This is a genomic window from Pseudomonas sp. 1176_21 (assembly GCF_052850635.1).
In genome coordinates this window covers 555,865-1,017,237 of sequence record NZ_VXCV01000001.1, presented here as the reverse complement: position 1 = coordinate 1,017,237, position 461,373 = coordinate 555,865, and the positions used below count along the sequence as shown (strand labels likewise).

Here is a 461,373-nt window from a genome sequence, read left to right as displayed (position 1 = left end):
GGTCGATGCACGGATTGCGCAGAAGGCGATCCGGGCCCCCTTTGCCGGCAAGCTGGGCATCCGCCGCGTACATCAAGGCCAGTACCTGAATGCCGGTGACGCCGTGGCCAGCCTGGTGGACGCCACGCAACTGCGGGTGAACTTCTCGCTGGCCGAGCATGCCGCCCCGGGCTTGCAGGTGGGGCAGACCGCCGCCCTGGCGGTGGATGCACTGCCGCAAAAGACCTTTGCGGCGCGCATCAACGCCATCGACCCGATGGTGGGCAAGGCGCGCGCAGTGTGGGTGCAGGCCACCCTGGCCAACCCGGACGGGCAGTTGCAGGCCGGCATGTACGCCAGCGTGCAGCTCGCGGCGGCGCAGCCGACCCGGGTGATGGCCGTGCCGGAAACCGCCATCACCTATACCGCCTACGGCCAGACCGTGTTCATTGCCAACCACGACCCGGAACGCGGCCTGAGCGTGCACCGCGTGCAGGTGACCACCGGCGAGCGCTGGAAGGGCCAGGTGGAAGTCACCTCCGGGCTCAAGGCGGGCGACCGCGTGGTGGTCTCGGGCCAGCTCAAGCTCAGTGACGGCATGCAGGTGGAGCAGGTGGCCAATGACACGCTGCACAACGCCGACGGGGGCGACGCCTCATGAGGTTCACCGACAGTTTTGTGCGTCGCCCGGTGCTGGCCCTGGTGGTCAGCAGCCTGATCGTGCTGGCCGGCCTGTTCGCCCTGGGCAAGCTGCCCATCCGCCAGTATCCGTTGCTGGAAACCGCCACCATTACCGTCAGCACCGAATACCCGGGTGCATCGGCCGAACTGATGCAGGGCTTCGTGACCCAGCCGATCACCCAGGCGGTGTCGTCGGTGGAAGGCATCGACTACCTGTCTTCGTCGTCGGTGCAGGGCCGCAGCCTGGTGACCCTGCGCATGGAACTGAACCGCGACTCGACCCAGGCGCTGAGCGAGACCATGGCCAAGGTCAACCAGGTGCGCTACCGCCTGCCGGACAAGGCCTACGACCCGGTGGTCGAGCTGTCGGCCGGGGATTCCACCGCCGTGGCCTATGTGGGCTTTGCCAGCGACACGCTGTCGATTCCCGAACTCAGCGACTACCTGTCGCGGGTGGTCGAGCCGCAGCTTTCCGGCATCGACGGCGTGGCCAAGATCCAGACCTTCGGTGGCCAGACCCTGGCCATGCGCCTGTGGCTGGACAGCGAACGCATGGCCGGGCGCGGCGTGACCGCCGCCGAGGTGGCCGATGCCGTGCGCAGCAACAACTACCAGGCCACGCCCGGGCAGGTACGCGGCCAGTTCGTGCTGGCCGACATACGCATCGATACCGACCTGACCAGTGTCGAGGCCTTTCGCGACCTGGTGATTCGCAATGACGGCACGGCGCTGGTGCGCCTGCGCGATGTGGGCACGGTCGAACTGGGCGCCGCGGCCACCCAGACCAGCGCCACCATGGATGGCCGCCCGGCGGTGCACCTAGGCCTGTTCCCGACGCCTGCGGGCAACCCGCTGGTGATCGTCGACGGCATTCGCAAGCTGCTGCCGCAGATCCAGCAGACCCTGCCGCCAGGGGTCAACGTGGCGCTGGCCTACGAGACTGCACGCTTTATCGAGGCCTCGATCCAGGAAGTGCTGCACACGCTGGTCGAGGCGATCGTGATCGTGGTGCTGGTGATCTGGTTGTGCCTGGGCTCGTTGCGCAGCGTGGCCATCCCGGTGCTGGCGATCCCGCTGTCGATGCTCGGCGCGGCCGGGCTGATGCTGGCGTTCGGCTTCAGCCTCAACCTGCTGACCCTGCTGGCGATGGTGCTGGCCATCGGGCTGGTGGTGGACGACGCGATCGTGGTGGTGGAGAACGTGCACCGCCATATCGAGGAGGGCCAGACGCCGGTGGCCGCCGCGCTGGTCGGTGCCCGCGAGATCGCCGGGCCGGTGATCGCCATGACCCTCACGCTGGCCGCCGTGTATGCCCCTATCGGCCTGATCGGCGGGCTCACCGGCACGCTGTTTCGCGAGTTCGCCCTGACCCTGGCCGGGGCGGTGATCGTCTCGGGGGTGGTGGCCCTGACCCTGTCGCCGGTGATGAGCTCGCTGCTGCTCAAGCCCGGCCAGCAGGAGGGGCGCATGGCCAGGCTTGCCGAGAAGGTGTTCGGCGGGCTGGCCAGCGCCTACGGGCGGGCACTGGCGCACTCGCTGTCGCGTCGCTGGGTCAGCGGTGGCGTCGCCTTGCTGGTGTGCCTGAGCCTGCCGTGGCTGTACCTGCAGCCGCAACGCGAGCTGGCGCCACCCGAAGACCAGGCCGCGGTGCTCACTGCCATCAAGTCGCCGCAGTACGCCAGCCTCGACTATGCCGAGCGCTTCGCCAGCAAGCTCGACCAGGTGATGCACAGCCTGCCGGAAACCACTGACACCTGGATCATCAACGGCACCGACGGGCCGGCCAGCAGCTTCGGCGGTATCAACCTCAGCCTGTGGCAGGCCCGCGAGCGCTCGGCCGATCAGGTCCAGGCCGACCTGCAGCAGGCCGTGAGCGAAGTGGAGGGCAGCAGCATCTTTGCCTTCCAGGTGGCCTCGCTGCCAGGCTCCAGCGGTGGCTTGCCGGTGCAGATGGTGCTGCGCAGCGCGCAGGACTACCCGGTGCTGTACCAGACCATGGAAACCCTCAAGCAGCGTGCCCGCGACAGCGGCCTGTTCGCGGTGGTGGACAGCGACCTGGACTACAACAACCCGGTGGTCAAGGTGACGGTCGACCGCGCCAAGGCCGCCAGCCTGGGCATCGGCATGCAGGCCCTCGGCGACTCCCTGGCCGTGCTGGTGGGCGAGCAGTACATCAACCGCTTCGCGCTGTATGGCCGCTCGTATGACGTGATCCCGCAGAGCACCCAGGATCAGCGCCTGACGCCCCAGGCCCTCGAGCGCCAGTATGTGCGCAGCGAAGCGGGGCAACTGGTGCCGTTGTCTGCCGTGGTGCGGCTGCAGATGACGGTCGAGCCCAACCGGCTGCTGCAGTTCGACCAGCAGAATGCGAGCACGCTGCAGGCCATCCCGGCACCGGGGGTTTCCCAGGGGCAGGCGGTGGCGTTTCTGCAGCAACTGGCCAGCGAACTGCCGCCGGAGTTCAGCCATGACTGGCAGTCCGAGTCGCGCCAGTACGTGCAGGAAGGCAATGCGCTGGTGCTGGCGTTTCTCGCCGCGATGGTGGTCATCTACCTGGTGCTCGCGGCCCAGTACGAAAGCCTGGTGGACCCGCTGATCATCCTGGTCACCGTGCCGCTGTCGATCTGCGGCGCACTGCTGCCGCTCGCACTGGGCTGGGCCACCCTCAATATCTACACGCAGATCGGGCTGGTGACCCTGATCGGGCTGATCAGCAAGCACGGCATTCTGATGGTGGAGTTCGCCAACGAGATCCAGCTGCGCGAGAACCTCGACCGTGCCGGGGCGATCATCCGCGCCGCGCAGATTCGCCTGCGCCCGGTACTGATGACCACCGCCGCGATGACCTTCGGCGTGATGCCGCTGCTGTTCGCCAGCGGCGCCGGTGCCAACAGCCGTTTCGGCCTGGGTGTGGTCATTGTCTGCGGCATGTTGATAGGCACGCTGTTCACCTTGTTCGTGCTGCCCACGGTGTATGCCTGGCTGGCCCGTGACCATCGCGTGCACAGCCCGCGCAAGCAGCAACTGGAGGAGGCCGAGCAGGGCCTTGCGCTTGGGCACAGGGAGGCAAGGCCATGAAGGGGTTCAGCCGTTATCCGCTGTTGCTGGGCGCCGTGGCGTTGCAGGCCGCCTGTAGCGTCGGGCCGCAATATCACGCCCCCGAGGTGGCGCCCATTCATGTGGTCAGCCCGCAGGCGCAGGCCTTCGCTGCGACGCCGGTGCAGCCGACGTCAGCCTGGTGGACCTTTTTCGACGACCCGCAGCTGGAACGCCTGATCGCAACCGCCCTGGCCCACAACCACGCCATCGAGCAGGCGCATGCCAGCCTGCTGCTGGCCCGTGCCCATGTGGATGAACAGGCGCTGGAGCGCCTGCCGACGGTGACCAGCAGCGCGAGCTACCAGCGCAGCCTGGCGCAGCAGGCCAGGCAGGGGCAGCCGCCGGCCCGCAGCCTGTCCGAATCGTGGCGGGCGGGGCTGGACCTGCAGTGGGAGCTTGACCTGTTCGGCCGCCTCGATCACCTGGAGCGCGCCGCCCAATCCCGTTCGCAGGCCTCCGCGGCCGACCTGGAGCAGGTGCAGTTGAGCATCGCGGCCCAGGTGGCCCAGGCCTACTTCGAGGCCCAGGGGCTACGCCAGCAAGGGCTGCTGGCCGAAGAGGCGGTGCGCAGCTGGCAGGAGACCGTGCAGTTGACCCAGGCGCAGTTGCACGCCGGCGCCGGCCTGCCCGAAGCGCTGGAGAGCGCGCAGAGCAACCTGCTGCTGGCGCAATCGACTGTGGCGCCACTGCGCAGCCAGCTGCAGCGGCGCCTGTACCGGCTGCAGGTGCTCACAGGCCAGCGCCCCGGCAGCTTCGCCATCGCGCTGGGGGACATGCCGCCGATGCCATTGGCGCGCCAGCTGCCACTGGGGGATGTGGATCAGCTGATCCGCAACCGGCCCGATGTGGTCCAGGCCGAACGGCTGCTGGCTGCCCGTGTGCAGGATGTGGGCGCTGCCACTGCCGACCTGTACCCACGTTTGAACCTGGGTGGGTTCATCGGCTTCTTTGCCTTGCGTGACGGCGACCTGGGCAGTGCGGCGCGGGCGTTCGAGCTGACGCCCGGCCTGACCTGGCCAGCGTTCGACCTGGGCTCGGTGCGGGCGCGCCTGCGCGGTACCCAGGCGCTGGCCCAGGGTGAGGCAGCGCACTTCGAGCAGGTGCTGCTGGTGGCGGTGGAAGAGGTAGAGGGCGCAGTCACGCAGTTGGCCGAGCACCAGCGCCACCTGCTCGGCCTGGTGCAGGCGGCGCGGCATGGCGAGGCGGCGTTCGCCATCGCCCAGCAGCGCTATGGCGCAGGTTCGGGCAGCTACCTGGCGGTCAAGGACAGCCAGCGCGACCTGTTGCGTCTGCGCCAGGACATCGCGCGGGCACAGGCCGCCTCCTATGGCAACGCCGTGGACCTGTACAAGGCCCTGGCCTGGCGCGCGCCTTCCGGCAGGACGCTTAGCGCAAACACCCTGAACAACTGATGAGGACCGCTTCGTGGATACTGCAACTTCACTGCTGATGTTTCAGATGGTACTGGCCGCAGGGTTCACCCTGTGGTTGAGCATCGCCCTGGTCAACAACCTGCAGGCCTTTGCCAGTTCGGCGGCGGCCGTCGGGGGCACGCTGTCGATGGCGCCCCTGCGCCAGGCACCGGCGATCGACCTGCCCCTGTGCTCGCGGGCCATTCACTCGCCCGCTGTGCACAGGGCGGCATTGATGGTCGTCGTGCTGCTGCAGGCGGGGGCGGTGCTGGCCGCCTGGGCGGGCTGCTACCACCTGCTGCTGGGCAGCGGCCTGGACGCAGCCCGGCCCTGGTTGAACCTGGCGCTTAGCGCAGCCCTGGGCTTTCTTTTCGCCATGCTGCTCGGGGGGCTGTGGTTCGGCTACTGGATACGCCAGGAGGGCCTGCAGCTCACTCACCTGGCGCTGGTGGTGTGGGTGGTGCTGAACTTCATGGTGTTCAACCTGCAGTGGGCCTAGTGCGCCGCTGTCACCCCAATCGGGCCACCCTCGCGTGGCCTTGATGCCCTATGGTTTGGCCAGCAGCCCGCGCAGCAGCAGTTCCAGTGCGCCGGTGCTGCGCGCCAGTCGCGCATCGCCGTCATCACCCTGGGCGATCCACACCGCAGCCTCGGCCAGGCTGCCGTAGACCAGCGAGGCCAGGGCCTGCGGGTCGGCCTCGGCCACCACGCCTTGTTCGATCAACCGTTCCAGCAGTGCCTGGATCGACGCGATGCAATGGCGTTGCGCGTCCGTCGAGGTGCCCCCCAGCACGGCTGGGGCATCGCGCAGCACGATGCGCTGGTAATCCGGCTCCAGCGCCATTTCCAGATAGGCCCGGCACCGCTGGCGAAAGCCTTCCCAGGGCGTCTGGGCAGTGTCGGAGAGCGCCTGCAGGCGTGCATCCAGCTCGGCGTCGATCGACGCCACCACGGCCGCCAGCAGCCCCTGCTTGTCGCCGAAGTGGTGATACAACGCGCCGCGGGTCAGCCCGGCCTGGGCGGTCAGGTCATCCATCGAGGTATCGGCATAGCCGCGTTCGCTGAACACGCTGCGGGCGGTGGCGAGCAAGGTGGCGCGGGTTTCTTCCATTTCGGCACGGGTGCGGCGAGCCATGGGCATGTCTCCTTACATACGGTGCGTATGATTATTTACATTCGGTGCGTATGAATATACGCTTTTTATACATACATGCCGTATGTAACTTGTCGCGCTGCCGTGTCAGCGGCCAATTCACCGCCCTGGAGCATCAGATGGCCAACCCTTATCGAGACCTTTTTGCCGCGCCGGGCGCCCTGGGCTTTGCCTTGGCCGGGCTGCTGGCGCGTACCGCACTGCCGATGACAGGCATCGGCATCATCACCTTGCTGTCGCAATTGCGTGGCAGCTACGCACTGGCCGGGGCAGTGGCGGCGGTCTTCGTGCTGAGCTATGCGCTGTTGTCGCCACAGGTATCGCGCCTGGTGGATCGCCTCGGGCAACGCCGCGTGTTGCCTGCGGCCACCGCCATCAGCCTCCTCGGCCTGCTGCTGGTGCTGGCCAGCACCTGGCAACGGGCTGGCGACTGGGCGCTGTTCATCGGGGCGATGCTGGCAGGGTGCATGCCGAGCGTGTCGGCAATGGTGCGCGCGCGCTGGACGGCCCTGTACCGTGGCCAGCCGCAGTTGCATGCGGCGTATTCGCTGGAGACGGTGTTCGATGAGGTCAGCTTCATTGCCGGGCCGCCGCTGTCGGTGGGCCTGGCGGTGGTGGTAATGCCCCAGGCGGGCCTGCTTGCGGCCGCACTGTTGCTGGTGCTGGGTGTGTTCGCACTGGTCATCCAGCGCAGTACCGAGCCGCCGATCCAGCCCCGGGAAGCTGCCGGGGATCGTTCGGGCTCGGTGATCCGCCTGGCCAACGTGCGCCTGCTGACCCTGCTGATGGTGGCGTTGGGCATGATCGTCGGCACCGTGGATATCGTCAGCGTGGCCTTTGCCGAGCAACGCGGCCAGCCGGCGGCGGCCAGCCTGGTGCTGTCGGCCTATGCCGTGGGGTCGTGCGTGGCGGGGCTGCTGTTCGGTGCGTTCAAGCTGCAGGTGCCCTTGCCGCGCCTGCTGTTGCTGGGTGGGCTGGCAACCGCTGCCACGACCCTGCCGCTGTTGCTGGTCGCCAGCCTGCCGGGCCTGGGTGTGGCGGTGCTGGTGGCGGGGCTGTTCTTTGCGCCGACCTTGATCGTGGCCATGACCCTGGTCGAGCGGCTGGTGCCCGAACATCGTCTGACCGAGGGCATGACCTGGCTGCTGGCCGGCTTGAACATCGGTGTGGCCGTGGGGGCGGCGGTATCGGGGCAGGTGGTGGATGGCAGCGGCGCCCGGGCCGGCTTCGGTGTGGCGCTGGTGGCCGGTGCCCTGGTGCTGCTGGTGGCTGTGTGGGCCCACCGGCGCCTGGTTGCACGGGCGGCGCCGCAGCCCGCCTGAATCAGCTGGCTACATGGCGCCAGTGCCAGGGCTCATACACGTAGCCTGCGCCATTGTCGCGTGGGTACGACAGCTCGAAGCCATAGGTCGCTGCGTTGCGGGTCAACCATCTGAATGCCGGTGTCGCTTCGAATTCGGGCTCCAGGTCGGTGCAGCCGGGGGTGCCTATGTCGACGGCACGCCCGGTGTGATGCTCGCTGAAGAACGGCGGGGCCGAGACCGCAAGGATCTGCTCGATGCTCTGCCCCTTTTCCAGCTTGCGCTGGATGATGCTCTTCTGCCGTTCGACGCTTCTGAAGGCCGACACCAGGTAAAGCGCCACGCCCTCGGCACCGGCAGCCGCTTTCAACTGGCGCCAGGCCTGAGCGGCCACGGCGATCAGTTCGTGCTTTCGGTTGTCCTGGCCGGTCTCGGCCCACTGCAGCAGGCTGGCTTCGACGAACTCCTGCAGATGGCGCTCGATCACTGCGTTCAACGGTATGCCGAGCTGTTCGAGCATCTGCAATGCGGCGGGGGAGTAGGGCATGGGGCTGACCTGGGCAGTGGGTATCAATCCAGCCTAGCAGTGAAGACGTGGTGCGATGGGGCGTGGTCCGTTCAAACAGGTTCGCCTTGCCGATGCGTTACTGGCCCTTGCACTGGGCCAGTACCACCTGGCAGGTCCTGGGCGTGCCACCGGAGCGGCTGGCGTAGCGCATGCAGTTGTCCATGGATTTCTTGCGGGCCTGGCCCAGGGTCGAGCCCCAGGCCAGGCCGCCTTCGCCAGCGCTGGGCACCGCCTTTGCGTAGCAGTTGGAACCCTGGGCGGCATAGCGATTGGCGGCCGTCTTGCCGGCGCAGCCGCCGGTCAGCAGCAGGGCGAATGCAAGCAGGCAGGGCAGGCCCCATGACAAGCGGCCAGACACTGTTTTTGCGTTCATCCCGGTTCCCCTGTGCAACGGTCAAGCGACGTGAAAAAGGGGGGTGTTCCGATGGAATACCCGTGGCAGGCGCGGCTGGCCATCGGGTGGTGGGCGGTGCGTTCCTGGCCGGGGAAATCCGGCCGGGAACGGCGCGCTAGAGCCGTTCGAGTCAGTCGACTCGGCGAGCATACCTCACGGGCGCGAGGTTTTCACGGTCAGCACTTCGGTGTACACCACGTCGACCGTCTGGCCGACCTTGAGGTTCTTCATGCGCGCCTGCAGTTCGGGGTCCTCGACCTTCACCACCTTCACCTTGCCCTGGGGCGGCAGCAGGGTCACTTCATGGGCGTCGAGGTCGATGGCGGTGATCTTGGAGGTGACGCGCACCTGGCGGAAAGCTTCGCCGCCCGGGTTGGGGTTGTCCTTGGTGGCGCGCACGGTGCCGGCCTCGTCGGTGACCTTCGGCGCGCCGCCCTCACTGGTGTTGAGCACATAGGCCACGGCACGGGTCACCGTGATGTCGACCTTGTCGCCCACCTTCAGGTTGTGCAGGTCCTTGGCCTGTTTGGTCAGCTGGATAGGCACCTGGCTGTTGTTCGGGCCTTCGATCGTGACCCGGAAGTTGCCCGGGTCCACGGCCAGCACCTGGGTGCTGATGTGGTCTTGCAGCGCTTCGCTGCCCAGCGGCAGTTCGGCGGCGTGGGCCGCAAAGCTGGCAGTGGTCATGAGTGAGGCGAGGGCAACGGCGTGGGCGAGGGAGCGAATCGATTTCATAAGCCTGCATTCCATGTAATGGCTGAATGAGCGGAACAACGCATGACGCAACGTGCGTGGATCACGTGCAAAGCATAGCCACTGATTGCGGATATGCCCGTTAGACGCCGCCCTGCGACGGCACCTGGCCACGCATCGCGGCCTCGATGAATGGCGCCTTGCCGGCCAGGTACTCGCCGATACCGTCACGATTGGTCGCTTCAAGCTCAAGCTTCAACGCCTGGTAGCGCTGGCGAAGGTCGTCATCGCTGCGCAGCAGGTCGCGAAAGCGCAGCATCCAGGCAATCTGTGGGTGGCCCTGGGCACACACGTGCACCTTGTGGGTACGGATACCGTCGACATCACGACGGTAGAAGTGGTGGCCCGGCGACAGGTCGGAGCCGCGCACGTACCCCAGAGCCTGCATGTGGGCGTGGCGTGCTGCGGTTTCCCGATGCGCCTGAACCACCACCAGCACGTCGATCTCCGGCTTGGCGGCAAGGCCGGGTACGCCCGTGCTGCCCACATGATGGATGTCGATCAGTTCACTGCCAAAACCCTGGGCGATGCCTGCCCTGGCGGCCAGGTAGCGCTCGGGCCATTGGTTGTCGTAGGGGCGGATCTGACTGGTCAGCTTCATTGCGGTGTTTCCCTGGGAGTCATATTGGCCAGTCGCTTACCCGTGCGTTCCAGCGCTCACGGTGGCGTTCGCGCCAGCCGCGGCTGCCGGAATCGAGCCAGGCGAGGGTGGCCTGCACACTGTCCTGGCTGATGATGAAGCTGTCGATATGGTTGACGATGGTCTCTTCGGCCACATGCAGCAGGGCCATGTAGTCGTTGAAGCTTTCGGCCAGCACCACGTATTCGTCGCCTTGCTGGCGGCGGCCGGTCCAGGCGGGCAGGGCGGCGACCATCGCGGCCACCTGCTGGCGCCCCTCGCGCAGGTCCAGCAGCAACAGGCTGGCGCCGCCGTCACGCCCGATCGGCAGCAGGCCGTGGGCAGGGTAGCCAGGGCGCTGGCGTGCGCGTTCCAGCTCGTAGGGGTTCGACTCCCATTCGCCGTCCAGGTCCAGCCCGTACAGCGAGAAGCTCATCAGCTCCCGTTCGCCGCTGGCCAGGGTGACCGCCACGTCGTACTCGAGGTAGGCGCCGTTGCAGGTCGTGAGAAATTCACGGTAGTCAGCCGGCAGGGGCGCGCCAAGGCTGGCCTCCAGCTGTGCAAGCGCAGCGTCGCTGGCGCCTTGCCGGGTGTCTTCGAGCATCAGCCCGCGGTAATCGGTCATCGAGGTGGCTCGCTGTACAGGGGCGGCAGATGATGCCGCGCATGGGCGCCGCAGGCAAACGGCGCGGGTGGGGCCGCACCGTTTGCGGCATTACGCGGCCGGGGTGCCTTGATGAAAGGTCATCTGCCAATGGCCATCGAGCCTGCGCCATACCGAGCTGCGCAGCGACGCGGTGTCGCTGTGGCAGGTATAGGTCACCAGCGCAACGTCCGGCGCCAGGGGGCGTACCTGAAAATCGCTGATCGTGCGCACCCTGAATGCCTGGACGGGCAGGCTGGAGAGCACATCCGCCTTGTGCCAGGCCTTGCCGCTGGCGCCAATCTCCATGAAGTCATCGGCCAGCAGCGTCGACAGCAAGGCCGTGTTGCTGCGTACGTCCTGCTGCAGCAGGCGTTGCTCCAGGTAGTGCAGGGTGGCTTCCAGCTCGCCAGCGGGTTGCGTTGCGGGGCTGGCGTCGCCGCGGCGCTTGCGCCATTCATCCTGCGTCAGCTCCCAGGTTTCCTGGGGCATCGGCCCACTGACGAAATTGCCGGGCTGCACGTGCAGCAGGTGCATGCCCTCGCGCAGCGATATGCGCCGTGACGCCAGGTTGCTCACGGCCTTGGGCACCTGCAGGGTCGGGCGATTCAAGGTGTCGAACCAGAAGCGGTTGATCACCTCGCACACCTCGCGCATGTAGCCCTTGCCTTGCCACTGCGGCGCCAGCCAGAAACCGCGGTGGTTACCGGGGGTATCGTGCAGCGACACGCTGCCGATGCACTGCAGCGGGTTCTGCACCAGGCGGATCATCCAGTGCCATTCCTCGCCACGCGCCATGGCGGGCAGCGCCAGGTCGCGCACATACGTCAGTGCGCCGTCGTCCGGGTACGGCCAAGGCACGCGGCTGTCGAGATAACGCACCACCTCCCACTGCGGGAACAGTTGCTGGATCGCCGCAGCGTCGCTCAATTGCAGGGGCGTGAGCTGCAGGCGCGCGGTGGTGAAGGTAGGGATGCGGTTCATCTTGGCCTCGAAGCGGTAATGCATGGGGTGGGCGAGGGTGGGCAAGGTGTCGGCACCGAGGGTAAACCAAACCCATGCGCCAAGGCGATTGGATCGCGCAGGCCGGCACGCTGTAGCATGTGCGCCACGTTGGGCGCGACGCGCAAGGGGCGCGCCCTCACCACGCAATGACCATGGGGGGCGCATGAGCGACAACCAACCCTGCCGCGCCTGCGGCAACGTGATCCTGGCAAGCACCGCAGCGCGCACCGGCGGGTTGTGCATGCCCTGCAAGGGCGGCTACCGGGAGAACATCGAGAACGGCAAGCGCTACGCCCAGGAGCGCAAGCAGTACCTGGCCAGCCCGCAGGCGCTGTACTGGTCTGCGCTGGTCGACCGGGTGTTCCGCACGCCCCAGGGCTTTGCCGGGCTGGCACTGGCCGAGCAGCACTATTACGCGGTCAACGTGCTGCAGGGCGAGGTGTACAACGGCGGTTTCGACCAGTACTTCGGCAACTCCTCGGGCGATCACTACGCCAGCGCGTGCGCGGGGTTGCGCGAGCTCGGCGCGTTGCAGACCCTCGCGCTGCTGGAGGAGGCCAAGGGCCTGTTGTTCGGCGCCCAGGCAGTGCCTGCCGAGCAGGGCGAGCGTCAGTTGCGCATGCCCACCTATGCCGATGAGCCCGACCTGGCCTGCGAGGCCGCGCTGGATGCACTGGATACTCGCTTCTACCTCGACCCCGACCAGCTGGAGGAGCGCCTGGTGGCGTATGCGCGGCAACAGCAGCTGTTTGCCGCCGATTAGGTTTCGGGGTCCTGTTCTGCCAGGGGCGCGCGGTGTCAGTCGTTGCGGGCCTGCACGGTATCCAGTACCAGCTCCATGCCCTGGGACATCAGCGCGCTGCCCGCGCGCAGCGGTTCGGGTGGCCCAATCGGCTTGAAGCCCAGCGCGGTGTACAGGTGCATGGCAGGGCTGTCCTGAATCGTGACCCCCAGCCGTACCCGCTGCATGTCGTGGCGGCGGGCCCAGTCCAGCGCTGCCCGCAGCAGTGCCCGTCCGGCGCCGCGCCCGCGGCGGGCCGGGTCGACCCACATCTGGAATATCTCGGCAATGCCGGGCCCTGCACCGGCCAGCTTGCACCACACTAGCCCACAGGGCGCTTCGCCCTCCAGCGCAACAAACGCACGGCCCTGGCCGGAGCTTGCCGCCGCCTGCAAGCGCGCCGACCAGTCTTCATCGGTGCGCGTAGCCTCCGAGCCGTAGGTGCTGCCGAACGCATCCGGCGAGTCCTGCAGTGACTGCAGGCGCAGATCGCGGTACAGCGGCCAGTGCGAGGGTTCGAGTGCTGTTGTGGCGATCATGCTGCTGTTCACCTTATCCATTGGTACTGCCTCAAGGCGTGTGCAGGGGGTCGCCAGCGGCTGCGGTGCGGTCCACCACGCGAATACTGTCACGTCCACCGCGCTTGGAGGCGTAGAGCGCGCTGTCGCTTTGTTCGATCAGGGCAGTGAGGCTGCCCGGCGGCTGGTCGAACAGGTTGGCGCCGATGCTCAGGGTCACCGGCGCAGGCGTGGGGAACAGCTGCGCGGCGGCCTGCCGAAACTGCTCGCGCAAGGCACCGCCCAGCGCCAGGATACGTTCGGTGGGGGCGTTGTTGAGCAGAATCACGAACTCATCGCCACCCAGTCGCGCCGCCAGGGCGCCGGTGGGCAGCACCGCGCGGATCATCTCGCTCAGGTCGACCAGCAGGCGGTCACCGGCGCTATGCCCGAACAGGTCGTTGACCAGCTTGAAGTTGTCGATATCGATCAGCAGCAACGCTCCGGGCCGCGTGGCCGACACGTCTTCGAGCAGGCGCGGCGCACGGACTTCCAGGGCGCGGCGGTTGTACAGGGCCGTCAGCGGGTCACGGGCGGCCAGGCGGGCGATGCGTTTTTCTCGCCGGTAGCGCTCGGTGCCGGTCATCGACAGCGCAATCAGCATGATTGCCATGGCGCCTTCCACCAGCGAGATCTGGATGATCTGGCCGCGGAACGCCGCCAGGTCGATCAGCGTGCCGGGCACCACCGCCGTGATCGCCTTGGCCACGTAGAACAGGCCGTGCATCAGCAGCACGTAGCGCAGTTGCACCGCCCCCACGCTCAGCGACTTGCCATGCGGGCGCAGCAGTGCACTGGCCTTGAGCGCCAGCAGCGCCACCAGCAGCGAGTTGACCAGCAGCATCAGCTTGGACCATTGCGGCTCCTCGGGTACCACCAGCAGCGCGAGCCATACCACGAAGACCAGGTACCAGCCCCGCGACAGCTGGGTTTGCGTGAAACGCCCGACACCCAGCAGGAACAGCCAGTGCGCCGTCACCAGCAGGCCATTGGCGAACCAGATACCGATCAGCAGCAGGCCGCTGCTGCGCAGCAGCGCGAGGGTACAGCCCACGGTGATGGTGGCGAACCCGGCGCTCCAGAACAGCAGCGAGGGTTCACGCACGCTGCGCCACTCGATCGCCAGGTACAGCGCGGCGGCCGCGGCGAGGGCGATCGTGATGGTGAGCATCGTGGGTGGGTCTAGCGCCATGGCGAGCGGGCCTGCATGAAGTGCACGGAAAGCGGCGATTGTAAGCGTTTGAATCGGTTTTTCGCAGTGCTTGCGCGAAGCGTTTCAGCCGGCTGTCGCAAACCTGGGCCAGCCTGTCGCTGGCAGTGCAAAAGACCCTATCGACCCTGTGGCCAATGGTCCTCGATTGCGTACCACGGCGCCTTCGAAGCCACCTCCACATGGCGCTGCCTGTCGAACGTCAGGGGTGAGTCCAGGGTGCCCAGCGCAATCGAGATCCAGTCGGCATGGTCCCCCTGTGAGCGCGACCAGAACAGCGATGAACCGCAGTCGCCACAGAACTGGCGCGCCACCGACTCGGACGATGCGTACGACTTGAGCCGCTCGCCTCCCTGCAGCAGTTGCAGGTCGTCGCGCCTGACGCTGGCGTAGCTGGCGAACGCCGCCCCGTGGCCCTTGCGGCACTGGCTGCAATGGCAGTGCGAAACCGCCTTGAGGGGCGCGCTGAGCTGATAACGGATGGCGCCGCACAGGCAGCTGCCCTGGTACTGGTGTGTCATGGAAGGTCCAACCCGGTTGCTCGCAATACAGGGCCGACAGTCTAAGCTGATCCCTTGCCCGTCATGCAACACACCCTTTTGCCACCCTGCACCGAGGCCCCGCCCTATGCCGTTGTTTCGCCCTCCCTACGCCAGCGCCCTGGCGCTCTGCCTGTCCTTCGCCTGTACCGGCGCCATCGCTTCCCCCGCCCAGGACCTGCTGGAAAAAGCCAAGGCCGAGCAGTCGAGCTACCTGGATACCCTCAAAACCCTGGTATCGGTGGACACCGGTACCGGCACCCAGCAAGGCCTCACCGACATCGGCGCATTGCTGGTCAAGCGCCTGGAGGCCCTGGGCGCCACGGTGCAGACCAGCGCCGCCACGCCCTCGGTGGGCAACAACATCGTCGGCACCTTCAAGGGCAGCGGCAGCAAGCGCTTCATGCTGATGGTGCATTACGACACCGTGTTCGGCCCCGGCACCGCCGCCAGGCGCCCGTTTCGCATCGAGGGCGAGCGTGCCTATGGCCCCGGGGTGGCCGACGCGAAGGGCGGGGTGGCGATGATCCTGCATGCGATCAAGCTGCTGCAGGATGTGCGCTTCAACGACTACGCCACCCTGACCGTGCTGTTCAACCCCGATGAAGAAATGGGCTCGCTCGGCTCCCGGCAGATCATTGCCGAGCTTGCGCGCAAGCATGACTACGTCTTCTCCTACGAGCCCCCGAACAAGGACGCGGTGACGGTGGCCACCAACGGCATCAACCAGCTGCTGCTGGAAGTGCGCGGTCGCTCGGCACACGCCGGCTCCGCCCCTGAAGACGGGCGCAACGCCTTGACCGAGCTGGCGCACCAGGTGGTGCAGCTCAAGGACCTGGGCGACCCGGCCAAAGGCACCACGGTCAACTGGACCCTGGCCAAGGCCGGCGAGAAAGCCAACATCATCCCGGCGCTGGCCACCGCCGAAGCCGACATGCGCTATGCCGACCTGTCCGAAAGCGACCGCGTGCTGGCCGACGCGCAACGTATCAGCCAGGCCCGGCTCATCGCCGACACGCAGGTCACGCTGACCCTGCGCAAGGGGCGCCCGCCGCTGGCCAGAAATGAAGGCTCCGCCGCCCTGGCCAGCACTGCCCAGCAGTTGTATGGCCAGATCGATCGCAGCCTGGAACCCATCGCCATGCGTTTTGGCACCGACGCCGGCTATGCCTATGTGCCCGGCAGCGCCACGCCGGCGGTGCTCGAAACCATGGGCGTGGTCGGGGCCGGGTTGCACGCCGACGATGAATACATCGAACTGTCCAGCATCGCGCCGCGCCTGTACCTGACGGTGGCGATGATCCGGCACCTCTCGCAGTAGGCTGCACCGCGCCCTCCCGGCACCCGGGAGGGCGGGCGGCTTCAGCTGTGGTTGATGTCGCGGTCCTTGGTCTCGGGCAGGAAGAAGGTACCCAGGATGGCGGTCATCACCGCGATCACGATCGGGTACCACAGCCCGTAGTAGATATCCCCCGTGGCCGCGACCATGGCGAACGCCACCGTGGGCAGGAAGCCGCCGAACCAGCCGTTGCCGATATGGTAGGGCAGCGACATCGAGGTGTAGCGGATACGCGCCGGGAAAAGCTCCACCAGCCACGCGGCGATCGGCCCGTAGACCATGGTCACGTAGATCACCAGGATGGTCAGCAGCAACAGCACCATGGGGTAGTTGGTCTTGTTCGGGTCGGCCTTTTCCGGGTAGCCGGCGTCCTTCAGGGCCGCGCCCAGGGTGGCGGCGAAGGCATCGTTCTGCGTCTTGAAGTCGGCGGCCGGCAGGCGGCTGCCGTCGAAGCTGGGCACCACCGTGCTGCCGATGCGCACCTGCGCCACGCTGCCGGGCTCGGCCTTTTCGTTCACGTAGGGGATCGCGCGCTTGGCCAGCACGCTCTTGGCCACGTCGCACGAACTGGTGAAGCGCGCCTTGCCCACCGGGTCGAACTGGAACGAACACTGCGCCGGGTCGGCGACCACCGTCACCGGGTTGCGTGCCTGGGCACTGAACACGTCGGGGTTGCCGTACTGGGTCAGCGCATGAAAGATCGGGAAGTAGGTCAGCGCCGCCAGGATGCAGCCGGCCATGATGATGCCCTTGCGCCCGATGCGGTCGGACAGGCTGCCGAAGATGACGAAGAACGGCGTGCCGATCAGCAGCGAACCGGCAATCAGCAGGTTGGCGGTCTGCGGGTCGATCTTGAGCGTCTGCAACAGAAAGAACAGCGCATAGAACTGCCCGGTGTACCACACCACCGCCTGGCCGGCGGTACCGCCGAGCAGCGACATGATCACCACCTTGAGGTTGTCCCAGCGTGCGAACGACTCGGTCAGCGGTGCCTTGGATGCCTTGCCTTCGGCCTTCATCCGGTTGAATACCGGCGACTCGCTCAGTTGCAGGCGGATGTACACCGACACGATCAGCAGCAGAATCGACAGCAGGAATGGTATGCGCCAGCCCCACGCCTCGAACGCCTCGGTGCCCAGCACGGTACGGCACGCCAGAATCACCAGCAGCGACAGGAACAGCCCCAGCGTGGCGGTGGTCTGGATCCACGAGGTGAAGAAGCCGCGCTTGCCGGGCGGTGCGTGCTCGGCCACGTAGGTGGCGGCGCCGCCGTATTCACCGCCCAGCGCCAGGCCTTGCAGCAGGCGCAGGGTGATCAGGATCACCGGGGCCGCCACGCCGATGCTCGAGTAGCTGGGCAACAGGCCCACCACCGCGGTGGACACGCCCATGATCACGATGGTGATGAGGAAGGTGTGCTTGCGCCCGATCATGTCGCCCAGGCGGCCGAACACAATGGCGCCGAACGGCCTTACCGCAAACCCGGCGGCGAAGGCGAGCAGGGCGAAGATGAAGGCAGTGGTTTCGTTGACCCCGGCAAAGAAGTGCTTGGCGATGATCGCCGCCAGGGAGCCATACAGATAGAAGTCGTACCACTCGAACACGGTGCCCAGGGACGAGGCAAAGATGACCTTGCGTTCCTCTTTGGTGATCCCGCGCCTGGGCGCACTGCCTGTGGAAGTGCTGTCGATTGTCGCCATGAGTTTTCTCCGGATTGTTGTTGTAGGCCGGAACACCCACTGCCACTTCACCCAAGCCCTGGGGCTGATGTCATCGGACTACGCAATGCGCACAGACACCTCGCAGCGCTGCCCGCTCGTTTGAAGCATAATCAGCTTCGCGCAGATATCCACTCGCCGACGGTTGGCCGGACGGCAGGAGGGGGCTGCAATAACCAGACGTGATGAGAAAGGGACACGCAATGCCGCAAAATGCTGACGACTCGTTCTACGACCGCGCCGACGCCCATATAGAGCTGTCCAACGAGCAGCTCGGGCAGGTCCAGGACCTGGGCAAGGTGAGTGCCTCGATGATGTTCGGCACCACCCGGTTCAATGCCTGGGTGAGTGCGCGCAACTTCAAGTCGGGGGAAGAAATGGCGCAGGCACGCGAGGCGATGCTCACGTACTTCTGCGACCAGTACCGGATGATGCTCGAAGACAACCTGGACGACCATATCAACAACTTTGCGACGTACATGCAGGGTTCGGCCAAGTAACGCGTTGCCCGCTTCGCCGGCAACGCCGGCTCCTACAAGGAAGAACCGTTATGGCAGGTGAATACAATCTGGCGCTGGTGATTGCCGCGGCGCTCAGCGCGCTGGCGGCCGTGCTGCACGTGGGTACGATCATCGCGGGGCCGTCCTGGTATCGCCTGTTCGGGGCGGGTGAGCGCTTCATCCGGGCGGCGGAGGCGGGCCGGACCTTTCCGGCGGTGGTCACGGCAGCGATTGCGCTGGTGCTGCTGAGCTGGGCGGCCTTTGCATTGTCGGGGGCGGGCGTGATCGCGCCGCTGCCGTTGCTGCTGCCGGCGTTGTGCGCGATCACGCTGGTGTACTTGCTGCGCGGTATCGCCGGGCCCTTCGTGCTGGCCAATACCGGGCGCAGCCAGCGCTTCATCGTGGTGAGCTCGCTGGTGTGCCTGGGGTTCGGGGTGGTGCACCTGGTGGGGCTGGTGCAGGTCTGGGGCCGCCTGGGCTGATCCGCGAATGGCCGGGCGGGGGTGCCGGGCCGGTGCCGCCACCCGGTCGGCCTCAGGCCTGTGCAGCCACACTGGCCATGAACAACCCCAGTTTCTTCTGGAAGTCGGCCACCTGCTGGTTGCCGGTGTCCTCGTTGCAGCGCAGCTCCCATTTCAGGCGTGATGCCTGGCGCTGCACCGCATCGCACTCGGTATCCAGTTGCACCAGCCGGTTCAACTGTTCGCTGCGTTGCCCGGCCTGCTGGCTCAGCTCCACGAACCGCCAGGATTTGCCCGGCTGGATGTGGGTCTTGCGATAGCTGACCTGCAACGTGGGGCGTTCATCGTGCAGGTTGAGGTTGAGGTAGAACTTGATCTGCTTTTTCAGCACGCTCTGCAGGTTGAGATCGTCCACCACCTCGCGACGGCCGCTCAGGTAGTCCTCGATGAACGGCAGGTTGTCGCGGTTCTGCTCACTGAAGGTCGCCGGTTCGATCAGTGCCGGGGTCAGGTTGACGGCAATCTTCTCGAACTCCAGAAAGTAGGTGTGGATGTCGTCGAGCAGCGCCTTGCGCTCGTCGTGAAGCTGCTGCAGGTGCTGTTCGCTGTCGTGCAGTGCCTGGGCCAGCGCCGGCGATGTCTTGTCCGGGCTGTGCTTGCCCTGCAACGAGCGGAAGGCATAGCGGGCGAGGAAGTCGGACAGTGCCTCTTCCCCCCGGGCCGCCAGTGCCACTGCCTGGGCCTGCAGGTCGGCGGCCGCGCCCTCGAGGTCGCAATTGCGGAGCTTGGTCAACAAGGTGGTGAGTGTCGCTTGATCCATATGCAGCCCTCCCTTTGGCTGCCTCGCACAGTACTGCACCTGAGCGCCGGCCTGCCAGTGTCGGTGAAGCAGGTTGTTTCGGCGGCAATCATAAAAATCCACCGCAAGCTAATGAGAAGTATTACCATGCACGACTCCCGTCAGCCTGCGTCCCGGAACCCTGCCGATGCATCCACTTTCCAGCACCCACCATGCGGTGGGCGAACTCTACGTTCAACACCACAGCTGGTTGACGCAGATGCTGCGCCGCAAGCTGGGCAACCGGGAGCAGGCGCTGGACCTGGCGCAGGACACCTTCGTGCGCATCCTGCGCAGCGAGGCACCGCCGGTGTACCGCGAGCCGCGCGCCTACCTCACCACCGTGGCCAGCCGCCTGTGCATCCAGTACTTTCGGCGCCATGCGCTGGAGAAGGCCTACATGGAGTCGCTGGCGCATCTTGAACCGGCGCTGGTGCCGTCCCCGGAAACTCGCCTGCTGGTGCTCGAGGCGCTGGACGCGGTGGGCCAGGTGCTCGATGGGCTGGGCAGCAAGGTGCGCGAGATCTTCCTGCTGTCACAGCTTGACGGCCTGACCTACGCGCAGATCGCCGAACACCAGGGCCTGACGGTGAACATGGTGCAAAAGGCCATGCTCAAGGCCTACCGCCACTGCTATGCGGCGGTCTACGGCGCATGAGCCGCTTCGCCCGGATCGACAACCAGCCGCTGGACCCCGGCGTGGTAGAGCAGGCCATGCTGTGGATGGTCACCCTGCAGTCGGGTGTCAGCAGCCTGGCCGAGCAGCAGGCCTGCCAGCACTGGCGCAATGAAAACCCCCAGCATGAACTGGCCTGGCAGCGTCTTGCCGGGCTCACCCATGACCTGCGCCAGGGCACCAGGACGTTACCGGCCGCCGGCGCGCGCGGATTGCTGCAGGCACGTGGCACTGCGTCGCGGCGCAATGTGCTCAAGGGCTTCGCCGGGCTGGGGGTGGTACTGGCGGCTGGCCTGAGCGTGCGTGAGCGGGTGCTGCTGCCGGAACTGTTCAGTGACTACCGCACCGCCACCGGCGAGCGTCATCACGTGGCGTTGTCTGGCGAGGTGGAGCTGACCCTGGATACCCGCACCGGCGTGGATGCGCACGCAGACGTGCTGGCGCTCAACCTGGGGCGGATCATGCTCACCCTGGGGCAAGGTGCTTCGCTGGCGGTGCGCACCGCCAATGGCTGGGTACGCCCCGAGCCCGCCTCGCGGCTGGTGGTCAGCCAGGGCCTGCCCGGGTTGTCGGGTACACAGGTGCAGGTGCTGGCAGGCAGTGCCTCGATCGCCTGGGCCGGCAGCACCCGCATGACCTTGAGCGCCGGCCAGCAGGTGGCGTTCGGGCAGCGGGTCGGCAGTGTCGAACCCCTCGACGCGGGCGCCCAGGCCTGGGTTGACGGCCTGCTGATTGCCGAGCGCATGCCACTGGGCCGGGTGTTGGCCCAGCTCGACCGCTACCGGCGCGGCGTACTGCGCTGCGATCCGGCGGTGGCGGCCTTGCAGGTGTCGGGTTCGTTCTCCCTCGATCGGCCCGATGCCAGCCTCGACCTGCTGGCCAGTGTGTTGCCGATACGGGTACAGCGTGTGTTCGGCTACTGGGCAAACGTGGTCGTGGCCTGAGAACGATTATTTTTAACAGCGGCGGCAGTTTTTTCCATCTCATGCATCAAGACCAGGGAAGACGCTGAAAAACAGCGCATCGCCAACACCCTCAACCCATGGAATTGTTTATGCACAGCCGCCTCACTCCGCTTGCCGGTGCCTTGCGCACGGCCATCCTCGGGCTTTCCCTCGTGTGCGCCAGCCAGGGCGTACTGGCCGGCGCCGATGCCCACGCCACCCACGCCTTCCATATCGACGCCGGCAACCTCGATCGCGTGCTCGGCGCATTCGGCCAGCAGGCCGGGGTGATGATCGCGGTCGACTCGGCCCTGACCCAAGGCATCCACAGCAGCGGCCTGGACGGCAGCTACGCCATCGCCGAGGGCCTGGAGCGGCTGCTCGCACCCAAGGGCCTGCAGGCGATGCCCGAAGGCGAGGGCTACCGGGTAATGCCAAGGCTGGCCACCGGCAGTGCGCAGCTGGAGCTGCAGGCCACCGAAGTCAGCGCCAACCAGCTGGGCACCATCACCGAAGGCACCGGCTCCTACACGCCGGGCACCATCGCCACCGCCACGCGCATGGTGCTGACCCCGCGGGAAACCCCGCAGGCGATCTCTGTGGTCACGCGCCAGGCCATGGACGATTTCGGCCTGAACGCCATCGACGATGTGATGCGCCACACCCCCGGCATCACCGTGTCGACCTACGACAGTGAACGTACCAACTACTATTCGCGCGGCTTCTCCATCGTCAACTTCCAGTACGACGGCATCCCGACCCTGCGTGACGCGCAGTACTCGGCCGGGCAGACCCTTACCGACATGGCGATCTATGACCGGGTCGAGGTGCTCAAGGGCGCCACCGGCCTGCTCACCGGCGCGGGCGGCCCCGGTGGCACGATCAACCTGATCCGCAAGAAGCCGACGGCCGACTTCAGGGGGCATGTGGACCTGGGCGCCGGCTCCTGGGACAACTACCGCTCGGAGATCGACCTCAGCGGCCCGCTGACCGACAGTGGCAACGTGCGGGGCCGGGCGGTGGCCGCCTATCAGGACAAGCACTCGTTCATGGACCATTACGAGCGCAAGACCAGCGTGTACTACGGCATCCTGGAAGTGGACCTGGACGAAGACACCCTGCTGACCCTGGGCGCCGACTACCAGGACAGCGACCCCAGGGGCTCGGGCTGGTCGGGCAGCCGTCCGGTGTACGACTCCCAGGGCAACCCCATCAGCCTGCCGCGTTCGTTCAACAATGGCGCCAAGTGGAGCAGTTGGGAGCAGTACTCGCGCACGCTGTTCGCCACCCTGGAGCATCGCCTGGCCAATGACTGGGTCATCAAGGGTCAGTACAACCACCAGATCAATGGTTATGACGCGCCACTGGGCTCGGTGTCGCCCGACACCCCGACCGTGTCGTCGATCTATTCGCGCAAGTACACCGGCGAAACCACCAGCGACAGCGGCGACCTCTACGCCACCGGGCCGTTCAGCCTGTTCGGGCGCGAACACCAACTGGTGGTGGGTGGCTCGGTGTCCAGCTCGCACTGGAAGGGCGACAACTACAACAACGTCACCTACTTCGACAACGAATACGGTCTGGAGAGCTGGCACGGTCAGGCCATCGAGCCGGACTGGGGCTCGGTGACAAAGCGCAACGACGAAACCACCCGGCAAAGTGGCGGCTACCTGACTGCGCGCTTCAGTGTCACCGATGACCTTTCGCTGCTGCTGGGCAGCCGCCTGGCAAACTTTCAGGTCACCGGCACCAGCGACAGCCAGGAGAGCGGACGGCTGGTGCCCTATGCCGGGGTGGTGTACGACCTCAACAGCAACTTCTCTGCGTATGCCAGCTACACCGATATCTTCCTGCCGCAGACGGCCTACCGTGACAGCCGCAACAGGATGCTCGAGCCCAACGAGGGCCAGAACTACGAGGTGGGCATCAAGGGTGAGTTCTACGACGGTCGCCTGAACACCAGCCTGGCCTACTTCGAAGTGCACGAAGATAACCGCCCGCAGGCCGACACGTTCTACAACGCCAGGCCAACCAACCCCGACATCGACTACGCCTACATGGGCATCAAGTCCAGAACCAAGGGCTACGAGGCAGAGGTGTCCGGGGAACTGGCGCCCGGCTGGCAGGTGCAGGCCGGCTACACGCACAAGGTCAGCCGCGACCAGGGCGGGGCCAAGGTAGCTACCTGGGAGCCCGAAGATCAGCTCAACCTCTACACCACCTACAAACTTGGCGGGCGCCTCGACAAGCTCACCGTGGGCGGTGGGGCACGCTGGCAGGGCAAGGGCTGGCAGGTCCTCAACAACTACGCCAAGGGCGCCAATGACACCTTCACCCAGACCCCGTACTGGCTGGTCGACCTGATGGCGCGCTACCAGTTCACCGAGCACCTGTCGGCGTCGGTCAACGTCTACAACCTGTTCGACAAGTACTACTACACCAACATCGGCTTCTATAACTCCTCGTACTACGGTGACCCGCGCAACGTGATGTTCAGCACTCGCTGGGACTTCTGACGTCCAGGCCCGCTCCCGTGTGGGGGCGGGTTCGACCTGCGATGGGTGCACCCGAAAAATCCGCGTCGGGCAAAAATCACTTCCGAGCTTTCGATTCCCGTGCAGTGAAGGCACAATGCGTGTCCTTTTTTTGGCCGGCCTTGCCGGGGGCCTCGAAATGATCAAGACGCCGTACTACCTCATCGACAAAACCAAGCTGCTGCACAACATGCAGAAGATCGCCTATGTGCGCGAACAGTCCGGGGCCAAGGCCCTGCTGGCGCTCAAGTGCTTCGCCACCTGGTCGGTGTTCGACCTGATGCAGCAGTACATGGACGGCACCACCTCGTCCTCGCTCTACGAGCTCAAGCTCGGCCGCCAGAAGTTCGAAGGCGAGACCCACGCCTACAGCGTGGCCTGGGCCGACGATGAAATCGACGAGATGATCGAGAACTGCGACAAGATCATCTTCAACTCCATCGGCCAGCTGCAGCGCTATGCCCAGGCCACCGAAGGCAAGGTGCGCGGCCTGCGCGTCAACCCGCAGGTGAGCAGCTCGGACTACCTGCTGGCCGACCCGGCGCGCCCGTTCAGCCGCCTGGGCGAATGGGACCCGGTCAAGATCGATGCGGTCATGTCGCAGATCTCCGGCTTCATGTTCCACAACAACTGCGAGAACGGCGATTTCGGCCTGTTCGACCAGATGCTCAACACCATCGAAGAGCGCTTCGGCGAGCTGCTGCACAAGGTCGAGTGGGTGAGCCTGGGCGGCGGTATCCACTTCACCGGCGAAGACTATGCACTGGATGCATTCTGCGCGCGCCTGAAGGCGTTCTCGCACAAGTACGGCGTGCAGGTGTACCTGGAGCCGGGCGAAGCGGCGATCACCCAGAGCGCTTCGCTGGAAGTGACCGTGCTCGACACCCTGTACAACGGCAAGCACCTGGCCGTGGTCGACAGCTCCATCGAGGCGCACATGCTCGACCTGCTGATCTATCGCCTCAACGCCAAGCTGGCGCCCAGCGAGGGTGAGCACACCTACATGGTATGCGGCAAATCCTGCCTGGCCGGGGACATCTTCGGCGAGTATCAATTCGATCGTCCGCTGGCCATCGGCGATCGGCTGTCGTTCATCGACGCGGCAGGCTACACCATGGTCAAGAAAAACTGGTTCAACGGTTTGAAGATGCCATCCATCGTAGTGAAACAACTTGACGGTACTGTCGAGGTGGTTCGCGAATTTGGTTTTGACGACTACCTGTCCAGCCTCTCGTAAGCTGGCGGAAAGGAGAGATAAAGAAATTGAAGAAAAACGTTCTTATCATTGGTGCAGGAGGTGTCGCCAAGGTGGTGGCCCACAAGTGCGCGCAGCACAACGACGAACTCGGTCGTATTGCCATCGCGTCACGCAACATCTCCAAATGCCAGGCCATCATCGACAGCGTCAAGGCCAAGGGTAGCCTGAAGGTACCCGCCGACATCACGGCCTTTTCGCTCAATGCTCTGGATGTCGAGGCGACCAAGGCGCTGATCCGCGAAACCGAATCGCAGATCGTGATCAACGTCGGTTCCGCCTTCCTCAACATGTCGGTGCTGCGTGCCTGCATCGATACCGGCGTGGCCTACCTGGACACTGCCATTCACGAAGAACCGGGCAAGATCTGCGAGACGCCGCCCTGGTATGGCAACTACGAGTGGAAGCACCTCGAGGAATGCCAGCAGAAGAAAATCACCGCCATTCTTGGCGTGGGCTTCGACCCGGGTGTGGTCAATGCCTATGCAGCACTGGCGCAACAACAGTATTTCGACCGCATTGATTCGATCGACATTCTCGACGTCAATGCCGGCTCCCATGGCAAGTATTTCGCCACCAATTTCGACCCGGAAATCAATTTCCGCGAATTCACCGGACAGGTGTGGAGCTGGCAGAACAGCCAGTGGACCAGCAACACCATGTTCGAAGTCAAGCGTACCGACGACCTGCCGGTGGTGGGTTCGCAGAACCTGTACCTGACCGGCCATGACGAAGTGCACTCGCTGTCCAAGAACCTCGACGTGCCGAACGTGCGTTTCTGGATGAGCTTCGGCGAGCACTACATCAATGTGTTCACCGTACTGAAGAACCTGGGCCTGCTGTCCGAGCAACCGGTGAAGACCGCCGAGGGCCTGGAAGTGGTGCCGCTCAAGGTGGTCAAGGCCGTGCTGCCGGATCCGTCTTCGCTGGCGCCGGGCTACACCGGCAAGACCTGCATTGGCGACCTGGTCAAGGGCACCAAGGACGGCCAGCCACGCGAAGTGTTCATCTACAACGTGGCTGATCACGAAGAGGCCTATGCCGAGACCGACAGCCAGGGCATCTCCTACACCGCGGGCGTGCCGCCGGTGGCGGCGGCCCTGCTGGTGGCCCGTGGCGAGTGGGACGTGCAGCGCATGGCCAACGTCGAGGAACTGCCGGCCGAGCCGTTCCTGAAGGCGCTGGACGTGATGGGCCTGCCGACCCGCATCAAGGACGAGAACGGCGATCGTCCCTGGAACTGACGGGTTCAGGCTGACAAAAAAGGGGGGCGCCGTGATGGCGTCCCCCTTTTTTGTCTGATAGTTCGTGGCGATCGGTCTTGCGAGCGCTGCGCGCTCGATCGCGGGTCAAGCCCGCTCCCACAGGAAATGTGCGCTGGGTTCGGACCCAGTGATGTTCTCTGTGGGAGCGGGCTTGACCCGCGATAGGCACCAACCTCTATCTATTTACGGCGTGCCAGCATCGGGGTTCGCGGCGGTATCAAGCGCTTTGAACCCGTAGCCTCGAACGCCGAGGCCAGGCGCAGCAATGCCGAGTCATCATACGCCCGCCCGGCGAAGGTCAGCCCCACCGGCATGCCGATGTCCGCCATCACCCCCATCGGCACCGTCACCGTCGGCACCCCAAGGTGACGGATCGCCAGGTTGCCGTTGGCCACCCACACCCCGTTGCTCCAGGCAATATCCGCCGAGGCCGGGTTCACATCGGCATCGGCCGGGGCCACATCGGCCACCGTCGGGAACAGCACCGCATCCAGCCCCAGCCTGTCCATCCAGTCTTCCAGGTCGATGCGCCGCGTCTGCTCCAGCCCGCGCAGGCCATCGGGCAGGGTAGCGATCTGGTCCCACGGCGTGATGCCGCGCTCGGCCATGCGCACATACTCGTCCATGCCCGCCGCCAGGTCGCCCTCGCGGTTGGGCAGGGTGCCGGGGTCGTGGGGGAAGATCTTCGGCCCGTCCACGTCCACCAGGCGGTTGAGCTGCGGGTCGCCGTTGGCCTGCAGGAAGTCGTCGAAGGCCCAGGCCGTCAGGTCCCACAGTTCATGGTGCAGGAATGCCTTGGACACCAGGCCGCGATTGAACACGGTGGGCGCACCTGGGCGGTCGCCCTCGCAGTTCGATACCAGCGGGAAATCCACTTCGAGCACCTCGGCGCCGGCCGCTTCCAGTGCCTTGCGCGCCGCCTCCCACAGTGCGATCACCGAAGGCCGCGTGTTGATGCGCTGGCCGGTCGGGCCGCCGATGCCGGGGCTGTCCGAGGTGCCGGCATCCGGGTCCTTGTTGATGTACATGCGCGGGATGCCGAAGCGCTTGCCGGCCAGCGCTGCGCTGTCCGCCGCCAGTTGCGGGTAGGCGGCGGGGCGCACCGAGGCCACGCTGGGGATCGGCACCCAGGGCTGCAGGCGCCACAGGTCGCCACGGGTGTCGGGGTCTTCGGCCACCACCACGTCGAGCACTTCGAGCAGGTCGGCCATGGTGCGGGCGAAGGGCACCACCACGTCCATGGTCGGCGTCAGCGGCCAGTTGCCGCGCACCGAGATCACCCCGCGCGAAGGGGTGTAGGCGCACAGGCCATTGTTGGAGGCCGGGCCGCGGCCGCTGGACCAGGTTTCCTCGGCCAGGCCGAACGCAGCGAAGCTGGCCGCCGTGGCCGTGCCCGCGCCGTTGGACGAGCCCGAGGCGAAGGGTGCGGTGAGGTAGGCGGCGTTGTACGGGCTTTCGGCCCGGCCATACACGCCGCGCTGCATGCCGCCGTTGGCCATGGGCGGCATGTTGGTCTTGCCCAGGCAGATCGCCCCGGCGCCGCGCAGGCGCTCGATGGTGAAGGCGTCGCGGTAGGCCACCAGGTTGGCGAAGGCCGGGCTGCCGGAGGCGGCGGTCATGCCCTTGACCAGGTAACTGTCCTTGGCGGTGTAGGGGATGCCGTCGAGCGGGCCTAGGGGTTTGCCCTGGGCACGACGCTCGTCGGATGCCTGGGCTTCGCGCAGGGCTTCGGGGTTGCGCACCACCACCGCATTGAGCGCGGTGGGCGTGTCTGCGCCGTCGTAGGCATCGATGCGGGCGAGGTAGGCCTTCACCAGCTCGACCGAGGTGGTCTGGCCCGATTCGAGGGCGGCGCGCAGCTGCGCAATGGAAACTTCGGTGACTTCGATCATGCGGTGGTTACCAGCGGCCAAAGGGGTCATAAGTGATGGCGGGAATCATAGCGGTTTAAGGTTCAGGTGTCCGCCCGGCGAGGGCCCTGGCAGATGACCTCAGATCACCTGTGCGCTGAAAAACCATCCTTTGTAAAGGCCTGCCTGCGTGCCGCCTAATCGCCTCCGACCGCGCCCTGCGCGGCAATCGCTCACTAAAACAAATAAAGGCGAAGTCATGCACGAAGACGCAGGTTTGTTACTGATATTGATGGCGGCCATCGGCCTGATCGTGGTGCTGGTGGTCAGGTTTCGGGTGCACTCGTTCCTGGCCCTGATGCTGGCCAGTTTTGTGGTGGGCGCCGGGGCCGGCATGCCGCTGCCGGCCATCGCCGATTCGTTCGAGAAGGGCATGGGCGGCACCCTGGGTTTTCTTGCGGCGGTGATCGGCCTGGGCAGCATCCTGGGCAAACTGCTGGAGGTGTCGGGCGGCGCCGAACGCATTGCGCGCTCGCTGCTCGACGCACTGGGTGAACAGCGCACGGCGTGGGCCATGATGCTGGTGGGCTTCGTGGTGGGCATACCGGTGTTTTTCGAAGTCGGTTTCGTGTTGCTGATACCACTGATCTACGTGGTGGCCCGCCAGACCCGGCTCAACATCCTCTACGTCGGCCTGCCACTGGCCGTATCGCTGATGACCGTGCACTGCATGCTGCCGCCGCACCCGGCGGCAATGGCCATCACCCAGCTGCTGGGGGGCGACGTGGGCAAGGTGATCCTGTACGGGCTGATCGTCGGCCTGCCGACCGCGGTGATTGCCGGCCCGGTATGGGCCACGCTGGTGTGCCCGCGGCACGCGGCGCCCGACGCGCAGGCCGCGGCAGAGCCTGCCGCCACGCCAGCCGCTGGCCGGTCGATGCCGGGCCTGGGCCTGACCCTGCTGGTGATTCTGCTGCCGCTGCTGCTGATGGTGGGCAAGACCCTGGCCAGCATGACCCTGGCGCCCGAGGCCGGGCTGTACCGGCTGATGATGTTCCTCGGCAACCCGCTCACTGCCCTGGCCATCGCGGTGTGCTTCGCCTACTGGGCGCTGGGCCTGCGCCGTGGCCTGGGCATGGCCCGGTTGCAGGCGCTGACTGCCGGCTCCTTCACCCCGCTGGCCAGTATCCTGTTGATCATCGGTGCCGGCGGTGCCTTCAATGGCGTGCTGATCGACAGCGGGGTCGGCAAGGTGCTGGCCAGCACCCTGTCGCAGTGGGACCTGAACCCGATCCTGCTGGCCTGGTTCGTCGCCGGGCTGATGCACCTGGCGGTCGGCTCGGCCACCGTGGCAATGGTCAGCGCCGCCGGCATGGTGCTGCCGCTGCTGGACGCGATGCCGGGGCAGAACCGCGAGATCGTGATCATTGCCATTGGCGCCGGCGCGATTGGCTGGACTACCGTCACCGACTCGGCGTTCTGGGTGGTCAAGGAGTACCTGGGCGTGTCGCTGGGCGAGGCGCTCAAAAAATTCACCGCCGCGACACTGCTGGCTTCGGTCGTGGCCCTGGGCATGACCCTGCTGCTGTCGCACTGGGTATGAGCCTGCCCGTACTACCGTCACTTTTCTGGAGAACCGCATGATTCACGACAAGACCCTGGACCAGTGGCAGCACAGCCACCCCTTGATCGCCGACCTGGTGCGCCTGCAACCGACCACCTGGTTCAACCCGGGCCTGGCCTCGACAGCGCAGGCGCTGGGCGACGTGCCGCTGACCCTGGCCGATGTGGACGACGCCAGCGCGCGGCTGGCACGTTTTGCCAGCTACATTGCCTCGGCCTTCCCGCAGACGGCGGTGAGCAAGGGCATCATCGAGTCGCCCCTGCTGCCGTTGGCGCAGGTGCAAGCCGCGCTGTGCGCCGAAGCGCAGGTACCCGTGCAGGGCGCGCTGTGGCTCAAGGCCGACAACCTGCTGCCGATCTCCGGCTCGATCAAGGCGCGTGGCGGTATCTACGAGGTGCTCAAGCACGCCGAAGACCTCGCATTGGCGGCGGGCATCCTGCAGCCTGGGGATGACTACGCCAGCTTCGACAGCGACCGCGCGCGGGCATTTTTCGGCCAGTACAGCGTGGCGGTCGGCTCCACCGGCAACCTGGGCCTGTCCATCGGCATCATGAGTGCGCGCCTGGGCTTCAAGGCCAGCGTGCACATGTCGGCCGACGCCCGGCAGTGGAAGAAGGACCGCTTGCGCAGTTGCGGGGTGGAGGTGATCGAGTATGCGTCCGACTACAGCGTGGCGGTGGAGCAGGGGCGCCAGCAGGCCGAGGCCGACCCGCGCTGCCATTTCGTCGATGACGAGAACTCCATCAACCTGTTCCTCGGCTACGCGGTGGCGGCGCGTCGCCTGCAACGCCAGCTCGAGGCGGCGGGCATCAGGGTGGATGCCGAGCACCCGCTGTTCGTCTACCTGCCATGCGGCGTTGGTGGCGGCCCTGGCGGGGTGGCATTCGGTCTGAAGCAGATCTTCGCCGACGCGGTGCACTGCGTGTTCGCCGAGCCGACCCATTCGCCCTGCATGCTGCTGGGGGTGTACACCGGGCTGCACGAGCAGGTCAGCGTGTACGACTTCGGCATCGACAACCGCACCGCCGCCGACGGCCTGGCGGTGGGGCGCCCGTCCGGGTTTGTCGGGCGCTCCATGCAGCGCCTGATCGACGGCTATTACACCGTTCCCGACGAGCAGCTGTATCGGCAACTGGCGCAACTTGAAGCCATCGAGGGCCATCGCCTGGAACCCTCGGCGCTGGCCGGGCTGCCGGGGTTCCTGCGGGTGACCGGGGAACGGCAGGGCTATCGCCAGCGCCTGGGCCTGAGCGCGCAGCGCCTGGCCAATGCCACGCACCTGGTGTGGGGCACCGGCGGCAGCATGGTGCCGGACGATGAAATGCAGGCGTATCTGGCGCAGGGCCGTACACTGCTGGCCGGACACTAGCGGAACCTGCACCGATGCTGAACCTGCCCCCGCGTTTGAGCGCACGCCTGAACAGCTCGCAATTTGCCAACCTGCACACCTTTCTGGTGGCGGCGCGGCACCTGAGCTTTGCCCAGGCAGCCGAGGAGCTGTGCCTGACCCCCAGTGCGGTGAGCCACCGTATCGCCCGCCTGGAGCAGGCCCTGGCGCTGCGCCTGTTCGAGCGGCTGACCCGGCGCATACGCCTGACAGCCGAGGGCGAGCGGGTGTTCGCGATACTGCAGGGGGTGATGGAGCAGCTGGGCGATGCCCTGGAGCCATCGCCCGAGGCCGAGCTGCGCGGGGCGGTGGCGTTGTACGCGCGCCCGTCCGCAGCGCAATGCTGGCTGGTGCCGCGCCTGGCCGACTTCCACCAGCGCTACCCGAACATCGCGCTGGACGTGCGGGTGGGCAACGATGCGGTCGACTTTCGCACGCACAACATCGACCTGGCGCTGCTGTACGCCAATGGCGAGTTTCCCGGCCTGGTCAGCCATGCGCTGATGAGCGAGACCATCGCCCCGGTGTGCAGCCCGCGCTATGCCGAGCTGCACCAGCTGTTCGACAACCCCGCCAATCTGCGCCAGTGCACCTTGCTGCACGATGCACTGGCCTGGGAGAACGCGGTGTTCGATGCCGAGTGGCAACTGTGGGCAGGCCAGCAGGGGCTGCTGGACGCCTTGCCGCAGCGCGGCCTGACCTTCGATCGGTCGGACCTGTGCGTGACGGCGGCCATCCACCACGCCGGTATCGCCATCGGCCGCCAGCGCCTGGTGCAGGCGCGTATCGACCAGGGCGAGCTGGTGCTGCCGTTCGGCGGGTTTTCCCAGCCGGGGCGCTATGACTACTTTCTGGTTCACCCGCCGCGCGACCCGTTGCCCCGGCGGGTGCAGGTACTGATCGACTGGCTCAAGGGTTGCGCCGCGGGCGACTAGACTGCAGAGGTCTGTCGCTTTTCTGTGGAGAACCACGATGAACAGCAAGAACACGATCTGCCTCTGGTACGACGGCGCGGCGCTGGAGGCTGCCACCTTTTACGCCAGCATCTTTCCCGACAGCGCGGTGGGCGCCGTGCACCGTGCCCCCGGCGACTTCCCTGCCGGCAAGCAGGGCGATGTGCTGACCGTGGAGTTCACGGTCATGGGCATCCCGTGCCTGGGCCTCAATGGCGGCTCGGCCTTCCATCACAGCGAGGCGTTCTCGTTCCAGGTGGCCACCGACGACCAGGCCGAGACCGACCGCCTGTGGCAGGCGATCATCGGCAACGGCGGCCAGGCCAGCGTGTGCGGCTGGTGCAAGGACAAGTGGGGGCTGTCGTGGCAGATCACCCCGCGCGCGCTGACCGCCGCGATCAGCCACCCCGACCCGGCTGCGGCCAAGCGTGCCTTCGACGCGATGATGCAGATGGACAAGATAGACATCGCCGCCATCGAGGCCGCCTTGCGCCCCCAGGCACCGACGCGAGAGTAAATTCGCCGACAACTGCACAACAGGCTTTGTGACGCGCGTGTGTGCGGGCATAGTAGCGCCCGCACGCCAGCGCGCGCGTGCGTCACTATAAAACGAGCGGTTCGGCATGCGCCCCTTCGGGCCGGTGCATGACAAGATCGCCACACGAAGGAGGCTGTGCCTTGTCAACCGTAGAGAAGCATCTATCCAGGCTTGCGTGGAGCGACGTCTGGGCTGGCTTCAAGCAACTCTTGCCGATTTCCCTGTTCGTCGTGGTGTTCGGTGTGGCCTTCGGCCTCGCTGCAGCCCAGACCGGGCTGGGGGACGCGGCGACCCTGCTGATGAGCGCACTGGTGTTCGCCGGCGCCTCGCAGTTCGCCGCGCTGGAATTGTGGGGCGAGCAGGTACCGCTGGTGCCGCTGATTATCACTGTGTTCGCCATCAATGCCCGTCACCTGCTGATGGGCGCCACGCTGTACCCCTGGCTGCGCGAGCTGCCCACTGCCCGGCGCTACGGCGTGATGCTGGTGGTGTCCGACGCCAACTGGGCGATGGCCATGCAGGCATTGAACGCCGGCAAGCCGGGCCTGGGCCTGGTGCTGGGCGGCGGTATCGCGCTGTGGTCGGCGTGGTGCCTGGGCAGTTGGCTGGGGCTGCATTTCGGCAATGCGATCCACGACCCGGTCAGCCTGGGCCTGGACATGGTGATGGGCTGCTTTCTGCTGGCGATGGTGCTGGGCGGGCACAAGAGCCTGCGCATGCTGATGATCTGGATCGTGGCGGCCGGTTCATCGCTGCTGGCCTACTGGTACCTGCCGGAGAACAGCCACGTGGTGGTGGGCGCGCTGGCGGGCGGCATTCTGGGTGTGGTGTGGATGGAGAACAAGCATGAACGTTGAAACTGCAGGCGCCGGCACGCTGCTGCTGGTGGTGATCATGGGCCTGGTGACCCTGGCCACCCGTTGGGGGGGGGTGTTCGTGATGTCGTTCGTGCCCATCAACTACCGCGTGCAGCAGTTCATCAGCGCGATGTCCGGCTCGGTGCTGGTGGCGGTGCTGACGCCTTTGGCGGTGAACGGCGACAACGGCGCACGCCTGGCGCTGCTGAGCACGGCGGTGGTGATGCTGCTGGTGAAAAAGCCGCTGCCGGCGATTGCGGCAGGCATTGTGGCAGCGGCGCTGGTGCGGGCGCTGTAGGGGGCGAAGGGCACCTGGAATTGCTGCATCAGGTGCACATATGTTCGGCAATGGCGCTGTATTGTCGTTTACGGGTGCGCTAATTAGCCTTTGCAGACCTTCAACCACTGCAAGAGGCAACATCATGGTGACTTCAATCACGCTCCAGGCGGTAGGCGCCCCCGAGGTGATGCAGCTTCAGGCCGGCGCCGTGCAAGCGCCAGGCCCGGGCCAGGTGTGGCTTGAACAGGCCGCGATCGGCGTCAACCCGCTGGACATCAACCAGCGCAAGGGCACTGTGCCGATTGCGTTGCCGTCCGCGCTGGGCCTGGAAGGTGCCGGCACCGTGCGGGCGCTGGGGGCGGGCGTGACCGAGGTGGCCGTGGGCGACCGTGTGGCCTATGCCACCGGGCCGCTGGGTGGCTATGCCGGTGCACGCCTGTACCCGGCCGAGCGCCTGGTCAGGCTGCCCGCTGCCGTGTCGTTCGAAGACGCGGCTGCCGTGCTGTTCAAGGGCATCACCGCCCAGTACCTGCTCAAGGCGAGCTACCCGGTAGGCCCCGGCACGCGTGTGCTGATCTACGGTGCGGCGGGGGCGGTAGGGCAGATCATGGTGCCGTGGGCCAGGCACCTGGGCGCCCATGTGATTGGTGTGGTGTCCAGGGCGCAAAGCGTCGAGCGCGCCAAGGCGGCCGGCTGCAATGCGGTGCTGGTGTTCGACGCAGCCACGTTGGCGGCCCAGGTGAGCGAGCTGACCCAGGGCCACAAGGTCGATGTGGTCTACGACTCGGTCGGCCGGGTGAGCTGGGAGGCGTCGCTGGACAGCCTGCGCCCGCGCGGCACGCTGGTGTCGTTCGGCGCCACCAGCGGCGCGCCCCCAGCGGTCGAGGTGGGCACGCTGAACGCCAAGGGCTCGCTGTTCCTCACCCGGCCGTCACTGGCGGCACATACCGCCAGCCCCCAGGAGTACCAGCAGCGCGCACAGGATGTGCTGGATGCACTGGCGGCGGGTATCATCCAGCCGCACATATGGCAACGCTACCCCCTGGCCGACGTGGCCAGCGCCCATGCTGCCATCGAGCAAGGCCGGTCCCAGGGGGCGGTCGTGCTGATCCCCTGACCGACGCGCACGAGGCCGACCTCACCGATGGACCCTTTCGACAGCCGTCAGGCCGATGAATTTGCCACCTTGCTGGCGCTGCACGAGCATGGCTCGTTCGCTGCCGCCGGCCGGGTGCTGCAACGCCATGCCTCGGTGCTGTCCAAGCGCCTGGCGGCTCTGGAGCAGCGCCTGGGTATCCGCCTGGTGGAGCGAACCACCCGGCAACTGCGCTTCACCGACGAGGGCACGCGGCTGGTGGAGCGCCTGCAGCATGCCGCCAGCCTGATCAGCACGGCCGAACTCGAGGCCTGCAACGGTGCGGCGCAGGTGCGCGGGCGTCTACGCGTGGCGCTGCCGGGGGCGATGGGCCGGCGCTGGCTGAGCCCGCTGGTGGCCGGGTTTTCCCTGGCCTACCCCGAGGTGACCGTCGACGTCGACTATGCCGACCGCTTCGTCGATATCGTGGGCGAAGGCTTCGACTTGGCCGTGCGCGTCGGCGAGCTGGCCGACAACCGGCTGGTGGCGCGCAAGCTGTGCGAGCACACGCGCATCCTGTGCGCTTCGCCGGCCTACCTGCATCGTCACGGCGCACCGCAACGGCCATCCGACCTGGCCGGGCACAATTGCCTGGGCTTCAGCGGCTTGCGTTCGTTCCCCGACTGGCGCCTGAACGGGCAGGGCGGGCAGCAGACGGTGCGGGTGCAGGGCAGCCTGATCAGCAATGACAATGAAGCACTGCTGGTGGCAGCGCGCAGCGGCGTGGGGATTCTGGCCGGTGGCGACTGGATGATGCACCAGGACCTGGCCGAGGGGCGCCTGGTGCGCGTGCTGCCCCAGTGGCAGCTGGACTCGGCGTCGGGCATCTACCTGATGCGGCCTTCGGCGCGCTTCACCACGGCCACTACCCTGGCGTTCAAGCACTGGATGGAGGCGGCCTTCGCCAAGGGGGCGCCATGGCAGCACGCTGGGGCGTCTGCCGCCTAGCCCTCAGGCCAGCCCCGCCATGCGCGCCGCGCGCAAGGCGAACCACAGCGTGGCCACGTCCTCGGTACTGTCCAGCGAGCGGCCGGTGATCTCTTCGATGCGGCGCATGCGGTACACCAGCGTCTGCTTGTGCACGTGCAGCTGCGCGGCCGCCGCCAGCCACGAGCGGTTGTGTTGCAGAAACACCTGCAGGGTGTGCAGCAGCTGGGTGTTCTGCTGGCTGTCGTAGTCGGCCAGCGGGCCCAGTACGTTGCGGAAGGTACGTTCGGCTTCATCCAGGCTCTGCGCCAGCCACGGTACGCTGGCGCCGGCCTGGGCGTAGGTCACCAGCGGTTGCGCGGCGCTGGTGTGGGCCAGTGCCAGGCGCGCCTCGCGCAGCGCCTCGACACTGCGCCCGGCGTGGCCCAGCGGGTTGCTCACCCCCAGCGGCACCTGCAGTTGCGCCTGCAACTGCGGGATGCACTCGGCGGCGCCGAGCACGATCAGGTCATCGCCCTGAACCCGAATCAGCACGCGACGACCCTGGCGTTGCAGGGCTTCGTCGCAGGCCGCCGGTGACACCCCGGCGGCGCGGCCGAGCAGCAGGCAGGCCTGTTCGGCGCCGATGTCGAAGGCGGCCAGGCGCTGTTGTGCCTGATGCGCCGGCAGACGCTGCTGCAACAGGTCGTCCAGCAGCTCGGAGCCCAGGCGCAGGTTGCGCTCGTTGTCGACCCGCAGGCGCTCCAGCTCGATGCCCAGCACCGCCACCACATGGTGCAACAGGCCGTAGTCGAGCAGCCCGTCACCTTCGGCCACCAGCAGGCAGTCGGCCTGGGACGGCAGCGCCATCACCAGCAGCTCGCCCGCCTCCAGCGCGTGGCGCTGCACCACCGGCCGGTTGCCCGAGGTGTCGCGCTGGCGGGCCGCCAGCCATTGGCGCTGGCTTGTCGGCAGGCCGCCCAGTGCGTCGCGCCAGGGCGCCAGCGACGCGGCGTCGAGCAGGGTCAGGCGCGCCTGCACGTCCTTTTCCAGGCGCTTGAGCAGTGCGCCCAGGCCCAGCCCCTGAATGCTCATGCGGGCACTTTCGTAGACCCGGGTGATGGCATTGCGGCGCGCCTGCTCCTCCTGCTGGCCGGCATCGACGATGGCCCGCGTGACGGCGGCGAAGGGCACGCCGTAGTGGGTGAACATCACCGCAAAATCCAGGGCGTCGGCCCGCTCCATCAAGGCCTCGAGGTTGGCCGGGGCCTGCATGTTCTCGCCGATCATCATGCCCGCCAGGCCAGCGGCCGCGAGGTTTTCCACGTACGCGCGCTGGGCATCGGCATCGGCGGGTATGCCGATGCCGGTGGTCATCAGCAGGTCGGCGTCGCCCAGCCATTCGCTGGGGTCGGCCAGTTCGCACACGTGGGCCCAGCGTACCGGCTTGCCCAGCCCTCCGGCACCGCTGATGACGCGGGTGCGCAGTTCGGGCAGGGCGATGATGTCGCTGACAGACAGGGCCATGGGGCAGCTTCCGGGGCAGGGTGACGGCCAGTGTAACCGGGCATGGCGCGCCTTTGAACGGCTTTGTACGAACGTATGAAGGTGCGCGGCTGAATCTTGTTTGCGTCTGATTGTGGCGACCCGGCTGCGGCTCGACACTTGGCCTACTGAGCCATCCCGACCCGGAGAACATAACAATGCACAAGAATCTGGCCTTTTCGCTCACCCTGATCGCTGCCGCTGCGTGCAGCACATCGGCGCTGGCCGACCTCACCGTGGTGTCCCACGGCGGGGCCAACAAGGCCGCACAGGTGGCGGCCTTCTATGACACCTACCAGGCACAGACCGGCACCCGCATCGTGGCCGGCGAGTTCAATGGCGAGATGGCCAAGGTCAAGGTGATGGTCGATACCGGCAGCGTCTCGTGGGACGTGGTCGAGATGGAGATGCCCGAGCTGGCACGCGCCTGTGAAGAAGGCCTGCTCGAAGAGTTCGCCCCGGACCCGGCCGTGGCCGCGCAACTGCTGCCCGGTGCGGTACAGCCGTGCGGCGTGGGCTTTTTCGTGTGGTCGACGGTGATCGCCTACAACGCCGACAAGCTCAAGGTGGCCCCCACCAGCTGGGACGACTTCTGGAACCTGGAGAAATTCCCCGGCAAGCGCGGGCTGCGCAAGGGCGCCATGTATACCCTGGAATTCGCCCTGCTGGCCGACGGCGTGCCGGCGGCCGATGTCTACACCCTGCTGGCCACCCGTGAAGGCCAGGACCGCGCCTTCGCCAAGCTCGACCAGATCAAGTCGAGCATCCAGTGGTGGGAGGCCGGCGCCCAGCCGCCGCAATACCTGGCCTCGGGCGACGTGGTGATGAGCTCGGCCTACAGCGGCCGGATCAGCGCGGTGCAGAGCCAGACCCCGCTGCGCATCGTGTGGAATGGCGGCATCTATGACATGGACGCCTGGGCCATTCCGCGTGGGGCCAAGAAGCGCGACGAAGCACTGAAGTTCATCAACCACACCCTCAAGGCCGAGCAGCAGAAGGGCTACGCCGAACAGATCGCCTACGGGCCGGTCAATCGCGAGGCCCTGGGCCTGCTGAGCGAGCAGCGGGTCAGCGAGCTGCCCACCGGCAGCCCCAACCTGCAAGGCCAGTTGCCGATGAACGCAAGCTTCTGGGCCGACCACGGCGAACTGCTCGAACAGCGCTTCAACGCCTGGGCGGCACGCTCATGAAACTGACCCCCAGCGCACCGCTCAAACGCAGCTACTGGCTGGAAAGCGCCGAGCCCAGCCTCAAACCCGGCCCGGCGCTGCAGGGTGAGCACGACGCCGATGTGGTGATCGTCGGTGGCGGCTTCGTCGGCCTGTGGACCGCCCTGACCCTCAAGGAGCATGAGCCGGATATCCGCGTGATGGTGCTGGAACAGGACGTGTGCGGCGGGGGCGCCTCGGGGCGCAACGGCGGCTTCGTGATGTCGTGGTGGCCCAAGGTGGGCACCCTGGCGAGCTTCTGCACCCCGGAGCAGGCGCTGTTTCTGGGGCACAGCGCCGAGCGGGCGATCAGCGAGCTGGGCGAGTTCTGCCAGCAGCACCAGATCGACGCGCACTTTCGCCAGAAGGGCTGGCTGTGGACGGCCACCAGCCCCGCGCACATCGACACCTGGAACGCCACGCTGGCCGCCTGTGCCCGCCTTGGGGTAACGCCGTTCGAGCGGGTGCCGGCTGCCGAGGTGGCGCGCCGTTGTGGCTCGAAGGTGCACCTGGCCGGCGTGTTCGAGCGCAGCAACGCCACCGTGCAACCCGGCGCCCTGGTGCGCGGCATGCGCCGGGTGGCGCTGGAGGCGGGGGTGGTGATTGCCGAGGGTACTGCGGTCAGCGATATCCAGCCCAGCACACCGGTGCAGGTGCTGACCCCGCAGGCGCGCATCCGTGCCGGCTCGGTGGTGCTGGCCACCAATGCCTGGGCGGCTGCCTTGCCGCAACTGGCGCGCCTGATCACCCCGGTCAACAGTTCCATCGTGCTCACCGAGCCGGTGGCGACCCGCCTGGAACAGATGGGCTGGACCGGCGCCGAGTCGATCACCGATTCGCAACTGATGGTCGACTACTACCGCACCACCGTGGATGGCCGTATCGCCTTCGGCAAGGGCACCGGGGCGATAGCCTACGGCGGCAGGATCGGGCCGGTGTTCAGCCACGACCCGGGCAGCATCGCGCTGACCGAGGCCGACCTGCGCCGTACCTACCCGATGCTCGATGACGTGCGCATCACCCATACCTGGTCGGGGCCCATCGACCGCACCTACGACAGCCTGCCGACCTTCGGCGGCCTGGGCGAGCAGGGCAACATCCACTACGGCATCGGCTGGAGCGGCAACGGCGTGGGCCCCAGCCGCCTGGGCGGGCGCATCCTGGCCAGCCTGGCCCTGGGGCGCAAGGATGCCTGGAGCACCTGTGCGCTGGTGGGGCGCAACTGCAAGGCCTTCCCGCCGGAGCCGCTGCGTTATGTGGGCGGTTCGCTGGTGCGCAACGCCGTGATACGCAAGGAGCGCGCCGAAATGGCCGGCCACACCGCCGGCCGTCTCGATTGCATGCTGGCCCGCCTGGCCCCGGCCGGGCTTGAAGACAAATCCTGAGGACTGCACATGAACCCTGTACTGATTCACCTTGAAGACGACACGGCCTTCGGCCCCAGCGCGGCAGTCGGCGCCCCCCTGGGCGAGCCGGTAGCCATGGCGCGTACCGCGTTGCACCAGGAACTGGCCGGGCAGGGCGCCAGCACCGGCTTGTGGGAATGCACGCCGGGGCGCTTCCGGCGCCAGGTGGTGCAGGCCGAGTACAGCTACATCATCAGCGGCGAGGGCAGCTTCACCCCCGAGGGTGGCGAACCTATCCCGTTCGGTGCCGGCGATGCGCTGTACTTTGCCGCCAACAGCCAGGGCACCTGGGACGTGCGCCAGACGGTACGCAAGACCTACCTGATCCTGGGTTAATGCTCCGATAGTCATGCCTGATCCTCCGGGATCGGGCGTGCGGTAGTGGCGGTGGGCAGCGAATCTGCGATGATGCGCGTGTCTGATCCTCTGATGCGGTACCCCATGCAGCTCACCTGCCACGCCGATGCCAATGCCACGCTTTGCGCCCTGATCCAACCCCTTGCCACCCGCCCGGGCCCGGTCGACACCCACCTGCCGCAGGTGCAGGTGTTGTCCTGGAGCCACTACGTGGCGAGCAGCCCGCAGATCTACGAACCGAGCCTGATGATCCTGGCCCAGGGCAGCAAACTGGCCCGGCTGGGGCCGCGCACCCTGGAATATGGGGCTGGCCACTACCTGGTGCAGGCACTGTCGGTGCCGTTCATGTGCGAAACCTTCGCCACCGAAGATGAACCCCTGCTGGGCGTGTCGGTGGCGATCGACCGCACGGTGCTGAGCGAACTGGTGCAGAGCATGGGGCTGGGGGCTGGCCAGGTGGTGGCGGCGCAGACGCCCGAATCCATGACATCAGCGGCGCTGGATGCGCCGATGCGCGAGAGCGTGGAGCGGCTGCTGCGTTGCCTGCACGACCCGCTGGAAAGCCGGGTGATGGGGGCGGCGCGAGTGCGCGAGGTGTTGTACGTGGCCTTGCGTGGGCCGCAGGCCGGGGTGCTGCGGGCGCTGGTGGAGCAGCAGGGGCATTTTGCGCGCATCGCTGCAGCCCTCAGCCATTTGCGCGAGCATTACGCCGAGCCGTTGAGCGTGGAGGCGTTGGCGGGGCGGGCGAACATGAGTACCTCGACGTTTCATGAGCACTTCAAGCGCTGCACGTTGCTGTCGCCGATCCAGTACCTCAAGCGGTTGCGTTTGCTCAAGGCGCAGCAGATGTTGATAGGCGAGGGGTTGGGTGTAGCGCAGGTGGCGCATCGGGTGGGGTATCAGAGCACGTCGCAGTTCAGCCGCGAGTACAAGCGGCATTTCGAGCGCAGCCCGGGGCGGGAGCAGGCTTATCTCTAGGGCGGCGAGCGCGTTGCGCTCGTTCGCCGGCAAGGCCGGCTCCTACAATAGAGGTGGGCCACTCCTCATTCGGTGTAGTAGTAGCTCTTCAGGAACCGGAACTCATGCGCCTGCGCCTCGCACCACTGGGCAAACCCCACCGACTGATCCCCCTGCTGATACACCGCCCAGGCCTCGAGCATTTCACGCAGGCTGCACACTTCACCATCAATGTAACTGCGGGTCGTCTCGGCCTCGATCAGCCGCGCCAGCGCACTGGCACGCGCAAGCTTCGTCGCCGCAACGGTAACGTCACCCAGAAACACCGACTCATGCAGGTGATGAACCATGAAATCAACCTCGCCCAGCTCATCCAGCGCCAACTGCCGCAACGCCACCTGATCCTGCGGGTCGTGCGCCAGTGCCGCCTGGAGCCACGCCGACTCGCCCGTCAGCTTGCCCATCCAGCGATAAGGCTCGGCCAACGCCGGGCCCTCGTCGCACCAGGCTCGCAGCACCTGCCTGAGGTAGCGGGTCAAGGCATGCGACAACAACTGATGCGCACCACTGTTGCTGAAGGCAAGGTCGGCAATCTCGCAGACAATCGCCCGCTGCTGGCCCACCTCCCGCTGACGCGCACCGTCGAGAAACTCGTCCAGCGCCTTGAGCGCCGGCTTTTTCAGGCCCTGTTCGCGCAGCAGGCAATACCGCGAGAAACCGGCAAAGCCTTCACGGGAGGCATAGACCTCGCCAATGCGCCTGAGGCCTTCGAAATTGTCCTTGTTCCAGTAATACATGCTCTTCCTTGCCAGTCAGCGCCGACACCACGGTCGGCAGGGGTTCACGCCAGCGGCCACTGCGCTATCGGCTTGTAGCGGCCGCCACTGGACTCGAACAACACGAAATCGTCGATGTTCAATCTGAACGCCGGTGGCTCCGGCGTCTCCGGTACATCACCCGGGTAGTCGCGCACCAGCGTCAGGTGCGCACGAAACTCACGCACGCTGTCTTCCACGCCCAGCGGCAGCAACGCCTGCTGCAGGGCATACACCCATTGACGCAAGGCCACCGGCGTCTGCGTGGGCTCCAGCACCAGTGCATCGGCGCGGTGCCATGCGACCAGCCGGTCCAGCTCCAGGCGCAGCGGGCCTTCGGGGCGCGGCACCGCCGCCATGGCGTCGCACAGCGCAGGCAGGCGCGAGACGCCGACTTCCCCAAGGAACATCAGCGTCAGGTGAAAATTGGCCGCAGGCACCGGACGACCACGGGTGATCCCCAGTGTGCTGCGCCATTTGCCGATGGCCCGGCATTGCTGCTCGGTACAGGGCAGGGCGATGAACAGGCGCTTGAACGGCTCGCCCGGGGTTCGCAGTTCACCTCGCATGGAAGCTCCCTTGAATGTGTGCAGGTGCCGACAGGGTACCGAGCAGCGCCGACCAAGGCCAGCCGTGGTTCCCGCGCCGCTCGCTATACTCCAGGCAAGCGCTTCACTGCACCGGGGGGCCGACCTTGAACCAGCGCATCCTGCTCGCCCTCTGCACCCTTGCACTGTTGCTGGCCATCGGCGGTTGCGCCCGGTCCCGGCCGACACCAGCGCCGCAACCCCCGGTGGTGCTGTCCCAGGCCGCCTGGCAACGTGTCGACTGGGACATCATCGACGCCTCCGAGGGCGCCAGCCGTTCCGCCCAGGACTATGCGCGACGCTCCATGAAGGTATGGAAAGACGCAGTGCACGCGCGTACCGAGGCGGACTTCATTCCGTGGTTCACCGGCTACTGGACCCAGCAGTGGCTGACCCTCAAGGTGGCCTGGTACAAGGTCAGCAAGAACCAGCAGACCGCGCCCGGCGAGGACCGCCTGGCGCTCTACCTGCAGGAGCAGTACCGCGAACGGGTGCTGGAGCCGGTGGCCAGGGAAATCAACCCGCAGCTGATCCGCGAGCGCGCCACCCAACTGTACGTGCAACTGCTCGGCCAGCAGCTGCAAGGTATCGGCCAGCGCTACCGCGCCGCCCCCGACCAGTTCGCCCTGCACCTGAACCGCATTCCCGCCATCGCCCTCGGCCCGCCGGCCGCACGCGACGCCTCGGTGCATCAGCTGATCACGGCCCAGCCACTGCTGAGCCTGCCGGCCTACCTGGCGTTGAACGAGCAGATCCAGAAGGCTGCGGTGGCGGCAGGCCAGGCGCCGTCCGACACGGGCCTGTCGTCGGTGGCCAAGCGCGCCAGCGCCCAGCTCGAAGCAACGCTGGTGCCGCGCGGCGCGGCCAGCGCGGTGGCGGCTGCGGTGGGCAAGGCGGTGGGGGCGCTGATCTCGGTGGCCTCGGCGGGCATCGGCGCGATGATGCACGAAAGCGAGCGCCCGGCCATGGTCGAGCAGCTGCGGGTGATCCTCAATGTGGCGCTCAACGAGGAATGGCAGGGCCTGATGCAGAACCCCGCCACCGGGGTGATGGCGGGGGTCAATGCGCTGTCGGGGCAGATCCGCGACAGCCTGGTGCTCAGCAGCGGCTTGCCGGCGATGCAGCCCTGATGGCGGTGCTCATGGAGTGATCGCGACTTTCATCACGCCGTCGCGCTGGTGCGCGAACAGTTCGTAGGCCGCCTCGATGTCGTCGAGCTTGTAGCGGTGGGTCACCAGCGGCTTGAGGTCGACGCTGCCGCTGGCCACCACCTCCATCAGGCGGCGCATGCGCTCCTTGCCGCCGGGGCACAGGGTGCTGACGATGCTGTAGTCGCCAAGCCCGGCGCCAAAGGCCGACAGCGGAATGGTCAGGTCGGAGGAATACACCCCCAGGCTCGACAGCGTGCCGCCCGGGCGCAGGATGCGCAGCGCCGACTCGAAGGTCGACTGGGTGCCCAGCGCCTCGATGCTCACGTCTACGCCACGGCCGTGGGTGAGGGCCATGATCTGGTCCACCACGTTGCCCTGCTTGAAGTCCACCACATGGGTGGCGCCCAGCTGGCGGGCTACCGAAAGACGCGCGGGCACGGTGTCGACGCCGATGATGGTGGTGGCGCCCATCAGCTTGGCCCCGGCCACCGCGCACAGGCCGATCGGCCCCAGGGCGAACACTGCCACCGTGTCGCCGATACGCACGCCGCCGCGCTCGGCCCCGGAGAACCCGGTAGACATGATGTCGGGGCACATCAGTACCTGTTCGTCACTCAGCCCGTCCGGGATCGGCGAGAGGTTGGCCATGGCGTCCGGCACCAGCACGTATTCGGCCTGGCAGCCGTCGATGGTGTTGCCGAACTTCCAGCCGCCGGCCGGTTTGAAACCGTGCGGCGTGCCGGGGCCGTCCTGGGACGAACAGCCACACAGGCAGGCATAGCTGTGGCCGCTGGGGGTGATGGCGCCGGCGATGACGCGCTGGCCCTCGGTGAAGCCCTTAACCTGGGCGCCGAGCTTTTCGATGATGCCGACCGGTTCATGGCCGATGGTCAGGCCCTTTTCCACCGGGTACTCGCCGCGCAGGATATGCACGTCGGTGCCGCACAGGGTGGTGGTGGTGATGCGGATCAGGGCGTCCGAGGGGCCGACCTCGGGGATCGGTTTTTCATCGAGCACGATGCGGTTCTTCTCGACAAAGATTGCAGCTTTCATGCGGGCCATGGTCGTTTCTCCTCAAGGGGGTACACGCGCAACTTCATGGGGCAGGGTGCGCCTGCACGGGCGGCGGGCTGTTGATCCGGGTCAAGCTGATGAGCATAGGCCATGGCGGGGCTCATCTGCGTAGCAAACAAATCACCGGGCTCCCAGGCTATTTTCATCATCTTTTGTTTTAAAACAGATAGTTAGGAAAATAATCTAAAGTTGTTTATGAAGTGAACTTAAATTGTAGGACAGTGTCAGAGGTTGCTCATGCTGGCAGGTTGATATGAAAGTGCCAGCGTGCAACCCACAAGACAGATACGTGCTAAGGACTCGGTTAATGAAAATCATCAAGACGCTGGTGCTCACCTCGCTGTTCGCCGCCCTGGCCGGCTGCGGCAGCGATGCCATCGAAGGCAAGTTCAACGTGCAGGCCAGCGTGATGGGCTTCAAGAGCAACGTGGGTACCGCAGAGCTGGACGAGGACTACATCACCCTGCTGGGCGACAAGTACGAGATCGACGAGTGGAAGCGTGACGGTGACACCGTCGTCGCCCGCGACAAGAACGGCACCGCGGTGATGAACGCGCGCGTCGAAGACAACGGTAACCGCCTGGTGGTGCTGGACGGCGGTGAGCTGGTCAGCATGACCCTGACCCGCATCAAGTAACTCCCCACGCCACATTCAACTCCAAGGACGTTCTGTGAAAAAAGTACTGGCTGTATCAGGCATTGCCGCGTTGCTGGCTGGCTGCGGGTCGAGTTACCAGTGGGACGAGGTCACCACCTCCAAGGGCAGCAAGGGCAAGCCCACTGCCATCTATGTGGACAAGAAGACCAAGGAGCCGGTGTCCGGCACCATCATCTGGAAGGAAGGCGACACGCTGATCTCCGAGTTCAAGGTCAAGAACGGCAAGGTCCAGGGCGACTGGGTTACCCACAATGCCGACGGCTCGGTGGCCATCGAGGCGCAACTGGATGACGGCCAGCTGACCGGCACCACGACCGTGTATTGCAGCGGCGGCGAGAAAAAGCCGCAGCAGCGCATCGTCATCGCCGGCAAGAAGCAGACCGATAGCCAGTTCGACTGCGCCAGCGGCCTGCAGACCCGCGAAGAGGTCACGGTGCACGAAGAGGGCAGCAAGCAGAACGGTCGCACCCTGGCCCAATCGGCCTGGCGCGTGGTCAATGGCGAGCAGGTGCCGGCCGTGGTCGCCAACTATGACAAGGACGGCAGCGGCCAGCTCGATGGCGTGCAGGAAACCTTCTACCCGACCGGCCAGGTGCAGGAGCGCAAGCACTACAACCAGGGCAAGCTGGAGGGCCTGCAGGAGGAGTTCGTGCTGCTCGACGACGGCACCTACCGTCTGCGTAAGGTCACTGCCTACAAGGATGGCCAGCGCGATGGCGATTCGATCCAGTACTTCGTCTCGCCCGACTGGCCGGAAAAGACCGTCGAAAAACGCGAAACCTACGCGGCGGGGCAGGACACCGGCAAGACCGTGATCTACCGCGAGCTGGATGTACAGGTGCTGGTGCCGTACCAGGACGTGCCGCCCAACCACTACAAGCTCAAGGAAGCGCTGGCCGGCAAGTCTACCCGTGACGGCTACGTGGCCGATGTGGAGTCGCTCAAGTACCTGCTGCAGGCCTCTGACATCGACCTGAACAAGCCGCTGGTCGCCGAAGCCGAGCTGCCGGTCCACTATGTGGCCGAGAATGCCTACGACATGCTGGTGAGCCTGGGCGCCGACCCGCTCAAGACCACCGCAGAGGGCAATACCCGGCTGATGATGTGCCTGAAGAACGCGTGGCGCGATTGCTCGGACGCGCACTTCGACCAGCTGCTGGCCTTGTCCAATGCCAAGACGGCCAACCTGTTCGGCAACACGCCGCTGCACGAGCTGTGCAAGAGCAACAGCCTGACCAAGGAGCGCCCGGAACTGGGCCAGCGCCTGATCGCCAGCCAGGACATCAACGCGGTGAACTACGCGGGCCAGACTGCCTTGCACTACTGCATCACGCAGCGTGACAAGACCGTGGCCAATGCGCTGATCGCGGCCGGTGCCGATCTGGACAAGGCGGACTATTCGGGCGTTACCCCGGTGCAACTGGTGTTCCTGCGCGACCCGCGCCTGGGCCGTCAGAAGCAGGTGAGCTGGGACGCGGCGCGTATCCAGTACGTGGGCGGGCTGCTGGGCAAGTCCACGTTCAACTTCGAAGCGCCGTTCCCGGGCTTCGACAAGAGCCTGAAGCAGCTGATGATCGAAGCCAGCGATGCGCAGAGCGCAATGCTGGTTGACAGCCTGGCTGCCAACAAGGGTTGACCCCAGTTGCCGGGAAGGCTGGCCCCTGCAGGTGCAGGAGCCGGCCTTGCCGGCGAAGGCGCCCGCATCAGGCGCCGACAGCCTCGCGGCTCATGACGCCATCGACCAGCCGCTGGATTCCCAGCGGATTGGCATTCTGCAACGCTTCGGGCAGCAGTGCATCGGGGTAGTTCTGCAAGCACACCGGGCGCAGGAACCGATCGATCGCCAGTGAACCCACCGAGGTGCCCCGGGCATCGGACGTGGCCGGGTACGGCCCGCCATGCACCATCGCATCGCACACCTCGACCCCCGTCGGATAGCCATTGAGCAGAACCCGCCCGACCTTTTCCACCAGCAACTCACCCAGCCAGCGGTATTCGAGCAACTCGGCCTGCTCGCCGATCAGGGTGGCGGTCAGTTGTCCGCGCAGCCCTTGCAATGCCAGCGCCAGCTGCGCATCGTCCTCTACCTCGATAACGATGGTGGCTGGGCCGAACACTTCTTCCTGAAGCAAATCATCACCTTGCAGCAACAAGTTCACATCGGCCTTGAACAGCTGGGGTTGCGCCTGGCGCCCGTTCTGCGCGGCCCCTGCCAGGTGCGTGAGGCCAGGATGGCGGTGCAGGTGCTCCAGCCCCTTGGCATAACTGGCCAGTGCCCCGGCATTGAGCATGGTCTGTGCAGGCTGTTCGGCCATCTGTGCGACGAAGGCGTGCACAAAGTCACTGAACGCCGGCGAGCGCACGCCGATGATCAGGCCGGGGTTGGTGCAGAACTGCCCGCAGCCCAGGGTCACCGAACCGGTCAGCTCGCGGGCGATGGCCGCCCCACGCACCTGCAGCGCCTGTGGCAGCAGGATGACGGGGTTGATGCTCGACATCTCGGCGAACACCGGGATCGGCTGCGGGCGCTCCGCGGCCATTTTGCACAGGGCGTTGCCGCCCTTGAGCGAGCCGGTGAAGCCCACCGCCTGGATCGCCGGGTGGCGCACCAGCCATTCTCCCACGCCTGCGCCATAGATCATGTTGAATACCCCCGCCGGCATGCCGGTGCGCTGCGCAGCGCGCAGGATCGCATCGGCCACCCATTCGGCGGTGGCCATGTGCCCGCTGTGAGCCTTGAACACCACCGGGCAGCCGGCGGCCAACGCCGAGGCGGTATCGCCGCCGGCCGTGGAGAAGGCCAGCGGAAAGTTGCTGGCGCCGAACACCGCCACCGGCCCCAGGCCGATGCGGTATTGGCGCAGGTCCGGGCGCGGCAGTGGCTGGCGCTCGGGCAGCGCGCGGTCGATGCGTGCCCCGTGGAAGTCGCCACGGCGCAGCACGTTGGCGAACAGGCGCAGCTGCCCGCTGGTGCGCCCGCGTTCGCCCTGGATGCGTGCAGCGGGCAGGGCGGTTTCGCGGCATACCGTGGCGATGAAGTCATCGCCCAGGCCGTCCAGCTCGTCGGCGATGGCATCGAGAAATTCGGCGCGCCGCGTCGCAGGCAGCGTACGGAACTGCGGGTAGGCGCTGGCGGCAGCCTTGGCGGCGGCGTCCACTTCTTCGGCAGTGGCCTGGATGAAGGTGCACGCCAGCGCTTGGCCGGTGCTCGCATCCAGGCTCTGCAGTACGGTGGTGCCGGCAGCGCTGCGCTGGCCGGCGATGTAGTTGTGGCCGAGAACAGAGGTCATTGCGGGGTCCTTGTCGGTTGAGGGCAGGGGCTCAGGTGATGGCGCCGATCTGCCAGGGCACGAATTCGTTCTGGCCGTAGCCATGTTGTTCGCTCTTGCTGCGCTCGCCCGAGGCAATGCGCAGCATCAGGCGGTAGATGTGTTCGCCGCGTTCCTCGATGGTGGTGCTGGCGTCGGCGATGCCGCCGCAGTTCACGTCCATGTCGTCTTCCTGGGTTTCCCACAGGCGGGTGTTGGTGGCCAGCTTGATCGAGGGCGACGGTGCGCAGCCGTAGGCCGAACCGCGCCCGGTGGTGAAAGCGATCAGGTTGGCGCCGCCGGCGACCTGGCCGGTGGCCGAGATCGGGTCGTAGCCGGGGGTGTCCATGAACACCAGGCCGTGGGCACGCACCGGTTCGGCGTATTCGTAGACGTCCATCAGGTCGCTGGAGCCGGCCTTGGCCACGGCGCCCAGGGATTTTTCGAGAATGGTGGTGAGCCCGCCGGCCTTGTTGCCGGCCGAGGGGTTGTTGTTCAGTTCGGCGCCCATGCGCTCGCAGTAGGCTTCCCACCAGTGGATGCGCGCGATCAGCTTTTCGCCCACTTCGCGGCTGACCGCACGGCGCGTGAGCAGGTGCTCGGCGCCGTAGATTTCCGGGGTTTCGGACAGTATCGCGGTGCCACCGGCCGCCACCAGGCGATCCACCGCATTGCCCAGTGCCGGGTTGGCGGTGATGCCCGAATAGCCGTCTGAGCCGCCACATTGCAGGCCGACGGTCAGGTGCCTGACGCTGACCGGCTCGCGACGCACCTGATCGGCTTCGGCCAGCAGCGACTTGACCTGGGCGATGCCGCTGGCAATGGTGCGCGTGGTGCCGCCGGTGCCCTGGATGGTGAAGGTGCGCAGGGTGTGGCTGCTGTTCAGGCCCTGGGCAGCCAGCAGGTCGGGGATCTGGTTGGTCTCGCAGCCCAGGCCGATCATCAGCACCGAGGCGAAGTTGGCATGCACCGCGTACCCGCCCAGGGTGCGCTGCAGCATCGCCAGTGCCTCGCCGCCAGGGTCGACCGCGCAGCCCACGCCGTGGGTCAGGGCCACCACGCCGTCCACGTTGGGGTAGGGCGCGAGCGCCTCGGGGTGGATGTCGCGGCGAAAATGGTCGGCGATGGCGCGTGCCACGGTGGCCGAGCAGTTCACCGAGGTGAGGATGCCGATGTAGTTGCGCGTGGCCACCCGGCCGTCGGCGCGCACGATGCCCATGAAGGTATCGTCGGTGCTGGCCGGTGTGCCCCTGGCGTCCACGCCGAAGGCGTAGTCGCGGGCAAAGTCGCCCATGGCCAGGTTGTGCACGTGCACATGCTCGCCGGCGGCGATGGGCTGGCTGGCAAAACCGATGATCTGCCCGTAGCGGCGCAGCGGCTGGCCGGGGGCAATGGCGCGCACCGCCACCTTGTGCCCGGCCGGGATGGCCTGCAGCACCTCGATGTGCTCGGCCTGCAGGTGCAGGCCCTTGGGCAGGGGCTGGCGGGCGATCAGCACGTCGTCCAGCGGGTTGAGGCGGATCACGGCGTTGGCGGCGCTGTCGCTGCCTGTTGTTGTAATGAGTTGCATCTCAGTCATCTCCAGAGGCGTGGGCCGGGCTTACGCCAGGCCGCGCTCGCGATAGTCGATCAGGCCGGAGAACAGCATCAGGCCGAAGGCCATGACCACGAAGAAGATCAGGGCCAGGAAGTAGGAGCCGGTGAACTGCACGATCAGGCCGATCAGGATCGGCACCAGTACGCCGACCATGTTGCCGCAGAAGTTCATGCTGCCGCCCAGGATGCCGGCCTTGGACTTGCCGCCCAGGATCGCTGGCAGGCACCAGTACATGCCGCACCAGCGGATGAAGAACAGCGCGACGCACAGCAGGGCGATGACCCGCGCGGCATCCGGGGTGTAGGCCACCAGCAGGATGCACAGGGCAGCCACGGCGGCGGAGCCTGCGAACATGCTGCGCATCACGGTGTTGGGCTGGCCGCCGCTGGCTTTCCACTTGTCGGCGATCCAGCCGCCGATCAGCTCGCCGACGAAGCCGCACATGAAGATCAGGAAGGTGGCGCCGCCCATGGCCTTGATGTCCAGATTGTGGGCCTGGTGCAGGTAGCTCGGCATCCAGGTCAGCAGGCCGTAGAACACGCTGTTGTAGCAGGCATAGCCGGCGAACATGGCCAGTACCGAGCGGCTCTTGAGCAGCTCCTTGAGGATCGCCTTGCGCCCGTTGCCGTCGCTGGCCACCGCGTTGGCCTGGTTGATGTAGTCCAGCTCGGCGGCGTTGACCTTGGGGTGCTCGGAAGGGTGGTTGCGGATGTACCACCAGGCCCAGATGCCGACCACGATGGTGCCCACCCCGGCGATCACGAAGGCGATGCGCCAGGAGTCGAACCAGGTGATCAGGCCGGCGATGATGATCGCACCGAATGCGGTGCCCAGCGGCGCGCCGCCGTCCACCAGGGTGGCGCCACGCCCACGCTCGTTGGGGGTCAGCCAGGCGCCGTTGAGCTTGGCCCCGGCCGGCATGATCGGCGATTCGGCCACACCCAGGCCGACGCGGGTGATCAGCAGGGTGATCCAGTTGTGCGCGCCGCCGGCCAGTGCCTGGAAGGCGCCCCAGCCAATGGTGGCGGCACCGATGATGTTGCGCACCTGGAAACGGTCCAGCAGCATGCCGCTGGGGATCTGCATCAGTGCGTACGACCAGAAGAACGCGCTGAGAATCAGGCCTTCCATGGCCGGGGTCAGTTCGAATTCCGCCGAGATCAGCGGCAGCGCCACCGACAGCGAGGCGCGGTCGATGTAGTTGATCGCGGCCAGCAACAGCAGGATCAGGAAGATGCGCCAGCGCACGGTGGTGGGCCGCTGGGCATCGGTGGCAGCCAGGGCAGGTGCCGGGGCGGCCTGCAAGGAGGTGTCTTTCATGCTCATCTCACTCTTATGGTTGTTATGAAATGCCGCGGCGGCGCGCGGGGCGCCGCCTGCGGTTCAGAGCGCTTTCACCTCGCCGGGTGAGATGGCCGAAGGCGTCACGCTGATGCCATTGCGCAGCGGGGCGCCGAACTCGGGCAGGCTGATTTCGAACACGTCGCCGGGCGCGGCCTTGACCTGGTCGGCGAACGACAGGGTCGCGGTGCCGAAGAAGTGCACGTGCACATCGCCCGGACGCAGGAACTGGGTGTACTTGAAGTGGTGGTACTCCAGGTTCTCCAGCGAATGGCACATGTTGTCCTCGCCGCTGAGGAATTCCTTTTCCCACAGCAGGTTATCACCGCGGTGGATACGGCTGACGCCGCCCAGGTGAGCGGGCAGCTCGCCGACCCGCAACTCGGGGCCGTAGGAGCAGTTGCGCAGCTTGGAGTGGGCCAGGTACAGGTAGTTGCGCCGCTCCATCACATGGTCGGAGAACTCGTTGCCGATGGCGAAGCCTACCCGGTAGGGCTGACCGTCATCGCCGATCACGTACAGGCCGGCCAGTTCGGGCTCTTCGCCGCTGTCTTCGGCAAAGGCGGGGCTCTGGAACGGCTGGCCGGGGCGTACCACGATCGAGCCGTCGCCCTTGTAGAACCATTCCGGCTGCACACCGGCGGTGCCGGAGGGCGGGCGGCCGCCTTCGATGCCCCACTGGAAGATGCGGGCGGTGTCGGTCAGGGCGGTGCTGTCGTCGATTTTCTGCTGGTGCATCTTGTCGCGGGTCGAGGCGCTGCCCAGGTGGGTCAGGCCGGTGCCGCTGATCAGGCAGTGGGCGGGGTCGTCGTGGTCCAGCGGCGGCAGCACCCGGCAGTCGGCCAGGGCCTGGGCGTAACTGTGGGCGGTGGCGTCCAGGCTGCGGGCGAGCACTTCGTCGCACAGGCTGCGGGCGTTGCGAATCGCGGCCAGGGCCAGTTCACGCATGGTGCGGGTATTGCGTACCACCTGGATCAGGTCGCCTTCGATGACGCCGACGTGACGCGCGGCTGCAGGGGTTTCGAATTGGATCAGACGCATGCTGACTCCTGATTGTTCTTGTGGGGAGGGCTGTTGTCCGACACTTTAAATTTGCGTGGCTTTGCTGCCTAATGACAGCTGTTGACCGAGGGATAACCAAAAGTAATCACCTATGCTGCCACCCCTGACTACCATGGCTTCGCGCCTGCGCATGCGCCAGTTGCGCCTGCTGATCAGCCTCGACGAGCTGGGCTCGATCCACAAGGCCGCCCAGGCCCTGTCGATTACCCAGCCGGGCGCGACCAAGGCCCTCAATGAAATCGAATCGACCCTGGGCGCGGTGCTGTTCGAGCGCACCAGCAAGGGGCTGGAGGCCAATGACCTGGGGCGCTGCGTGGTGCGTTATGCGCGCCTGATCAATACCGACCTGGCGCACCTGCGCGAAGAGATGATCGGTATTCTGCAGGGCCACGGCGGGCGGCTGTCGGTGGGTTCGATCATGGGGGCGGTACCGATGCTGGTGGAGGGCCTGGCGCGTCTGCGCGAGAGCCAGCCGGACCTGTCGGTGTCGATCGTGGAGGACACCAGCGACCGCCTGCTCAGCTTGCTCGATCAGGGCCGTCTGGATGTGGTGATCTGCCGAACCAGCGTGAGCCCGCGACCGGGCGCCTATGTGAGCCGGGCCAGGCATCAGGAGCAGTTGGTGGTGGTGGCCAATCTGCAGCACCCGCTGGTGGGGTGTGCCGAGTTGAGGCTCGAGGCGTTGGCCGATTCACGCTGGGTGGTGTTCCCGGTGAACATGCCGATGCGCTTGACGCTGGAGCGTGAATTTCGTGAGGCGGGTTTGAGCTTTCCGCTGTATCCCATTGAAACTTCATCAACTTTTACCACGCTCACGTTGCTGTTGCAGGACCGTGGGCTGGTGGCGGTGATGCCGTGGGACTCGGCCAGGATCGCGCTCGAGCATGGGATGCTGGCGCAACTGCCGCTGGAATTGAACTCGCGCAGCGAGCCCTATGAGGTGGTCACGCGCAAGGGGGTGGAACTGCCGGTGCCGGCGCAGTTGCTGATCGAGGCGCTGGGGGTGTGAGGTGACAGGCCGGGCCCGTCGCCGGCAAGGCCGGCTCCTGCGGCAGGAGCCGGCCTTGCCGGCGAAGCGGTTGGCGCGAATCAGGCCGTAGAGCCGACCTTCTTTGCCGCCTGACCTTTGGCTGCCTGCTGGCGGCAGGCCTGGCCGAAGGCTTCGAACATCTTCACCGAGTCCGGGTTCTGCGCCGCCTGCCATTCCGGGTGCCATTGCACCGCGAACAGGAACGGCGACAGGCTTGGTGCATGGATCGCTTCCACCAGCCCGTCTTCGGCACGTGCCAGTGGCTCGAGGCCTTCACCCAGGGTCTTCAGGCCCTGGCCATGCAGCGAGTTGACGCGGATTTCATCGCTCTGCAGCAGTTCGCGCAGCCAGCTGCCGGCTTCCAGGCGCACGCTGTGAACCTGGCTGTACTGCACATCAACCGGATCATCGGGGTTCTCCCGGTGATCGTTGAAGCCTGGCTCGGCATAGACCTTCTGGTAGATGTCGCCGCCCAGTGCCACGTTGATTTCCTGCATGCCGCGGCAGATACCGAAGATAGGCAGGCCACGGGCGATGGCCAGTTGCACCAGCGGCAGGTCGAACAGGTCGCGGTCGCGGTCCTGGGCCTTGCCCGGGGTTTCGTTCTCCTGGCCATACAGCGCCGGGTCGATGTTGCTGCCGGCACCGGTCAGGTACACGCCGTCGGCCATGTCCAGGTACTGCTCGAGGTCTTCGGTACCGCAGCAGGTCGGAACCAGAACCGGCACGCATCCGGCATGGTCGACCAGGGGTTGGATGTATTTGTGGGTCATTACCTGGTAGGCATGGCCCTTGCGTTCCTGGGCACCCATGGTCATGAGTACGACAGGCTTGCGCAGGGTCTGATTCTTATTGCCAATGTTGCTGTTGGGCATATGTCACCTTGGGACAGGCTCGGCCTGTCATTGTTGTGCAGGCGCATCGGGAACCGCTGACGCTACCTGAGGTTTCGAGCACTGCCGAGAGCGCCTGGAAGGACGACTCCCGGTCGAAACCTGTGACATAGCTTGCCAGAGCCGTTAAATATGTCAAACGGCTTTACCCTGTGGCAGGCTAATTTCCTTATGTTGTTTCTAGGAATACAACCCAATACCTTGTTTTATAAGGATTAATGTCAATTGTTAGCGTGCTTGGTAGTTCATTATATTTAACGTACGACTTTCGGCGTAGACAACCAGGCCTCAGCTGGCCGGCTGGCCCTTGCGCCAGCGCCGCATGCCGGTGGTGATTGCGTACAGCAGCCAGACAGCCCAGCCGACCAGCACGAACCAGCCGAACACGAAGGGTATGCCGATGACGCCCACCCCCAGCAGCAACAGGCCGATCCAGAACATGCGGATCTGGAAGGTGTAGTGGCTGCGGTCCAGGTCATTGGCGCCAGCGCGGCTCTGGTAGGCGTAGACCAGCCCGGCAGGCGCGGTGACCACCACCAGCAGGCTGATGAGGTACAGCACGTAGACCAGCATCGGGCCGTTGTCGCTGCTGCGGGTGTAGGTGCTCTGGTTCTGCTGCGCCTGGCGGTGACGGGGCTTGTAGTAGGCCGTGTGGTCGGTGCTGTCGGGCTGCTGCGGTTGGCTTTGCGGCTTGCTCTGCGGCTTTGCGCGGCCATCCGGGTCGGGGCGTTGAATCTTGAAATCCTGCATGCTTGCTGTTCTCCACTGGAGTTGGAAGGCTTAAGCCTGGGCGTCGTGCATGACCTGAATCGCCGACTGGGTGCCGCGGGTCTGCTCGCGGTACTGGTAGGTGACCTTGTCGGTGGCGACCTTGCCGTTGTAGCCGCTCTTGATGGTTCTGACGATGTAGTTGAAGTCGCCCTTGCTGCGGGTGGTGACCACCACATTGGCCTTGCTGCGAGCACCGGACACGTAGCTGCCGACACGGCCCAGGGGCTCCTTGAGGCGCTTGTCGCGCTTGTTGACCAGGGCCTGGGGTACGTTCACCTGCATGGAGTCGACGGCATCGATGCTGGCGGCGCCCACCGCATTGCGCTCGTCGGCCGGCACCGCGACCTGGCGGGTACTGACCTGCACGGCGGCTACGTCGGCAGACTGGCGCTCGATGTCGGCCTGCACCTGCCGGGCCTGCTGCAGGTCTTTCTGGCGGCCGATGTAGTAGCCACTGGGGGCGCCCAGCGCGGCACCAATGGCGCAGCCCACACCGGGCTTGCCGCCGGTGCCGACCGCAATGATCGCGCCGCCCAGGCAGCCGGCAGCACCGCCCAGTGCGGTGCTGCCCATCTGCGAGTTCTGGCAGCCGCCGAGCAGCACGCTGCCAGCCAGTAGTACAAGGGTAAGGGTGGTCGAGCGGGTCAAGGTGGGGCTCCTTTCAGGCCGTGGCGGGGCGCTGTCATCAGTCGTTGTCGTGGTAGCCGTAGCTCAGGCCTTGCAGCAGGTGCAGGCGTATCGCTTCGTTGAGCGGGTAGAACAGCGGCTGCACCTGGGCGGTCCACTGCGCACCGTGGGCGATCACCCAGCCCATGGCGCCCAGGGTGCTGGCGCCTCGCTGCTTGAGGGTGAGAAACAGCGGCTGTTCGGTGACCTTGTTGCTGAACGGCATCGGCAGCGCCAGCACCACCACCGCGTACACCGCCAGCGCACCCCAGTAGGCGCGGCGCGGCACCGGGCGCACGGCGCGCAGGGCGAACAGGGTCCACTTGAACAGGTGGGTGAAGGCCCCCAGCAACGAGAACAGCAGGGCGATCATCGGCACGATCAGGGCGCGGTAGCTGTCTCGGCCGATGTCGGCCTTGTCGTTGCGCTCGCCATAGCGGGCCGGCTCGACCAGGCGTTCTTCGAGCAGTTGCTGGGCATCCAGGCGCAGGGTCGGGCGGTAGATCGCCTGTTCATAGGCGTCGAGCGACCAGTCGGGCTTGAGTGACAGGCTGTCGGGCAGGTACAGCGCGCTACGCCAGCGCTGCTGGATCGCCGGGTCGGCGAAGAACCCCTGGCGCGACAGGCCGGGTTTGATCCAGTCGCCCTGGATATGCTTGAACAGCTCGGTGCCGTAGGCGCCGCTGGCATGGCCCTGCACGCGCTTGGCCACGGCCAGGTTGAAGCCGGCGCGGTCGCCGGGTTGCCAGTTGTCACTCACCTGAATGCCCTTGTCATCCAGCATGCGGCGCACCTGCGGCCAGTGTCGGCGCGGCACGTTGCCTGGGGTCAGGCGGCGATTGCGTTGCTTGAGGGTCTGTACGTAATCGTCCCAGGCCTGTTGCTGATGCCGGGCGATGGCGGCCGGGCTGGTGGCGTCCAGGTAGCGCTGGCTGCCCTGGCGGTAGTTGCCGTACAGCTCGTCCAGCTCGGCCAGGGCCTCGCGGTAACGCTGGTAGTTGTCGGCCAGCGGGCCGCGGCGGGTTTCGGCGAACAGTTCGAAGAAGGCCAGGCCCTGCTGGCGCACCCGCTCTTCGAGGCGATCGACCGACTGCAGCAGGATCGGCAGGGTGGCCAGCAGGGTCTTGCCCTCGGGGCGCTTGTAGTCGTCGGTGCCCAGCTCCAGCCCCTTCAGGCCGAACTCGCGATGCACCAACAGGTAGCTGATGGGCACGCCCAGCACGGCGCGGGCACGCTCCTGCGGGGTTGAAGTGGCGACCAGGTGGTTGATCAGGGCCAGCTGCGCATAAAACACCACCAGCAGGCAGCTGCCCACCGTCAGCGCAGACCAGGCCAGCGTGCGGCCCAGGCTCCAGTACTGGCTGCAGGCCTTTTTCAGTACCCAGCCCAGGCCCAGCAGGGCCACGGCGGTGCCGGCGATCAGGCGTCCGTAGACTTCGATCGACTCGACCTGCGCGGGGCTGGCCAGCCCGCCCACCACATCCAGCAGGCGTGCATTGAAGCCCATCTCGACGAGCAGGTAACACAGCGTCAGCCCCAGCATCAGGCGGGCCACGAAGCGTTGCTGCTGGCGGGGCGTTGACGCACGTGCCACGACAGGCCGGCGCAGCCACCCGCGCCATGGCCGGCCCGTCAGGTCGGGCGACAGGCGGCTGTTCACGGCTAGTGTTCCAGCTCGGAGGTCAGGTCGAGCGTCACCCGGCGCTGGGCCGGCGCCGCGGTTTTGGCGCGGTCGACCACTTCAGTGGCGACCTGGGGCGTGACCTGCGGCGCGGCCGATGGCGCTGCTGCCGGGGCAGGCGTTGGCGGTTTGGCTTCGACCCTGGCCACCGCGGGCGCGGGCCTGGGTTGCGGCGGGGGCGTCGGGGCCACGGCGTGCTGGACGGGTGCAGGGCGTGGCGTTGCGGCCCTGGCAGGGGCTGGTGTCGCCTTGGCCAGGCCCTTGAGCAGGTTCGGCAGGTCGACCCGCAGCGGGCCGCGGAACTGCCGGTCGAGCGACGAGTAGGTCCAGGCCGCCGACTGCGTGCCGTTGAGCTGCATCGCCACCAGGCTTTTGCCGTCTTCGGCGCGCTGCAAGGCCAGCATGTCGGAACAGCCGCCCAGGCGGTAAGGCCCCCACGCCGAGGTGCCGGACAACACCACCAGCGCGCTTTGCGAGTCGCATTGCGGCGTGCGGTAGCTGAGCACCACGGCGGTTTCGCCCTGCAGGTCGTAGGTGCCCTCCACATTGGTTTCGCGCCACTGCGCTGGCAGCTGCAATTGCAGCTTGCGCTGGGGCAGCGTGAGGTAGGCGTGCCCCTGTGGGGTTTCCATGTGGTTGATCGGGCCGCCAGCCGAGGGGTGGGTGCCGATCAACTGGTCGGCCAGCGCGCCGGATGCCTGGAAGGCGAGCCCGGCCATTAGCCAGCAGGCCAGGGCGAGTGCGCTGAAACGTGAGGGGGTGTGGTGTTTCAAAGAGTGCTTCCCTGTACTGATGGCGCGCGTGACCCGCTGCGCGGGATGGTAGCACAGGGCTACATATTGGGCAGTTTCCTACAAGAATTGCTGACAACCGAAACGTGACGCGTAGCGCACGCCAGGGGCGGCGTGGCATTCTGTGGCGTTACGCCAGCAGGCGAAAACAGGACGCGCGCATTGAGACGGAGTAGACGATGACCCAGGCATTCACCCGCACCGTGGAGCAAGCACTGCGCAGCCGCCTGCAGGGGTGCGGCTATGACACCTCCGATCTCGAGCTGACCGTGCAGCAGGGCGAGGACAAGGGGCGCGCGGTGAGCGTGAGCCGGCGCTGGAGCCTGGTGACCGAAGTGCGCCGCGAGTCGGCTTCGGTGGGGCTGCGGATCAATTCGGTGAGCGAACACCAGCTCGAGCAGTCGATGGCCGAGCAGCGTCAAGTGCTGCTGGGCAGGGGCGCGGCGCATTACAAGAACCGTGTGCTCAAGGGGCTGGGCAGCAATCCCGCGCATTTTCTACGCAGCCAGCAGGTGAAGCTGTTTGCCCTGGACCCGCTCTACACCAGCCATACCTGCGGCACCTGCAGCGGTTACGGCAAGCAGCGCTGCACCGCGTGCAACGGCAGTTGCAAGCTAAGATGCAGCAGTTGCAGCGGCAAGGGCCGCACGCAGTGCTGGGGCTGTGGCGGCTCCGGCCGCACCGGCAGTGGCAGTTGTGCCTACTGCATGGGCGCAGGCGGCGACAACTGCCCCAGTTGTGTGGGCGGCTCTGTGGCGTGCGGCTGCATGGGGGGGCAGGTGACCTGCGGCGGCTGTTTGGGCGACAAGTTCATCTGCACTCGCTACACCCTGGAGGTGTCGGCCAAGGCAGTCGGCAATTCGGTGCACCTGAAGTCCAACGATACCTGGCTCAAGCCTTACGTCGACGAGTGGGGGGATGAGCCCGAAACCATCGAGCGGGCTGCCGAAGGATTCGCCGCGCCCTATTACCCGGACAACACGCCCGAGAAGGGCGACCTGGTACTGAGCGTGGACGGCACCTGCTATTACAGCCAGGCCCAGGTGCGTGCCGGACGGCGCAGCATCCGTTGCAACATGCTTGGCCGCTACCGGCATGTGGTGTTCGATGACGGGCTGGCCGCCAGCTACTTCGACAGGGTGATCGAGCAGTTGGAAAACCCGGCAGACATCGAACAGGTGGCCCTGGCCAGCGAGCGTTCGGTGGCCCGGCGCATGATCGAGGAGTCTGGACACGTGAATTACGTCAGCCAGCTGTCGGACGTGAAAAACGGCACGGTCAGCCCCGAGCAGGCCAATCGCTTCTTCGCGCTGCGCAAGAACGCCTCGGACCAGCAGACGGCCCTGCGCAGCAAATTGGAGCCCAGGCTGGTGCTGCGCCGCGCGCTGGGTTACCTCTGGCGGCTGAGCCTGCTGATGCTGGTGCTGTTCTTTTTCAGCGCGGGCAAGCTTCTGGAAGTGAAGTTCGGTGGGCCGCAGGTGCTGTTCAGGGCCGATGGCCCGGCCACGGTGTGGGCCATGTTCAAGCATTACCTGGTGCTGCCGTTCACCAGCCCGATCAACGGGGTGATGCTGGTGGGCGTGGGGCTGCTGTGCACCTGGCTGTTCAAGGACATGCTGTGGCACCGCATGAACCGCTTCATGGGCAAGGGCCCGGGCAATCGGCTGCTGGCCGCCGTGGTGCTGGCCTTCTGCCTGATGCCGCTGCTGGCGTTGTTCCCGGACACGCCGATCGCCCTGCTGCGGGACGGGCCACGCCTGCAGCACATGCTGCCCAATGCGCTGGTCGGCATGCTGGGGGCCTTGCCCACGCTGGTGCCGCTGTCGCTGCTGCTGGCCCTGGTGTTCAACCGCGCGCTCAACGCGCCGGCCATCGATGCGCGGCTGCGGCGCATGAACTTCGACGTGTGAGGGGGCAAGGGCAGGGCGTGTACCTGTCCTATACTTCGCGTATCCGCAACAGCTGGCTGTCGTTGATCGGATCGAGACGTCTCGATGCCGCCGGTAGTGCCTGTAGTCGTAGTCGTAGTCGCAGCTGAGCCGTCACTCAATCAGCGCTGCGCAGGGGTATAGCCATGGACATCGTGAGTCTGGTCATTCAGGTCATCAGTGGTGTGGTAGGCGGCAATGCCGCCGGCATGAGCAAGCAGAGCATGGGGCCGTTGCTCAATTCGATCTTTGGCGGGGTGGGCGGGGTGATCGTGGGCCAGATACTGGCCGCGATCACCGGTGAGCCAGGGGCCACCATGGGGGCTGGCGGGTCGCTGGACATGGCGGCGATCATCAGCAGCATTGTCGGCGGTGGTGCCGGCGGCGCAGTGCTGACGTTCGTGGCCGGGTTCATCAAGTCGAAGATGCAGGCGCGCTAGGCGTAGTACGTGGTGGGCTCTTCGCGGGGCAAGCCCGCTCCTACAAGGCCGGCGTGAGCCCCTGTGGGAGCGGGCGTGACCCGCGAAAGGTCAGCGGCTTCAGTGCAGAATCTGCGCCAGGAAGCCCTTGGCCCGATCACTCTGCGGGTTGTTGAAGAACGCCTCGGGCGGGGCATCCTCGATGATCTGCCCGCCGTCCAGAAACAGCACGCGCTCGGCCACCTGTCGCGCAAAGCCCATTTCGTGGGTCACACACAGCATGGTCATGCCGGTGTCGGCAAGCTTGACCAGCACATCCAGCACTTCGGCGACCATCTCCGGGTCCAGTGCCGAGGTCGGCTCGTCGAACAGCATGATCTTTGGCTTCATGCACAGCGCCCGGGCGATTGCCACGCGCTGCTGCTGCCCGCCCGACAGCTGGCTGGGGTACTTGCCCGCCTGGCTCTCGATGCCCACCTTGTTCAGGTAGAACCGTGCCCGCTCCTCGGCCTCCTTGCGCGACAGGCCGCGCACGCTCATCGGCGCCAGGGTGCAGTTGTCGAGCACGCTCATGTGCGGGAACAGGTTGAAGTGCTGGAACACCATGCCGATCTCGCTGCGCACCTCGGCGGCCTGGCGCGTGGTCAGCGCCAGGTCGGTGTCGTTGACCAGCAGGGTGCCTTTTTCGGCGATCTCCAGGCGGTTGACGCAGCGGATCAGCGTCGACTTGCCCGAGCCGGACGGCCCGCACAGCACGATGCGCTCACCTTCACGCACCTTGAGGTCGACGTCGCGCAGTACGTGAAAGTCGCCATAGAACTTGTTCAGCCCGTCGATGCTCACCACGACCTTGCGCGGGTCGGGGTGCGTGTCGGGGCGTGCAGCGGCAAGGCTCAGTGGTGCGGTCATGTTGTTGTTCTCCGCGATCTCAGTGTTCGAAGCGGTCGGCGCCATAGGGCGTCGGGTCGGTAAAGGTGTTCTCGCCGGTAATCATTTCTGCCAGCAGGCGCCCGCATACCGGGCCCAGGGTGAGGCCGTGGTGGGCGTGGCCGAAGTTGAACCACAGGCCCTTGTGCCGCGGCGCCGGGCCGATCACCGGGCGCATGTCCGGCAGGCAGGGGCGTCGGCCCAGCCACGGCGCGTCCTGGGTGCGCTCGCCCAGCGGGAACAGCTGGCGGGCGATGGCTTCGCAGCGCTGCAACTGGACCTCGTTGGCCGCATCGTCGCTGGCGGCGAACTCGATGCCGGTGGTCAGGCGAATACCCTGGGCCATCGGTGCCAGCACGAAGCCGCCCTGCACGTCGCACAGTGAATGCTTGAGTGCAGCACCGGCCTTGGCATGGAAATGTACGTGATAGCCGCGCTTGACCTCCAGCGGGATGTCGTAGCCCAGCGGGCGGAACAGCTCGCCGGCCTGCGGGCCCAGCGCGATCACTGCCTCCGGTGCAGTGACCGGGCCCTGGCGGGTGTCGACCTGCCATTCGCTGGCCACCTGGCGCAGGGTGCGCGCATCGCCCTGGATGAACTGCCCGCCGCGCTTGACGAACAGCGCCGCGTAGCCGCGGGTGAGGCCGCCGGGGTTGCTCACGGTCTTGGGGTCGAGCCAGTGGATGCCGCCCACGGCGTTGGCGCTCAGGTCCGGTTCGCGATCGTGCAGTTGCTGCTTGTCGAGAATCTCGAACTGCAGGCCGTAGGGCTTGAGCGCCTGGGCATCGGCCACGGCCTGGGCCAGGGCAGGCTGGGTGCGGTACACCTCGATCCAGCCCTTGGCCTGCACCATGGCGCCCAGTTCGGCAGCCTCGATCAGTGCGTCGTGTTCCTCGACGCAGCGCTGCACCAGCGGCAGCATGGCGCGGGTGGCCTCGGCCAGGGGCGCCGGGGCGGAGTTCTTCCAGTATTGCAGCAACCAGGGCGCGGCCTTGGGCAGGTAGCTGAAGCTGTAGCGCACGTCGGGCTGGCGGTTGAGGCCGTAGCGCAGCAGCTTGGACAGCTCGCGCGGGAAGGCATAGGGGATCACGCTGGAGCGCTCGATCAGGCCGGCATTGCCGTGGCTGGTGCCGCTGCCCGGTTCGTCACGGTCGATCAGGATCACCTTGCGCCCGCGTGCTTGCAGGTGCAGGGCCGTGGAAACACCGACGATACCGGCGCCCAGAACGATGGTTTGGCAATGCATGAAAAAATCCTCTACGGCTACGGTTCAGCGCAGGTGGCGGCCCAGTCGGGCTTCTATGTGTTTGAGGCTGCGGCGCACGATCTCCACGATCAGCAGGTAGAGCACCGCGGCCCACAGGTAGATCTGGAAGTCGAAACTGCGCGAGAAGGCCAGCTTGGTCACGCCCATCAGGTCGTAGATGGTCACCAGCGAGGCGATTGCACTGGCCTTGATCATCAGAATCAGCTCGTTGCCCAGCGGGCCGATGGCCACGATCAGCGACTGCGGCAGGATCACCCTGAAGAAGGTGGTCGAGCGCTTCAGGCTCAGTGCCCTGGCCGCCTCGTATTGCCCGGGGGCCACGGCCATCAGGCTGCCGCGAAAGATCTCGGCCTGGTAGGCGGCGGTGTTCAGGGTGAAGGCCAGCAGGGTGCAGTACCAGGCTTCGCGGAAGAACCACCACATGCCGACGTCCTGCCAGAAGCTCTTGAGCGAGCCCAGCCCGTAGTACAGCAGAAACAGCTGCGCCAGCAGCGGCGAGCCCCGGAAGAAGTAGATGTAGCCGGCGCTCAGGCGTTGCAGCAGCACGTTGTTCGACAGCCGCGCCAGCGCCAGCAGCAGGCCCAGCAGGGCGCCCAGGGTGAAGGAGATGGCCACCAGTTTGCCGGTGACCAGCAGCCCGTCGATAAAGCGCGGGCCGTAGCGTTCGAGCAGGTCGGGGTCGACGAAGAACGCCAGCAGGGCATCGAGATTCATGTGCGTGCACTCCGCAGGTGACGGCTGGTGTGGCGTTCGATGTAGGCGAAGACCCGGCCCGACAGCGCCGAGAACAGCAGGTAGCCCAGGCAGGCCACGGTGTAGAAGAACATCGGCTCCTTGGTCACGCTGACGGCCAGGTTGGTCTGGCGCATGAGGTCGACCAGCGAGATGGTCGACACCAGCGAGGTGTCCTTGAGCAGCGACAGCCAGTTGTTCGACAGGCCCGGCAGGGCGATGCGTACCAGCTGCGGGAACACCACCTTGCGGAAGGTGGTGGTTTTGCTCAGGCCCAGCGCGGCCGAGGCCTCGTACTGGCCCTTGGGAATGGTCTTGAACGCGCCCAGCCAGATTTCACTGGAAAACGCGGCGAACACCAGGCTGAAGGCGATCATGGCGGCGAGGAAGGTATTGATCATTACCTCGCCCTCGTAGCCCATGGCGGTGAGGATCTTCTGCGCGGCGATCTGGCAGCCGTAATAGATGATCAGCAGCGTGAGCAGTTCGGGCAGGCCGCGAAATACCGTGGAGAACACGGTGGCCCAGGCGCGCGGAAAGCGTTTTTTCGAGCGGGCGGCCAGCGCCACGCCCAGGCCCAGCGGTAGGCCGATGGGCAGGCAGGCCAGGGCCAGGGAAATGGTCACCAGGGCGCCGGCCAGCAGGGCCTGGCCCCAGCCGCCGCTGGCGAAGGATAACAGGGACAGTTGTTCGATCATGCGCGAACCCTCGGCAAGACAACAGGGCCTCTTCGCCGGCAAGCCGGCTCCCACAGGGTCGCGGTTGACGCAAAACCCTGTGGGAGCTGGCTTGCCAGCGAATGCGGTCTTACTGGTAGATATCGAAGTCGAAGTATTTGCTGGAGATCTTCTGGTAAGTCCCGTTGGCGACGATCTCGTCCAGGGCCTTGTTCAGGCGCTCGCGCAGCGCCTCGTCTTCCTTGCGCACGGCGATCGAGGCATCGGCGGTGGTGCCCTTGACGTCACCCAGGATCTTGCAGCAGTCCTTGCCTGCCTTGCCCAGCCATTCGAGCAGCGGGAACTTGTCGGCAATCACCCCGTCCAGGCGCCCGGCGGCGAGGTCCGCGTTGGCTTCGTCCAGGGTCGGGTACAGCTTGACGTCGGCACCGGCCTTGCCATACACGTCTTCGGCGTAGATCGCCTGGGTGGAGGAGGACTGCGCGCCCACCGTGTAACCCTTGAAGTCGGTCTGCGCGTCGGTGATCTCGCTGTCCTTGGGCACTGCGACCGACAGCGGTGTCTTGTAGTAGTGGTTGGTGAAGGCGATTTTCTTGCGGCGCTCTTCGGTGTTGATCATCGAGGCCACCACGGCGTCGTACTTCTTGGCCATCAGCGCCGGGATGATGCCTTCCCAGTCCTGGGCCACCACGGTGCACTCGACCTTCATCTGTTCGCACAGGGCCTTGGCGATGTCCACGTCAAAGCCGTGCAGCTGGTTCTTGGAGTCGACGTAGTTGAACGGCGGGTAGGCGCCTTCGGTGGCAATCTTCAGGGTTTCGGCCTGGGCCGAGGTGATGCCGGCGAACAGCAGCGCGCATGCGCCTGCAAAGCGGAGGACGGGTTTCATGAAACACCTCGTGGTTGATTGCACTCTTGCTATTGTTTGCTCGTTGACGTGTAGCCAACGAATTCGTTGTGTAGAGCGGCAGTTGCTTCCAAGCGTTTTTCAACATCCGGCCCGAGCTTCTTGCAGACCTCGTTGACCATCAGGTGTACCCACGACAGCATCGTCGCGGTGGACTCCCAGAACAGATTGAATTCGGTGGGGATGCGAAACACCTCGTCGGCGTTGGCATCGGCCCAGTCACAGAAGGTGTCGGTAACCAGTGTTACCGGGATGCCCGCTTCGCGTGCCTTGCGACACAGCACCAGGGCGTGGCGCGAGTAGCGGCGCGCCTCGAACACCACCAGCGCGCAGTCGTGCGAGGCGCTGAGCAGCACTTCGCCGAAGTGCCCGGCGCTGCCGTCCACCACCTGCACGCCATCGCGCAGGTATTGCAGCAGGTGGCTCATGCACTGGGCGATACCGCGCTCGGTCTGGAACCCGGCAATGAATACCCGGCGCCGTTCGGCCAGGCGCCGGGCCACGGTGTGCCAGGCCTCGGTGCGGCTGTACTCGTAGACCCGCACCAGGGCGGCGACCTCCAGCTCGAGGCTGCGCGCGCGGTCGATGTCGTCCTTGCCCTGTTGTTGGCGAAATTCTTGCAACCGATCACCGACCAGCCATGGGCCATCGCCCAGGTCGTCCTTGAGATCGTGCTTGAGGGCCTTGAGGTGCTCGTAGCCGAGCGAGCGGCAGAAACGCCCGACACTCGATTCGCTGACGCCGATTTTTGCCGCCAGGCTGGCCGAGGTCTCGAAGGGCAGGTCGGTGAAATGGGCGAGCATGTACGTGGCGATCTTGCGACCCGAGGCCGCCGCATGTTGCAGGCTGTTTTCCAGGCGTTGCTTGATCGGTTGGCTCACGGACGATTCTCGACGGCGGTTGCGCTGGGAATAGAAAATGAATGTTTTCTGTCATCAAGTCAACATTTGACAGTTTGCTGTCAATCGGAGGAAAGTCCGCTATCGCTCACTGCTGTCGCCCATACCAATTCCAACAAGGGAGCTTCAGATGTCCGCAGCTGTTCACCACTTGCCCCAGGCCGACCTCGAGCGCCTGTTGCAGCAGATTTTCGTGCGCCACGGCACCAGCGAATCGGTTGCCCGCACGTTGGCCGCCAACTGCGCCAGCGCCCAGCGCGACGGCGCCCATAGCCACGGGGTATTCCGGATTCCCGCCTATGTGTCGACCCTGGCCAGTGGCTGGGTCAACGGCACGGCGGTGCCCCAGGTGCAGGACGTGGCCAGCGGCTACGTACTGGTCGATGCCGGGGGCGGTTTTGCCCAGCCGGCGCTCGAGGCGGCGCGGGCGCTGCTGGTGGAAAAGGCCCGCAGTGCCGGCATTGCGGTGCTGGCGATACACAACTCGCATCACTTCGCGGCCCTGTGGCCGGATGTCGAGCCCTTTGCCGAAGAAGGCCTGGTGGCCCTGAGCGTGGTCAACAGCATGACCTGCGTGGTGCCGCACGGCGCGCGCAAGCCACTGTTCGGTACCAACCCCATCGCGTTCGCCGCACCCTGTGCCGGGCATGCGCCGATCGTGTTCGACATGGCCACCAGCGCCATGGCCCATGGTGACGTGCAGATTGCCGCGCGCAAGGGCGAGCAGTTGCCCGAAGGCATGGGCGTGGACCGCGACGGGCAGCCGACCTGCGACCCGCAGGCGATTCTCGACGGGGGTGCCTTGCTGCCCTTTGGCGGGCACAAGGGCTCGGCGCTGTCGATGATGGTCGAGTTGCTGGCCGCGGCGCTGACCGGCGGCAACTTCTCCTTTGAGTTCGACTGGTCGCAGCACCCGGGCGCCAAGACCCCGTGGACCGGGCAACTGGTGATCGTGATCGACCCGACCAAGGCCGAAGGCAGCCGTTTTGCCGAGCGCAGCCGTGAACTGGTGGAACAGATGCAGGCGGTAGGCCTGACCCGCATGCCCGGCGAGCGGCGCTTGCGTGAGCGCGAGGCGTCGGCGCGGGACGGGGTGAGCGTGACGGCGCAGGAGTTCGAGCAGTTGCAGGTGTTGGCCAAGGGGTGACCCGCGGCCTTTTCGCCGGCGGATGCATGCGCAGCTGCACTGATCAGTTGCATCCAGGGTCATGTCACAAATCGCCGGCTACAGGTATCCTCGGCAGCGTCTTTCACGATTTGCCCAGACCCAAGGAGCTGCACGCTGTGTTCAAACATGTCGATGCCTATGCCGGCGATCCGATTCTCTCCCTGATGGAGACCTTCAAGGCCGATCCGCGTGCCAACAAGGTCAACCTGAGCATCGGCCTGTATTACGACGCCGCCGGTGTGGTGCCACAGCTGGCGGCAGTGGGCGAGGCGGAAAAACGCCTGGCCGACCAGCCCCACGAAGCCTCGCTGTACCTGCCGATGGAAGGCCTGGGCAGCTACCGCCAGGCGATCCAGGCGCTGCTGTTCGGCGCCGATCACCCGGCCGTGGGTGGCGCACGTGTGGCCACCGTGCAGACCGTGGGCGGCTCGGGTGCGCTGAAGGTCGGTGCCGACTTCCTCAAGCGCTATTTCGCCGACTCGCAGGTATGGGTCAGCGACCCGACCTGGGACAACCACCGCGCGATCTTCGAAGGCGCCGGGTTCAAGGTCAACACCTACCCGTACTTCGACCCGGCCACCCGTGGCCTGGACTTCGACGGCATGCTCGCCACCCTGCAGACCCTGCCGGCCAACAGCATCGTGCTGCTGCACCCGTGCTGCCACAACCCGACCGGGGTCGACCTGAACCAGGCGCAATGGCAGCAGGTGATCGAGGTGGTCAAGGCGCGCGAGCTGATTCCGTTCCTCGATATCGCCTACCAGGGCTTCGGTGAAGGCCTGGACGCCGACGCCTACGCCATTCGCGAGTTTGCCCGCGCCGGCGTGCCGTGCCTGGTCAGCAACTCGTTCTCCAAGATCTTCTCGCTGTATGGCGAGCGGGTTGGCGGCCTGTCGGTGGTCTGTGACGACAGCGCCACCGCGCAGAGCGTGCTGGGCCAGCTCAAGGCGACCGTGCGTCGCAACTACTCCAGCCCGCCCAACTTCGGTGCGCAACTGGTTGCGACGGTGCTTGGCGATGCCGGCCTGAATGCCCAGTGGCAGGCTGAAGTGGAGGGGATGCGCCTGCGTATCCTGGACATGCGCCAGGCGCTGGTGGATGCACTGGCGGTGCTGCTGCCGGGTCAGAACTTCGACTTCTTCCTGAGCCAGCGCGGCATGTTCAGCTACACCGGCTTCAGCGTGGAGCAGGTACGCCGGCTGCGTGACGAGTTCGGCGTGTACCTGATCGACAGCGGCCGGGTGTGCATGTCGGGCGTGCGCCCGGACAACCTGCAGCAGGTGGCCGAAGCGTTCGCGGCGGTGCACAAGACCGCATAACGGCCAGTTGCGGCTCAAGCCCGCTCCCACACGTACAGTGATGGCCTTGTGGGGGCGGGCTTGACCGGCGCTGCGCTGCCGGCAGGTGCAACCACTCCTCGGCAAGGGCTTTGCAAGTGCAACCAAAGCGCGCACAATCGCGCCCCTCTTTTACAGCTGGGGTGCGCCGATGCGTCTGTTTGGCCACTCCCAGCGATGTTGCAGTCTTGCGAGCGGAGTTGCACCCGGATGAATGAGCAGGCCCCGAGCGTTGATCAACGCTTCGAATCGACCCCCGCCGCCCTAGGTAGCTGGGCCCGGCAGGACACCACCTGGATGCTGGGCCTGTTCGGTACCGCCATCGGTGCCGGCACGCTGTTCCTGCCAATCAACGCCGGCCTCGGCGGCTTCTGGCCGCTGCTGATCCTCGCGCTGCTGGCCTTCCCGATGACCTACTACGCACACCGTGGCCTGACCCGCTTCGTGCTCTCGGGGCGTGACGGTGCCGACATCACCGAAGTGGTGGAGGAGCATTTCGGCCTCAGCGCCGGCGCCTGCATCACCTTGCTGTACTTCCTGGCCATCTTCCCCATCCTGCTGATCTACAGCGTGGCCCTGACCAACACGGTCAGCAGCTTCATGGAGCATCAACTGCACATGGCGCCGCCGCCGCGGGTGCTGCTGTCGTTCGTGCTGATCCTGGGCCTGCTGGTCATCGTGCGCTGCGGCGAGCAGGCCACCGTCAAGGTCATGAGCCTGCTGGTGTACCCCTTCATCGTGGCCCTGGCATTGCTGGCGGTGTTCCTGATACCGCACTGGAACGGCGGCATCCTCACGACCGCCACCGAGCTGCCATCGGGGTCGGCATTCGTGCACACCCTGTGGCTGGCGATTCCGGTGATGGTGTTCTCGTTCAACCACTCGCCGATCATTTCGGCCTTTGCCGTGGACCAGAAACGCCGCTACGGCGAGCACGCCGACGAGCGCAGCGGGCAGATCCTGCGGCGCGCGCACCTGCTGATGGTGGCAATGGTGATGTTCTTCGTGTTCAGCTGCGTGCTCACCCTGAACCCGGCGCAACTGGCCGAGGCCAAGGCGCAGAACCTGTCGATCCTGTCGTACCTGGCCAACCACTTCAGCAACCCGACCATCGAGTTCGCTGCACCGCTGATTGCCTTCATCGCCATCGCCAAGTCGTTCCTGGGCCATTACATCGGTGCCAGCGAAGGCCTCAAGGGCCTGGTGCTCAAGACGGGCAAGCGGCCGGGTGCCAAGGCCCTGGACCGGTTCACCGCAGCCTTCATGCTGGTGATCTGCTGGGTGGTGGCCACGCTCAACCCCAGCATCCTGAGCATGATCGAGTCGTTCGGCGGCCCGGTGATCGCGGCGATCCTGTTCCTGATGCCGATGTACGCCATCCGCCGCGTGCCGGCGATGCGCAAGTACAGTGGCGCGCTGTCCAACGTGTTCGTGGTCGTGGTGGGCCTGGTGGCCATCAGCGCCATCGTCTACTCGCTGGTCGGCTGAGGCCGGGGGCGGGCAGGGGTGCACACCCTTGCTCGCTCTTTGTCCACAAAAACTCTCTGGATATTCAACAATTTATCGCTGCCCCATAGGTGTCGGGGCACTTTCATGCTTAACTCTGGTCCTTTACTCACCCCCGCATAAGGACTTCTTTCATGGCTCAAGTGACTCTCAAAGGCAACCCGGTTCAGGTCAACGGCGAACTGCCGAAAGTCGGTGCCCAGGCACCTGCGTTTTCCCTGGTGGCGGGCGACCTGTCCGACGTGACCCTGGCTTCCTTCGCCGGCAAGCGTAAAGTGCTGAACATCTTCCCGAGCGTCGACACCCCGACCTGCGCCACCTCGGTGCGCCAGTTCAACGCCAAGGCCAACGAACTGGCCAACACCGTGGTACTGTGCATCTCGGCCGACCTGCCGTTCGCCCAGGCACGCTTCTGCGGCGCCGAAGGCCTGGAAAACGTCAAGAACCTGTCCACCCTGCGTGGTGCCGAATTCATCCAGAACTACGGCGTGGCCATCGCCGACGGCCCGCTCAAGGGCCTGACTGCCCGTGCAGTCGTGGTACTGGACGAAAACGACAAGGTGCTGCACGCCGAACTGGTCAAGGAAATCGCCGAAGAGCCGAACTACGACGCGGCGCTGGCGGTACTGAAGTAACGCATTCAGGCACCGCGAGTTTTCATGCACTGCATGGATGCCTTCGCTGGCAAGCCATCTCCCACAGGGGGGCGGTGCTGAAATAGAAAGGTTATTTGAAAAAAGTTGTAACGGCCTGGCCTTAGCCCAGGCCGTTTTTATTTATAGTTCAGCACTTTGCCAACGTCAGCTCTAGGTAAATAGCCGGTAAAGGCGCTTTGCTAAAACCGCTCTACTGCTTATCGTTCAGCCTCCTCAAGAGAAGTCTTTCCGCACAATGGCCGATCAACCGATGCAAACCGCCCGTCCTCGTCACTCCCGTCGCTGGCTGCTGAGCCTGCTGGTCCTGCTGCTGATTGCCGGCCTGTGCTGGGTATTCTGGCCCTCATCGCCGGCGACCAAGGCCCCGGGCGCAGGCAAGCCGGGGGGCGGGCGGCCAGGTTTCGGCGCGTTCGGCGGGCCGGTACCGGTGCGTGTGGCGCCGGCCACCGTGGGCGACTTCCCGCTGTACTACAAGGCCCTGGGCACCGTGACCGCGACCAACACGGTCAACGTGCGCAGCCGCGTGGGCGGCGAGCTGGTCAAGATCAACTTCAAGGAAGGCCAGCGGGTCAAGGCCGGCGACCTGCTGGCAGAGATCGACCCGCGCAGCTACCAGATCGCCCTGCAGCAGGCCGAAGGCACCCTGGCACAGAACCAGGCGCAGCTGAAAAACGCCCAGATCGACCTTGAGCGCTACAAGGGCCTGTTCGCCGAAGACAGCATCGCCAAGCAGACCCTCGATACCCAGGCCGCGCTGGTGGCCCAGTACCAGGGCACCATCAAGACCAACCAGGCGGCGGTGGGCGATGCCAGGCTCAACCTCGACTTCACCAGGATTCGCGCCCCCATCAGCGGGCGCCTGGGCCTGCGCCAGCTGGACGTCGGCAACCTGGTGGCGGCCAACGACACCACGGCACTGGTGGTGATCACCCAGACCCAGCCGATCACCGTGGTCTTCACCCTGCCGGAAACCGAGCTGAGCACCGTGCTGTCGCGCTACCGCAGCGGGGCCCAGCTGCCGGTGCAGGCGTGGGACCGCGGCGACACCCAGCAGCTCTCGGTGGGCGTGCTGAGCAGCCTGGACAACCAGATCGACACCACCACCGGCACCCTGAAGTTCAAGGCCGGGTTCGAAAACCAGGATGAAATGCTGTTCCCCAACCAGTTCGTCAACGTGCGCCTGCTGGCCGATACCTTGAAGGACGTGGTGCTGGCGCCATCGGCCGCGATGCAGTTCGGCACCAACGGCACCTTCGCCTACGTGATGGACGGCGACAACAAGGTGACCATCCGCAGCCTCAAGCTCGGCGCCAGCGACGGCGACCTCACGGTGGTCAAGGAAGGCCTGGCCAAGGGCGAGCGCGTGGTGCTCGAAGGCACCGACCGCCTGCGTGACGGCAGCGAGGTGGAAGTGGTCAACGACAGCAGCGACGTGCCCGCCACCCCAGGCCAGCACCTGCAGGGCCAGGACAAGAAAGACCTCTCGGCCACGCCGGGCGAGCAGGGCAAGGCTGGCGCATGAACCTTTCGCGGCTGTTCATCCTGCGCCCGGTCGCCACCACGCTGAGCATGCTTGCCATCGTGCTGGCCGGCCTGATCGCCTACACGTTGCTGCCCGTGGCGGCCTTGCCCCAGGTCGATTACCCGACCATCCGGGTCATCACCCTGTACCCCGGTGCCAGCCCGCAGGTGATGACCAGCGCGGTCACCGCGCCGCTGGAGCGCCAGTTCGGGCAGATGCCCGGGCTTACCCAGATGGCCTCGACCAGTTCGGGCGGTGCCTCGGTACTGACCCTGCGCTTCAGCCTCGAAATGAACATGGACGTCGCCGAGCAGCAGGTGCAGGCGGCGATCAACGCGGCCAGCAACCTGTTGCCCAGCGACCTGCCGGCGCCGCCGGTGTACAACAAGGTCAACCCGGCCGATACCCCGGTACTGACCCTGGCCATCACCAGCAAGACCATGCTGCTGCCCAAGCTCAACGACCTGGTCGACACGCGCATGGCGCAGAAGATCGCACAGATCAGCGGTGTGGGCATGGTCAGCATCGCCGGTGGCCAGCGCCAGGCGGTACGCATCAAGGTCAACCCTGACGCGCTGGCCTCGGCCGGGCTGAACCTGGCCGACGTGCGCACCCTGATCGGCGCCTCCAACGTCAACCAGCCCAAGGGCAACTTCGACGGCCCCACGCGGGTCTCGATGCTCGACGCCAACGACCAGCTGCGTTCCCCCGAGGAATACGCCAACCTGATCCTGGCCTACAAGAACGGTGCGCCGCTGCGCCTGAAGGACGTTGCCGAGATCGTCGACGGCGCCGAGAACGAGCGCCTGGCGGCCTGGGCCAACCAGAGCCAGGCAGTGCTGCTGAACATCCAGCGCCAGCCTGGGGCCAACGTCATCGAGGTGGTCGACCGGATCAAGGCGCTGCTGCCGTCGATCACCGACAACCTGCCGGCGGGGCTGGACGTGGTGGTGCTCACCGACCGCACCCAGACCATCCGTGCTTCGGTCAAGGATGTGCAGCACGAGCTGCTGATCGCCATCGTGCTGGTGGTGCTGGTGACCTTCCTGTTCCTGCGCCGGGCCAGCGCCACCCTCATCCCGTCGATCGCCGTGCCACTGTCGCTGATCGGCACCTTCGGCGTGATGTACCTGGCCGGGTTCTCGATCAACAACCTCACGCTGATGGCCCTGACCATCGCCACCGGCTTCGTGGTGGACGATGCCATCGTGATGCTGGAGAACATCTCGCGGCATATCGAGGAGGGCGAGACGCCGATGCAGGCCGCGCTCAAGGGCGCCCGGCAGATCGGCTTCACCCTGATCTCGCTGACCTTCTCGCTGATCGCGGTACTGATCCCGCTGCTGTTCATGGCCGACGTGGTGGGGCGGTTGTTCCGCGAGTTCGCCATCACCCTGGCGGTGGCGATCCTGATCTCGCTGGTGGTGTCGCTGACCCTCACGCCGATGATGTGCGCGCGCCTGCTCAAGCGCGAGCCCAGGGAAGAGGAACAGGGGCGCTTCTACCGCGCCAGCGGTGCCTGGATCGACTGGATGATCGCCCACTATGGTCGCGGCCTGCAGTGGGTGCTGCGCCACCAGCCGCTGACCCTGCTGGTGGCGGTGGCGACCCTGGGCCTGACCGTGCTGCTGTACCTGGCGGTGCCCAAGGGCTTTTTCCCGGTGCAGGACACCGGGGTGATCCAGGGTATTTCCGAAGCCCCGCAGTCGATCTCGTTCGCCGCCATGAGCCAGCGCCAGCAGGAACTGAGCGCGGTGATCCTGCAGGACCCGGCCGTGCAGAGCCTGTCGTCGTACATCGGCGTCGACGGCGACAACGCCACGCTCAACAGCGGCCGGTTGCTGATCAACCTCAAGCCCCACGGCGAGCGCGACATCACTGCCTCGCAGGTCATCACCCGTTTGCAACCGCAACTGGACAAGCTGGTGGGCATTCGCCTGTTCATGCAGCCGGTGCAGGACCTGAGCATCGAAGACCGCGTCAGCCGCACCCAGTACCAGTTCAGCCTGTCGTCGCCGGATGCCGACCTGCTCGCGCAGTGGAGCGGCAAGCTGGTGGATGCGTTGCATGATCGCCCCGAGCTGACCGATGTGGCCAGCGACCTGCAGGACAAGGGCCTGCAGGTGTTTCTGGTGATCGACCGCGACGCCGCCAGCCGTCTGGGCATCAACGTGTCGGAAATCACCAACGCGCTGTACGACGCCTTCGGCCAGCGCCAGATCTCCACCATCTATACCCAGGCCAGCCAGTACCGCGTGGTGCTGCAGGCCGCTGCGGCGGCCGACCTTGGGCCCAGGGTGCTCGACCAGATCTACGTCAAGACCACCGATGGCGCGCAGGTGCGCCTGTCGAGCCTGGCCCACGTGGAGCAGCGCCAGGCGCAACTGGCCATTGCCCACATCGGCCAGTTCCCGGCGGTGATGATGTCGTTCAACCTGGCCGAAGGCGTGTCGCTGGGCGAGGGCGTCAAGGTCATCGAACAGGTGCAGCAGCAGATCGGCATGCCGCTGGGCGTGCAGACCCGCTTCCAGGGCGCGGCCGAAGCCTTCCAGGCGTCGCTGTCGAGCACCCTGCTGCTGATTCTGGCGGCGGTGGTGACCATGTACATCGTGCTCGGTGTGCTCTACGAGAGCTACATCCACCCGGTGACCATCCTTTCGACCCTGCCCTCGGCCGCAGTGGGCGCGCTGCTGGCCTTGATGATCAGTGGCAACGACCTGGGCATGATCGCGATCATCGGCATCATCCTGCTGATCGGTATCGTCAAGAAGAACGCGATCATGATGATCGACTTCGCCCTGGAGGCCGAACGCAACCAGGGCATGGACCCGCAGACGGCGATCTACCAGGCGGCGCTGCTGCGCTTCCGGCCGATCCTGATGACCACCCTGGCGGCGCTGTTCGGGGCCATCCCGCTGATGCTCGCCACCGGCTCGGGCGCCGAGCTGCGCCAGCCGCTGGGCCTGGTGATGGTGGGCGGGCTGCTGGTGAGCCAGGTGCTGACGCTGTTCACCACGCCGGTGATCTACCTGTACTTCGACCGCCTGGCGCGTCGCTGGCGCCGTCAGCCTGACCCGCAACAGGCCGACGCATGAACCTCTCCGGCCCGTTTATCCGTCGCCCGGTGGCGACCATGCTGCTGAGCCTGGCCATCATGCTGCTGGGCGGGGTCAGCTTCGGCCTGCTGCCGGTGGCGCCGCTGCCGCAGATGGACTTCCCGGTGATCGTGGTGTCGGCCAGCCTGCCCGGGGCCAGCCCCGAGGTGATGGCCTCCACCGTGGCAACCCCGCTGGAACGCTCGCTGGGCAGCATCGCCGGGGTCAACACCCTGACCAGCCGTTCCAGCCAGGGCTCCACGCGGGTGATCCTGGGCTTCGACATGGGGCGCGACATCGATGGCGCCGCACGCGAGGTGCAGGCGGCCATCAATGCCACGCGCAACCTGCTGCCCAGCGGCATGAAGAGCATGCCCACCTACAACAAGTTCAACCCGGCCCAGGCACCGATCATGGTGCTGTCGCTGACCTCCGATGTGCTGCAGAAGGGCCAGCTCTACGACCTGGCCTCCACCATCCTGTCCCAGAGCCTGTCCCAGGTGCCGGGTGTGGGCGAGGTGCAGATCGGCGGCAGTTCGCTGCCGGCGGTGCGTATCGAGCTTGAGCCGCAACTGCTCAACCAGTACGGCGTGAGCCTGGACGATGTGCGCCAGACCATCGCCAACGCCAACGTGCGCCGGCCCAAGGGCTTCATCGAGGACACCCAGCGCAGCTGGCAGGTACAGGCCAACGATCAACTGGAGAAAGCCAAGGACTACGGCCCGCTGGTGATTCGCTACCAGGACGGCTCGGTGCTGCGCCTGAGCCACGTGGCCAAGGTCACCGATGGCGTGGAGAACCGCTACAACAGCGGTTTCTTCAACGACAAGGACGCGGTGCTGCTGGTGATCAACCGCCAGACCGGCGCCAACATCATCAAGACCATCGAGAGCATCAAGGAGCAGCTGCCGGCGTTGCAGGACCTGATGCCGGCCAGCGTGCAACTGAACGTGGCCATGGACCGCTCGCCGGTGATCAAGGCCACCCTCAAGGAGGCCGAACACACGCTGCTGATCGCCGTGGCGCTGGTGATCCTGGTGGTGTTCCTGTTCCTGGGCAACCTGCGCGCCTCGCTGATCCCGACCCTGGCGGTGCCGGTGTCGCTGGTGGGCACCTTCGCGGTGATGTACCTGTGCGGGTTCTCGCTCAACAACCTGTCGCTGATGGCGCTGATTCTCGCCACCGGGCTGGTGGTGGACGACGCCATCGTGGTGCTGGAGAACATCTCGCGGCATATCGACGAAGGCGTCGCGCCGCTGGCCGCGGCCTTCCTCGGCGCCAAGGAGGTGGGCTTCACGCTGCTGGCGATGAACGCCTCGCTGGTGGCGGTGTTCGTCTCGATCCTGTTCATGGGCGGCATCGTCGAGTCGTTGTTCCGCGAGTTCTCCATCACCCTGGCGGCGGCCATCCTGGTGTCGCTGGTGGTGTCGCTGACGCTCACGCCGATGCTCTGCGCGCGCTGGCTCAAACCTCACGCCCCCGGCGAGCAGACCCGCCTGCAGCGCTGGAGCGAGCGTCTCAACCAGCGCATGATGGCCGGCTACGACCGCAGCCTGGGCTGGGCGCTGCGCCATCGCCGCCTGACCCTGCTGAGCCTGCTGGTGACCATCGTGGTCAACGTGGCGCTGTACGTGGTGGTGCCCAAGACCCTGATGCCGCAGCAGGACACCGGCCAGCTGATGGGCTTTGTACGGGGTGACGATGGCCTGTCGTTCGCGGTGATGCAGCCGAAGATGGAAATCTACCGGCGCGCCTTGCTCAAGGACCCGGCCGTGCAGAGCGTGGCCGGTTTCATCGGCGGCAACAGCGGCATCAACAACGCCATGGTGCTGGTGCGCCTCAAGCCGATCAAGGAGCGCAAGGAGTCGGCGCAGAAGATCATCGAGCGCCTGCGCAAGGAGATGCCCAAGGTACCCGGCGGGCGGCTGTTCCTGATGGCCGACCAGGACCTGCAGTTTGGCGGTGGCCGCGAGCAGAGCAGCTCGCAGTTTCTCTACACCCTGCAAAGTGGCGAGCTGACGGCGTTGCGCGAGTGGTACCCGAAGGTGGTGGCGGCGTTCAAGGCGCTGCCGGAGCTGACGGCCATCGACGCCCGCGAAGGCAGCGGCACCCAGCAGGTGACCCTGGTGGTCGATCGCGAGCAGGCCAAACGCCTGGGCATCGACATGAACATGGTCACCGCCGTGCTCAACAACGCCTACAGCCAGCGCCAGATCTCGACCATCTACGACAGCCTCAACCAGTACCAGGTGGTGATGGAGGTCAACCCCAAGTATGCGCAGGACCCGCGCACCCTGGAGCAGGTACAGGTGATCACCGCCGACGGCGCGCGCGTGCCGCTGTCGACCTTTGCCCATTACGAGAACAGCCTGGCCGAGGACCGTGTCAGCCACGAGGGGCAGTTCGCCTCCGAGGACATCTCGTTCGACCTCGCAGAAGGCGTCAGCCAGGACGTGGCGCTGGCCGCGGTGGAGCGCGCGGTGGCCAAGGTCGGCCTGCCCGAGGACGTGATCGCCAAGCTTGGCGGTACCGGCGATGCCTTCACCAAGAGCCAGGAGGGCCAGCCCTGGATGATCCTCGGCGCCTTGCTGGCGGTGTACCTGGTGCTGGGGATTCTGTATGAAAGCTACATTCACCCGCTGACCATCCTCTCGACCCTGCCGTCGGCCGGGGTAGGGGCGCTGCTGACGCTGTACGTGGTCGGCAGCGAATTCAGCCTGATCTCGCTGCTGGGGCTGTTCCTGCTGATCGGGGTGGTGAAGAAGAACGCGATTCTGATGATCGACCTGGCCCTGCAGCTGGAGCGCCATGAAGGGCTGAGCCCGCAGGAGTCGATTCGTCGGGCCTGCCTGCTGCGTCTGCGGCCGATCCTGATGACCACCCTGGCGGCGATCCTGGGCGCCTTGCCGTTGCTGCTGAGCACCGCCGAGGGCGCCGAGATGCGCCAGCCGCTGGGCCTGACCATCATTGGCGGGCTGGTGTTCAGCCAGATCCTCACGCTTTACACCACCCCGGTGGTCTACCTCTATCTGGACCGCCTGCGCCATCGCTTCAATCACTGGCGTGGCGTGCGTACCGACGCTGCTTTGGAAACCCCGCTATGACCCGACCTGCCGATGTTTGTCCACCTTCCCTGCAGCGCGTGCTGGCGGCCCGTGGTTCGCGCCTGCTGACCTCGGCCCTGTGCCTGGCGATGCTCAGCGCCTGTACCCTGAGCCCCGACTACCACCGGCCGCAGGCGCCGGAGCCGGTGGCGTTCAAGTACGCCGAGGGCTGGACCCAGGCCAACCCGTCCGACGCCCTGGCGCGCGGCGCCTGGTGGGAGCTGTACGGCGATGCGCAGCTCAACGGTCTGGTCGAGCAGCTCAATGCCAACAACCAGACGGTGGCCCAGTACGAGGCGCAATACCGCCAGGCCCAGACCCTGGTGCGCAGCGCCCGGTCTTCGCTGTTTCCCAGCCTCGACCTGAGCGCCGGCAAGACCCGCTCCAGCCAGGGCACCGGCAGCAGCAGTTCGAGCCTGAGCAACAACAGCAGCGGTATCCGCGACACGTACAGCGCCCAGCTGGGCGTGAGCTGGGAAGCCGACCTGTGGGGCAAGCTGCGTGAGGGCCTGAACGCCAACGAGGCGAGTGCCGAGGCGAGCCTGGCGGACCTGGCGGCGATACGCCTGAGCCTGCAGTCGGAGCTGGTGCAAAACTACCTGCAGCTGCGTGTGATCGACGAGCAGAAGCGCCTGCTCGAGGCCACGCTGGCGGCCTATCAGCGTTCGCTGACCATGACCCAGAACCAGTACCGCGCCGGGGTTTCGGGCAAGGACGCGGTGGCCCAGGCACAGACCCAGCTCAAGAGCACCCAGGCCGACCTGATCGACCTGATCTGGCAACGTGCGCAGTTCGAGAATGCGATTGCCGTGCTGATGGGCAAGGCGCCGGCCGAATTTGCCCTGGCGCCGAGCACCACCATACCGGCCTTGCCGCAGATCCCGCTGGCGCTGCCGTCGCAGCTGCTGGAGCGCCGCCCCGACATTGCCTCGGCCGAGCGCAAGGTGATGGCGGCCAACGCCAATATCGGCGTGGCGCGGGCGGCGTACTTCCCGGACCTGACCCTGAGCATGAGCGGTGGCTACAGCAGTAGCAGCTTCAGCGACTGGATCAGCTTGCCGAACCGATTCTGGTCGGTGGGGCCGCAGTTGGCCGTGACCCTGTTCGATGCCGGCAAGCGCTCGGCCGAGGTCGACCGTACCAAGGCCGTGTATGACCAGACTGTGGCGCAGTACCGTCAGAGCGTGCTGGATGGCTTCCAGGAGGTGGAAAACTACCTGGTGCAGCTGAAGGTGTATGCCGATGAGGCGCAGGTGCGCGATGAGGCGCTGGCGTCGGCGCGCGAGTCGCTGCGCCTGACCGAGAACCAGTACAAGGCGGGCCTGATCGGGTATCTGGACGTGGTGAACGTGCAGACCACCGCGTTGAGCAATGAACGCAGCGTGCTGAACCTGCTGCAGGGCCGGCTGGTGGCCAGCGTGCAGTTGATTGCGGCGTTGGGGGGCGGCTGGGAGGCAGCCAGCCTTGCTGCTGAAGAGCGTACCGCGACCGACAGGTAGTGTGCGTCGAGGCGTTCGCCGGCAAGGCCGGCGCCTACAGGCCGCGGTGTGATTGTAGGGGCCAGCCTTGCTGGCGAAGGCCGCGACGCGGTTCCAAAGCCTGATGGCCATTCGCCAAAAACATCCCGCCATCCCTCGGAAACTCCGTGCGTTTCGCTAAAGGTTGAGTACAATCATAGGTTTTTCACCGGGCCGGGACAGCGCCCGTCAACCGGGCCTTGGAACCTTCATGCTCAACGGTAGTTATTCCTCCTCGCTGGTCCTGATTTCGCTGTGCGTGGCGATTCTGGCGTCCTACACGGCGCTGGACCTGACCGGGCGCATCGCCACCGCCAAGGGCCGTGCCGCGTACCTGTGGATGGTCGGCGGTGCTCTGGCCCTGGGCACCGGGATCTGGTCGATGCACTTCATCGGCATGCTTGCCTTCAGCCTGCCCATCGAGCTGGGCTACGACCTGAGCCTCACCGCGCTGTCGCTGGTGATCTCGGTGCTTTCGTCGGGCTTCGCACTCTGGCTGGTGAGCCAGCCGAGCCTGCCGGGCCGCGTGCTGGCGCTGGGGGCGCTGATCATGGGTGCGGGCATCAGCAGCATGCATTACACCGGCATGGCCGCCATGCAGATGCAACCGGGCATCGACTACGACCCGCTGCTGTTCGCCGCCTCGCTGTTGATTGCAGTAGGCGCGTCGGTGGCCGCACTGTGGATCGCCTTCCGCCTGCGCCGCAATACCCCGTATGTACGCCAGATTCGCGGCGGCGCCGCCGTGGTGATGGGCATTGCCATCGTCGGCATGCACTACACCGGCATGGCAGCGGCCAATTTTGCCGACGGCAGCTTCTGTGGCGCGCTGGACGGTGGGCTCAGCGGCAGTGGCCTGGACTACCTGGTGCTGATCACCACCCTGGCGGTGCTGGCGGTGGCGCTGCTGACCTCGGTGCTGGATGCACGCCTGGAGGCGCGCACTGCGGAGCTGGCGCAATCGCTGACCCTGGCCAACCAGGAGCTGACCCAGCTGGCGCTGCACGACACCCTCACCGGGCTGCCCAACCGCAGCCTGCTGACCGACCGTATCGAGCAGGCCATCGCCAAGGTGGCAGAGCAGGGCGGCTGCTTTGCGCTGATGTTCATCGACCTGGACGGGTTCAAGCCGGTCAACGACGCGTTCGGCCATCACACCGGCGACCAGTTGCTCAAGGAGGTGGCGATGCGCCTGCGTGGCCACCTGCACAGCCAGGACACCCTGGCGCGCATCGGCGGTGACGAATTCGTGCTGCTGGTGGAGCTGGACGAGCCTGAAGATGCGGTGGGGGTGGCCGCCAAGCAGGTCAACCTGGTGTCGCGCCCGTTCCGGGTGGCCGAGCAGAGCCTGCAGATCTCCGCCAGCGTCGGCATCGTGTTGTACCCCGGCAACGGCGCCGACCAGATGGAGCTGCTGCGCAATGCCGACGCGGCCATGTACCACGCCAAGAGCGCCGGCAAGAACGCCTACAGCTTTTTCGATGTGTCGATGAACAGCAACGCGCGCCTGCAGCTGCAGTTGCTGCAGGACCTGCGCATGGCGCTGGAGCAGCGCCAGTTGCGCCTGTTCTACCAGCCCAAGTTCGATGCGGTGGGGCGCCAGCCTATCGGTGCCGAGGCCCTGCTGCGCTGGGAGCACCCGCAGCACGGCATGTTGCTGCCCGATCGCTTCATCCAGCTGGCGGAAAAAACCGGGTTGATCATCCCGATCGGCGAGTGGGTGCTGGACGAGGCCTGCCGCCAGATGCGCAGCTGGATGGACCAGGGCTATGAAAACTGGCGGGTTGCAGTGAACCTGTCGGCCATCCAGTTCTGCCATGCCGGGCTGGTGGACAGCGTGGCGTCGGCCTTGCAGCGTCATCGCCTGCCGGCCAACAGCCTGACCCTGGAGATCACCGAAACCACCGCCATGCACGACGCCGATGCGAGCCTGATGGTGTTGCAGCGCCTGTCGGACATGGGCGTGGACCTGTCCATCGACGATTTCGGTACCGGCTACTCAAGCCTGATGTACTTGAAGCGCCTGCCGGCCAACGAGCTGAAGATCGACCGTGGCTTCGTGCGCGACCTGGAGCAGGACAGCGACGATGCCGCGATCGTGTCGGCCATCGTGGCGCTGGGGCAGGCACTGGGGTTGAGGATTGTTGCCGAAGGGGTGGAAACCGACCGCCAGCAGGACTTCCTGACCCGTCTGGGGTGTGATTCGCTGCAAGGGTACCTGCTCGGTCAGCCGCTGCCGGCCGAGCGTTTCATGGCTGATATCGAGAGACTGGCGGTGGGGCAGGCCTGAGCGCCAGCGTCAGGCCGAGCGCAGCGCACACGAGGGCTGGAACGCTTCAAGCTCGTCTTCCACCGCTTCGATGATGCGCTCCACATCCGACGCCGCCATCAGTGTGGCGCACGGAATGCCGGCAATCGCCAGCAGGGTTTCGCCGGTGGCGCGGTCGAACACGCGCGCCACCATGCTGCGCGGTGCATCCATGCTGGCTTCAAAGCCCAGGGGATGGAAGTGCCAGCGCATCATCTGGCAGGCGTTGGGAAACGTGAGCTTGTTCATGCCGGCCTCCTTTTACAGCTGACCCCGATTCGCTGAGCATGCCTGTACCCGGGACACGCTGCCCAGGGAAGGCCAAGACCCTAACCATAGCACCGATGCGGCCGCTGTCCGCCGCTTGTTTGCGCCCCGTTGCAGGATGTTTGACCTGCGTCACAATGGCTTTTTGCTATGTGTGGGTTGCGCAAGCGTTTGCGTGGTCCGCATTGCGGCGGGTGAGGCTGTCATGGCCGCTGAAGCGGGCAGGGTGGGGCCACGGGTATTTCAGACCAGCGGCGGGCTCAGCTGAGCAGGCCGGCGGCGATGTTGATGGTGAAACCCAGAATCGCGGTGTTGAACACGAAACCGATCACCGAGTGGGCCAGCACCACCCGGCGCAGTTCACGCCCGGCGACGCCCACATCGGAGGTTTGCACCGCGACGCTGAGGGTGAACGAGAAGTAGTGGAAGTCCCAGTAATCGGGGTTGCGCTCCTCGTCTGGAAAGCGCAGCAGCGGCTGCTTGGCGGTGCTGGTGTAGAACAGGCGCGCATAGTGCAGGCTGAAGATGGTGCCGATCAGCAGCCACGAGCCGGCCACGGTGAGGCCGGTGTACAGGTAGTGCAGGGCCTGGGTGCTGCCGGTCAGGCCCTTGCTGCTGGCCAGTTGCAGGGTGACTGCGGCAAGGCTGGCGATGGCCGCGATACTCACGGTAAACAGCACCAGCCCGGCATTTTCGTCCTCGATGCAGGCCACCTTGCGCACCTGGCCCGGTTTTGCCCGCAGGGTCAGCCAGAACACCAGCAGCAGGTACAGCCAGACCCCGAGGTTCCAGCCCGCCAGGATGTGTTGCACCAGGTTGTCTGCCGGGATGAACACGCCGCCCAGGCAGCCGACCAGTGCGGCGGCGCTGAGGCGCGGGTGGGTATGGGCCAGCTTGTGGAATGCCATGTTGCCTCACGTCGATGGATGCACCGCCAACTGTAGCCTATACCTAGGAAGCCTTTCTTCAGGCGCCACTGGAGCGACCGCATGAAACACGCATTGATCATCGGCACCCTGTGCCTGGCCGGGCTGGGCCTGGCCGGTTGTTCGAGCAGCACCGTGCAGCCCGACGAGTACTCCGGGTTCCTCAAGGACTACAGCCGTCTCAAGCAGACCACCTCGCCCTCCGGTGCCACGGTGATGCGCTGGATCGACCCGAACCTCAAGCTCGACCGCTACACCAGCGTATACATCGAGCCCAGCCAGCTGTATCCCAAGCCGCAGCCTACCGCGCGGATTCCGCAGAGCACCCTGCAAGGCATCACCCACTACTACGACCAGGCGCTCAAGCGCGAGCTGGGCAAGTCGTTGCCGCTGGCCACCGGCCCTGGCCCGGGGGTGATCGTGGTACGCCCGGCGATCACGGCCGTCAGCAGCAAGACCGAGGGCCTGAAGGCATACGAAGTGATTCCGGTGGCGCTGGTGGCGGCAGCGGTGAGCACGGCCTCGGGCATCCGCGACCAGGAAACCGATATCGCCACCGAGGCGCAGTTTCTGGATGGCGGCAACAACAAGGTGCTCGCCCAGGTGGTGCGCAAGGGCAGTGGCAAGCCGCTGGAAAACGACAGCCAGGTGATGAAGGCCGACGATGTGAAGGCAGTGCTCGATGGCTGGGCGTCCGACCTGCACCAGTCCTACCTCAAGCTCAAGGGCCATTGAGCCCTGTGCCAGGCCATTCGGGGAGCCTCGCAATGGCCTGGCAGCGTGTTGGCCGGTCTGCCGGCCCCAGCGGGCCGACGACAGTTGACCGCTTCACCATTGAAACCCGGCTTCAATCAGCCTAGCCTGCGCGGCATACCGTTGAAAGGAGCCCGTCATGCAAGGCGTTACCCGCAAGATCACCCAGGCCATTCTGTACGAAGTCATCGCGGTGGCCTGTGTCGCACCGGCCCTGGCGTTGGCCTTCGATGAGGGCATGGCCCATTCCACCGTGCTGTCGGTGATCATGTCGGGCATGGCCCTGGGCTGGAACATGCTCTACAACTACCTGTTCGAGTTCTGGGAGGTACGTCAGGCCCGACGCAGCCGCACCTTCGTGCGGCGCCTGCTGCATGCCATCGGCTTCGAGGGCGGGCTGGTGCTGATCCTGCTGCCGGTGGTGGCCTGGTGGCTGGACATCAGCCTGTGGGCGGCACTGGGCACCAACCTTGCGCTGTTTATGTTCTTCTTCGTGTACGCCTTCGTGTTCCAGTGGGGCTTCGACCGGGTGTTCGGCGTGCCCGAATCGGCGCACGAACGCGGCGTGCAAGCCTGCACGAGCGCAAAATGAATGATTGACTTGAAAAAGGCCCTGGGCTAGTTTCGCTGCCATGACCTTATTCGCAGCGTTGCCTTCGCACAGCATTATTACCGCCATTATCAGATTGGCGGGCTAGCGAGCACCTTGCACCTAACCCGCCCTGGAGGCGGGTTTTTCCTTTCTGACTCCTGGGCACTTCAAAAAAAACCAGGAGTCACCGATGACCAGCCTTACCGTCTGCCCCAGCACCTCGACCAGCGCCACCAGCCTGCTGTCGGACTACGTGCGAAGGATTCTTGCCGCACCGGTATATGACCTGGCCATCGAGACGCCCCTGCAGCCCGCCCGGGCGCTGTCCGAGGCCCTGGGCAACAACGTGCTGCTCAAGCGCGAAGACCTGCAGCCGACCTTTTCCTTCAAGATCCGCGGGGCCTACACCCGCCTCAGTCGTCTGAGCACCGAGCAGCGCGAGCGCGGGGTGATCACCGCGTCTGCCGGCAACCATGCCCAGGGCGTGGCGCTGGCTGCTCGTGAACTGGGCATGCGCGCCACCATCGTGATGCCCACCACCACTCCGGCGCTGAAGATCGAAGGGGTGCGCTCGCGTGGCGGCAATGTGGTGCTGCACGGTGACAGCTTCCCGCGGGCGCTGGCCCATGCGCTGCAACTGGCCCAGAGCGAAGGCGCCACGTTCGTGCCACCGTTCGACGACCCGGACGTGATTGCAGGGCAGGGCACCGTGGCCATGGAGATCCTGCGCCAGCAACCGGGCGAGCTGGACGCGATCTTCGTGCCGGTGGGCGGCGGCGGCCTGATCGCCGGCATCGCCGCCTACGTCAAGTACCTGCGCCCGCAGGTAAAGGTGATCGGCGTCGAGCCGCATGACTCTAACTGCCTGCAGGCCGCGCTGGCCGCTGGCGAACGGGTGGTGCTGCCCCAGGTCGGCACCTTCGCCGACGGCGTGGCGGTGGCGCAGATCGGCGCGCATTGCTTCGAGGTGTGCCGGCATTACGTGGACGAAGTGGTCACGGTCAGCAGCGACGAGCTGTGCGCGGCCATCAAGGACATCTACGACGACACCCGCTCGATCACCGAGCCTTCCGGTGCGCTGGCGGTGGCCGGGATCAAGAAGTACGTGGCCAGCCGCGGCGTGACGGGCCAGACCCTGGTGGCAATCGACTCCGGTGCCAACGTCAACTTCGACCGCCTGCGCCATGTGGCCGAACGCGCCGAACTGGGCGAGCAGCGCGAGGCGGTCATCGCGGTGACCATCCCCGAGCAGCCGGGCAGCTTCCGTGCCTTCTGCCAGGCCCTGGGCCAGCGCCAGATCACCGAGTTCAACTACCGCTACCAGCCCGGCAAGGAGGCCCGCCTGTTCGTCGGCGTGCAGACCCACCCGCACACCGACCCGCGCGCGCAGTTGCTGGCCAGCCTGGCCGGGCAGGGCTACGAGGTGCTGGACCTGACCGAGAACGAGCTGGCCAAGTTGCATATCCGCCACACCGTGGGCGGCCACTCGGCCCCCTCGCTCGACGAGCGGGTGCTGCGCTTCGAGTTCCCGGAGCGTCCTGGCGCCTTGCTGGGCTTTCTGGAGCGCCTGGGCAAGCGCTGGAACATCAGCCTGTTCCACTACCGCAACCACGGGGCTGCCGAGGCGCGGGTGTTCGTGGCGCTGCAGGTGCCGGACGATGAGCTGGCGCAGTTGCCAGGCACCCTAGACGGCATGGGCTATCGCTACTGGGACGAGACCGACAACCCGGCCTATCGGCTGTTTCTTGGCTGACTTTGCGCTGGATCAACATGCCCTGCGGCCCACGGGCGGATCCTTGAGGCAGAGATATAAAGCCTGAGGAATACCGCCATGAGCAGCACGTTTTTCATCCCAGCCGTCAACATCATGGGCATCGACTGCCTGGACGAAGCCATGACCGCCATTGTCGGCTATGGCTTTGCCAAGGCGTTGATCGTCACCGATACCGGGCTGGCCAAGGCCGGCGTGGCACAGCGAATCGCCGAGCAGCTGGCGATGCGTGACATCGACTCGGTGGTGTTCGACGGCGCCAAGCCCAACCCGAGCATCGCCAACGTGGAGCAGGGCCTGGCGATGCTCAAGCGCGAGCACTGCGACTGCGTGATTTCGCTGGGCGGCGGTTCACCCCACGACTGCGCCAAGGGCATTGCCCTGTGTGCCACCAATGGCGGGCACATCGGCGACTACGAAGGGGTCGACCGCTCCGCCAAGCCGCAATTGCCGCTGATCGCGATCAATACCACGGCCGGTACGGCCAGCGAGATGACGCGCTTCTGCATCATCACCGACGAGGCACGCCACGTGAAAATGGCCATCGTCGACCGCAACGTCACCCCGTTGCTGTCGGTGAACGACCCGGCGCTGATGGTCGGCATGCCCAGGTCGCTGACGGCGGCCACCGGTATGGATGCACTGACCCACGCCATCGAGGCCTATGTATCCACGGCGGCCACGCCGATCACCGACGCCTGCGCACTCAAGGCCATCGAGCTGATCAGCCGCAACCTGCGCCAGGCGGTGATCGACGGGCAGGACCTGACCGCGCGGGAGAACATGGCCTATGCGCAGTTCCTCGCCGGCATGGCGTTCAACAATGCTTCGCTGGGGTTCGTGCATGCGATGGCGCATCAGCTCGGTGGCTTCTACGACCTGCCGCACGGGGTGTGCAACGCGGTGCTGCTGCCCCATGTGCAGCGGTTCAATGCGGCGGTGAGCGCGGCGCGCCTGCGTGATGTGGCACAGGCGATGGGCGTGGCGGTGGAGGGGCTGAACGCGGCGCAGGGTGCCGATGCGGCGATCCAGGCCATCGTGCAACTGAGCGACGATATCGAGATCCCGCCGGGGCTGGAGGTGCTGGGTGCGCGGGTGGCGGATGTGCCGACCCTGGCGGCCAACGCGCTCAAGGATGCCTGCGGCCTGACCAACCCGCGGCGGGCCAGCCAGGCCGAGATCGAGGCGATCTTCAAGGCAGCCTTCTAGCGCATCTTCGCTGGCAAGCCAGCTTCCACAGGGTTCTGCGGTACAGCCAGAACCTGTGGGCTGGCTTTGCGGCGAAGCCGTCAGACCACCAGCGACAACAGCATGATGAAGATGATGCCCACCACCGACAGGATGGTTTCCATCATGCTCCAGGTCTTGAAGGTTTCGGCCACGGTCATGTTGAAGTACTGCTTGACCAGCCAGAAGCCCGCATCGTTGACATGCGACAGGATCAGCGAGCCGGCCCCCGTGGCCAGCACCAGCAGCTCGCGGTTCACGCCCGGTATCATGCCGATCACCGGGGCCACGATACCCGCACCGGTAATGGTCGCCACCGTCGCCGAGCCCGTGGCGATGCGAATCACCGCCGCCACCAGCCAGGCCAGCATGATCGGCGAGATCTGCGCCTGCACCGCCATCTGACCGATCACGTTGCCCACACCGGTATCCACCAGCATCTGCTTGAAGCCGCCCCCAGCCCCCACGATCAGCACGATTGCCGCCGTAGGCGCCAGGCTCTGGTCGAGCATCTTCATGATCTGCTGGCGGCTGAAGCCCTGGGCCGAGCCGAAGGTGTAGAACGCCAGCAGCAGGGCGGCCAGCAGCGCCGTGATCGGGTGCCCGATCAGGTCCATCCACTGGCGAAAGATGTGCTCGGCCGGCAGTACCACGTCGGCGAAGGTCTTGAGCAGCATAAGGAACACCGGCAGCAGGATGGTTACCAGCGTGATGGCGAAGCTGGGCAGTTGCGTGCGCTCGGCTTCGCGGGCGATCTGGTCCATCAGCTCCTGGGACGGCGAGCCGGGGATGTACCGCGAAATGAACGTGCCGTACAGCGGCCCGGCGATGATCGCCGTGGGCAGCGCCACGATCAGCCCGTAGAAGATGGTCTTGCCGATGTCGGCGCCGAACACGCCGATGGCCAGCAGCGGGCCCGGGTGCGGCGGCACCAGCCCGTGCACCACCGACAGCCCGGCCAGCAGCGGAATGCCGATCTTGATCAGCGATACCCCGGTGCGCCGGGCCACGATGAACACCAGGGGTATCAGCAGCACGAAGCCGATTTCGAAGAACAGCGGGATGCCCACCAGGAAGGCGGCGAACATCATGGCCCAGTGCACCTTCTGCTTGCCGAAGGCGCGAATCAGGGTTTGCGCGATCTGGTCGGCGCCGCCGGAATCGGCCATCAGCTTGCCGAGCATGGTGCCCAGTGCCAGCACGATCCCGACAAAGCCGAGTACGCCCCCGAAGCCGTCCTGGAACGACTTCATCACTTTGGCTACCGGCATGCCGGAGGTCAGGCCCAGAAAGCCCGCGGCCAGGGTCAGCGCCACGAAAGGGTGCACCTTGAAGTGGGTGATCAGCAGCACCAGGCCGATGATGGTCACCAGTGCATCGAGCAAGAGGTAGGTATCAGTTGCCAGACCGAACATGGTTCAGTGCCTCGTATTGTCATTGTTGTGGGCGGAACTTTTACAGCGTGCAGCAGTCGAGACAGCGCTATCTTTGGTGAGCCGGAAAACTGCCGGAAAATCAGGCAGTTCGCGCCAGCGCCGACTCACCGCAGGGCTTTAGCCAGGTGTCTACCTGACGGGCCAACTGGGCGATGGGTTGGGTGGCGTCCAGGGTCAGGGTCAGGGTTTCGCCGCGCGGCGACTCCAGGGCGGCGAACTGGCTGTCGATCAGGCTTGCCGGCATGAAGTGGCCGGGGCGTGCCAGCACGCGGCGTTCGGCTTCCTGGGGCGTCAGTTCGAGGAACACGAAGCCCAGGTCGGGTACGGCGTGGCGCAGGGCGTCGCGGTAGCGCTTTTTCAGCGCCGAGCAGGTGAGGATCGGCCGTTCGCCGGCCTTGAGGGTGGCCTGCAGCTCTTCGCCCAGGCGGATCAGCCAGCCAGCGCGGTCGTCATCGTCAAGGGGAATGCCGGCGCTCATCTTCTGGATGTTGGCGGCAGGGTGAAAGGCATCGCCTTCGATCAGGCGGCCGCCGCTGCAATCGGCGATGGCAGAACCGACGCAGCTCTTGCCGCAGCCAGCCACGCCCATCACCACAATAGCGGACAGGGGAGAGTTCATCGGTACCTCCTGCGGGGCGAGATAGCGCTATCTTTGGCCGAGGCTGACAACGCCTCGGCGGCTTCCCACCCGGTTGTTATTGGTTTTGTAAAAGCAGTCTGGGCGCTCATCGCCGTGCACCTGCAGTTATGCATTGCCTGACGTCTGAGACAGCGCTACCTTAGTGCCCGTTCCCTTCTCTTTGCAAGCCGAAAAATAAAAGCCCCCATGACCCGCATTGGCTCCCGTACTACCGGTCGTCCCACCCTGGCTGAAGTGGCCAGGCTTTCCGGGGTTTCCCCGATCACCGCCTCGCGCGCCCTGCGCGGCATCAGCACGGTTGCCCCGGAACTGGTGCAGAAGGTCAAGGATGCTGCCGCAGCGCTGGGCTATGTCGCCAACCCGGCAGCCCGCGCGTTGGCGTCGGCACAGAGCCAGTCGGTGGTGGTGCTGATTCCGTCGCTGTCCAACCAGCTGTTCATCGAAACCCTCGAAGCCATCCACGACGTGATGCGCCCGCGCGGCCTTGAAGTGCTGATCGGCAACTTCCACTACGACGTGGCCGAAGAGGAGAACCTGATTCGCAACTACCTGGCCTACCAGCCGTGCGGCATGCTGCTCACCGGTTTTGACCGCACCGAGGCGTCGCAGCAGATGCTGGCCGCCAGTGGTGTGCCCTGCGTGCACATGATGGAGCTGGGTGGGCCGGACACGGCCACTTCGGTCGGGTTTTCCCAGCAGCAGGCCGGGCGCGCGGCCGCCCGACACCTGATCGAACGCGGACGGCGGCGCCTGGGCTTCATTGCCGCGCAGCTCGATCCGCGGGTGATGCAACGCGCCGACGGGTTCCGCCAGGCGCTGGACGATGCAGGGCTGTATGACCCGGCGCTGGAAATGCTCGCACCGCAGCCGTCATCCATCGGCCTGGGCGGCGAGCTGTTCAGCCAGTTGCTCGAGCGTCACCCGGAGGTGGACGGGCTGTTCTTCTGCAACGACGACCTGGCCCAGGGCGCGATTCTGCAGGCCTTGCGCCAGGGCATCGAGGTGCCGGGGCAGGTGGCGATGGTGGGCTTCAACGACCTGCCGGCATCGGCTCACCTGGTACCGCGCCTGACCTCCATTCGCACCCCGCGCGCTGCCGTGGGGCGGCAGGCTGCGCAGGCGCTGCTGGCGTTGCTCGACGGCAAGGGCGGGCAGCCGCGCACCCAGGACCTGGGCTTCGAACTGATGGTGCGCGAAAGCAGTTGACGTGGGGTGATAAACGGTGATGGCAGTTGGCTTGCAGGGTACAGAAGTGCATCTATGCTGAGCAAAAACCGCCAATGGAGTGGTAACCAATGTTTAACGCCCATCGCAAGTCTGACCTGGCTGAAATCGAGCGTTGCACCCAAGCGTTACACCACTCCAATGCCAAGCTTGCGGCCATAGGTCGCTCGATGGCCATGATCGAGTTCAGCCCCGACGGGGTGATTCTCGAAGCCAACGAGCGTTTCTGCTCCACCCTGGGCTATGCCGCCGAGGAGATCATCGGCAAGCACCACCGCATTTTCTGCGAGCCCGACTACGTCAAGAGCGATGCGTACCGCACCCTGTGGCGCGACCTGGCGCGGGGCGAGGCCCACAGCGGTACCTTTCTGCGGCGCGACAAGGCCGGGCACGATGTGTGGCTGGAGGCCAGCTACATGCCGGTGTTCGGCGCCAACCAGCAGGTCACCAGCGTGATCAAGGTCGCCTCCGACATCACCCGGCGGGTGGTCGAGGAGCATGAGAGCGACAGCCTGATCAACGCCATCAGCCGTTCCATGGCGATGGTCGAGTTCACCCCCGAAGGCAATGTGATCCGTGCCAACGAGAACTTCCTCAAGACCATGCATTACCGGGCCGAGGAGGTCATTGGCCAGCACCACAGCCTGTTCTGCCACCGCAGCGAGAGCGAGTCGAGCGCCTACAAGGCATTCTGGGCCTCGCTCAATCGCGGCGAGTACCATTCCCATCGTTTCGAGCGCAAGAACAAACTCGGGCAGATGGTGTACCTGGAAGCTTCCTACAACCCGATCTTCGATACCCGTGGCCGCCTGTACAAGGTGGTCAAGTTCGCCAGCGACATCACCCACCAGGTGTGTACCCAGCAGACGGCTGCCGAAGCGGCCCACGCCACCTCGGTGCAGAACGATGCCTGTGCGCGCAAGGGCTCGGAGGTGGTGCAGCATACGGTGCAGGTGATCGAGGAGATCTCCCGCGAGCTCAATGCTGCAGCCCGCAGCATCGATGCGGTGAGCAAGCAGTCGGAACTGATCGGGCAGATCGTGCAGACCATCCGCAGCATTGCCGACCAGACCAACCTGCTGGCCCTGAACGCCGCCATCGAGGCGGCGCGGGCAGGTGAGCACGGCCGCGGCTTTGCCGTGGTGGCCGACGAGGTGCGCAGCCTGGCGGCACGCACCAGCAAGGCGACCCTGGAGATCGTCGATGTGGTGCGCCAGAACCACGACCTTTCACTCAATGCGGTGGCCAGCATGCAGTCGAGCCTCAGCCGCACCGGGCTGGGGGTGGAACTGGCCAATGAGGCGGGGGAAGTGATCCTGGAAATCCAGCAGGGTTCGCAGCACGTGGTGGACGCCATCAGCCAGATCAACTCGACCCTGCAACTGCACTGAGCCGCATCTCAACCGGCGGCGATGGATCGCTGCAGGTGTTCATGCAGATCCTTCAGGCTCTGTTCCAGCGCCGCCAGCAACGCCTCGATGGCCTTGTCCGGGGCCTTGCCGGTACAGGCCTGCTCCAGCGCATCGCAGTGCCCCACCAGGCCATGGGCCTTGAGCATCTTGGCGCCGCCCTTGATGCGGTGCGACAGGCTGCGCAGTTGCTGTCGACTCGCGCCTGAGCCCAGGGCACGCAACGCCTCGAGGTCTTCGGCGCTGCTGCGCTCCAGCTCCGTCAGCAGACGCTTGATCAGCCGTGGGTCACCCAGGGTCAGGTGCTTGAGGTTGTCGATGTTGAAACCGCTGTTGTCCTCGGCGCGGGGCTCGGGTGGCGCCTGCGGCTCGGGGGTATCCACCCCCGACAGGTGACGGCTCAAGGCGCCCAGGCCGATCGGCTTGAACAGGCAGTCATCCATGCCCGACGCCAGGCAGCGCTCGCGTTCGTCGGCCTGGGCGTTGGCGGTCAGGCCCAGGATCAGGCAGGGCGGGCGATTCGCCTGGGCCTCCTGGGCACGAATCTCGCGCGCCAGCTGGTGGCCGTCCATGCCGGGCATGTTGCAGTCGGTGATCACGGCGTCGAAGCGCCCGGCCTGCCAGGCCTGCAGGCCGCCCGCGCCGTCGCTGGCCTGGGTCACCCGATGGCCCAGCACGCTCAGCTGCTTTTCCAGCAGCATGAGGTTGGCGGGGTAGTCGTCGACCACCAGGATGTTCAGCCGCTGGCTGGCCTGGGCCGTTGGCTCCTGGGCCGGTTCCTCGGGTTGACTGGCGGTGCTGGCCAGCATCAGCGGCAGGCTGACCGTGACCTGGGTGCCATGGCCCGGGGTGCTGTGCAGCTCCAGGCTGCCCTGCATCAGTTCGCACAGGGTCCGGCTGATCACCAGGCCCAGGCCGGTGCCCTGGCGAGCCGGCTGGCTGCCGGCCTGGATGAAGGGGTGGAACAGGCGCTGCTGGTCCGGCTGGCTGATGCCGATGCCGCTGTCCTCGACGGCCAGGTGCATGTGCACCTGCTTGCCGCACGGCGTGGGCTGGCACTGCAGGCGCACGCTGACGCCACCGCGCTCGGTGAACTTGATGGCATTGCCCAGCAGGTTGGACAGGATCTGGCGAAAACGCAGCGGGTCGATCTCCACCAGGGCGGCGGGGGGCTGCAGGTCCTGGGTCAGGCTGATGTCCTTGAGACGGGCGCTGCTTTCGAACACCTGCACGGTGCTGCGTACCAGCGCACCCAGGTCGGTGGGTTGTGGCGCCAGGCTCATGTGTCCGGATTCGATGCGGGCGATGTCCAGCACGTCGCCGATCAGCTCCAGCAGGCTGCTGGCCGAATCGAATGCCACCTGCAGGGAGTGCTCGTCGGTGCGGCCCTGTGCGGCATCCTTCAGGGCAAGCTCGAGCAGGCCGATCACCGCATTCATGGGGGTGCGGATCTCGTGGCTCATGGTGGTCAGGAAGGTGCTCTTGGCGTGGTTGGCGCTGTCGGCCTGTTCCTTGGCCACATGCAGCTCTTCGAGCAGGTGTTCGCTGATGCGCAGCTGCAGTTGCAGAGCCTGCTCGGCCTCGGCGCGTTGCTGCATCAGCTTGCGCAGGTAACGGTTCCACAACGCTATGGCAAGCACCAGCGCCACCGCGATGCCAAGAATCTGCAGCACCAGCGAGCGGTAGTTGCGCCAGGGCGTGTCGCTGATCAGGGCGTTGATGCGCCAGCGATTGACCAGCTGGGTCATCTGCTCGGGCGGGATGCTGAGCAGGGATTTTTCCAATATCGCATGCAGTGGCGAAGAACGTTCGGTGGCGAAGGCGGCGAGGGCCGGGGTGTCGTCCAGCAGGGTGGCGATGCGCAGGCGGTCCTTGAACATGCGGCTGATGAAGTAGGCGGCGTTGATCTGCGAACTGAGCGCCGCGTCCGCGCGGCCCTGGGCCACGTACTCCATCAGTGCCAGCGGGTCGTCGACTTCGATCAGGCTGATGGCGGGATAGCGCTGGCGCAGTTCGGCGCTTACCGGTGTACCGCGAATGATCGCCAGGCGCTTGCCGTCGAGCTGGTCGGGGTGGCGGATCGATGTATCGCGCACGCTGGTCACCAGCACCCGCGGGTTGGCCAGGTAGGGGCGGGTGAAGGCCAGGGTTCTGGCGCGCTGCTCACCATAGTTGAGCGCGCCGACGACCTCGGCTTCGCCCTGTTCGACCATGCTGATCATGGTGGGCACCGAGTCGGTCTCGATGATCTGGAACTTCAGCCCGCTGCGCAGGCTGATCTGCGCCAGCACGTCGGCGGTGATGCCGCGAAAGTGCTGGTTTTCGTCGAAGAAGCTCAGGGGCGCGAAGTACTTGTTGATGACCACGCGCACGCTGGGATGCTGCGCGATCCAGTGTCGCTCTTCGTCGGTCAGCGCGATGTCCGCCCGGTTGAGCAGGATGCTGCTCACGCCGCTGGTCCAGCGGCGCATCACGTTCAACCGGTCGCTGTCGGTGATGCTGCCCAATGCCTTGTTCACCAGGTCCAGCAACGCGGTGTTCTCGCGCACCAGGGCAAAGCCGAAGGAAGAGCGCTGGGGTTTGACGTAGTGGGAGATCTGCAGGCTTTCGCGGTAGTTCTTGCCGATCAGGTAGTCGGAACTGATCGCGTCGCCGATGAATGCATCGGCCTGGCCCAGGGCCACCGCCGACAGGGCCGACATGGTCGAGGCGTACAGTTGCAGGTTCGCCCGGGGGTAGAGCTGGCGTACCAGCGACGGTGGCAGGTAGTGTTCGACCATCGACAGCGTCAGCCCGTCGAGCGGGTCGTCTGGGTCATGGGTCACGCCGACGGGGGTCGCGATGATCGGCTGGTCGTCGGCGTAGGGCTGGCTCATCACCAGTGCGCTGTCGGCGGCTTCGTAGCCGTTGGCGCTGCCCAGCAGGTCGATCTGGCCACTGTGCAGGGCGGCGATGGCCTGGATACGGTTCGGGAACTGCAGCACCTGCACCGGGATCTTCAACTGCTCGCCGATCAGGCCGGCGAAGTCGGCGCTGACCCCTTCATAGTCGTGCTGGCTCACATTGATGTCGAAGGGCGGGTAGTCCGGCGCCGAGGTGCCCAGGCGCAGCACCTGCTTGTGCTTGAGCCACCGACGTTCGGCGAGGGTCAGCGAGGGTGGCGCACTGCTGCTGACCGAGCGCCCGAGCAGTTGGCGGGCAACCCCCGGCTCCTGTGCCATGGCGCTTATCGCCAGCCACTGCACCAGGCAGGCGAGCAGCAGGGCAGGCAGGCAACGCTTGGTCATGGGCGGCTCAGGTCAGTGCGTTGCGGTTGGCCACATCGATCAACTCAACCAGCGATACCACCCCGAGCTTTTCCATGATGCGGGTCTTGTAGGTGCTGATGGTCTTGGCGCTGAGGATCATCGCTGTAGCGATTTCGCCATTGCTGGCGCCCTTGGCCAACTGGCGCAGCACCTCGAACTCACGGTTGGACAGCTTGTCCAGGCGCTGGAGTTCCGAGCTTGACCGGTCATTGAAGCGTGACGCATCGGGCAGGTAGGAGTAGCCGTTGAGCACGGCCTTGAGGGCGGCGCTCAGGATATCGAGGTCTTCGTCCTTGCGCACGAATGCCGAGGCACCGGACTCGATGCAACGGCGGGCGAACAGCCGGGGTGGGCGGCCGGTCAGTACCAGGATGCGTGGCGGGTTGGTCAACTGGCTGAGCCGCTCCAGCACGCTCAGGCCATCCAGGCGTGGCAGCCCCAGATCGAGGATCACCACGTCAGGCTGCAGCTTGCGCGCCAGTTCGACGGCACTGGCGCCGTCTCGGGCTTCACCGACGATGTTGTAGCCATCGCGCTCCAGCAGGGTGCGGATGGCGAAGAGGATGGTGGTGTGGTCATCAACGATCAAGACTTTGGGCATCGCGCAACTCCTTGTCAGAGAGGTGATCCAGGCCCCGAACCGTTCGGGGCGACGCCTGCCCAGGCTCTGGCAAGGCGGCCAAGATACGTGGAAACGCTCAGCAGGAGTACGTCCAGTATAGAAGTGAGGAAGAAATCAGTTCGATTAGAGGATTTTTCTTACAAGGCGCTCGAAAGTTCTGTAGCCGATTTCCTATCGTCTGGGCCGGTTATCGCTAGCAGAGGCGGTTGAATCGGCAGGCGCGCCCATGGGAACGCGCCGGGCATCGGGCCGGGAGGGCCGCCGTCAATGGCCGTCAAGGTCGGTACAGGTGCGCATGCCCGGCGCGGTAGAGCGCCGACTCGCTGAAGGTATCGCTGCCCAATACCCGGCCCACCAGGATCAGTGCGGTGCGTCGAAAGCCCTTGGCCTGCACCCGTTGCACGATGTCGTCCAGGCTGCCCAGCACCCAGTCCTGATCTGGCCAGGTGGCGCGGTGCACCACGGCGATCGGGCAGTCGCTGCCGTAATGCGGGCGCAGTTCCTCGACGATTCTGGCCAGGTGCTTGACCCCCAGGTGAATGGCCAGGGTTGCCTGGTGGCTGGCCAGGCTCCCCAGCGATTCGCCCGGCGGCATCGGCGAGGTATCGCCGTAGCGCGTCAGGATCACGCTCTGGGCGATGTCCGGCAGGGTCAGCTCGCATTCGAGCAGGGCGGCACTGGCAGCCACGGCGGTCACGCCGGGGATGATCTGGAACGGGATACCCAGTTCACGCAGGTGGCGGATCTGTTCGCCGATCGCACCGTACAGCCCAGGGTCGCCGCTGTGTACGCGGGCCACATCCTGGCCGTTGGCGTGGGCCGTGCGCATCAGCTCGATGATCTGCCCCAGGTGCAGTTCGGCGCTGTTGATCACGGTTTCGGCGCGGTGGCCTTCGAGCACGGCGGCGGGCACCAGCGAGCCGGCATAGATGATCACCGGGCAGCTGTGGATCAGGCGCTGGCCCTTGACGGTGATCAGCTCGGGGTCGCCCGGGCCGGCACCGATGAAATAGACGGTCATGATGAATCCTTGGAAAGATTGCGCGGCATTATCCGTCAAACGGCGGGGCCCAGGCCAATGCCAGGGTGGCGGCGCCTTGCACGGTGCGTGGCAGGCGCAGTGCGGCATTGGCGCCGCCGCGTTGCTCGGCCAGGGCCAGCGCGGCGCTTTCGGCCACCCCATGGCAGCCGCTGAGGGCGAACGCCGTGGGCGAACGGTGGCTCAGGCGGCTTTCGAAGGGGGCCAGTTGCGCGGCCGAAAAGAACACCAGCGGCAACCCCAGTTGCCTTGCCAGTTCATGCAGGCCGGGTTCGCCGGCCTTGAGGTCGATGCTGGCCAGCCCGGCGAGGGCAGAGGCGGGCAGGTGATGGGCGAACAGGGTCTGCTGGAGCAGGGCGGCCAGTTCGCGGGCCGGGCAGCCGCGACGACAGCCCAGCCCGGCATACAACTGCATCAGGCTGGCTGGCGACGGTACAGCCAGGCACTGAGCAGGCCCAGGGCCAGCCAGAACGCGGCATTGGTCAACAGTGACGCCACCTTGAACTGCGCCTCCAGTGCTTGCGGCGCCAGGCTCTCGTGCACCTCCGGCTGCGGCGCACCGATCACGTGCGGAACAACCAGCAATGCCACACCCAGCGCCTTGAGCAGCCAGTTGTGCGCAAACACGATCAGGGCCAGGCCGGCAGCGGTGGCAGCCGCGGCGCCCACCCACCACAGTTGACGCTGCGCCAGGTCGGCGGCGGCAGTGCCCGGCAGCTCTGGCGGCAGCCCGAGGGTGGGCGCCAGGCAGAATACCGCGAACCCGGCAAGCCCCCAGGCTGCGCCGGTGGCGGTACGGCCCGGCGCACGCAGGGTGTACAGCGCAGCCAGGATCAGGGCAAAGCCGACGGCCACCACCAGGTTGCCACCGGTGGTCGACAGCACGCGCTGCCAGCCGTCTTCAGGCGACCAGGCCTCGGCATCGTGGTGGTGGCCTTCACCCGCGGCGTCGGCATGCTCATGGGTTTGGGCGGCCGGTGCCGGGTTCTCGTAGGTTTCGGCCTGCAGAATCAGCGGTGCGACCCAGAAGCTTTGCAGCAGGGTCAGCAGCAGGGCGGCGAGCAGGCCGGTAAAGCCTGCGGTGCGGGCAATGCGCTTGATCATCGGGGCAGGTCTCAGTGGCAAGGGAACGCGGCGCTGTGGCGGGTATCGTGGGCAGCGTTGTGCACCGCCTCGATGTGCGAGAAGCCGGCGAAGTAGACCAGGCAAAGGCCCAGCAGCGATGCACCGATGGCGACGGCCAGGCGCTGGCTGAGGGTAGTGGGGGTGACGAGGGGCTGGCTGGCGGTACTGATGGGCATGGCGCGTTCCTTTTTGGTGTTGTCGTGTCGTCGGGGCTATCGGCAACAGGCAAGCGCGGCCAACCCCTGCGCGAGGCTCGCCCAGGGGTTCAACAGCGCCCGCCCACCGCGGGTTTGTCATGACTGTATCGGGCCGGTCTCCGGGCTTGCGAGGGCTGGCAGCATGCTCAGCCTGAGGGCGTCACCTTCCCATGCCGCACAGCTGGCACAGTGGTAAAGACGCTTTCCTCGCTTACCGTTGCGGGGGCAGCACCGGATTTGTCGCTGCTTCTTTGCAGAAGCGGCTGACGCACCGGTTTCCCGTTTCACCTTGTAAAAAGGCACCCGAACGAATGCGGCTAGCAAATCACGCGCGCCGGCATCCGTCAATACAGCGGTTGACCTGCCCCGGACCACTGCGTAGCCTAGCCGCTTCGAGGTTCTGCGGCCCTGGCTGCAGCTAAGACGGGAATACGGTTCAAGCCGTGGCTGCCCCCGCAACTGTAAGCGTTGAACGGCATCGGCCGTGCCACTGCCCCGGGCGGGAAGGCGTCGATGCTGCCGGCAGGCGTGCCGGCACAGCGCGAGCCAGGAGACCTGCCTCGAACAGTTTCCGACTTTCAACCGGGCGGGGTGATCCGGTGGCGAATGCGCTCAGGCAGCAAGGCTCCTGCGGCTCTCGTCCTGCATGCCCGCCATCCTGCCAAGGGCACCCCCATGAAAACACTGGCCAAACTCCCCGTCACCATCGTTACCGGCTTCCTCGGCTCGGGCAAGACCACCTTGCTGCGGCACATGCTCGACAACGCCCAGGGCCGCCGCATCGCGGTGATCGTCAACGAGTTCGGCGAGCTGGGCATCGATGGCGAGATCCTCAAGCAGTGCAGCATCGGCTGCACCGAGGAAGAAGCCAGCGGGCGCGTCTACGAGCTGGCCAACGGCTGCCTGTGCTGCACCGTTCAGGAAGAGTTCTTCCCGGTGATGCGCGAGCTGGTGGCGCGCCGTGGCGACCTGGACCATATCCTCATCGAAACCAGCGGCTTGGCACTGCCCAAGCCACTGGTGCAAGCCTTCCAGTGGCCGGAAATCCGCAACGCCTGCACGGTGGATGCGGTGATCACCGTGGTCGACAGCCCGGCCGTGGCCGCCGGCACCTTCGCTGCCTACCCCGACCAGGTGGACGCCCAGCGCAAGCTCGACCCGAACCTGGACCACGAGTCCCCACTGCACGAACTGTTTGCCGACCAGTTGGCCAGCGCCGACCTGGTGGTGCTGAACAAGGCTGACCTGATCGCTGCCGACGACCTGGCCAGGGTGCGCGCCGAGGTGGCCGAGGAACTGCCGCCTGCGGTCAAGGTGGTGGAGGCCAGCAGCGGCCGCCTGCCGTTGGACGTATTGCTGGGCCTGGGCGCCGAGTCCGAGCAGCACATCGACGCGCGTCGTACCCACCACGATTCGCACCATGACGGCGATGACGACCACGACGATCACGACCATGATGCCTTCGACTCCATCTCCATCGAGTTGCCCCAGGCCGACGAAAGCCTGCTGCTCGATGCCCTGACCCAACTGGTGGTGCAGCACGGCATCCTGCGCGTGAAGGGCTTCGCGGCCATTCCGGGCAAGCCGATGCGTCTGCTGGTGCAGGGCGTGGGTACGCGCTTCGACAAGCACTTCGACCGCGCCTGGCGCAGCGACGAGCCACGTACCACGCGCCTGGTGCTGATCGGCCAGGACCTAGACGCCGTGCAACTCGAAGCCAGCCTGCGCGCCGCACTGGGCGCCTGACCCATGCACCTGCTGCGGACCCAGCCCGGCGGCTTTGTGCCGGACGACAGCATCGCCGACCTCGGCCAGACCCCCGCCGACCTGGTGATTCTCTGCAGCGGTGATTCGCACCTGGCACTGCTGGCCGAAACCGCCCAGCAGTTGCCGGACGACTACCCCAGCCTGCGCCTGGCCAACCCGATGCAGGTGCAGAACCATGCTTCGGTCGACCTGTATGTGGACGAAGTGCTGCGCCATGCCAAGGTCATCCTGGTGTCGCTGCACGGCGGCATCGGTTACTGGCGCTATGGCGTGGAGCAACTGGTGGCGCTGGCGGGGCGGGGCGTGCAACTGATCCTGGTGCCGGGCGACGACCGCCCGGACCCTGAGCTGACCAGCCTGAGCACGGTGCCCCCTGCCCAGGCCGAACGGCTGTGGCACTACCTGCGCCAGGGCGGCAAGGCCAATGCGCTGAACCTGTTCCAGTGCCTGGCCAGCCAATGGCTGGGCCGCGACTACCGTTGGGACGAGCCGCAGCAGTTGCCGCGCACCAGTGTCTATCACCCGCAACACCCCCAGGCGAGCGTGGACAGCTGGCGTGCCCTGTGGCAGCCCGGCCAGCCCGTGACGCCGATCATCTTCTACCGCTCGCACCTGCAGGCCGCCAACACGGGGTTCATCGATGCGTTCTGCGAGCGTCTGCAAGGCGCGGGGCTCAACCCGCTGCCGATTGCCGTGGCCAGCCTCAAGGAGGCAGCCTGCCTGGACCAGGTCGAGCAATGGCTGGACCAGGTCGACGCGGCCCTGATCATCAACACCACAGGCTTCGCCCAGTCCAGCCCGCAGCAGCCGCATTTGCGCCCGTTCCGGCGCGACATCCCGGTGCTGCAGGCCATCTGCGCACAGGACAACCAGCCGGCCTGGGAGGCCAGCGAACAGGGCCTGGGGGCCCGCGACCTGGCCATGCACATTGCCCTGCCGGAACTGGACGGGCGCATCATCAGCCGGCCGATCAGCTTCAAGGACCTGGCCTGGCGCAGCGAACGCAGCCAGTCGGACGTGGTGTGCTACAAGCCGCACCTGGAACGCATGGATTTTGTTGCGGAACTGGCCCGGCGCTGGTGCGAGCTGGCGCGCCTGGGCAACCCGCAAAAACGCGTGGCGCTGATTCTGGCCAACTACCCGACCCGCGACGGGCGCATCGGCAACGGTGTGGGGCTGGACACCCCGGCGGCGGCGCTCAACATCCTGCGTGCCATGCAGGCCCAGGGCTACCCGGTAGGGCCGTTGCCAGACAGTGGCACGGCGCTGATCCAGGCCCTGCTCGGCGGGGTCAGCAACGACCTCGACACGCTCGACCAGCGCCCCTGTGCGCAGAGCATGGCGCTGGACGATTACCGCGCCGCCTTCGCCCTGTTGCCCCAGGCCAACCAGCAGGCGGTGCGCGAGCGCTGGGGGGAGCCGGAGCAGGACCCGATGTTCCGCAGCGGGCGCATGATGGTCGCCGGCCTGCGCCTTGGCCTGACCTTCGTCGGTATCCAGCCGGCGCGCGGTTATCAGGTCGACCCCAGTGCGGTGTACCACGACCCCGACCTGGTGCCGCCGCATGGCTACCTGGCGTTCTACTTCTGGCTGCGCCACGCCTATGCCGCCGATGCGCTGATCCACGTGGGCAAGCACGGCAACCTGGAGTGGCTGCCGGGCAAGGGCGTCGGCCTGTCGGCCAGGTGCTGGCCGGACGCGTTGCTGGGGCCGCTGCCGAACATCTACCCGTTCATCGTCAACGACCCGGGCGAGGGCGCCCAGGCCAAGCGCCGCACCCAGGCGGTGATCATCGACCACCTGATGCCGCCGTTGACCCGCGCCGAAACCTACGGGCCGTTGCGCGACCTGGAACTGCTGGCCGACGAGTACTACGAGGCGCAACTGCTGGACCCGCGCCGGGCCCGTGAACTGCAGCGCGACATCCTCAACCTGGTGCGCGACAACCACATCGATCGCGAGCTGCAGCTGGAAGGCGCGCTGGACGATGCGGCGGTGTGGCTGCCGCGCCTGGACACCTACCTGTGCGACCTCAAGGAGTCGCAGATTCGCGACGGCCTGCATGTGTTCGGCCAATCGCCGGACGGGCGCCTGCGGATCGACACGCTGCTGGCCCTGCTGCGGGTGGAACGTGGTGATGGGCGCGGCCCCAATGCCAGCCTGCTGCGCGCCCTGGCCCGCGGCCTGGGGCTGGGCTTCGACCCGCTGGACTGCGACCTGGGCCTTGCCTGGGAAGGGCCACGGCCGCCCAGCCTGGCACAGGTGAGCAGCGAGGCCTGGCGGACCAACGGCGACACCCGCGAGCGGCTTGAACTGTATGCCGCCCGCCTGATCGAGCAGACCCTCGACGGGGCGCCGGCCAGCCACCAGCACAGCGCCGACGTCGAGGCCGTGCTGCAGGCGCTGCGGGCCCAGGTGGCGCCGCAGCTGGATGCCTGCGGCCCGGCCGAAATGCAGGGCCTGCTGGCGGCGCTGGACGGGCGTTTCGTGCCGGCGGGGCCGAGCGGGGCGCCCAGCCGCGGGCGCCTGGACGTGCTGCCCACCGGCCGCAACTTCTACACCGTGGATGTGCGCAACCTGCCCACCGCCACGGCATGGCGCATCGGTTTCGCCTCGGCCAACCTGATTCTGGAACGCCACCTGCAGGACCACGGCGACCACCTGCGCCAGCTCGGCCTGTCGGTATGGGGCACGGCCACCATGCGCACCGGCGGCGACGACATCGCCCAGGCCATGGCCCTGCTCGGCGTACGCCCGGTATGGGCCAGCGGCAGCCAGCGGGTGGACGACTTCGAGATCCTGCCGGTGAGCCTGCTGGATCGCCCCCGGGTAGACGTGACCCTGCGCGTTTCGGGGTTCTTCCGCGATGCATTCGGCAACCTGATCAAGCTGTTCGACGCGGCGGTGCAGGCCGTGGCGGCACTGGATGAGCCGGATGACCTCAACCCCCTGGCGGCCAAGGTGCGCAGCGAGCGTGCCGAACTGCTGGCCGCTGGCCTGAGCCCCGAGCAGGCCGAGCGCCAGGCGGGCTGGCGGGTGTTCGGCTCCAAGCCCGGTGCCTACGGCGCCGGGGTGCAGAACGCCATTGACGGCCGTCTGTGGCACAGCCGTGAAGACCTTGCCGAGGTCTACCTCAACCATGGCGCGTATGCCTATGGCGCCTCGGACGACGGCACCGCCGCGCGCGAACCCTTTGCCCGGCGCCTGAGCCAGGTGCAGGCGGTGCTGCAGAACCAGGACAACCATGAGCACGACCTGCTCGATTCCAACGACTACTACCAGTTCCAGGGCGGCATGCTCGCGGCGGCAGAAAGCCTGGCCGGTGCCGGCGTTGCCAGTTACCACGGCGATCACAGCCAGCCGGATCGCCCGCGCATTCGCACCCTCAAGGAAGAACTGAACCGGGTGATCCGTGCGCGTGCGCTCAACCCCAAGTGGATCGACGGGGTCAAGCGCCATGGCTACAAGGGCGCGTTCGAGATGGCCGCGACGGTCGACAACCTGTTCGCCTTCGATGCCACCACGCACCTGATCGACGATCATCATTACCAGTCGCTGGCCGAGGCCTATGTGCTCGATGCCGCGACCCGCGAGTTTATCCGCCAGCACAACCCCGAGGCCCTGCGCGACATCACCGAACGTTTGCTGGAGGCCCAGCAGCGCGGGCTGTGGCAGGCACCGGGCGAGTACCGCCAGGCCCTGGAAGAGCAACTGCTGGACGCAGAGGAATAAGCCAGACATGAGCGAACCCATACATTTTCCGCTGGCCGCCGTGGTCGGCGCCCACGACCTGAAGCTGGCGCTGTGCCTGACGGCCATCGACCCCAGGATCGGCGGCGTGCTGATCGAAGGCCCGCGCGGCATGGCCAAGAGCACCCTGGCCCGGGGCCTGGCCGACCTGCTGGGCGAGGGGCCCTTCGTGACCTTGCCGCTGGGCGCCACCGAGGAGCGCCTGGTCGGCACCCTGGACCTGGATGCTGCGCTTGGGCAGGGTCGCGCGCAGTTCTCGCCGGGTGTACTGGCCAAGGCTGATGGCGGCGTGCTGTACGTCGACGAGGTCAACCTGCTGCCCGATCACCTGGTCGACCTGCTGCTGGATGTGGCTGCCAGCGGCACCAACCGGGTAGAGCGCGATGGCATTTCCCATCGGCACAGTGCGCGATTCGTGCTGATCGGCACCATGAACCCGGAGGAGGGCGAGCTGCGTCCGCAGTTGCTCGACCGGTTCGGCCTGAATGTGGCCCTGCAGGGCCAGCCGCTGCCCGAGGCGCGCGGCCAGATCATCCGCCGCCGGCTGGACTTCGACAGCGACCCGCAGGCGTTCTGCGCGCAGTGGGCCGATGCCCAGGCCGAGCTGCGCCAGCGCTGCCAGCAGGCACGCGAGCGCCTGGAACAGATTGCCCTGGATGACCAGGCCCTGGCGCAGATCACCCAGCGCTGCTTCGAGGCCGGGGTCGACGGCCTGCGCGCCGACCTGGTCTGGTTGCGTGCCGCCCGTGCCCATGCGGCCTGGCGCAGTGCACCGGGCATCGAGGCCGAGGATATCGAGGCGGTGGCAGAGTTTGCCTTGCGCCATCGGCGCCATGACCGGCCCGCCGAGCAACCGCCTCACCCCGACGCTCAGCCCCAGGGGCAATCGAGCCCGTCGAGCGAGCCCCAGGGCAGTGGCCAGTGGGGTGAGCTGCCAGGCCAGCCGGTGGCTGTGGGCGCTCGGCGCGAGGTACCGCGCTGGCCAAAAAAGCCTTGAGCATCCGCCCGCGCTCGCACCCGGCGGCGGATGCCAGGCCCCGTGCAGGCAAGCTCGACCGGGGCCCGCGCGGGCGTGCCCGGGCAGCCGGGCAGGGCAGCGTGGCCTGGCCTGCCACCCTGCTCAAGGGCCGCCCGCGCCAGCGCGACGAGCTGTGCTGGGCGCAGCGCACCGCAGCGCCGGCGCAGCTCTGGCTGGTTATTGTGGATGCGTCGGCGTCTACCCGGCGTTACCAGGCACTGAGCAAGGCCAAGGGTTTGCTGGCCGAGCTGTTCGACCAGGCCTACCGGGCCCGCGCCAGGCTCGCCCTGCTCACGGCCAGCGGCCGCGAACCGCGCTGGCAGCGCCACGGCCTGAAGGCCTCTGCCGCGCTGCAGCCCTGGCTGGCGGAGCTTGGCGCCGGCGGAGGCACGCCACTGCTCGAGGCACTGCAGCAGGCCCGGCAATGGCTGACCCAACGCCAGCGGCGCTACCCCAATGAGGTGCAGCACTGCCTGATCCTCACCGATGGCCGGCTCAAGGCCTGGCCGGCGCTCGAGGCACTGCCGTGCAGCAGCCTGCTGGTGGACATGGAAAGCGCACCGGTTCGCCTGGGCCGCGCCAGGCAAATGGCGCTGGAACTGGGTGCGCAATACCAACACCTGGAACAGTTCAACTTGCGTTGAAACAAGTACTTGGGCCGTAAACTGCGGCCAACTGCCGCAGCCGCCGGCCCACACTTCACAAACAAAAAAAGTGCACCCAGTGGGTGCACTTTTGCATGAACGGGGCAGGCCGGAAAGTTACTTCGGCATGCTCCACGGCTGCAAGTCATAACCTTTCTGGCTCAACTCGGCGCGCACTTCCTCGATCAGGTGTGCCAATTGCTGCGGGTCGGAATAGGTGCTGCTTGGAACTTGCTTGCTGCCGATACGGGTGCTGGTCCGGTCGATTACCGCCAGGCTGAGTTCGCCAGTGCCGTTAGGCACATCCCAGGCGACGCACTGGAAGGGTTCGAAGGCGTGGTCGGCAATCAGCAGTGCTTCGTTGGCACGGAGCGGGGCGTTCATGGGTTCGGTCTCTCTGTGGTCCCAAACATTGAAAAAGTTGCGGCAAGGTGTGTTCCCTGCGGCAGGTTACTTGTACTGATGCACGCAGTAGTGGGTCAGGTCACACTGCAAGTAATGTTTTTTTAATCGGTGCTGACAATCTGCATTCATTGGCAACATCTGGGACGTTGAATTAACAGGAAAATTCTACCGAGTCGAAAGCAAGGCCGTATTTGCAGACGGACGGTAGTGGGCATTCTGACGTTGGTTGCTACTGTTACAGACGGGCCATACAACATGCTGTTTCTACTAACATTTCCAATAATTGGCGCCAAGGAAAGGTCATGCTGGAACCGGTACCGAACCGCCGCTTGCTGATCGTTGACCCTTGTGACGATTGCCACCGCTTGTTGCCAGGCCTGCGCAGCGTAGGTTGGGACGTGCGCACCTGCACCCTTGCCACTGCCCTGGAGCACCCTTGCGATGTGGGGTTGCTGCGCCTGCACGCCAGCCACCTGCAGCACCCCGATGCGGTCAAGGACCTGATCAGCCGCAGCGGTACCGAGTGGATCGCGGTGCTCAGCGCCGAGGAGCTGCGCGCGCAGAACGTGGGTGATTTTGTGTGCGAGTGGTTTTTTGACTTCCATACGTTGCCATTCGATGTCTCCCGCGTGCAGGTGACCCTGGGTCGCGCATTCGGCATGGCACGCCTGCGCGGCAAGGGCAACCTGCATGTGGATGAGCCCGAGCACGAACTGCTGGGTGACAGCCGCCCGATCCGCGAACTGCGCAAGTTGCTGAGCAAGCTGGCGCCCACCGAGTCACCGGTGCTGATTCGAGGCGAGAGCGGTACCGGCAAGGAGCTGGTGGCGCGCACCCTGCACCGGCAGTCGCAACGCCACGACAAACCGTTCGTGGCGATCAACTGCGGGGCGATTCCCGAACACCTGATCCAGTCCGAGTTGTTCGGCCACGAAAAGGGCGCCTTCACCGGCGCGCACCAGCGCAAGGTCGGGCGCATCGAGGCTGCCAACGGCGGCACGCTGTTTCTCGACGAGATCGGCGACCTGCCGCTGGAACTGCAGGCCAACCTGCTGCGCTTTCTGCAGGAAAAGCATATCGAACGGGTGGGCGGCAGCCAGCCGATTGCGGTGGACGTGCGCGTGCTGGCTGCCACCCATGTCGACCTGGAGAGCGCGATCACCAGCGGGCGTTTTCGCGAAGACCTGTATTACCGGCTCAACGTGCTGCAGGTGGTGACGGCACCGCTGCGTGACCGGCATGGCGACCTGTCGATGCTGGCCAGCCACTTTTCGCGTTTCTACAGCCAGGAAACCGGCCGGCGCCCGCGCACCTTCAGCGAAGATGCGCTGATGGCGATGGGCAAGCATGATTGGCCGGGTAATGTGCGCGAACTGGCCAACCGCGTGCGTCGCGGCCTGGTGCTGGCCGAAGGGCGGCAGATCGAGGCCCAGGACCTCGGGTTGCAGGGGGCACAGGTCGAGATGACGCCGATGGGTACCCTGGAAGACTACAAGCACCGCGCCGAGCGCCAGGCGCTGTGTGACGTGCTCAATCGTCACAGTGACAACCTCAGCATTGCGGCCAAGGTGCTTGGGGTGTCGCGGCCTACGTTCTACCGGTTGCTGCACAAGCATCAGATTCGCTGAAGATCCCACGCTACGTCCATTCGCCAGCAAGGCTGGCTCCTACCCGAAGGTAGGAGCCAGCCTTGCTGGCGAATGGCGTCGGCGCAGATCAGAAGTAGTAAGGGAATTTGAGGCTGAAGGTGAAGTCCGGCGCATCGTCGGTCAGGCCGATCGACAGGTTGGGCACTATGGTCAGGTTGTCGGTGGCGGCCAGGGTCATGCCCACGTTGAAATAGGCGGCGTTGGCATCACTGCTGGGCACCGAGGTCCAGCTGTCGCCGGTTTCGGCCGACTTGATCTTGGATTTGCGCGCGATCAGGTCTGACACCGAGAACGACATGCTCATCTTCTCGTTCAGCGCAAAGGCGATACCGGCCCCGATCTGGAAGCTGTCGCCCAGCTTGACCTTGCCCGGCACCTTGACCCCGGACGTGGAGCTGACGTCACTGAACGACTCTTCCAGGGTATGGGTATAGGACAGGCTGCCGAACAGTACTGCCGGGTCGAACGTCTTGACCAGCGAGATGCCCGGGCTGATGGACCATACGCCGTTGCCGGTGGGCAGGTCTTCGGGGTAGGCGAGGCTGTCGTTGTTCGGATCCTGGATCAGCTTGATGCCGAACGGGTCCTTGCCGGTGGGCGCCTTGACCCGCAGGGTGAGCACCGCATCGGGGCTGTTTTCCGATTCGTCGAGGAACTTGTAGGCCACGCCGAAGTTGACATCCCCCAGGGTCGGGTCGCGGGTGACGGTCTGTTCGGTCACGCCCTGGGCGTTGTTGCCGGCGCCCCCGGACTGGTAGGTGGACTCGCGGTAGACGATGGGGGCGTTGATATCGAACTGCCAACGCTGGTCGAGGTTGTAGCGGGCAGTCAGGTCCAGGGTCCAGTTGTCGGCCTTGATGCGGTCCAGGTTGATGTTGCCCAGGAAAATCGAGTCCAGCGCGAGGAAACCGTTGAGGATCAGTTGGCGGGTGTCGTAGCGGGCGTAGGTGATGCCGGTCTCGACGCTGAACTTGCCGCCACCGAAGAAGCCGCTGGCCTCGTCGTACAGGTTGGACACGCTCTGCGCAGGTTCCGAATCGCCCTTGAGCGCTTCGCCGTAGGAACTGCCGGTGCCGGGGGCCGCCCCGGATGCAGTAGCCACCTGGCCTGACCGGGTGGGGGCCGCTGGCGAGCGGGTCAGGCGCTGAGGGGGTGCCGGGGGTTGATCTTCAACCTGACGGACCCGCTGCTCGAGCACCATCAGTGCCTGCTGCTGGGATTCATAACGTTGCTTGAGTGCCTGCAACTCCTGTTTCAGGGCCTCAACTTGCGGATCTGGCGCCGCTTGCAGCAGCGCTGAAGACGCCAGAGTGCTCACACAGACCACTGCCTTCAACGAAAACGATCGATGCATGGGTTAGCCGTCCCTTCCAACTGCGGTGAATTGAGACAGAGCGTAGATCAATATCCGGAAATACGAAGGCCCTTGAGTTGATCCAGGTTGCAGTTCAAGGCCCCGGCAGTAGGCAGGTTGTTGCGCAGTACCACATTGAGCTGGGTGATGTTGTTGACGGCGTTGTTGCCGCCCAGGAGCGTGGTGGCCTGCAGCAGCCCGCCCTGGGCCAGGCGCTGCACCGTATTGCCCTGGTTGTTGTTGGCCTGGATACCCAGCTGGATGCCCTTGCCGGTGGAGGAAACGCTCAGCGTGCCGGCGCCATTGCTGCCGGTGATGGTCTGCCCGCTACCCAGCAACTGACCCTGTGGCTGGCCCGCCGCCGGGGCACTGTTGGCTTCCTTCACGTTGATCGAGACATTGTTGTAGGCCGTGTTGTAGTCGCCCGCCGCGCGTACCGACTGGGTAACGCCCTGGGTCGTGCCAAGGCCGGCCCCGCCGGTGACGGTACCGCTGCCCTGGGTTACCGGGGCGCCGTTGCCATCGCGCGTGTCGAGCGAGACATAGAACTGCGGCTTGAACGAGGACTGCTGCACTTGCATGCTGGCGGTGGCGCCGATGCTGTCGCCGCGGGCGTTCTGCCAGGTGCTGCTCATCACCACGCCAAAGCTGATGATGCGCCCTGGCATCACATAGCGTCCGCGCAGTTCGGACAGTTCCTGGTCCTTGATCTCGATGGGCTTGAACTGCGCATGGGCAGGCAAGCTGGCGGCCAGGCAGGCGGCAACCAGCCAGGTTGAAGTCTTCATCGGGTGCTCCCCGGAGCTTCATGCCCCTTCTGATTAGAAGAAATCACTTTGTATGAAACCAAAATCCATCAACTGCGCATCGTCTACCGGGCTGAACCCGTTGATCTTGTTTTTTGCAGTCAAGGGTTGTGGCGGGTCGAGCAATGCGTTGGCCTTGTCATAGCCAGGGCCGATGACGGCAAAGATGATGCCGTTCCAGCCTTTGACGAAATCATCGAACTTGTAGCGTTTGTGGCCCAGAACCGGGTCACCGATGTACACCCAGTCCTTTTCGGTGCGTTGCAGCACCACGAAGTGCTTGTAGCCGCGAATATCCATCAGCACCACCACCGGAATGGTGACGCTTTGCAAGCTCTCGGGCGGGATCCGATAGCCCCGGGCACGCATGCCGATGCTTTCCACGTACTTCTTCATGTCCAGCATGGAGAAGCCCTGGGTCTTGACCACTTGCTGGTCGGCGTGGGCGAGCATGCCGTCGATGATGTGTTCTTCGTCGACGTCCAGCCAGTAGGCTTGCTTGAGGACGGTGGCCAGGGCGGCGGCGCCGCAACTGAAGTCGGTTTTCTGTTGTACAAGGTCGGCGAAGCGTCGTTCGCGAATGCTCTGGATGGGCTTGTAAATGACATTGCCGCCCGGCAGGGCAGCGATGGGCATCTGTGCGGCCTCGGCCAGGCTGGCCAGAAACAGCAATGCGGCAAGCAGGGCAATGCGCATGGTCTTCGCACCGTGTAGATGGCAGGAAAGGGGCCCCTGGGGGCCCCGTCCTTTTTCAGCTTACAGGCAGGCGCGGCAGCCTGCTGCGATGGACAGCGAGTTGCTCTGCTGGTTGCCCGAGCCGGCCGACACGTTGGCGCCCACGTTGCCCGACACGCCATTGAGCGAGTTGCTCATGTTGGCGTTGTTGACCACAGGGTTGGCCCAGCCGGTAGGTTTGAGCACCTGGTAGGTGTAGACGCCACCGAGTACGAAGCTGCCTTCTTCGGTGAAGGTAAGCTTGTCTTTCTGTGGTTTGTTGCCGCCACGATCATCCCAGCCACCGTTGTGCCCGGGTTTGTCGTCTTTGCGTTCCACGTAGCCGTGGCCTTCGCCTTCGTACTGGCCATAGGCGGCAAAGGCGCCACCGAGGGTTTCCTTGGTGTAGGTACGGTCGGCCTTGTTGTTGACGCTCAGGCCGGAAGTGGACTGGTTGGCGGCTGCGCTGGCCACGGCCACACGGCCGCCGGACACGGCGATTGCCAGGTTGTTTTTCTGTTGGTTGAAGTCGCCGGCGGTCACGTTGACACCGATGTTGCCGGAGCTGTTGTTCGCCGAATTGGTGAGATTGGCGTTGTTCTGGGTAGAGAAGTTGTTGACGATGTTGCTGGTGTTGGTCTGGGTGGCACTGGAAACAGCAACCGCACTGCCGAAGATGAAGCGTTCGTCGGCGGTGGCGATGGCGGCAACGTTGTCTTGCTGGTTGCCGTCACCGGCTGCCACGTTGGCGCCCAGGTTGCCTTGAGAGCCGTTTGCCGAGTTGTCCATGGTGCCGTTGTTGCGGGTGTTCTCGTTGAGCACACCGTTACCACCATTGCCCTGGGTATCGATCACGGTGGCGCCAGCGCCGGCGTTTACCAGCAGGGCGAGCAGCGCGCTGGAATTGTTATTGCCGCCGTTATTGCCGCCATTGTGTCCGCCGTTGTGACCACCGTTGTTTCCGCCCGCTTGTGCAGCAACTGCCATGACCGCTGCGAGTGCGAATACCAGAGGCTTGAGTGCCATTGTGGGTTTCATGGTGTTTCTCCGCATTGTTTTTAGTTGTTAAGTGTTGTGTTGTGCTGCGTTGTGAACTGCTCGGGTCAATCTGCAACCCGTACGCTCAGGGTGTTGGCCATTCGGTTCCCGACCCCGGCGCTCTGGTTCAACTGGATCACCCCACGGCTGCCGGTGAAGGCCTGATCGCTGGTAGCGACCTGGCGACTGCCGGGGGTTTGACCTGTCGAGCCTGAGCCGTTTGACAGCGCCACGTTCTGCTGGTCGAGGACGCTGTCGTCGATGCTCTGCGCGGTGGCACTGATGCTTACCCGCACGGCATTGATTTGTTGTGTGTTGGCACCGGCCGACTGGTTGATCCCAATCATCCCGTTACCGTTGGTGAAGGCGTTGCCACCGATGCTGGCGCGGGCATTGATCGCGCTGCTGGCAGGGGTGTCGATGCGCTGGCGCACCTGGGTGGTGGCGGTGGCATCGGGGTTGATGGCAATGGCGCGGCTGTTGTTCTGTTGCTGCTGGTCGCCAGCCGCCTGGTTGATGGTCACGTTGCCCTTGTAGCCCTGGCCGCTGGCGTTGATGGTGGCGTTGTCATTGACCGGTTGGGCGGCCAGGGCCGACGCGCTGCAGGCCAGCGCCAGAAACAGCAGTGAGTGGTTCATCTCAACGGCCCCCGGTCAGGATCTGCAGCGGCGCAAGGCCACGCTGCACGTTCTGGTTGACCGAATTGGAGATGCTGTTGGCGCCCCCTGCGCCAGGGCCGGCGCCGCCACGCAGGCCCGGCAGGCTGGTGGGCACGGCCCCCATGCCGCGGATGTTGCCGGACGCGTCGGGCATCAACACCCGGTTTACACTGGCACCGCTGGCCACACCGGCAAAGTCGCCATCGCTGAGCTCGTTGGTCTGGCTCAGGATGCGTGGCGACTGATTGGCATTGACGGTCATGGGGCGGGGGTCGGGGGTGCCGGTCGGGCGAACGGCCGAACGCGGCTGAACCTGGCGTTGGATGATGATGGTGCCGTCGCCGGCGGCCAGTATCGGCAGGCTCAGGGTGCTGGCGCCCAGCGCACAGCCCATTACGAAAAGACTCAGCAGCTTGTTGGTGTGATTCCCCACGGCAGCGATTCCTTCTTCGGTGCGCTGGCCCTATCAGCGTTGCGAGAAGGAGAGCAGAAGCTGTGCCGCTTTTGCTTTGTGCCAGCGAATCAAGGGCATAGCGCACGGGGCAGGGGCCGGTCGGAAAATCTGTATCACCGGTGATACAACCGCTGGTCCTTTTTACAGGCCTTGGAGCAGCGCAGATGCCCGGCGTGCCCCGAGGGTGGGTGTATCACCGGCTTAACACGTCACCGCGTGTTGGGCGCAAGTGCTCTGGATCGGCGGTTGAGGTGGCCGGGTGTGTAACGCCGGGTTAACACTCGGTGGCGCAGGCCGGGGGCTTGCCTTCCAGCAGCGCCTGTACGGCCGCCAGTACCGTCGATTGGCGGTATGCCCAGTCGCCCTCGATGACCTGCATGGGTTGGCCATGCCGTTGCAGCCATTGGCGGCTGGCCTCGAAGAACGCCTGGCGCTCCTCCAGCCGTGGCTGACAGCGCTGGCCGTCGCCTACCCAGGGCACGCCTGCGGGGCTGAGCAACAGGTGCAGGTCGTAGCGCCGTGCCAGCAGCGCCTGTTCCAGCCACGCCGGGCAGTCGTTGAACAGTACGCGGCTCCACAGCATGTTGCTCAGCAGGTGCGTATCGAGTATCAGCAGCTCGGGCTGGCGCGCGCGGGCCGCATCCTCCCACACCAGCTGCCCGCGGGCGATGGGGTCGATGTCGGCGTAGCAGGTGTCGCGTCGCTGCTCGTCGATGAAGTGGCGCACGTACTCGCCTACCAGTTCGCCACCGAAATGCGCCTGGATTTCGCCGCCCAGCCAGCTCTTGCCACTGGATTCTGGGCCCGCCAGTACCAGGACCTTCATGGGCTGGCCAAGGCCGGGTCACGTCGCCAGCTACGCCAGCCCTGCAGGGCGATCAGGGTGAACAGCGCATACAGCGCGGCGGTGATGTACATGCCTTTGTAAAGGAACAGGCCGACGAAGATCACGTCCAGCACGATCCACAACGGCCAGCATTGCACGCGCTTTTGCGCCATCCAGAACTGCGCCACCAGGCTGAAGGCGGTGAGGGTGGCGTCCAGCCAGGGCTCTGCAGCATCGGTCCAGGTGGCCATGGCCGCACCGAGGGCCAGGCTGGCCAGCAGGCCCACGCCCAGGCCGGACAGCAGCGGCGCGGTACGCAGGTAGGTCACCTGCCGGATCGGGCGATCCTCGCCGGGGCGTGTCCACTGCCACCACCCATAGAGCTGGAACACGGCAAACGCCAGTTGCAGCAGCATGTTCGAATACAGTTTGAAGTCGAAGAAGATCCAGCTGTAGAGCAGCACCACCAGCAGGCCGATGGGCCAGCACCAGGGGTTCTGGCGGGTCGTGAGCCATACAGCGATGACGCCCAGCACGGCAGCGTACAGTTCCAGGCCGGACATCGGCGTTCCTTGAAGGGGGGGGCAGGGCGGCGATTGTACCTTGTGGCACGTCAGGTGCCAGCCTTGGGTGAGCACTTCGCCGCCAAGGCCGGCTCCTGCTGAGGCAATGTCGAGCCTTGCAGAAGCCGGCCGCCGGCGAGGTGCAGGCTGCGGTCAGACCCGGAACTGCCTCAGCAACTGCCCCAGCTGTTCGCTCAACTGGTTCAATGCGGCCCCGGCACTGCTCGACTGGTGCGCCGCCACGGCCGTCTGACGCGACAGCTCGGCCGTCTGGGTGACGTTGTGGTTGATCTCTTCCACCACATGCGACTGCTGCAGCGTGGCACTGGCAATCGAGGCATTCAGCGCGCTGAGGTTGTGCAGTGCCTGGCTGATGGCATCCAGGCTGGCACCGGCCTCGCTGGCCTGTTCGACCGTCTCGCGCGAGGCCAGGCTGCTGGCATCGATCGCCTTGACCGCAGCCTCGGACTGGCCCTGAAGGTGCTCGATCATCTGCTGGATCTCGGCCGTCGACTGCTGGGTGCGTTGCGCCAGCAGGCGCACTTCGTCGGCCACCACGGCGAACCCGCGACCCTGTTCACCCGCCCGCGCGGCCTCGATGGCGGCGTTGAGTGCCAGCAGGTTGGTCTGCTCGGCAATCGAACGGATCACCTCCAGCACACTGCCGATACGCGTGCTCTGGCCCGCCAGGGCCTGGATCACCTGCACCGCCTGGTCGATGGTGCCCGACAGCTCGTCGATTTTCAGCAGGCTGCCATGAATGCTTTGCCGGCCCTGTTCGGCCCGCTGCTGGGCGTCCTGCATCTCGCTGGAGGCGTGCTCGGCGTTCCTGGCCACGTCCTGCACCGCATAACTGACCTCGTTGATTGCGGTGGCCACCTGTTCCATCTGCTGCGACTGCTGTTCGCTGCGCTGGTGCGCCTGGCCGGCGTTGCTGCCTACGTCCCCGGCCGAATGGCCCAGGGCCTGGGCGGCGCCCTGCAACTGGGTCACCACCTGCTGCAGCTTGGCGGTGAAGGTGTTGAAGTGCAGGCCCAGCTGGGTGACTTCATCCTGCCCATGGGTGTCGAGGCGACGGGTCAGGTCGCTTTCGCCGCTGGCGATGTTGCCCATGGCATCCACGGCTTCCTGCAAGGGGCGGGTGATACTGCGGGCGATCAGCATGACCACCAGTGCCATTATCAGCGCGATGACCACCCCCAGCAGCGATGCGTCGCGAAGCTGGCGCACGAACTCGGCGTGCATGTCGTCGATGTACACGCCAGAGCCGATCACCCAGCCCCAGGGTTTGAACAGCTGGATGTACGAGGTTTTTTCCACCGGCTCGCTGGCACCGGGCTTGGGCCAGCGGTAGTCGATGCTGCCGGCGCCCTGGGCCTTGGCCAACGCGACCATTTCGTTGAACAGCGCATAGCCGTCCGGGTCGCGAATGCCGGAGAGGTCCTGGCCTTCGAGCTTGAGGTTCATGGGGTGCATGATCATCTTCGGGCCCAGGTCGTTGATCCAGAAGTAGTCGTCCTGGTCATAACGCAACCCGCGCACCGCACTCAGCGCCTGTTGCTGGGCGGCCTCGCGGGTAAGGGTACCGCTGGCTTCCAGCCCCTGGTAATAGGCCAGTACGCCGGCTGCGGTTTCGACCACGTGCCGGGTCTTTTCGGCCTTTGCCTGGTACAGGTCACCGTGGATCTGACGCAGCATCAGCAGCCCCAGGGTCACCAGCATCAGCACCGCCACCACCAGGATGAGCCACAGCCGACGGCTGATCGACATACTGCGTAAAGTCTTCATGAAGGTCACCCTATGTTCTTGTTATTGTCCGCATCCAACCACGCTTTACCGAAACAACCTACTCGACCAAGGGCTAAGTGATTGATTAGTAGAGCGCTGTCGCGTCGAGCGGCAGCGTTTGCACGAGCGCTCTGTTAGGATTTCGGCCTTCACGGGGCAGTTCTGAAGGCCGGGGTAGCATTTCCTTCGGTTTTGCGACGGAGTGTCGCCGTAATATGCCCGGTTTCGGGCAATCAAATAACGAATGATGAGACCTGCCAGCGGCAATGTCTTACGGGGGAATGATGGATTTTTGGACCGCCATGCAGGCTGTGATTCTCGGCATCGTCGAGGGTCTGACGGAATTTTTGCCCATTTCGAGTACCGGTCACCAGATCGTGGTCGCCGACCTGATCGACTTTGGCGGCGAACGCGCGATGGCGTTCAACATCATCATCCAGCTGGGCGCGATCCTGGCGGTGGTGTGGGAATTTCGCCGCAAGATCCTGGACGTGGTGGTGGGCCTGCCCCGCCAGGCCCGGGCCCAGCGCTTTACCCTCAACCTGCTGATCGCCTTCATGCCCGCCGTGGTGCTGGGCGTGCTGTTCGCCGACCTGATCCATGAGTACCTGTTCAACCCGATCACGGTGGCGGTGGCCCTGGTGGTGGGCGGGGTGATCATGCTGTGGGCCGAGCGCCGCCAGCACGTGGTGCGTGCCGAGGAGGTCGATGACATGCGCTGGACCGATGCGCTGAAGATCGGCTGCGCGCAGTGCCTGGCAATGATTCCGGGGACTTCGCGGTCGGGCTCGACGATCATCGGCGGGCTGTTGTTCGGCCTGTCGCGCAAGGCCGCCACCGAGTTCTCGTTCTTTCTGGCGATGCCGACCATGGTCGGGGCGGCGGTGTTCTCGGGCTACAAGTACCGTGACCTGTTCCAGCCGGATGACTTCCCGGTGTTCGCCATCGGCTTCGTGGTGTCGTTCATCTTCGCGATGATTGCGGTGCGCGGCTTGCTCAAGTTCATCGCCAGCCACAGCTACGCGGTGTTTGCCTGGTACCGTATCGCATTTGGCCTGGTGATCCTGGCGACCTGGCAGTTCGGCTGGGTCGACTGGGCCGTGGCGCACGGCTGAGATGGCCCGCATCGAAACGCGCCCGCCCATGCGCCACCTGCGCCTCAAGTTGCTGGCATTCGTGGCCCTGTGCCTGCTGCCGGTGCTGGGCGCACTGAAGCTGGGTGTGGGCACAGGCAACTGGTTGTGGCTGGCGGCCTATGGGCTGGCGAGCCTTGGCTGTTTCGGGCTGTATGGCTACGACAAGCGTCAGGCGCGCGGCCAGGGGCAGCGTACCCCCGAGAAGGTGCTGCATGCCTGCGAACTGGCCGGTGGCTGGCCAGGGGCGCTGCTGGCGCAGCAGGTGTTCCGGCACAAGACACGCAAGTTGTCGTATCAGCTGGTGTTCTGGGTGATCGTGCTGGGGCATCAGGTGTTCTGGGCCGACTACCTGTTTCTTGCCGGGCGATTGTTCGGGTTCTAGAGCGCTTTCGCCGGCAAGGTCGGCGCCTTCAGGGCCGGCCTTGCCGGCGAAAGCCATCGGCCTCAGAGCAGCAACCCGACCTGTACGCGCTTGGGCAATCGCCGCACCACCAGTTGATGCGAGCGGCGCAGCAACTCTTCCAGTTCCCCACGCCCCATCGCATAAGGCTGCGCCACACTGATCCAGTGTGCCCGCGCCAGGTACGGCGCCGGTCGCACCCCGGGGCGGTCCACGTAGCCCAGGAACAGCTCGGTGTCGACCTTGAACGACAAGCCTGCACCCGCCAGGTCCATCACCGCGAACATCTTGTTGCCGGCCACCGAGAACACGCGCACGCCACCCCATTTGTAGTCTTCCTGCACACCGGGCAGGCCCAGGCAGAATGCCGCCACCTGTGCCTCGGTCATTTTTCGCTCAGACATAACGCTCTCCGCATTCCTCGAACGAGGCTACCAGGTGATCGATCCACGCCCTGACCGCCGGCAGCACGCCGCGCCGGTGCGGGTACACCGCCTGCAGGTAACCGCCCGGCAGTGACCAGCCCGGCAGCAGGCGTACCAGTTCGCCGCGCTGCAGTTCGGCCTCGCAGTGCATGATAGGCAGCGTGGTGAAGCCCAGGCCCGCCAGGGTGGCGGCCTTGCGCACCACGAAGTCGTCGATGGCCAGCCGCGCTTCCAGGGTCAGGTCCTGCTTGTGGCCCTGCTCGTCGAGCAGGCGCAGGTGCACCAGGCGGTCGGCCTCGACCGCGCCCAGTACCGGCACCCTGGCCAGGTCGGCAGGGGAGCTGACAGGGTGCCGGGCGGCAAACTCAGGTGCGGCCACCAGCAGCATCTGCGCCTGGCGCAGGCGGCGGGTGACCAGTGCCGGGTCTTCGTCGCCCAGGTCGCGCACACGCAGGGCCACGTCGATGCCCTCGGTGATCAGGTCGACCCGGCGGTTGAGCAGCACCATGTCCAGCTGTACCTGCGGGTACTGTTGCAAAAATGCGCTGATCACGCCGGGCAGGAACTCATGGGCCAGGCCCACCGGGCACGACACCCGCAAGCGCCCGCGCGGTTCGCTGGTCATGCTGGCCACCGCTTCGTCGGCCATCTCGGCCTCCAGCAGCATGGCCTGGCAATGGCGCAGGTAGCGCTCGCCCACGGCGGTGAGCTTGAGTTGCCGGGTGGTGCGCTGCAGCAGACGCGTGCCCAGGCGCTCCTCCAGTTCGGCAATGCGCCGCGACAGCCTGGATTTGGGCACACCGAGCAGACGCCCGGCCGCCGCGAAGCCGCCGGCCTCCACCACGCGGGCGAAATAGAACAGATCGTTGAGGTCTTGCATGCCGGTCATGGGCATTGTCCTGCCAGTGGGACGAAGAAGTGCGAATTTGCGATCTTATCAGCTATTGGCTATCCCGGTAGCATCCTCCCCATCGTGATCGCCAGCCGATCCTCATTCAGGAGAGCCCCATGAAACTGTTGCACATCGATTCCAGCATCCTCGGCGACAACTCCGCTTCTCGCCAGCTCAGTCAGCGTGTAGTCGCCGCCTGGCAAGCGGCAGAACCTTCGGCGCAGGTGGTCTACCGGGACCTGGCCGCCGATGCCATCAGCCATTTCTCGGCCGCGACCCTGGTTGCCGCCGGCACGCCTGACGAGCTGCGCGATGCGGCGCAGCAACATGAAGCCAGGCTCAGCAGTGAAACCCTGCAGGAGTTTCTGGCGGCCGATGCGGTGGTGATCGCGGCGCCCATGTACAACTTCACCGTGCCGACCCAGCTCAAGGCCTGGATCGACCGCATTGCCGTCGCCGGCCAGACCTTCCGCTACACCGAAGCCGGGCCTGAAGGCCTGTGCGGCAACAAGAAGGTGATCGTGGTGTCGACCTCCGGCGGCCTGCACGTCGGCCAGCCGACCGGTGTGGCCCACGAGGAATTCCTCAAGGTGTTCCTGGGCTTTATCGGCATCACCGACGTCGAGTTCGTGCGCGCCCATGGCCTGGCCTACGGCGACGAGCACCGCAGCAATGCCATGCAGGCCGCCCAGGCGCAGATCGACAGCGAGCTGTTCGCGGCTGCCTGAGCCCCTGTCGAAAAGCCGACTTGCGGTCACCCCGCAAGTCGGCTTTTTCATGCACCTTTCATCCAGCCCGGCCTGGCCCGCTCTATGCTTGCCAGTACCGGTCACAGGTGCGGGCCGGGCAGGGTGAGCAACGATGCGGTGGGTTCGAACATTTTTGATGCTGGTGCTGTGGGGCTGCTGCCTGCTGGTGCAGGCCGAGCCCGCGCAGCACTGGAGTGTCGGCCTGCATCGCATGGCTGTGACCGACCCGGTGGACGGCCAGCCGATGCAGGCGCTGGCGTTCTACCCATCCAGCGACATCGCCCGGTGGCATCAGGTCGACGGCTATCGGGTCCACGTGGCCGAAGAAGGCGCGGTGGTAATGGGCCGCTTCCCGTTGCTGATGTTGTCCCATGGCAACACCGGCACGCCACTGGCGCTGCATGACCTGGCCAGCGCCCTGGCACGCCGGGGCTTCGTGGTGGTGGCGGTGGTGCACCCGGGAGACAACGCCAGCGATCACAGCCGGCTTGGCACCCTGAGCAACCTCTATGGCCGGCCCCTGCAGATCAGTGCCGCCTTGACCGCGACCCTTGCCGATCCGTTGCTTGCACCTTACGTCAGCGACGGGCAGGTGGGCATGATCGGTTACTCGGCCGGTGGCGAGACGGCGTTGATCCTGTCCGGTGCCCGACCAGACCTGCAACGCCTGCGCCGCTACTGCCAGCAGAACCCGCTGGACGCCGATGCCTGCAAGGCCCACGGGGTGCTGGTGGCAGACCGTGACGACCTGCTGCCCCATGCCGACCCCAGGGTGCGTTCATTGCTGCTGATGGCGCCGTTGAGCCTGATGTTCGGACGCCACGCGCTGGCCGATGTGAAGGTGCCCGCGCTGATCTACAGCGGCGACCGCGACCAGTTGCTGGCCATCGACAAGAATGCCCAGGCACTGGCGCGCAAACTGCCGATCACCCCCAACTACCGCCTGCTGGCGGGTGCCGGGCACTTCGTGTTCATGGCCCCGTGCGACGCATCCCAACTGCAGCACATGGCCACGCTGTGCACCGATGCCGAAGGGGTGGACCGCGCCGGCATACACCTGTCGTTGCAGGCCGAAGCCACGCGCTTCTTCACCCGCACCCTGGGGGGCGCCGAGCGTGTCGGCCTGAGTGCGGTCGATCACTGAGCCGTGGCGCGGCGCAACAGCACCAGTGTCAGGCCCACGCCGGCCAGTGACAGCAGCGCCGCCACACAGAAGATCGAGGCGTAGCCCAGGTGCGCAGCGATGGCGCCCATCACCGGGCCGGCAATCGCCAGGGCCAGGTCGAAGAACACTGCGTAGGCCCCCAGCCCGGCGCCGCGGCTGGAACTGGGCACCTGCTTGATCGCCTCGACCCCCAGTGCCGGGTACACCAGTGACAGGCCGAAGCCGCTCAGCCCCGCGCCGACCAACGCCAGCAGCGGTGACGGCGCCAGCCACAACAATGCCAGCCCCAGGGCCTCGACGCCCATGCAGGCAATTGCCACGCGGTAGCCGCCCCACTGGTTGACCGCGTTCACGAACAGCAGCCGCGACAGGATGAAGCACACGCCGAAGGCGCTCAGGCACAGGGCGGCGCCGCTCCAGCCGCGTTCTATATAGAAGAGCGTGACGAAGGTGGTCAGCGTGCCATAGCCGATGGAGGCCAGGGTAAGGCCCACGCCGCACGGTGCCACCCGTGCGAAGGCGGCCCAGAACGGCAGGCGCACGCCACGCACCACCGGCACCGAGGGCTTGTTGCGTATCACCAGTAGCGCCGCTGCTGCCAGCGCGGTCAGGCTCAGGCCCAGGGTGGCGAAGTTCAGTTCGCTGGCCAAGATCACCCCCAGCGGTGCTCCGATGGCGATGGCGCCATAGGAGGCGATACCGTTCCAGGAAATCACCCGCGCGGTGTGTTCGGCGCCCACCTGGCCGATGCCCCAGCTCAGGGTGCCCACGCCAATCAGGCCCTGCGCGATGCCCAGGGCCACCCGTGCAGCCAGCAGCACTGCCAGGCTCATCACTGGCAGGTGCACGGCCAGTGCCGATGCCCAGGTCAGCACGCCGCTCAGCGCGATGCCCAGCAGCCCGTAGATGATCGCGCGCTTGGTCCCCAGGCTGTCGGCCAGGCGTCCGGCCATGGGGCGGCTGAGCAGGGTGGACAGGTATTGCAGGCCGATGGTGATGCCGGCGATGACCGCGCTGAACCCCAGGGTGTCATGCACATGGCTGGGCAGCACCGCGATCGGCAGGCCGATGCAGAGGAAGGCGATGAAGGTGTAGAAGACGATCGACAGTATCTGTCGGGTAACCGACTCGTTACTGAGTGCAGCAGAAGGGGGCGGGGCAGACATGGGGCTCGTTCGCAGGCAAGCGGTTGGAGGCGACCATGATGGCGGGAGCGGGCAGGAAAAGAAAGCAGGCTAACGAACAAGCTGTGGCCAGCAAGGCTGGCCCCTACCCGGGTCGCGAAAACCACGCACCCTGCAGGAGCCGGCCTTGCCGACGAAGCTTGTGTACGACGTTTAGATCAACACACCCTGGCTGCGCAGGTAGTCGTCATAGGTACCGCTGAAGTCGATCACGCCGCTGGGGCTCAGCTCGATGATGCGGGTGGCCAGCGAGGACACGAACTCGCGGTCGTGGCTGACGAACAGCAGCGTGCCCGGGTAGTTTTCCAGCGCCAGGTTGAGCGCCTCGATCGATTCCATGTCCAGGTGGTTGGTCGGTTCGTCCATCACCAGTACGTTGGGCTTTTGCAGAATCAGCTTGCCGAACAGCATGCGGCCTTGCTCGCCACCGGAGATCACCTTCACCGACTTGAGGATCTCGTCGTTGGAGAACAGCATGCGACCCAGAGTGCCGCGGATGATCTGCTCGCCCTGCGTCCACTGGCCCATCCAGTCGAACAGGCTCAGGTCCTCTTCGAAATCGTGGGCGTGGTCCTGGGCGTAGTAGCCCACTTCGGCGCTTTCGGTCCATTTCACCTCGCCGGCATCCGGGGTCAGCTCGCCGACCAGGGTGCGCAGCAGGGTGGTCTTGCCGATACCGTTGGGGCCGATGATCGCCACGCGCTCGCCGGCTTCGACGGTGAAGCTGAAGTTCTTGAACAGGGTCTTGCCGTCGAAGCCCTTGGACATTTTCTCGATGGTCACGGCCTGGCGGTGCAGCTTCTTGGTCTGCTCGAAGCGGATGAACGGGCTGACGCGGCTCGATGGCTTGACCTCGGCCAGCTGGATCTTGTCGATCTGCTTGGCGCGCGAGGTGGCCTGCTTGGCCTTGGAGGCGTTGGCCGAGAAGCGGCTGACGAAGGTCTGCAGCTCGGCGATCTGGGCCTTCTTCTTGGCGTTGTCCGACAGCAGTTGCTCGCGCGACTGGGTGGCGGCGGTCATGTACTCGTCGTAGTTGCCCGGGAACAGACGCAGCTCGCCGTAGTCCAGGTCAGCCATGTGGGTGCACACGCTGTTGAGGAAGTGACGGTCGTGGGAAATGATGATCATGGTGCTGTTACGCGCCGTGAGGATGCTTTCCAGCCAGCGGATGGTGTTGATGTCCAGGTGGTTGGTCGGCTCGTCGAGCAGCAGCACTTCAGGGTCGGAGAACAGTGCCTGGGCCAGCAGCACACGCAGTTTCCAGCCTGGGGCGACTTCGGTCATGGGGCCGAAATGCTGTTCGAGGGGGATACCCAGGCCCAGCAGCAGTTCACCGGCGCGGGATTCGGCGGTGTAGCCGTCCATCTCGGCGAATTCGGTTTCCAGCTCGGCGACGGCCATGCCGTCGTCTTCGGTCATTTCCGGCAGCGAGTAGATGCGATCGCGCTCGGCCTTGACCCGCCACAGTTCCTCGTGGCCCATGATCACGGTGTCGATCACGGTGAATTCTTCGTAGGCGAACTGGTCCTGGCGCAGCTTGCCCAGGCGCACGTTCGGCTCGAGCATCACCTGGCCGGCCGACGGCTCCAGGTCGCCGCCGAGGATTTTCATGAAGGTCGACTTGCCACAGCCGTTGGCGCCGATCAGGCCGTAGCGGTTGCCATTGTTGAACTTGACCGAGACGTTCTCGAACAAGGGCTTGGCGCCAAACTGCATGGTGATGTTAGCGGTGGAGATCAAAGGGCTTACCTATCAATAACTTATGAGGCGTCTTCGCAGCTGCGGACCAATTTCGGACCAATCTTGAGCTTTTCGAGCTCCTGCCAATCATTGGCCGAATTGATCCAACGTGCATACGTCGATAAGAGCATCTGCACGCTGTGCCCGAGCTGTTGGGCGATAAATGCGGGGTTGAGACCAGACATTAAGCATATTGTCGCATACGTGTGACGGCAGTTATATGGCCTCCTGTAGCGGATACCCAGCTCTTTAAGTACTGGTCGCCACTGATGGTGCAGGTCAGACGTCTGTTTTACGTACTCGCCGTTCTTCGACGGCGGGAATATATAGGGCGTTTCCGTGACACGGCCCTTGCCTGTTTTGCGCCGCTCGGCGTACTGCCGTGCAAACTCCAAGGCATGCAGCGCCCGTTCATTCAACAACACGAAGCGGTCACCGCCGACCTTCAGGCGCTCGACCACTTCGCCCAGGGCGACAGTGCGCTTGATGTGCGCAACCTTCTTGTTCAGGTCCACGGCATCCCAGCGCAGGGCCAGCGCCTCGGACAGGCGCACTCCAGTGAAAAAAACGAACTCGAAGAACGCCGCATAGATAGAGCTGGGCCAAAAGGTACCGGCGTACATCCGATCGAGAATGGTGTTGGCCTCGTCCAGCGTGAAGGGGTCAACCTCCTTTTTGCTCCGCTTCGGCAGCTGGATGGGATCGGCCGGGTTCTTCTGGGTCAGGCCATCCTCGACGGCCGACCGCATGATGGTCGACAGCTTCACCAGTGCGTTGCGCTTCACTGCTGGGCTGGTCCACTGGGTGCCGGCGACGATCTGCCGCAGGCGGGTGGTGGTGATCAGGTCGACCCTGATCAAGGCAAGGTGCGGCACCCAGTACAGGTTCAACGCGCTTTTGTACCCGTTGCGAGTCCCTTTCACGATCTCCCGGCTATCCAGCCAAAGCTGGGCATACTCGCCAAAGCTTGGAATCCCGCCGACGGCATTGGCAGAGCTGGGAAACAGCTCTGCATATTTGTCCTGGTCCAGCAGGCCGAGCTTGATCAGGCCAGCTACCTGATCGCGAAGCTTGGATGCAGCTTTGATGCCTTGCGATGTCGGGGGATAGGGAAGCGTCTCGCTGCGTCGGGTTCCTTCGAACATGAACCGGAGACGAAGCGATCCGTAGTGGACGTCGATTCCTGGGGGTAAATCCATTGGCTTTCGAGCCATGCGTCGTACCTTCTCTTGCTGTAGATAATTCGGCCGTGGTGTTTCATCCAGACGCTTTCGGGGAATATCCCGCGTCGGCGTCGACCTTCCAGGGCGCGTTGCGTACAGCCCAGCAGCTCGGCCATGCGTTTTTCGGTGACCTTGTCGACGTCACCTTCAGATTGCGTAGACAACAGGGGCTCCTTGCCGCCACCTGGGCGGCAGTAGGCGAGGGCTGAAGTGCTTACTCCATCCCCTTGCAAAGGCGGCAGTCGATAGTTGGGGGCTCGTCCATGCCACTGGTCTCTAAGCCAGTGCCATCGCAGACGCCACATAGATCCGGACGTTCGAGAAACTCCACGGATGACTCCCATGGCTCGCCCTGCCATGTGTTGGTTCGGGGTGAGCTCGGATAGGCATACGTTTGTTTGCCAGTCATGCAGTTTTTGACGCGCAGTTGGTGGCCATCGCTGCTGTAACTGAGCACGCGTGCGTTGAACGCCCCACGGGAGTGATGGATCTTTACCAGGCAACCTTTGGGATAGACTTCCTGGGTGAACTTGAGTTGGGCGTCTGTTGTCAGCTTTGCGGCAAGATCCAGCTCCAGCATTTTGGTTCTCTGGTGAGGGTTCATACTGTCGACTCCAATTGAGAGACGCTGAGCCCCACTGCAACCGGCCGCACCCAGATCGGCATGCTGCTGAGCATGAAGGTTTCGCCCTGGGCGGCGAGGAGCAGGGTGGTGCCCATCACGTGTGCTATCGCCTCGGCCGCGGCTGGTGGAACTGCATTGCCAATCCGTTCACGCCACGCTTGATCGCTGAGGCCGTCCAGCTCGAACTGCTCCTCTGGCTCAACGAGGCTTTGAATGGCTGCCAACTCAAGCGTGGTGAACGGTCTGTGCCAGGTGCCGTCGAGACTGGTGATGATGCAGGTCAGGCGATCATTGGCGGCAGGAACCCGTGGGTCGGCCACGCTCCAGCGGCCGATGTCCTGCCGGGCACTCGCCGACACAGCGCCGGCCTGGCCGTTCCAGTCGACCACCCCGTAATGCCCGCCATGCAGGTAGGCGTCACCTTTGACTCGGCGCATACCTGGTCGTGGGTCTTGCACCGCGAACGCGCCTTGTCCCGTCGTGCTGCCGGCAATCACCGTGCCTGCAGCGTTGTCATAGGGTGTCACCAGGTACTTGCCGAATCCGCCGCCAGCGCGCCGAGGGTCGGCCACGCTGAACGTGCCTTGTCCGGGCGACTTCACCCCGATCACCGCACCACTGGTGTCGCCCCAGCGGCGCACGCCGTATTGCTGGTACTGCAGGGCGCCGGCTTTCGAGCGCGGGTCTGCGATAGAGAACGCGCCGTTGGTGGGGCTGGACCGGCCGGCGACCGTGCCTATCGATCGATCCCACTGGTTCACGCCCAGATAGCCCGAGTACGCCTCCGGCACGATGATGAGGTCGCGCAGGTAGCCGTCCTCTATCTCCAGGTCATTGAGGCTGCGCCAGTCCTTGCCGGCCTCTACCAGGGCAAGGCGCACCCACGTCTTCCACTGCAGGGCAGGCACTCGATGCATGGGCCCTGCGGCTTCGACGTCGCCGGCCAGCGGCATGCGCCTGAGTATGTCGCCCACGGCTCGCAAGTTCTTGTGCTCAGGCTCGTACAGGAAGGGCGGCACCTTCTCGACGTGGCGGGCGACCAGCAGGAAGCGCTTGCGGCTCTGTGCCAGCCCGCCGATCACGCCGCAATCGTGGGTGGTCTCGGCTACGGCATAGCCAAAGCTGGAGAGGAGGCTGTTGATCTGGTCGAGCAGGTGCCGGCCGCGTGATGCCAGGCGTGGCACGTTCTCGAACACCAGCAGCGGTACCGGGTCACTTGCCCATGCTTCACCGAAGAGCCAAATGCAGCGCAGCGTCAACTCGTTGAGCGCCTGGTACTTGGGGGTAAGGCTCATTTTCTCCGACAGCAGGCCGCTGGCCCCCTTGCACGGCGAGCTGATGAACACGGCGTCGGGTCGCTGGCCACCTGCAGCACGGCGGATGTCTTCCGGCGTGGCTTCTCGCCAGCCTGGTGGCGGCTCTTTTCCGTGGAAGCGGGTGTACTGGTCGCGGGTGAAGAGATCGAGCAGCGTGCCCTTCACGCCGCTCAGTCGCTCAAAGTCGGCCAACCCGGCCGGGTCCACGTCGACGCCGCCGATGCACTGCCACTCGGCCTGCAGGTTGCCCACGATGGGCTTGGACTTGTTGAAGCCCTTGGCGCCGCCGCCCAAGCCGCAGCACATATGGAAGTGCTTCAGTACGTGTTTACGCATGAGTGCATTCCTTTACGGTGGCAGCGATGGCCGGTGCTTTCCTGAGCTCTGAATGAACACGACTGGCCAAGCCCAGTATCCCCTGACACTCGTCGTAGGCCCGCTTGCACCACGGCTCGGCACCCTGCAGTTTTTGCCATGTGTTGCGCGCGAGTCGCAGCGTCTCTGCAGCGTTTTTCAGGTGCTCGTAATCGGCTCTTGATACTGCCAGTCCGGTGTACGACATGATCCGTGCTTCAAGCTCTGCAATCAGAGCCAGACGCTGCTCTGAGAGCCGCGCGTGGGTGCGCTGTTCGTCCAGCCTCTCCTTGGCGAGGGCGTCGGCGTCGGCATTGAGTGCCGCGATCCGAATGGCATGGTCTGCCTCGTGCTGGGCCAGCCCTGCGGCGAAGCCGCTTTCTGTCGCTCGCCGTCTGACCACGCAGACCAGGTATGGCAGGGCCGCAAGTGTGAGTATCAAGAGGGCGCTCAGGGCCACGACAATGTGCTGTGATGTTTGCATGTGCTGTGCTCCAAAGAATTTTCGCCGCTGGCATGAGCCGGTGAGAGTGCGGCAGGTGGTAACGCCCCTGTCGGTCGGGGCCGCCTGGTCATGCTGCAGACTGAGCTTGAGCATCCAGATAGGCAGCGAGGTCGTGCAGGTAAACCACGTGCTCGGCGCGCACCGAACGGTGCAGCTTGCTCAGCTTGAGGCGAATGCGGCCGGCATTGATCAGGTTGCGTAGGTGTCGGTCAGTTTTGATGTGCGGGAAGTAATGCTCCCGCACGGCGGTCAGGGTCGGACACGGTGTGGTCCATTGGCGTCGCAGTTGGTTTAGCGTGTCAGTCATGCCCTTTCCCCGATCCCCTTTGAATGGGAGAGCAACTTCACGCGGATCAGCTCGGCCAAGTGCTCTTTGCTGCTGCCCATGGCGGCTGCGCAGACCTCACCCTGATCGTTCGTAACAACGGCGCCGAAAGGGAAGTTCGCCGAGGTGGTGGGGGTGATGTAAGCGGTCTGGTCGTCTTGGATCACCTGGTCAACACTGTCGAATGCCTCCATCAGGGCAATTGCAAGCTCGGACGGGCGCCCCGTATCCATGCGCCCGTTGGCGATGTCCTGAATAAAGTCGCGCAGGTGGAGGTAGTTGGCTGAGTCGCCTTGGCGCAGCGTCAAGGTCCCAGTGGAGGGCCCAAAGGTCACACGGGCAACGATCGACTCGCCATCGAGCTCGATGTTGATGTCGGCGGTGAGAGTTACCTCCGGCCGGCGCACCGGGCAGCTTGATGAGCCTCCATTCAGCAGCAGGTGGCGAAGAAGCATGACCTTTGCCAATGGCACCAAATACTCGCTCATGCGGCACCCCCTGTGTGTTGCACAGGGATTGCTCGGGCCGGGCCGGCATGGCTGGTGATGACCTTCAAGCCCGTACGCATCTCGAATGCCGAGATCTTCTGGAGGCTGTGGCAGGTGGTGGGGTGGATCAGGATCTGGCCTGATTTGAGGTGCTGTGTGTCGTTCATTGTCGTACTCATTGTGAGAGGGGTACGGCAATAAAATTAGTGTTAGTGGTTTAATTAGTCAATAGCTTTACTGCTATTTAGTGTTTTGTGCGCATCGTAGAAACGAAAAAGCCCGCACTGGGCGGGCTTCTTTTGGCTAGGTCAGGCTTTTACAGATCGACGATTTTGCGCCGCGCACGTCCATACACCTGCCAAGAGGAATCAATCTTTATCACGCGATCCGGCCAGTCCGGGTTCGTGGCATACAGGTACTGTTCGCCGCCTTCTTCGGTGATTTGTCGCAGCGTTGCGGCCTTGTCGCCCGGGCGCCTTGCTACAACGAAGTCCCCAGACTTCCACGGCATATCAGGGTCAATCACAACCTTGTCGCCTGGGCTGAAGTCAGGCTCCATGCTTTTTCCTTCTACGCGCAGAACAAATGCGCGAGGGCCTGCAGCACCCCCAGCCTCAACCCATTCTTCGATTTCATTCCTTGAAGCTCCTTCGCCTGCCTCGCAGAAGGCTACGGCTTTCACATATCCAATCACAGGCAACAGCCTCCCCGCCGGTCCCATCTCCGTGGTGTTCTGATGTGAGTCCAGAGAACTGATCATCGAACCGTTAGTGCCCATGCTTAACGTTTCCGCCAGTCGGGGGCTGACACTTTCTGGCGCAAAACGTAAAACCCGGCTGAGGCTGAGTAGGGCGGGGAGATTGAGGGCGATCTTGCCTGTCATGTATTGGCTGACGGCACTCTGGCCTGCCCAGCCGCATGCCTCTGCGACCTTCTCCTGGTTGAGGGATGGGTCTGCAGCTTTGCGGGCTTTATAAGCGGCTTTAAGGCGAGCGGCTTCTTCGGCGATGTAGGGCGGTTTGGTCGTCATAGTCAAGATGCTATAAGGGATGCTCATATCTCTCAAATAGCGTGAGTGTTTTTTGCTTGCCTCATTAAATGAGCTGGACTAATATTTGGATCTGCAACCGATCCGAGGAATTGAATATGACAGTCCAATTCGGTGTCCCTTTGAGCGAGTTTGCGAAGGGTAAGAGTCAAGTCGAAGTCGCCGAGCTTCTTGGAGTGACTCAAGGCGCCATCTCTCAAATGATGCTGAGCGGCCGAGATGTTCGGGTGCTTAGCGGCGCTGATGGGAGGCCTGAAGGGTTTGAAATTCGGCGAATAGGTAGCCGGCGGAAAAAAGCAGCAGCATAGGGCGCTGGACTGGGGACTCTCACCTCCCCAGACCAGCTACGACGACACACAGCACATGCACATCGGTCGTAGGCGAAGGATAGGGCGTGCCCGTTCCTTTGGCTACACCGTAAACAGGGGTTTTACGGTTATGAGTCGCACAGATCTGTTGCCGGGCGCTGGCCCGGTTCTTTCTTTGCGCCACGCGCTTTATCGCGCAGGGCGTGACTATTCAGGTGGCATTACCCGCCTTGCATTCGAAATGGTCGTCGAGAACGATGCTTTGCAGAAGAAGCTCAAGCACGACGAAGAACGCCGCTGGCTGACTCCAGATGAGCTGGAAGATATGGTCCGGCTAACCGCCGACCCGCGCCTGCTTGATGCCTTGGTCAGGCCTGCGGGAGCGGTCTGGTATCGCCCCATTCCTGTGCCTGCCAGCCGTGAGGCACTGAAGGCGGTTGGCAAACTGCTGGGTGAAGCGGGGGAGTTTGTCGCCAGCCTGCACAAGGGAGCGGCCGACAAGCGCTGGGAGCTGCACGAAGTGCTGGACCTGGAAAAGCAGGGTGCGGACGTTATCCGCGAGGTGCTGGGCATCATGGCCGGGGCTCGTCAGGCGATGGAGGATCATATCGATGGCTGATATCGCTGACAGGGCCAGTGACCAGGCTGACTATCTGCTGCAGGTCGCACTTGGGCGCCGTGTTCTTCCTTCGCAGCAGCCCAGCGCTGAATTTTGCGAGGATTGCGGGGTAGTTATTCCTTTGCTGCGCCACCAGGCTGTGCCTGGCTGCCAAACGTGCACCAGTTGCCAGGACCTGCGGGAGCGGCGTCGATGAGTGAGCGCAACGGAGTGCCAATGGCCGCATGGGCGCGGCGCTACATCGAAACGTTTGGCCTCGCCCTAGTCCCGATTGAACCCGGTGAGAAGGGCCCGAAAGGGCTCGGGTGGAACAAGCTGGGTGGTTACTACACCAGCCCCGAGCCTGCAGAAACCTTCTGGCAGCAGTATCCCACCCATAACCTCGGGGTCGTTCTCGGCCCCAGCCGTGTGTGTTCCCTGGACGTGGATGATGTGCAGTGGACGCGGTTCGTCCTGCAGGAACAGCTGGGTCTGGACCTTGACGCGCTAGCAGTTGCCTACCCGACCGTGGTGGGCAACCCGGCGCGTTTTCGCGTGATGTTCCGGGTGCCTGACGGGGTCGAGCTAACCCGTCATTCGTTGTCGTGGCCAAACGAGTCGGACCCTGACGGCTCGATCTTTCGCGGCTTCATGGCTGAGGCTAAGAAGGCGAAGCAGGCTGGTGATGTTGCGGGTGAGGCCGACGCTAAGGCGGCGGCTGAGCCTTACAAACCGTTCACGGTGCTTGAGCTGCGCGCCGGCCTGGTGCAGGACTTGCTGCCTCCATCGATCCATCCCGGTACCGGCAAACCGTATGTATGGCGCACCCCGCCGAGCCCTGAGGGCTTGCCCGTTCTGCCGGCCGAGTTACTGACGATCTGGCAAGGGTGGGAGATCTTCAAGCGCGGGGCCCTGTCGATTTGCCCCTGGGCGCCGAAGTCGACCAGGCCGGCGGCTACTGCGCCGAAGCGTGCAGCAGTTGGTGGCACGCAACTGCCCAAGGTGATCGATGAGTTCAACCGGTGCCACGACCTTGAGGCGTTGATTGCCAATCATGGCTACACCAAGCACGGTGGCAAGTGGCTGTGTCCCCAGAGCAGCAGTGGGCTACCGGGCGTGACGATCACTGATGGAAAGTTGTACTCGCATCACAGTACCGACCCCCTGGCCAACGGACACAAGAACGATGCTTTCGACGTGTACTGCATTCTTGAGCACGGCGGCGACACCTCGGCCGCAACGAAGGCGGCTGCGCGGCTGCTTGGCATCGACAAACCCCGCCGGGCGCCAGAGCCCCCACCGCTAGGCGAGCTTCCCCCGACCCCATCGATACAGGATACATCCAGCGCGGCCGGCTCCTCGGCCACCGGGGGAGCGGGGGAGGCTACGGCTATGGGGCTCGACGAGGTTCGCCGCCGGTTCGCCCTGGTCGAGGGCACCACGCATGTCTGGGACATGGACAAAGCGCGGGTGATGAAGAAGTCGGGGTTCGAAGCCCTGATCGGCAAGGCGCTAGCGAAGGAGTGGATGGAGCTGGCCGACAAGCGTCTGACTTCCTCCGACCAGGTGCAAGAAATCGAACAACTGCGCCGAATGACCACCAAGAAGGGCGGTGCCCTCGGGCTCGCCCCTATCGACAGGTACGTCTATATCGACGGCACCAAGGACGTATGGGACCGCGAAAAGAAACGCCGCATTGCTGAAGGGGCCACCAAGATGGCCCTGGGTGATGCCTATGCCTTGTGGTTGAACAGCCCCAACCGGCGGGTGGTCGACGTCGACAATATCGTTTTCGACCCGACCATGACCAAAGACCCGAATACCTACATCAACACCTTCGAAGGGCTGCCGCTTGAGCCGGTGCGCGATGACGCTGCTTGCGAGAACCTACGGTGGCTTATCTCGTTTCTGTGCAACTACGAAAAGGACGCCACAGAGTGGCTGGTACGTTGGTTGGCCTACCCGCTGCAGCACCTGGGCGCCAAGATGGACACGGCAGTGTTGATGCACTCCATCATGGAGGGCTCCGGTAAGAGCCTGCTGTTCGCCGATGCAATGGGTGAGCTGTACGGGCAATACGCGGCCACAGTGGGGCAGACCCAGTTGGAAGGCTCGTTCAACGCCTGGCAGAGCCGCAAGCTCTGGGCAGTGTTCGAGGAGGTTGTCAGCCGCGATCAGCGCTACAACCAAGTAGGCAAGATCAAGCACCTGGTGACGGGCAAGACGGTGCGCATGGAATCCAAGTTCATCAACGGCTGGGAGGAAGCCAACCACATGAATGCGGTGTTCCTCAGCAACGAAATCCTTCCCTGGCCGATCAGCGAGAGTGACCGCCGCATGCTGGTCATGTGGCCGATGGAGACGCTGCCCGTCGAGCGACAGAAGGCCATTGGCGCCGAGTTGAAGAACGGTGGTGTGGCTGCGTTGTACGCCTGGTTGCTGAACGTTGACCTGGGCGACTTCAACGAGCGCACGCGCCCGCCGAGCACACCGGCGCGGGAGCGTCTGGTGGCCTTGAGTCGGGCCGCTTGGCAGACATTCATGAGCTTATGGCGTTGCGGCGACCTTGGTCCTGGGTTGTGGGGCTGCTGCATGTCTTCAGACCTGTATGCCTTGTTCCTGGAGTGGTGCCAGCGCAACCGGGAGCACTCCATGAGCCAGACGAAGTTCTCCCTGTTCATCAGCTCGTCGGTCGAAAAGACGCGGCCTATACCCTGGACCGATGGAAGTACACGACGTTTCGCGGCGTTCTTTTTCCCCGACGACCCTGATGCTTCCCTGCCCCCATCGTTAACAGCGGCCGAGCTGGGCAAGACGGTGACTGACTGGCGAGCCAAGGCGAAGCTTGCGGGCTGGAATGTCGATGGCTGGGACCACATCAAGGTGCTGGCAGCATGAGTGCGTCTACAGGTGTGGTGGGTGTGTTGGGTTTGTGTCGGGTTGATGTTGAGTGGTCAACACATGTTTTGCCCTTGAGTTACGCGGCTTGCCGGGGTCTGTGTGGGGTGTGTTGGGTTTGTCGTCGCGCACGCGCATGCGCGTCATTTCTTGAGGTCGTTTGTCAGCAGAAATTAAACCTCATGCGAGCACTGAAAAACCCAACAAACCCAACACACTCAACACAAATTCTTCTAGTGCCCTGTATTTATTGGTTTTTTGCTGTGTCGGGTTTGTGTTGGGTAGTTCATTTTTGTGTTGGGTACGGTTTTCGGGGGAGATTGCGCCATGCTGAAGGACGTTGATGGCCTGTTGCAGCATTGGGGCGAGCAAAGCAAGCGGCTCGGCCTCGGGGCCGGCTTGGGCAGCCAGATGGGCAGCATCATGGAATGGAAGGGCAATGCCCCGCGCGGCACTCCTGGTGCCCGGATTTTGATTGGTGGTGCGGGGCTGGATCACATTGCGGCTGAGGTCGATGCGGCACTGGCCGAGCTGCATCGACGGGACGCGCGGGGCAAGGTGCTCGTCAAGCTTGCCCGGTTTCGTTACCTGCACGCGGTAAGCATCCGCGAACAGATGCGCGAGGTTGGCTTGCATGAGGATGCGGACCGTACCTATCGCAACTGGATCAGAGCGCTGCACCAGCAGGTGCTTCTGATTCTGACGATTCGCACCTGTCGACCACATACCGCTCGTCGGGATGGAGTGCGGCGAAGTGGTGTTGAACTTGCGTCAAAGGTGAGCCGAAGCGAATGACCGAAATTTGCCCCTTTTCGGTTTTTCCGGTCGGGGGTAAAAAGTCACCACGATCTGCAAATTGCGCTTCGGCGCGTCCTCAGTCTCATTATTGAGCACGATACGAACCCTGCCACTTGGCGGGGTTTTTTTATGGTGCCTTGTAACCAGGAGGTCCAAATGGAAGTTCAGGTTAAGGATGAAAACGGTTTGGTGCTTTGGGCAAGAGGCCCCGCAGGTGGCTTAACTAGCCAAAGCTACGGGGCAGATGGAACGCTCGAACAGATTGCGCAGGCGTTGGGTCACGCGCTCGAGCAGTGCCGTGGGGAGTTATCCATTTCGATGGACAGTGATGGAGTGTTTGATATTGGCCGAGCCCCCACCTAGGTCGATGGTGATGTTCCAGTACCCGCTGTGCGGTGCAGAAATTCGAGCGGGCAACATTTTATAAAAGCCGCCGTAGTAAGTGTGCTGACGCCCATTCTTGAAATTTGAGAAGTGGGAATCTGTTGTTAGGCGGACGTTACATTGATGTGAGCACCAAACCTCGACGATGTCGCCTTCGTTCAAGTGTTCACGCGAGTGCAAAAACTTCATTCGGTCTCCTAGCCTAGTGATGATTGCACATTGACATTAGATCCTCTTATTTCGGCTTGCCCTGAGAATTGAGTACAAATATGACAAACGAGCAGCAAACGTTGATTGAAATGCCGATCTGGATGGTGATCGTACTGTCCCTGGTCGGTGGTGTGTCAGGGGAAATGTGGCGTGCAGACAAGGCTGGTGTTCGAGGCTGGGGGCTGGTGCGGCGGATTGCACTTAGGTCGGGCGCCTGCATTGTCTGCGGCCTGTCGACGATGATGCTGCTGTACTCGATGGGGGTTTCGATCTGGGCGGCTGGAGCATTCGGTTGCCTGACCGCAATGGCGGGTGCTGACGTAGCCATCGGGTTGTACGAACGCTGGGCAGCCAAGCGGCTGGGCGTCTGCGACATCCCACCCTCAAGTGGCAATGCAGGTCAGTGATCGGGTATGCCCCCGGCCTGGCGCCAGATTTTCTGGGTCCTCCCTCGGGGGTGCCCCCTACACGGGTTAGGGAACTCGCGGGATCGCTGCAGCTGAGGTTTTTGCAGGGATGTCCGTCTTTTCAAGGGGTTAGCGATGGGCAGAATAGTCAGCAAGGTCGACTTGAGCGACATCGTCGGCCGTGACGAACGCACTCTGACCCGATGGCAGGGCGACGGCATGCCGGTACTTGAGTTTGGCGTCGGCCGGGGCAACGAAAACCAGTACGACACCCAGGCGGTGATCGAGTGGCTGATGCACCAGGCATCGCTCAACGGCAAGAAGGAATCCTCCCGCGACCGGCTCGACCGCGTGCGGGCCAACCGGGAGGAGCTGGCGCTGGCCAAGGACCTCGGCGAAGTGGTCATCGCCGCCGACCTGGTCGAGCGTTTCGAGGCCATGATCACCTCGGCCAAGGTCGAGCTACTCAACACCTTCCCTGATGCGTTGGCGTCCGAACTCTCTGCGCGGTACGGCATCGAGGTCGACGACCAACTCATCAGGGAACCCATCGAATCGATACTGAGGAGGCTGTCTGAGTATGACGATGATGATACCCAGTCAGCTGGAGATCCTGACGAACCGGACGATCCGGAGGGCTTTGAGGAAGGCGGCGAGTAAAGCGCTGCGCGCAGCCTGCCGTAAATGGGCGCCACCGCCACGGATGACCATCATCGAGTGGGCAGACAAGTACCGCTGGCTGGCGCCGGAGGAGGCGGCACGGCCCGGTAAGTACCGGTTCGACGTAACACCCCACCTGACTTGGCCAGGTGGTCCGCTCGAGGCGCTGGACGATCCAGCCGTCAGCGAGATCGTCGGACGCAAGTCCGCCCAAGTGGCCTGGACCTCGGGCGTGCTGGGCAACGCGCTGGGCAAGTGGATAGACATCGACCCATCGCCGATCCTGGTGCTGTTCCCGAAGGCCGAAGCCGCCAAGCAGTACGTCGGCGAGAAGCTTGAGCCCATGATCGAGGCGACCCCACGGCTGCGAAAAAAGATCGACCTGCGCAGCCGCAAGCTGCAGCAGCGCCAGGACTTCAAGCGCTTTCCCGGTGGGTTCCTGAAAATGGTTGGCTCGAACAGCCCCGCGAGCGTGAAGTCCACGCCGGTACCGCGAGTGGCAATCGAAGAACCCGACGACTGCAACCTGAACCTGCGGGGGCAGGGCGACAGCATCAAGTTGGCCAAGGAGCGTCTGAAGACCTTCCGGCGCTCGAAGATCATCATCGGTGGTACGCCGACCATCAAGGGCCTGTCGGCAATCGATGCAGAGCTGGAGTTGTCGGACAAGCGGGTGGGCCTGGTGCCTTGCCACGATTGTGGCCAGGACCACGCGCTCAGCTTCGACAACCTGCACTGCGACGAAGACCCGGCCTACCACCACGAGGTGTACGGCAAGCGTCGCCCGGAAACGGCATTCTATTCCTGCCCGCACTGCGGCTCGATATGGGACGACAACCAAAAGAATGCCAACCTCAAGCACGGCCGCTGGGAAGCTACCGCCGAGTTTCGCGGCATCGCCGGGTTCATCCTCAATGAGCTTTACGCAACGTTCTGGGGCTCGCGCTTCGAGGTTCTGGTGGAGAAGAAGCTGCAAGCCGAGCATGCGGCATCACAGGGCAACATCGGCCCGATGATCGCCTTTGTGAACAGCTCAAAAGGCGAAAGCTACGAGTACCAGAGCGATGCACCGAAGACGGATGAGCTGGAGAAACGTGCCGAGCCCTACGCCGAACTCACGGCACCGCAAGGCGTGCTGTTGGTCACGGTAGGTGTGGACGTGCAGGGTGACCGCCTGGCGCTGACGATTATCGGCTGGGGTCGGGGCGAAGAGTCCTGGCGCCTCTACTGGGGCGAGCTGCACGGCAACCCGATCGACCCGCACGACCCGGTTTGGCAAGAGCTGGATCGGGTCATTGCCCAGCCTATCCCTACGGCAGGTGGTGCGTTTCTGGCCGTGTCGGGCGTCAGCATCGACAGCTCGGACGGCAATACCAGTGATGCGGTGTACACCTATGTGCGCGATCGGCAGCGATTCAACATCATGGCGATCAAGGGTGCGTCCATCGACAGCCGGGATAAGGAGATTTTTACCAAGCCCGCGCAGTCGGTCGATACCTCCCAGGACAACACCAAGGCCGCTAAATACGGCCTGCGCGTGCACATCGTTGGTACCCACAAGGCAAAGACCCTGATTGATGGCCGTCTTCGCCTCAAAGGCTCGGGCCCTGGGCGCATGCACTGGTACAGCGAGATTCGCTCGGACTACTACGAGCAGTTGACCAACGAGGTGCTAGCGCCGCATCCCCGCAACCCCAGCAAGATGGTCTGGCAGAAAAAGGCCGGCCGGCGCAACGAAGCGCTGGACTGTGAAGTGTACGCCTTGCACGCGGCCCGCAGCCTCAAGACCCATCTGCTACGCGATCACGAGTGGGACCAGCTGGAGCAGCAACTGCTGCAGCCAACCCTTTTCAACACCGAGCAGGCGGTGGCGCCGGTACCGCGACGGGCAGCCGCCCGTGGCCGGGGTACGCGGAGCCGCGCCGGCTACTAGAGGTTTCATCATGACCGATGCACAACAGCGCCTGGCGGAAGTTCGGGCGGCGATCTCCGACGTCCTGAAAAAGGGCCAGCGGCTCAAGCGTGCTGACCGGGAAATGCAACGGGCAGAGCTGGCAAGCCTGCGGATGCTCGAACAGCAGTATGCCAATGAGGTAGCCCGCGAGCAGGCCGCTGCCATGGGGCGTGGCCGCAGTCGCGTTTCCTACGTGGCGATTTGATCATGGGTTTCTTTTCACGAAAGAGCCCTGCCGAGTTGCTGATGCGCGAAGCGCTCAAGCTGGCCAAGGCCACCACAGGCTCTATGCCGATTGTGGCGCAGGGTGGTGGTGGCGGTACCGAAACCCGCTGGCGGGGTGCATCACGCGTTCTACGCAGCATGGTCAGCTGGATTCCTGGCCTGGGCAGCCCGCGCCGTGACCTCAACCAGAACGAACGCCGCATGCTGGTGGCCCGCTCGCGGGACGCCATGCGCAATCATCTGATCGCCCGTGCGGCGATTACCCGCTTGCGAACCAACGTCGTTGGCACTGGCCTGGTCTGCCGTGCGCAGATTGATCATGCCGCCTTGAACCTGGACGAGTCACAGGCCGAAGAACTCAATGGCCAGTTGGATCGGCTGTGGTCGCTGTACGCCGATGACCCACGAGAGTGTGACGCCGAGGCCACGCTGAACCACTACCAGATGCAGGCCCTGGTACTGATCTCCTCGATGGTTTGTGGCGATGTGTTCGTGGCCAGCCCTGACGACGAGCGCCCTGGGTGTGTGTTCAGCACCCGGTTGCAGTTGATCGAATCGGACCGGGTGTGCAACCCCGGTGGCCAGTTGGACGGCGCGAACATGGTGGAGGGTGTTGAGTTCGATGGTTTGGGCGCGCCCGTGGCGTACCACGTCTGTACGGGTTACCCGAACGAGTTCACGGCAGGCCAGACCCATCACTGGGAACGCTTGGAAGTGTTCGGCGAGGCGACCGGCCGCCGCCGGGTGATGCACGTGATGGCTGACAAGGAGCGCCCAGGTCAAAAGCGCGGGGCGCCGTACCTGGCGCCGGTGCTTGAGCCGCTGCAGAAGCTTGAGCGCTACAGCAGTGCTGAGCTGATGGCGGCGGTGATCTCAGCGATGTTCACCGTGTTCATCAAGAAGGGTAGTGACTTCCAAACCTCCAACCTGCCGCTGACGGCGCTTGCCAACGAAGGCCCAGGGGGTGACACCACGGCCGATGGCGAGCTGGCGCTGGGCGAGGGTGCAATCGTCGACCTTGGCCAGGGCGAGGAGCCCGTGATTGCCAACCCAGCTCGGCCGAATGCTCAGTTCGACCCATTCTTCACCGCTGTGGTGAAAGAGATCGGGGCGGCGCTGGAGCAGCCAATGGAGGAACTGTTGCTGCACTACAGCAGCAGCTACAGCGCTGCACGTGCTGCGATGCTACAGGCGTGGCGCTTTTACAGCCTGCGGCGCTGGTGGCTGGCGTGTGACTTCTGCCAACCCAGCCGCGAACTGCTGATCGATGAGGCCGTTGCCCGGGGGCTGATCAATCTGCCGGGGTACGCGGACCCGGCCAAGCGCAAGGCGTACTGCCAAGCACTCTGGATCGGACCAGCTCGTGGCGCCATCGATGAGCTGAAAGAGGCCAACGCGGCCGGCAAGCGTATCGAGATCGGCGTCAGCAACGAAACCCTCGAAACTGCTGCCATGACCGGCGAGCCCTGGCAGCAGGTGTACCGCCAGCGCGTTCGCGAGGTGGTGCAGCGGCGTGCTGATGGCTTGCACACCTTGCCCAAAGGGCGTGTTCCGGACGTCGAGCCGAACGATCTCAAACCCAACGAGGAATAACCATGCCCCGTGCATTCGAGCTGGCTGCCTCGCAGCCTTGGCTGATGCTGCCTGATGCCCTGGATAACCTGCTGACCATTGCGGATCGAATGGGCGACCCAGGGGCGCTGGAAAGCAAGACCGGCATTCGGCTGGAGAACACCCGCACTGTTGCAGTACGCGATGGCGTTGCCATCATCCCGGTGGTGGGGCCGGTGTTTCGCTACGCCAACATCTTCAACGAGATCAGCGGTGCAACCAGTACCCAGGTGCTGGCCACGGACCTGCAGACCGCCCTGGACGACCCCAAGGTCAAATCCATCATCCTCAATATCGACAGCCCTGGTGGCGTCGCCGCCGGCATCAACGAACTGGCGGACCAGATTTACGCAGGCCGTTCGCGCAAACGCATCGTCGCCTATGTGGGTGGTACAGGTGCGAGCGCCGTGTACTGGCTGGCCTCTGCGGCCGCCGAGATCGTGGTGGATGAAACAGCGGTGCTGGGCAGCATCGGTGTCGTCGTAGAGGCCGTCGTTGAAGGTGAGGCCGCGAGCGGGCGCAAGCGCTACCAGATCGTCAGTCGCAATGCCCCCAACAAACGCCCAGACCTGGGCACCGAGGAAGGCCGGGCCAAGGTCGGCGAAACGATCGATGCGATGGGCGAGGTGTTTGTCGCCAAGGTCGCCCGCAACCTGGGCGTGGACGCTGAACAGGTCCCTGCAATGGGTGACTTTGGTGGCTTGCGTGTCGGCGCCGACGCGGTCGCCTCTGGCCTTGCCCACCGGCTGGGCTCGCTTGAAAGCCTGATTACCGAACTGGCCACACCGGCCATCAACCAACCGAGGAAATACTCCATGACCACCGTTAATAGCACGGCGCAGTTGCGTGAGGCACTGGCTGCTGGCGCGGACCCGGCCACCATTGAGATCGCGCAGGCCAGCCAACCCGACTTGGCGGCGGTGCGTACTGAGGCCGCAACGGCCGAGCGCGCCCGTATCACGGCCATCAACGCCTTGGCGAGCAAAGGTTTCGAATCTGAAATTGCAGCGGCAATCGATGCCGGCACGTCGGTGGAGGCGACCGCCTTGCAGTTGGTGAAGGCCTCGCAGGATCGCGGCATTTCGCTCCACGGCATCAAGGCGGATGCGAAAGGCGTATCGACTTCCGCCCCGGGAGAGCAGGGCGAGCAAGCTGAGCGCACCGTCGCAGTCAATGCCATCGTCACGGGCGCTTCGCGCCGCTAACCGGGGACAGACATGACCAATCCTGTACGCACCACCTATGCCCCCGATCAACTCTCGGCAGGCAGCTTTCCTGTCGCTCTTGACGTGGTGGTCATTGCTGCCGGCCAGACCCTTATCGCGGGTGCTGTGCTGGGGCAGATCGCGGAGTCAGGCGAGTACCAGCTTTGCGTGGCGGCAGCTTCTGATGGTTCGCAGACCCCTGCAGCCATTCTGGATCAGCCGGTGGATACCAAAAACGGGGCGGCGCCTGCCGCCATCCGGCTAACCGGCGAAGTGCTGGCAAGCCAATTGACCCTGGGCGAAGGCCTGACGCTGGCGAAAGCGAAAGCCGCGCTGCGCCCCTTCTGTTTGTTCATTCGTTAAACGGAGCTTCTGATGGATCTTTTCGACACCCGCACCATGCTCGAGGCCGTTGAGCAGATGCCCTCGGCACGACGCTTTCTGCTGAACACTTTCTTCAACGGCGGCAACCCGGTGACCTTCGCAACCAAGTCGGTGGATATCGACATCGTCAAGGGCAAGCGCAAGATGGCGCCGTTCGTCCACCCTCGGCTGCCTGGCAGCGTGTCGTTGCGTGACGGCTTCCGTACCGACACCTACACGCCGCCGTACATCCAACCAAAGCGCGAGACCACTGCCGAACTGGTGCTCAAGCGTTCTGCAGGCGATAGCCCTTATTCCCCACGTACACCGCTGGAACGCGCCGGCAACCTGCTGGGCAAGGATTTGCGCGACCTTGATGATGAGATCCTGCGCCGTGAAGAGTGGATGTGCGCCCAGGCGCTGACGACCGGCCAGGTGCGGGTAGTGGGGGATGGCGTAGACGATACCATCGACTTCCTCATGGAGGACGATCACAAAATCACGTTGGGCACTGGCAAATGGAACAGTGAAGGCGCTGACCCGATCGGCAACCTGCGGACGTGGAAGCGCAAGATCGCCAAGGACTCCGGGCGTACAGCCAACGTTGCTGCACTGAGTGGTGAGGCGCTGGATGCATTCCAATCCAGCAGCATGGTGATGAAGCAGCTCAATACCCGCCGTGTCGACATGGGTTTGATCAAGCCCGAGACCCTGCCGGATGGCGTGACGTACCTCGGTTACCTCAATGACCCAGGCGTCGATCTCTACGGGTACGACGAGTGGTATCTGGACGATGACGAGGATGAACAACCCATGATCCCTAGTGGCGGTTTGATCCTCGGTGCAACCGCGACCCGCAATGCGATGCTGTACGGCGCTATTCAAGACCTTGATGCGATTGAGAGCGGCCTTGTGGAAGCGGTCCGATTTCCCAAGAGCTGGGTCACTCCGGAGCCAAGCGCACGCTGGTTGAAGCTGCAAAGCGCAGTGTTGGCTGGCTTGCTGGAGCCTGACGCCTTCATCTACGCCAAGGTGGTGTGACATGGCCAGGAAAGTCGAATACATCGTCATCGACGGCTGCATTCAGGACGGGCGCAAGGTCACCGTCAAAGGCGAGCTGTACAGCCCGGCCAGCAAAGAGCAAGCCGAGGAACTGGTAGCCGAGGGCAAGATCGCGCTGCTGAGCGATCCGATCGCACGGCTGCTGCTCGCGGGCGCCTCGAATGCAGAGTCCGAAGAGGATGAATAGCCATGAGCTTTCGCGAACTGGTGAGCGACATGGACGCCCAGGTACTGGACGACCTGGGTGATGAGGGCTTGATCGAGGGCCGGCCCGTTATGGGGTTCTTTGCGGTCCCCTGGCTGGAGCCCAAGCTGGGGCGACTCAACACCGGCCTGCGAGAGCCCGAGTTCACTATTCGGGTTGAGGATGCGGCCGGAGTCGAGCAGCGTCAGACGGTAGTTATGGATTTGCCTCAGCAGGATGGTGGGGGGACATACACGATCGTCGAACTCAAGCCAGATGGCACAGGCTGGATTGCTTTGATCCTGAGGGGTGTCTGATGAGCGTTGGTAACTACGCTAAGCAGGCTGCCGACGGCGGCATGATCACCTTGCAGCCCTCAAGCGCGGACTTGAAAGCCTTCACTGAGTTCGCCGCCGTTGTCCCAAAGGCTGCGGCGGCGGCTCAACGGCGAGCCATTAACAAGACCCTCCGCTGGTTGGTCACCCACATCTCGCGGGCGGTTGGGCGGCAGGAACGAATCGCGCTGTCCGCTGTACGGCAACGGTTGCGCGCCTTCCCGATCGACAGCACCGGCCAGGGCAAACTCTGGTTTGGCATCAACCCATTGGACTCAAGCCGCATCGGTCGACCTCGTCAGGGACAGGCTGGTGTATCCGTGGCTGGTCGGCGCTATCAGGGCGCTTTCTTCAAGAAAGTGTATGGCAGCAAAGCGGATATCTGGATCCGTACCGGCAGCAAGCACTTCAGGGCGTCTGACTATCCGGACAGTGATGTGTCGGGCGCTGGCGGGCTCAGCAGCGGGTGGGTGTCGGAAAACGACAATCGGTTCCCCCTGGTCAAAGCCAAGGTTTCACTTGAAGACGTGAGGCCGCTGTTCGAGGAGTGGGTTGCTCGGGCGGGTGAGCGTTTGCTGGAGATCTTGCAACAGGAGCTCAACTTTGAACTGCAGAAGTATTTGAAGGGGAGCAGGTCGTGACTGAAGAAAATTTCACCCTTGATCTACTGTACGCCGCGATCGAACAGCACATCGCTGATGCCGTATCCGGGCTCAACTATGTTGGCACCATGCCGGACCTGCGTGAGCGAATCGATGTGCCGGCGGTGGTGATTGAGCTGGCAGAGCTGGAGCCTGGGCTTGACCAGGGTACCGGTGAGACTGCGTTGGTAGCGCGTTTGGAGGCCCGTGTCATTGTCGGTTCGGAGCGTGATCAGTGCCAGCAACAGGCAGCCTTTGCAGCAGCGCAGATTGCGGTGCTGCTGCGCACGCAGACCTGGGGGCTTGAAGTTGGACAGGCTGAGTTTGTGCGGTGTGCTCAGGACTGGACGCGCCCGGAGCTGGACGGTTACGCGGTCTGGGTCGTGGAGTGGAACCAGCCTATTTGGTTGGGCAAGCAGGAATGGCCATGGCCCAACCAGCCGCCGGGCACGCTGGTGTTCCGGGTTGGGCCAGATGCCGAAAGCGTCGAGCCGGAGGAACTGCAATGAGCTACGCAAGCGCACAGCATGACCGCATGCTTGCCTGCCTGGTCATGCCCTGCAGCGTTGTCGGGGTCGACCTGGCGGCTGCAATGGTGCGTGTGTCAGACGGTGCCGGTTGGACCAGCGCCTGGGTGCGCTGGCACAGCCAGGCGGCGGGCAAGGCGCGGCACTGGCGGGCGCCGAGCCTGGGCGAGCAGGGCGCGCTGATCAGCCCCAGTGGCGAGCCGGCGCAGGGCACGTTCGTACCGGGGCTGTACGGAAATGCCGGAGCACAACCGGATAACCGCGATCACGTCGAAGTGTGGCGTTTCGACGACGGCGGTTCGCTGGTCTACGACTGGCAGGCCAAGAGCTACACGATCGATCTGCCCGCCGGCACCGTGACTGTGAAAGTCGGCAGCAGCTCGGCGGTCGTTACGGGTAACGCGATTGAGGCGAAGGCTACCGCCATCACCTTGACCGGCGCCGTGCAGATCAAAGGCGCGTTACGCGTAACGGGCGATATCAACGGCGGCGGCAAGATCATCGACACCGGTGGCAACAGCGCCAATCACAAGCACTGACACCAGCCCGCCCCGCGCGGGCTTTTTTGAGCCTGGAGAAAACTATGGCCGTAGCAAAGAAACCCGCCCAGGAGGTGCCGCCCGGCGCGTCTGTGGCGTTTCGCGATACCCGCTTTACCTCGCGCACGTTGATCCTGCCGGACGGGCGGGACCTGCCTGTGGCGCAGGCCCGTGTGGTGATCGGCGCCGATGACACGGTTGCCCTGGAGTACCTGATGGGCCACCCGGACCTGCAGCAGGAGTAATCCCGTGATCGGACTGGATCGCCGCACCGGGCTGGCACTGTCGGGCATCGAGCACCTTCGTCAGTCCATAGAAGACATTCTGACTACACCGCTCGGCAGCCGGCGCATGCGCCCTGACTACGGCAGCAAGCTGCGCCGCTTTGTCGATCTGCCGGTCAACGACGGCTGGAAAAGCGCGGTACAGGCAGAGGTGGCCCGTGCGCTGAGCCGCTGGGAGCCACGCTTGAAGCTTGAGCGCGTGCGCGTGGTGGCGGTGCTGGGCGGCCAGATCACCCTGCAACTGACCGGGCAGTACCTGGGCGACAGCCAACTGCTGGAGGTGACGGCATGAGTATCGTGGATTTGTCGGTGCTGCCCGCGCCGAAGGTGCTGGAAGACCTCGACTTCGAGGCTGTTTTCCAAGACGACCTTGCGGCGTTCAGGCTGCACATGGGCGACAACTGGGACGCGCTGCTGGAGAGCGACCCGGTGACCAAGCTGCTGGAGGTCGGCGCGTATCGCAAGCTGGGCAACCGGGCGCGGGTGAACGACGCGGCCAAGGCCCTGCTGCTGGCCTTCGCCAAGGGGGCCGACCTTGACCACCTTGCGGCCAACGTACGGCTCAAGCGGCTGGTGGTGCAGCCCGAGGATCTGGTGGCGGTACCGCCAGTGGCCGAAGTGCTCGAGGAGGACGACGCCCTGCGCGAGCGGGTCCAGCTGGTGTACGAAGGGCTGACCACGGCCGGCCCGCGCAACAGCTACATCCTGCACGCGCGCAACGCCTCGGGGCTGGTGGCCGACGCCACGGCCGAAAGTCCGGCCCCGGCGGTGGTGGATGTGACGGTGCTGAGCCTGGAGGGCACTGGGGTGGCCAGCCCCGAGCTGCTGGCCGAGGTGGCCGCGCACCTGAATGACGACGACGTGCGACCGGTGGCGGATCGGCTGAACGTGCGCAGCGCCGAGGTGATCCCGTACCGGATCGATGCAGTGCTGTACCTGGCCGGTACCGGGCCGGAAAACGAGGCGACCCTGGCCGAGTGTCAGCGGCGCCTGCAGGCATGGGTCAACCCACGGCGCCGCCTCGGCGTGGAGGTTTCGCGCTCGGCTGTCGATGCCCAGTTGCATATCAGTGGCGTGGGCCGGGTAGAGCTTGTGGGCTGGACGGATATTCGCCCGACGAAGGCCCAGGCGGCCTGGTGCACGGGTTTCGAACTGACGCGGGGAGGCTGACATGCAAAGCCTACTGCCGCTCAACAGCACGCCGCTGGAGCGGGCTGTTGAGGCTGCATCCGTCGAAGATCTGCAGATTGCCCTGCGCACGCTCTACAACCCCGATACCTGCCCGGCCCACCTGCTGTACCAGCTGGCCTGGGCCTGGTCGGTCGACCGCTGGGATGAGAAGTGGTCCGAGGCGGTGAAGCGCTCTGTGATCCGCTCTGCGTTCTACATCCATGCCCGCAAGGGCACTATCGGCGCCTTGCGTCGAGTGGTCGAGCCGTTCGGCTACCTGATCGAGGTGGTCGAGTGGTTCCAGACCGTGCCCGAGGGTGTGCCCGGTACGTTCGCGCTCAAGGTCGGCGTGTCCGACGAGGGAATCAGCGAAGAGACCTACCGCGAGCTGAGCGCGCTGATCGACGACGCCCGGCCAGTCAGCCGGCACATGACAGGCCTGGCCATCAGCCTGGAAACGGCCGGGGCCGTGTACATCGGCGCTGCACTCTATGACGGCGACGAGCTTGATATCTACCCGCCTGCACCGCGTGACATTGAGGTCACGGGCTCGATTGGGCGTGGTGGACGCGAGCACACCATTGACTACCTGGACATTTACTAATGGTTGATCAGACTTCCCAGTTCTACGCGATCCTGACCAAGGTGGGGGCCGCGAAGCAGGCCAATGCGGATGCCCTGGGCATTCCGTGGAAAATCACGCAGATGGCGGTCGGTGACGCCAACCCGGGCGGGCTCGACAATCCGCCGCTGCCGATGCCGGATGCGAGCTGGACCAGCCTGCTGAACGAGTGGCGCCGGGCGCCGCTCAACCAGCTCAAGGTCGACGAGCGAGACAGTGCGGTCATCGTGGCCGAGCAGGTGATTCCGGCCGAGATTGGCGGGCGTTGGATTCGCGAGGTGGGGCTGTATGATTCCGACGGCGACCTGGTGGCGGTGGCCAACTGTGCGCCGACCTACAAGCCGCTGCTCAACCAAGGTTCGGGCCGTACCCAGGTGGTACGCATGAACCTGGTGGTCAGCAGCTCTAGCAACGTGGTGCTCAAGATCGATCCGAGCGTGGTGCTGGCCACGCGGGAATGGGTCACCGAGGAACTGGCGCGGCAGGACTTCAAGCACTCGGTGCTGGCCGCGACGACCTCTGCTATCACGTTGAGCGGCCTGCAGACGGTGGACGGCGTTACGCTGACGGCCGGGGCGCGGGTGCTGGTGAAGAATCAGGCCTCGGCCAAGGATAACGGCCTGTACCTGGTTGCAAGCGGCGCCTGGACGCGCTGCACGGATGCGGATACCAGCGCCAAGGTCACGCCAGGCCTGTTGGTCCTGGTGGAGCGGGGCACGGCCAACGGTGACAGCGCCTGGCAACTGATCACGGATGCACCCATCACCCTGGGCGTCACGGCGCTGGCCTTCGAAATGGCCTTCGGGCGCAGCGGTGTAGCCGCTGGTACCTATCGCAGCGTCAAGGTGGATGCCTACGGCCGCGTGGTCGCGGCGACGAATCCGACCACGCTGGGCGGGTATGGCATCACCGACAGCTACACCAAAACGCAGATCGAAGCGATGATCGCTGAGGCTTCGGCAATGCCGGTGGGGTTCATGGCGGCGTTGCCAGTAAACAAGATCCCACCGGGCTGGCTGGAGGTCGACGGCAGCGCCAAGAGCATTGCGGCCTACCCTGACCTGGCCGCGTTCCTCGGTGGGGCCTTCAACAACGGCACCGAGCCGGCGGGCTACTTCCGTTTGCCGGAGTCGCGCGGCGAGTTTCTGCGCGGCTGGGATCATGGACGTGGGATTGATGCCGGTCGCGAGTTGGGCAGCTGGCAAAAAGGTTCTGTGCACAGCTTCGACATTGGTCCTGCCGTTGGCTCGGTTGCTGACCGTTCGGGTGCTACGACAGCAACTGATGCGCGCAGCGGCCTTGGGTATGACGCTGGCGAGCGCGCCGACTACACGTTGGCTCAGACGGTTTCAGTAGCTGGCACCAACGTAACCGGAATTACCGATACCAGTGAAATTGCATGGGGTGCTACACGGCCGCGCAACGTCGCAGTTATGTGGTGCATCAAGGCCTGGAACGCGCCGATCAATCAGGGAAACATCGACATTGCGGCGCTGGTTGCGTTGGCGGGGCAGGCGACTGAGGCCAGCCTGGGGACGGCAAGAATCGCGACCCAGGCGCAAGTTGATGCTGGCGTGGCGGATGACGTGATTGTCACGCCCAAGAAACTTGCCAATGGTGTGTTGATCAGCCCAGGAGTAAACGGATTCGAAGTCAGACCGAAATGGCTTGGCGGTGGCATCAAGCAGTGGGGGCGAGTAACCCTGACGAAAGATGATCAAGCCGTATCCTTTCCGCTGGAGTTTCCGAACAGCGTTAGGACAATCCATGTCACTCCAGTTTCGACAAGTGAGCGGCACCACGGTCTATGGCTGCCGTCTCGTACCGGATTCGCTGCCCAAGGTTTTTTGTATGGCGGCCACACCGTAGACGGGAATGGGTTTTTCAAGGTGGCGACGGGCGCGCTTGAGATTATGTGGTTTGCGGAGGGAGATTGATCATGCTCACACGTTTTTACTCGCAGTCCACCGGCTGCACATACATGCCTGAGACTCACGACACCATGCCGGACGACGCTGTGCAGATCAGTGAGCAGATCTATCACGACGTGATCGCCAACCCTGCGCAAGGGATGATTCGCAGCCATGACGCCGAAGGTCGGCCAATCCTGGTCGCTCCGCCACAATCATCACTGAGCCCCGATGAGCTATTCGCCTATGAGCGTGGCTGGCGTGATGATCAGGTCAATAGCACCGAGTGGCTGGTGAATCGCCATCGCGATGAGCAAGACATGCAGCTGACCACCACGCTGCAGGCTGAGCAGTTCGCCGAGCTGCTGCAGTACCGCCAGGCCCTGCGCGACTGGCCCCAGTCGGAGCTGTTCCCCGCGATCGAGCATCGCCCTGAGCCCCCGGCCTGGCTGGCTGACATGACCCCGTAGAGCCCCGCACTGCGGGGCTTTTTCATTCTGGTTTCACCCTTCATGGCCCTGCACTGCGGGGCCTTCTCGTTTCTGGAGTATTTCCATGAGTGGTTTCTTTCACGGCGTTACCGTAACGAACGTCGACACCGGTGCGCGCACCATCGCGCTGCCGTCGTCCTCGATCATCGGGCTGGTCGACACCTTCACCGAAGGCCCGACCGCCACGGCCAAGGCCAACGACCTGGTGATGATCACCAGCGAGCGTGAGGCGGTCGCGGCGTTCGGTGCCGACTCGGCGATCACCAAGGCGTGCCAGGCCATCTACATGCGCGCTAAGGCCGTCATCGTGGCCTGTGGCGTGGCCAAGGTGGCCGATGCGGCCGAGCAGACCTCGGCGATCATCGGCGGCGTACTGGCCGACGGCAAGCGGACCGGCCTGCAGGCGCTGCTCGACGGCAAAAGCCGCTTCAACGCGCAGCCGCGGCTGCTGGTCACGCCCAAGCACAGCGCGACCCAGGCGGTCGGTACCGCGCTGGTGGCCCTGGCCGACAAGCTGCGCGGCATCGCGATCATCGACGGCCCGAACACCACCGACGAGGCCGCGCTGGCCTATGCCGAGAACTACGGCGCCAAGCGCGCATTCCTGGTCGACCCCGGCGTGCAGCAGTGGGACACGATCACCAGCGCGACGGTCGACAGCCCGGCCTCGGCCTGGGTCGCCGGCCTGTTCGCCTGGACCGACAACGAGTATGGCTTTTGGGCCTCGCCGTCGAACAAGGAGTTCGTCGGCATCACCGGTACATCGCGGCCGGTGGAGTTTCTGGACGGCGACGAAACCTGCCGGGCCAACCTGCTCAACAACGCCAACGTCACCACCATCATTCGTGACGACGGCTACCGCCTGTGGGGCAACCGCACCCTGAGCAGTGACCCGAAGTGGGCGTTCGTCACCCGCGTGCGCACGATGGATATCGTGATGGACGCCATCCTGTACGGCCACAAGTGGGCCGTCGACCGCTCAATCACCGCGACCTACGTCAAGGACGTGACCGAGGGCCTGCAGGCGTTCATGCGCGACCTCAAGAATCAGGGCGCGATCATCAATTTCGAGGTGTTCGCCGACACCGAACTGAACACGGCCAGCCAGCTGGAGCAGGGCAAGGTGTACTGGAACATCCGTTTCACCGACGTGCCCCCGGCCGAAAACCCCAACTTCCGCGTAGAAGTCACCAACCAGTGGCTGACCGAAGTCCTCGACGGCGCTGTTTAAGGAGCTGCAAGCATGGCAATGATTCCCGAAACCCTGGCCAACCTGAACCTGTTCGTCGATGGCGTCAGCTTCCAGGGCGATGTGCCCAGCCTGACCCTGCCCAAGCTCACCCTGAAGATGGAAGAGCACCGCGCCGGAGGCATGGATGCGCCCATTGAGATGGATATGGGTATGGAGAAGCAGGAGGCCGGCTTTACCACGACCGGCGTGCGCCGCGAGTCGCTGAAGTTCTTTGGCCTGGCCGATGGCACCGCGTTCAACGGCACGTTCCGGGGCGCGTTCAAGGGCCTCAAGGGCAAGATCGTCCCGGTCGTCGTGACCCTGCGCGGTGCGCTCAAAGAGGTCGACATGGGCGACTGGAAGCCCGGCGACAAGGCCGAGATCAAGCACAACGTGGCCGTCACTTACTACAAGCTGGAAGTCGAAGGCCGGTTGATCTACGAGATCGATCCGCTCGGCATGAAGCGCGTTATCAACGGCGTCGACCAGCTCGCCGCCCAACGTTCGGCCCTGGGCCTTTAAGGAGTACACCGCATGACCAAGAAAATCCCGAGCTGGATGGCCCTTCAAGCTGACCGCGTTACCGTAACGCTGACCGCTCCAGCCCAGGCAAACAGCGTGCAAGTGGACCGCCTGACCCTGCGTGCTCCGACCGTGCGTGACATTCGCGCCGCCCAGGCCGGTGCCGGCGACGAGGAGCAGCGCGAGCTGAACCTGTTCGCCAGCCTCGCCGAGGTAGGCGTACAGGACCTGGAGGGCCTGGCCCTCAAGGACTACACCCGCCTGCAGGCCGGCTATTTTCGCCTGGTGCGCGACGACGAGCTTTGACCCTGCAGTCCAGAAGATGGCGGCAAAGCGGCTCGCAAGTGAGCTGAATTTCTCCGCCGCCGAAATCATGGCCATGTCGTTCGCCGACATGGTCTGGTGGCTCACGGATTGAGCCCATTGCTGCGGCACGGGGGGTAGATGGCCAGCAAATTTGCTTTGGGCCTGGTGATCGGCGGCGCCGTCAGTTCCACGGTGGGTTCGTCGTTCAAGTCGGTTGAAAACCGCATCAAGCAACTGGAGGAAAAGGGCAACAAGGCCAAGGTTCTCAAGAACAGCATCGGCGAAACCATCCGCCTACGCGAAGAATGGAACAAGGCGCATCAAAGCGGTGCGGCCGGTGCTGACAAACTGCTGCAAAAGCTGGAGGGCAACTACAAGAGCCTGAAAGAGCAGGGCGTGCAGTTGCACAAGCTGCGTGCTGAGTATCAGGCCCTGGAGCGTGTCGCCCAGGGCGTCGATTTGCGCATGAAGGGGCGTCAGCAGATCGGCGAGGGCGCCGAGGGCCTGAAAAGCAGCGTGGGCTCGGCCCTCAAGCTGTCGGCCTCGCTCGCAATCCCCACCACAATCTCGGGAGACTACCAAGCGCAGATCCGGCAGATGGCCTTGTGGGCCCACGTTGCTGGCGAGAACGGCGAGCAGCAGATGGCGGACAAGATCGCCGACGTGGCGGCCAAAGTCGGCATGAGTCAGCAGGCCTTGGCAGGTGCGGTTGGCGGGCTGATCGAAAAGGGGATCGACTGGGAGGAATCGGTGGACTATGCGCCGCTGATCGCCGACCTGGTCGACGGGCAGGGCATGGAAGCCGACACCATCGCCACGCTGTTCAGTGCGTTCAAGGAAGCCGGGGTCAAGAAGGAAGACATGGGCGCGATGCTGGGCCAGGTCGCGGCTGCTGGTGACATTGGTGCGTTCGGCCCCAAGGACATGGCGCGCTACATGCCCAGCCTGCTGGGCACGATCAAGAAGCTGGGCATGGAAGGCCCCGAGGCGGTGCGCTTCCTCGGGGCCAGTCTGCAGTCGCAGTACAAGCAGACGCAGGACTCTGCAGCAGCGGCAACGAACATGAACAACCTGCTCAATGCTGTGATCAGCGGTACGAGCCAGGAGCGCTTTGCCAAGGAAGGCATCGACCTGGCTGGCTCTATCGCCGGCGCGGTCAAAAGCGGCAAGGCCGACAACCCGGTTGATGCGTTCATCAAACTGAGTGACGTGCTGCTCAAGCGGCAGAATCCCTCGAAAGCCAAGGAAGTCGAAGCGCTCAAGAAGCGCATTCAAGAAAGCGCCGACGGCAGCGCCGATGAGGCTCAGGCAATGGCCGCGCTGCTGGAGTCGGCAGGTCTCGCCGGCATCGTCAGCGATCAGAGCGCGAGCGCCGGTTTGCTCGCGCAGATCAAGTACGGCAGCTCGATCAAAGACGATATGAAGTCGATCAAAGAGACCGACGGCCGGGTCAAGATCGAGCAGGACGCGGTAAAAGCGCGGGAAACGTCGAACGCGAAGTGGGGCACGGCCACGGCCGCAATGGAAACGGCGATGGTTCGCCTCGGCGATGCCATTCGGCCGATCACCGACCGGGTCGCTGACGGGCTGGCGACGGTGACTTATGCAGTCGCCGACCTGACGCAAAAAGTGCCAGGTGTGGTCGCTGGGATCGTCGGGATTGGCGCCGCGCTGATCGCCGCTCGGGCCGTGTTCAATGCGTTCAAGATCGCCAGGGGTGTTGCCAACATCGCCAAGGGCTCGATGATGGGCGACCCGAAGCTGGTGCAGCGGGTGTTCGTTACCAACGCGCCGGCCGCCGGCGGCGATGCGGCAGGTGGCGGAGAGGGCGGCAGCAATAGCAAAAAAGGCGGGAAGGGTAAACGGGCCGGGGCACGCGGCAAGGGTGGTGGTATCGGCCTTGGCGGCGTGATGAAGGGGGCGGCAGCGTTCGCGGTGATCGACGCCGGCATGAAAGTAGCTGACACGTATCAGAACGCGGAAACGCGCAATGAGAAAGCAGAGGGCTACGGCGAGGCCGCCGGCGGCATGGCGGGCACCCTGGCCGGCGCTGCAGCAGGTGCTGCCCTGGGGTCGATCGTTCCGGGTATCGGCACGGCGGTCGGCGGCATCATCGGCGGCATTCTCGGATCGATGGGCGGCACCGCCGCCGGCGGCATCCTGGGGCTCTCGCTGTTCGGAGAAGATGAAAAGCCTGCTGCCGCAGGCAAGCCATCACCGTTGCTGCCGACAGCGATGCCTGGGCCGTCTGTGCCGTCGCTGGCCACGCAGGCGCAGGCGTTCCAGCCGGGCGCCGGGGTAAAACCCACCGGCATCCTCGCGGGACCGGAGGGCGCTGGAGGCCCGCCGATGGGGCAGGTGGTGCGCTCGATGGCGGTTGCAGCGCCGGTTGCTGCAGCGGCTATCAAGCCGCCTGAGCCGCCCAAGCCCGCGCGGGCGCCGGTCGAACAGTCTTTCACCTTTGCGCCGCACATTCCGATCACCGTGCAGGGGGACGTGAAAGATCCAGCCCAGCTTGCTCGCGAACTGGAGCCGCACATGCGCCGCCATTTCGAAGAAATGAGCCGGCAGGCTGCCGCCCGCCAGCTCTATGACGCACCAGACGTTTAGGAGGGCCTATGGCCTACATGGATCAACTGCAATCGGGTATGCGGTCGCTGGTGGCCGCTGGAGAGGCTGGGCGGCGCAGCGCCGACGATATGCTGGGGCCGCTCAACGGCGCGATCAGCGATATCAGCGGTGCCGCGTCGGAGCTGGAGGGCATCCCCTTTGTCGGGCCCGCCCTGGGCGCGAAACTGCAGCGCACGATGCGCGGCATCACAGCGGCGCAGGCCAAGGTTGGCCAGGTGGCGGCGATGTACAGCCAGGCGGTCAGTGCCGCCGCCCAGGTTCAGGAACGCCTCGGCACGCTCAAGGAGCAGGCGGGCAAGGCCAGCGCGGCAATCAACCGCGTGGCCGGCAAGGTAAGCCCGTCGCTGGGCAATATCCTGCCCACGGGCGCCCTGGCACCTGATGCGACGCCAGAGCCCGAGGCGGTGAAGCCGTTCCCGCACCTGCTGATCATCCATCCCCTGCGCCCGGAGGCTCAGCCGTATTACTTCAACCTGGACACCGCCGCGTTCGACGAGCTACGTCGACAGACCGGTTTTCGCTGGGCGGGCCAGGAACGTCTCACGCGCAGCATTGCGCAGCAGGCGGTGGGGCTGGGCGACGACAAGATCACGCTCAAGGGCGCGATTTTTCCGACGTTCCGGGGCGGGCTTGGCCAGTTGCAGGCGCTGCGCAGCATTGGCCGCCAGTTGCAGCCGCTGAACCTGACCACGGGCTACGGCGAGGTGCTGGGCACCTGGTGCCTGACCAGCATTGATGAAGACCAGAGCAACTTGCTGGCCGGCGGCATCCCGCGCAAGCAAGGCTTTTCACTGGAGTTTGTGAGCTATGGCAACGACCTGCAGAACGTCTGACGGGGATCTGCTCGACACCCTGTGCCAGCACTACTACGGGCACCTGAACGGCAGCGTCGAGGCCGTACTGGACGCCAATCAGGGCCTGGCCGAAGAGCCCCAGCCGTTCCGCGCCGGCGTGCTGATCCGTTTGCCCGAGCTGCCGGCGCCGGCCGAGGCCGTAGTGCAGCTTTGGGATTGACCCCGGCCGCGTTACGCGTAACGAACCACACCCCGCCGAGCGCGGGGTTTTTCTTTTCTGGAGGGCAGACATGCAGCCGAAGTTTCGCATCGTCGCGGACGGCAAGGACATCACCGCGCTGATCAATGATCGACTGACCACCTTGCGTACGTCCGACAAGCCGGGCATGGAGTCGGACGAATTCGAACTGCGTATCGATGACCGTGACGGCGCTGTGGCGCTGCCCAGTCGCGGCGCGCATATCGAGGTGTACATGGGCTATGCCGGCCACGCGCTGGCCCGCCTTGGGCGGTACACGGTCGATGAAGTGGTGTTCACCGGGCCACCCGACTCTATCGAGATTCGCGGCAAGGCCAGCGACATGCGCGGCAGTGGCAAGACCACGCGCAGCGGCAGTTGGGAGAACGTGCCGCTGCAGCAGATCGTGCGCGACATTGCCGCGCGCAACGGCTGGCAGCCGGTGTGCCCGGTCACGACTAAGGTGCCGCGCGCCGACCAGCTCAATGAATCCGATTTCAACTTCATCACGCGCCTGGCCAAACAGTACGACTGCACGGCCAAGGTGGGCGACGGCAAGCTGCTGGTGCTGCCGCGCCAGGCAGGCCAGAGCGCGAGCGGCAAGGCCCTGGGCGTGGTCACGATTAGTCGCGCTGACGTGAGCCGCTTTCAGTTTCGCCTGGGCGACAAGAGCACGCAGAAGGCAGTGCAGACCAAGCACCAGGACAAGAAGACCGGAAAACTGCAGGTGGTCGAGCTGGGCAACGACGACGCACCAGCCGGGCTGCCGCCCGTGCATACCGACCGACATATCTATCCCAACAAGACGGCCGCCCAGCAGGCCGCCAAGGCACGCTTGACGGCGTTCAACCGCAGCACCGCCGGCGTTCGCCTTGACATGGCCGGGCGCACTGACCTGATCGCCGAAATCACGATCAACGCCCAGGGCTTCAAGACGGGGCTCGATGGTGAGTACCTGGTGGAGTCGGTCGAGCAGACATTCACCCAGGCCGGCTGGACAACATCCGTCGAATGCAACGGCGGTAAGAAGGGCAAGGCCAAGGCCAAAGGTAAGACGACGAAGAAAGTGGCGAAGCCCGTGAAAGTGGTGGAGCTGTAACCCCATCGGCCGCTGAGCGGTCATTGCTGGAGAAAACCTGCATGTCCATTACCGTGCAGCAACTGCTGCAGATCCTCCCCAACGCCGGCCAGAAAGCCGGCGTTTTTGTTCCTCCCCTCAACGCCGCCATGGGCAAGTACGCCGTGATCGCGCGCCTGCGCATCGCGGCCTTCATCGCGCAGATCGGGCACGAGTCTGGCCAATTGCGCTACGTGCGCGAGTTAGGCAGTGATGCTTACCTGTCGAAGTACGACACCGGCAAGCTGGCCAAGGCGCTGGGTAACACGCCCGAGGCAGACGGTGACGGGCAGAAGTACCGAGGCAGGGGGCTTATCCACGTTACCGGCCGGGCGAACTACCGCGACTGCAGCGAAGCCTTGTTCGGCGACAGCCGATTGCTTGTGACACCCGAGCTGCTCGAGCATCCGGTGTATGCCGCGATGTCGGCAGCGTGGTTCTGGCATCGGGCTGGGCTGAACACGCTCGCCGACCAGGGAAACTTCGAAAAGATCACCCGCAAGATCAATGGCGGGCTGAACGGCTGGGAGGATCGCCAGAAGCTGTACGCCCGCGCTCTTGAGGTGCTGCAGTGAAAGCGTTGGCGTGGCGTCTAGCGGCGTTGGCGCTGCTGATCGGGCTTGCGCTGGGTGGTCGGCTGGCCTGGCTTTGGCAGGCGAACAGCTACGCCAAGCAGCTCGCGGATCAATCCACGGCCCATGCAACAGACCGTGAGGCTGCAGCAGCGGCGGCGATCGAGCGCCTTGAGTTCGAGCAGACCGAGCGCCGGGCATTGGAGGATCGCCTGCAGGCGATCGATGAAACTCATTACAGGGAACTACGTGATGCACAACAAGCCCAGGCTCGCCTGCGCGACCGCCTTGCTACTGCTGATGTGCGGTTGTCAGTCTTACTCGCCAACCCCGCCCAGGGTCGTGACTGTGGGGTGTCAGCCACCACCGGCACCGCAGGCGTGGTGGCTGGAAGCGAGAGAGCCGAACTTGACCCGGCGCATGCTCGAAGAATTGTCAGCATCACCCAGGACGGTGATCAAGGATTGATTGCCCTGAAGGCCTGTCAGGCCTACGTGCGTGAGATCGCACGCTGAAGTAAAAGGAGCGGGCCGGGCGGATGCGTCAACATCCGCCTGACCCACTCAACCCGCAGTCTAGACCTGCAAGTCAAGCCAAGGCTCCTGCTCTGTGCACAAAGCGCGGCGAGCCTACCACTGAAACTCCATTCACAAAAGACTTGCTAATAATGACCTCTCCCATCATCCCTTGGATGGGCGGCAAACGCCGCCTGGCCGACCGCTTGATCCCCCTCTTTCCCCCGCACGAATGCTACGTCGAAGTCTTCGCCGGTGGCGCCGCGCTGTTTTTCATGCGCCCACAGCCCGCGCCGGTCGAAGTGCTCAACGATCTGAACGGCGACCTGGTCACGCTCTACCGGGTGGTGCAGAACCACCTTGAGGAGTTCGTTCGCCAGTTCAAGTGGGCGCTCAGCTCGCGGCAGATCTTCGAGTGGCAGAAGATGACCCGCCCTGAGACGCTGACGGACATCCAGCGCGCCGCCCGGTTCTTCTACCTGCAGCAGCATGCCTTCGGTGGCAAGGCCTCAGGGCAGACCTTCGGTACCGCGACGACCGGCCCGGCCATCAACCTGCTGCGCATCGAGGAGAACCTTTCAGCAGCATGGCAACGACTCGCTGGCACGTATGTCGAGAACCTGTCCTGGCAAGACTGCGCAGAGCGCTACGATCGAGCGCACACGTTCCACTACATGGACCCGCCTTACTGGCAGACCGCCGGCTACGGTCTCGACTTCCCCTTCGAGAACTACGAGCAGATGGCCGCGTTCATGCGGCGCTGCAAGGGCAGGGTCATGGTCAGTATCAACGACCATCCGGACATTCGACGCGTCTTCGAGGGCTTCCACTTCGAAACCCTGGATATACGGTACACCACAGCTAATCAGCGGCAAGGCAAAGCCGACGTAACGGGTGAGTTGGTTATCATGAACTGGACGCCTGCTGAACTTGGTGGCTTGTTTTAATTTCGAATCAGCCTCTGAATCAGTCTTACGATTTCGATAGCTAAGATGAGGGATAGTTCTACGATCATATAATTCTCCAGGCTGAGATTGTCCGCCCGGCGGTTTTGATTTTCGCCGGGTGAGATTTTCTTAAGTTTGCCCGGAGATTAAATAGGCAGGCGTGGCGCACTGTCAATGCTCTTCAGGTTTTTTCTGAGAGGTCACTCGCGAGGCCGCAGCCCGCCGTTGTCAAGGGTTTCGGGGTTACGTAGTTTCTCGGTTACTTGAGTTTCGAGACCAGTAACTTAGCAATTTTGTGTGAGTTACGCAGATTGGTTAGGTTGGTAGTGGTTAAGTTTGCGGGTAGTAACTGATACTTCTGGTTGTCTTTAGATATCTAACTAATGTTGATTGGGTATCTTATACAGGCCTTATGGATATTCTTTTGATATCCCTAGGTTGACGGCATTTAGGAATGGCGCGCTTGCGTGATTTGTGCATTGGCATCTACCCAATGCTCGCTTTCGGAGTAATCAGGCTTGAGCCTTGGTTCCGAACGTTGCCCACGGCGGTGTCCACCGGAAACCATTCAAATACCTCTGAGGCCTCGCCAAGGTTGAGCGCCATTTGCTCGGCATGTCCTGTGCTGGTAGACGATGCCAGCCATTCTCTCGCCAGCTCAGGTGACCACACTATCGGGCGTCGATCGTGCACGTCGACCATCCCGCCGGCGCTGTCTGCAGTGATGATGACGAATCCGTCATGCTCGCTGGGTTCGTTGCTGAACTGACCGATACCGGCACACAGGCATGGCCGGCCGTCGCGGCGCCTGATCAGGTACGGCTGTTTTTTCGGCCCACCTTCATCCACCCATTCAAACCAGTTATCGATCGGCACGATGGCTCTATGCGGCCATATCGCCCGAAAGAACGGGCCGTGTGCAACCTTCTCCACCCTGGCATTGATCGGTGCCGCTCGATCCTGGGCCCAGTGCGGTCGCCATCCCCAGCGCACGAGATCCGCGTGCAGCTTTTCCTTTTCCAGCCGCAGCACTGCAACGCGCGTCGTTGGAGCGACGTTGTAGCGTTCCAGCGGCTGGTCGCCAACGCTATATCAGTAGCGGATAGGGCATGCTCAGGGCGTCCACGAAGTCGTGGATACCGTGGTACTGGCTCAATCTTCCGCACATTTTGACTCCCGCCTATCAGAAATCCCCTACAGAGAAATTGACCGCAAGGCTCGCAGAACGTTAACTGTATATTCGTACAGTATTTTCGGAAGTCGTGCGTCATGAGCTATTCAATCATAGGCCCAATCGCCGAAGGCGGCCTGAAGCTGCCCCTCTGCCTGTTCCACGTGCCGGCCGGGTTCCCGTCGCCGGCGGCCGATCACATCGAGGCGCACATCTCCCTGGACGAGGTGCTCAACATCCGGGCGCCCCACGTCTACCTGGTATCTATCACTGGCGAGAGCATGCAGGGCGCCGGCATCTTCGACGGTGACCTCGCTGTAGTCGATCGCTCGCTCGAGCCAGTGCACGGGCACATCGTCGTGGCCCTGCTGAACAATGACCCGGTATGCAAGCGCCTGTGCATTCGTGGCAAGGACGTGATCCTGCTGTCCGAGAACCCCAAATACCCACCGCGTTACGTGCTGGAAGGGGACGAGCTGTCGATCTGGGGCGTGATCATCGGCAGCGTGCGCAGCCATGTCTAACGCGCCGGTGTTCGCCCTGGTCGATTGCAACTCGTTCTACGCATCGTGTGAGCGCGTGTTCCGCCCAGACCTGGCCAAGGTGCCCATCGTCGTGCTGAGCAACAACGATGGCTGCGTCATTGCGCGCAGCTACGATGCCAAGCCGTTCGTGAAGATGGGCGAGCCGTACTTCCAGATCAAGCACAAACTCAAGCAGCATGGCATCGTGGCGTTCTCGTCAAACTACGCGCTGTATGGCGACATGAGCGAGCGGGTCATGACGCTGATCGAGTCGATGGTGCCGGCGGTCGAGGTGTACAGCATCGACGAAGCCTTCGCCGATCTGACGGGGATGGCTGACCTGGACCAGCTCGGTCGGAGCATCCGCGCCCAGGTGTTGCGCTGCACCGGCATTCCGGTCGGCGTTGGCATCGCCGGCACCAAGACCCTGGCCAAGCTGGCCAACCACACGGCCAAGCGCCTGCAGGTGCAGACCGGTGGCGTGGTCAACATCTGCGACCCGTTCAAGCGTGACTGGGTGCTCAGGAATACGGCGGTAAGCGAGGTGTGGGGCGTCGGCCGGCGGATGAATGCTCATTTCGAAGGGATGGGTATCAAGACCGCGATGGACCTGGCCAAGGCCGACCCGTGGATGTTGCGCAAGAAGTTCAGTGTGGTGGTCGAGAAGACTGCGCGTGAGCTGGCCGGTACGCCTTGCGTGGAGCTGGATGAGCCAGATCCCCCGAAGCAGGAGATCTGCTGCAGCCGGATGTTCGGCAAGCGCCTGCAGGAGCTGCCGCCGATCAAGGAAGCGGTGGCCACCTACATGATGCGTGCCTCCGAGAAGCTGCGCGCCCAGGGTTCAGTGTGCAAGAAGGTGCGCGTCAGCATCCGCACCGGCATGTTCAATCCCGACGAAGCCAAGTACGCCAACGGTGTGATTATTGATCTACCGTACCCAACGGATGATGTTCGCTTGCTGACCAAGGCGGCAGGCGCTGCGCTCGATCGAGTGTTTCGGCCTGGATTCAAATACAGCAAGGCCGAGGTACTGCTGATGGGGCTCTGTCAGCGCGGGGAGTACACCGACGATCTCTTCGCCGCTGCCCAGCCGGCTGAGGCTACCCGGGTAATGACAGTGTTGGATGAGATCAATAGTCGATGGGGGAGGGGGACATTGCGTGCAGCTAGCGTTCCAACTGACCCCAGCTGGGGCATGCGGCGAGAAATGATGAGTCGGAGCTTTACGACTCGCCTCGATCAGTTGTGGCGAGTTGACTGTAATTAGCCTGACCTGGGTGTGATTTGCGCTGGGGCAAAAATGGGGCAAATCATATGCCATTCTATGCCTTCCAATGCCCCCCTCAGTCATCATCTGCACTTGTTCGAAATAGGCGCCAAAGCCCGTGTACTGGGCTTTGGCGCCTTTTTAGCTTAATACTCCAGCACAATCGGGGTATGTAGAGATACAATTTTGCCGCAGAGCGCCAGCCTTTTCCGACTGGATAACCGCTCCTTTATATCGTTATCGTTTGTGGGGGCGGCATGGTCTACGACATTTCCTATTATTGCTTTTCATCTGACACTGGGTTGGATCTAGCTCCGTGGGTAGCAATTTTTATATCGCTGGTTGCGCTAGGTGCTACTATATGGCAGGCCCACTTATCTCGTACACACAATAAGTTAAGCGTGCGCCCGTATCTGGCCGGCCATAGCTCATGGACCGAAGAAGGTGTTTACAAGTTTAAGGTGCGCAATGATGGACTTGGCCCAGCGATAGTCACCGGGGCAAGAGTTTACCGCGGCGGTGTGCTGGTTCAGGGGGAGGGTCCCCCTTTAGTAGTTAAGGCATTCGAAGGCGTACCTGGTTGTGAATTATTGGGTCATGAGTTTTTCTATCCAGACTTCGTTATCCCCGCTGGGTATTCCGTAGAGATTTGCACTCTTAAATTCGGCCCGCAGATTTCAGATATCGACACCTTCTTGGCTGGTCACCTCATGCTTGAGCTGGATTATAAGTCGGCTTACGACGAGCTGCTTCCAATGTACTCGACACGTCAGGGGTAGCGACTACGCCACTATAACCAATGCGTTTCGATTAATGGAGGTCAGATGACGAAAAAAGATCTGACGAACATTGTCATACCCATGATCCACTGATCCTGGCGGCTATCGAGGCGCGTCGGTGCCATGACAGTCAGGCGTCAAGCAGTTCGGTCTTGAAGGTAGAGCGTTATCGTCCACTGCTGGCTGCTCGGCGAAGTCGTGGGTGTGCGAGTGATGCTGTTAAGATACTATTAGTAGGAGTAAAAATTGCCTGTGCTTTGGGGGAGTGAGATTTGGACTGGATGGCAGAATTCAAAGAAATTATGCTGGGGATGACAATTAATCCCGAAGATATAAGTCGGGGATTTGGGCTGAAATTCAAGCATATTCCGTCTAGCTTGTTTAAATATAGAGAATTCGATAGGGATGGTTTTTCTCTAAATAATCTTGCGTCTAATACGATCTGGATGAATTCTCCGCAAAATTTTAATGATCCCTATGATTGCGCTCTGACTGTTAGTATAAATAAGCTCGACTCTAGAATGCTCGAAGCGTTTCATGAGATTTTGACGGTTTTTAAATACAAGTCCGACGACCGGGCGCGCGTTTTGGGCATGGTGTCGATGTCGTCTAATCCACGTGCTGAATTATTTTCTTTGCTGTGTAGGGAAGGGCACGTGGATGAGGATTTTTGTGCCGCCTTGACTGCGGTACTGGAATCCAGAGAAGAAAAAATTATAGAAGAATTTTCCGAAAAAACGAAAGGCTTGGTGAAGATTTGCTCGTTCTGTGAGTCGAGTGAATCCATATTGATGTGGGCTCATTATGCAAGAGATCATACTGGTTTCTGCATCGAGTATGATTTCACGGTTTTAGGTTCTGAGGCTTTGAATACAAAGTTTCTTTACCCGGTGCAGTACAGTGAATACTTGCACGATCACGCCGATCTGATGTCGGCTGAAGATATTCATAGAGGAAATCCATTGTCTATTGTTTTGCCGGCTATAACCAAGAGCCAGGATTGGTCATACGAGCGCGAGTGGCGCTTAGTTTATTCGAATAACCTTATGCTGAAGTCAGGTGCGATTTCAGTTCCCACACCTGTGAGGGTTTATGCCGGCGTTCGAATTAGCGACGAAAATTTCATCAAGCTTCAAGGTACTTGCGATCTTCTTGGGGTGCCGTTGACTAAGATGAAAATGTCGAGAAGCGCCTTTAAAATTGTGCCAGTAATTTGAATCGACGTGCTTATATCGGGCTCAACCGCCGCAGCCGTGTAGCCAACTGTTTGATTGAAACAAAGGCGGCGATTGATACGAGATTGGTGCTGCTTGGTGAACGCCACGGGGGTTTAAGGAGCATGAGCAGCCTGGAAACCGATTTCAGCAACTCATAGGGCTGATCCGCCTGGAATGGCCTTACAATTACCCGGTCATACTTCGCTGAGCTCTACTTCGTTGGCCGGTCCCTGAATCGAAGATGGTAGGTCTTTGAAGGATTTTCCAGTTAGGAGATTGGCGGCAGGGGCACAAAAGTGGTAAGCGTTGCTGGGTGCGTGCCTGTATGCCTTGATTTATCAGGGTTTCAGGGAGTCCATGTCCAATCCATCATTTGCCATGGCGATGAAGAGCGATGCCCATCTCGCATGAGCGATGTGGCCATAGGGGAGAGGCCTTGCTGGTATGCCGAACCGGCATTAGGTACTCGTAAGGCTCACGGACCAGTTTCCGGCCCAAGAGGTGCGTTTTTGAGAGAGACAGTGGGGGATTTGGCCCAGCAAACACTACGCTGCACCCCCCGCCAACCCCCATGCCTTAGCGCATGGTGATGTTAGCGGTAGAAATCAAGTGCTTATCCTGCGGGGTGTCCAGAGGTGTGTTTAGGTGCCGCCGACCTTTTGGGGCCGATTTTGGGCCCGTCAGATACGGGACGGCAGCTTCTCCAGCTCCTTCCAATCCGAGGAGGAGCTGATCCATTTTGCGTAGGTAGAGAGCAACATCTCGACGCTGTGGCCGAGTTGGTTCGCGATGAACGCGGGGTTCATCCCAGCCATTAGGCACATGGTTGCGTAGGTGTGGCGCGTGTCGTACTGCCGACGTTCACGGATGCCCAGCGCCTTGAGCGCGAGCTTGAAGTGCCTGATTGTAACACCTGCCTGCCTGATCTACATCCCGCCTTTACCCGGCTGGAACACAAAAGGACTGGTGGGAGTGGCTGATTTCGATGCCATTTTGCGCAAACCCGGTACCACGGCCTGTTGCTCCCCAGCGTGCTCATCCCCGGGTTTCTTCCTTTTTGCCCGCATGCTTGTCTGCGGGCCGCTACTGCGGTCGTGCTTGCGCGCCGCCGCAGCGGCCCGGCCAGCTCTTCGTTTGCCACGGCAACAGCTCTCCAGGCCCGCGCCTTTCGGCGGACTGATGTGTTATAAAAAAGTATGTCAAACAGGAGGTTAGATATGGCCAATAAAGCCAAACCGTTCTACTACGCTGCGGCGCCACTGATTGCGATCGGCGCTGCGTTCGCCGCAGTCGGCGCCTCTGGGCAAGCTGCTTTTGGCTACACCGCGGTCGGCTTTCTGGTGCCTGGTGTAGTGTTGCTCATTACCGGATATCGCCAGCGGGCTTGACGTGTGCGGTGGGGTCAAGCTGCAGGCACAGGCATACACATAGGTGCCTGAGTGAAAATACTCAACGCGGACTATCGAGCGAGCCTTGAATAGGGAGGCCCTGCCTGAAGCGAAAACTCTTGTTCCAGGCATCTACCCCAGACAATAGGGGGGCGTGATTCCAAGAGAGCCCTTACGGAACTGCCTCGCAATGCCTGTCTCGGCCAAATTGTTAATTTTTTTCGCGTAATACTGGCTTAATTTTTAAAAGGCTTGATTGCCTGCTTTGGAGGTTGACGACATTTTTTTGATGATCAGTGCCCAATTGTAAGAGCCATTTTCAGCGAATACACTCCAGACCATGAAACGCTACCTGCGGTTTTGTCTCATCTTCTTGATCAGCCTGGCGCTTCCCCTCAGTGGGATGGCGGGGGTTCAGGCACCGACAGAACCTTGCCCGATGAAGACCATGGGTATGGCTATGATGGACGACATGGGCATGGATTGTTGCAACGACATGAAAAGCCCTGTCGAACACGGCAAACCTTGCAAGCCGGGCCAGGAGTGCAAGTCGGGCGGTATGTTGCAAGTCTCAATCTTCAAGCCTCCTGTGACCGTGTTCAGCCCCGTAGTGCTTTCCCTCATCAGCGATTCTCTGCCTGTACAGACCCCGTCCGGGGTATGGCGACCGCCACGCGTTTGATTCCTTTCCAACATTGAGCCTCATTCCGCATTAGCGGGATGGACTAGCTGCGCGCGTTCCATTTTTTCGCCTGCAGTGGATGATCACAGGAATCGTAAACATGAACTCCAAGTGCAATTGCACAGGCTGGTCTCTTATGGCCGGCTTGGCGGCAAGCGTGCTGGCATTGCCGAGCTTCGCTGCGCCATTGACGCTCGATGAAGCTCTGCGTCTGGCCGAAAACAATGCGCCGTCGCTGACCGCACAAGATGCCAAAATTCAAGCTGCCAGCAGTGCAGCTATTCCAGCCGGTGAATTACCTGATCCCAAGCTGCTGATGGGCGTGCAGAACTACCCCATTGGGGGCCCGGATCGCTGGAGCATCGACCAAGACTTCATGACCATGCAAATGGTCGGGGTCAGACAGGAGATGCCCAACAGCGACAAGCGCAAAGCGCGGATTGAGGTCGCCGATGCAGCTATTGATCGCGCCTCTGCGGAGCGTCGAGTCGAACGTCTGAAGGTACGCCAGTCCACGGCATTGGCCTGGATCAGTAGTTACTCGGTTGAGCGCAAAGATGCACTGTTTCAGGACTTCTACAAAGAAAATCTCCTGCTAGCCGATACTGTACGGGCTCAGATTGCCGGTGGCCGCGCTCAACCTGCTGACGCGGTGACACCCAAACAAGAAGCAGCCAAACTGGCAGAACAACAGGACGATCTGACTCTCCAAAGAGCGCAAGCACAAGCGGCTCTCAAACGCTGGATTGGTTCTGCCGCTAACGACAAGCCTGTGGGTAGTTTTCCTGAATGGCCGGTCGACACCTCAGGCTACTCCCATAGGCTGCAACACCATCCCGAGTTGGCTGCGTTTGCACCGATGACCCGCGAAGCGCAGGCCAAGGTTCGGGAAGCCGTATCAGAGAAGCAGTCGGACTGGAGCTGGGAAGTGGATTACCAGCATCGTGGCCGTGAGTTCGGCGATATGGTCAGCGTGCAATTTTCTTGGGATTTACCTCTGTTTCCTGACTCGCGCCAAACCCCCAAAATCGCTGCCAAGCAGGCTGAACTCAGCCAGCTCGAGGCCGAGCGCGAAGCCCTGTCACGCGAGCACACTCAGCAATTGGAGAGCGAACTGGCCGACTATGAGCGCCTGAATCGTGCGGTACGTCGAAATCAGGAAAGCCTGTTGCCTCTGGCCAAGGAAAAGGTCGAACTCAGTATGGCGAGTTATCGGTCGGGCAAAGGCGATTTGAGCGCCGTGGTTGCCGCCCGACGTGAACTCGTCGAAGCGCGCCTCAAACAGATCGACGTGGAGGAGCAACGAGCGCTGACCAGTGCGCGCCTGTATTTCGCTTATGGGGAGACCAGCCAATGAGCCTAAAAAAATGGAGTGGGTCATTGGTGATAGGCATCTCGTTGGCATTGGGTGTAGCCGGTGGGTACTGGTTCGCTCATCTGCGCATGAGCGAAGTGCCAAGTACCGTTCCAGAGCAGAGCCTCAATTCTCCAAACGAGCGGAAAGCCCTGTATTGGTACGATCCCATGTACCCGCAACAAAAATTCGACAAGCCGGGTAAATCCCCCTTCATGGACATGCAGTTGGTTCCCCAGTACGCCAGCGGTGCAGGGGATCGGGCAACTGTGAGTATTGATCCGAGCTTGACTCAAAATCTCGGGCTGCGTTTTGCGACCGTCACCCGTGGTGTCCTGGATTCCAGCCTCAATGTGACAGGCATCCTGGCGTTCAACGAGCGTGATGTCGCAGTGATTCAGGCTCGCACCAGTGGTTTTGTGGAGCGGGTCTACGCCCATGCTCCCGGTGACGTGCTCAAGGCCAACGCGGCATTGGCGGATATCCTAGTGCCAGAGTGGGCAGCCGCCCAGACGGAGTTCCTTGCCCTGAAACGCAGCGGGGATGCTGAGCTACTGGCTGCGGCCCGCCAACGATTACTGCTCACGGGAATGCCAGCGGCACTGATCACTCAGGTCGGGCGTAGTGGCAAGGTTCAGCCTTACTTGACGCTCACCAGCCCTATAGGTGGTGTGCTGCAAGAATTGAATGTTCGTGCAGGCATGACCGTGGCGATTGGCGATACTCTGGCACGTGTGAACGGCTTGAGCAGTATCTGGCTGGCCGTGGCCATTCCAGAATCGGAAGCCGGAACTCTCACCTTAGGACAGACCGTCGAAGCGCGCTTGCCTGCCTTTCCGGGAACAACACTCAATGGCAAGGTCAGCGCGATTTTGCCCGAGACCAACTCGGACAGTCGCACAATTCGTGTGCGGGTGGAGCTGCCCAATCCTGACGGTCACCTGAGACCAGGTCTGTCGGCGGAGGTACGTCTGAACCGCTCGACCGAGCAGAGTGTCCTGTGGGTGCCAAGCGAGGCCGTCATTCGCACTGGTCGACGTGCTCTGGTGATGCTCGCCGCAGGCGCGGGTCGCTACCGTCCTGTGGAGATCCAACTTGGGCAGGAAAGCGATGGTAGAACGGCGATCCTGAAGGGCTTGGAAGAAGGTCAGAAGGTGGTTACGTCTGGCCAATTCCTGCTCGACTCGGAGGCCAGCCTTAAGGGCGTTGTCATAGGGGCGGAGGACGAGTCACCACCAGGTGCAGCAGGCTCCAGCTTACATGAAGCGGATGGGCAGATTGTTGAGATCAACGACAAAGAGGTCACTCTTGCCCATGGCCCTTTCAAGACGTTGGGCATGCCTGGTATGACGATGACTTTCCCGCTTGCCAAACCGGCACTGATGCAGGGACTTGAAACGGGTGACAAGGTTCGTATCGGAGTTACTCAAACCGATGATGGTTTGCGTGTGGATCGCTTGGATAAATCGGGGAGCCAGCCATGATCGCGGCCCTGATTCGTTGGTCAGTGGCCAACCGTATCCTAGTGCTACTGGCGACATTGTTCGTTACGGCTTGGGGCATTTGGTCGGTGCAGAGCACCCCTATAGACGCGCTGCCCGATCTCTCTGATGTACAGGTAATCATCCGTACACCTTACGCAGGCCAGGCGCCGCAGATTGTCGAGAACCAGGTCACCTATCCGTTAGCCACCACCATGCTCTCGGTGCCGGGTGCCAAGACGGTACGTGGTTACTCCTTCTTTGGTGATAGCTTCGTTTACGTGTTGTTCGAAGACGGCACTGACTTGTATTGGGCCCGTTCGCGGGTGCTGGAATACCTGAGCCAAATACAAAGTCGATTGCCTGCCAGTGCCAAGCCGGCGTTGGGGCCGGATGCGACAGGGGTGGGGTGGATCTATCAATATGCACTGGTAGATCGCAGTGGCGGACACGACCTGGCACAGCTTCGCGCTCTTCAGGACTGGTTCCTCAAGTTCGAACTCAAGACTTTGCCCAACGTTGCGGAAGTGGCTACCGTGGGAGGCATGGTAAAGCAGTACCAGGTGCAGCTCGATCCGCTCAAACTGGCCAGCCTCGGCATCACGCAAGTCGAGGTGAGCGAGGCTATCGGCAAAGCTAACCAGGAAACCGGTGGTGCCGTGTTGGAGATGGCAGAGACCGAGTTCATCGTGCGGGCGTCGGGCTATTTAAAGACACTTAATGACTTTCGAGCGATCCCGCTTAAGTTGGGTTCAGGCGGTGTGCCGGTGACCCTGGGTGATGTCGCCACGATTCAGTTAGGGCCGGAAATGCGCAGGGGCATCTCCGAACTCGACGGCGAAGGTGAGACCGTCGGTGGTGTGGTGATTTTGCGTAGCGGCAAGAATGCTCGCGAAACCATTGCAGCGGTCAAGACCAAGCTCGATGAACTGAAAAGCAGTCTGCCGGCTGGTGTGGAAATCGTCACCACCTACGACCGCAGCAAGCTGATCGACCGCGCTGTCGATAATCTCAGTCACAAGCTGATCGAGGAGTTCATCGTCGTCGCCTTGGTGTGTGGGATCTTCCTCTGGCACCTGCGCTCATCCCTGGTGGCGATTATCTCCTTACCGGTTGGTGTATTGATTGCCTTCATCGTCATGCGTTACCAGGGTATCAACGCCAACATCATGTCCTTGGGCGGAATAGCCATCGCCATTGGTGCCATGGTCGATGCTGCCGTAGTGATGATCGAAAACGCCCACAAGAAAATCGAGGCCTGGCACGCAGCCAATCCGGATGAGGAGCTAACGGGGGAGCGTCATTGGCATGTGATGACTGAAGCAGCGGCAGAGGTAGGCCCGGCACTTTTCTTCTGCCTATTGATCATCACCTTGTCGTTCATTCCGGTATTCACCCTTGAGGCTCAGGAAGGACGGCTGTTTGGCCCATTGGCGTTCACCAAGACCTACGCCATGGCCGCAGCGGCGGGATTGTCTGTGACTCTGGTGCCCGTGCTGATGGGCTACTGGATTCGAGGGCGAATACCCAATGAGCAGCAGAACCCGTTAAACCGTTGGCTGATCCGAATCTATCAGCCGGCTTTGGATATGGTCTTGCGTCGACCTAAGATCACATTGCTGTTGGCGCTACTGATTTTTGTCAGTGCGCTATGGCCAATGTCGCGCTTGGGTGGTGAGTTTCTTCCGCCGCTGGACGAGGGTGATCTGCTCTATATGCCTTCGGCTTTGCCGGGCTTGTCGGCACAGAAAGCAGCGCAATTGCTGCAACAGACCGACCGCCTGATCAAAACCGTGCCCGAAGTCGAACATGTCTTCGGTAAAGCGGGACGCGCGGAAACTGCCACCGACCCCGCGCCGCTAGAGATGTTCGAAACCACCATTCAATTCAAACCGCACGAGCTATGGCGTGCAGGCATGACCCAGGAAAAATTGGTGGAAGAACTGGATCGAGTGGTGCGAGTCCCTGGACTGACGAATATCTGGATACCACCGATTCGCAACCGTATCGACATGCTGGCCACTGGGATCAAGAGTCCCATCGGGGTGAAAGTTGCCGGCACCAACCTGACGGAGATCGACGCCGCTACTCAGGCGGTAGAGCGCGTTGCCAAGGGTGTGCCTGGTGTCAGTTCAGCTCTGGCTGAGCGCCTGACCGGTGGCCGTTACATCGACGTGGATATCGACCGCAAAGCCGCCGCGCGCTACGGGCTGAATATTGCCGATGTGCAGTCCATCGTGGCCGGTGCTATCGGTGGTGAAAACGTCGGGGAGACCATTGAAGGGCTCGCCCGTTTTCCGATCAGCGTGCGCTACCCACGGGAGTGGCGTGATTCGGTCGGCGCCTTGGAGCAATTGCCGATCTATACCCCGCTAGGGAGCCAGATCACCCTCGGCATAGTGGCGAAGGTCAAGGTCACGGATGGCCCACCGATGCTCAAGAGCGAAAACGCACGACCTTCGGGTTGGGTATACATCGATGTGCGTGGTCGAGACATTGCCTCGGTGGTCGCCGATCTGCGCCGAATCGTCAGTGAGCAGGTCAAGTTGCAGCCCGGAATGAGCCTGAGCTATTCAGGACAGTTTGAATTTCTCGAAAGGGCCAACGCACGACTCAAGCTGGTGGTGCCTGCCACGCTGCTGATCATCTTCGTGCTGCTCTATCTGACGTTCGCCCGCTTCGATGAGGCTTTGCTGATCATGGCCACGCTGCCATTCGCACTTACGGGCGGAGCATGGTTCCTCTATCTGCTGGGATTCAACCTATCGGTCGCCACCGGGGTCGGCTTTATCGCCTTGGCCGGTGTGTCCGCCGAGTTTGGTGTGATCATGCTGCTCTACCTGAAGAATGCCTGGGCCGAACGGGAAGACCTCGGCGACAGCACTGAGCGCGGGCTGGTGGCAGCGATTCGTGAAGGCGCTGTGCAGCGCGTTCGACCCAAGGCCATGACCGTGGCGGTCATTATTGCCGGTTTGCTGCCGATCCTGTTGGGCAGTGGCACTGGTAGCGAAGTGATGAGCCGCATTGCCGCGCCCATGGTCGGCGGCATGGTCACGGCCCCCTTGCTTTCCCTGTTTGTCATTCCGGCAGCCTATCGCCTGATGCGTCGCCGGCACCTCATCGTTGAACCGATCAAACCACAAGGAAAATTCGTATGAAACTGACCCTGATCGCAGCTGCCAGTACCGCGTTTATGTTTTCACTTTCTGCCTACTCGCAGGACATGCCGGGTATGAAAATGGATGGTATGGAGGGCATGAAGATGGAGCAGGAAACAAAACAGGCTCCAGTTGCTGACGCTGAGGGAACCATCAAGGCTATGGATACTTCGAAGCATACGGTGACCATCTCCCACGGAGCTGTGCCAGCGGTGCAATGGCCCCCAATGACTATGGCCTTTTCAGTGACGGAGGATCAGCTGGCAGGTCTGAAGGTCGGAGACCATGTATCGTTTTCCTTTAGGGTAAAGGATGGCAAAGCCGCAATCGTTTCCATTAAAAAATAAGACTGTAGCGATGAGAACTACCGGCACGCTCTGTCGTGCCGGTTTGGAAAGGCTGCCCTTGCTAAAATCCGCTATCTGTTCGTCGCCACAATTCGCGTATTTACCATGGACACCACGTGAACCATTCCTGTGAAAAAGCGTGTGGTCTATGGACGCCGGAAACTTGCTCTAAACCCCGCCAACTGTTCATTCAAACTGATCTCCATGGGTTGACATCTTTCCTTTATATCGACGAAGCCTTCGCCGATCTGACGGGTATGACCGACCTGGACCAGCTCGGCCGGCGCATCCGCGCCCCATGCAACCACAAAATGGAAAAAGACCGAATCGACCCAAGTGGGGTAAGCCAAGGCTGCGGTACTTGTAAGCGAACGCTGTTTGTCCCTTCAAATCTTGATTTCTGATATGTCCGTGCTTTATTGGCTGATGTTTGTCGTCATTGACGATCAAACACTATTTGTCATTACCGAGCCAGGTGCTTGCACGTTCGCTTGAAGGCCTGGGCTCGCGCGTGTTGATAATCAGCTTGGTCAAGGAAATCAAAGGAATGAAACTTTCACCCGCAGCAAAAGGAATTGCACTGGCCCTGGTCGGTTTCTGTTCATCGATACCCGTGGTGCACGCCTGCACGCGGCTGGTTTTTCTTGGAGATAACCAACAGATCATAACGGCACGCTCAATGGACTGGGCGAAGGATGTGGAAACCAACCTGTGGGTGTTCCCCCAGGGCATGAAGCGCCACGGTGAGGCAGGCCCCAATTCGGTTACCTGGACGTCGAAGTACGGCAGTGTCATTGCGTCCGGCTACGATATTTCCACCACCGACGGCATCAACGAAGCCGGGTTGTCTGCAAACCTGCTGTGGCTGGTGGAATCAGAATATCCAGCACTCGAACAGGGCAAGCCAGGGCTCAGTATCTCGGCATGGGCTCAGTACGTATTGGATAACTTCAAGACCGTGGCTGAAGCGGTCGAGGCGCTCAAGGCCGAACCGTTTCATGTGGTGACATCCAAGGTTCCGAACGAAACCCGCCTGGCAACGCTGCACCTTTCAATGTCCGATGCGTCGGGTGATAGCGCAATCGTTGAATATATCGATGGCAAGCAAGTCATTCACCACGACAGAAAATATCAAGTGATGACGAACTCGCCGAAGTTCGACGAGCAGTTGGAAATGTATGCTTATTGGCAAGGCATTGACGGAACACAGATGTTGCCTGGCACCAACCGCTCGCCTGATCGCTTTGCGCGTGCGTCCTTCTACGTAAATGCCGTGCCCAAGCATGAGGATGCGCGGCTGTCACTGGCCAGTGTATTCAGTGTGATTCGCAACGTCTCGGTGCCGTACGGCATTACAACGCCAGATCAGCCCAATATCTCATCCACGCGCTGGCGGACTGTGGCGGACCATAAACACAAGCAGTATTTTTTCGAGTCCGCAGTCACGCCCAATACGTTCTGGGTTGACCTGAAAAAGCTGGACCTCAGCCAGAAAACCGGCAAGGTGAAAAAGCTGGACCTGGGCCCGAACCAGGCAAACGTGTATGCCGGCGAAGTGTCCGCCCGCTTCGAAGAGTCAACACCGTTCAAATTCGAGGGGATTTGAATTGCACCAGCGACTTGATCCCTGACATTTACACTCAGGACGCAACAGCGCTCGCCTCGGCAATCATGAGGTCGAGCGCTTTTGTGTGCGTTGAACAAAAGGCGGCTCGGTCATCAGCCTATCTGTGACAACCCAAATCCCAGACAAAGAAAAGCCCGCGATGGGGGGGAGCGGGCTTAAAGGTTTCTACTAGGAGCTGGGTCAACCATAAGCCTTCGAATGTGAAAGGCTTGTGAAAATTACGGGATTGGTCTGAATGATTGCTATTTCACCGTGCAGGTCCAGCGGTGATTGTGCCGGTAGGGCGCGCGCATGAAGGTGATGTCCGAGACGCGGGTCAGGCCGCGTTTGCGCAGGGCGTCGGTCAGTTGTACGAGTGTCTCTGCTTCGATAGTCATTGCTGTTACCTCGTCAGATTTACTGCGTTCATAGGTCTGGACCGGGCGGGTGTCGGGCTAATTCAATTTTTTTGCCCGTGTATCGACGACCGCAAACAGGCCAGGCAAAAAAGATGAACCACCCACGCCGCCACGCGCTCACATGAACAGCGGTACCTCAAACGCAGTTCCCGAAAAACAGAACGAGGATTTCATGATGAATACCCTGTTGCGAAGCAGCGCTTTTGCGCTGGCGTTTACCCTGGCAGGCGCGGTACACGCGGCCCAGGACGCCGACGATTTCGTGGAAGACGCCTCGGCCAAAGGCATTGCCGAAGTGGAAGCCGGCAAGCTGGCCCAGGAGAAGGGCAGCGCCAGCGACGTGAAGGCCTTTGCCGACATGATGGTCAAGGACCACACCGCAGCCAACGAGAAGCTCAAGGCCATCGCTGCCAGCAAAAAGCTGGAAGTCTCGGATGATGCCATGCTGATGGACAAGGCCAAGGCGATGATTCTGGAGCTGCGTAGCGCCAAGTCGTTCGACCAGGCCTATGCCAACAACCAGGTCAAGGCGCACGAGGCCACCATCGAGCTGTTCGAGAACTATGTGAAGGACGGCACCGATGCCGAGCTCAAGGCGTTCGCCGAGAAAACCCTGCCCACGCTGAAAGAGCATCTGACCAAGGCCAGGGCACTTGCCAGCGCACACGGCGGTGATGCAGCCCAACCCTGAGTCAATGCCCGCTGGCCAGTGCGCAGGCGCTGGCCATTGGCAATGCAGTACGCACCGTTCCAGTCGTAGAGGAGAGGTGACGATGAACGACACGGACAAAAGGCAGGCGTTGCAGAACTGGCGACAGGCGTTGGTCCACGAGCATGCGTCACTGGACGCCGAGCAGCGTTACGACAAGGCGTTGATGGCCGCCGATGCACTCGAGGTGGCGGGCATCATCAGCAGTCGCGAGTGGCGCGAGCTGGTGAAGGAAGCCAATGCCTTTATCTTCCACTGAGCGGCGTTGCCAATGCCGGCAGTGCCTGGAGGTTAGCGTCATGAAACTGACCGCGTTGGCGTTGCTGGTCGCCAGCCTGTCGATGCTGCAAGGGTGCTTCAACGAGCCCGAGCATGTCGACAAGGATACCGATCGCAGCAAGTCTTCCCTGCAGATGCAAAAGCCCGACACGCCCCCTGCGGAGCCGGCGCCTCGGCAACCCCCCAACAACTAGCTTGAGCGAACGTGCGCCCCAGTCAGCCGAGGCTTGGGGCGCAGGGCTCAGAAGGTGGGCGGGGTGATCACCCAGATCACCACCGCATCCACTTCACCCGGGTTGCCGTACTTGTGCGGCTCCTGGCTGGAGAAGCTGAAGCTGTCGCCTTCGCCGAGTTCGAAATGGCGATCCCCCACCCACAGCTCGAAGCGGCCGGACAGCACGTACCCGGCTTCTTCGCCCTCATGGCTGTAGCTCTGCTGGCTGTAGGTGCCTGGCGGAAAGCGCGAATGGAGCATCTCCAGTTCGCGGTTGGGTTGCGGGGTGAGCAACTGGTCGACGATGCCGTCTTCGTAATGCACGCTCAGTCGGCTCTGCCGGCGCACCACGTAGCCGCTGTCCTCGGGGGCGGTGACCGCCTCGCTGGCGAAGAACCACTGGATGGTCACGCCCAGGCTGCGGGCGATATTGAACAGTGCCGGTATCGAGGGGTACGACAGGTTGCGTTCCAGCTGGCTGATATAGCCGGCGGTCAGCTCGCTCTGTTGCGCAAGCTCGGTCAGGGTCATGCCGCGACGCTTGCGAAGCCCGCGAATGCGCGTGCCCAGAAAGTGCGGCGCGGCGCTGCCGTCCTCGGCGGTGGGCGGCAGCTTGCTGTTGTTGCTCATGGCGTTATCCGATCAGCCCTGCAAAGGCCCGGAGTATAAACAGCCTCACAGGCTCGCGGCGACTTTAAGGCCCTCATAGATGGCTTCCTCGGCGGTACGCGCCGCCAGGCAATCGCCAATGCGGTGTACTGCGGCCAGGTCCTGGATCTCGCCGGCCAGGGTGTCGACCGGGTGATGGCCGTGGCACAGCACCAGGGTGTCGATGCCTTCGAAGATCATCGCCTCGCCGCTGGCGGTGTGCTGCAGGTAGACGCTGCTGTCGTCGCAGCCATACAGCCGCGCATAGGGCGTGATCGGGATGCCCAGCTTGTGCAGCTCGCCGGCCATCTGGTCACGCACATACAACGGCAGGCTCTCGCCGCAGTGGGTACCGTTGACCGCCAGTTGTACCTGATGCCCGGCGCGGGTCAGGCGTTCGGCGATGCCCGGCCCGATCCAGTCGCAGCGCCAGTCCATCACCATCACCGAGCGACCGACCTGTACCTGCTCGCGCAGCACCTGCCAGGCGTCGACCACCTGCAACTCGCCGCCGCGCTCGAACGCCGGCCAGTAGGGCGCGGCACCGGTGGCGACGATCACGGCATCCGGCTGCTCGCGCGCGACCAGCGCGCGGTCGACCCGGGTATTGCGCACCACCTCCACGCCGGCCAACTGCATCTCGCGTTGCAGGTTGGTGCTGGCACCGCCGAATTCGCTGCGCCGTGGCAGCAGTTGCGCCAGCAGCACCTGGCCACCCAGTTGGGCGGCCGCCTCATACAGGGTGACCTGATGACCACGGGCCGCCGCTACCGCGGCAGCCTTCATGCCGGCCGGGCCGCCGCCCACCACCATCACCTTCTTGCGCAGCGTGGCAGGCTGCAGTTGGCCGAACTGCCGCTCGCGCCCGGTCTCCGGATGCTGGATGCACGAAATCGGCAGGCCCTTGTGGAAGTGCCCGATACAGGCCTGGTTGCAGGCGATGCAGGCACGCACGTCTTCGGCCCGGCCGCTGTCGGTCTTGTTCGGCATCTGCGGGTCGCAGATCAGCGCGCGGGTCATGCCACACACGTCGGCCTGGCCGCGGGCAAGTATCAGTTCGGCCTCCTGGGGCTGGTTGATGCGCCCGGTAACGAACAGCGGAATGTCCAGGCTGGCCTTGAAGGTGCCCGCCTCGCGGGCCAGATAGGCGGCCTCGATGGCCATCGGCGGCACGATATGCACCGCGCCGCCCAGGGACGCCGAGGTGCCGGCCACAATATGCACATAGTCCAGTTGCCCTTGCAGGGCCTTCACCGCGCCGAGCGATTCATCTTCGCTCAGGCCCTCGGCGTCGCGTTCATCGGCGCTGATGCGCAGGCCAATGATGAAGTGTTCGTCGGTGCTGGCACGCACCGCGGCGATGACCTCGCGCACAAAGCGCAAACGTTGTTCAAGGTCGCCGTTGTAGCCGTCGCTACGCCGGTTGACCCGAGGGTTGATGAACTGGGCGGGCAGGTACCCGTGGCTGGCCACCACCTCCACGCCGTCCACGCCCGCCTGATGCAGGCGCCGCGCCGCCGCAGCATAGCCGGCCACGATCTCGTCGATCATGCCTTGGTCAAGCTCGCGCGGCATCACCCGGAACCGTTCGTTGGGCACCGCCGAGGCCGAGTAGGCCACCGCCAGCAAGCCGTCGCTGGACTCCATGATCTCGCGCCCCGGGTGAAAGATCTGCGACAGCACCACGGTGCCGTGGGCATGGCAGGTCTCGGCCAGCCGGCGATACCCCTCGATGCAGGCGTCATCGGTGGCCATCAGCACGTGGGAGGTGTAGCGGGCGCTGTCGTGTACGCCGGCCACCTGCAGCACGATCAGCCCCACACCACCTTCGGCCCGGGCCTGGTGATAGGCAATCAGCTGTTCGTTGACCAGGTTGTCGGTGGGCATCGAGGTGTCGTGGCCGCTGGACATGATGCGGTTCTTGAGGCGCTTGCCACGGATCTGCAACGGGGTGAACAGGTGCGCGAAGGCGGTCGACATGGTGGTCAGGCTCCAGCGGGGGCGTTGTTATTATTTTTCTATGAAAGTGTACCGACAGTAAAAAATCAACTTGTTTTTTTACTTGGGTTTGATTAGCGTCGAGTCACCCCAGTGCAGGGGCTTACCTCACAAAAACAAGAAAGTGGACCACGCCGGCGCCAGGCCGAGTGGTACCCGCAGGAGGATCCATCGATGAAAGCGTTCCCGCGTAAACCAGGCCTGTATGCAGTGCTGCTTGCCCTGGGCCTGGGCAGTGCCCAGGCAGCTCCGCAGATGGTCGTGGTGGGTTATGGCGGTGCCGGGCAGAAGGCCCAGGACGTGGCGTTCTTCCAGCCGTTCAGTGCCCAGGACAAGAGCAAGCTGATCCAGAGCGAGTACAACGGTGAAATGGCCCGCATCAAGGTGATGGTCGACACTGGCAATGTGGACTGGGATGTGGTGCAGATCGAAGGGCCTGACTTGATGCGCGGGTGCGACGAAGGCATGTACGAACCCCTCGACTGGAAGCAGCTGGGGCATGCCGACGAGCTGATCCCGGACGCTGCCCAGGCGTGCGGCTCGGCGGCGCTGGTGTGGAGCGTGGCGATCGCCTATGACCGCGACAAACTGGCCCAGGCGCCCACCTCCTGGGCCGACTTCTGGGACGTGAACAAATACCCGGGCAAGCGCGGCCTGAGGAAGCGTGCGGTGTACAACCTGGAGTTCGCACTGCTGGCCGACGGCGTCAAGGTCGAGGACGTCTACAAGGTACTGGCCACCCCCGAGGGCGTGGACCGCGCCTTTGCCAAGCTGAGCGAGCTCAAGCCCAACATCCAGTGGTGGGAGGCTGGCGCGCAGCCGGCGCAGTGGCTGACGGCGGGTGACGTGGTGATGACCTCCACCTACAGCGGGCGCATCGCCAGTGCCGCGCAGGCCGGTGCGCCGTTGGCGGTGGTATGGCCCGGCAGCCTGTACGGCATGGACTACTGGGCCATCATCAAGGGCTCCAAACATGTCGACCAGGCCAAGCGGCTGATCGCCTACACCAACGACCCGGCAGCGCAGGTGCGCTATGTACAGCAGATTCCCTACGGCCCGACCAACACCCAGGCCGCGGCAAAGCTGGACCCGTCGCTGGCCAGCTGGGTGCCGACCTCGCCGCAGAACCTTCAAGGGGCGCTGTCGATGAACGTCGAGTTCTGGGTCGATCATGGTGACGAACTGGAGGAGCGGTTCAACGCCTGGGCTACCAAGTAGCCGTTGCAGCCCGTCTCCTGCACCGTTCTGCAGGAGCGGGCTCAGCTCGCGGCGCCCCTTCAAAGTCTGGTTAAATACGCGCTTACCAGAACCGCCGGCGAGCCCGTTCCATGCACGATGACGACGATATCCACGAACCCGAGCACGACCACCTGCTCGACCACGAATTTCACGATCAATACATTGCCCCCGAGCCAGAGGCGGGCGGTATGGATGAGGATGACGAGGACGATGATGCCTGGGGTCTGCTCGACGATGACGATGACCAGCCCGAAGACCCATAGCCCTGCCGGCTTCACCATTCGTCGCGTGTGCTGCACCCTGGCCCCGGCCTGACCTCCAATTGACAGGGCCCGGATGTTCCGGGCCTTTGCTGGCGAGGTGTTCCATGACTGACCAAGTGACTGCCCAAGCCCAAGACCCCACCCAACCGACGACGGCTCCCGAAGACGTCGATCCGCTGGCACGCCCACCGGTGTTCACGCCAGATCGTCCCGAGGACTGGAAAGACCCGGCCAGCGGTGATGGCGTGCCCGATGACGAAGACATGCCGCTGCCCAATGATTGAGCGCAGGGGCGTCTGCCAGGGGGCTGGGGGGATCGCTGGCAGACACCCGGATGCCTGGCCCCATTCGACGACGTGGAGGTATTGATGACCGGTAATCAGCACAAACCAGTAGGACCGCATTCATCCGAGCACGCCTCTGAACGGGACACGCTGGACTTTGATCCCGATTCGCCAGACCTGGATGACCCGCAGGTCGATCCGGTAGGCCCGGCCAAGGCGCCCAAGGGCGGGCCAGAACCACGCAAGCCACCGCTTCTTGGCGAGTAGCCGCAAACAAGGGCCCGGCGCAATGCCGGGCCTTTTTGCAATCAGCCGTGCAATCAGCCGCCGGCTGCCTTGGCCGCGGTCACACCCGCCGCACTGAGCTTGATCGGGTAACGCACTGACGGTTCATCGTCGGCCCCAACGGTGACCGCACCGTCCTGGATCAACCCCTTGTCCTGCAGTAGCTTGAGCGTCTCGGCCACCGCCTTTTCGCCTTCGAAGTTGTCCAGCACTTCCTTGCCCAACCCGTTCGGGTGGGCGTGGTACAGCCGGGTGAGTACTTCGTTTTGCAGTGTTTGATTGGTCATTGCCTGCCTCGCAGTGCTCATGGGTATGAAGGGCGTTGCACAGCTTCCGACAGGCCAGGGCGGCAGGGATTCCACCGGATGTCGCGAGGGGGCGACCGGTTGCGTTACAGCAGGTTGCGGGGTGGGGGCGGGCAGCAGGGCCCTGAAACAGAACTGCCCCGGGCAACGCCGCGGGGCAGTGGGTCAAGCGCTACGCCGGGGCGTCAGGGCTTGTTGTTGAGCTTGCGCAGTTCTTCGTAGGTGGCCGACTGGACGAACCAGAAGCCGGAAACGATGCACCAGGTCAGCGTACCGACAATCAATGTGCCCAGGCCAGCCAGGAAGCTCTGGCTGAACATGAACAGGCCGGAAATCCAGATGACGGCCAGTGCCACGTACAGCACCACGTTGTTGACGCTGATAACAAAATCTTTCACGAGTAATCCTTCCCGAGTCATTGTCCACTGTCGCACGAACGGCGTGCGACAGGCCGCTATCATATTGATATTGCGACAACAATTCCATCGGAACGGGCACTGCGCCTGCCTGTCAGCGGCTAGCGAAAGCGCGGCAGCGGTCGGTCCAGGGTGAGGGAGGTCAGGGTCTTCTTCACCAGCACCTCGTCGGCTTCGACGGCCTTGAGAGTGTCGCGGATCTTGCCCGCCACCGGTACATCGCCCTGGCGGTCGATCCAGTCGGCGATCTCCTTGCAGGCCACGGCCAGGCGGTCCTGACGGTGGTTGATCAGGGTCAGCAGGGTGGTGATCTCTTTGTCGGACATGGCGCATTCCTCCCTTCGGCGAATTAAGTGTAGCAGTGCGCCGGCAGTTGGCCCCCCCAGCCTCAATCGGGTTTGCCGCGCACGATGCGCCCGTCCTTGACCTCGTCGGCATAGGCCTTGAGCTTGTCCGAGTCCCGGTACAGGCGGTTCATCAGGTGCAGCACCGCCACCACGTCGACGTCCTTGATGCGCTCGGCCAGCTTGCTGATTTCACCGGCGGTACGCTCAAGGTCGGTGGCGACCAGCTTCAGGTCACGTTTGAGTTCTGCGGAGGACTTCTTGATACCCATGGATACCTCGGATGGGCTGATTGCGTTCAAATGGGTGCATTCTAGCAGGCGACACCATCGGCAACAGAAGAGGGGAGGCACAGCATGAGCGCCAGGGTGCAGGTACGGGCCAACCGTAGTGGCCGCGATATCGCGGTGGGCGATGTCCATGGGCACTTCCAGCGCCTGCAGCAGGCACTGGATGCCGTCGGGTTCGATCCGGCCATCGATCGGCTTTTCAGCGTGGGCGACCTGGTCGACCGTGGGCCCGACAGCGAACAGGCGCTGGCATGGCTCGATCAACCCTGGTTTCACGCGGTGCAAGGCAATCATGAAGCGTTGGCCATTGCCCACGTGCGGGGCCACTGGCTGGACCAGGCGATGTACCGCGCCAGTGGTGGCGGCTGGTTTCTCGACCTGGAAGCGCAGGCCCAGGCCCGCTTTGTGGCCGCCTTCGAACAGATGCCCCTGGCGCTGGAGCTGCAAACCCCTGAAGGCCTGGTCGGCCTGCTGCACGCCGACTGCCCGTTCGCGCATTGGCAGACACTGTGCGAGCACCTGGCAGGCGAACCTTCAGCCGATGTTCAGGAGGTGTGCCAATGGTCGCGACGACGCTTGCAGCAGGGCGACACTGGCGAGGTTCAGGGCTTGCGAGCGCTGATCGTCGGGCACACCACGCTGCGCGAGGTGAAGGTGCTGGGCAATGTCTGGCACCTCGATACCGGCGGCTGGGCAAGCGGACACTTCAGCCTGCTTGATCTTGCCAGCCTTGAGTTACTGCAGACGCCTAGATGAACCACCACGGGTCACCGTTGGGCTTGGTGGGGGTTCGCCTGAGCTGGCGTATCGATACCCATGCCAACGCGATGCCAACCAGCAGCATCAGGCCACTGAACACCATCTTGAACAGGATCGCGGCATGAAACGCGTCGGGGTTGTCACGCAGCGTATGGGTCACGTGGTGGACTGGCCGGATACGGTTGCTGACCATACTGGTCACGCTGCCCGCCTGCAGGTCTTGCAGGTTCAGCAGGGCCATCGCCAGTGCACCCAGAATCAACAGGAAGCCAGCCATCAGCAAGACCATCATATGGCCGCTGCCCACGCTGTTCTGGCGCATGGTCGCCTCCTGGCAGATTTCGAGAAGCGCGCGATCATACATGACTTGACGCTGGCCGGCAGGGCATTTGAAACTCGTTGCCCCAGCCACCGGAGCCCCTCATGGACCTGACCACCCTCGCGTTATTCATCCCGGCCTGTTTCGCCCTGAACATGGCCCCTGGCCCCAACAACCTGCTGTCGCTGAACAACGCCAGCCGCTACGGCCTGCGCACGGCCTGCCTGGCTGGCGCCGGCCGCCTGCTGGCGTTTGCCGGCATGATCGTACTGGCCGCCATGGGCCTGGCGGTGGTGCTGCATACCAGTGAATACCTGTTCCTGCTGGTCAAGGTGCTGGGCGCCGGCTACCTGTTCTACATCGCCTGGCAGTTGTGGCGCGCACCGGTCGGCGAGGCCGCGCAGGTCGGTGCACGCGGCGTGGGTACCCTGCGCCTGGCGCGTCAGGAGTTCCTGGTGGCAGCCGGCAACCCCAAGGCCATCCTGATCTTCACCGCGTTCCTGCCCCAGTTCGTCAGTGTGACAAGCGCCACGCCGGTGGCCGAGCAGTTCGCCGTGCTGGGGGCGATGTTCCTGGTACTGGAGTGGCTGGCCATCGCCATCTACGGCTGGCTGGGGGCGTACATGCAGCGCTGGTTCAACCAGCCTGCACCGCGTCGGCTGTTCAACCGGGTCAGCGCATCGTTGCTGGGCCTGGCGGGGTTCGGCCTGCTCGCCGCACGCCGGGCCTGAGCCCTACCAGCTGATGCGCAGCCCCAGGGTGCCGCCAATCGATTCCTGCTGGCGGCTATCAAGGTTGGCGCTGTAGGTCATTGCGCCGTACACCGCCACGGCGGGGCTCAGCCGGGCGTCCAGGCCGGCGCCCACGTCCATCCAGGTGGCGGCCTGATCAGTCCTGATCGGCTCGCCCCCGTCGAACCGCAGGGTGTCGCGCCCGCCACTGCTGCGCCATACATTGCTGCGCAGGTAGGGCTCCAGCGGCACGCTGCCGGCCAGGTAGCTGCCCTTGATTCGTGCGCCAACGCGACCGGTCCAGTTGGTCTGGCTGTCCTGGCTGACCGTTGAAATGCCATCGCTGCGCGTATCGAAGTCGACCTTGCGGGCGATCACCTGCACCTGGGGCTCGACCACCCAGCGCGCGCTCAATGCCAGCGGATAGCCGGCCTCCACCGAGGCCGCCAGGGCATGCCCATCCAGATCGAGCTTCACGCCGCGATCGGAACGGGCGCGGCCGTCCAGATCGGTGTACTGCAGCACCGTGTCCACGTACCACTGCCCGGGACCGATCAGCGTCCAGTAGGCGCCGACACTGTCGCCATCGAGGCGAACATCGCCCACCGCATTGTCTTCGAAACCCAGCGCGAAGCCTTTGACATCGCCATCGAGCCGGCTATGGCTGACATACACCCCGGCGTGCTGGCGATAACCGCCGTCGGTGTGCGTCGCATACAGGTCATGGCCCACCTCGAAACCGCTCAGGTTGCCGTCCAGGCTTGGCGACACCGTGCCGGACCACTGCTGGCGCAGGTGCTCGCCAAAGGTGCGGGCCCACCCGGCGGCCACCGGGCCTTGTTCGTCGAGCAGGCGTTGCTCGCCCTGGCGCTGGTGGAAGGTGCCCAGGGTCGACAGGCTGATGATGGCCGCGGCGCGGCTGGCCACCGCGTACACCGGCACTTCGGCGCGGTACAGCACGATGGCCTGCCCGGCGACCGGGGTGGGCAGTGGCGGGGTACCCGGGGCGGCCACGGGCGCCGGCACCACCGGTGGCGGTGGCTGGCCGGGCAGGGGCGGCGCCGATACCGGGGGCGCGACCACGCTCGAGCGCAGGTACCAGCTGTTCTCGCTGCCGGCGCTGACCCCGCCCTTGAACAGGTAGTACTGGTAGGCCCCGGCCGACAAGGGCTGGCCAAGGCTGAACGCCGTGCTGGTGCTGGTGGTGCCAGGGCCGGCCTCGACCACCTGGATGCCATCGGCCGCTGTCAGCGCGCCGCTGCCGCCCAGGTTGTTGACCTGCAGGGCAGTGCTGCCGGCCAGCGAGCCCTGGTTGACCACCAGCCGGTCGGAGGCGGCGCCGTCGCCTTCGAGCACGCTGTCGACCTTGAGCACGCCGTTGCTGCCTGCGTAATTGCCGCCGAGGGTCAGGCGGCCCAGTGCATTGGCGCCGCTGCTGAGGTCGATGAGCCCGGCGTTGTTCACGCTCACCGGTGTGCCGCCGGCAAACGCCGTCACCTGGCCGGTGCGCGCCACCAGCTGGCTGGTGGCATCGATCAGCAAGGTGCCGGTACCCGTGCCCTGGTCTCCAAGAACCAGGTGGTCATCCAGGTTGAAGACCGAGGCGTTGGTCAGGGCCATGCGCTCCCAACCGGTATAGCGCGCGCCCAGGCTGCTGCGGGTATGGTCCAGTACCAGGCTGTCGCTGCCCAGGCCGCCGTCCACCTGGCGCACCAGCCCCAGGCGGCTTTCGTCGAGGTTGGCGAGCAGCGCCTGGTCGCTGCCGTCGCCCATCAGCACCGCACCGCGCACGATGCCGTCGTCGCGCCAGGTGAAGCTGTCGTCGCCGAAGCTGAGCAGCACATTGCCCACCACCTCGCCACCGCTGATGGTCACGCTGTCGTCGCCACCGCTGACGCTGATGTTGCCGCCGATGCGTCCGCCACTGACGATGACCGTGTCGCGGTCAAAGCCTGTGACCAGGTTGGCGTCGATGATGCCGCCGGACATGTCGAACAGGTTGCGGTCCAGCTTCATGTCGACGCGCCCGATGCGCCCGCCGCTCATGTAGGCCACATCGCCATCTTCGAAGGCGCCGATGATGCGTCCGCCGCTCATCTGGAACAGGTCGCGGCCGTTGCCCTGCTGCAAGGCCTGCAACTGCCCGCCGGTCATGATGAAGGTGTCGATGCCCGCGCCCTGATCGAGCACGCCGGTGATGATGCCCGACGCCATCTCGACGCGGTCGGCGCCGGGGCCGAAGGTCACGCTGCCGGTGAGGGTGCCGCTGCCCCCGGCCGGCAGTATCAGCGTGTTGTCACCGCCAGGGTCGACAAGGGAGGTGCCAATGCCGCTGTCGCAGACATAACGATCGTTGCCGCCGGTAGGGGCGAAGGTGCAGTCCGCCTGACTTGTCAGGGCCCACGGGCTCAGCAACGGCAGGCACGCCAGGGCAACGCGGCTGGGCGGGCTCATTTCGTCCTCCTTGGGCTAGCGATCGGCCCAAGCGATACAGGGCTGCGACGGCGGTCGCAACTGGCAGAAATGATAGGTGGTCATCGGAAATGTGCACATTGGCGCAAAAACGCCTGACCGATGGCACGCCTGTCGATCAGGGCAGAGGGCTCAATCGCGGTAGAACACCTGCACCAGGTGGTAACCGAATTTGCTCTTGATCGGGCCGTGTACCACCCGCAACGGCTTCTTGAAAATCACCTGGTCGATGGCGCCCACCATCTGTCCCGGGCGTACTTCGCCCAGGTCGCCGCCGCGTTTGCCCGACGGGCAGGTGGAGTACTTTTTCGCCAGCACATCGAAGGCTTCGCCCTTGGCGATGCGCTGCTTGAGCTGTTCGGCCTCTTCGGCGGTCTTGACCAGGATGTGACGGGCCTGTGCTTTCATGTTGCCTCTGTTACGGGTAAAACCGGCGATTATGCCTGATTCGGGGCAGGGCGGCTTGGCGCGCCGTGCCCCGAACCCACGCATTGGCGGGTTACTCCACCGTGGCGCGTTTCACGTCGCTGGAAGCCGACCAGATGCGATAGCGCACTTCCACGTCCTTGGGGGTGTAGACCACCACCGGCAACTTGCTGTTGTAGCGCAGCAGGAAACCATCGCCGACCACCGGCACGAAGGCGTCGATCTTCTTGTTGTCGGGGCAGCCCATCAGGGTCGAGACAGGGCCCATCACCTTGTCCAGCCGGTAGTAGCTATAGCCCCAGCCTTCGAGGGTCTTTTCTTCGAGGTTGCCACCCAGGCGCTGCAGGTTGCAGTCCACCTTGAGGGTCTTGCCGGCCAGTACCTCGACCTTGAATGCCGACTCGTCTTTCTGCTCGGGCAGGTGGATCACCTGGCGCACAAAGCCGTTTTCGGCTTCGGGATAAGGGGCCACATCCTTGAGGCTTGCTGCGAGAACAGGGGCGCTGAAAGCCAGGGGCAGCATGAACAGGGCGGTCAGGGAAAGCGGTCGCATAAAAGCTCCTTGCGGTTTGAAAATGACAGTCGTAGCCGGCCAGCGGTACCTGCGCCCCAGGCCGATGGCTACTGGGCCAGCCAGCCGCCATCGATGTTCCAGGCGGCGCCGCGTACCTGGCTGCCGGCTTCGCTACACAGAAACAATACCAGCTCGCCCAGGTGTTGCGGTGTGACGAAGGCGTGCGAGGGCTGCTTTTCGGCCAGCAGGTCCTGCTGGGCCTGCTGCGGATCGACCCCGCTGGCGATGCGATCGTCGATCTGCTTCTGTACCAGCGGGGTGAGCACCCAGCCGGGGCAGATGGCGTTGCAGGTCACGTTGCTGGTGGCGGTCTCCAGGCCCACCACCTTGGTCAGCCCGACCACCCCGTGCTTGGCCGCCACATAGGCGGCCTTGCCTACCGAGCCGACCTGCCCGTGCACCGAGGCGATGTTGATCACCCGCCCCCAGTTGCGCTGGCGCATGCCGGGCAGTGCCAGGCGGGTGCTGTAAAACACCGCCGAAAGATTGAGCGCGATGATCGCGTCCCAGCGTTCCACCGGGAACGCCTCCACCGGGGCGACATGCTGGATGCCGGCATTGTTGACCAGGATATCGACCCCGCCGAACTCGCGTTCGGCATAGGCAAACAGGTCGTTCAGTTGCTCCACGCTGCCAAGGTCTGCCGCGTGGTGCCCCACCCGGGTGCCATGCCGGCCCACCTCGGCAAGCGCTGCACTGGCGTCGCCGAAGCCGTTGAGAATCACATCGGCGCCAGCGCCGGCCAATGCCTGGGCGATACCCAGGCCGATGCCACTGGTGGAACCGGTAACCAGTGCGACTTTTCCTGCAAGGCTCATGGAAGTCTCCTTAGACAATGCCTGTAGCGTAGAAGGTAGCGATCACCACGAAGACTGCCAGGGTCTTGATCAGGGTGATGCCGAAGATGTCCTTGTAGGCTTCGCGGTGGGTCAGGCCGGTCACCGCCAGCAGGGTGATCACCGCGCCGTTGTGCGGCAGGGTGTCCATGCCGCCGCTGGCCATCGCGGCCACTCGGTGCAGCACCTCCAGCGGAATGTTCGCCGCGTGCGCCGCACTGATGAAACTGTCGGCCATGGCCGCCAGCGCAATGCTCATGCCGCCGGATGCCGAGCCGGTGATGCCGGCCAGCAGGGTCACGGTGATGGCTTCGTTGACCAGCGGGTTGGGAATGTTGCGCAGCGCATCGGCCAATACCAGAAAGCCTGGCAGCGACGCGATCACCGCGCCGAAACCGTATTCCGACGCCGTGTTCATCGCCGCCAGCAGGGCACCGTTGACCGCGCTCTTGCTGCCCTCTGCCAGGCGCGTGCGGATGGCGCCGAAGGCGCTGACCAGCACCAGCAGGATGCCCAGCAGCAGGGCGGCCTCGACTGCCCAGATGGCCGTCAGCTTGGCGATTTCGGTCTGTACCGGGGCGCTCATGCCGGGCAGGCTCAGGCTGTGGGTCTTGCCGTACCACGCCGGGATCCAGTGGGTGAACAGCAGGTTCATCACCCCCACCAGCAGCAGTGGCGACAACGCCAGCAGCGGGTGCGGCAGGGTCAGGTCGGCGGCGGTTTCGGGTTCGTTGCGCAAGTCGCTGCCGTAGCCTTCACCGGCGCGCTGCGCCTTGTTGCGCTGGCGCTGCAGGTACAGCATGCCGGTGCAGAACACGAACAGCGTACCGATCACGCCAAGCCAAGGCGCGGCCCAGGCGGTGGTGTTGAAGAAGGTGCTGGGGATGATGTTCTGGATCTGCGGGGTGCCCGGCAGGGCGTCCATGGTGAACGAGAACGCACCCAGGGCAATGGTGGCTGGTATCAGACGTTTGGGGATATCGCTCTGGCGAAACATCTCGGCGGCGAACGGGTACACCGCGAACACCACCACGAACAGCGACACCCCGCCATAGGTGAGCAGCGCGCACACCAGCACGATCACCAGCATGGCCTGGCGTGTGCCCAGCAGGCGAATGGCGGCAGCCACGATCGAGCGCGAGAAACCCGAGAGCTCGATCAGCTTGCCGAACACGGCGCCGAGCAGGAACACCGGGAAATAGAGCTTGATGAACCCGACCATCTTTTCCATGAACACCCCGGTGAAGGCGGGCGCGACGGCGGAAGGGTCGGTAAGCAGCACCGCGCCGAGGGCGGCGATGGGGGCAAAAAGAATCACGCTGTAGCCACGGTAGGCCGCCAGCATCAGCAGCGCCAGGGCTGCCAGGGCAATGATCACACTCATCGAGTGTCTCCTTGGGTGCATCTTGTTTTTGTTGGGATGCAGCCCTTAGCGAAGACCGTGCCATTTTAATAAGCTATTGATTTATATGGATAAATACTAATTCCAGTGGAATTTATCGAATGATTGTCTCTGGTTTGAGACTGGGTGTGCCGTGCGTGCGCTTGCAGCGCAGGAGGATCTGCACACGGGGTATGCCTGACACACCGTGCACTCTGGTTTTGCGACCGCTTCGCGCCCGTTCGCCGGCAAGGCCGGCTCCTACGTCTCTGGCCGGCAGGCCGTAGGAGCGGGCCTTGCCCGCGATCTGGTGCGCAGCGCCAGTAAAACCTGCACATGCGATCTGCCTGATATACCGCGCATTCAGGCCTTGCGACCGCTTCGCGCTCGTTCGCCGGCAACGCCGGCTCCTACGCCTCTGGCCGGCAGGCCGTAGGAGCGGGCCTTGCCCCGCGATCTGGTGCGCAGCGCCAGTAAAAACCTGCACACGGGGTCTGCCTGACACACCGTGCACTCAGGTTCTACGACCGCTTCGCGCTCGTTCGCCGGCAAGGCCGGCTCCTACGCCTCTGGCCGGCAGGCCGTAGGAGCGGGCCTTGCCCCGCGATCTGGTGCGCAGCGCCAGTAAAACCTGCACATGCGGTCTGCCTGACACACCGTGCACTCTGGTTCTACGACCGCTTCGCGCTCGTTCGCCGGCAAGGCCGGCTCCTACGTCTCTGGCCGGCAGGCCGTAGGAGCGGGCCTTGCCCGCGATCTGGTGCGCAGCGCCAGTAAAACCTGCATATGCGATCTGCCTGATACATCGCGCAAACAGGTCTATGACCGCGTTGTGCCGATTCATCAGCAAGGCCGTCTCCAGGTTGAGATGACAGTCTCTCTATTGAGACTTGATCCCCAGAGCCGCCAGCTTCTTGTACAGCGTCGAACGCCCCAACCCCAGCTCTCGCGCGGCCTGCGGCACATTCCCGGCGCAGCGGGCGAGGGCGTTTTCCAGCAACTGGCGCTCGAATGCTTCGCACGCCTGCCTGTAGTCGGTTATGGGGTCGGTGTCGACTGTAAGGGGCGTCAACGGGCCCAATGCCGATTGCATCTGGGCGGCAGTCAGTTGCTGCTGGTCAGCCATCAGCGTGGCCCGCTCCAACACGTTGCGCAGCTCGCGAATGTTGCCCGGCCAGGCATGTCGGGCCAGCAGCGCCTGTGCCGGTGCCTGCAGCTCATGGCGGCTGCCCAGCTCCTCCAGAATCGCCTCGCTCAACGCCGGGAGGTCATCGAGCCGTGCACGCAATGGCGGCACCTCGATCGGCAGCACGTTCAGGCGGTAATACAGGTCGGCGCGAAACTCCCCGCGGGCCATCGCTGCCGAAAGGTCGCGCGAAGTGGCAGCAATCACCCGCACATCGCTCTGCAGCATCTGGTTGGAACCCACCGGCTCGTATTCCTTTTCCTGCAGCACGCGCAGCAGTTTGCTCTGCAGCGCCAGCGGCATGTCGCCGATCTCATCGAGAAACAGCGTGCCGCCTTCGGCCACCTGCAGCTTGCCCGGCCGGCCCTTGCGGTCGGCGCCAGTGAACGCACCCGGCGCGGTGCCGAAGAATTCGGCCTCCAGCAGATCGTGCGGGATAGCGGCGCTGTTGATGCTGACAAACGGCTTGTGGGCGCGGGGCGAGGCGGCGTGGATGGCATGGGCGAGCAACTCCTTGCCCGTGCCGGTCTCACCCAGCAGCAGCACCGGCGAATCGCTGCTGGCCCCACGCCGCGCGCGGCGTTTGACCTCAAGGCTTGCGGCGCTGGTACCGATGAACTGCGCAAAGCTGTACTTGGCCTGGCGCGCTCGCAGCAGCGAGCGGGTCGAGGCCAGTTCCTGCTGCATGCTGGCATAGCGCTTGAGCAGCGGCGAAAGGCTGTGCAACTCATCGAACAGGGCAAAGCCGATGGCGCCCATCACCGCGCCCTCGGCATCGTGGATCGGCAGGCGCATCACCACCAGCGGCTCCTTGGGCGTGTCGAGCATGTCCAGCAGAATCGGCCGGCCCTGGGTGATCACGTCGCGCATCTGGCTGCCAGGGATCACGCTTTCACACGGCTGACCAATCGCGGCACTGGCGTCCTCCAGGCCAAAGCGCCGTGCGTAGCGCTGGTTCATCCACACGATTCGTGCATCGCGATCGACGATGATCGTGCCCTCGCTGGATTGCTCGATGATCTCGAACAGCGAGCGGATCGCCAGTTGGCGCACGCGCTGGTAGTCCTTGAGGCTGTCACTGTCTTGCATGGGCCGCTCCGCCGTAATGAGGCTGCGATTATGCCCGTGGATCGAACGCCTCGCGCAATGCGTCGCCGATGAACACCAGCAGCGAAAGGATCAACGCCAGGGCGAAGAATGCGGTAAACCCCAGCCAGGGCGCCTGCAGGTTCTGTTTGCCCTGGTTCACCAGCTCGCCCAGGGAGGCGCTGCCGGCGGGCATGCCGAAACCGAGAAAATCCAGTGCAGTGAGGGTCGAGATGGCCCCGGTGAGAATGAACGGAAGGTAGGTGAGCGTGGCGTTCATCGCATTGGGCAGAATGTGCCGCACGATCACCAGCCGGTCGGGCAGGCCCAGCGCCCTGGCGGCCTGCACGTATTCCAGGTTGCGCCCGCGCAGGAACTCCGCGCGCACCACGTCCACCAGTGCCAGCCATGAAAACAGCGCCATGATTCCCAGCAGCCACCAGAAGCCGGGTTCCACAAAACCACTGAGAATGATCAGCAGGTACAGCACCGGCAGCCCCGACCACACTTCCAGCAGGCGCTGGCCGATCAGGTCCACCCAGCCGCCGTGGTAGCCCTGCAGGGCGCCGGCGGCCACGCCGATCACGGTGCTGATGGCGGTCAGCAGCAGGGCGAACAGTATCGACACACGGGTGCCGTACAGCACCCGCGCCAGCACGTCGCGCGCCTGGTCGTCGGTGCCCAGCCAGTTGGTGGCGGTGGGTGGGCTGGGGGTGGGTACCTGCAGGTCGTAGTTGGGGGTGTCGGCGCTGAAGGGGATCGGGGCAAACAGCATCCAGCCACCCTGGCCCTCGATCAGCTGGCGCACGTACTGGCTGCGGTAGTCGGGCTGGAACGGCAACTGGCCGCCGAACTGCTGTTCGGTGTAACGCTTGAAGACGGGGAAGTACAGGCTGCCCTGGTAGCCCAGCAGCAGCGGCTTGTCGTTGGCCACCAGCTCCGCCCCCAGGCTGAGCAGCAACAGCAGCCCGAACGCCCACAGCGAGAACCAGCCGCGGCGATTGCGCCGAAAATTCGCCAGCCGGCGCCTGGACAACGGCGACAGGCGCCGCATCAGTGTTGCCTCGTGGCAAAGTCGATACGCGGGTCGACCAGGGTGTAGCACAGGTCGCCCAGCAGGCGGATCAACAGGCCGAACAGGGTGAAGATGAACAGCGAACCGAACACCACCGGGTAATCCCGCGACACCGCCGCCTCGTAGCTCATGCGGCCCAGGCCGTCGAGCGAGAAGATCACTTCGATCAGCAGCGAGCCTGCGAAGAACACCGTGATCAGCGCCTGGGGAATGCCCGCCACCACCAGCAGCATCGCGTTGCGAAACACATGCCCGTACAGCACCCGACGCTCGCTCAGGCCCTTGGCCCGCGCGGTGACCACGTACTGGCGGGTGATCTCGTTGAGGAAGGCGTTCTTGGTCAGCAGGGTGAGGGTGGCGAAACCGCCGATCACCAGCGAGCCCACCGGCAGCACCAGGTGCCAGAAATAGTCGGCCAGCTTGCCGGCCAGGCTCAGCTCGGCAAAGTTTTCCGACACCAGCCCGCGCACCGGAAACCAGTTGAGCGAGGTCCCACCGGCAAACAGCACGATCAGCAACAGTGCGAACAGAAACGCTGGCAGCGCGTAGCCGATCACGATCAGCGCACTGCTCCAGGCATCGAAAGCGCTGCCGTGGCGTATGGCCTTGCGAATGCCCAGCGGGATCGACACCAGGTAGGTGATCAGGGTGGCCCATAGGCCCAGTGAGAGGGTGACCGGCAACTTGTCCAGGATCAGGTCGGTGACCTTGGCACCGCGAAAGAAGCTGCTGCCGAAATCCAGCTGGGCGTAGCGAGTGAGCATCAGCCACAGCCGCTCGTGGGCCGGCTTGTCGAAGCCGTACTGGCGTCTGATGGTCTCCAGCAGTTTGGGGTCCAGCCCGCGGCTGGCCCGCGAGTCGCTGTGCAGCGTGTCGCTGCCGGCCCCCGGCGCACCGCCGCCGATACCCTGCAGGCGCGCCACGGCCTGTTCTACCGGGCCGCCCGGTGCCGCCTGGATGATCACGAAGTTCACCAGCAGAATGATCAGCAGGGTGGGCAGTATCAGCAGCAGCCGGCGCAGGATGTACGCGGTCATGGCGCAGCCTCCAGCCGCTCGGCCATCTGCGCCGTGGTCAGCGGGGTGGGGCTGACCTCCCACCAGGTGTCCAGCGCCGGGTCATTGCTGGCTTGCACCCTGGGGATGCCGAAGCGGTTCCACCACACCGTGGAGGCGCCGGGCGGGTAGTAATTGGGGATCCAGTAGTAGTTCCATTGCAGCACCCGGTCCAGCGCATGGGCATGGCGCAGCATATCGGCCGGGCTCGCGGCCTTGACCAGGCCGTCGATCACGCTGTCCACCGCCGGGTCCTGCAGGGCCATGTAGTTGTTCGAGCCAGGGTCGGTAGCCGCCGCCGAGCCGAAGTAGCTGTAAAGCTCCAGCCCGGGCGAGGGCGACACCGGGTAGCCGGTGACGATCATGTCGTAGTCACGGGCCATCAGCCGGTTGACGTACTGGGCCGCGTCGATGCGGCGTATGTCCAGGGTGATGCCGATCTGCGCCAGGTTGCGTTTCCACGGCAGCAGAAGGCGCTCCAGGCCCGACTGGCCATTGAGGAAGGTAAAGCTCAGCGGCTCGCCCCGGGCATTGACCAGTTGATCGCCCTGCGGGCGCCAGCCGGCCTGCTGCAGCAGAGCGAGGGCTTGCAGCTGCTTGTCACGGATCAGCCCCGAGCCGTCGGTGCGCGGCGCCTCGAACACCCGGTCGAATACCTCGGCCGGCACCTGTGCACGCAGGGGTTCGAGCAGGGCGAGCTCTGCGCGGTCGGGCAGGGCGCGGGCGGCCAGCGCACTGTTGGCGAAAAAGCTCTGCTGGCGGATGTACAGGTTGCGCATCATCTGCCGGTTGCTCCATTCGAAATCCCACAGCAGGCCCAGTGCCTGGCGCACGCGCCGGTCCTGGAACACCGGGCGCTGCAGGTTGAACACATAGCCCTGGGCATTCTGCGGCGCCCCTCGGGCCAGGTGCGCACGTTGCAGGCGCCCGTCGTCCAGGGCCGGGCCGTTGTAGCCGATCGAATAGCCGGTGGCGGAGAACTCGCGGTTGTAATCGTAACCGCCACCGCGCAGCACCTGGCGTGCCACGTCGGTGTCGCCGAAATACTCGATCTTCAGCTGGTCGAAGTTGTAGCGCCCACGATTGACCGGCAGGTCCCGTGCCCACCAGTCGCGGTTGCGCTCGAAGGTGATGCTGCGCCCATTGTCGACCCGTGCGATGCGGTACGGGCCGCTACCCACCAGCGCCTGGAAGCCGCCGCCGTTGGTGAATGTATCCTGGTCGAGCGCGTGCTCGGGCAATACCGGCAGCGACGCCAGGTCCAGGGCCAGGGTACGGTTCTGATTGTTCTTGAAGTCGAAGCGTACCTGCAGGGGCGTCTCGACCACCACAGCAGCCACGTCGGCAAACTGCGTGCGGTACTTGAGATTGCCTTCACGCAGCAGCAGTTGGTAGGTGAAGCGCACATCCTCGGCACGCACTGGCCGGCCATCGGCAAAACGCGCACGCGGGTCGATGTAGAAGCGCAGCCACAGCCCATCGGCACTGCGCTCGAGCTTTTGCGCGATCAGGCCGTACACGGTATAGGGCTCGTCCAGTGACCGAATGGCCAGCGGTGCATACAGCCAGCCGTCCACCTCGCTGACCCCGGTGCCCTTGTCGATGTAGGGCAGCACATGGTCGAAGCCGCCGATTTCCAGCGCCGAGCGACGCAGGCTTCCACCTTTCGGGGCTTGCGGGTTGACGTAGTCGAAATGGCTGAACGAGGCGCGGTAGCGGGGGGCTTCACCATAGACGGTGAGGGCGTGGCTGGGGGCGGCGATCAGGGTTTGCCAGGGAGGCAGCAGAAACAGCAGCGGGGCAAGGGCGAACAGCACAATGCGGGTCAAGCCCGCTCTCACAGGAGCGGGCCGACCCTCGACACGGCCGGCAGATGCGGCCAAGGCCGATCAGTCCTGGCGGCTGGTCACTTCCAGCAGGTGATAGCCGAACTGGGTCTTCACCGGGCCTTGAACAGTGTTCACCGGTGCGCTGAACACCACGGTATCGAACTCCTTGACCATCTGGCCGGGGCCGAACGAGCCCAGGTCACCGCCCTGGCGGCTGGAGGGGCAGGTGGAGTTGGCCTTGGCGATTTCGGCGAAGTCGGCGCCGGCTTCGATCTGTGCCTTGAGTTCGTTGCACTTGTCTTCGCTGGCGACAAGGATGTGACGGGCGGTGGCTTTTGCCATGGAGAATGCTCCTGGTGAGTAAAGGTGCAGCCTAGCGCAATCGGCGCGCGATTTCCTCCCCCTGTGCGCACGTGCCTTGGCCGGGCACCTGGTATTTGTGTCAGTTGTGCGCCTCGTGCATTTTGCCTTTGAATCATTTCCAGCCCATTCCCCCGTTCAAACCTTTCGGGCTTCCTGGATTGGAGAAAACTTCATGACGAACAACTTGATTGTCCCCGGGACCCAATCGGGCTTGCAAACGATGATTGACCTGTTCAATGCCATAGTGGGAGGGCCGCCGGCATTCGGAGGATTTGCAGCCGGCACCCTGGCCCTGCGGCGCATCTACATTCCAGGTTACATCACCCCGGTATACACCGAAGGCGCCCAGGTTGGCGTGAACAAGGGGATGGTCAATTCGGTGCGCGGAATGCAGGTATTCGTGCAGCCGTATCCGAACATGCTGGCGGGGGATCTGATCGAGGTGTTCTATGGCACCAGCAACATCGCGGCGGTGAAGGTCAGTGTCCGCGAGGAGCAGCTCGGCCAGAACATCGAAACCTACATCCCGGCCAAAAAGGTGCTGGAGGGCGTGCACGACCTCTACTACGTGATCACGCGTGCAGGCTCCACCAACAAGGAGTCTTCGCTGGTGCTCAAGGTACTGGCACGCCTCAAGTACCCCGGCGGAAACGACCCTGAACCCGATCGCGCCGGGCACTACAAGCTGCTGCCACCGTTTCTGACGAGCCCTCCAATCGGTGGCGTGGTGGGTGAAGAAGACATCAAGGACTTCCTTGATGGCGAGCTGTATGGCGTGGAAGTCACCGTACCGGCGTACCCGAACATGCGCGAGTACGACACCATTCGCCTGAGTTGGGGCGGCTCGATCGTCGAGTACATCGTGCAACCTGACGAGGTGGGCAACGACCTCGTCATCGAGGTGGATGCCGAGCTCATCTACGAGGCCGGCGACAGCGAAAAGCTGGTGCTTGTGTACTGGATCTGGGACGAAGTGTTCAATCCCGCAAGCGACTGGTCATTGCGCGGTTACATCGAGGTATCGATCGACCCCAACAAACTGTTGCCGCCCATCATCGTCAACCCAGACTCGCAAGCCGTGGAGGGCGACCCGATCGATGTGGCGCTGGTGGCGCAAGATGGCCTGGAAGTACAAGTGGCGGCGCTGTCGGTGTTCGGCTTCAAGGCAAGGGATGAGATTACCCTGTACTGGGTAGGCACCACGGCGCAAGGCCAGATCATTGCCCTGAAGTACTCGCAAACGTTGAGCAGCCCCCGGATATTGGTATTCAAGATTCCCTATGCCCACGTGCAGATGCTGGCGCGGGGTTTTGGCAGAACCTGGTTCACCAGAAAGCCTGATAAAAGCAACGTAGTACAGACCTCCCGGCGGGTGGGCGCAAACTTTATCGGCGCCGCCGTCAAGCTGCCAAGCCCGCAAGTGACCGAAGCGGTCGACGGCGTGCTGGAGGCCACACTGGCAACGGCGACCGTGGTGGTACCGGCAGCGGCCCAGCTGGAGAAGGACGACTTCATCGAGATCACCTGGCGAGGCACCGGTTCCGATGGCAGCACGTTGCTCTACAAGGACGCCAAAACGGTCACCAGCGCCAGCGCAGGAAAAGACATCTCGTTTGCCGTGAACGGGCCGCAGAACATTCAGCCGCTCAGCGGCGGTTCGCTCGAAGTCAGCTACACCGTAAGCCGGCAGGGCCTGGGGCGCCCTCTGGAATCACAGGCTCTCACGCTGCAAGTGGGCGAGGCGCAGTTGGAACTGCCGGCACCCCGTTGCCCGCAGGCACAAGACGGTGAACTGGATCCTGATGTCCCCGCCAGCGTCGATGTGATCATCGAGCCGTACACCGGAATGAAACTCGACCAGACCATCAGGGTGGTGTGGTCCGACGCGGGCGGTACCTTCTTCGACGATCTGATGAAGGTGACCAAGAACAATCTCGACAAGCAAGTGACGTTCACCTTCGAGCACGCCGAGTGGAGCAACTACCTGACAGTGGCAGCCGATGTGTACTACCAGGTCTACGAAGACGGCCAGCCGACTCGCGTGTCTGCCATGCTTTCGTTGCGTCGCAAAGAGCGCCAGTTACTGCTGCCCGACCCGGTGGTGGAGGGCGCGGTCAATGGCACGCTGCGCCCTGTGGGCGATGCAGTGGTCACGATCCCAGCCGAGGCCCAGCTCAAACATGGCGATGAAGTGGAACTGTTCTGGGATGGCGATGCCCCGCAAGGCTCGACGAGCGTCACCAGGCCAATTCTGGCAGATCAAAACGATAAACTTCAGATGCCCCCTATCGAAGCAAGGTACGTGCTGGCCAACATCGATGCCAATGTACGGGTCAAGTACGTGGTGTACCGCTTCGATGGCCGCGAGCAGACTTCCGGCACCGTCACGCTGCGGGTACAGCGTGCGGCGTTGCCGCTGCCGATATTCGTGCAGGCGACCGCCAACAACCAGCTGAACCCGGACGATGTGCGCAATGGTGCAACGTATCGGATCGACACCGTGGCCAGATTGCTGCGCGGTGACAGGGTGACCGTACTGGTGCAGAGCGAGCTGCCGGCAGGCAACTTCAACCGCACGATCGTGGTCACGGCGGGCGACGAGGGAAAGGCCCTCGACGTGTCGGTACCCTATGCCACGATCAACGCCAGCAATCGCACCACGATCAAGCTCGAGTACACGCTGCAGCGTAGCAGCGGCGGCCCGGAGGAACGTTCGCCGTCCAACAGCTATTTCGTCAACCGTGTGATAGGCAGCGGCAACCTGCGTATTTTCGGCGCCCGCTACGGCGCGAGCACCTACCGCGCCTCCAGTTCCTCGCGAGTTCTGAGCGCATTCAATGCGCAAAGCCTGCAGCCGATCCTCGCCGAATGGCGTTACCTGGACGAGCCCACCTGGACCGCAGGCACTACCTGGATGGACAAGCAGCCCTGGAAGGCGCTGCGCGTGCGTACGCAAACCGATGAGGTGCAGCTCAACCCGGCCAACATCATCGGCAACGGAATCGACGCCACGGTCAATGGCAGTGCAGCGTTTGTCGCCCTGCGCAACGAACGCTCAGGGGGGGATCGCGATATCGTCGGCTGGGGCAGTATTGCCTACGGGGCAGTTATTCCGCCGGCATTGGTGGGCCGCGACGACATCGCTGAAGTCAGTTGCACGCGCAGCGCGTATGCCGCACGCACGACCGATGGCACTGTGGTGTGCTGGGGCCAGGCGGGCGAGGGCGGTACCATGCCTCAAGGTGATACCGGAAATTTCGTCGAAGTGCGCAGCAATGCCAGGGCGTTTGTCGGACGCAAAGCCGACGGTCGCCTCATTGGCTGGGGTGTGGGGCCCGAGGGTGCGACCATTCCGCCGGGGATCCTCATCCTGACGGATTTCACCGCTGTCTACGGTGCCGGCAGCGCTTTTGCAGCGCAGCGTGCCGACGGTTCGCTGGTAGCCTGGGGCAGTGCTGCCAACGGCGGAAACTTGCCCAAGAATATCGCCGACCTCAAGGACATCTACTACGTCAAGGGCAACTTTGCCGCCTTTGCCGCACGGCGCACCAACAATAGTGTCGTTGCCTGGGGCAATGCCGGATATGGCGGCACGTTACCGGCTGCAATCGCCGATTACACCGATATCGTCACCCTGGAGGGGGCCACGGCCCAGGCATTCAGCGCCTTGCGTGCCACCGGCCAGGTGGTGGCCTGGGGGGCTGCCAGCCATGGCGGCTCGGTGCCGAAAAATATTGCAGATTTGACTGACATCGTGGAGGTCACCAGCACCTGGCATGCCTTCTGTGCCCGGCGCAGGAACGGTGCGGTGGTGGCCTGGGGCAACGCGAACAACGGCGGCAACATGCCACAGGCTGTGGCCGACCTGCGCAATGTCATTCAGGTCACCGGCAGCGCATGGGCGTTCGCCGCCCTGTGCAGCGACGGCACCGTGGCGGTCTGGGGGCGTTCTGAAGCCGGCGGCGATATCAGCCGGGTGTCCGACCAACTGAAGCATGTGCGTGCGGTGTACGCCAACTCCAACGGCTTCGCCGCATTGACGTCAGACGGGCGCGTGGTGACGTGGGGCCAACCGCAGGGCGGTGGCGACAGTTCGGTGGTGCAGGCGGCGCTGCGCAACAAGGTGACCACCGGCCACCGGGTAGATGTCAATGCCGAGGCCGACGGCGAATGGGCTGGCGCGCCACGCGCCTGAGGCTTTTGAGCGATATGACCCTGCAATCGGCGCTACCTGGCGCCGGTTGCCCACCTGCGGGAGTTTACGACATGACCGACTACACCGTGCCAAAGATGAACGATGTCAGCGAAGGGGCACTCGACCTCGGTACAGTGGGTGAATTCACCCGTGCAGAGGTACAAAGAAGTGCCAGCTGGTATCAGAAAGTGCTGAGGCTGTTTGTGCTTGACGAGCAGAACAAGGTGCTCTACGACGAGGTAAGGCCCACCCCGAACAACGACCGACTGGCGGTGTGGGAAAATATTGCGAAAAGCATATTGCTTGGCCGTGAGGGCCAACAACTGCGCGTGTATTACGAGGTCGACGGGGTGAAGTCGCAGGTACTGACATTCACCATCAAGGCGAACTTCGCTGCGCCTCTGACAGTCGACCTCAGCGGCCGCAACTACATCGTGTTCCGCACCGCCGCCGAGGTGCCCAGCCCGCCGCCAGAAGTGCCTGACTACGCACAGTTCACCCGCACCACCGCACAGGCCGTCAACTACAAAAGCAGCAACACCGACGTTGCCCGTGTCGACAGCAGCGGCAAGGTCAGCCTGCTGGGCAATGCAGAGGATCCGCCGGTCACCATTACCGCACTGGACGCTGCCGGTGCCTCGATCGGCAGCTACACACTGACGGTCCGAGGGGTCAGGGGGTTGTACCTGTTGAGCTACGACCACGAGCTGCAGGCCTCGGGCGCCGCACTAGCCGCCGCCAGCTATGGCCTGGACGTGCCGACAGCCGACGACTTCAGTCGCTTCAGCGCTGTGTACGCAGCTGAAAAAGACGACCTCGCGGGCTATCTGAAGGCGCAGAACCTGGGCCTGCCGGACATGACCGAAAAAGGCTTTCTGGGTGCTACTGATACGAACGGCTCGCCCACCTATCTGGACCTGGCAACGCTGCAGGTAAGCAGTGCCAGCCCAAGCCAGAAAGGCTACGCGATAGGCATCAGCCAGCCCCACTGACTCCACGGCAGGAGCAACCGTTGATGGACGCAATCAGACGTACCTATGCGGCATTGGTGTTATGCGTTTGCGCGAGCATGTTCAATGCGCATGCAGACACTACCCAACCTTCGGACCCCACCCTTCTCCTGCCCGAAGTGGCAGCCTTGCAGGGCGCCGAGCTGGACCCTGAAAAGGTGCCGGCCACGGGGCTGAACATCACCGTCCAGGGGGTTGATAACAATAACGCGGTAGTACTGGCGTTCCAGACCACCTTGACGATCTACCTTGCCGATGCGCAAGGCCAGGCGATCACCACGATCAGTTGGCCGATCTCGGCGCGCAATGCCGGCAAACCCGTCACCTTGCCGATCGAAAAGCGCTATGTCGAGGCCAATGTCGGCAAGACCCTGCAGGTCTACTACACCGCGCAGGCGCCGCGCTCGGCGCCGCGCAGATCGGGCGTGGTCACCCTGCTGATCAAGGAAGGCTTCACTGCTGCACAGGCACTCAACCTGGCCAGCCGACGCTATGTCGTGTTCTTCGACGAGCACAACCTGGCCAGGACGCCACCGACCATCCCCGACTATGCCCGCTACACCCGTGCACAGCCAGGGGCCACCGGCTATAGCGTGGACAACACGGACATTGCCAGGGTCGATCCCGATGGACAGGTCTCGGTATGGGGCAATGGCGACATCACCGTCACTGCGCAGAACGCGGCAGGGGCCAGTTCCAGCTACGTGCTCAGTGTGCGCGGCGTGCGTGAGCTGCGCCTGCTCAGCTCGGCGTATCGATCCACCTGGGCACAGGCGCAGGCCAAGGCCCGCGACGAGGGCTACACCCTGCCGAGCAACGAGGATTTCGAGGCGCTGGCACGCCTCTACCCATCGCCGGCCAACAGCCTCGCCCAGGCACTGAACCTGGCTCCGTACCGGGTGTGGGGCATAGGGTTGGGCGCACAGACGGCCGTGTACCTGGACCTCTACGACAACCTGGTCAGTTCCGAAGTCACGACAGAGTATGAGCTGGGCTACCCGGCCGGCATTCGTTGAACAGCGGCGCGCCATGGGAGGCGACCTGGATGAACGTTGCGAGCAAACTGATTTGTGGCATCGCATTGTGCGTTTTGCTGGGCAGCGCCCATGCCGTCGGGAGCCCGCAGGTAGCGATGCAGTTGAATGCGCGCTACAGCAGCACACCGGCACAGTGCGTAGGACGTGCGCCGGCGTTTGCCTGCAGCGGCGTGTTGCTGCGCGCAGTGCCAGCCAGCGATGTCGAAACGTTCTGGGAGAAAGACGATGCCGCGCAACTGATTTTTCTGCGCAAGGACCGCGCCCTCGACGGGCTGGCAGCACCTTCGGGGTTCGTGCTGTTCGACCGGCTGACGGCCGTGGGCCTGGGCAAGCCGTATCAGGCCGGCAGCAGTGCCGGTGGCGTGGTGGTCAGTACCTGGCATGCCCAGGTGCCCGCGCAATTGCCCATCCAGGCCATCTTCTACGACGTCACCCGGGCCGGGGCCCTGGCGGCAGCCCAACGCAGCCAGCGCGCCTACTTCTACGCCACGGCCCAGTGGTTGCCGGTGGTGCGCCTGCACCTGGGCGATGGCGATGGCCTGGTGTTCGGTTTCAGCCAGCAGGATCAGCTGGACAATGGCTACAGGGTCACCCGGCGCCTCAACCAGCGTTACGCCGACACCCGGCCTGCCTGTATCAGCGGCCGCTCCGGGTTCGATTGCAACGGGGTGCTGTTGCGCTCGACAGGCACGGGCAACTTCAAGGCCTGGAATCCGGCCCCCCGTGCGCTGAAGAACGGCGGCGTGTCCTTCAGCTACCTGCGCAGTGACATGGCCATCAAGGTGGTGGTGTGGCCGCAAGGCTATCTGATTCGCGAAACCGCCGCCCCTGTAGTACACACCTTGCCTGCCGCATGCCTGTACGCCGCCGACGGCGCCACGCACGATGCGGTGTCAACCAACACCTGCACCTTTCGTGGCTGGTGCGACGAAAAAAAACCGCCCGTGAACAGCGTCGCCACCTGGTCCGCCTCCACTGCTGGCGATCGGTTCAGAAGCTGTGCGTTCCGCGCCGACGCCACGGCCTTGCAACTGATGGTCGAGATTCGCCAGAAAGTCCCGGGGCTAACCGGTTGGAATGAAATCATGGTCCCTACCTGGCCGCAGGACATTGCAGCGCAATTGCCGATCGAAGCGTTCTTTTTCAGCGCCACTGCGCATTACCTGGGGCATGTGGGGGGTACCAACGGCCTGGCCGGGGGGCAGTCGTTCCAGCAGGACTACTTCAAGGAAACCAACCGCTGGCTGCCGCTGGTCGAACTGGATGTGCAGGCCGCCAATCGGCAGCCCTTCATCTATAACCCCGCTGTGCAGCAGCTCAAATGAGGCGCGCACACATGGGCATCTTGAGACTGTGCGGTGTGCTGGCACTGTGCGCCTGCCTTGCGCCGGTGCACGCGCAGGAAGGCACCCGCACGGCGCAGTGGCTCAATGCACGCTTCACCAGCACGCCCGAACAGTGCGTGGGCAGAAGTCCTGCCTTCGCCTGCAGCGGCGTACTGGTGCGCAGCGTACCGCAGAGTGCGAACGCAGATTTCTGGGCGCTCAAGGACGTTGCCGGCAGCGACCTGCGCTTTGTCTTCCTGCGCAACGACCGCAGCATGGCGGGCCTGGCGCTCGGGTGCGGCTACCTGCTGTTCGATGGTCTGAGCGCAGCAGCGCTTGGCAAGGCTTTTCAGGCTGTGCAAGACCCGGTATCGCCCGGGGCGGTCCTGGTGTCTGGCTGGCAGGCACAGGCGCCGGCGCAGCTTGCCATCCAGGCACTGTTCCATGACAGCGCGCAGGCCGGGGGCCTGCGCTGCGCTCAGCGCAATCAGTTGGCCTATTACCAGGCCACCGGCCTCTGGCTGCCGATCCTGCGGATTGCGCCTGGCGATCCGCAGGCACAGGTGTTCGGCTTCGCGCAGCAAGAGCAGCTCTACAATGGCAGGCGCGTGGCCGAGCGCCTTGAGCACCGCTATCGGGATGCCTTGAGCGAATGCCGCGACGGGCAGGCAGCCGCCTACTGTCGCGGGGTGCTGATCCGTGCAGTGAATGGCGCCTCCGGTTTTCACGCATGGAACCCCAGCAGCAACTCCGTGACACGCAACGGCGTGTCGTTCTCCTACATACGTAGCGATGTCGGTACGCAGCGCCTGGCCGGTACCGAAGGGCTCATCTACCGCGAGCTTGCAGCACCCGCACGCCATACACTGGTAATGCGCTGTGCCTACCCGGCCAATGCCAGTAGCAGTGTCATCCCCAACAGCTGCCGGGCCAGCTGCGCCTCGCAGAACATCAACAGTGTCAGCGCCTGGCGCAGCCGCTATGGCGCCAACCCCTTCAGCAGTTGCGCCTTCGACCCCAGTGCTGCGGCCTTCGAGTTGAGTATCGAAGTGCATGCCCATAGCGGCGCCTGGAACGAAATCATCATCGCGTCCTGGCCGCAGAACATCGGCCCGCAACTGGCACTCGAGGCTGCATTCCTTATCCGTGGCAGTGGCGGGCTGAGCGGTGCCCGGTACATCCAGCGCGATTACTACCAACAGGCCGGCAAGGTCATTCCTGTGCTACGGGTCGATCTGACGGCGGCCAACGGCCAGGTGTTCACCTTCGACCCCCTGGACCAGAACCTCTGACAACGCGAGGCATAGGGCATGGAGGTAACCAGGGGGCTTCACTGCGACCGACAAGCGTGGCAGCACGGCGAGCTACGGAGTGAGGTGAGCAATCGTACCTGAAACCCTCTGCTGGCACTGCCTTCTCGGGGCGGGCGGGCGAGTACGAACCAGGCTATCCAAGCTGATATCCACTGATCGCAGCCACGCTGCCAAGGAGTCGACGATGAGGAACCTGATGCGTTCACTGTGCCTGGGCTGCACCTTGTGCCTTGTACAGAGTGCAGCGTATGCCCTTGGGGGTGCACAAACCGCCGCGCTGCTGAATGCGCGCTACGCCAGTACCGCGTCCCAGTGCGTGGGGCGCGCACCTGCCTTTGCCTGCAGCGGCATCGTGCTGCGCACGCTGATGCCCAACCAGGCCGAGAAGTTCTGGGTGCCTGACGCCGCCGAAGGCACCGACATGCGCTTCATCTTTGTGCGCAAAGACCATGTGCCGACGACATTGGGCTCGGGCGCGGGTTTTTTGCTGTTTGATCGCTTTACGGCGCTGGCCCACGGCAAGCCGTACCAGGCCACCCAGCCAGCGGCCAACCTGGGCGAGGTGGTGGTGAACGGCTGGAATGCGCAGGCGCCGGGGCAACTCGCGATCCAGGGCGTGTTCTATGACCCCGGGCAAGCCGGCAGTCTGTTGCGCGCCCAGAGCAGCCAACGCGATTACTTCCAGGCCACCGGTACATGGCTGCCGCTACTGCGCTTGCAGCTTGGCGAACCGCAGGGGCAGGTCTTCGGTTTCAGTCAGCAAGACCAACTGGACAATGGCTACCGGGTGGCGGCACGGCTCAACACACGCTACCTCGACACCGGCAATGGCGACGACACCTGCCGGGGCAATCGGGGCGCCTTCTACTGCCGTGGTGTACTGCTGCGCACGACCGATGTCGGCAACTTCCGTGCGTGGAACCCGAGCTCCAATTCGGTACGCGGCAATGGCGTGTCCTTCAGTTATTTTCGCGCCGACAGCAAGGTGCTGCGTACCTACAAGGCGCAGGGGCTGGTGATACGTGAAGAAGCGGCACCGGCGACCAGACCCTTGTCTCTACGGTGCGTGTACCCCTTCGATGGTAGCACTGGCGGGCGGGCCGATATGTGCGACTTCCGGCTTTCTTGCGCCTCAGCGGGGATCGATTCGGCAGCGGCATGGTTGGCGCGCTTCCGTGGCAGCCCATACTCAGGTTGTTGGTTCTCCCCGGCGGCGCAACAATTTCGGGTGGCCAACGAGATCCGCCAACAGCTCAACGATGGCCTTGGCTGGAATGAAATGGTTGTAGCGGCCTGGCCCGCCGGTGCGCCGCTTGGATTGCCGCTTGAGGCGCTGCTCTACAGCAGGGCCAGTTACTTTGCGGGCGATGGCCTGGCAGGTGGCAAGCGGTTCCAGACCGACTACTTCGCCGATACGGGCCGTACCTTGCCGTTGCTTCAGTTGCGCCCGATGCCCACAGATGGACGCCTATTCATCTACGACCCGAACGATCAGGCCCTTCGGTAATCGACGCGACAGCGGCCAACCCACTGCCCCTGGGCAAGCTGGAACGGCAGGACCAGTACGTCTGACCTGCCTGCCCCTTAACATTCTGCCTATGTGAGGGGCGCCGAGGCGCCCTCGTCGGGGCGACAGGTGTCTACCCGCGTTGGCTAGTGGCCGCTTCGCTCAACAAGGCTTCTGTGGCCCCCCAGCCCAGGCAGCCATCGGTGATCGATATACCGTAGCGCAGGGGGGCCTTGCCCAGTGCCTGGCAACCCTCGAACAAATGGCTTTCGAGCATCATGCCGATGATCGAGCGGTCACCCTGCAAGCGTTGCTGCAGCACCTGATTGAACACTTGAGGTTGGCGCAGTGGGTCCTTGCCGCTGTTGGCATGGCTGCAGTCCACCATCAGGCGTGGGCGGATGCCGGCCTTGTGCAGGCCCTGGCGTGCCTGCTCCAGGCTGGCGGCATCGTAGTTGGGGCCCTGGTGGCCGCCGCGCAGCACCAGGTGGGTATCAGGATTGCCAAGGGTCTCGACGATCGCCGGATGCCCCTGGGCATCCAGCCCGAAGTGGCGGTGGGCATGCGCGGCACTGCGGATGGCGTCGCAGGCGATGCCCACGCCGCCGTCGGTGCCATTCTTGAATCCGACCGGCAGCCCCAGGCCGCTGACCATCTCGCGGTGAATCTGCGATTCGGTGGTGCGTGCCCCGATGGCCGCCCAGCTCAGCAGGTCATCGAAGTAGCCTGCTGCCATCGGCTGCAGCAGTTCGGTAGCCACCGGCAGGCCCCGTTCGAGCATGCCCAGCATCAGCTGGCGGGACAGTGCAAGGCCACCCTGCATGTCATCGCTGCCATCCAGGTGCGGGTCGTATGCCAGGCCTTTCCAGCCCACCGTGGTGCGAGGCTTTTCGACATAGGCACGCATCACCAGCAACAACTGGTCATCGACCTGGCGGGAGAGGGCGGCCAGGCGTTCGGCGTATTCGAGGGCAGCGTGGGGGTCGTGCAGCGAGCAGGGGCCGACAATCACCAGCAGGCGATCATCCTCGCCGTCGAGAATCGCCTTCACCGCCTGGCGGTGGCGCTCGACCTGGCCGCCAAGGGCGCTGGACAAGGGCAGTTGCTGCTTGAGCTGAAACGGGCTGGGCAGGCGCAGGTTGAGGCTACTGTTGGCTGCGACAGCCTGGGGTTGGGACAGGTTCAGGGCTTGGGTGGACGCTTGCATGGTCGGTTTTCCTTGGGCGGAAGGCGGGTTCGGTCCCGCGCCTTCGGCCCTAGCGAGATGTTCGATTTCGTGTCGGTGTTTGCGTGCCACCTGTACTCGACCGGTCGGAGGCGGCTGGCTGGCCCGAACGGCAGTGGCTAAATCGCCAGGCAAGGCTTTGGTAACGGTAATAGGTGCTGTGGTTCATGCTGCAATCCTCATCGATGTCGGTGGTGTACGGCGCCCAAAACAAAACCCCCGGTGGGCAGGGCCGACCGGGGGTTGAGTATTCTCGTGTTCGGCGGCCCTGGGAGTGGGCGCCGGTGTGGGTATCAGCGGCGCCTGTGGCTAAACCAATACCCAAAATAAAAGCCGCTGGCAGGCAGTGCCGCGCACGCAGGCACAGCCGCCAGGTGCGATACGCGACCTGTGTGCAGTGCTTGAGTGAGGGAAATAGACGACATGCTGTGCTCCAGTTGATTGCCCGAGCTTACTTCAGGCGCGCAACTGGATGCAACCGGCAAATGGCGTTAGGCTTGCGCCCGATTGCTGGCACCGGAGCGTTGTCAGCGCACGCCGCACAGACGTGCATACCACCACATGGAGTCTCCCGATGCATGTGAACGACTACACATCGGCCATTACCACCCGCACCACCGGTGCAAGCCCCCTCCCTACCAGCCTTGGCATCAACCATGGCAACAGCAGCAGCGCCAGGGCCCTGAATGCCTACGCCGGGCAGGATACCAGCAGTGTCTCCAACCTGGCCCGTCAACTGGCCGCAAGTGCCACCCGTGCCAGCGAGCGCGATACCGGCCTGAGCCATTCGGCACTCGGTGCGTTGGCCAGGTCGCTGCTCGACAAGATTACCGGCGCTGCGTATTCGGCCAACAAGGCCGCCCACGACAAGGAAGTACCGGCCACCGATGACCCCGAGCTGCTGGCCCGGGCCGAACAGGCCACTGCGTTCGTGAACGCGACGCTGACCGTGGGCAGCAAGACCGTTGAAAACCCGTTCGCCGGCCTGTCGCGCGAGCAACTGGCGCTGATCACCTACGATGACAGCGGCACCTTCACGGTCAACGAACGGCGCGCCGCGTTCGAGGAGTCCACCCGCCAGGAGCAGGCGTGGCGTCGCGAGGTCAGCGACAAGGCGCAACAGGAATACAACACCACCGGCCGCATGACGGACTTCTTCAAGCAAGTGCAGGCTCACTACAACAGCCTGCCGGCAATCGAGAAGGCCCAGTATCCGGCCGACTATGCGGCGCAGGTGCAACAGCACATCGATGCCGACATCAACTACAAGGCGCAGAACGCCAAGGACATGATCGTTCCCATGACCCTGGCCGAAACCCTGTTGACGATGGGGCCGGTGGGCAGCGGCAAGACCCTCGCGCTGCCTGGCGCCGGCTGATCAGCGCCGCAGATAGGCGGTAAAGTCGATATCGCCGGCACTGAGAATCGCCTGCACCCGATTGTGCACGTTGAGCTTGCGCAGAATCGCCGAGACATGGGCCTTGACCGTGGTCTCGGCGATATCCAGGTTGTAGGCGATCTGCTTGTTCGACTCCCCCTTGGTCATGCGCTCGAGCACCAGCAACTGCTTGCGGGTGAGCGCCTGCAGCAGCTCCGGGGCAAAGCCTGCATGCTCGCTCTGGTTGCGCCGGCCGGTGCTTTTTTGCGTGCGGATGATGTCGGGCGGCAGGTACACGTTGCCGTTGAGGATCTGCTCGATGGCATCGGTCATCTGCGAGCGCGGCGACGACTTGGTGATGAACCCCACCGCGCCATAGGTGATTGCCTGCAGCACCACCTGCTTGTCCTGCTCGGCCGAGACGATCACCACCGGGATCGTCGGCGCCTCGTTGCGCAGGTTGATCAGCCCGCCAAGGCCATGCATGCCGGGCATGTTCAGGTCCAGCAGGATCAGGTCCAGGTCGTCATGCTGGCCGGTCAGGCTCAGGGCGCTGTCCAGGTCGGCGGTTTCCATGACCTCGCTGCCAGGGAAGCCGTCAGTGATGACGTTGTGGATCGCTTCGCGAAACAGCGGGTGGTCGTCGGCGATCAGAATCTTGTACATGGCTTTGCACCTTATTGTTGTGGTTGACCGCTAGGCAGACAGTAGTCAGGGGAACGCTTCGGGTGTCGCGGGGTGTACCGGCAGCCCGGCATTCTCCCAGGCATCCAGGCCATCACGGTACCAGTACAGCCGCGTGTAGCCCAGTGCATCGGCGCGCTTGACCGCATTCCAGCTCAGCCAGCAATCGGAGCGACAGTAGAAGACGATGGCGCGCTGCTTGTCGCCATGGCTCAGGCGTTGCAGGTGGCGGCTGAAATAGCGGGCCCAGGCGGCGTCCAGCTGGCCATCGCCGGTGTTGGCCAGCCAGTGGCTGTGGGGGAGGTTGGCATGCGGCTCGCTGTCGATGAACCGGCCATGCAGCCAGGGGCGCTTGTACACGTCGATCAGCAACGGCGGTGGCTGCTGTTGCAGCAGGGCCTGCAGCTGCGCGGTATCGAGGGTCTGCGCCGACGGCGCCTTATCGGGGGTAGGGCTGCGGTACAGGGTGGCGCGGTAGCCGTCGGCAGTGAACAGCGCCGTGTCGGCGCTGGCGGGCAGCGCCAGGGTCAGGCAGGCAGAAGCGAACAAGGCACGCAGCAGCATGGTCGGCAGTCTCGTTTTTGTTATGCCTGGTATTACAGGCCAGTACTGGCGCTTTGTGAATGCGACCATCGACAGCGCGGGCAGTACCAAAGTAGTAGCGGCCGTGCTCGCCAGCGGCTCTAGCATGGGGTATAGCCACTACAGGAGTACTGCGCGATGGGCATCTTGCTGGTCGACGACCACCCGATGATCCGCCTGGGCCTGGCCCACTTTCTGGGCGAAGGGCTCAATGGCCTGCCAGTTCGCGAGGCCGGCAGCGGCGAGGAGGCCCTGCAGCAGGTGCAGGAGGAACTGCCCGGCCTGGTGATCATGGACTTCGACCTGCCCGGCATCAGCGGCCTGGAAACCACCCGGCGCCTGCGTCAGCGCCTGCCGCAACTGCGTGTGCTGTTTTTCAGCGAACACACCGAGCTGGGCCTGGTTCGCCAGGCACTGGACGCGGGGGCCTGCGGGTTTCTGTCCAAGGCGGCAGCGCCGGCGGTGGTGCTTGAAGCCGTGCGCCGGGTACTGGCGGGGCATGCCTACATCGAGCAACCGCTGGCCACCCAGCTGGCCTGCCAGCCGCACCCGGGGCAGGGTGGCGGCAATGCTCGGCTGCAGGGGCTGACCCAGCGCGAGATCGAAATCTTCCTGATGCTGGCCAAGGGCACGCCGACCCGGTTGATAGCCCAGCAGCTGTGCATCAGCGCCAAGACCGTCTCCAACTACCTGACCTTGCTCAAGAGCAAGCTGCAGGTCAGCTCCCATGCCGAACTGGTGCACCTGGCAATCGAAGCCGGCCTGCTGCGTATAGCGGCGTAGGCTGTGTACGCAGGCACCTAGTCCCAGGTGCTCGGGCAACCCTGGCAGCCTTCCATGTTGCTGTCCTGGAAGTTGGCGTAGTGCTGGCGAGTGCCGCGCAGGTCGGCTTTCTCCAGGTTGCTTTCACCGAACTTGGCTTCCTGCAGGTTGGCATCGGCCAGGTTCGCCCCCACAAGGTCGGCCCTGCTCAGCCAGGTCATTTCCAGGTCGGCGGCTTGCAGGTTGGTATTGTGCAGCTTGGCGCCGGACAGGCGGGCAAACTCCAGGTAGGCGGCGCTGAGGTTGGCACCATTGAAGTTGGCGCCCTGGGCGTACATGCCCCAGGCCTGGACCGCGATCAGCGTGGCATCGGTGAAGTTGGCCACGCGCAGGTTGGTTTGCTGCAGGCTGGCACGGGTGAGGTTGGCGCCTTGCAGGTTGGCTTTCTCCAGGTTGGCCAGGTCGAGCTTGGCGTGACGCAAGTTGGCGCCACGCAGGTCGGCACCGGCCAGGTTCATCTTGCGCATGTCCTGGTTGTTCAGGTCGGCGTTCTGCAGGTTGGCGCCGGGGCACTGGCTTTCAGGCTGGATGATGCAGCCGTTGATCTTCAGCGGCTGTGGTTCCAGTTCGTCGTCGGCAGCAAAAGCCGGGGACAGGGCGACGGCGAGCACTAGGGGCAGATACTTCATGGGAATCTCCTTGGCAGTTTGAAAGCAGACGCGGGTCAAGCCCGCTCCCACAGGTTTGGTGATCCCTTGTGGTGGCGAACTTGACCCGCGAAAACGCTCAGATCAACGCTTGGCGGTCTTGGTATCCCAGGCCGGAATCTTGAACACCCAGAACGATCCACCCTGTGCCACCGGCTTGGTCAGCTCGGCCATGTCGCCACCCCACAGCGGTACTGCACCGCCGTAGCCGACGGTCACGCCGATGTACTGCTCGCCATCCTGTTCCCAGGTGATCGGTGGCGAAACGATGCCGCTGCCGGTCTGGAATTTCCACAGCTCTTCGCCGGTCTTGGCGTTGAAGGCCTTGAAGTAGCCGTCGCCGGTACCGGTGAACACCAGGTTGCCCTTGGTGGCCAGCACGCCGGCCCACAGCGGCAGGCGCTCGTTGTGCTCCCACACCACCTTGCCGGTGGTCGGGTCCATCGCACGCAGCGAACCTACGTGGTCCTCGTACATGCGCTTGATGCGGAAGCCCATGCCCAGGTAGGCCGACCCTTTCTTGTAGTTGACTTCTTCGGTCCAGTATTCCTCTTTCCAGTGGTTGGCCGGTACGTAGAACAGGCCGGTGTCCTGGCTGTAGGCCATCGGGTTCCAGTTCTTGCCGCCCAGGAACGGTGGCGAGACTTCCACCGGCTTGCCCTTGGTTTCGCCTGGCAATGGCTTGGCAGGGCGCTGGCCTTCGTTTTCGACCGGGCGACCGGTCTTGAGATCGATGTGGCTGGCCCAGGTGATGTTGTCCACGAACGGGAAGGCGTTTTTCAGCTTGCCGTTGGTGCGGTCCACCACATAGAAGAAGCCGTTGCGGTCAGCGTGCGCGGTGGCCTTGTACTGCTTGCCGTCCTTGTCCTTGTAGTCGAACAGCACCAGTTCGTTGTTGCCCGAGAAGTCCCAGGCATCGTTCGGGGTGTGCTGGTAGAACCACTTGACCTCACCGGTGGTCGGGTCGACGCCGACCTGGCCCGAGGTGTACAGGCTGTCGAAGTCGTGCGGGTTGCCGTCCTTGGAGGTACGTGCCCAGGTGTTCCACGGGCCAGGGTTGCCGGCGCCGACGATGATGGTGTTGGTTTCGGGGTCGAAGCTTGCGCTTTGCCATGGGGCGCCGCCACCGTGGCTCCAGGATTCGACCTTGCCGGTCTCGGTGGTCGGATCGTCCGGCCAGGACGGCGCCTTGACGTCGCCGGTAGGGGTGCTGTCCTTGCCGTTCAGGCGGCCCATGTGGCCTTCGACGAACGGACGCATCCACACTTCTTCACCGGTTTCCGGGTCGCGGGCATACAGCTGGCCGACCACGCCGAATTCGTCACCGGAGCTGCCGTGAATCAGCAGCACCTTGCCGCTCTTCTGATCCTTGATCAGGGTCGGGGCGCCGGTCATGGTGTAGCCGGCGCTGTGATCGCCGAATTTCTTGTTCCATACCACCTTGCCGGTGTCTTTGTTCAGCGCGATCACGCGGGCATCGAGGGTGCCGAAGTAGATCTTGTCGCCGAAGATGGCAGCGCCACGGTTGACCACGTCACAGCACGGACGAATGTTGTCCGGCAGGCGATGGTTGTAGGTCCACAGACGCTTGCCGGTCTTGGCATCCAGGGCGAACACCCGCGAATAGGAGCCGGTGACGTAGATCACGCCGTCGTTGATGATCGCCTGGGATTCCTGGCCGCGTTGCTTTTCGTCACCGAAGGAGTACGACCAGGCCGGGGTCAGCTTGAACACGTTCTTGTCGTTGACCATGGCCAGCGGGCTCCAGCGCTGGGCATTGGTGCCCATGCCGTACTGCAGCACGTTCTGGGTGTTGAGGTGGTCGTTGGCGATGTCTTCCCAGGTCACCGGCTTGGCGTTGGCCGCCGGTGCCAGGGCCAGGCTCGAGACCAGCAGGACGGCCTGCACAGCCATGGACAGTGGGGAAAGCGCGGCGGGTAACGATCTTATTGTCATAGTGGGTGTTCCCAATGGAGGTTTTGTGCCTGCCTAGACTGGATCGTCGCCGCCTGCGCAGATACGGAAAAACTCCCGCCCTGAGCGGGAAAATGTCCCAGTCGGCGCATGATTTGGCACTGCCCCACAAGCCCTACTACCAAGGGAGTAGCACGCGACCACCAAAGCAGCATGGGGGCGCTGGAGTGCGCTTTCTAAGATGCCCGGCAGCACCCCGGTATCGCGAGGTGCCTGCGTGCAAACCGTACAGACAAAGCAGTCGAGGGCAGAACAATGACAACAGTGAAAAACGCCTGGATGAGCGCCGTGCTGATGGCCGGCCTGATGAGTACCGGGGCGGTGTTCGCCCATGGCAACGTGACCCCGTCGGCGGTCAACACCGGCACCCTGGAAAAACTCGGTGACGAGTGGCGTGAAACCAACCCCTACCGCAACGGCCCCAACCATGACGAGGCAGTGTCCATCGGCGCCTCGGCCTACAACCAGAACTGCGCGGCCTGCCACGGCCTGGAAGCCAAGTCCGGTGGCATCGCCCCCGACCTGCGCCTGCTGGACGAGGGCGAGGCGGGCGATGAATGGTTCGTGGAGCGGGTACGCAACGGCGCGGTGCGTGACGGGCGCGTGTACATGCCCAAGATGGCCGACTACCTGAGCCAGGAAGCGTTGTGGGCGGTGCGTACCTACCTTGACAGCGTGCACATCGAGGAATAGGCCATGCGCCGGGTACCGTTGCTGTTGGCCGCGTTGCTGCTGGCCGGCCCGGCCTGTGCAATACAGCCGGGTGCCGATCCGGTGCCATCGGTGATGTGGGAGTTCTATCGCAAACAGTGGCTCCAGGATGAGCCCTACGTCTTTGATGAGCGCGTGCGGGTGATTGCCCCGCCATTCGCCGAGGACGCCCGACAAGTGCCGTTGCAGGTCGATGCCCGGGCGTTGCCGGGCAAGGTGCAGCGCATACTCGTGTGGGCCGAACTCAACCCGATACCGCGGGTCGTCGATTTCCATCCCGGCCCGCAGGTTCTGCCGTGGCTGGCGGTACGCATACGCATCGAGCAGGCCACCCCGCTGCGGGCGGCCGTGCTGACCGATGACGGTACCTGGCACATCGGTTCGAGCCTGATCGATGCCGCCGGCGGTGGCTGCACGGCGCCCAGCGTGGTACGCAGCCAGCCCGGCTGGGAAGAGCGTCTGGGCCAGGTACTGGGGGCACGCTACCCGCGCGAAGCCTTCAGCCGCGTGCGCCTGGACGTGTCGCATCCGATGGATAACGGCCTGACTGGCGGCATCCCCGAATTCTTCATCGAACACGCCGAGCTGTTCGATGCCCAGGGCCAGTCGCTGGCCACCCTCGAACTGTTTCCTGCCGTGAGCGAGAACCCCAGCCTGGGCTTCGACCTGCTCAACCAGGGGGCTACCCGCCTGGTGCTGCGTGACAACAACGGCAACCAGTTCGACGCTGCCATCGAGTGAGGACCGTGATGCGAGCACTGTTGCTGTTGCTGGCGTGTGTCAGCCTGCCGAGCCTGGCCGACCTGGACTATCACCTGGCGCCGCGCCAGATCGCGGCCGGCACCTATGTGCTGGAGGGCAGCACCGAGCACTTCTCCCGTACCAACGGCGGCAACATCGTCAACACCGGTTTCATCGTCACCGAGGCTGGCGTGGTGGTGATCGACAGCGGTCCGTCGCTGCGCTATGGGCAGGCCTTGCGCAAAGCCATCGAAAGCGTCACCGACCAGCCGGTGGTGCAGGTACTGCTGACCCATCACCACCCCGATCATGCGCTGGGCAGCCAGGCCTTTGCCGGTGTGCCTGTCGGTGCACTGCCTGGCACCACGCAGTTGCTGGAGGAGCAGGGTGATGGCCTGGCCGAGAACATGTACCGCATGGTGGGTGACTGGATGCGTGGCACCCAGGTACGCCTGCCCGACCAGCCGGTGGCGGCGGGTGAGCGTGCGTTCGGTTCGCACCGGCTGCGGCTGCTGGCCTTGACCGGTCACAGCGGTGCCGACCTGGCGGTGTTCGACGAGAAGACCGGAGTGTTGTTTGCCGGCGATCTGTTGTTCTACCAGCGTGCGCTGACCACGCCCAACACCCCTGGCCTGGCGGTGTGGCTACAGGATCTGCAGCGGCTCGAAGCGTTGCCGTGGAAGGTGCTGGTACCGGGGCACGGCCCGCTGGCCACGGACCGTGCGCCGTTTGCACAGATGGTTGATTACCTGGGGTGGCTGGACAAGGTGATGCGTGAGAGTGCGGCGCAGGGGCTGGACATGACCGAGGTGATTGCCACGCCGATACCCCAGCGGTTTGCGGGCATAGCGTTGAGTCAGTACGAGCTCATTCGCAGCGTGAGCCATCTGTACCCGCAGTATGAGCGGCAGGTGCTCAAACGGGTGGACCGCTAGAAGGTCTGGGGCCGGGCCAACAAGGCTGACAGGCCATGGTGGCCCGGCATCACATCAAACCGCGCCTTTACAACGGATAGTGCTTCAACTCCCGCGCAATCAGCATGCGCTGAATCTCGCTCGAGCCCTCATAGATCTGGGTGATCCGCGCATCGCGGTAGTATCGCTCCACGGGGTAGTCTTCCAGGTAACCATACCCACCATGCACCTGGATGGCCTTGGAACACACCCGTTCGGCCATCTCCGAAGCAAACAGCTTGGCCTGCGAAGCCTCGCTCAAACACGGCTTGCCCGCACTGCGCAAACGCGCCGCATGCAGTATCAACAACCGCGCCGCATTGAGCTGTACCTGCATGTCGGCCAGCAGGTTGGCCACACTCTGGTGCTCGTTGATCGGCTTGCCGAACTGGATGCGGTCACGCGAATACACCAGCGCCGCCTCGAACGCCGCACGCGCAATGCCCAGCGCCTGAGCCGCAATGCCGATACGCCCACCCTCAAGGTTGGACAGCGCGATCGCCAGGCCCTTGCCACGCTCGCCCAGCAGGTTGGCTGCCGGCACACGGCAGTTGTTCAAGGTCACCGCACAGGTGTCCGAGGCGCGAATGCCCATCTTGTGTTCGCTGCGATCGACCACGAAACCTTCGTTGTCGGTCGGCACCAGAAACGCCGACAACCCTTTCTTGCCCAGCTCCGGGTCGGTCACCGCAAACACGATCGCCAGGCCCGCGCGCCGCGCATTGCTGACGAACTGCTTGGACCCGTTGATCACCCACTCGTCACCCACGCGCTCGGCACGGGTGCGCAGGTTGTGCGCCTCGGAGCCGGCCTGGGGTTCGGTAAGGCAGAAGCAGCCGATCACCTGGCCGGTGGCCAGACGCTCCAGCCAGGTCTGCTGCTGCAGGTCGCTGCCATAGGCGAGCAGGGGGCCGCAGCCTACCGAGTTGTGGATGCTCATCAACGCCCCGGTGGCGCCATCGCCGGCGGCAATCTCTTCCACCGCCAGTGCATAGGCCACGTAGTCGGTGTAGCTGCCGCCCCATTGCTCGGGCACCACCATGCCCAGCAAGCCCAGCTCACCCATCCTGGCCACCACGCCATCGTCGATCCAGCCGGCCTTTTCCCAGGCCTGGGCATGCGGGGCGATCTCGTTACGGGCGAAGTCGCGCGCCATGTCGCGGATCATGATCTGTTCTTCAGTCAGTTCCAGGTCTTGCATGTGCGTACTCCGGCCCTCACAGGCCTTCGAAGAATTGATCCACCCGCGAGCGTGAAAGCTCGGCGACGGTGGCGGGGTTCCAGCGAGGCTGCTTGTCCTTGTCGATGATCAGCGCGCGTACACCTTCGATCAGGTCGCCGTGCTCGAACCATTGCCGGTCCAGGTGCAGCTCCATCGCAAAGCAGTCCTCCAGGCTCAGGTGGCGCCCGCGGCGCAGCATCTCCAGGGTCACCGCCATCGCCAGGGGCGAGCGCGTGGCCAGCAGGTCGGCGGTCTTGAGTGCCCATTCGTGGCTGTCGCCGACGGTCACGGCACGCAGTTGCTCGATGATGCTGGCCACATCGGGCAACGCGAAGAAGTGGTCGATGGCCGGGCGCAGCGCAGCCAGGGGAGGGTTGTCCAGGGCCTGGGTGCCCAGCCTGGCCAGCACGCCCTGCAGGTCCTTGAGCGGGTGTTCGCTCCATTTGAGCGTGTTCAGGCGTTCATCCAGGGTGCTCAGCCTGGCGCTGTCGACGTGCCAGTCGGCCAGCCCGCAGTACAGCGCGTCGGCCGCCTGGATCTGCACGCCGCTCACCCCCAGGTAGGTGCCCAGTTCACCGGGGATGCGCGACAGGAAATAGCTGCCGCCCACGTCCGGAAAGTAGCCGATGCCGGTTTCGGGCATGGCCAGGCGGCTGCGCTCGGTGACCACACGCAGCTCCGCGCCCTGGGCCAGGCCCATGCCGCCGCCCAGGGTAAAGCCGTCCATCAGGGCAACGATGGGCTTGCGGTAGTGATGAATGCACAGGTCCAGCGCGTACTCCTCCACGAAGAAGTCGCGGTGCAGGCTGTCGCCTGCCTTGAAGCTGTCATGCAGCGAACGGATGTCGCCGCCGGCGCAGAAACCCTTGGGGCCTTCGCCACGCAGTACCACTGCGTGAACCTGCGGGTCGACGGCCCAGGCGTCGAGCTGCTGCTGCAGCTGACGCACCATCGGCAAGGTCAGGGCGTTGAGGCCGGCGGGGCGGTTGAGGGTCAGATGGCCTACATGGTTGCGTACGGTAGCCAGTACGTTGGTATCGACCGGGGAATGCGCTTGCGCGGTCATCGCTGTCTCCCTGCTTTGTTATTGATTTTCCACATGATTTGTCGCGCCGTGGAGATGAATTCAAGGATCGTCGGATCGTAACAGTGCAATTTTGCCCATTACAATCGACAAAACTGCAGTGCCTGTCTGCATTTTTGCATGGTGGTCTCGGCCATCCGGAGCGGGTGCTGGCACTTTAGCCTTGTGACACTGGCGGACACAGGATTAGTTCCCCGGTGCCTGGCACCTCGCGCCTCGCCAAAGCAGCAGCGCCTTGCCCCCAAGGCAGCGTAGGGCGCGCGGCGCCGCTTTTCGATAATCGCCTCCGACAACCGTCCACCCGTTTGCGGAGAGCGTCATGCACAACAATAAGAATGCCCATACACGTTTCCTGCCCTTGGTGGCGAGCCTTGCCGCGCTGGGCCTGACCCCGCTGGCCCAGGCCGAGATCATGCTGTACGACAAGGACGACACGACCTTTTCCACCGACGGCTACATCAACGCCTTCTACGTCAACAGCAAGGTCGACCGTGACGGCGAGCAGTTCGACCGTCGCCAGTCCCGGGTCAAGATGGGCTTTCTGCCCAACTACCTGGGTTTCAACATGACCCGTCAGATCGACGACCTCAAGCTGGGCGGGCGCGCTTCGTTCTGGGTCACCATCAACGACAGTGAAACCAACGGCACCGACACGGCCATCGACGTGCGTCAGTTCTACGGCACCGTGACCAATTCGGAGTGGGGCGAGGTACTGATCGGCAAGGACTTCGGCCTGTTCGCCCGTTCCAACATCCTGCTCGACGAGCTGCTGGCCGGCTATGGCCAGGTCAGTGACACCCTCGGCCTGGTGGACGGTGGCGGTGTATCGTTCGGCAACATCGGCACCGGCTACCCGTACCCGTTCCCCACTGCGCAGATCACCTACCGCACCCCGGTGATGGATGGCCTGCGCATCGCCGTGGGCATCATGGACCCGGTCGATACCAACGATGACAGCGCGGTGGGCAAGGCCTACCAGAAGAATCCGCGCACCGAGAGCGAGATCACCTACCAGTTCGACCTGGGGGGCGCCAAGATCTACAGCTGGATCAACGGTGGCTACCAGACCTCGGACAACACCGACCACAACGTCGACTCGGTGACCTCCAAGGGCCTGGGCTATGGCGTACAGGCCAAGATGGGCGCCTTCTCGCTGACCGGTTCCGGCTTCACCGCCAAGGGCATCAACCCGTTCTTCACCAACAACGCCGGGGAAGCCACCTTGCGCGAGGTCGACAGCAAGGGCTACCTGATGCAGGGCTCGTACAAGTTCGGCAAGAACCGCCTGGCGTTGTCGTACGGCAAGACCAAGGACGACGGCAACGGCGCGGTCAACACCGGTGCCGACTACGAGACCCGCGGCATCGCGCTGTTCCGCGACATCAATGCCAACCTCACCCTGGTAGCCGAATACAACCAGTTCGAAATCCGCGGGCATGAGGGCAGCAGCCAGAACGAAGACACCGATACGCTGGCCCTGGGTGCCGTGCTGACCTGGTAAACCGCGTCGCCCCCTTCGCTGGCAAGCCGGCGCCCACAGCGATGCCACTGTTCTTCATGTCAGTGGCAAACCTGTGGGCGCCGGCGTTCCAGCGAAAGGGCCCCCCCCTTGCAAACCTACAACCAATGCCACCCCCACCCACTACCCAAGTAGCATTCGACCCCCTCCAGCCCCTTCGTACACTGGGCCCATCCGTTAAAGCCCCCGCCGGAGGCCGTCATGCACCACCCCCCCGCCGAGGGCATTGTCAGTGCCGTCTCGCGCGCCAGTGTCGCCGAAGAGGCCGCACAGGACCTGGCCCGTCAGCTGCTGCACCCGCACCTGGGCTTCGTGCTGTTCTTCTGCTCCGCCGAATACGACCTGCCAGCCCTGGCCCACTCGCTGCAACAGAGCCTGGGCGGCATCCGCCTGGCAGGCTGCACCAGCGCCGGCGAAATCACCCCCGAAGGCTACGGCCGCGGCTGCATCACCGCGCTGGGCTTCGATTACCGGATGTTCTCGATTGCCGCCGAACTCATCGCCCCCATGCAGTACTTCAGCCTGATCGACGCGCAGCAGATGGTCGAGCGCCTGGTGGGCGACTGTCGCAGCAACACCCTGGCCCCGATCAAGGGCCACAGCTTCGCCCTGACCCTGCTCGACGGGCTGTCCAGCCGTGAGGAAACCGTGCTTGCCGCCCTCAGTGCCGCCCTGGGCGACATCCCGCATTTCGGCGGCTCGGCCGGCGACGACAACTACCTGCACCACACCCATGTGTACTTCGACGGCGCCTTCCACAGCAGCGCTGCCGTGGTGCTGCTGGTCAATACCTGCCTGGATTTCGAGGTGTTCACCACCCATCACATCCAGCCGCGTCAGGAAAAGCTCGTGGTCACCCGCGCCGACAGTACCCTGCGCCGGGTCTACGAGCTCAATGCCGAACCCGCCGCGCAGGAATACGCCGCGCTGATCGGCGTGCCCCCCGAACAGCTCGACCACCGCACCTTCGCCGCCCACCCGCTGGCGGTGCGCATCAACGAGCGCTACTACGTGCGGGCCATCCAGCAGGTGCACGACGACGGCAGCCTGAGTTTCTACTGCGCGGTGGAGAACGGCATCGTGCTCACCGCCATGCGCCCCGGGCCCCTGCTGCCCAACCTGAGCGCGTTGTTCGACGGCTTGCGCGAACGCCTCGGGCCGTTGCTGCTGACCATCGGCTGCGACTGCTTCCTGCGCCGCCTGGAGCTGGAAGGCAGCGCAGAGTTCGAAGCCGTCGGCGCCTTTTTGCAGCAGCAGCCTGTGGTGGGGTTCAACTCCTATGGAGAACAGTTCAATGGCATGCACATCAACCAGACGTTCACCGGCGTCGCCATTGGCCAGCCCCGTGCACGCCGTGGACATTGACCAGGCCGCGCTGATCGCCCGCTTGCAGCATGAAAACCGCAAGCTCAGCCGTATCAACGCCGCCCTGATCGAACGCCAGGAATCGGGCGCCGCGCGCCCGGACGACTCCTATGCGGCGTTCCAGCACTCGGTGGTGCTGGCCGAGCAGGTGCGCGAGCGCACCGATGCGCTGAACCAGGCCATGGCCGAACTCAAGGCCAGCAACCACCTGCTCAGCGATGCGCGGCTGCGCGCCGAAACCGCGCACCAGTACCTGGTGGACGCCATCGAAAGCATTTCCGACGCCTTCGTGCTGTTCGACCCGCAGCAGCGCATCGTGCTGTTCAACCAGCGCTTCAAGGCGTTCTGGGCCAACAGCCGCATCCGCATCATCGGCGGCATGCGTCTGGCCGAGATCAAGCGGCTGATGCAGAGCACCGGGCTGTTCTGCGAAGAACAACGCGGCCCCAGCGCCGAGCACATGGTGTACCGCCTGCAGGGCGGGCGCTGGCTGCAGGTCAGCGAGCGCCCGACCCAGGGCGGCGGCTGCGTGATGCTGTTCACCGACATCACCCAGATCAAGCTCAGCGAAACCCAGCGCCGCGAACAGGCCGTGGCGCAGAAGTCGCACCTGCTGCAGCGTGCGGTCGACAACCTGTCCCAGGGCGTGGCCATGGTCAATGCCGACGGCGTGCTGGAGTTGTGGAACCGGCGCTTTCTGGAACTCAGCGGGCTGGCCCCGATTGCCGCCCATCGCGACTTTGCCGAGGTGATCGCCGACAGCGAGCTGGCCTTGCTCACCCCGGCCAGCACCGATGCCAACGGGCGCAGCATCCATGAACTGGAGCAGCGCCTGTTCGACGGGCGCATGCTCGAAATCCGTACCCATCCGCTGCCGGCCGGCGGTTTCGTCAACACCTTCACCGACATCACCGAGCGCTATCAGCATGCCGAGGCGCTGAGCGAGAGCGAGCGCTGGATCCGCCTGATCACCGACCACGTGCCGGCGCTGATCGCCTACCTCAACGCCGACCTGGTCTACGAGTTCACCAACAAGGTGTACGAGCAGTGGTACTGCTGGCCGCGCGGGGTAATGCTCGGCCAGAGCCTGCGCGAGGTGCACAGCGCCGAGCATTACCAGCGCCTGGAGAGTTACGTGGAGCGGGCACTGTCGGGCGAGAGCGTGACGTTCGAGTTCGCCGAAACCAACGCCCACGGCCAGGAGCGCTACATGCTGCGTTCCTATGTGCCCAACCAGCTGGCCAGCGGCGAGGTGGTGGGGATCTTCGTGCTGATCCGCGACATCACCGAACGCCGGCGTACCGCCGAAGCCCTGCACCAGGCCTACCAGAACCTGGAGTTGCGGGTGCGCGAGCGCACCGCCGAACTCACCCAGCTCAACCAGCAACTGCTGCGCGAAATCGAAGAGCGGCGCCGCGCCGAAGCGCGCCTGCGCGAGGCCAAGCAGGAGGCCGACCAGGCCAACCTGTCCAAGACCAAGTTCCTTGCCGCGGTCAGCCACGACCTGCTGCAACCGCTCAACGCCGCGCGCCTGTTCACCAGCGCGCTGCAGGAGCAGAACTGTGCAAGCCCGGCGCTGGTGCGCAACGTCAGCAATTCGCTGGATGACGTCGAAAGCCTGCTGGGCACCCTGGTCGACATCTCCAAGCTCGATGCCGGGGTGATCAAGGCCGATGTCGCGACCTTCGCCGTCAGCGACCTGCTCGACAACCTGGCCGCCGAGTACGCCCATGCCGCCGCCAGCGAAGGCTTGCGCATGAGCTACGTGCGCAGCAGCCTGCGGGTGCGCAGCGACATCCAGCTGCTGGCACGCATCCTGCGCAACCTGCTCAGCAATGCCATCCGCTACACCCCGCAGGGGCGCCTGATGCTCGGGTGCCGGCGACGTGGGCAGCGGGTGTTCATCGAGGTATGGGACACCGGCATCGGCATCGCCCCCGACAAGTGCGCCGAGGTGTTCCAGGAGTTCAAGCGCGGCGACCTGCAGCGTCCCGACCAGGATCGCGGCCTGGGCCTGGGCCTGGCCATCGTCGACAAGATCGCCGGCATTCTCGGCCACCGCGTGCACCTGCGCTCCACGCCGGGCAAAGGCTCGGTGTTCTCCATCGAGGTGCCGCGCAGCAAGCGTGCGCCCCGGCGCGAGCCGCAACCGTCACAGGTCGAGCCGCTGACCGAACGCCTGGACGGCGCACGTATCTGGGTGGTGGACAACGATGCGGCGATCTGCGCGGGCATGCGCAGCTTGCTGGAGCAGTGGGGCTGCTCGGTGGTCACCGCCCTGAGCGAACAGGACCTGGCCCGCCAGGTGGCACTGGACAGCGAGTGGGCCGACCTGCTGATCGTCGACTATCACCTGGACAACGACCGCAATGGCCTGGAGGCGGTCGGGTCGATCAATACGCAGCGGCACACGCCGTTGCCGGCCCTGATGATCACTGCCAACTACAGCGTGGAGCTCAAGCAGCAGGTGCGCGACCTGGGCCACAGCCTGCTGCACAAACCGGTGCGGCCGATGAAGCTCAAGGCCGCCATCAGCCACCTGATCGGTTGCGAACTCAGCGTGGCTGGCGCCCGCTGACGAAGTGCGCTGCGTCGTTGTAGCCGTGGGTGGAGGCATGCCCGGGGGTAACCAGCGAATCGATGAAGGCTTCGTCTTCGGCGGTGATCTTCACCTGCAGCGCACCGCCATAGGTGTCCCACTGCGCTTCGGTGCGCGGGCCGACGATGGCGGAGCTGACGTGCTGGTTGTTGAGCACCCAGGCAATGGCGAACTCGACCATGCCTACGCCCTTGGCCTGGGTATAGGCGTGGATCTTCTGCGCGATGGCCAGTGACTCGCTGCGCCATTCGGTCTCGAGGATGCGCTTGTCCTGGCGCCCGGCGCGGCTGTTGGCGTCCGGGGTGGCGTCGGGGGCGTACTTGCCGCTGAGCACCCCACGCGCCAGCGGGCTGTAGGGCACCACGCCCAGGCCGTGAAAGGCTGCAGCGGTGAACTGCTCGGTTTCGGCCTGGCGGTTGACGATGTTGTACAGCGGCTGGCTGATCACAGGCTTGGGGATACCCAGGCGTTCGGCCAGGTTGCACACCTCGGCGATGCGCCAGCCGCGAAAGTTCGACACGCCCCAGTGACGGATCTTGCCCTGGCGCAGCAGGTCGCCGATGGCTGCCACGCTGACCTCCAGCGGGGTGGCGTGGTCTTCGCGGTGCAGGTAGTAGATGTCCAGGTAATCGGTGCCCAGGCGCGTGAGGCTGGTGTCGATGGCATTGAAGATATGCTTGCGGCTCAGGCCGCTGCGGTTGGGCAGGCCGTCGACCGGGCCGAAGCCGACCTTGGAGGCCAGCACCCAGTCGTGACGGTGGCGGGCGATGGCTTCGCCGACGATTTCTTCGGAGCGGCCGGCGTTGTACACGTCGGCGGTATCGATGAAATTGATGCCCTGGTCCCAGGCCTTGTCGATGATACGCAGCGAGTCTTCGGTGCTGGTCTGCTCGCCGAACATCATGCTGCCCAGGGTGAGGGCGGAAACCTGCAGGCCACTGCGGCCCAGGGGACGGTAGATCATGCTCGAGCATCCTTTTGCGGGAGGGGGTCGAGCTGTTTTACAGGGTTGAAAGCTTCGTCGGCAAGGCCGGCTCCCGCACAATCGTGTGAACGGCCCTCAGGCCCGTAGGAGCCGGCCTTGCCGGCGAAGCGGTCGTCAGCTGGAGCGCGACACCCGCAGCGCCACCAGGCTGCCCACCACGATCAACCCCGCCAGCGAATACAACGCCACGTCGGTCGAGCCGGTCTGGTCCTTGATCCAGCCCACCAGGTACGGGCTGAGGAACCCGGCCATCTGGCCCACCGAGTTGATGATCGCCAGGCCCGCCACCGCAGTGCCCGCAGTGAGCAGGGCAGTGGGCATCGGCCAGAACATCGGCAGGCCGGTGAGCGCGCCCATGGTCGCGATGCTCAGGCCCAGAATCGCGATCACCGGGCTGTGGGCGAAGTTGACCGCCATCAGCAGCCCCACCGCGCCCATCAGCATCGGCACCACAAGGTGCCAGCGCCGCTCGTTGCGCAGGTCTGCCGAACGCCCCACCAGCAGCATGAACAGCCCGGCCAGCAGGTACGGGATGGCGCTCAGCCAGCCGATCAGCAGGGCATCGTCGAAACCCATGTTCTTGATGATCGATGGCAGCCAGAAGTTGATCGCATACACGCCGCTCTGGATGCAGAAGTAGATGAAGCCGAAGGTCCAGATCAACGGGTTGGCCAGCACCGACAGCAGGCTGTCGCTGGCGGTTTTCGGCTTGGCCGCCGCGTCAGCGTTCAGGTCGGCCTCAACCGCCTGGCGCTGCGCCGGGGTCAGCCAGCCGGCCTTGGCGTAGCCATCGCTGAGCAGCACGATCGCCAGACAGCCGAGCACCACGGTAGGCACGCCCTGGATCAGGAACATCCATTGCCAGCCGGCCAGGCCGCCCTGGCCGGCGGCGAAGTGGTTGAGAATCCACCCCGAGAACGGCCCGCCCAGCAGCCCCGACACCGGGATCGCCGACATGAACAGCGCCATGATGCGCCCGCGCCGCTGCGCCGGGAACCAACGCGAGAGGTACAGCACGATACCCGGGAAGAACCCCGCTTCGGCGGCGCCGGTGAACAGGCGCAGCACGTAGAACTCCATGGGGGTGGTGACGAACAGCAGGCAGGTCGACAGCGTGCCCCAGGCGATCATCATCAGCGCGATCCAGCGCCGTGGCCCGAAGCGGTTGAGCGCCAGGTTGCTGGGCAGGCCGCACAGCACGTAGCCGATGAAGAAGATGCCGGCACCCAGGCCGTAGATGGTTTCGCTGAACTTCAGCGCGTCGAGCATCTGCAACTTGGCGAAGCCGACGTTGACGCGGTCCAGGTAGTTGAACAGGTAGCAGATGAAGATGAACGGGATCAGCCGCAGGGTGATGCGCCGGTACAGCGCGTTGCGGTCGATGTCGTGGCCTTGGTCAGGGGCAGGGCGGTATGACATGATTCTCTCTCTGTTTTTATGTTTATCGCCGCAACTGCGTCGAGGCAGTTGTCATGACGAGTCTGTTTGAGCCAGAGGACGCTGTCTTTGTGCTTTTGCACAGCCTTTGCGCTGCACCGCTGTGCCCTCGACCAACCATTGCGACCACAAGGATCCGCCCATGTTCGAGCTCGACCACGACCTGGCACAGGATATCGTCGACCGTGCGATGGCCATTCTGCCCTACAACGTCAATGTCATGGACAGCCAGGGGTTGATCCTGGGCAGTGGCGAGGCGCAGCGTATCAACACCCGCCACGAAGGCGCGCAACTGGTGCTGGCCAACGCGCGCATCGTCGAGCTCGACGAAGAGGCCGCCAGATGCCTCAAGGGCGTGCAGCCGGGTGTGAACCTGCCGCTGCTGCTGGACGGGCGCCTGATCGGCGTGCTCGGCATCACCGGCGACCCGCAGCAGGTGCGCACCTACGCCGAACTGGTGCGCATGACCGCCGAGATGCTGCTGGCCCAACGGCACCTGCAAGTGCAGCAGCAATGGCGCAAGCAGCGCTGCGACGACCTGCTGGCCTTGCTGCTGGGCGGCAACGGCGACGCCACCCGGCTGGTGGACGAGGCTCGGCAACTGGGTCTCAAACCCCAGCTCACGCGTATCCCGTGCCTGTTCGAGCTGGAGGAGGGCCCGGCGGCCGAGCCGCTGGCGGCCTGGCTGATGCTGCGCTACCCCGACAGCTGGTGCGTGAGCCCGGCACGTCAATCGTTGCTGTGGTGCCGCCCGGCGACGGTGGCGCTGGACGAACAGCGCCTGCTGGACAAGATGCAGGCCCAGGGCTGGACCGTGCAGCGCCTGGCAGTGGCTGGCCCGGCCGAAGGGCTGGACAACCTGCGCCGCGGTTATCGTCGGGTGCGCGACCTGCTTGCCTACGGGCGCGAGGTACTGCCCCGCCAGCGCCTGCTGACCCTGGCGCGCTATCGGCTGCCGGCGCTGTTGTGGCGTCATCGCAACGACGATGCACTGGACGAACTGCTGAAACCGCTGCAACGGCTGCGTGCCAAGGACAGCAACGGGCAGCTGCTGGCCACCCTGCGGGCCTGGTGCGCCCACGACGGGCAGAGCCAGGCGTGCGCCGAGGCGCTGGGCATTCACCGCAACAGCTTGCGTTACCGACTGGAACGGGTGGCCGAGTTGAGCGGGGTGGACCCGATGCGGCTGGAAGGGATGCTGAGCCTGTACCTGGGGTTGCAGTTGTTGCCCGTGAACAGTTGATTGCCTGTGCGGGCCGCTTGGTCGGTGCATTGTCCAACTGAACAAATAACCCTGCGCCCGCCTGTGCATCCGACCGACGCCCGCCGCCGGCGCAACTGTCAGCATGCAGCTCATCTGGATAAGGAGCACACCGCATGAAAATCGTCATCGCCCCCGACTCGTTCAAGGACAGCCTGAGCGCCGAAGACGTGGCCGCTGCCATCGCCCGGGGGCTGGCCGATGCCTTGCCACAGGCCGAGCTGGTCAGTTGCCCGATGGCCGATGGCGGCGAGGGCACCCTGCAGGCCCTGGTGGCGACCTGCAGCGGCGAACAGCGCAGCCTGCAGGTGCAGGGCCCGCTCGGCTCACCGGTACTGGCCCACTGGGGCTGGTTGGCCGACAGCCACACCGCCATCATCGAAATGGCCCAGGCCAGCGGCCTGCAACTGCTCGGCCTCGCCCAGCGCGATGCATGCCGCAGCAGCACCTATGGCACCGGGCAGCTGATCGGCGCGGCGCTGGATGCCGGGGCACAGCGCATCATCCTGGCCATCGGCGGCAGTGCCACCAACGATGCCGGCAGTGGCATGCTGCGAGCGCTGGGGCTGCGGCTGTTCGATGCCCAGGGCGCTGAACTGGCACCGGGCGGCCTGGCCCTGGCGCACCTGGCCCGGCTGGACAGCAGCGGGCTGGACCCGCGCCTGCTCGACGTGCAGGTGGAGGTGGCCGCAGACGTCGACAACCCGCTGTGCGGGGCCAATGGTGCCTCGGCGATCTTCGGCCCGCAAAAGGGGGCGAGCCCCGCCCAGGTCGCCTTGCTCGACCATGCACTGGGGCACTTTGCCGACCATTGCGCCGGCCTGCTGGAGGAAGACGTTCGGGCGTTTCCGGGCTGTGGCGCAGCGGGCGGCATGGGCTTTGCGGCCAAGGCCTTCATGGGCGCGCAGTTTCGTGCTGGGGTCGAAGTGGTGGCCGAGCTGGCCGGGCTGGAGGCGGCGGTACGCGGTGCCGACCTGGTGATCACCGGAGAGGGGCGCTTCGATGCGCAGACCCTGCGCGGCAAGACCCCGTTCGGTGTGGCGCGCATAGCCAGGCGTCACGGCGTGCCGGTGGTGGTGATTGCCGGCACCCTGGGCGAGGGCTACCAGGCGCTGTATGAGCATGGCATCGATGCGGCATTTGCGTTGACCAGCGGGCCGATGAGCCTGCAGCAGGCGTGCGAGCAGGCGGCGCCGCTGCTGCGTGACAGGGCGCGGGACATCGCTCGGCTGTGGGCCTTGCACCAGGGTCTGTAACAAGCCCATTACTGCTTCGCCGGCAAGGCCGGCGCCTACAGACAGCGGCCAACCTGTAGGCGCCGGCCTTGCCGGTTATATACATAGATCAGCAACTGGCAACTGTTCGCCTGGCAACACCCTCCCGACACTAGCCCTCGAATACAACACCCGATTACTTGCCGCTTTATAACTAAACCCCTTTAAACAAGGCACTTCGCCAGTTGGCACGCTCGCTGCAATAGTCCCTGTGAGATTGACTATACCAATAGAAACTCGCCTAATTTTAATCAGGTGGGGAGCAAGACCTTGAAACGCGTGCATTGGGCAACTTCGGCAGTATTGCGACATTCATCCCTGTTCGCTGTAAGCAGCGCACTATTAACCTTCATCCCGTTGGCCTCGGCTGCCGACACCGACACCAGCGGCGACAAGCGCCTGGGTACGGTTACCGTGCAGGCCGCCAAACAGAGCCCTGTGCAGGCGGCGCAGAGCAAACTCGACGAGGTCGCCGGCGGTACCAGCCTGGTCACCCAGGCTGAAGTCGAGAAGGGCCGCTCGGCCACCCTGGAAGACACCCTGGCGTACCAGCCCGGCGTCTACGCCCAAGCTGCCGGTGGCAACGATGCCATCAAGATTTCCATTCGCGGCTCCGGCGCCAATACCTCGCCCGGCTATTTCCGCGAAGGCACCAAGTTTCTCTTCGACGGCCTTGCACTGACCGGCGCCGGTGGCACGCCCTATGAACTTCTGGATACCCAGGGCCTGAACTACACCGAAGTACTGCGCGGTGCCAACGCCTTCGAATACGGCGCACTTTCACTGGGGGGCGCGATCAACTTCGTGACCAACTCCGGGCTGACCGCACCGGGCAACCGCATCAAGCTCGAAGGCGGCAGTTTCGGCTGGCAGAAGCAGACCCTGAGCACCGGCGGCGTGGCCGGCAATGCCGACTACTACGTCAGCGTCGACAACGCTCGCCGCGACGGCTACCAGGACTTCACCTTCACCAAGGCCAAGGGGGTGGTCAGCAACTTCGGCTACCGCTTCAACCCCAAGCTCGAAACCCGTCTGTACATCCGCTACCGCGAGGAATACCACGGGAACTCGGGCACCCTGACCCTGGCGCAGCTCAAAAAGAACTCCAAACAGACCAACGCCGCCACCTACGCCACCCGTGGCGACTCCACCAAGCGCGGCTCGACCTGGGTCGGCAGCAAGACCACCTACACCTTCGATGACGATGCCACCCTCGAAGCCGGGCTGGTGTACCACAACTACCCGCAGATCCTCAGCCGCAAGAGCACCGTCAACCCCAACTACTGGGACTGGCGCGACATCAACTACTCGCTCAAGTACAGCCGCACCGACCAGCTGTTCGGCCTGCCCAGCACCACCACCGCGGGCTGGAGCAGCACCCAGCACATCCGTTCCGGCGCACGCACCTACAAGGGCGACAAGGACCTGGGCATTCTGCAGAAGCAGGTCGAGTACGACGGCTCGTTCGACCATGTGTTCACCCTGGGCAACGACCTGGGCCTGACCGACAACCTGTACCTGGCCACCGGCGTGTCGGCGATCGAGATCAAGCGTGACATCAACGTCACCTACAGCGACCGCCCCAACACCAGCGGCCTGCCCAGCCACTACAAGTACGACGAGTGGAAGCTGGCCCCGCGTATCGGCCTGCGCTACTACATCGCCCCGGACGTGCAGCTGTTCGCCAACGCCAGCCGCACTATCGACCCGCCAAGCTCCTGGTCCAGCTCCGGCTCCGGGGTCACCAGCAACTACGCCAAGCCACTGGTGCCGCAAGCGGCCAACACCGTGGAGTTCGGCATCAAGGGCAAGTCGGGGATCTTCGACGGCAGCCTGGCGTTCTACAAATCCTGGGTCAAGAACGAGCTGCTCAACGTCGAAGTGCTGCCGGCCACCGCCACCTCTGCTGCGGTGGTGTCCACCTCCAATGCCACGCCCACCATCCACCAGGGCATCGAGGCCGGCCTGAGCACCCGCCTGTGGGAAGGCGCCAACGGTGACAGCCTGACCTGGCGCCAGGCCTACACCCTCAACGACTTCCACTACGAGAACGACCCGCTGTTCAAGAAGAACGAACTGCCGGGCCTGCCCAAGCACGTGTATCAGGGCGAGCTGCAGTACCAGTGGGCCAGTGGTTTCTACGCCGGGGTCAACGTGCGCACCGCCTCCAAGACGTCGGTGGACTACGCCAACAGCTTCTACGCGCCGTCCTACACGCTGTGGGGCGCGCGCCTGGGTTACGACGACCCGGGCAAGACCTGGCAGGTGTACCTGGACCTGAAGAACATCACCGACCAGGACTACGTGACCGCCGTGCTGCCGACCTACAACTCCCAGGGCAGGGACGTCGCGTCGCTGTACCCGGGCGACGGCTTCGGCGCCTTCACCGGCGTGACCTACAACTTCTAAGCCAGCGCGGCCAGCGCCGACGTGCACCTGCACGCGGTGCTGGCGGAGGAAGCACATGACCCTGATCACAAGGCTCGCACGCCTGGCCGTACTCGCCAGCGTGGTGGCGCTGGGCGCCTGCAAGCCGGCCAGCGAAGCGCCGCGCAACAGCGTATCGAGCGCCGACGGCGTGCTGCGCGACGGCAGCCTGAGCTACGCCGCCGAGGACTACCGCGAAGCCGCGCCGGGCAAGCCGGGCGGCACGCTGCGCATTTCCACGGCGTCCGACACCACCACCCTGGACGTGCATTCGATTTCCCACGGCAACGTGCAGTGGCTGGGGCGCATCCTGTTCGACTGCCTGCTGTACCAGGACGAGCAGGGCAACATCTCGCCGTGGCTGGCCAAGTCGTGGGACATCTCGCCGGACGGCAAGACCTACACCTTCCACCTGCGCGATGACGTGACCTTCAGCGACGGCGAGAAATTCAACGCCCGCGCCGTGCAGATCAACCTGGAGCACATGCGCGACCCGGCCACCAAGTCGCCGCTGGCCGCCGCGTACATCGCGCCCTACGTGGACGGGCGCATCGTCGACGAGTACACCTTCGAGGCGCACCTGCGCGAACCCTATTCGCCGTTCCTGGACGTGCTGGCGCAGTCCTGGCTGAGCATGATCTCGCCGCGCCAGATCCTCGAGGCGCCCAAGTCCATCGCCGAGCATGCCATCGGTTCGGGGCCCTTCGTGCTGGAAAGCTACACCCGCGACCAGGGCGCCACCTTTGTCAAACGCAAGGGCTACAACTGGGCGCCCCCGGTGACCCGGCACAACGGCGAGGCCTACCTGGACCGCCTGGAACTGAGCATCGTGCCCGAGCCGATGATCCGCTTCAGCGCGCTCGAGTCCGGCCAGTCGGACTTCACCGTGGACGCGCCGGCGCAGAACGCCAGGGCCATTCGCAGCAACCCCGACCTGCAGATGAGCAGCCGCATCCGCAAGGCCAACCCGTTTCGCAGCCTGACCTTCAACGTCGAGCAGTTCCCGTTCCAGGACGTGCAGGTGCGCCGCGCCGTGGCCAAGGCCATCGATCGCGACGGCCTGGCCTGGATCACCGGCTTTGGCGAGTACCAGCCCAAGGGCGATTTCCTGGCCGCCAACACCCGCTACTACGACCCCGCGTTCAAGGATGTGCTGGCTTATGACGTGGCCGAGGCCAACCGCATTCTCGACCAGGCCGGCTGGAGCGAACGTGACGCCAGGGGCTACCGGGTCAAGGACGGCCAGCGCCTGTCGGCGCGCCTGCTGATGTACGAGACCGGCGCCTTCCCCGGTAGCGTGGCAGTGGCCATCCAGGCCGACCTAAAGAAGGTCGGTTTCGAGCTGGCCATCGATCTGCTTCCCCTGGCCCAGGTCACCGAGCGTCGCTATGCCAGCAACTTTCAGGCAATCGCCGGCGGCTACTGGCACACCAACACCCCCGACGGGCTGTACATCCTCTATCACAGCAATGCGATCAGCACGCCCAAGCTCATCGGCCAGAACGCCGGGCGTTTTCGCGATGACGCCCTCGATGCGGCGCTGTCGGCGGCGCGCCGTTCCACCGACCCGGTGGAACTCGCCGCGCTGTACCGCACCGCGCAGCAACGCCTGGTGGAAACCGTGCCGGCCGTACCGGTGTACGAGAGCCATGTGCTGGTGGCCTACCGCAAGGCGGTCAAGGGCGTGATCTTCGATACCTCGCACAACACCCCGTTCTTCACCAGCGTATGGCTCGACCAGGAGGCCCGATGAACACCCTGCGCCTGATACTCCGTCGGCTGCTGGCCGGCATCGGCGTGCTCTGGGGCGCGGCGACCCTGACCTTCCTGGCCTTGAACCTGAGCGCCGGCGACCCGGCACTGGCCATCCTCGGCGGGCCGGAGGCGATGCCCAGTGCCGAGCTGATCGCCCAGGTGCGCGCCGAATACGGCCTGGACCAGCCGTTGATCGTGCAGTACGGCCATTACCTGGGGCGCCTGGCCCAGGGCGACCTGGGCGAGTCGTACCGCCTGCGCATCCCGGTGGGGCAGATCATCGCCGGGCAACTGGGCGCCACCGTGCAACTGTCGCTGGCCGCGGCGGTACTGGCGGTGCTGCTGGCCGTGCTGGTCGCGGTGCTCACCGCCAATCGCGCGCCATGGCTGCGCTCGCTGGTGTCGGGCACGGAGCTGGTGCTGTCGTCGGCGCCCTCGTTCGTGATCGGCCTGGGCCTGCTGCTGGTGTTCGCATTCGGCTGGCACCTGCTGCCGCCGTCCGGCTCCAGCGGCTGGCAGGCGCTGATACTGCCGAGCGTGGCGCTGGCCTTGCCGGTGGCGGCGGTGCTCAGCCAGGTACTGCGCCAGGAACTGGAAGACATTCTCGAACAACCCTTCATCGCCATGGCGCGCGCCCGCGGCATGTCCGAAACCGGCGTGCGCCTCAAACACGCGCTGCGCCATGCACTGGTGTCGCTGGTGACCCTGTCCGGCTTCGTGTTCGCCAGCCTGCTCGGCGGTGCAGTGGTGATCGAGCTGCTGTTCTCGCGCCAGGGCATCGGCCGGCTGATGCTCGACGCCGCAACATCCAAGGACGTGCCGCTGCTGCTGGGCATCACCCTGCTGGCGGCGGCGATCTACGTGGTCGTGAACTTTCTCGTCGACCTGATCAATCACTGGGTGGACCCGCGTGCCAAGGCCGTGTGATGCCACCCCCAAGCAAGGACCTGTCATGACCCAATCCAATTCCTACACTGCGCTGCAGGCGCGCTTCAAGCCGCTGTTCGCACAGATCGGCGAGGGTGCGGTGGCGCGAGAACAGCAGCGCGAACTGGCCTTCGAGGCCGTGGCGTTGCTGCGCGATGCCGGCTTCACGGCGCTGCGCGTGCCCCAGGCGCATGGGGGGGGCGGCATCAGCCTGCCGGTGCTGTTTGGCCTGCTGATCGACCTGGCCGAGGCCGACTCCAACCTGCCGCAGATCGTACGCGCGCACTTCGGTTTCGTCGAAGGGCGGCTGTCGGCCCGCGAACCGGCGTCCCAGGACTACTGGTTCGCCAAGGTGGTGGCCGGGCAGCTGTGGGGCGCGGCAATGGCCGAGCGCAGCGACAGCAGCACCAACTCGGTCAGCCTGGAGGCCGCCGAGGAGGGCTGGCGCCTGAACGGCGAGAAGTACTACTGCACCGGCACTATCTACGCCGACTGGGTGGCGGCCGTGGCCATGCACGACAAGGATTTCGTCAGCGTGGTGGTGGCAGTGGACGCCCCCGGCGTGACCCGTGAAGACGACTGGGACGGTTTCGGCCAGCGCCTGAGCGGCAGCGGCACCACACGCTTCGAGCAGGTGGCGGTGCCCGAGCAGCATGTGCTGCGCCGCTTCAAGCCCGGCGAGCTGCGCGCCGAGTCGTACATCTCGGCGTTCTACCAGCTGTTCCACCTCGCCACCCTGGCCGGCATCGCCCGCGCCGCGCTGCGCGATGCCACCGCCTTCGTCCAGGGCCGCACCCGCGCCTTCGGCGTGCCGGGCCAGTCCAGCCCCAAGGACGACCCGCTGGTGCAGCGGGTGATCGGACGCCTGTCGAGCCTGGCCTATGCCAGCGAAACCCTGGTGCTGGCTGCCGCCGAGGTACTCGAGCGGGTACACCAGGCCGAGCTGAACGACAGCGCCCAGGAAGCCGACTATGTCGAGGCCGATATCCGCACCTTCCAGGCCCAGCAGATCGTGCTGGAGCAGGTGCTGGAAGTCACCACCCTGCTGTTCGAGGTGGGCGGCGCGTCGGCCACCAGCCAGGCCCGGCGCCTGGACCGGCACTGGCGCAATGCGCGCACCCTGGCCTCGCACAACCCGGCGATCTACCGCGAGCGCGCGCTGGGCAACTACTACCTCAACGGCGTCAGCCCCGGTGCTGCCTGGCGTGCGCTGCATGCCCAGGACGGCACCACCGTGCGCGACGAAGCCAGCGCGGTGTAACCGCCTTCATTCAGGAGCAGCAGCCATGAGCCAGACCGCAAGACAGATGAGCATCGGCATGAACATCCTCGGCTTCGGCGCGCATGCCAGCGCCTGGCGCAAGGCCGAAGTACCGGCCAACGCCTACCTCGACGTCGAGTACTACCGCAACATCGCGCGCATTTCCGAGCGGGGGTGCCTGGACGCGATCTTCCTCGCCGACGGCCCGGCGCTGGCGGGCGACATCGCCCAGCACCCGGCCGGGCGCCTGGAACCGACCGTGCTGCTGACGGCCGTGGCCCTGGCCACCCGGCACATCGGGGTGATCGCCACCGCGTCCAGCAGCTACAACGACCCGTTCAACCTGGCGCGGCGCTTCAGCTCGCTGGACCACATCAGTGGCGGCCGGGCGGCCTGGAACGTGGTGACCAACGCCGGCGACGCCGCCGCGCAGAACTTCGGCCTGGCCGGTGCGCCGCGCCATGTGGACCGCTATGCGCGGGCCGACGAGTTCATCGACGTGACCCTCAAGCTGTGGGACAGCTGGGAGGACGACGCGATCATCGGCAACGCCGCCAGCGGCCAGTTCGCCGACCCGCACAAGGTGCACAGCATCGATTTCGTGGGCGAGCATTTTTCGGTCAAGGGGCCGCTCAACCTGCCGCGCTCGCCGCAAGGCCGGCCGGTGCTGGTACAGGCCGGCTCGTCCGAGGGCGGCAAGGCCCTGGGCTCGCGCTATGCCGACGCGATCTTCACCACCCAGACCACCTTGCCCGACGGCCAGGCGTTCTATCAGGAGATGAAACAGCGCGCACGCCAGTGGGGCCGCAACCCCGACCACCTGAAGATCATGCCGGGGCTGTCCACCGTGATCGCCAGCACCGAGGCCGAAGCCCGTGCGCGCTTCGATGAACTGAACGCCTACAGCGGCGAGGCGGGGCTGGTGCAGCAACTGGCGTTTCGCATCGGCCTGCCCCCCGACGAACTGGACCTGGACGCGCCGCTGCCGTGGGAGCGTATTGGCCCGGTCAGCGAATTCGAGCGCGGCTCGCACGGTTTTCTCGAAGCCCAGTTGAACCTGGCACGGCGCGAGAACCTGACCATCCGCGAACTGTCGCGGCGCATCCTGGTGGGCCACCGCCTGCTGGTGGGCACCCCGGAACAGGTCGCCGACACCCTGGAGCACTGGTTCCGCGCCGGCGCCGCCGATGGCTTCAACATCATGCCCGACATGTTCCCCTCGGGGGTCGAGGTGTTCGTCGACCAGGTGGTGCCGCTGCTGCAGCAGCGCGGGGTGTTCCGCCGTGAATACACCGGCAGCACCCTGCGCGACCACCTGGGCCTGCCGTACCCGGCCAGCCAGTACCAACGTGCGGCAGAGGCCGTCTGAACCGATTAGCGAGGCACACCCCATGAACTACCGCACACTGGGCAACAGCGACATCAAGGTCAGCGTCATCGGCCTGGGCACCATGACATGGGGCCACCAGAACAGCGAGCAGGACGCCCACCAGCAGCTGGACCTGGCGCTGGACCACGGTGTCAACCTGGTCGACACCGCCGAGATGTACCCGACCCCGACCCATGCCGACACCTGGGGCAGCACCGAGCGCTTCATCGGCACCTGGCTGGCCCGGACCGGCCGGCGCAGCGATATCGTGCTGGCCAGCAAGATCGTCGGCCCCTCGCGCAACCCCGGCAGCGGCACGCATATCCGCGATGGCCTCAGCCGCCACGACCGCGCCAACATCGTCGCCGCGCTGGACGGCAGCCTCAAGCGCCTGCAGACCGACCACCTGGACCTGTACCAGCTGCACTGGCCCGACCGCAGCACCAACTTCTTCGGCCAGCGCGAGTACCCGTATGTCGACGACCCGCAGGCCATTGCCATCGGCGAAACCCTGCAGGTGCTGGCCGAGCAGGTGCAGGCGGGCAAGGTCCGCCATATCGGCGTGTCCAACGAAACCCCGTGGGGGGTAGGGCAGTTCCTGCGCCAGGCCGAGGTGCTGGGGCTGCCGCGCATCGTCAGCATCCAGAACCCCTACAGCCTGCTCAACCGCCTGTACGAAGGCGGCCTGTCGGAATTCAGCCACCGCGAAGGGGTGGGCCTGCTGGCCTATTCGCCGCTGGCCTTCGGCGCGCTCACCGGCAAGTACCTGGGCGGCGCACGGCCCGAAGGTTCGCGCCTGTCGTCGGTGTACCGCACCTTCAACCGCTACGACAGCGCGTCGGCGCAGCAGGCCATTGCCGCCTACGTGGCACTGGCCCGCGAGCTGGACGTGAGCCCCGCGCAACTGGCCCTGGCTGCGGTGATCGGCAAGCCGTTCGTCAGCAGCGCCCTGACCGGGCAGACGAGCCTGGCGCAACTGCGCGAGAACATCGGCGCGCTTGAGCTGCAACTGAGCGGCGAGACCCTGGCGCGCATCGAGCAGATCCACGCGCACACCCCGAACCCGGCGCCCTGAGCCGCAACCCCTAGCCTGTGGAGGTGCCCATGGCGCCCATCAATCAAAGCGCGAGCGTCGGCCTGATTGCCGCCGAGCCGCTGTTCGTGGCCCGGCGGCGCAAGGTGCGGCGCTGGGCCATCCGCCCGGGCCTGGTGCTGGCCGGGCTGTTCGTGCTGCTGCTGGTGATTGCGGCCATCCAGCCGCACTGGCTGGTGGCGGGCGACCCGCTGGAGGCCAGTGCGCGCCAGGCGTTTCGTGCCCCCGACAGCCTGTACTGGCTGGGTACCGACGAAAACGGCCGCGACATCCTCACCCGGCTGGTGTACGCGGTGCGCCCGTCGCTGGTGCTGGGCCTGTCGGCCACCGCCATCGGCCTGCTGCTGGGCACCCTGTTCGGCCTGGCGGCGGGGCTCGGCCCGCGCTGGCTGGACGGTGCGGTGATGCGCGGGGTGGATGTGCTGCTGGCATTCCCCGACCTGCTGCTGGCCCTGGTGATCATCACCTTCTTCGGCCAGGGCCAGTTGAACACCATCATTGCCGTGGGCATCGCCAGCGTGCCGCGCTATGCACGCCTGGTGCGCGCACAGGCCCTGGTAGTGCGCGGTGCCGGCTACGTCGAGGCCGCCACCACACTGGGCCTGGGCCGGCACGCGGTGATCCTGCGCCATGTACTGCCCAATGCCATCAAGCCGATCCTGATCCTGGCCACCATCGGCATCGGCGGCAACATCGTCTCGGGCGCGGCCCTGAGCTTTCTGGGCTTTGGCGCGCCGCCGCCGGAGCCGGAGTGGGGCGGCATGCTTGCCGTGGGCCGCAACTACCTGGCCAACGCCTGGTGGCTGGTGGCCTGGCCCGCCCTGGCAATCACATTGACCGTGGTCTCGATCAGTACGATCGGCCGCGAACTGCTGCGCCGCAGCGAAGGTAAACGCCCATGAGTCGCGCACCGCTTATCGATGTACAGGACCTGCACGTGCGCTTTGGCGCCCAGGCCGTGCCCACCCTCAAGGGCATCAGCTTCCAGCTGCACCAGGGCGAGTGCCTGGCGCTGGTGGGCGAGTCGGGGTCGGGCAAGAGTGTCACCTCACGCACGCTGGCCGGGCTGACCGGCGCCCATGCCCAGGTGCAGGCCAGCCGCCTGGACTTTGCCGGGCACGACCTGCGCGAGTTCGACGAGCGCACCTGGCGCCAGGTGCGCGGCGCGCAGATCGGCTTCGTGATGCAGGATGCCCTGGGCGCGCTGGACCCCTTGCGCCCGGTGGGCAAGGAGATCGCCGAGCCGCTGCAGCTGCATACCGGGCTCGACCGCGCGCAGCGCCAGGCCAGGGTGATCGAGCTGCTGCGCGCCGTCGGCGTGCCGCAGCCGGAACTGCGCGCCCGCCAGTACCCGTATCAACTGTCCGGCGGGCTGCGCCAACGGGCGCTGATCGCCTCGGCCATCGCCTGCAACCCGCGCCTGTTGATTGCCGACGAGCCGACCACCGCGCTGGACGCCACGGTACAGGCGCAGGTGCTGAGCCTGCTCGAATCGCTGCGCGGCGAGAACACCGCGATGCTGATCGTGAGCCACGACCTGGCGGTGGTGTCGCGCCTGGCCAACCGCGTGGCGGTGATGCACAACGGCGTGATCGTCGAGCAGGGCAGCGTCGAGGCGGTGCTGCACGACCCGCAGCACCCCTACACGCAGTTTCTGCTGCGTGCCGGCCGGGCGGTGCACTTTCGGCGCACGCCGGGGGCAGCACGAACGCCGTTGGCCATCGTGGCGCCGACCCAGGAGCCACCGCTGTTGCAGGTGCGCCAGCTGAGCAAGGCGTTCAAGGGCCCGGACGGGCAGATGCGCACCGTGGTCAACCAGGTGTCGCTGCAACTGCGCCGCGGCAAGACCCTGGGCATCGTCGGCGAGTCGGGCTCGGGCAAGACCACCCTGACGCGCATGATCCTGGGCCTGGAAACCCCCGACAGCGGCGATATCCAGATCAAGGGCCAGCCCTGGCTGAAGCTTTCCGAGGCGCACAAGCGTCAGTTGCGGCGCAGCATCCAGGTGGTGTTCCAGGACCCGCTGAGCTCCTTCGACCCACGCTACAACGTGCAGCGCGTGCTGTTCGAGGCGCTGGAGGTGGCCGGGCACAAGCGCGCCGACTGGCGCAGGCGAGCCGAAGAACTGCTGGGCCTGGTACGCCTGGACGCGGCGCTGCTCGACCGGCGCCCCATCGAGCTGTCGGGCGGGCAGCGCCAGCGCATCGCGATTGCCCGTGCGCTGGCCGCCGGGCCGCAGATTCTGGTGTGCGACGAGCCGGTGTCGGCGCTGGACGTGTCGGTACAGGCGCAGATCCTCGAACTGCTCGACGACCTCAAGCAGCGCCTGGGCCTGGCGTGCCTGTTCATCTCCCACGACCTGGGGGTGATCAACCAGGTCAGCGACGAGGTGCTGGTGATGAAGGACGGCGTGGCGGTGGAGAGCGGGGCGGTGCGCGACGTGTTCGACCACCCGCAGCATCCCTACACCCTGGCCTTGCTGGAGGCCATTCCGCACCTGGAAAGCGGCCGTCGTACCTCGTTCGAATTCCTCAAGTTGGCGATCTGAACCATGAGCCTGCATTTCTCGACCCGCCACACGCCGCGACGACGGCTGCACCACTGGAAGATCGACCACCTGCCGGACACGCCGCTGGCCTTCGTGCGCCTGTGCATCGGCAATTACAAGGTCTGGTACTCAAGCATCCTGCTGTTGCAGTGCATCGCCGTGGTCAGCGCGGTGCTGATCCCCTGGGCGCTGGGCCTGATCACCCGGCAGGTGACCGAGGCCGCCTCGGTGCATGCCGCGCTGCCGGGGCTGGCGGCGCCCCTGAGCCTGTTCGGCACGCTGCTGGTGCTGGAACTGCTGAGCGCCCGCAGCGCCGCCGCCTGCCACATCAAGGTGCTGCCGCTGCAGCGGCGAACCGTGACCCATGCCTTGTTCGCCTACCTGCAACGCCATTCCCAGCGCTTTGTCAGCAGCGAGTTCGCCGGGGCGCTGGCGCACCGCATCGCCGAGGTGGCGCTGGGGGTCAACCAGACCCTGGGCATCCTGCTGTTCGATATGCTCGGCCTGGCGCTGACCCTGAGCCTGGCCACCGCCTTGCTGTGGAGCGCCTCGGGCCTGCTGGCCGCGTTCATGCTCGGCTGGTCGCTGCTGTTCATTGGCGTTTGCTATGTTCTGGCGCGGCGCAGCCACCCGCTGGCGCAGCAGTATTCGGCGGCGCGCAGCACCAGCAACGGCAAGGTGGTGGACGCGGTGAGCAACCTCACCAACATCCGCCTGTTCGCCCGCCAGCCTTTCGAGCACGGCTACCTGGGGCACTACCTTGACCGCGAGGTGGACGCGGCCTACCGCTCGTTCTGGTACATGGAGAAGATCCGCTGGTTCCAGTCGGCCGGCGGCGTGGCCCTCAAGCTGGGCATGCTGGGGCTTGCGCTGCAGCAGTGGTACGTGGGGCGCATCGACATCGCCACCTTCGTCATGGCCACCAGCCTGTCGCTGCTGATCATCAATGACGTGAGCAACCTGTCGCGGCGCTTTCTGGAGTTCTTCGAGGCCACCGGCAACATCGCCAACGGCGTGCGCACCCTGGTGCGGCCCCACGAGGTGGTGGACCACCCCGGCGCACGGGCGCTGCCGCCGGTGCGCGGCGACATCGAGTTTCGCGACGTGAGCTTCGGCTATGCGCCCGACAAGCCGATCTTCCAGCACCTGAATCTGGTGATCCCGGCGGGGCAGACCGTGGGCCTGGTGGGCACCTCGGGCTCGGGCAAGTCGAGCCTGCTCAACCTGCTGCTGCGCCTGTACGACGTCAACAGCGGCCAGGTGCTGGTGGATGGACGCGATGTGCGCGAAGTGACCCAGCATTCGCTGCACCAGCAGATCGGCCTGATCCCCCAGGAACCTGGCCTGTTCCACCGCAGCATCGGCGAGAACATCCACTACGGGCGCCTGGAGGCCAGCTTCGAGGACGTGGTGCATGCCAGCCGCCGCGCCGGCGCCGACGACTTCATCGACAGCATGGAACACGGCTACGACTCGCTGGTGGGCGAGCGCGGGGTCAAGTTGTCGGGTGGCCAGCGCCAGCGCATCGCGATTGCCCGGGTGCTGCTCAAGAACGCCCCGATTCTGGTGATGGACGAAGCCACCTCCAGCCTGGACTCGCTCACCGAGCGTTTCATCCAGGAAAAACTCGACGAAATCATGCACGGCAAGACCGTGCTGGTGGTCGCGCACCGTTTGTCCACGGTGGCGCACCTGGACCGCATCCTGGTGTTCGACAAGGGCCGCCTGATCGAGGACGGCAACCATGCACAACTGCTGCGCCAGCGCGGCCAGTACCACCGGTTGTGGAGTCGCCAGGCCGCTGGCCAGTTCGACGAAACACCCGCTACCGAATCTGCCTGAGAGTTTTCAAACGCCCAAGGAGGCGCCCATGCCGCATTTGTCCGAAGTCCCCAAACACGCCCCCCAACACGCACTGACCAGCGTTGCGCACCTGCATCAACGCCTGGATGCCTTGCTTCCCGAGATTGCGGCCGGTGCAGCCGAGCGTGAACGTGAGCGCCAGCTGCCGTATGACGCCATACGCCAGCTGGCCGCCGCAGGGCTCTATACCGTGCGCATCCCGCTCGCCTACGGTGGCCCCGGCGGCTCGGTGAGCGACGTGATCGGCCTGCTGCTGCGGGTGGCCTCGGTGGACTCCAATGTGGCCCAGGCCCTGCGCCCGGGCTTTGCCTTCGTCGAAGGGCTGCTGGCCGCCGACCATAGCGGTGCAGAGCAGGAACGCCAGCGCTGGTTCGCGCGCTACCTGGACGGCGCCGTGCTGGGCAACGCAGGCTGGGAGGTGGGCGGCGCCAATGGCGCGATCAGCGCACGCATCGTGCCCGATGGCGAGCACTTTCGCGTCAGCGGCAGCAAGTACTACAGCACGGGCGCGCTGTACGCCGACTGGGTCAGCGCCGTGGCGCTGGACGAACAGGACAGGCCGGTGTCGTTCGTGCTGCCGCGCGATCGCCTGGGCCTGGAGCTGGTGGACGACTTCGACGCCATGGGCCAGCGCCTGACCGCCAGTGGCACCACGCGCCTGAACGATGTGCAGGTGCTGGCCAGCGAGATTCGTCCGCGCACCGTGGAGGAGGGCAAGCGCACCATCGTCACCCCGTTTCTGCAGTTGTTCCTCGCCACCGTGGAGGCCGGCATCGCGCGCAATGCCCAGGAGGATGCAGTGCGCTTTGCCCGCGAGCATGCGCGACCGATCAAGCACAGCAGCGCCAGCCAGTCGGTGGACGACCCCTATGTGCAACTGAGCGTGGGCGAAGTGGCCGCGCGCGCCTTCACCGCCGAAGCGGTGGTGCTCAAGGCTGCAGCGGTGATCGACCGCGCCTGGGCCCTGCAACTGGACCCGCAGGCGGTGGATCAGGCCGCCATCGACGTGGCCCAGGCCCAGTACATTGCCGCCGAATCGGCGCTGCGGGCCGCCGAGCTGCTGTTCGATGTGGGCGGTGCGTCCACCACAGGGCGCAGCCACAACCTCGACCGGCACTGGCGCAACGCGCGTACGGTGGCCAACCACAACCCGCGCCACTGGAAGGCCTCGGCGGTCGGCACCTGGTACCTCAAGGGCACGCCGCCGCCGACCTCGGGGCTGTTCTGAGTGACCATGGCCGAACCCCTGCCGGCCTTGCGGCCGGTTTCGCGCAAGGTGCCGATGATCATCGGCTGCGCGCTGTGCATGGAACTGATCGACTCCACCGTGGTGATGACGGCCTTGCCGCAGATGGCCAGCGACTTCGGCGCGCCGAGCGTGCGCATGAACCTGGTGGTGTCGCTGTACATGCTGGCCGCCGCGCTGTGCGTGCCGGTCAGTGGCTGGGCCGCCGACCGCTTCGGCCCACGACGGCTGTTCGTGGTGGCGATCGTGCTGTTCATCGTGTCGTCGCTGGCCTGCGCGGCATCCACCTCGCTGTTGCAGCTGTGCCTGGCGCGCATGCTGCAGGGCGCGGCGGGGGCGATGATGGTGCCGGTGGGGCAGGTGATCCTGCTGCGCTGGTCGCCGCGCGAAGACCTGATGCGCAACCTGTCGTACCTGACCATTCCGGCGCTGATCGGGCCCATGATCGGGCCGCCGCTGGGCGGGCTGATGGTGACGTTCGTGTCGTGGCACTGGATCTTCCTGATCAACCTGCCCATCGGCCTGGTGGGCATCGTGCTGGTGCTGCGCCATGTACCGCATTATCCCGGGGTTCGTGCGCGGGCGCTGGATGTGCGCGGGCTGCTGCTCAGCGGCACCGCGCTGGGGGCGCTGGTGTTCGGTTTCGAGGCGCTGGGCCACGGCCTGCTGCCGCGAGCGTGGGTGGCGGTGATGATCGGGGCGGGGCTGCTGTGCGGCGCGTGGTACATCCGCCATGCACGGCGCTGCGCCGAACCGCTGCTGGACTTGTCGCTGCTGCGCATTCCCAGCTACCGCATCAGCTTCTGGGGCGGCAACCTGCTGCGCCTGGGTACCTCGTCGGGCCCGTTCCTGCTGGTGCTGATGTTTCAGCTGTGCTTTGGCCTGAGCCCGCTGCATGCGGGGCTGCTGACCCTGGCGGGTGGCGCGGGGGCGTTTCTGATGAAGCTGCTGGCAGTGCGCGTGGTGCGCCGCTTCGGCATCCGTCGCACGCTCACCGGCAATGCGCTGCTCACCGGGCTGACCCTGGGGGCCTGTGCCAGCTTTACCAGCGATACGCCGTACTGGGTGATCGTGCTGATGCTGTTCGCCAGCGCAGTGATCCGTTCGCTGCAGTTCAGCACCCTGGGCGCGCTGACCTATGCGGATGTACCGGCGGCGCTGAGCAGCCGGGCCAGCAGCCTGTCGGCGATGACGGTGCAGTTGAGCATGAGCCTGTCGGTGGGGCTGGCCGCCTCGCTACTGGGGGTGCTGATGAACCTGCGCGGGCACGCCACCCCCGTCACCAGCGACGTGGCCTGGGTGATGCTGCTGTGCGGGCTGGCGTGCATGGCCTCGGCACTGGTGTTCCGGCGCCTGGCAGCGGACGCCGGCAATGCGGTGTATGCCGCGCGTGGCTGATCAGATCGACAGGTTGAGCACCCGCTCGCCCTGGGTGGCGCCAGTGGGCCGGCGGCGATTGACCGCCAGTTCGCCGATCTTGATCAGGCGGGTACGCGTGACATTGCGGGTCAGGCCCAGCAGGTTGGCGGTGTGCACCTGGTTGTAGTGGCTGAAGCGGTAGGCCGCGCGCAACAGCGCGTCCTCGACCTGTTCGTGCAACGCGCCGGCCTGTTCCTCGAAGAGTTTCTGGAAGGCCCTTTCGAGCAGCGCCTGGGCCGAGTCGTCCTGGCTGGGGCTGTCGTCCTGGCGTTCGATGCGCATGTTCGACAGGCGCAGGTCGTCGTGCTCGATCAGGCCGTCGCGGCAGATCAGCAGGGTGTGGTGGATGACGTTTTCCAGCTCGCGGATGTTGCCCGGCCAGCCGTAGGTGCGCAGCTTGTGCTCGGCCTGGGCGCTCAGGCGCACCTGGCCGTAGCCCAGGCGCTGGCTGTAGGCATCGATGAAGTGGCGGGTCAGCGGCAGGATGTCGCCGGGGCGTTCGCGCAGCGGCACCAGCTCCAGGCTGACCACGTCCAGACGGTAATAGAGGTCTTCGCGAAAGTGCCCGGCATTGATCGCCTTTTCCAGCTGCACGTTGGTGGCGGCCAGTACCCGCACATCGATGGGAATGCTCTTGCGCGAGCCCAGGCGCACCACTTCGCGCTCCTGCAGCACGCGCAGCAGCTTGACCTGGATCGGCATCGGCAGGTCGCCGATCTCGTCGAGGAACAGGGTGCCGCCGTTGGCCTCTTCGAACCAGCCGGCCTTGGCCGCCAGGGCGCCGGTGAAGGCGCCTTTCTCGTGGCCGAACAGCTCGGCCTCGACCAGCGATTCGGAAAACGCGCCGCAGTTGACGGCCACGAACGGCTTGTCACGTCGCCCGCTCAGGTTGTGAATGTGGCGCGCCACCAGCTCTTTGCCGGTACCGGTCTCGCCGATGATCAGCACGCTGGCTTCGCTGGGCGCCACCTGTTGCAGGTGCGCCAGCAGCGCACGTGACTTGGGGTCTTCGAACACCTGCGCGGTGGCGCGGATCGAGGTGGCCAACGCGGGCGAGGGCGGTAGGGTCAACAATTGCATGGCAGTCACACTATGAATAGAACGTCGGAATCGGCAGGCGCTGGTTCAAGGCCCAGTCGCCCAGTTCGTGGAGTTTGTAATCCAGCGGGTCGTGCAGGCTCTGGGTGCGCAGATTGCGCCAGTGCCGGTCGAGCCCCACCGAGGCCTGCGTGGCGCGGGCGCCGGTGACCTCGAAGACCTTGCTGCACAGCTCCAGGCCGTCGCGGCTGGCCGCCACCTTGGCGGTGGCGATGGCCACCGCCACGCGGCCGCGCTGGTCTGCGCCGAGCGCGGCGCCCTTGGCCCAGGCCCGGTCGAGTTCGCCGGCGGCGTTGTCGAGCAGCAGCCGGGCGCCTTGCAGGCGTACCCAGAAGTCGCCGAAGTGGCCCAGTACATAAGGATCGTCGCGGCTATCAAGGGCCGTGGACTTGAACCAGGGCCGGGTCTCGTTGAGGGTGTACTGGCGCGCTTCTTCGAACGCGCCTTCGGCGATGCCCAGGCAGATGTTGGCGAAATGCAGCTGGGCGATCAGCGGCCGCAGGCAGGCGAACGGCGTGCTCAGCGGGCCGGGGTCGAGCAGCAGGTCGCCTTCTTCCACGCGCACCCGTTCGAAGGTGGCGCTGCCGCTGTCGGTCTGGCGCTGGCCCATGTTGTGCCAGTCGTCGTGCAGGGTGATGCCGGTGCGACCGCTGGGTATCGCGGCAATCAGCAGCTTGCCCCCGGCCGCCTCGTCCACGGCCGAGGCAATCAGCATTTGTGAATCGCTGGCGCCCGAGCAGAAGCTCTTCTTGCCGGAGAATTCACGCCAGCTGCCGTGGTGCTTGACGATGGTGCGGGTGTCGAGGGGGTTGAGGGCATTGCCCCAGAACCAGTTCTTGCGCGCCGTCAGCTCGTACCAGGGCTGCCATTGCGAAGGTGCGCCGAACAGACGCACGGTGGCCAGCATCAGGTGGTGAAAGCCGAACACATGGGCAATCGAGCTGTCGACCCGGGCGAATTCGCGCACCACATCGAAGGTCTGGCTCCAGGTGGCGTTCAGCCCGCCGAACTCGCGGGGGATGCTCAGGGCCAGCAGGCCGCTGGCACGCAGGGCATCGCGTTCGGCCTTGGGCGTGCCGCCCTTGCGGTCGCGCTCTACCACGCTGCGGCTGAATGTCTGGGCCAGGTCGCGGGCAATCTGCAGCGGGGTCGATCGAGGGGTATGCAACGTGGCGCTCACGCGGGTTACCTGTGCAAAAAGGTTCGGGCCTCAAGGCCGGGCCCTGTCGATGCTAAATGATCTAAAAAACCTTAAATAAATAACGTTTAGGAATGTTGATATACAGCTTTTCATATTCCATACGGATCTATATTTGTCGTTATTTATTCTTTTTGATTTTTATCTTTGCGGTGCACTCTGCATTCACGCACTGCAACGACGGTGCTCCCAACTGCTAAGGAGCCACACCATGACCATCAAGGCGATCAACGTACGTAACCAGTTCAAGGGCACCATCAAGGAGATCATCGAGGGGCCGGTGGTCTCGGAAATCGACGTGCAGACCCAGGCCGGCATCGTCACCTCGGTGATCACCACGCGGTCGGTGCATGAGCTGGAACTGAGGATTGGCAGCGAGGTGATCGCGTTCGTGAAGTCGACCGAGGTGTCGATCGCGAAGCTGTGAGAGGGGTGTGACGGTGAGCGCCGGGTGGCCCTCACCGCGACGCTCGGTCGGCTGTCAGCACGTCCCTTCTGGCCGGCAACACTTCCAGCTCCCCGAACGACACCGACGCATCCACGTAGCGCAGCGCCGATTTCACGTCGCGCCAGCCCACGTGGGCCATCAGCGCTTTCATGTCCCAGCCATTGCCACTGGCCCAGGTGGCAAAGCCACGACGCAGCGAGTGGCTGCTGTAGAGGCTGGCGGGTAGCCCGGCATCTGCAAAAATCCGCCTCAGCAGCACGATCAGGCTGCCACTGTTGAGCGCCTGCTCGCCCAGGTTGCCCCAGCGATCGAGCTTGCGAAACACCGGCCCGCGGGCGATGCCCGCCACGCTGATCCAGTCGATGTAGGCCTGTACCGGACACAGGCTCTTCAGGGCAGGGGTGCGATGACTGACTCCGCGGCCCTGCCGGTCCCCTTTGCTTTGCGCCAGATACAGCTGCATGCCCACGCCCGCCTGGGCCTGGATGTGTTCCACGCGCAGGCGCGCCAGTTCATCGCCCCTGAACCCTCGCCAGAACCCGATCAGCAGCAGGGCGATATCGCGCCGTGCGCGCAGCAGTTCGGGCAGGCAGTGCGCCTGTTGCGCCTGTGCGGCCTTGGCGTGCAGTGCGTCGACCGTGCGCTGCAGGTGCTCCAGGGTCAGGGCGGCTGCCTGGCGCTCCTGCGCCGGGTGCACCGCGCGTATGCCCTTGAGCATCTGGCGCACCAGCGGCGCCTTGGTGGGGTCGGGAAAGCCCTGGCTGGTGTGCCACTGGCCCAGCGCGGCCAGGCGCTGGCGCAAGGTGTTGATCGAGTGCTGCTCGGCGTAATCGGCCAGGTAGCGCGCGATGCTGTCGGCCGTGGCCGGTAGAAAGCCACCCCAGCTCACCTCGAAATGCTCCACGGCCGCGCGGTAGCTGCGCCGCGTGTTGTCCCTTACGGCTGCGTCCAGGTAGCGATCGAGCTTGTTCATCGGCAGGTTCTCCATCGGTGTACGGCTGAGCGACTGCAACCGGGCGTTTTTTGCCTATCACATGTGATAAGCCGTGATTATTTCATCTTTTATTCTGATTTCTATAGGCATTTTTTCAATTTCATTTAGTATGTATCTACATAGTACGTACCACATTACGAAATAGTAGGAGCACCCATGGCCCGTGGCGGTATCAACAAGGCAATCGTGCAGAAGGCGCGTCAGGCGCTATTGGCCCGTGGCGAACACCCCAGTATCGATGCCGTACGCATCGAGCTGGGCAACACAGGGTCCAAGACCACGATTCACCGCTACCTCAAGGAGCTGGACGCGCAGCAACCGACACTGGCGGCGGACAAGCCGGGCATGAGCGAAGCCCTGGCCAACCTGGTCAGTCAGCTGGCCCAGCAACTGGTGGAGGAGGGCGACGCACGTATCGAGGCGGCGCAGAACGTGTTCGACCATGAAAAGGCGGCGTTGCAGGGCGAGCTGCAGGCGATCCAGCAGGCGCTGGCGACCCTGCAGCAGCAACACCAGATTCAGGCCGAGGCGCTGGCGGGTGAGTCGGCGCAGCTGGCCACGACCCGCAGTACCCTGCAGACCGAACAGACGCGCAATGCCACCTTGAATCAGGCGGTAGGTGAGTTGAACCTGCGCCTGAACGACAAGGACGAGCAGATCCAGTCGCTGGAAGACAAGCACCAGCATGCCCGCGATGCGCTGGAGCATTACCGCACCGCCACCCGTGAACAGCGCGAGCAGGATCAGCGCCGCCATGAGGCGCAGGTGCAGCAGTTGCAGGTCGAGGTGCGTCAGTTGCAGCAGAGCCTGATCGTCAAGCAGGACGAACTGACGCGGCTCAATCGCGACAACGAGCGCTTGCTGGTGGAGGCGCGGCAGGTGCAGCGTGAGCGGCAGGCGCTGCAGGACCAGCAGGCGCAACAGGCACAGGAGATCAAGACCTTGATGGCCAGCCTGGCGCAGTCGTTGGGTGCGCGGGAGGAGCTGCTGCGGCAGAACCAGGTGCTGGGGCAGCAGGTGGAGCAGGGGGCGGGTGAACAACGCCAGCAACAGCAGGTGATTGAGCAATTGCAGGCGCAGGTCGAGCAGCGCGATGCAGAGCTGGAGGCCTTGAAGGCAAAGGAGCAAGCCTCAGACCGAGCTGAAGCCGAGCAGACAGGGCTGCCGACTCACCCCTGACAGGGCAGGGTGCGTTGCAGCGAATCTAGGAGCCGGCCTTGCCGGCGTCTTGGGGGGCGCCAGTTAGTCGCGCAATGACAAGCGCATCGCACACCGCCCCTGCAACCCTCGCGAAGCCTCGTACGCCATCTGCCGGCGCAACATACCGCTTAACGACGCCTCTTCCAGTCTCTCGAAACCCAACCGTGCATAAAACGGTGCATTCCACGGCACCGCCACAAAGGTGGTGAGGGTCAAGGCCGCGAAGCCCTGGGCCTCGGCATGCGCGCGCACGGCCGCAATCAATCGCCGACCCAGGCCCTGGCCTTGCTGCGCATGATCCACCGCCAGCTCTTCGATGTGCAGCGACTCATCGAACACGCTGGCACACACGAAGCCAATCGGGCGATCCCGCCCATCCACCACCACCCACTCGAGCCCGGCAGCCACGAACTCCAGGTGCTCGACGCTGCTGAGCACCGTGTGCTCGGCAATCCACGCCAGTGCCGGCACTTGCACAAAGGCCTGGGCCGCAGAGCGCTCTATGGCAGGCAGCAGGGGAGCATCGGTAGGGGTGGCCAGGCGAATGGAAAAGGACATCGGGCACGCTCTGCAATGGGAACCCACGCAGTCTGTGCAAAGCACCAGGGTTGTGCAAGCGCCCCTGGCATGGGCAATACGGGGGCACGCTTTTTCCTTGCCAGTGGCGACATAAATCATAATTTCGCTAATACCCGGCGGCGCACAGAATGCGGGCAACCCCCTCATGCAGAAGCGCACAGCCATGACCGTTGAAAAAACCCGAATTGATACGCTTGTAGTAGGCGCCGGTCAGGCCGGCGTGGCCATGAGTGAGCACCTGGGCCGCCTCGGGGTGCAGCACCTGGTGCTGGAACGCAACCGCATCGCCGAAGCCTGGCGCACCGGTCGCTGGGACTCGCTGGTGGCCAACGGCCCGGCCTGGCACGACCGCTTCCCGGGCCTGGAATTCGAAGGCCTGGATGCCGATGCCTTCGCCGGCAAGGATCAGGTGGCGGCCTACTTCGAGACCTATGCCAAGAAGATCGACGCGCCCATTCGTACCGGTGTCGAAGTGCTCAAGGTCGAACGCAACGAAGGTCGCCCGGGCTTTACGGTGCAGACCTCCATGGGCCTGATCGAGGCCAACCAGGTGGTGGTGGCCACCGGGCCGTTCCAGCGCCCGGTGATCCCGCCCATCGCTCCGCAGCTTCCCGGCATCACCCAGCTGCATTCGGCCGACTACCACAACCCCCGGCAATTGCCCGAAGGCGCGGTGCTGGTGGTGGGCGCGGGCTCCTCGGGTGTGCAGATCGCCGATGAACTGCAGCGCGCCGGCAAGCAGGTGTACCTGTCGGTGGGCGCGCACGATCGCCCGCCACGTGCCTACCGCAATCGCGACTTCTGCTGGTGGCTGGGGGTGCTCGGCCTGTGGGACGCCGAAGGCGTGCAGCCCGGCAAGGAGCACGTGACCATCGCGGTCAGCGGTGCCCGTGGCGGACATACCGTGGACTTTCGCAAGCTGGCCCACCAGGGCATCACGCTGGTGGGCCTGACCCGCGCATGCGATCAAGGTGTGGTCAGCTTCGAGGCCAACCTGGCCGAGAACATCGCCCGCGGCGACGAGAACTACCTGGCGCTGCTGGATGCCGCCGACGACTACATTGCACGCAACGGCCTGGACCTGCCCGAAGAACCCGAAGCACGCCACATGCTGCCCGACCCGCAGTGCCTGACCCAACCGATTCTTGAGCTGGACCTGGCCAAGGCCGGTGTCAGCTCGATCATCTGGGCCACCGGCTACTCGACCGACTACAGCTGGCTGAAGGTCGATGCCTTCAAGCCCGACGGCAAGCCACAGCATCAGCGCGGTGTGTCCCGCGAACCGGGGATCTATTTCGTCGGCCTGCCGTGGCTGTCGCGCCGTGGCTCCGCCTTTATCTGGGGCGTGTGGCACGACGCCCGGCACATCGCCGAGCACATCGTGAAACAGCGCACCTATTTCGACTACCGCGACGCCGCGCAACGCGAGGCTGCCGCCCACTGTGATTCCAACGTCCAGAAACTGGGAGTACGTTGATGCCTACCCATACCCGCATCCGCATGTTCAACACCAAGGATACCTACCCCAACCAGACCCTGGACAACGACCTGTGCCAGGCCGTGCGTGCCGGCAACACGGTCTACGTGCGTGGCCAGGTGGGCACCGATTTCGACGGTCAACTGGTCGGCCTTGGCGACCCGCGGGCCCAGGCCGAGCAGGCCATGCGCAACGTCAAGCAACTGCTCGAAGAAGCCGGCAGCGACCTGAGCCACATCGTCAAGACCACCACCTACCTGATCGACCCGCGCTACCGCGAGCCGGTGTACCAGGAGGTCGGCAAATGGCTCAAGGGCGTGTTTCCGATTTCCACCGGGCTGGTGGTCAGTGCCCTGGGCCAACCGCAATGGCTGATGGAAATCGACGTGATCGCGGTGATCCCCGAATAAGGAGCGGCACATGACTTTTTCTATCGTCGGACGCTGCGCCGAAACCGGTCAGCTGGGTATCGCCATCAGCTCGTCGAGCATAGCCGTGGGGGCGCGTTGCCCCTGGCTGCGCGCCGGCGTGGGCGCGGTGTCGAGCCAGAACATCACGTTGCCGGCGCTGGGCCCGCAGATTCTCGATGGCCTGGCCGACGGGCTGGCCCCCGCCACGGCCCTGGACCAGGCGCTGTCGAGCAATGGCTATGGCCAGTACCGTCAGGTAGCGGTGGTGGATGCCCAGGGGCGCACCGCACTCTTCAGTGGCAGCCACGCACTGGGCACCCACAATGCAGTGGCAGGCGATCAATGCGTGGCCGCCGGCAACCTGCTGGCCAGCAGCGCGGTGATCGAACGCATGGTCGAGGCCTTCGAGCGCAGCGAGGGCTGCCTGGCCGCCCGGTTGCTCACGGCATTGCAGGCGGGGCAGGCCGCAGGCGGCGAGGCCGGGGCGGTGCACTCGGCGGCACTGTCGGTGGTCGGCGACCTGACCTGGCCGATCGTCGACCTGCGGGTGGACTGGGCCGACGAGAATCCCATCGGCGAACTGCACAAACTGTGGACCGCCTATGAACCCCAGTTGCAGGACTACCTGACCCGCGCCCTGGACCCGACGCAGGCGCCCAGCTACGGAGTGCCCGGCGATGAGTGAATGGCGCAGCCGCACCCTGCTGGCGCAGCTGGTCGGCTTCGCCACGGTGAGTCGGGATTCGAACCTGGCGCTGATCGAGTTCGTGCGCGATTACCTGGACGATCTGGGGGTGGACTGCGAGCTGATCTACAACGCCGAACGCACCAAGGCCAACCTGCTGGCCAGCATCGGCCCGGGTGTGGAGGGTGGCGTGGTGCTGTCCGGACACACCGATGTGGTACCGGTGGACGGCCAGGCCTGGACGGTGCCGCCGTTCGACCTGAGCGAGCAGGACGGCAAGCTGTACGGCCGGGGCACTGCCGACATGAAAGGCTACCTGGCCTCGGTGCTGGCGGCGGTGCCGCTGTTTCTGGCAAGCCCGTTGCGCCGCCCGGTACACCTGGCGTTTTCGTATGACGAAGAGGTGGGTTGCCTGGGGGTACGCAGCCTGCTCGAGGTGTTGCCACGGCGTATCCCGATGCCGGCGCTGTGCCTGATCGGCGAACCCACCGAACTCAAGCCGGTGCTCGGGCACAAGGGCAAGCTGGCCATGCGCTGCCATGTGCACGGCGCGGCCTGTCATTCGGCCTACGCGCCCTATGGCGTCAACGCCATCGAGCAGGCGGCGCGGCTGATCGGCCAGCTGGGGGCAATCGGTAAGCGTCTGGCGGCGCCGGAGCTTCACGACGAACGATTTGACCCGGCATTTTCGACCGTGCAGGTGGGCACGATCCAGGGCGGCACGGCGCTGAACATCGTGCCGGCCGATTGCCGTTTCGATTTCGAGGTGCGGGCGCTGCCGGCGTTCGCCCCGCAAGCGGTGGCCGATGAATTGCAGGCGTTTGCCGCGCGCGAAGTAGTGCCGGCGATGCAGGCGGTCAATGCCGACAGCGGCATTCGTTTCGAAGCACTGTCGAGCTACCCGGGGCTTGCCACGCCACCGGACAGCGCGGCGGCGCAGCTGATTGCCCGGCTGTGCGGCAGCGATGCCTTCAGCACGGTGGCCTTTGGCACCGAAGGCGGGCTGTTCGACCAGGCGGGGATACCGGCGGTGGTCTGCGGGCCGGGCAGCATGGACCAGGGACACAAGCCGGACGAATACGTCAGCGTCGAACAGCTGGCTGGTTGTGACCGGCTGATGGAGCGTCTGGCGGCGTTTTTGAGCGAGACATAACACACAGATCGGCATACGAGCCGGCCAACGTTGCACCTTTTACTGCCGTAGAGCAGGACGACCGTACCCGCGGTCGCCTAACAAAACCCCGCCGGCGCGCACGAGCGTGCCGGCCTAGTCGAGGAAGTGAGCCATGACCCGATCCTTGCGTTGCAGCGTTCCGTTTGCCCTGGCCCTGTTGAGCAGTGCCGTGTTTGCCGCCCCGCAGAACCTGACCGTCATCTCGTTTGGCGGCGCCACCAAGCAGGCACAGGAAAAGGCCTACTTCCAGCCATTCAATGCCAGCGGTGCGGGCACCGTGGTGGCAGGCGAGTACAACGGCGAGCTGTCGAAAATCAAGGCCATGGTCGACGTCGGCCACACCAGCTGGGATGTGGTCGAGGTCGAAAGCCCCGAGCTGTTGCGCGGCTGTGATGAAGGCCTGTTCGAGAAACTCGACCCGCAACGTTTCGGTGACCAGGCCAATTTTGTGCCCGGCACCTTCACCGAGTGCGGCGTGGCCACCTATGTATGGTCGATGGTGATGGCCTACGACCATGCCAAGCTGGCCAAGGGGCCGACCTCATGGGCGGACTTCTGGAACGTGAAGGACTTCCCCGGCAAGCGCGGCCTGCGCAAGGGCGCCAAGTACACCCTGGAGATCGCCTTGCTCGCCGACGGCGTCAAGCCCGATGAGTTGTACAAGGTGCTCGGCACCCCTGAAGGGGTGAGCCGTGCGTTCGCCAAGCTGGACCAGATCAAGTCCAACATCCAGTGGTGGGAAGCCGGGGCGCAACCTGCGCAGTGGTTGATTGCCGGCGATGTGGTGATGAGCGCGGCGTACAACGGGCGCATCGCGGCTGCGCAGAAGGAGGGCATGAAGCTGAGCATCGTATGGCCGCAGAGCCTGTTCGACCCTGAATACTGGGCGGTGGTGAAGGGTACGCCGAACAAGAAACTGGCCGAGGATTTCATTGCGTTCGCCAGCCAGCCACAGGCGCAGAAGGTGTTCTCGGAAAACATTCCGTATGGCCCGGTAAACAAGCAGACCCTGGGTTTGCTGCCAGCCGAAGTACAGAAGCAGCTGCCCACTGCCGAAGCCAACCTGGCCCAGGCGCGAGCAGTGGATGCGGCGTTCTGGGTTGACCATGGCGAGGAGCTGGAACAACGCTTCAATGCCTGGGCGGCGCGCTGATTCGAGCCAATATCCCACCCAGGCCTTAGCCCCCGCTACTGATACTTCTGTCAGTAGCGGGCTGGTGTTGCTCACCGTTACTGTTTGCCTTGCCGTTGGGCAGACAGTGGGAGAGCGACATGAACACCTTGCGACATACGCTGGCCCGGCCTGTCCGTACCGAACAAGCCCCCCTGGAACATCGAGACGCGCCGCCCGTATGCGCGTCACCAGCCCGCAATGGCAGCCAACGGCAACCCCTGAAGTGTGATCGACATGGGCAATCCTGCCAAAGGAGCCGGTGATGCCCATCCATCTTGCCACCAGAGCTTGTTGTTTGCTGGCAGCAGTACTGCTGACTGGCTGCATCCATCCGAGCCAGCAGTCGACGCCTCATGCGCCAGGCACCCAGGCGTCGAGCAGCGAGCTTTCCTCCGTCGACGCTTCGCCTGGCGAAGCCGCTGCGCGCGCACGTTGCACGCGCTACTTCGAGTCGGGGCAGTGGAGCTACCGCTACGACCCAGGCATCCGCAAGAACGCCTGGACCCTGGAGCTCACGCCTACCTATTGCGGGCGACGCATCCACCAGGACGAAACCAACGCCGCCTACACGGAGCTGTACAAGCGCTACGGCAGTGACTGGCGCTGGCGCCTCGACAACGGGGGCGGCATGCGTCGTCAGTTGGTGTGCCACCTGGCCACCGCCCGCTACAAGAAAACCTGGAACCTGGAGCCTTTTCGACCCGATGTGTCTCATCGCGTATCGGTGGCTGCCGGTTGCAATCCGACGCCACGTTGACAGGCAGTTTCAGCACTGCAGCACAAGGAGTGGACCATGAACAGGTTAAAGGTGTTGATGTTTCTGGGGTGCGTCGCAGCCAGTGCGCCGGGGTTGGCCCAGTGGGCGCCTGGCTCACCACGCAGCTCGCTGGAGGACGGCAACGCCACCGTAGCCGACCTCAGGTACAACTACAGCGCAGGCAACTCGCATTGCGGTGATTCAGGCAAACCGCCGTTTCTATGCAGCGGTGTCCTGATGCGCGTCACCCAGCGGCCGCAGAACCCCGGGGCATTTCGCATCTGGGACCCTAGCCCGACCTCGGCGAGAAGTGGCGGAACCTCGTTCTCCTACATACGTTACGACGCAAGGTTCAGGTCAGTGGCGTGGGGCTTCAACGACGGTCTGATCATGTATCCCCAGGACCGCAGGCCAGCGGGCAAGGACCTGCTGATGGTGCAGTGCGCCTACAGCATGGATGGCTGGAACTGGTTCAGGAACACACCCTGCGGCACCATGGTCTACGAGGGAGTTGTTTACCCACATAGTCGGCCATGCCAGAGCCAGGGCGTCACCACGCCTCAACAATGGCTCGGGATCTGGTACCAGCCCGCCAAGTACCGCCCGCTGAATCAATGCGGCTTCGACATGCGCAGGGGCGTTGCCAACAGTGCCGGTTACTTCATGCTCATGCTGCAGATGAAAAACATACTGGCCGCAGAAGGGTTCAGCGAGCAGAACGAACTTGTTGTTACGACATGGCCGGCGGGTCGTGCCAGAACCCTGCCCATCCAGGCATTCTTCTATATGCCAGTGGGTGTGCCTGCCCACTGGCCGGCAGGGGTACCGAACGGGCTGGCCGCTGCCAGGCTCAACCAGAAGGAGTTTCGGGCCGACACCGGCATCATCGTGCCCATTGTGCGGCTGACGCCACCTGCCAACATCAATGATCACTTTCGCTTCGACTTTATCGTTGCCGATCAAGCCGAAACAGGTTCGACCGGGGTCGTGCCTCCGAAACCGGTGCCAGGCCGCTGCCCGCGCTACATAGACTCGGTGAAATGGGGCGCGATCAATGGCAACCAGTGGAGCCTGGAAATCAAGCCTTCCGCCTGTACCCGCACTATCGCCGCAGACCAGACCGACCTGGCGTTCCAGGAGCTGCTGAACAAGGCCGGCAGTGACCGGCAGTGGAGCAACACCAACAGCATGCGTCGCCAGTTCGTCTGCCTGCTGACCACGTACCGAACCAAAGCATCCTGGTTCATCGAGCCGCATCGCCCTTATGTGTCCCACGAGGCGGCGGTCAAGGCCAACTGCAACCCCTAGATTGCTGCAGGCCCGCACTTTATTGCGGCCGAGCACAGGTCGTGAGTTGTCGCTTTATTGATACCTGCTGAAACTATACAGCGTGCAGTGATCGGCCCGCTTTCACGCCAGCCACAGCCTGAACTGCTCCTTGCAGTAATCCACGAACAACTGCGCAGGCTTGGTCAGCTGCGCACGTTTGAGCCAGGCGGCCACCAGTGCCGAACCGGTCACGTCTTCGGCGATATCCACGCACACCAGTGGCTGGCCGTCATAGCTGATGGTGGAACGTGGCCGCGTCACCAGCAGTGCGAAACCGAAACCCTGGCCGACCATGCCGCGCACCATCTCGATAGAGGGCGAGCCGAACACGATGTTCGGGTTCAGGCCCAGTTCCTCGAAAATGCTCACGAAATAGGTACGGCTGGGTTGCACGTCCAGCAGGATCATCGGCTCAAGTACCAGGTCGCGCAGCGAGACCTGGGCTTGACCGGCGAAGCGATGGCCAGCAGGCAGCAGGGCGTAGGGCCTTTGCGGCGCGGTCAGCGGCTCGGTTTCGATGGTGCTGTCCAGGTCATGCTGGTAGAAGATCGCCAGGTCGAAGCGGCCGGCCGTCAGCCCCTGTACCAGCTCTTGCTGCTCGCCATCGCGCAGGCGAATTTCCACGCCCGGAAAGCGTTGGCGAAACCCGGCGATCAGCCGCGGCAGATAGAGTGGGGCGACGGTTTCGAAACAGCCGATGTCGATCTGCCCACTCACCACGTCGTTGTCCGCCAGGGCGTTCTGCTCGAACTCATGGGCCATGCGCAGCAGTTCCTGAGCCTTGCGGTAGAACCGCGCACCGCCCGGGGTCAGTGAAACCCCCTGGGCATGATGCCGAATCAGCAACTGTACGCCGAACCCGTCTTCGAGCCCCTTGATGGCCGTGGATATCGATGGCTGTGCGATGTACAGCTTGCGCGAGGCTTCGGCCACGCTGCCGCATTCGACCGTGGTGACGAAATATCTAAGCTGACGCAGGGTATAGGACGCCACGCAAACACCTCAGGTTGTAGTTTTTGCCTACCTTACCGCGTGCTGGCCTTGCGTGCCCCGCAGGTTGCAGCGGATTTTGCGGGGCACAGAGCATATTTTTCCTTCGCTGGCGAGTACGCGGCCCCTGACCATTGATCGGCTGGCTGGCACCTACCACGTCCAGGGGCCTCGAAAAACTGCAGGGCCCGCATTTGTCGGACCACGACCTGAGGTGACCGCCATGGCTATCGATCCACGCCCGCAGGATGACCCCCTGTGGAAGGACCCGCTCAACGACCCGCGACGCGAACACGACCCGGTGACTGACCCGAATGTGCGTGGCGACGACGATCGCCGCGAACACCCTAACGACGTCGAGGGCATTCCCGACACCAACCCGTCAGTGCCCGAACCTGACGAGCCGACGCCACTGTCGGATGAACGACGCTGAACCTGTACTGGAGGACGCCAAGCATGATTCATGACCCGCGCAACCGCGAGCCCGTTGCTGAAGACCAGCCACAACCGCTGCCGCAAACCTGGAAACGCCCGGACGATGGCAAGAGCCTGCCTGAACGCGATGTGGAGGTGCCGTTGCAGGATGCCGGACGCCCGGACGAAGGAGGGCAGGAGCAGAGCAATACACCCGAACCTCACAAGGAAAACCCCTACAGCCCTGACTTCAAGCCACAACGTGAGCGCAAGCCGCGCACTGATGCCGATATCGATACCGATGGTGGCTAGCACGCGATTTTGTGCTGCGATGATTTTAACGAACCGTTGAAAATTAAACTTTATGTTGATATTTTCTCGGTTCGTTTTTTCTTGTGGTGCGCTCGATGGCCCTCGATACAACCCCTGAACGCCAGCTGGTGCTGGGCGTACTACACGCAACGGTGCAGATGCTTGGCACTGTGCTGGGACGCACCACCGAGGTGGTCCTGCACGACCTGACCCGGCCGGAACATTCGGTGATTGCCATTGCCAACGGGCATGTCAGTGGGCGTCAGATCGGCAGCCCGGTACTGGCCGGGCCTCGTGAAGACCAGGGGTTCAATGCGGTGCTGCAGGCCCTGCGCGACAAGGGCAGCCATACCCCGGTGGTGGTGGGCAACTACCCGAGCCTGGGCCGCGACGGCAAGACCCTGCGCAGTGCCACTGCGGTGTTCCGCGACGCCTTGGGCGAGCCCTATGCCAGCCTGTGCGTGAACACCGACTTCAGTGGCATCGCCGCCGCCCAGGCGTGCCTTGAACAGCTGCTGCCCGGCACCGGGGCAGCCCCCGGCGAGCCCACCGAGAACCAACCCGACCTCGAGCAGTTGATGGCGCAGATCATCGATGCCGCCCTGCACGACGCACGCAGCCAGGGCCGGCGTATCGCCAAGGCGCAGAAGCTCGAGGCGGTGCGCCAGATGCACGATGGCGGACTGTTCATCGTCAAGGGCGCCGTCGAGAAAGCTGCCGCCGCACTCGGGGTGACACGCTACACCATCTACAACTACCTCGATGAAATCCGCAACCGCTGAGCAAGCGTTGAACTTCAATCGATCGTCGAACTGGCCTGACCTGGAGCCTGGTATGTCCCTGCATCTCGAAACCCCTTTGGTACCTTCGCGCCCGCTCAGCCTGGCCAGCGGCCAGGACGTGTGGCTCAAGCTCGACGCCCTGCAGCCCTGTGGCTCGTTCAAGCTGCGTGGCGTGGGCCTGGCTTGCCAGGCCTATGCCAGGCAAGGCAAGCGCCGCTTCGTGTCCTCGTCGGGGGGCAACGCCGGTATTGCGGTGGCCTATGCGGGCCGCTGCCTGGGCTTGCCGGTGACCGTGGTGGTGCCGCAAACCACCACCGAACGCGCCAGGCAGCTGATTCGCCAGGAGGACGCCGAGGTCATCATGCACGGCAGCGCCTGGCACGAGGCCAATGCCTATGCGCAATCGCTGCTCACCGACGACGCGGCCTTCATCCACCCCTTCGACGATCCGCTGCTATGGCAAGGCCATGCCAGCCTGATCGACGAGGTGGTCATCAGTGGGTTCAAGCCCGATGCGATCGTGCTCTCGGTGGGCGGGGGCGGCCTGTTGGCCGGGGTGTGCGAGGGGTTGGCACGTAACGACTGGGCTGACGTGCCGGTATTTGCCGTGGAGACCGACGGCGCCGCCTCGCTGGCTGCCGCGATGGCCAGCAAGGCCCCGACGGCCCTGCCCGCAGTGACCAGCGTGGCGACCTCGCTGGGGGCCAAGCAGGTATGCCAGCAGGCCTTCGAACTCAGCCAGCAACGGCCGATTCACAGCCATGTGGTGACTGACGCTCAGGCGCTGGATGCCTGCGAACGTTTTCTGCTCGACCACCGTATCCTGGTGGAACCGGCCTGTGGTGCAGCGCTGGCGCTGGCCTATGCACCGAGTGAGGCACTCAAGGCATATCAGTCGGTGCTGGTGGTGGTGTGCGGCGGGGTGACGGCCACCCACGAACAGATCCGCGAGTGGCGCGCCAGTTGCTGAAGCGGGTCAGTCCGACGCCAGCTCGAATACCTGCCAGCGTACCGAACTGACGCCTTTCTCAAGGCTCACCCGGCTGGCCAGGTGCTCGAGCTGCGAGGGCGCCTGCGGGTCGCCCATCAACTCGGCCCGCACCTCCAGCTTGGCCGGGTTGGGCAGGTCTTCACTGTGCAGTGATTGCAGGCGCAGGCCGCTGCTACCAAAGCTGTGCAGCATCAGGCTGCGTACCTGGATCTCGTCTTCGGCGCGGCATACGATGCGCACCTCGTAACGCTGCTCGGCCTCGCTGGCCGGTAACACATCCTGCTGGTTCAGCCGCTGGGCGATGTCACGCAGCAGGATGTTGGCGCATAGCACCATCAGGCTGCCCAGGCTCGCCTCAAGCAGTAGCCCCAGGCTGCACAGCACACCGACGGCGGCGGTACACCACAGCGTGGCAGCGGTGTTCAGGCCGCGCACGTTCATGCCGTCGCGCATGATCACGCCACCGCCCAGAAAACCGATGCCCGACACCACATAGGCCGCCACCCGCGAAGCGTCGGCCGGGAGCATGCCCGGTACGGCCTGGGTCACCAGCACGAACAGGCAGGCGCCGGTGCTCACCAGCGCATTGGTGCGCAGCCCGGTGAGGCGCTGACGCAGTTGACGTTCAGCGCCGATCAGCGCCCCCAGTACCAGCGCGACAGCCACGCGCAGCAAGAATACTTTCCAATCCATGAACCACCTCAAGGCACCGGCAGACAGCCGGCGTCAGCGCACTTGTGCGCGTAAAGATTTCGGGGATGGCAACGGGTACGAGCAGCCGACACACCTCGTCACGATGAGGGGCGTCAAGCGGGGAGGGGAAATGAAGATGCGTCATCCCGCCAGGGATGCGGATCGCCACTGACCACCGTGTTCGGCGAGCAGTGGCAGAAGGGTCTGCTGGACTAGCTCGCCGGCTGTACCTGTCGCAATCGACTAGGGCAACTGTCCAATGCAGGACTCCTGTGCAGGCTTGCAAAAATGCGGGCGAGAACGTAACGCCATGGTGCGGGCCGGTCAAGGCTTTTGTTGCAAGTGAATGAGTGTGCCAGCCTGGGCAGAGGGTTCAGCACGCGTAACTTTCAATCGATGTGCCCAGTGTTGCCATACACGTTTCATGCCTTGCAACTGGCAATATTACCAGTCTGAAAACACAGGTGCTCAGCATGAACTTGTTTAACTAGCAACTTGACCGGGAGGGCAGTGATCTTACACTCTGAATGCCACGCTGCCAGATAAAGGGCATCCTCATGAACCTCCATTTTTCGCGCACCCTTATTGCTTTCACGCTTTTCGTGATAATGATTGTGCTCTCGCTGGTCATCATCCTTTTCATGAATAAGTCCACAACGCCTCCTCCTGCACCACAGGGTATTTCAGTGTTGCATTTGTACAAGAAAAACAGCGGGGGATGCACTATCCAGATGACCGTCGGCATGCATCGCTTTGCCAACAATGATTGCGACAATGACGAGATGTATAACTTCGCCGTTGAAAACCCTCGGGATGGCGTAAGGTTCGGCATTTACAATGCCGGGCACTGCAATTCGGATGAGTCCTATTCGCACTATAAAATCGTCAATCCGATCTATGGTCAGATGACTGCAAAAATAAGTGTTTCAAGGGCCCATTATGTCGCTATTGGCCAGGAGGTAACCCGGGGCATCATCTCCGAGGGCTTCAAGGATGGGAAGCTGGAGGGCAAGGTGTCCTGCGTCTATGTATCAGCCGATGGATAAAGCCCACTCCCGCCAACCCGTTCCACTCAACCGCAGGAAGCGACATCATGGCCCACGTTACAGACACTGCAGTTGCAACCTTGAGTTATTTTCTGATCGAGGCAGATGCGTTCAGAGGACAACAGAATGCCAAAGCACATCTGTTTGCGAATGGTCGTCAAAAATCAAAAGTGATCATAACCTTACAAGCCCGTAACTCGTATGGCGAAGTGGTACTGTTACCGGTTGGCGGCCTCGAGATAATTCCGTACACCACCGCGCCCGGGGGGTGGGTTTCTGGGACGCAGCCGCCCGAAACCGGGATACTGCCTTATGATGAAGGCACCGTCAGAAGTGGCAAGACTTCAAAAAAAAAACATACTGACAGCAATGACTATCAGACCTTTGTACGCTACCTGCATTTTGACCCCAGTGTTGATGCGCGCACGGTGTTCAAGTTTGCAGCCAGGATCAGAGTACAAAGCAGAGTCTGGACGACCAACAATCTTGATGTCCCGTATGGCGGCCAAGGCGAAGGAGGGCGTTTCAATAGCAGCGTTCAGATAGAGGCTGTAGAGCCAACACAATACAGGGTAGGGCACGGGTTGGTCGTATCCAGGCCTGTGGTGGTGTTCCAGGGCGCCTCCTCAGAGGCCGGAGGGCGTGCGGCACGTGTCGAAAATACCTACGTTACATTGCAGAACCCACGAACCGCCAATGTCGTGAAGATCCACAGCATGCAACAACCCGCCTATGGATCGTCGCTCCACTTGAACAAGGCAACCTGCATCGGAGCCCCCAACAGCACGGCATCGACCCCCACGATCGTGGGCTCAACCGAAATGATGATGGCCTACTACGACCTTCTCAGCCCCCTGAGATCACCGCGTGACGCAATCTGTATTGCGGTGGGCATGATCGCCTACTTCAACGTCGTTCTGAAGAGACTCCAGCAAAGCTACACCTACGGCATGGATGTCTATGGCAACCGCTTCGATCTGTCGGTGCACCTGCATTCCGAAGACCCGAATGCAAGCAACCAGGCACCGTGGGGGTATACCTTGACCGTTGAAGGGGTGCCTCCCCGATCATTCGAGGCGCTTGCATCTTCGCGAGCTGCGCCACCATTGGGGAGTTGGCTGTCGCAGATACGTATGAGACTAGGCTCGCCAACGGGACACCTTTACCCGAATCTGCGCCAGCAGGTGGAAGTTGTAGTGGAAATACAGCCACGCACCAATCAGGACGTCTCCCAGCAAGAGCTCGACAGCGTGTGCCTGCTGCTACGCAACGATGACGGTACCTACACTGCGCTGCAGTGCGAGGATAACGGGCAAGCCCAATGGTTCTACAGGACGGTACGCAACGCCTACGACTACTACCCAGGCACGTCAGCACAGGCCAGCGTGCATGCAGCTTCAGAGGGCGAAGCACTTGCCGTCTACACCCGCCGGTTCTACGTGCATTCCCGTGCCCTTGCGGGCACCAATGTCACCCTTTGGGCGGGCATCACCCGCATACAGGGCGCTGAAGAGTACTTCTACGTCACGGACGGCAGCGAAACCAGTTTCGACGAGCACGTCGATATCAGCACAAAGCCCATCCCTGTGTTCGGCCTTGACGACTACAGCTTTGAGCGGGAACTGGTAGGCGGTGAGGGAAATTCCGATCTTTTCATCTGGGAATATGTGCTGAGCACCTGGGTGGCCTTGCGTGCCGTGGAACCTACGGGTTTCGGGATGATCCAGTGGGCCGTGCGTTCGCCCAGTGACACCCGGGCCTCCCACGTCGGCTACGCCGCCCCGGGCCACAGCGAGGTGTCCTACAACCCTCTGATCGAGCTGGGCGACGACTTCAGGCCAGTGCCCAGCGTGTCAAGGATACGCCCGCAGAGCGTCGTCGTGGTCCTTCAGGGGGGCAACAACATACCGTTTCATAGCCAGTCCTCCCGAGAGCAAGGTGGCCCGCGCCCGCTGTTGTTCGTTGACGCGTATGGCAACGACCACACCTTGATGATCCATTACGCCGATACCTCTGCGTCCGGCTCACGCAGCCTGCGGCTGTCGCTGGCAACGGGTGCCGAAAGCCGGAGCGCCACGGATGACGAGGCCTGACGACGTTACCCGGCGCCTGTGCGCCGGCGCGCTCTACACCCAGGCGAGTAATTTTCTGAGCCATGTAAGCACCGGCGTGGACCCCAGAACCAGCCAGTTCACGCTGGCTTGCGAGCTGCCGGCACTGCACGCCAACCACCTTGCCGGGCCGGTCATTCAACCTGCGCTGCATTTCAGCCCACTGGGCTCGCACACCGACAGCGGGTATGGCCTCGGCTGGACGCTCGGGTTGTCCATGCTCGATTTCAACACCGGTCAGCTACGGATCAATTCGGGCGACACGTTCAAGTTCGATAGCGACCGTTCGGATTTGAGCAAGGGCGGGCAACTGGTGTTCGAAGACCAGAAGCTGTGTTCGTTCGAGGTGTTCACCGTTGACGACAGGGCTCGCTGCTTTCGCATCGACTACAAGGATGGCGTCTGCGAGTACCTCGAGGTCCAGGACAACAGCGGCATGGCCATGCTCAAGCAGATCGTTTCTGCCCAGGGGCGCCGCGCGTACCTTGAATGGCTTGCAGGCAGTGGCCCCTACCTGCTGTGGACCATCCGCGACGAGCAACGTCTGTTGCTGGACGTCCAGCATGATAGGGATGAAAACCGCTTCGTGATGTTTCCGGGTTCTGACAGCACCACAGTCGTCACGCTGCTGCGAAGTGACCGGCTCAATGAGCTGATCCTGCCTGATGGCGGCAACCGCTGGGCCTTCACCTATTGGCAGGATCCGCAAAGCCGATTGCTGTTCCCGAGCAAGGTGCTGGGGCCGCTGGGCAGCACGGACGAAGTCGATTACGCCACGGGGAACAATGGGCTTCGGCTGCCACAGGGCGCGCCGCTGACCGCTTTGCCCAGGGTGTCCACGCATCGGCACGACCCCGGTGCGGCCCAGCCGGTGGCCTACACCACCTACGCCCTGATCGGCTCGAACAACTGCTTTGGCTACGGGGGTGTCTCGGCAGGTGAATGGGCTGACGGCAAGGACAACCTCTATCTTCTGCCACATTATGACTATGGATGCCTGCAAACCCTGCACGACGAACAGGGGCGCAAGGTGCAAAGTGTCGAGTACACCTGGAATCACTATCACCTGCAGACGCAGAAGTTGACCGTGCGCGGCGAGTGCAGGGTTTGCCAGCAGAGCGTGTACGCAGACGACCCTGCAGTGGGTTGGGACGACCAGCCGGCCTGGTGTCAGCTGCCGATTGCCCGCATTACCCGCTATGAAACCGGCAACCGGTTCAGGGAGGAACGCGACACGTGCGAATACGATGCCTATGGCAATGTACTGAACCAGCGATTCGCCGATGGGCGCAGCGAAAGCCGCGAATACTATCCGCTGGGTGGCGCGCAGGGCTGCCCGGATGACGGGGGAAGGTTCGTGCGCTGGCTCAAGCGCTTCACCACTACTGCCCCGGCACCCGATGCACGGTCAGCGGGTCATGTGGCGCACACCGACTATGCCTACGTCAGGCTGCACAAGCGCCAGGCAGAGGATCGACAGCACCTGGTGCTGGACAGCGAAGTGGCTCGGGAAGCGATTGATAGCGGGGAAGTTGAAACGGCCAGAATCCTGCAGCGTGTCGAGCAGGCAGCCGACAGCCCGTTCCATGGCCTACCGATATCCAGTGTCACGCTCTACAACGGCTACGCCGCCACCACGAATTTCCTGCGCACCTTCGAAGGCCCGTTGCTGTGCGAAACCCAGCAACGGATCAGCCATGACCACCTGGTAATCAGCTCATCGACCCTGCGCCACGTGCTGACGGGCCTGACCATCGAAGAACGCAACGAACACGGTACCGTGACCCGTTTTGACCACGACGCACTGGGCCGCACCATACGCCGCATAGAAAGCGCGAACACGCCGTATGCGACCAGCACCCGCTGTACCTACCAGCTGGTTGGCCTGCAGCGTGATCGAACGGTGTACGTCGAGCAGACCGACAGCAACGGCCAGCGCCTGCGTGTGGAGCTGGATGGTCAGGGACGCCCGGTGCGCGAACTGCTCGAGTTTCTGGACAGCCCCGGTGCCCCCCTGCGTGAAGTGCGCCGAGTGACCTACGACGTACAGGGCAATGTCACCAGTGAGACCTCGCAGGACTGGGCTGCCGCCCAGAACACCCCGTTTTGTAGCAGTACGGTGCTCACCGCCTACGATGACTGGGGCTCCGCATGCCGGGTGCAGCATGCAGACGGCACGGTGGACCATACAAAGCACGACCCCATCCAGCGTACCCAAGTGTCCTGGCAACAGAGCGCCACCGGGGAGCAAGGGCCTCGCACCACGCTGTACCTGAATGCAAGCGGCAGTGTCGAACGTGTGGAGCTGCATGAGCCTGGGGGTGGCCCGTTGTTGCGCCGGGAGCGCTGGACACTCGACGCGCTTCAGCGTCCGGTAGCCCATACGATAGAAACGCCCGATGGCGAGCAGCGCACCACGTCCACCGTCTACGACCGTGACGGCCGGGTCGCGCAGCGTACCCTGCAAGACCACAGCCGCGTGAAATGGCGCTTCGCCCCCCACAGCGATGGCGATGCCATTGCAACCCTTTCACTATGCACCGCAACCCGAGAGACGCTGCTGCTCAAGCAGACGTTCGATGGCCTGGATCGCCCCCTGACGCGCGATTGCGGCGGGCAGCAGGAAACCCTGGCGTATGTGTCGGGGCAGATTCCTCCCGAAGCACTCACACGCTCCAACGGCAGTGTCACGCACTTCGGCTATGAACCCGAGCTGGATTATCAGCTCAAGCGCATCGCGCGGCCGAGCGAAAACAGTGAAAGTACCTTCACCTACAGCCCGCCCCACGGTCGCCTTACCCGGGCCACCGACGGGCTGGGGCAGATAGATTGGGATTTCACCGCCTCGGGTGTGACCAGTGCCGAGCACTGGCACCATGCAGGACAGCCCCATACCTGCGGCTGGCAGTATTCGTTGAACGGTCGCGTGCTGTCGTTTGCCGATGTACACGGCCAGATGACTTACTGCACCTACGATGCCGTGGGGCGTATCAGTGGCCAGCACTGCGGCCCGCTGGCCTTGCAACTGGGCTACGACGCATTCGGTCGGTTGGCGCAGACCCTCACCACCGACGGCCAGCACGGCCAGTCCCAGCAGCAGACCCTGACCTACGACCTCCTGGGCCGTGAGTGCACCCGAACATGGGTGTGCCATGGTATCTCGGGTATGCAGCGCTTTCGCCAGCGCTTGAGCTGGACCCAGCAGGATCAGGTGGCGACACGCACGTGGGAATCGCTGGAGGCGGAGCAGGCTAACTTGTTGAGCGAAGAGCACTACCGCTACGACGTGCGCAATCGCCTGGTCGAAGCCACCACGCAAGGGCCTCATCTGGTCACCGACCCCCGCACCGGGCAGCGCATTCGTCGCCAGACGTTCTGTTTCAATGCGCTCGACGGTTATGAACAGATCGACACCGAGTACGAGAATGGTCAATGCAACCACATGAGGTTCGCCTACGACAGCGATGTGGCTGCAGATCGTCCGGTTCAGATCACCCACAGCTGGCCGCAGGCTCTGATCATCGACCTTGAATACGACGCCGCTGGTCAACTGACAAGGGAGCGGCATGACGGACAACTGTGGCGGGCATTGTCCTGGGACAGCCAGGGGCACCTGACGCGCCGGGAGGACGGCACCAGTACCTGCGACTATGCGTATGACCCGCTGGGCCGTCTGATCGAGACCCGCGTCAATGGCACCACGAGCCACCGTTTTTATGACGGCCAGCGTATGGTCAACGAGAAGAGCGACCAGGGCTGGTTGACCTTGATGCGTGCCGGCAGCACCGTGTTCGCCCAGACCCTGCTGAGCCAGGCGGTACGCACGGTTGTGATCGGCGCCAGCGATGGGCAAGGCAGCGTGCAGATTGAAACCGGCGACAGCAATTGCTTTGTGGGTTACAGCGCACATGGCCTGGACAACGGCACCGCGCAAAGCCGGGTGGGCTACGCCGGTGAAGTGCGCGAAACCGACAGTCTGTTGTACATGCCCGGCAGCAACCGCCCTTACGACCCGTGCCTGTTCATGTTCCTCAGCCCCGACAGTGCAAGCCCCGATGGTGCGGGCGGCTTGAACCGCTATGCGTATTGCAGCGGCGACCCGGTCAACCGCGTTGACCCGGACGGGCATGCGTGGTGGAACTGGGTCGTGGCTGGTATCGGGCTGGTGATGGGGGCGATTGCAGTGGTCGTGACTGCCGGCACCGCAGCGCCTGCGGTAGGTGCGGCGTACACAGCTTTGCTCGGTGCCGGTGCGAGTACTGCAGGTGCTGCGGCAGGCGCTGTCGCGGCGGTGGCCACCACATCCATTGCAGGAGCCGTATCGGTGGCAGCGGTAGCGGTGGAAGCCATTGCCCTGGGTAGCGGAGCTGCGTCGATGGCGCTTGAGGCCAGTGGCAACGAAAAGGCTGCGGGCATTCTGGGCTGGATATCGTTCGGAACAGGCCTGGCTTCGTTAGGTATGTCGATTGGGTCGTCTGCGCCAAAAGTTGCCGCGAAGGCCAATCGCCTAGTGGGTGGCCTGCGCAATGGTCAACTGCTGAAAAGAAGCGCTTCGAAGTTTTCCAGCCTGCCGACTGTGACCACGCAACCCCTGAGTTCGGCACCGAAGGGGGCCTGGAAAAGCTTTTCGACGGGGCAGGATAAAATCATCTTCGGTAGCAACCGCCCCGTTGCAGGAAAAAACTTCAATACGCCCCTGAGTTATTTCCGCCGTAGAACGAGTGTGAATGCCGTTCCACGGGAGATCTTGATTTTTTCGGGCTCTCACGGCGCACCCGATGGAGCCAACTGGGCCAGTAATGGCATCCGCAGATCAACCTTGATCAATTCAGATTTTTTCCTATCGGATACGGCGACCCATGGTGGCGCAGTGGGAGGAAGAGTGAGGGTAGTCGACCTCAAGGGAATGACGGAGGTGGAGTTTGGCCGCTACCTGAACAATAACGACAGCCATGTGATTCTCGGCTTTTGCTTTGGAATAAATGATCAGGCATTGAGGTTCTACAAGAACCTGGCACCGGTGACGAGTTACGTACCGTAGGGTATTGGGTATGGAAAACTAGGTACGTAACGGCAAATAGGGCAACAGGCGTTGGGTTTCACTGCGCACCACCGCATAGCATTCACAACTCAGTCGTTCCAGCTGCGGCCGATCGAGCACCTTGATGTGCCCGCGGCTGTACTCGATCACCCCCAGGCGCTGCAGCTTGCCGGCCGCATCGGTGACGCCTTCGCGGCGCACGCCCAGCATGTTGGCGATCAGCTCCTGGGTCATGTTCAGCTCGTTACCGGTCAGGCGGTCCAGCGACAGCAGCAGCCAGCGGCACAACTGCTGATCGATCGAGTGGTGGCGATTGCACACGGCGGTCTGTGCCATCTGGGTGATCAGCGACTGGGTGTAGCGCAACATCAGCAGCAACAGCTCGCCATGGCGGTCGAACTCGTCCTTGAGCCGCTGGCCCGGCAAGCGCCAGGCAAGCCCGGCACTTTGCACCACGGCACGGTTGGAGGTGCTTTCGCCGCCCATGAACACCGCAATGCCCACCAGCCCCTCATTGCCCACCACGCAGATCTCCGCCGAGGCGCCGTTTTCCATGACATACAGCAGCGAAACGATGGCATCGGTGGGAAAGTACACATGCGTCAGCCTGTCGCCCGGCTCGTAGATCACCTTGCCCAGCGGCAAGGCAACCTGCTCAAGGTGCGGCAGCAGCCGCTCGCGAACCGGGTCGGGCAGGGCGGCGAGCAGATGGTTCTGCCCGCTGGCTGGATCATGGGACATGGGGCCGGCATCCATAGGGTAAGGCCCTAGGGTACTCCCTTTAGCAAGGGTAACGTCGCGGTTGCCGATGCAGCGCACAGCAAGGTGACCTGATGCTCGGCGCCATCATCGACCAGCGACAGGCTTGTGCCGTCGATCACCCCGCCATCCAGGCTCAGCACCTGTACGGCCTGTGTGCCCCGGTGCACATCGATGTGATAAACGCTGGCGCCATACCGGTACTGCAGGCTGAAGCCCGACCATTCTGGCGGCAGCAGCGGTTGCAGCAGCAGGGTGCTGCCCTGGCGCTCCACCCCCAGCAGCGATTCGACGATCAGCCGGTACATCCATCCGGCCGCACCGGTGTACCAGCTCCAGCCGCCGCGCCCGGCATGGGGCGCCACACCGTAGACATCCGCCGCCATCACGTAGGGCTCCACCTTGTAGGTTTCGATGCGGGTGGCATGGCCCTGGCTCTGGGGGCTGATCATGCGCATCAGTTCCCAGGCGCGGGCGCCGTCGCCCAGGCGGGCGAACGCCATGCTCGCCCACACGGCGGCGTGGGTGTACTGGCCACCGTTTTCACGAACCCCCGGTACATAGCCCTTGATGTAGCCGGGGTCGAGCGTGCCCTTGTCGAACGGCGGGTCCAGCAGCAGCACGATGCCGATATCACGCCGCACCAGGTGGCGGTCCAGCGATGCCATGGCACTGCGGCAGTGATCCATGGGCGCGGCGCCCGACAGCACCGACCAGCTCTGGGCGATGGAGTCGATGCGGCACTCCTGGTTGCTGGCCGACCCCAGGGGCTGGCCATTGTCGAAATACGCACGCCGGTACCAGGCGCCGTCCCAGGCATGGGCCTGCAGATTGCTGCGCAGCCGCCGCGCCTGCTCGCCGCAGCGCTGGGCAAAGCGGGCATCGCCATGCAACTGCGCCGTTTCGGCGAACCGACGCAGTACCTCGTGGGCGAAAAAGCCCAGCCATACGCTTTCGCCTATGCCGTGCTCACCCACCTTGTTCATGCCGTCGTTCCAGTCGCCGCTGCCCATCAACGGCAAGCCGTGGGCCCCGACGCAAAGGCCGTGCTCCAGCGCGCGCTGGCAATGCTGGTAGAGGGGCTCTTGCAGGGGCGAATGACCGGGCAGGTCGTAGTAGGACTCCTCGCCGTTGTTGAGTGCGCGACCGTCCAGATAGCCTACGGGCTCGTTCAGCACCGCAGTGTCACCAGTGATCTGCACATAGCGGCTGGTGGCCAGGGCCAGCCAGAGCATGTCGTCGCTGCAACGGGTTCGCACGCCGCGATCCATCGGCGGGTGCCACCAGTGCTGCACGTCGCCCTGCACGTACTGGTGGCGGGCACACAGCAGCAGGTGGGCGCGGCTGCTGGCAGGGTCGGCGTGCACCATGGCCATGCTGTCCTGCAACTGGTCCCTGAAGCCAAATGCACCGCCGGACTGGTAATAGCCGCTGCGGGCATGGAAGCGACAGGCAATCACCTGGTACATCAGCCAGCCGTTGACCAGCACGTCCAGCGCAGGCTCCGGGGTGTGGATGCGCAGGCTGCCCAGGATGGTGCGCCAGTGCTGCGTGACCCGCGCCAGTTCGACGTTGGCGGCGCGTACGCCGCGGTACTGCTGCACCCGCCGGGTGGCGGCCTTGGCGTCCTGCTCGGCGCCCAGGCGGAACACCACTTCGCGGCTTTCACCAGGCGCCAGCTCGACGCTTACCTGCAGCGCACCACAGGGGTCCATGCCGCCGCCGAGGCGCCCCGAAAGGCGCGCCCGGCGCAGGGCTGCCGGGTCGGCCAGGGTACCGTTGCGCCCCAGAAACTCGACCCGGTCGCCACTGAGGCCGGCCTGGGGCCAGTCGCAGTCCAGAAACCCCACGCGACCCGAGAATTCGATGGAGTAGGCGTTGCGCGCAAACAGCGCGCCACTGAACGGGTCGGCTTCGGTGACGACGTGCATGGCCGACTTGCTGCGCAAGTCCCCCAGCACCCATTCCACGTAGCAGGTCGCTGACAGGCGTCGCGCACGATCGCCGGTGTTGCGCACCACCAGGCGCGAGAATTTGACCGGCGCATCCAGCGCCACGAACACCCACAGCTCACTGTGTATGGCGTCCTGCACATGCTCGAACACGCTGTAGCCATAGCCGTGGCGGGTTCGGTAGGCGCCGCTGCCCGGGCAGGGCGCCGGGGTCGGCGACCAGACCTGCCCGGAATCCTCGTCGCGCAGGTACAGCACTTCGCCGCCAGGGTCGCTGACCGGGTCATTGTGCCAGGGGCTCAAACGGTACTCGTGGGCGTTTTCGTACCAGCTGTAGGCACCGCCGGTTTCCGAGACGATGCTGCCGAACCCGGGGTTGGCCAGCACGTTGACCCAGGGCGCCGGGGTCGGCTGGCCCGGGCGATGATTGATGATGTATTCACTGCCGTCGGCGCTGAAGCCGCCGTAGGCGTTGCCCAGCGTGGGCGCCATGGCCAGCGGCTGCAGCGTGTAGCCGGCACTCTGCGGCCCTTGCAGCAGGCTGGGGGTGAACGGCGCCAGGGCCGGCTCGATGCGCCGCCGGTGGACCTGCTCGGCCAGGCTGCCATGGCTGTCGTTGAGTATCAGGCGTGCCACCGAGCGCATCAGCGTGCGGTCTTCGCTGGACAGCTGCTGCGCAGGACGCACGAAGATGCCGCCCGGGCGGTCCAGCAGGGCCGCTTCGACCCCGGAGGTCACCAGGCCCATGATCAGGTCCTGCAGTTGCTGGCGGTAGCCGGCCTGGTCTTCGTTCCAGATCACCAGGTCCACCACCAGGCCTTTCTGGCGCCAGTAGGCATGGGCCTGGACCATCTGCTGCACCAGCTCGATGTTGGCCGGGTCGGCGATCTGCACCAGCACGATGGGCAGGTCCCCGGAGATCGCCTGGCCCCACAGCCCCGACTGGCTGCGCCGATTGCTGGCCAGCACGGCGCTTTCGGCGCGCAATGCAGGGTTGGCATACAGCACCGAGGCCGCCATCTGCTCGAACAGCCTGGCATCGGCCATCGAGGTGTTGAGCTGGCGCAACAGCACCTGACTGTGGGTCCAGGCCAGGTCGAACACCCGGTCGGCCAGATGCCGGTCGCGGTACTTGTCGATCAGGTGCAGGCAGGCCTCGCGGCTGTCGGCCACCCCGGTGACCAGGTCGATGGTGGCGCTCTGGCCAGGCTCCAGGCTGATACGGCAGCGGATGGCCACGACCGGGTCGAGCACCGCACCGGCAGTGCCGGACAGCTGCTCGCAGGTGTCAGTCAGCGCGGCCGGCGCCTGCAGGGTGCGGCCGCGGCCGATGAAGCGGGCACGGTCGGTTTCGTAGGAGATCTGCTCGATGTCCGCCCCGTGGGCTGCCAGCAGGTGGCACATCCACGGCACGGCTTCATCGCTGGCACGCGGACGCCGGCTGCACAGGATCGCCTGCAGCGGTCGCACCAGCTCGGTTTGCACGAACAGCTTGCTGAACGCCGGGTGCAGCGCATCGCTGATGGCCGAGGCCAGCACCACTTCGGCGTAGCTGGTCAGCTCCAGGGTGCGCCGGGTACGGGCGCGGTTGGTCAGGTGCAGGCGACGCAGCTCGATATCGTCCTCGGGGGACACCACGATCTCGGTGTGGCAGTCGAAGTTGAACTCGCGCACGCGAAACTCGGCGCGGGCATCGGTGAACACGGTTTCCTGGCTGTGCGCGCGATGCTGGGTGGGCTGGTAGGTCGTGGACCAGAAATGCCCGCTGGCCACGTCGCGCAGGTAACAGAAGGTGCCAAGGCTGTCGCTGGCGATGTCTTCGCGCCAGCGCGTTACCGCCATGTCGTTGCAGCGGCTGTAGCCGCCACCGGCATTGCTGACCATGACGTGGTAGCGCCCATTGGACAGCAGTTGCACGGCCGGTCGACGACGGTCCGGGTCGGTGAACACGCGCAGCTTGGTTTCATTGCCCTGGCTGGCATCGTCGACCGTAGGCGCCTGGGCTGCATGCAGGTATTGCGTGGCGCGTTTGGGCACGCGCTCCTGCAGCAACAGGGCACAGGCCTGGAAGGCCGGCTCGGCGGCGAAGCGCCGCTGCATGGGCTGACCCAGCAGCAGCGAGGTCAGGGCCAGCAGGCTCATGCCCTGGTGGTGTGCCATGAACGAGCGCACCACGGCGGCATCGGTGCCAGGGGGCAGGCGTGCCGGGGTGTAGTCGACCGCCTCGTACAGCCCGAACCGCCCGGCCACCCCCTGCCTGGCCAGGCGCCGCAGGTTGTGGCAGGCGGCCGCGGGCGCGACCATCAGTGCCAGCGCACTGGCGTAGGGCGCGACCACGTTGTCCTCGCCCAGGCCGCGTTTGAGGCCCAGCCCCGGCACGCCGAAGGCGCGGTACTGGTAGTTCAAGTGCGCATCGACGGTGTTGTAGCCGGACTCCGAAACGCCCCAGGGCGTGCCCAGCTGGCTGGCATGCTCGATCTGGCGGGTGACGGCCGCCTGGCAGGTCTGGTCGAGCAGGGTGCCTTCGTAGCTGGGCATCACCAGCATCGGCATCAGGTACTCGAACATCGAGCCGGACCACGACAGCAGCACCGGCACCCCGGCATTGCTGGTCAGCAGGCGCCCCAGGGCAAACCAGCTTTCCTGCGGCACCTGGCCCTGGGCGACGACCACGAAACTGGTCAGGCGAACTTCGGACGCCAGCAGGTCGTAGAAGGCGCTGTCCAGGCGTCGCTCATCGACGTTGTAGCCGATCACGAACAACTCGCGGCGGGCATCGTAGAGAAAGCCGAAGTCCATGTCGGCCATGGCCTCGACGCGCAGGGCAAGCTGCGCCGCCTGCTGCATGCGCTGGCGGGCCAGGGCCTGTACCTGCAGCACCTGCGGGCGATCGGCAGCGCACCACTGCTCGGCGTCCAACCGTGCCAGGTCACGCCAGCAACCGGTCGGCGGCCGCGCGCCGGGTTCGTTGGTGGCAGGCAGGGCAAAACGCAGCAGTTCGTCGCGCTGCTCGGTGCACTGACGTTGCAGGCTGTCGAACCAGAAGCGCGCATCCGGATCGTCGGCGGGCGCCGGCAGGTCGAGTGCGTCCTGCAGCAGCTGCATCAGATCGTGTGGCTGAGGTGCCTGCAGACGCCGGCATAACGCCTGTACCTCGTTGGCGGGCAGGCCGGCACTGGTCAAGGCCTGGCCGAAGACTTCCAGGGTATCGAGCAACCCCTTGGCCTGGCGCGGGTCATCCAGCGGTGTGTCGGCCAGGCCCAGCAGGCCGGGCTTCAAGGTCAGCAGCAGACCGGCAAGATTGCCGCTGTCCACCGTGGAGACGTACAGCGGTGGCAGGGGTTTCAGGGTGAGGGTGTCGTACCAGTTGTAGAAGTGGCGCTGGTGACGCTCCAGCCCGTCCATGCTGTCGAGCATGGACTGCAGGCGCTCGAGCAGCCGCCCGCCGCCCAGGTAACCGAAATCGTGGGCGGCCAGGTGGGCCAGCAAGGCCATGCCCATGTTGGTGGGCGAGGTGCGGTGGGCAATGCGGGCAACCGGCAGCTCCTGCACGTTGTCGGGGGGCAGCCAGTGGTCGTCGGGGCCGACGTATTGCTCGAAAAACGCCCAGGTCTGGCGCGCAAGGTTGCGCAGAAAGCGCAGGTCTTCGGCAGTGGGGTCGAAGTGCGCGCGCGGGGAGGGGCGGCTGATCCACCAGGCCAGTGCCGGGCTGGCCAGCCACGCCAGCAGCAAGGGCGCCGCCAGGGCCAGGGTCATGGGGCTGGGCAGCAGGCACAGGCACAGGCCCACGACCAGGGCCAGTATCGGGGCGCTGCACATGCTGCGGTACAAGGCCCCCAGGCGATTGACACTGGTGCGTTCGACTTCCCGTGACGGGCTCCATTGCAACAGGCGCTGCTTGCTGACCAGCATGCGCCACAGCGTACGCACGATGGCGTCAAGGCTGTAGTAGGCCTCGTACGGCAGCCAGGCCAGGTGCAGGCCGGCGCGCGCGAAATGCAGGGCGCAGCCGCGCAGCGCCGCCCACAGGTGCTGCGCTAGGGGTACGTCGACAGGCTTGCGCAGCATCTCCAGCAGGGTGCCGAGCACCGCGTGGGTCAATACCAGCAACAGCGCGGCAAGGGTCCACAGCCCGGGCCGGCCCGAGGCCAGCCAGCCCCACAGCAACAGGCACAGCAATGCACCGGGCTCCAGGCTGCGGCGCAGGTTGTCGAACAGCTTCCAGCGGGCCAGGGCATCCAGCCGGTTGCGCGCATAGGTGCCGCCAGCGGTGGGCGCCCAGGGCAACACCCACGGCAGCAGTTGCCAGTCCCCGCGAATCCAGCGGTGGCGGCGCTTGACGTCGGCGCTGTAGCGGGCCGGGTACTCTTCGAACACCTGAACATCGCTGAGCAACCCGCTGCGGGCGTAGCAGCCCTCGATCAGGTCGTGGCTGAGGATGCGGTTGTCCGGCAGGCAGCCTTGCAGCGCCTGCTCGAACGCATCCACGTCGTAGATACCCTTGCCGATGAACGAGCCTTGTTCGAACAGGTCCTGGTACACGTCCGACACTGCGCGGGTGTACGGGTCGACGCCGGCGTCGCTGCCGAACAGTCGCGCATACAGCGAGCGCGCCGCGCTGGGCAGGCTGATGCCGACCCGCGGTTGCAGGATGGCGTAGCCGCTGCCGGCCTGGGCGCGGTTGAGCGGGTGCTGCATGGCCCCGACGAACTGGCGGGCCGCATTGCGCGGCAGCTGGGTGTCGGTGTCCAGGGTGATGACGTAACGTACCGCCTCCAGCACCTGGACATCCCCCACCTGCAACATGAAGCGCCCCTCACCGTGCCCGCGCAGCAGTGCATTGAGATCGGCCAGCTTGCCGCGCTTGCGTTCCACGCCCATCCACACCTGCTCGGCGGGGTTCCAGCGCCGCGGACGGTGCAGCAGCACGAAGCGCGCATCGTTCGGGTACTTGTGGTTCAGGCCCTCGATCAGGCTGGCGGCCAGGGCCATCAGCGCGGCGTCTTCAGGCAGGGTTTCGCTGGGCGCATCGAGAAAATCGGTCAGCAGGGCAAAGTGCAGGTACTCGTCACGATTGGCCAGAAAGCGCACTTCCAGCCCCTCTGCCAACTCCTCGATATCGGCGGCATTGGCCATCAGCGTGGGCACCACCACCAAAGTACGCGCCTCAGCGGGCAGGCCCTCGCTGAAATCCAGGCGCGGCAGCAGGCGGGGCGTCACGCTCAGGGTCACCAGCCAGTTGACCAGGTCGATGGCCAGGCGGCTGGTCATCACCAGCGTGGGCAGGGCCAGCGCAAGCAGCACTGCCAGTGGCCAGCCATCGCGCAGCGTGGTGTACAGCAGCGGTGCGCTCAGGCCCAGCGTGAGAAACGCCACCGGGCCGAGGAAGAACGTGAGTGGCGCGCGATGCAGCAGGCGCCGCCAACGCTCGCCCAGCGCCACGCCGGCGTGCACGCGGCGCTCTAGCTGCGCTCGCCCGGCGCCGACCAGGTAGAACCCCACATGGGTGGTGGCGCTGGCGCGTGGCAGCGGGCTGGGCACACCGGCGGCCAGTTCGACGGCGGCGCGGGCGATTGCCGCCTGCGACTGTGCGCTGTGCCGGGACAGGCGCTCGATGACATGCCGGTAATGATCGCGGCTGGCGAAGTCCATGGCTGGGTAGATGCCGGCAGGATCGCTGCGCAGCACCCGTTCGACGTGGCTCATGTGCTCGACGAATTCGCGCCAGTCGCTGGTGGCGAGCAGGCGCAGGCTGGCAATGCTGTTGCTGACCGAGACCTGGTCGGCTGCCTGCTGCTGGGCATCGAGCTGCACCTGACGCTCGATGCTCAGGCCGGATTCGGCGAGCATCTGCTCCACCCAGGTCAGCGGCTGGATCAGCGCGGCGCTCTGGCCTTGCAGGCGGCGTGCGAGCTCGGCGACGAAGGCGGCGGTCATCGGCGGCTGCGAGCGCGCCATGTCGGCCAGCACCAGCACCACGCTCTTGGCGTCGCGCCCGGCGGTCTCGCGCAGGCGGTCGGCCCAGTCGTTGGCCAGGTTGCGGTCGGCCCAGCTGGCCATGACCCGCGAGGCGACCCGGCGCAGGTTTTCGATCAGCGCCAGGCGCAGCATGATCGGAATGGCCCACAGCTCGCCCAGCGCCAGGGAGGTGACGCTCTGGTAGGCCTCGACGAAGTGGCTCAGGCTGTCCACGTCGACGCGTCCATCGCCATGGGCGATGGTTTCCAGGGCGATGTCATACACCCGCGGCAGCCCGCTGGACACGCCGTTGGCTAGGCGTGGCAGCTCCCGGCTGTAGCCTTTGGGCAGGTGGGTCTTGGCGATGCGGATGTGTTCTTCGACCAGGTAGTAGTTGTCCAGCAGCCATTCGGCCGCCGGCGTGACCCGTCGCGCGGTGGGCTGTTCGGCGATCAGCACCGCGCAGCTGCTGGCCAGGGTCCGTTCGTTGTCGGCCAGCCGTGCCAGCAGGGTGTCATTGCCGCTGCGGGGGCTGAGGGCGTGGTGCTGGGCCAGAAAGGTGCCGTGGGCGGCCATCTGCTCGGCGCTGAACAGTTCGGAGCGCAGGATGGCTTCGTATTCGAACTTGCGGGGTGTGGTGCGCCAAAGGCCTGCGTTGCGCAGGCTGGCGCGTGCACGGCTCCAGTAATTATCCATAAAGGCCTGTAGGTGCTCGCGTCGCGGGGTCTGGCCCCCAGTGTGGCGACGCATGGCGCAGGCGTCTGTTCGCTAGCGAACACAGTGGGCTTTGTGCCCGGCAACCGGTAGGCGCTGGCCATGCCAGCGAAGGGGCAGCGCGCACCTTGCGGCAACGGCGTCGGTGCCTTCGCCGGCAAGGCCGGCTCCTACATGGCGCCGGTAACGTCGCTCAGCTGTCGGGAAACTCGACCGACAGCAGCCACTGGGTGAACGCCTGCAGCGCTGGCAACTGCTGATAGCGCGTGGCGTAGGTGAGGTAGTAGCCACGCCCGCTGTCCACCGGCTCGAACAACGCCACCAACTCGCCGCTGGCGATCTCGTCCTGCACCAGAATGCGTGGCACCAGCCCGATGCCGATACCGGCCACCGCCGCCTGGATCAGGTGGGCAGTCAGCTCGAAGCCCGGCCCCATGCGCATGGCCCGGTGCTGCAGGCCGTTCTGTTCGAACCAGTCGGCCCAGGCATGGGGGCGTGACACCACACTGAGCAGGGCCTGCTGCGAGATGTCCGCCGGCGTCAGGCTGGCGTAGCCGGGCAGGGCGCCAGGGCTGGCCACCACCACCAGCGTCTCGGACAGCAGCCGATGCGCCACATGACCGGGCCAATGCCCGGTGCCGACACTGATGAAGGCGTGCATCTGATCCTTGTCCTGCTCGGCCGGGGCAATGCGCGAATGCATGTGCACCAGCACGCCGGGATGGCGGCGGTAGAAGTCATTCATGCGCGGCAGCAGCCACTTGGAGCCGAACGTGGGCAGCACCGCCAGGTGCAGCGGCCCGTCGCCGGCCTTGTGGGCGATGGTCTGCAGCGTCGCGTTGCGAATGCGGGCCAGGGCTGCGGCCAGCTCGTGGTGATACAGGGCGCCGGCGGCGGTGAGCTCGATATGCCGGCCCACGCGGCTGAACAACGCCACCTCCAGTTGCGCCTCCAGCGCCTGCACCTGGCGACTGACCGCACTTTGGGTCAGCGCCAGTTCTTCGGCCGCCTTGGTGAAGCTGCCATGGCGCGCCGAGGCCTCAAACGCGATAAGCACCGACATGGAAGGGGTGAGTCGTCTTGGATTCATTCATAAAGCTCATGCAAAAGTCACACGAAATTCAGTTGTAGGCCCGCGCCGCACACGGGAACATAGCCCCATAAAGCATGCGGCAGACCTTGCCTGGCTGCCAAGCATACGTGTTTTGAATGTGACGCTGCGTCATATATCGCCTCAGGATCCCTTGTCATGATTGCTCTGCTTGCCCCCGACCGTGTCCCCGCCAGCCATTACCAGCGTTTTCTCGATGCACTGCAGAGCGAGGGCTTCAGGGGCGAGGTCGCGCGCGACATGGGCCTGCGTACCGTGCTGGCCACCGACAACTCCATCTACCAGCGCCTGCCCCAGGCGGCCGTGTTCCCCCGTGACGCGCAGGATGTCGAGTTGCTGGCACGCCTGGTCGCCCAGCCGCAGCATCGCTCGGTGGTGCTCACGCCGCGTGGCGGCGGTACCGGTACCAATGGCCAGTCGTTGACCGACGGGATCATCGTCGACCTGTCGCGGCACATGAACAACATCCTCGAGATCAACGTCGAGCAGCGCTGGGTGCGGGTGCAGAGCGGGGTGGTCAAGGATCAGCTGAACGCCGCGCTCAAGCCCCACGGCCTGTTCTTCGCACCGGAACTGTCCACCTCCAACCGTGCCACCGTGGGCGGCATGATCAACACCGATGCCAGCGGGCAGGGCAGTTGCACCTATGGCAAGACCCGCGACCACGTGCTCGAACTGAGCACCGTGCTGCTGGGCGGCGCTCGCCTGGACACCGCACCGATCGACAACCCGCAGTTGCAGGCCTGTACCGCCCGTACCGACAAGGTCGGCGAAGTCTATCGCTGCGCCCAGGCCATTGCCGACGGCAAGGCGGCGCTGATCGAGGCGATCTTTCCCAAGCTCAACCGCTGCCTGACCGGCTACGACCTGGCGCACCTGCGCGAAACCCCGGACAGCTTCAACCTCAACAGCGTGCTGTGCGGTTCGGAAGGCTCGCTGGGCTTCATCGTCGAAGCCAGGCTCAATGTGCTGCCCATCCCCAAGCACTCGATCCTGGTCAACGTGCAGTACGCCGCGTTCATGGATGCACTGCGCGACGCCAAGGCGCTGATGGCGCACAGCCCGCTGTCGATCGAGACGGTGGACTCCAAGGTATTGATGCTGGCGATGAAGGACATCGTGTGGCACGGCGTGGCCCAGTACTTCCCGCCGCACCCCGACACCCAGACCCTGGGCATCAACCTGATCGAGTTCAGCGGCGACGACCTGGATGCCCTTGAACAGACCGTCGACGCCTTCATCCAGCACCTTCAGCGCGACACCTCGGTGGTGCGCCTGGGCCATACCCTGGCGGTGGGTGCCCAGGCGGTGAACCAGGTGTACACCATGCGCAAGCGCTCGGTCGGTCTGCTGGGCAACGTGCAGGGCGAGGCACGCCCGCAGCCCTTTGTGGAAGACACCGCCGTGCCGCCGGAGAATCTTGCCGACTACATCTTCGAGTTTCGCGCCTTGCTCGACAGCCACGGCCTGCAGTACGGCATGTTCGGCCATGTGGATGCCGGCGTGCTGCACGTGCGGCCGATCCTGGACATGAAGGACCCGGCCCAGGCCCAGCTGATCCGGCCGATTTCCGACGCGGTCGCGGCGCTTACCCACAAGTACGGGGGCCTGCTGTGGGGCGAGCACGGCAAGGGCCTGCGCTCGCAGTACGTGCCGGACTTCTTTGGTGAGCTGTACCCGGCGCTGCAGGACCTCAAGGCCGCGTTCGACCCGTTCAACCAGCTCAACCCCGGCAAGATCGCCACCCCGTCGAGCGTGCCGGCGGCGCGCCTGACCGAGGTGGACGCGGTTACCCTGCGCGGCGACCTGGACCGCACCATCGACGAGCGCGTGTGGCAACACTATGAAAGCGCCGTGCACTGCAACGGCAACGGCGCGTGCTACAACTTCGACCCCAACGACGCCATGTGCCCGTCGTGGAAGGCCACGCGCAACCGCATCCACTCGCCCAAGGGCCGTGCCTCGTTGATTCGCGAATGGCTGCGCCGCCAGGGCGAGGCGGGGGTGGACGTGCTGAACCTGGCGGGAGCGGGCAGGGTAACCGGTGTAGCGCAGCGCACCTGGAACTCCCTGGCGCGCCTTGTTGGGCGCAAGGACTTCTCACATGAGGTGTACGAGGCGATGTCCGGTTGCCTGGCGTGCAAGTCGTGCGCGGGGCAATGCCCGATCAAGGTCAACGTACCGGAGTTTCGCTCGCGCTTTCTGGAGCTGTACCACAGTCGTTACCTGCGCCCGATGAAGGACTACCTGATCGGCTCGCTGGAGTTCAGCATCCCGCACCTGGCGCGCTTGCCGCGACTGTACAACGCGATCATGGCCGCCACACCGGTGCGCTACGCGCTGCAGCACATGGCCGGCATGGTCGACAGCCCGCTGCTGAGCACCCATGACTTCGAAGCCGAGTGCAAGCGCTGGAACGTCAAGCAGGCAAGTGTGGGCGCCCTGGCCGCGTTGTCCGACGAACAGCGCAAGCGCAGCGTGATCCTGGTGCAGGACGCGTTCACCCGTTTCTTCGAAACGCCTCTGGCAGCCCAGTGGCTGGAGCTGATCAGCCGCCTCGGCTACCAGGTGTACCTGGCACCGTTTGCACCCAATGGCAAGCCGTTGCAGGTGCAGGGCTTTCTGGGGGCGTTCGCCAAGGCTGCGCAGTTCAACGCCAAGTCGCTGCTGCTGTTGCAGGCCTCGGGCGTACCCCTGGTGGGCCTGGACCCGGCGATGACCCTGGTGTATCGCCAGGAATACCGCAAGACCCTGGGCAACGACGGTGCCCCGACCGTGGCCTTGCCGCAGGAGTGGCTGGCGTCGGTGCTGCCAGAATCGGCAGCGGTGGTCGACGAAGAGGTCTACCAGTTCCTGCCGCACTGCACCGAAAAGACCAACGAGCCGGCGGCGATCGCGCTGTGGCAGAAGGTGTTCGAACGCATGGGGCTCAAGCTTCAGGTGCTTGCGAGCGGTTGCTGCGGGATGTCCGGTACCTATGGTCACGAGACCCGCAACGTGGCCACCTCCGCGATCATCTACCAGCAGTCCTGGCAACCGATCGTGGCCCGGCATGGGCAGGGTGGCCGGTTGCTGGCCGATGGTTATTCGTGCCGCAGCCAGGTCAAGCGCCAGGAGGGGCAGGGGTTGCAGCACCCGCTTGAGGTGTTGCTGGCGCGGGTAGCCCGGCAAGTGTGATGATGGCCTGGCCTTCCATTGACCGAAACGAGGAGCCATGACTGTAGCGACACGGCGCGATATCCCGCTGGACCTGATCAAGTGGCTGGCCATGCTGACCATGCTGTTGGATCATCTGCGCCTGTTGTGGCCCGACGCCCACGCCCTGTTCATACCCGGACGGCTGGCGTTCCCGCTGTTCTGCCTGGCGATCGCCGCCAACGTCGCGCGTTCGCGCCCTGGCCAGTTGCTCAGCCAAAGCAACACGCGCTACCTGGGCTGGATGCTGGTGTTCAGCGTGATATCCGAAGGGGTGTACCGCCCCATCAGCGCGCTGGGCACCCTCAATGTGATGTTCACCCTGACCCTAGGGCTGCTGATTGCCTGGGGCTTTCAGCATCGCAACACGCTCAGTGCTGCCTTGGCCGTGGGCGCCGCTGTCGCGGCCGCCTGGCTGGACGAGCGGCTGATGTACGGATTTCTCGGCTGCCTGCTGCCGGCGGCCCTGCTGTTGGCCATCAAGCGGCCGGGGCCGGTATGGCTGGTGCCGGCCTTGCTCAGCGTGGCGGTCAATACCCGCAGCAGTTTGTGGGCGAGGGCGATGGAAGTGGACGCCTACTCACTGGCGGTACTCGGCACCGCGTTCCTTGCACCGCTGTTCGGCCTGTGGCTGTTACGCATGCCTCTCACCACCGGCATCTGGCCGGTACGCCATTGGGCGTACTGGTTCTACCCGGTGCATCTTGGCGCGCTGCAGGTCATACGCAAACTTATGTGAGTGCCGGGCCTTGCGAGCACTACGCAAGGCTAGGCATCATTCGCGCCTTCTTTTTATTCGGTGACAAGGACCGTTCGCATGCCCATCTACCTCGCAGCAGAGCAGGAACTCATCGTAGGCCAAGCCACTGTAGTCGAGGCGCCCGCACAGGAGGGGGCCTTTGTTGTGGTGTTCGAGGACGACGAGGAGACCGGCTACTTCTATGCACTTGACACCACCGCTACCGATAACCCGATTCAGGATGCGTTGCACATCTACAACGTGGACGAGGTAACTGATCGGCAAAAGCCTTCGACAGTGAAGGTCGGCTGGTCCATGGACCATAGCAAGGCGGTATTGCTGATCAACGATCGCCCTCATGCCGTGTTTGATTTCACGGGCAAGCAGGGCTATTGCCATACTGCATTTCCACCACCTGTGGGTAACGGCTGGTCGGAGCAGGGCCATGAGTGGAATGACGATGCGCTGAAATTGTTTGCCTGATGAGTCAGCAAATTGACCAGGAGGGGGCAGGGTACAGGTAGGCGTGACCAGCTGCTTTCCACATTTCAATATAACTCAACTAAATAGTCCTTTAGTTGAGTTATAAGAAAAGGCTAGTTTAGCGGGGAGCAGGGGCACCCTTGAACCGCTGCGAATGCAACCTCACGAACGCTACTAGAAGAGCCGCATTTTTGCAGCAACTTCGACGGTTTTACTGAGGTTGTAGCCGACAACGCGCCACTGTTCGTTTTCTTCAGCCAGCAGCACAGCCTCGGTGACGGTGAGGTTCGAAAAGGCCGATTGGGTCTGAACTGCAGCGTAATGCCCAGGCGGCGCATCAGGCAGCTGTTTGGTGAAGGTGATCTGTGCTCGATCACGTTGCTTCAGCTCGCCCAGGCCCATGCGCAACGTCCCGATGCCTTTTACCCAGTTCGACTCGGTCGTGGTTGTCTTGAGCGCGGAGCCCGCTGTGGCCCAGGTCATGTCGGTTCTTCCGGCATCGAGCAACATCAGGAACTGCACAGCGGTATCGACCACCAGGCGTTGCTGTTGCGCAGAGCCTGGATCGGAGACTACGACTGCGGACGCCTGTGTACCGCTGGCGTTTGTGTTGAATGAAACATCGCAACCAGCAATCAGTAACAGGCTGCTTAGAACGGCGAAACATTGCTTCATGCAAAAACCTCGAAGGTTGAGGGGTCCAACGGACGAATGTGGCGTCCAGACGTTTAAAGGTGGCTCTTGTAGCTCATCAGGTATTCGGCATGGCCGGTCTGCGGATCAATCTGCTCCTTGATCACTGTAAAACCCTGGGACTGGTAAAAAGCGATGCTGCGTGAATTCTCCTTGTAAACCGCCAGGCTCAATTCGGTGCGCAACGATTTGACGTGTTCGAGCAATTGACGACCCAGCCCACGGCCTTGCTGGTCAGGGTCCACGAACAGTGCCGCCAGTTGGTTGTCCAGTAACGAGCAAAATCCCTGAACCGCCGATTTGTCTTCGATGACAATTGTCTGTGATGCAGGGATATAGAGTTCGCGCATTGCCACGACATTGGATTGCCAATACGACGCGTCGATAAAGTCATGGGCCTTGATCGAAGCGCGCAACCAGATGTCGAGGACGCGTTCCATGTCTTGCGGTTCAAATGTTCTTACCATGTCGTCCCTTGAAGTGCGTGCAAGCGGTACAAAGCTTGTGAGTATGCCGCAAAGCGATTCGTGGTGGGAAAGCACGGGGGGCTCAGGGTTGAAATCTGGCCTGGCGTAGTCTTGAGCGGATGATACGGCAGTACGCATAATGTATATTATGTTAAATCGTGTGTAGCGTTGGTAAGTTCATGTATGTCACCAGCCCCCGAAAACCAGACTTTGCCTGAATTGACCATACATCCCTCGAATCAATTCGTTACGCTCCATCTTTCCTGTACCTCCTCAGCTTCACCAGCCCCGCCATCCCTGCGTGCCCGGTTTGAAAACCATAATTCAGCGGCTAGACACCCCATCCGAAATCACATCGTCTAGTTCAGCCAAAGCTCTCGATCTACGGTAGAAATTGAAGCTTCACTCAACTGAGCCGACGATTGCCCAAGTTTAGTCTTCTCCTGTCATGCCTGTGCTTTGCACGACGATCGGCACCATCGCGTAAGCCAGCGCTCGAGTCAGCCCCAAGCCTATTCACCATTGATCCCCGCACCTCAAGCGGTCTAGATCTGATTCCGCATCTGTCAGCATCCTTCGGCGTCTACAATTTACATCCATGCGCTGGCACTCCACGGCCAAGTTCTGGCAGCTATGCAGCTTGGGCCAGGCTGCCAGACTTAGAACGCCTACAGGCAGCCGCAACCGGTGATCTGACCACGTTGAGTTCCTAGTGACCTCAGGGTGTTTTACGGCCGCCGCCATGATTAAGGCTTTCCTTCAACAGTCGCTCAACCCGCGGCTGAGGAGCTTTGCGCCATGATGAAGTCAGCGCGGACATCGATTAAGAACCCGGCGCGCAAACCACGCCCTAAGCTGGCGCCGAGCCCGCCGTCCGAATCGCCAGCGTCAGGGCCAGGGCCAGCCGAGCTGACGGATTCCTTCGTGCCGTATCCGCTGTTCCCGCCGATTGTGCTCCTAACCGACCACCAAGGCCTGGAACGCCCCATCAATAATGACGTCCGCGCACGGCTCGACACCCTAGACCCCGCACTGGAGGCATTTCAAACGTGGCGCCTCGGGATCAACTTCCTCGCCAAGCAATGCCAACGGCCTGAGTTCAGCCCAAGGCACTACAAGATCGTGTGCCCAGTGCTTGAGACGATGATGCATTGGAGCTGGTCTATTCGGCACAAGCCGTTCCTGGAGTGGCAAGAAACGGATGCCAGGGATTTCATGCGCTTCGTCATGCGTCTGCCCAACTCATGGATTTCGAAGACTGGCGGGACGCGCTACTTGCTGAAGACCAAGACAGAATTCGCGGTCAAGCCAATTAATAACAACTGGCGGCCGATAGTCAGAAAGCAGCTGGCAGACATTTCCGCCTCAACGTCGACATCCACTCCAGGGACAGGGTCAGATTTCGCACTTGGAACCGTTCAGCACCGAACTATGTTCCTGCGTAGTGGGAGGGATTTTTTCAACTACCTATATGCACTGCGAACCACAACCCCGATGAATCCCTTCGATGCTCTGAAATCGCGAGATTTCGAGGTTCGCCAGGTGAAAACCCGGACGATATTCACGCCCGCGCAACTGTCAGATTTGATGTCGACGGCTACTTCGTTGGCCCAGAGCGATAAACAATGGGAGTCATGGCTTCTCGTCGCAGCCATGGCCATCTATTCTGACGTCCCTCTGCGCGCGTTGGGGTCATCATCGGCGCTGAGTTTGACCTTCTCAAGCTTCAAAGCCGGCGAGGCCGACGATCAAAAGGCAGGATGGTTTGAAAGCCCTCACTACCCTCGCCTGCGCTATCCGCTGGCTCCTCCGTTCGCTGCCTATTTCCGGCGTTATGCCAAGTTCAGGCATAGCCAGAATTCCGATGTTTCCCCGCAAAGCCTGCTGCTGCCGTTAATGGATGGTACCGGCGGTTACTCGGGCCACACCCTGGTCGACCTATTCTGCAGGTTCACGACCACCATTTTGACGCGACTGCAGCAAAGTTCGCTCGCAGGGAGCTCCCCTTGGCGCAGTTGCGATCACTTGCAGCCCGGGGCATCGGTCACGTTCCTTGAGCTGAGGAAGTCAGCCAGGGCGGCCGGCTGGGTGCCGAGCGCGGTGAGTATCGATGAGCCACATCATGACGAGAGTGTTTGGCCAGATCTTGGAATCTGCAAAAATCTGCCGGCGGGTCAGTGGCTGCATCGGCATGGAGGTGGGCCGTCTCTCTGACTGCGAGCATGCACCACCGGCACAATCCAGACCTAGGAGAAGCAAGCTCCGCATGGCTGATGTAATCAAGCCTGACTTCGTCGGGGTCTTGGCCCTGAGGCTCCATCCTCATGTCTGCGCCAAGATTGCAACCGCCCTCCCCGGCATTAATGACAGCTTGAGATGCCGCGTCTCGGTAACTGCATCCGACTTAGTAGCTCACGCAGCTTCAGCAAAAAATCCCCGCGCCTCGGTTGCACGCCGAAGCAATCTAGAATGCCTCACGTTGAGCTCAATGAGATCAGCTTGCTAGGTCGCTCAGGTGGCATCCCTTTCAATGCCTCCATGGCGTGAAGCCATGGATACGCACTGTGCTGTAGTGAGATCCAAAGTCAGAATTGGCGAAGTTTATGGGGCTACTTGGAAAGGCCTCTGAGCTGATTTTTGAGGGTTTGGCGCAGACTATTGGCAAGGAGCGGAGATTTTATTACATCCCTGTGCGCCATCCATGGCTGTTTTGAGTTGGGCTCGATGTTAGCCAAACCTATTTAGGGTATTTTTTTATTTCACTTGATAGCCACTGCTCCAATTTAGCGAGCGTAAGTCCGTCCGAGAATGAGTCGCTTTTATTTGACCGTGACAATTCCCAAGAGTGGAGCCGTTTAGCAATCCAATTCATAGCGCGCTCGATTGTAGCGGGAACCCGATGCCCAGGGAGAGTACGAGCTCCTACCGGATGTTTCAGATTCCTGCCTAATGTCACTTTGAACCATTTGATTTCGCGGGATGCCGGATCAAACCCTAAAGTCATCGTCGGGCGGCCCAGTTTGATAGAGTGGTCATCATTGTACAACATGACGTCCAGTGTAAAGGCATCGACTACGGGTCTGGTATCGGCGATTTTCATAGCCACCTCCATATAAAATAGTAGATATAGGCTATGGCAGCGTAGAGTTCCATGACACTTTGTCAAAAGTGAAGCTGCAACAGGTCTCTGATATTTTACCTTTATCTCTGCTGAGATATTTCGGAGAGATCAGGCTACGCATAGCTTCCCCTCAGAAAATTAGGAACGGGTATTCTATATATTGAGACCATTCCTCTAGGCAAAGCCAAAGCCTTTAGCTCGAAGCTTTCAGCCTAGTGCTGCGCAGAGTTTCTCGTTTTACGCTTTTGAGACGTGCAGTTTTAAGCAGCTATTATGGCTTTTATTGTTACGTCTTCGCATCGCCCGCTAAGCGTCAATTTATGTTTAATAAGCGGCAAAATTTGAGTGCGTTTGTCGACGAGCGGTAGCCGGGCTGACTCGCCAATGCGCAGGCTCGAATGGCAAGGCCCTGCAGATGGTGAAGGCGCTATATGAGCGAGATATGGGTTCAAGGGTGAGGTGTATCCTCGGCACTTCTGCTCAGCCAATCCTCTCAAGCATGCTTGATATGAGACAAACCTTCGCTCCCTAGCATGCCGGATTCTCTAATTGCGTCACCGCGTGCTCCATAGGGATTATAAATAAAAACAGATTCCCATGAAGAGTCGTCACGTCTAGAGTCAGTCTAACAAAGAGAATGCAGAAAAGTGTCCGTCATCAATTTAACTGCCCCAGCACCTAGAACCAAAACCAAAAGGTGGTTTAGCAGAAGACGCTTGCCAACCGCTCATAAACAGCTTGTAAGCCTCTGTCAGTTCCAGGCGATAGGTTGGTTTTTCACTTTGGTAGACTCTATGGCTAAAGGTTCTTGCGATGTGTGCATTTGACAGAGAAGTCGATCAATTTTCTTTGGGCTATGTTGCTCCAATACACCTTCTGACGTCCGCGACCTGGGACGATAGAGTTCTTGCGGCTTGGTGTTTGATTGGTTCGGAGCAGAGAGCGCTTGCCAAGAAACTTGTAGCAGACGAAGCATATAACTTCTGGCCGGACACGCGGTTTTGTGATCCTGTTTGGGACGAACACGTACAAGTGAGGCTCGCCGCTATCAATGCCGGCGAGACGGTGAATGCTCAGTTCGATATCGTCGATTGTGTCGGCCAGCCTGCCCAGGATCGTCTCGAGTTTGTTCATTAGCATTAAAGGCACCTGATTCAGCTGTCATGCCATCTCCGCCACCGGAAATGATATTCGCGTGCCGCCGTTCTGAGCGCCCTCCCCGGCGAGCGATAAAACTCAGCCTTCAGCACGGCTGTTCTGAACCAAGGCACATTTAGTCGTGATCTGGGGCCGATTGTCTTCCATCCTCAACATACAGCAATGGCCTGGCGCTCTTAGCTTGCGAGGAGCTTGTGCTTGACCGCTAAGCGAATTGCATCGAGTCAGTCCTAGTCGCTTTTTGCAGGCTCATCTTGAGCTTGGCGCTCGTTTTGAGTGCGAATGATGTCTCGCGCAAAGCCCGCTTCAAAGCGGGGATTCATATGCAATTCAACTGGGCCCAGATGCTGCCCACTCGCCTCTTTCTCGCCGAGCTCGTACCATCAGGATCACGAGCTCGGCGATGCCTGAGCAATGGATTGCTTGCAAGGAGTTGAGATGACCACCCCATCGCGAGATGACATCATCGGGGCCGCGGCAAACGGCGGTCTGCTTGATCTGATTTTCAAGGACAGTTGGCGGTATGACAGCGCGCCCTTTTCCCAAGCCTTGATCGATGCTCATAACGCAAATGAGGTCGATCTTCGCGCCTTGCTGCCTCTGCCTGAATTGTCCTGGGCTGAGGGCAACGACCGGTACCACGCGACTGAAATTCTTCTGCCGGCGTTGGGCTCACTCGCTACGAGCTGTGCGGATTTGCTTGAGCTAATGGCTGGAGCAAACCCTCAAGATGACCCCATGCTCAGCCATTCCTCATACACGGTGATAATGAACTGGTGCCAGGCTTCGCAAGAGCGCCTTGTTGAGTTGCTCCACCTTATCAAAGCGGGCGCCCCGCTTACTCAGCGATTTCATTGCGTCCAAGCATGCATCAGCGCCGGCCTGAACTCCGATGCTGAGTTCTATTTGGGCCAGGCGCTAGAGTTGCTCAACAATGGAGATGCCACTCAGCGTACCCAGGCTGCCAGAGCTCTCTGTAATTTATCTGCTGAACTACGAAGCCGTGATGCTGGTTTGGTTGATACCCTCTCCGCTGTAGTCGAGCGGGAGACCGAAACAACAGTGCGGGACGCCCTGCTCACTTTGGCGCTTGCATGGCACAAGGATGCCCCGTCGGAACTTCATCACTCAACGTACGAACTGATCACGCAAGCTGCCAGCCCTGTCACTCTGACGGCGAAACAGACGATAGCTCGTGAGCTGCTGGGCAACTCCAATCCGTACAGTGCCCAAGTCCGTCGCGATCTCCTTGCGCTTGTAGCGTCAGGTCAACCAGAGGATGAAATCATCCAGCTGTTGGATATCGTCTTGGCTGGGGTCATCAGGAACGGTGAGGTGTTGGAAGCTCGCCAGGTGATCGAAAAGTTCATCCTCGATGACCCCGGCGTCCCATTCACACGTTTCAGCTCTGTGCTACATCAACTCGAGAGCGGCGACGATTCAGTCTTGGACGAGTGGGTGGTGTCTTGGCTTCAGTCAGGGTCAGTGCGCCTCTCCACGGAGCTCAGGCGAGGCCTATTTGCAGCCAGTGAGGGTCGAATATTCACGTTTGATTTCCGCCTGGCGATGGATCTCGCAGATAGCGATTACTTGTTCATCGCGCGCAAAGCGCTTGGAGTCTTTTTCTCGAAGCCCGTTTACATGGCATCCCTGATAGTCAGCCTGATGCGTAACGCCATGGATGCAACCAAGGTGGCGTTGCAGTCCCTTCTGTTCGATCCCGTTCTGATCAACTATTCAGGCTTGCGATCGGATTATTTGGACGAGATAGCGGCTGATGCCTCCGATCCCGCTTCGCAGGCAGTCGATCAAGTATTGCTGGAGCTACAGAAGTACCTGGATGGCCTCGGAAACGCACACATCCTCGAGTTGCAACCCTCGGAGCGCGAGCGTCAGCTGGAGCATCATCGACGTAATGAAGAAATGCAAAGTCGGATGGTAGAGGCCCGCAAAACTTCATTCATAGCGAGCCTGGGCAGTGAGAAATTACTGCTTTATGGCACTGGCATGGCCAGCTGGATACCGGAAATCCCACCACCGCAGGGTATGGCCGAAGGTGAGACCGGGCCTATGCGCCGCATGGAACAGTCGCTCGCCACTATCCAACACTCCTTCCAGTTAGCGAGGCATTCGGTTCTAGAACCCTCCACGCTGGAGCTCCAGATCCTCAACTTTCTGTACGAGAAGCGATCGCAATGAAACTCGTCTTCCGTGAGTACCTCGCCTCGCTCCGCGAACGCAATGAGCTGGACGTCGTTTTGCCGGATCTCTTAAGCGAGCTCGGATTCAACGTGATCTCGCGTCCATCGACGGGGCCACGCCAGTTTGGGGTAGACGTTGCCGCTATCAGCCCCGAGGTGGGCGGCGAGCAAAAGCTTTATCTGTTCACAATCAAGCAGGGAGATTTGACCCGGGCCGAGTGGGATGCGGTACCCCAGGGAGTGCGAACCTCAATCAACGACATCATTGACGTCTACATTCCCAAGCGGATTTCTGCACAGTACGAGTCACTGAAGATCGTGATTTGCCTGTGCTTCGGCGGTAGTGTGAAAGAGGCTGTGAGGGACAACCTGACAGGCTTGATCAGCAGGCTTACCGATGAGCGAATTTCTTTTCAGGAGTGGAATGGCGATTACATGGCGGGCTTGCTCGCCGACGGATTGCTCCAGCACCAGCACGTGAGCAAGACTCTTCAGTCTCGGTTTCAGAAGTCCATCGCGATGCTTGATGAGCCTGATGTCTCTGTTCGCCATTTCACCGCGTTGATTGAAGGACTCGCGGAGGTGGATAACCTGGACGCCTCCCAGCGGCTCGCCACGCTGCGGCAAATGTATATCTGCCTCTCGGTGCTATTCGTTTGGGCGCGCACGCAGGAGAACCTCGAGGCCCCCTACCGAGCCAGTGAACTGGTCATTCTGCGAGCTTGGGAGCTGGTCAAAGCTGACATTGAGGCTGCGTCGATCGGACATACTCGGATCGGGTTGACCTTCAGCGAGCTACTGGATCTGCACACTAAGATCTGGGCGGAGCTAATGGAGGTTAAGATCTTACCACTGGCAGCCAGGCGCGATGCGCTGGCCAGCTCCGTGAACTCTCACAGCGCGGTGGACATCAACCTTAAGCTGTTTGAGATACTGGGACGTATCGCGGTCAGGGGTCTATGGGTTTTGTGGCCTCATTTGGACGCTGATGGGATACGCGTACTTGGCGCCTCCGAGGTGCCAGAGGAAGCATCCAGACTCGCCCGGCATATTGTCGAGCTCATCAATAACAATCGGGCGTTATTCTCACCTGTTGCCGATGAGCAGGTGATCGAGGTCAGTTGTGCTTTGATGTTCCTGTCGATGATGAGTGACTGGCGCAGTCATGCGCAGGATTACTGCGATGAGCTTTTGACCCACTACGAATTCAATTTCACAAGGCATTATCAATACCCCACTATCCACGGGAGCTATCAGGAACTGATACGTCATCCCGAGGCCAGGACAAAAGAATATCGGGCGCAGCATACGAAGGGCAGCGCTCTGATTCCGATCACACTGCTCTGGGCCACCTTGAATGGCGAAACGGAGGCTAGTGCACAATTCGCTCAATTCATACGAAGCGAGATGAAACATTGCAATCAGCAGCTCTGGATGCCGGGGCCTGAGACTGAGGCCGCCCTGTATCGCGGCAATCCCTCGCACGGCTTAGCGCTGTGTGACATACCCATCACGGCTGACGGCGCTGCAGCGAGGAATATTCTTTTGAAAGAGTGTTCTGAAGAAGGACACTACACCGGCTTGTCTGCTATACGCCTAGACCATTGGCCGGTCTTCGTAATGGCATGCCGTAACAGTCGGCTTCCCCTGCCGCCACAGCTCTGGTTACCACTGGTGATCAGGGAGGATCTTGCCCCACACCCTGTTTCAGATAACTGTCTGTCTCGTATCGCCACCGTCCGCGCTCACTCGGCCTACTGGTCTGCGCGCCGGGCGGGCGCAGACCTTAGATCAGGCGGAGATTCTGTGATTAATTTCGATTCGATACCGACTTGGGAAGCTGATTCCGGGGAGTGGCCGGGCCAGCCCTGAACGCCGACTCATGCCATGGACGCACCCGAACCGACAGCGGGATCGAGGGCTAGAGGGCGCACCGCATGTTACTCACGCAACAAACCCATGCTCCAAGCGCCTGATAAACTCGATAACCGTGTCAGTCTCTAGTCTAGTCGTGACCATACCGGCAGGAGCCTTGCCGCCAAAGGCTTGTAACGGACGTGACATCCAGCGCGTGGCTGCATCACAATCGCCGTTATACAGGCTCTTTGCGGCGTTTAGTACTTCCAGGTAACGGTCGTGTTGATCGGGTGACAAGGTGCTCATGAGTACGCTCCTTCTGCGGTCTGATCCTAGACTACACCATCGCCATCCGCTCAATGTCTCCCCCTTATAGGCGAGCCTGGTGCCAGTTTCAGGCGTGCCTATTACTACGATCCCTGCAGGTGGTTACGTTGGCCTGAGGCCGGCGTCTCAGGAAATGTGTAAATCAGTTTTTTGACGTGTAAAGCGGGGTGGTTTACACATCAAAAAATTGGTTTACACACCGAGTCGAGGGCGGTTTCAAGCTAGATCTTCATTTCTCTCCCGGATTCCCTCCCCGTCTCCCACTGCGTATCGGCACGCTTTGACTCAAGTCCACAACACCATACTTTCGTCATTCGCATGCTCGCTGCAATCGCTCAGCAAACAGAGGCAGATAAAGCTCAGACTCGGCTATTTGCCACCAAACCTTGTTCTCATCCTTGTCGGTGAAGGCCAGCAGATCGTGCGCCAGAAAGGCCTCAAAGCCCGCCCTCGCGACCTTATCTTCGGCGGTGAACTCGTAAAGACCGGCTTGGGCAAGTAGCTTTTTGACGATCAGCGGCAGCAACCAGGCGGAGAAAATGAGGTGGTTATGGCGAGGCCAGATGCTTCCCTTCTCACCATTTGCGGGGCCATGAGCTGCGGCGTTACGAGCGGCACAGAAATCGTGAACCCAGGCGTCGAGCGGGCGATTTACGTGCTTGTCCCAGTGCTTGCACCACCACTGTTCGTCCAGGCTCCCTTTATGCCAGATGGGCGGGTTCGGTAGCTCATCGAAGTGTTCGTTGATGGCTCTGCGGAAGGCAGCTTTGTCATGCGGAACGTCAAGCAGTGTGTCTGTGGCGACCCGCATCAGGATCAGTTCGGATCGTTCATCTATGGATGACGCATCGGTATTGGCTCTGAGGAAGGAAACGACCGCCTCGTCGATACGCTCCTTAAGTTCCCCAACAGGTAGCTTGAGTAGTGCTTCAAGCAGTGGGATGTCGAGCGTAATCCGCGAGCTGTTGTCGACGTGGTACGGCCGAATGAACTTGAGCCCTCCCCTACCCGCCAGCATGTTTTGTGTTCCACCGTCACGCCGGCGCGTGGTCATACAGGAATGAGCCGGTGACGCGACATCAAACCGCTGCGCAACGACCTGGAGTGTGTCGGCGTTGCAGTAGTCGGAAGTTGAGCACAACGACCGACCTACCAAGGCAGAGAATGCGAGATACGAACACTGAACCAGTCGCTGCTGGATTTGGGCATCCGAGGCTTCAAGGCCCGGTGTGTCTTCGTCCCAAATTATAACCGCGGCTTGCTGGATCGGCTGTGAAGTCTGAGAGCCGAACCCTCGGTCGCCGTAGTTGCCTAGTACGCCGTCGAAAGCTTCCTGCGGTATGCCCAGCAATTCACCCGGAAGTCGACCTCGCTCGTAAGGGATCAAGCGGAGATCTGCGATTCGCATCTCTTTGGCAGCAGATACCCACGGTAGAAAGAACACAACTGCCATAGCCCCTCGATGCACTTGGTCATAAGTTTGAAGAATCTTAGCTCAGTGATAATGGGTTGGTGATCGAGGAGCAAGCAGTGTGGTGGGAAATGTGAATGGTGCTCTGACGACCCTCGACGACAACATCGATGCCGTACGGCAAGGCATCGCGGAACTAGTAGCGGCGAGCGTCAAGCAATAGGTGGGCTCAAAATCTGTGCCTCTGCGCGCATGATCCCTACGGCTCGGGCAGTGAGCGGTACCACTCAGCATAGGGCGTGTTAACAGCCTTGTGGCGGTTGTAGTCAGGGCTGCCATCGCTCCACCATACCGGGCCTCTCCCCTAGTGCCCTTTTCGCCTGATCTACTTCTGCTCGAGCGGTGCGCATCTGATCTGCATGATTTGTTGCCTTCGCTACTTTGACGGTTCTCCGCGCCTCCATCAGCATCTGCACCAACTGCTGGCGCTGGTCATCAGATAGCGCGGGATTGCTGCAGCGCCATAACTGACCTTTGGCTACGAAGTAGCGACCGTCTGGTGTCGTATGGCGCATCAAGCAGATCTCGTGAGCTGATACTTCAAAGACATCACAGACGACTCACAAGCTGCACCGGAGAGATACACGGATCGCTACATGGCGTTAATCGTCAATCGATAAAGTGCTTGAAGCCACGCTGACTCAATGAGCAAGACGGGGGTGGTGACTTCTCATCAGTCCTTAGGGGTACATCTGTACTCCGTCACTATCCCGGTCTCCTCGGCCCTGACAACCTTCACTAGTGACCAGGGCATTTCCACACTGCTGGCAAAAAACGCCTATACCCACCCGCCCTCAGTCGTCATGGATGAAGGCCTGGTAGTTGCGATGATGACGTCGTCCTCTGGTGTCACCGTTGCCAGGTACCCCTCAGATTTCATCGCGCCCACCAACCTCTGATTTGACTCAGTGTTTCTTACCTTGATCTTCTTGACCTTCGAGCTCACGGTTTTGAAGTCCTCATCGTCGAGCAACGCCAGAGCTGCTGAAACGTCTGGCCACTTCATCCCTGGAAGACATTGTGTCAGCATTTCAGAGCGATGCTCCGGGATGAGGCTTGCGTTGCGAACCAGATGTCGCAGCACAGGCGTCAGCGAATCAGCAAACCTTTCGCCAGCTTGGTTGGCTAGCGCAGATACACGGCCGAGCTCAGGAACCGCTTCGGGTTTGCTTTCAATCGTCTCCAGGCTAAGCCCTGACCACATCTGAATTTTCAGTGTGAGTGGCAACGCTTTGCTTCTGCTCAGCGTGAGCATCGAGTCGAGTCGGAGCGAGCCTATATCGACCTCGGCTTTTGCTAGATCCCACCGTTCAACCAGGTACTGGCCTTCGAGGTGTGGGCAAGTACTCAATACGATGTTCCTGACCTCCGAGCTGTATGGAAGGAATGATGAGGTCACCAGCATGACCCAGCGGCCCGCTGGTAAGACCGCATTGATCATTGATAGATCTTGGAGCACGACTCCATCGAGCAATACCTTGAGCACGTCATTACTGATGCTGGGTGAGCTCAGAAGATACTGTTGCAGCGCCCAGTCTGCGCTCGTTGACTGCCACAGCGTTCCCTTGAGAGCCGATGCATTCCGAGTGATGAAGGCGGTGAACACCGTTGTGGGTTCCGATCCGATTTCTTCGCCCGAAACATGGCCGTCTGGCGCAATGAGTTTCTCAAAAAAGACCCACACAGCGTCAGCTTTGGCCACCAGGCGATCACTTTCAAGTGCCTTTGCCCAAAGATGTCTTGGGGTGTCATTGAGAGTGTGCAAGTCACAGGTCGTGTGATCGAAGAGTCGATTTGTCAGGTCGTCATCTGTGTCCAGTTCTGCTAGTAAACTGGCCAAGGAATCGCTTGATTCATCCAGGACAGCAGACTGACCTAGCAATGCGCTACCGAGCTCATTGGCGTGAGATAGCAGATAATCACCGAGTCCATTGATGCCCAAAGCCTGCAGTCTACGCAGAGACACGATGCCCACATCTGCAGGTTCGGATTTGGCGTCTTTAGAATGCTGCCCAGCTTCCGACTTCGCGCATATCAGCGATAGCATTGGCAGGTTGATCTTGATGCAGCGCCATTCGATCAGCCTTTCGAGGTCTGCGAGACTCATCATATGGCCCAGTGAGGCAAACTGGACTGGGTAAGTCCTTAGCCACGCCCAAGCTCCCACATTGCTCTCTAATCCTGGCATCAGTCGTGATGCATCTTCCAGCCAATCGATTGTAGGAACCAGATCCGTTGAAGCGTCATCGGCAAGGGTCTTAAAGTCGGATCCTAACAGGTTGTCGGCGATTACTTTGACGAGGGACTGACGGGCCTCGCTTCCTTCAAACACGCCGCCAGCGTCCCCCGTGCCCCTAGCGTCGAAAAGGCTTTGAAACAGTCTGGGTTCGAGCCGGTACACGGCGCGGATAAATTCACCCGCTTCTGCTCGGTTCAAAAGCTCCCGTACAGCGACAGCCATCCGTTCGGGGTGTTCGTTGAGGCCGCTCTTAAGTATGTGGCTTAGCTGGGCATCTGCTGAGTTAGTGGCGAACGAGGTTGGTCGGGCGCTGAGACAGGCGATCAAATCGACGATGATCCCCCTGCCCTCGTCGAGCTCGTCGCTCTTAAGCTTCTCCAGCACGGTACTCGGGCTATCGACAGGCGTGGATACCTCAGGCAGCACACCACGTCTCAGCGAAAGGATCAGATCTTTGTCACCAGGTGTCAGCGAACCTTGATAGAAATAACCAAGGTAGTCCGTGTAGTCGGCGTCGAGGAAACCGTGCAGCATCAGATAGCTCACGACGTTCAAGCCTGGAAGTTTGTTTCTTACGACCTCCCCATAGCCTTTTTTGACGGCAGTACTGAAGGACATCCGGATGACCTGATCCGATTGCTTCTGCACCGCTGCGATTTCGTCCGCGATTGTGCTGAGTCGCCGCCCAAGCAAAGCATGGCGCCGTTCATAGGATGTAGCGGTGAGCAGCTCAGCCTTCGAGACATTTCTAGATGGGTTTCTGGCCCGCCCGAATTGATCCAAGACAACCATTGAGAGGGGCCCGGCGTGATTCATGAATACGTCGAACACCTCGTCGGTCACGAACTGCTTTGGCGTGTACTGGGTACCAGTGATTAGGACATGGGTTGCCGTGTCCATTTCGGTCAGTCGAAGAAGCGTGAACCACACGTAGGCCCTCAACTCAGTGACATTGTTGGCCAGTTCGAAGACCCGGTCATCTCGCTCACGCCGCAAGTCATCAAGTCGCTTGGCATTGGCGCTGTTCTCCTGGGTTTTCCAGGCAGCCAGTCCCTTGATGACGCCATAAATCGCCCCTCGGCGTTTGACCAGGTCGGCGTACGCGCCGGGATGCAGATTTCGAATGGCGACAATCGCAAACAGCTTGTCTGGCTCTAGACGTAGGCCGCTGGCAAGGATATTTGAAAACATATCGAATTCATTGACGATATTTTTCACCAGCCGGAGGTCATCGATGTAGTAGCAGACCGTCTCCACCAGTCGACGGTCGAGATGTTCGCCCAAGGGTTTAGATTTGAAGGTTCGATGGTTCAGCAGCTCCATCATCTTTTCTTGGGAGTTTTCCGAGTTGATGACGGGGATCACTGGGACGATGAGGTCAAAAAACTTAGTTTTCTCGCCGACGACGAACATTTCATCGCGCAGCGCGTAGACGAAATAGACGGGGCGTTTCACCTGAGGTGATTGCTTGATGATGAAATTGATTTCTCGCAATCGGGTGAACACGTCATGGATGCCGAACCGGTCGAGATCCTCAATGATCACCACGTCAATGCTGCTGCGCTCAAAGCAGTAAATGATCTCATCGATATTTTTATGCAGGACGGAGCCATGGTGGGTGGTCTCCAGTTTGCCACCTTTGAGCGTCAACCCATCGATACTAAACAGCGAACCCAGCCTCAGGCATGTGTGTAGCAGGAGTACGCACCCTAACACTGCGACCCCGACGGCCAGCGGGCTCGGGATCCACAGCAGCCATTCCATGAGCCAAGTCGGTTCGATCTTCGGCAGCTTTTCTGCCACAGGAACGTAGAGTCTCAGCGCTGCCAAAATGAGGGCGCCATAGCAGAGCGTTTTCCACCAAATCTTCAGGCCGGAAGCCTGATCGATTCTCTTGAGGCGGGTCTTGGGAAGCGTCTTTGCTGGGACGGCGTACAGGAGCTGCTGGACGATCGTCTCCTCGATCCGAGCAACGAGATCGGATTCAGCCTTGTTTGCCTCGGATTTAGATTCCTGCCCTGCCTTGGTGGAGGATTCGGAGGGCCGCGAAGAATCCGAGGCCACGTCGGTATCGCTAACAAGCTCAGACGCCCCGGAGATTTCGTTATCCTTGCCGAAGGTAGCCAACGAAACAAACGCGTAGACAAACTCTGGGTGGCGGTGGACGAAGGTGCGAAGCACGCTGCTCTTCCCTGCCCCGTACTCCCCCGTAATAGCGATGTTCCTGACTTGATCGTTCCTCAGACCGTTCAATAACTCACGTTCATACCGCTGTATCTTCGCAGGCTCAATGAGCACAGGGGTTAGCGGCTGGAACAGATTTTCATGAGTAGGTATGGCCAAGAACGCATATGCGGCCTTATAAGCAGCGACGACCGCGCAAGGGTATCGCTTCAGGGCGGCCAGCTTGCGGCGAGTCTCGTTGTTCCAGACGATATAGGCATGTAATGCCCGGTGATAGATGGCGCGCAAGCGAATGAACATCCGTGTCTCCAAGCAGGCTGGCGGCTACCAGGCATTCATCTGCCAAAGACTGAATGATCGATCTTGGGTCTGAGCGGGAAGGTGAACTTCCGGTGAGCCTGATACGAGGTTTGGGATGATAGCTCACCGCCATCTTCGCCTGCGAACCCTTTGTTCACCAGGCAAGAGCTAAGCCCTAGCTTACCTCTGCACGATCCGCACATTGATGGCCTGTAGCCCCACACCTATACTCGACGCACCATATACAGGAGTATCAAATGTCCAGACTCGCCGAATTCCGTGCCCTGGAGCAACAACTGGCTGCTCAGCTGGCCGAACTTGAGACCCTCAAAAACGATGATGGCCTTAAGCGCGAAATCGAATTTGAAAAAAAACTCCGTAGCCTGCTCTCGGAGTATGGCTACAGCCTGCGCAATATCGTGTCCATTCTTGACCCACAATCTGCCAGTCGACGTGCGCCAGCCGCTGTGGCTGAAAAGTCCAGCCGCAAGCCCCGTCAGCTTAAGGTCTACAAGAACCCACATACGGGCGAGCGCGTCGAGACCAAGGGTGGTAACCACAAGACCTTGAAAGAGTGGAAAAGCCAGCATGGTGCCGACGAAGTCGAGAGCTGGTTAGCGTAATAAATCCTCATGATCAAAGATAAGGGGCTTCGTAAAGGCCCCTTTTTTATTTACCTTGAACAGTGATGCCTCTCTGGGCGCCCCTACAACTCCCGCCTACTGCACGCTCCAGGTGCCCTGCTCGCTCTAAGGCCACCGTACCAACTCCAGCTCCTTGAGCCGGATGGCCATCGCCGAGTCCGAGACACCGAATTGCTGGGCCAGTGACACTAGGTGCTGGTTGTTAAATCGGGTGCATCGCGCCAGCGCCAGCTCACGTTCTCCCGACTCTTTCGGGGAGTAGAGAAGCCGATCCGGATTGTTGGGGTCGAGGTGATAGGCAATCACGTCGCTGAAGCGCAATTGGCCCTTGCAGCAGAACATGAACTCGAACCGTTCCCTCACCAGTTTTTGAGGCATGAGGAAGCAGGCGGCGAAGCGATCGGCTTGTCGTTCTGCAGGTGCACGTGGTGCCTGCAGAATACTGCCGTCAAAAGCGCGGTCGCGGTGCATGACAGTGTCTTCGTGGAGTACAAGATGGCCGATCTCATGCGCGCCGGTGAAGAGCTGGACTTTGTCACCAAACTCAGTCGCGACGGCGATCTTGTTCGATTGACGGTCAATCAGGCCCGCGATACGAGTACCGGTGTTGTGCCGATTGAAATGGGTGTCTCCCAGGGTGGGATGCTCATGGTAGTCGTAGCCGCAGACCATGGCAGCGATCCGGGGGCTGCGCATCATCATCGGCGGAACATCTTGATCTGGCCACAGGTAACGGCGATCACGGTAAATCTGCATGAGCAGATCGGTCGCTGCTTTCTCGATATGGGCTTCGTTCATGGCAAAACACCAGATGTAGGCTCTCAAACACAATTTAGCCCAATATGTAGTGCTTTCAATATGTGCCTAACCCAATATATAGGTTTTGCCGATGAACGGTACGGCTGGTACTGGCCCGCTAAACTCCGATGGGTTCCGAGATCCCTTATAAGATCCGAGCTCTCGTTAGGAACCAGCCACGCTATCGAAACCCATGGTATTTCCTGTCCTGCGACCAAGGAACATAGTGGACTGGGTCGATCTCTGTGCTGAAGCGGACTCCCTGGATTTTGTGAATCACAATGCCGTCTCGAGCTAGACGTAGGCTTGGCTCCGGCGGAGGTACCAGAGGGACGTACCGGGAGGATTGATCTGAGTCTTTAGGTTCCGCTTCCCAGTACTCTGGGTAATACACCAACCTATCTTCATCCGGTTCCCAGAGACTCACATACTCAGCCTTTTGTGTGTCCTCGAGCCTTTCTACCCCACTGGCCTTGTTGAAAAGAATGACGTTCTGCCCCGGTGACGTATCCTGTTGCACCTGCACAGAGGGAAATAAGATACCGTCGAGATTCAGCTTTTCATGGGTTGCAAGGAAATCGGCAATAGCTTGCGTGATCAGATACCCGCTTTCCGCCGAGTCCGGCATAACTGGCATCGTCAGCTGGCGCTGTAAGTCTTTCAGAAACGCGCAGCGTTCGGTGAGGCTCCTGCGAATTGGATTGAAGTAGCTCAACCCCCGATGCGGACGCATTGAAGCCAGGTCGTTCAGGTTGAGAAGCCTCAGAGGCCGGATTACGTCGAACCGCGCGGTAACTACCATGCTGCCAACCGGAGGGCGCACCTCCGCAATTGCCGTGTGGTCATCTGTTGCGCCGTAAAAAACCGAAATTTCCTTGGCGTTCATTCGGCCAGGAGATCCCTTGCCTCCTGGTACCGGGCCGAGATGCTTTTCAGGGTGAGTCAGCGCTTCCTCCATGCTCTGCTCATCCTGAAACACCCTACCCCGTTGGAATGACGAGATTGGATAACCTTGGCCTGCGATCACAATGGCTGACCGGTCGTCCACCGAGCGCAGATCTTCTATGCCGTCGAAGACCATTGTCAGGATTGACCCCACCAAGGGATTTGCCAGCCGCGATTCGAACTTCAAGCTGTGCTCCATTTTCCGCCAACCGATAGTCAACTCGGACGAAGCCTCTGTTTCCTCTTCGAAACAAGGATCGTCATCATCTGGACAACTCCAAGAGTCGAGCAAGCGCTCATGGATGTCAGAAAGCAGGGGCTCATCGGAACCCAGCATGCGCTCCAGCACGTCATACAGACTTTCACCGATCGGTAGGTAACCATGATGAATCACTGAATTCGGTTGCTGAACCTCACGGAACGAGGCGTGGATTGCCGTTTCGCAGAGTTCCACCAGCTCATCCATGTCCATGACTGGGAGCTCTCGGTCGCAGTAGTCACACTCGCTGATATCGTTCTCCGAAGCATGATCCTGCAGGAAGGTTTCGGTAAGGCAATCGGTACACACCACTTGACGCATCACTTGCTCCTTTGCTGCATTACACGGCGCCTATCTACGTCTAGGCGAAGGCCTCTCGCTGATTTAAGCATTTACCCCATCGGGTGCCGCCCTTGCCAATGGTTAGGAGCTGCCATCTCTACTGAAGCTCAGTTCCTCAACGGCCCCAAGTCAATCGCCAGGCAGCGAAGGTCAGTAACCTGTGCAACCATGGTGTCGCTGGCCTCGTGATAGGTGAAGGTGCCGAGGAAATAGAACGTGAAGTACCTTACCAGCCGTGCCTGATCGAGAATTTCATTCACATAGCGCCTTGATCGGTGCTGAGTCATGACCTCATCAGAGACCTGGAGAGAGGCATCTTTGTCCGTAACCTTGTCATAGAAGTTGAATACGAAGCCGGCCCCTTCACGCGGCTCAATCCGGCCACCGCCGTTGTAGACGTATCCTGCAGTGTCAGGTCTGGCCCAAGCCACCTTCTTGAAGTACGAACGCAACGGTATTTCACCACGCCCTGTCACGTTGATCGTTACCTCGGGAAAGAGGTCTTTCAAGGCTTCGCGTGTGTCGTGGTAGTAATCCACTAGCTCACGCAGGTCACCGCTTCGGTGCTTCCGATCGGATCGGGTGCCTTCTGCGCCGCCACCGCCCCGTCGACGAATAGCTCCTGCCTCGTCCTCGTCGCCTGGTGCGGCTCGAGGTGGACGTACCACGGGTTGTTCTGGCTGTGTCGGGGGAACAAAGATATCGATTACCGAAGTGAGTTGGCGTTTTGCCAAGCGTGTGCGGGTCTGTAACTCAGTCTCTCCGGGCAACGGCGCATCGCTACCTTCGTCCTCATCTGGCAGCATCCACTCGCAGTCCGCATGATGGTCATAGTGCTCGTTGTCTTTGTAATGCGGAGATTTGACGCGCGCTTTTTCGGTCGGGTGGATGTAGTAATTGACGGCTGTGATTTTTGGCACCACCTTGAGCGCCCTGCATTCCGGTGATGAGCACTGGAACAGAAAACGGCTACGTGGCTGGTTTTGGTTGAAATAGGCCTGATGAGCACCGCCAATGGTTAATTCTTTGGCCAAATCCACACAGTATGCCCGGGTGATCCTTCGCTTCGTTCGCATCTGCAGCCTCAACGCAAAAGCTTGAGACTAACGCGCGGTGTTTGGAGCGCCAAGGCCTGACCTAGAGCTGTTAGCTAATACCTTGGTCGAACATGGTGTCATCGGAAAGGTGAAGTTGGTAGAGGGTTTGGTCTGTTTCCTGACCAAACCCTCGCCTGGGGTTCGCAGATATTAAGAAGCATCTGTCTCAGGTTCGCCAGTAACTGCCGGCGCGCCTTCTACCGTAGAGAGTAGATCCTCGGCAACGGCTTGACGGTTTGACGCAGACTGGGCCCAGTACGCCATGGCTACCCATCTCAACATGAACCACCAAGCGTAAACGGCGTCCGCCGAGTAAAAATCGTCATCATCCATCAGGCCATGAGCGAACGCGTTTCGCAGGTTCGGCCCGAACGCGCTGCAGAACAAAGCTTTCATCTCGAACACGATGTCGCCACCGAATACTGCATCGACGCCATCTACGTCTAGAAGCGTGCTCAGGCCGTTCTCGTTCTCGATACCCTCCAAGTCAGTGTTGGAGGTTTTCAGCCTCGCTCCTTTCATATGAAACCGGACGATATTCTCCAGTTGGGGGATTAGGAAGTGCACTGCCATGCCGAAATCACCCGTCATTCCCCAATACAGCCCCTTGCCGACCATGTGCGCCCGATCAGGCGGTACTAAGGCCGACGCTTTGGCAAGTTCAACCAGATCCTGCTCTTTATAGCAGTGTTCCCGCTGTATAACGCCCAGTGCTGGAATCACGCCGCCTTGCACGGTTAGGTTGCGTGTGAGCGCGTGGTTTTTGACCATTTCTGCCCAAACGCGCTCCTCATTATCCTGCGAGGGCTCAGCGCCTAATGACATAGGTTTGGTCTTAGCGATCACACGCCCACCCTTGTCGAGATATGTCGCTTCACTTAGCGCACCGATCAACCCTACGCGCAGCGTGTTCAAGGCTGCTTGGCGAGCGGCCTCTTTCTGGGCAAATGGATAAAGCGCAGCTAATGCACGGAGAGCTTCAACCGGGGACTTGCCCGAAACCTTCTCCAACGCATCACTAACCAAGCCTGAGATATCTGTAGGCGGCGTCGAGATCACGCGCATCATCCCCACCGCACGATTGCCTGCATCTGCGATGCGTTGAGGCAATCGAATCAATAGCTCGGTGATGCCAAGCTGACCCCTGAATCGCTGCGGTACCTTTCTGTAGATCTGTAATGCCTTCTCGAGGTTGTTCAGCGCGATCAGCGGCTGCGCGCCCTCTCCATCACCAAGCACCTCCGCTTCTGCCACCCACGTATTGGCCATGGCTGCTGTCATGCGTGCCGATGAAACAGGGTCTTTAGCTGCGCGGTACGCGTCCATGCTCAACTCATAGCAACGTCGAGCCCGTAGGATATGGCCACTGCGCTCTGAATCCCGGCCGACTTTTTCCAATCTGGACGGCAGATCTGCTGCTTGGCTGTGCACCACGCGATGCTCAAGTATCAAGGTAGCGATTGGCGCCAGCATGGGGGACGGGGCGTCAAATTCTTGGTCGAGTGCCTCGAACAAACGATTCGACAGTTGTTCTGCGATTTCCTTGCCGGCCTTCCCCAGCCTTGGCGCCAGCATTAGTGCACGACCCCAGCAATCTTCGCCGCCGCGCCACCAAGTGTCGTCATCCAGCGGCACTGTCTGGTATCCCGCAAGCGCCGCCTGGGCATGCTTGATGTGACGCCGTCCCGGTATGATCCAGAGGACTTCTGCAACGCGAGTTTTCACGAGGCCAGTACTGAGCTCATCGGTCACGGCTTCGAGGAAGTCGAGCTCATCGCCCGTTACATCGGTAATGTCCAGTGACCGCTTGTCCTTCAGGATCGCGAAGGGGCTGAGGGGCTCATTCGGATTTGAGGGGTTTAGCATCATGGAGCAGAGGTCAGACAGGAGCCAAAGCACCCGGGCCTGGGCGAACTCCTCGCTAGCCAACTTTGCTCTCGCGGCGTCAGCTAGTGCACGCCATATATCCTCGTAACGAGCTGCCACACCCTCGAGTACGGTGGCGAGGTCGACTGCGTGTAGTGCCTCTAGGGTCAGGGGCGTGCTTTCAGGATAACGATAGAACTCTAGCGACACAGCTAATCCTCATGAGGGGGGCGACTTAGAGCGGCACACGCGCTCGGAGCGTGATCATATCCGCTATCCATGGCTGTTGATTACGAGTAGCTCATTCGGCGGTTAAGCCAATAATTGCCATTTGCCATTACGCAGATCAGAATAGCCCAGCGAAAAACTTCGACGATCACGAACGATCTGGGATGGGAATGACAGTTTCAGGAAGAAACAGCGGCGAAGCACGGCGGGCACTCCCCTCGCGTACCGTAGTCCAGTGCCCGCGAATCTACCTACCTAAGAGTTCGCCCGGCATCACTTGCCGTCACCTCGTCAGTTACGACGTTCGGCGCCACCACGCTCCCCGCCAGCACCTCTCACTGATGGCATGTTTCTGCACACCATTCGATTCGAAACGGCTGATCGATGACTCGTCAGCACGTCGTTCTACGCTGGCGGACTTTCCAGCGCATTTTCCCGAGATTGTGGGGTTCACGGTGACCCGCATGGAGGGACGGACGCTGCTCCACCCTCTCCTTCCCATTACTGCTCACCAACCATGGGCCGCATCATGAGTTCTGCGATACCTGATCCTCAGCAAGGCCAGAAGGCTGCCGCTGACCGCTACAGTGCTCGAGAACAAGGCTTGGGCTACATTTTTCAGCCCCGCTTTGCGTTATATCAAGCGCTGGATCTGCTAGAAGACACTGCGATTCTCATCGAAAAAGAAGATGACCTGGATTTCGAAGACGCCTCGGGCATAAAAACCCTAGCATCCCTGAAACATAAGGCAGTAGGTGACCGGCTGAATGACCTGTCCATCGACTTCTGGAAGTCCGTCAATATCTGGCTCACTCGATACAACGCCAATGGGCGCATCGAGTCGAACTTCCAGTTTTTTCTTTTCACCACCTCAACTGTGGCACCCGGATCGTTCCTGGAATTTTTTCTCCATGGCGCCGACACGACCAACGCTCTACCCAGCGTATGGGAAGTGACGGATGCCACGCTGCACACCAGTGAATCCAAAACACTTGGGAATGTGAAGGTGCTGTTCTCGAGCCTGTCCGACGCCGAGAAAGAAGACTTTGTCTCCAGGATCTCCATCGTCGACGACGTTCCGCGGATTCAAGACCTTCCGGCGCTAATCAAAGGCCAAAAAATGCGCGCAATCCGCCCTGAGCATCGAGACGCGGTTTTCGAGCGCCTGGAGGGATGGTGGAACGACTTGATCATCCAAATGCTGTGTGACCCTGACTTTAATCCGATCTGCGGTTCTGACGTATCAGAGAGGCTCCATGCGTTCAGCGAGGAGTATCGCGCCGATAACCTGCCCATCACCTTTGAAGACGCTGAGCCCGAAGCGCCAATTGAAGTGGCAGCCGATAACCGCCTGTTTGTCGTCCAGCTACGGCACCTGCAGCTCAGTCAAGGCCGGGTTAGGAGCGCAATACTCGATTACTACCAGGCTTTCGAACAGCGATCGGTTTGGGCGCGCCAGCGCTTAACAGGGGCCGGAGAAATCGAAGCCTACGAGGAGCGGCTAACCAAGGAGTGGAAGCGACACCGGGACATCATCTTTGATGACGCATTGGAAGTGGTTGAGAAAGACCGATCTGAGTCCGGTCTCGTGGCTGCTGGGAAGAAGCTATACACTTGGGCAGAGGTCGAGGCTCAAAAACTGGAGCACCTTAAGATTCGAGCCCGTGTTACGGCCCCTTACGTGGTGCGAGGTAGCTACCAAATCCTCGCCAATAAACGCCCGACGCCTCCCGTGTACTGGCATCCACAACTCTTGGATCGCCTTACTGACGGCTCAGGAGAGTCGGAATGAATCGATGGGATCAGCGTCCGTTTGAAACCAAAAACCTTTTCAACCCGGCCTTCTGCGCGGTGGTTCTGATGCGCTCGATCAAGGCGTACACAACTATAGATCCGCGGGGTATGCCGTTTTCACTGTCACTTCTGATACTGCCACTGGCGCTTCATGAAGAATCGCGAACGGTAATTCTTGAATATGCCAGAAGCTACTTGCTCAAGGCGGTCTCGGTACACCCGCAATTGCTAATTGGTTTCCCAGAGCGTGTCACAGAGATGATGCCCTACGCATTCGAGGCCTTTGGGGTTGCGCACCAATCGGACTGTTTTGAAGCCACTGCAGAGGGACGTCTGCTGCCCAAGGCCCGCCGGCTTAAGGCAACCGTCGACGGCACAAAAGAATCAATGGAATGTCAGCAGACGGCCATTTTGCTCGGCAAAGAGTTTGCCCGAATCGCGGACAGAGTAACGGTCTACACGGCATTTGGAATACGACCATGAAAATCAGCTCCATCCACATCTACAGCCATGATGGCCAACGCCGCGACGTGAATTTCGAGATCGATGGTCTCAATGTGATCACTGGGCGCTCTTCGACTGGTAAATCGGCGCTGTCCGACATCATCGAATATTGCATGGGCCGCTCTGAATTTAACGTGGCCGAAGGTGTGATTCGGGACAAGGTGTCCTGGTTCGCGGTGATCTACCAATTCGAAGATGTACAAGTGCTGGTGGCAAAGCCTGCGCCTCCGAGGGGCGGTGACAGCTGCCGGATGGCAATGACGCGCACGGGAGAATTTGTTGCCCCGCCCGATTTTGCCGAATTGATCGCCAATACCGATGACATCGCAGTCACCTCTCTGCTTTCCCGCCAGCTAGGTATCCCAGAGAACCGCACAGAGGTGGCTGAGCAACACACCCGGGTCAGCTACGAAGCGTCTATCAAGCATTCTTATTACTACCTCTTCCAAAAGCAGGGCCTGGTCACCAGTAAAGATCAGCTTTTTTACCGTCAGAGCGAGGCGTTTCAACCTCAGGCCATCAAGGACACGTTGCCTATATTACTGGGTGCTTCAACCAATGAGCGGTATGAGCTGCAGACGAAACTGCGAACCGCACAGCGTGACCTGAGAGCCCATGCGAAGCTAGTCGATCAGTCTAAGCAGGTGATCGGCAACAGCCGCAATATGGCCGTTGGCTTGTTGGCCGAAGCCAAAGCCGTCGGTATTCTGCCAGCCGATCATGATGCCGGTGAGATTGAAGAGATTCTAGTGGCGCTCCGCATGGCTGGACAGTGGGTGCCTGCCGCGATGCAGCCTCAAGCCGAAGATAAAGCACCGAAGTTAGAGCTGGAGTTGGCGAAACTTCGTAAGGGTCGGCGCGAGATCAAGTCGAAGATCGAAGCAGCGCAAAACTTTGAGCGCAGAGCAGGTGGGTTCGAGCGCGAGGCTGTTGAGCAAATTGACCGCTTGGCATCTATCAAAGCCTTGCCCAAGAACACTGCAACCGGTGAATGGCAGTGGCCTTTCGCAGAAAAAAACCTGGGTATGGACACACCCATTGCCAAGGCTTTGATCAGTGAGCTCAAATCCCTTGAAGTAGAAATGCAGACGGTGCTGGGCCAGCGTCCTCACCTACAGGATTACCTCGCAGAGGAAACGCAACGGCTGCGAGACACGAACCAGCTCATCACGGAACGAGAAGCTGAGTTAGCAGCTGTGATCGCTGCGAATACGCTGCTGGCTCAAGCCCAGAAGCAAAGCGACGCGGCCAAATACGTGGTCGGCCGCGTTAGCCTCTTCTTGGAAGGCTACGTTCCGGATAACTCCTTGAAGCAGCAACAAGCTGAACATCGGCGTAAAGAACTTCGGGTCAAGGAGCTCGAGAAAGCATTGGGAGGCATCGATGTCGACGATCGCCTGGCCTCGATCCTGAACAGCATTTCTGCCCAGATGGGCGTCTACAACAAACGTTTCAAGTCCGAATTTTGCAATCTTCCCGCGCGACTTGATTTGAAGCGTCTCACGGTAGTGTTTGACCGGCCCGAGCGACAGGTGCCGATGTCCAAAACGGGAGGTGCTGAAAACCATCTCGCCTACCATCTATCTGCGCTGCTGGCCCTTCACTGGTACTGCGCCGAGAGCAAGAGCCCCATGCCTCGGTTCCTTATGATCGACCAGCCCACACAAGTGTACTTTCCATCTGAGGAGGTCTACAAAGCCGTGGATGGGTCAGTCGAAACGACTGAACAGTCGGATGCCGACATGGACTCGGTGCGCAAGCTCTTCAACCTGCTCTACAAGTTCGCGGTTGAGGACGTGCCTGGGTTCCAGATTATCGTGACTGAGCACGCCAACCTGCGCGACGACTGGTTCCAGAAGTCGCTCGTGGAAGAACCCTGGAGCAAGCCACCAGCACTGGTACCTGAGGACTGGCCGCTCAAGAGCCCAGCGGGCGAGTGAGCCCCGGCTGTCTCTCTTGGCCAATAAAGGGAGGCAGGTTTCACCAATCAACCCCTTCATTTTTCGATAATGGATGAATCATGACCCTTTCAGCAGAACAGTTGTTTGATGAGTTGAAGCAAGCGATTGACCGCTCAGTCGCGGGAGAGTCTTTCGCGATAGTCAAATCTGCAGCGGAAGCTGGCGGGATGGTTGGAGGCGAAAAGGACGGAGACGTCACGACGCTGGAGTACCAATACGGGTACACCGACTCCACCCGGGCCCAAGTCACCCTCGCGATAAAATCCTGGGATACCAGTTCCCCTGGCCAGATGAAGCCTGACCGCAACAAGATGACCATAGAACTGATCCGCGATGGTCGGATTGAGCAGAGTCATACGGATTCGTACGAAGACTGATCGAGGTTTGCTTATGCGCCGATGCCTGACCTCGTAGTACATGGCTAGCTGAGGATCAGGCATCATGAATGAGTGTGTTCGGACTCCACGTGCTGGAAACTCTGGAGCCGCTCAGTTTTTTTAAAAAAACAGCGCGTTTGTTTGTATTCAAAGCATAAGCGCAGCCAAAGGCTGCGAAGAAGGCGATCTCCCCCTCAGCCCCTACGGGGCAATGCAGATGCGAGCCTGGCAACCGAGACCAAATCTGGAAACCTTCAAAAGCAAAAACCGAACCGGCAAAACCGCGTGTGAACCTTGCAGATCACCTGCGGCTGCACACCACTCGCTTTTTTCTTGTCCTCAAATATAGAACTCCGTCTCGCGAAAAAAATTTCAAGGGAGCATGCAGGGAAATAGTTGAAATACAGAGAAAGTCACTGACTCCATAAGGTTAATCAGTGAAAACAACTAGATTGCGGTGCGCGATGGTCACGGGCACTCCGCGCCGGGAAAGCTGCAGGCTTATTCCGATGCCGGCCTGAACAGGTTCGTCGTTGAGACTGGCGGGAAGGTCTCTGTGGTACTGTCAGATGCTCTACGTCGGGTACTTCCGCTGAAAATAGTTTGCGGGCCTTTCTCGCCTGACATTGGCCAGGAGAATCTATGTCGCTGAAAGCAGCTTTCGCCACTGTACTGAAAGCGATGCGCATTAGCCGCGGGTTGACGCATAAAGATATGGCCTTAGCGAGCAGCCGTGGCTACATGCTGAAGCTGGAACACGGCCGATCAAGCCCTACGGTAGAGAAGCTGACTGCGATAGGTGATGCGATGGGGCTCAGCCCTTTGACCCTTCTCACACTGACGTTGAGCGTAGAGAGCGGTCAATCAATTGATACCCTGGTACAGCAGCTGAAAGCTGAAGTTGCAGATCTGGAGACCAATGGCGCGTTCAGCGGCCTGGTAGTCTCATCAGCGACTCCGATCTGCATAACAAAGCCCTCATCGGCACGCCGGCACAAGGCTATTTACCCGTCATCGCAAGCTGAACTGTGCTTTGCCGAGTAGCAGAGGTTGCGATCGCCGAGTGTCAGAGTCCAAGGTCAATCGGAAACAGGATATCCGTAAGCTCAACTGGAACGGCCTTCTCTTCTACAAGGCGTTTTAGCACCTGATAAATCACATGTGACCGTAACTGTTCCCGGGCAGGGACGTAGCTGCTGTCGGTGCGCGGCAAATCCGCGCTGGGCAGGACGCGCTCAAGCACTGCAAACGCTACGTGCCAACGTCTTGCTTGTAGATGCGAGTCAGACTGTCCAGGCCCGGTTTACGGCGGTAGCTGGCGACTGCATCACCCACTATCGCCATGAGAGAATCACGATAGTGCTCAGCGGCGCACAACCACACCTGCGCTTCCTGCTCAACCTTCAATGCCCTGTCCTCCTCGCTTCCAATCGGCGCGCAATATTCGACCAAAGCGCGCTTGAGCGCTAGGGGTCGGGTGCAGTTCTACCATCTAGGGATTTCCGAACATGCACATTCAGCTTGATCTGAACCGTAACGACCGCGACGCACTGCTACGACACTGCCAAGAGTTTGTTCCTGACAGCGGAGATACCCGTTAAGACGCCCGCCTGGCTGAGGCTTTGGAGGCGCTAATCGCTGCATTGGAAGACGCTATTTGAAGTGCAGAAGAGACGTCGTCGAAAGCCGCCTTAATCGACCAGTTGAGGCGCCAGAGATGCGAAGGAGTACATATGTACTCTTGGGTTTAATCACCCATCGCGAGACGCTACCAAGATTATGGTCTCACTGAGAATTAGGCGTATGAAGAGCAGCGCCACGATCCATTCACCTCCGCAACACAGCCCTGACATAGCCTTGTAAGCAGATGGCTTTGTTGGGGATCCGTTTAAGTAATCTCGCCCCAGCGCTCCCTTCGTCTGTTCCGCTTGGCCCGCCTCGTGAAATCCGTAAGAATGTCATCTGGCCATTACCAACTGTACGGAATACTCATATGCCACGGAAGCGCAAAGGGAGCGGCGGCGGGCCGATCGCTCTGTACGCCTTGTTATTCGTTGTTGCCCTTTTGGCGCAAGTTCCAAAGCAAGCGTGGATCGCCCTTGGAGTTATCTTGGGCGTAAGTGCGTTGGTATGGGCCGTCAGACGCGCCACCCAGGCAAAGCGTTACGCGCCTGAAGATGACATTGTTGCGGAGATCGCCGCTGAATCTCGACAGGCAACCTCCCCCAGTCTCACCGTCCAGTTCGGCACCAGTACCCGCGAGCGAGACTTCCATACTGTCCAAGTCGGTTCGTCCAGCGATAGTCAGAACTACGCCATCCCAAAGCCAAGTGAAAAGCCCATGGGCGTTCGCTGGCTTGCAGAAGGTGAGTCCATCACCGTGGCCGGATTGGCTATCCCGGGTGGAATGCTCTACATCACCGAGCGGGCAACCCAGTTCGGTCAGACTGAACCGTCCCTGATTGATGCAACGCTTCGAGTCGCACGCTCACCCATGAGCCTTACCGAGCGGCAGATGCCCTATTGGCCAAGTTACCGAAGCATCACGCCTGAGGCGCGGCGAGCGTATCTGCAATGGTTGGCAGGAGGTCGCCGCCAGCCTGCGGATGCGGGATACGTGTTCCTGTTTTTTTACGGGCTGGAACGCCGCGCGCTGATCGATGCACCGAGCGATCCTCAGGCTAAGGCAGAGATTGCTGCCATCAAGGCCGAGGTCGAACGCTTGCTTGGTCTCTACGGCGACAACCATTCTTTCCGCGGCTACGCTACCCGCTTTCTCGCCCATATCGACGCGGGTTCTGTTCAGCCTCAGAGCTATATGAGTGAACCGATTGCCAGTGCCGCAGATGGGTACGAGCTGCCCATGTCACTGAGAGTCGCGCTGGGTCAGATGGCCGTGGATAAATACCCTCTCAATCCGAGCTGGGCATTGGCCTGGGCGCTCGCAGAGCCCAACATTTCCAGGCGCACACCTGTGACCCGTTGTCCTGAGCAATTCGCAGCGCTCTTCAAAAACGAATTCGCAAAGCGGTATCCCAATGGCATTGTGCTGCCTCAGAACAAGACCAAGCTAAAGATTGCCTATCGCCCCGCCTCTTCCGGATTGAGCATCCCGGCAGCGGCCGTAGGCGACCTCCCCGATGTCGCGGCAACCTCAGGAACGCGTAACAAGCTGCAGGTTATTGTCGAAGAATGCACCACCGTTCTTGACGCTTACAGTCGATATCTGGGGCGCAACCCAGATGCTGGAGATAGCCTGGAAGCCATCCTGCAGTTGCCAACAGAACTCTGGCCTGCTGAAGCAAAAGAAGAACTCGAACAGTTGGAACAACGCGTCGGCGGCGAAAACATCTGCATGAGTTTCGCTGAGCTGGCAGGCCGTTTCAAATCCGCCGGCGTGCTTTCCCGCGACAAAGTCGTGGCGCTCGCCCGGGCCTTGGAAAGCAAGCGAATCGGATTGGAGCCCGACGTGCTTTCTGGCAGCCGTACGCCTAAGGCAGAAGACACCATCGCGTTATTCGCAGCGGACACTGATGAAGGCACTCTTCGATCGACCGATGCTTACAGTGCTGCAGCAGTGACTTTAGACCTGGCCAGTGCAGTGGCTGCGGCAGACGGTGACACCTCGCTAGAGGAGGTGAGTCTGCTGTCAGGCCACATTGACTCATGGGATCACCTCTGCGTCGCGCATCGAAAACGCTTGAAGGCGCACCTCCAGATTCAACTGAAACAACCGCCGACACTGGCAAGCCTCAAGAAGAAACTAGAGCCGCTGACGATCGAGGCCAAGCGGAAAATTGCCAGCTTCCTGGCCCACCTCGCACAAGCGGATGGCGAGGTGACGCCACAGGAAGTTAAGCTCCTTGAGCGCGTATACAAATCGCTCGCCCTCGATCCGCAGTTCGTCTACAGCGACCTCCACAGTGCAGCTGTTCGTCCCTCCCAGGGGCCGGAGGCATTGACTGCGACTGCGGCTCTGACCACTGCGACACAGACATCGGAAAGCACTGGCTCTGGCTTTGCACTGGACATGGCCAAGGTCGCTCGCTTGCAACAAGAAACGGCAGAGGTGTCGGCGCTCCTGGCCAGCGTTTTTAATGAAGAGTCGCTGACTGAGACGCCTAGCGCCCTGGAGCCCGAGGCGCCCCAACGGCAGGAAGAAAGTACCGCCGAACAGCTTGCTACCGTACATGGTTTGGACGTCGAGCACTCAGCGTTCCTTCGGCTTCTGGTGTCACGGGCTGAGTGGAGTCGTGCCGAGCTGGAAGACGCAGCCAGTGATATGGAACTGATGCTGGATGGCGCCTTGGAGCGGATCAACGAGACAGCGTTTGAGCTGTTCGACATGCCCGTGACCGAAGGTGATGATCCCATCGAAATCAACCCCGACATTCTGGATGAGCTAGCCCTATGAGTAAGATACGAGCCAAGGATCGCGACGCGGTCATTCAATCGCTGCGTGCGGGCGTAGTGCCCCGTGTTGGGCAGCATCTCATCCAGGTAGGTCGAGCGGGTGAACTCGATTCGCTGCTCAAAGATGTGGATCGTCTCGCGGATGGCGGCTCGGCTTTTCGCGTCGTCGTTGGCGAGTACGGCGCGGGCAAAACCTTCTTCCTGAACCTAGTACGCGGCATCGCCATGGAGCGCAAGCTTGTCACCATGCACGCCGATTTGAATCCAGACCGCCGGCTTCACGCTTCAGGTGGCCAAGCGCGCTCACTTTACTCGGAGCTGGCCAAAAACATGGCCACCCGCACCAAGCCAGAAGGCGGCGCTCTGCAGGGTATCGTTGAGAAGTTCATCTCCCAGGCCAAAACGGAAGCCAAGACCAAAGGTGTCGAGAGCGAGGCGGTTATTCGTGAGTATCTGGCAGAGCTCACCGAGATGGTCAATGGGTATGATTTTGCCGACGTCATTGCCGCCTACTGCCGCGGCTTCGAGGAAGGTAACGAGCAGCTCAAGGCTGACGCCATCCGTTGGCTACGCGGGGAATTCTCCACCAAAACCGACGCCCGCGCTGCACTGGGCGTGCGGACGATCGTCGATGATGCTTCTGTCTACGATCAGTTGAAATTACTGTCACGGTTCGTGCGCCTGGCTGGCTTCGGCGGCTTGATGGTCTGCCTGGATGAACTGGTCAACCTGTACAAACTAGCAAACACCCAAGCCCGGAATGCCAATTACGAACAGATTCTGCGCATCCTCAACGATTCACTGCAGGGTTCCGCTGAAGGTCTGGGTTTTGTATTGGGCGGCACACCAGAGTTTCTGATGGATACTCGTCGGGGACTCTACAGCTACCCTGCCCTGCAATCGCGCCTCGCGGAAAACAGCTTTGCGAAGTCTGGCCTGGTCGACCTTTCCGGGCCTGTCATTCGGCTCAGCAGCCTGACGCCTGAGGACTTCTACGTATTGCTGCAGAAGTTGCGCAACGTATACGCCTACGGTGAGCCTGAGAAGTTTTTGCTGCCGGATGAAGCCATCCCCGCTTTCATGGCGCACTGTAATCAGCGCTTGGGCGAAGCATATTTCCGGACACCGCGCACGACCATTACAGCGTTCATCAACCTGCTCGCGGTGATCGAGCAAAACCCTACAGCGGACTGGCGAACGTTACTGGGCGCCGTAGAGCTGGCCAAGGATGAGGCCGGGCAGCAAGATCTAGAAGTTGAGGCCGACGATGAGCTCGCCAGCTTCAAGCTCTGACTCTTCTTCGTTCGAACGTCTACACCCCGAGGTTCAGCAATGGATCTGGTCACAGGGGTGGACGACTCTACGTGATGCCCAGGAATGGGCGATACCGGCATTGGTGGGCGCTGATCGCGATGTGATCATTGCAGCGTCCACTGCCGCAGGTAAAACAGAGGCCGCATTCCTTCCTATCCTGACCAACCTGCTCAACAATGGCGAGACCGCCGGCGCAGTGCTGTATATCAGCCCGCTTAAGGCGCTGATCAACGACCAGTGGGACAGGCTTAGCCGGCTATGTGAGAGGCTCGAACTGCCCGTCGTTGCTTGGCATGGTGATGTGGCCGCAAGCAAGAAACAACGGTTTCTGAAATCGCCTGAGGGCATCTTGCTGATCACACCGGAGTCCCTCGAGGCCCTCTTCGTAAACAGAGGCTCGAGTTTACCTGGTGCTTTTCAGAACCTGCGCTACATAGTCGTCGATGAGCTTCATGCCTTCATTGGCAGTGAGCGCGGTAAGCAACTGCAATCGCTCATGCAACGGGTTGAAATCGTCGTGGGTAGAACGCTGCCCCGTGTAGGGCTTTCGGCGACGCTTGGGGAGATGTCGCTGGCCCGCAAGTTCCTGAGGCCAGCGTGCCCGGATGGCATCACGGTTATTGAGTCAAAGTCCTCTGGCCAAGAGCTCCAGGTACAGGTGCGTGGCTACATTGAGCAGCCCATGCAGCAGCTGGTGGTGGAACACCCGGGGAATGCGTCAACAGATGAAGGCGCAGAGAAGGAAGACACCTCAGGTACCAAAGTGGCTATCGCAGGTCACCTGTACAAGGTGCTGAGGGGGCATAACAACCTGATCTTCCCCAACAGGCGCCAAGAGGTTGAATGGTTTGCCGACCGTCTGCGCTCACTGTGCGAGAACGATGGTGTTCCGAACGAGTTCTGGCCGCATCACGGTAGCTTGTCCAAGGAGCTACGCCAGGATGCCGAGCGGGCGTTGAAAGCGGGAGATCCTCCAGCTTCTGCCGTATGCACTACCACCCTGGAACTGGGTATAGACATCGGTAGCATCAGGACGGTCGCACAGATCGGCTGTCCACCCTCTGTGGCAAGTCTCAGGCAAAGGCTTGGCCGCTCGGGTCGCCGCGCCGGTGAGCCTGCGATGCTCAGGACGTACTGCCGGGAGCGCCCTTTAACAGATAAATCGGATCTCTCCGATCAGTTACGTGAGGGCCTTGTCCAAACAGTCGCCATGATCCGATTGCTGATCAGTGGATGGTTTGAGCCACCTCGATCGGGAGGGCTACACGCTTCGACACTGGTGCAACAGTGCCTATCCTCAATTGCTCAGCTCGGCGGTGCTTCTGCGGCGCAATTATGGGGAAATCTCATCGCAAGCGGCAGTTTTGCGAGCGTCACCAAGCCTGATTTCCTGGGTTTGCTCAAGGGTATGGGTGAGAAGGAATTGATCGTCCAGGACAGCTCAGGACTTCTGCTACCAGGCGAACTCGGGGAGCGGTTGATCAACCACTATGAGTTCTACACCGCTTTCACAAGCGATGAAGAGTTTCGTTTGCTCCGGGATGGGAAGCCACTTGGCTCGCTGCCCGTCAGCAAACCCCTGACCAAGGGACAGCGCATCATCTTCGGCGGAAGGCGTTGGCAGGTTCAGGATGTCGACCTCGAAGCAAAGGTGATCGTGGTCACACCGGCGCGGGGCGGCGAGCCCCCTCAGTTTGATGGGCTTGGTGCCCAGGTCGATGATCGTGTCAGGCTTGAAATGCGAAACGTGTTGATGGAAACCACATCCTGCCCCTTCCTGGACAAACACGCTCAAGCGCTCCTAGACGAGGCTCGGAGTAACTTCCGCGCTCTCGGGTTGGGTGGCGCGGCGATTATTGGCTCTGCCAGCGTAAGCCATGTGGCAACCTGGCGAGGGGATTACACCAACGATGCGCTGGCCTTGTTGCTCAGGCATGTGGGCATTCAGTGTGAAAACACCGGGCTTTTCCTGGAAGTTGCATTCGGCGCGGAGGACACATTGCGAGCGTTGCGGATGGTCGCTCAAATGGACATCTCGAACGTAGAGCCGATCTTGGAAAATGTCGAAAACATGATCCGAGAGAAATGGGATTGGGCCCTTCCCCGCCCGCTCCTCATGAAGTCGTTCGCCTCAAGCCATCTTGATCTCCAAGCCGCGGTCACCACAGCTCGACTCCTTACACTGGAGTCGCCGAGAGAGGAATAGCGATTGCACCATGAATCGCCCCGGATTTTATAGACACCTTCTTTGCTTCGTGGCCGCCCCCGGTAGCCCACGAGCGAAGGAATGCCGCGCCCGCAACGCACCTGCAGCGAGGCAAAAAAAGATCGTGGCCATTTGCTATATCGTCGAGTGCCTACTACTTTTCCAAGCGCCACCGTCGCGTCACCAGGAAGGTGGCCACCTCCCCCCCCCCAGTCCATGCAGCAAGGAGCTCTCAGAATGGGTATCAGTGCCAAAGTAAATGCTGAGTTTTTGATCGACAACAAGACCTACAAAGCTTCGCTCAACATCCCCAACTCTGCACCGACTGCCGATAAGCCGTTCATCTTCACTGTCACCTCCAAAGGCGAAGCCGCAGACGCGGTACCGCAGACACTTCTCGAAGTCGCCGTCGGCGCCACCGACCAGGTATACGTTGCAGTTGCACCACCCATGGACCTGATCTCCGACGCCATTGGTGGTGACGCCAAGGTCGTCCAGGCGCTCAACGTTGAAGTCTCCGAAGGCAAATACAAAGACGGGAAATTCGAAGTCAAGGCCTGACTCCTCCACGGTGGGGCATGTCACTATGCCCCACCGCATTGATGTACCTGCCTGCGGGAGGGCCCCTCGCCCATGGATATCCGCGTTACGGCGCACTTTGCCTGGTCGGAGATTTTTGGTCGCAAGATCGCCGCCCGAAGCAAGTGCCAGCTGGACCTGTCACGCCAGTACAGCCTGATCTATGCAGACCTGGGAACAGAGGATGCACAGGGGTGGAATGTTCTCGCTGAACTCAACAAAGCCTTCGATATCGAGCTTCCGGCCGAATATCTGAGGGTGATGGATGCCGGGTTCTTCACATTCAGTCATTTCGGCAACGGGGCGGTCCCCCCGAACACCTCTTTGGACAAGATTTTCCCGCAATCGCCGGTTCCACTCAGTGTCTCCAGGGCCACCGAGCCGATGACCAATACAGCGGGGTTTTGGCTGACGGTAAGCCTCGACGATATCAAGCTGTTCGGCAGCCTGATTGAAATAGGGTACGCCTCGCCCTCTGGCGACGGTGACAAACTTTCACTCTCCGCGGTGCTGGCTAGAGGGACTGTCGCCGGCAAGGCGGTGAGTGACGCGATCTACTTGGCCAGCTTGCCGAACATCCGCTTGTTCAAGCTGTTCGGCTTTGAAGAGGTCGAGGTTCGATATCGCTTCAAGGAAGCCAGACAGCTCAATGTCAAAGGCAAGCTGCGTGTGTCCCTTTTTGATGAGAAGCAGTATCTGTTCGAAGGGGTACTGAACTCGGACGAGGTCAACAGAACCTTCTCAGCCTGCTTGAAAAGTGCCGAACCCGATCAAAGCGTTACCAGGCTCTTCGGCGACCAGATGCGTGGCATTACCTTCCAGCGCCTGGTGTTCGGGATATTCGCTCGCTATGGCGACAACGATGATCAACGAACATTCCAGGTCCAGGGTACGGTCAGAGTCGGCTCAGCCCAGCTGACCGGGTACATCTACCTGCACAACGGCAAACCCCAGGTGGCCAGCATAAAAGTCGACAAGGCACTGTCGATCGGTGATGTGTTCAACCAATGCATCCCGGGGGCCCCGTGGCCGACCTCGCTCATCGACATCACCTTCAAGGCAGGCAGCGAGCTGTATTACCGCTCGGCCGCTGGAAGCCAACTCGCAAGACTGGAGACATTCTCATGCCCTGCCGAGGGGGACCTGCCCGATCGTCAACTTAGCGCCAGCATCGACTACCAGAATGGGTTCAACATAAGGGCGCTGTTCGACCTGACACTCGTCAAGACCCTGGAAGTGGTCGGCACGATCCAGATTGCCGAGGATGGCGTCACTGCCGATATCAGCCTGGGCAAGCCCATCGACCTCTTCATCGTGACCATCGCGGCATCACGCGCCTCACAGCCCATCGGCGGGCCTGCGTTCGAGCTGTCTACCGTCGAGAAGAAATCCTCTATGGGTTTCGTTGGCAGCCTATGGTTCATGCAGGAACAATTTGGCGTCGACGTCCGCGTGAAAGCCACCAGAAACGCGAAGGGAAACACCCAGGTCGACGGTACGCTCACGGCGCTATCGAACTACCCACCGTTCCTGCCCGCTGGCACATCCCTGGGGCTTCGGTACAGCAAGGACGGTGGCTTCCAGGTGACGAACTGGCCAAGTTTCGAGTATCTGACCAACGCCATCGATTTCATCAAGACACTGCAGAAACTCTCCGACCAGGGCAGCGCCGGGTGCGGCAAACTCGTCGGGTTCGCCTTCGAGAAGCTTCTACAGTCGAAATTCCGCGTGAGTGTCTCGTTTGGTACCCAGGAAAATGATGAGGGGGTAACGCTGGTCCTCGATGGGTCCTATACGCTCTGCGTCGCGCAGACCTCCCTCACCGCGGTAGCGATTCCATTTCCAGGGTTGGTGTCGATCCCCCTACCCAACTCGATCAGCTTTTCCGAGTTGGGCAACTACATCGAACGTGCTCTGGCTGCAGCAGCTGAGTCATTTGTCAAAGCCCTGGTGAAAAACCGAGAGGCCATTGCTGCCGTCATTGGTCTCACCGCGGGAAAAGCCGCGGCCTCCTATGCCGCTACTCTTGCCTGCCAGGCCTTGATCGACGGTGTAGCAGCAGATGCTGTTGTTGCGACAGCTGCAGAGACCCTTGCCGCAGCCACGGCCGCAGAGGCGGGGGCCGGCGCTGCTGGGGCCCTGGTCGCCGGGGCCGTAGTCGCGGTTGCAGATTTCTTTGCTGGCACAGGCACAGGCACAGGGACTGGCACTGGCACTGGCACTGGCGGCACAGGAACAGGAACAGGAACCGCGACACAGAGCCCGCCTGTTGATCCGCGAGTCACCATCACCAACCGTGTGGTCACTCTGACCTGGGGGGGTGGCCAGGGCAATGCGCGCTATCACGCGCAATTGCTCGACAGTGCCGCGACCATCCTGCTGAACAACCCGGACCTGGCGGGTGCGGCCCGGCAGACCCAGTTCGAGTTTGGCCCAGAGTGGCCTTCAGGCCCTTACACGGCCCAGGTCCAGGGTGTTCATGAACAATCGGCCACCCGCTGGGCGGCGGCTCCCTTCAACCGGCTGACAGCGCCGGCCCAACCCAGCGCTCAAGCAGACACCACGGTCCCGGCGCCAGCATATGGAGTGCAGCTGAGTTGGCCACCGATTGCCGGGGCCTCCTCGTACGAGCTCTCTACCCGCCTGCCCGGGAGTGCGACCGATAGGGTCCAGATCGAGCCCGGCGCAGATCAGTCGCTCCCACCTGCGACATACGCATTCATTTTCGAAGAGGCTTCCCCAGCGGGGGATTATCGCTTCAGCGTAACGGCCAAGGGTGGGCATGCATCCGTAGCGAGTCCAGACAGCGAGCCGCTGACGCTTGTACGTCCAGGCCAGCCCCAGGACTTCCAGGCCAGCAGTATCGGCAGCAATGTTGCGTTGCGCTGGCGTTCGGTTGCCGGTGCATTGCGCTACCAGGCATTGGCGCAGAAGAAAGGGGCTGCCCCTCTGGTTATTGAGCTGCATGCCCGGGAGGAAAGCGGCGTCGAGCATGCAGACTTCGCTCTACCCTGCCCTTCGCATTCGCCTTCCGTTTACCAGGTGCAGGTCTGGGCGCTGCCTGGCGCCGACCAGGTGAACTACGTAGCGGGCGTGCCGTCGGCCGTCGTCGAGGTGACGATTACGCCCTATGCAACCGCATCAGAAATGGCCACCGCGCTGCATGCCCTCACTATCGAGGGGAGCGCGTGCGGTACACAGTTGATAGCGGCATTCCCGAACCTGACACCGGACACTTTGGCCATCGCCATGGCGCAAGGCGGCTACCCGGCCATTGAGACCAGCAATGGCCTGCTTGCTGTGTGGCCTGATACCCCACCTCTTGAGCTGGCGACCGTACTTGCCCTGGCGTATCCCGATCCGTTGCAGTTTGCCGCCTCCCAGCGTGACCAGGGCGTGCCTGGAGAGCTGTGCGCAGTCAATCTGTTGAAGGCATTCCCACAGCTTGGCGTATCAGAGATGGCGCGCGCCATGGCAAAGGCAGGTTACCCCGCAACGGACACCGCGACAGGCCTCAAAGTGGCGTACCCCGCCATCTCGCCTGTGGAGCTATCAACTGCGCTGGTGCTCGCTTATCAGTGACGCCGCCATGCCGAGCAAGAAGATCCACCGTTCAACTGCGTCATTCACCCCATTACAAACAGCGACTACGAGAGGTAAACAGCATGAGCACCGAAACCCTGATCAGCATCCTGCAGTCTCTTAAGCAACAAGGGCTGAGCCCCCTTGAGGCGGTCAAAGAGGCACTGGCCCAGCTCCAGTCACGTGCCCGAGGGGCTACCACCGACAACACCGCAGTGGCCGAAGCCGTGATCGAGGTTTTCTCGGCCCTGACCGCGACCCAACTCGCAATCATCCTGCACACCACCTATCCGGACCTGACCGCGCTTGACGTCGGGAAAACCATTCTCAACCCGAAAGTGCTGCCAGCCACACCGGCCACCGAGATGAATGAAGCCCTTGGCAAGGCGGGTTTCGACGCCTCCAGCGTCAGTGATGCAGTGAACATCCTGTATCCGGTTACCGTGACCATTCAGGCCAATCAAGCCTGGCAGCAAAGCGGCCTGACAGTGACTGGCCGCCAGGTCACCCTGATTGCAGCGCAAGGCTCCTGGACTTCCAACCCGGCAACAGGGAAAACAGGCCCGGCCGGCAACACGAACTATCGCGCCAAGCAAGGCTATACCCTGCCAGGCCAGTTCGAGGGGGCCCTGATCGGCCGCATTGGCGACAACGCACCGTTTCTGGTTGGGCCTCAGGTCAAGGTGCCGGCAGGACAGTCGGGGGCCTTGCAACTGTGCATCAACGATGACCTCAACGGGATTTATGGTGCGGGCCTGACGGACAACGTCGGTAGCATGCAGGTAGACATCCGCACGCAAGGCGAATAGCCGATGCTGCCAGCCCGGTGGCTACCTCACCGGGCTGGCAGTCTCATTGCCCCGGCGCGCTGCCACGCTCCCCGAAGAGCAGCGTCACATTGACCCGTTGATTGAGGTAGCCCGGCCGGAAAGCCAGTGGCGCGGTGGCATGGAACAGATCTGAGTTGAAAATCACAGCGCGATTGCACCTGTAAGGGATGACTGTGCGCCGGGCTCCAGCCTCCTTCAGAAAGGCGGCAATTCGATCACCTTGGCGATTGTAGGTTTCGAAATCCCAGTCAGAGGGTGCCTCGACGTCGTAGACCACAAGCCCTCCCGAGTCGCGGTCAAGGTTTGCCTCGTCCGGCGTGATCCAGAAGTTCACGTTCACAGCGGCAAAGTCTGCATGGGGGTGTGTCGCAGGCTGGTCATGCTGGTACTTGAACCCCCACATCTGAAGCAATGGGTGATGCTTGCCGATAAGCTGGGGGAAGCAACGCCGAATCTCATCGGCAACCTGCAGCAGAAGCGGGCAATTGAAACCCTCCCTGAAGAACGCGCCGAGCCGACCATGAGCATATCGGTCGGTATGCCAGATGGTGGACTGCAAACAGAACGCCTGCACAAGCGCCAGTGCATCAGCAGACAGGAAGTCGTCGATCACGACCAGGCCCAGGGGGCTCTCCAGGTAATCGCGTTCAGCTCGCAGCAGCGCCTGGCTCATCTTCAAGGCCCCTTCTTGCAGTCGCGGAGCCTGCAACTGGTGCACATTACGCCCGTAGCTCGGGGGCAGCGCAGCGACGTTGGCCGGGGGTGTTGCCAAACTGTTGGGCTGTTCGAATGGTTGGAGAGCTGCCTCATAGCTAGCAATCTCCGCCTCAAGACGCGGACCAATCAGCTGGTGGTCTCGCAGATAGCGTAACTGCTCCAGGTCGTGGGCCAGCTTCGCCCGCGAAGCCCTCGGTACAGCACCACGCCCTTCGCAGGCACCGGGTTGAGACAGGCTGCGCTCGTCACCACGAACTACAGAGGCATAGTGCGAAGCCCACAGGCCCGCAGCGTCAAGGTCGTGAGTACGCAATGAAGTGCTGACGAGTTGCTCCAGGATCTCTGGATCGCGCGGGTACAGTTCGCCGAGGACCTTCCACATGCCACGGGCCGAATCGTGCTGGCCCATGTGGCCATACAGCGTGGCCAGCAAAAAGGCCAGGTTGGCCCTGGCCAGGTCGAAGGCAGGCTGCAGGCTGATCGCAGCCTTGTAGCTCGAAATTGCGTCCTCATTGCGCCCCGATTGCTGCAAGGCCCAACCCAGGTTGTTATGGCCAACAGCCCAGTCAGGACACTGCTGCACAGCGGCACGAAAGCATGCCTGTGCGGCATCGAACTCGCCCTGATCGCACAGGGTACAGCCTTCCTCCAGCAGCACCGATACGGTCTGCTGCGCGCAACCATTGCCTGCAGCCTCTGGCGTGGTGCGCAGGGCACCATATTTCGCCATCCAGACTTGCGCACTCACGCAAAGCCTCTGAACGGGTCAAGGGCAGCCTTCATCTTCATGGCGCGGCCGAAAGCGTCCTTGTCGGTACTTTCAGCAGCCTCATTCCCGTCATCGCCAATCGCGGCGCTCGCACCGCCAGTGTCATTCAATGCAGCCCAGGCAGGCTCGGTCTCAAGAGACCTTGCGCCGTAGGCTCGAATCACACCGGTTATGTTTGTACTATCCCTTTCAGCGTGCATGGTCCGTCCTTGGAATCGAGCATCAGGTGGCTCGTGGAGCCGGGTTGCGAAACGCCTAGCATAGCCACTCTATCGCCACCATCCACTGAAAGTGCAGCTACAGGTGGAAATGCCCCGCAGCCTCGGGCTGATAGAGCACCTTCCGGATCTCGATCCGGCGGGTTCGATCAGCGATTCGCCAGTCGATGGCGTCCCCCTCCTGATAGCCGAGGATGGCGGCGCCGATGTCGGAACACACCGAATGCTTGCCGGTGCTGCTGTCCGCGTCTTCGGGGTAGACCAACGCCACTTCGATCTCCTCGTCGTCCAGCTGCAACAAGGCCCTGGAGTTCATCGTGACGACATTGCGCGCCACCTGCTGCGGCTTGACGACGATGGCCCGCTCGAGCTCATGCTCGAGTTCCACCACGGTCGGGCCTTCCTCTAGCGCGATCAGGCCCTCGAGCCTGGCCTTGTCGATTTCTGTGATGTAGATCCCGGTGGAGTCGCCCACGGCACCTTCGCGCAAGAACGTGAGGTAGCGCCCCATCGTCATGGCAAATGACTTCAATGTCGGGGTTTCGCTCTCCAGCACAAAGCCGCTGCGTACAAAGGCTTTCAGCGAGCGCGTGTTGTCCGGGTGGATCTTGGCGATGAGCTTCTTGGCCCGCATGTCGAGGAAGGCCAGTTTCATGCCTTCGCGAATCGTACGGGCGCCAAGGTTTCGGCCCCACTTGTCGCTGTCTCCGATGACCAGGACGATCTCGCAGTTGGAGCCAGTCTTGACGAGGCGGACAAAGCCGACGGGGGCGTCATGCCGGTCATAGGCCATGAAGAATCGGCCGCCCCGATTGAATAGATGGGTCAGGATCGGCAATTGAGTCCGATCGATGGCTTGTTCGATGGAGCGAGAAACATCACGCGAATCACTCAGATAGCAGGTAACACGTTCGTCTTCCAACCAGTCCATCAACGTCAGCGCATGTGCCCGGGTAATTTCAGGGCACAGCGAAATGAAAGGCCTGTTCATCTTCACCACACTTGATATGCAAAGGATGAAAGCCCTTCATGGCGATTGCCATGACGGTTCTTTCGGCAACCGGCCATCTTAAGACATAACGCCAGAATGGCGAACAGTTTGCGCACTTTCCTCCCCCCTCACCGCCTGCGTCCCAACGTCGCAGCAAAGTGACTTGGCAAATGCCGCGCAATGCTTAAAATCTCGCCTCCTTTTCTACAGTCTGCAGGGGGCATCGCCCTGCCCTGGCTGGCCCTTTCCTGCCGTTCGATACATCGCGCGTACTGCCCGAAGGCGCCGTGCAGCAGGTCACTCGAGGTTTTTATGTCTCCGCGTTTGCTGGCCATGGCGCTGGCGCCCCTGCTGGGCCTGTTCATCATCGCCCTGGGCAATGGTGCCTTGTCGTCCTTGACCACGTTGCGCCTGGGCGAAGCCGGGGAATCGGCCACGATGATCGGTATCGTCGCCTCGGCCTACTTCATCGGCCTTACGCTAGGCGCCCTGTTCAACGACCGGCTGATCCTGCGGATCGGCCATATCCGTGCCTACAGCAGCTTCGCCTCGCTGATTGGCGTCACCATCCTGCTGCAGGGCATGTTCTATGACACCTGGGGCTGGTTCGTGCTGCGTCTGATCAACGGCTGGGCCACCGTCGGCGTGTTTCTGGTCATTGAAAGCTGGCTGCTGCTGGCCGGTGACGCAAAGATCCGCGGGCGCCTGCTAGCGCTCTACATGATCGCCCTGTACGGCGCTGGCGTGCTGGGCCAGGCAACCCTGGGCGAGATCACCGGTTGGGGCGACACGGCGCCATTCATGGTCGCCGGCATGCTCGCGTCCTTGTCGGTGCTGCCGATCGTGATCCTGCCGCGGGTGTCGCCGCTGCTCGACCAGGTCGAGCCGCTCAAACCACGACAGCTGCTGGGGGTGACGCCTACCGGTTTGGTGGGTTGCTTTGGCTCAGGGGTGGCCATTGCCGCCGTGTATTCGTTGCTTCCGCTGTACCTGCAGCGTATCGGCCACGATATCGGCGAAGTCGGCAGCCTGATGGCCTGGACGATTCTCGGGGCAATGCTGCTGCAGTATCCCGTAGGGCGCTGGTCTGACCGCAGGGACCGCCTGGAAGTACTGACCGTGCTTGCGGCGGTATGCAGCGTGCTTTCGCTGGCAGTGGTACTGCTGCCGCTGTCCGCGACGCTGCTGGCCGCACTGCTGTTCCTGCTGGGCGGCGGCGTGTTCGCGCTCTACCCGGTAGCGGTCAGCCATGCAGCAGACCGCGCGTCGCCCGAGGCGCTGGTACCCATGATTCAGGGCCTGCTGCTGATCAACTCGCTGGGCTCTGCCATGAGCCCGCTGATGATCTCGCCGGTCATGACATCGCTGGGCGAAAACGGGCTGTTCTGGGCCTTCGCGGTGGTCAACCTGAGCATGGTGACGTTTTTCGTCTGGCGTCGCGGCAAGCGCCCGGTACCGGTCAATCCTGCGCCGTTCACGGCCTCGGCAACCTTTTCGCCTACCGGTGCCGAGTTGCGCCTGACAGAAGACCTGATGCAGGCCGTGCAGGATCACCCGCCGATGCCCGATGCGGTCAACGGCCAGGCCGCCCCCAAGCCCGCGCCACACTGCGAGCCTGGTTGAAAGAGGCTACAGTGGAGCGTCCCGACACCCCGAACGCGTTGATCGAGCGTTCACCTTGGGTCGAGAGGCACTGCTTCAGCAGTCGACAGCCTCTTGGGCAACTCGCAATCTGCTCGAAACTGCCGGAGGACGCATGAACCGTTTCAATCCACGAAAGCTTGGGCTGTCAAAGTGGACCGCCTGCCAGCCGGTCAACCGTGAAAAGCACTTCCTGGTCACCGAGTTGATTTGCGATGAGCACGGCACACCCCTGCAGATCGAACTGCAGGCCGTGCACAGCGGGCGAAAACAACTGCTCGATTGGCAGGAACTCAGGGATAGCCAGCGCTGGAAAATCGGATGGTGCTGAACGGCACATTCTGGGTATGGGACGATCAACCGATCGCCTTGTGAATCCTTTGACTGGCAGCATGGATCTCGCAAACCAGTTGCCTCACCGCCTCCTCAACCGTGCCTTCATTACGGCACAGCACCCACCCGTTATCCGCAACCGCCTGCTCGAATGCCTTCGTGGCAGCAACCTGCTCCTCCAGGCTGAACATCACGGTACTGCCCAGCCCTCGGGTTCTGGCCGCCGCCCTCGCCCACGAAATCTGCGGGCTGGTAACCACCCCTACGTGCAGGTCCGGCACACTCACCTCGCGCTCGAGGTTCAACCGCAGAATCTCGGCAAACGGCACTATCCGGCGAAACGCCGCATCCGATGGATACCAGCGGTCGATCAGGATGATGCTGTTGGGCGGCTGCCTGGTCAGCACCTGGCGGGAAATCCAGGCCCGGCTCTCGGCAAGGCGTTCGCAAACCGCCCACTCCAGCGACCGGCTGGGGTTTCTGACCAGTGCGTTGACGAGCGCCATCGTCTCGCCCCGGCCGGGGTCGCTGTTTTTCTCGGACAGCCGGACCACCTTTCTGCCGTCAGCCCGCAGTGCCTGGGTCACAGCTTCCAGCAGCGTGGTCTTGCCGGTTCCCTTGGGGCCATCCAGCGAAACGAAAAGCGGACGGTTCATTGTTGTTGCGCCTCTGGTTGTGTCCATCAGTCATGAGCCGGCATTCTTGCACACCCGCTCCCCAGCAGACACCGAGGCACCCCCGTCAATGGACCCGACACTCACCCAGGCCCTTGCGCAACTGCGCAGCGCCCTGCCCATCGGCCTGCGCCACGCCCGCGCCCTGCTGCAACGCTGCGCCGGCAACCCGCAGCAGGCTGCCGAGCTGTACAAGGCCGAACAGCTGCAGGTGCTGATGGAAAAATCCGGTCTGCCACACCAACAGGCCCGCCAGTACCTGCACAGTGCGGGCTACGACCTGAGCCGCGCCTTGACCGTTCTGGACGAAGCGCGTTTCACCCTGACCCAGCGCATTCTGCGCCACCATCACCAGGACAAGCCACGCGCCCTGGACCTGATCGCCCAGGCCATCGAAACCGCCGAACAGCTGCCCCGCCAGTACTGGCTGGATTTCGAGCGCCTGGATCAACTGCCCCCGGCGCTGCGCTGCTTCATGGTGATCCACGAATGGCTGGCCTTCGAGCAATGGGAAGGCTTTGACAGTGCCCTGCACTTTCACCTGCCCCAGGCCGTCGCCCAACTCAGGCACCTGCAGCTCGATGCCCTGGCGCACACACTGGAGCAGGCCGATCAGCGCCAGCAGCACCTGCGCCAGGCCCATGCCGATGAAAGCCACGTCGAGCTGGCCATACGGATCCAGCAGGACCTGCTCTTCGACGCCTGCCAAACCCGCTTCAACCAGCAGCGCACGCAGCTCGACGAGCAGCTGTACGCGTGGGTGGAGCGGCACATGGCGCAGTTTCCCACCTGAGCCGCGCCCCTGCAGCGCGCAAGCCGGTAGACTGCCGCCCTCCCCGACGGACCTCGGATTCCCCCTCATGGAACTGCACTACCGCATCACCCCCGACCACCTCCAGTCCTGGATCGCCGAACCGCTGAAGCAGGAACTGCTCAAGCAGGACGCGCAACAGGCCCGCGCCCTGGCCACCTTCGCCAGGTGGCAGAGCCGCCTGATCGGCCCGCTGATGTTCGCCCTGTGCCTGATCGGCGCCCTGCTGGCGGTGTATCTCCCGGAGCGACGCATCACCCCGGAGAAAGCCATCGCCCTGCTGCTTTTCACACTGGTGTTCATCCCGCTGTGGTGGCGCTTTTCCGGGCGCTGGCTCGGCCACCTGCAAGCGCGGATCGCCGCCAACCACGCCAAGCCCCGGGCACCGGTACGCGGGCTCAACCAGCGCCTGATCGAGGCCAGGCTTCGGGCACCCCTGAAATCGGCCCAGGACACGTACAAGCTGAGCTTCGATGATCAGGGCTTCACGCTGGACAAGGCCCGGGGCGGCAAGACGGTCCTGGCCTGGGAGCAAGTCGTACACCTGCTGGAAACGCCGGACTTCTACCACGTGGCGAGCGCAGACATGCGCGCCAAGGGCATGGCCTGCCTGATTGCCAGGCACAGCGAGCTGATGCCGGCGCAGGACTATCAGCAAGGTCTACAGGCGTTTCTGAGCCACTGCCCGGTCACGGCTAGCGCCCCGGCCACGTCTTGCCCATCAACCCCGAAGTAGCCCTCGGCCGGCCTGGGCGCAGGTGGTAATTCGGCCAAAGCACAGGGAAGCAATGCCATGGCAACGCGCCGGTGCTGCATGCAGCCACGGCGAACGTATAAGGTAGGCCGCACAACAATCCAACTGCCAAGGAGACAGCCATGACCCTGTTCTGCCGGCTTAGCCTGCTGTTGCTGATCGTGGGAATGCTGCTGGGCGAGATCGTGCTCGCCAGCGTGGGGCTGGTGGGCGTGTGCGGCGCGGCGCTGTACATCAGCATCCGCGAGGACACCCCGCAGGCGCCCCCCGCCGAGCCGGAGTTTCTCGCCTAGCCGTTCAAGGCTGCAGCGGTTCGGCGCCCTTGACGAACATCTGCGCCGTGACAATGCAGCACTTCTCGGCCTTCTTCGAACTGAAGGCCTTGTGGTCGAGCGCCCATTCCAGCCAGAAGCCGTCGATCAGCGCGGTGATGGTCAACGCCGCGCTTTTGGCGTCTATCTGCGTGCCCTGTGCCTTGCCGATGGCCTTGAACACCGACTCCAGTTCCTTGCGATAGTCGGCATAGAGCTTCTTGTTCAAGGCGCGCAGCTGCTCCGACGATACCGCCGCCCCCCAGAACCCCAGCCAGGTGGTGAGGATGAACTCGTTGAAGATCTGCCCGCGAAACGAGGAGCGGATGATCGCCAGCAGACGGTCCTCGGGGGTGCCGCCCTGCACCGCCAGGTACTTGCGGGTTTCTTCGCGCAGCTGGTCGGTGAGTTCCTGGTAGGTCGACAGCATCAGCTCTTCCTTGCTGGAAAAGTGATGGCCGATCAGCCCGATGGACACCCCGGCCTGCGCGCAGATGCGCTCCAGGGTACTGCCACTGTGGCCATAGCGGGTGATGCACTGCATCGTCGCCTCGATGATGGCCTTGCGGCGCGTCTCGGGGTCGATGCGGGTTCGACGCTTCCTGGGTTGGGTTACTTCGGGCTCACTGCTCATACGTCAACAACCTGTGCACTGCGGGGCATGGCCCCGGTCTCCGGACAGCGGCTACATCTCAGTCGCCAAGCGAGGCGACAATTTAGCAACTTTTGCCCGGGCAAGTGACAGGAAATGGCGATTGCCCCGGCGTGCGTTGCGCACGCCGGGGCAATCGTCGACAGGCTCAGTTGGCGCTCAGGCCGCGCTCCAGGTCCTTGTCCAGTTCATCGATGCGCGACAGCTCCGCCGCGATGTCCTGGGTGCGGCACAGCCACCCGTAGACCAGCGCCGACACCACCAGGCCCACCAGCATGCTGATGTCGGCGCCATCGAGCAGCGTGGTCACGTAGCCGGTATACAGCCCGGTGCTGGAGAACGGCAGCATGGCCACGAAGCCTGCCACGTAGGCGCCGATGCCGCGCCAGTTCCAGCGCCCGTAGATCCCGTTGGGCTTGAAGATCTCGGTAATCGAGAACTTGCCGTGGCGTACCTTGTAGAAGTCCACCAGGTTGATCGCCGTCCACGGGGTGAACAGGTACAGCAGGATGGCCAGGAAGTCGCCGAAGTCCTTCACGAAGTTGTCCGAGGCGGTCATCGCGATGGCGATCGCGGTCCCGCCCACCAGCAACATCGAAACGATGCGCTTGAACAAGGTGGAGGTCTGGGTCTTCACCGTGTCGGCGATACTCAGCAAGGTGATCGAGGCGCCGTAGAAGTTCTGCGCCGCGCTGGTCACCAGGCTCAGCACCGCCAGGATCAGCAGGCATTCGCCGAAGCCGCCGAACAGTGTGTTGCCCAGCATCACCAGGCCCTTGGCCAGGTTCTGCCCCGGGCTCAGTGCCGCGGCCAGGGCGCCGATCAGCATCATCCACACCCCGCCGATCATCGCGCCCATGTAGGTCCACCAGAACGACGAGCGCACGCTGACGTTGGCCGGCAGGTAGCGCGAGTAGTCCGACACGTAGATCGCCCAGCTCAGCTGATACGCGGCGGCCACGAAGAACTGCGCCAGGAACGGCGTTGCCTTGAAGTCCGAGACGCTCAGCTGATCGGCTGGCAGCTTGACGAAGAAGAACAGCCCCACGGTGAACACCAGCATCACCGCGATCAGCACGAACGCCAGTAGCCGCTGCACCTTGTGGAAGGTGTTGTAGCCGGCAATCGCCATGACGATCGCCAGCAGCGAGAAGGCGATGGCCGAGCCGTTTTCGGGAACGTCGAACAGTTCGTGCAGCGTCTGGCCCACCAGCAACTGGTTGAAGGCGTTGTAGCCCACGTAGGTGGCGATGGCCACCACATACACCAGCAACGCGCCCAGGTAGCCGAACTGCGGGCGCGACTGGATCAGTTGCGGCAGGCCCATCTGCGGGCCCTGGGTGGAATGGCCGGCCATGAACAGCGTGCCGAAGGCGCAGCCCAGGAAGATCGCCACCGCCGACCAGAACAGGTTGGCGCCCATGCCGACCCCGATGATGCCCACCGCCAGGGTGGTCAGGTGCGCTTCCCCGCAGAACCAGATGGGCCACAGGTGCCACGCCTTGCCGTGGCGCTCTGCGAGCGGGACGTAATCGATGGAGCGTGTTTCAAGGTTCAGGCGTCCCTTGGACGCCGAGTGGGAGGCAGACATGGCAGTTGCACCTTTTTTTATTGGTCTGGTTGCACGGCTAAGCGGAAAACAGCGGGTTCATCAATCGCGGGCGTGGTTGATCGCCTGGGTCAACAGCGCCTCCAGTTGTGCCTGGGTGCTGTCGCGCGGGTTGGTCAGCCGCGCCGGGTCGCCCATGGCCTTGCGTGCCACGGCGCCGACATCGGCCTGGCGGACCCCGAGCTCGGCCAGCGACCTGGGAATCTCCAGGCGGTCGAGCAAGGCGCACACGGCGTTGTAGAAGGTCTCGAACTCGGCGTCCGGCAAGCCCAGGGCCTGCGCCACCGGCATCAGGCGCGGGGTGATCTGCGCCTGGTTGTAGCGCAGCACCACCGGCAGGATGACCGCGTTGGTCAACCCATGGTGGGTGTTGTAGGTGGCGCCCACCATATGGCTCAGTGCGTGCACCAGCCCCAGGCCCTTGAGAAACGCCACGCCGGCCAGGCACGAGCCGATCAGCATGTTGCCCCGCGCCTCCAGGTCGTGACCGCGTTCGACGGCGGTGTCGATCGAGCCCCACAGCAGCGTCAATGCCTGCAACGCGGCGCCATCGCTGAGCGGGTTGAAGCTGGGCACGAAGTAGGCTTCCAGGGCATGGATGATCGCATCGCACCCGGTCCATGCGGTCAGGTTGGCCGGCAGGCTCTGGGTCAGCTCCGGGTCCAGGATCACCGCCGCCGGGCGCGCCCGTGGGTGCCACACGCAGCCCTTGATGCCGCGCCCGGTGTCGGTGAGCATCGCGGTGCTCTCGGTTTCGGCGCCGGTGCCGGCGGTGGTGGGAATCGCGATCACCGGCGCAAAGTCCGCCGCACTGAAACCTGCCGGCACCGGCTTGTCGAAGTCGAAGGCCCACAGCTCGCTGCGCTGCTGACGGGCGACCAGGGCCACCGCCTTGCCGCCGTCCAGGCCACTGCCGCCCCCCAGCGCGATGATGCCGTCGGCGCCCCAGGCCCGATAGGCTGCGGCACCGGCCAGTACCGACTGGTCGGTGGGGTTGGGCTCGATGCCGCCGTACAGGCCGCAGGCAAGCCCCGCCTCGGTCAGGCTGCGCTGCAGTTCATCCACGAAGGGCAGGCGCAGCGAGCCCTGGTCGGTGATGATGATCGGTCGGCTGATGTTGAAGTCCCGGCACAGCCTGGCCAGGTGATGACGCGCACCCGGGCCGTACTCGATGGGCAGTGGCACGGTCCATTGTTGCGGGTTCAAGGCTGAAAGCGTGTTTTGCATGGGGTTGACCTCAACGGCAGCGCAGGATGGTGGATTTCAATTCGGTGTACTTGCCCAGCGCATGGGCCGAATTGTCCCGGCCATTGCCGGACTCCTTGAACCCGCCAAACGGGAAGTTCATGTCCACCAGTTCGTCATAGCAGTTGACCCACACCGTGCCGGCCCTGAGCTGGCGGGTGGCGCGGTGAATGGTTCCAAGGTCGGATGACCACACCGCCGCCGCCAGGCCGAACTCGGTCTGGTTGGCGATGGCGATGGCCTCATCGAGGGTGTCGAAGGGAATCACCACCAGCACCGGGCCGAAGATTTCCTCGTTGGCGATACGCGCGGTTGCGTCCGGGGCAAGGAAGATCGTCGGCTCCAGGTAGGCGCCTGCCCCCACCGGCGAGAGCGCCTGGCCGCCCTTGAGCAACTGCGCCTCGTGCCGGCCTGTTTCGATGTAGCGCTGGACGCGCTCGAACTGCACCGCGTCGATGATCGCACCCGTGACGCTGGCCGGGTCCAGCGGGTGCCCCGGGTAATAGCTGTCGGTGGCCACGAGCAGTTCGCGCAGCAGCGGCTCGATCACCGAGCGCTGCACCAGCAGACGCGACCCGGCGCTGCATACCTGGCCCATGTTGGCGAAGATCGCCGCTGCTGCCGACTGCGCGGCCTGGGTGATATCCGCGCAATCGGCCATGACGATATTGGCCGACTTGCCGCCCAGCTCCAGCCATACACGCTTGAGATTGGAGGCGGCGGCGTTCTGCGCGATCTGCCGCCCCACCGCGCCGGAGCCGGTGAAGGCGATACAGTCGACGTCGCCATGCAGGCTCAGCTCGCGCCCTACCGCGCCATCACCGGGGAGCACGTTGAACACCCCAGCCGGAACACCCGCTTCCATCGCCAGGCCGGCGATGCGCAAGGCGCTCAACGGGGTTTTCTCCGACGGCTTGAGCAGCACGCTGTTGCCGGCTGCCAGGGCCGGGGCGAACTTCCAGGCGGCCATCAGCAGCGGGTAGTTCCAGGGCACCACCGCCGCCACCACGCCCAGCGGCTGCTGGGTAACGGTGCCGAAGAACTGCGGGTCGGTGGCCGGCACCTCACCGTGCACCTTGTCGATCAGTTCGGCAAACCAGCGCAGGCAGTAGATCGTGCCCGGCAGGTCGGCACCAATGGTATCGGCAATCGGCTTGCCGCTGTCCAGGGTCTCCAGCAGCGCCAGCTCGTCGGTATGCGCCTCGAGCAGTGCGGCCCACCTCAGCAGCACCGCCTTGCGCTCGCGGGCCGCCAGCTCGCTCCACACGCCGGCCTCGAAGCTGCGCCGCGCAGCAGCCACGGCCAGGTCCACATCGGCCTTCGCGCACTGGGCCACCGCCGCGAGCACGGCGTCGTCAACCGGGCTGCGGGTGCAGAAGGTCGCCCCGTCTTGCGCGTCCACATAGCGCCCGTCAATGAAGGCCCTGCCCTCCAGCGGCAACGTTGCTGCCTTGTCGAGCCAATAGGCCCTGTCTTTGAGTCGTGTCACTGCAATACCCCGTCTTGTTCTTGTCAGGCTGGGGCAATCCTAGGCGATACTGAAAATATCTTCAATAAGGATCAAAGCCGTTACTGAATTTATTTTCAATAAAAAAATGCCCGCATGAGCGGGCATTGTTCCAGGCGATGCATGGGCAGCAGCGTGCAGTCAGTCAGTCCGTCCAGTTCAGCGAGGGCGCCCCCCGCCGGCGCATCACCCAGGCAATCAGCAGGCCGCCGAGCATCCAGGCGGCGCCCAGCACCTTGGCGTGCACGTTGGTGCTCCACAGCGCATAGCTCAACAGCAGCACGCCCAGCACCGGGGACACCCCATGGCTGAACAGCTGCGCCTGGCCGATCTTCCTGAAGTAGATCATCACCGACACGTGCAACAGGATGTAGGCGGTCAGCGCGCCGAACGTGACCAGGGTCACCATCACATCCAGGTAGCCGGCCCCGGCGAACGCCACCACGAACGAAACCAGCGCAACCGTGACGATGGCGTTGGCAGGCACGTTGGTGCGGGCACTGATGCGGCTCAGGTACGCGGGCAGGCGCTTGTCCCGCGACATGCTGAACAGCACCCGCGCCGTGGTCGCCTGGGACACCAGGGTGTTGGCCATCAGCGCGATGATGCCGCTGGTCAGGGTGATCACCGGCAGAAACCAGGCCCCGACGATCTCGGCACTGAGGGTATAGAACGCGGTGTCGGCAGCGGCGCCCTGGTACACCGTGCCCAGCGGCACGAACACTGCCGCCAGGTACACCTGCCCCACGAACAGCACCGTGACCAGCATCAGCAGCATCATCGTGGCCCTGGAGACCGTCTCCCCGCCCCCCTTGGCCTCTTCGTTCAGGGTCGACACCGCGTCGAATCCGATGTAGCTGAGAGCTGCAATCGGTACGGCGGCGAACACCATGGCCATGGAGAAGTCGGAGCGGTTGTAGAACGGCGCGATGAAGTGCTCCAGGGTCGGCTTGAGTTCGATGATGCGAGAGGTGGCAAAGGCGGCGAACAGAAACAGCACCACCAGTTGGATCAGCAGCAGCACCTTGCTCAACCTGGCATTCATCTCGATGCCCATCAGGTTGACCGCCGTGGGCACCGCAACGAAGGTGACCAGCCACACCGTGGTCGGCACCTGCGGGAACTGCGCCGACAGCGCCGCCGCCCCCAGCACCGCCAGCAGTGCCGGCAGCAGCAGGTAATCGAGCAGAATCGCCCAGCCGGCCACGAAGCCCAGGCTGCTGTTGGTGCCGTGGGTGACATAGGAATAGACCGAGCCGGCCAGGGGGATCTTCCTGGCCATCTGGCTGTAGCTGATGGCGCTGAAGATCATCGCGACGGCGGCCACCAGGTACACCAGCGCCACCATGCCGGCGGAGGTGTTGTAGATAAGCCCGAACACGCTGACCGGGGCGATGGGCACGAAATACAGCAGGCCGTAGGCGAGCACATCGGAAAAGCTCAGTACCCGTTTGAGCCCTGCCTGCTCCGGGTCTTGTGTACTGGGGGTATCTGACGCATTGGCAATCGACATGGGCAATCTCCGAAGCAATAGATCGTCGAGGCGCAACCCCCTGCTTCGCCAGGGGCCTGGGTCGACTTGTTTTTTATAGTTTTATCCATGACTTCAAGGGTCGGTACAGCGCGCGCGGGGCTGCGTGCGCTGTACCGGGGCTGCTTCCTGCAAGGGGCAAGTATCAAAGTGGGCCACCAGGCGAACAAGCGACCATTGCGCATGCAATCAGTCGTCGGCGGAATGATCCCCAGCGGTGCCGTCCTGGCTGTGCATCGACCCGACGGCATTCAGGTGCGCGGGGTCGCCTTGGCAATGAAGGCGCGCAGGTGCCTGAAGAAGGGTTCGGGGTTTTCGATATGCGGCATGTGGGAGGCCTCGGGTATGCAGCAGAACTCGGCGCCCCTGACCATCGCCGCGAAGGCCCGGCCCGATTCGGGGGTGCCTTCGTCGTGGGCCCCGCACATGAACAGCGTGGGCACCTCGATCGACGCCAGCTTCGGGGTCAGGTCCAGGTCCGCCAGTGTGCCGGTGCCGAAGAACTCGGTGGGGCCCCACATGTAGCCGTACAGTTCGGTCGCGCAATTGTCCATCGTGTCGACCACGATCTGCGGCCAGGGCTGCACGCGGCACAGGTGACGCACATAGAACGCGTCGACCGCCTCCAGGTACTCGGGGCTGGTGAAGTCGCGCTGCGCCTCGCACCGGCGCATCACCGCCTGCAGGTGGTCGGGCAACTGCGCCTTCAATCGCTCGCAGTCCGACATCCAGCGCTTGGCATCGACCAACGGCCCCGACAGCGCCAGCGAGCACAGCCCGGCCGGCTGCCGGGCCGCATAGTTGATGGCGATGCTGCAGCCCCACGAGCTGGCAAACAGATGCACCTGGCCCAGGCCCAGGTGCTCGCGAACGGCATCTATCTCGTCGGTAAAACGCTCCAGCCTCCAGTTGCGTGTGTCGCCCACCCGCTGCGAGCGTCCGCAATCGAGCTGGTCGTACAGCACCACGCTGCGGTCAGGCACCAGTTCGAGCAGCGGCAGCAGGTAGTCATGGGAGTTGCCGGGGCCGCCATGCAGCACGATCAGCGGCACGGCACCGCTGTTGGCCGAGCGGTTGAGCCGATACCAGACCTTCCCACCCGGTACATCGATATGGCCGCTTTCATCTGGCACAGCAGCGTAGTCACTCACGAGCACCTCCAACCTTGTGATTTTTATTCTGTTGGCGCACGCCCCCGAACCCGCAAGCCCGGTACTGACGCGGGAACAGGCGGTCGTCGCCCTGCTCGAGTCTTAGGGCACGAAGGGGCTGGCACAAGCGAAAAAAAATGGGCTGGTCCTGAATTATTTTCCTGACCTGCCGTGGCGCTGCGGCACGCTCAGGGCGGCGGCGCGAACAGCACGGGCCGCGCTGCATCGGCGCCCAGTACACAGGCCACGTCATGCGCGCAACCTGGCACGATGACCATGCGCCTGGGCGTGCGCGGCTTGAGCAAGGCCTGTTCATAGGCGGCATACGCCAGCCCTCGCTGCAATCGGAAAGGCCCCTGCAACATGGCCGCGCAGGATTTGTCGAGAATCGGGTAGAACGTACCCTTGTCGGCACTGCTGTCGAGGGCACCTTCCAGGTAATCGACCTGGGCCGCCGCATAGTGTGCGCGGGCCTGCGCGCCGGTACGCGGCAGATAGCCAGGCAGCGACTGGGTGCCGTACTTCCAGTGGTCATAGGCACAGGCCGGGGACGTCGCCGGCACGTCGAAGCGCCAGGTGCAGCCCCCCGTACCACAGGCCTCCCACGGCACCGTTCGCTCGCCCCGCAGGGGCACGGGGCGAACCGGGTCGAAGTACAGCCAGCTGCCCGGGTCGGCGATCACATAGCGCAGCGCCACACCCGCCGGCGGGTCGGCGGCAAAACCGATGCTGTGCTGGAGCATCTGCGCACCGGCCGAAAATCCCACCAGGGTCACACTGCGCAGGCTCGGCCACTGCCGGGCCAGTTCGCCCAGCAAGGCGTCCAGTGCCGCAAAGGCGCCAAGCGGATGGGCGCCCAGCGAGGGAGCCCCCGCCAGCCAGCCGGCACAGCTCCACAGCGCGTCGCCCGGTTGAGCGCCGGGCGTGTCCGGCATGCTGCAACGCCCGGCCTGCGCCGGCGCCACCTGATACAGCGGCGCCACCACCGGGGTACGCGGCAACCGGCCCGCAGCACGTGCCGCCTGCAAGCCGGCCTCGAAGCTGCGCCCGACATCGCGCGGATGCCCGTGCAGTATCAGCAGTGCCGTCTGCGGGCCGTGGGGGTCGCCGGGCCTTGGCGCGCGCGATGCGTAGTAATGCATCTGGCCTGCACCTGCCGGCAACGCGAAGCTGTGCAGGCACTGCGGGCCGGCCTGGCGCCCGCAGTGGCCGCGCTCGGTGGCGAGCGCGCCACTGGCCGTCAGCCACAGCACTGTCAACCACATAACGCTGCGCCAGAGGCGCCTTGGCGTGTGCATCGTCGCCTCCATCAGGCTTGGCCTGTCACTCCGGCGAGGTCAGTTCCCCGTACGCCACCACCCGGTTCCGGCCGCCCTGCTTGGCCTGGTACATGGCCTGGTCGGCCTGTCGCAGCAGGTGCTGGTAGTCGGGGTGGCCGTTGTAGGTGGCCATGCCGATGCTCACGGTGACCTGGTGCCTGCGGCCTTCGGTCAGTTGCAGCTTTTCCGCTTCGACCTTGCGCCGCAACTTCTGCGCCACCTTCATGGCGTTGGCGCTGTCGATGTCCACCAGGATCATCAGGAACTCCTCGCCCCCCATGCGGAACACGTAGTCCCCCGCGCGGCTGTGGCTGCTGAGGATCTCGGCGATCTGCTGCAGAATCGCGTCGCCGGCTTCGTGACCGAAGTTGTCGTTGATCGACTTGAAGTTGTCGATATCCACCGAGAACACCGAAAACGTCTGCCCGGTCTTCTGCGCGATGGCGATCTCGTTGCCGATCACCACCGGCAGGAACTTGCGGTTGAGCATGCGTGTGAGCACGTCGCGGCCGCTTTCCAGCTCGTTGGCGGTGTTGAACAGGTTGTCGAGGTTGAACATCAGGCTCTTGGTCTGGTCGCGAATGTCGCGCAGCAGGCGCATGCGCGTCTCCTGCTCGTGCATCGAGGCAAGAAACATGGGCAGCAACACGTCATCCATGTGACGGATGATCTTCAGGATCTGATCGCTTTCGCTGGTGTTCTGGAAGGCGTAGGCGCCCTTGTGACGGAACCACAGGCCGAAATCAGAGGCCGCGAGCCTGGGCAGGTTCACGCCGTTGGAGCCCATGGCCAGGTCGAACATCAGGCTGTTTTCCCAGTCCAGCAAGGCGCCGCGCTGACGCTCGCGCTCGGTGCTGATGTTCTGCAGCACCGAGAACAGCCGGTAGCCTTCCTCGTTGCGCGAGTTGCGGTCATGGGACCGCGAATAGGCGTGGCTCATGATTTCCATGGCCAGGTCCATGGTTTCGCTGGCCAGGCGCAATGCCTGCGCCTCGCTGGCCCACTGCTGTTCGAGAATCAGCTGGAACAGCAACTTCTTCAGGTGCCGCGCACCACTGAGCACCAGGTGCAGCGGCACGTCGATGCGCGCATGCACTTCCCCCACCTGCTTCTGCAGGGCAACCAGCGGCATGCAGTCATCGGTGGGCGACACCGAATAGACCCGCACCAGCCAGGCCTGCATCGAACTGCCCAGGCGGCTCTTGACCTCGTCGTGGGACAGGATCAGCGAAGCATTGGGGTCGGCCAGCATGTGTTCATAGAACCGCGCGGCCAGCATGACCTTGTTGCGCTCGACAAGGCCCTGCAACGATTGGGTCAGCGTGCATGGGTACTGGGAAACCATGCTGTGCCATTCTTTGGCTTGTACTTCCGGGGAAACGCTTGGCATGTGTGGCCTATTTTCAATTCAGCAAGAAGCCTGATGCCTACACGAATCACAAGAGGCTTCGGCACTGGACGAACCAACCGGGTTCGCCCGCCGGGTATTCTATTGCACGCTGCGCGGGAAGTCTTTGAACGCGAGCGCTGCATACCCGGCTCAATACTTGCGCGGCCCTGCCGATAGCCTGCGCAAGGCATTTTTTCAGACGCGAGGCATTCCTGTACCCGCAGGACCTGGAAGACTACACGCACTACAAGCAGGAACAGGCCAACTACCACGCCGAGCCCGCCAGGGTCGACGCGCTGGGCGACTTCCTGGATATCCCCTTTGCCGACCAGACCTTCGACTACCTGATCACTTCCCACGTCATCGAGCATGTGCCCAACCTGCTGGCGGCCTACGTGGAGTCATCCCGGGTGGTGAAGGACGGTGGCGTGTTCTTCTGCATCTTCCCCAACCGCAACGCCGAGCCCACCGACCGCATCCGCGCGCTGACCACCCTGGAACAGATGATCGACGCCTACGAAAAGCGCGTCGACATGAGCACGATCGACGCGCACCTGTGGCGTGGCCATCACCTGGTGTTCTCCCGGCACTGATCATCGACCCGGAAAACGAAGAGTACCGCCAGTGGTTCGTGCAGTTCACCGGCGGCCCGTTCATCAACCCTGTGACCTGACCCCGCCGAGCCGGCCGCACGCAGGCCGGTTCAGGCGTGCCAGCAGCGGTACCAGCCATCCTGTTCGCTGATGCGCAGCTGCGTCTGGTACAGCTGCGACAGTGCCGCGCTGGTCAGCACCTCGGCCTTGGGCCCGTCGGCCACGATGCGCCCCTGGCTAAGCAGCACCACACGCTCGATCTCCGGGATGATCTCGTCGATATGGTGCGTGGTGATGATCATGGCGTGCTCCTCGGCGCAGAAGCTGCGCAGCAACCTCAGCATGCCCAGGCTCGCCCCCATGTCCAGGCCGTTGGCCGGCTCGTCGAGAATCAGCGCACTGGGCCGGTGAACCAGCGCGCGGGCCAGCAGCAGGCGGCGCTTCTGCCCGGTGGACAGGCGCTGGAACATGGTGCTTTCGTACCCGGCCATTTCCACCTCGGCCAGCAGCGCACGCGCCTGCGCCAGTTGCTCGTCATCGGGCTGCAGATGGCCATGGGCACCGATGGCGCCGAAAAAGCCCGACGCCACCACATCCAGCGCCTGGGTGTGCGGGGTGTAGTCTTCCTGAAGGTCCTGGGACACGAACCCCAGGCGACTGCGCAGTGCCCACAGGTTGACGGTGTCGCTGCCGAACAGCTTCAGGTGGCTGCCTTCGCGCTCCACCGGGTACAGCTCGCGGGTGATCAGCTTGAGCAGGGTGCTTTTGCCGGCCCCGTTGGGGCCCAGGATGGCGACCTTCTCGCCGGCACCGATGTGCAGGGAGAAACCGTCCAGCACACGGTTGTGCTGCTGGTAGGCGGTGACATTGTGGAAATCGATCATGGCTTGCTCGTCAGTGCGGCACGGAAAAGAACCCGGATCTTTCCACAGCACGCAGCCACTGGCTACAGGGCACGGCCAGGTGCCCATGAATGACGGGCGCGACGTGTGTCTGGCGCCAGATTACCGACAGCCGCCCCGCGTCAAACAATCGTTTGAAAAAAATCGTCGAAATACCCATTTTCAGTGATGGCAATGCGTCACTACCTCGCCTAGCATCAATCCACCTCCCGAGGGCCGCTTCGCCGGACCCTCTGCCTGTTATCGCAACCATGGAAGGAACGCTCATGAAGAAGCGCAGATGGAAGCTGGAACGGCCACCGGCCGTGATCGATAACCGCCTTACCTAGCTAGTCAGCTCTGCCGTGATTGTCACTCACTTGCCTGCAAGTGGGTTTTTTTTGGTGCCTGAGAAACATGATGGAGGTTTGTTCATATGGAACCTTTCGTGGGTGAAATCCGCCTGTTCCCGTACAACTTCGTGCCCAAGGGTTGGCTGCCGTGCGACGGACGCCTGTTATCCACGCAAACCAACGCTGCACTGTTTTCCTTGCTCGGCACCCAGTTCGGCAGCTCCGGCAACAACCTGTTTGCCCTGCCTGACCTGCGCGGGCGCACCGCGCTGGCCCGGAACAGCACCGGCACCCCTGACCCCGGCCTGAGCAATCATACCCAGGGCCAGTCAGCCGGCACCGAGAAAGAAACACTGCCCGCCGCCGCACTCGCCCAGCATACCCATGAGGTCTATGTATCCGATGCCCTGGGCAACAGCGGGCCGGCCGGTGCGTTCCCGGCCACCAGTGCCAACCTGGCAACCCCACCGGTCGCTTCGCGCAGCACCTACGTCAAGTTCGACAGTAGCAAGCAGCAAGCGCTCAACCCGGCAACGATTCAGCCCACGCCACCCCAACAGCCCCTGGACAACATGCAGCCTTCGCTGGTGCTGCAGTACTGCATCGCCAGTGTTGGCGTTTACCCACCGCGCCCGTGAACACGCTCCTTCACATCAAGGAATGAACCATGTCTGAAGCCTTTATCGGGGAAATCCGTCTGTTCGCAGGCAACTACGAGCCACAGGACTGGGCACTGTGCAATGGCCAGCTGTTGTCGATCCAGCAGAACCAGGTGTTGTTCACGCTGTTGGGCACCACCTATGGCGGTGATGGGGTCAACACCTTCGCCCTGCCCGACCTGCGCGGCCGGGTACCGGTAGGCGCCGGCGCAGGCCCCGGCCTCACGCAGCGCAACCTGGGCCAGGCAATGGGCAGTGCACAGACCTCCATTGGCGTGCAACACATGCCCGCTCACTCGCATACCTTTTACGCCAGCACGCAGTTGGCCGATGCCGCCTCGCCGGTCGACACCCAGGCACCGGCCTCGCGCACGCTCGGGGTCTTCACCGCGCAAAGCTCGACCAAGGGGCTGTACAGCAACGGCGGCACCAACCCCAACGTCACACTGAACTCCGCGGCAGTGTCGGTGGCGCCAGGCGGCGGGCAACCACATGCCAACCTGATGGGCAGCATGGCGCTCAACTACATCATCGCGCTGGCCGGGATCTACCCGTCGCAGCAGTAAGCCCACCCCTCTCTGAATCAAGGAAAGAGCATTCCATGGACGCTTTCTATGGTGAAATCAGGCTTCTGCCCTACAGTTTCGTGCCGCAGAATTTTCTTCCCTGCGACGGGCGTTCGTTGTTGATCCAGCAGTACAGCGTGCTGTTTACGGTGATCGGCAACCGATTCGGCGGCGATGGCAAGACCACGTTCATGCTGCCCAATCTCAATGGTCGTGTAGTGATGGGAGCCGGCCAGGGTACCGGGTTGCCAAACGCAGCCTTCGCCAGTACCGCTGGCGCCGACAAGGTAGCGCTCAATTCCTTGAACTACCCGCCACACAACCATGGGTTCACCGCGCGCGATGGTACCGAGCCGGACCAGAGGGTCGACATCCCGAGCACCACCACCTACCTGGCCCAGCCACGCAACATCAACCTGTACAACACTGTGGGCACCACGCAGACGCTGGCCGAAGGCAGCATGACTGACGCCGGCACTGGCAACGGCAACATCGAGCGCAACCTGATGCAACCCTACCTGGCGCTGGCGTACTGCATCTGCGTCGAAGGGGAGTACCCGATCCGCAATGACTAGCCTCGAGCGCCTGGCCCGCCTGTTGCCATCGTCGTTCGTTCCCGGCCTGCGCCTGCAGGCCGAGGCGGATGACGGGTTTCTGCGCGCGCTGTTCGTGGCGCGCCGCTGGGAAGAGGTGCGTGCCGCACCAGGGTGGACCGACGCGCAGCGGGTCGCGTTTCTGCACGCCCAAGCCGAGCTGCAGCAACGCCACTACGCCCTGCACTATCGCTCGGCCGAATTCCTGTTGCTGGAGCACCAGGGGCAACCGATCGGCAGGTTGTGCCTGCAGGTGGACGCCAGCGAAGTGCGGGTGGTCGATATCGCCTTGCTGCCTGCCTGGCAGGGCAAGGGGCTGGGCAGCACCCTGCTGGCCGCGGTGCTCGCGCTGGCCGACGGCCAGCACACGCGCTGTGCCCTGAGTGTGGAGCCGTTCAACCCGGCGCGCCGGCTGTATGCGCGCCTGGGCTTCGAGGTAGTTGGCGAGCAGGGCTTGTACCTGCAGATGCAACGGCCACTGACGCAGACCTGTGCCGAGGGTGCCCACATGGAACCCTGACCACGCCGCTGCCGTTACCTCAACGCTGCAAAACCCGCACTGCCAGTCACGGCATACGGGTTGTTCCGATGACTCTTGACCCGCGCCGCAAGCGAGTAATACCGCTACCTGGCAGGAAGCCCCATGAACAGATCCCTGATTGACCTTCGTCACCGCATGGCCCGCAGCATTGCATTGCTGGGCCTGATGCTCGTCTCGCTGCTGCTGTGCGGCCAGGCCAGTGCCGCCCCGACCCTTTCCCCCGCCAGTGGCACCGCCCTGCCGGATGTGGCGGTCAACACACCGATGCAACCTGTCACTATCACCGCCACCGGCGGCGCCATGCCGATCTTCGAGTGGTACGAATGTGATCAGGATGACCCCAGCATGCCGACCAACTGCCTGCCGCCCGGTCTGTTTCTGGACACGTCGCCTGGAAGCGCGACCACCACCCTGCATGGCACCCCCACAGCCATCGGCAGCTACGATTTCTGGATTTCGGCCCTTGACAACAATGACGACGTCGGCAAGGCCCGTTACACCCTCAGGGTCACAGGCGCAACACCGACCCTGACCGCCGTATCGCCCGGCAGCGGCGGCGCCATCGGCGGCACCTCTGTGACCCTGACCGGCACCAATTTTGTCGGCGTCACCAACGTGACATTCGCTGGCGTGCCCGCTACCAACATCATCGTCGTTGCCCCGACCTTGATAACCGCCACCGTCCCCGCCCACACGGCAGGCCCGGTCAACGTGACGGTCACAACGGCAAGCGGTACGAGCACGCTGACCAATGGTTTCACCTACCTCGCCGTACCGACCCTGACCATCGCTACGCCCAATTCCGGCGCCACCACCGGCGGCAATCAAGTGTTTATCTCAGGCACAGGCCTGACCGGCACCACCAGCCTCACCTTTGGCGGCACGCCGGCAAGCAGCTTCACCGTCAACAGTTCGACATCGATCACCGCCATTGCGCCCGCGCATGCCGCCGGGCCCGTCAATGTCGTGGCCACCACGCCGGGGGGCAGTGCCACTTCGGTCAATGCCTATACCTACCTCGCCGTGCCGACCCTGAACACCGTCACCCCCAACTCAGGCCCCATCGGCGGTGGCACCAGCGTGACCCTCACGGGCACCGGCCTGACCGGCGCCAGCAGCGTCACCTTTGGCGGAGTATCGGCAACCGGCTGGACCATCAACAGCCCAACCCAGATCACCGCCACAATCCCGGCCGGCAACGCCGGCGTGGTCAACGTGAGTGTCACCACTGCCGCCGGCTCGGCGTCGTTGACCAATGCCTTCACCTACATTGCACCGCCGGTTGCCGGCCCGGTCAGCGCCTCTGTCGGCCACAACAGCAGCGCGAACCCTGTCACACTCAGCCTCTCGGGGGGCGTCGCCAGCAGCGTGGCCATCAGTACCTCAGCAAGCCACGGCACAGTAACGGCCAGCGGCACCAGCGTCACCTACACACCCACGGTCGGTTTTGCAGGCACGGACAGCTTCACCTATACCGCCACCAACAGTGCAGGCACCTCTGCCCCGGCGACCGTGACCGTTACCGTCGGTTCCCCGACCATCAGCATCGCCCCTGCATCACTGCCTGGGGGTACTGCCGGTATCGCCTACAGCACCACCTCGCTGGCTGCCAGCGGGGGTAACGCGCCCTACGCCTTTTCGCTTGCATCTGGAGCCTTGCCCAGCGGCCTGACCCTGGCATCCAACGGCACGCTCAGCGGCACGCCGACCAGCAGCGGCAACTTCAGCTTCACGGCCAGGGCCACCGACGCGTTCAGCTACACCGGCACGCGCAGCTATACACTGACCATCGTTGCCGGCAGCATGGCCATCACCCCGGCGACATTGCCAGCCCCCATTTACAGCAGCAGCTACAGCCAACAGCTCACCGTCAGTGGGGGTGTCGCGCCCTACACCTTCAGCATCAACGGTGGCAGCCTACCGACCGGAATCGCCCTTTCCAGTACCGGTACCCTGACCGGAAGCCCCTCCAGCCCCGGTACTTACACCTTCAGCGTCACTGCGGTCGACAGCTCCAGCAACCTCACCAGCGTCAGTCAGTCCTATACCCTCACCATTGCCACGCCCTTCATAGACATCACGCCGATTACCTTGCCCGCGGCTACGGTGGGCACGGGGTACAGCACGTCGATCAGCGCCAGCGGTGGGGTTGCACCCTTCGACTACGGTATCGCCTTCGGCGCGCTGCCTGCAGGAATGAGCCTTACCAGCACAGGCACCCTGAGTGGCACACCAACCACCGCCGGTACGTTCACTTTCGGGGTGCGGGCCAGTGATACCAACAGATTCACCGGAGTGCGTCCCTATTCCTTCGTGGTTGGCCAGCAAGCGCCGGTAGCCGCCAATATCAACCAAACCCTCGCAGCCAACAGCGGCGCCAGCACGATCAGCGCAAGCCTCAGCGGGGGGCCGACCACCAGCCTGGCCGTGGTGACACCCCCTGCACATGGCACCGTCAACATCACCGGGGCCACGGGTTTCACCTATACCCCGACCCCAGGCTATGCCGGCGTCGACAGCTTTACCTATACCGCCACCGGCCCGGGAGGGACTTCGGCGCCTGCCACCGTCAACCTCGCCATCACGCCACCCACCGTGGTTATCGGCACGACCACACTGGCCAACGCCACCCAGAACGTGCCCTACACGGCCAGCATCAGTGCCAGTGGCGGCACCGCGCCGTACAGCTACACCATCGTTTCGGGCGCCCTGCCGTCCGGCATGGCCCTGGCCCCGACCGGCAGCCTGACCGGTACGCCAACCGCACCCGGCACCACCAGCTTCACCGTCAGGGTGACTGACAGCCAGAATTTCCAGGCAAGCCAGGCGCTGAGCCTGACAGTCGTGGCACAGGCGCCCGTGGTCGGCAACGTGTCGGCCAGTGTGGCCGCCAACAGCCGCAACAACCCGCTGACCCTGAACCTGGGCAGTGCCCCGGTCACAAGCGTAGCCGTGGCCAGCAACCCACAGCACGGTACCGCGCAGGTCAGTGGCACCAGCATCACCTACACCCCGACTGCCGGTTACTCGGGCGTGGACAGCTTCACCTACACCGCCACCGGCCCGGGCGGCACCTCGGCAGCCGCCACGGTGAGCCTCACCATCACCCCACCGACGCTGGTAATGAGCCCGGCCTCCGGCACACTGCCGCCAGGCACCGTGGGCAGCGCCTACAGCTTCGGCCTGGGTGCCAGCGGCGGGATGGCGCCGTACAGCTACGCCATCGGCGCCGGCAGCCTGCCCAATGGTCTGCAGCTCGACCCGGCGACCGGGGTGATCAGCGGCACGCCGACCGAGGCCGCCAACGCCACGCTGACCGTTACCGCCACCGATGCCAACGGCGCCACCGGCAGCCGCAGCATTACCCTGGCGATCGCCGCCCAGGTGGTCACCGTGGTGTCATCCAGCGAGGCGCTCAGCCCCGGTGCTGTCGCCAGCGTCGACCTTACCCGTGGGGCCACCGGAGGGCCGTTCCTGCGCGCCCGCGTGCTGTCGTTGAGCCCAGCGTCAGCCGGGCATGCCAGCCTGACATCGATGGCCCCTGCGCGAGCAGCGCGTGCCGCCCTGTCCGGTTTCAACCTGCGCTTCGTGCCTGCCGCTGCCTTTGCCGGCACAGCAGTGGTCACCTTCAGCCTGGAGAGCACCAGCGGTGCCAGCGCGACCGGCACCGTGACCTTCAGCGTGCAGGCACGTCCCGACCCCAGCAAGGACGCCGAAGTGATCGGCCTGCTAAACGCGCAATCGCGCGCAGCGGATCGTTTTGCCAGCACCCAGATGGACAACTTCAACCGGCGCCTGGAGCAACTGCACCGCCCTACCTGTGACCGCAACGCGTTCAACGCCAACGTTCAACATGGCCGCGACAACCTCGGCCTGGGCAGCCTGGGCAAGGCGCTGCGCGACGAGCTCGAAGGCAACGGCAAGGGCAATGACGACGAGGACGCGGACGACACCCGTCGCAAACAGCGCGACACCGCCCGCGCCACCTCCGGCGAGTGCGTCGAAGAGGCCGTGGCCTACTGGACCGATGGCTTCATCAACACCGGTTCCAACCGCGCACGCGGCGCCAAGGACAACAGCTTCGTCACCTACGGACTGAGCGCCGGCGTCGACTATCGCCTGTCGCCAAGGGCCGTGGTGGGCATCGGTTTTGGCTACGGCAACGACCGCGCCGACATCGGCGAGCAGGACACCCGCAGCGAGGCCGACGCCCTGGGCCTGGCGGCGTACCTGAGCGTCAACCCGCTGTCGGAGATCTACATCGATGCACTGCTGGGCTACAACCGCATCCGCTTCGACTCGCGCCGCTACGTCACTGCCGACCCGTCCAACGGCTATGCCCATGGCTCGCGCGACGCCGACCAGCTGTTCGCCTCGCTGACCGCCAGCTACGAGTACCGCGAAGGCACCCTGTCGCTGGCGCCGTACACACGGCTGAACGCCAGCTTCACCAAGCTGGACGACTTCAGCGAACGGGGCGGCGGTATCTACGGGCTGTCGTACGAACAACAGCGCCAGCGGACCTTCACCTCGTTCCTGGGCGTGCGCAGCGGCTACGACATCCAGACCGGCGCCGGCGTGCTCACGCCGCGGGTCGGGCTGGCGTGGGGCCACAACTTCAGCCGCAGCGACGACTACCGCATGCGCTACACCGACCAGACCAACGACGGCGTGCTGTATCGCCTGTCACCCGACCCGATGGACAGCAACTTCGTCGACCTGGACCTGGGCCTGGACTTCAGCCTCAGCCAGAGCTGGCGCCTGGGCTTCTCGTACAAGACCGCGCTGGCCACCGACGAGCGCAACGAGATGTTCCGCATCGGCCTGGACGGGCGCTTCTGACCCCTGCCCTGGCGCCCCTTTGCCGGCCTCACCGGCGAAGGGGGCTGGTCAATCTGCATGACGCCTGTCGGCAAAGGTGCCGACAGCGCGTTGCGCGGCTACAATGCGCGGCTACCGTGACCAGCCAGACTAAAAAGACATGTCCCTACCCAAGCATCACCTGGAATTGCTCAGCCCCGCCCGCGACGTGGCGATTGCCCGCGAGGCGATCCTGCACGGCGCCGATGCGGTGTACCTGGGTGGCCCGAGCTTCGGTGCCCGCCACAATGCCTGCAACGAGGTGAGCGATATCGCCGGGCTGGTGGAGTTTGCCCACCGCTACCACGCGCGGGTGTTCACCACCATCAACACCATCCTGCACGACAACGAGCTGGAGCCGGCGCGCAAGCTGATCCACCAGCTGTACGACGCCGGCGTCGACGCGCTGATCGTGCAGGACCTGGGGGTGATGGAGCTGGACATTCCGCCCATCGAGCTGCACGCCAGCACCCAGACCGACATCCGCACCCTGGCACGGGCCAAATTCCTCGACCAGGCCGGCTTCTCGCAGCTGGTGCTGGCCCGCGAGCTGAACCTGCAGGAAATCCGCGCCATCGCCGACGAAACCGACGCGGCCATCGAGTTCTTCATTCATGGCGCGCTGTGCGTGGCGTTCTCCGGGCAGTGCAACATCTCTCACGCCCAGACCGGACGCAGTGCCAACCGTGGCGACTGTTCCCAGGCCTGTCGCCTGCCCTACACCCTCAAGGACGAAAAAGGCGGCGTGATCGCCTACGAGAAGCACCTGCTGTCGATGAAGGACAACAACCAGAGCGCCAACATCCGCGCCCTGGTAGAGGCTGGCGTGCGTTCGTTCAAGATCGAGGGCCGCTACAAGGACATGGGCTACGTGAAGAACATCACCGCCTACTACCGCCAGCGCCTGGACGAAGTGCTCGAAGACCGCACCGACCTGGCCCGCGCCTCCAGCGGCCATACCGCGCACTTCTTCGTGCCCGACCCGGACAAGACCTTCCACCGCGGCAGCACCGACTACTTCGTGAGCGAGCGCAAGATCGACATCGGCGCGTTCGATTCGCCCACCTTCACCGGCCTGCCGGTGGGTGTGGTGGAAAAGGTCGGCAAGCGCGACCTGCAGGTGGTCACCCATGCACCGCTGTCCAACGGCGACGGCCTCAACGTGCTGGTCAAGCGTGAGGTGGTCGGCTTTCGTGCCAACATCGCCGAGGCCAGGGGCGAGTTCGACGAAGACGGCGAAAAGCGCTACCGCTACCGCGTAGAGCCCAACGAGATGCCCAAGGGCCTGCACCAGCTGCGCCCCAACCATCCGCTGAGCCGCAACCTGGACCACAACTGGCAGCAGGCGCTGCAGAAGACGTCGGCCGAACGCCGTATCGGCCTGGGCTGGGTCGCGCAGTTGCGTGAACACGGCCTTGAGCTGACCGCCACCAGCGAGGAAGGCATCAGCGCCAGTGCCACCCTGCCCGGCCCGTTCGGCCCGGCCAACAAGCCGGAGCAGGCGCTGGAGCAACTGCACGACCTGCTCGGCCAGCTGGGCACCACCCAGTACCACGCCACCGGCATTCGCCTGGATGCGCCGCAGGCGTACTTCATTCCCAACTCCCAGCTCAAGGCGCTGCGCCGCGACGTGATCGAGAGCCTCACCGCCGCCCGCGTTGCCGCGCACCCGCGCGGCAGCCGCAAGGCCGAGACGGTGCCGGCGCCGGTATACCCCGAGTCGCACCTGTCGTTCCTGGCCAACGTGTACAACCAGAAGGCCCGCGACTTCTACCACCGCCACGGGGTCAAGCTGATCGATGCGGCCTACGAGGCCCACGAAGAGCCCGGCGAAGTGCCGGTGATGATCACCAAGCACTGCCTGCGCTTCTCGTTCAACCTGTGCCCCAAACAGGCCAAGGGCGTCACCGGCGTGCGCACCAAGGTTGCGCCCATGCAGCTGATTCACGGTGACGAGGTACTGACCCTGAAGTTCGACTGCAAGCCGTGCGAGATGCACGTGATCGGCAAGATGAAGGGGCACATCCTCGACCTGCCGCAACCGGGCAGCGTGAAGCACATCGTGGGCCATATCAGCCCCGAAGACCTGCTCAAGACCGTGCCGCGCGGCACGCACTGAGTGCCGCCCGGGCGGTCATGCGCCCTGCATGACCGCCCGCACCCGGCGGCGCAGGCCTACCCCCTGGCCGCCAGCTGGCCTTGCCTGGCCAGGGTCAGTTCCTCGATGCTGATCTCGCGCATGCGAAACTTCTGCACCTTGCCGGTGACCGTCATGGGGAACTCGTCCACCAGGCGAAAGTGCCGCGGCACCTTGAAGTGGGCGATCTGCGCCCTGGCCCATTCGCGCAGTTCGTCTTCGCTGGCACTGTGTCCGGGGTGGAACTTGACCCAGGCCACGATCTCCTCGCCATAACGGCTGCACGGAATGCCGATCACCTGTACGTCGGCGATGGCCGGGTGGGTGAAGAAGAACTCCTCCAGCTCCCGCGGGTAGATGTTCTCTCCCCCGCGAATGATCATGTCCTTGCTGCGCCCGACGATGCGCACATAGCCCTGCTCGTCCATCACCGCCAGGTCGCCGGTGTGCATCCAGCCCTCGTGGTCGATGCTCGCGGTGGTGGCCTCGGGGTTTTCCCAGTAGCCGAGCATGACACTGTAGCCACGGGTGCACAGCTCGCCGATCTGCCCGCGGGGTACCGTGAGCCCGTCGCTGTCCACCAGCTTGCTCTCCAGGCACGGCTGGGTACGCCCCACGGAGGTGACGCGCAGCTCCAGCTCGTCCTCGGCAGCGGTCTGCAGCGACACCGGGCTGGTCTCGGTCATGCCATAGGCGATCTGCACCTCGCTCATGTGCATCTCGTCGATCACCCGGCGCATCACCTCGATCGGGCAGGTAGCGCCGGCCATGATCCCGGTGCGCAGGCTCGACAGGTCGAATTCATGCCGCTGCGGGTGGTCCAGTTCGGCGATGAACATGGTCGGCACACCGTAGAGCACGGTGGCACGCTCCTCGGCAACGGCGCGCAGGGTGCTCAGCGGGTCGAAGGCATCCCCGGGGTAGATCATGGTCGAGCCATGGGTCAGGCAGCCCAGGTTGCCCATGACCATGCCGAAGCAGTGGTACAGCGGCACCGGGATCACCAGCCGGTCGTGCTCGGTCAGGCCCAGGCTCTCGCCCACCATGTAGCCGTTGTTGAGGATGTTGTGGTGGCTGAGGGTTGCCCCCTTGGGAAAACCCGTGGTGCCGGAGGTGTACTGGATATTGATGGGGTCGTGCCAGTGCAGGCCGGCCTGGCGCTCGGCCAGGGCCTGCACGGTCACCGCCTCGGCCATGCCTTGCAGGCCCGCCCAGGGCAGAAAGCCTGGGGGTGGTTGCTCGGCCAGGCTCACCACACCGCGCAGGGCCGGCAGGCGCTGGCAGTTCAGGCTGCCGGGGGCGGCGCTGGCCAGCTCCGGCACCAGGCCGAGGAGCATCGCGTGGTAGTCGCTGGTCTTGAACGCGTCGGCGCAGATCACCCAGTTGCAGCCGGACTGCTTGAGCGCGTATTCCAGCTCGCTGCTGCGATAGGCCGGGTTGATGTTGACCAGGATCACGCCGACCTTGGCGCTGGCGAACTGGGTGATGCACCACTGCGCGCAGTTGGGCGCCCAGATGCCCAGGCGATCGCCGCGCTGCAGCCCCAGGGCCAGCAGGGCCCGGGCGTGGCGCTCGACCTCCTCGGCCAGTTGCTGCCAGCTGTAGCGCAGGCCCTGGTGGCGCACCACCAGCGCTTCACGCGCGGCGAACCTGGCCGCGGTGGCGTCGAACGCCGCTCCGATGGTCATGGCGAGCAGGTCCTTGTCCTGACGCCCCTGGGTATAGCTCGGTTGATTCATGGTTGCCCCTTGTGATTGTTATGGGCCGGCGCAGGCGGTTGCCCGCCTGCGTTGAGTCAGCGGGTGAATACCTGTGCGGTACCGGTGGCCATGTCGCCGCCTGGCAGCTTGATGTTCGCCACCAGCTCCAGGCTGTCCGGGTCGTACACCGCCACGTCGTTGAAGGTGCCGGTCAGGTACAGCTTGCTGCCGGCCTTGTCGAAGCTGATGCAGTAGTACGAATGCGCCAGGTTCGCGGCCTTGATCAGCTTCTGCTGCTTGATGTCGTACTTGGCCAGGCGGTTGAGCACGCCGAACATCTGGTTGGGGTCCTTGGGCGAGCGCATGCCGGTGAAGTACACCTCGGTGACCGGGGCAAAGTCCTGAACCTGGGTCTTGCCGGTGGTCAGGTCGACGCTGACGTAGCCGTAGACGAAGTCGGCGGTGTCCGCGTCCTGTTTCTCGTCCTTGTACTTCGCGGCGGTGTAGAGCAACGAGAAATCACGCCGGGCGGTCTGGTGAGACCAGATGTAGAGCAGGTCCGGCGGGCTGTACCGCGGGCGCTTCCAGCTGCCGGTGGGCAAGGCCACGCTGTACTGGCCGGTCTTCACGTCCAGCTTGTAGATGTCGCGCCCGGCCATGTACAGGCTACCGTCGTCCGCGGCCTGCATGATCGAGATCTGCCTCGGCACCTCGAAGGTGCGCAGCGGCTGGGCGTTCAACCCGGCGTCGGTGGCGTACACCTGCAGGCGCGGCGCCTGCACCGCATAGTGGTCGTTGAGAATCTGCGTGGGGTTGGCCACGCTGTACAGTTCCTTGCCGTCCGGGCTGACGGCGAGCGACAGCATCGACTTGGCCTGCTCGCCCGGCTTGAACGCCAGGCGCGCATGGAACACCGTCTTGCAGGTGTCCAGCTCGATGCCGTAGATATCGCCGTAGTGGTTGTTGAGCACGTAGGCGACCTTCTTGTCCGGCGCCACCTGCGCCGCGCCCGGGCCGAAGGCGTCGGGCATCTGGCAGGTCTTGTACAGCGTGTCGCTGGCCACGTCGATCAGGTGCAGGTTGTTGGGGTAGTTGGTGGCCAGCAGGTATTCCTTGCCCGGCTTGAGCGCAGGCCCCGACGCGTTGGCGGGTACGTCGCTGGCGGCGAAGGCCAGGCCGACACCGGCAGCGGTGCAGATGGCAAACAGACCCAAGCTCGTCGCGGCCATGCGGCCGATGAACTGAAGCTTCATAGCGGTATCCTTTTTTATTCTTGTCGTCAGGTCACTTGTCGTTCGGAAACACGGTGGTGAGGTTGCGCCAGCCCTCGTCGGAGCTTTGCGCGTCCTTGTTCCAGTCGGGGAAGGTGCTCATCATGTCCGGCACCTGGGCCGGCCACCAGCACGGGTCGGAGCAGCCATAGAGGTCGGCCTCCATCGGCTGGCACAGCGACGCCACCCCACCGAACACGTCCACCTCCCAGCCCGGGTCGGTGGTGGCGGTGCACCCGGCCACGCTGCTCATTGCCACCACTTCCTCGAGACGGTCCTCGGCAGCGGCCTGTTCCAGAATCAGTGCCTTGTTGTTCAGCGGCTTCAGATGTTTCATGTCAGTGCGCCTTCCGCGGGGTGATGTAACTGCTGATGAAGGCCGGGTTGGCGGCCATGATGCGGCTGTAGACCTCGATGCCGAAGTCCACCCAGTCGCGCATCAGTTCGCAGTAGTGGTAGGTGGGATGGGTGGGGTCGCCATAGCGGGCGTAGCTTTCGTGGTAGCAGCCGCCGGAACACAGGTTGCGAATGTGGCAGGTGTCGCAGCCGGTACCGCTGCGGTCCAGGCGCTGGGACAGGAAGTCGTTGAGCTCGGCCTGCTTGACCTCGCCGTGCACGTTGCCGAAGGTCGGCAGGCTGGAGCCGGTGAAACGGTGGCACAGGTTGAGCTCGCCCTTGTGGTCGACCGCCAGCATTTTCAGCCCGGCCCCACAGGGCAGCGCCTTCTTGTGGCCTTCGTGGATGTCGGTGATCAGCTGGTGCAGGTTGGAAAAACCGATGTTGCGGTGCTCCAGCGCCGCCTCCAGGTAGCGCCGGCCCAGGGCCTTCATGTTGGCGAACACCTCCACCAGTTCGTCGCCGGTGAGGTTGAAGTCGGACATGTCGCCCGAGGTGACCGGCGCAAAGCCGACCTCGGCAAAGCCCAGCTCGTTGAACAGGTGGTTCCAGATGGTCTCCACGTCGGTGATGCCACGGGTCAGCGTCACCCGCGCGCCCACCGGGCGGCTGCGGTAGCGCGACAGCAGCAGGTCGACCTTGCGCCGCACCACGTCGTAGGTGCCCTGCCCGCCCACCGTGATGCGGTTGCGGTCGTGCACGGTCTTGGGCCCGTCGATGCTCACCGACAGCCCGAAGCGATGGGCATTGAGGTAGTCGACGATCTCTTCGGTGAGCAGCGTGGCGTTGGTGGTCATGATGAATTCCACCTGCTTGCCGGCCTCGGCAAAGCGGCGCTCGCAGTAGTTGACCATGTGCTCGATCAGCGGGCGGTTGGACAACGGCTCGCCGCCGAAGAACACCACGCTGTAGCGCTCTTCGTCGGGCGACTCGCGCAGCAGCATCTCCACCGAGGCCTCGGCGGTGTCGGCGCCCATCTTCTTGCCGGCCGAGGGTTTGTCCAGGTCTTCTTTGTAGCAGTAGGTGCAACTGAGGTTGCAGCCGGTGTTGACGTTCAGCACCACGGTGTTGAGCGCTGTGCGCTCGACCCGGCTGATGCCCAGCTCCGGGGTCAGCGGCGAGCCGTCGTTGACCACTTCCAGCGCGATCAGCTCGCGCAGGGTCTCGTTGACGTCATGCCCGGTGAAGCGTCCGGCCAGACGCAGCACCAGGTCTTCGCTGGTGCAGCTCTGCACGCGCAGGGCGTCGATGATGCCGCCGGTAACGTCATCGGTGGCGAACAGCGAGCTGCTGGGGATGTGGAACAGCATGCGGTCGTCGTCCACCCGCACTTCGTGCAGGTTGCGTTCGACCAGATTCAATAATGCACCCATGGTGACCTCCGCAAATGTGACGATTCGTCGTGGCAAAGCCGGGCGAGACGCGCTCGCCCACCGCCTTCGCGGTCAGGGCAGCGGCGGGCTGTTCCAGCGCTGCACCGTGACGATCAGTTGCCCTTCGCCTTGCAGGCCACCCTCCTCCAGCTGGGCGATCACCTTCAGGTTGCCGACGTTGTTGGCCATCATCCTGCGCTGCGGGTTCGGCCCGGCGCCGGCAGGCAGGAACACCCCGTCGCGCTGCATGGTGCCGGCGAACTTCACGTCCTCGTCGTCCCTGGCCTGCTCGTTGAACGGCTCCACCGTCCATTTGGCCGGCAGGTAGCCGATGCGGTAAGGCTGGCCATCGGCGCCCTTGCCCCACGCCTCGGCCTCGAAGCGGCCCTGCACCTTGGGCGTGGTGCCGCCGTTCTCGCCGATGCGCGCCACCGAATACGCCGGCACCACCTTGACCTCGGCGACCTCGGTGTACACCGCAAGGTCCACGCCCTTGAGCGCACCCAGGGCCACGTTGCGCAGCCCCGGCGCGGCATCGGCTGCCGCCTTGACCTTGACCCGCAACAGCTGCGGGGTGCTTTCCAGCACCTTGACCACCTCAACGCCTGCGCCCAGGTCCGGGGTGCCGGACAGGCCGCTGCCCACCAGGGTCAGCTCGGCCTCGTTGCCGGCGCGGATGAACGCCGGCTGTACCGCCAGCAGGCGGGGGCTGTCCTGCCTGGCCGCGCTGAAGTCCAGGCCGCGCTCGTCGTGCTCGGTCTCGAACATGCGCCCTTTCATCTCGCCGTTCAGGGCCGCGAATACCTGATGCATGCGCACATCGCCGATCTTCAGGTTGCCGCGCCATTCGTAGCCGTTGTAGACGATGGCCGAGCCGCTGCCATTGAACGGCGTGCCGTCGGCATACTGGCCCTTGACCTCGATGTTGAAGGTGTCGCCGCTGTCGTGGGTCACGCTCATCACGCCGCGCACATCGCCCCTGGTCATCATGTGGCCGCTGAAGCTCCACTGCCCGGGCAGTGCGTCGGCGCCCGGCTTGCTCTTCTGCCAGTCGCTCCAGGCCTGACTCTCAAGCGGGTAGTCCTTGGCCAGCTGGGGCGCCACTTCGTTGCGCGCCAGCCCCAGCCAGTCGCGGTCGCGGGACATCATCTGGTATTCCAGCGACGGCCAGCGCCCCAGGTGGAACTCCACCAGGCGTTCCCACTCCTGCAGCGGCCGACGCTGCAGCGCCACCCGCGCGCCGGAGTGACAGCGGGCACACATCTGGTTGAGGGGTTCGTCGAACTTCTCCACGGTGTTCAGGCGCCGCTCCATCGCGTAGCGCATGCCATCGGTCTCGCTGGGTGCCAGCCCCTGCCTGTCGGCCAGGTACTTGACCACCGAGCGACGGTCTTCATCGCTGATCTTCACGCCGTACATCAACTGCATGCGCGCAATGCTCATCAGCCAGCCTTCGGGGGTCTTGCGCTGGTGGCTGATGCGGCTCAGGGCGTCGTTGCCCTCGGGGGTATGGCAGGCCATGCACTTGGCATTGAGAATCGCCTTGCCATCTTCGGCCACGGCGGGGGGCAGAACAGCACAGGCCAGCATGGCCAGGGTGCCGGCACTCAGGTAATGCCGGAGTCGAGTTGTCTTCAAGGTCAGGCCTCCACGGTATTGTTTTTATAAATCGTCCGCGCCCGGCGAGGGGCTGTACTGCACATCTGACTCACACCAAGCAGAGTGCATGCCAACAAAATTAATTCCTTGCTTAACAAATAGTTACTGGATACTCCTGATAAACAACATTGATTCCAGCGCTGCCCAGGCGTGCAATTTCGCGATGACTGTCTAACTCTGAGACAGCTGAGACCACTGCCTGGCCGGGTGAGCCTGGCCCGGCAGCACCAGCATGCCGAGCACCATCGCCAGCAACCCCAGCCACACCAGCGACACGAACGGATAGCGCCGTACCACGATCACCCCCTGGATCGCGTCGCCACCGTCCAGCGTGCCGGCGGCCGTCATCAGGCGTGGCGAGGCCGGTACCCATACCTGCAGGTCCTGGGCCCAGCCGCGCACGATGAAGGGGTGCAGCACATAGCCCGGGTCGCCCACATGGCGTGCATAACGGTAGTCGAGGATTTCGCACAGCTGTCGCACCGGGCCCTGATAGGCCGGCGGCAATGCGCGCCGGTCCTGGAACAGCGCATGCCCGGCGATGACCTGGTCGTCGCTGCGCAACTGCACCTGCGCCACCGCCTGGTAGCCCGAGAAGTTCTGCTGGCTGCTTACCGGCAGCACGCGCACCTGCAACTGATCGGCCACCCGGTGCCACGCCTGCGGTGATGAAGCCGGGGCAATATTGATGGGCATGTAGGTATTGAGTGCCGTGGCCAGCAGGCCACCGGCCAGCGCCACCATCGCCCCACCGTGAATCAGCGCCAACGGCGCCGTATGGCGCAGGGTGCCGAGCCGGCGGCTGCGCCACAGCACCCGCATGCCCCAGGCCAGGCACGCCAGCAGCAGGAACATTCCGGCCAGCAGGGCCGCGTCCAGCCACGGCAGCACCTGCACGATGCGCTGGGACAGCACCCCTTCGCCGGTGTAGCGCGAGGTCAGCCAGGCACCGCGCCAGGCCGTCAGCGCCACCCACAGCGCCATGCCCAGGGTAATCAGGCCGGCGTAGCGCGCCGGCAGGCTGCGCCGCAGGAACCCCCACCCGCCGAGCAGCCCGAGCAAGCCGATGACGGGCATCAGCCACTTGCCCAGGGCATGGCCGTCCACGTCCCAGTGATCGAAGGCCCGGCGCAGACCGGCCAGCTCCTCGGCACTGGCCCACACGGCCAGGGTCTCGAAGAACGGCTTGAGCTCCGAGGCCTTCTCCAGCGCCAGCCACTGACCGACATGAGCGCTGAGCAGTTGGCCCACCGCCAGCAACGCGGCCACGGCGAACAGCCACATCGACAGGTCCAGCCCCCAGTCCGAAGCCGACCGGCGCACTGGGCGGGCCTGCGCCGCCGGCCGCCTGAACGCTCGCCAGGCAAACCACAGCATCAGGCCGAGGATGCCCCCCGCCAGCGCCAGGTGCCCCAGCCATGAAGTGGTACCGATATAGCGGTGTGAACTGGCCAGCACCTCGCTGCGCGTCACCGACATGGCGATGCAGGCCAGCGCCGCAGTCAGCAGGCTGAACAGCGGCAGCGCGCGCCAGTGGCGGCCCTGCGGCCGCCAGCGCCGTGCCCCGTGCAATACCGCGCCGAGCATCGCCCATACCGCGAAGGCGGCTGTCTGCACCGGGTCCCAGTGCCATAGCTGGCCGAAGGTGAAGTCTTCGAGCGCCCACACCATGCCCATGCCGATGCCGGCGGTCAGTACCAGCCAGGCGCGCCTGCCGTAGGTACATGCCAGCGCACCGTAGGCGTCGCCGGTACGTGCCAGTGCATCCAGCGCAGCACCGGCCGGGGCGATGGCCCAGGCATAGGCGGCGATAATCAGCGGCGCGTGAAACGCCATCCAGATCGTCTGCAGGTGTGCGTTCATGCCCTGGCTCGCCTGGGCCGCCAGCCAGTCGGCCGGCGTTGCCGTGAACGGCCCCAACCCTGCGGCAGTGAGGGTGTACCAGGCCGCCACCAGCGCATTGGCGCGCCCGGCCCAGCCCGGCAGCGCGGCATTGCGCACGCCGATGCCCATGCACAGGGTTGCCAGCAGCAGCACGGTGCCTTCATCGCCGCCCCACAGGTTGGCGACCTTGAGGTAGGCCGGCAGCGTGGCGCTGCTGTACAGCCAGATGTAGCGCAGCTGGAAATGGTCGGCCAGCAGGTGCATCACCAGGCTCAGGCACGCCGCACACAGCCCCACCAGCGCCAGCCGCCAGAGTATCTGGCGCAGCCGGGCGCGCACGGCGCCCAGTACCACCAGCCCGGCAATCAGCACCAGCAGCAGGTTGCCCACCTGGGGCAGCCACCACAGCAGCGCGCAGCACAGCAGCAGCCCCAGGGCCGGTGGCCAGCACGTATCCCATCGCAGATCGCTCACGACGCCCACTCCTTCTTGTTGTTGTGCAAGCGGCCATACAAGTACTGCGCCAGGCCAGGTTTCACCTGCCAGAACAGCAGCTTGGCCGGTTTCAAGGCATCCTGGGAGTGCGTGCGTGTGTGCCGTTCTGAGACAGTCGATGGGCGGCTGAGACAGTACGGCCCGCCTCGATCTCGCCGGGCTGGGAGACAAATCGCCGACATTTCATCGGGTTGCACGCGTCGTGCAGGCATGGCGCAGTAGTTGCTTGAGCCGGTGCAGCTCGCTGCACACCTTCGATAACAACAAGAAAGGAGCACACCGATGATTCGAGCCGCCCGCACGCCCTTGGCGCTGACGCTTGCCCTCATGGCCTGCAGCGCCCAGGCCCACGAGCTGTACAACAACGAGGGCCGCGTGCTGAACGCCGACCTCGAGGCCCTGTTCGGCGTATTTCACAGTGACGAAAGCTACGCGGTGGGCGGCAACCGTCAGCCCGGCAGCAGTGCCTGGCGCGAGGGCTATATCAAGTATGGGCTGAGTGCGAGCCAGGCACTGGGCGCTGCGGGCACGGCCTACGGCGCGTTCAACCTGGTCAGCTCCGGAACCTGGGGCGACGGCGACGCCGCCGGCCTGACCCTGGGCAGCGAACGGCGCACCGGCGTCGAGGATGCCTACCTGGGCTGGCGCTCCGGCGACCTGTTCCCGGCGCTGGGCAAGGACGGCGTGGACGTTTCCGCCGGCCGCCAGACGCTGACCCTGGGCGACGGCTTTCTGATCCAGGGTGATCCGGTCAACCTTGGCAAGGTCGACCTGGGCGCGAACTTCAACCGCGGCGGCGCCTATTACCTGGCCGCGCGCAAGGCCTTCGACCGCACGGCCGTACTGCGCCTGGGCGGCAGCGAGGGCCTGCGCGGCGACCTGATGTGGCTGAAGTCGGACAACCATTACCAGGCCGATACCGAGCTTGCCATCGCCAACCTCGAACAGGTGGGCGAAGCCGGCACCCTGGGCATTTCATGGATTCGCGGCCTGGATGTCGACCGGCGCTATGCGTCGATCCTGGGCCTGCAGGAGCGCGATGGCATGGATACTGTCAGCCTGCGCGGGCGCGGCAGCCTGGGGGTCAAGGACCTGGAGGTGGCCGCCGAATACGTGACCCAGGACAAACGCAGCGGGCGCGAGAACGCCTGGTACCTGGAAGGCGCCTGGACCTTCTCCGAGGTGCCCTGGAGCCCGACCGCCACCTACCGCTACAGCCGCTTCTCGAATGCCTTCGACCCGCTGTTCTACGGGGCCAGCCGCGGCTACGGCACCTGGTTCCAGGGCGAGGTCGCGGCCAACTATGCCGGCCCGTTCAACAGCAACAGCCAGGTGCATCACGTGGGCCTCAAGGCCACGCCACGGGAGAACCTGACCCTTGGCGCGCTGTACTTCGACTTCGATACCCTGGACAAGGCGCGTGGCAACCTGGGTGGCCGCGAGCTGGACCTGTACGTGGAGTGGATGGTCAACGAGCACCTGCTGATCAGCCCGCTGCTGGGTTTCTACAAGCCTGATCGCAGTGCCGACAACGGCGGCCTGCAGCTGGGCAGCAGCGACACCAGCACCTACCTGCAACTGCTGGTGGGCACCTTTTTCTGAGGTGTCACACCGGGTACCCCTGCGCGGCCAGCCAGCCGCGCAGCCTGGCCTGTTCCGGCGCCGGCCTGCCGTGCAGCAGCCACTGCAATGGCTGACCGGCCTGAACCCCACGTACCAACGGGGCCAGCGGCACGCCGTCGAGGTGCCAGATACCCAGCGGCTGGTCGGGCCCCACCACCACCTCGGCCTGTTCGATGAAGCCGTGGCTCACCACCGGGCGCTGCTGCACCTGCCATTGGCGGAAGTCCCCGGCCAGGTGCAGTGGTTGCGCATCCGGCCACACCTGGCGCGGGCCCCAGAACGCTTGCCCGGCCTTGTCTGCCTCCTGGGCATAGAAATCCCGGCCGATGCGGGCGAAGCGCAGGAACAGCTGCTCGATACGTTCCTGATGAAAGCGCAGGGCCAGCGCCTGCTGCCCGGGGCGGCGCAGCAGGGTGTTGATCACTGCGGGCGCCTGCAGGGCCGAGGAAAGCGACTGGAAGATGCCGTTGCCCGACAGCGGGTCCACCGCCATGGCGGCGTCGCCGATGCGCAGCCAGTTGTGCCCCGCGCATGCGCCTGCCAGGATCGCCGTGCTGCTGCGCGCATGCACCGGCACCGCCTGCCCGGCCGCCGCGCCGAATACCTCGGCCACCAGTGCCGATTCGCCCCGACGCCGGGCATAGTACTCAGGCAGGTGCGCCTTGCCCGGCAGACCGCCGGCGCTGCTGTCCAGGCTGATCTGCCAATAGCAGCGGCCATCGGCCAGGCGCGCCATCCAGGCCCAGCCGTCGGCCAGGCTCTGCACCGCCGACACCGGCTCGGCCGGCGCGCCCTGCCACACACTGAGCAGGCTGACGCTTTCGGGGCCGCGCAGGCGGCTCGCCGTCAACGGGGCCTGGCGCCCGCGTGCCTCCACCAGAAAATCGGCATGCAGCACCCGGCCATCGTTAAGCTGCACCTGGTGCGCGTGCGCCGTGCTGTGCAGTTTGCTCACCCGTGCTTCGATCAAGCCCACGCCGGCCCGGCGCAGGTCATCGCGCAGGGCGGCATCGAAGCGGCGGCGGTCCAGCAGGCATTCCTGGTTCAGCCATTGCTGCTGGCCATTCCAGTGCACCTGGCGGCGCGCGGGCATGGCTGCCTGTTCCAGTGCGCTGCCAAGGCCGGCATGGCGCAGGCCGTCGAGCACCCGTTGGGACACGCCCTCCACCGCCTCGAACCGGCGCCAGTCACACACCAGCTCGACCGTGTAGCCCAGGCGCTGCAACCCCATGGCGCACGCCGCGCCTGCGGGCCCGGCGCCCAGTATCAGGATGCGCGGCTCAGCCATGCACGCCCCCACGGCGTTCTGCACCAATGAAGGCGGCCTGTTGGCGCAGATGCTCCAGTACCTGTTCGCGACCCGCGTTCGGCTGCGCCGTCAACAGTGCGCGCACCTGGCCGCACAGCGCCGCACTGGCCAGGCTCGCCCCCGCCACGCCGCTGGCCGGATCGACCGCAGCGCCGAAATCGGCCTGGGGCGTGTCGAGCCACGACCATTGGCCCGGCGCGCAGCGGGCATCGCCGGTTACCCGAATCACCCCCGGATAACGCGCCGGGTACACCGGCGCACCGCGCGCCGGGCTCGATGCGCACAGCAGCACCCCGGCCTCGACGGCCACGGCGCAGGCCGCACGCAGTACATTGCGGTCCTGCTGCAGGCCCAGGCTCAGGTTGACCAGCATCGCGCCCTGCTCCACCAGCCACAGCAGCGCCGCCGCCACCTGCAATGCCGAGGTCTGCCAGTGGCGGTCGAACACCTGCGCCACCAGCACCTCGCCGGCACCGCCCTGGGCCAGCAGGCAGTCGAGTACCCGGCTGCCATGCCCCAGGACATCGGCCTGCACCTGCCCCTCGCGCAACTCGCCGTGCTCCAGCCAGAAACGCCGGCCACCGGCGATAGGCCCGGCCTGATGCGCCGAGCACCCGCTGTCGATCACCCCGACACGCAGGCTAGTGCCCATGCCGCACGGGCTGCGGCTGTACACAGCGCAATTGCCCGTCCTCGAGGTGCAGGTGAAGGTCCGCGCCGTCCAGGGTGGACGGCCGATGGCTGATCAGGATGCGCGTGCGCCCGGCGAACAGCTGGTCGATGGCCGCGATCACCTCGCGCTCGGTGGCCTCGTCGACCGCCGAGGTGGCTTCGTCGAGCACCAGGATCGATGGCTGCTGCAACAGGGCGCGGGCAATCGCGATGCGTTGTTTCTGCCCACCGGACAACTGCTGCCCACGTTCACCCAGCGGCCCGTCCAGGCCCAGGGGCAGGCTGTGCACCAGGCTGTCCAGGCGCGCCAGGCCCACCACCTGTTCCAGTTCTGCACGGCTCGCGTCGGGCCGGCAGTAGGCCAGGTTCTGCGCCAGGGTGCCGCGAAACAGCACGATGTCCTGGCTGACCACCGCAATGCGCCGGCGCAGTGCCAGCAGATCGAGGTCGCGCAGGTCCTGGCCGTCGAGCAGGATGCGCCCCTGGTCAGGGTCGTAGAAGCGTTGCAGCAGGTCGATCAGGGTCGACTTGCCAACCCCCGAAGCGCCGCTGATGGCAACCTTGAGCCCGGCGCCGATGCACACCCGGGCATCCTGCAGCACCGCGCCACGACGCTGCTCATGGGCAAAGCACACTCCTTCAAGGCGCAGCTCGCCGCCGCCGTCACGCATCGGCTGCGGCGCGGCCGGCTGGGTCACGCTGACCGGCTCCTGCTGCAACTCCATCACCCGGCCCAGGCTCACGGCCATGCGCTGGACCGCCACGTACAGGCCCAACAGGCTCTGCACCGGCCCCACCGCCATGCCCAGATAAGTGGAAAAGGCAATCAGCGCGCCCAGTTGCCAGGTGCCCTGGATCACCCAGTAGCCGCCCACCAGAAACGCCGCGGCGCGGCACAGCGAGGTCAGGGTGCCCGGCACCGCCTGGGTCAGGAACTCGGTCACCTGCACCTTGAGCAGTTGCCCCATGTAGCCCTGGCCCAGTCGCCCCAGGCGCCCGGCTTCGCGCTGCTGCTGGCCCGCAGCCTGGATGAACTTCATCGCCGGCAGGGTCTCGACCAGAAACGACGAGACATCGGCCGAGCGTTCGCGCAGCTGGCGCACCTCGCGCTCCACCTTGCGCCGCATCCAGCGCAGCCACAGCACCTCGATGGGAATCAGCACCGCCAGCAGCAGGGTCAGCTGCCACGACAGCATCAGCATCAGGCTCACCGCGCCCACCAGGCCGATCAGGCTGGAAACCGCCGAAAACAGCGAATCCACCGCAAAACGCTGGATTTCCGCGACGTCGCCATCGAGCCGCGAAAGGATGTCGCCCAGCCGCTTGCGCCCGTAGAAGCTGGGCGACAGCTGCTGCAGGTGGCCATACAGGTCGTCGCGCAGGGCGAACAGGATGCGCCCCGACAGGCGCGTGTGCAGGTAGCGGTTGACCCCCGACAGCACGGTGCTCGCCAGCCCCACGCCAACCATGATCGCCGCCATGTGCCACAGCACCTCGAAGTCCTTGGCCAGCAGGCCCTCGTCGATCAGGGTCTTGACCAGCCAGGGCTGGGCCAGCACCAGCAGCGAGGCGCCCAGCGACAACCCCAGCAGCACGCCGATCGCCCGCCCGTGGGGCCGCACGAAGCCGTACAGCCAGGCCAGCGCCCGGCGCATCAGCTGCGGGTCGTCGGTATTGACCAGGCGCAGCAGCACTCGACCCAGGCGGTTCAACTGCGCAGCTGCTTGATCTTGCGGTACAGCGTGGCGCGGCTGATGCCCAGGGCATCGGCTGCCGCGGTGATGTTGCCGTGATGACGCGCCAGGGCGCCACGGATCAGCTCCTCCTCGTTTTCGCGGATGCTGCCGGGCTGCTGGGTACTGCCCCTGAGGTCTTCGAGCAGGCAGTCGGTCAGGTGTTCCAGGCCCAGCAGTGGCTCGCCCGGCTCGCGCATGGCCACCGCCGAGCGCAGCACCATCTCCAGCTGGCGGATGTTGCCGGGCCAGTCGTAGTTGTTCAGCAACGCGGCCAGCTCCTTGCTCAGGCGCACGCCGTGGGCGCCGAACTTGTGCAGCAGGCTGTCGATCAGGGTGCCCAGGTCGTCGCGCTCGCGCAGTGCCGGCAGGCGCAGACTCACGCCGTTGATTCGGTAGTAGAGGTCTTCGCGAAACTGCTGCTCAAGCACGTGGCGCTTGAGGTCGCGGTGGGTGGCGCAGATCACCGCCACGTCGATGTCCTGCTCTTCGCCGGCGCCCAGCGGCGCCACCCGGCGCTCCTGCAATACCCGCAGCAGGCGTGCCTGCAGGGCCAGCGGCATGTCACCCACCTCGTCGAGAAACAGGGTGCCGCCGTGGGCCTGCATCAGGCGCCCGACCATGCCGCCACGGCGCGAGCCGGTGAAGGCCCCTTCGCGGTAGCCGAACAGTTCGGACTCGATCAGCCCCTCGGGTATGGCCGCACAGTTGACCGCCACGAACGGCTTGCCGGCACGCGGGCTGGCCTGGTGCAGGGCGCGCGCCACCACTTCCTTGCCGGTGCCGGTTTCGCCCAGCAGCAGCACCGGCAGTTCGTTCTTCAGGCCCTGCAGGGCCATGCGCAAGGTGCGCGCAAGGCTGCTGTCGCGCCCGGCCAGGGCCTCGAGGTCGACGCTCTTCTGCGCGGCCACCGGGGCAGCGGGTGCAGGTGTCGCGGCAATCACGGGCTGGCGCGGCAGGTGCTGGGAGCGGAAGTAGAACTCGCCCTTGGCGGTCTGCACGCTGCTGATGCCGCCCTGCCATACCCGGCTGATGAAGGCGCTGGAGCGTTCGCCGATCAGGTCGCTGCAGCTGCGCCCCACCAGGGCGGCGCGCGATACCTGCAGCAAGGCGCAGGCCTGGTCGTTGGCCGCCAGCACCTCGCCGTCCAGGCTCAGGGCAAGCAGGCCGTGCCAGGCGCTGCCCAGGTACTGCGGGCGGTTGTGGAAGGCCACCACCAGTTGCTCGGGGTAGCACAGGCCGAACATGCGGCTTTCGATGTTGCCGGCAGCCAGCAGCAGGGTCGAGAGGTTGTCCTGGGGCTGGGCCATGACGCCTTCGCGGGTCAGGTCGAGCACCCCGATGATCTCGCCGCGCGGGTCGCGCAGCGGTACCGAGGTGCAGGAGAACGGGCTCAGGCGGTCCAGGTAGTGTTCGCCGCAGTTGATCAGCGTGGGGCGCCCTTCCACCACGGCGGTGCCGATGGCATTGGTGCCGCGCACCGACTCGCTCCAGCAACTGCCCGGGTGCAGGTCGCGCAACCCGGTCTGGCGCAATGGCTCGGTGTTGCCCTCGATGGCCAGCACGTTGGCCTGGGCGTCGCCGAGGATGATGATGCCGCCCTTGCCCTGGCGCGACACCAGGTACTCCAGCTCCGGCGTGGCGGCGTCGATCAGCAGCCGGTTGCTTTCCAGCAGGCGCTTGAGTTCACCGCGCTGCGGGGCGGCCAGCTCGTGCCGCTCGCCTTCGAGGCAACTCAGGCCATGGCCGAGGCTGCGCCGCCACGAGGCATCGATCTCGTCGCGTAACATGCCCAGCGGCAACTCCCCGTCATGGACCAGTTTCATGCGTGCCTGGCGTGACTCCTGCAAAGGGTCAGCGGCGTTTTTTATTAGAATGGTGCGTGCCATCGCTTACTCCAGCGCCCGTCGAACGTTGTGCACTTAAGGCAATGTAACTCAAGGGAGTGTGCTTGAGATTTGCAGGGCCGTCACCCGCAGGCGCCGACAACCTGATCGGCAGAGTGGCACAAGGTTACGTTTACGTAAAGGTGATGAGTCGCGACGTGTCGTCCTCCTTTCAGGCGCGCCGATTGCGCGCCAGCAGCCACAGCAGGTACACCCCGCCCAGCAGGCCGGTGGTCAGGCCGATGGGCAGGTTGAGGTTGGCCACAAAACGCTGGCTGAGCAGGTCGGCGGCCAACAGCAGTACCGCCCCCATCAGCGCTGCGCTCACCAGCGGCACCTGCGCCGAGGTGGTCAGGCGCCGTGCCAGCTGCGGCGCGGCCAGGGCGATGAAACTGATCGGGCCGGCCGCCGCGGTGGCGATCGCGGTCAGGCCCACCGCCGCCATCACCATCAGCAAGCGGGTACGCTCCACCGCCACACCCAGCTGGGCGGCGCTGTCGTCACCCAGTTCGAGGATGTTCAGGCGCCGTGCGTGGTACACCGCCACCGGCACCACCAGCAGCAGGCCCAGCGCCGCCGGCAGCACATGCGACCAGGTGCGGGTGTTGAGCGAGCCGGCCAGCCAGATCTGCGCCGACATGGCCTGGTCGAGGTTGCCCATCACCAGCAGCACGGTGTTGAGCCCCGAGAGCATCGCGCCCACGCCGATGCCCACCAGCACCAGGCGATAGCCGCCGGTGGTGCGGCCCTTCATCGACAGTACGAACACCAGCGCAGCGGTGCCCACGCCGGCGATCACCGCCGCCAGCGACGCCCCCAGCGGGCCGGCATCGAACAGGATGATCTGCACGATCGCCCCGCTCGCCGCCCCGGTGGTGAAGCCGATGATGTCGGGCGAGCCCAGCGCGTTGCGCGAGATGGACTGGAAGATCGAGCCGGCCATGCCCAATGCAGCGCCCACGCACAACGCGGTGAGCACCCGCGGCAGGCGCACGCGCAGCACGATGCGCTCGGTGGTCGGGCTCGGCCCTGCCCCCAGCAGGCTGGCCAGCACCTGGCCCGGCGTCAACGGCAAGGTGCCGATGCCCAGCAGCAGCACCCCCAGCCCCAGGGCCAGCAGCACCAGCACGGCACAGACCAGCACCCCCCGTGGCTGCCAGCGAAACGACAGGGCGGCCAGGCGGACGACCCGTGTAGCGGTAGTGTTCATAGCTTGCTCAACCGGAATGTGCGCACCAGCGCGATAAAGAACGGCCCGCCGATCAGCAGCGCGACGATACCCGCCGCCACTTCCGCCGGCGCCGCCACGACCCGGCCCAGCACATCGGCCCCCAACAGCAGCACGCCGGCAAACAGTGCCGAGTACGGCAGGATCCAGCGGTAGTCCGGGCCCACCAGCAGGCGCGCCAGGTGCGGCGCCACCAGCCCCACAAAGCCGATCGGCCCGGCAGCGGCGGTGGCAGCGCCGGCCAGCAGCATCACTGCCAGGCAGGCCAGCAGCCAGGTGAGGCGCACGTTCACCCCCAGCGCCAGGCCCAGGTCCTTGCCCAGGGCCATGGCATTGAGGCTGCCGGCCAGCGCCAGCACCGTGACAGCGCCCGGCACCACGGCCATCGCCAGCACCCCCACCGCCTCGAAGCCGCTCTTTTCCAGCGAGCCCGATGCCCAGTGGCGAAACTGGTCGAACACCTGCGCCGGCGCATTGAGGATGATGATGCCGGTGACCGAGGCCAGCATCACCGACAGACCGGCGCCGGCCAGCACCAGGCGCACCGGGTTGGTGCCGGTCTCCTGGGCACGGCCCAGCATGAACACGGCCACCCCGGCCAGCCCGGCGCCGACGAAGGCGCACCACACGTAGCCGCTCATGCTGCTCAGGCCCAGCACGGCCACACCGACGATCACCCCTACCCCGGCCCCGGCGTTGATGCCCAGCAGTCCCGGTTCGGCCAGCGGATTGCGGGTGACCGCCTGCATGATCGCACCAGCCAGGCCCAGCGCCAGCCCGGCCAGTATCGCCACCAGCGTGCGTGGCACCCGCAGTTCGCGCACGATCAGGTGCTGGTCGTCGAGCCGGTCGTAGGCCGACAGCGCCTCGAACACCTGGGCCACGCCGATGCTGCGCGACCCCACCACCAGGCTCGCCAGCACCGCCACAACCAGCAACAGCAGCCCCAGCAGCAGGCCCTGACAACGTCTTGATCGCACCATGGCTCAGCGGTACGCCCGCGCCACGGCGTCGATCATCTCGCGCCCGGAGTAGTAGTCGATGCGAAACGAACTGGGGCCCAGTGCATACACCCGCTTGTGCACCACCGCCGGCAGGTTGGCCAGCACCGGGTCGGCGAGAAACGCCTGCACGTCGGCGTCGCTGCCGCCCAGCAGGAACACCGTGTCGCCGGTGATGGCCGCCGAGAGGTTTTCACGGGAGATGAAGTCCACGTCGGAGCTGCGCTTGACCTGCCCTTGCAACCCTTGCGGCAAGCCGGCCACCGCGAACCCGAGAGCTGCCAGCAGCTGCGCATGGGGGCTGTCCAGGCGCGCTACCGAATAGCTGCCACCCAGGTTGTAACCCACCACGCTGACCGCGCCGGCAGGTGGCGTGATGCGCGCTGCAACCTGCGCGGCGTAGGCGTCGAAGCGCTCGATGGCCGCCTCGGCCTGGGCCTGCAGGCCGCTGGCCTGCCCCAGTTGGCGCGCCAGCTCCTGCCAGCTGTGGTTGGCGTAGTTGACCACCACCGTGTCGATGCCCTGGGCCTGCAGCTCGGCCTGGTGGGGCAGCACACTGTCGGCCCCCGTGGCCGACACCACCAGCAGGTCGGGTGCCTGCCCGACCACCGCTTCGAGGTCGAACACCAGGTTCTTGTACAGCACCTGCACGCCGCGCTGGTCGGCCACCTCGGCCCACTGGGTGAAGAAGCCCTTGGCATCGGAGATGCGGCTGGGCGTGGTCGCGGCACTGGCCACCAGCGGCGCGTCCATGGCCAGCAGGATGCCGGTCACGCTCGGCGAGGTGGACACGATGCGCTTGGGCGAGGCCTGCGCCGACGCCGTCGGCGCCTCGTCCGCAAGCTCGGCGGGCTGCCGGGCCAGCCACAGGGCGGCGCTGGCCACAGCGACGATGGCCAGCACGGCCACCACAGTCTTTTTCATCGTCTAGCCCTGCTCGTCAAGGTGGTGGGCGAAGGTCGAGCCGCTGTAGCCCTCGCGGAACAGGCCGGCCTGCACCAGGCGTGGCATCAACTGGTCGAGAAACAGGTTCAGCGACTCGACCGAGCCACCGGGCGCGGCAATGAAGCCGTCGATGGCGCCACTGGCAGCCCAGTCCGCGATCTGCTCGAAGGCATCGTCGACGGTGCCGACCACCTGCCAGTGCGCCGCCGAGATCACCTCGGGGCGCAGCAGCAGCTGGTCGATGCTCAGCGACTCGCGCTCGATCAGCCGGCGCAGCAGGCTGCTGTGGGTACGGCTGGAGGCGTCCGGCGCAACCACCGGCAGGTCGGCGCGGGTCACCGGGCGGTCGAGGGGCCAGTCGGCCAGGTCCAGCCCGGTCATTTCCTTGATAGAGGCCAGCTTGCGCGCGCGGTTCATGCGCCCGTGGGTTTGCATGAACACCGCCCGGGCCTGCTCGCGGGTGTCGGCCAGGTACAGGCTCAGGCCCGGCAGCAGGCGGATCGCCTGCGCCGAGCGGCCATGGCGTTCGGCGCGCCGGCCCAGGTCACGGCGCAGTTCAAGCGCCGCTTCCTTGTCGGGCGTGGGTGCGAACACCAGGTCGGCCACCGAGGCGGCGAAATCCCGCCCCGACTCCGAGGCACCGGCCTGGATCAGCGGAATGCGCGTGCCGGGGAAGGCTGGCAGGTTCAGCGGGCCCTTGACCTTGAGGTAGGTGCCCTCATGGTTGACCGGGTGCACCTGGGTGGTGTCGGCATAGCAGCCATTGGCACGGTCGATGGTCAGCGCCTCGAACGGGAAGCTGCCCCACAGCTGGTGCACCAGCTCGGTGAACTCGGCCGCCCGCGCATAGCGCTCGTCGGCGTCGGGCATCTGCTCAAGGCCGAAGTTCTCGTGCCCCTGCAAGGCGGTGACGATGTTCCAGCCCACGCGCCCGTTGCTGATCCAGTTCAGCGATTGCAGCTGGCGCGCCACCACATACGGCGGATAGAAGGTGGTCGACACCGTCGACACCAGGCCGATGTGCGAGGTCTGCTGGGCCACGGCGGCCAGCAGGATGGTGGGGTCGAGGCTGGTGAAACCAGGGCCGCTTTCGAGCATTTCCACCGGCAGGCAACTGACGTCGGGGCGGAACACGAAGTCCAGGTGCGCCGCTTCGGCGCGCTGCGCCAGATCGATGGCGAAGGCACTGGTGAACAGGCCCTCGACGTTGCTGTCGGCGCGCCGCCAGGCGTCGCCGCTGAGCCAGGTGGGGGCCAGTGAAAGGCCGATATGGAGTCGCTTGGGCGATGTCATCAAAGCTCCGGGTGCAGGTGATCGAGTACGGCGGCCCCAGGGCCGCCGTTGACAGTGGGTTGATTCAGAACGAGCCCTTGACGCCCACGCCGAACATGCGTGGCGTGGTCATGCTCGCCTCGGTGCCGCCGATGCCGCGGTTCTGCTGCAGGTAGGTGGCCGAGCGGTCGTCGAACACGTTCTTGACGTAGCCGTACAGTTCCACCGCCGGGGTGAACTGGTAGCTGGCGCGGGCATCGGTCAGGGTGTAGGAGTCGACCGAATACGACGAGTTGTTGGCCGTGTCGGAGTAGTAGCCGTCGATATGCCGCACCTGGGCCGACAGGTTGAGCTTGTCGGTCACGTCCCAGCTGGGCCCGAAGCTCAGGGTGTAGCCGGGCGACTTGGCAAACTCGTTGGCCTGGTAGCTGTCGTTGCTGGTGATGCGGTCGATGCGCGTGCGCAGGGTGCCGGCGCTGGCCTTGAGGGTCAGGCTGTCGAGCAGCTGGTAGTCGGCGCTCAGTTCCATACCGTAGGCGTGGGCCTTCTCGGCATTGATGGTGTAGGACTGGCTGATCCCGGTGGAGATCACCACCGGAATGTTGTACTGCGAATCCTTCATGTCCATGTAGAACAGGTTGCCGCTCAGGCGCAGGCGGTCATCGAGCAGGCTGGCGCGGGTGAACAGCTCGTAGTTCCACACCGACTCTTCCTTGAAGTACTGCCACTGGCGCGTCGACAGGTTGAGCGAGACACCGCCCGGGTTGTAGCCGCGGCTGACCATCGCGCCCACGGTCCAGTCCGGGGTCGCGGCGTAGGCCAGCGATACCTTGGGCAGCACGGCGGTGAAGGTCTTCTGGTAGTCCAGCGCAGTGGGCGCCAGCACCGAGTTGCCGTCGCGCTCGATACGGTCCTGCTGGAAGCGCAGGCCCGTGCTCAGGGTCCACAGGTCGCTCAGGCGGTAGTTCAGCTCGCCGAAGAGGCCGAAGTTTTCCTTGGTGTCGTCGAACGCCGACAGCCCGGCCAGGTTGAGGGTTTCGTCGGTCCTGGTGCGCGCCACGTAGAGGCCGGTGGCGCCGCTGAGCACGCTGTGCTGGTCACCGAACACCAGGCGGGTTTCGTTGGACAGGTTCTTCTGCTTGATGTCGGCGTCGCCCTGCCCCGGGATGCCGGTGTAGCGCTGCACGCTGGACAACGAATACTGCGCCTGGTTGATCAGCTTGAGGCCGTTGTCGAAGTCGTAGCTCACGTCCAGCACGCTGGTGTTGGTGCTCTGCTCCCAGCTGGGCATGGTCGTGGTGGTGTGGTCGAGCTTGTGGTACGGCGCCGAGGCGGCTTCCTGGGTGGGGCGGTTGCTATCGTTGTGCGAGAAGGTGAACTTGGCCTCCAGCCCCTGGATGTCGGTGGGCAGCCATAGCAGCTTGGCGCGGGTGGTGAGCGCGCTGAAGTCGTGGTCGGTCTTGCCCTTCTGGAAGTTGGGGTTGGTGTAGTCGATGAAGGTATCGCGCGCCGAGTAGTCCACCGCCAGGCGCCCGGCCAGGTCGGTGCCCATCAGCGGCCCGGACAGCGCGATGGAGGTGCGCTTGGCGTTGTAGTTGCCGATCTCGGCCTGGTAGGCGGCCTCGGGGGTGAAGGTCGGGTCCTTGGTGTTGACGATGATCGCGCCGGCGATGGCGTTGGCGCCTTGCGAGGTGGTCTGCGGGCCGCGGAACACCTCGATGCTGTCCACGTCCCACACCGAGGTGGCGCCGAAGAACATCTCGTTGTAGTTCAGGTAGTGGCCGTCCAGGTTGATGGTGGCCCGTGGCACGGTGCCGCCCCAGAACTGGTTCTGCCCGTTGTTCGGGCCCTGGGTGTCCTGGCCGCGGATGATCGGCGCGCCTACCGAGTCGGTGTAGATCACGTTGGGCACGTCATTGAGCACTTCATGCACGCTGGCGTTGCCGGTGTTCTGGCGCTCGATGTCGCGGGCAGTCTTGACCGACACCGAGGAGGCGGTGTTCTTCAGGTCACGCTCGAGCTTTTCCCCGGTGATCATGATCGGTTCGAAGGTGACTGCGCCTTTGCCCGGGGCAGCAACGGCATCATCGGCCATCGCAGGCGCCATGCCGAGCACGGTCGCCAGGGTCAGCACGCTGAAACCGCAGGTGAGTTCAAGGGGTGAATAGGCCTTCAAGATACGCTCCAAATGATAATCATAATCGTTTGTGCGAAAGGTATCATGTGGCCACTTCATTCCTCAATAGAGAATTGATTCTGCAATGTGGTAAATCCAGGGGCCCGGCCAGCGCTCGGAAAAGTCGGTATCATGCGCACCGACGCCGCGCACAAGCGGCGCACACTTGATGCCTGATGAGGAACAGCCGCCAGCCGGCGATGAGGAGAGGCCCGTTGAAAAAAACCATTCCAGCTGCGGATGACGCCCCGCACGCGCCGGGCGAAAAACGTTCGGGCACCATTCAGTCCGTCGCCATCGCCGCCCGCTTTCTCAACGTACTGGCCAGCGCCGAGCACGAACTGGCCCTGGGGGAAGTGGCGCGGCGCACCCAGACCGGCGCGTCCACCGCGCACCGCTATCTGCAGAGTCTGGTCAAGGAGGGCCTGGCCAGGCAGGACCCGGCCAGCAGCCTGTACGACCTGGGCCCGGCGGCGCTGAGCATCGGTATCGGTGCGCTCAAGCGGGTGGATGCAGTGGAGATCGCCGCCCAGCACATGAAGGCGCTGGCCCACCAGCATGCGGCCAGCGGCGGCGTGGCGATCTGGACCGACCGTGGCCCGACGCTGGTGCGCTGGTACCGCAGCGCGTTCTTCTCGATCAACCCGCTGGCCCTGGGCGACGTGCTGCCCATCGACAACACCGCCTGCGGGCTGGTGTTCCAGGCCTTCCTGCCCAAGGCCACCATCGATGCGGCGCGCAAGCTGCAACCGGCGCACTTTCGCGGCACGGCGCCGGCCAAGGCTGTGCTGGACGAGGTGCGCAGCAGCCGCTGGGCCGAGAAGACCAGCCACCTGCTGTCGAATGTCACCGGGCAGGCCGCGCCGGTGTTCGACGCCCAGGGCGAGATCGTGTGTGTGGTGACCACGGTGACCGACCTGGGTCAGCTCAAGACGCCCGAAGACCGCGATGCGCTGTTCCGGGCGGCCAGCCGGGTCAACCAGTCAACCGGCGGCCTGCCGTGGCAAGGCGCCTGACACCACCGCCCGCTCGCGCGACAAGGGCACCAGCAGCGGCGTGCCGCTGACCGGGTCGGCGATGATCATCGAGGCCACGCCGAACACCTCCTGCACCAGGGCCTCGGTGAAGATGCGCGCCGGGTCGCCCTGGGCGACGATGGCGCCGGCCTTCATGGCGATCAGGTGCGAGGCATAGCGGCACGCCTGGTTGAGGTCATGCAGCACCGCAACGATGGTGCGGCCCTGGCGATTGAGCTCGGCCAGCAGTTCCAGCAGTTCGATCTGGTGCGCGATATCGAGGTAGGTGGTGGGCTCGTCGAGCAGCAGTACCGGCGTCTGCTGCGCCAGCACCATGGCGATCCATACCCGCTGGCGCTGGCCGCCGGACAACTCCTGCAGCAGGCGCTCGGACAGCTCGCTGACCTGCGCCGCCTGCATGGCTGCGGTCACGGCCTGTTCGTCGGCCTGCGACCATTGGCGCAGGAACGACTGGTGCGGGTAGCGCCCGCGGGCCACCAGGTCGGCCACGGTGATGCCGTCGGGCGCAACCGCGCTCTGGGGCAGCAGGCCGAGCCGCCGGGCCACGTCCTTGGCCGCGAGCGTGTGAATATCGACCTGATCGAGCAGCACCGTGCCGCTCGAAGGCACCAGCAGGCGCGACAAGGCCCGCAGCAAGGTGGATTTGCCACAGGCATTGGGGCCGACGATGACGGTAAAGGACCCTTCGGTGATAGCCACCGAAAGGTCCGTGGAGATCGTGCGCTGGTCGTAGCGAAGCGTCACGGCGTCAGCCTGCAGGCGATACGTCATGGAGAGGGTGTTCCAGTGAAGGGATTCGGCGCCAGTATTGCAGATGAGGAATTTATTCCGCAATCCGGAACGCCGGCGCCCTGCCCTCAGCCCGCCGCCATCAACGGCTGGCACTGCGCGTAGTGCCGCGCCAGGCCCTTGAGCGAATGCCCCAGGGTGATACGGGTGTGCCGGTCGTACTGGTGCAGCAGGTCCAGACGGCCCTGCTGCAACCTGGCCAGGATGGCGCGGGCAGCCAGGTCGGTGGCACCCAGGGCGTGGGTCAGCCCCTGGGACGACACCGGGTCGAAGGCGATGGCCGCCTCGCCCACTGCCAGCCAGTGCGCCGATGCACAGCGCTGCAATGCACTACAGCCGGCATCCAGCACCTGAACCTGCGCTGCGGCCAGTTCGTCGGCACCTGCATAGCGCTGCATCAGGCGCGTGCGCTGCAGTTGCTCGGCCAACTGCGGCGCGGTGCGCTGACCGTCACCGCCGGGAAAGAAGCGCACCAGGTGACGCTGGCCGCTGGCGGTGGTGGCCCCGGACCACCAGCCCTGGGCATCCGCCTCGATCAGCAGCCACTCGGTGTCGGCCAGTTCCGAGCCACCTCGCGGCAGGCGCGCCGCGACGGCCACCTGGCGACTCAGGCGCTGGCGCCGTGCCCCGCCGAGCCGGGCGATGCAACTGGCCTTGCCGGTGGCATCCACCACGAAACGTGCCTGCCCGCGCCAGGGGTGTTCACCTCGCCGACCGCCCAGGGTAATGCTGTCGTCGGCAAAATCGGCATGGGTCACCCGCACATCGTCTTCACGGTTGATCCCAAGCGCCGCCGCCCTTTCCCGCAGCCGGGCGTCGAACACCCGTCGTTCCAGGAACGCGCCATGGGCGGCGCGCTCGCAGAAGTAGTCGCGAAATACCGGCTCGCTGGTCAGCCAGATCGACTGCACGCCGCAGCAGCGTCGCGCCACGGTGCTGTCGTCGAGCAGGTCGGCGTGCCCCAGTGCGGCAAGTGCAGGCAACGCCTCGGGGGACAGGCACTCGCCGGGGCGCAGCGCAGCCTCGGGTTCACGCTCCACCAGCCCCACCTGCAACCCGGCCTGCACCAGGCGGATGGCCAGCGCCGTGCCGGCCGGCCCGGCGCCCACCACCAGCACGTCGTGCACGGGGTTCAAATCTCGTCCCTGCGCAGCCGACGACGTGGCGGTACCTTCTGCCTGGGCGGCTCCAGTTCGGTCTCGCCCAGCAACGGTGGCGGCGAATCCAGGGCCTCGATCACCGCCAGCAGGTCGAGCTTGGCATTGGAGCCGGTGACCCGCTCGGGCCGCCCGCTTTCGATCCAGGCCCGCGCCGGCAACCCCAGTGCGGTCGCCTCGGGGGTGGCGTCGTGGGCCAGCAGAATGCCCAACTCCCACCAGTGGCTCACCATCAGGTTGATGCGCGTGAAGTAGCTGCCCTTCAGGTCGCGCAGCCAGTCCTCGCGGTAGGAAAAGTGCTTGAGCTGCTGCGCTGGCGTGGTACGTCTTGCGCCCACACGCTCCCACGCCTCGCTGCTCAGTACCTGGTTGGGCACGCGGGCCCCCCAGTAGCTGGGGAACGACAGGTAGGTACTGGGCTCGTACTCGGCATCCGACAGGCACGAGGCCTCGTCGGTCTGCCACGGCACGCCCAGCGCGCGGGTCAGCGAACCCGGGCCCACGCCGTCCAGCGGGCCCTGGGGTGCCAGGCACACCTGTGGCGTGAGTTCGTCACCGAAATCCTGGCGCACCGCCTGCCCCTGGGGCAGTACCGCCAGGCGATAAGGGCTGCGCCACACGCTGGGCACGCGCATGAACCAGGTCAGTTCGATGCCCGGGTGGAACGGGCCGCCCAGGCATTCATGCAGGCCGGCGCGGTCCAGCGCCTGGGCCTGGGCGCGCGGTTCGAGCGTATCGAAGTCTTCCGGTACCGGCGCGCCCTGCCAGTCGGCGACGAATTCGCCTTGCGCCCACTGGCTCAAGGCCTGGTACATCAGCGGGGTGACCGCGAGCCCGACCGCGGATGGCGGCTGGGGGTCGAGGTCATAGTCGCCGTAATAGTCGCCGTACAGGGGCAACAGCGCCGGGGCGAACTCGGCGGTGCTGGCGGGGTCGCGAAACAGCGCGAAGACCTTGCGCCGAAAGTCCGCACTGGCCTCACCGGGGTCGGCCAGCCGGGCCACCACGTCGGGGTTCTGGGTATCGAGTGGCGAACCGTGGCCGCTGAGCATGAACAGGCCCTGGTTGGTCCACTGCATGTGGGTCATGCGCTCGAAGATCGGCCAGATATCGCGGGTGAACGAACAGCCCGGTTCGGCCGGCAGCTGACCCTGGCGCACGAACAGGTCGCGCACCACCTCTTCCATGGTGACCACGCCAAACAGCCCTGGCGCGTAGTTGGGGGGCGTCACCACCAGGTAGCCGGGCTCGGCATCCAGGCGCTGGCCGTTGTTGAACGTCACCCGTGCGTACACCGGGCCGTCCGACACGTCGTCGTGCCAGTCGTCGTTGTTGGCGAAGGTTGTCGGTGGGGTCTTGTCCACCCGCGGTGCGCTGTGGCCGTGCCCGCCGAGGGCGATCAGGCGCCCGGCCTCGTCGGTGCGCAGTTCGCCCAGGTACACGGGTTTGCCGTGGAAGGTGCCGGTGTCGAAATGAAAGGGCTTGCCTTGCTGGCGGCGGCCGCTGATGGTCCTGGGGCCGGGGCGGATGTCCAGGGCCTGGCGCTGCGCGCCGGTCACGTGCGGGTTGCGTCGTTTTTCGGCGATGGCGTACTGGCCGGGCAGGTCCATGGCATTTTCGAAGGCGTACCAGCCGGCCTTGAGGTTGGCGACTTCCACGGTCCATTCGATCTGCACGCCGTCGTCCAGGCTCAGCTCCTGTACGGTGCCGTCGTGCAGTTCGGCATAGAGGCGAAAGCGCACAGCCTGGCGCCGCACCTGGCCCCTGGCATCGCGAAATTGCCCGTCGGCGCTGCTGGCCAGTGCCCCTGGCACCTGCGCGGCGAGCACGTACTCCTCATCGCCATCGGCGTTGCCGACACGGGCAACGCCGAGCCCTGGGTGCACACGAATGGATTTGATCGATGCCGGGCTGATCATGGCCGTCTAGCCTCCTTGCCAGTGGGGTCTGCGCGAATGCGCAATTTCGCGCTCAACGCTAGATGGCGAATGGAGGGGTGTCAAATGGCCATGTCAGCCAGCAATCCGAAGCTCAATTTGCGCCGTTGAGTCAGCCGTTGCGAGAGGCCGCGTTGTTGTTGATCGCCTTGGGCCCCGCCACGCCCCACACGATCAGGCCGACCAGCGGCACGAACACCACCAGCACGATCCACAACATCTTGCGGTCGGCCTTGCTCTTGCTGCCGATGATGCTCTTGATGGCCCACAGTTCCACCAGGGCCAGGATTACCGCCAATGTGATCCAGATATAACCGTTGTTTTGCATGCGTCATCTCCCGAATGGTATTGCGTTAGGTCAGGCGACGCCGCGATGGTTCAGTGAATCTGCGCCCAAAGGCGCCAGGCAGACACCTCACTGCACCGGCAGAAAGTTCATCAGCAACAGGCTCTGCGCATAGTTCAGGCCGATGCGCCGGTAGCGCTCGTCGAGCATCTGGGTCAGCAGGTCCAGGCGCGCGACGATCTTGCCGAACTCCACGGCAAAGCTCAGGTTGCTGCCCGCCTCGGAGATTTCGTTGGAGAACAGCAACAGCACGCCATTGGCATCCTGGCGCTGGCTCAGCAGCCAGGTGGCCTTCTCGATGTTGCGCGCTGCGTTGCTGACGAACTGCGGGTCGATGGTGTCGGTGATGAAGAATTCGGTACGCCCGCCATGGGCGGTCACCAGCATGCTGCCGATGGCGTAGATGAACGCGCCAACGCGATCGCCCCTGAACTCCGGGCTCAGGGCATAGCTCAGTGCCGCCAGGTCGCGGCGCTCGCCCAGCTGCGGCAAGGCCTGGCGCTGCTCGATGGCCTGGCGGATCTGCCGCTCGGCACTGGCAGCATCGAGAAAGCCCGATTCGCGCCACTGGTTGGGGTTGCGCAGGTACAGCTTGCTCATCAACAGGTACAGGCTCTGCAGGTTGTCCTGCATCGACAGCGTGGCCATGCGATCGACGCTGGTCTGGAACAGTTCCTGGGGCCGGCCGTTGCCCAGCTGGGTGGCGATATCGCGCCCCTGCTGCTGGGTACAGCCAGCGGCGCAGGCCATCAGCGTGCCCGCCAGCAACAGCCGGCGCAGCACGCGCTGGGGTGGAACGCAAAGCGGATAAACCATCGGCACCGGGGTCTGAATTCACGGGCCGCGTTGGGGATCGACGCGGCCTGGCGATGAATAGAGCCGAAAAAACGCAAAAAGTGCGATAACCGCCAGACCGCAGTGGCGCCACGCCGCACTATTGGAGCACCGCGCCCCGCTCCTCCAGCAGTTTCACGAACATCGCCAGGCTGCGCGATACCGTGCCGCTGCGCCATACCAGCCAGGTGCGCAGGTAGCGAAAACGTTGCGACATCGGCCACACGCTGACCGTGGCGCACCCCGGCATGCTCTCGAGCATGCTGCGTGGCATCAGCGCCAGCCCCGCCCCTGCGCTCACGCAGGCGAGCATGCCGTGGTAGCTCTCCAGTTCGAAGATCTTGCCCGGCACGGCGGCATCCTGGGTGAACCAGCGCTCGAAATGATGGCGGTACGAACAGTTGGCCCGGAACGCATAGATGCTCTGCCCGTTGACGTCCTGGCCACGGTGGATCGGCGCATGGTTGAGCGGCGCGATGATGACCATCTCCTCCTCGAACACCGGCACGCCCTCCAGCGAGGGGTGCAGCACCGGGCCGTCGACGAAGGCCGCCGCCAGGCGTCCCGACAGCACGCCCTCGATCATGGTGCCCGACGGCCCGGTGGAGAGGTCCAGCTCGACCTTGGCGTACTGCTGGTTGTAGGCCGCCAGCAACGCGGGGATGCGCACCGCTGCGGTACTTTCCAGCGAGCCCAGCGAGAACGCCCCCTGGGGTTCCTCCCCCGCCACGGTCAGGCGGGCCTCCTGCACCAAGGCCAGGATGCGCTTGGCGTACTCCAGGAAGGTCCAGCCGGCCGGCGAGAGGCGCAGGCGCAGCTTTTCACGAATGAACAGCTCCACCCCCAGGTCGGCTTCCAGCTGCTTGATCCGCGTGGTCAGGTTCGACGGCACGCGGTGGATGTGCTGGGCGGCTGCGCTGATGCTGCCGTGCTCGGCCACGGCGGTGAAGATCTCAAGCTGTACCAGGTCCAAAAACATTCTCCAAACGTGAAAGAAACCGTTTTTATTATTCAGTTTTCGAAAGATTAGCACGGCATTACGCTGGGCCCCTGTTTCCCTTCTGACAGGAACGCCCGCCATGACCGACATAACCAGCCACACCCATGCACTCTCGATCAACCCGGCCACCGGTGAACGCATCGGCCACTACGCCTATGAAACCGCCGCACAGATGGACGCCGCCCTGGGCCGCGCCGCTGCCGGGTTTGCCGGCTGGCGGCGTACCCCGCTGGCCACCCGCTCGGCCCTGCTGGTGAAACTGGCCGGCGTGCTGCGCGACAACGCCCAGGTCATGGCGCGAATGATTACCCTGGAAATGGGCAAGCCTGCAGCCCAGGCCCGCGGCGAAGTGGAAAAGTGCGCCCAGCTGTGCGAGTGGTACGCCGAGAACGGGCCGGCCATGCTGGCCCCCGAGCCGACCCAGGTACCCGACGCCAAGGCCCACATCGAATACCGCCCACTGGGCCCGATCCTCGCGGTGATGCCGTGGAACTTCCCGCTGTGGCAAGTGCTGCGCGGTGCGGTACCCGCGCTGATCGCCGGCAACACCTACGTGCTCAAGCACGCGCCCAATGTGATGGGCTCGGCCTACCTGCTGCGCGATGCGTTCCAGCAGGCCGAATTCCCCGAAGGCGTGTTCGAGGTGCTCAACGTGACGCCTGAGGGCGTATCCAGGGCCATCGTCGACCCGCGCATCGTCGCCGTGACCCTTACCGGCAGTGTGCGTGCCGGTGCCGCCATCGGTGCCCAGGCCGGTGCCGCGCTGAAAAAATGCGTACTGGAACTGGGCGGCTCCGACCCGTTCATCGTGTTGAACGATGCCGACCTGGATGCCGCCGTGCAGGCTGCCGTGATCGGCCGCTACCAGAACACCGGCCAGGTGTGCGCGGCAGCCAAGCGGCTGATCGTCGAAGCCGGCGTGGTCGAGGCATTCACCCGCAAGTTCGTCGAGAAAACCCGCGCGCTGGTGATGGGCGACCCGTTGCTGGCCGACACCTACCTGGGGCCGATGGCGCGTCATGACCTGCGCGACGAGCTCGACCAGCAGGTCCAGGCCACCCTGGCCGAAGGCGCCACGCTGCTGCTGGGCGGGCACAAGGTCGAAGGCCCGGGCAACTACTACGCGCCCACGGTACTGGCCGACGTCACCGACCAGATGACCTCGTTCCGCCAGGAGCTGTTCGGCCCGGTGGCCTCGATCATCACTGCCCGGGATGCGCGCCACGCCCTGCAGCTGGCCAACGACAGCGAATTCGGCCTGACCTCGACCGTGTACACCCGGGATGCGGCACTGGCCCGACAACTGGCCGACGAACTGGAGTGCGGCGGCGTGTTCATCAACGGCTACAGCGCCAGTGATCCGCGCGTGACCTTCGGTGGGGTGAAGAAGAGCGGCTTTGGCCGCGAACTCTCGCACTTCGGCGTTCGCGAGTTCTGCAACGCGCAGACCGTATGGTTCGATCGCCACTAAAGTACGAAGCACCTTCCTATAAAGCGCAGGATAAAAAAATAGGCTTATCCTGCGTTTAATAGATACCCATGGCAGCGCTTATCCATTAGCCTCAACTCACTCTCAAACACAGCAGGCACCTTGCCACTATAAAAATCAGCACCTTTCATCTATTTTGCGCCCGCTTGCAACTGCCAAACATAACTCGAAATAACAGTCTTGATTGGAGCGTTCGAATGTCGAAAAAACTCTTCACCCTCACCGTGCTCGGTGGCCTGATGCTGGCCAACAGTGCCTTTGCCGACAAGCTCACGGTGATCTCCTATGGTGGCGCGAGCAAGGCCGCGCAGGTCACCGCGTTCTACAAGCCCTACGAAGAAAAGACCAAGACCCAGGTGATCGCTGGCGAGTGGAACGGTGAAATCTCCAAGCTCATCGCCATGAACGACACCAAGACCGTGACCTGGGACGTGCTCGATACCGAAGACACCGACCGGGCCCGTGGCTGTGAAGAAGGTCTGTTCGAAAAACTCGACTACGAACGCCTCGGCACGCCGGGCGACTGGATCGAAGGCACCAAGAGTGACGACGGCTGTGGCGTCGGTATCTTCGTGTGGTCCAACGTGCTGGCCTACAACGCCGACAAACTGAAGGTCGCCCCTACCGGCTGGGCCGACTTCTGGGACGTGAAGAAATTCCCGGGCAAGCGCAGCCTGCGCAAGTCTGCCCGTGGCTCGCTGGAATTCGCCCTGATGGCCGACGGCGTGCCGCCTGCCGAAGTCTACAAGCTGCTCAGCACCAAAGAAGGTGTGGACCGCGCCTTCAAGAAACTGGACGAGATCAAGCCGTACATCCAGTGGTGGGAAGCCGGTGCACAGCCGCCGCAGTACCTGGTGGCTGGCGATGTGGTGATGGCGTCCTCGTACAACGGCCGCATCCACGCTGCACAGCAGAGCGGCAGCAACCTGAAGATCGTCTGGAACCAGAACCTGTACCAGTTCGACGAGTGGGCCATCCCGCGCGGCACCAAGAACCTGGACAAGGCCTACGACTTCATCAAGTTCGCCATGCAGCCTGAGCAGCAGAAGCTCTACACCGAGCAGATGGCCTACGGTCCGTCCAACACCAAGGCCGCCGAAATGCTCGACAAGTCGCTGGCTGATGACCTGCCCACCGCGGCAGAGAACCAGAAGAATGCACTGCGGGTAAACGTCGAGTTCTGGCTCGAGAACGCAGAAACGCTTGAACAGAAGTTCAACGCCTGGGCTAGCAAGTCCTGATTTCCCCTCCCTGTGCGCCTCATGGATGATCAGCGCACAGGTTCTATTCTCCTGTCCAGGGCCCTCCCCGCAGCCATGTCCAGTCCGCTAGACTGCGATCCTCTATCGTGTCTGGATCGTGGATTGCACATGAAACTCGCCACAGCCCTGGAACAGACCTCCCTCAGCCAGGCCACCGTGGTCGCGGGCAGGCAATGCCTGGACCGCGACCTGGCGTGGGTGCATATCGTCGATCACCCCGACATCTTCAACTGGCTGAAAAAGGGCGACCTGCTGCTGACCACCGGCTACAACTGGCCGCAAGACCCGCAAAAATGCCGCGACATGGTTCGCCGGCTGGCCGAGCTGGGCCTGGCCGGGGTCGTGATGGCAGTCCCGCACTTTCACGAACACTTCCCCCAGGCGGCCATCGAAGAAGCCGACCGCTGCTGTTTTCCCTTGCTGGAACTGCCTTGGGAAGTCGCCTTCAGCGACATCACCCAGCAGGTTCTCGAACAGATCATCAACTTCCAGACCCGCATCATCCGTCGCTCCGACCTTATCCACCGCATGCTCACCCGCGCCGCCATCGAGGCCGACAACCTGCAGAGCCTGGCCAGCGCCCTCACCAGCGCCCTGGAACTGCCGGCGCTGATCGTGGCCAGCTCCGGCAGTGTGCTGGGGGACAGCGAGCCGGCCAATGACGCCGTGGAACTTGCCGTGATGCGCCACCTGAACGAGCAGGCCAACCTGCTGCAGGGGGTCGAGCCGCAGGTGCTGGAGCTGGACGCCGATGCCGGCGCGTTTCGCCTGGGCTGCCCCATCCGCCTGCAGGGCGAGCGGGTCGGGGTGGTGTGGCTCAAGGGCCAGCGGGACAGCTTCGAGGAGCTGCACTGCCGCGCAGTGGAACATGCTGCGCTGATCGCCGCCCTGCAGCTGTCCCATCAACGCGAATTGCTGGACCAGGAAAACCGCCTGGGCCATGCCCTGGTGGCAGGGCTGCTGGAAGGCAAGTTCCCCGAAACGCCGCGCGCCATCGAGCGTGCGCTGGTGTCCGGCTGGTGTCATACCCGCGACTACCGCGTGTGCCTGGTGTTGCTGGACGAGCCGATTCCCCTCAGCCGCGAGGGCTTCCAGCGGCGCAAGGAGCAGGCCGAGCGCATCACCGAGATCATGCAGGGGTTGGGAATAGCGCCCCTGCTGTCGGTGTCGTTGAACCAGATCAGCCTGATCGTGCCGGCCGATGTGGTGCCCGAGTCGATCTGGAAGCATATTCGACTGGACGGCGGCGCCATGGCCGCCAGCCGCGTGCACCGGGGCGTGGCTGGCATGGCCCAGGGCGCCGGAGATGTGGCCACCCTGCTGCCGCTGCTGCGCCCGGGCAAGCTGCATGGGTTTGACGAAGTGCTGTTTCCGCGGGCGCTGATGGGCGACGACGATGCACGGCGCATGCTGCTGGAGCGCCTGGTGACCCCGCTGACCCGGCACAAGAACGGCGCCATGCTCATGGAAACCCTTTGCACCCTGGCCAGCGAAGGCTTTCAGCTGGCCAGCAGCGCCCGCTGCCTGGACATCCACATCAGCACATTACGCTACCGCGTGGAGCGCATCGAAGAGCTGCTGCAGCTGTCGATGGAGAACCCGCAGGCGCGCTTTCAGCTGCAGGTCGCGACCGAGATGTACCGCCTGCAGAACGACGCCTGACAAACAATCTGCTGCCTGTACCGCCCGGTGGCGGGCCAGGCCCGCTCCAGCAGGCCGTCATGGCCTTGCGGGAGCGGGCTTGACCGGCGCTGGAGGCACCTAGACCACCCCCGCAGCATAGTGTGCTGCCAACCCCCTCAATACGGCATTTATGCCTGGCCCAAGCGGTCATCTCGGCATCGGTCACTGCGTGCCTGTTCTTACAATCGTGCCATTCACCGGACCCGTAGAAGGCACCCTCTCCATGTTGAAAAGCACACTGCGTGACCCCTCGCTGCTTGTCGAACGCGCTTACGTCAATGGCAGCTGGATCGATGCCGACAACGGCGAAACGATTGCCGTGATCAACCCCGCCGACGGCAGCGAAATCGCCCGGGTCCCGGCCCTCGGCGCCGCCGAGACGCGACGCGCCATCGAGGCCGCCCAGGCCCGTTTCGAAAGCTGGCGCGAAGTCCCCGCCGCCACCCGCGCACGTCACCTGGAAGCCTGGTACAGCCTGATCCTGGAAAACCAGGAAGACCTGGCGCTGATCATGACCGCCGAACAAGGCAAGCCCCTGAGCGAGTCGCGCGGCGAAATCGGCTACGGCGCCAGCTTCGTCAAATGGTTTGCCGAAGAGGCCCGTCGCATCTACGGCGACACCATCCCCGCGCCCACCAACGACCGCCGCATCCTGGTGCTCAAGCAGCCGATCGGCGTGGTGGCGGCCATCACCCCGTGGAACTTCCCCAACGCGATGATCACGCGCAAATGCGCGCCGGCCCTGGCCGCCGGCTGCACCGTGCTGGTCAAGCCGTCCGAGATGACCCCGCTGTCGGCCCTGGCCCTGGCGGTACTGGCAGATCGTGCTGGCATCCCGGCCGGGGTGTTCAACGTGCTCACCGGCCTGCCTGCCGGCATCGGCAGCGAAGTGACCGCCAACCAGGCCGTGCGCAAGTTGTCGTTCACCGGCTCCACGCGCATCGGCAAGCTGCTGATGAGCCAGTGCGCCGACACCCTCAAGCGCCTGAGCCTGGAGCTGGGTGGCAACGCGCCGTTCATCGTGTTCGACGACGCCGACCTCGACCTGGCGATTGCCGGGGTGATGCTGAGCAAGTTCCGCAACGCCGGGCAGACCTGCGTGTGCGCCAACCGCATTCTGGTGCAGGACGGCATCTACGACCGCTTCGCCGAGCGCCTGCGGGCTGCCGTGGCCGAGCTGAAGGTGGGTGATGGCCTGGGCGAGAACGTGACCATCGGCCCGCTGATCAACGCCGCCGCCGTCGCAAAAGTCGCCAGCCACATCGGCGATGCGGTGGAAAAAGGCGCCAGCATCTCGATTGGCGGCATGCCCGACGACACCGGCCTGTTCGTGCAGCCGACCGTGCTGCTGGACGCCACCACCGACATGCTGCTGGCCACCGAAGAGACCTTCGGCCCGGTTGCCCCGCTGTTCCGTTTCAAGGACGAAGCCGAGGCCCTGGCCATCGCCAACGCCACCCCGTTCGGCCTGGGCGCCTACTACTTCACCCAGGACATGCGCCGCGCCTGGCGTGTGGGCGAGCGCCTGGAGTTCGGCATGGTCGGCCTGAACACCGGGATCATCTCCATGGAAGTGGCCCCGTTCGGCGGCATGAAACAGTCCGGTACCGGCCGTGAAGGCTCCAAGTACGGCCTGGACGAGTTCCTCGAAATCAAGGCCTGGCACATGGGCGGCCTCGACTGAATACCTGCGTTCCCGAACCCCTGACACCATCGTTAGTTAATGGAGCTGCACCATGAATTCTGCACTGACTGAAAATCAACGCCTGCTGGCCCTGCGCGAGCAGCACGTACCCCGCGGCATCGCCACCGCCCACCCGATCGTGGTCAGCCACGCCCAGGGTTCGGAGCTGTGGGACGTGGACGGCAAGCGCTACCTGGACTTCGTCGGCGGCATCGGCGTGCTCAACGTCGGCCACAACCACCCGCGCGTGGTCGAGGCCGTACGCCGCCAGGTGGGCGAGATCTCCCATGCCAGCTTCCAGGTGGTGGCCTATGCGTCGTACATCGACGTGGCAGCGCGCCTGAACGCCATGGTCGGTGGCGGCGAAGCCTACAAGAGCGTGCTGTTCACCTCCGGCGCCGAAGCGGTGGAGAACGCCATCAAGATCGCCCGTGGCTACACCAACCGCCCGGCGGTGATCTCGTTCCGCGGCGGCTTCCACGGGCGCACCCTGCTGGGCGTCACCCTGACCGGCATGAGCCAGCCGTACAAGCAGAACTTCGGCCCGTTCCCGGCCGAGATCTACCACGCCACCTACCCCAATGAATACCGCGGCGTGAGCAGTGACGACGCCCTGGCCGAACTCGACCACCTGTTCGCCACCGACGTGGCCCCCGACCGCGTGGCGGCCATCCTGATCGAGCCGGTGCAAGGCGATGGCGGCTTCCTGCGTGCCCCCGATGCCTTCCTGCGTGCCCTGCGCGAACGCTGCACGCGCCACGGCATCGTGCTGATCCTGGACGAGATCCAGGCAGGCTTCGGGCGTACCGGCAAGCCGTTCGGCTTCCAGCACTCGGGCATCCAGCCTGACCTGGTGACCGTGGCCAAGAGCCTGGCCGGCGGCATGCCGCTGTCGGGTGTGGTGGGGCGTGCCGAGATCATGGACGCGCCGACCCCGGGCGGCCTGGGCGGCACCTACGGCGGCAACGCCGTGGCCTGCGCGGCTGCACTGGCGGTGATGGACCTGTTCGAGGAAGAAGACCTGCTGGCCCAGGGCGAGCAGCGTGCGGTGCAACTGCGTGAAGGCCTGCTGGCCCTGCAGAACCGCTACCCGTGCATTGGCGACGTGCGTGGCCTGGGCTTCATGCAGGCCATCGAGATCGTGGCCGACGACGCCGCGCAGACCCCGGACGCGAACCTGGCCCAGGCCATCATCGACCAGGCCCGTGAAGCCGGCCTGCTGGTGATCAAGTGCGGCGTGTACCGCAACGTGGTGCGCTTCCTGGCACCGCTGGTGACCACCGAGGCGCAGATTTCCGAAGCGCTGCGCATGCTCGACCAGGCGTTGACCCGCGCTACGGCGTAATCCGCCCCTCTGCGGCGCCACCTTCGCTGGCAATGCCGGCTCCCACCGGGAGCGGCCTTGCCAGCGAAGGCCCCGTGGGTGAAAGTGTGTTTTTTTGTCATCCCGCATTTCAGGAGTCAGGAATGGAAGCGGCAACCAAGCTCGATCGGATCGATATCAACATCCTGGTCCAGTTGCAGAAAGACGGCCGCATGACCAACGTCAGCCTGGCCGAAGCCGTGGGGCTGTCGCCCAGCCCGTGCCTGCAACGGGTCAAGCGACTCGAGGCGGCAGGCTATATCAGCGGCTACGAAGCCCACCTGAACCTGGCCAAGTTCGCCAACTCGGTGACCATCTTCACCGAAGTCACACTGAGCGACCACAAACGCTCCGACTTTCAGAAATTCGAATCGAGCATCCGCAACATCGACGAGGTGCTCGAATGCCACCTGATCAGCGGTGGCTATGACTACCTGGTGCGCTTTCTGACTAGCAGCATCCAGCATTACCAGGAGCTGATGGAAACCATCCTCGACCAGAACATCGGCATCGAGAAGTACTTCAGCTACATCGTGATCAAGTCGCCGGTGATGAAAAACAAGGTGCCCCTGCGCAGCCTGCTCGCCGCCGTCTAGCGCCTGGCCTCGGCCTGCTGTTCATGCAGGCTGTCGAACAACGCCTGGGCCGCAGCCGACAGTTCGTGGCCCGGCTTGCTCAGCACCCCGATGGCACGTTCCACCGGGTCGCGCAGGGTGATGCAGCGCGCGCCCAGCTCGTGCATCTGGCCGGCGCACAGGGCCGGCACCGCGCTGACCCCAAGCCCGCTGGCCACCATGCGACCCACTGTCACCAGTTGATGGCTCTCGAACTCCACCGCCAGCTTCATGCCGCGCGCCTTGAGGTGCTCTTCGAGCATCACGCGCACGTTCGAGGGCCGTTGCAAGGTGATGAACGGCTGCTGCAGCAAGGTCTGCCAGTCGATTTCATCCAGCGCGGCCAGGGGCGAATCCAGCGGCACCACGGCAGTGAACCGGTCGACGTACAGGGGCGAGAACACCAGCGACGAGCCTTCGAACGGTTCGAACGCCACCCCCAGCTCCACCTGGCGGTCACGCACCATCTCCAGCACCTGTTCGTTGATCACGTCGTTCACCGTGACCCCGATGTTCGGGTAGCGGGTGCGAAAGTTCTTCAGGATGGGCGGCAGCAGGTTGCCGGCGAACGACGGCATCGCCGCAATGGTCACGCGCCCGCGCTGCAGGGTGAAGCGCTGGCGGATCTCGTCCTCGGCGTTGTCCCAGTCGGCAAGCAGGCGGCGCGCCAGGGGCAGCAGCGATTCGCCTTCCGGGGTCAGCGTGACGTTGCGCGTGGTGCGCGTGAACAGCCGCCCGCCCAGGCCCTCCTCCAGCGACTTGATGGTCAGGCTCAGTGCCGACTGCGACAGGTGCAGACGCTCGCAGGCCACCGCGAAACTCAGGCTCTGGGCCACTGCCCAGAAGGCACGCAGTTGCTTGACGGTCATGCTGACTCCGGCAAAAGGGGGAATTGTTGAGGTTTATCGATCAATCCATCTCAAAAATCAACTTAACAAATATATGTAATGGCGCAACACTCACGCCACTGGACCACTAACAAGGAGAATATTCCATGCAAGACGTCGTCATTGTCGCGGCCACTCGTACCGCCATCGGCAGTTTCCAGGGTTCGCTGGCCGCCATCCCGGCCCCGGAGCTGGGCGCAGCGGTGATCCGCCGCCTGCTGGAGCAGACCGGGCTGGCCGGCAGCGAAGTGGATGAGGTGATTCTGGGCCAGGTGCTCACCGCCGGCAGCGGCCAGAACCCGGCGCGCCAGGCCGCGATCAAGGCCGGCCTGCCCCATGCGGTACCGGCCCTGACCCTGAACAAGGTCTGCGGCTCGGGCCTCAAGGCCCTGCACCTGGGCGCCCAGGCGATCCGCTGTGGCGACGCCGAGGTGATCATCGCCGGCGGCATGGAGAACATGAGCCTGGCCCCCTACGTACTGCCTGCCGCGCGCACCGGCCTGCGCATGGGCCATGCCAGCATGATCGACAGCATGATCAGCGACGGCCTGTGGGATGCCTTCAACGACTACCACATGGGCATCACCGCCGAGAACCTGGTGGACAAGTACGCCATCACCCGTGAGGCCCAGGACGCCTTTGCCGCCGCCTCGCAGCAAAAGGCCTGCGCGGCCATCGAAGCCGGCCGATTTGCCGACGAGATCACCCCGATCCAGATCCCGCAGCGCAAGGGTGAGCCGCTGGTGTTCGCCACCGACGAACAGCCCCGCGCCGGCACCACCGCCGAGTCGCTGGCCAAGCTCAAGCCGGCGTTCAAGAAGGACGGCAGCGTGACGGCGGGCAACGCCTCGAGCCTCAACGACGGCGCAGCGGCGGTGCTGCTGATGAGCGCGGCCAAGGCCAAGGCCCTGGGCCTGCCGGTACTGGCGCGCATTGCGGCCTATGCCAATGCGGGCGTGGACCCGGCGATCATGGGTATCGGCCCGGTCAGCGCGACCCGTCGCTGCCTGCAGAAGGCCGACTGGTCGCTGGATCAGCTGGACCTGATCGAAGCCAACGAAGCCTTCGCGGCCCAGGCGTTGTCGGTGGGCCAGGAGCTGGGCTGGGACGCGAGCAAGGTCAACGTCAACGGCGGCGCGATTGCCCTGGGCCACCCGATCGGTGCCTCGGGTTGCCGGGTGCTGGTGTCGTTGCTGCACGAGATGATCAAGCGTGATGCGAAGAAGGGCCTGGCAACCCTGTGCATCGGTGGTGGGCAGGGTGTGGCGTTGGCCATCGAGCGCGCCTGACCCTCGATCTGCAGCGCCTCGTCGCGGGTCAAGCCCGCTCCCACAGGATTGCCGTGGCCCCTGTGGGAGCGGGCTTGACCCGCGATGGCGTCGACACCTTGCATCGCCTGGCTACTGCACCTGCACCATCAGTTCCACCTGCACCTTGGCCAGCATGTGCTCCATCCCCCCGCCCCGGCGCATTCCGCGCACCGGGCACGCATCCAGGTAATCCAGCCCCACCGCCAGCTTCAGGTGGCGCTCGGGCCTGGCCAGCCGATTGGTGATATCGAAACTGTACCAGCCCTCCCCCAGCCAGGCTTCGGCCCAGGCATGGCTGGCCAGGTGCGTGGCGTCCTCGGTGCACAGGTAGCCCGACACGTAGCGCGCCGGGATACCCAGGCTGCGCACACAGGCCAGAAACGCATGGGTATGGTCCTGGCAAACCCCCGCCTGCCTGGCGAACGACTCGGCCGCGGTAGTGCCCACCTCGGTCGCGCCGGGGCTGTAGGGCATGTGCTCGGCCAGCGCATTCATCAGCTCGATCAGCGCCGCCCTGTCGCGCCGCTCGCCGCAATGCTGCGCGGCAAACGCCAGCAGCGCCTCGTCGGCGGCGGTCAGCGGGCTGCTGCGCAGAAACGGCAGCGGCGACTGCAGGTCCGGCTCCACCTCGCGGGTGGGGTCGATCTCCACCTGGCCGTGGGCGCACAGCACGATCTCGCCGTGGGGCTCGTCCAGGGTCAGTACATGCAGCACGTTGCCATAGGGGTCGAGCTGGCTGCGCACCTTGCGCGGCATGTCCACCTGCCAGTCGATGACCCGCTGGCGCTCGCTGTCCTGGGGCGTGAGGCGCAGGAACTGGATGCTGGTGCACACCTCGTTGGCATAGCTGTAGGTGGTGTCGTGGCGAATGGACAGTTTCATACCACCTCCAGGTAGGCGTCGTGAATGGCCTGGCCCAGGTCGCGGACCTGATCGATGAACTCGATCAGCCAGGCGTGCAGGCCTGCATCGAGAATCTCGTCGATGCCGGTGTAGCGCAGGCGAGCGTTGAGGCCGGCGGCCAGGCGCTGCGCCGGGCGGCCGTTGATGCCGGGCAGGTTGGACAGTTCAAGGTCCAGCTCCTGGATGCAGGCATGCAGCGAGCGCGGCACCTCGGCGCGCAACAGCAGCATTTCCGAAACCTGCTCGGCGTTCGGTGCGTTGCGGTAGATCTCGTTGAAAGCCTCGAACGACGACAGGGCGCGCAGCAAGGCGCTCCACTGGTAGTAGCCACGGGCCGACTTGTCGCTGACCTCCTCCGACTCCTCGCCAAACATCTCGTAGCGCGCATCCAGCAGACGCAAGGTGTTGTCGGCGCGCTCTATGAAGGTGCCCAGGCGAATGAAGCCATAGGCCTCGTTGCGCATGATGGTGCCCGAGGTGGCCCCGCGAAACAGGTGCGAACGCTCCCGCACCCATTCGCAGAACTGGCTGATGCCGTAGCGGCCCAGGCCGTTGCCGGCAATGGCGCGCATCTCCAGCCAGGTGGCGTTGATGTTCTCCCACATGTCGGCGGTGATGCGCCCGCGCACGGCGTGGGCATTGCTGCGCGCCGCACGCAAACAGCAGTAGATGCTGCCGGGGTTGGCCTCGTCCAGGGCAAAGAAGTGCAGCATGTGCTCGGTGTCGAGCGCGCCGTGGCGGGCCTTGTAGTCCTCCAGCGTGCCGGCCGCCAGCAGCGACATGGCCAGCTCCGCGTGGCCGTCGCTGCGCCCGGCCTGGGGCATCAGCGACAGCGAATAGCTCACTTCGAGCATGCGCGCGAGGTTTTCCGCGCGCTCCAGGTAACGCGACATCCAGTAGAGGTCTGCAGCGGTTCTTGAAAGCATGGTTCAGTCCTCCACCACCCAGGTGTCCTTGGTACCGCCGCCCTGCGACGAGTTGACCACCAGCGAGCCTTCGCGCAGCGCCACCCGCGTGAGGCCGCCGGGCACCAGGCGGGTCTGGCTGCCAGACAGCACGAACGGGCGCAGGTCGATATGGCGCGGGGCAATGCCGCTTTCGACAAAGGTCGGGCAGGTGGACAGGCACAAGGTGGGCTGGGCGATGTAGTCCTGCGGGCGGGCCTTGAGGCGCAGGCGGAACGCTTCGATCTGCGCTGCCGTCGACGCCGGCCCCACCAGCATGCCGTAGCCCCCGGAGCCCTGGGTTTCCTTGACCACCAGGTGCTCCAGGTTGGCCAGCACATGGGACAGCTCGGCCGGCTTGCGGCACTGCCAGGTGGGCACGTTCTTCAGGATCGGCGCTTCGTCCAGGTAGAAGCGGATCATCTCGCCCACGTAGGGGTAGATCGACTTGTCGTCCGCCACCCCGGTGCCGACCGCATTGGCCAGCACCACGTTGCCCAGGCGGTAGGCGGCAATCAGGCCGGGCACCCCGAGCATCGACTCGGGGTTGAAGGTCAACGGGTCGAGGAAGGCGTCATCCAGCCGGCGGTAGATCACGTCCACCGGCTGGGGGCCGCAGGTGGTGCGCATGAACACGCGGTCGTCACGCACGAACAGGTCGGCGCCTTCCACCAGTTCCACCCCCATTTCGCGGGCCAGGAACGCATGCTCGAAGTACGCACTGTTGAAGCGCCCCGGGGTCAGCACCACCACCGTGGGGTTGTCCAGCGGGCTGGCGCTCCTGAGCGTGTCGAGCAGCAGGTTGGGGTAATGGTCGATGGGCGCGATGCGCTGGGCGGCGAACAGCTCGGGGAACAGGCGCATCATCATCTTGCGGTCTTCGAGCATGTAGCTCACGCCGCTGGGGGTGCGCAGGTTGTCCTCGAGCACGTAGTAGCTGCCGTCGCCATCGCGCACCAGATCCACCCCCGCGATATGCGCATAGAGGCCGCGGTGCAGCCCCAGGCCGCGCATGGCCACCTGGTAGCCCTCGTTGGCCAGCACCTGCTCGGCCGGGATGATGCCGGCCTTGAGGATTCGCTGTTCATGGTAGATATCGGCCAGGAACATGTTCAGTGCCTGCACCCGCTGGATGCAGCCACGCTCGATCACCTGCCATTCGCTGGCCTTGATGCTGCGCGGAATGATGTCGAACGGGATCAGGCGTTCGGTGCCCTGCTCGTCACCGTAGAGCGTGAAGGTGATGCCTGCGCGGTGGAACAGCAGGTCGGCTTCGCGGCGGCGTTGCGCCAGCAGTTCCAGCGGCGTGCCCGCCAGCCAGCGGGCAAACTCGCGGTAATGCGGGCGACACTGGCCCCCTGCGGCATACATTTCGTCAAAAAAAGCTCCGGACATACCCCACTCCTCGCCGTGTTCGTAACGGCTTCTTCTAATTGGCTGCTGTCTTCCAGTACCCGGGCCTTTCAACAGACTTTAGCAAGGGCTGTGCCCAACGCCCGGGAATCGCTCTGCCACGCCCCTTGAGCGCGGCGGGCGACCCGAGCGGTGCATGCATTTGCCCCATAACGGTGCGCGCAACCTGCCCGGTGCACGCTGCGCACCTTTTCGTAAAGACTTGTATCTACGGAGCCTCCCCAGCAGCACATGGCGATCTGGTGGCCTAGAATGCCGACACCTCTTTTCTGCGAGTTGCTGCCATGACCGCTTCGCCATTGCTGACCGCCTTCCTGCCCGTTGCGCTGGGCATCATCATGTTCGGCCTGGGGCTTTCGCTGACCCTGGCCGACTTCGCCCGGGTGGTGAAATACCCCAAGCCGGTGGTCATCGGCCTGGTGTGCCAGATCCTGCTGCTGCCCTTCATCTGCTTTCTGATTGCCAACGGTTTTGGCCTGGCACCGGCCCTGGCGGTCGGCCTGATGCTGCTGGCGGCCTCGCCCGGCGGCACCACCGCCAACCTGTTCAGCCACCTGGCGCACGGTGACGTGGCGCTCAACATCACGCTGACGGCGGTGAACTCGCTGATCGCGATCCTGACCATGCCGCTGCTGGTCAACCTGTCGCTGAGCTACTTCATGAGCGCCGACCAGGCCATCCCGCTGCAGTTCGCCAAGGTGCTGCAGGTGTTTGCCATCGTGCTGGTGCCGGTGGCGCTGGGCATGCTGGTGCGGCGCCTGACCCCGGCCTTCGCGGCGCGCATGGAGAAGCCGATGAAGCTGGTGGCGGCGCTGTTCCTGGCCGGCACGGTGATGCTGGCGCTGATGAAAGACTGGGCCACCGTGGTCGAGTACGCGCCCCTGGTAGGCGCAGCCGCGCTGTTGTTCAACCTGGTGAGTCTGGGGCTGGGCTACTATGTGCCGCGGATGCTGAAGATTCCGAAGCGCCAGGCCATCGCCATCGGCATGGAGATCGGCATCCACAACGGTACGCTGGCGATTGCACTGGCGCTGAGCCCGACCCTGCTCAACAACTCGACCATGGCCATTCCGGCGGCGCTGTACAGCCTGATCATGTTCTTTACCGCCGCCGGGTTTGGCTGGTGGGTGAGCCGCAACCCGGAACCGGTGGCAGTGCTCGACTGACTGCACGGCAAGGCCGGCTGCTACGGGGTTCTGTGAACGGCGCAACCCCCTGTAGGAGCCGGCCTTGCCGGCGAAGCAAGCCAACACCGTTCAATTGCGTTGCTCCAATCGCCGCTGCCGTCTGCCCAGCCAGCCCCCGGTAGCCGCCCACCCCAGCGCAATCCCCGCCCCGATCAGCATCGCCAGTTGCGGGTGCTCACCCAGCACATCCAGCCCGCGCTTGACCCAGCCACTGAGCGCATCGCCACCGCGATAGACCACCGTGTCGATGAAGTTCTTGGCGCGGTACTTCTGCTCGGCCGGCAGCACGGTGTACAGCATCTCGCGCCCCGGCCGCACCAGCGCATACTCCCCCGCACGGCGCACCACCATCACCACCACGAACACCGCAAACACCGGGGCCAGGGCCAGCCACAGGAAGCCGGCCACCATCACCAGCGGCACCGCCACCAGCAACACGCCCACCCCCATGCGCCGCGCGATGCGCCCTGTGAAAAACAGCTGGGTGAGGATCGCCAGTGCCTGCACCACGGTGTCGATCAGGCCGAACACCTGGGTCTGGCGAGTGCGGTCGGTAAAGGTCTGTGCCACCAGCCGCGCCTGCTCGAAGTACAGGAAGGTACTGATGCTGGCCAGCAGCACCACGAACAGCGCCAGCATCAACAGGTAGGGCGAACGCAGCACCTCGCCGGCCTCGGCGAACGGGTTGCCGCCCAGCGGCCGGGAGCGCGGGTGTTCGGCCTCCGCCGGCAAGGGCGCACGGTCGCGCCAGCGCTGCAGGTAGGTTGCCGCGCCGATGCTGCCCAGCAGAAACAGCGTGGCCAGCAACACCAGCCCGGCATGCCCGACCACGCCCACCAGCAGGGTACCCAGTATCGGCCCCACCAGCCCGCCCAGGCTCGCACCGGCTGCGAGCAACCCGAACAGGCGCTTGGCCTGCTCGTTGCTGAACAGGTCGGCCAGTACGCTCCAGGCCAGCGAGATGCTCAGCAGGTTGAACACCGACAGCCAGATGTAGAACGCCCGGGCCACCCACAGGTTGTCGGGCTGCACCGCGAACACCAGGGCGAAGGCCAGCAGGTTGCTTGCCAGAAAGCCGTAGGTCCAGGGCAGGATCCTGCGCCGCCGGGCCCGCGCCACCACCCAGCCGAACAGCGGCAATGCCAGCAAGGTGACGATGAAAGTGCCGGTGAACAGCCATTGCAGGTTGTCGACGCCGCCGGCCACCCCCATGGTCTCGCGTACCGGGCGCAGCATGAAATAGCCGGCGAACAGCAGGAAGAACAGCGCAAGGCCGCCCACCACCGCCGGGGTTTCGTCGTCGTGAAAGGTGAACAGCCGGCCCAGCAGGCGCATCAGCCGAACATCTTGATCAGCGCCTGCTGCCGGGCCGTGTCGAGCAACGCGCCACTGCCGGCCTTGAGCTGGTCGCGTTGACGGTCCGGGCGGCTGGTGGCCGGGATCACGGTCGTCACTGCCGGGTGACTGAGGGCAAATTTGAGAAACAGCTGCGCCCAGCTGCCGATGCCGGCTTCGCTGGCCCAGCCCGGCAACGGCTGGTCCTTGACCCTGGCAAACAGCCTGCCGTCGTCGAAGGCGCGGTTGATCAGCACCGCCACGCCCTTGTCCTGTGCCAGCGGCAGCACCGTGCGCGCGGCGCCAGGCGCATTCACCGAATAGTGGATCTGGATGAAGTCCAGCGGCTCGCGGCGCAGGATGCGCTCCAGTTCGTCCAGCCCGCCATCGGTGTAATGGGTAACGCCCACGTAACGGGTCTTGCCCTGGGCCTTGAGTTCACGGGCGTAGGGCAGTTGGCGCTGCCAGTCGCGCAGGTTGTGCACCTGCAGCAGATCGACCTTGTCGGTGCGCAGGCTGCGCAGCGTCTGGGCCCATTGCGCCTGCGCCGCAGCCTGGCTGTCGGCGGCGATCTTGGTGGCCAGGAAGGTGCGCTCGCGCCAACCGCCCTCCTCCAGCAACTGGCCCAGTATCGCGTCGGCGCCGCCATAGTTGGGCGAGGTATCGATGACCCGGCCGCCACCGTCGAAGAACACCTGCAGCACCGCTTTGAGCTGCTGGTACTCGGGGGAACCCGCCGTCACCTCGAAACTGCCCGAGGTGCCGGCGCCGATCACCGGCAAGGCCTCGCCGGTGGACGGCACCTTGCGCTCGAGCAGCGCCGTGTGGGGCTGCGCCAGGGCGTGCGGGCGGCTCAGCAGCAGCCCCAGGCCAGCGGCCAGGGCAGCACTGGTGGCGAGAAAACGGCGACGCGTAGGCATGCGCAGGCCTCCTGCAAAGCGGCGTTGGAAGGGGTCAAAGGGTCAAGCATAGACCATGGCCCAACGGCGCCGATTTGCTCAATTGCCATGCGCTTCTATATTGAGCTAGTCCCTGTTGCGAGTGCCAAGCGTGGCCAGCACCGATCGGTTGATCATCTGCGAACACTGCGACTGCGTGTATGAACGGGTCGAGCTCGCCAAACACCAGAAAGCGCTATGCCTGCGTTGCGGCGCCGTGCTGCAGCGCCATAACGGCCTGGATGTACAGCAGCGCCTGGCGCTGAGCCTCACTGCAGCGATCCTGTGGATGTTCGCCAACTTCTACCCGGTGATGAGCATCAGCCTGCAAGGCCTGCACAACAGCGCCACGTTATGGGACTCGGTGCGCGCCCTGGCCACCGGGCCGATCACCTTCATCGCCCTGGTGGCCGCCATCGCGATCATCATCGCGCCGATGTTCCAGCTGTTGCTGCTGCTGTGGGTGCTGGTGCATGCCCTGGGCCGACGCCGCTCGCCGGCCTTCAGCCTGTGCATGCGCTGGCTGGAAACCCTGCGCCCGTGGAGCATGCTGGAGGTGTGCCTGCTGGGGTCGATGGTGGCGGTGTTCAAGCTGGCCGGGCTGCTCGATGTGCTGCCAGGCCTGGGGTTGATCGCCCTGGCCGCCCTGAGCCTGCTGATGATCCGCCTGGCCGGGCGCGATATCCGCGACCTGTGGGTGTACCTGTCTTGAACGCGCCGCCGCTGGCCAGCGAGCTGGGCCTGGTGCTGTGCCATGCCTGCGGGCTGGCCTGCGACAACCGCGACCACCCCACCCAGTGCCCTCGCTGCGCAGCGCCGCTGCATGAGCGCAAGCCCGAGTCGCTGACCCGAACCTGGGCGTACCTGATCGCCGCCCTGGTGTTCTACATCCCGGCCAACCTGCTGCCGGTGATGAACACCAAGCTGTTCGGTGCCGGCGACGACAGCACCATCATGAGTGGCGTGCTCGAGTTCTGGGCCCATGGCTCATGGGACATCGCACTGATCATCTTCATCGCCAGCATCGCGGTGCCGGCCACCAAGTTCGTGGCCCTGGGCCTGCTGCTGGTGACGGTGCAGCGCGGCAGTACCTGGGCCCAGCGCCAGCGTTCGAAGCTGTTCCGCTTCGTCGAGCTGATCGGCTACTGGTCGATGCTCGATGTGATCGTGGTGGCGCTGGTTGCCGCACTGGTCAAGTTCCAGGCCCTGGGCGACATCGAGCCGCGCCTGGGCATTCTGTTTTTCGGCATGGTGGTGGTGTTCACCATGCTCGCGGCCATGAGCTTCGACCCCCGCCTGATCTGGCAACCGCCCAACGGCAAGGAACCCGCGCATGAGTGAAGACAGCAACCACAGCGCGGCACAACCGGCTCGCCCGGCGGTGCAGACCCGGCGCTTCAGCGTGTCGCTGGTGTGGATCGTGCCGATCGTGGCAGTGCTGGTGGGCATCTCGCTGGTGGTGCACAACTGGCTGCAGGAAGGCCCCAGTATCCAGGTCACCTTCAAGACCGGCCAGGGGCTGGAGGCCAACAAGACAGCAGTGAAGTACCGCAACGTGGTGATCGGCCAGGTCAGCGAAGTGGAGCTCAGCCAGGACCAGAAGAGCGTCACCGCCACCATCAAGCTGGTCAAGCAGGCCGAGAACTTCACCCGCCAGGACTCGCTGTTCTGGGTGGTGCGCCCGCGCATCGGTGCGGGCGGCGTAACGGGTATCGACACGCTGTTCTCCGGTGACTTCATCGGCGCCGATGCCGGGCAGTCGGACACCCGCGCCAAGACCTTCACCGGCCTGGAGACACCACCGCCAATCACCTACGGCGAACCCGGCAAGCGCTTCAACCTGCATGCCTCCGACCTCGGCTCGCTGGGCGTCGGCTCGCCGGTGTACTACCGCAAGATCCAGGTCGGCCAGGTGGTGTCGTACGCGCTGGACGCCAACGGCAAAGGGGTCAATGTCGAAGTGTTCGTGCACGCCCCCAACGATGCCTTCGTCACCGACAACACGCGGTTCTGGAACGCCAGCGGCGTGGATGTCGAGGTGGGTGCCAACGGCTTTGCCCTGCGCACCGAGTCGCTGTCGTCGCTGATGGTCGGTGGCGTGGCCTTCAGGGCCCCGGACTACAGCCCCGACGACCAGCCGGCGGCCGAAGACAAGACCTTCGAGCTGTTCGATGACCGCCCCTCCGCCCTCGCCCCGCCGGCGGGCAAGGCGCAATACCTGGCGCTGCGCTTCGACCAGTCGCTGCGCGGGCTCAAGGTGGGCGCACCGGTGGAGTTCCTGGGCATGGAATTCGGCCGGGTCGTCGCCATCAACCTCGACTTCGACGCCAAGACCCGCACTTTTCCGGTGAATGTGGGCATCGTGATCTACCCGCAACGCCTGGGCCAGGCGCATACCAAGATGCTCAAGGTGCTCAATCACAACCCTGACGATGAACAGGCCGGCGTCCGCCTGATGGGCACCTTCATCGACAACGGCCTGCGCGCCCAGGCCCGCAGCGGCAACCTGTTGACCGGGCAGTTGTACATCGCCCTGGATTTCTACCCCAAGGCGCCCAAGGTGACCTTCGACCCGAGCGCGCGCCCCATCACCATCCCGACCATCCCCAGCAGCCTGGAACAACTGCAGGAGCAGTTCCAGGCCATGGTCGAGAAGATCAACAAGCTGCCCATCGAACGCATCGCCGGCAACCTGGACGCCAACCTGGTGGAACTGCGCAAGGCGCTCAAGCAGTTCAACGGCAAGACCCTGCCCGGCATCGAGGGCACGCTGCAGGACATGAGCACCACGCTCAAGAGTGCCAATGCGACCCTGGCCGACGACTCGCCACAGCGTGAGCAGCTGTCGCAGACCCTGGACGACCTGGGCCGCATGACCCGCTCGATGCGCGAGCTGGCCGACTACCTCAAGCGCAACCCCGAGTCGCTGCTGCGCGGGCGGCCCGACAATGCCCCTGCCGATGCCTTGCAACCTTCCTCGCGCCAATGAGCACTGGAGCCCGCCCCATGACCTATCTGCTCAAACCTTCGCTGCTTGGCATCGCGCTGTTGCTGGCGGCCTGTCGCAGCGAGCCGGTGCACTACCACACCCTGGTGCCTGCGCAGCTGCAGGCCGGGGCGACCCGTGCGGTAAACGTGCGCATAGAGTCCATCAGCGTGCCGCCCCAGGTCGACCGCGAGCAGATCGTCGTGCGTCAGGGCGACAGCGGCCTGGCGGTGCTCGACAGTGAATGGTGGGGCGCCAGCCTGGTGGATGAACTGCGCAGCGCCTTGAGCGGCCAGCTCAACAGCAATGCACCGCGCACCCTGGGCCTGCGCCTGGAGGTGCAGCGCTTCGACTCGGTACCCGGGCAATACGCCCTGCTGGAGGCGCGCTGGCGCCTGCGTACCCTGGGCGGCGATGCCAACCGCCCCGCCCTGCGCTGCCACAGCCTGGTACGCAGTGCGGCGGGCACCGGGATTGCCGAGCTGGTAGCAGCCCAGCAACGCAACGTGGCGCGTCTTGCAGGGCTGATAGCCCAGGCGGCCGATGACACCCGGGCCGGGTGCCCGGCCTCCGGTTCCTGAGGCATCGGCCCGGTCAGCTCACTGGGCCGTGCCCACCGGCATGCCCTGCGGCCCCGGTGTGACCACCACGTCCAGGTCGATATGCTTGAACTCGGGCTTGGCACCAAGGCGTGCATTGAAGCGGTAGTTGAAACTGAACGGATCGTTGGTCGGCACGTTGAGCGCGTGTCCGTAGATCGGCTCGACCGCCGCGGCGTCATACCCCAGCAACTGCAGCAGCGTGGGGAAGATGTTGTAGTGGCTTGAGCGGTCCTTGTTGGTCGCCAGTTGCGCCTGCCAGTCCAGGGTCTTCAGGCCCTGGCCCTGGATCACCACCAGCGGCACCAGGCCCTCTTCCTCAACCGGGTTCTCGCCACAGTGGGTGTTGAGCCCCGGGTTGCCGCGTTCATGCAGGTCCTGGCCATGGTCGGAGGTGTAGATGATCACCGCCTGGCTCAGGTCGGCCTGGGCAAACAGGCGCTTGAAGAATTCGCCCACGCTCCACAGCACGCTGTTCTTGTACGAGTTGCGGTACAGCACCCAGTCCTGCGGGGTACCACTGAACCCGTCGCGCTGACCGGTATCGGCGATGTCGGCATAGTGGCCCCGCGGCAACGCCGGCGTGTAGGTCATGAACGCATCCGGGTACTTGTCGTGCACCGGAAAATGCACCCCCACCTTGTTGATCACGATCAGTTGCGGCTTGCCGTCGCCCAGCAGCTCCACGAGCTTTTGCAGTGCGGCCATGTCGCGGTCGCGCACCGGGGTGGTATCGAACTGGATGAACTGGTCGATGTCGCGCTTTTCGGTGGCATCCATCAGGTTCTGCAGGTTGCCGCCGGTGCGCTGGCTGTCGATGTAGACGGTGCCAAGCCCGGCCTGTTTGGCGTACTGCCAGATCGACGGCAGGGTCGAGTTGATGCGCAGGTAATCGCTGCGGGTGCCGCCGTAGCGCAGCGTGACGTTGGTGTCGGCGCTGCAATTGGCGATGGAGGCGGCATAGCCGTAGTTGAAGATGCTGGCCCCCGGCTGGGGGTGGGTGAGGTTGCTGGTGACCCCGTTGGGGGTATTGAGGTCCAGGTAGTTGCCCGAAACGCTCTCGTCGATGATCAGCACGATATCGCGCGCCAATGGCGGGCCGCTGCGCGCCAGCGTCACTGGCTGGCGCGGGCCCACGCTGTCGTGCAGCGATTCGTAGAGGAACAGGTTCAGGTAGGCCAGCGGCGTGTACATCACCGGCAGGCCGCGTGCGCCCTCGCCGGCACGCACGAACAGGATGCCGGTCAACAGCGCCAGGCCCAGCAGCGGTGCGGCCCACGCCAGGGTGCCGGGCAGCCGCTGCACCGGGTCCGGGCGCAGGCCCAGCCCCAGCAGCAACAGCAGCCCCTTGGCCGCGACCCCCAGGATCACGCTGTGGTACTGCTCAAGCGCCTCGCCGATGAACCCACCCGAATACACCATCGAAACGAAGGCGCTGTAGGTGAGGTATTCGGCGGTTATGCGCGTATAGGCGTCGAAAAACACCGCGCTGGCACAGAACCCCACTGCAAACAGCCAGCGCACCAGGCCCTGGCGTATGTTCGCGCACAGCCACAGGGCAGCCACCAGCAGCACGAACACACCGGCATACAACACCAGTGCCACCCCCAGCCCGATCGCCTCGAGACGCTCGAGGTAGTACGCATGGAAACTCAGAAGGTAGACCAGCAGCAACAGTCCCTTGATGTAAACGCGCATGACTTCCCCGCCAGAAATGTTTCCCCCCAGCCCACTGAGGTTTCCCACACGGTAGCAGGATGCCGACAAAGCGCAAACCACAGTTTGTCAAAAAAATGACGAAATGCAGGGCGCCGATTATGACGTTTTTCAAGCGGGAATCTGATGCATTCGCGAAACAACCCACATTCCACGAGCCACGTTTTACGCGGGCTACGACCGTTCATCGCATTGACAACCGGCCAAGTGCCAGCCCATTTCGACGCTAAGGTACGGATTGGAAAAGGGTTGATGGCAAAACAGTGGAACTCCTACCACCTGTAACTCTACAGATACATGCCATAGGTTTGACACAAACCGGCTCAGCTGGTCTATACCGAATTCACACCCGCTGTTTCACTTTCATTACTCCATACGAGGCACGCCAGCATGGATGTGAGCGTATTTGGCACCGGTTATGTCGGACTTGTGCAAGCTGCCGCTTTGGCTGACGTAGGTCACCGGGTACTTTGTGTCGATGTAGACGCCCATAAAATCAGTCAGTTGCGACAAGGTGTTCCACCTATTCATGAGCCTGGCCTGTCGGGCATGCTCGAGGAAAACATCAAGGAAGGTCGGCTGTCGTTCAGTACCCAGGCCAGCGATGCCGTCGCCCACGCCGAGCTGATCTTCATTGCAGTCGGCACCCCACCGGACGAAGACGGCTCGGCCGACCTTTCCCACGTGCTGGGCGTCACCCGGCAGATCGCCGGCCTGATGGCGGCGCACCGCACCCTGATCATCAAGTCCACCGTGCCGGTGGGCACCGCCGACAAGGTGGCCGCGCTCGCCCGCGAGGAGCTCGACCGGCTGGGCAAGCATCAACTGCAGGTGCGGGTGGTCTCCAACCCCGAGTTTCTCAAGGAAGGCAGCGCCCTGGCCGACTGCATGCGCCCGGATCGGATCATCGTCGGTACCGCCGATGACCAGGCCCAGCAGCAGTTGTCCGAGCTGTACGCGCCGTTCTGCCGCAATCATGAAAAGCTCATGTTCATGGACAACCGCAGCGCCGAGCTGACCAAGTACGCGGCCAACGCCATGCTCGCCACGCGCATCAGCTTCATGAACGAACTGGCCAACCTCAGCGAGTTCCTCGGTGCCGACATCGAATCGGTGCGCAAGGGCATCGGCTCGGACCCACGCATCGGCTATCACTTCATCTACCCGGGCTGTGGCTTTGGCGGGTCGTGCTTCCCCAAGGACCTGCGTGCGCTGCTGCATACCGCCGAACACAGCGGCATGCCGCTGCGCCTGCTGCAGAGCGTGAGCGAAATCAACGACAGCCAGCGCCAGATCCTGTTCAGCAAGCTCAAGCGTAGCTTCCCCGGCAGCCTGAAGGGCAAATCCATCGCCCTGTGGGGCCTGGCCTTCAAACCCAATACCGACGACATGCGCGAAGCCCCCAGCCGCTACCTGATGGAGGCGCTGTGGGCCGAGGGCGCCACGGTGCGCGCCTTTGACCCCGAAGCCATGGCCGAATGCCGGCGCCTGTATGGCTACCGCGACGACCTGCAACTGTGCGCCACCCGTGACGACACCCTGGAGGATGCCGATGCGCTGGTGATCTGCACCGAGTGGAAGACCTTCCGCGTGGTGGATTTCAACCTGCTGGCGCAAAAGCTGCGCCAACGCCTGATCATCGACGGACGCAACCTCTACAGCCCCGAACAGGTGGCAACCTTCGGCCTGACCTACAGCGGCATCGGCCTGCGCCAGGTACAACCGCAGGTATCGGCGCCATGAGAATACTGGTCACCGGTGCGGCCGGCTTCGTCGGCGCACACTGCACACTGCGCCTGTTGCGCGACGGCCATCAGGTCGTGGGCCTGGACAATTTCAACGACTACTACGACCCCGCGCTCAAGCAAGACCGCGTGCGCTGGGTCCAGGCCCAGGCCGGCGATTTCGACCTGCGCCGCCTGGACCTGGCCGACGGCCCAGGCATCGAGGCGCTGTTCGCCGAGTTCGCCCCCGAGGTGGTGATCCACCTGGCCGCCCAGGCCGGGGTGCGCTATTCGCTGGACAATCCGCGCGCCTACGTGGACAGCAACCTGGTGGGTTTCCTCAACATGCTCGAGGCCTGCCGCCGCCATCCGGTGCAGCACCTGCTGTATGCCTCCTCAAGCTCGGTGTACGGCAGCAACCAGCGCACACCCTATGCCGTGCAGGACGCAGTGGACCATCCGCTGTCGCTGTACGCCGCGAGCAAGAAGGCCAACGAACTGATGGCCCACAGCTACAGCCACCTGTTCGCCATCCCCACCACCGGGCTGCGCTTTTTCACCGTGTACGGCCCCTGGGGGCGCCCGGACATGTCGCCCATCCAGTTCGCCCAGGCCATCAGCCAGGGCCACCCTCTCAAGCTGTTCAACTACGGCCAGCACCAGCGCGACTTCACCTACATCGACGACATCGTCGAAAGCCTGGTGCGCCTGATCCCGCTGGCCCCGGTCAGCGACCCGGCCTGGGACCGCCTGGCCAGCGACCCGGCCAGCAGCCACGCGCCCTGGCGCATCTACAACATCGGTGGGCAACGGCCGGTGGCCCTGACCGACTACGTGGCGCTGCTGGAAAAACACCTGCAGCGCACCGCCCAGGTCGAGTTGCTGCCCCTGCAGCCAGGTGACGTGCTGGACACCTGCGCCGATGCCAGTGCCCTGGCCCAGGCCACCGGCTTCACCCCGTGCATCTCGCTGGACGAAGGGCTGCGCCGCTTCGTCGCCTGGTTCGTCGATTATTACGCGCACACGCCCGACGACGCTGTGCGGTCCATCGGGCAAACGCCGGTTGCCGCGCCCGAGCATCAACGGAGGGTGGTATGACAGGCCAACAGAAAAGTGCTGAAACCCAGGCCCTGCGCCAGGACAAACGCATGGACCCCAATCACCGCATGCGCATCGATGCGGCGATTCACATGCAGGGCCGTGGCTGGATGACCGGGCGCGCCGGCGGGCGGCCGTGGACGCTGTCGCGCACCAACCGCGTGCTGTCGTTCATCGGCGCGCTGATGATCGTGCTGTTGATTTCACCGCTGCTGCTGGTGCTGGCCGTGCTGGTCAAGCTGAGCAGCCCCGGCCCGGTGTTCTTCGTGCAGCAGCGCACCGGCTACCGCGGGCGCAGCTTCGGCATGTACAAGTTCCGCACCATGGTCGCCAACGCCGAGGACCTCAAGGAGTCGGTGCGCCACCTGAACAAGCACGGCGCCGACGCCATCGACTTCAAGATCGACAAGGACCCGCGCGTAACCCGCATCGGCAGCTTCCTGCGGCGCAGCAGCCTGGACGAGCTGCCCAACCTGTTCAACGTGATCCGCGGCGAAATGCGCCTGGTGGGCCCTCGCCCGACCTCCTTCAACGCCTATCGCTACAAGGACAGCCACCTGGCGCGCCTGAGCATCTACCCCGGCATGACCGGCCTGTGGCAGATCTCGGGGCGCAGCAACATCGACTTCGACCAGCGGGTCGAGCTTGACCTGAGTTACATCGCCGAACAGAGCTTGAGCCTGGACCTGAAGATCCTGCTCAAGACCCCCTTCAAAGTCTTCAGCGGCCACGGAGCAAGTTGAATGGACGGTTCTACTTCGAGAAGTCTGACCATCGCCACCCCCAGCGAAACCAACCTGACGTCCACCGTGCTGGACCAGGAGCAGCGCGTGCTGCTGCTGACCGCGGCCAATACCGGCAGCGGTACCAGCACCAGTGCGCTGGCCTTCGCCAAGCAGCTGACGCTGATGAGCGGCGGACCGGTACTGCTGGTGGACAGCAGCCCTACCAGCAACAGCCTGACCCAGCAGATGGGCCTGCAGAAGCTGCCCGGCTTTCGCGACCTGCTGTTCGAGCAGGACACCCCGCCCGTGCTGCAGGACTGCCTGGTGCGGGTGTCAGACCAGCCTTTCGACATGTTGCCGTGCGGCCAGTACCGGCGTGGCAACGAACGCCTCAACCCGGACCGCCTGCGTGCCCTGCTGAGCCAGCTCAGCGCGCACTACCGCTTCGTGGTCATCGACGGCGAGGCGGTGTACTCCAGCGTCGACAGCCTGGTGATCGGCACCCTGGTCGATGGCGTGATCCTGGTGGTCACCGCCGAGGACACCCGCTGGGAGGTCGCCCAGGCCGCCGCCCAGCGCCTGACCCAGGCCGGCGCCAAGCTGATCGGCAGCGTGTTCAACCGACGCCGCTACTACATGCCCAAATGGCTTTACAACAATCTCTGAGCAGCCAGGCTAAGGATGACGCTATGAATGTGAAACTGTTCGCCCTGCTGGCGCTGCTGCCTCTGGCAGCCTGCACCAGCCAGGAGCCACGCCAGATGCCGGTGCAGATCATGACTGCCAACGCGGCCAACGCCCAGGACACCGAGCTGCCACGCGGCGAGCAGGCGCTGCGCCCGGGGGACGTGCTCGATGTGATCTTCCATATCAGCACCAGCGGCTCGCAGGCCTATCGCATCCAGCCCGGTGACACCGTCGGCCTGGGCTTCCTTGCGGCCAGCTCGCTCAACGGCAACCAGCTGGTGCTGCCCGATGGCACCATCGAACTGCCACGGGCCAACACCTCGGTGAACGTCGCCGGGATGACCCCGGACGAAGCGCGCCAGGCCATCCAGCAGGCCTACCGCAACAAGCGCCTGTTCCAGCCCAACCGCGACCAGATGACCGTGCAGGTGATCAGCCCGCTGACCAACGAACAGAACCTCAAGAGCGCACTCAACCACCCCGCCACCGGCATGAGCCGCGAGATCACCGTGGGCACCGACGGCCAGGCCAGCTTTCCGGAGGTGGGCGCGGTGCCGCTGCAGGGCATGACCGTCACCCAGCTGCAGACCTTCCTCAACAAGCGCTACGCCGACCTGCCCGGGCGCATGACGGTGGACGTGATGCTCAAGTCCACTGCGGTCAACGAGATCTATGTGCTCGGTGAGGTGGCCCAGCCCGGCGCCTATCCGATCCGGCGCCCGGTATCGGTGCTCGAAGCCCTGACCCTGGCCCGCGGGCCCAGCCTCAAGGCCCGGCTCGACTCGGTGGTGATCATGCGGCGCAACGGCAACCAGGTGCAGGCCGTGCCCTACAACGTCGACAAGGCCCTGGACGCCAGCGCCGCGCAGGTGGCCTACCTGCAGCCCGACGACATGCTCTACGTGCCCAAGACCAAGCTGGCCAGCGCCGGCGAACTGGCCCGGCAACTGGCCGACGTGGTGCTGTTCCAGGGGGTGGGCTTCAGCTTCTCCTACCGCGTCGACAACAAAGACAGCAACAACTAAAACCAGGCAGGTGCACGCGCATGACTACCAAAGAAAACTACCTGCATGAATTCTTCAGGATCCTCTTCGCCAACCGTCAGTTGGTGAAGCGGGTATTCCTGGTGTTCGCAGTGATTGCCCTGTTGCTGCCGCTGGTGCTCAAGCAGAGCTTCGACATCACGGCCGAAGTGATCGTGCAGTCGAAAAAGCTCTCCCAGAGCGATACCAACACCGCCCTGGCCCAGGAGACCGACAAGTTCATTCCGCCTTCGCTGGCCGACATGGAGACCGAGAGCAACATCCTGCGTTCACCCACGCTGATCCGCCAGACCATCACCCAGCTGCGCGACGAGGGCCTGTATGACGTGCCCCCCGGCCTGCTGCAGCGCCTGGTGTTCGGGCCGATCCGCAGCCTGATCGTCAACCCGCTGCGCGAGTATGTGGTCAACCCGGTGCGCAGCCTGTTCGGGCTGGAGGTCGACCCGGTACGCGATACCCAGCTCGACACCCTGACCGACGACGCGATCAAGGACCTGAAGATCGAGACCCTGCCCGGCTCCAACGTGGTATCGATCACCTACAGCTTCCCCGACCCCAAGGTCGGTACGCTGTTCGTCAGCCGTCTGCTCGACAACTACCTGCGCAACCGCCAGAACCTGCAGTCCAACGAACTGCCGCAGGAGTTCTACGAGCAGAAGAAGATGCAGTACCAGGTGCGCATGGATGACCTGGAAAGCAAGCGCCTGGGCATGCTCGAAGGCATCGGCTCGTCCGACCCCAAGGAAGAGATCACCTTCCGCCTCAATGCCATCAACACCGAGGAACAGGCACTCAACCAGTACCGCGATCGCCTGCTGCAGAGCCAGCAGTGGCTGGAATACCTCAAGACCAGCCTGGCTGCGGCCAGCAACGCCAACATGCGCGACTTCGCCTTCCCCTTCACCTTCACCCAGACCGTCGACAACGTGGCCTTCGAAGACCGCGAGATCAAGCAACTGGGCGAGCAGCTGACCACCCAGGTACTGACCTACGTCAGCGACCTGGCAGTGTTCCAGCCCGGCAGCGAGCAGATGCTGCTGCAGCGCGAGCAGATCGCCAAGACCCGCCAGCAGTTTCTCAAGATCGTCGCCAACCGTATCCAGGAGCGCGAGAAGGACCTGGCCGTGGTGCAGAACGTGATCGCGCAGAAAACCCAGCGCATCGCCGACTACAAGAGCCGCGTGCACCAGTTGCAGGAAACCCAGAGCAAGGCGCGTCAGCTGGACACCGAGATCGACGCCCTGCACAAGGCGTTCTTCACCTACACCCAGCGCTACGAAGAAGCCCGTGGCGAGCGCCTGCTGTCGGGTGACGTGTCCAACGCACGGATTCTCAGTGCGCCCTATGAACCCGCCGAGCCGGCCTTTCCCAAGCCGATGCTGATCATTCCGTTCGGCATGCTGACCGGCCTGCTGCTGGGCATCGCCCTGGTGTATGTACGCGAGTTCTTCGACCATCGCTTCAAGCACCCGGCGCAGATCACCCAGCAGCTGGGCTTGCCGGTACTGCTGGTGATCAACGACCAGACCCCGGAAACGCACAACCCGCACAAGGGCTGGTCGCTGCCACGGCTGGTGCACTGGGTGCGCAATTGAACGCAGCCATGAGCCCGCAGCGGCCGATCATCCACCTGCTGGGCAGTGGCGGCTTCTATGGCGCCGAACGGATGTTGCTGGACCACTGCCAGGCCACCCCGGGACAGCACGTGGTGCTGTTTCTGGGCGCGCCGCAGACGCTGGTGGCGCGCTTTGCCGCCGCCGGCGTGGACTGTCGCACCTGCAACGGGCTGGGCGAGGTGCTGCGGGCGCTGGACCAGTACCGCAGCCAGCAGCCGCTGGTCAACAGCCACAACTTCAAGGGCCTGCTGTTCGGCTGGGTGGGCGCCACCCTGTGGCGCCTGCCGATGGTCGCCACCCAGCACGGCTTCACCCCCAGCAGCCGCAAGCAGCGGCTGTACACCTGGCTGAGCCTGCAACTGTGCCGCACCGCCACCATCGGCAAGGTGGTGTGCGTGGCCGAGAGCATCCGCCGGATCCACCTGCGTGCCGGCGTGGCGCAGCGCAAGCTCGATGTCATCCCCAACGGCCTGCCGGATGCTGGCGCCCTGCCCGCCCATGCCCACGGCCACGAACGCTGGCTGGCCGGCTACGTGGGGCGCCTGAGCAGCGAAAAGGGCCCTGACCTGTTCCTCGATACGCTGATCCCGCTGTGCCAGCGCCACCCGCATCTGGACGCGGTGATGCTCGGCGACGGCCCGGAACGCGAAGCCCTGCAGGCCCGCGTCGATGCCGCCGGGCTGCACGAGCGCATCCGCCTGCCAGGCTTTCAGGAAGACATGCGCCAATGGATGGCGCGCCTGGATGCGCTGGTGATCAGCTCGCGCACCGAAGGCACCCCGATGATCCTGCTTGAAGCCATGCAGGATGGCGTGCCGGTGGTGGCCTTTGGTGTCGGCGGCATCCCCGACGTGATCGAGCACGGGCGCAGCGGGCTGCTGGCACCGCCCCTGGCGGTGGACGAACTGGCCGCCCAGCTCGAAGCGCTGATGCTCGACCCGGCCCAGGCCGGCGAGCTGATCGCCCAGGCACGACGCACCCAACGTGAACGTTATCACCTGCCGACGCTGGCGCAACGCTGGGCCCAGGTCTATCGCGGCACGGCAGGTGCGGCCAAGGAGACCTGCGCATGATCATTCCCCTGTCCCTGATCGGCCTGCTGGCGATCGTCAGCGTGGTACTGCTGGCCAGCCCCTACCCGTTCCTGGCCCCCGGCGCGGTGATCGGCCTGGCCGGCGTGCTGGTGCTGTACCGCCGCCCGGCGTGGGGCCTGCTGGCCATCATCACCCTGGTGCCGCTGGAGGGCCTGTTCAAGGACAGCGAGCTGACCGCCTCGAAATTCATCGGCGCCGCGCTGGCCATGGTGCTGCTGCTGCAACTGGCCGTTGGGCAACTGCCGGGCGAACGCCTGCGCAGCTCCATGTGGCGCCTGCTGCTGGCCTTTATGGCGCTGTACCTGCTGAGCTTTCTGGCCAGTGAAAGCAGCGAGATGTCCATGGGGCACTTTCGCGAACTGGCGGTGGGCCTGGTGCTGTTCGTGCTCACCCTGCTGATCGGGCGCGAACTCAACTTGCCGATGATGTACCGCCTGGTGACCCTGAGCGTGGGCGTCACCTGTGCCATGGCGATGTTCTCGGCCAAGTACCAGGACGAAGGCCGCGCCTCGGGCCTGCTCGAAGACCCCAACGTGTTCGCCATGCTCATCGCCATCGCGGTGCCCATGGCCCTGTGGCTGGTGTTCAGCAGCCCCAACCGCCTGCAGCGGCTGTTCTGGCTGGCCTGCGTGGTGCTGTTGCTGGCCGGCATGACCAAGACCAACTCACGTTCCGGGCTGGTGGTGCTGGCCATCAGCCTGGTGATCGGCCTGGTGCACTACCGCGAAAAACTCACGCACCTGCGCCCGCGCCACCTGGGCTTCGCCATGCTCGGCCTGGCCATCGTGCTGCCTGTGGCGGTCGCGGTGATGCCGGCCAGCTACATCGAGCGTATCCAGTCGCTGGCCTTGCTCAAGTCCGGGGTCAATGCCTACAAGGACGACTCCCTGGGCCGGCGTTCGTCCTACATCGTGGTGGGCAGCAAGATGATCCGCGAACACCCGCTGCTGGGCACCGGCCCCGGCACCTTCCCGCTGGAATACGCCACCACCGGCTACGCCAAGGCGTTCTCGGCCAACCGCAAGGTCGGCGACCTGTACCGCCGTGCCCACAACACCTACCTGGAAATCTTCAGCGAAGTCGGCGTACCGGCGGGCCTGGCATTCGTCGGCATGGTCATGCTGGCCCTGTACAACCTCTGGCATGCACGGCGCCTGTGGCTGCAAAAGGGTGACCAGGGGCAGGCCGACATGCTCACGCACCTGTCCACCAGCATGCTTGCCATCGGCCTGTTCCTGATGTTCCTCAGTGCGCCGAACCACAAGTACCTGTGGATTCTGCTGGCGCTTTCCAGCGTGCTGCGCCTCAAGGCCGAACAGGCGCGCCCCGTGCAGGTGGCCGGATGAAGATCAGTATCGTGATGCCGATGTTCAACGAGGCACGCCATATTGCCCGCACCCTCCACTCGGCGCGTCGGGCCGCCGACCTTGCCGGCCTGGACTGCGAGCTGATCGTGGTGGACAACGGCTCCAGCGACGATGGCCCGCAGATTGCCCGTAACCTCAGCGCCAAGGTGCTCGACCTGCCGGGGCTGACCATCGGCGCCTTGCGCAACCGGGGCGTGCAGGCCAGCTCCGGGGAATGGGTGGCGTTTCTGGATGCCGACATCGAGGTGCCGGAGCAGTGGCTGAGCCTGCTGCTGGACCTGCACGCCCAGGGCCGTGGCGATGTATTCGCGCTGGACTGCGACACCCCGCGCCAGGCGCCCTGGTTCGCCCGCGCCTGGCAGCGACGCACACTGCGCGCCGGCCGGCCGGCGCTGCACAGCATGCAATGGCTGCCCACCCCCAACCTGCTGATGCGCCGCGACTGGTTCGACCGGGTGGGCGGTTTCAACGAAACCCTGCGCACCGGCGAAGACAAGGACTTCACCTGGCGCCTGGCCCAGGCCGGTGCCCGCCTGCTGGCCCTGCGCGCACCGGTGGTGCTGCACTGGGGCTACGAGGGCAGCTGGAGCGAATGGCTGGGCAAGGAGCTGTGGCGCCAGGGCAGCAACCTGCAACTGCTGCGCAGCAATGGCGCGAGCCTGCGCCTGCTGCGCTTCCCGTTGCTGTCCCTCGGGGCCTGGGTGCTCGATGCGCTGGCATTGTCCGCGCTGCTCGACGGCTTTCCGCATCTGGCAATGCTGCTGCTGTTCTTCACCAGCCTGCCGGCGCTGGCGCTGAGCCTGCGCCAGAGTCTCAAACACCGCGACCCGGTGTTCACCCTGCAACTGTGGGGCCTGCACTGGGTTCGCCTGCACCTGGCTGGAGCGGCCTTCGTGCTCAGCCTGTTCAACTGGAACGCAAGGAGGCCCGCACGTGGCTGAGTTCATTTTCTGGCTTTGCCTGCTGTTGCCTTTCTATGCCTGGCTGGGCTACCCGCTGCTGCTCACGCTGGTGGGGCCGCTGTTCCCGCGGCACACCCCGCCGCCGCTGCCGCCGCAACGGGTCAGCGTGGTGGTTGCGGCGCACAACGAGGCGCGCAACATCGAAAACAAGCTGCGCAACCTGCTGGAGCAGGACTGCCCGCTCGCCAGCCTGCAGATCGTGGTGGCCAGCGACGGCTCCAGTGACCAGACCGTGGCCCTGGCGCGCACCTTCGACGATCCGCGCATCCTGGTGCTGGACCTGCCACGGATGGGCAAGAACCGCGTGCTCAATGCCGCCGTCGAGCACTGCAGCGGCGACATTCTGGTGTTCACCGATGCCGACGTGCACTGGGTGGAGGGCACCTTCGCCGCACTGCTCGCGCCCTTCGCCGACCCCGAGGTGGGCGGCACCGTGGGCAACATGACCATCCCGGTGGCGGGCAAGGGCTTGAGCCTGGGCGAGAGCCTGTACCGCCACTACGAAGCCTGGCTGCGCCGGGTAGAAAGCCGCACCGGCTGCACGGTGTCGGCCGACGGTGCGCTGCAGGCCCTGCGCCGCGAGCTGTACCAGCCGATCCCGGACCGGGTCAACGACGACTTCTTCATCAATACCTGCGCCCCGGTGGCACACAAGCGCGTGGTCTACGTCGACCAGGCCAGGGTGCTGGACTACGGCGTGGACGAGGCCGAGCGCCAGTTCAGCCGCCGCCAGCGCGTCACCGTCGGCGGGCTGATCAGCCTGGCGGCCCGGCGCGAACTGCTCAACCCGCTGCGCCACGGGCTCTACGCCATCGCCCTGATCAGCCACAAGCTGGTACGCCGCCTGGCCCCCGTGCTGCTGGTGCCCCTGCTGCTGGCCAACCTGTGGCTGCTCGACGGCCACGGTTTCTATCGCCTGACCCTGGCCGCCCAGCTGCTGGGTTATGCCATCGCCGTGGTCGGCCTGCTGGACAAGGGCCACCGCCTGCCCAAGCCGTTTCGCCTGGCCGCCTTCGTGCTGGTGACCCTGGCCGGCATGAGCGTAGGCCTGTGGCAGTTCCTGCGCGGGCACAGCTACAACCAATGGAACCCCGACCAGACCCGATGAGTGCCTTCATGCCGATCAAGACCAGTCTCAAGCGCGCCAGCGGTTGGTTGTACCTGCACTCCCCGAAGGGCCGCAGCCAGCTGCGCGGCGCCGGGGTCATCCTGATGCTGCACCGGGTGCTGGCCGACGACGCCAGCGCGGCCCTGCCCCATCGCAACGAACTGTGCGTGGGCCCGCAGGCCTTCGAGCGCCTGCTGCGCTGGCTGCGCCAGCACTTCGATTGCGTACACCTGATGGACCTGCTCAAGGACCATCAGCAGCCCAGGGGCGACAGCCGCCCCAAGGTTGCCCTGACCTTCGACGACGGCTGGCGCGACAACGCGCTCAATGCGTTCCCGTTGCTGCAGCAGTACCAGGTACCGGCCAGCATCTTCCTGTCCACCGACTACATCGGCAGTCGCCAGCGCTTCTGGTGGGAAAGCCTGGGCGAAACCCTGTGGGGCAGCCATGGCGAAGGCCCGCGCCACACCCTGATCGAGGCGTTGCGCAAGATCGGCCGGCCGCTGCCGGCTGCCTACTTCATGAACCAGCGGCCCAACGCCCGCAGCCAGGCGCTGGCCGGCTACCTGCAAAGCCTCAAGACCCTGAGCCCGGCCGCCCTGCATCAACTGACAGACGCCTGCCCGGCCGAATCCCTGCCCCAGGCCCTGGACTGGCAGCAGGTACGCGAACTGGAAGGCTCCGGGCTGATCAGCTTCGGCCCGCACGGGGCCAGTCACGCGCTGCTGCCGGGGCTGGACAACCAGCGCCTGGATGAAGAACTCAGCCGCAGCCACCACGCCTTGCAGCAAGGCTGCCAGCAGCCGCTGCCGGTGTACTGCTACCCCAACGGCGACCATGACGCCCGGGTACGCGCGCGCCTGGCCGCCCATCGCTACCCCTTCGCCCTGAGCACCCGCGCCGGGATCTGCCAGGGTCATGACGACCCACTGGCGTTGCCGCGCATCGGCGTGAGCCAGCGCAACGCCAGCCGCCCCTCGCTGCTGGCCTGGCGCATCAGCCGCGGAGGCCGCTCATGAGTCGAGGCAACTACCTGCGCCACCTGCTGCTGAGCATGGGCACACGCCTGGCGATGATCGCCCTGCGCCTGGCGCGCAACGTGCTGCTGGCGCGCATCCTGGGGCCCAGCGAGCGCGGCCTGTTCGCCCTGCTCAGCACCCTGCCCGACCTGATCAGTGCCGCCACCAGCGGCGGGCTGAACACCGCGGTGGGCTATCAGGCGGCGCAGCAACGCTCGATGGGCCTGCTGCTGAGCCAGGTGCTGATCTACGGGTGCCTGCTGGCCGGGGTGCTGACCCTGATCTGCGTGGCGCTGATGCGCGAATTCGGCACTGAGCTGGAAGTGACCCTGCAACTGGGCCTGCTGGCCTGGCTGTTGCTGCTGGCGGTGCCGCTGACGGTGCTCAAGAGCGGCCTGCTCACCCTGCACAACGCCACCGGCGGGGTGGGCGCATTCAACGCACTGCGCCTGACCGAATCGCTGGTGCCGCTGCTGCTGTTCGTGGGCATGTTCTGGATGTGGCAGCACGCCGCGCTGGAGGCCGCGCTGATCAGCTGGCTGCTGGGCCTGGGGCTGGTCGCGCTGCTGGGCCTGGTGTGGCTGGGCCGCCAGCACGACATCACGCTGTGCTGGAACCGCGGCGGGCAGCGCGAGCTGCTGGCCTACAGTGCGCGCAGCCACCCGGACGTGCTGTTCCAGCAGGTCATCCTGCGCTCGGACTACCTGTTCATCAGTGCCTTCCTGGGCAGCGCCGCCCTGGGGCACTACGCCATGGCCAGCGCCGCCGCCGAACTGCTGCTGATCATCCCCGAGGCCGTTACCACCCCGCTGATGAAGCGCCTGCTGCAGCAGGATGCCGGCATGGACAAGCTCACCCCGCTGGCCCTGCGCCTGACTGCCACCGTGATGCTGGGGGCCTGCCTGAGCATGGCCCTGGTGGGCGAATGGCTGATCGTCACCCTGTTCGGCGCGGCCTACCAGCCGGCCTACCCGGCCCTGCTGGCACTGCTTCCCGGCTTGTTCGGCCTGTGCTACGCAAGCATCCTGCGCCTGGACCTGCTGGGCAAGAATCGCCCCGGCGCGGTCTCGCTGATGATGGGGGTGGGCGCGGCGGCAAACCTGATTCTCAACGTGGTCCTGATTCCCCGTTTTGGCATCGCGGGTGCAGCCCTGGCCTCCTCCATCGCCTACCTTGGGGTGACGGTGGCCATGCTCGTGCTGTACTGCAGGCTGAGCGGCGTACCGTTGCTGCGGACCTTGTTTGTGTTGCCTGGCGATCTGTTGCCTTTGCGCCAGATGCTGCAACGGAGAACGGTATGAAACGTACATGGATGTTGTTACCCGGCCTGCTGCTGGCCGCCACTGCCCACGCCGCCACCCTGCGCTGGCCGGACATTCGCGACGGCAGCCTGTACCTGGCGCCGCAGCGAAGCGCCCCGCTGCAACTGAGCTGGGTGCCGGCCTGGCAGGCCGATGCCAACCAGGAACAGGTGTACCTGCTCGACGCCACCGGCAAACTCGATGCGCAACGCATCATTGCCCCCCATGAAGGCCGCGGCCAGCTGAGCTGGCCACTTACCGCCGGCACCGGCACCTACCAGGTGGCCATCCCCGGCTACAGTTTCAGGCGCTACCGCCTCGAATACGACGATACCACCGGCGCCCAGTTCGCCCCCGCCAAGGTGCACTTCAGCCTCGAACTAGACCGCGCCACCACCCTGTACTTTCGCGTGAAAGCCGGTGAAACGGCAGTGCTTGCCGGCAAGTATCACGACGGCGTGCGCAACCTGACCCTGGAGCGCGTGGACGATGGCAAGCGCCTCAGGCTGGCGCTGCTCGAACACCGGGCCTATTGGCAGTTCGATCAGGTGAATCTGCCCGCCAGCGCCCAGGACCAGACATGGCGCCTGAACTTCGAAGGCACCGGCAAGGTTGCCTTCTGGCTGGACGGCAGCGCCAACCTGTTCGCCCTGCGCCCCCAGGACCTCGCCCCACTGGTGCACCGCGACGGCCAGGTAAGCCTGCGCAGCAGTGCCAAGGTACTGGGCCCCACGCCCAGGCTAGGCAACAACCTGCCCTACGTGATGCCGCCACCGTCCAGCCATGCGGTGATCGATGCGCTGCAACTGCAGGCCGCCGGCTACTACACCTTTGCCGACGTGCTGGCACGCAAGCCGCGCTACGAACTGCCGTTTCGCCAGCTGTACCAGGAGCGCTTCGGCATTCACCACGACATCACCCTGATGGCCGCCACCGGGCGCAAGTCCGACCTGATGCGCAGCCGCGCCAACGATGGCGCGCTGGACGACTGGCTGGCCACCAGCGTCGCCCTGGGCGGCAAGGGCCTGCATTACATCGCCTTTGCCGACGAACCCAACCTCAACTACGCCGACTACGCCACCTACCGCACCTTCTTCGCGGCCATGGCCCAGCGTGTGCGCGCCTACCCCGGCGCCCATGAAGCCGGCGTGCGCATCGCCATGCCGGCCAGCTCGCGGCTGGTCAACGGCCCGTTGCGCGGCGATGCGGCGCAGCGCGTCGGCCTGGACTGGGCACGGCGCCTGCTCAAGGAATTCGAACCGCAGATCGACGCCATGGCCTGGCACGAGTGGATGGTCCGCGACCTGCTCGCCACCCGCACCTACCGCGACTCGGTACGCCGCGCCGCCGAACTGGTGGGGCTGGACGCCAACGGTCGCCCGCGCAAGGCGTTGCTGCTCGACCAGACCAACCTGTCCAGTGGCTCGACCCTGAGCCTGTACGAGCAGAACACCCACTATGCCGGCGTATGGTGGGCCTCGGTGGTCATCAATGCCTCCCAGGACGGCCTGCTGGACATGCTCAACTGGTTCCACATCGCCGACGAGCCCGAGTGGCCCAAAGGCATGGTCAAGGTGCTGGGCAACAACCGCTTCGAGCTCAAGCCGGTGGGCCTGGCCCAGCAGTTCATCGCCCAGCACTGGCTCGACCAGGTGCTGCACCTGGACAACGACGCCTTCGAGGTCGATGCACTGGCCATGGCACGCGGCGCACAGCGCAGCCTGCTGGGCGTCAACAAGGGCGAACGCCTGCAACACGTCAGCTTCGCCACCCCGGCCAGCCGATGCCCGCAGACCGCTGCCACGCTCACCCTGTTCGGGCCGGACAACCAGCCGCGCGCCGCGGCACTGGATTGCCAGCACGGCCAGGTACGTTTCGAACTGCCCGGGCAGACCCTGTTTGCCCTGCGATGGAGCGCCTCATGAACACAGTGCCGAAGATCTCTTCCCCTGCCGGATACGGGAGCCACCATGAATATCGTCAGCAAGTTCAGCCAGCGCGTACACCAGAAAGGCCTGCGCGCCACCCTTCGCAGCGCGTACAAGCGCTACGTGTTCTTTCACTGGGAGCTGCTGTGGATGGAGCGCGACCTGGTCAGCCCGGTGCCGCCGCATACCCTCAAGCCCTATGCGCCGCTACGCGTGGAGCGCATCACGGTGCACAACGTGCAAGGCTTTGCCAAGCACTTCGGCGACCGTGTCGAAACCATGCGTGAACTGGCCGCCGAAGGGCATACCGGGCTGATGTTCCTGGACGAAGACAGCCACGTGGTGGCGTTCATCTGGGGCAGCCCGCGTCACTACCACGACCGTCATTACTATGGCTGCTGGTTCCCGGTCGAGCCGGGCGAGTTCTTCGAGTTCGGCGGTGAACTGGCGCGCCAGTACTGGGGTACGTCGCTGTCGGTCGACCTGCAACTGGCCCTGTGGCGCGCCATGGCCGAACAGGGCTGCGACAAGGTGGTCGACGTGTGCGAGACCCACAACATTCCGGCGCTCAAGCTGCACCTGCGCATGGGCTACGTCGAGCAGGGCCGTGTGATGCACGTGTACTGCCTGTTCGGTCGCTGGAAATTCTTCCGCGAAACGCGCTACAGCGGCTCGCGCCTGGATGCCTTGCGCAAACCGGCGCCGCGCAGCACTACTGCCACGGTGTCCTGAACCGATGACCCTGACCTTTACCTGGCACGCCTCGTTGCGTGCCGACGACTTCCCCGCCGACGCCTACGAGCAGTTGCGCGAGCGGCTGCCCGATGCCACCCCCTTCAACAGCCTGGCCTGGCTGCGCGCCGCCGAGGCTGCCTTGCCGGCCAGCCAGCACCTGCAGGTACTGCTGGGGCACGCACAAGGACGCCTGGTGCTGTGCCTTCCGTTGATCCGCACCCTTGAGCGCCACGGGCCGCTGGACTTTGCCGTGCTGCACCACCTGGGCTACCCCATGAGCGACCGCATCGGCCTGCTCATCGACCTGCCGACCAGTGCCGCCGGCCAGGTACTGGCAGCCATTCGCACGCGCCTGCCCCATGCCCTGCTGCAACTCAACGAGGTAACGGGCGATTCGCCCTGGCTGCAGCAGTGGGCACGCCGCAGTTCCACCCACGAACAGCGCACCGCCTGCCGTGCGCCGGTGCACCAGATAAGCGAGGCCGACCGCCAGGAAGTCAGTGGCGACCCACGCTACAAGTTGCGCCGCGCGCGCAAGCGCATCGCCGCCTGCGGTGCACAGGTGCGCCGAGTAACCCCCGATGCCGCCAACGCAGCGGCCTGGCTGGAAGCCGTCAGCGCGGTCGAGGCCGTGAGCTGGAAAGGCGACGACGGGGTCGGCATCTTCTCGGTGCCCGCCCAGCGCCAGTGGATGTTCCAGGCCTTCACCGCGCTGGCGGCCGATGGCCGTCTGCGCCTGGTGGTGCTGGAACTGGACGGGCGCTGCATCAGCTACCGCCTGGGCCTGCTCGAACGGGGCCGCCTGTACGACTACAACCTCGCCTTCGTGCCGCAGTATGCCGACCTTGGCAGCGGCCGGGTGCTGCTGCAGGAATGGATCGACTGGGGGCTGGACGAAGGCTGGACGTGGATCGACGCTTCAAGGGTGAGCCTGGAGAACTCCAGCCACCAGCTGCATGAGCGCATGACCGGCCAGGTCGAGCACCTGCGCCACAGTTTCTACAGCTGGCGCCCGTCGGGCCTGTGCCTGGGCATGGCGCTGCGCCTGTGGCAACGCATCAAGCCCTGGATCAAACGCCGCCAACAACAGCCCGTGCCGGCACCTGCCACTTCCCCCACTGCCACACCGACAGCACAGGAGCGCCCGGATGCCGTCCCAAGTCATAGTCAACGCTGACGATTTTGGCCTCAACGAACACACCAACGCGGTGATCCTGCGCGCGTTCCAGTGCGGCCTGATCAGCTCTGCCACCGCCATGGCCAGCATGCCGGCATTCAAGGCCGCCTGCGCGCTGGCCCAGCAACCGGCCCTGCGCGGGCGCGTGGGCCTGCATTTCAACCTGACCTACGGGCGCCCGCTGAGCGAGCCGATCCGCGCGCTGGCGCAGTTCTGCAATGCCGAGGGCGAGTTCGACCTGGGCCTGTCGCGCAAGCGCCTGTGGCTGGGGCGCGCGGCCCGCCAGGCGGTGCACGAGGAACTGGCCGCGCAATGGCAGCGCTGCCTGGACCATGGGCTGACCCCCAGCCACCTGGACTCCCACCAGCACGTGCACAACCTGTGGCCCATCGGCGAAATCGTCGCCCGCTTCGCCGCCCGCGAAGGGGTGCCGATACGCCTGGCCCGCAATGTGGGGCACAACATCGGCCCGGCAAAACGCCTGTTCAAGACGTTGCTCAACCAGCGCCTGCGCCAGTTGGCCAGGCTGACCGCCGACCATGTGTGTACCCCGGTCGACCTGCGTGACGGCCTGGCCCCACGCCATGGCGTGCTCGAAGTGGTGGCGCACCCCAGTGCCCTGGGCAGCCACGACTTCGGCGATGCCTACCTGGGCAGTGGCGAGTCCTTGCAGGCCTTGCTCGACCAGCGCCTGGCGGGCGTGCCCAGGGTCGGCTACGCGTCGCTGCGCGAGGCGCGCCAGAGCACCCTGGACACTGCCTCCAACAGATAACTACCACCGCTTCGCCCGGCTGATCGGTTGTGCTGTCGGTCCACGGACCGGAGCACGACCATGCCTACCTCCCCTTCACGCATTCCCCACTCAACGTTCATCGTCCAGCGCCTGCCCACCTGGCTGAAACACACCAGCGCCCAGGACGCCGAAGACCTTCGGCGCCATCTGGCCCTGACCCATGTCATCCCCGATGCCGAACCGGACTGGCTGGCCAACGGCCTGCCCGATCAGCGTGACGCCGTGCGTGCAGCCAGGCGTCGCTATCGGCGGGCCAGCCAGACACTGGCAGGCACCCTCAAGGCCTTCCAGGGGTTGCTGGCATTTGCCGAGCCGCTGCTGCAGGCGCGCCTTGACACCGAACTTGGCGAAACCCTGAACCTGCACACCACCGACCTGGTGCAGTTTCACGAAGAAGCCGACCTCTGGCAGCTCGCCACACGTACCACCTACCAGAAGCAGAGCCTGCTGCAGGCAGCGCTGCAGAACTTCGGTGACGACGTGACCTTCCTCGGCAAGAGTGCGATCACCCTGCAAGGCCATTTCCACCTCGACCTGACCGACGCCGGCCTTGCCTACCGCTATACCCGCCATCGCCTGTCACCGGCCGTGTTCGCCCGCCTGTGCCGCGAACTGGACCTGGGCGCCCGCTACCAGCAGCACCTGCAGGCAGTGTTCGAAACACCTGCCACGCAAGACAGGGTGCGTCGCGACTCGATCGATGCCAATCGCCAGTTGCTGCGCCTGGAGGTCACCGTGGCGAAAGCGCGCCAGCGCATCGGGCCAACCGCCAGCCGCCGGTTGCTGGCGCTGCTGGACGCGCCCGCCGCAGCAGGCGCCGAGGCCCCGCCAGTGCAGGCCAGCCTGCTGAGCATGAGCGGCGTACCGTTGCACGACATCCTGCTGTTTGCCCTGGCATCTGAGCAGCAGGCAGACAGCCTGCTGCTGTACCTGCCCGGCGACCCGGACGATGCCCTCACCGAGCATGCGTCGATGCCGGCGCTGGAGCGCTACCTCAAAGGGCGCCTCAACCACCCCGGGTTTCGCAGGCTGTTTAAGCGCTACGTACCGCTGCAACAGCAGCAACACCTGTTCGATGTGCTCGGACACAACCTGGCCCGGCAGGTGGTCGACAAGGACGGACCGTGGCACTCGCAGGAGCAGGACAGCCTGTACCTGAGCCTTGCCCCGGTTGCCGGCGAGCTGTTCGGCGTGCTGCAGGACCGCCACCTGCAACGCCTGAAGGATGAAGCACGGGTACTCATGGTGCCCACCGCTGAAGCCGACGAGAAAGCGCGCAAGGCCCGCCTGGAACAATGGGAGACACGCGCGCTGAACGTGCTCAATGCCGCGGCGATGTTCGTTCCCGCGTTGGGCCCGGTCATGCTGGCGGTCACTGCGGTACTGCTGATCAAGGAGGTGTATGAAGGCGTGGAGGACTGGCAGGACGGCGACGTCGAGGGCGCCATGGCGCACCTGCAGTCGGTGGCGATCACTGCCGGCATGCTGGCCGGTTCGGTGCTGGCGATCAAGGCAGCGCCAGCGCTGGTCGATGCGTTGATCGAAGTGCCACTGCCCGATGGCAGTACGCGCCTGTACCTGCCCGACCTGGCACCCTACCGGTTGGACACGCCGCTGCCCGCCGAGGTGACAGCCAACGACCAGGGCCAGTACCGGCACGCGGACCGGCACTACATCAGGCTCGGCGCCGACCTGTACGAGCAGCAGTTCGATGCGCACCAGCAGCAATGGCAACTGCGCCACCCCGAGCGTGAAGACGCCTATCGCCCCGCGCTGGAGCACAACGGCCAGGGTGCCTGGCGCAGCGTGCATGAACAGCCGCTGAGCTGGTCGCGGGCCACCCTGCTGCGCCGTCTGGGCCCGCTTGCGCAAGGCCTGAGCGATGCAGAACTCGAACAGGCCTGCCAGGTCAGCGGCACCCGCGAAGACGCGCTGCGTCGGTTGCACGCCGCCAATCTGGGCGTGCCACCCTTGCTGGCCGATACGCTGCAACGGCTCAGGATCGCCCGGCAACTGCGCGCCGAAAACGTCACGGGCAACGTCGGCAAGGCCCTGTTCGAGCAGCGTTACCTGGCCCTGGTGCCCCCGCAGCCGCACATCACGGCCCTGTGCGCACGCTTGCCCGGGTTGAGCCCGGTGCTGGCCCGCAGCCTGCTGGACACTGTCGGCCCGGCCCGGCTGGCACGCTGGGTGCCACCGGCAGCCATCCCCACCAAATTGCTGGAAGAGGCCGCCACGCTGGCCGCCCGTGTTCCCCTGGTACGCGCGACCGAAGGCCTGTATTGGCCAGCCCTGGCGACGCCGCAAAGCACGCGCCTGGCGCTGTTGTGCCTGGAGCACGCCCCTGGCTGGGACGCCTCGGTCGTGCTGGAAGCACGCAGTGGTGGCCCGCGCGGCCCTCTGCTGCAGCGCGTGGGTCGTGCCACCCAGGCGCAGCGCAGGGTTCTGGTGCACGGTGCAGAAGGCTACCAGACCTTCAAGGACGACCTCCCGCTGCACGCGCCCGGCGACGACCTGTTCGCGGCCCTGCATGACAGCATCGCTCCCCGCTATCGCCAGGTGCTGGGCCTGGACACCAGGGCGGCGCTGCAGCAACGCGTGCTGTCGATGCTCGAACGCCCCCGCGGCGAACTTGCCACCTGGCTGTGGTCCGGCGAGGTCCGCGGCTGGGCCAGCGAAGCACGCCTGCTGGGGGGCAGTGATCGCCCCGGCTACCCGCCGGTGTCGGCTGCCAGCTCTTCACAGGAGGCCCGCTACCGCACGCTCTATCCGCATGCCAGCGGCGAAGAGGCGCGTACCACACTGGCGGCCTGGGAGGCCAGCGAGATTCCGGCACAGGCGCGGCTGCGCACGCTCGAACAAACCCTGCAACGCCTGAAAAGCGCGTTGACCCTGTGGGCCCTGCCCAGTACAGCCCGGCAATCGGCGCGGGAGGAAATCATCGCCGCCTGGCAGCGCCTGTCGGTGCGCGAGGTCGCCGACGGCGAAGCCATCGTTCAACTGAACCTGGACTACCTGGACCTGACCGACGGTGACCTGGAAAGCTTCCCTGTGCTGGAGGCCAACTTCGATCACGTGAATGAGCTGTCGCTGGAGCAGAACTCCCTGACCCGGCTGCCTGACGCCTTCCTGCGCCACTTCACCCAGCTGCAGCGCGTCAGCCTGAACGGCTGCGAACTCACCAGCCTGCCCACCGGGCTGGGTGATCGGCTCAGCGTGCTGGACCTGGCCAACAACCGCCTGGTCTGGGACGAGCACCTGCAGCACGCCCTCGAAGGTTACCCGCAGTTGCGCGACCTGAGCCTGTCGAACAACCCGCTGGCAACCCCGCCCGACTTCGCCCGCCTGAACCGGCTGCAGGGCGTGGACCTGTACAACTGCAGCCTGGCGACCTATCCGGCAGGGCTCGATCAGCTGGACGCGCCGAACCTGGTGGACCTGTCCGGCAACCAGCTGCAGGAGCTGCCACCGACCGCCATCCTCTCACCTCCGCTGGCCCGGGCGCTGCGCCTGGAACACAATCCGCTGAGCGATGCTGCCCTGCAGGCGGCCGATGCCTACTACACCACCCACCGTATCGACCTGCTGGTGGCCGAGATCGATTACAACGAACTGCTCGACGACGCCACGCCACAACAGCGGGCCAGCTGGCAACGACTGCAGCAGAGCCTGCCGTCGGGGTTCTTCCGGGACCTGCGTGCCATGTTCGACAGCCCGCCCTACATCGTCGCCCCACTGACCTACCGGCGCCGCCTGTGGCGCCTGCTGACCTGGATGGACGCCAATGCGCCCCTGCGTGAGCAGATTCTCGCCCGCACAGGCGGCACCCTGCTCGACCTCGAACAGTTGGGCGAGGTGTCACAGGCCCTGGCCATCCCGGACCTGGCAACCCGCTCGCGCACCTTGCTGGCGACCATCGTCAACCACGTGCGTCTCAGAAAGCTCGGCTTCGGCGTGCTGAGCCTTTCTTTCAACATGTCCGAAGACAGCTACGCGACGCTCTACCAGTGGGCGCTCAAACGTATCACCCGCCTGCCGGGCCTGGACCTGGCCCAGGCGGCGCGTGCCGACGAGCCGGTGATCATCGACGCACTGGTCGATGTGATGCCGCTGCCGGGCGAAGCCTGGATAGAACAGCAGCGCAACCTGCTGCTGGCGGTCGACCCGACCACCTCCCACGGCCTGGACGAAGTACTGGCCATGAACCATGAAGAGGAACCGGTCTACCCTGCATGGGAGCACCACTTGCGCGAACGCTTCGCCGCACAGTTCGCCGCCTCGCGGGCAGCGCTGGACGACAGCCTGGAGCAGGCAGCCGAAACGCTGAGCGAAGGTGAACTGCTGGTGGAGGCGCAGCGCTTGCGGCAGGTGTACGAACAACGCCTCGTCGACCTGCGCAGAACCCTGACCGAGGGAGTGGCGCGAGGCACCATCGACTGACAGGCGGGCGCCGGCCCGGAGCGCACCCGGGCCAGGCTGGCTTTTGTGCCGGGGCCGGCGTTATGCTCGGCTGAACCGTTTCATTCACCATGGAAAAGAGGTATTGCGTCATGGATCGTCTGGACTCGCTGTTTCCCGCTGCCACGGATATCCCCGAGGCCTATCGCCTGGGCGACCCGCTCGAGCAGCGCGACTACCTGGTGGATGGGCAGTTGCACCGCTGGGAAGGCCCGCTGGCCACGGTGCGCAGCCCGGTGTGGCTCAAGACCGACGACGGTGAGCAGCAGGTGATACTCGGCAGCGCCCCGCTGCTGGACGCCGATACCGCCCTCACCGCCCTGGACGCCGCCGTGCGTGCCTACGACAAGGGCCGCGGCGTGTGGCCGAACATGCGCGTGGCCGAGCGCATCCAGCATGTCGAGGCGTTCCTGGCCCGCATGCGCGAGCAGCGCGCGGTGGTGGTCAAGTGGCTGATGTGGGAAATCGGCAAGAACCTCAAGGACTCCGAGAAGGAGTTCGACCGCACCTGCGACTACATCGTCGAGACCATCGGCGCCCTCAAGGAACTCGACCGGCGCTCCAGTCGCTTCGAACTGGAGCAGGACACCCTCGGCCAGATCCGTCGCGCGCCCCTGGGCGTGGCGCTGTGCATGGGCCCCTACAACTACCCGCTCAACGAGACCTTCACCACCTTGATCCCGGCGCTGATCATGGGCAACACCGTGGTGTTCAAGCCGGCCAAGTTCGGCGTGCTGCTGATTCGCCCGTTGCTGGAGGCGTTTCGCGACAGCTTCCCGGCCGGCGTGATCAATGTCATCTACGGGCGTGGCCGCGAGACCGTCAGCGCGCTGATGGCCAGCGGCAAGGTCGACGTGTTCGCCTTCATCGGCACCAACAAGGCCGCCAGCGACCTGAAGAAGCTTCACCCGCGCCCGCACCGCCTGCGCGCCGCGCTGGGGCTGGACGCCAAGAACCCGGGCATCGTGCTGCCCGAGGTCGACCTGGACAACGCGGTCAACGAGGCGGTCACCGGCGCCCTCTCGTTCAACGGCCAGCGCTGCACGGCGCTGAAGATCCTGTTCGTGCACGAGCAGGTGGTGGACGCCTTTCTCGACAAGTTCCAGCGCAAGCTGGCCGACCTCAAGCCCGGCATGCCATGGGACCCGGGCGTCAGCCTCACCCCGTTGCCCGAAGCAGGCAAGGTCGACTACCTGGGCGGCCTGGTAACCGATGCAGTAGCCCACGGTGCCAGGGTGATCAACCAGGGCGGCGGCCAGAGCCGCGGGTCGTTCTTCTACCCGGCGCTGCTGTACCCGGTGAACCCGCAGATGCGCGTGTACCACGAAGAGCAGTTCGGGCCGGTGATCCCGGTGGTGCCCTACCGCGACCTGCAGACAGTGATCGACTACGTGCTGGATTCGGATTTCGGTCAGCAGTTGAGCATTTTCGGCACCGATTCGGCCACCGTGGGCCGGCTGGTCGACACCTTCGCCAACCAGGTCGGGCGCATCAACCTCAACGCCCAGTGCCAGCGCGGGCCGGACACCTACCCCTTCAACGGGCGCAAGAACTCGGCCGAAGGCACCCTGTCGGTGCATGACGCACTGCGCGTGTTCTCGATCCGCACCCTGGTGGCCACCAAGTTCCAGGAGGCCAACAAACAGCTGATCAGCCAGATCATCCGCAACCGCGAGTCGAGTTTCCTGACGACTGACTACATCTTCTGATTGCGTGGTGGGCAAAACGGTACAAGCATAGGCTTGGATCGCGGCGCACCTATCGCGGGTCAAGCCCGCCCCCACAAAGGCAGTGATGAACACGTGGGAGCGGGCTTGACCCGCGATAGGGCCCGTGTAGGCAACACACTTTTTGCGTACCAATGGAGGAAAAAATGGCCACCCAACCCATCCCCGACGGTCAGCACAGCATCACCCCCTACCTGGGCATCAAGGACGCTGCCAGGGCCATCGACTTCTACAAGGCCGCCTTTGGCGCCACCGAAATGTTCCGCCTCGACGCCCCCGATGGCCGTATCGGCCATGCCGAGCTGAAAATCGGCGATTCCTCGCTGATGCTGGCCGACCCCTGCGACCAGGCCGGCGGGCTCACCAGCAGCCAATCCCTGCAGGGCAGCGCCATCGGCCTGCACCTGTACGTCAAAGATGTCGACGCTACCTTCGCCCAGGCGCTGAAGGCCGGCGCCACCCAGGTCAACGCCGTGCAGAACCAGTTCTACGGCGACCGCAGCGGCACCCTCAAGGACCCTTTCGGCAACCTCTGGTTCGTCGCCACCCACGTCGAAGACGTGTCGGTCGAGGAAATCCGCGCCCGCGCGGCAAAAATGTTCAGCCCGCAATGAACGCCACCTGCACGCGGCGATGGTCGCGTGCAGGGCTTTGAATTAAGGTGGCAGGCACAGGAAGGCTGGCCAGGATCGTCCATGCGAATCATCGAGAAAAACGCCGCGCTGGTGCGCACCCTTACCCCCGCCGAAGAGGAACTGCTGCGCGGGTTCGTGCTGGGCGCCCTGGAGGGCCCACGGCTGCTGCAGGCCAACCAGTTGCTGATGAAGGTACGCGCCGCCGGGCAGTGGCTGGCCTGCGAATGCCAGCCCAAAAGCATGCCGGTACTCAACGTCAACCTCAACGGCAGCACCGGCACGCTGTTTCTCAAGAACAACCCCGGCACCGCCGAACATGCGCCGGGCTGTGCCTTCACCAAGGACGAACGCGACACCGACGCCAGCCATAACGAGGCCGACACCCCGCCGGCGGCCTGGCTGGCACCGGACGCGCCGTTGCGCCTGATCGGTGATTTCCAGCGTGCCGCTGCCGGCAGCGGCGAAGGCAACGGCAGCGGCGACAGGCGCGAACAGCATCGCCTGCTCTCGCTGCTGCTGACCCTGATCGAAGCCAGCGGCCTGAACGTCTATGCCACCCACCTCAAAAAGGACCTGACCGCCCAGTTCGCCGAGCTGCGCAGCGTCGCCACCCGCTACCCGCTGATCGACCGCGTGCCCGCCAGCAACTACCTGGAAACCCGCCTGGACATGAAGCACATGATGATGCTCAAGGCACGTCTGCGCGACGCCACGGTGTTCGGCACACATCGGCGCCATGGCCTGCTGCTGGACTGCGTCAGCCAGATCAAGGCGCGCAAGGTGCTCACCGAACGCAGCGAAGACGGGTTCGACTTCCAGGGCCACCACCTGCTGTGGGGCGGTAGCCGCACCCCCGGCCCGCTGCTGGCGCTGGCCATCTATTCCCCCGCCACCGCCGGCAGCCACTTCTACGAGCTGATCCATGTGGCCAGCGTGCCGGTGCTGTCGCGCGCTCACCTGTTCCCGGTGTACCGCGACGAAGAGCGCGAACCGCTGAAGATGCTCGTCTCGCTGATCGACTGGATGGCCGGCAAGGGTGTGAAGGTGGTGATGCGCCGGCCGGTGATCGGCGGTCGGGTGATGGACGAACTGGTGCTCAGCTCCGACCAGGACCGGGTGCTGTCCGTGTCGCTGACCGAACAGCCGCTGGGCCCGGAGCCCGAAACGGAAAACTTCAGGCGCTTTGCCGATTTCAAAGGCCTGGACACCTTCCGCAAGTACGTGGCGGGCTTCTTCATGCGGGGTCGCGACTAGACCGTCCGTCGCTCACGCCGCACCCTCGGCGCATGACGACGGACCAATGTCAGGTAGCCCACATGAAAGGAGTTCGACCATGACCCGCACCCCGATCACCGCTCTGCTGTTCGCCGCGCTGCTGGGCGCCCAGGCCACCGTGGCCCTGGCCGCAGGTACCGGCCCGACCAACCCCGCCCCCGGCAACGGCGTGCCCAACTCCACCCTTCCTGGGGCCGGGGTGGATGTGCCGGCGCCGCCCAACGAGCCGTCCATGCCCAGCGGCACCGACCCACGTACCCAGGGCAACGACGACGGCCGCCAGGGCGGCATGAACACCGATGACACCCGTGGGCAGATGCCCGAGGGCACCGGTTCCGAGAGAAATGGCCACGAAGGCTCCGAAAGCAACAACAGCGGCGGTGTCAGCGGCCCGGCTGGCAGCTGACCGCTGCGCCCGCAAGCTGGCTCCTACCGGCGATACACACCCTGTAGGAGCCGGCCTTGCCGGCGAAGGCCCAAGCACTGCAACCGCTTGAGTGCCGCCCCTGCTGCCCCTATCATCCCCAGCCTCTTCCACCTGGGGCTACCCGTGTCTCACCCTCGCCTGAAACGCCTTGGCGCTTGCCTGCTGGCAATCCTTGGCAGCGCCTACCTGGCGCAGAACATCGTGCCGTGGCGCCAATTGATGGCCGATGAACGCACCGGGCCGACCCAGACACGCCTGCTGCAATTGAGCGATGGCAGCCAGCTTGCGCTCAACCACGCCACCCATGTGGACATCCGCTTCACCGCGCAGCAACGACGCCTGGTGCTGCACGACGGCGAAGTGCTGGTGCAGGCCAGCAGCGACCCGCGCCCGCTGATCGTCGAAACCCCGAGCGGTGAAGTCCGCGCACAGTCCGGGACGTTCAGTGTCGATCATCTGCACAGGGGCTCCCAGGTCAACGCCTACGCGGCTGACGTACAGGTTCTGCCACGGCTGGGCACCCCCAGCCTGCTGCCCAGCGGCAGCGGGCTGTGGTTGCGCCGTGCCGGCAGCAGCTGGCAATGGCCAGCCCGGCCCAGCCGAATCAACACCCGGGCCTGGCCCGCCGGCAGCTAGCAGTCGAAGCGGTCCACCGCGCGGCGCCGCTCGTTGTCGTCGCGCATGTCGTAGTTGGCCGTGGTCTGGATGTTGCTGTGATGCGCCAGCTTCTGCGCTATCGACAGGTCGTGCTCCTCGATCACCCGGGTGATGAACGAACGGCGAAAATCGTGGGGCATGATCTTCACGCCCACCTGGGTACCGCGTTGGCGGGCGATGTAGTAGATCGCGTGCTTGGTGATGCGCTCGCGGGTGATATGGCTGCCGCGGCGGATGCGGTTGAACAGGAAGGTATCGTCGGCCTGGCCCTCGGGCAGCTGCGAGCGGCGAAACTCCAGCCAGGCATTGAGCTTGTCGAAGGCCCACACCGGTGCGTACTTGATCAGCTGCTTGTTGCCCTTGCCCAGCACCTGCAGGCTGCGCTCGGCAAAGTCGATCTGCTTGAGGTCGAGGTTGACCGACTCGCTCTTGCGCATGCCGGTGCCGTACAGCAAGGCGATCACCGCCGCGTCGCGCAGCCCCTGCGGGCGGGGGTCGGCAGCGCAGGCCTCCATCAGTTCGCGGATCAGCGTGCGCTTGAGGTTGCGCCCCACCGGCAGGCGCGTGCCCTGGGCGGCCTTGACCGTGCGCATGCGCAGCAGCTGGTCCTGGCTGATCAGGCCCAGGCGCCAGGCCTCGTTCATCACCCCGCGAATCGCGTTGACGTACAGCGACGTGGTGTTGGGCGCATAGCCGTCGGCGCGCAACGCCGCCACCAGCGCAGTGACATGCCCCGGTTCGAGCAAGTGCCAGGGCACCTCCTTGATGTCGATGTCCTCGAAGTCCAGACGGTCGGCGGCGTCCTGCAGGATGTACTTCATGGTCAACTGGCTCGACGGGGCCAGTCGGGCGAGGTATTGCAGCAGGGGGTTGTGGAGCGATGCGTGCAGTGAATCAGGCAAACCGTGGGGTTCCTCTAGCGCAGTAGGGCAAATTCAGCCGGGGATGATACCCCTAGTCCACCAGGTAAAGCTTGATGGTTTCCCGGGTCAGCGAGATCACCTCGTGGGTGTAGCCCTCGGCATCGCTGGTGCCGTATTCCAGATACCCGTCCTTGCGTTGGATCACGTAGGCCACGCGTGGCAGCGGCCTGCCGGTTTCGCTGTCGGTGATGGGCAGACGTGCACTGTAGAGCGGCGCCTCGACCTGCCTGGCGAAGGGTGCCAGCGGCGTGGCGTCGTCCAGCGTCGGCGCGGCCCACACAAAGGGTGGTATGTACGGGCTGTAGTCGTGCTTGTTCACTTCGGCCAGCAGCACCGAAACCGGGATGCGCATCACCAGTGAAAAGTACGCGTGATACGGGAACGCGGTGATGTACAGCTTGCACGGGATTGTGGTTCTGTTCTCGAGCAGGCGCTGGATGGTTTCGCGGGTCAGTTCAGTGCTGCTGGAGCGGCTCGGCAGGGTCTTGTCGAAGCTCATCTGCGCCAGGTAGTTGAAACTGCCATCGGGCGCGCGGCTTTCGAACTCGGGCGAGCCGGACAGGTTGTAGGTGATGACGTGCTCGAGGTCGAAGTTCTCGTCGCCGTCCAGCGCGCACACCAGCCGCTCGCTGATCTGGCCATTGCCGGTGTGGCGTTCGAACAGGCTGAGCAGGTCTTCGTCGGCCTGAAAACGCAGGTCGTAGCGATACGGGTTGTCGCTGAACGACACAAAGCGCAGGGGCAACGGGTCGATGCCGTGGTCCTTGACGCAGCCACAGCTCAACAGTGCACCGGCGGCCAGCGTGAAGCCGAGGGCGAAGCGGTGAAACACAGGCATGCGCCCTTCTTCCATGAGTGTGGCGGGCGCGCAGGATGCCCTAGCAGGCACTCTGCGGCAAGTGTCACGGCGCTTTGTGCGATGCCTCGTGAACCGCTGGCGCAGCGTGACCAACTGGTGTATCAAGGCGCCCTCCCGCCCCCATGGATGACACATGCGCCTGCTTACACTGATCGTACTTGGCCTGCTGGCTGCCCAGCTCAGTGCCTGTTCACTGTTCATCCCGCGCGCCAAGGCCACGGTCGAACCGATTTCCCTGCAAAAGCAGCTCGACAGCAACCACAGTGTGTACACCCTGACCTTCGCGGCAGATGTGGATGTGCTCGACGCCTTCCGGGGCAAGACCAGCCAGTTGGGCACGCGCATCGAATGCTCGATCACCGAGGATGAGAACCTCGCCTATGACCACCGCATGACGTATTCGCTGATCGGTGAGATCGAACGCGATGACCGACCGCCCCGTGATGGCCTGTTCACCTCGAAACTGAGCTTTCAGAAAAAAGACCAGTACCGCGACCTGGGCGACGCAGCGGCCCTCGACATGCTGGCAAGAAAGCCGGTACTGCCATGCACCATGAAGGCGTCCGGCTTCTTTGTGGGCTACTACTATTCGAAGCCGTTCACCTTGCAGGCCAGCGACCTGATCCGACTGATCAAGGGGCCGGTGCCTTCGCAGCGCCTATTTCTCAAACACTACTGAAGAACGTGCGGCGCCCTTGAAAACAGGTGCTTGACCTCAACCTAACTTGAGGTTTTACCCTTGCGCCTCCCTTGAGTGGAGTCGCCCCATGAGCACCAGCCAACCCGCCGTATTTGTGTTGTCCAACCCCGAAGGCCTGTACGACCCCAGCGCCAATGCCTATTCACACGTGGCCGAGGTCAGCACCGCCGCCAAGCTGCTGTACATCGCCGGCCAGGGGGGTGAAGACCCTGCCGGTACGCTGTCGCCCGACTTTGCCGAACAGGCGCGCCAGGCGCTGCTCAACCTGCGCACCGCGCTGGAATCCAGAGGTGCGAGCCTGGCCGATGTATTCAAGCTGACCCTGCTGATCGTGGACCATAGCGAAGCCAGGCTGGCGCTATGGGTGGCGGCTGCAAACGCCGCCTGGGGCCAGCTCAGCAAACCGACCTGCACCCTGATACCCGTGCCGCGCCTGGCACTGGACGGCATGCAGATCGAAGTCGATGCCGTGGCGGCCCTGCCCGCTACGAGCTGATGGCCCCTAGAGCAGCGTGCACTGCGTCTGCACGATCGAGCGGTTGATGCGGTCCAGTTCGCTCTCGGCAACAACCCTGTTGTGGACGTTGAAGGCCATTTCATAGGCCTGGTTGGCAAACGCGGTGCAGTTGGGCCGCTCGAGAATCACCGCATCCATGCGCAACGCGTAGATGACCAGGGCGTCCGCCGACTGACCGGCGCGTTCGCGGTAGGCATAGCGTTGCTGGCGGGCCTGCTCGAAGTTGGCCTGCACTGCCTTTTCATAGTTGGCCTTTTGCGTGCGCTGCACAGTGGCCACCGGCAAAGTGAGCAATTGATACACCGCCTGCTCGTAGGTCTTGGGGAAGCGGACTTCGTTGGTTTCGTGCAGCAACGTCTGGTTCATCACGTACAAGGTGGTGGTCGGACAGTAGTCGAAGCGCCCGCAGGCCTTGCTTGCCTTGGCTTGCAGGGCATCTGGCTGAAACCGCTGCGCCGACCAGCCCAGGGCCAGGTTGTACTGCTTGAGCGCCGTGTAATCGGCCTTCAACGCCTTGTTGAACGCCGCGAAGCACGCCGTGGTCTGCGCCGTCTGCGCATCGCCACAGCCTTTCACGCCAGAGATGTCGTCCAGCGAGTCGCCGCTGTAGTCGAGGGTCAGCGCTGGCCGTGCAGGCGTTGTCGACACCGCCACACCCTGGGTCTTGAGTGCACTGTAGCGGGCCGTCATTGCTTGCAACCTGGCACCGTCGGCTTTCTGCACGGCGGCGATTTCCAGCAGTTGCTTGACCGCGTCGAGGTCCTGGGGCTTGAGGTCCTTGTTGCCGGTCAGTGCCTCCAGCAGGTCCAGCGTGGCATTGGCATCACCGGCTTCGGAGTCCATGCGCAGCGCGCTCAAGGTCGACGCATAGCGGCTCTGTGGCACGAACTCGCCAAGGTTCATTTCTTCAAGGCTTGCGTACTTGAGCGGCTGTGCAATCTGCTGGCTCATGTCCTGGGCACACGCCAGCGAGGCGTACAGCAGGGTGATGGCAAGGGTAAGGCTGGTCTTCATGGACGTCCTGACAAGGCAACGCCACCGCAATGGTCGCGGTGGCCCACACCTGCATCGGCACGGCTGGCGCTTCCTTTAACTCAGTACACGGCCCCCACCGGGTACACGAATGCATTCACGTCATAGAAGGGCGTGCGCTGGTAAAACCAGTGCAGGCGCGCACTCGGGCTGTCGGCGAACGCCTTGTCGTTCTTGAGGCGGGCTTCGAACTCGGCCTTGAGTACCGGGCTCGCGGCCAGCATCTTGCGCGCCATCGGCTCCATCACGTATTCCTCTGGCTCCTCCGCCGCCACCAGGGTCGCGTTGAAGAAACCCCAGGCCCAGAACGAGTCGGGGCTTTGCGGGTGCAACAGGTTGATCGCCAGCACGCCCAGCGGCTGGTCGACGTCGATCAGCACCGAACCCGCCGCAAAGGTCTGCATACGCTCCAGCGGGTTGGCCACGCCACTGACCAGCAGATGCCCTTCATAGCCCGGAATCTCGTTGGCTGCCGCACGGTCCGGCTCGAAGCCACCGGCCACCTTCACCTCATCCATGCGGTACAGCGTCACCGCCATCGCCGTGGGCTGCTCGAGGGTGCGCATGCGGATGCCATGCGCCTTGAGCCGCGCGATCACCTCGGCCCACTGCGCCGGCACCACGTACTGGCGTGGGCGCTTGACCACCAGGTCGGGCTCGGTGTTGCCAGTGACCGGCACCGTCAGCGGCTTGGGCACGTTGCTCCACACGATCGTCCTGGCACCGGTGATCGGCGACTGTTCGTAGCGGTAGTCGCCCACCTTGAAATCCACCTGCTCCTCCTTGCCCGGCTTCCAGGTCAGCACCACCTCGCGCTGGGCCGCGAGCCGGGCACGGTCACTGGCAATGGCCTGCTGCAGCGAAGCGGCCTGCTCGCCGATCACCTGGAACATCGTCTTGAGCATCACGTAGTTGCCCAGCACCTGGGTCTGGTACGGGTGCAGTGCATGCTGCTCGATCAGAATCGACGGCACGTTGCGGATATCGCCGTACTGGTTGGAGAAGCGCGCCAGGTCGGTGCGGTACGGGTAGTAGCCCTGGGTCGGGTCCTGGTTGTCGTTCATGCTGATGCACTCGTGCACCACATGCCCCTCGCCCTCCAGCGCCTGGTACACCGGCGCACGCATCACCGTGTCCATCCACGCGCTGCTGGCCGGCGACCAGCCATTGCCGTTATGGCAATACGAGCTGTCGTAGGGGTACATCGCGCCATCGGTGGAGTGGGTGTCGGCGAAGAAGCTCAGCTCGTAGGTGTTGAACACCCAGGCCACGTTGCGGATCTCGGCGCTGTCGAGCTTGGTGAAATCGCGGTTCAGGTTGAGGTTGCGCCCGTTCACGCGCCAGCCACTCTGGCGGGGGCCGTTCTGGTTGATTCGGCCATAGGCGCTGCGGCGGATATCGCCGTCCACGTTGACACTGGGGATGAACAGGATGTTGACCTTCTGCAGCAGGCCGGCCAGCGGCTTGCTGCCGATGGTCATGTCGCGCAGCAGCATGAACATCGCGTCCTTGCCGTTGGACTCGCCGGGGTGGATACCGGCCTCGATAAAGAGCGTCGGCTTGCCCGAACGCTTGAGCGCGGCGGGTGACTTGTCGGCCTCCAGCGAGGCCACCACCAGCAGCATCGGGTGGCCCTCGGCGCTTTTCTCCGGCAGCTCGCTGAGCACGATGGCGCCATTGGCGGCGGATGCCAGTTGCTGAAGGTAGTCGCGGGTTTGCGCGTAGGTGCTGGTGTCGGCAAAGCCGGTGGCTTCGGCCACGGTGGTCAGGGGGTTGCCGGCGGGCGCGATATAGCGGGTACTGGTGAGGGTCTGCTCGAACATTGCCGGCAGAATGCGTTGCTTGGCGGCCTCGGGGTAGCCGCTGTCATCGATATAGGCCGGGGCGCCGGGCAAGGCCGCAAGGGCGGGCAGGCTGCCGAGCAGCAGCAAGGTGGCCAGCAGGGGCTGCGGGTGCAGGTCGTTCATGATGGGTCCTTATCATGCGTAAGCAGGCAACCTTAGCTGATAAGGGGCAATGTCACCGCGATGGGATGCCGGCGAAGCGCCGCGCGAGCGGCGCTCGGTGCCGGGAGCGCCGTTGCGCCACGCCGTTCTACCGCGCCGCCAACCCCATCTGCCAGAAATCCGCCTCCAGCCGCGACGCCTGGGCAAAGATCGCCACCAGCTCGGTGAAGCGCTGCTCGGTCATGCTGCGCGCCGCCAGTTCGTCCAGGTGCAGGCGCGCTGCAGCAGCCACGCCCTGATACCCCTCCCCGGCATACTCGCCAATCCACTCGCGGTACGGATGATCACCCAGCGCCGCCACCCCGTCGGGGCTCAGCGCCCGGCCGATCTCGGCGTAGCCGATCACACAGGGCGACAGCGCCACATGCAGGTCCAGCAAGTCGCCCGCCGCGCCGCAATCGAGCACGAAGCGCGTATAGGCCACGGTGGCCTGGTGCTCCGGCGCGGCCTCGATGTCAGCCTTGGACAAGCCCCAGCGCGCGCACAGGCGTACATGCAGGTCGGTCTCGTCCAGAATCGCAGCAAGCCCCGCCTGGGCGGCACGGATGTCCGAAGGCCGGCGGCTCTTGTACGCGGCCAGCGCCCAGGCCCGCGCGAACTGGATCAGGAACAGGTAATCCTGCACCAGGTAGGTACGAAACGCCGTTTCGGGCAAGCTGCCCTGGCCCATCTGGCGCACGAAGCTGTGGTCCACGTAACTGGCCCACTCGGTCGGTGCAGCAGCTTTCAAACGGTCGAAAATATCCATCGTTCACTCCCCCTGTGGGTACACGGCATCGAAAAACTCAAGCTCCAGCGCCACGGCACGCAAGAAGAAATCGGTGCTCAGCGCCTCTTCCTGGGGGCCCACACGGTCGAGTTCGGCGCCCAGGAACGCAACGAAGTCGGCGAAGGCCGGGTTGTCGTGCAAGGTGATCCACTCGGCGTGCACGAAGTTGTCCGGCAGCGGCCTGGGCGCCTTGAGCGCCCAGTCCAGGTACAGGCCCTCGGCCACGTTGAGCACCGCCAGCACCGCCGCATAGGATCGGGTGGCCGCCGCCTGGCGCATGATCGCCTTGAAGCCGGCCGTGGGCTGTGTGTCGGCCGGCGCGGTACGTTGCGCCTCGCTCACGCCCAGTGCCTCAAAGGCGCGCAGGAAATAGGTGTTTTCATCGCTGGCGATCATGCCGGCGAAACGCGCCAGGCGCAGGCGCGCATCGAAGGTGTCGGCGGTGGCAATGGCCGCGCCGAGCAGGGTCAGGAAGCTGTCGATGAAGCGATGGTCCTGCACCAGGTAACGCACCATCACCGGGTCCGGCAGGCTGCCGTCGCACAGCTGGGTGACGAAACGGTGGCCGACGGCGGCCGACCAGGTGGGTTCGCTTTGTTTGCGCAGGTGTTCGGTGAAACGTGGGGCAGTCATGGAGCGGCCTCGCAGTGAGACCGGCAAAGAAGGCAGGCGCTAGATCCCATCCCTTCGCCGGCATGATCCGGATCAGGTTCGAAGGGTCACCGCGCTGCAGATGCCAGCGGTTTCTCAGCCCGTTGCCGGGGCTCCCCTTGGTGCGCACACTGTATACAGCGATGTGGGCAATGTGCAATGCGCAGGCACCGCATCGATGCCATCGCGGGTCAAGCCCGCTCCCACAGGAGCTGGTGCCGTCCTTGTGGGAGCGGGCTTGACCCGCGATAGGCATTCACACCGAAACCGGTTTCAACATCCCCCGCTCGACAATGAACCCGATCACCGCCTGCAAACCCTGCCCCGTCTTCAGGTTGCTGAACGTCCACGGCCGCTCGGGCCGCATGCGCCGGGTGTCCTTTTCCATCACCTCCAGCGACGCACCCACATAGGGCGCCAGGTCGATCTTGTTGATCACCAGAAAATCCGACTTGGTGATCCCCGGCCCGCCCTTGCGCGGGATCTTCTCGCCTTCGGCCACGTCGATCACGTAGATCGTCAGGTCGGCCAGCTCCGGGCTGAAGGTGGCACTCAGGTTGTCACCGCCACTCTCGACGAAGATCACTTCCAGGTTGCCGAACTTGCGCGCCAGATCCTCCACCGCCGCCAGGTTCATCGAGGCATCTTCACGGATCGCGGTATGCGGGCAGCCGCCGGTCTCCACGCCGACGATGCGCTCGGGTTCGAGCGCGCCGGCTTCGGTAAGGATGCGCTGGTCTTCCTTGGTGTAGATGTCGTTGGTGACCACGGCAATCTGGTAGTCATCGCGCATGGCCTTGCACAGCGCTTCGAGCAGCGCGGTCTTGCCGGAGCCGACCGGGCCGCCGACACCGACGCGCAGGGGTTGCTGGTAGCTTTGCATGGCAGTTTCCTCAGGATCGGAACAATCGGGTGTATTGGGTTTCATGGCGGGCAGAGGCAATCGCCAGCAACGGCAGGCCGCCGCCCAGGTGTTCATCAGGTACGTCCAGCGCCCACTCCAGTACCGCAGGCAGCTCCTCGCACAACTCGCGCAGCAGGGTCTGGGCCGCCTGCTGACCGAACGGCACCAGCTTGACCCCGGCCATCACCGCCCCTTCCAGCCAGGCAAAGCCATGCCCCAGGGCCAGCTCACGCAGCGGGATCTGCCAGTGCACGGCCAGCCAGGCCATGCCGCCCAGCTGGCTCAGCTCGACGCTGCTGCGCCAGGCCGGCGCCTGACACAGCTGCCAGCCATCGAGCAGGCGCGCCAGGGCCTTGCCACGCTGGCGTTCCTCCAGGCGCAGCTCGGCGGTTTCGCGGTTGGCCAGCAAAAAGCTGCTCCAGTGGGCGAACGCATCGGCATCTTGCGCGCGGCACGCGCTGTACAGCCGTTGCAGCAGCGGCCAGTCGAGGTGGCCGAGGGTGTCGTGCAACTGCTCGCGCTGCCAGGCGCCAAAGCCGTCGGCCCCCGTCACCCAGCCCGCCTCCACCGCCCACTCCAACCCCTGGGAATAGGTGAAGCCCCCCACCGGCAGGTTGGCGCTGACCAGCTGCAGCAGGCGCAGCAACTGCAGGTTGGCGCTCATCAGCCGGCCAGCACCAGGGCGGCACCGGCCAGCAGGCCGCCGCCACAGGCCTTCTGCAGCCCAGGGTGACGGCGCAACAGGCGCCCGGCGCCATAGCCTGCCAGCAGCAACAGGCCGCTGACCGCGACAAAGCCTGCGCTGAACACCCAGAACGCGCCCGGGCTGGCTTCGACGCCGTGGGCCCAGCCGTGAAACAGCGCGAACACCGGCATGACCAGCGCCAGCAGCACCTGGCGGCTGGGCAGCAGCAGCGCCGCGGCGGCCACCAGCAGCGAGCCGATGATCATGCTCTCCATGCCGATCACGCCCCCGAACAGATGGCCCATCAGCGCGCCGCCGAACATCGCCGCCAGCGTGGCCAGCGGCAGCGCCAGGGTGCGCCCGGTCAGGGCGGCCAGCACCCCGGTGCCCAGCAGCATCAGCAGGTGGTCAAGCCCGGTGAGCGGGTGCAGCAACCCGTCCTGCAGGGGGTTGCTGTCGTGGCCGGGGTGGGCGAACGCAGGGACGGCAATCAGCAGCAAGGCAAACGCGAGGGTCTTTTTCATCGTGCAACTCCATGTCGAAATCAGTGGGCGTGGCCAGGCACGCGAACAAAGGGGTGATCGTTGTGGCTGTGGCTGTGCGGCGCGCTCTGGTAGGCGCCGGCCTCGGGCTCGAACGGCGCCTGCTCCACCGTCACCTCAAGGCCGAAGCCACGCACCATGTCGTCCAGCACATGGTCGTGCTGGTACCGCACGAAATCGCGCTCGATCTGCAACGGCACATGCCGATTGCCCAGGTGATAGGCGGCGCGGGCCAGCGCCAGCGGGTCGGCGCAGCGCACCGTCGAAACCTGCTCCGGCGCCGCCAGCACGCGAATCACCTCACGCCCCTGGGCGTCGGCCAGCAGCTCGCCGCCGCGAATCAGCTGGCCGCGTTCGAGCATCAGCCCGGCCTCGCGCCCGTCATCCAGGGTGATGCGCACGCGGCTCTTGATGCGCGTATCCAGGCTCAGGGTGGCAGTGGCGCCGATGTGTGCGGCCTGGTTCAGGCGTTGCGTCAACAGGATCATGCTCGCTCCTCAAAACAGAAAATAACGCTGCGCCATCGGCAGCACGCTGGCCGGCTCGCACACCAGCAGCTCGCCGTCGGCGCGTACCTCATAGGTTTGTGAATCCACTTCGATGGTGGGCATCAGCCCGTTGTGCAGCATGTCGGCCTTGCGCACCGTGCGACAGCCCCGGGCCACGCCGATCAGGCTGCGCAGGCGCAGTTCATGGTGAACGCCACGCTCCACCGCGGCCTGGGACAGGAACGTCATGCGCGTGGCGTTGCGCGCCTGGCCCAGGGCGCCGAACATCGGCCGGTAGTGCACCGGCTGCGGCGTGGGGATCGAGCCGTTGATGTCGCCCATCGGCGCCATCACGATCATCCCGCCCTTGACCACCAGTGCGGGCTTGACCCCGAAGAACGCCGGCGACCACAGCACCAGGTCGGCCAGCTTGCCGGCCTCCAGCGAACCGACTTCATGGGCGATGCCATGGGTCAGCGCCGGGTTGATGGTGTACTTGGCGATGTAGCGCTTGACCCGGAAGTTGTCGCTGCGCGCGGTGTCAGGCGCCAACGGGCCGCGGCGCAGTTTCATCTGGTGCGCCACCTGCCAGGTGCGCAGCACCACCTCGCCCACCCGGCCCATGGCCTGGGAGTCGGACGAGGTCATCGAGAACGCGCCGATGTCGTGCAGGATGTCTTCGGCGGCAATCGTCTCGCGGCGGATGCGCGACTCGGCGAAGGCCACGTCCTCGGGGATGCTGGTGTCCAGGTGGTGGCACACCATCAGCATGTCCAGGTGCTCGTCCACGGTGTTGACGGTGTACGGCAGGGTCGGGTTGGTGGAGGACGGCAGCACGTTGGCGTAACCCGCCGCACGGATGATGTCCGGCGCATGCCCGCCGCCCGCGCCCTCGGTATGGAAGGTGTGAATGGTGCGGTCGCCGATGGCGGCCAGGGTGTCTTCGATGCAGCCGCTTTCGTTGAGGGTGTCGCTGTGCAGCGCCACCTGCACGTCCATCGCCTCGGCCACGCCCAGGCAACAGTCGATGGCCGCCGGGGTCGAGCCCCAGTCTTCGTGCAGCTTGAGCCCCACCGCCCCGGCCTCGATCTGCTCGCGCAGGGCCTGGGGCTGCGAGGCATTGCCCTTGCCCAGCAGGCCGATGTTGATCGGCAGTTCGTCGGCGGCCTGGAGCATGCGCGCCAGGTACCAGGTGCCCGAGGTGCAGGTGGTGGCGTTGGTGCCGGTGGCCGGCCCGGTGCCGCCGCCGATGAAGGTGGTGATGCCCGACACCAGCGCCTCGTCGACCTGCTGCGGGCAGATGAAATGAATGTGCGAGTCGATGCCGCCGGCGGTGACGATCTTGCCCTCGGCGGCGATCACCTCGGTGCCCGGCCCCACCGCCAGGGTCACGCCGGGCTGCACGTCGGGGTTGCCGGCCTTGCCGATGCCGAAGATGCGCCCGTTCTTCACGCCGATATCGGCCTTGACGATGCCCCAGTGGTCGATGATCAGGGCGTTGGTCAGCACCAGGTCCATGGCCTCGGCGGCCAGCATCTGGCCCTGGCCCATGCCGTCGCGGATCACCTTGCCGCCGCCGAACTTGACCTCTTCACCGTAGACCGTGAAGTCCTGCTCGACCTCCACCCACAGCTCGGTGTCGGCCAGGCGCACGCGGTCGCCCACGGTGGGGCCGAACATGTCGGCATAGGCACGCCGGGAAATACGGCTCATGCCACGGCCTCCAGCTTGCCCATCACCCGGCCCTGGAAGCCATACACCTCGCGCTTGCCGGCATAGGCCACCAGGTTGACGGTGCGCGCCTGGCCGGGTTCGAAGCGCACGGCAGTGCCGGCGGCGATGTCCAGGCGAAAGCCGCGGGTGGCCTCGCGCTCGAACACCAGAAAGGCGTTGACCTCGTAGAAGTGATAGTGCGAGCCGACCTGGATCGGCCGGTCGCCATGGTTGGCCACGCTGACGCTGATCGTGGCGCGACCGGCGTTGAGTTCGATGTCGCCGTCGGCGACCTGTATTTCTCCGGGAATCATGGGCTGCTCCTGGGCAGGTCAGACGATAGGGTCGTGGACGGTGACCAGCTTGGTCCCGTCGGGAAAGGTCGCTTCCACCTGCACGTCGTGGATCATCTCGCTGACGCCTTCCATCACCTGGTCACGCCCGAGCACTTCGCGGCCCAGGCTCATCAGCTCGGCCACCGTGCGCCCGTCGCGGGCACCTTCCATCACGCTGGCACTGATCAGCGCCACCGCCTCGGGGTAGTTGAGCTTCAGCCCACGGGCCAGGCGGCGCTCGGCGAGCAACGCGGCGGTGAACAGCAGCAGTTTGTCTTTCTCTCTCGGGGTCAGCTCCATGGTGCGGTCTCTCAAGTGGCCCAGATGCGCGGCGGGCATGGCGGCAAGCCGACGACGGTCGGTCGCAGGGCGCGCCACAGCCGCTGCAGGGTGGATTGCAGGCGTTGGTTGTCGTGGTCGAGCAGGCGCACCACCAGCAGCTGGCCAAGCAGCGTGGCGCCGGCGGGCACCGGCAGCGGGTGGATCAGTTCGCGTACCTGTTCAAGCAGTTGCTCGTTGGCCGGGGCGGCGCAGAAGGTGGCCAGCAGCGGGTGGCCGCCCAGCTTGTGCAGGTGCCCACCCTGCAGGTGCAGGCGCTCGTGCAGGCCGGGGTCGTCGGGCATGTCCACCTGCAGCCGGCTGTCCACGGCGCCATGGCTGAAGGCCTCGCCCATTACCGGGCGGCCCAGGCACAGGGTTTCCCAGGCCAGCAGGCGCGCGCCGGGGGCCAGGCTGAAATGGCTGTGCAGCGATACCCGCGCGCCGGGGAAGCAGATGCTGTCCTGGGGCAGCCACTCCAGGGTGCTGCCCTCGGCCAGGTGAAAGCGCTGGCGCAGCACCGAGGTGGGCCCGGCGCTGCGGTAGAACTTGGTGGCACCGGGCATGGTCAGCAGCGCATGGCTGCCCGGCTCCAGGTGCAGGTTCAGGGCCAGGCGATCCCCCCCCACCACCCCGCCCGGGGGGTGCAGCACATACACATGGCAGGGGTCGCCTTCGGGGTAGAACGGGCGCTGCACCAGAAGTGGGCCGAAATGCTGGCGTGCACCAATTCGGGTCCGCCCCTGACCTGCGACGAAGCGCAGGTTCAGTTCGGCGTTCCAGCCGGCCGGATCAACCGGCGCGGGGATAAATCGTTGAGCTAGCGTCATGCACGGCGGCCCTGGGCAATGGAGTGGCGACACGGCAAGGCTGGTGTCTGACCAATCGATCAGCTATCGATGCCTGGGGCAATGCAGGTTGCGAGCCAATGTTGTGCATTGGCGTGGTCACGGCGTAGGAAACGCCCTGCGATGGTTACTGCTGGCCAAACAGGTCATGGGCGTCGAGCAGCCGGTAGGCGATCTCGGGACGTTTTTCGAGGGCGCGGCGGATGGCCGCCGGTATGCTCTGGCGGGTCTTGCGGCACAACCCTGGCGGGCCTTCGACCTCGATACGGATACCGCGCATGGTGCGCACTTCATTGGGGCCGGGGGCGATGTGCACCTGGATGCCAAGCTGATCGAACAGGCGGCGCTGCAGGTGTTCGAGGTCGGGCAGGCTCTGCAGGTTTTCCAGGCGTTGGAGCAGGCGGTTTTCTTCCTGGCGGGTCAGGCGCAGAATGCGCAGGTCGGCGCCCGGCGTTTCGAGCAGGCGTTCGCGCTCGCAGATGCAGGCACCGGGTGGGCAGGGTTGGCGCAGCGGTATGATGGGCTCCATGAGGCCCAAGCATAGTCACCGGCCCCAGCGCCGGCAACGCCGGCTCCTGCCCGGTTTGCGTCGCCTGCAGGCGCCGGCGTTGCCGGCGAAGGCGTCACCGGAGATCCTTGCATGAAACAACCCGAACTCGACCTGTTCGGCCCACCCGCCCTCGGCGCCCCCGAATGGATCGGCAAGCAGACGCTGCTGCTGCCAGGCTTTGCCCTGGACCTCGTCGAGCCCCTGCTGCCGGCCCTGCGCACGGTGCTGCGCGCCGCACCGTTTCGCAACCAGCTCACCCCCGGCGGGCGCACCATCGAAGTGGCGGTCACCAATTGCGGGCCGCTGGGCTGGGTCAGTGACCGCCTGGGCTACCGCTACAGCCCCTTCGACCCGCTCACCGGCAAGCCCTGGCCTGCCCTGCCCACGCTGCTCGCCGAGCTGGCCGCTGCCGCCGCAGAGGCAGCCGGCTTCGCCCATTTCAGGCCCGACGCCTGCCTGATCAACCACTACCAGCCCGGCAACCGCCTCACCCTGCACCAGGACCGCAACGAACGCGACTTCAGCCAGCCCATCGTGTCGATCTCGCTGGGCCTGCCGGCGGTGTTCCTGTTCGGCGGGCACACCCGCAGCGAGCCCACCCGCAAGGTCGGCCTGCAGCACGGCGACGTGATGGTCTGGGGCGGCGAGGATCGCCTGCGCTTTCACGGGGTCAACCCGCTCAAGGACGGCGAGCACCCACTGCTGGGCGCCCGCCGCATCAACCTGACCCTGCGCAAGGCCGGTCAACCCGATTGAACTCCCGCCGGTCTGCGCCTCTCCCACTTCATAGGGTTTGTATGAACGATGGAGCACGGCAATGGCCAAGCCACTGCAGGAATACCAGCGCAAGCGCAACTTCGACGCCACCCCGGAGCCGGCCGGCAAGGCCCGCCGCGGTGCGCGCGCGCAGGCATTGCAGTTCTGCATCCAGAAGCACGACGCCAGCCACCTGCATTACGACTTTCGCCTGGAGCTGAACGGCACCCTCAAGAGCTGGGCCATCCCCAAGGGCCCGTCACTGGACCCCAAGGTCAAGCGCCTGGCCGTCCACGTCGAAGACCACCCGCTGGACTACGCCAGCTTCGAGGGCAGCATCCCCGCAGGCCATTACGGTGCGGGCGAAGTGATCGTGTGGGACCGCGGCGTGTGGCTGCCCGAGGGCGACCCGGCCCAGGGCTATGCCAGCGGCAAGCTGCGCTTTCGCCTGCAGGGCGAAAAGCTGAACGGCACCTGGCATCTGTTTCGCACCCGCCTTGGCGGCAAGAAGGAACAGTGGATGCTGGTCAAGTCCGACGACGAGGCTGCCCGCGCCGAGGCCGACTACGACGTGCTGCAGGCCCAGCCCGACAGCGTGCTCAGCGAGCGCAGCCTGATCCCGCGCACCAAGGGCAAGGGCAAAGACAAGGACAAGGACAAGCCCAAGGCCGCACCCCCGCCTCGCCGCCCAGCCAGGGCCGGCACACTGAGTGCGGCCAGGAAGGCCACCCTGCCCGCCGCCCTCACGCCGCAACTGGCCACCCTGGTGGAAACCCCGCCGCAAGGCGACTGGCGCTACGAGGTCAAGTTCGACGGCTACCGCATCCTGGCGCGCATCGACGGCGACGACGTGCGCCTGTTCACCCGCAACGGCCACGACTGGACCACGCGCATGCCGCTGCAGGCCAAGGCCCTGGCCGGCCTGGGGCTGAGCTCGGCCTGGCTGGATGGCGAAGTGGTGGTGGCCAACGCCGAGGGTATCGCCGACTTCCAGGCCCTGCAGAACGCCTTCGACAGCGACACCGATGCCAACATCGTCTACTACCTGTTCGACCTGCCCTACCTCAATGGCATGGACCTGCGCCAATGCCCGTTGCAGGAGCGGCGCGCCGCCCTGGCGGCCGTGCTTGAACCGGCCGACGAACAACGCCTGCGTTTGAGTGCCGATTTCGACGAAGCCCCCGAGTCCCTGCTGGCCAGCGCCTGCCAGATGCAGATGGAGGGCCTGATCGGCAAACGTGCCGACAGCCTCTATGTATCGCGGCGCAGTCACGACTGGATCAAGCTCAAGTGCAAGCAGCGCCAGGAATTCGTGATCGTCGGCTTCACCGAACCCAAGGGCAGCCGCGCCGCCTTCGGCGCCCTGCTGCTGGGGGTGCACGACGCCGACAGCGGCCAGCTGCGCTACGCCGGCAAGGTCGGCACCGGCTTCAATACCGCCACCCTGCAGAGCCTGCTCCAGCGTCTCACCCCGCTCGAGGTGAAAAAGCCCGCGGTCGCCAACCCACCCACCGGCGCCGAAGCCCGCGGCGTGCACTGGCTCAGGCCACAGCTGCTGGCCGAGGTGGCCTACGCCCAGATGACCCGCGAAGGGGTGGTACGCCATTCGGTGTTCCATGGCCTGCGCGAAGACAAGCCGGCCCGCGCCATCGGCCTGGAGAAACCCGTGAAAGCGCCTAACCGCAAAGCCTCCGACAACACCCTGCGCATCACCCACCCCGACCGGGTGATCGATGCCAGCAGCGGCACCGACAAACGCCAGGTGGCCGAGTACTACGCCCAGGTCGCCGAATGGATCCTGCCGCACCTCAAGCGTCGCCCCGTGGCGCTGGTGCGCGCACCGGAGGGCCTGAGCGGCGAGCTGTTCTTCCAGAAGAACGCCGCCCAGCTGAACATCCCGGGCCTGGAGAGTCACGACAAGGCCGAGGCCGGCCAGGCAGTGATGATCATCGACCGCGCCGACACCCTGCTGGGCGCGGTACAGATGAACACCCTGGAACTGCACACCTGGAACGCCACCGCCAGGGACTTCGACAAACCCGACCGTTTCGTGCTCGACCTCGACCCCGACCCGGCATTGCCCTGGAAGGCGATGGTCGAAGCGACCCAGCTGACCCTGGCACTGCTCGACGAACTGGGCCTGCAGGCGTTTCTGAAAACCAGTGGCGGCAAGGGCATGCATGTGGTGGTGCCGCTGACCCGGCGTGCCGGCTGGGACGAGGTCAAGGCGTTCAGCCATGCCATCGTCACCCACATGGCCGGGTTGTTCCCCGACCGGCTGTCCGCCGTTTCGGGGCCGAAGAACCGCGTGGGGCGCATCTTCATCGACTACCTGCGCAACGCCCGTGGCGCCACCACCGTGTGCGCCTATTCGCTGCGCGCCCGCGAAGGGCTGCCGGTGTCGGTACCGATACGCCGCGAAGAGCTCACCGAACTCAAGGGCGCCAACCAGTGGAACCTGCACAACCTGGGCGAGCGCCTGGCCAATGGCGACGACCCCTGGGCCGACTACGACAAGACCCGCCAGTCGCTCACCGTGGCGCTGCGCAAGCGCATGGGCGTGGCATGAAGGGCCTGGACTGGATCGACCTGCTGCAGTGGCCGGCCATGCTGCTCACCCTGGTGGCAGCCTGGTGGATCGGCTCGCGTCAGCCGCGTCGGCGGCGCATCGGCTTCTGCTGCTTCATGGCCAGCAACCTGCTGTGGGTGGTGTGGGGCTGGCAGACCGAGGCCTGGGCATTGATCGTGCTGCAGTTCTGCCTGTGCGCCATGAACCTGCGCGGCCTGAAAAAGAATACCTCGACCCACGCTGCGTGCCCCAAGGAGTCCGCCTCATGAGCATTGTTCAAACCTTCGACCTGGGCCGCCTGGACACCCTGCTGCGCCAGTTCGCCGAGCGCCCGCAACCGCTGAACCTGGACAGCCAGCTGCTCGAACTGATGCAGGCCCTGCAGGCAGCCGGCCTGGAACGCCTGCCGTTGCCCGGCCAGGGCCAGACGCTGCAGCGCTGGCAGACCCTGGCGCGGGTGGCCGGCGCCGACCTGGCCCTGGCCAAGCTGTATGAAGGGCATACCGATGCCCTGGCGATACTCGCCGAATGCGCCGGGGCGCACCTGGCCGGCAACGGGATCTGGGGCGTGTGGGCGGCCGAGCCGCCCAGTGCACGGGTGCGCATCGTGGCTCGCGACAACCAGCGGGTGTACCTGCAGGGGCGCAAGGCCTGGTGCTCCGGCGCGCTGCAGATCGACCACGGCCTGCTCACCGCCTGGGACGAAGACGAACAGCCGCAACTGGTGGCGCTGGACCTTGCCGAGACGGGTCTGCACCGGGTGGCAGACGGCTGGCAGGCGGTGGGCATGGGCATTACCGCCAGCGTCGAGCTGGAACTGGAACACACCCCGGCGCACCTGGTGGGTGGCCCTGGCCAGTACCTCAGTCGCCCCGGCTTCTGGCACGGCGGCGCCGGCATCGCCGCCTGCTGGTACGGCGCCGCCGAGGCCCTGGCCGACTACCTGCGCGAACACTGCCGCCAGCCACGCCCCGACCCCCACGCCGACGCCCACCTGGGCGCGGTGGACGCTGCCCTGTGCGGCGCCGCTGCAGCCCTGCGCGAGTGCGCCGCACAGATCGACGCACAGCCCCAGGCCGATGCCCAGTTCGCCGTACGCCGGGTGCGTGCCCAGGTCGAATACGCCGCCACCCTGGTGCTGACCCACGTGGGCCGCGCCCTGGGTGCCACCCCGTTCTGCCGCAACAGCCACTTCGCCCGGCTCAGCGCCGACCTGCCGGTGTTCCTGCGCCAGAGCCACGCCGAGCGCGACCTGGCCGAACTGGGCCGGCAACTGGCCGGGCGTGAAGCCGGCGGGTGGCAGCTATGAGCGTCGACAACCCGATCAAGGCAGCCGGCAGCGGCACGCCATTGTCGCTGTGGCAGGCGTCCAGCGCCCTGGCCCAGGTCGCCACGGTGCAGGCCGATGAGCTGCTGCCCCCCGGTGCGCGCCTGGTGGTGGTGGCGCCCCACCCGGATGACGAGGTGCTCGGTTGCGGTGGCCTGCTGTCGACCTTCTGCGGCCGTGAGCAGGCGTTGCTGCTGGTGTCGGTGACCGATGGCGAAGGCAGCCACCCCGGCTCGCTCGCCTGGCCAGGCGAGCGCCTGCGCGTGCAGCGCCCCCTGGAAAGCCGCGCAGCCCTGGCCGCGCTGGGGCTGGACGTCGACCGGGTGGCCTGGCAGCGCCTGCACCTGGCCGACAGTGGCGTGGCCGCGCACGAAGCGCAGCTGGCCCATGCGCTGGTGCGCTGCCTGCGCCCCGACGACCGGGTGCTGAGCACCTGGCGCCTGGACGGCCACTGCGACCACGAGGCCGTGGGCCGTGCCAGCGCACAGGCGGCGCAGACCGTGGGCGCGCAGCTGATCGAGGTGCCGATCTGGGCCTGGCACTGGGCCCGGCCGGACGACCCGCGCCTGCCGTGGCGCCGTGCGCGCAAGCTGGCGCTCAGCCCGCAGCAACTTGCGCGCAAGCGCGCCGCCATCGCCGCGCATGCCAGCCAGCTCCATGCCGATGGCGAGCAGCCACCGGTGTTGAGCCAGACCACCCTGCAACGCCTTCTGCAACCTTTCGAACTGCTGTTTCTATGACGGGTGTTTCCATGAGCGTATCGCCGCAGTATTTCGAACAGCTGTTCGAGCACGATGAAGACCCCTGGGCCTTTCGGACCCGCTGGTACGAGAAGCGCAAGCGCGACCTGACCCTGGCCTGCCTGCCGCGCCAGTACTACACGCGCATCTTCGAGCCCGCCTGCGCCAACGGCGAGCTCAGTGCAGCGCTGGCCGAGCGCACCGAGGCCCTGCTGTGCCAGGACCTCAATGCCACTGCCGTGGAGCTTGCGCGCCGGCGCCTGGCAGCCTGCCCCCAGGCCAGTGTGAGCCAGGGCCACCTGCCCGGCGACTGGCCGGGGGGCGAGTTCGACCTGATCGTGCTCAGCGAGATCGGCTACTACCTCGACCCCGCGCAGTGGCTGCAGGTGATCGAACAGGCCGTGGCCAGCCTGAGCCCTGGCGGTGCGCTGCTGGCCTGCCACTGGCTGCACCCCATCGACGGCTGCCCGCAGGATGGCCGCCAGGTACACGCCCTGCTCGATCAGCGCCTGCCGCTGTACCGCGCCGTGCGCCACGAGGAAGCCGACTTCCTGCTCGAATACTGGTGTTGCCAGCCGTGTGCCATTGACCTGCAGGAGCCTTGCCTATGATCGGCGTGATCGTCCCCGCGCATAACGAAGAACAGTACCTGCCGGCCTGCCTGCGCGCCCTCGGGCAGGCGGCGGCGCAGGCCGAGGCCCTTGGCGAGCGCGTAGAGATCGTGGTGGTGCTCGACCAGTGCAGCGATGCCAGCCAAGCCATTGCCCTGGCGCACGGCGTGCACACCCTGCAGGTCACTGCGCGCAACGTGGGCTACGCCCGGCGTGCCGGCGCCAGCTGGATGCTCGAGCGCGGCGCGCGCTGGCTGGCCTGCACCGACGCCGACAGCTGCGTGCCGGCCGACTGGCTGGTGTGCCAGCTGGACTGCGCCGCCGACGCCGTGTGCGGCACGGTGCACGTGGAGCAATGGCAGGCGCACCAGGATGCGGCGTTGCAGGCGCGTTACCTGGCCCACTACCAGGCCCGCGAGGACCACCGGCACATCCATGGCGCCAACCTGGGCATCTGCGCCAGGGCCTACCAGCGGGTCGGCGGGTTCCGCCCCGTGCCGCTGGACGAAGACGTGCAACTGATCAGCGACCTTGAACTGAGCGGCGCGCGCATCGTGTGGACGGCACGCAACAGCGTATCCACCAGCAGCCGTGGCGACTGCCGGGCGCGGGGCGGCTTCGGCGACTTCCTCACCACCCTGGCGGCTACCCCGTGAGCCGTGGCGCGGCGCAGGTGCACATCGGCATCTCGGGCTGGCGCTATGTGCCGTGGCGGGGCGACTTCTACCCCGAGGGCCTGCGCCAGAAGGACGAGCTGCACTTCGCCTCGCGGGCGGTCAACAGCATCGAGATCAACGGCACCTTCTATGCGCTGCAACGTCCCGAGCGTTTCGCCGGCTGGGCGGCCGAAACGCCGCCAGGCTTCGTGTTCAGCGTCAAGGCGCCGCGCTTCATCACCCACGTGAAGCGCCTGCGCGAGATCGACGAACCGCTGGCCAACTTCTATGCTTCCGGCCCCCTGTCGCTGGGCAGCAAGCTGGGGCCGACCTTGTGGCAGTTCCCGCCGAACATGCGTTTTGACGAGGGGTTGTTCGATGCGTTTCTGGCGCGCCTGCCGCACACCGGCAAGCAGGCCAAGGCCCTGGCCGCGCAGTGTGCCGAGCGGATGCAGCGTGCGGGTTACCTGGAGGGCGCCGACCGGCAGGTGGTGCGCCATGCAGTGGAGGTGCGTCACGAGAGCTTTCTGGATCCGGCGTTCGTGGCGTTGCTGCGCAAGTACCGGGTAGCGCTGGTGGTGGCCGACACGGCGAAGAAGTGGCCGCATGTGGAGGACTTGACCAGCGACTTCGTGTACATGCGCCTGCATGGGGATGTGGCGCTGTACAGCAGCGGTTATTCAGAGGCGGCCTTGCGCGGCTGGCAAAAGCGTATCCAGGCGTGGAAACGCGGGGCGCAGCCTGGGGATGCGCGGTTGATCGATGCGGCGAGTGCGGCGCCGAAGGCGGCGCATCGCGATGTGTACTGCTACTTCGACAACGACATCAAGGTGCGCGCGCCCTATGACGCCAGACGGTTGCTGGAGCTGCTGAAGCTGGACAAGGGCCTGGAAGCGACACCGGGTGCTGCGCTGTAGGAGCCAGCCAGGCTGGCGAACCGGACACCGCGAAACACCGGCCAACGCAGCGCGCCCCTTCGCCGGCAACGCCGGCGCCTACATGCCGTTCACATACCCCTTGAGAAAATCGATCCAGGCCCGCACCTTGCGCGGCACGTGGTTGCTGGCCGGGTACAGCGCGTACACGCTCTGCTCGGCAAAGCGATACCCCGGCAATGCATCCAGCAGGCGCCCGGTACGCAGGTCGTCCTCGATCAACCACGCCGGCAGCAGCGCCACGCCCAGCCCCTGCAAGGCGAACGAGCGCAGGATCGAGGCATTGTCTGCCACCATCACCGCCCGGCCCGAAGGCTCGTACACCGCCGCTTCCCCCCTCTGATCGAGCAACGCCCAACCGGCCTGGCGCTCGAAACGCCCATGCACCAGCCTGGGCAAGGCGTTCACCTGGGCAAGGGTCGCCCCCGGCACGCCCACGCCCGGCGCCATCACCAGGTGCACTGCATAGGTCTCCAGGCACACCCCGCGGTAGCCTGAGTCCTGCGCCTGCCCTAACCGGATGGCCACGTCGAAGCGCTCCTGCACCAGGTCCGCATGGCTGGTGTGGGTTTCCAGCCGCACGTTGAGCAACGGGTGCTCACGCATGAACAGCTGCAAGGCCGGCGCCACCACGCGCAAACCGTACTCCACCGTGGAGGTGACCCGCAGGCTGCCCTGCAACCCGCCATGCTCGGCACGCGCCTGCTCGATGGCCAGCCGCGCCTGCTCCAGCACCAGCAGGCACTGACGGTAGAAGCCCTCGCCGGCATCGGTCAACGCCACCCGGCGCGTGGTGCGGATCAGCAGGGTCACGCCCAACTGCGCCTCCAGCTGCTTGATACCGAAGCTGACCGCGGCACGGGTCTGGCACAGGCGTGTGGCCGCCGCCGTGAACGACCCCGCCTCCACCACGGCGCAAAACAGCTCGAAACGGTCCAGGCTGACCATGCAAAGGCCCCTTGATTGTCAAAATAATTCGACCAATCTGACAGTATTGCGGGGCTTATTCAATCATCAGCACCGCCCTACACTGCGCCCATCGTTCTCCAGCGGCGCCCCGTCATGCCTTTTCGCAGCAAAGTCAGCCTGATCTTCCTGATGGGTTTTGCCCTCGACCTGCTCAACCTGTTCGTGCTCAACAGCGCCTACCCCGCCCTGCAGCGCCAGCTCGGCGCCTCGGTCACGCAGCTGGGCTGGGTCGGCAACGCCTACATGCTCGGCCTGACCCTGATCATCCCGCTGGGTAACGGGCTGGCGCAGCGCATCGGCGAGCGCGCCACCCTGCTGCTGTCGCTGGCCCTGTTCGGCCTGGGCTGTGCCCTGGCAGGCTCGGCCCGGAGCATCGAGGCACTGATCGGCTGGCGCCTGCTGCAGGGCCTGGGTGGCGGCCTGCTGATCCCGGTGGGCCAGGCGCTGGCCTACCGCGCCTGCCCCGCCAGCGAGCGCGCCGGCCTCACCTCGCGGGTGATGATGGTGGCCCTGCTGGTGCCGGCGCTGTCGCCGGCACTGGGCGGGCTGATGGCCGACCAGGGCGACTGGCGCTGGGTGTTCTTCGCCCTGCTTGCGCCCACCCTGCTGTGCGCCGCGCTGGTGCTGGCCTGGCTGCCCGGCGGTCGGCCCCAGCCCAGCGCACGGCCGGCCCTGGACCTGCGCCTGTTGCGCCAGCCACTGCTGCACACCGCCATGCTCATCTACCTGTGCGTACCGGGCGTGTTCATGGGGATCAACCTGGTGACGGCGCTGTACCTGCAAGGCACGCTTGGCCTGAGCGCCACTGCCACCGGCGGGCTGATGCTGCCGTGGGCCGCCGGTGCGCTGGCGGCGATCGCCCTGAGCCGGTGGCGCTTCAACGCACTGGGCCCACGCCCGCTGCTGCTGGCCGGCATGGGCATTCAAAGCCTGGCGGTGCTGGCGTTGGCCAGCCCCTGGCTGGTCGCCCACCCCGGTTGGCTGGTGCTGCTGTATGCGTTGCTGGGCCTGGGCAGCAGCCTGTGCAGCAGCACCGCGCAGACGGCGGCGTTCGTGGCGATCCCCGAGGCGGCCATGGGCGCGGCCAGTGCGCTGTGGAGCCTGAACCGGCAGTTGAGTTTCTTTTTCGGGGTGGCGTTGCTCGGCGCAGTGCTCGACTGGCGATTGCCGGAGCCTGCAGCCTACGCGCAAGCGCTGGCGCTGGGCGCCGCGCTGACCTTGCTGCCCTTGCCCTGGGTGCTGCGCCTGCCGGGCGCCCGGGCCCTGTTTGTTCAACCTGTGGAGTGAGTGCAATGCCAGAGCGTAATGCGGGGTTTGAAGAGGTGCTGGAGGCGCATGTGCAGATCCGCCAGTGGCTGGCCGGCGAGGCACGGCCGCCGTTGCTGGAGCGCTTTGCCGAGGGGTTCTCGATGTTCACGCTCAAGGGCACGGTGCTCGACAAGGCGCAGCTGGAGGTTTTTTTTGCCCAGGCCTATGGCTCGCGGCCTGGCCTGCGCATCGAGATCGATGAGATGCACGACGTGGCGCCGGGGGTGGTGACCTATCGCGAGCATCAGCAGGATGACAGCGGCCAGACCACGCTGCGCTGGTCGACGGTGGTGTTCGACGCGCAGGGCAAGTGGCTGCATTTGCAGGAGACTGCGGCACTTGCGTAACCCCATCGCGGGTCAAGCCCGCTCCCACAGGGGCCTCGCAGGGGGTGTGGGAGCGGGCTCGACCCGCGATGAAGCCGCCGCGGTCAGGCTTTCTTGCGCGAAGGCGCTGCCTTCTTGGCCGGCGCCTTCTTGCCCCCACCCAGGCTGCGCTTGAGCAGCTCGGTGAGGTCGATGATGTCCGCCCCCTTGCCTGCTGCCTGGTCTTCGGGCGCCTCCACGGTGGCGATCTTGCCCTGACTGGCCTTCTCCTCCACCAGCGCCATGATGGTGTCCTTGAAGTCGTTGTGGTACTCCTGCGGCGTCCAGTGCCCGGCCATGTCCTCCACCAGACGCTTGGCCATCTGCAGCTCCTTCTTGTCCACCGTGGCCGCGCTCACGCTCTTGTCCAGCTCCAGCCCTTCGAGCCCGCGGACCTCATCGGGCCAGCGCAGGGTGATCATCACCAGGGCGTCCTCCAGCGGGCGCAGCAGCGCCAGGTGCTGCTGGGTATGCAGCACCACCTTGGCCAGCGCCACCTTGCCGGTGCTCTCCAGGGTCTGGCGCAGCAGCGCATAGACCTTGCCACCGCGCTTGTCCGGCGCCAGGTAGTACGGCGTGTCGAAGTGCTGCAGCGGGATCTCGTCACTGCCCACGAACGAGAAGATATCGATGGTCTGGGTGGCCTCGGGCCGCGCCTTGCGGATCTCGTCCTCGCTGATCACCACATAGCGGCCCTTCTCGAACGCCACGCCCTTGACGATATGCTCCTTGTCGATCTCCTTGCCGGTGACCTTGTTCACCCGCTTGTAGCCCACCGGGTCCATGCTGCGCTTGTCGAGCCAGTCGAAATCGACACGGTCGCTGCTGACCGCCGTGGTCAGCGACACCGGGATATGCACCAGCCCGAAACTGATCGCGCCCTTCCAGATCGCCCTGCTGGCCATGCTCGTCTCCTCGCCTAAGGCAATGGGTTGCCACCGGTCACGCCGAACACTTCACCGGTGATGTAACTGGATTCCTGCGACGCCAGCAGCACGTACAACGGCGCACACTCGGCCGGCTGGCCGGGGCGCTTCATCGGCGTGTGCCCGCCGAAGTCGGGGATCTTCTCCGGCGGCTGCCCGCCGCTGGGCTGCAGCACCGTCCAGATCGGCCCCGGTGCCACCGCGTTGACACGGATACCGCGCTCGATCACCTGCTTGGCCAGGGCCTTGGTAAAGGCCACGATCGCCGCCTTGGTGGTGGCGTAGTCGAGCAGGGTCGCCGACGGCTGGTACGACTGGATCGATGCGGTATTGATGATGGTGGCCCCGGCCGGCATCAGCGGCACGGCCGCCTGGCACAGCCAGAACAGCGCGTACACGTTGGTCTTCATGGTGGCGTCGAACTGCTCGCTGCTGACCTGGCCCACCTGCTTGCGCGCCACCTGCTTGCCTGCCACGTTGACCAGGATGTCCAGCCCACCCAACTGGTCGTGGGCCTGGCTGACCAGTTCGCGGCAAAAGGCCTCGTCCTTGAGGTCGCCCGGCAAGGCGATGGCACGCCGGCCCTCGGCCTCGATCAACTGGATGACTTCCTTGGCATCGCTGTGCTCGATGGGCAGGTAGTTGAGCACGATGTCCGCACCCTCGCGGGCAAAGGCGATGGCCACCGCACGGCCGATCCCGGAGTCGGCGCCCGTGATCAGCGCCTTGCGCCCCTGGAGCCGGCCAAAGCCCTGGTAGCTGTGCTCACCGTGGTCCGGCTTGGGTTGCATGCCGCTGTCCAGCCCAGGCGCCGATTGGCCCTGGGCCGGAAACGGCGGTTGCGGGTACTGGGTCAGCGGGTTGCGCATGCTGTACTGGTTGCTGGGTTTTGGCGTCGACATCGGGATCCTCCGGTACGGTTCAGTGCCTCAGTGCGTGGGGGCCTGCCTGGCGCAGCCGCAGCCACTGGCAGAACAGGGTTTGCCGGCCGGGTGATGATCGGCGCAGGCCTGACAGCAATAAGACTTGCCTTCGCGTTGCACGGGGTTGTCGCCGACCTTGCAGTTGCAGTCCGGGCAGGCACAGGTCTGTTGGTCCATGGTCTTGACTCCTGAAGGTGATGGTCGTCATCGGTGGCGCCGTTTGGCGCCCCTGCAAGAAGTGACCGGCCCGCGCGCGCAATGGTTCAAGGCAGTTGGTCCGCTTGCGGCAAAGCCGATGAAACCCTGGCCGCTTTGTGACCTCCACAGAACACGAGGGGCCCTTTCGCCCCGGTACCGGAGACCGCCATGACAAGCCACCTGGTCAAGCTGTTCACCCAACCCAACTCGGCGTGGGCCGACATTCGCCACGACGAGGAAGCCCACCCGCGTCACTACCTGTCACACCTGCTGTTGCTGGCACTGATCCCCACCGTATGCCTGTTCATCGGGATCACCTCGGTGGGCTGGAGCCTGGCCGAAAACGAGAACGTGCGCCTGAGTGCCAGCAGCGCGTTGCAGCTGTGCATCCTGCTGTTTCTGGCGATCATGGCGGGCACGGTGCTGATGGGGGCATTCATCCGCTGGATGTCGCGTACCTTCGATGCACGCCCCACCCTCAACCAGTGCATCGGCTTTGCTGCCTACACTGCCACACCGTATTTCGTAGCCGGGCTGGCCGGGCTGTACCCGAGCCGTTGGCTGGCGGTCACGATACTGGGCGCGGCCACGGTGTACGCGACCTTTCTGCTGTTCACCGGTCTGCCGACCTTCATGCGCATCCGCAAGGAAGACGGCCTGCTGTACTCGGCCAGCGTGTGGGGGGTGGGGTTGCTGGTGCAGGTGACCATCCTGGTGTCGATGATCCTGTTCTGGTTCAACACCCTGCAACCGGAATACCTGCGCCCGGCCGGCCTGGGCTAGCCGGGCGCATGGGGGTCAGGCGCGGTACAGCCTGCGCGGCTGCAGGCCCATGGTGCGGCGCTCTTCGCGGATCTGACCCACCAGGTCCGCGATGGCCCGCACGTCGGGCAAGGCGCTCAGCTGAATACCCGTGACCGTAAGCTCGGCATACTCGGCATCGGCCGGCAGGTGGATGGTCAGCGCCAATCCGTCGCTGCACGCCACTTCACAGCGCCATGGCAGAAAGGCGCCTTCTATCAGGCGACGCAGTTCCAGATCACACACTCCGTTCATTGGCATGATGCAACCCTCGATGTCTCAGGTGTAACCACTAGTAAGGGCCCCCCGGGCCCGACATTCAAATCGAAAACTCCAATACAGCCCCCGGCATCTGATTGACCGGGGCAATGAAACCGCACCGGCATGTTCAGCCGTTGCGCGTCACCGTCAGCCCCACCGCTGCAATGCGCTCGACCTGCTCGTATCCAGGTTCGAGCAGTTGCTCGCCAAACACGTCAGGGTCCAGCTCCTGGTAGTGCCACGACCATTGCGGGGCGGTGAGCTGGGCACGGATGGCGGCAAGGAACGGGTCGTGCCCGTCGACCATCGCCACCCCGGTGTACAGCAGCAGCGTGCCGCCCTGGCTCAGGCGCCCGATTGCCTCGTTGACGATGCGCAGCGACAGGTCGGCGCCCAGGCTGCCGCCACCGTGCCGATAGGCGCGGCGGCCGGCATCGAGCATGTACGGCGGGTTGGCGACGATCAGGTCGAAGTTGCCGGTAATGCCCTGCAGTACATCGCTGTGCGCCACCGACACATTGGCCAGCCCGGCCAGGGCCACGTTGATCGCGCTCAGGCGCAGGGCGTCGGGGTTGATGTCCAGCGCGGTGACCTGGGCGTGCCGGCGTGCACGGCCGATCAGTATCGCCCCTACCCCGGCCCCGCAGCCGATATCCACCGCGTGGTTGATTTCGCTGAAGCGGCCCTGCAAGTGGCTGGCAATGAAGTGTGCGAAACGGTAGCTGTCGGGCCCGAAGAACACCGCATCGGCCTGCGTGGTGGGAAAGCCCGAATGCACGAACAGCAGGTCCTCCAGGCTCGACCAGCGCACCCGGCTGCGCCAGCAGTCGCCGTCTTCGTCGAGAATCTGTGCCACGCGCATCTGCGCCAGTTCGTCGGCCGACAGCAGCGAAGCGGTGAACGGACGGTTCCAGCCAAAAATGTCGCGCAGGGTGCGCGCCCGCGCCGCGCTCTGGCGCTCGTTGTTGCGCTGCTGGGTCAGCGGGGTGACGCAGGTGAAGCGGTAGCCGTCGGCCTGCAGGCGCCGGCCCAGTTGCAGCAGGGCCTTGTCCGCTTCAGGCTGGCAGGTGTTCAGCAGCATGGTGCACTCCTTCAGTTTAGGCCGGTGAGCTGGCGGTACATCCGCGTGGCCTGCAGGCCACGCGGCAGTGCATGGCGGTTGCCGGCCATGGCGTCGATCAGGCGTTCGATACGGCACTGTGCGGGCAGCGCCTGCAGCTCGATGTCGAGCGCGGTGTCGTCCGAAGGCATCGAGGGTTGCAGGGCGCTGCCCTGGGTACGTTCGGGGTTGCCGGCCGGCTGCCAGTCGCCAGCGATCCAGTCATGCAGCAGCTGCTTCTCATACACGCTGAACACCCCGAACATCGCCGCGCCCGGCCCCTCGATCACCTGCCAGAAGCGGCTGAGCTGTGGGTCCTGCCCGCGTTTGATCCAGCCCTTCTGTTCCAGCACGCCAAGAAAGCCCGGCATGCTGCCCGGCTCGGCCAGCCATTGATTGACGGTGCGCCCCTGGAAGCGGCAGTAGTCCGAATGCATGTGCTGGCCGAAGGCGCGCTTGCGTTCGAGCAGCGCCACCACCTCGGCCTCCAGGTCAAAGCCTGCGATGATCGCCGCCGAGCCCTGGCCCAGGTCGTTGAGCCGGTAGCCGGCGACCACGCGCTGGTAGAAACGCCCGTCGTCCTGCTCCGGGCGCAACTGCTGCAGGGCCTGCACGGCCTTGCGTGCATGGCCGCTGCTGGCGTTGTCGATGGTGACGTGCAGGCGAAAGTACTGGGCATCCAGGCCCAGTTCGTCGAGCTCATAGGCGCTGATCAGCAGGTGCAACGGCAGCTGCTCATAGCCCAGGTTGTAGCCGATCACCTCGGGCAGGAACATGTCGCTGTTGGCCCCCAGCGCCAGTTGCAGGCAGCCTTGCAGGTAACGCTCGTCGGGCAGCGGCACCGGCTCGTGGCAACCGGCCTCGGCCAGCAGGCGGCGATAGATCAGCACATGGTTGCAGGCCGGGTCGCCATCGCCCAGCTCTTCGAGGTAGATACGGATCAGCCCGTGATAGCGCGGGTCGGCCCAGTGTCGCAGCAGCCCGTGCAGCCAGGCGCCGTCCACCGCCTTGGTGGGGGCCACATGGTGCAGAAAGTACAGCGCGTGGGCGCGAGTGCTGAAATAGCGCCGGGGCGCGCCGGCCTTGCGCCCGGCCAGGTACTCGGCGTATTCGCCGGCAACTGCGGCGGTGCGCCGGTCGGTCCACGCGTCCAGTTCGCCCGGGGTTGCCGGCAGGT

At 64.3% G+C, this 461,373-nt stretch carries 405 protein-coding genes, 6 pseudogenes and 3 riboswitches (2 of these 414 cut by a window edge); of the genes and pseudogenes, 234 read left to right on the top strand and 177 right to left on the bottom strand.

Annotation, left to right across the window (positions count from 1 at the left end; all coding sequences use genetic code 11):
* The 4 genes in view from FW760_RS04820 to FW760_RS04805 are tightly spaced (at most 13 nt apart) and all read left to right on the top strand, a layout consistent with a single transcriptional unit that may run on beyond the window.
* A protein-coding gene (locus FW760_RS04820) for an efflux RND transporter periplasmic adaptor subunit (RefSeq protein ID WP_116054300.1) crosses the window boundary here: on the top strand, positions 1-640 show its 3' portion. The gene continues 458 nt to the left of window position 1, outside the view; the window shows 640 of its 1,098 coding nt (coding positions 459-1,098); its start codon lies off the left edge, out of view; its stop codon occupies positions 638-640.
* Positions 637-3,738, top strand: coding sequence for a MexW/MexI family multidrug efflux RND transporter permease subunit (locus FW760_RS04815; protein ID WP_043861391.1), 3,102 nt, complete (start codon positions 637-639; stop codon positions 3,736-3,738). The genes FW760_RS04820 and FW760_RS04815 overlap by 4 nt, the downstream gene beginning before the upstream one ends.
* Positions 3,735-5,171, top strand: a complete 1,437-nt coding sequence (locus FW760_RS04810) for an efflux transporter outer membrane subunit (protein WP_116054297.1) — start codon at positions 3,735-3,737, stop codon at positions 5,169-5,171. Before FW760_RS04815 ends, FW760_RS04810 begins: the two co-directional genes overlap by 4 nt.
* Before the next feature lie 13 nt (positions 5,172-5,184).
* Positions 5,185-5,670 carry a DUF2165 family protein gene (locus FW760_RS04805; protein WP_054914620.1) on the top strand — a complete coding sequence of 162 codons (486 nt, stop codon included), beginning with the start codon at positions 5,185-5,187 and terminating at the stop codon, positions 5,668-5,670.
* Positions 5,671-5,718: 48 nt separating this feature from the next.
* Here FW760_RS04805 and FW760_RS04800 read toward each other — a convergent pair whose 3' ends face one another.
* Positions 5,719-6,306: a TetR/AcrR family transcriptional regulator gene (locus tag FW760_RS04800; RefSeq protein WP_116054294.1), complete on the bottom strand. Its 588-nt coding sequence runs from the start codon at positions 6,304-6,306 to the stop codon at positions 5,719-5,721.
* Positions 6,307-6,443: 137 nt separating this feature from the next.
* Between FW760_RS04800 and FW760_RS04795 the strand changes: the two genes are divergently transcribed.
* Positions 6,444-7,646 carry an MFS transporter gene (locus FW760_RS04795; protein ID WP_116054291.1) on the top strand — a complete coding sequence of 401 codons (1,203 nt, stop codon included), beginning with the start codon at positions 6,444-6,446 and terminating at the stop codon, positions 7,644-7,646.
* 1 nt (position 7,647) lies between these two features.
* On the opposite strand, the gene FW760_RS04790 is transcribed toward FW760_RS04795, so the two are convergent.
* The 7 genes and pseudogenes from FW760_RS04790 to FW760_RS04760 form a co-directional block, all read right to left on the bottom strand.
* Positions 7,648-8,172 (bottom strand): M15 family metallopeptidase, encoded by a 525-nt coding sequence (locus tag FW760_RS04790; protein ID WP_116054289.1) that lies wholly within the window; start codon positions 8,170-8,172, stop codon positions 7,648-7,650.
* Positions 8,173-8,269: 97 nt separating this feature from the next.
* Complete coding sequence (locus FW760_RS04785; RefSeq protein ID WP_058540102.1) at positions 8,270-8,566, bottom strand: hypothetical protein; 297 nt, start codon at positions 8,564-8,566, stop codon at positions 8,270-8,272.
* A gap of 174 nt (positions 8,567-8,740) precedes the next feature.
* Positions 8,741-9,322 carry a hypothetical protein gene (locus FW760_RS04780; protein ID WP_058540103.1) on the bottom strand — a complete coding sequence of 194 codons (582 nt, stop codon included), beginning with the start codon at positions 9,320-9,322 and terminating at the stop codon, positions 8,741-8,743.
* Between the two features lie 100 nt (positions 9,323-9,422).
* The gene (locus tag FW760_RS04775) at positions 9,423-9,941 is read right to left on the bottom strand and encodes a GrpB family protein (RefSeq protein WP_054914616.1); all 519 of its coding nucleotides are present in this window, start codon (positions 9,939-9,941) and stop codon (positions 9,423-9,425) included.
* A 19-nt stretch (positions 9,942-9,960) separates the two neighbouring features.
* Entirely contained in the window at positions 9,961-10,584 is a 624-nt protein-coding gene (locus FW760_RS04770; protein WP_446443663.1) for an SMI1/KNR4 family protein, read from the bottom strand.
* 90 nt (positions 10,585-10,674) lie between these two features.
* Positions 10,675-10,974, bottom strand: a complete 300-nt coding sequence (locus tag FW760_RS04765; protein WP_255001320.1) for a nuclear transport factor 2 family protein — start codon at positions 10,972-10,974, stop codon at positions 10,675-10,677.
* A 69-nt stretch (positions 10,975-11,043) separates the two neighbouring features.
* Positions 11,044-11,586 (bottom strand): annotated as a pseudogene (locus FW760_RS04760) (GNAT family N-acetyltransferase); the annotation flags it as partial.
* Between the two features lie 184 nt (positions 11,587-11,770).
* On the opposite strand from FW760_RS04760, the gene FW760_RS04755 reads away from it, so the two are divergent.
* Positions 11,771-12,370 carry a DMP19 family protein gene (locus FW760_RS04755; protein ID WP_123752557.1) on the top strand — a complete coding sequence of 200 codons (600 nt, stop codon included), beginning with the start codon at positions 11,771-11,773 and terminating at the stop codon, positions 12,368-12,370.
* Positions 12,371-12,405: 35 nt separating this feature from the next.
* Here FW760_RS04755 and FW760_RS04750 read toward each other — a convergent pair whose 3' ends face one another.
* The 3 genes from FW760_RS04750 to FW760_RS04740 form a co-directional block, all read right to left on the bottom strand.
* Positions 12,406-12,927, bottom strand: coding sequence for a GNAT family N-acetyltransferase (locus FW760_RS04750; RefSeq protein WP_446443662.1), 522 nt, complete (start codon positions 12,925-12,927; stop codon positions 12,406-12,408).
* Between the two features lie 31 nt (positions 12,928-12,958).
* The gene (locus FW760_RS04745) at positions 12,959-14,137 is read right to left on the bottom strand and encodes a GGDEF domain-containing protein (protein WP_177346322.1); all 1,179 of its coding nucleotides are present in this window, start codon (positions 14,135-14,137) and stop codon (positions 12,959-12,961) included.
* Between the two features lie 137 nt (positions 14,138-14,274).
* Positions 14,275-14,676 (bottom strand): GFA family protein, encoded by a 402-nt coding sequence (locus tag FW760_RS04740; RefSeq protein WP_058540106.1) that lies wholly within the window; start codon positions 14,674-14,676, stop codon positions 14,275-14,277.
* 106 nt (positions 14,677-14,782) lie between these two features.
* Here FW760_RS04740 and FW760_RS04735 point away from each other — a divergent pair, with 106 nt between their 5' ends.
* Complete coding sequence (locus tag FW760_RS04735; RefSeq protein ID WP_078480332.1) at positions 14,783-16,015, top strand: M20/M25/M40 family metallo-hydrolase; 1,233 nt, start codon at positions 14,783-14,785, stop codon at positions 16,013-16,015.
* Between the two features lie 41 nt (positions 16,016-16,056).
* Here FW760_RS04735 and FW760_RS04730 read toward each other — a convergent pair whose 3' ends face one another.
* Entirely contained in the window at positions 16,057-17,733 is a 1,677-nt protein-coding gene (locus FW760_RS04730; RefSeq protein ID WP_043861376.1) for an MFS transporter, read from the bottom strand.
* Positions 17,734-17,954: 221 nt separating this feature from the next.
* On the opposite strand from FW760_RS04730, the gene FW760_RS04725 reads away from it, so the two are divergent.
* Together FW760_RS04725 and FW760_RS04720 are read left to right on the top strand one after the other, a co-directional pair.
* Positions 17,955-18,251, top strand: a complete 297-nt coding sequence (locus FW760_RS04725; protein ID WP_043861375.1) for a DUF3144 domain-containing protein — start codon at positions 17,955-17,957, stop codon at positions 18,249-18,251.
* A 50-nt stretch (positions 18,252-18,301) separates the two neighbouring features.
* A complete protein-coding gene (locus tag FW760_RS04720) occupies positions 18,302-18,733 on the top strand; it encodes a hypothetical protein (protein ID WP_043861374.1) in 432 nt (143 codons plus the stop codon).
* 52 nt (positions 18,734-18,785) lie between these two features.
* Here FW760_RS04720 and FW760_RS04715 read toward each other — a convergent pair whose 3' ends face one another.
* Entirely contained in the window at positions 18,786-19,532 is a 747-nt protein-coding gene (locus FW760_RS04715; RefSeq protein ID WP_236176332.1) for a hypothetical protein, read from the bottom strand.
* Between the two features lie 166 nt (positions 19,533-19,698).
* Here FW760_RS04715 and FW760_RS04710 point away from each other — a divergent pair, with 166 nt between their 5' ends.
* The 5 genes from FW760_RS04710 (at position 19,699) to FW760_RS04690 (ending at position 26,203) form a co-directional block, all read left to right on the top strand.
* On the top strand, positions 19,699-20,208 hold the full coding sequence (locus tag FW760_RS04710; protein WP_446443661.1) for a sigma-70 family RNA polymerase sigma factor: 510 nt from the start codon (positions 19,699-19,701) through the stop codon (positions 20,206-20,208).
* On the top strand, positions 20,205-21,170 hold the full coding sequence (locus tag FW760_RS04705; protein WP_446443660.1) for a DUF4880 domain-containing protein: 966 nt from the start codon (positions 20,205-20,207) through the stop codon (positions 21,168-21,170). Before FW760_RS04710 ends, FW760_RS04705 begins: the two co-directional genes overlap by 4 nt.
* Positions 21,171-21,280: 110 nt before the next feature.
* Entirely contained in the window at positions 21,281-23,686 is a 2,406-nt protein-coding gene (locus FW760_RS04700; protein WP_446443659.1) for a TonB-dependent siderophore receptor, read from the top strand.
* A 157-nt stretch (positions 23,687-23,843) separates the two neighbouring features.
* Positions 23,844-24,941, top strand: coding sequence for a carboxynorspermidine decarboxylase (gene nspC / locus FW760_RS04695; RefSeq protein WP_446443658.1), 1,098 nt, complete (start codon positions 23,844-23,846; stop codon positions 24,939-24,941).
* A gap of 26 nt (positions 24,942-24,967) precedes the next feature.
* Complete coding sequence (locus FW760_RS04690; RefSeq protein ID WP_100632813.1) at positions 24,968-26,203, top strand: saccharopine dehydrogenase family protein; 1,236 nt, start codon at positions 24,968-24,970, stop codon at positions 26,201-26,203.
* A gap of 200 nt (positions 26,204-26,403) precedes the next feature.
* Here FW760_RS04690 and FW760_RS04685 read toward each other — a convergent pair whose 3' ends face one another.
* Positions 26,404-28,116 (bottom strand): amidase, encoded by a 1,713-nt coding sequence (locus FW760_RS04685; protein WP_043861368.1) that lies wholly within the window; start codon positions 28,114-28,116, stop codon positions 26,404-26,406.
* A 217-nt stretch (positions 28,117-28,333) separates the two neighbouring features.
* Here FW760_RS04685 and FW760_RS04680 point away from each other — a divergent pair, with 217 nt between their 5' ends.
* From FW760_RS04680 to FW760_RS04645, 8 genes are all read left to right on the top strand, one after another.
* The gene (locus FW760_RS04680; protein ID WP_196933123.1) at positions 28,334-29,677 is read left to right on the top strand and encodes a GntT/GntP/DsdX family permease; all 1,344 of its coding nucleotides are present in this window, start codon (positions 28,334-28,336) and stop codon (positions 29,675-29,677) included.
* Positions 29,678-29,714: 37 nt separating this feature from the next.
* Complete coding sequence (locus FW760_RS04675) at positions 29,715-31,067, top strand: D-serine ammonia-lyase (protein ID WP_446443657.1); 1,353 nt, start codon at positions 29,715-29,717, stop codon at positions 31,065-31,067.
* A gap of 14 nt (positions 31,068-31,081) precedes the next feature.
* The gene (gene dsdC, locus FW760_RS04670) at positions 31,082-32,020 is read left to right on the top strand and encodes a DNA-binding transcriptional regulator DsdC (protein WP_054914605.1); all 939 of its coding nucleotides are present in this window, start codon (positions 31,082-31,084) and stop codon (positions 32,018-32,020) included.
* Between the two features lie 37 nt (positions 32,021-32,057).
* On the top strand, positions 32,058-32,555 hold the full coding sequence (locus tag FW760_RS04665; RefSeq protein WP_054914604.1) for a VOC family protein: 498 nt from the start codon (positions 32,058-32,060) through the stop codon (positions 32,553-32,555).
* A gap of 161 nt (positions 32,556-32,716) precedes the next feature.
* Complete coding sequence (locus FW760_RS04660) at positions 32,717-33,433, top strand: AzlC family ABC transporter permease (RefSeq protein WP_043861363.1); 717 nt, start codon at positions 32,717-32,719, stop codon at positions 33,431-33,433.
* Complete coding sequence (locus FW760_RS04655; protein ID WP_043861362.1) at positions 33,423-33,731, top strand: AzlD domain-containing protein; 309 nt, start codon at positions 33,423-33,425, stop codon at positions 33,729-33,731. The genes FW760_RS04660 and FW760_RS04655 overlap by 11 nt, the downstream gene beginning before the upstream one ends.
* Positions 33,732-33,855: 124 nt before the next feature.
* Complete coding sequence (locus FW760_RS04650; protein WP_446443656.1) at positions 33,856-34,830, top strand: quinone oxidoreductase family protein; 975 nt, start codon at positions 33,856-33,858, stop codon at positions 34,828-34,830.
* 27 nt (positions 34,831-34,857) lie between these two features.
* Positions 34,858-35,796, top strand: coding sequence for a LysR family transcriptional regulator (locus FW760_RS04645; protein ID WP_210014904.1), 939 nt, complete (start codon positions 34,858-34,860; stop codon positions 35,794-35,796).
* Between the two features lie 3 nt (positions 35,797-35,799).
* On the opposite strand, the gene FW760_RS04640 is transcribed toward FW760_RS04645, so the two are convergent.
* The gene (locus FW760_RS04640; protein WP_274096348.1) at positions 35,800-37,281 is read right to left on the bottom strand and encodes a PucR family transcriptional regulator; all 1,482 of its coding nucleotides are present in this window, start codon (positions 37,279-37,281) and stop codon (positions 35,800-35,802) included.
* A 176-nt stretch (positions 37,282-37,457) separates the two neighbouring features.
* Here FW760_RS04640 and FW760_RS04635 point away from each other — a divergent pair, with 176 nt between their 5' ends.
* From FW760_RS04635 to FW760_RS04620, 4 genes are all read left to right on the top strand, one after another.
* The gene (locus FW760_RS04635) at positions 37,458-38,489 is read left to right on the top strand and encodes an ABC transporter substrate-binding protein (protein WP_043861358.1); all 1,032 of its coding nucleotides are present in this window, start codon (positions 37,458-37,460) and stop codon (positions 38,487-38,489) included.
* Positions 38,486-39,892, top strand: a complete 1,407-nt coding sequence (locus FW760_RS04630; protein ID WP_446443655.1) for an NAD(P)/FAD-dependent oxidoreductase — start codon at positions 38,486-38,488, stop codon at positions 39,890-39,892. The genes FW760_RS04635 and FW760_RS04630 overlap by 4 nt, the downstream gene beginning before the upstream one ends.
* A 9-nt stretch (positions 39,893-39,901) precedes the next feature.
* On the top strand, positions 39,902-40,249 hold the full coding sequence (locus FW760_RS04625) for a cupin domain-containing protein (RefSeq protein ID WP_043861356.1): 348 nt from the start codon (positions 39,902-39,904) through the stop codon (positions 40,247-40,249).
* A 105-nt stretch (positions 40,250-40,354) separates the two neighbouring features.
* Positions 40,355-41,248 (top strand): AraC family transcriptional regulator, encoded by an 894-nt coding sequence (locus FW760_RS04620; protein ID WP_054914598.1) that lies wholly within the window; start codon positions 40,355-40,357, stop codon positions 41,246-41,248.
* A gap of 65 nt (positions 41,249-41,313) precedes the next feature.
* Here the strand turns inward: FW760_RS04620 and FW760_RS04615 are convergent, their stop codons facing one another.
* Together FW760_RS04615 and thpR are read right to left on the bottom strand one after the other, a co-directional pair.
* Positions 41,314-42,024: a hypothetical protein gene (locus tag FW760_RS04615; RefSeq protein WP_446443654.1), complete on the bottom strand. Its 711-nt coding sequence runs from the start codon at positions 42,022-42,024 to the stop codon at positions 41,314-41,316.
* Between the two features lie 44 nt (positions 42,025-42,068).
* Positions 42,069-42,611: an RNA 2',3'-cyclic phosphodiesterase gene (gene thpR / locus FW760_RS04610; RefSeq protein ID WP_043861354.1), complete on the bottom strand. Its 543-nt coding sequence runs from the start codon at positions 42,609-42,611 to the stop codon at positions 42,069-42,071.
* 125 nt (positions 42,612-42,736) lie between these two features.
* Between thpR and FW760_RS04605 the strand changes: the two genes are divergently transcribed.
* Entirely contained in the window at positions 42,737-43,759 is a 1,023-nt protein-coding gene (locus FW760_RS04605) for a hypothetical protein (protein WP_054914596.1), read from the top strand.
* Positions 43,760-43,768: 9 nt separating this feature from the next.
* Here FW760_RS04605 and FW760_RS04600 read toward each other — a convergent pair whose 3' ends face one another.
* On the bottom strand, positions 43,769-44,842 hold the full coding sequence (locus FW760_RS04600; protein ID WP_043861352.1) for an NAD(P)-dependent alcohol dehydrogenase: 1,074 nt from the start codon (positions 44,840-44,842) through the stop codon (positions 43,769-43,771).
* A 319-nt stretch (positions 44,843-45,161) separates the two neighbouring features.
* Here FW760_RS04600 and FW760_RS04595 point away from each other — a divergent pair, with 319 nt between their 5' ends.
* Together FW760_RS04595 and FW760_RS04590 are read left to right on the top strand one after the other, a co-directional pair.
* A complete protein-coding gene (locus FW760_RS04595) occupies positions 45,162-45,491 on the top strand; it encodes a hypothetical protein (RefSeq protein ID WP_043861351.1) in 330 nt (109 codons plus the stop codon).
* A 34-nt stretch (positions 45,492-45,525) separates the two neighbouring features.
* A complete protein-coding gene (locus FW760_RS04590) occupies positions 45,526-47,148 on the top strand; it encodes an ankyrin repeat domain-containing protein (RefSeq protein WP_157811407.1) in 1,623 nt (540 codons plus the stop codon).
* 67 nt (positions 47,149-47,215) lie between these two features.
* On the opposite strand, the gene FW760_RS04585 is transcribed toward FW760_RS04590, so the two are convergent.
* The 4 genes from FW760_RS04585 to araD1 all read right to left on the bottom strand — a co-directional run bounded on the left by FW760_RS04585 (position 47,216) and on the right by araD1 (position 52,799).
* Positions 47,216-48,802: an aldehyde dehydrogenase (NADP(+)) gene (locus FW760_RS04585; protein ID WP_236176320.1), complete on the bottom strand. Its 1,587-nt coding sequence runs from the start codon at positions 48,800-48,802 to the stop codon at positions 47,216-47,218.
* A gap of 31 nt (positions 48,803-48,833) precedes the next feature.
* Positions 48,834-50,390: a UxaA family hydrolase gene (locus FW760_RS04580; RefSeq protein WP_054914593.1), complete on the bottom strand. Its 1,557-nt coding sequence runs from the start codon at positions 50,388-50,390 to the stop codon at positions 48,834-48,836.
* Between the two features lie 30 nt (positions 50,391-50,420).
* Positions 50,421-51,737, bottom strand: coding sequence for an MFS transporter (locus FW760_RS04575; RefSeq protein WP_371920431.1), 1,317 nt, complete (start codon positions 51,735-51,737; stop codon positions 50,421-50,423).
* 63 nt (positions 51,738-51,800) lie between these two features.
* Positions 51,801-52,799, bottom strand: coding sequence for an AraD1 family protein (gene araD1 / locus FW760_RS04570; RefSeq protein ID WP_446443653.1), 999 nt, complete (start codon positions 52,797-52,799; stop codon positions 51,801-51,803).
* 112 nt (positions 52,800-52,911) lie between these two features.
* Here araD1 and FW760_RS04565 point away from each other — a divergent pair, with 112 nt between their 5' ends.
* A complete protein-coding gene (locus FW760_RS04565) occupies positions 52,912-53,829 on the top strand; it encodes a LysR family transcriptional regulator (protein WP_043861345.1) in 918 nt (305 codons plus the stop codon).
* Positions 53,830-53,909: 80 nt separating this feature from the next.
* Here FW760_RS04565 and FW760_RS04560 read toward each other — a convergent pair whose 3' ends face one another.
* The 5 genes from FW760_RS04560 to FW760_RS04540 form a co-directional block, all read right to left on the bottom strand.
* Complete coding sequence (locus FW760_RS04560; RefSeq protein WP_043861344.1) at positions 53,910-54,725, bottom strand: gamma-glutamyl-gamma-aminobutyrate hydrolase family protein; 816 nt, start codon at positions 54,723-54,725, stop codon at positions 53,910-53,912.
* A 306-nt stretch (positions 54,726-55,031) separates the two neighbouring features.
* Positions 55,032-55,493 carry a DUF4870 family protein gene (locus FW760_RS04555; protein WP_054914589.1) on the bottom strand — a complete coding sequence of 154 codons (462 nt, stop codon included), beginning with the start codon at positions 55,491-55,493 and terminating at the stop codon, positions 55,032-55,034.
* A 30-nt stretch (positions 55,494-55,523) separates the two neighbouring features.
* Positions 55,524-56,162, bottom strand: a complete 639-nt coding sequence (locus FW760_RS04550) for a glycine zipper domain-containing protein (protein ID WP_058540130.1) — start codon at positions 56,160-56,162, stop codon at positions 55,524-55,526.
* Positions 56,163-56,199: 37 nt separating this feature from the next.
* On the bottom strand, positions 56,200-57,840 hold the full coding sequence (locus tag FW760_RS04545) for a hypothetical protein (protein WP_446443652.1): 1,641 nt from the start codon (positions 57,838-57,840) through the stop codon (positions 56,200-56,202).
* 2 nt (positions 57,841-57,842) lie between these two features.
* Positions 57,843-58,634 carry a hypothetical protein gene (locus FW760_RS04540; protein WP_446443651.1) on the bottom strand — a complete coding sequence of 264 codons (792 nt, stop codon included), beginning with the start codon at positions 58,632-58,634 and terminating at the stop codon, positions 57,843-57,845.
* A 197-nt stretch (positions 58,635-58,831) separates the two neighbouring features.
* Between FW760_RS04540 and FW760_RS04535 the strand changes: the two genes are divergently transcribed.
* Positions 58,832-60,562, top strand: a complete 1,731-nt coding sequence (locus tag FW760_RS04535) for a hypothetical protein (RefSeq protein WP_123752573.1) — start codon at positions 58,832-58,834, stop codon at positions 60,560-60,562.
* A 164-nt stretch (positions 60,563-60,726) separates the two neighbouring features.
* Positions 60,727-61,020, top strand: coding sequence for a hypothetical protein (locus FW760_RS04530; RefSeq protein ID WP_078480362.1), 294 nt, complete (start codon positions 60,727-60,729; stop codon positions 61,018-61,020).
* Between the two features lie 99 nt (positions 61,021-61,119).
* Here FW760_RS04530 and FW760_RS04525 read toward each other — a convergent pair whose 3' ends face one another.
* The 6 genes from FW760_RS04525 to FW760_RS04500 form a co-directional block, all read right to left on the bottom strand.
* Positions 61,120-61,908 (bottom strand): amino acid ABC transporter ATP-binding protein, encoded by a 789-nt coding sequence (locus tag FW760_RS04525; RefSeq protein WP_446443650.1) that lies wholly within the window; start codon positions 61,906-61,908, stop codon positions 61,120-61,122.
* 19 nt (positions 61,909-61,927) lie between these two features.
* Positions 61,928-63,172 carry an NAD(P)/FAD-dependent oxidoreductase gene (locus FW760_RS04520; protein ID WP_054914584.1) on the bottom strand — a complete coding sequence of 415 codons (1,245 nt, stop codon included), beginning with the start codon at positions 63,170-63,172 and terminating at the stop codon, positions 61,928-61,930.
* Positions 63,173-63,196: 24 nt separating this feature from the next.
* A complete protein-coding gene (locus tag FW760_RS04515; protein ID WP_123752574.1) occupies positions 63,197-63,907 on the bottom strand; it encodes an ABC transporter permease in 711 nt (236 codons plus the stop codon).
* On the bottom strand, positions 63,904-64,623 hold the full coding sequence (locus tag FW760_RS04510) for an ABC transporter permease (protein ID WP_043861427.1): 720 nt from the start codon (positions 64,621-64,623) through the stop codon (positions 63,904-63,906). The genes FW760_RS04515 and FW760_RS04510 overlap by 4 nt, the downstream gene beginning before the upstream one ends.
* A 109-nt stretch (positions 64,624-64,732) precedes the next feature.
* Complete coding sequence (locus tag FW760_RS04505; RefSeq protein ID WP_054914583.1) at positions 64,733-65,491, bottom strand: ABC transporter substrate-binding protein; 759 nt, start codon at positions 65,489-65,491, stop codon at positions 64,733-64,735.
* A 29-nt stretch (positions 65,492-65,520) separates the two neighbouring features.
* Positions 65,521-66,390, bottom strand: a complete 870-nt coding sequence (locus FW760_RS04500) for a MurR/RpiR family transcriptional regulator (protein WP_043861429.1) — start codon at positions 66,388-66,390, stop codon at positions 65,521-65,523.
* A gap of 148 nt (positions 66,391-66,538) precedes the next feature.
* Between FW760_RS04500 and FW760_RS04495 the strand changes: the two genes are divergently transcribed.
* The 9 genes from FW760_RS04495 (at position 66,539) to FW760_RS04455 (ending at position 82,603) form a co-directional block, all read left to right on the top strand.
* The gene (locus FW760_RS04495; RefSeq protein WP_446443649.1) at positions 66,539-67,555 is read left to right on the top strand and encodes an Ldh family oxidoreductase; all 1,017 of its coding nucleotides are present in this window, start codon (positions 66,539-66,541) and stop codon (positions 67,553-67,555) included.
* Positions 67,556-67,692: 137 nt separating this feature from the next.
* Positions 67,693-68,895: an amino acid aminotransferase gene (locus tag FW760_RS04490; RefSeq protein WP_043861431.1), complete on the top strand. Its 1,203-nt coding sequence runs from the start codon at positions 67,693-67,695 to the stop codon at positions 68,893-68,895.
* A gap of 228 nt (positions 68,896-69,123) precedes the next feature.
* Complete coding sequence (locus FW760_RS04485; protein WP_043861432.1) at positions 69,124-70,401, top strand: serine/threonine transporter; 1,278 nt, start codon at positions 69,124-69,126, stop codon at positions 70,399-70,401.
* A gap of 152 nt (positions 70,402-70,553) precedes the next feature.
* Positions 70,554-71,054, top strand: coding sequence for a thiol peroxidase (tpx, locus tag FW760_RS04480; RefSeq protein WP_043861433.1), 501 nt, complete (start codon positions 70,554-70,556; stop codon positions 71,052-71,054).
* A gap of 256 nt (positions 71,055-71,310) precedes the next feature.
* A complete protein-coding gene (locus tag FW760_RS04475; protein ID WP_078480367.1) occupies positions 71,311-72,597 on the top strand; it encodes an MdtA/MuxA family multidrug efflux RND transporter periplasmic adaptor subunit in 1,287 nt (428 codons plus the stop codon).
* Positions 72,594-75,692, top strand: coding sequence for an MdtB/MuxB family multidrug efflux RND transporter permease subunit (locus FW760_RS04470; protein ID WP_058540138.1), 3,099 nt, complete (start codon positions 72,594-72,596; stop codon positions 75,690-75,692). Before FW760_RS04475 ends, FW760_RS04470 begins: the two co-directional genes overlap by 4 nt.
* Positions 75,689-78,796: an efflux RND transporter permease subunit gene (locus tag FW760_RS04465; RefSeq protein WP_043861436.1), complete on the top strand. Its 3,108-nt coding sequence runs from the start codon at positions 75,689-75,691 to the stop codon at positions 78,794-78,796. The genes FW760_RS04470 and FW760_RS04465 overlap by 4 nt, the downstream gene beginning before the upstream one ends.
* Complete coding sequence (locus FW760_RS04460) at positions 78,793-80,295, top strand: efflux transporter outer membrane subunit (RefSeq protein WP_446443648.1); 1,503 nt, start codon at positions 78,793-78,795, stop codon at positions 80,293-80,295. The genes FW760_RS04465 and FW760_RS04460 overlap by 4 nt, the downstream gene beginning before the upstream one ends.
* Before the next feature lie 229 nt (positions 80,296-80,524).
* Positions 80,525-82,603: a putative bifunctional diguanylate cyclase/phosphodiesterase gene (locus tag FW760_RS04455; protein ID WP_058540139.1), complete on the top strand. Its 2,079-nt coding sequence runs from the start codon at positions 80,525-80,527 to the stop codon at positions 82,601-82,603.
* Positions 82,604-82,612: 9 nt separating this feature from the next.
* Here the strand turns inward: FW760_RS04455 and FW760_RS04450 are convergent, their stop codons facing one another.
* Together FW760_RS04450 and FW760_RS04445 are read right to left on the bottom strand one after the other, a co-directional pair.
* On the bottom strand, positions 82,613-82,870 hold the full coding sequence (locus tag FW760_RS04450) for a DUF1652 domain-containing protein (protein WP_043861439.1): 258 nt from the start codon (positions 82,868-82,870) through the stop codon (positions 82,613-82,615).
* Positions 82,871-83,148: 278 nt separating this feature from the next.
* A complete protein-coding gene (locus FW760_RS04445; protein ID WP_054914577.1) occupies positions 83,149-83,796 on the bottom strand; it encodes a DUF1345 domain-containing protein in 648 nt (215 codons plus the stop codon).
* A gap of 81 nt (positions 83,797-83,877) precedes the next feature.
* Here FW760_RS04445 and FW760_RS04440 point away from each other — a divergent pair, with 81 nt between their 5' ends.
* The 4 genes from FW760_RS04440 to yiaY all read left to right on the top strand — a co-directional run bounded on the left by FW760_RS04440 (position 83,878) and on the right by yiaY (position 88,139).
* Positions 83,878-84,549, top strand: coding sequence for a DUF3313 domain-containing protein (locus FW760_RS04440; protein ID WP_043861440.1), 672 nt, complete (start codon positions 83,878-83,880; stop codon positions 84,547-84,549).
* Positions 84,550-84,706: 157 nt separating this feature from the next.
* On the top strand, positions 84,707-85,159 hold the full coding sequence (locus tag FW760_RS04435) for a PACE efflux transporter (RefSeq protein WP_446443647.1): 453 nt from the start codon (positions 84,707-84,709) through the stop codon (positions 85,157-85,159).
* 190 nt (positions 85,160-85,349) lie between these two features.
* Positions 85,350-86,912, top strand: a complete 1,563-nt coding sequence (gene ilvA / locus FW760_RS04430) for a threonine ammonia-lyase, biosynthetic (RefSeq protein WP_043861442.1) — start codon at positions 85,350-85,352, stop codon at positions 86,910-86,912.
* A 78-nt stretch (positions 86,913-86,990) separates the two neighbouring features.
* Positions 86,991-88,139, top strand: coding sequence for an L-threonine dehydrogenase (yiaY, locus tag FW760_RS04425; RefSeq protein ID WP_054914574.1), 1,149 nt, complete (start codon positions 86,991-86,993; stop codon positions 88,137-88,139).
* Positions 88,140-88,219: 80 nt separating this feature from the next.
* On the opposite strand, the gene FW760_RS04420 is transcribed toward yiaY, so the two are convergent.
* Positions 88,220-89,572, bottom strand: coding sequence for a GntP family permease (locus FW760_RS04420; RefSeq protein WP_043861444.1), 1,353 nt, complete (start codon positions 89,570-89,572; stop codon positions 88,220-88,222).
* 100 nt (positions 89,573-89,672) lie between these two features.
* Positions 89,673-90,212, bottom strand: a complete 540-nt coding sequence (locus tag FW760_RS04415; protein ID WP_043861445.1) for a gluconokinase — start codon at positions 90,210-90,212, stop codon at positions 89,673-89,675.
* A 207-nt stretch (positions 90,213-90,419) separates the two neighbouring features.
* Between FW760_RS04415 and FW760_RS04410 the strand changes: the two genes are divergently transcribed.
* From FW760_RS04410 to FW760_RS04400, 3 genes and pseudogenes are all read left to right on the top strand, one after another.
* Positions 90,420-91,439, top strand: coding sequence for a LacI family DNA-binding transcriptional regulator (locus tag FW760_RS04410; RefSeq protein WP_054914573.1), 1,020 nt, complete (start codon positions 90,420-90,422; stop codon positions 91,437-91,439).
* An 89-nt stretch (positions 91,440-91,528) separates the two neighbouring features.
* Positions 91,529-92,311, top strand: a pseudogene (locus tag FW760_RS04405) (PAS domain-containing protein); the annotation flags it as partial.
* Positions 92,309-92,848, top strand: a complete 540-nt coding sequence (locus FW760_RS04400; RefSeq protein WP_373870429.1) for a methyl-accepting chemotaxis protein — start codon at positions 92,309-92,311, stop codon at positions 92,846-92,848. The pseudogene FW760_RS04405 and the gene FW760_RS04400, both read left to right, overlap by 3 nt.
* An 8-nt stretch (positions 92,849-92,856) precedes the next feature.
* Here FW760_RS04400 and FW760_RS04395 read toward each other — a convergent pair whose 3' ends face one another.
* From FW760_RS04395 to FW760_RS04370, 6 genes are all read right to left on the bottom strand, one after another.
* The gene (locus FW760_RS04395; protein WP_058540142.1) at positions 92,857-96,153 is read right to left on the bottom strand and encodes a transporter substrate-binding domain-containing protein; all 3,297 of its coding nucleotides are present in this window, start codon (positions 96,151-96,153) and stop codon (positions 92,857-92,859) included.
* A 7-nt stretch (positions 96,154-96,160) separates the two neighbouring features.
* A complete protein-coding gene (locus FW760_RS04390) occupies positions 96,161-96,775 on the bottom strand; it encodes a response regulator transcription factor (protein ID WP_043861449.1) in 615 nt (204 codons plus the stop codon).
* 295 nt (positions 96,776-97,070) lie between these two features.
* Complete coding sequence (gene cobM, locus FW760_RS04385) at positions 97,071-97,817, bottom strand: precorrin-4 C(11)-methyltransferase (protein ID WP_043861450.1); 747 nt, start codon at positions 97,815-97,817, stop codon at positions 97,071-97,073.
* Between the two features lie 28 nt (positions 97,818-97,845).
* Positions 97,846-98,250, bottom strand: a complete 405-nt coding sequence (locus FW760_RS04380; protein ID WP_213605668.1) for a cobalamin biosynthesis protein — start codon at positions 98,248-98,250, stop codon at positions 97,846-97,848.
* The gene (locus FW760_RS04375; protein WP_054914568.1) at positions 98,250-98,939 is read right to left on the bottom strand and encodes a CbtA family protein; all 690 of its coding nucleotides are present in this window, start codon (positions 98,937-98,939) and stop codon (positions 98,250-98,252) included. The genes FW760_RS04380 and FW760_RS04375 overlap by 1 nt, the downstream gene beginning before the upstream one ends.
* Positions 98,940-98,950: 11 nt before the next feature.
* Positions 98,951-99,136: a CbtB domain-containing protein gene (locus FW760_RS04370; protein ID WP_043861453.1), complete on the bottom strand. Its 186-nt coding sequence runs from the start codon at positions 99,134-99,136 to the stop codon at positions 98,951-98,953.
* Positions 99,137-99,250: 114 nt separating this feature from the next.
* Positions 99,251-99,479: riboswitch (cobalamin riboswitch) on the bottom strand.
* Between the two features lie 56 nt (positions 99,480-99,535).
* Positions 99,536-99,734: riboswitch (cobalamin riboswitch) on the top strand.
* Positions 99,735-99,832: 98 nt separating this feature from the next.
* Between FW760_RS04370 and cobW the strand changes: the two genes are divergently transcribed.
* The 4 genes from cobW (at position 99,833) to FW760_RS04350 (ending at position 106,336) form a co-directional block, all read left to right on the top strand.
* The gene (cobW, locus tag FW760_RS04365) at positions 99,833-100,903 is read left to right on the top strand and encodes a cobalamin biosynthesis protein CobW (RefSeq protein ID WP_043861454.1); all 1,071 of its coding nucleotides are present in this window, start codon (positions 99,833-99,835) and stop codon (positions 100,901-100,903) included.
* A gap of 3 nt (positions 100,904-100,906) precedes the next feature.
* Positions 100,907-104,656 (top strand): cobaltochelatase subunit CobN, encoded by a 3,750-nt coding sequence (gene cobN / locus FW760_RS04360; protein WP_446443646.1) that lies wholly within the window; start codon positions 100,907-100,909, stop codon positions 104,654-104,656.
* Between the two features lie 7 nt (positions 104,657-104,663).
* Positions 104,664-105,671 carry an ATP-binding protein gene (locus FW760_RS04355; RefSeq protein ID WP_446443645.1) on the top strand — a complete coding sequence of 336 codons (1,008 nt, stop codon included), beginning with the start codon at positions 104,664-104,666 and terminating at the stop codon, positions 105,669-105,671.
* Between the two features lie 101 nt (positions 105,672-105,772).
* Positions 105,773-106,336: a vWA domain-containing protein gene (locus tag FW760_RS04350; protein WP_058540516.1), complete on the top strand. Its 564-nt coding sequence runs from the start codon at positions 105,773-105,775 to the stop codon at positions 106,334-106,336.
* Positions 106,337-106,453: 117 nt separating this feature from the next.
* On the opposite strand, the gene FW760_RS04345 is transcribed toward FW760_RS04350, so the two are convergent.
* Positions 106,454-106,720 carry a hypothetical protein gene (locus FW760_RS04345; protein WP_446443644.1) on the bottom strand — a complete coding sequence of 89 codons (267 nt, stop codon included), beginning with the start codon at positions 106,718-106,720 and terminating at the stop codon, positions 106,454-106,456.
* Positions 106,721-107,043: 323 nt separating this feature from the next.
* Here FW760_RS04345 and FW760_RS04340 point away from each other — a divergent pair, with 323 nt between their 5' ends.
* On the top strand, positions 107,044-108,369 hold the full coding sequence (locus tag FW760_RS04340; protein ID WP_043861458.1) for a sigma-54 dependent transcriptional regulator: 1,326 nt from the start codon (positions 107,044-107,046) through the stop codon (positions 108,367-108,369).
* Between the two features lie 88 nt (positions 108,370-108,457).
* Here the strand turns inward: FW760_RS04340 and FW760_RS04335 are convergent, their stop codons facing one another.
* The 9 genes from FW760_RS04335 to FW760_RS04295 form a co-directional block, all read right to left on the bottom strand.
* Positions 108,458-109,744 (bottom strand): transporter, encoded by a 1,287-nt coding sequence (locus tag FW760_RS04335; protein WP_054914564.1) that lies wholly within the window; start codon positions 109,742-109,744, stop codon positions 108,458-108,460.
* Positions 109,745-109,791: 47 nt separating this feature from the next.
* On the bottom strand, positions 109,792-110,532 hold the full coding sequence (locus tag FW760_RS04330) for a hypothetical protein (RefSeq protein ID WP_123752582.1): 741 nt from the start codon (positions 110,530-110,532) through the stop codon (positions 109,792-109,794).
* A gap of 33 nt (positions 110,533-110,565) precedes the next feature.
* Complete coding sequence (locus tag FW760_RS04325) at positions 110,566-111,246, bottom strand: C39 family peptidase (protein ID WP_043861461.1); 681 nt, start codon at positions 111,244-111,246, stop codon at positions 110,566-110,568.
* 60 nt (positions 111,247-111,306) lie between these two features.
* Entirely contained in the window at positions 111,307-112,302 is a 996-nt protein-coding gene (locus FW760_RS04320; protein WP_043861462.1) for a hypothetical protein, read from the bottom strand.
* Positions 112,303-112,367: 65 nt separating this feature from the next.
* Positions 112,368-112,940, bottom strand: a complete 573-nt coding sequence (locus tag FW760_RS04315; RefSeq protein ID WP_446443643.1) for an adhesin — start codon at positions 112,938-112,940, stop codon at positions 112,368-112,370.
* A 1-nt stretch (position 112,941) separates the two neighbouring features.
* Entirely contained in the window at positions 112,942-113,394 is a 453-nt protein-coding gene (locus tag FW760_RS04310) for a hypothetical protein (RefSeq protein ID WP_370409168.1), read from the bottom strand.
* A gap of 295 nt (positions 113,395-113,689) precedes the next feature.
* Positions 113,690-114,241 carry an AAA family ATPase gene (locus FW760_RS04305; RefSeq protein WP_054914561.1) on the bottom strand — a complete coding sequence of 184 codons (552 nt, stop codon included), beginning with the start codon at positions 114,239-114,241 and terminating at the stop codon, positions 113,690-113,692.
* Complete coding sequence (gene pnuC, locus FW760_RS04300) at positions 114,238-114,804, bottom strand: nicotinamide riboside transporter PnuC (RefSeq protein ID WP_446443642.1); 567 nt, start codon at positions 114,802-114,804, stop codon at positions 114,238-114,240. The genes FW760_RS04305 and pnuC overlap by 4 nt, the downstream gene beginning before the upstream one ends.
* Before the next feature lie 153 nt (positions 114,805-114,957).
* Entirely contained in the window at positions 114,958-116,592 is a 1,635-nt protein-coding gene (locus tag FW760_RS04295; RefSeq protein WP_043861500.1) for a methyl-accepting chemotaxis protein, read from the bottom strand.
* A gap of 284 nt (positions 116,593-116,876) precedes the next feature.
* Between FW760_RS04295 and FW760_RS04290 the strand changes: the two genes are divergently transcribed.
* Both FW760_RS04290 and FW760_RS04285 read left to right on the top strand, forming a co-directional pair.
* Positions 116,877-117,707, top strand: a complete 831-nt coding sequence (locus tag FW760_RS04290; RefSeq protein WP_054914658.1) for an undecaprenyl-diphosphate phosphatase — start codon at positions 116,877-116,879, stop codon at positions 117,705-117,707.
* A 1-nt stretch (position 117,708) separates the two neighbouring features.
* Positions 117,709-118,110, top strand: coding sequence for a DUF1294 domain-containing protein (locus FW760_RS04285; RefSeq protein WP_054914559.1), 402 nt, complete (start codon positions 117,709-117,711; stop codon positions 118,108-118,110).
* Positions 118,111-118,172: 62 nt separating this feature from the next.
* On the opposite strand, the gene FW760_RS04280 is transcribed toward FW760_RS04285, so the two are convergent.
* Entirely contained in the window at positions 118,173-118,532 is a 360-nt protein-coding gene (locus FW760_RS04280) for an MmcQ/YjbR family DNA-binding protein (RefSeq protein WP_043861467.1), read from the bottom strand.
* Complete coding sequence (locus FW760_RS04275) at positions 118,525-119,433, bottom strand: LysR substrate-binding domain-containing protein (RefSeq protein WP_043861502.1); 909 nt, start codon at positions 119,431-119,433, stop codon at positions 118,525-118,527. Before FW760_RS04275 ends, FW760_RS04280 begins: the two co-directional genes overlap by 8 nt.
* A gap of 128 nt (positions 119,434-119,561) precedes the next feature.
* On the opposite strand from FW760_RS04275, the gene FW760_RS04270 reads away from it, so the two are divergent.
* Both FW760_RS04270 and FW760_RS04265 read left to right on the top strand, forming a co-directional pair.
* Positions 119,562-120,173, top strand: coding sequence for an FMN-dependent NADH-azoreductase (locus FW760_RS04270; RefSeq protein WP_054914558.1), 612 nt, complete (start codon positions 119,562-119,564; stop codon positions 120,171-120,173).
* Between the two features lie 133 nt (positions 120,174-120,306).
* Complete coding sequence (locus FW760_RS04265) at positions 120,307-121,338, top strand: alpha/beta hydrolase family protein (protein ID WP_446443641.1); 1,032 nt, start codon at positions 120,307-120,309, stop codon at positions 121,336-121,338.
* Here FW760_RS04265 and FW760_RS04260 read toward each other — a convergent pair.
* From FW760_RS04260 to FW760_RS04215, 10 genes are all read right to left on the bottom strand, one after another.
* Positions 121,332-122,525 carry an MFS transporter gene (locus FW760_RS04260; protein ID WP_275726720.1) on the bottom strand — a complete coding sequence of 398 codons (1,194 nt, stop codon included), beginning with the start codon at positions 122,523-122,525 and terminating at the stop codon, positions 121,332-121,334. The two genes, FW760_RS04265 and FW760_RS04260, sit on opposite strands and share 7 nt — an antisense overlap.
* 171 nt (positions 122,526-122,696) lie before the next feature.
* Positions 122,697-124,283 carry an ABC-F family ATPase gene (locus FW760_RS04255; RefSeq protein WP_043861471.1) on the bottom strand — a complete coding sequence of 529 codons (1,587 nt, stop codon included), beginning with the start codon at positions 124,281-124,283 and terminating at the stop codon, positions 122,697-122,699.
* 20 nt (positions 124,284-124,303) lie between these two features.
* Positions 124,304-125,497, bottom strand: a complete 1,194-nt coding sequence (locus tag FW760_RS04250) for a tyrosine-type recombinase/integrase (RefSeq protein ID WP_446443640.1) — start codon at positions 125,495-125,497, stop codon at positions 124,304-124,306.
* 223 nt (positions 125,498-125,720) lie between these two features.
* Positions 125,721-126,086 carry a hypothetical protein gene (locus tag FW760_RS04245; RefSeq protein ID WP_446443639.1) on the bottom strand — a complete coding sequence of 122 codons (366 nt, stop codon included), beginning with the start codon at positions 126,084-126,086 and terminating at the stop codon, positions 125,721-125,723.
* Positions 126,087-126,106: 20 nt separating this feature from the next.
* Positions 126,107-127,783: a DNA cytosine methyltransferase gene (locus FW760_RS04240; protein WP_446443638.1), complete on the bottom strand. Its 1,677-nt coding sequence runs from the start codon at positions 127,781-127,783 to the stop codon at positions 126,107-126,109.
* Entirely contained in the window at positions 127,776-128,285 is a 510-nt protein-coding gene (locus FW760_RS04235) for a hypothetical protein (protein WP_446443637.1), read from the bottom strand. The genes FW760_RS04240 and FW760_RS04235 overlap by 8 nt, the downstream gene beginning before the upstream one ends.
* Positions 128,286-128,373: 88 nt before the next feature.
* Positions 128,374-128,613 (bottom strand): pyocin activator PrtN family protein, encoded by a 240-nt coding sequence (locus FW760_RS04230; RefSeq protein WP_116054173.1) that lies wholly within the window; start codon positions 128,611-128,613, stop codon positions 128,374-128,376.
* Positions 128,610-129,119 carry a hypothetical protein gene (locus tag FW760_RS04225; protein WP_446443636.1) on the bottom strand — a complete coding sequence of 170 codons (510 nt, stop codon included), beginning with the start codon at positions 129,117-129,119 and terminating at the stop codon, positions 128,610-128,612. Before FW760_RS04225 ends, FW760_RS04230 begins: the two co-directional genes overlap by 4 nt.
* Positions 129,116-129,286: a hypothetical protein gene (locus FW760_RS04220; RefSeq protein ID WP_158554934.1), complete on the bottom strand. Its 171-nt coding sequence runs from the start codon at positions 129,284-129,286 to the stop codon at positions 129,116-129,118. Before FW760_RS04220 ends, FW760_RS04225 begins: the two co-directional genes overlap by 4 nt.
* Before the next feature lie 149 nt (positions 129,287-129,435).
* Positions 129,436-130,149 carry a S24 family peptidase gene (locus FW760_RS04215; RefSeq protein ID WP_446443635.1) on the bottom strand — a complete coding sequence of 238 codons (714 nt, stop codon included), beginning with the start codon at positions 130,147-130,149 and terminating at the stop codon, positions 129,436-129,438.
* 456 nt (positions 130,150-130,605) lie between these two features.
* Between FW760_RS04215 and FW760_RS04210 the strand changes: the two genes are divergently transcribed.
* The 4 genes from FW760_RS04210 (at position 130,606) to FW760_RS04195 (ending at position 134,766) form a co-directional block, all read left to right on the top strand.
* Positions 130,606-131,094: a phage regulatory CII family protein gene (locus FW760_RS04210; RefSeq protein WP_116054166.1), complete on the top strand. Its 489-nt coding sequence runs from the start codon at positions 130,606-130,608 to the stop codon at positions 131,092-131,094.
* Positions 131,087-131,290 (top strand): TraR/DksA C4-type zinc finger protein, encoded by a 204-nt coding sequence (locus FW760_RS04205; RefSeq protein WP_446443634.1) that lies wholly within the window; start codon positions 131,087-131,089, stop codon positions 131,288-131,290. The genes FW760_RS04210 and FW760_RS04205 overlap by 8 nt, the downstream gene beginning before the upstream one ends.
* Positions 131,287-133,971, top strand: a complete 2,685-nt coding sequence (locus tag FW760_RS04200; protein WP_446443633.1) for a DUF5906 domain-containing protein — start codon at positions 131,287-131,289, stop codon at positions 133,969-133,971. Before FW760_RS04205 ends, FW760_RS04200 begins: the two co-directional genes overlap by 4 nt.
* A 327-nt stretch (positions 133,972-134,298) precedes the next feature.
* Positions 134,299-134,766 (top strand): hypothetical protein, encoded by a 468-nt coding sequence (locus tag FW760_RS04195; protein ID WP_446443632.1) that lies wholly within the window; start codon positions 134,299-134,301, stop codon positions 134,764-134,766.
* A gap of 309 nt (positions 134,767-135,075) precedes the next feature.
* Here the strand turns inward: FW760_RS04195 and FW760_RS04190 are convergent, their stop codons facing one another.
* Positions 135,076-135,342 (bottom strand): DUF1883 domain-containing protein, encoded by a 267-nt coding sequence (locus FW760_RS04190; RefSeq protein WP_446443631.1) that lies wholly within the window; start codon positions 135,340-135,342, stop codon positions 135,076-135,078.
* 80 nt (positions 135,343-135,422) lie between these two features.
* Here FW760_RS04190 and FW760_RS04185 point away from each other — a divergent pair, with 80 nt between their 5' ends.
* From FW760_RS04185 to FW760_RS04045, 29 genes are all read left to right on the top strand, one after another.
* Complete coding sequence (locus FW760_RS04185; RefSeq protein ID WP_446443630.1) at positions 135,423-135,770, top strand: phage holin family protein; 348 nt, start codon at positions 135,423-135,425, stop codon at positions 135,768-135,770.
* Positions 135,771-135,905: 135 nt separating this feature from the next.
* Positions 135,906-136,430 carry a terminase small subunit gene (locus FW760_RS04180; RefSeq protein ID WP_116054151.1) on the top strand — a complete coding sequence of 175 codons (525 nt, stop codon included), beginning with the start codon at positions 135,906-135,908 and terminating at the stop codon, positions 136,428-136,430.
* Between the two features lie 43 nt (positions 136,431-136,473).
* Positions 136,474-138,363, top strand: a complete 1,890-nt coding sequence (locus tag FW760_RS04175) for a phage terminase large subunit family protein (RefSeq protein ID WP_446443629.1) — start codon at positions 136,474-136,476, stop codon at positions 138,361-138,363.
* 10 nt (positions 138,364-138,373) lie between these two features.
* Positions 138,374-138,589, top strand: coding sequence for a hypothetical protein (locus FW760_RS04170; protein ID WP_116054145.1), 216 nt, complete (start codon positions 138,374-138,376; stop codon positions 138,587-138,589).
* 2 nt (positions 138,590-138,591) lie between these two features.
* Positions 138,592-140,202, top strand: coding sequence for a phage portal protein (locus FW760_RS04165; RefSeq protein ID WP_446443628.1), 1,611 nt, complete (start codon positions 138,592-138,594; stop codon positions 140,200-140,202).
* A gap of 2 nt (positions 140,203-140,204) precedes the next feature.
* Positions 140,205-141,425: a S49 family peptidase gene (locus FW760_RS04160; protein WP_446443627.1), complete on the top strand. Its 1,221-nt coding sequence runs from the start codon at positions 140,205-140,207 to the stop codon at positions 141,423-141,425.
* Between the two features lie 12 nt (positions 141,426-141,437).
* Positions 141,438-141,788, top strand: a complete 351-nt coding sequence (locus tag FW760_RS04155; protein ID WP_446443626.1) for a head decoration protein — start codon at positions 141,438-141,440, stop codon at positions 141,786-141,788.
* Between the two features lie 12 nt (positions 141,789-141,800).
* Entirely contained in the window at positions 141,801-142,829 is a 1,029-nt protein-coding gene (locus FW760_RS04150; RefSeq protein ID WP_446443625.1) for a major capsid protein, read from the top strand.
* Position 142,830: 1 nt separating this feature from the next.
* A complete protein-coding gene (locus tag FW760_RS04145) occupies positions 142,831-143,037 on the top strand; it encodes a hypothetical protein (RefSeq protein WP_446443624.1) in 207 nt (68 codons plus the stop codon).
* Between the two features lie 2 nt (positions 143,038-143,039).
* Positions 143,040-143,351 carry a head-tail joining protein gene (locus tag FW760_RS04140; protein WP_116054128.1) on the top strand — a complete coding sequence of 104 codons (312 nt, stop codon included), beginning with the start codon at positions 143,040-143,042 and terminating at the stop codon, positions 143,349-143,351.
* Positions 143,351-144,010, top strand: a complete 660-nt coding sequence (locus FW760_RS04135) for a hypothetical protein (RefSeq protein WP_446443623.1) — start codon at positions 143,351-143,353, stop codon at positions 144,008-144,010. The genes FW760_RS04140 and FW760_RS04135 overlap by 1 nt, the downstream gene beginning before the upstream one ends.
* Positions 144,007-144,519, top strand: coding sequence for a hypothetical protein (locus FW760_RS04130; protein WP_446443622.1), 513 nt, complete (start codon positions 144,007-144,009; stop codon positions 144,517-144,519). The genes FW760_RS04135 and FW760_RS04130 overlap by 4 nt, the downstream gene beginning before the upstream one ends.
* Positions 144,516-145,076: a phage baseplate assembly protein V gene (locus tag FW760_RS04125; protein ID WP_446443621.1), complete on the top strand. Its 561-nt coding sequence runs from the start codon at positions 144,516-144,518 to the stop codon at positions 145,074-145,076. Before FW760_RS04130 ends, FW760_RS04125 begins: the two co-directional genes overlap by 4 nt.
* 44 nt (positions 145,077-145,120) lie before the next feature.
* A complete protein-coding gene (locus FW760_RS04120) occupies positions 145,121-145,321 on the top strand; it encodes a hypothetical protein (protein ID WP_446443620.1) in 201 nt (66 codons plus the stop codon).
* 4 nt (positions 145,322-145,325) lie between these two features.
* Entirely contained in the window at positions 145,326-145,652 is a 327-nt protein-coding gene (locus tag FW760_RS04115) for a GPW/gp25 family protein (RefSeq protein ID WP_387518347.1), read from the top strand.
* The gene (locus tag FW760_RS04110; protein ID WP_446443619.1) at positions 145,649-146,530 is read left to right on the top strand and encodes a baseplate assembly protein; all 882 of its coding nucleotides are present in this window, start codon (positions 145,649-145,651) and stop codon (positions 146,528-146,530) included. The genes FW760_RS04115 and FW760_RS04110 overlap by 4 nt, the downstream gene beginning before the upstream one ends.
* A gap of 1 nt (position 146,531) precedes the next feature.
* Positions 146,532-147,134, top strand: coding sequence for a phage tail protein I (locus tag FW760_RS04105; RefSeq protein ID WP_446443618.1), 603 nt, complete (start codon positions 146,532-146,534; stop codon positions 147,132-147,134).
* Positions 147,134-149,089, top strand: a complete 1,956-nt coding sequence (locus tag FW760_RS04100) for a phage tail-collar fiber domain-containing protein (protein ID WP_446443617.1) — start codon at positions 147,134-147,136, stop codon at positions 149,087-149,089. The genes FW760_RS04105 and FW760_RS04100 overlap by 1 nt, the downstream gene beginning before the upstream one ends.
* A gap of 2 nt (positions 149,090-149,091) precedes the next feature.
* On the top strand, positions 149,092-149,532 hold the full coding sequence (locus FW760_RS04095; protein ID WP_446443616.1) for a phage tail assembly chaperone: 441 nt from the start codon (positions 149,092-149,094) through the stop codon (positions 149,530-149,532).
* Positions 149,533-149,617: 85 nt separating this feature from the next.
* Complete coding sequence (locus FW760_RS04090; RefSeq protein ID WP_446443615.1) at positions 149,618-150,784, top strand: phage tail sheath subtilisin-like domain-containing protein; 1,167 nt, start codon at positions 149,618-149,620, stop codon at positions 150,782-150,784.
* Positions 150,785-150,796: 12 nt separating this feature from the next.
* Positions 150,797-151,306: a phage major tail tube protein gene (locus tag FW760_RS04085; protein WP_353228440.1), complete on the top strand. Its 510-nt coding sequence runs from the start codon at positions 150,797-150,799 to the stop codon at positions 151,304-151,306.
* A gap of 12 nt (positions 151,307-151,318) precedes the next feature.
* Positions 151,319-151,612, top strand: coding sequence for a phage tail assembly protein (locus tag FW760_RS04080; RefSeq protein ID WP_446443614.1), 294 nt, complete (start codon positions 151,319-151,321; stop codon positions 151,610-151,612).
* A 138-nt stretch (positions 151,613-151,750) separates the two neighbouring features.
* Complete coding sequence (locus FW760_RS04075; RefSeq protein ID WP_446443613.1) at positions 151,751-154,222, top strand: phage tail tape measure protein; 2,472 nt, start codon at positions 151,751-151,753, stop codon at positions 154,220-154,222.
* An 8-nt stretch (positions 154,223-154,230) separates the two neighbouring features.
* On the top strand, positions 154,231-155,076 hold the full coding sequence (locus tag FW760_RS04070) for a phage tail protein (RefSeq protein ID WP_446443612.1): 846 nt from the start codon (positions 154,231-154,233) through the stop codon (positions 155,074-155,076).
* On the top strand, positions 155,051-155,257 hold the full coding sequence (locus FW760_RS04065) for a tail protein X (protein ID WP_387518362.1): 207 nt from the start codon (positions 155,051-155,053) through the stop codon (positions 155,255-155,257). Before FW760_RS04070 ends, FW760_RS04065 begins: the two co-directional genes overlap by 26 nt.
* A 70-nt stretch (positions 155,258-155,327) precedes the next feature.
* On the top strand, positions 155,328-156,374 hold the full coding sequence (locus tag FW760_RS04060) for a phage late control D family protein (protein ID WP_446443611.1): 1,047 nt from the start codon (positions 155,328-155,330) through the stop codon (positions 156,372-156,374).
* A gap of 41 nt (positions 156,375-156,415) precedes the next feature.
* Positions 156,416-156,967: a glycoside hydrolase family 19 protein gene (locus FW760_RS04055; RefSeq protein WP_446443610.1), complete on the top strand. Its 552-nt coding sequence runs from the start codon at positions 156,416-156,418 to the stop codon at positions 156,965-156,967.
* Positions 156,964-157,479: a lysis protein gene (locus FW760_RS04050; RefSeq protein ID WP_446443609.1), complete on the top strand. Its 516-nt coding sequence runs from the start codon at positions 156,964-156,966 to the stop codon at positions 157,477-157,479. Before FW760_RS04055 ends, FW760_RS04050 begins: the two co-directional genes overlap by 4 nt.
* Before the next feature lie 152 nt (positions 157,480-157,631).
* Complete coding sequence (locus FW760_RS04045; RefSeq protein WP_446443608.1) at positions 157,632-158,426, top strand: DNA adenine methylase; 795 nt, start codon at positions 157,632-157,634, stop codon at positions 158,424-158,426.
* A 486-nt stretch (positions 158,427-158,912) separates the two neighbouring features.
* On the opposite strand, the pseudogene FW760_RS04040 reads toward FW760_RS04045, so the two are convergent.
* Positions 158,913-159,594, bottom strand: a pseudogene (locus tag FW760_RS04040) (SOS response-associated peptidase family protein).
* 101 nt (positions 159,595-159,695) lie between these two features.
* On the opposite strand from FW760_RS04040, the gene FW760_RS04035 reads away from it, so the two are divergent.
* From FW760_RS04035 to FW760_RS04020, 4 genes are all read left to right on the top strand, one after another.
* A complete protein-coding gene (locus tag FW760_RS04035) occupies positions 159,696-160,121 on the top strand; it encodes a LexA family protein (protein ID WP_116054079.1) in 426 nt (141 codons plus the stop codon).
* Positions 160,114-161,388 carry a translesion error-prone DNA polymerase V subunit UmuC gene (gene umuC / locus FW760_RS04030; protein WP_446443607.1) on the top strand — a complete coding sequence of 425 codons (1,275 nt, stop codon included), beginning with the start codon at positions 160,114-160,116 and terminating at the stop codon, positions 161,386-161,388. Before FW760_RS04035 ends, umuC begins: the two co-directional genes overlap by 8 nt.
* A gap of 257 nt (positions 161,389-161,645) precedes the next feature.
* Positions 161,646-162,167, top strand: a complete 522-nt coding sequence (locus tag FW760_RS04025; protein ID WP_446443606.1) for a hypothetical protein — start codon at positions 161,646-161,648, stop codon at positions 162,165-162,167.
* A gap of 281 nt (positions 162,168-162,448) precedes the next feature.
* Positions 162,449-163,384 (top strand): DUF2971 domain-containing protein, encoded by a 936-nt coding sequence (locus FW760_RS04020; protein WP_446443674.1) that lies wholly within the window; start codon positions 162,449-162,451, stop codon positions 163,382-163,384.
* 680 nt (positions 163,385-164,064) lie between these two features.
* Here the strand turns inward: FW760_RS04020 and FW760_RS04015 are convergent.
* Positions 164,065-164,376, bottom strand: a pseudogene (locus tag FW760_RS04015) (integrase).
* Between the two features lie 225 nt (positions 164,377-164,601).
* Here FW760_RS04015 and FW760_RS04010 point away from each other — a divergent pair.
* The 8 genes from FW760_RS04010 (at position 164,602) to FW760_RS03975 (ending at position 173,400) form a co-directional block, all read left to right on the top strand.
* Entirely contained in the window at positions 164,602-164,772 is a 171-nt protein-coding gene (locus tag FW760_RS04010; RefSeq protein ID WP_167400192.1) for a hypothetical protein, read from the top strand.
* A 340-nt stretch (positions 164,773-165,112) separates the two neighbouring features.
* Entirely contained in the window at positions 165,113-165,454 is a 342-nt protein-coding gene (locus FW760_RS04005) for a hypothetical protein (protein WP_054914555.1), read from the top strand.
* A 100-nt stretch (positions 165,455-165,554) separates the two neighbouring features.
* Positions 165,555-166,811: a TolC family protein gene (locus tag FW760_RS04000; RefSeq protein WP_043861473.1), complete on the top strand. Its 1,257-nt coding sequence runs from the start codon at positions 165,555-165,557 to the stop codon at positions 166,809-166,811.
* On the top strand, positions 166,808-168,292 hold the full coding sequence (locus FW760_RS03995) for an efflux RND transporter periplasmic adaptor subunit (protein WP_229590076.1): 1,485 nt from the start codon (positions 166,808-166,810) through the stop codon (positions 168,290-168,292). The genes FW760_RS04000 and FW760_RS03995 overlap by 4 nt, the downstream gene beginning before the upstream one ends.
* A complete protein-coding gene (locus FW760_RS03990; protein WP_058540155.1) occupies positions 168,289-171,447 on the top strand; it encodes an efflux RND transporter permease subunit in 3,159 nt (1,052 codons plus the stop codon). Before FW760_RS03995 ends, FW760_RS03990 begins: the two co-directional genes overlap by 4 nt.
* Positions 171,444-171,794 (top strand): copper-binding protein, encoded by a 351-nt coding sequence (locus FW760_RS03985; RefSeq protein WP_078480399.1) that lies wholly within the window; start codon positions 171,444-171,446, stop codon positions 171,792-171,794. The genes FW760_RS03990 and FW760_RS03985 overlap by 4 nt, the downstream gene beginning before the upstream one ends.
* A gap of 116 nt (positions 171,795-171,910) precedes the next feature.
* Positions 171,911-172,198 carry a hypothetical protein gene (locus tag FW760_RS03980; RefSeq protein ID WP_275726579.1) on the top strand — a complete coding sequence of 96 codons (288 nt, stop codon included), beginning with the start codon at positions 171,911-171,913 and terminating at the stop codon, positions 172,196-172,198.
* A gap of 143 nt (positions 172,199-172,341) precedes the next feature.
* On the top strand, positions 172,342-173,400 hold the full coding sequence (locus FW760_RS03975) for a linear amide C-N hydrolase (protein WP_253086701.1): 1,059 nt from the start codon (positions 172,342-172,344) through the stop codon (positions 173,398-173,400).
* 263 nt (positions 173,401-173,663) lie between these two features.
* On the opposite strand, the gene FW760_RS03970 is transcribed toward FW760_RS03975, so the two are convergent.
* Complete coding sequence (locus FW760_RS03970; RefSeq protein ID WP_255001044.1) at positions 173,664-173,798, bottom strand: hypothetical protein; 135 nt, start codon at positions 173,796-173,798, stop codon at positions 173,664-173,666.
* 196 nt (positions 173,799-173,994) lie between these two features.
* Here FW760_RS03970 and FW760_RS03965 point away from each other — a divergent pair, with 196 nt between their 5' ends.
* From FW760_RS03965 to FW760_RS03955, 3 genes are all read left to right on the top strand, one after another.
* Positions 173,995-174,510 (top strand): DUF4142 domain-containing protein, encoded by a 516-nt coding sequence (locus tag FW760_RS03965; RefSeq protein ID WP_043861503.1) that lies wholly within the window; start codon positions 173,995-173,997, stop codon positions 174,508-174,510.
* A gap of 82 nt (positions 174,511-174,592) precedes the next feature.
* Positions 174,593-174,787, top strand: a complete 195-nt coding sequence (locus FW760_RS03960) for a hypothetical protein (RefSeq protein WP_054914550.1) — start codon at positions 174,593-174,595, stop codon at positions 174,785-174,787.
* A gap of 40 nt (positions 174,788-174,827) precedes the next feature.
* A complete protein-coding gene (locus FW760_RS03955) occupies positions 174,828-175,001 on the top strand; it encodes a hypothetical protein (RefSeq protein WP_167400191.1) in 174 nt (57 codons plus the stop codon).
* A 47-nt stretch (positions 175,002-175,048) separates the two neighbouring features.
* Here FW760_RS03955 and FW760_RS03950 read toward each other — a convergent pair whose 3' ends face one another.
* Together FW760_RS03950 and FW760_RS03945 are read right to left on the bottom strand one after the other, a co-directional pair.
* Positions 175,049-175,651, bottom strand: a complete 603-nt coding sequence (locus FW760_RS03950) for a helix-turn-helix domain-containing protein (RefSeq protein ID WP_043861479.1) — start codon at positions 175,649-175,651, stop codon at positions 175,049-175,051.
* 45 nt (positions 175,652-175,696) lie between these two features.
* Positions 175,697-177,649: an oxidoreductase gene (locus FW760_RS03945; protein WP_043861480.1), complete on the bottom strand. Its 1,953-nt coding sequence runs from the start codon at positions 177,647-177,649 to the stop codon at positions 175,697-175,699.
* Between the two features lie 192 nt (positions 177,650-177,841).
* Between FW760_RS03945 and FW760_RS03940 the strand changes: the two genes are divergently transcribed.
* From FW760_RS03940 to FW760_RS03925, 4 genes are all read left to right on the top strand, one after another.
* Positions 177,842-178,885 carry an ABC transporter substrate-binding protein gene (locus FW760_RS03940; RefSeq protein ID WP_054914548.1) on the top strand — a complete coding sequence of 348 codons (1,044 nt, stop codon included), beginning with the start codon at positions 177,842-177,844 and terminating at the stop codon, positions 178,883-178,885.
* Positions 178,886-178,995: 110 nt separating this feature from the next.
* Positions 178,996-179,169, top strand: a complete 174-nt coding sequence (locus FW760_RS03935; RefSeq protein ID WP_167400190.1) for a hypothetical protein — start codon at positions 178,996-178,998, stop codon at positions 179,167-179,169.
* A gap of 104 nt (positions 179,170-179,273) precedes the next feature.
* Positions 179,274-179,453 carry a hypothetical protein gene (locus FW760_RS03930; protein WP_080922870.1) on the top strand — a complete coding sequence of 60 codons (180 nt, stop codon included), beginning with the start codon at positions 179,274-179,276 and terminating at the stop codon, positions 179,451-179,453.
* Positions 179,454-179,537: 84 nt separating this feature from the next.
* Entirely contained in the window at positions 179,538-179,720 is a 183-nt protein-coding gene (locus tag FW760_RS03925) for a DUF6021 family protein (protein ID WP_275726560.1), read from the top strand.
* A gap of 53 nt (positions 179,721-179,773) precedes the next feature.
* On the opposite strand, the gene FW760_RS03920 is transcribed toward FW760_RS03925, so the two are convergent.
* From FW760_RS03920 to FW760_RS03905, 4 genes are all read right to left on the bottom strand, one after another.
* Positions 179,774-180,025: a hypothetical protein gene (locus FW760_RS03920; protein WP_275726558.1), complete on the bottom strand. Its 252-nt coding sequence runs from the start codon at positions 180,023-180,025 to the stop codon at positions 179,774-179,776.
* 203 nt (positions 180,026-180,228) lie between these two features.
* Positions 180,229-180,441 carry a hypothetical protein gene (locus FW760_RS03915; protein ID WP_043861484.1) on the bottom strand — a complete coding sequence of 71 codons (213 nt, stop codon included), beginning with the start codon at positions 180,439-180,441 and terminating at the stop codon, positions 180,229-180,231.
* A gap of 119 nt (positions 180,442-180,560) precedes the next feature.
* A complete protein-coding gene (locus FW760_RS03910; RefSeq protein WP_043861485.1) occupies positions 180,561-180,785 on the bottom strand; it encodes a hypothetical protein in 225 nt (74 codons plus the stop codon).
* Between the two features lie 62 nt (positions 180,786-180,847).
* Entirely contained in the window at positions 180,848-181,075 is a 228-nt protein-coding gene (locus tag FW760_RS03905; RefSeq protein ID WP_043861486.1) for a hypothetical protein, read from the bottom strand.
* An 84-nt stretch (positions 181,076-181,159) separates the two neighbouring features.
* Here FW760_RS03905 and FW760_RS03900 point away from each other — a divergent pair, with 84 nt between their 5' ends.
* Entirely contained in the window at positions 181,160-181,849 is a 690-nt protein-coding gene (locus FW760_RS03900; RefSeq protein WP_275726556.1) for a metallophosphoesterase, read from the top strand.
* On the opposite strand, the gene FW760_RS03895 is transcribed toward FW760_RS03900, so the two are convergent.
* Positions 181,842-182,174 (bottom strand): hypothetical protein, encoded by a 333-nt coding sequence (locus tag FW760_RS03895; protein ID WP_196932254.1) that lies wholly within the window; start codon positions 182,172-182,174, stop codon positions 181,842-181,844. The genes FW760_RS03900 and FW760_RS03895 overlap by 8 nt on opposite strands.
* 101 nt (positions 182,175-182,275) lie before the next feature.
* Here FW760_RS03895 and FW760_RS03890 point away from each other — a divergent pair, with 101 nt between their 5' ends.
* Entirely contained in the window at positions 182,276-182,902 is a 627-nt protein-coding gene (locus FW760_RS03890) for a LysE family translocator (RefSeq protein WP_043861489.1), read from the top strand.
* A 3-nt stretch (positions 182,903-182,905) separates the two neighbouring features.
* Here FW760_RS03890 and FW760_RS03885 read toward each other — a convergent pair whose 3' ends face one another.
* The 10 genes from FW760_RS03885 to FW760_RS03840 all read right to left on the bottom strand — a co-directional run bounded on the left by FW760_RS03885 (position 182,906) and on the right by FW760_RS03840 (position 195,164).
* The gene (locus FW760_RS03885) at positions 182,906-185,356 is read right to left on the bottom strand and encodes an autotransporter family protein (protein ID WP_446443605.1); all 2,451 of its coding nucleotides are present in this window, start codon (positions 185,354-185,356) and stop codon (positions 182,906-182,908) included.
* Between the two features lie 150 nt (positions 185,357-185,506).
* Positions 185,507-185,782, bottom strand: coding sequence for a peptidylprolyl isomerase (locus FW760_RS03880; protein WP_038611202.1), 276 nt, complete (start codon positions 185,780-185,782; stop codon positions 185,507-185,509).
* A 91-nt stretch (positions 185,783-185,873) separates the two neighbouring features.
* Positions 185,874-186,353 (bottom strand): serine protease inhibitor ecotin, encoded by a 480-nt coding sequence (gene eco, locus FW760_RS03875; protein WP_078480411.1) that lies wholly within the window; start codon positions 186,351-186,353, stop codon positions 185,874-185,876.
* Between the two features lie 68 nt (positions 186,354-186,421).
* A complete protein-coding gene (hbdH, locus tag FW760_RS03870; protein ID WP_275726545.1) occupies positions 186,422-187,192 on the bottom strand; it encodes a 3-hydroxybutyrate dehydrogenase in 771 nt (256 codons plus the stop codon).
* Between the two features lie 10 nt (positions 187,193-187,202).
* The gene (locus tag FW760_RS03865; RefSeq protein WP_058540163.1) at positions 187,203-188,594 is read right to left on the bottom strand and encodes a GntP family permease; all 1,392 of its coding nucleotides are present in this window, start codon (positions 188,592-188,594) and stop codon (positions 187,203-187,205) included.
* Positions 188,595-189,471: 877 nt separating this feature from the next.
* Complete coding sequence (locus FW760_RS03860; protein ID WP_275726540.1) at positions 189,472-190,866, bottom strand: sigma-54 interaction domain-containing protein; 1,395 nt, start codon at positions 190,864-190,866, stop codon at positions 189,472-189,474.
* A 28-nt stretch (positions 190,867-190,894) separates the two neighbouring features.
* Positions 190,895-191,917: an ABC transporter permease gene (locus FW760_RS03855; protein WP_088514939.1), complete on the bottom strand. Its 1,023-nt coding sequence runs from the start codon at positions 191,915-191,917 to the stop codon at positions 190,895-190,897.
* Positions 191,917-192,975: a microcin C ABC transporter permease YejB gene (gene yejB / locus FW760_RS03850; protein WP_043860172.1), complete on the bottom strand. Its 1,059-nt coding sequence runs from the start codon at positions 192,973-192,975 to the stop codon at positions 191,917-191,919. Before yejB ends, FW760_RS03855 begins: the two co-directional genes overlap by 1 nt.
* A complete protein-coding gene (locus FW760_RS03845; protein WP_275732057.1) occupies positions 192,972-194,813 on the bottom strand; it encodes an extracellular solute-binding protein in 1,842 nt (613 codons plus the stop codon). The genes yejB and FW760_RS03845 overlap by 4 nt, the downstream gene beginning before the upstream one ends.
* Before the next feature lie 69 nt (positions 194,814-194,882).
* Positions 194,883-195,164 carry a peptidylprolyl isomerase gene (locus FW760_RS03840; RefSeq protein WP_043860171.1) on the bottom strand — a complete coding sequence of 94 codons (282 nt, stop codon included), beginning with the start codon at positions 195,162-195,164 and terminating at the stop codon, positions 194,883-194,885.
* A 193-nt stretch (positions 195,165-195,357) separates the two neighbouring features.
* Here FW760_RS03840 and FW760_RS03835 point away from each other — a divergent pair, with 193 nt between their 5' ends.
* The 6 genes from FW760_RS03835 to FW760_RS03810 all read left to right on the top strand — a co-directional run bounded on the left by FW760_RS03835 (position 195,358) and on the right by FW760_RS03810 (position 205,572).
* Positions 195,358-199,380, top strand: coding sequence for an RCC1 domain-containing protein (locus FW760_RS03835; RefSeq protein ID WP_446443604.1), 4,023 nt, complete (start codon positions 195,358-195,360; stop codon positions 199,378-199,380).
* Between the two features lie 71 nt (positions 199,381-199,451).
* Entirely contained in the window at positions 199,452-200,372 is a 921-nt protein-coding gene (locus FW760_RS03830) for a hypothetical protein (RefSeq protein ID WP_446443603.1), read from the top strand.
* Between the two features lie 23 nt (positions 200,373-200,395).
* Positions 200,396-201,406, top strand: coding sequence for a hypothetical protein (locus FW760_RS03825; protein ID WP_446443602.1), 1,011 nt, complete (start codon positions 200,396-200,398; stop codon positions 201,404-201,406).
* Positions 201,407-201,522: 116 nt separating this feature from the next.
* Positions 201,523-202,752, top strand: a complete 1,230-nt coding sequence (locus FW760_RS03820) for a hypothetical protein (RefSeq protein ID WP_446443601.1) — start codon at positions 201,523-201,525, stop codon at positions 202,750-202,752.
* Positions 202,753-202,763: 11 nt separating this feature from the next.
* Positions 202,764-204,044 (top strand): hypothetical protein, encoded by a 1,281-nt coding sequence (locus FW760_RS03815; RefSeq protein WP_446443600.1) that lies wholly within the window; start codon positions 202,764-202,766, stop codon positions 204,042-204,044.
* 373 nt (positions 204,045-204,417) lie between these two features.
* Positions 204,418-205,572, top strand: coding sequence for a hypothetical protein (locus tag FW760_RS03810; RefSeq protein WP_213607476.1), 1,155 nt, complete (start codon positions 204,418-204,420; stop codon positions 205,570-205,572).
* Positions 205,573-205,705: 133 nt separating this feature from the next.
* Here FW760_RS03810 and FW760_RS03805 read toward each other — a convergent pair whose 3' ends face one another.
* Entirely contained in the window at positions 205,706-206,779 is a 1,074-nt protein-coding gene (locus tag FW760_RS03805; protein WP_302099006.1) for a 3-deoxy-7-phosphoheptulonate synthase, read from the bottom strand.
* Between the two features lie 592 nt (positions 206,780-207,371).
* Between FW760_RS03805 and FW760_RS03800 the strand changes: the two genes are divergently transcribed.
* Positions 207,372-208,175 (top strand): hypothetical protein, encoded by an 804-nt coding sequence (locus FW760_RS03800; protein WP_052504202.1) that lies wholly within the window; start codon positions 207,372-207,374, stop codon positions 208,173-208,175.
* Here the strand turns inward: FW760_RS03800 and FW760_RS03795 are convergent, their stop codons facing one another.
* Together FW760_RS03795 and FW760_RS03790 are read right to left on the bottom strand one after the other, a co-directional pair.
* Positions 208,176-208,841, bottom strand: coding sequence for a response regulator transcription factor (locus FW760_RS03795; protein WP_043860164.1), 666 nt, complete (start codon positions 208,839-208,841; stop codon positions 208,176-208,178).
* 45 nt (positions 208,842-208,886) lie between these two features.
* A complete protein-coding gene (locus FW760_RS03790) occupies positions 208,887-209,423 on the bottom strand; it encodes a PQQ-dependent catabolism-associated CXXCW motif protein (RefSeq protein ID WP_353226972.1) in 537 nt (178 codons plus the stop codon).
* Between the two features lie 156 nt (positions 209,424-209,579).
* Between FW760_RS03790 and FW760_RS03785 the strand changes: the two genes are divergently transcribed.
* A complete protein-coding gene (locus FW760_RS03785) occupies positions 209,580-210,224 on the top strand; it encodes a response regulator (RefSeq protein ID WP_043860162.1) in 645 nt (214 codons plus the stop codon).
* Between the two features lie 17 nt (positions 210,225-210,241).
* Here the strand turns inward: FW760_RS03785 and FW760_RS03780 are convergent, their stop codons facing one another.
* Positions 210,242-210,892 carry a pentapeptide repeat-containing protein gene (locus tag FW760_RS03780; protein WP_043860161.1) on the bottom strand — a complete coding sequence of 217 codons (651 nt, stop codon included), beginning with the start codon at positions 210,890-210,892 and terminating at the stop codon, positions 210,242-210,244.
* Positions 210,893-210,994: 102 nt separating this feature from the next.
* Complete coding sequence (gene exaA, locus FW760_RS03775) at positions 210,995-212,866, bottom strand: quinoprotein ethanol dehydrogenase (RefSeq protein WP_043860160.1); 1,872 nt, start codon at positions 212,864-212,866, stop codon at positions 210,995-210,997.
* Between the two features lie 273 nt (positions 212,867-213,139).
* On the opposite strand from exaA, the gene pedF reads away from it, so the two are divergent.
* Genes pedF through FW760_RS03760 form a run of 3 tightly spaced genes read left to right on the top strand, consistent with a single transcriptional unit; the run spans position 213,140 to position 215,271 of the window.
* Positions 213,140-213,577, top strand: a complete 438-nt coding sequence (gene pedF, locus FW760_RS03770) for a cytochrome c-550 PedF (RefSeq protein WP_043860159.1) — start codon at positions 213,140-213,142, stop codon at positions 213,575-213,577.
* A gap of 3 nt (positions 213,578-213,580) precedes the next feature.
* Positions 213,581-214,336 carry a quinoprotein dehydrogenase-associated SoxYZ-like carrier gene (locus FW760_RS03765; protein ID WP_043860158.1) on the top strand — a complete coding sequence of 252 codons (756 nt, stop codon included), beginning with the start codon at positions 213,581-213,583 and terminating at the stop codon, positions 214,334-214,336.
* 8 nt (positions 214,337-214,344) lie between these two features.
* Positions 214,345-215,271 carry a quinoprotein relay system zinc metallohydrolase 1 gene (locus tag FW760_RS03760; RefSeq protein WP_043860157.1) on the top strand — a complete coding sequence of 309 codons (927 nt, stop codon included), beginning with the start codon at positions 214,345-214,347 and terminating at the stop codon, positions 215,269-215,271.
* 67 nt (positions 215,272-215,338) lie between these two features.
* On the opposite strand, the gene FW760_RS03755 is transcribed toward FW760_RS03760, so the two are convergent.
* A complete protein-coding gene (locus FW760_RS03755; protein ID WP_043860156.1) occupies positions 215,339-216,490 on the bottom strand; it encodes an acyl-CoA dehydrogenase family protein in 1,152 nt (383 codons plus the stop codon).
* Positions 216,491-216,506: 16 nt separating this feature from the next.
* The gene (locus tag FW760_RS03750) at positions 216,507-217,577 is read right to left on the bottom strand and encodes an enoyl-CoA hydratase/isomerase family protein (protein ID WP_043860155.1); all 1,071 of its coding nucleotides are present in this window, start codon (positions 217,575-217,577) and stop codon (positions 216,507-216,509) included.
* Positions 217,578-217,914: 337 nt separating this feature from the next.
* Here FW760_RS03750 and FW760_RS03745 point away from each other — a divergent pair, with 337 nt between their 5' ends.
* From FW760_RS03745 to nahK, 3 genes are all read left to right on the top strand, one after another.
* Positions 217,915-219,096 (top strand): porin, encoded by a 1,182-nt coding sequence (locus FW760_RS03745; RefSeq protein ID WP_043860154.1) that lies wholly within the window; start codon positions 217,915-217,917, stop codon positions 219,094-219,096.
* A 219-nt stretch (positions 219,097-219,315) separates the two neighbouring features.
* On the top strand, positions 219,316-220,479 hold the full coding sequence (gene nosP / locus FW760_RS03740) for a nitric oxide-sensing protein NosP (RefSeq protein WP_054914528.1): 1,164 nt from the start codon (positions 219,316-219,318) through the stop codon (positions 220,477-220,479).
* A complete protein-coding gene (gene nahK, locus FW760_RS03735) occupies positions 220,409-223,057 on the top strand; it encodes a hybrid sensor histidine kinase/response regulator NahK/ErcS' (protein ID WP_078481000.1) in 2,649 nt (882 codons plus the stop codon). The genes nosP and nahK overlap by 71 nt, the downstream gene beginning before the upstream one ends.
* Here the strand turns inward: nahK and FW760_RS03730 are convergent.
* On the bottom strand, positions 223,035-224,042 hold the full coding sequence (locus tag FW760_RS03730) for an aldo/keto reductase (protein ID WP_043862758.1): 1,008 nt from the start codon (positions 224,040-224,042) through the stop codon (positions 223,035-223,037). The genes nahK and FW760_RS03730 overlap by 23 nt on opposite strands.
* A 135-nt stretch (positions 224,043-224,177) precedes the next feature.
* Entirely contained in the window at positions 224,178-225,482 is a 1,305-nt protein-coding gene (locus tag FW760_RS03725; RefSeq protein ID WP_078480999.1) for an MFS transporter, read from the bottom strand.
* 160 nt (positions 225,483-225,642) lie between these two features.
* Here FW760_RS03725 and FW760_RS03720 point away from each other — a divergent pair, with 160 nt between their 5' ends.
* The 13 genes from FW760_RS03720 to FW760_RS03660 all read left to right on the top strand — a co-directional run bounded on the left by FW760_RS03720 (position 225,643) and on the right by FW760_RS03660 (position 243,922).
* Positions 225,643-226,743 (top strand): sugar diacid recognition domain-containing protein, encoded by a 1,101-nt coding sequence (locus tag FW760_RS03720; protein WP_446443599.1) that lies wholly within the window; start codon positions 225,643-225,645, stop codon positions 226,741-226,743.
* Positions 226,744-226,877: 134 nt separating this feature from the next.
* Positions 226,878-228,017, top strand: coding sequence for a glycerate kinase (locus FW760_RS03715; RefSeq protein WP_302099008.1), 1,140 nt, complete (start codon positions 226,878-226,880; stop codon positions 228,015-228,017).
* 375 nt (positions 228,018-228,392) lie between these two features.
* Positions 228,393-230,444 (top strand): TonB-dependent receptor family protein, encoded by a 2,052-nt coding sequence (locus tag FW760_RS03710; RefSeq protein ID WP_446443598.1) that lies wholly within the window; start codon positions 228,393-228,395, stop codon positions 230,442-230,444.
* A 55-nt stretch (positions 230,445-230,499) separates the two neighbouring features.
* Positions 230,500-232,215 (top strand): ABC transporter substrate-binding protein, encoded by a 1,716-nt coding sequence (locus FW760_RS03705; RefSeq protein ID WP_116054012.1) that lies wholly within the window; start codon positions 230,500-230,502, stop codon positions 232,213-232,215.
* A complete protein-coding gene (locus FW760_RS03700) occupies positions 232,212-233,144 on the top strand; it encodes an ABC transporter permease (protein ID WP_054914524.1) in 933 nt (310 codons plus the stop codon). The genes FW760_RS03705 and FW760_RS03700 overlap by 4 nt, the downstream gene beginning before the upstream one ends.
* A 25-nt stretch (positions 233,145-233,169) precedes the next feature.
* A complete protein-coding gene (locus tag FW760_RS03695) occupies positions 233,170-234,405 on the top strand; it encodes an acyl-CoA dehydrogenase family protein (RefSeq protein WP_104572449.1) in 1,236 nt (411 codons plus the stop codon).
* Positions 234,406-234,430: 25 nt separating this feature from the next.
* Complete coding sequence (locus FW760_RS03690) at positions 234,431-235,774, top strand: LLM class flavin-dependent oxidoreductase (protein ID WP_054914522.1); 1,344 nt, start codon at positions 234,431-234,433, stop codon at positions 235,772-235,774.
* 22 nt (positions 235,775-235,796) lie between these two features.
* Positions 235,797-236,849, top strand: a complete 1,053-nt coding sequence (locus tag FW760_RS03685) for an NADP(H)-dependent aldo-keto reductase (RefSeq protein WP_100632764.1) — start codon at positions 235,797-235,799, stop codon at positions 236,847-236,849.
* 29 nt (positions 236,850-236,878) lie between these two features.
* Positions 236,879-237,769, top strand: a complete 891-nt coding sequence (locus tag FW760_RS03680; protein ID WP_063611979.1) for an ABC transporter permease — start codon at positions 236,879-236,881, stop codon at positions 237,767-237,769.
* Complete coding sequence (locus FW760_RS03675; protein WP_058540182.1) at positions 237,766-239,415, top strand: dipeptide ABC transporter ATP-binding protein; 1,650 nt, start codon at positions 237,766-237,768, stop codon at positions 239,413-239,415. The genes FW760_RS03680 and FW760_RS03675 overlap by 4 nt, the downstream gene beginning before the upstream one ends.
* A gap of 3 nt (positions 239,416-239,418) precedes the next feature.
* Complete coding sequence (locus FW760_RS03670) at positions 239,419-241,257, top strand: ABC transporter ATP-binding protein (RefSeq protein WP_446443597.1); 1,839 nt, start codon at positions 239,419-239,421, stop codon at positions 241,255-241,257.
* 28 nt (positions 241,258-241,285) lie between these two features.
* The gene (locus FW760_RS03665; protein ID WP_043862769.1) at positions 241,286-242,506 is read left to right on the top strand and encodes an acyl-CoA dehydrogenase family protein; all 1,221 of its coding nucleotides are present in this window, start codon (positions 241,286-241,288) and stop codon (positions 242,504-242,506) included.
* A 6-nt stretch (positions 242,507-242,512) separates the two neighbouring features.
* The gene (locus FW760_RS03660) at positions 242,513-243,922 is read left to right on the top strand and encodes an MFS transporter (RefSeq protein WP_043862770.1); all 1,410 of its coding nucleotides are present in this window, start codon (positions 242,513-242,515) and stop codon (positions 243,920-243,922) included.
* On the opposite strand, the gene FW760_RS03655 is transcribed toward FW760_RS03660, so the two are convergent.
* The gene (locus FW760_RS03655; protein WP_043862771.1) at positions 243,923-245,023 is read right to left on the bottom strand and encodes a sigma-54 interaction domain-containing protein; all 1,101 of its coding nucleotides are present in this window, start codon (positions 245,021-245,023) and stop codon (positions 243,923-243,925) included. It lies immediately after the preceding gene.
* A 10-nt stretch (positions 245,024-245,033) separates the two neighbouring features.
* Positions 245,034-246,209, bottom strand: a complete 1,176-nt coding sequence (locus FW760_RS03650) for an acyl-CoA dehydrogenase family protein (protein WP_213086009.1) — start codon at positions 246,207-246,209, stop codon at positions 245,034-245,036.
* 241 nt (positions 246,210-246,450) lie between these two features.
* Between FW760_RS03650 and FW760_RS03645 the strand changes: the two genes are divergently transcribed.
* Positions 246,451-246,666, top strand: a complete 216-nt coding sequence (locus tag FW760_RS03645; RefSeq protein ID WP_043862773.1) for a TOBE domain-containing protein — start codon at positions 246,451-246,453, stop codon at positions 246,664-246,666.
* 31 nt (positions 246,667-246,697) lie between these two features.
* Here the strand turns inward: FW760_RS03645 and FW760_RS03640 are convergent, their stop codons facing one another.
* Positions 246,698-247,660: a site-specific integrase gene (locus FW760_RS03640; protein ID WP_446443596.1), complete on the bottom strand. Its 963-nt coding sequence runs from the start codon at positions 247,658-247,660 to the stop codon at positions 246,698-246,700.
* A gap of 177 nt (positions 247,661-247,837) precedes the next feature.
* Between FW760_RS03640 and FW760_RS03635 the strand changes: the two genes are divergently transcribed.
* Positions 247,838-248,860 (top strand): DNA-binding protein, encoded by a 1,023-nt coding sequence (locus FW760_RS03635; protein WP_043862775.1) that lies wholly within the window; start codon positions 247,838-247,840, stop codon positions 248,858-248,860.
* Positions 248,861-248,923: 63 nt separating this feature from the next.
* On the opposite strand, the gene FW760_RS03630 is transcribed toward FW760_RS03635, so the two are convergent.
* Positions 248,924-249,439, bottom strand: a complete 516-nt coding sequence (locus FW760_RS03630) for a GNAT family N-acetyltransferase (RefSeq protein WP_210015174.1) — start codon at positions 249,437-249,439, stop codon at positions 248,924-248,926.
* 166 nt (positions 249,440-249,605) lie between these two features.
* Between FW760_RS03630 and FW760_RS03625 the strand changes: the two genes are divergently transcribed.
* From FW760_RS03625 to FW760_RS03595, 7 genes are all read left to right on the top strand, one after another.
* The gene (locus FW760_RS03625) at positions 249,606-250,937 is read left to right on the top strand and encodes a flavin-containing monooxygenase (RefSeq protein ID WP_376783773.1); all 1,332 of its coding nucleotides are present in this window, start codon (positions 249,606-249,608) and stop codon (positions 250,935-250,937) included.
* Complete coding sequence (locus FW760_RS03620; RefSeq protein ID WP_003182257.1) at positions 250,937-251,347, top strand: RidA family protein; 411 nt, start codon at positions 250,937-250,939, stop codon at positions 251,345-251,347. Before FW760_RS03625 ends, FW760_RS03620 begins: the two co-directional genes overlap by 1 nt.
* 10 nt (positions 251,348-251,357) lie before the next feature.
* Positions 251,358-252,032 carry a DUF1028 domain-containing protein gene (locus FW760_RS03615; protein WP_043862778.1) on the top strand — a complete coding sequence of 225 codons (675 nt, stop codon included), beginning with the start codon at positions 251,358-251,360 and terminating at the stop codon, positions 252,030-252,032.
* On the top strand, positions 252,025-253,185 hold the full coding sequence (gene argE / locus FW760_RS03610) for an acetylornithine deacetylase (protein WP_210015176.1): 1,161 nt from the start codon (positions 252,025-252,027) through the stop codon (positions 253,183-253,185). The genes FW760_RS03615 and argE overlap by 8 nt, the downstream gene beginning before the upstream one ends.
* A 133-nt stretch (positions 253,186-253,318) precedes the next feature.
* Entirely contained in the window at positions 253,319-254,359 is a 1,041-nt protein-coding gene (locus tag FW760_RS03605; RefSeq protein ID WP_043862780.1) for an ABC transporter substrate-binding protein, read from the top strand.
* Between the two features lie 283 nt (positions 254,360-254,642).
* Positions 254,643-255,137 (top strand): DUF2599 domain-containing protein, encoded by a 495-nt coding sequence (locus FW760_RS03600; RefSeq protein WP_123752678.1) that lies wholly within the window; start codon positions 254,643-254,645, stop codon positions 255,135-255,137.
* Between the two features lie 360 nt (positions 255,138-255,497).
* Positions 255,498-256,445 carry a DUF2599 domain-containing protein gene (locus FW760_RS03595; protein WP_054914514.1) on the top strand — a complete coding sequence of 316 codons (948 nt, stop codon included), beginning with the start codon at positions 255,498-255,500 and terminating at the stop codon, positions 256,443-256,445.
* Between the two features lie 102 nt (positions 256,446-256,547).
* On the opposite strand, the gene FW760_RS03590 is transcribed toward FW760_RS03595, so the two are convergent.
* A complete protein-coding gene (locus FW760_RS03590; protein ID WP_043862783.1) occupies positions 256,548-257,459 on the bottom strand; it encodes a LysR substrate-binding domain-containing protein in 912 nt (303 codons plus the stop codon).
* Positions 257,460-257,679: 220 nt separating this feature from the next.
* On the opposite strand from FW760_RS03590, the gene FW760_RS03585 reads away from it, so the two are divergent.
* The 4 genes from FW760_RS03585 to FW760_RS03570 all read left to right on the top strand — a co-directional run bounded on the left by FW760_RS03585 (position 257,680) and on the right by FW760_RS03570 (position 259,934).
* Entirely contained in the window at positions 257,680-257,889 is a 210-nt protein-coding gene (locus tag FW760_RS03585; protein ID WP_043862784.1) for a hypothetical protein, read from the top strand.
* Positions 257,890-257,912: 23 nt separating this feature from the next.
* Positions 257,913-258,182, top strand: coding sequence for a hypothetical protein (locus tag FW760_RS03580; protein WP_043862785.1), 270 nt, complete (start codon positions 257,913-257,915; stop codon positions 258,180-258,182).
* A gap of 95 nt (positions 258,183-258,277) precedes the next feature.
* Positions 258,278-258,964 (top strand): helix-turn-helix transcriptional regulator, encoded by a 687-nt coding sequence (locus FW760_RS03575; RefSeq protein ID WP_054914513.1) that lies wholly within the window; start codon positions 258,278-258,280, stop codon positions 258,962-258,964.
* Positions 258,965-259,016: 52 nt separating this feature from the next.
* Entirely contained in the window at positions 259,017-259,934 is a 918-nt protein-coding gene (locus tag FW760_RS03570) for a pyridoxal-phosphate dependent enzyme (RefSeq protein ID WP_446443595.1), read from the top strand.
* Between the two features lie 6 nt (positions 259,935-259,940).
* Here the strand turns inward: FW760_RS03570 and FW760_RS03565 are convergent, their stop codons facing one another.
* Complete coding sequence (locus FW760_RS03565; protein WP_043862787.1) at positions 259,941-260,648, bottom strand: MgtC/SapB family protein; 708 nt, start codon at positions 260,646-260,648, stop codon at positions 259,941-259,943.
* 557 nt (positions 260,649-261,205) lie between these two features.
* Here FW760_RS03565 and FW760_RS03560 point away from each other — a divergent pair.
* From FW760_RS03560 to FW760_RS03550, 3 genes are read left to right on the top strand one after another with little or no spacing between them, the layout of a single operon-like run.
* The gene (locus tag FW760_RS03560) at positions 261,206-261,694 is read left to right on the top strand and encodes a hypothetical protein (RefSeq protein ID WP_156326191.1); all 489 of its coding nucleotides are present in this window, start codon (positions 261,206-261,208) and stop codon (positions 261,692-261,694) included.
* Positions 261,695-261,741: 47 nt separating this feature from the next.
* Entirely contained in the window at positions 261,742-263,787 is a 2,046-nt protein-coding gene (locus tag FW760_RS03555) for a hypothetical protein (RefSeq protein ID WP_446443594.1), read from the top strand.
* A complete protein-coding gene (locus tag FW760_RS03550; RefSeq protein ID WP_446443593.1) occupies positions 263,774-268,846 on the top strand; it encodes an RHS repeat-associated core domain-containing protein in 5,073 nt (1,690 codons plus the stop codon). Before FW760_RS03555 ends, FW760_RS03550 begins: the two co-directional genes overlap by 14 nt.
* 18 nt (positions 268,847-268,864) lie before the next feature.
* Here the strand turns inward: FW760_RS03550 and FW760_RS03545 are convergent, their stop codons facing one another.
* From FW760_RS03545 to FW760_RS03535, 3 genes are all read right to left on the bottom strand, one after another.
* On the bottom strand, positions 268,865-269,587 hold the full coding sequence (locus FW760_RS03545) for a Crp/Fnr family transcriptional regulator (RefSeq protein WP_043862791.1): 723 nt from the start codon (positions 269,585-269,587) through the stop codon (positions 268,865-268,867).
* A 26-nt stretch (positions 269,588-269,613) separates the two neighbouring features.
* On the bottom strand, positions 269,614-278,211 hold the full coding sequence (locus tag FW760_RS03540) for a GH36-type glycosyl hydrolase domain-containing protein (protein WP_446443592.1): 8,598 nt from the start codon (positions 278,209-278,211) through the stop codon (positions 269,614-269,616).
* Positions 278,212-278,422: 211 nt separating this feature from the next.
* Positions 278,423-279,319, bottom strand: coding sequence for a LysR substrate-binding domain-containing protein (locus FW760_RS03535; protein WP_078480977.1), 897 nt, complete (start codon positions 279,317-279,319; stop codon positions 278,423-278,425).
* A 159-nt stretch (positions 279,320-279,478) separates the two neighbouring features.
* Between FW760_RS03535 and ydiJ the strand changes: the two genes are divergently transcribed.
* The 3 genes from ydiJ to FW760_RS03520 all read left to right on the top strand — a co-directional run bounded on the left by ydiJ (position 279,479) and on the right by FW760_RS03520 (position 283,757).
* A complete protein-coding gene (gene ydiJ / locus FW760_RS03530) occupies positions 279,479-282,517 on the top strand; it encodes a D-2-hydroxyglutarate dehydrogenase YdiJ (protein WP_446443591.1) in 3,039 nt (1,012 codons plus the stop codon).
* A 37-nt stretch (positions 282,518-282,554) separates the two neighbouring features.
* A complete protein-coding gene (locus FW760_RS03525) occupies positions 282,555-283,274 on the top strand; it encodes a TraX family protein (protein ID WP_078480974.1) in 720 nt (239 codons plus the stop codon).
* A gap of 78 nt (positions 283,275-283,352) precedes the next feature.
* A complete protein-coding gene (locus FW760_RS03520) occupies positions 283,353-283,757 on the top strand; it encodes a DUF2251 domain-containing protein (protein WP_123752687.1) in 405 nt (134 codons plus the stop codon).
* A 174-nt stretch (positions 283,758-283,931) separates the two neighbouring features.
* Here FW760_RS03520 and FW760_RS03515 read toward each other — a convergent pair whose 3' ends face one another.
* Entirely contained in the window at positions 283,932-284,432 is a 501-nt protein-coding gene (locus FW760_RS03515) for a DUF4019 domain-containing protein (RefSeq protein WP_446443590.1), read from the bottom strand.
* Positions 284,433-284,485: 53 nt separating this feature from the next.
* The gene (locus FW760_RS03510; RefSeq protein ID WP_213607526.1) at positions 284,486-284,917 is read right to left on the bottom strand and encodes an N-acetyltransferase; all 432 of its coding nucleotides are present in this window, start codon (positions 284,915-284,917) and stop codon (positions 284,486-284,488) included.
* Between the two features lie 924 nt (positions 284,918-285,841).
* Between FW760_RS03510 and FW760_RS03505 the strand changes: the two genes are divergently transcribed.
* On the top strand, positions 285,842-287,131 hold the full coding sequence (locus tag FW760_RS03505; protein WP_446443589.1) for a hypothetical protein: 1,290 nt from the start codon (positions 285,842-285,844) through the stop codon (positions 287,129-287,131).
* 523 nt (positions 287,132-287,654) lie between these two features.
* On the opposite strand, the gene FW760_RS03500 is transcribed toward FW760_RS03505, so the two are convergent.
* Positions 287,655-288,017, bottom strand: coding sequence for a hypothetical protein (locus tag FW760_RS03500; RefSeq protein WP_017135702.1), 363 nt, complete (start codon positions 288,015-288,017; stop codon positions 287,655-287,657).
* A gap of 834 nt (positions 288,018-288,851) precedes the next feature.
* Here FW760_RS03500 and FW760_RS03495 point away from each other — a divergent pair.
* The 3 genes from FW760_RS03495 (at position 288,852) to FW760_RS03485 (ending at position 293,269) form a co-directional block, all read left to right on the top strand.
* Positions 288,852-289,175, top strand: a complete 324-nt coding sequence (locus FW760_RS03495; RefSeq protein WP_210076555.1) for a hypothetical protein — start codon at positions 288,852-288,854, stop codon at positions 289,173-289,175.
* Between the two features lie 459 nt (positions 289,176-289,634).
* Positions 289,635-291,395 (top strand): hypothetical protein, encoded by a 1,761-nt coding sequence (locus FW760_RS03490; protein ID WP_446443588.1) that lies wholly within the window; start codon positions 289,635-289,637, stop codon positions 291,393-291,395.
* Positions 291,392-293,269 carry a chemotaxis protein gene (locus FW760_RS03485; RefSeq protein ID WP_210076559.1) on the top strand — a complete coding sequence of 626 codons (1,878 nt, stop codon included), beginning with the start codon at positions 291,392-291,394 and terminating at the stop codon, positions 293,267-293,269. The genes FW760_RS03490 and FW760_RS03485 overlap by 4 nt, the downstream gene beginning before the upstream one ends.
* Positions 293,270-293,341: 72 nt before the next feature.
* On the opposite strand, the gene FW760_RS03480 is transcribed toward FW760_RS03485, so the two are convergent.
* The 4 genes and pseudogenes from FW760_RS03480 to FW760_RS03465 form a co-directional block, all read right to left on the bottom strand.
* Positions 293,342-293,560: an MbcA/ParS/Xre antitoxin family protein gene (locus FW760_RS03480; RefSeq protein WP_017135698.1), complete on the bottom strand. Its 219-nt coding sequence runs from the start codon at positions 293,558-293,560 to the stop codon at positions 293,342-293,344.
* A gap of 331 nt (positions 293,561-293,891) precedes the next feature.
* Positions 293,892-295,034: a hypothetical protein gene (locus tag FW760_RS03475; protein WP_207239200.1), complete on the bottom strand. Its 1,143-nt coding sequence runs from the start codon at positions 295,032-295,034 to the stop codon at positions 293,892-293,894.
* 217 nt (positions 295,035-295,251) lie between these two features.
* Positions 295,252-295,567, bottom strand: a pseudogene (locus tag FW760_RS03470) (hypothetical protein).
* A gap of 263 nt (positions 295,568-295,830) precedes the next feature.
* On the bottom strand, positions 295,831-299,775 hold the full coding sequence (locus FW760_RS03465) for a YobI family P-loop NTPase (protein WP_210076561.1): 3,945 nt from the start codon (positions 299,773-299,775) through the stop codon (positions 295,831-295,833).
* 257 nt (positions 299,776-300,032) lie between these two features.
* Here FW760_RS03465 and FW760_RS03460 point away from each other — a divergent pair, with 257 nt between their 5' ends.
* Positions 300,033-300,398, top strand: coding sequence for a histone-like nucleoid-structuring protein, MvaT/MvaU family (locus FW760_RS03460; RefSeq protein WP_123728179.1), 366 nt, complete (start codon positions 300,033-300,035; stop codon positions 300,396-300,398).
* A 126-nt stretch (positions 300,399-300,524) separates the two neighbouring features.
* Here FW760_RS03460 and FW760_RS03455 read toward each other — a convergent pair whose 3' ends face one another.
* From FW760_RS03455 to FW760_RS03440, 4 genes are all read right to left on the bottom strand, one after another.
* Positions 300,525-301,217, bottom strand: coding sequence for an ImmA/IrrE family metallo-endopeptidase (locus FW760_RS03455; RefSeq protein WP_207239198.1), 693 nt, complete (start codon positions 301,215-301,217; stop codon positions 300,525-300,527).
* A 181-nt stretch (positions 301,218-301,398) separates the two neighbouring features.
* Positions 301,399-302,742, bottom strand: coding sequence for an RES domain-containing protein (locus tag FW760_RS03450; RefSeq protein WP_446443587.1), 1,344 nt, complete (start codon positions 302,740-302,742; stop codon positions 301,399-301,401).
* A gap of 128 nt (positions 302,743-302,870) precedes the next feature.
* Positions 302,871-303,803 carry a hypothetical protein gene (locus FW760_RS03445; RefSeq protein WP_131696322.1) on the bottom strand — a complete coding sequence of 311 codons (933 nt, stop codon included), beginning with the start codon at positions 303,801-303,803 and terminating at the stop codon, positions 302,871-302,873.
* A 207-nt stretch (positions 303,804-304,010) separates the two neighbouring features.
* Entirely contained in the window at positions 304,011-305,936 is a 1,926-nt protein-coding gene (locus FW760_RS03440) for a DUF4209 domain-containing protein (protein ID WP_207239196.1), read from the bottom strand.
* A 547-nt stretch (positions 305,937-306,483) separates the two neighbouring features.
* On the opposite strand from FW760_RS03440, the gene FW760_RS03435 reads away from it, so the two are divergent.
* From FW760_RS03435 to FW760_RS03385, 11 genes are all read left to right on the top strand, one after another.
* A complete protein-coding gene (locus FW760_RS03435; RefSeq protein WP_446443586.1) occupies positions 306,484-307,746 on the top strand; it encodes an ABC-three component system protein in 1,263 nt (420 codons plus the stop codon).
* Positions 307,743-308,231 (top strand): three component ABC system middle component, encoded by a 489-nt coding sequence (locus tag FW760_RS03430; RefSeq protein ID WP_017135679.1) that lies wholly within the window; start codon positions 307,743-307,745, stop codon positions 308,229-308,231. The genes FW760_RS03435 and FW760_RS03430 overlap by 4 nt, the downstream gene beginning before the upstream one ends.
* Positions 308,228-310,192, top strand: coding sequence for a DUF3732 domain-containing protein (locus FW760_RS03425; RefSeq protein WP_181127115.1), 1,965 nt, complete (start codon positions 308,228-308,230; stop codon positions 310,190-310,192). The genes FW760_RS03430 and FW760_RS03425 overlap by 4 nt, the downstream gene beginning before the upstream one ends.
* Before the next feature lie 80 nt (positions 310,193-310,272).
* A complete protein-coding gene (locus FW760_RS03420; RefSeq protein ID WP_446443585.1) occupies positions 310,273-310,590 on the top strand; it encodes a hypothetical protein in 318 nt (105 codons plus the stop codon).
* A gap of 642 nt (positions 310,591-311,232) precedes the next feature.
* A complete protein-coding gene (locus tag FW760_RS03415; RefSeq protein WP_017135676.1) occupies positions 311,233-311,634 on the top strand; it encodes a helix-turn-helix domain-containing protein in 402 nt (133 codons plus the stop codon).
* A gap of 949 nt (positions 311,635-312,583) precedes the next feature.
* The gene (locus FW760_RS03410; RefSeq protein WP_446443584.1) at positions 312,584-315,004 is read left to right on the top strand and encodes a tellurite resistance TerB family protein; all 2,421 of its coding nucleotides are present in this window, start codon (positions 312,584-312,586) and stop codon (positions 315,002-315,004) included.
* Positions 315,001-316,296: an ATP-binding protein gene (locus FW760_RS03405; protein WP_229590109.1), complete on the top strand. Its 1,296-nt coding sequence runs from the start codon at positions 315,001-315,003 to the stop codon at positions 316,294-316,296. Before FW760_RS03410 ends, FW760_RS03405 begins: the two co-directional genes overlap by 4 nt.
* Positions 316,297-316,339: 43 nt before the next feature.
* Positions 316,340-318,523, top strand: a complete 2,184-nt coding sequence (locus FW760_RS03400; protein ID WP_229590263.1) for a DEAD/DEAH box helicase — start codon at positions 316,340-316,342, stop codon at positions 318,521-318,523.
* A gap of 237 nt (positions 318,524-318,760) precedes the next feature.
* Complete coding sequence (locus FW760_RS03395) at positions 318,761-319,084, top strand: hypothetical protein (protein WP_116053973.1); 324 nt, start codon at positions 318,761-318,763, stop codon at positions 319,082-319,084.
* Positions 319,085-319,156: 72 nt separating this feature from the next.
* Positions 319,157-322,684 carry a hypothetical protein gene (locus FW760_RS03390; RefSeq protein WP_116053970.1) on the top strand — a complete coding sequence of 1,176 codons (3,528 nt, stop codon included), beginning with the start codon at positions 319,157-319,159 and terminating at the stop codon, positions 322,682-322,684.
* A gap of 83 nt (positions 322,685-322,767) precedes the next feature.
* Positions 322,768-323,493: a hypothetical protein gene (locus FW760_RS03385; protein ID WP_446443583.1), complete on the top strand. Its 726-nt coding sequence runs from the start codon at positions 322,768-322,770 to the stop codon at positions 323,491-323,493.
* A 43-nt stretch (positions 323,494-323,536) separates the two neighbouring features.
* Here FW760_RS03385 and FW760_RS03380 read toward each other — a convergent pair whose 3' ends face one another.
* Positions 323,537-324,979, bottom strand: coding sequence for a tetratricopeptide repeat protein (locus tag FW760_RS03380; protein ID WP_446443582.1), 1,443 nt, complete (start codon positions 324,977-324,979; stop codon positions 323,537-323,539).
* A gap of 318 nt (positions 324,980-325,297) precedes the next feature.
* Positions 325,298-326,261: pseudogene (locus FW760_RS03375) on the bottom strand (GNAT family N-acetyltransferase).
* 260 nt (positions 326,262-326,521) lie between these two features.
* On the opposite strand from FW760_RS03375, the gene FW760_RS03370 reads away from it, so the two are divergent.
* Both FW760_RS03370 and FW760_RS03365 read left to right on the top strand, forming a co-directional pair.
* A complete protein-coding gene (locus FW760_RS03370) occupies positions 326,522-327,832 on the top strand; it encodes an MFS transporter (RefSeq protein ID WP_058540197.1) in 1,311 nt (436 codons plus the stop codon).
* A gap of 133 nt (positions 327,833-327,965) precedes the next feature.
* Complete coding sequence (locus FW760_RS03365; protein ID WP_054914496.1) at positions 327,966-328,181, top strand: TIGR02450 family Trp-rich protein; 216 nt, start codon at positions 327,966-327,968, stop codon at positions 328,179-328,181.
* A 25-nt stretch (positions 328,182-328,206) separates the two neighbouring features.
* Here the strand turns inward: FW760_RS03365 and FW760_RS03360 are convergent, their stop codons facing one another.
* Entirely contained in the window at positions 328,207-328,839 is a 633-nt protein-coding gene (locus FW760_RS03360) for a dTMP kinase (protein WP_116053965.1), read from the bottom strand.
* Positions 328,840-328,927: 88 nt separating this feature from the next.
* Between FW760_RS03360 and FW760_RS03355 the strand changes: the two genes are divergently transcribed.
* From FW760_RS03355 to FW760_RS03345, 3 genes are all read left to right on the top strand, one after another.
* Positions 328,928-329,650 (top strand): hypothetical protein, encoded by a 723-nt coding sequence (locus tag FW760_RS03355; protein WP_116053962.1) that lies wholly within the window; start codon positions 328,928-328,930, stop codon positions 329,648-329,650.
* Positions 329,651-329,717: 67 nt separating this feature from the next.
* Positions 329,718-330,404, top strand: coding sequence for a hypothetical protein (locus tag FW760_RS03350; RefSeq protein ID WP_043861247.1), 687 nt, complete (start codon positions 329,718-329,720; stop codon positions 330,402-330,404).
* Between the two features lie 140 nt (positions 330,405-330,544).
* Positions 330,545-330,715, top strand: coding sequence for a hypothetical protein (locus tag FW760_RS03345; RefSeq protein ID WP_167400189.1), 171 nt, complete (start codon positions 330,545-330,547; stop codon positions 330,713-330,715).
* Positions 330,716-330,719: 4 nt separating this feature from the next.
* Here the strand turns inward: FW760_RS03345 and betI are convergent, their stop codons facing one another.
* The 8 genes from betI to FW760_RS03305 all read right to left on the bottom strand — a co-directional run bounded on the left by betI (position 330,720) and on the right by FW760_RS03305 (position 341,092).
* Positions 330,720-331,367, bottom strand: coding sequence for a transcriptional regulator BetI (gene betI / locus FW760_RS03340; RefSeq protein WP_052504246.1), 648 nt, complete (start codon positions 331,365-331,367; stop codon positions 330,720-330,722).
* Between the two features lie 166 nt (positions 331,368-331,533).
* Positions 331,534-332,976, bottom strand: coding sequence for a purine-cytosine permease family protein (locus FW760_RS03335; RefSeq protein WP_043861246.1), 1,443 nt, complete (start codon positions 332,974-332,976; stop codon positions 331,534-331,536).
* Positions 332,977-333,036: 60 nt separating this feature from the next.
* The gene (locus tag FW760_RS03330) at positions 333,037-334,221 is read right to left on the bottom strand and encodes an iron-containing alcohol dehydrogenase (RefSeq protein ID WP_054914492.1); all 1,185 of its coding nucleotides are present in this window, start codon (positions 334,219-334,221) and stop codon (positions 333,037-333,039) included.
* Between the two features lie 10 nt (positions 334,222-334,231).
* Complete coding sequence (locus tag FW760_RS03325; RefSeq protein ID WP_116053960.1) at positions 334,232-335,728, bottom strand: aldehyde dehydrogenase family protein; 1,497 nt, start codon at positions 335,726-335,728, stop codon at positions 334,232-334,234.
* A gap of 163 nt (positions 335,729-335,891) precedes the next feature.
* A complete protein-coding gene (locus tag FW760_RS03320; RefSeq protein ID WP_100632745.1) occupies positions 335,892-337,259 on the bottom strand; it encodes an APC family permease in 1,368 nt (455 codons plus the stop codon).
* A gap of 269 nt (positions 337,260-337,528) precedes the next feature.
* Positions 337,529-338,428, bottom strand: a complete 900-nt coding sequence (locus FW760_RS03315; RefSeq protein ID WP_158554932.1) for a proline iminopeptidase-family hydrolase — start codon at positions 338,426-338,428, stop codon at positions 337,529-337,531.
* A 188-nt stretch (positions 338,429-338,616) separates the two neighbouring features.
* Positions 338,617-339,693 (bottom strand): hypothetical protein, encoded by a 1,077-nt coding sequence (locus tag FW760_RS03310; protein ID WP_446443581.1) that lies wholly within the window; start codon positions 339,691-339,693, stop codon positions 338,617-338,619.
* 58 nt (positions 339,694-339,751) lie between these two features.
* The gene (locus FW760_RS03305; protein WP_173925049.1) at positions 339,752-341,092 is read right to left on the bottom strand and encodes a diguanylate cyclase; all 1,341 of its coding nucleotides are present in this window, start codon (positions 341,090-341,092) and stop codon (positions 339,752-339,754) included.
* Positions 341,093-341,274: 182 nt separating this feature from the next.
* Between FW760_RS03305 and FW760_RS03300 the strand changes: the two genes are divergently transcribed.
* A complete protein-coding gene (locus tag FW760_RS03300; protein WP_116053952.1) occupies positions 341,275-341,730 on the top strand; it encodes a class I SAM-dependent methyltransferase in 456 nt (151 codons plus the stop codon).
* Between the two features lie 110 nt (positions 341,731-341,840).
* Here FW760_RS03300 and FW760_RS03295 read toward each other — a convergent pair whose 3' ends face one another.
* Complete coding sequence (locus tag FW760_RS03295) at positions 341,841-342,614, bottom strand: ABC transporter ATP-binding protein (RefSeq protein WP_043861240.1); 774 nt, start codon at positions 342,612-342,614, stop codon at positions 341,841-341,843.
* Between the two features lie 433 nt (positions 342,615-343,047).
* Between FW760_RS03295 and FW760_RS03290 the strand changes: the two genes are divergently transcribed.
* The 6 genes from FW760_RS03290 (at position 343,048) to FW760_RS03265 (ending at position 352,302) form a co-directional block, all read left to right on the top strand.
* Positions 343,048-343,602 carry a phage tail protein gene (locus FW760_RS03290; protein ID WP_054914486.1) on the top strand — a complete coding sequence of 185 codons (555 nt, stop codon included), beginning with the start codon at positions 343,048-343,050 and terminating at the stop codon, positions 343,600-343,602.
* A 29-nt stretch (positions 343,603-343,631) separates the two neighbouring features.
* Positions 343,632-344,189: a phage tail protein gene (locus FW760_RS03285; protein ID WP_116053949.1), complete on the top strand. Its 558-nt coding sequence runs from the start codon at positions 343,632-343,634 to the stop codon at positions 344,187-344,189.
* Between the two features lie 35 nt (positions 344,190-344,224).
* A complete protein-coding gene (locus FW760_RS03280) occupies positions 344,225-344,764 on the top strand; it encodes a phage tail protein (RefSeq protein ID WP_116053946.1) in 540 nt (179 codons plus the stop codon).
* On the top strand, positions 344,757-345,302 hold the full coding sequence (locus FW760_RS03275) for a GNAT family N-acetyltransferase (RefSeq protein WP_116053944.1): 546 nt from the start codon (positions 344,757-344,759) through the stop codon (positions 345,300-345,302). Before FW760_RS03280 ends, FW760_RS03275 begins: the two co-directional genes overlap by 8 nt.
* 123 nt (positions 345,303-345,425) lie before the next feature.
* Positions 345,426-350,165 carry a putative Ig domain-containing protein gene (locus FW760_RS03270; protein WP_116053941.1) on the top strand — a complete coding sequence of 1,580 codons (4,740 nt, stop codon included), beginning with the start codon at positions 345,426-345,428 and terminating at the stop codon, positions 350,163-350,165.
* Between the two features lie 139 nt (positions 350,166-350,304).
* Positions 350,305-352,302 (top strand): peptidase U32 family protein, encoded by a 1,998-nt coding sequence (locus FW760_RS03265; RefSeq protein ID WP_043861235.1) that lies wholly within the window; start codon positions 350,305-350,307, stop codon positions 352,300-352,302.
* 56 nt (positions 352,303-352,358) lie between these two features.
* On the opposite strand, the gene FW760_RS03260 is transcribed toward FW760_RS03265, so the two are convergent.
* The 6 genes from FW760_RS03260 to ccsA form a co-directional block, all read right to left on the bottom strand.
* Positions 352,359-354,059: an AMP-binding protein gene (locus FW760_RS03260; RefSeq protein ID WP_116053939.1), complete on the bottom strand. Its 1,701-nt coding sequence runs from the start codon at positions 354,057-354,059 to the stop codon at positions 352,359-352,361.
* A 56-nt stretch (positions 354,060-354,115) separates the two neighbouring features.
* Positions 354,116-355,273 (bottom strand): quinohemoprotein amine dehydrogenase subunit beta, encoded by a 1,158-nt coding sequence (peaD, locus tag FW760_RS03255; RefSeq protein WP_446443580.1) that lies wholly within the window; start codon positions 355,271-355,273, stop codon positions 354,116-354,118.
* A gap of 31 nt (positions 355,274-355,304) precedes the next feature.
* A complete protein-coding gene (gene qhpC, locus FW760_RS03250; protein WP_054914481.1) occupies positions 355,305-355,628 on the bottom strand; it encodes a quinohemoprotein amine dehydrogenase subunit gamma in 324 nt (107 codons plus the stop codon).
* Between the two features lies 1 nt (position 355,629).
* Positions 355,630-357,060: a quinohemoprotein amine dehydrogenase maturation protein gene (peaB, locus tag FW760_RS03245; RefSeq protein ID WP_116053936.1), complete on the bottom strand. Its 1,431-nt coding sequence runs from the start codon at positions 357,058-357,060 to the stop codon at positions 355,630-355,632.
* A 72-nt stretch (positions 357,061-357,132) separates the two neighbouring features.
* Positions 357,133-358,650 (bottom strand): quinohemoprotein amine dehydrogenase subunit alpha, encoded by a 1,518-nt coding sequence (peaA, locus tag FW760_RS03240; RefSeq protein WP_104572475.1) that lies wholly within the window; start codon positions 358,648-358,650, stop codon positions 357,133-357,135.
* A 240-nt stretch (positions 358,651-358,890) separates the two neighbouring features.
* Positions 358,891-361,077: a cytochrome c biogenesis protein CcsA gene (gene ccsA / locus FW760_RS03235; protein WP_446443579.1), complete on the bottom strand. Its 2,187-nt coding sequence runs from the start codon at positions 361,075-361,077 to the stop codon at positions 358,891-358,893.
* Positions 361,078-361,380: 303 nt separating this feature from the next.
* Here ccsA and FW760_RS03230 point away from each other — a divergent pair, with 303 nt between their 5' ends.
* Entirely contained in the window at positions 361,381-362,700 is a 1,320-nt protein-coding gene (locus FW760_RS03230) for a hypothetical protein (RefSeq protein ID WP_054914478.1), read from the top strand.
* 4 nt (positions 362,701-362,704) lie between these two features.
* Here FW760_RS03230 and qhpG read toward each other — a convergent pair whose 3' ends face one another.
* The 9 genes from qhpG to FW760_RS03185 all read right to left on the bottom strand — a co-directional run bounded on the left by qhpG (position 362,705) and on the right by FW760_RS03185 (position 374,943).
* Positions 362,705-364,009 (bottom strand): flavin-dependent monooxygenase QhpG, encoded by a 1,305-nt coding sequence (gene qhpG, locus FW760_RS03225; protein WP_116055339.1) that lies wholly within the window; start codon positions 364,007-364,009, stop codon positions 362,705-362,707.
* Positions 364,002-364,682 carry a subtilisin-like serine protease QhpE gene (qhpE, locus tag FW760_RS03220; RefSeq protein WP_104572477.1) on the bottom strand — a complete coding sequence of 227 codons (681 nt, stop codon included), beginning with the start codon at positions 364,680-364,682 and terminating at the stop codon, positions 364,002-364,004. The genes qhpG and qhpE overlap by 8 nt, the downstream gene beginning before the upstream one ends.
* A complete protein-coding gene (locus FW760_RS03215; protein ID WP_116055342.1) occupies positions 364,672-366,405 on the bottom strand; it encodes an ABC transporter ATP-binding protein in 1,734 nt (577 codons plus the stop codon). Before FW760_RS03215 ends, qhpE begins: the two co-directional genes overlap by 11 nt.
* A gap of 5 nt (positions 366,406-366,410) precedes the next feature.
* Complete coding sequence (locus FW760_RS03210) at positions 366,411-368,324, bottom strand: sigma-54-dependent Fis family transcriptional regulator (RefSeq protein ID WP_088515045.1); 1,914 nt, start codon at positions 368,322-368,324, stop codon at positions 366,411-366,413.
* A gap of 169 nt (positions 368,325-368,493) precedes the next feature.
* On the bottom strand, positions 368,494-369,531 hold the full coding sequence (locus FW760_RS03205; RefSeq protein WP_054914476.1) for a FecCD family ABC transporter permease: 1,038 nt from the start codon (positions 369,529-369,531) through the stop codon (positions 368,494-368,496).
* Positions 369,528-370,532 carry a FecCD family ABC transporter permease gene (locus FW760_RS03200; RefSeq protein ID WP_054914475.1) on the bottom strand — a complete coding sequence of 335 codons (1,005 nt, stop codon included), beginning with the start codon at positions 370,530-370,532 and terminating at the stop codon, positions 369,528-369,530. The genes FW760_RS03205 and FW760_RS03200 overlap by 4 nt, the downstream gene beginning before the upstream one ends.
* Positions 370,533-370,535: 3 nt before the next feature.
* Positions 370,536-371,474, bottom strand: a complete 939-nt coding sequence (gene fepB, locus FW760_RS03195) for a Fe2+-enterobactin ABC transporter substrate-binding protein (protein WP_116053933.1) — start codon at positions 371,472-371,474, stop codon at positions 370,536-370,538.
* A gap of 3 nt (positions 371,475-371,477) precedes the next feature.
* Complete coding sequence (locus FW760_RS03190) at positions 371,478-372,788, bottom strand: NtaA/DmoA family FMN-dependent monooxygenase (RefSeq protein ID WP_446443578.1); 1,311 nt, start codon at positions 372,786-372,788, stop codon at positions 371,478-371,480.
* Between the two features lie 64 nt (positions 372,789-372,852).
* Positions 372,853-374,943 (bottom strand): TonB-dependent receptor, encoded by a 2,091-nt coding sequence (locus FW760_RS03185; protein ID WP_446443577.1) that lies wholly within the window; start codon positions 374,941-374,943, stop codon positions 372,853-372,855.
* Between the two features lie 227 nt (positions 374,944-375,170).
* Here FW760_RS03185 and FW760_RS03180 point away from each other — a divergent pair, with 227 nt between their 5' ends.
* Positions 375,171-375,959, top strand: a complete 789-nt coding sequence (locus FW760_RS03180; RefSeq protein ID WP_426429156.1) for an IclR family transcriptional regulator — start codon at positions 375,171-375,173, stop codon at positions 375,957-375,959.
* Here the strand turns inward: FW760_RS03180 and FW760_RS03175 are convergent.
* From FW760_RS03175 to ptrR, 6 genes are all read right to left on the bottom strand, one after another.
* Entirely contained in the window at positions 375,927-376,751 is an 825-nt protein-coding gene (locus FW760_RS03175; RefSeq protein WP_043861228.1) for an ABC transporter ATP-binding protein, read from the bottom strand. The two genes, FW760_RS03180 and FW760_RS03175, sit on opposite strands and share 33 nt — an antisense overlap.
* A gap of 86 nt (positions 376,752-376,837) precedes the next feature.
* Entirely contained in the window at positions 376,838-377,896 is a 1,059-nt protein-coding gene (locus FW760_RS03170) for an NAD(P)/FAD-dependent oxidoreductase (protein ID WP_236176375.1), read from the bottom strand.
* A 5-nt stretch (positions 377,897-377,901) separates the two neighbouring features.
* On the bottom strand, positions 377,902-379,845 hold the full coding sequence (locus FW760_RS03165) for a LodA/GoxA family CTQ-dependent oxidase (RefSeq protein WP_274096292.1): 1,944 nt from the start codon (positions 379,843-379,845) through the stop codon (positions 377,902-377,904).
* A gap of 130 nt (positions 379,846-379,975) precedes the next feature.
* Positions 379,976-380,191 carry a PLD nuclease N-terminal domain-containing protein gene (locus tag FW760_RS03160; protein WP_043861225.1) on the bottom strand — a complete coding sequence of 72 codons (216 nt, stop codon included), beginning with the start codon at positions 380,189-380,191 and terminating at the stop codon, positions 379,976-379,978.
* Positions 380,192-380,278: 87 nt separating this feature from the next.
* On the bottom strand, positions 380,279-381,025 hold the full coding sequence (locus FW760_RS03155; RefSeq protein WP_043861224.1) for a hypothetical protein: 747 nt from the start codon (positions 381,023-381,025) through the stop codon (positions 380,279-380,281).
* Positions 381,026-381,143: 118 nt separating this feature from the next.
* Positions 381,144-382,016: a putrescine utilization regulator PtrR gene (gene ptrR / locus FW760_RS03150; RefSeq protein WP_043861265.1), complete on the bottom strand. Its 873-nt coding sequence runs from the start codon at positions 382,014-382,016 to the stop codon at positions 381,144-381,146.
* 106 nt (positions 382,017-382,122) lie between these two features.
* Here ptrR and FW760_RS03145 point away from each other — a divergent pair, with 106 nt between their 5' ends.
* The 6 genes from FW760_RS03145 (at position 382,123) to FW760_RS03120 (ending at position 390,120) form a co-directional block, all read left to right on the top strand.
* The gene (locus tag FW760_RS03145; RefSeq protein WP_446443576.1) at positions 382,123-383,514 is read left to right on the top strand and encodes an aldehyde dehydrogenase family protein; all 1,392 of its coding nucleotides are present in this window, start codon (positions 382,123-382,125) and stop codon (positions 383,512-383,514) included.
* 215 nt (positions 383,515-383,729) lie between these two features.
* A complete protein-coding gene (locus tag FW760_RS03140) occupies positions 383,730-384,773 on the top strand; it encodes a polyamine ABC transporter substrate-binding protein (protein ID WP_043861222.1) in 1,044 nt (347 codons plus the stop codon).
* 129 nt (positions 384,774-384,902) lie between these two features.
* Positions 384,903-386,456, top strand: coding sequence for a PucR family transcriptional regulator (locus tag FW760_RS03135; RefSeq protein ID WP_446443575.1), 1,554 nt, complete (start codon positions 384,903-384,905; stop codon positions 386,454-386,456).
* 244 nt (positions 386,457-386,700) lie between these two features.
* Positions 386,701-388,161, top strand: a complete 1,461-nt coding sequence (locus FW760_RS03130; RefSeq protein WP_054914469.1) for an NAD-dependent succinate-semialdehyde dehydrogenase — start codon at positions 386,701-386,703, stop codon at positions 388,159-388,161.
* 52 nt (positions 388,162-388,213) lie between these two features.
* Positions 388,214-389,506, top strand: coding sequence for a 4-aminobutyrate--2-oxoglutarate transaminase (gene gabT / locus FW760_RS03125; RefSeq protein ID WP_043861219.1), 1,293 nt, complete (start codon positions 388,214-388,216; stop codon positions 389,504-389,506).
* Positions 389,507-389,628: 122 nt separating this feature from the next.
* Positions 389,629-390,120 carry an Lrp/AsnC family transcriptional regulator gene (locus FW760_RS03120; protein WP_043861218.1) on the top strand — a complete coding sequence of 164 codons (492 nt, stop codon included), beginning with the start codon at positions 389,629-389,631 and terminating at the stop codon, positions 390,118-390,120.
* Here FW760_RS03120 and FW760_RS03115 read toward each other — a convergent pair.
* Positions 390,117-391,007, bottom strand: coding sequence for a LysR family transcriptional regulator (locus FW760_RS03115; protein ID WP_043861217.1), 891 nt, complete (start codon positions 391,005-391,007; stop codon positions 390,117-390,119). The two genes, FW760_RS03120 and FW760_RS03115, sit on opposite strands and share 4 nt — an antisense overlap.
* A gap of 125 nt (positions 391,008-391,132) precedes the next feature.
* On the opposite strand from FW760_RS03115, the gene FW760_RS03110 reads away from it, so the two are divergent.
* Positions 391,133-392,314: an acetyl-CoA C-acetyltransferase gene (locus tag FW760_RS03110; RefSeq protein ID WP_043861216.1), complete on the top strand. Its 1,182-nt coding sequence runs from the start codon at positions 391,133-391,135 to the stop codon at positions 392,312-392,314.
* Between the two features lie 111 nt (positions 392,315-392,425).
* On the opposite strand, the gene FW760_RS03105 is transcribed toward FW760_RS03110, so the two are convergent.
* Genes FW760_RS03105 through FW760_RS03095 form a run of 3 tightly spaced genes read right to left on the bottom strand, consistent with a single transcriptional unit; the run spans position 392,426 to position 395,577 of the window.
* Complete coding sequence (locus FW760_RS03105; protein WP_054914468.1) at positions 392,426-393,217, bottom strand: transglutaminase family protein; 792 nt, start codon at positions 393,215-393,217, stop codon at positions 392,426-392,428.
* Positions 393,214-394,164, bottom strand: coding sequence for an alpha-E domain-containing protein (locus FW760_RS03100; RefSeq protein ID WP_043861214.1), 951 nt, complete (start codon positions 394,162-394,164; stop codon positions 393,214-393,216). The genes FW760_RS03105 and FW760_RS03100 overlap by 4 nt, the downstream gene beginning before the upstream one ends.
* A 3-nt stretch (positions 394,165-394,167) precedes the next feature.
* Positions 394,168-395,577 (bottom strand): circularly permuted type 2 ATP-grasp protein, encoded by a 1,410-nt coding sequence (locus tag FW760_RS03095; RefSeq protein WP_123753058.1) that lies wholly within the window; start codon positions 395,575-395,577, stop codon positions 394,168-394,170.
* A 302-nt stretch (positions 395,578-395,879) separates the two neighbouring features.
* On the opposite strand from FW760_RS03095, the gene FW760_RS03090 reads away from it, so the two are divergent.
* The gene (locus FW760_RS03090; protein WP_043861212.1) at positions 395,880-396,761 is read left to right on the top strand and encodes a bile acid:sodium symporter family protein; all 882 of its coding nucleotides are present in this window, start codon (positions 395,880-395,882) and stop codon (positions 396,759-396,761) included.
* A gap of 90 nt (positions 396,762-396,851) precedes the next feature.
* Here FW760_RS03090 and FW760_RS03085 read toward each other — a convergent pair whose 3' ends face one another.
* On the bottom strand, positions 396,852-398,117 hold the full coding sequence (locus tag FW760_RS03085) for an NTP/NDP exchange transporter (protein WP_446443574.1): 1,266 nt from the start codon (positions 398,115-398,117) through the stop codon (positions 396,852-396,854).
* On the bottom strand, positions 398,117-399,037 hold the full coding sequence (locus FW760_RS03080) for an aldo/keto reductase (RefSeq protein WP_123753059.1): 921 nt from the start codon (positions 399,035-399,037) through the stop codon (positions 398,117-398,119). The genes FW760_RS03085 and FW760_RS03080 overlap by 1 nt, the downstream gene beginning before the upstream one ends.
* 130 nt (positions 399,038-399,167) lie before the next feature.
* Here FW760_RS03080 and FW760_RS03075 point away from each other — a divergent pair, with 130 nt between their 5' ends.
* The 4 genes from FW760_RS03075 to FW760_RS03060 are packed head-to-tail and all read left to right on the top strand — an operon-like array spanning position 399,168 to position 402,622.
* Entirely contained in the window at positions 399,168-399,767 is a 600-nt protein-coding gene (locus FW760_RS03075) for a paraquat-inducible protein A (RefSeq protein ID WP_043860615.1), read from the top strand.
* Positions 399,764-400,396, top strand: a complete 633-nt coding sequence (locus tag FW760_RS03070) for a paraquat-inducible protein A (protein ID WP_043860614.1) — start codon at positions 399,764-399,766, stop codon at positions 400,394-400,396. The genes FW760_RS03075 and FW760_RS03070 overlap by 4 nt, the downstream gene beginning before the upstream one ends.
* Complete coding sequence (locus FW760_RS03065) at positions 400,389-402,044, top strand: PqiB family protein (protein WP_043860613.1); 1,656 nt, start codon at positions 400,389-400,391, stop codon at positions 402,042-402,044. Before FW760_RS03070 ends, FW760_RS03065 begins: the two co-directional genes overlap by 8 nt.
* A gap of 17 nt (positions 402,045-402,061) precedes the next feature.
* A complete protein-coding gene (locus FW760_RS03060) occupies positions 402,062-402,622 on the top strand; it encodes a PqiC family protein (protein WP_123753060.1) in 561 nt (186 codons plus the stop codon).
* Positions 402,623-402,640: 18 nt separating this feature from the next.
* Here FW760_RS03060 and FW760_RS03055 read toward each other — a convergent pair whose 3' ends face one another.
* Positions 402,641-404,338: a sulfatase-like hydrolase/transferase gene (locus FW760_RS03055; RefSeq protein WP_058540222.1), complete on the bottom strand. Its 1,698-nt coding sequence runs from the start codon at positions 404,336-404,338 to the stop codon at positions 402,641-402,643.
* Between the two features lie 408 nt (positions 404,339-404,746).
* Here FW760_RS03055 and FW760_RS03050 point away from each other — a divergent pair, with 408 nt between their 5' ends.
* The 22 genes from FW760_RS03050 to FW760_RS02945 all read left to right on the top strand — a co-directional run bounded on the left by FW760_RS03050 (position 404,747) and on the right by FW760_RS02945 (position 431,891).
* Positions 404,747-406,099, top strand: a complete 1,353-nt coding sequence (locus tag FW760_RS03050; RefSeq protein ID WP_043860610.1) for a UDP-glucose dehydrogenase family protein — start codon at positions 404,747-404,749, stop codon at positions 406,097-406,099.
* Positions 406,096-407,178, top strand: coding sequence for an NAD-dependent epimerase (locus tag FW760_RS03045; protein WP_043860609.1), 1,083 nt, complete (start codon positions 406,096-406,098; stop codon positions 407,176-407,178). The genes FW760_RS03050 and FW760_RS03045 overlap by 4 nt, the downstream gene beginning before the upstream one ends.
* Positions 407,175-407,921 carry a sugar transferase gene (locus FW760_RS03040; protein WP_043860608.1) on the top strand — a complete coding sequence of 249 codons (747 nt, stop codon included), beginning with the start codon at positions 407,175-407,177 and terminating at the stop codon, positions 407,919-407,921. Before FW760_RS03045 ends, FW760_RS03040 begins: the two co-directional genes overlap by 4 nt.
* Complete coding sequence (locus tag FW760_RS03035) at positions 407,922-408,569, top strand: CpsD/CapB family tyrosine-protein kinase (protein WP_043860607.1); 648 nt, start codon at positions 407,922-407,924, stop codon at positions 408,567-408,569.
* Positions 408,570-408,592: 23 nt separating this feature from the next.
* Complete coding sequence (locus tag FW760_RS03030; RefSeq protein WP_088515060.1) at positions 408,593-409,615, top strand: polysaccharide biosynthesis/export family protein; 1,023 nt, start codon at positions 408,593-408,595, stop codon at positions 409,613-409,615.
* Positions 409,616-409,635: 20 nt separating this feature from the next.
* Positions 409,636-411,228 (top strand): GumC family protein, encoded by a 1,593-nt coding sequence (locus FW760_RS03025; protein ID WP_043860605.1) that lies wholly within the window; start codon positions 409,636-409,638, stop codon positions 411,226-411,228.
* An 8-nt stretch (positions 411,229-411,236) separates the two neighbouring features.
* Positions 411,237-412,322, top strand: coding sequence for a glycosyltransferase family 4 protein (locus tag FW760_RS03020; RefSeq protein ID WP_446443573.1), 1,086 nt, complete (start codon positions 411,237-411,239; stop codon positions 412,320-412,322).
* Positions 412,319-413,689, top strand: coding sequence for an O-antigen ligase family protein (locus FW760_RS03015; protein ID WP_054914458.1), 1,371 nt, complete (start codon positions 412,319-412,321; stop codon positions 413,687-413,689). Before FW760_RS03020 ends, FW760_RS03015 begins: the two co-directional genes overlap by 4 nt.
* Complete coding sequence (locus FW760_RS03010; protein ID WP_078481199.1) at positions 413,686-414,651, top strand: glycosyltransferase; 966 nt, start codon at positions 413,686-413,688, stop codon at positions 414,649-414,651. The genes FW760_RS03015 and FW760_RS03010 overlap by 4 nt, the downstream gene beginning before the upstream one ends.
* Complete coding sequence (locus tag FW760_RS03005) at positions 414,644-415,780, top strand: glycosyltransferase (protein WP_043860601.1); 1,137 nt, start codon at positions 414,644-414,646, stop codon at positions 415,778-415,780. Before FW760_RS03010 ends, FW760_RS03005 begins: the two co-directional genes overlap by 8 nt.
* Before the next feature lie 8 nt (positions 415,781-415,788).
* Positions 415,789-416,799, top strand: a complete 1,011-nt coding sequence (locus FW760_RS03000; protein ID WP_043860619.1) for a polysaccharide deacetylase family protein — start codon at positions 415,789-415,791, stop codon at positions 416,797-416,799.
* Positions 416,796-418,100 carry an oligosaccharide flippase family protein gene (locus FW760_RS02995; RefSeq protein ID WP_043860600.1) on the top strand — a complete coding sequence of 435 codons (1,305 nt, stop codon included), beginning with the start codon at positions 416,796-416,798 and terminating at the stop codon, positions 418,098-418,100. The genes FW760_RS03000 and FW760_RS02995 overlap by 4 nt, the downstream gene beginning before the upstream one ends.
* Positions 418,097-420,025: a hypothetical protein gene (locus FW760_RS02990; RefSeq protein WP_446443572.1), complete on the top strand. Its 1,929-nt coding sequence runs from the start codon at positions 418,097-418,099 to the stop codon at positions 420,023-420,025. Before FW760_RS02995 ends, FW760_RS02990 begins: the two co-directional genes overlap by 4 nt.
* A 45-nt stretch (positions 420,026-420,070) precedes the next feature.
* Complete coding sequence (locus FW760_RS02985) at positions 420,071-420,760, top strand: GNAT family N-acetyltransferase (RefSeq protein ID WP_043860598.1); 690 nt, start codon at positions 420,071-420,073, stop codon at positions 420,758-420,760.
* A 4-nt stretch (positions 420,761-420,764) separates the two neighbouring features.
* A complete protein-coding gene (locus tag FW760_RS02980) occupies positions 420,765-421,940 on the top strand; it encodes a GNAT family N-acetyltransferase (RefSeq protein WP_446443571.1) in 1,176 nt (391 codons plus the stop codon).
* A complete protein-coding gene (locus FW760_RS02975) occupies positions 421,912-422,712 on the top strand; it encodes a carbohydrate deacetylase (protein ID WP_043860596.1) in 801 nt (266 codons plus the stop codon). Before FW760_RS02980 ends, FW760_RS02975 begins: the two co-directional genes overlap by 29 nt.
* A gap of 60 nt (positions 422,713-422,772) precedes the next feature.
* Entirely contained in the window at positions 422,773-427,173 is a 4,401-nt protein-coding gene (locus tag FW760_RS02970; RefSeq protein ID WP_446443570.1) for a dermonecrotic toxin domain-containing protein, read from the top strand.
* A gap of 110 nt (positions 427,174-427,283) precedes the next feature.
* Complete coding sequence (locus FW760_RS02965) at positions 427,284-428,900, top strand: NADP-dependent glyceraldehyde-3-phosphate dehydrogenase (protein WP_058540227.1); 1,617 nt, start codon at positions 427,284-427,286, stop codon at positions 428,898-428,900.
* A 164-nt stretch (positions 428,901-429,064) separates the two neighbouring features.
* Positions 429,065-429,532, top strand: a complete 468-nt coding sequence (locus FW760_RS02960; RefSeq protein WP_058540228.1) for a VOC family protein — start codon at positions 429,065-429,067, stop codon at positions 429,530-429,532.
* Between the two features lie 81 nt (positions 429,533-429,613).
* On the top strand, positions 429,614-430,807 hold the full coding sequence (locus tag FW760_RS02955) for a hypothetical protein (RefSeq protein WP_100632725.1): 1,194 nt from the start codon (positions 429,614-429,616) through the stop codon (positions 430,805-430,807).
* A gap of 79 nt (positions 430,808-430,886) precedes the next feature.
* The gene (locus FW760_RS02950) at positions 430,887-431,234 is read left to right on the top strand and encodes a hypothetical protein (RefSeq protein ID WP_210015076.1); all 348 of its coding nucleotides are present in this window, start codon (positions 430,887-430,889) and stop codon (positions 431,232-431,234) included.
* Between the two features lie 144 nt (positions 431,235-431,378).
* Positions 431,379-431,891, top strand: a complete 513-nt coding sequence (locus FW760_RS02945) for a FecR domain-containing protein (RefSeq protein ID WP_229590140.1) — start codon at positions 431,379-431,381, stop codon at positions 431,889-431,891.
* Here the strand turns inward: FW760_RS02945 and FW760_RS02940 are convergent.
* Entirely contained in the window at positions 431,888-432,733 is an 846-nt protein-coding gene (locus FW760_RS02940) for a site-specific integrase (protein WP_229590266.1), read from the bottom strand. The two genes, FW760_RS02945 and FW760_RS02940, sit on opposite strands and share 4 nt — an antisense overlap.
* 133 nt (positions 432,734-432,866) lie before the next feature.
* Positions 432,867-433,673, bottom strand: a complete 807-nt coding sequence (locus FW760_RS02935; protein ID WP_229590141.1) for a hypothetical protein — start codon at positions 433,671-433,673, stop codon at positions 432,867-432,869.
* 154 nt (positions 433,674-433,827) lie between these two features.
* Here FW760_RS02935 and FW760_RS02930 point away from each other — a divergent pair, with 154 nt between their 5' ends.
* Positions 433,828-434,373, top strand: coding sequence for a hypothetical protein (locus FW760_RS02930; protein ID WP_229590142.1), 546 nt, complete (start codon positions 433,828-433,830; stop codon positions 434,371-434,373).
* 88 nt (positions 434,374-434,461) lie between these two features.
* Entirely contained in the window at positions 434,462-434,890 is a 429-nt protein-coding gene (locus tag FW760_RS02925; protein ID WP_100632723.1) for a RidA family protein, read from the top strand.
* A gap of 6 nt (positions 434,891-434,896) precedes the next feature.
* On the opposite strand, the gene FW760_RS02920 is transcribed toward FW760_RS02925, so the two are convergent.
* From FW760_RS02920 to FW760_RS02860, 13 genes are all read right to left on the bottom strand, one after another.
* Positions 434,897-435,925 (bottom strand): hypothetical protein, encoded by a 1,029-nt coding sequence (locus tag FW760_RS02920; protein WP_446443569.1) that lies wholly within the window; start codon positions 435,923-435,925, stop codon positions 434,897-434,899.
* A gap of 80 nt (positions 435,926-436,005) precedes the next feature.
* On the bottom strand, positions 436,006-437,910 hold the full coding sequence (locus tag FW760_RS02915; RefSeq protein WP_446443568.1) for a M14 family metallopeptidase: 1,905 nt from the start codon (positions 437,908-437,910) through the stop codon (positions 436,006-436,008).
* 127 nt (positions 437,911-438,037) lie between these two features.
* On the bottom strand, positions 438,038-438,697 hold the full coding sequence (locus FW760_RS02910) for a TenA family protein (protein WP_043860584.1): 660 nt from the start codon (positions 438,695-438,697) through the stop codon (positions 438,038-438,040).
* A gap of 3 nt (positions 438,698-438,700) precedes the next feature.
* Positions 438,701-439,351, bottom strand: coding sequence for a TenA family protein (locus tag FW760_RS02905; protein WP_054914446.1), 651 nt, complete (start codon positions 439,349-439,351; stop codon positions 438,701-438,703).
* Between the two features lie 32 nt (positions 439,352-439,383).
* Positions 439,384-439,499: riboswitch (TPP riboswitch) on the bottom strand.
* A gap of 126 nt (positions 439,500-439,625) precedes the next feature.
* Positions 439,626-440,252 carry an urease accessory protein UreG gene (gene ureG, locus FW760_RS02900; RefSeq protein WP_043860582.1) on the bottom strand — a complete coding sequence of 209 codons (627 nt, stop codon included), beginning with the start codon at positions 440,250-440,252 and terminating at the stop codon, positions 439,626-439,628.
* A 10-nt stretch (positions 440,253-440,262) separates the two neighbouring features.
* Positions 440,263-440,937 carry an urease accessory protein UreF gene (locus FW760_RS02895; RefSeq protein ID WP_054914445.1) on the bottom strand — a complete coding sequence of 225 codons (675 nt, stop codon included), beginning with the start codon at positions 440,935-440,937 and terminating at the stop codon, positions 440,263-440,265.
* Positions 440,937-441,482, bottom strand: a complete 546-nt coding sequence (locus FW760_RS02890; RefSeq protein ID WP_058540237.1) for a HupE/UreJ family protein — start codon at positions 441,480-441,482, stop codon at positions 440,937-440,939. Before FW760_RS02890 ends, FW760_RS02895 begins: the two co-directional genes overlap by 1 nt.
* A gap of 20 nt (positions 441,483-441,502) precedes the next feature.
* Entirely contained in the window at positions 441,503-441,988 is a 486-nt protein-coding gene (gene ureE, locus FW760_RS02885) for an urease accessory protein UreE (protein WP_043859638.1), read from the bottom strand.
* A gap of 9 nt (positions 441,989-441,997) precedes the next feature.
* Positions 441,998-443,701 carry an urease subunit alpha gene (gene ureC / locus FW760_RS02880; protein WP_088515075.1) on the bottom strand — a complete coding sequence of 568 codons (1,704 nt, stop codon included), beginning with the start codon at positions 443,699-443,701 and terminating at the stop codon, positions 441,998-442,000.
* A complete protein-coding gene (locus tag FW760_RS02875; RefSeq protein WP_054914443.1) occupies positions 443,698-444,015 on the bottom strand; it encodes an urease subunit beta in 318 nt (105 codons plus the stop codon). Before FW760_RS02875 ends, ureC begins: the two co-directional genes overlap by 4 nt.
* 18 nt (positions 444,016-444,033) lie before the next feature.
* A complete protein-coding gene (locus FW760_RS02870; protein ID WP_043859641.1) occupies positions 444,034-444,336 on the bottom strand; it encodes an urease subunit gamma in 303 nt (100 codons plus the stop codon).
* Between the two features lie 11 nt (positions 444,337-444,347).
* Positions 444,348-445,184, bottom strand: a complete 837-nt coding sequence (locus FW760_RS02865) for an urease accessory protein UreD (protein WP_446443567.1) — start codon at positions 445,182-445,184, stop codon at positions 444,348-444,350.
* A gap of 145 nt (positions 445,185-445,329) precedes the next feature.
* Positions 445,330-445,731 (bottom strand): hypothetical protein, encoded by a 402-nt coding sequence (locus FW760_RS02860; RefSeq protein WP_054914649.1) that lies wholly within the window; start codon positions 445,729-445,731, stop codon positions 445,330-445,332.
* A gap of 111 nt (positions 445,732-445,842) precedes the next feature.
* Between FW760_RS02860 and alkB the strand changes: the two genes are divergently transcribed.
* From alkB to FW760_RS02820, 8 genes are all read left to right on the top strand, one after another.
* The gene (alkB, locus tag FW760_RS02855; protein ID WP_054914441.1) at positions 445,843-446,508 is read left to right on the top strand and encodes a DNA oxidative demethylase AlkB; all 666 of its coding nucleotides are present in this window, start codon (positions 445,843-445,845) and stop codon (positions 446,506-446,508) included.
* Between the two features lie 61 nt (positions 446,509-446,569).
* The gene (gene ligD / locus FW760_RS02850; protein WP_446443566.1) at positions 446,570-449,077 is read left to right on the top strand and encodes a DNA ligase D; all 2,508 of its coding nucleotides are present in this window, start codon (positions 446,570-446,572) and stop codon (positions 449,075-449,077) included.
* A complete protein-coding gene (locus tag FW760_RS02845) occupies positions 449,074-449,346 on the top strand; it encodes a hypothetical protein (protein ID WP_078481216.1) in 273 nt (90 codons plus the stop codon). Before ligD ends, FW760_RS02845 begins: the two co-directional genes overlap by 4 nt.
* Positions 449,343-450,386 (top strand): hypothetical protein, encoded by a 1,044-nt coding sequence (locus FW760_RS02840; protein WP_054914439.1) that lies wholly within the window; start codon positions 449,343-449,345, stop codon positions 450,384-450,386. Before FW760_RS02845 ends, FW760_RS02840 begins: the two co-directional genes overlap by 4 nt.
* Positions 450,383-451,144 (top strand): PIG-L deacetylase family protein, encoded by a 762-nt coding sequence (locus FW760_RS02835; RefSeq protein ID WP_088515078.1) that lies wholly within the window; start codon positions 450,383-450,385, stop codon positions 451,142-451,144. The genes FW760_RS02840 and FW760_RS02835 overlap by 4 nt, the downstream gene beginning before the upstream one ends.
* An 11-nt stretch (positions 451,145-451,155) precedes the next feature.
* Entirely contained in the window at positions 451,156-451,755 is a 600-nt protein-coding gene (locus FW760_RS02830; RefSeq protein ID WP_054914437.1) for a class I SAM-dependent methyltransferase, read from the top strand.
* Complete coding sequence (locus tag FW760_RS02825; protein ID WP_043860031.1) at positions 451,752-452,411, top strand: glycosyltransferase; 660 nt, start codon at positions 451,752-451,754, stop codon at positions 452,409-452,411. The genes FW760_RS02830 and FW760_RS02825 overlap by 4 nt, the downstream gene beginning before the upstream one ends.
* On the top strand, positions 452,408-453,328 hold the full coding sequence (locus FW760_RS02820; protein ID WP_043860032.1) for a DUF72 domain-containing protein: 921 nt from the start codon (positions 452,408-452,410) through the stop codon (positions 453,326-453,328). The genes FW760_RS02825 and FW760_RS02820 overlap by 4 nt, the downstream gene beginning before the upstream one ends.
* A gap of 78 nt (positions 453,329-453,406) precedes the next feature.
* Here FW760_RS02820 and FW760_RS02815 read toward each other — a convergent pair whose 3' ends face one another.
* Entirely contained in the window at positions 453,407-454,294 is an 888-nt protein-coding gene (locus tag FW760_RS02815; protein WP_088515079.1) for a LysR family transcriptional regulator, read from the bottom strand.
* Between the two features lie 114 nt (positions 454,295-454,408).
* Between FW760_RS02815 and FW760_RS02810 the strand changes: the two genes are divergently transcribed.
* Entirely contained in the window at positions 454,409-455,602 is a 1,194-nt protein-coding gene (locus tag FW760_RS02810) for an MFS transporter (protein ID WP_446443565.1), read from the top strand.
* A 5-nt stretch (positions 455,603-455,607) separates the two neighbouring features.
* A complete protein-coding gene (locus tag FW760_RS02805; RefSeq protein WP_446443564.1) occupies positions 455,608-455,970 on the top strand; it encodes a DUF4440 domain-containing protein in 363 nt (120 codons plus the stop codon).
* 83 nt (positions 455,971-456,053) lie between these two features.
* Here the strand turns inward: FW760_RS02805 and ku are convergent, their stop codons facing one another.
* The 3 genes from ku to FW760_RS02790 are packed head-to-tail and all read right to left on the bottom strand — an operon-like array spanning position 456,054 to position 458,014.
* The gene (ku, locus tag FW760_RS02800; RefSeq protein ID WP_116053872.1) at positions 456,054-456,893 is read right to left on the bottom strand and encodes a non-homologous end joining protein Ku; all 840 of its coding nucleotides are present in this window, start codon (positions 456,891-456,893) and stop codon (positions 456,054-456,056) included.
* A 14-nt stretch (positions 456,894-456,907) separates the two neighbouring features.
* Entirely contained in the window at positions 456,908-457,816 is a 909-nt protein-coding gene (locus FW760_RS02795; RefSeq protein WP_043860037.1) for an SDR family oxidoreductase, read from the bottom strand.
* Positions 457,817-457,843: 27 nt separating this feature from the next.
* Positions 457,844-458,014, bottom strand: coding sequence for a metallothionein (locus FW760_RS02790; RefSeq protein ID WP_043860038.1), 171 nt, complete (start codon positions 458,012-458,014; stop codon positions 457,844-457,846).
* A 189-nt stretch (positions 458,015-458,203) separates the two neighbouring features.
* Between FW760_RS02790 and FW760_RS02785 the strand changes: the two genes are divergently transcribed.
* Positions 458,204-458,818 carry a Yip1 family protein gene (locus FW760_RS02785; RefSeq protein ID WP_054914434.1) on the top strand — a complete coding sequence of 205 codons (615 nt, stop codon included), beginning with the start codon at positions 458,204-458,206 and terminating at the stop codon, positions 458,816-458,818.
* 15 nt (positions 458,819-458,833) lie between these two features.
* On the opposite strand, the gene FW760_RS02780 is transcribed toward FW760_RS02785, so the two are convergent.
* The 3 genes from FW760_RS02780 to FW760_RS02770 all read right to left on the bottom strand — a co-directional run.
* Positions 458,834-459,097: a DUF1652 domain-containing protein gene (locus FW760_RS02780; protein WP_043860040.1), complete on the bottom strand. Its 264-nt coding sequence runs from the start codon at positions 459,095-459,097 to the stop codon at positions 458,834-458,836.
* 127 nt (positions 459,098-459,224) lie between these two features.
* Complete coding sequence (locus FW760_RS02775) at positions 459,225-460,178, bottom strand: methyltransferase (protein ID WP_043860041.1); 954 nt, start codon at positions 460,176-460,178, stop codon at positions 459,225-459,227.
* A gap of 11 nt (positions 460,179-460,189) precedes the next feature.
* Positions 460,190-461,373: the 3' portion of an iron-containing redox enzyme family protein gene (locus FW760_RS02770; protein ID WP_196932180.1), read on the bottom strand. It continues 157 nt past the right edge of the window; 1,184 of the gene's 1,341 nt are visible here — the last part of the coding sequence; its start codon lies off the right edge, out of view; its stop codon occupies positions 460,190-460,192.

Coding starts and splice junctions, on each gene's coding strand:
- FW760_RS04815 (WP_043861391.1), top strand. CDS start 637: ATGAGGTTCACCGACAGTTTTGTGCGTCGCCCGGTGCTGGCCCTGGTG.
- FW760_RS04810 (WP_116054297.1), top strand. CDS start 3,735: ATGAAGGGGTTCAGCCGTTATCCGCTGTTGCTGGGCGCCGTGGCGTTG.
- FW760_RS04800 (WP_116054294.1), bottom strand. CDS start 6,306: ATGGCTCGCCGCACCCGTGCCGAAATGGAAGAAACCCGCGCCACCTTG.
- FW760_RS04795 (WP_116054291.1), top strand. CDS start 6,444: ATGGCCAACCCTTATCGAGACCTTTTTGCCGCGCCGGGCGCCCTGGGC.
- FW760_RS04790 (WP_116054289.1), bottom strand. CDS start 8,172: ATGCCCTACTCCCCCGCCGCATTGCAGATGCTCGAACAGCTCGGCATA.
- FW760_RS04785 (WP_058540102.1), bottom strand. CDS start 8,566: ATGAACGCAAAAACAGTGTCTGGCCGCTTGTCATGGGGCCTGCCCTGC.
- FW760_RS04780 (WP_058540103.1), bottom strand. CDS start 9,322: ATGAAATCGATTCGCTCCCTCGCCCACGCCGTTGCCCTCGCCTCACTC.
- FW760_RS04775 (WP_054914616.1), bottom strand. CDS start 9,941: ATGAAGCTGACCAGTCAGATCCGCCCCTACGACAACCAATGGCCCGAG.
- FW760_RS04770 (WP_446443663.1), bottom strand. CDS start 10,584: ATGACCGATTACCGCGGGCTGATGCTCGAAGACACCCGGCAAGGCGCC.
- FW760_RS04755 (WP_123752557.1), top strand. CDS start 11,771: ATGAGCGACAACCAACCCTGCCGCGCCTGCGGCAACGTGATCCTGGCA.
- FW760_RS04750 (WP_446443662.1), bottom strand. CDS start 12,927: ATGATCGCCACAACAGCACTCGAACCCTCGCACTGGCCGCTGTACCGC.
- FW760_RS04745 (WP_177346322.1), bottom strand. CDS start 14,137: ATGGCGCTAGACCCACCCACGATGCTCACCATCACGATCGCCCTCGCC.
- FW760_RS04740 (WP_058540106.1), bottom strand. CDS start 14,676: ATGACACACCAGTACCAGGGCAGCTGCCTGTGCGGCGCCATCCGTTAT.
- FW760_RS04735 (WP_078480332.1), top strand. CDS start 14,783: ATGCCGTTGTTTCGCCCTCCCTACGCCAGCGCCCTGGCGCTCTGCCTG.
- FW760_RS04730 (WP_043861376.1), bottom strand. CDS start 17,733: ATGGCGACAATCGACAGCACTTCCACAGGCAGTGCGCCCAGGCGCGGG.
- FW760_RS04725 (WP_043861375.1), top strand. CDS start 17,955: ATGCCGCAAAATGCTGACGACTCGTTCTACGACCGCGCCGACGCCCAT.
- FW760_RS04720 (WP_043861374.1), top strand. CDS start 18,302: ATGGCAGGTGAATACAATCTGGCGCTGGTGATTGCCGCGGCGCTCAGC.
- FW760_RS04715 (WP_236176332.1), bottom strand. CDS start 19,532: ATGGATCAAGCGACACTCACCACCTTGTTGACCAAGCTCCGCAATTGC.
- FW760_RS04710 (WP_446443661.1), top strand. CDS start 19,699: ATGCATCCACTTTCCAGCACCCACCATGCGGTGGGCGAACTCTACGTT.
- FW760_RS04705 (WP_446443660.1), top strand. CDS start 20,205: ATGAGCCGCTTCGCCCGGATCGACAACCAGCCGCTGGACCCCGGCGTG.
- FW760_RS04700 (WP_446443659.1), top strand. CDS start 21,281: ATGCACAGCCGCCTCACTCCGCTTGCCGGTGCCTTGCGCACGGCCATC.
- nspC (WP_446443658.1), top strand. CDS start 23,844: ATGATCAAGACGCCGTACTACCTCATCGACAAAACCAAGCTGCTGCAC.
- FW760_RS04685 (WP_043861368.1), bottom strand. CDS start 28,116: ATGATCGAAGTCACCGAAGTTTCCATTGCGCAGCTGCGCGCCGCCCTC.
- FW760_RS04680 (WP_196933123.1), top strand. CDS start 28,334: ATGCACGAAGACGCAGGTTTGTTACTGATATTGATGGCGGCCATCGGC.
- FW760_RS04675 (WP_446443657.1), top strand. CDS start 29,715: ATGATTCACGACAAGACCCTGGACCAGTGGCAGCACAGCCACCCCTTG.
- dsdC (WP_054914605.1), top strand. CDS start 31,082: ATGCTGAACCTGCCCCCGCGTTTGAGCGCACGCCTGAACAGCTCGCAA.
- FW760_RS04665 (WP_054914604.1), top strand. CDS start 32,058: ATGAACAGCAAGAACACGATCTGCCTCTGGTACGACGGCGCGGCGCTG.
- FW760_RS04655 (WP_043861362.1), top strand. CDS start 33,423: ATGAACGTTGAAACTGCAGGCGCCGGCACGCTGCTGCTGGTGGTGATC.
- FW760_RS04650 (WP_446443656.1), top strand. CDS start 33,856: ATGGTGACTTCAATCACGCTCCAGGCGGTAGGCGCCCCCGAGGTGATG.
- FW760_RS04645 (WP_210014904.1), top strand. CDS start 34,858: ATGGACCCTTTCGACAGCCGTCAGGCCGATGAATTTGCCACCTTGCTG.
- FW760_RS04640 (WP_274096348.1), bottom strand. CDS start 37,281: ATGGCCCTGTCTGTCAGCGACATCATCGCCCTGCCCGAACTGCGCACC.
- FW760_RS04635 (WP_043861358.1), top strand. CDS start 37,458: ATGCACAAGAATCTGGCCTTTTCGCTCACCCTGATCGCTGCCGCTGCG.
- FW760_RS04630 (WP_446443655.1), top strand. CDS start 38,486: ATGAAACTGACCCCCAGCGCACCGCTCAAACGCAGCTACTGGCTGGAA.
- FW760_RS04625 (WP_043861356.1), top strand. CDS start 39,902: ATGAACCCTGTACTGATTCACCTTGAAGACGACACGGCCTTCGGCCCC.
- FW760_RS04620 (WP_054914598.1), top strand. CDS start 40,355: ATGCAGCTCACCTGCCACGCCGATGCCAATGCCACGCTTTGCGCCCTG.
- FW760_RS04615 (WP_446443654.1), bottom strand. CDS start 42,024: ATGTATTACTGGAACAAGGACAATTTCGAAGGCCTCAGGCGCATTGGC.
- thpR (WP_043861354.1), bottom strand. CDS start 42,611: ATGCGAGGTGAACTGCGAACCCCGGGCGAGCCGTTCAAGCGCCTGTTC.
- FW760_RS04600 (WP_043861352.1), bottom strand. CDS start 44,842: ATGGCCCGCATGAAAGCTGCAATCTTTGTCGAGAAGAACCGCATCGTG.
- FW760_RS04595 (WP_043861351.1), top strand. CDS start 45,162: ATGAAAATCATCAAGACGCTGGTGCTCACCTCGCTGTTCGCCGCCCTG.
- FW760_RS04585 (WP_236176320.1), bottom strand. CDS start 48,802: ATGACCTCTGTTCTCGGCCACAACTACATCGCCGGCCAGCGCAGCGCT.
- FW760_RS04580 (WP_054914593.1), bottom strand. CDS start 50,390: ATGCAACTCATTACAACAACAGGCAGCGACAGCGCCGCCAACGCCGTG.
- FW760_RS04575 (WP_371920431.1), bottom strand. CDS start 51,737: ATGAAAGACACCTCCTTGCAGGCCGCCCCGGCACCTGCCCTGGCTGCC.
- araD1 (WP_446443653.1), bottom strand. CDS start 52,799: ATGCGTCTGATCCAATTCGAAACCCCTGCAGCCGCGCGTCACGTCGGC.
- FW760_RS04565 (WP_043861345.1), top strand. CDS start 52,912: ATGCTGCCACCCCTGACTACCATGGCTTCGCGCCTGCGCATGCGCCAG.
- FW760_RS04560 (WP_043861344.1), bottom strand. CDS start 54,725: ATGCCCAACAGCAACATTGGCAATAAGAATCAGACCCTGCGCAAGCCT.
- FW760_RS04555 (WP_054914589.1), bottom strand. CDS start 55,493: ATGCAGGATTTCAAGATTCAACGCCCCGACCCGGATGGCCGCGCAAAG.
- FW760_RS04535 (WP_123752573.1), top strand. CDS start 58,832: ATGACCCAGGCATTCACCCGCACCGTGGAGCAAGCACTGCGCAGCCGC.
- FW760_RS04530 (WP_078480362.1), top strand. CDS start 60,727: ATGGACATCGTGAGTCTGGTCATTCAGGTCATCAGTGGTGTGGTAGGC.
- FW760_RS04525 (WP_446443650.1), bottom strand. CDS start 61,908: ATGACCGCACCACTGAGCCTTGCCGCTGCACGCCCCGACACGCACCCC.
- FW760_RS04520 (WP_054914584.1), bottom strand. CDS start 63,172: ATGCATTGCCAAACCATCGTTCTGGGCGCCGGTATCGTCGGTGTTTCC.
- FW760_RS04515 (WP_123752574.1), bottom strand. CDS start 63,907: ATGAATCTCGATGCCCTGCTGGCGTTCTTCGTCGACCCCGACCTGCTC.
- FW760_RS04510 (WP_043861427.1), bottom strand. CDS start 64,623: ATGATCGAACAACTGTCCCTGTTATCCTTCGCCAGCGGCGGCTGGGGC.
- FW760_RS04505 (WP_054914583.1), bottom strand. CDS start 65,491: ATGAAACCCGTCCTCCGCTTTGCAGGCGCATGCGCGCTGCTGTTCGCC.
- FW760_RS04495 (WP_446443649.1), top strand. CDS start 66,539: ATGTCCGCAGCTGTTCACCACTTGCCCCAGGCCGACCTCGAGCGCCTG.
- FW760_RS04485 (WP_043861432.1), top strand. CDS start 69,124: ATGAATGAGCAGGCCCCGAGCGTTGATCAACGCTTCGAATCGACCCCC.
- tpx (WP_043861433.1), top strand. CDS start 70,554: ATGGCTCAAGTGACTCTCAAAGGCAACCCGGTTCAGGTCAACGGCGAA.
- FW760_RS04475 (WP_078480367.1), top strand. CDS start 71,311: ATGGCCGATCAACCGATGCAAACCGCCCGTCCTCGTCACTCCCGTCGC.
- FW760_RS04470 (WP_058540138.1), top strand. CDS start 72,594: ATGAACCTTTCGCGGCTGTTCATCCTGCGCCCGGTCGCCACCACGCTG.
- FW760_RS04465 (WP_043861436.1), top strand. CDS start 75,689: ATGAACCTCTCCGGCCCGTTTATCCGTCGCCCGGTGGCGACCATGCTG.
- FW760_RS04460 (WP_446443648.1), top strand. CDS start 78,793: ATGACCCGACCTGCCGATGTTTGTCCACCTTCCCTGCAGCGCGTGCTG.
- FW760_RS04455 (WP_058540139.1), top strand. CDS start 80,525: ATGCTCAACGGTAGTTATTCCTCCTCGCTGGTCCTGATTTCGCTGTGC.
- FW760_RS04450 (WP_043861439.1), bottom strand. CDS start 82,870: ATGAACAAGCTCACGTTTCCCAACGCCTGCCAGATGATGCGCTGGCAC.
- FW760_RS04445 (WP_054914577.1), bottom strand. CDS start 83,796: ATGGCATTCCACAAGCTGGCCCATACCCACCCGCGCCTCAGCGCCGCC.
- FW760_RS04440 (WP_043861440.1), top strand. CDS start 83,878: ATGAAACACGCATTGATCATCGGCACCCTGTGCCTGGCCGGGCTGGGC.
- FW760_RS04435 (WP_446443647.1), top strand. CDS start 84,707: ATGCAAGGCGTTACCCGCAAGATCACCCAGGCCATTCTGTACGAAGTC.
- ilvA (WP_043861442.1), top strand. CDS start 85,350: ATGACCAGCCTTACCGTCTGCCCCAGCACCTCGACCAGCGCCACCAGC.
- yiaY (WP_054914574.1), top strand. CDS start 86,991: ATGAGCAGCACGTTTTTCATCCCAGCCGTCAACATCATGGGCATCGAC.
- FW760_RS04420 (WP_043861444.1), bottom strand. CDS start 89,572: ATGTTCGGTCTGGCAACTGATACCTACCTCTTGCTCGATGCACTGGTG.
- FW760_RS04415 (WP_043861445.1), bottom strand. CDS start 90,212: ATGAACTCTCCCCTGTCCGCTATTGTGGTGATGGGCGTGGCTGGCTGC.
- FW760_RS04410 (WP_054914573.1), top strand. CDS start 90,420: ATGACCCGCATTGGCTCCCGTACTACCGGTCGTCCCACCCTGGCTGAA.
- FW760_RS04395 (WP_058540142.1), bottom strand. CDS start 96,153: ATGACCAAGCGTTGCCTGCCTGCCCTGCTGCTCGCCTGCCTGGTGCAG.
- FW760_RS04390 (WP_043861449.1), bottom strand. CDS start 96,775: ATGCCCAAAGTCTTGATCGTTGATGACCACACCACCATCCTCTTCGCC.
- cobM (WP_043861450.1), bottom strand. CDS start 97,817: ATGACCGTCTATTTCATCGGTGCCGGCCCGGGCGACCCCGAGCTGATC.
- FW760_RS04380 (WP_213605668.1), bottom strand. CDS start 98,250: ATGCAGTTGTATGCCGGGCTGGGCTGTCGTCGCGGCTGCCCGGCCCGC.
- FW760_RS04375 (WP_054914568.1), bottom strand. CDS start 98,939: ATGATCAAGCGCATTGCCCGCACCGCAGGCTTTACCGGCCTGCTCGCC.
- FW760_RS04370 (WP_043861453.1), bottom strand. CDS start 99,136: ATGCCCATCAGTACCGCCAGCCAGCCCCTCGTCACCCCCACTACCCTC.
- cobW (WP_043861454.1), top strand. CDS start 99,833: ATGAAAACACTGGCCAAACTCCCCGTCACCATCGTTACCGGCTTCCTC.
- cobN (WP_446443646.1), top strand. CDS start 100,907: ATGCACCTGCTGCGGACCCAGCCCGGCGGCTTTGTGCCGGACGACAGC.
- FW760_RS04355 (WP_446443645.1), top strand. CDS start 104,664: ATGAGCGAACCCATACATTTTCCGCTGGCCGCCGTGGTCGGCGCCCAC.
- FW760_RS04345 (WP_446443644.1), bottom strand. CDS start 106,720: ATGAACGCCCCGCTCCGTGCCAACGAAGCACTGCTGATTGCCGACCAC.
- FW760_RS04340 (WP_043861458.1), top strand. CDS start 107,044: ATGCTGGAACCGGTACCGAACCGCCGCTTGCTGATCGTTGACCCTTGT.
- FW760_RS04335 (WP_054914564.1), bottom strand. CDS start 109,744: ATGCATCGATCGTTTTCGTTGAAGGCAGTGGTCTGTGTGAGCACTCTG.
- FW760_RS04330 (WP_123752582.1), bottom strand. CDS start 110,532: ATGAAGACTTCAACCTGGCTGGTTGCCGCCTGCCTGGCCGCCAGCTTG.
- FW760_RS04325 (WP_043861461.1), bottom strand. CDS start 111,246: ATGCGCATTGCCCTGCTTGCCGCATTGCTGTTTCTGGCCAGCCTGGCC.
- FW760_RS04320 (WP_043861462.1), bottom strand. CDS start 112,302: ATGAAACCCACAATGGCACTCAAGCCTCTGGTATTCGCACTCGCAGCG.
- FW760_RS04315 (WP_446443643.1), bottom strand. CDS start 112,940: ATGAACCACTCACTGCTGTTTCTGGCGCTGGCCTGCAGCGCGTCGGCC.
- FW760_RS04305 (WP_054914561.1), bottom strand. CDS start 114,241: ATGAAGGTCCTGGTACTGGCGGGCCCAGAATCCAGTGGCAAGAGCTGG.
- pnuC (WP_446443642.1), bottom strand. CDS start 114,804: ATGTCCGGCCTGGAACTGTACGCTGCCGTGCTGGGCGTCATCGCTGTA.
- FW760_RS04295 (WP_043861500.1), bottom strand. CDS start 116,592: ATGAAGACTTTACGCAGTATGTCGATCAGCCGTCGGCTGTGGCTCATC.
- FW760_RS04290 (WP_054914658.1), top strand. CDS start 116,877: ATGGATTTTTGGACCGCCATGCAGGCTGTGATTCTCGGCATCGTCGAG.
- FW760_RS04285 (WP_054914559.1), top strand. CDS start 117,709: ATGGCCCGCATCGAAACGCGCCCGCCCATGCGCCACCTGCGCCTCAAG.
- FW760_RS04280 (WP_043861467.1), bottom strand. CDS start 118,532: ATGTCTGAGCGAAAAATGACCGAGGCACAGGTGGCGGCATTCTGCCTG.
- FW760_RS04275 (WP_043861502.1), bottom strand. CDS start 119,433: ATGCAAGACCTCAACGATCTGTTCTATTTCGCCCGCGTGGTGGAGGCC.
- FW760_RS04270 (WP_054914558.1), top strand. CDS start 119,562: ATGAAACTGTTGCACATCGATTCCAGCATCCTCGGCGACAACTCCGCT.
- FW760_RS04265 (WP_446443641.1), top strand. CDS start 120,307: ATGCGGTGGGTTCGAACATTTTTGATGCTGGTGCTGTGGGGCTGCTGC.
- FW760_RS04260 (WP_275726720.1), bottom strand. CDS start 122,525: ATGTCTGCCCCGCCCCCTTCTGCTGCACTCAGTAACGAGTCGGTTACC.
- FW760_RS04250 (WP_446443640.1), bottom strand. CDS start 125,497: ATGGCTCGAAAGCCAATGGATTTACCCCCAGGAATCGACGTCCACTAC.
- FW760_RS04245 (WP_446443639.1), bottom strand. CDS start 126,086: ATGCTGGAGCTGGATCTTGCCGCAAAGCTGACAACAGACGCCCAACTC.
- FW760_RS04240 (WP_446443638.1), bottom strand. CDS start 127,783: ATGCGTAAACACGTACTGAAGCACTTCCATATGTGCTGCGGCTTGGGC.
- FW760_RS04235 (WP_446443637.1), bottom strand. CDS start 128,285: ATGCAAACATCACAGCACATTGTCGTGGCCCTGAGCGCCCTCTTGATA.
- FW760_RS04230 (WP_116054173.1), bottom strand. CDS start 128,613: ATGACTGACACGCTAAACCAACTGCGACGCCAATGGACCACACCGTGT.
- FW760_RS04225 (WP_446443636.1), bottom strand. CDS start 129,119: ATGAGCGAGTATTTGGTGCCATTGGCAAAGGTCATGCTTCTTCGCCAC.
- FW760_RS04220 (WP_158554934.1), bottom strand. CDS start 129,286: ATGAACGACACACAGCACCTCAAATCAGGCCAGATCCTGATCCACCCC.
- FW760_RS04215 (WP_446443635.1), bottom strand. CDS start 130,149: ATGACGACCAAACCGCCCTACATCGCCGAAGAAGCCGCTCGCCTTAAA.
- FW760_RS04210 (WP_116054166.1), top strand. CDS start 130,606: ATGAGTCGCACAGATCTGTTGCCGGGCGCTGGCCCGGTTCTTTCTTTG.
- FW760_RS04205 (WP_446443634.1), top strand. CDS start 131,087: ATGGCTGATATCGCTGACAGGGCCAGTGACCAGGCTGACTATCTGCTG.
- FW760_RS04200 (WP_446443633.1), top strand. CDS start 131,287: ATGAGTGAGCGCAACGGAGTGCCAATGGCCGCATGGGCGCGGCGCTAC.
- FW760_RS04195 (WP_446443632.1), top strand. CDS start 134,299: ATGCTGAAGGACGTTGATGGCCTGTTGCAGCATTGGGGCGAGCAAAGC.
- FW760_RS04190 (WP_446443631.1), bottom strand. CDS start 135,342: ATGAAGTTTTTGCACTCGCGTGAACACTTGAACGAAGGCGACATCGTC.
- FW760_RS04185 (WP_446443630.1), top strand. CDS start 135,423: ATGACAAACGAGCAGCAAACGTTGATTGAAATGCCGATCTGGATGGTG.
- FW760_RS04180 (WP_116054151.1), top strand. CDS start 135,906: ATGGGCAGAATAGTCAGCAAGGTCGACTTGAGCGACATCGTCGGCCGT.
- FW760_RS04175 (WP_446443629.1), top strand. CDS start 136,474: ATGACCATCATCGAGTGGGCAGACAAGTACCGCTGGCTGGCGCCGGAG.
- FW760_RS04170 (WP_116054145.1), top strand. CDS start 138,374: ATGACCGATGCACAACAGCGCCTGGCGGAAGTTCGGGCGGCGATCTCC.
- FW760_RS04165 (WP_446443628.1), top strand. CDS start 138,592: ATGGGTTTCTTTTCACGAAAGAGCCCTGCCGAGTTGCTGATGCGCGAA.
- FW760_RS04160 (WP_446443627.1), top strand. CDS start 140,205: ATGCCCCGTGCATTCGAGCTGGCTGCCTCGCAGCCTTGGCTGATGCTG.
- FW760_RS04155 (WP_446443626.1), top strand. CDS start 141,438: ATGACCAATCCTGTACGCACCACCTATGCCCCCGATCAACTCTCGGCA.
- FW760_RS04150 (WP_446443625.1), top strand. CDS start 141,801: ATGGATCTTTTCGACACCCGCACCATGCTCGAGGCCGTTGAGCAGATG.
- FW760_RS04145 (WP_446443624.1), top strand. CDS start 142,831: ATGGCCAGGAAAGTCGAATACATCGTCATCGACGGCTGCATTCAGGAC.
- FW760_RS04140 (WP_116054128.1), top strand. CDS start 143,040: ATGAGCTTTCGCGAACTGGTGAGCGACATGGACGCCCAGGTACTGGAC.
- FW760_RS04135 (WP_446443623.1), top strand. CDS start 143,351: ATGAGCGTTGGTAACTACGCTAAGCAGGCTGCCGACGGCGGCATGATC.
- FW760_RS04125 (WP_446443621.1), top strand. CDS start 144,516: ATGAGCTACGCAAGCGCACAGCATGACCGCATGCTTGCCTGCCTGGTC.
- FW760_RS04120 (WP_446443620.1), top strand. CDS start 145,121: ATGGCCGTAGCAAAGAAACCCGCCCAGGAGGTGCCGCCCGGCGCGTCT.
- FW760_RS04110 (WP_446443619.1), top strand. CDS start 145,649: ATGAGTATCGTGGATTTGTCGGTGCTGCCCGCGCCGAAGGTGCTGGAA.
- FW760_RS04105 (WP_446443618.1), top strand. CDS start 146,532: ATGCAAAGCCTACTGCCGCTCAACAGCACGCCGCTGGAGCGGGCTGTT.
- FW760_RS04100 (WP_446443617.1), top strand. CDS start 147,134: ATGGTTGATCAGACTTCCCAGTTCTACGCGATCCTGACCAAGGTGGGG.
- FW760_RS04095 (WP_446443616.1), top strand. CDS start 149,092: ATGCTCACACGTTTTTACTCGCAGTCCACCGGCTGCACATACATGCCT.
- FW760_RS04090 (WP_446443615.1), top strand. CDS start 149,618: ATGAGTGGTTTCTTTCACGGCGTTACCGTAACGAACGTCGACACCGGT.
- FW760_RS04085 (WP_353228440.1), top strand. CDS start 150,797: ATGGCAATGATTCCCGAAACCCTGGCCAACCTGAACCTGTTCGTCGAT.
- FW760_RS04080 (WP_446443614.1), top strand. CDS start 151,319: ATGACCAAGAAAATCCCGAGCTGGATGGCCCTTCAAGCTGACCGCGTT.
- FW760_RS04075 (WP_446443613.1), top strand. CDS start 151,751: ATGGCCAGCAAATTTGCTTTGGGCCTGGTGATCGGCGGCGCCGTCAGT.
- FW760_RS04070 (WP_446443612.1), top strand. CDS start 154,231: ATGGCCTACATGGATCAACTGCAATCGGGTATGCGGTCGCTGGTGGCC.
- FW760_RS04065 (WP_387518362.1), top strand. CDS start 155,051: ATGGCAACGACCTGCAGAACGTCTGACGGGGATCTGCTCGACACCCTG.
- FW760_RS04060 (WP_446443611.1), top strand. CDS start 155,328: ATGCAGCCGAAGTTTCGCATCGTCGCGGACGGCAAGGACATCACCGCG.
- FW760_RS04055 (WP_446443610.1), top strand. CDS start 156,416: ATGTCCATTACCGTGCAGCAACTGCTGCAGATCCTCCCCAACGCCGGC.
- FW760_RS04045 (WP_446443608.1), top strand. CDS start 157,632: ATGACCTCTCCCATCATCCCTTGGATGGGCGGCAAACGCCGCCTGGCC.
- FW760_RS04035 (WP_116054079.1), top strand. CDS start 159,696: ATGAGCTATTCAATCATAGGCCCAATCGCCGAAGGCGGCCTGAAGCTG.
- umuC (WP_446443607.1), top strand. CDS start 160,114: ATGTCTAACGCGCCGGTGTTCGCCCTGGTCGATTGCAACTCGTTCTAC.
- FW760_RS04025 (WP_446443606.1), top strand. CDS start 161,646: ATGGTCTACGACATTTCCTATTATTGCTTTTCATCTGACACTGGGTTG.
- FW760_RS04020 (WP_446443674.1), top strand. CDS start 162,449: ATGGCAGAATTCAAAGAAATTATGCTGGGGATGACAATTAATCCCGAA.
- FW760_RS04010 (WP_167400192.1), top strand. CDS start 164,602: ATGGCCAATAAAGCCAAACCGTTCTACTACGCTGCGGCGCCACTGATT.
- FW760_RS04005 (WP_054914555.1), top strand. CDS start 165,113: ATGAAACGCTACCTGCGGTTTTGTCTCATCTTCTTGATCAGCCTGGCG.
- FW760_RS04000 (WP_043861473.1), top strand. CDS start 165,555: ATGAACTCCAAGTGCAATTGCACAGGCTGGTCTCTTATGGCCGGCTTG.
- FW760_RS03995 (WP_229590076.1), top strand. CDS start 166,808: ATGAGCCTAAAAAAATGGAGTGGGTCATTGGTGATAGGCATCTCGTTG.
- FW760_RS03990 (WP_058540155.1), top strand. CDS start 168,289: ATGATCGCGGCCCTGATTCGTTGGTCAGTGGCCAACCGTATCCTAGTG.
- FW760_RS03985 (WP_078480399.1), top strand. CDS start 171,444: ATGAAACTGACCCTGATCGCAGCTGCCAGTACCGCGTTTATGTTTTCA.
- FW760_RS03975 (WP_253086701.1), top strand. CDS start 172,342: ATGAAACTTTCACCCGCAGCAAAAGGAATTGCACTGGCCCTGGTCGGT.
- FW760_RS03970 (WP_255001044.1), bottom strand. CDS start 173,798: ATGACTATCGAAGCAGAGACACTCGTACAACTGACCGACGCCCTGCGC.
- FW760_RS03965 (WP_043861503.1), top strand. CDS start 173,995: ATGAATACCCTGTTGCGAAGCAGCGCTTTTGCGCTGGCGTTTACCCTG.
- FW760_RS03960 (WP_054914550.1), top strand. CDS start 174,593: ATGAACGACACGGACAAAAGGCAGGCGTTGCAGAACTGGCGACAGGCG.
- FW760_RS03955 (WP_167400191.1), top strand. CDS start 174,828: ATGAAACTGACCGCGTTGGCGTTGCTGGTCGCCAGCCTGTCGATGCTG.
- FW760_RS03950 (WP_043861479.1), bottom strand. CDS start 175,651: ATGAGCAACAACAGCAAGCTGCCGCCCACCGCCGAGGACGGCAGCGCC.
- FW760_RS03945 (WP_043861480.1), bottom strand. CDS start 177,649: ATGTCGACCGCCTTCGCGCACCTGTTCACCCCGTTGCAGATCCGTGGC.
- FW760_RS03940 (WP_054914548.1), top strand. CDS start 177,842: ATGAAAGCGTTCCCGCGTAAACCAGGCCTGTATGCAGTGCTGCTTGCC.
- FW760_RS03935 (WP_167400190.1), top strand. CDS start 178,996: ATGCACGATGACGACGATATCCACGAACCCGAGCACGACCACCTGCTC.
- FW760_RS03930 (WP_080922870.1), top strand. CDS start 179,274: ATGACTGACCAAGTGACTGCCCAAGCCCAAGACCCCACCCAACCGACG.
- FW760_RS03925 (WP_275726560.1), top strand. CDS start 179,538: ATGACCGGTAATCAGCACAAACCAGTAGGACCGCATTCATCCGAGCAC.
- FW760_RS03920 (WP_275726558.1), bottom strand. CDS start 180,025: ATGACCAATCAAACACTGCAAAACGAAGTACTCACCCGGCTGTACCAC.
- FW760_RS03910 (WP_043861485.1), bottom strand. CDS start 180,785: ATGTCCGACAAAGAGATCACCACCCTGCTGACCCTGATCAACCACCGT.
- FW760_RS03905 (WP_043861486.1), bottom strand. CDS start 181,075: ATGGGTATCAAGAAGTCCTCCGCAGAACTCAAACGTGACCTGAAGCTG.
- FW760_RS03900 (WP_275726556.1), top strand. CDS start 181,160: ATGAGCGCCAGGGTGCAGGTACGGGCCAACCGTAGTGGCCGCGATATC.
- FW760_RS03895 (WP_196932254.1), bottom strand. CDS start 182,174: ATGCGCCAGAACAGCGTGGGCAGCGGCCATATGATGGTCTTGCTGATG.
- FW760_RS03890 (WP_043861489.1), top strand. CDS start 182,276: ATGGACCTGACCACCCTCGCGTTATTCATCCCGGCCTGTTTCGCCCTG.
- FW760_RS03885 (WP_446443605.1), bottom strand. CDS start 185,356: ATGAGCCCGCCCAGCCGCGTTGCCCTGGCGTGCCTGCCGTTGCTGAGC.
- FW760_RS03880 (WP_038611202.1), bottom strand. CDS start 185,782: ATGAAAGCACAGGCCCGTCACATCCTGGTCAAGACCGCCGAAGAGGCC.
- eco (WP_078480411.1), bottom strand. CDS start 186,353: ATGCGACCGCTTTCCCTGACCGCCCTGTTCATGCTGCCCCTGGCTTTC.
- hbdH (WP_275726545.1), bottom strand. CDS start 187,192: ATGAGCCTTGCAGGAAAAGTCGCACTGGTTACCGGTTCCACCAGTGGC.
- FW760_RS03865 (WP_058540163.1), bottom strand. CDS start 188,594: ATGAGTGTGATCATTGCCCTGGCAGCCCTGGCGCTGCTGATGCTGGCG.
- FW760_RS03860 (WP_275726540.1), bottom strand. CDS start 190,866: ATGCAAGACAGTGACAGCCTCAAGGACTACCAGCGCGTGCGCCAACTG.
- FW760_RS03855 (WP_088514939.1), bottom strand. CDS start 191,917: ATGCGGCGCCTGTCGCCGTTGTCCAGGCGCCGGCTGGCGAATTTTCGG.
- yejB (WP_043860172.1), bottom strand. CDS start 192,975: ATGACCGCGTACATCCTGCGCCGGCTGCTGCTGATACTGCCCACCCTG.
- FW760_RS03840 (WP_043860171.1), bottom strand. CDS start 195,164: ATGGCAAAAGCCACCGCCCGTCACATCCTTGTCGCCAGCGAAGACAAG.
- FW760_RS03835 (WP_446443604.1), top strand. CDS start 195,358: ATGACGAACAACTTGATTGTCCCCGGGACCCAATCGGGCTTGCAAACG.
- FW760_RS03830 (WP_446443603.1), top strand. CDS start 199,452: ATGACCGACTACACCGTGCCAAAGATGAACGATGTCAGCGAAGGGGCA.
- FW760_RS03825 (WP_446443602.1), top strand. CDS start 200,396: ATGGACGCAATCAGACGTACCTATGCGGCATTGGTGTTATGCGTTTGC.
- FW760_RS03820 (WP_446443601.1), top strand. CDS start 201,523: ATGCAGTTGAATGCGCGCTACAGCAGCACACCGGCACAGTGCGTAGGA.
- FW760_RS03815 (WP_446443600.1), top strand. CDS start 202,764: ATGGGCATCTTGAGACTGTGCGGTGTGCTGGCACTGTGCGCCTGCCTT.
- FW760_RS03805 (WP_302099006.1), bottom strand. CDS start 206,779: ATGCAAGCGTCCACCCAAGCCCTGAACCTGTCCCAACCCCAGGCTGTC.
- FW760_RS03800 (WP_052504202.1), top strand. CDS start 207,372: ATGCATGTGAACGACTACACATCGGCCATTACCACCCGCACCACCGGT.
- FW760_RS03795 (WP_043860164.1), bottom strand. CDS start 208,841: ATGTACAAGATTCTGATCGCCGACGACCACCCGCTGTTTCGCGAAGCG.
- FW760_RS03790 (WP_353226972.1), bottom strand. CDS start 209,423: ATGCTGCTGCGTGCCTTGTTCGCTTCTGCCTGCCTGACCCTGGCGCTG.
- FW760_RS03785 (WP_043860162.1), top strand. CDS start 209,580: ATGGGCATCTTGCTGGTCGACGACCACCCGATGATCCGCCTGGGCCTG.
- FW760_RS03780 (WP_043860161.1), bottom strand. CDS start 210,892: ATGAAGTATCTGCCCCTAGTGCTCGCCGTCGCCCTGTCCCCGGCTTTT.
- exaA (WP_043860160.1), bottom strand. CDS start 212,866: ATGACAATAAGATCGTTACCCGCCGCGCTTTCCCCACTGTCCATGGCT.
- pedF (WP_043860159.1), top strand. CDS start 213,140: ATGACAACAGTGAAAAACGCCTGGATGAGCGCCGTGCTGATGGCCGGC.
- FW760_RS03765 (WP_043860158.1), top strand. CDS start 213,581: ATGCGCCGGGTACCGTTGCTGTTGGCCGCGTTGCTGCTGGCCGGCCCG.
- FW760_RS03760 (WP_043860157.1), top strand. CDS start 214,345: ATGCGAGCACTGTTGCTGTTGCTGGCGTGTGTCAGCCTGCCGAGCCTG.
- FW760_RS03755 (WP_043860156.1), bottom strand. CDS start 216,490: ATGCAAGACCTGGAACTGACTGAAGAACAGATCATGATCCGCGACATG.
- FW760_RS03750 (WP_043860155.1), bottom strand. CDS start 217,577: ATGACCGCGCAAGCGCATTCCCCGGTCGATACCAACGTACTGGCTACC.
- FW760_RS03745 (WP_043860154.1), top strand. CDS start 217,915: ATGCACAACAATAAGAATGCCCATACACGTTTCCTGCCCTTGGTGGCG.
- nosP (WP_054914528.1), top strand. CDS start 219,316: ATGCACCACCCCCCCGCCGAGGGCATTGTCAGTGCCGTCTCGCGCGCC.
- nahK (WP_078481000.1), top strand. CDS start 220,409: ATGGCATGCACATCAACCAGACGTTCACCGGCGTCGCCATTGGCCAGC.
- FW760_RS03730 (WP_043862758.1), bottom strand. CDS start 224,042: ATGATCTACCGTCCCCTGGGCCGCAGTGGCCTGCAGGTTTCCGCCCTC.
- FW760_RS03725 (WP_078480999.1), bottom strand. CDS start 225,482: ATGTCATACCGCCCTGCCCCTGACCAAGGCCACGACATCGACCGCAAC.
- FW760_RS03720 (WP_446443599.1), top strand. CDS start 225,643: ATGTTCGAGCTCGACCACGACCTGGCACAGGATATCGTCGACCGTGCG.
- FW760_RS03715 (WP_302099008.1), top strand. CDS start 226,878: ATGAAAATCGTCATCGCCCCCGACTCGTTCAAGGACAGCCTGAGCGCC.
- FW760_RS03705 (WP_116054012.1), top strand. CDS start 230,500: ATGACCCTGATCACAAGGCTCGCACGCCTGGCCGTACTCGCCAGCGTG.
- FW760_RS03700 (WP_054914524.1), top strand. CDS start 232,212: ATGAACACCCTGCGCCTGATACTCCGTCGGCTGCTGGCCGGCATCGGC.
- FW760_RS03695 (WP_104572449.1), top strand. CDS start 233,170: ATGACCCAATCCAATTCCTACACTGCGCTGCAGGCGCGCTTCAAGCCG.
- FW760_RS03690 (WP_054914522.1), top strand. CDS start 234,431: ATGAGCCAGACCGCAAGACAGATGAGCATCGGCATGAACATCCTCGGC.
- FW760_RS03685 (WP_100632764.1), top strand. CDS start 235,797: ATGAACTACCGCACACTGGGCAACAGCGACATCAAGGTCAGCGTCATC.
- FW760_RS03680 (WP_063611979.1), top strand. CDS start 236,879: ATGGCGCCCATCAATCAAAGCGCGAGCGTCGGCCTGATTGCCGCCGAG.
- FW760_RS03675 (WP_058540182.1), top strand. CDS start 237,766: ATGAGTCGCGCACCGCTTATCGATGTACAGGACCTGCACGTGCGCTTT.
- FW760_RS03670 (WP_446443597.1), top strand. CDS start 239,419: ATGAGCCTGCATTTCTCGACCCGCCACACGCCGCGACGACGGCTGCAC.
- FW760_RS03665 (WP_043862769.1), top strand. CDS start 241,286: ATGCCGCATTTGTCCGAAGTCCCCAAACACGCCCCCCAACACGCACTG.
- FW760_RS03660 (WP_043862770.1), top strand. CDS start 242,513: ATGGCCGAACCCCTGCCGGCCTTGCGGCCGGTTTCGCGCAAGGTGCCG.
- FW760_RS03655 (WP_043862771.1), bottom strand. CDS start 245,023: ATGCAATTGTTGACCCTACCGCCCTCGCCCGCGTTGGCCACCTCGATC.
- FW760_RS03645 (WP_043862773.1), top strand. CDS start 246,451: ATGACCATCAAGGCGATCAACGTACGTAACCAGTTCAAGGGCACCATC.
- FW760_RS03640 (WP_446443596.1), bottom strand. CDS start 247,660: ATGAACAAGCTCGATCGCTACCTGGACGCAGCCGTAAGGGACAACACG.
- FW760_RS03635 (WP_043862775.1), top strand. CDS start 247,838: ATGGCCCGTGGCGGTATCAACAAGGCAATCGTGCAGAAGGCGCGTCAG.
- FW760_RS03630 (WP_210015174.1), bottom strand. CDS start 249,439: ATGTCCTTTTCCATTCGCCTGGCCACCCCTACCGATGCTCCCCTGCTG.
- FW760_RS03625 (WP_376783773.1), top strand. CDS start 249,606: ATGCAGAAGCGCACAGCCATGACCGTTGAAAAAACCCGAATTGATACG.
- FW760_RS03620 (WP_003182257.1), top strand. CDS start 250,937: ATGCCTACCCATACCCGCATCCGCATGTTCAACACCAAGGATACCTAC.
- FW760_RS03615 (WP_043862778.1), top strand. CDS start 251,358: ATGACTTTTTCTATCGTCGGACGCTGCGCCGAAACCGGTCAGCTGGGT.
- argE (WP_210015176.1), top strand. CDS start 252,025: ATGAGTGAATGGCGCAGCCGCACCCTGCTGGCGCAGCTGGTCGGCTTC.
- FW760_RS03605 (WP_043862780.1), top strand. CDS start 253,319: ATGACCCGATCCTTGCGTTGCAGCGTTCCGTTTGCCCTGGCCCTGTTG.
- FW760_RS03600 (WP_123752678.1), top strand. CDS start 254,643: ATGCCCATCCATCTTGCCACCAGAGCTTGTTGTTTGCTGGCAGCAGTA.
- FW760_RS03585 (WP_043862784.1), top strand. CDS start 257,680: ATGGCTATCGATCCACGCCCGCAGGATGACCCCCTGTGGAAGGACCCG.
- FW760_RS03580 (WP_043862785.1), top strand. CDS start 257,913: ATGATTCATGACCCGCGCAACCGCGAGCCCGTTGCTGAAGACCAGCCA.
- FW760_RS03575 (WP_054914513.1), top strand. CDS start 258,278: ATGGCCCTCGATACAACCCCTGAACGCCAGCTGGTGCTGGGCGTACTA.
- FW760_RS03570 (WP_446443595.1), top strand. CDS start 259,017: ATGTCCCTGCATCTCGAAACCCCTTTGGTACCTTCGCGCCCGCTCAGC.
- FW760_RS03565 (WP_043862787.1), bottom strand. CDS start 260,648: ATGGATTGGAAAGTATTCTTGCTGCGCGTGGCTGTCGCGCTGGTACTG.
- FW760_RS03560 (WP_156326191.1), top strand. CDS start 261,206: ATGAACCTCCATTTTTCGCGCACCCTTATTGCTTTCACGCTTTTCGTG.
- FW760_RS03555 (WP_446443594.1), top strand. CDS start 261,742: ATGGCCCACGTTACAGACACTGCAGTTGCAACCTTGAGTTATTTTCTG.
- FW760_RS03550 (WP_446443593.1), top strand. CDS start 263,774: ATGACGAGGCCTGACGACGTTACCCGGCGCCTGTGCGCCGGCGCGCTC.
- FW760_RS03545 (WP_043862791.1), bottom strand. CDS start 269,587: ATGTCCCATGATCCAGCCAGCGGGCAGAACCATCTGCTCGCCGCCCTG.
- FW760_RS03540 (WP_446443592.1), bottom strand. CDS start 278,211: ATGGATAATTACTGGAGCCGTGCACGCGCCAGCCTGCGCAACGCAGGC.
- FW760_RS03535 (WP_078480977.1), bottom strand. CDS start 279,319: ATGAATCCAAGACGACTCACCCCTTCCATGTCGGTGCTTATCGCGTTT.
- ydiJ (WP_446443591.1), top strand. CDS start 279,479: ATGATTGCTCTGCTTGCCCCCGACCGTGTCCCCGCCAGCCATTACCAG.
- FW760_RS03525 (WP_078480974.1), top strand. CDS start 282,555: ATGACTGTAGCGACACGGCGCGATATCCCGCTGGACCTGATCAAGTGG.
- FW760_RS03520 (WP_123752687.1), top strand. CDS start 283,353: ATGCCCATCTACCTCGCAGCAGAGCAGGAACTCATCGTAGGCCAAGCC.
- FW760_RS03515 (WP_446443590.1), bottom strand. CDS start 284,432: ATGAAGCAATGTTTCGCCGTTCTAAGCAGCCTGTTACTGATTGCTGGT.
- FW760_RS03510 (WP_213607526.1), bottom strand. CDS start 284,917: ATGGTAAGAACATTTGAACCGCAAGACATGGAACGCGTCCTCGACATC.
- FW760_RS03500 (WP_017135702.1), bottom strand. CDS start 288,017: ATGAAAATCGCCGATACCAGACCCGTAGTCGATGCCTTTACACTGGAC.
- FW760_RS03495 (WP_210076555.1), top strand. CDS start 288,852: ATGTGTGCATTTGACAGAGAAGTCGATCAATTTTCTTTGGGCTATGTT.
- FW760_RS03490 (WP_446443588.1), top strand. CDS start 289,635: ATGACCACCCCATCGCGAGATGACATCATCGGGGCCGCGGCAAACGGC.
- FW760_RS03485 (WP_210076559.1), top strand. CDS start 291,392: ATGAAACTCGTCTTCCGTGAGTACCTCGCCTCGCTCCGCGAACGCAAT.
- FW760_RS03480 (WP_017135698.1), bottom strand. CDS start 293,560: ATGAGCACCTTGTCACCCGATCAACACGACCGTTACCTGGAAGTACTA.
- FW760_RS03475 (WP_207239200.1), bottom strand. CDS start 295,034: ATGGCAGTTGTGTTCTTTCTACCGTGGGTATCTGCTGCCAAAGAGATG.
- FW760_RS03465 (WP_210076561.1), bottom strand. CDS start 299,775: ATGTTCATTCGCTTGCGCGCCATCTATCACCGGGCATTACATGCCTAT.
- FW760_RS03460 (WP_123728179.1), top strand. CDS start 300,033: ATGTCCAGACTCGCCGAATTCCGTGCCCTGGAGCAACAACTGGCTGCT.
- FW760_RS03455 (WP_207239198.1), bottom strand. CDS start 301,217: ATGAACGAAGCCCATATCGAGAAAGCAGCGACCGATCTGCTCATGCAG.
- FW760_RS03450 (WP_446443587.1), bottom strand. CDS start 302,742: ATGCGTCAAGTGGTGTGTACCGATTGCCTTACCGAAACCTTCCTGCAG.
- FW760_RS03435 (WP_446443586.1), top strand. CDS start 306,484: ATGAGTTCTGCGATACCTGATCCTCAGCAAGGCCAGAAGGCTGCCGCT.
- FW760_RS03430 (WP_017135679.1), top strand. CDS start 307,743: ATGAATCGATGGGATCAGCGTCCGTTTGAAACCAAAAACCTTTTCAAC.
- FW760_RS03425 (WP_181127115.1), top strand. CDS start 308,228: ATGAAAATCAGCTCCATCCACATCTACAGCCATGATGGCCAACGCCGC.
- FW760_RS03420 (WP_446443585.1), top strand. CDS start 310,273: ATGACCCTTTCAGCAGAACAGTTGTTTGATGAGTTGAAGCAAGCGATT.
- FW760_RS03415 (WP_017135676.1), top strand. CDS start 311,233: ATGTCGCTGAAAGCAGCTTTCGCCACTGTACTGAAAGCGATGCGCATT.
- FW760_RS03410 (WP_446443584.1), top strand. CDS start 312,584: ATGCCACGGAAGCGCAAAGGGAGCGGCGGCGGGCCGATCGCTCTGTAC.
- FW760_RS03405 (WP_229590109.1), top strand. CDS start 315,001: ATGAGTAAGATACGAGCCAAGGATCGCGACGCGGTCATTCAATCGCTG.
- FW760_RS03395 (WP_116053973.1), top strand. CDS start 318,761: ATGGGTATCAGTGCCAAAGTAAATGCTGAGTTTTTGATCGACAACAAG.
- FW760_RS03390 (WP_116053970.1), top strand. CDS start 319,157: ATGGATATCCGCGTTACGGCGCACTTTGCCTGGTCGGAGATTTTTGGT.
- FW760_RS03385 (WP_446443583.1), top strand. CDS start 322,768: ATGAGCACCGAAACCCTGATCAGCATCCTGCAGTCTCTTAAGCAACAA.
- FW760_RS03370 (WP_058540197.1), top strand. CDS start 326,522: ATGTCTCCGCGTTTGCTGGCCATGGCGCTGGCGCCCCTGCTGGGCCTG.
- FW760_RS03365 (WP_054914496.1), top strand. CDS start 327,966: ATGAACCGTTTCAATCCACGAAAGCTTGGGCTGTCAAAGTGGACCGCC.
- FW760_RS03360 (WP_116053965.1), bottom strand. CDS start 328,839: ATGAACCGTCCGCTTTTCGTTTCGCTGGATGGCCCCAAGGGAACCGGC.
- FW760_RS03355 (WP_116053962.1), top strand. CDS start 328,928: ATGGACCCGACACTCACCCAGGCCCTTGCGCAACTGCGCAGCGCCCTG.
- FW760_RS03350 (WP_043861247.1), top strand. CDS start 329,718: ATGGAACTGCACTACCGCATCACCCCCGACCACCTCCAGTCCTGGATC.
- FW760_RS03345 (WP_167400189.1), top strand. CDS start 330,545: ATGACCCTGTTCTGCCGGCTTAGCCTGCTGTTGCTGATCGTGGGAATG.
- betI (WP_052504246.1), bottom strand. CDS start 331,367: ATGAGCAGTGAGCCCGAAGTAACCCAACCCAGGAAGCGTCGAACCCGC.
- FW760_RS03335 (WP_043861246.1), bottom strand. CDS start 332,976: ATGTCTGCCTCCCACTCGGCGTCCAAGGGACGCCTGAACCTTGAAACA.
- FW760_RS03330 (WP_054914492.1), bottom strand. CDS start 334,221: ATGCAAAACACGCTTTCAGCCTTGAACCCGCAACAATGGACCGTGCCA.
- FW760_RS03320 (WP_100632745.1), bottom strand. CDS start 337,259: ATGTCGATTGCCAATGCGTCAGATACCCCCAGTACACAAGACCCGGAG.
- FW760_RS03310 (WP_446443581.1), bottom strand. CDS start 339,693: ATGTGGTTGACAGTGCTGTGGCTGACGGCCAGTGGCGCGCTCGCCACC.
- FW760_RS03305 (WP_173925049.1), bottom strand. CDS start 341,092: ATGGTTTCCCAGTACCCATGCACGCTGACCCAATCGTTGCAGGGCCTT.
- FW760_RS03295 (WP_043861240.1), bottom strand. CDS start 342,614: ATGATCGATTTCCACAATGTCACCGCCTACCAGCAGCACAACCGTGTG.
- FW760_RS03290 (WP_054914486.1), top strand. CDS start 343,048: ATGGAACCTTTCGTGGGTGAAATCCGCCTGTTCCCGTACAACTTCGTG.
- FW760_RS03285 (WP_116053949.1), top strand. CDS start 343,632: ATGTCTGAAGCCTTTATCGGGGAAATCCGTCTGTTCGCAGGCAACTAC.
- FW760_RS03280 (WP_116053946.1), top strand. CDS start 344,225: ATGGACGCTTTCTATGGTGAAATCAGGCTTCTGCCCTACAGTTTCGTG.
- FW760_RS03275 (WP_116053944.1), top strand. CDS start 344,757: ATGACTAGCCTCGAGCGCCTGGCCCGCCTGTTGCCATCGTCGTTCGTT.
- FW760_RS03270 (WP_116053941.1), top strand. CDS start 345,426: ATGAACAGATCCCTGATTGACCTTCGTCACCGCATGGCCCGCAGCATT.
- FW760_RS03265 (WP_043861235.1), top strand. CDS start 350,305: ATGTCCCTACCCAAGCATCACCTGGAATTGCTCAGCCCCGCCCGCGAC.
- FW760_RS03260 (WP_116053939.1), bottom strand. CDS start 354,059: ATGAATCAACCGAGCTATACCCAGGGGCGTCAGGACAAGGACCTGCTC.
- peaD (WP_446443580.1), bottom strand. CDS start 355,273: ATGAAGCTTCAGTTCATCGGCCGCATGGCCGCGACGAGCTTGGGTCTG.
- qhpC (WP_054914481.1), bottom strand. CDS start 355,628: ATGAAACATCTGAAGCCGCTGAACAACAAGGCACTGATTCTGGAACAG.
- peaB (WP_116053936.1), bottom strand. CDS start 357,060: ATGGGTGCATTATTGAATCTGGTCGAACGCAACCTGCACGAAGTGCGG.
- peaA (WP_104572475.1), bottom strand. CDS start 358,650: ATGCTGGCCTGTGCTGTTCTGCCCCCCGCCGTGGCCGAAGATGGCAAG.
- FW760_RS03230 (WP_054914478.1), top strand. CDS start 361,381: ATGATTCGAGCCGCCCGCACGCCCTTGGCGCTGACGCTTGCCCTCATG.
- qhpG (WP_116055339.1), bottom strand. CDS start 364,009: ATGGCTGAGCCGCGCATCCTGATACTGGGCGCCGGGCCCGCAGGCGCG.
- qhpE (WP_104572477.1), bottom strand. CDS start 364,682: ATGGGCACTAGCCTGCGTGTCGGGGTGATCGACAGCGGGTGCTCGGCG.
- FW760_RS03210 (WP_088515045.1), bottom strand. CDS start 368,324: ATGGCACGCACCATTCTAATAAAAAACGCCGCTGACCCTTTGCAGGAG.
- FW760_RS03205 (WP_054914476.1), bottom strand. CDS start 369,531: ATGAACACTACCGCTACACGGGTCGTCCGCCTGGCCGCCCTGTCGTTT.
- FW760_RS03200 (WP_054914475.1), bottom strand. CDS start 370,532: ATGGTGCGATCAAGACGTTGTCAGGGCCTGCTGCTGGGGCTGCTGTTG.
- fepB (WP_116053933.1), bottom strand. CDS start 371,474: ATGAAAAAGACTGTGGTGGCCGTGCTGGCCATCGTCGCTGTGGCCAGC.
- FW760_RS03190 (WP_446443578.1), bottom strand. CDS start 372,788: ATGACATCGCCCAAGCGACTCCATATCGGCCTTTCACTGGCCCCCACC.
- FW760_RS03175 (WP_043861228.1), bottom strand. CDS start 376,751: ATGACGTATCGCCTGCAGGCTGACGCCGTGACGCTTCGCTACGACCAG.
- FW760_RS03165 (WP_274096292.1), bottom strand. CDS start 379,845: ATGATCAGCCCGGCATCGATCAAATCCATTCGTGTGCACCCAGGGCTC.
- FW760_RS03160 (WP_043861225.1), bottom strand. CDS start 380,191: ATGCAAAACAACGGTTATATCTGGATCACATTGGCGGTAATCCTGGCC.
- FW760_RS03155 (WP_043861224.1), bottom strand. CDS start 381,025: ATGGTTTATCCGCTTTGCGTTCCACCCCAGCGCGTGCTGCGCCGGCTG.
- FW760_RS03145 (WP_446443576.1), top strand. CDS start 382,123: ATGACCGACATAACCAGCCACACCCATGCACTCTCGATCAACCCGGCC.
- FW760_RS03140 (WP_043861222.1), top strand. CDS start 383,730: ATGTCGAAAAAACTCTTCACCCTCACCGTGCTCGGTGGCCTGATGCTG.
- FW760_RS03135 (WP_446443575.1), top strand. CDS start 384,903: ATGAAACTCGCCACAGCCCTGGAACAGACCTCCCTCAGCCAGGCCACC.
- FW760_RS03130 (WP_054914469.1), top strand. CDS start 386,701: ATGTTGAAAAGCACACTGCGTGACCCCTCGCTGCTTGTCGAACGCGCT.
- gabT (WP_043861219.1), top strand. CDS start 388,214: ATGAATTCTGCACTGACTGAAAATCAACGCCTGCTGGCCCTGCGCGAG.
- FW760_RS03120 (WP_043861218.1), top strand. CDS start 389,629: ATGGAAGCGGCAACCAAGCTCGATCGGATCGATATCAACATCCTGGTC.
- FW760_RS03115 (WP_043861217.1), bottom strand. CDS start 391,007: ATGACCGTCAAGCAACTGCGTGCCTTCTGGGCAGTGGCCCAGAGCCTG.
- FW760_RS03110 (WP_043861216.1), top strand. CDS start 391,133: ATGCAAGACGTCGTCATTGTCGCGGCCACTCGTACCGCCATCGGCAGT.
- FW760_RS03105 (WP_054914468.1), bottom strand. CDS start 393,217: ATGAAACTGTCCATTCGCCACGACACCACCTACAGCTATGCCAACGAG.
- FW760_RS03100 (WP_043861214.1), bottom strand. CDS start 394,164: ATGCTTTCAAGAACCGCTGCAGACCTCTACTGGATGTCGCGTTACCTG.
- FW760_RS03095 (WP_123753058.1), bottom strand. CDS start 395,577: ATGTCCGGAGCTTTTTTTGACGAAATGTATGCCGCAGGGGGCCAGTGT.
- FW760_RS03090 (WP_043861212.1), top strand. CDS start 395,880: ATGACCGCTTCGCCATTGCTGACCGCCTTCCTGCCCGTTGCGCTGGGC.
- FW760_RS03085 (WP_446443574.1), bottom strand. CDS start 398,117: ATGCGCCTGCTGGGCCGGCTGTTCACCTTTCACGACGACGAAACCCCG.
- FW760_RS03080 (WP_123753059.1), bottom strand. CDS start 399,037: ATGCCTACGCGTCGCCGTTTTCTCGCCACCAGTGCTGCCCTGGCCGCT.
- FW760_RS03065 (WP_043860613.1), top strand. CDS start 400,389: ATGAGTGAAGACAGCAACCACAGCGCGGCACAACCGGCTCGCCCGGCG.
- FW760_RS03060 (WP_123753060.1), top strand. CDS start 402,062: ATGACCTATCTGCTCAAACCTTCGCTGCTTGGCATCGCGCTGTTGCTG.
- FW760_RS03055 (WP_058540222.1), bottom strand. CDS start 404,338: ATGCGCGTTTACATCAAGGGACTGTTGCTGCTGGTCTACCTTCTGAGT.
- FW760_RS03050 (WP_043860610.1), top strand. CDS start 404,747: ATGGATGTGAGCGTATTTGGCACCGGTTATGTCGGACTTGTGCAAGCT.
- FW760_RS03045 (WP_043860609.1), top strand. CDS start 406,096: ATGAGAATACTGGTCACCGGTGCGGCCGGCTTCGTCGGCGCACACTGC.
- FW760_RS03040 (WP_043860608.1), top strand. CDS start 407,175: ATGACAGGCCAACAGAAAAGTGCTGAAACCCAGGCCCTGCGCCAGGAC.
- FW760_RS03035 (WP_043860607.1), top strand. CDS start 407,922: ATGGACGGTTCTACTTCGAGAAGTCTGACCATCGCCACCCCCAGCGAA.
- FW760_RS03030 (WP_088515060.1), top strand. CDS start 408,593: ATGAATGTGAAACTGTTCGCCCTGCTGGCGCTGCTGCCTCTGGCAGCC.
- FW760_RS03025 (WP_043860605.1), top strand. CDS start 409,636: ATGACTACCAAAGAAAACTACCTGCATGAATTCTTCAGGATCCTCTTC.
- FW760_RS03020 (WP_446443573.1), top strand. CDS start 411,237: ATGAGCCCGCAGCGGCCGATCATCCACCTGCTGGGCAGTGGCGGCTTC.
- FW760_RS03015 (WP_054914458.1), top strand. CDS start 412,319: ATGATCATTCCCCTGTCCCTGATCGGCCTGCTGGCGATCGTCAGCGTG.
- FW760_RS03010 (WP_078481199.1), top strand. CDS start 413,686: ATGAAGATCAGTATCGTGATGCCGATGTTCAACGAGGCACGCCATATT.
- FW760_RS03000 (WP_043860619.1), top strand. CDS start 415,789: ATGCCGATCAAGACCAGTCTCAAGCGCGCCAGCGGTTGGTTGTACCTG.
- FW760_RS02995 (WP_043860600.1), top strand. CDS start 416,796: ATGAGTCGAGGCAACTACCTGCGCCACCTGCTGCTGAGCATGGGCACA.
- FW760_RS02990 (WP_446443572.1), top strand. CDS start 418,097: ATGAAACGTACATGGATGTTGTTACCCGGCCTGCTGCTGGCCGCCACT.
- FW760_RS02985 (WP_043860598.1), top strand. CDS start 420,071: ATGAATATCGTCAGCAAGTTCAGCCAGCGCGTACACCAGAAAGGCCTG.
- FW760_RS02980 (WP_446443571.1), top strand. CDS start 420,765: ATGACCCTGACCTTTACCTGGCACGCCTCGTTGCGTGCCGACGACTTC.
- FW760_RS02975 (WP_043860596.1), top strand. CDS start 421,912: ATGCCGTCCCAAGTCATAGTCAACGCTGACGATTTTGGCCTCAACGAA.
- FW760_RS02970 (WP_446443570.1), top strand. CDS start 422,773: ATGCCTACCTCCCCTTCACGCATTCCCCACTCAACGTTCATCGTCCAG.
- FW760_RS02965 (WP_058540227.1), top strand. CDS start 427,284: ATGGATCGTCTGGACTCGCTGTTTCCCGCTGCCACGGATATCCCCGAG.
- FW760_RS02960 (WP_058540228.1), top strand. CDS start 429,065: ATGGCCACCCAACCCATCCCCGACGGTCAGCACAGCATCACCCCCTAC.
- FW760_RS02955 (WP_100632725.1), top strand. CDS start 429,614: ATGCGAATCATCGAGAAAAACGCCGCGCTGGTGCGCACCCTTACCCCC.
- FW760_RS02950 (WP_210015076.1), top strand. CDS start 430,887: ATGACCCGCACCCCGATCACCGCTCTGCTGTTCGCCGCGCTGCTGGGC.
- FW760_RS02940 (WP_229590266.1), bottom strand. CDS start 432,733: ATGAAGTACATCCTGCAGGACGCCGCCGACCGTCTGGACTTCGAGGAC.
- FW760_RS02935 (WP_229590141.1), bottom strand. CDS start 433,673: ATGCCTGTGTTTCACCGCTTCGCCCTCGGCTTCACGCTGGCCGCCGGT.
- FW760_RS02930 (WP_229590142.1), top strand. CDS start 433,828: ATGCGCCTGCTTACACTGATCGTACTTGGCCTGCTGGCTGCCCAGCTC.
- FW760_RS02925 (WP_100632723.1), top strand. CDS start 434,462: ATGAGCACCAGCCAACCCGCCGTATTTGTGTTGTCCAACCCCGAAGGC.
- FW760_RS02920 (WP_446443569.1), bottom strand. CDS start 435,925: ATGAAGACCAGCCTTACCCTTGCCATCACCCTGCTGTACGCCTCGCTG.
- FW760_RS02915 (WP_446443568.1), bottom strand. CDS start 437,910: ATGAACGACCTGCACCCGCAGCCCCTGCTGGCCACCTTGCTGCTGCTC.
- FW760_RS02910 (WP_043860584.1), bottom strand. CDS start 438,697: ATGGATATTTTCGACCGTTTGAAAGCTGCTGCACCGACCGAGTGGGCC.
- FW760_RS02905 (WP_054914446.1), bottom strand. CDS start 439,351: ATGACTGCCCCACGTTTCACCGAACACCTGCGCAAACAAAGCGAACCC.
- ureG (WP_043860582.1), bottom strand. CDS start 440,252: ATGCAAAGCTACCAGCAACCCCTGCGCGTCGGTGTCGGCGGCCCGGTC.
- FW760_RS02895 (WP_054914445.1), bottom strand. CDS start 440,937: ATGAGCGCCAACCTGCAGTTGCTGCGCCTGCTGCAGCTGGTCAGCGCC.
- FW760_RS02890 (WP_058540237.1), bottom strand. CDS start 441,482: ATGAAAAAGACCCTCGCGTTTGCCTTGCTGCTGATTGCCGTCCCTGCG.
- ureE (WP_043859638.1), bottom strand. CDS start 441,988: ATGATCCTGTTGACGCAACGCCTGAACCAGGCCGCACACATCGGCGCC.
- ureC (WP_088515075.1), bottom strand. CDS start 443,701: ATGAGCCGTATTTCCCGGCGTGCCTATGCCGACATGTTCGGCCCCACC.
- FW760_RS02875 (WP_054914443.1), bottom strand. CDS start 444,015: ATGATTCCCGGAGAAATACAGGTCGCCGACGGCGACATCGAACTCAAC.
- FW760_RS02870 (WP_043859641.1), bottom strand. CDS start 444,336: ATGGAGCTGACCCCGAGAGAGAAAGACAAACTGCTGCTGTTCACCGCC.
- FW760_RS02865 (WP_446443567.1), bottom strand. CDS start 445,184: ATGACGCTAGCTCAACGATTTATCCCCGCGCCGGTTGATCCGGCCGGC.
- FW760_RS02860 (WP_054914649.1), bottom strand. CDS start 445,731: ATGGAGCCCATCATACCGCTGCGCCAACCCTGCCCACCCGGTGCCTGC.
- alkB (WP_054914441.1), top strand. CDS start 445,843: ATGAAACAACCCGAACTCGACCTGTTCGGCCCACCCGCCCTCGGCGCC.
- ligD (WP_446443566.1), top strand. CDS start 446,570: ATGGCCAAGCCACTGCAGGAATACCAGCGCAAGCGCAACTTCGACGCC.
- FW760_RS02845 (WP_078481216.1), top strand. CDS start 449,074: ATGAAGGGCCTGGACTGGATCGACCTGCTGCAGTGGCCGGCCATGCTG.
- FW760_RS02840 (WP_054914439.1), top strand. CDS start 449,343: ATGAGCATTGTTCAAACCTTCGACCTGGGCCGCCTGGACACCCTGCTG.
- FW760_RS02835 (WP_088515078.1), top strand. CDS start 450,383: ATGAGCGTCGACAACCCGATCAAGGCAGCCGGCAGCGGCACGCCATTG.
- FW760_RS02830 (WP_054914437.1), top strand. CDS start 451,156: ATGAGCGTATCGCCGCAGTATTTCGAACAGCTGTTCGAGCACGATGAA.
- FW760_RS02825 (WP_043860031.1), top strand. CDS start 451,752: ATGATCGGCGTGATCGTCCCCGCGCATAACGAAGAACAGTACCTGCCG.
- FW760_RS02815 (WP_088515079.1), bottom strand. CDS start 454,294: ATGGTCAGCCTGGACCGTTTCGAGCTGTTTTGCGCCGTGGTGGAGGCG.
- FW760_RS02810 (WP_446443565.1), top strand. CDS start 454,409: ATGCCTTTTCGCAGCAAAGTCAGCCTGATCTTCCTGATGGGTTTTGCC.
- FW760_RS02805 (WP_446443564.1), top strand. CDS start 455,608: ATGCCAGAGCGTAATGCGGGGTTTGAAGAGGTGCTGGAGGCGCATGTG.
- ku (WP_116053872.1), bottom strand. CDS start 456,893: ATGGCCAGCAGGGCGATCTGGAAGGGCGCGATCAGTTTCGGGCTGGTG.
- FW760_RS02795 (WP_043860037.1), bottom strand. CDS start 457,816: ATGTCGACGCCAAAACCCAGCAACCAGTACAGCATGCGCAACCCGCTG.
- FW760_RS02790 (WP_043860038.1), bottom strand. CDS start 458,014: ATGGACCAACAGACCTGTGCCTGCCCGGACTGCAACTGCAAGGTCGGC.
- FW760_RS02785 (WP_054914434.1), top strand. CDS start 458,204: ATGACAAGCCACCTGGTCAAGCTGTTCACCCAACCCAACTCGGCGTGG.
- FW760_RS02780 (WP_043860040.1), bottom strand. CDS start 459,097: ATGCCAATGAACGGAGTGTGTGATCTGGAACTGCGTCGCCTGATAGAA.
- FW760_RS02775 (WP_043860041.1), bottom strand. CDS start 460,178: ATGCTGCTGAACACCTGCCAGCCTGAAGCGGACAAGGCCCTGCTGCAA.